Below are 414,744 nucleotides of genomic sequence, written 5' to 3' on the forward strand. Positions count from 1 at the left end.
GATTATCGAACAGATATTATTTTGAAGAGCATTTGCGCAATGCCATGCAACGTGCGCATCGCCTCAACGTTCAACTCGGCTTAATTTATCTGGACATTGATAATTTCAAGTTGGTCAATGACAGCCTGGGACATGACTCTGGCGATCACCTGCTGAAGCAAGTCGCACAGCGACTGCAGGAAGTAGTCAGAGAAGGCGACATGGTCTGCCGCCTGGGAGGGGACGAGTTTGCCATTATCGTGCACGATCTGGAAAATGAAACCGCCATCGGCGCCTTATCGCAGCGCATCCTCGAACAGGTGCGTGAGCCTTTTGCGCTGAATCAAACCGAACAATTTATTACCTGCAGCATAGGCATTGCCACCTTTCCGCGCTGCGCAAGCACGGCAGAAGACATGTTAAAGCGTGCCGACCTGGCGATGTATCATGCCAAGCGCGCAGGGCGAAATGGCTTTCACTTTTTCAGCGAAGTACTGCAAGAGCAGATTATCCATCGCATGATGGTAGAGAACGAACTGCGTTCGCAACGCCTGCAAAACCAGTTGGTGCAGTACTACCAACCGGTATTGAATGCACAAGATTTTACCGTGTGCGGTGCAGAAATGCTCATGCGCTGGCAGCATCCCACGCAAGGTCTGCTGCCACCGGCGGTCTTTATCGATGTGGTGGAAGAGCTTGGCTTTTTTGCCGAGATCGACAGCAGAAACCGGCAACTGGCCTGCTTACAGTTTGCACGCTGGCGCCAGAACGGTCTGATTGACGCGGACTGCGTACTCGCAGTGAATGCCAGCGCGCAATGGTTACAACATGAACACATGCTGACTGAAATTGAGCGTGATTTAAGGCAGATTGACCTGCCTGGCAGCTGTTTGTTACTGGAGGTTACCGAAAGTGTACTGGTGTCTGACTTTAACAAAACCTCGGCAAGACTCCGTCACCTCAAGCAGTTTGGGCTCAAGGTGGCACTGGATGATTTTGGCATAGGCTACTCGTCCATGACCTATTTGAAACACCTGCCTGCCTCTATCCTGAAAATAGACCGCAGCTTTGTGCAAAATGTGCCAGAGAATGAGGCGGATTGTCGCCTGCTCAAAGCCATGATCGTCATGGCCAAAAGTCTGGATCTTGAAGTCATTGTCGAGGGCATAGAAACCCTGCCACAAGCCACCCTGTGCCGAGCACTGGGTGCAGACAAGCTGCAAGGATTCCTGTTTGCAAAACCCTTGTCGCCTGAGGACTTTGAACATTTTTTAAGCTCGCATCAGCCAGCCCGTTACCTGTCACTGTATGGCGAGCCAGACCAGGCAGGATGAGTTAACATTGATCAGGCAAGCGCCCAGCCATCCACACATCATTTTCAGCAGGCGCCACAAAACTTAGTCATCCGATTGATACTCGAACCAGACATACATAGATTGCAGCAGGCGCTCAAGCCTGTTCACCTCCCCCGACGATGATGGAGAATCCGCCATGACCCAAGACCTCAAAACATCCAAGCTCGAAGCGCACTTGCAAGCCATCGAGGCCCATAAAAGCCTGCTGGAGAAACTGCATTTACATGATAACCAACCGCTGGATGAGGTGAATGCCTCACTGCAAAGATTGACGCTGACGCTGGAGGAATATCTCAAGCTGGTCGGCCTGCCTTAAACCGTTGCGTGCTGAAAGCCCCTAGCATCCCTTTCAGAACCAGCCTCGCGCAGAAACGCTTTGTACCCTTTTCCGGAACCGCCATGCCTATTTTAGACAGAATCCAACACTACAACGCCGGCCGCGACCCTGAGCGTCTGCAAATGAAACTGGCCGCCATGTGCAAAGACCCGTTTGTGTTTTTGCGCGGCACCTGCCATTTGTTTTATGAAGAATGGCACCCAGCCCTCGCAAAGCTAAAAAGCCCTGCCGCCTGGATTTGCGGCGACCTGCATCTGGAAAACTTTGGCAGCTACAAAGCCGAAAACGGCCTGGCCTATTTTGACCTCAATGATTTTGATGAAGCCGCCCTGGCGCCTTGCCTGTGGGAGCTGACGCGCTTGCTGACCAGCCTGCTGGTCGCCCAGGACACACTCAAGCTCAAACCCAAACAAACCACTGCACTGCTTGACATCATGGTGCAGAACTACGCGCAGGCACTGGCAGAAGGCAAACCCAAATGGGTAGAGCGCAAAACGGCCCGTGGCTCGATCAGGCATCTGTTGTCAGACTTGAGCAAGCGCAGCAATCAGGCCTTTATCGAAAGCCGGACCAATGCCAAAGCACCGGACACACTCCTGATAGACGGCAAACGTGCGCTGGCCTTGGACAAAGCGCAAAAACAAGCCGCTTTGGAAAAATATATGAAGGCCATGCAAGTGCAGGATAAAAAAGACTTCTTTTATCCGCTGGATATTGCGCGCCGCATTGCCGGCACTGGCAGCCTGGGCCTGGAACGCTATGTCGTGCTCGTGAACGGCAAAGGGCCAGAGCGCCGCGCACTTATAGACATGAAAGCCAGCAACCAGAGTGCATTAAGCCCTTACCTGAACACCGCAGCAATCAAACTCACACAACCTGACTGGATGCTGGAATCTCAACGCGTCGCGACCATACAGGCAGGCGCCCAAATCCTGCCGCCCGCCCTTCTCAAAGCCGTGTGCGTAGACAAACAGTCTTATTTGATCAAAGCGCTGCAACCCTCGCAAGACCGGGTAGACCTCACGCAGTGGGATGGCAAACTCAGCGTGCTGGATAATATTTTTGCCAGCATGGCCGCCCTCACCGCCTGGGCCCATTTGCGCAATGCCGGTTATCTGGGCGCCGCCAACCGCGAAGCCTTGATGGCGTTTGGGGCGCAAGTCGCCGACTGGCGAGGCCCCGTGCTCACGCTGGCGAAACAGGTGGCCGATCAGACCATCCATCAATGGCAGGACTATGTGAGCGCCTACCAGGCCGCCTTCAAGAAATCCTCTTAATTCTGAAGGATCAGCGACGCCCAAGGCTGATTGAATACGGGTGCCGCCTGCTTTATGCCATGCGTCATGGCCGCAGATTTTTTAGTCTGCTGGCGAGCCGGGATGAGGTGCTTAAGTTTATCTGCGTGGCTTCAGGCATGCACTCCCATCCACCCAGAACCTTCGCCCAAGCAAACGGGTCATAGTGTTTGTCTGTTTCATCAAGGAACTGCCATGGACCATGATCCGATACAGGAAAACGACCTCGTGATGTTGAGCTATACCAGCATTGCCGACCACCTGATGTCTAGCCAGGAGCTGATCCAGCTTCTGGCGATGGCGCGAGAGAACAACCGCCACCTGCACATCACCGGCATGCTGCTGTATATGGAAGGATGTTTCTTTCAAGTGCTGGAAGGGGAGCGGGCGGTGATCGATGCCCTCTATGAAAAAATCGCGCATGATCAGCGCCACCATCATGTGATGAAGCTGATTGAAGAACCCATTGATGCGCGCAGTTTTAACGACTGGAGTATGGGGTATCGCCATGTGACGCGTGAAGACTTGGCCCATGTGACTGGATTGACCGACTTTTTAGATAGGGATCAACCCGGTTTTGACGGCATGCACAGTGAGCGGGCAAAAACCCTGATCAACGCATTTAGACAGGGTCGCTGGCAGACACGTAATACCCAACAATACCGTTATCAGCACGTCGCCTAAGTCTGCTGCTTCATCTACGCGCGCATCTCAACCTCACGTGCACAACATAGGTCGCCACATGGGCGGTGTTGCCTGGGTCAAACACCCCCGCACCGCTGCTCGGATTCGCGTCTAAGCAATGGCGTTTTGTCTGAAAACCACGCCTGACCCTGCAGGAATCAGAATCGCTGCCGTAATAACTGTATCCTAAAAATTAGGGCGGTTCTGTGTCTGTTTTTGTTGCCTCAACCTGACTACGATAAACACCATCCGCAATCCGCGCAACCCACTGACAGACAAGTTGAATCTCGCCTGTTGTCACTGTTAAACGTACTGACGCAATCTTACTGGAAACTATGTCGCAATCCAAAGCTGTGATTAAACCGTATCACCACCCGGCCGCTGGCTGGGGCGCATTGAAGCAAGTGGCCGCCCAACTGGCGCTGCAAAAAATCCCGGTCAAAGGCGTGATGACGCTATTGTCACAAAACCAGCCCGATGGCTTTGACTGCCCTGGTTGTGCCTGGCCGGACAAAGAACACACCTCTACCTTTGAGTTTTGTGAAAACGGCGTGAAGGCGGTGGCCGCTGAGGCCACGGCCAAACGTGTCCCGCCGGCTTTTTTTGCCCAACATACGGTGACGGAACTGATGGGCTGGAGCGACTTCGACCTGGAAAATGAAGGCCGCCTGACCCACCCCATGCGTTATAACGCGGTCACCGACAAATATGAAGAAGTGTCCTGGGACGAGGCCTTTGCGCTGATGGCAACACAGCTTAACGGTCTGGATCATCCAGATGAGGCCGTGTTTTACACCTCGGGCCGCGCCAGCAATGAAGCCGCCTTTCTCTACCAGCTGTTTGTGCGCGCATTTGGCACCAACAACTTTCCTGATTGCTCCAACCTGTGCCATGAATCCACCAGTATTGCCTTGCCTGCCACCGTGGGCATCGGCAAAGGCTCGGTGACTCTGCATGACTTTGAGCATGCCGATACGCTGCTGATTTTTGGCCAGAATCCGGCCACCAACCATCCGCGCATGCTGGGTGAGTTACGTGAAGCGGCTAAACGCGGCGCACGCATTGTCGCCATCAACCCGCTCAAAGAGCGTGGCCTGGAACGTTTTGCCGACCCGCAAAGCCCGTTTGACATGCTGAGTTTTAAAGGCAGCAAGATCAGCAGCCTGTTTATCCAGCCCAAGCTGGGCGGGGACTTGGCCCTAATCAAAGGCATGATCAAGTTCGTGATCCAGTGGGATGACGAAGCCATTCTGCATGGCACCGAGCGCGTGGTCGATGTCGATTTCATTGCCGAACACACCAACAACTTTGCCGAGATTGCCGCAGATGCGCGCCAGGAAAGCTGGGAGGTCATCGTTGAAGAATCCGGCGTCCCCTTGGCACAGATTGAGGAAATTGCCCGCATTTATGCCACGGGGGATCGCGTCATTGCCACCTGGGGCATGGGCATTACCCAGCACAAACATGGCGTCGCCACCATTAAAACCCTGGTCAACCTGATGCTGTTGCGCGGCAATATCGGCAAGGAAGGCGCAGGCCTATGCCCGGTACGCGGCCATAGCAATGTGCAGGGCAATCGCACGGTGGGCATTTATGAAAAAATGCCGCTGGAGTTTCTGCAACGGCTGGACCAGGTGTTTGACCTCAATGTCCCCAAAGCGCCAGGTTATGATGCGGTAGGCGCCATCGAAGCCATGATTGCAGGCAAAGTGAAATTCTTTTTTGGCCTCGGTGGTAACTTCTCAATCTCCACGCCAGATACTGACCGCACCTGGCAAGGCATGCGCAATTGCGAGATGACCGCGCATGTCACCACCAAGCTCAACCGCAGTCACCTGGTGCATGGCAAACAGGCCTTGATACTGCCCTGTTTGGGTCGCACCGAAATCGACACGCAAGCCACAGGCCCGCAAGGCGTGACGGTGGAAGACTCCATGAGCATGGTGCATATTTCTTATGGCATGAACAAACCTGCTTCCCCGCACTTGTTGTCAGAGCCAGCGATTGTGGCGCGCCTGGCCGCAGCAACGCTCAAGGGAAGCAGCATCCCCTGGCTGGCGCTGATTGAGGATTACAGCAAAATCCGTGACCTGATTGAACAAACGCTGCCGGTGGCGTTTAAAGACTATAACGAGCGCATCAAACGCCCAGGCGGTTTCCGCCTGCCCGTGCCGTCTAGCGAGCGCATCTGGAATACCGCCTCTGGCAAGGCTGAGTTCACCCTGCAAGCCATCCCTAAAAACTCGCCCATCCATCAGGCCCGTGAGCAATATGGCGATCATTTATTTGTGCTGATGACCACCCGCTCACATGACCAGTACAACACCACCATTTATGGCATGGATGACCGCTACCGTGGCGTCTTTGGCGAGCGCCGTGTCATCTTCATGAATCCGGCCGATATCACACGCCAGGGCCTGCAAGCCGGTGACTGGATCAACCTGATCAGCGTCTGGCAGGATGGCATCACACGCCGCGCAAACAAATTTTTGGTGGTGGCTTACGATATTCCGGCAGGCTGCCTGAGTGGCTATTACCCGGAAACCAATAACCTGGTCCCGCTGGAAAGCGTAGCCGACGATTCGCGTACCCCAACCTCCAAATCGATTCCGGTAATCATCGAGAAAACCACTGCCCCCGAGGTCGCCCATGCTGCTTGAACGTGACCACACCTTACAGTCCATGCTCGAGGCAGAGGTGTCACTGCCCTCTGCGGTTGAAGACTCGCAGGCTCGGGAAGACAGTTCAATCAACCTGACGCCGCTGGACCCGAGTGCGGTCATGCTGCTCAGCATCCTCGAATGTCTGTATACGGAACACAGCCAGGGCCGCGCCCACATGCCGCTGGCCGCGCTATGCAAACGTCTCGAGCTGCGCATGAGCACACTGCAGCGTCTGTTAACTGCGCTCGATGACCAGGCGCTGGTCAAAGTATGCGCACAAAAGGACCGGCTGGTGGCCAGTCTGACTGCCACTGGGGCTGAGGTTGCGCTGGCCTTGCAAACAGCCTGATCTTTTTTGATTCACCCAAGTGCGTTTAAACAGGGCAAGTGTGTTTAAACGCAGTCTGTTGTATCGTTGTTCTGGCAAATCCTCGCCCGCTGGCTTCACGTATAATGGTGAACATCTTGATACTCGCAAGCCTTGCCATCCATGAAGCTTTACGTCTCGCTCGCCGCCCGCATCCGCGCCATGATAGACGAAGGCGTCTTGCGGCCAGGTGAAAAAATCTTCTCGGTACGGCAAGCCAGCCAGCAATATGGCTTGAGTATCAGCACGGTGTTGCGTGCCTATTTATTGCTGGAGCAAGAAGGCGTCATCAGCAGCCATCCGCAATCCGGCTATTACGTCACCCCACGCAAACGCCTGCAGCAAAAGGCCGCCTCGCCGCTGGCCAAAGACCTGAATCTGGCCGAAGTCGATGCCAGCAAGTTAGTCCTCACTACGCTTAAATCCATCCGCGAATTTGGCACAGTGCCGCTGGGGTCACCATTTCCTGATCCGCAGCTATTCCCGCTCAAAAAAATCCACCAGTATGAAAAAGCGCTGACCGATGACCAGGGCGAATGGGGGGTCTTGAGTGATTTGCCCCCAGGCAACGAGTTATTACGCCAGCAGATTGCGCGGCGTTACCTGGCACATGGCATGGATGTATCGCCCGATGATATTGTCATTACCCACGGCGCAACCGAGGCGATTACCCTGTGCCTGCAAGCCGTGGCTAAAGCGGGCGATACCATCGCACTCGAAGCGCCCGGCTACTATGCATTGGCACATACCGTCGAACGCCTGGGCATGAAAGTCGCCGAGCTACGCACCGACCCACTGACGGGCATAGACCTCGACGCCTTGCAGGCCGTGAGCAACAACGTGCGCATTGCCGCCGTGATCCTCACCACCAACTTCCAGAATCCGCTTGGCTTTGCCATGCCAGAAGCCAAAAAGCAGGCACTGGTGAGCTTTCTGGCAGCGCAGCAAATCCCGCTGATTGAAGATGACGTGTACAGCGAGCTCTATTTCAGTGACGCGCCGCCCAAGCCGGCCAAAGCCTATGACCAGCAAGGCATGGTGCTGCATTGTTCGTCCTTCTCCAAATCGCTGGCGCCTGGCTACCGCGTCGGCTGGACCGTGGCCGGACGCTACCGTCAGGAAGTCGAGCGGCTCATGTTTCTCAACAGCCTGTCACTGCCTTCGCCACCACAAATTGCCATTGCCAAATTCATGCAGCGCGACAGCTTTGAGCAGCACCTCAAACAACTGCGCCACACCCTGCGCTCCAACTACGTGCTGATCCGCAACGTGATCGAGCAAAGTTTTCCGGTGGGCACACAGCTGTCTGTGCCACAAGGCGGTTATGTGATCTGGGTCAAACTGCCACCCAGCATTGATGCGCTTGCCCTTTACCGTGCCGCGATTGATAACGGCATCACCGTCGCGCCAGGCACCATCTTCTCGCGCAAAAAAGAATTCACGCACTACATCCGCCTTAATTTCAGTCACTTGTGGACACTGGCCATTGAACAGGCCGTGCGTGAAGTGGGTGCGCTGGCGAACGCCATGCTGGTCAACGATTCATCCGCGCAGTGACCACCCCGTATGCTTGATGGCAGTGCGCCGATGGACATTAATGCTTTTTGTAGTGCCGCTCCAGCCAATGATCCAGCGAAGCCTTGCCTGCACCACAAATCGCCAGCCAGGTAAACACGGCAAAGTAAGTCGCCTCCTCAAAGCCGAGCAAGGTTTCCAGCGAATCGATATCCGCCAGTTTTGCCGAAATAATCGCTACCACCATCACCACCGCCAATGCCCCGCCACAAATACGCGTCATCAAACCCAGGATCAGGCCCAGCCCACCGAAAAACTCCCAGCCGGCCACAAATGGCGTCATGAATTCAGGGAAAGGGATGCCCCAGCTTTGAAAGTTCTCAATAATGGCAGGCAGGTTATTCAGCTTGCCCCAGCCCGTGAGCATAAAGGTGTAGCCCACCACCACGCGGGCGACCAAGGGGCCCAGCCATTCAAAATGCGCAGCCACTTTTTTCGGCCAAGCAATCAATCCCTCAAACAAGATATGCATGTGTTTCCTCCTTTTGCAGATGAGTGGTGTCAGCCGCGGTAGCGTCAATCGTCGCCGCCACCTGCGTTGCGGCCAGCAAGCCGTTTCTCATCCATTTTGAAAAATAGGCCATTACCTCGGGGCCTGCTGCGTCATCCAGACCAGCTAACGCCTCGCCCACGGTCGCCCCGCCAAACAAGGCAGTCAGCAATGCGAACTCCTGCGCCTCCAGCGTCATGCGCCAAACCACATCCTCATGGCGATACACCACCAGATACTCGTCAACGGCTTCGTCCATCGGCGGCGTCGGCACCTCGTCCATCACGGCCTGATAGTAGGCATTCACACCGTGGCTAAAGTGCGCCAGTGTTAACGCTGCTCTGGGCATCAGTTGCAAGTCCATCAATCCATCCGGCGTGAGCCCCTTTAGCTGCGAAGCTTCCAGCACAGGCGTTTCAGCCGGATCCATCATTTGTGCGACCAGCGTTTCCAACTGGCAGAGCGCATGGGCAAAACCATGTTTAGGCAGCGCAATTTGAATAAACGCAGGCAGCTTAAGTGCAAAGCGGCCGATATTAAAATGCTCTGGTTGCACCGCCGCAATAAAATCCCACAGCAGCCGGTCAAAGACTGGCGGCGTTAAATAATGCGCCAACACTGGATAATCTTCGGTCACCACGTCAAACAAGCGGTAACGGTACGCCTCGGTATACACCGACAACTGTGCCTCTGGCGCAAAGTCAGCCTTGGCGCGTATCCACTCTGCCGGACGACTGTCCATGCGCTCGCCCAGCACAATCGCTTGCTGTAACTGGAGTTGTGCTTCTAGCAAAGCATGTTGGGTGGGGTGGGGCTGCGTCTCAACCGGCATTGCGGTATCTGGCAACACATAGGCACTGGCCTGGTTTGCCGCGCGACGGGCTTTCTCGAGTTCAGCGGCCAACACTGGAAACTCGGGGATCTGGTCATCCCACTCAATCATGGTATTCGGCACGCGGCCAGCACGGTGCACCACATATTGGTACAGTCCCCACACGGCCTCCGTCACATGGTCATCGTGGGTATCAACGATGTGACTGCCTTTGTTGCGGTGCCCCGAAAGATGCACCTGAATCACCCGCTCCATTGGCAAGGCATACAGATAGGCTTGTGCATCCAGCCGGTGGTTGTAGCTCGTCACATAGACATTATTCACATCGAGCAGCAAATGGCAGTCCGCCGCTTGCGCCATGGCCGCAATAAACTCGGCCTCTGGAATGGTGGAATGCTTGAACTCCAGATAGGTAGACGGATTTTCGAGCGCGATTCTGCGGCCCAGCCTGTCCTGCACCTGGCAGATACGCTGCACAATATGCTTGAGCGACTCTTCGGTGTAAGGCAGCGGCAGCAAATCATGGGTATTTTTATGTGCCACGCCAGTCCAGCACAGATGATCCGAGACCCAGGCCGGTTGCACCCAGTCAATCAGCGCCTTGAGCTTGGTCAGGTATTCAGAATTCAATGCATCCACACTGCCGATGGACATCGACACACCATGCATGACAATCGGGTATTGCTCTTTGATACGCGCCAGGTTGCGCTTGGGCTTGCCATCGGTATCCATAAAATTTTCCGAAATAATTTCGAACCAGTCCACCTGTGGCTGATGTTCAAAAATATACGGATAGTGCGTGGGCCTGAGGCCCAGTCCAAAGCCCAGATGGGGTAATGCATTGGGTAAGGGATTGGTCAGCGGCATGACAACTCACTCCTTGCAAAGCAGCAGGGCCACTGCCCCGCCGCCTTGACATGATTCAAGAAAATGACCAGCTTACTTACTGCCGTCCGTTGCGCATGAACCATGCCCTTTACACGCATTCTTGCCATCGCCGCCCTGGCCTTTACAGGAATTTTTGCCTTTGCATGCATGCTTCTCTTTTCCGTCAGCAGTTTTGCAGTTGGCTTTTTCCATCTTGGCGTTATCTTTGCCATTGCAGCCAGACTTGCCTTCATCCCCAGCAAAGGCAGGGGCAGCGCTCATTACAGTCGCGGTGAACAGACCTAACAATGCTGCGCTGGCCAATTTTTGAGTCGTTTTCATACTATCTCCTAAGGATTCAATTAAAAAGTTAAACAGAAAATGTGTTCTGCAACCCTTAGTCGAGGCAAGCAACGCGGCCTTACAGATTTTTTGAAAATAATTTAAAAATAGTTGAGTGCTTGCAAAAGGCGGCCAGAACAGCGCCGTCCTGGCAACAAAGATTGTGTCAGTGCCATGTTAAACTGGGGCCAACATTTCTCAGGCAATCGGCATGATTCAATACAACCCCAAAGACTGGCTGACCTTCATCTTTCGTTTTCACGAGTCAGATACCTTCCGCCAACTGATGCCGATGATGCTGCTGATTGGCGCCTATGCCGGAGGCGTCGCCTATCTTGAAATCGAATACTGGAAGCTGGCCGACAGCAGCCATGTCAAAAATCTGTCGCTGATACACACCACCGTCGGTTTTGTCTTGTCCTTGTTGCTGGCCTACCGCACCAATACCGCCTACGACCGCTGGTGGGAGGGCCGCAAAGCCTGGGGGGCGCTGGTCAATAACAGCCGCAATCTGGCAATCAAGCTATCGGCTTATCTGGGCGATGACCATGATCGTGATTTTTTCAGAAAAATTATCCCCACGTATGCCACCGTGCTTTCCCAACATTTGATGAATGCCGAGGTGAGCAAAATGCTGTTTGAAGGCCTGGATCTGGACATTGACCACCATGAGCACCACCCGAACCAGATCGCCAAGCGCATTTTTCAACAAGCCAACCTGCTTTATACCTCAGGCAAAATCAGCGGTGACCAGTTTTTTATTATTCATGACGAACTCAAAGCCTTCACCGAAGTGTGCGGGGTGTGCGAACGCATCAAAAACACGCCCATCCCCTACTCTTATAGCGCGTTCATCAAAAAATTCATTTTCTTCTACGTGATGACGTTACCGTTCGGCTTTGTGTTTAGCCTGGGCTATTACGTGATCCCGGTGGTGGTGTTTATCTTTTACGTCTTAGCCAGCCTGGAGCTAATTGCCGAAGAAATTGAAGACCCGTTTGGCACCGACACCAATGATTTGCCCACCCCCAAAATGGCGGCAAATATCAAAAAGCATGTCGAAGAGCTACTTTAAACGTCATAACAAGTATTTATGCTCATCATATTTGTTATGATGCAAGTACATTCTGTTAAAGCCTGCGCTCATGAACTTAAGTTTAGTGCATCGCGCAAGCACCCACTCCCGGTAAACTGGCAGCGATACCTCCATGCTGAACGACCTGAAAAATATCCTCGCCTCCATCAAAATGACTGATTTGCATCTGTGGCTAGGCCGTCTGATCATCTGGTCGGCGGCCATCATCACCGGGCTGGTCATTGTGTTGTTTGCCCGCGCCACCGAGTATGCCATCGCCTGGTTTGATCAGATGCAATCGGCGCTCTGGTGGCTACCGCTCATCGTCATGCCCGTGGTAGGCATTTTTATTGTCTGGGCGACCAAGCGCTGGTTCGCCGGCGCTGCCGGCAGCGGCATCCCGCAGACCATGGCGGCGCTGTCGTACGCAGAACATCAGCCGATTGGCCATTTGGTATCGATTAAAATTGCGGTCTCAAAAATGGGGCTGGTCATCCTCGGCCTGGCCGCAGGTTTTTCCGCAGGCAGAGAAGGCCCTTCGGTACAGGTGGGGGCAAGCATCATGCATGCCTTTCGCCGCTTTTTGCCGCAAACCTTTCAAATCGACCCTAAACACCTGATTCTGGCCGGCGGAGCCGCGGGCATTTCGGCGGCGTTCAATACCCCGCTGGCAGGGATTATCTTTGCCATAGAAGAGCTCAGCCGCAAATTTGAGCAAAGAACCAATGGCGTGATGATTTCGGCCATTGTCTTGTCCGGGCTGGTTTCGATTTCATTGCAAGGCAATTACACCTATTTTGGCAGCCTCAGAGTGAGTCCGATTGATACGCAAATTTTGCTGCCCGTGCTGATTGGCGGGCTGGTGTGTGGCGTGTTTGGCGGCATCTTCAGCAAAACCCTGATTGAACTCACAGAAAACCTGCCCGGCAGAATCACCCGCTTGCGTACCCGTCACCCGCTGTACTGGACGGGCTTTTGTGCGCTGCTGGTGGCCGGCCTGGGCATTGTCAGTCATGGTGCCGCCAATGGCTCAGGGTATTCACTCACCAAGGCCATGCTCAATGGCTCCATTAATGAAACCTGGTACTACCCTGTGGTCAAATACCTCTCTACCATCTTCACTTATTTAAGCGGGATCCCCGGCGGCATTTTTGCCCCGGCGCTCTCCATAGGCGCGGGCATCGGCTATGACTTAGCCAGCATTTTTCATTACCACCACCTCACCATTGCCTTTAGTGCCTTGTGCATGGCCGGCTTTCTGGCAGGCGTAACACAAGCGCCCATCACCTCGTTTATTATTGTCATGGAAATGATAGACGGCCATGAAATGGTGATTAGCCTGATGGCGGTGTCACTGATTGCCACCGTCACTTCACGCATCTTCAGCCGCCCGCTTTATTCGGTGCTTGCTGGCCAGTTTACCGCTGGCCCGCCAGATCAAAAGCGGCTGGATCACCCCTGAGTCCAGGCAGCCGTCAGAGACCCACTAGCCGACCAAATTTCGGCGTAGACTGGTGACCTCAATGACCGCGCAGGTAGGCAGGCGAATCGTTTGCCCGCCTCGCTGATGCCGTGCTTAGTCAACCCCACAACGTCAGGAGTCCGCCTTATGGAAGCGTCACTACACAGCCTCAACAATCTGTTTGCCCAACTCGGCTTGCCGAATAGTGATGCCGAGATTGAACAGTTTATCCACACGCATCGTCAACTGGCAGGCACCATTTCACTGGCGGATGCCCCGTATTGGACACCGGCGCAAGCCGCTTTTTTAAGAGAAGAAATATTGAAGGATGCGGACTGGGCAGAGGTCATCGACCAGCTGAATGCCAGGCTACATGCCAAATAATGGAGGATGGCTATGCGGCAGAGCCTGTACAGCCTCTGATAAAAAAGCCGCACTAGGCGGCGGCTTTTTATAAGGTGTGTTATACCAGCGCGGATGCGGTCTCTGGCTTGGTATTTCTGCCGTGCAAGGCCTGATACATCACCGGCAAAATAAACAGCGAAATCACTGACGAGAAGAACAGCCCCCATACGATCACCGTCGCCAGTGGACGTTGTACATCCGAGCCCAGCCCCGTCGCGAGCGAGGCGGGCAGCAAGCCCAATATCGCGACCAATGAGGCCATCATGACTGGCCGCATGCAAATGCTGGCGCCCTCAATAATCGCGGTATGCAAGGCCTGCCCCGGCGTTGAATAGTTTTTAATGGTTTTGACCATGAGTACCCCACTCATGATCGACACCCCAAACACGGCGGCAAAACCAACCCCGGTAGACACATTCAGATGCATGCCGCGCATCAACAGCGCCAACAGCCCGCCCGCCAGCGCGGCGGGCAACACAGACAACACCACCAGCGTATCGCGATAGGATTTAAAAAAGAAAAACAGGATGGCAAAGATAATAGCCATGGTCAGCGGCACCAGCACCTTGAAGTGGTTGGCGGCACGGTCCAGATTTTCATACATGCCGATCCAGCTCATCCGGTAGCCGTTTGGAATCACCATTTTTTGTGCCAGCAACTGCTGCGCTTCGGCGACGAAGCCGCCCTGATCGCGGCCACGGATGTCGCTGCGCACGGTGATTCTATGCTTGCCATCGCCGCGGGCGATAATCGTTTGCCCATCCACCACGCGGATGGTAGCGACCTGCGACAGCGGGATCGTCACACCATCGGTGTTGGTCACCGGCAAACGTTCTATGGCATTGACAGAGCTGATGGCCGCCTTGTCAAACTTGGCCACAATATCAAACCTGCGCTCGCCTTCGTAAATCACGCCCACGGGTGCACCACCAACCGCATTATCAATAAACGCCGAAAGATCATGAATATTGACTTTGTAGCGCGCGCACAAGGCACGGTTGGGCGTAATCACTAGCTGCGGCTGCGGCCCCTCCTGCTCGATATTCACATCCACCGCACCGTCCACCGTTTTCAGCCAATCCTCGGACTGCCTGGCCAAGCCCAGTAACACATCAAGGTCTGGCCCGGAAAACTCCACCGCCATATCGGCCGAGGTGCCGTTGGAATCCTCGGTCACACTGTCGATAATAGGCTGGGTAAAATTAAACCGGGTGGTTGGAAACTCATTTCTAAATGCCTGCCCCAGGGCAACAATCAACTCGGCCTTGGTGGCAAACTGCTGCCAGCGCTCATGCGGTTGCGGCACAATCATCATCTCGATCCGGCTTGGCGGATACGGGTCGGTGCCGCTGTCATTGCGGCCGGTCTGAATGGTGGCATACTTCACCTCCGGGTACTGCAGTGCAATTTCACGCAAGCGCTTGCCAAACAGTGCGGTCTGCTCAAGCGACGTCCCCTCCGGGAAATTGGCGCGTACCCAGACCACGCCTTCATCCATATACGGTAAAAACTCGCTGCCGATCTTGGGTACCACCCACACCAGCAGCAAGACCAGGCTGGCAAACACCGCCAGCAGCGTTTTCGAGGCATGGCGCAACATGTGTGTGATGCCCCGGGTATACCACTGATTCACGCGCTCGAGGACAGGGTTGTGCCGCTCCTTGAATCCCTGTTTAAAGATCATGGTCGCCAGCACCGGCACCACAAAAAATGAGAATAAACTGGCGCCTATCAGTGCAAAAATAATGGTCATGGCCATGGGCCGGAATAACAAGCCCTCAATATGCGTCAGCGAGATCAGTGGCAAGAAGCCGCCAATAATTAGCAAAATTGAAACGAATACGGGTTTTTCCACCTCCAGCGTGGCATTGAGCACCGTGAGCTCCACCGATGGCGGATCCGCAACATGATTGCGCTCATCCAGGCGTCTGGCTATGTTTTCAGAAATGATGATCGCCCCATCCACCAGCACACCGAAATCAATCGCACCCAAGGACAGCAAGCCAATCGGGATATCGGTCAAATACATCACCAGCAAGGCAAACACCAACGCCACCGGAATGGTCAAGGCCACCAGAATAGCCAGCGAGGGCCGTCCAAAAAACAAGAACAGCACCAGCAACACCAGCGCAATGCCTAACACCACGCTATGCGTCACCGTATGCAAGGTGCTGTTGATCAGCTCACTGCGGTCATAAAACGGCACCAGCTGGACGCCCTTGGGCAGCATGCCGTCGTTCAGCTCCTGTATCGCCTGCTTGACCCTGGCCAGCACCTCGGACGGGTTTTCGCCTTTTCTGAGCAAGACGATGCCTTCGACGGATTCATCCACCGTATTCTTGCTAAAAATCCCGGCCGGAATCTTTTTGTTGATTTGCACACTGGCCACATCGCGCACGTAAATGGGCTGGCCATCGATATTCTTGAGAAAACTATCCTCAATATTTTTCTTGCTCTTAATCGCACCTTCACCGCGAATGACAAACGACATACTGCCTCGCGACAGCAGGCTGCCGCCGGAGTTGGCGTTGTTTAATTGCACGGCCTCAATCACATCATTCACCGACACATCGTAGCGACGCAATTGCGAGGGATTCAGAATAATGCCGTACTGTTTCTCATAGCCGCCGAAATTGGTGACCTCGGCTACCCCATCTGCCCGTAACAGCCTGGGGATCACCACCCAGTCATTCAGGGTACGCAACTGCACCAGGTCGCTGCCCTCACCGCCGGTCAGCTGATAGCGCACCATCTCCCCATACGCCGTCGCCAGTGGCCCCAGCTCGGCCTCAGCCCCCGGCGGCAACGTAAACAGTGACAGTTTTTCCTGCACGCGCTGCCGTGCCCAGTAGCTTTCGGTACCTTCCTTGAAAATAAGCTGAATCACCGACAAGCCAAAGATGGTCCGCGAGCGGACAGTCTCCACATTGGGGACATTTTTCATCAGGATTTCGAGCGGCACCGTGACCTGGCGCTCGACATCCTCTGGCGCCTTGCCCGGAAACACCGTAATGATCTGCACCATTTGCGATGAAATATCCGGATAGGCATCGATTTTCATGCGCGACAGGGAATAGAGGCTCAACAGACTCAGCGCCACCAGCCCACCGATGACGATCCATTTGTACTGCAATGCCTGGCGAATCAATTTCGCCATCATGATGCAGCACTCTCGTCCGCATTCACAATCTCTACCGCCTTGATGGCCAAGGGCTTGAGCAAAATGGCGCCATGCGCAATGATGGTGTCGTGTTCTCGCAGCCCGGACAGGATTTCAACCGATTTACGATTAAAATTATCGCCGATGGTCACTTCCACCAGCTTCCAGGTATTCGGCTGGCTCAAGACAAAGACATAATCTTTTTTATTGAGATGAATCAGGGCCTCATTCGACACCAGCATTTTTTTGCGCTGCTCAGTGCCTAACTGGATATCGGCAAACATGCCGGGCCTGAGCTGATGCAGGCTGTCCTGCAGCGCATAGTAAATGCGTAAGGAACGCTTCTCAAATGACACCAGCGGAGAAATACTCGCCAGCTTGCCCGCAAACGGTTTATCCGCATTGCCGTAAAACACGGTGGTCAGGGCCTGGCCCGCATACACCTTGCCGGCATTCATTTCCGGCACATCGCCCGCCACCAACACTTCATCCGCCTTCAGGCGGATCAATAAATCAATGTCTATGCCCTGCTGAAACAGCTGACGTTCCGCATCCGCACGGTTGTTTCTTGCCTGGTTTAAAGCGCTCTGAATATCAAACAGCGCTTTCTGCCCTTCCAGCTGCGCCTGTAGCAAGTTGGCTTCCGACAGGCTCAAGTCTCTGGCAGCTTCTGTGCCGATATCCACCAGTTTTTTCAGGCGCTCCACCTCTATCCGTTGCGAGTGCAACTTGGCCTCGTTCAACTCGGCAGTTTTCTTGTACTGCTTGCTCAAAAACTCGATTTCATTGCCATCGTTTTTCCAGTTGGCATACAAACTGGAGATTTGCTGATTGATGAACTCATACTGCTCATCGTCGGCCGCGCTGGTCGGTTTTCGTTTGGCAATAATGCTGCCGGTCACGGTCAAGTCCGGCAAACTGACCGCTTGCAGTTGCAGCTGCTCGCGCAGAATCTTGCGATTAAAGGTAGAAGCCGGATCAATCAGGATTTGCCCGTTCCGCAACAGCGTCACTGCCTGCCCCTGCTGGGCCGGTGCCGACGCGACCGCCGGTTTGGCCGAGTGTGCGGTCATATAATAAAGCCCGGCACTTACCATCCCCAACAACACCAGTGCAAACAGGGCGCCCTTTTTTTGTAATTGACTCATTTTAAAACCTGCTTCCCAATGGCTGCATTCAAGGCGTAGAGCGAATGCCAATAGTTGGATAACGTCATAATGTGTACGCGATTGGTTTCGCGGTAGTTTCTTTGCGCATCCAACAACTCGAACAGACTCTTGCCGCCCAGCGCGTAAGCCGCTTTCATCTTGTCACGGATCACTTTAGAAACACCCAACTTGGTGTCTGCCTCATTGACCAGCACCAGATACGAAGCGTCATAGATGTGGTAATTACGCTCGATTTCAGACCTGAGCTCAATCAGCTGCGTATCCAGATCCAGCTCGCTCTGTCTTTTGAGTGATTTGGCCTTGGCAATATTGCCCTGGTTGCGGTCAAATACCGGCAACGAAACATCCACGCCTATGCCCCAGGCATTCTGATCCGGGAAACCAATCGCCTCTTTCTGAAACTGGCGGGTCACCCCCACATGGGTCACCACCGAGGGATAAGCCTTGACCTCTTCGAGCTCGATATTGCCGACTGACTGTTCGATTTGCCTTTTTAGCATGGCGATATCCGGCCGGTTTTCCTCGGCCATCTGGATCAAATGCTCAGGATCACTGATCGGCTGCGGATGCTCAATCTCCAGGCTGCCAACAACGTGGATGACTTTGTTCTTTTGCATGCCCAGAAAGGCCTTCAGGCGGCTGATGGCATTTTCCACAGCCACCCGTTTGGCGCGCAACTCGGTTTGGCTGGAGAGCAAAGACAAATTCACTCTATCCAGCTCAATCGACCCGGCCCCGCCGATTAACACCCGTTTTTCCGTCAACGCTTTCAGGGCCGCCAGCTCGGTGAAATCCTCCTGCGCCAGCGCTTGCAGATTTTGCGCCTCCAGCACATCGTAAAAAGCTGCAATCGCCCCAGCAATGCGCAACCGGATAGTGTCATTCACACTCGCCCTGGCCACCTCCACCCCGAGTTGGGCAGCACGCATCTCTGCCGCGCGCTTGCCAAACACAAACCAATCAATCGGATATGCCACCCCGAGATCAAACTGCGGAGGGCCGCCTTGGCGATTGACGTTAAAAGACTGATTCAGCGGCATCAAGGTATTGGAGACGTTCATCACCGGGTTAGGCGGCAACTTGGCCGTGACCAGGTCCGCCTCGGCCTGATAAATGCCCTCCACCGCAGACTTGATTTGTGGATCTGCCTGCAGCGCGAGATAGATGGTTTTGTTGAGATCGAGCGCCGTGTCTTCCAGCTGCTCAGCAGCCAGCGGTGAACGATGTTGATCGGGTAACCGGGCGGAGAAGCCGTCTTTGACAAAAGCGGGCGGAGCAATAACCTCCGCTGCAAAAGCAGGCATCTGCACGGCTGCCAACAGGAGCAGTAACAGCGGTCGGAGATGCGGAAACAATGACTTCATAAAGGCGGCATTTCAAATGTCGTCCATCATGAATCCATTTTGTGAAGGATTTATTACAACCGCCTAAAATGCCTGGTTTTCATGCCTAAAGCGCCTTTGCATGCCAGCCAGCATCGTAGCGAGATTGCAAGCCTGCAGCACTCATACCATCAGTGCGCTGACACCCCCCTTGCAGAAAAACGGTTGAATGCTCACTTGTACCACACTTAAAATAGGTCACTATGATCGCCCGCTACGACTACAATCTACCCCCAGCACACAGCATCGTAAGGTTGCAAAACTTAAGCGTCACCGAGCAATCCCGGCTGCTGCCACAAGTGTTTGCCCTTGCCCGCGAGCAATACCCGGAATGGCCCGCAGAGCAGCTGTCTAATTGGCTTGCTGCCTTGGCGGGTGGCAATGCCAACGGCACCAAAATGGCCGTGTCGGTAGTGCTGGATGCGCAGGGTGAAGTCGCTGCCGCCAGTGCGCTGGAGCTGTATCGCAACGGCACCGCCATGATCAACTACAGCCTGGCCCGAAAAAGTGTCGAGCGGGGTAGTCCCGAACAGAGCGCCGCGCTGATTTACGCCGCGACCAAAGACATGGCGGCGGGTATTCAAGCGTTGCAGGCACAAGGCGAACCCATCCACTTTGTCGGCAAAGAGCATCATTTGCAAAGCCTGCGCGCGATTGCAGGCTATTATGCGGTGGGCCAGGTGCCGATTGACGGCCCGACCTCTTTGCTCACACGTGCGGTGAAATATTACGAGGTTGCCTATGGCGACCCGAGCGAGGTAGAGAACCAGGCCAGAATTGACCATGCGATGATGCTGGCTGACCCTAAAGCAGGCTATGCCGAGGAAGAGAATGTGCACTTGTGGCTGCTGGGTGACTTTATCCCCAGCGCGCCCAACAAGCCCTTGGCCGAATCGCTGCGAGCGCTGGCAGACACCTATGCCCAAGAGCACAGCATCTTCCGCGAAAAAGACATACGCTTAGACCCGGGCTACAGATCGCTACACCAGCTGGCTGACCATTTGCCAGCGACGGCCACTTATCAACAAGCCGTAGAGGCCTCGGCGGTGGGCGCGGCGCAATGGCTGGGCTTGATTGAATAACAGCCTTGCCACCGTTTGCTGCGCACCCTATCCATCGCTACGACACCAATGAGTATCGTGCATTCAAATTGAACCAATCATTTCAAATGCTATTCAATAAACAAGCGCTGCCTGGGGATTTACATTCCCCCTGTGTGCGCTTATTTTCCAATCTCTAAAGATGCGCTTGATAGACAGGCCACGAAACCGATCACGACAGACATGACCAAACCTCCTCATCGCAGCCTTCTACTCAGCCAGGATCACACATCGCTCACCCGTGAGCAGATACGGGCTTATTTTCATGAAACCTCAGATGTCTATGAAGCCTTGTTTACGCTGCTCAGCAACGAGCAAGCGTACTACGTGAAACCGATTGCGCTGAGACATCCGCTGATTTTTTACTACGGCCATACCCATACCTTTTTTATCAACAAGCTGATTCTGGCCGGGCTCATCACCGAACGCGTGAATCCCAGGTTTGAGTCCATGTTTGCGGTCGGCGTCGATGAAATGGGCTGGGATGACGTGAACGAGGCCCACTACCAATGGCCAACGCCAGCGGAGGTGAAGGCCTACCGTGCACAGGTGCGCGAAGTGGTTGACCAACTGATCACGCGCCTGCCTTTTGAGCTGCCGATTGATTGGGAGAGCCCATGGTGGCCGATTCTGATGGGCATTGAACATGAGCGCATCCATCTGGAAACCAGCTCGGTGCTGATTCGGCAACATGCCTTACAGTATGTTAACCCCTCCCCCGCATGGGCACCCTCTGCTGCGCGGGATGTGGTCGCCCCTGAAAATCGCTTGGTGCCTATTCCGGCGCGTGAAATTGTGTTGCGCAAGTCAGATGCGTATTACGGCTGGGATAACGAATACGGTCAATTTCACGGCCACTGCCCGGCCTTTGAGGCGGCCAAATACCTGACCTCTAATGCCGAGTTTTTACGCTTTGTGGAAGCGGGCGGCTACCAGGCAGAGGCCTACTGGCAAGAAGAAGGCTGGGCCTGGCGCACCTATACGCAAGCCGAGCATCCCACGTTTTGGATCAGACAAGCCTCCGGCTGGCAACTGCGCCTGCTGACGGAAGAAATCGACATGCCATGGAGCTGGCCGGTAGAAGTCAATTACCATGAGGCCAAAGCGTTTTGCAATTGGCTGTCTGCACAGCGGGGCAAACCAGTGCGTCTGCCCAGCGAGCAGGAGTGGTATAGTCTGTATGAACATGCAGGCTTGTCCGACGCCCAGGTCGCCAACGGCCATCATGCCAATCTGTTTTTAGACCAGGGTGCGTCTTCTTGTCCGGTCAATCAGTTTGCACACGGTGAGCTGTATGATGTGGTGGGCAATGTCTGGCAATGGACAGAAACACCCATTTTTCCGTTTGATGGCTTTAAAGTGCATCCGTTGTATGATGACTTTACCACCCCGACCTATGATGGCCGCCATAATCTCATCAAGGGCGGCTCCTGGATCTCAACGGGCAACGAGGCGATTAAAAGTGCGCGCTACGCCTTTCGCCGACATTTTTTTCAACATGCAGGATTCCGCTATATTGTGACTGATACCCCCGTAGAAAATAACCGCTCGTATTACGAATCTGACAAGCAACTGTCGGAGTATGCCGAATTTCATTATGGTGACAGCTATTTTGGCGTACCCAACTTCCCCAAAGCGCTGAGCGATTATGCCCTGCAGCATTTGCAAGCCAAACCAAAACGCACCGCACTCGATTTGGGCTGTGCCACCGGCCGTGCCACTTTTGAGCTGGCCACACAGTTTGATCACGTCACCGGCATAGACTTTTCTGCCCGCTTTATTGGCTTGGCGTTACAAGCGGCCGAGCAAGGCGTGTTGCGTTACACCATGGTCAATGAGGGCGACTTGGTCAGCTACCAGGAGCGCACACTGAGTGCCTTGGGCTTAGACCAGGTGGTCGACAAGGTGGAATTCTGGCAGGGCGATGCCTGCAACCTCAAGCCTCAATTCACCGGCTACGACTTTATTCTGGCCGCCAATTTAATCGACCGGCTCTATCGCCCACGCCAGTTTTTGAGCACCATTCATGAGCGCTTGAATATCGGCGGCGTACTCATGATCACCTCGCCGTATACCTGGCTGGAAGAGCACACCCCGCGTGAGGAATGGATAGGCGGCTACAAGCAAGATGGCGAAAATGTGACCACGCTGGATGGCCTGAAAGCGCTGCTAAGCCCGCACTTTACACTCATGCAAGCCCCGGTAGAGATTCCGTTTGTGATTCGTGAAACCCGCCACAAATTTCAGCATACGCTGTCAGAAGTGACGCTGTGGGAGCGCGTCAGTTGAGCCACCGCTTTGATGAACACGTGTCGCGTGAAGGTAGCGGCGCATTAAAATTCGATGGCCGCCAGCAGACCTTCGGCACCACCGAGGTCATGCCCATGTGGGTGGCCGATATGGATTTTGCCGTGCCCGCAGCAGTGACTGAGGCGCTGCAAGCGCGCATCGCCCATCCGGTGTTTGGTTATTCCCTGGCACCCGATAGCCTGTATCAAGCGCTGATGGATTGGCTACAAATCAAGCACGGTTGGCAAGTCCAGCGCGAATGGATTGTGCTCACACCCGGCGTGGTGCCCTCGCTCAACCTGGTCGTCGCTGCCCTCACCGCCCCAGACGAAGGCGTGATCGTGCAACCACCCGTGTATTTTCCGTTTTTTTCAGCGGTCACCGGGCAGCAACGTCACTTAGTTGAAAACCCGTTGCGCCTGACCTCCGATCACGCAAACCAGCCGCAATATCAGATGGATATGGGCCACCTGACGGCGTGCGCGCAACAGGCGCGCATGCTGCTCCTCTGCTCACCACATAATCCGGTAGGTCGTGTGTGGCAAACGGCAGAAATGGAAGCTATTTTAAGTATCGCTAACCAGCACGACTTAGTTGTGCTCTCCGACGAAATCCATGCCGATTTAGTCTATGCAGAGGCACAACATCAGCCCTTAAGCCGCCTGGCCATGCAAGCCGAAACCGCCGAGCAAACCGCGTTGTCCCACCGCGTGATTACCGCCGTCTCGCCCAGCAAAACCTTCAATATTCCAGGCCTGGGTCTCTCAGCTTTGATTGTGCCAAACACCGCGCATCGGCAAGCCATTCAACGCCAGCTCAACACGCTAGGCCTCTCAGTGACCAACCCACTCAACATGGCCGCCTTTGAAGCGGCCTATCGCGGCGGCAGCAACTGGCTAAATGAGCTGATGCCTTATCTGCAAGCTACGCGCGATGCGGCAGTGGCGTATATTCAGGCAGAGCTGCCCAGTATCAAGGTCATCGCTCCGCAAGCCACTTATCTGCTATGGCTGGATTGCCGCGCCCTCAATCTGCATGACGCCGCATTAAAACGCTTTTTTATTGAAGAAGCACAACTCGGCCTCTCGCCCGGTGCGATGTTTGGTCATGGCGGCGAAGGCTTTATGCGCATGAACATAGGCACCCCCCAGGCCAACGTGCTCGCGGCGCTGGCGCAATTAAAAGCCGCCTGCAGCCGTCACGGTCTCTCAACTTAATACTCCCCTCACCACACGCTAGGAACAGCCATGACGCAAGCAGCTAAAACGATGTTGGCGCAGTTATTCAGCAAAGCAATCTCTACCGCATTGATGCTGTGCGCGCTGTGTGCAGCCAGCCTCACGCAGGCAAACACGCTAGAAGAAGCCAGACAGAAGCTACTGCAAAAAGACTATGCCGCCGCCCACGCCATTTATCTGTCGCTCGCCAGTCAAAACGATGCCAAAGCCTGCTACAACCTAGCCCTGATGTCGCAGAACGGCGATGGCGTGCCCAAAAGCATGGACGAAGCGGTCAAGTGGTACACAAAATCGGCCGAGTTGAATTACAAAGAGGCGCAGTACACGCTGGGTTCACTGGTATTTCAGCGCCAGATTCAAAGCATCAGCTACCCGCAAGCGGTGGCCTATTACGAGCAAGCAGCCAAGCAAGGTCATGTAAAATCGCAACTCAATTTAGGCATGCTGTATTTGCGGGGCGAAGTGATTGCGCAAGACATGCCCGCCGCCGTGCACTGGTTAAGCCAGGCCGCCAGCAACAACAATAGTGAAGCCCAGGGCTACCTGGCCGAGCTTTACCAGCAAGGGGCCGGCGTTGAACAAAGCACCCTCAAAGCGGCGATGTGGTTGATATTGGCAACCCAAAACGAAGAAAAACGCCTGGTGAATCGCCACAGCAAAATGCTGAATTATCTTTATGCTCAAATGAGCGAGGAGCAAAAAGCCGCTGCCACCCAATTGGCGACGCAATGTAAAAGCCAGCAACTGCAAGGCTGTTAAACAAGGATCACACGATGCCAATCACCACCCTTCAACATGCAGACCGGATGCGCGGCGCCCTCTGGGGGATGTTTATTGGCGATGCGCTGGCCATGCCCGTGCACTGGTATTACAACATCGCCGCCCTCTGGCAAGACTTTGGTCAAATTCGCGACTATCAAGCGCCCAAAGCCAGCCACCCCAGCTCCATCATGCCCCTGGCCAGCACAGGCAAGGCAGGCCGCGGCACACAAGCGGGCGGCATTGTCGGCAGTGTGATTTTAAAAGGCAAAAAACAATTCTGGGGCCTGCCTCACGGCCACTATCATCAAGGCATGCACGCAGGCGACAACACGCTTAACCTGCTGTGCGCCCGTGTGTTGCTGCGCTCCCTTATCGCCCAAGGCCAGCATGACCCTGCTGACTTTTTGCAAGCCTATGTGCGCTTTATGACCGAGCCCGATCAGCACAACGACACTTATGCTGAGTCATACCACCGTGATTTTTTTGCCAACTATGCCAAAGGCGTGGCCCCGGAAAAGTGTGCGGGCAACGAAGGCCATGACACGGCCTCGATTGGCGGCCTGGTGAATATCCCCATGGTGGTCATGGCCAGCGTGAAGGCGAACGACCTGGCCGCCTGCAACCAAGCTGCCTTAAGGCAACAAAACCTCACCCACCGCTCAACCGAGTTAGAGCGCCATACGCTGGCACTGAGCCAACTCTTGTTTGAAATTTTCAACTCACCACACCCTGACAACGAACAGCTGGCCAGCGCTGCGGCCAGTCAATTGGGATTCCCGGCCGCAAAAGTGGTGGCGCAAGTGCGTGCCAACCAAAAATCTGACCTCGATGTGATTGGCGGCCTACTCAGCCCCGCCTGCTACATAGACCAGTCGTTTCCATCTGTGCTCTACCTCGCCACCCGCTACCATGATGACTTTGAAAGCGCCTTGATTGCCAACACCAATGTCGGCGGGGATAACTGCCACCGCGGTGCGGTGCTGGGCGCGATTTTGGGCGCTTCGTTGGGGTTGGAGGCGATTCCGCCACGCTGGATCAAAGGCCTCACCGCACACGATGCTATTCACCGCGAGATTGAACAGTTTGTGGCACAGTTTGCCTAAACATTTTGACTAATCAGGCGGTGAAAACCATGCTTACAAAAATATTAGCAATCCTCTTTATGATGAGCTGCAGCGTTGCCTTTGCTGCCAATGACTTAAGCTTTATGACTGAAGGCAAACCATACAACGAGATCAAGCAAACGCTGATTGTTCAAGGTTGGACGCCGATTAAAAACACCAAGATTGATCTGGCTAGTCTATACGCGCAAGAAATCTACAACATGGGCATGACAGAGGTCACCGATTGCATCTCGATGGAAATTGACGGCTGCACATTCCTCTACCAAAAAGGCAAGCAAACACTGGAAATCAAAACCATCACCAGGCAGTTGAGTGTGGAGTCTTTCCGTGTGTATAAGAAAAATACGCGGTGAATGCTTAAGGCAATTGTTTTTATGTAGCTCCCGCGCATGGTGCGTTGTATTTGAAATGAACCATGCGGCGCACTGAAAGCGAGTCCGCCCTACCGCGTTGGCATAAAATCATCGCTTATCGTCAAGTTAGCATTAAAAAAGCTATCCCAGGTTTCAGCAATCGGCGTGATAATGCGCTCGTTACCAAGTGCACGCACGTTCACCAGTTTCACATCCTCTGGCAAGCGCATTTCAGCAGGCAGGCGTACAGCTTGCGTGCGATTATTAATAAACACAGTGCTTATAGCCATCGTTCATCCCTCTCGTCAAAACGCATGTAGCATTAGCGTATAGCACGAAAAATAGAGTTGCAAACCTGCTTGGGAGCCGCATGAAAGAATAGCGACCTGATCACGTCGCATGCGTCTTTAAGGTAATAAAAACGCGGAGATGTGGCTTGGCTTACAAGAGTGTGAGACCTGCTTAATTCAAAGCGCATTAAACTGTGCGGCAGTCAAAATAGAGATGCCTTGAAAAGGATGCAACACCAACAAGTCAGCATCGCCCGTGATGATCATCGATGCACCACCATTCACGGCGACTTCTAAAAATTGATTGTCTTTTGGGTCACGGCAGGCATTCACAGGATAGACAATATTCACACGTTCATACATGCGACTAAACAGTCTAAAAAAAGCTTGCCTGTCTTCAAGCGAAATATAGCGGTCAAACTTTGGGCGAGATAATACGTCCGCCAGTTCATTGAGCGTAGACTCAGACACCAGCAATACACCTCGCTCAAAAGCTTTACGCACGGCAATTGATGAAACGCTGTTCGGTAACAGCAAATAACTGATCAAAGTATTGGTGTCACAGACTACCCGTAACGCCTCACTCATTGGTCAGCAACTCGGCTAATTTGTCCTCGGTTAAGCCGTTTGCCATCGCTTGTTGCCCGACACGGTCACAAAATGATTGAAACTCAGCCAGATTCAGCCCGCGCAAGCGTTGATATTCAGCGGGAGAAAGCACAATCGCCACATCACGGTTTTGACGACGAATCGTCACTGGCTCTCGTTGTGCCGTATCAATTAAAGCCGCCATATTTTGTTTAGCATCTGTTGCAGAAACATATTGCATAATCAACTCTCCTGTTTGCCTAATCATAGTACAAAATGTCTATTTTGTACATTTTGAACAAACTATCACATTTAGTCTTGAAACTGCGTCGGAGAACAAATACGTGTAAGGCATCAACAAGTCACACGACCAATCCACTCCAGCCAATTGATGGAGTCTCGTCATGAACAAACAATCTCTGCTCACCGCTTTATACGCCATCCTGTTTGCGTCAAACGCCCTTGCGCAACCACAATGCAGTGCCGTCAGCGGCCCACAGACCAATGCCCTGGTGGAGCTATATACCTCAGAAGGCTGTAGCAGCTGCCCACCCGCTGACCAGTGGTTAACGCGCCTGAAAACGCAAGGCAATCAGTTGGGCAACATCGTGCCCATGGCCCTGCATGTGGATTATTGGGATTACATCGGCTGGAAAGACAACTTTGCGAACCCCGCCTTTGCCAGGCGGCAACGCGAAATGGCCGCCTCAGGGCATGCGCGTGGTGTGTATACCCCACAAATTGCCATCAATGGTCAGGATACCCGCAGTTGGGTAAGTGAATCGCGCTTGAAGAATGAAATTGCCAGCATCAATCGTATGCCCGCCAAAGCTGAAATTCGCTTGGCAGTGAATTCCCACACACTAAAATCAGTACAAGTATCCACAAACATCAAAACCTCTGAGGCAGGACCATTGGTCTATTACCTCGCGCTACAAGAAAACAACCTGCAATCCACTGTCAATGCAGGTGAAAACCGTGGCGAGCTGCTGCGCCATGATTATGTGGTGCGCCAGTGGTTAGGGCCGTTTAAGGTTGGGGCTGATGGAAAAATAAGTGCAAGCCATGAAATCCAGCTTCAACCAGCCTGGAAGCAGCGCGATCTTAGCGTGGTCGCATTTGTGCAGAATTCAGCAACGGAGGAGGTTTTGCAGGCGTTGGGTTTGGGGTTGTGTGAAGGTTAGCTTTTCTGTGACCCAAATTACTACTCAGAAATTCGATAAATTACCATACGTTTGTTTTTTCACAAACAAACACCATGGTATTATTCCAAAGGAATATGACTACAGACTTTACTTATACTTTCCCTTCGATAAGGGGTGTTCAAGCCGGACGGGAGTTTTATATCTCGATGTGTCCGTTACGTCTATTAAGCAAGATTTTTGTATTTGACGACGAGGAACTTATGCCTGAGCTGCGGGCACAACGTAGTCTCAATCGCTCAAGAATACCCGAAATGGCTCGCTATATTCTAGACAATTCAGATAGTTATACATTCTCTGCAATTACAGCTTCGATTGACGGTGAAGTGCAATTTGATCCTATTAGTGATAACAGCCCTGTTAACTTCCGAATGGGCGCCCTAAGAGTTTCGATGGATGCAAAATTCATCGTAAATGATGGGCAACATAGAAGAGCTGCGATAGAGCAAGCATTACAAATAAAACCCGAACTTGGGGATGAAACAATTGGTGTGGTTTTTTTTATAGATCGCGGATTGGAAAGGTGTCAGCAAATGTTTGCTGACTTAAATCGATACGCAGTCAAAACCTCTTCGTCTTTAAGTATTCTTTATGATCATCGTAGTATGGCTGCCAATGTAGCTCGACATTTAAGCTTAACTTCAACAGTTTTCCGCAATCTAATTGAAACGGAACGATCCTCTTTATCTGCTCGCTCCAGAAAGTTATTTACATTAAGTGCCCTGCATTTTTCCATCATTGAGTTGTTGCATGAAAAGGAGTTTGAGGATTTTCAATCTGCAGTAAAAAAGTGTAATGACTTTTGGATTATAGTGGCCGCCCAAATACCAGAATGGATATACGTACGCGAGTCAAAAATGACAGCGGGTGAAGTTAGAAAGGATTTTATTCATTCTCATGCCATCGTTTTACAAGCACTTGGCCGTGTTGGTCGGGCAATTTATGAGCTTGAAAATCCCAACGTTCATGAAATATTAAGCAAACTAAAAAACATTGATTGGTCTAGACATAATCTTAGAACTTGGGAGGGGCGAGCTATGATTGGAGGTGCGATGTCTAAATCAGGAAAAAATGTCGTGTTAACAAGCAATGAAATAAAACGCGTTCTAGGACTGAGTTTAACTGCTGATGAAGCAGCTATTGAAAGCATGCTGCAAATGTCGCGTTTACCAAAGTAGAAGGTTTAAGAGTGAATACTCCGGTTTCAAAAGTAATTAAAGAAATTCAAGATATATATCTTTCTGATGATATGCCATGGATTGTGGGATATAGCGGAGGGAAAGACTCTACTGCGTCACTACAGCTTGTATGGAATGCTATTGCATCATTACCATCGGACAAACGTCAGAAAGAAGTTCATGTAATTAGCACGGACACTTTAGTCGAAAACCCAGTGATTGCTGCTTGGGTAGAAAATTCGTTGGAATGCATTAATTTAGCTGCTAAAGCCCAGGGGCTTCCTATTCAATCTCATCGTTTAACACCATCTCTGGAGAATCGCTTTTGGGTAAACCTTATAGGTAAGGGTTATCCGGCGCCAAGAAATAAATTCCGTTGGTGCACATCCCGATTAAAGATCAGCACATCAACTCAGTTCATTCAGGACATGTCCGAAGCCAAAGGTGAGGCAATACTAGTTCTTGGCCAGCGTAAAGGTGAAAGCCAAGCTCGCGACAAAGTAATGGAAGAGTACAGCAAAAGCTCTCGGGATAGATTAAGTAGAAACAGTGACCCCAAGCTTTCTCGCGTATATGTTTATTTGCCAGTAGAAACATGGTCAAGTGATGATGTTTGGGAGTACATCATTACAGAGCCAAATCCATGGGGAGTGGATAACCAAGAGTTATTTAATATATACAGAGGAGCCACTCCAGATGCAGAGTGCCCAATTGTCGTTGATAAGTCTACGCCGAGTTGTGGAGATAGTCGTTTTGGATGCTACGTTTGCACTATGGTTACTGAAGATAAATCCATGCAGGCTATGATTCAAAACGATGAACAAAAGCAATGGATGCAGCCTATATTAGATTTTAGAAATGCCAATTTAGACACTAACGACCGCCATCTACGCGATTTCCGAAAAATGGATGGGAGCCTGTTGTTATACAACGGCCGATTGGTTCATGGTCCTTATGTTCAAAGTCACAGAGCGAAACTTTTAAAAGAGCTGTTATCAACCCAAAAGGTTGTTCAAAACGCAGGGAAAGTGGCTGGGTACAAATCTATAGAACTCATTTCGATAGATGAGCTGGATGAAATCAGAAATATTTGGCTAGAGCAAAAGGGAGAGCTTGAGGATCTAGTCCCGAAAATATATGAAGAGGTTTTTGGTATACCATATCCTGGCAAGCGTGTGGAGTCTGTACCGCTGAATCAAGCCGATTTTGAAATACTCAAAGATGTAGCCAGTGAAATGGACCCAAATGCAAGTGAGGAGCTTTATAAGTTAATGCGTTCCTTACTCGCGGTTCAGTTTCAATCTCAACAGAGCTATAAACGATCTCAACATTTAGATAAATTAGCTGAAACTTTGAAATATCATAGCTTCAGAGCCGAAGACGAGGCACTTGATTTTGCCCTTTTATTGCAGAAACTCAAAGCCCAAGAAAGAAATACTATGGGTTCAGCTTTAATAGAAGAAGGTCCGGATGATGAGGCTGTAGAAGAATATTAAATCATGGCAAAAATTACATTTAATCAAATAGCCATTGAGAACTTTGGGCCCTTTAAAGAAAAACAAACACTGAGCTTGGATTCACAATCGAGCAAGCCAGTCATTTTGATAGAGGCGCTCAACGGCAGCGGTAAAACCACTTTGCTCACAGCATTACAAATAGGCCTTTATGGAGATAAAGCCGTTAACTCAATACGCCGTTCAGAATATGAGCGATTGGTATCTGGGTTAATGCGTAATGATGCTGATGGCAAAGCGAGCATTGAAATCACTTTATCAATAGAGGTTGGCGAAAAAATAGAATCCGTCTTATTAAGTCGACAGTGGGCGGCTAATCCAAGCTTGTCCGAACGATTTGTGATAACTCAAAACGGTGAACTCAACTTAGAGTTTACAGAAAATTGGGACGAATTCATTAACGGAATATTACCCGTAGAACTAGTTCAGCTATTTCTCTTTGATGGCGAGAAAATAGAAGCGCTGGCCAACCCTGAAAAATTGCCACAACTACTTCGGCGTGCAACTGAAGTGTTTCTTGGATTAGGTGGTTTAGATTTACTAAGCAGAGATTTAAAAGCTCTTGAGCGGCGAGCAGCATTAAAAAGTAAAGACGATGTTGGAGAGAATGATAAGAGTTACGAGCAAATCGAAATTCTTGAGAAAAATCTTGATGAGCTAGCTGCTAAACGAGACATACTAGTGCAGAGACTTGCAGAATCACGAAATGATCTTGAACGCGCGCAAAAGGATCTCCACACCTTTTCAGCACATGCTCAATTAAATGGTATCAACTCGTTTAAAAAAGCCGCAGAGTTAAAAAGTAACTTTGAAATTGCAAATAACCAATATATAAAAGCGAGACATGCTTTAGCAGAAAGTTTAGAGGACCCCTTACTTCCTATCCTCTGGTTGGGACGATTTTGGGATCAATATAAAGAGCAAAATGAGCTAGATAGCAATATTCGGAAATCGAACTTCTTGGTTGGTGAGTTTGAAAAACGCAATACTAGACTTCTTAAATCGATAAATGATCAGATACCCCCCGAGGTATTCTCTCGATTGTCGGAGCTGCTAGAAGGGGATGTAGCAAGTCTTAATCAATATAAAAATCATAAGACAGTATTAATTAATGAAGTCAATCTTGCAGACATTCAAAATCAACTTGAAACCGCACTTAATGTCTTAAAGCAGCGATTAAAGAATGTTGAGACGACAGCAACTACTCTTAATAAAATGGAGCACCTAGTAGGTCAAATACCAGCTGAAGAACAATTATCAGATATTTTTGATGAATTGCAGGCAAAGTCAAAATCAGTTGCGATTTGTGAAAATAAAATTCAAGATCTGCAGCAAAAAATAGAAGAGTTAACTAATAGCTACAATCATTCTGAAAACCGCTTATCATCCGCAAGGCTTCGAGTGGGGGGAGTATTGATCGATCATGCTTGGCAAGTGAAAAGCCAAGAGTCGGGAGTAAGAGCAAAAAAAGCATTGGCTTTATTCCGCGACAAACTCCTTGCATCTAAATCTATTTGGCTTTCAGAGTTAATTACATCTGAATTCAAAAGACTACTCCATAAGCAGAAATTAGTATCGAAAGTCATTATCGACCCCACTTCTTATGCAGTATCTATTGAAGATATAAATGGGACTGTTTTGCCAATAGAAAGGCTTTCTGCGGGCGAGCGCCAGATTCTAGCTATCGCAGTTTTAAGTGCTCTAATTGGCAATCACAAAAACCTGTTTCCCGTGGTGGTGGATACGCCACTGGCAAGACTTGATAGCAATCACAGAGAGTCGCTTATAAACAACTTTTTTACAAAAATATCCCACCAGGTTTTGGTATTGTCTACAGATAAAGAAGTGGATACTGGCGCTTATAAAATACTTCGACCTTTTATTAGCAAAGAATATTTCTTATCTTATGACAACGAGACTAGAAGCAGTACAGCTAGCGCGAGGCAAGAAATCAGGGAGGTTGAAATAACTTTATGATAGATAGATTGCGTTTAACCGCTGCCGCCAAGACTCAATTAGTCACGCTAAAAAGAAAAACAGGTATTGAACACTACAATGGCTTATGTAGACACGCTTTATGTTTATCGCTGGCAAATCCAAGTAAAATTCCAGAGGAGATATATCAATTCAATGGAGGTATAGATATAGATTGGAGGACCTTCACAGGTAACAATGAAGTTTTATATCTAAATTTACTAGTCCTTCGACTATCTTTAGATGGAACACCCCTTACACAAGAGTCAATTCGTCATTTACTAACTCAGCATGTACATCGTGGTTTGTCTTATTTAGTTAGCACTAACGAAGACGACCTACTGATTGATCTTGCTAAGCGAAATGAATTGGCATCTGAGACTCAGTCCGGGTAGTCTTGTTTAAATTGCTACTAAAACTTAACCCATTAGAGATGTGAAAAATGGCATAATTTTTAAACTAGATCATATCGATTGGATTCTTATATAGTTGCCAATTTTAGATAGCAAAGTTTATTTGTTTTTTTCTATCGGCCCAAACTTTTCTCGCTTCTGTTACAGAAACTAAGCGCCCTGTTGAGAATGGGTCATGTTCACTACAATATACATGCAAATTACTAGGATTGGGGGCTCCAGTAGAGCTCGATGGCGCAATAAATAATTCCGCAGTTTTATTAGAATGTTCACAACCATCCCTGTGCTCACAAGTTGGGCGCATTGCCAATATGCGTACTGCCCAAAACGGATGAGGTAATTCAAATCTTTCGTTTCCGTTGAACGAGAATCGAACTCTGGGAGCGCGGGATGAAACATCGTAGATTGAGCTCCTAGAGCTCTTATAGCGATTGCACCAGCCACATGCCAACGCAAGATTGTCGTCCGCAAGACCTCCGGACGCTACTGGCAATACATGATCGACCTCAATTAAAACATCGGAAATGTTTAATCCTCTGGGTCTCAAAATATCCACTATAGGAGGAGTAATAACCGGGTTAGCTCCAGGTTTTTTTAAGAACCTGTCAATGGCCTCTTCACTAAAAGCAAAACCACAAATCCAACATCTAGGTGTACCAGCGTAAATTAATTCGACTTTCTTTTCTCTAGTAGGGGAAATTCTTACCCGTTGATTTCTTAATCTGCCCACTTCCTCCATTATATAGTTTGCAATAGCTTTGGATAACGCATCTCTCAGGGGCTTGGTTTCTGATGAGAATAGCTTATCTATGTGCATACGCACGTCAGCTAAAACATGAGCATGCCCTAACTTGGCATCTTCAACATATATTGTCGGACTACAAATGCCCTCAATAAACCATCTTAACCACAGTGAATAAACATCTGCTTTAAGTAATGAATGATTTCTTTGAGTAACAATATCGGGAAAATCTCGTCCAGATAAAGTTTTTATAGCGTCATATTCCCAAGCATTTTTGGAGAAGGTGATACCTTCCCCAACTAAAGTGGTTAACAGTTCAAGCAACTATCTAGCCTTTATAAATTTGAGAATACTTATTTACGTTTGGCAGGGTTTTAGGATCCCGTCTATAAATATGCCATATACTCGACCATTGTTTTCTAATGCCTGTGGAATCTTTTTTCACACCTTCCAATTTCCAGGAACGATCAAAATAGTGGGGACTAACCTCAAACAGCCAATCATCTACTATTTCTTTAACCGACGCTGCAGAATCAATAGTTTTCCTTGACTCTACAAGATATGCAAAAAAATCAGTAGTCAAAGTCATTAAAGATGGCTTATTAAAAAGATTGGATGAACGTGGACGACCCCAGTAGTTGTCTGCTGACGGGTTTGTTGTGTTCCCTAACTTATTTCTTACAGATAGCCAGAAATGAATAAAAACCTCTCTCCAGGGACCATCTTGCTGTGACCAATAAGAAAATGCATCTTTTTGCTCATTGTTAACCCACTCATTAGTTATTGCCGATTGGTCTAAATATTTACGTTTCCAAATATCGGCATAATCTAACTTTGAGTCATGAAAATAACGTGCACCACTAAGGTTTCTGAATATGGAAATTAATTGTCCAAGGACTGACCATGGAAGTAAATCTGCCCCATCGCCTTTCAGCCCTCTAGCCACTAGTCCTACAAATGGACTTCTCTCATTTTTCGCAAAAAACGTTGCAGCGACAGAACTTTGCAAGGGAATTCCAGCATTTTCTAGACGCTCAGATATGCGATCTAGCTCATCATCGGCTAAGCTCGTTGAAATGATTGTTCCTAACAATGCAGCTCGCACGGGAGTGGCTTTCTGATTCACCACGACGAATTGGAAAACATGCTCATCCGCTTTCTCATTCATCAATAAAGAAATGGGTAAATGGCGAGCTTTTTGGGTAAGCAAATAAGATTGTGTATCTGAAGGATTTTCCCCAGCATCTGCTCTAGCTTGCGCAATATCCCAAATAGTGGGATCGGACTCTAAAGCATCTTTTGCTGCGCAAAGTGCTCCAATCAATCGATGTTGTCCGTCTACCAATATTATTGGTTTGGAGTAAACCTCCATTGCTTGTCTCGTAAATCCAAGAAACTCATCTTTATAAGTATTACTATCAAACTTCTCAAGTAGAACAATTCTAGCGGTCAGCTGATCCCAGAATTCTGTTATGTGTGATTCCGAAAATAAAGCATTTTCTAAAAGGTCTTCATTTTCTGAAGATTCTTCTGTATCTGTATCAATATATTGCTCTTCTTCATTTTCGGACTGTTCAATTTCAATGAGTTGTTTTAAACTCTGAATCAACTGTGTTGGAATTGGTCTACTCGACAGAGTGCTAACTCTGTCGAGTAGATATTGACGTGTACCTTTCAGCAACTCTAATAAAGATAATTCGCTAAGAGTTTTATACTCTATAGTTAGGGTACCAACACAACTTGATGAAGAAGTTGATGTGCTGTTAGCTTCGAATCTCACCTCAACATCTTGCGGATTCCGGATAGCGCAAAGCAAAGGGTTTTGGATAACATTTCTTGGATCTGAATAAAACTTTGCAATTTGCTCAGTTCTGCTTGGATCATCATCTCGTTGGAAACCGAGTAGCTCTACATCAAACCTTGGATCTTTATCTATTTTGGTCTTTTGTGGCACCCCAGCCCAATTATTAATTTCGGTTGCAGGTGCAGAAAGTAATATTAAAGGGCTTGACTCTTCACTTTGTTGAATTCTTACAGCAGGATAAGAACATATTACAGTCATCAAAAAATAGCCTTTTAGAAGTCCTTCGTGGATACGAAAGAAAATTTTATATTTTGCTAGTTTATCAATCTTTGCTCGATGAGGGATATCAGTTATAACCCTCACTGAAAAAAGATAGTTTATACGGATTTTTCAACACATAAACTATGAATCGAAAGGGGCTTCCGCCCTTTTCGATTTAACCGCACTTACTATCCCCACAATTCAAACAAGTCATACATCCATCCATCAATATGCTTGCCTTGGTATTACACTTTTTACAAAGCTGCGCCCCTTTAGGGAAGCCTTCTTCGTTTGATTCTTCACCTGACTTGGCGTGTTTTTCCAGGTATTCGGCTTTTTTCTCTTCTACCAGTTTTTGCTGGTGTTCGTCTAAACCTGGTTTTTTCAGCATACCGATTTCTTGCAGGTGTTTTTCTACCACTTCACCAATCTCGGCCACCAGGCTAGGCACAAATTTGCCGCCTTTTTTAAAGTAGCCGCCGCTAGGCTCAAATACGCTTTTGAGTTCTTCTACCAAAAAGGTGACATCGCCACCTTTGCGGAACACGGCAGACATCACGCGGGTGAGTGCGACTATCCACTGGAAGTGCTCCATGTTTTTGGAGTTGATGAAGATCTCAAACGGGCGGCGGTGCTCTTGGGGCGTGCCTTCGTTCATGATGACGTCGTTGATGGTGATGTAGAGCGCGTGCTCGGTCACCGGGGTTTTGATCTTGTAGGTGTTACCCACAAGCATATCTGGGCGGCTTAATGGTTCGCCCATTTGGATAATATTCGTGACAGGCGCTGCTGCGGCCTCGGCTGCTTTTTTGTCTTCATCGGTCACCAGTTTGTAGGCGGTGATTTTTTTGTCGATCTTGATTGCCATGTTGTTCTCCCTATTGGAGTAATCAGTTCTTTATAAATTCAATCATTAAAAATAGTGCAATTTAGACAGAGTCAAACGAAGCGAGTGAAGTTAAGACTAGGCGCGTTTGGATTTTTAACCGGAGTGTACAAGTAGTACATGAGGATTAAAAATTCAAACGCAACAACGTATTAACGAACGCAGTCGTTTGAAATGGCTAAATTTAGAATTTGCCGTAATATCCTTCTTTAAACGCATCAAACAGGTTCGCCGCCGTGTGAATCTCACCGTCATATTCAATCTCTTCATTACCCTTGGCTTCGATCTCGGTACCATCTTCCAGCGTGAACTTGTACGTGGTGCTCTCTAAATCTTTCTCGGTCACCAGCACACCCTGGAATGCCTCAGGATTAAATCTAAAGGTCGTACAACCTTTCAAGCCCTTGTCATACGCGTAGAGGTAGATGTTTTTAAAGTCTTCAAAGTCGTAATCGGTAGGCACGTTAATGGTTTTGGAGATGGAGCTATCAATCCACTTTTGCGCCGCGGCCTGAATATCCACGTGGGCCTTGGCCATGATGGTGGATGAATCGAGGAAGTAATCCGGCAACTGCTCTTCTGGTTTATCACTAAACGGCATGGCGTTTGGGTTCACCAGCTCGCGGTAAGCCAGCAGCTCGTAGCTGAATACGTCGACTTTCTCTTTAGACTTTTTGCCTTCACGGATCACGTTACGTGCATAGTGGTGGGCAAAGCTAGGCTCGATGCCGTTGCTGGCGTTGTTCGCCAGGCTCAGTGAAATCGTACCCGTTGGTGCGATAGAGCTATGATGCGTAAAGCGCACACCCTTGGTTGCGATCTGGTTACGCAGGCCTTCTGGAAACTGCTGCATGTAGCGGCTATATTTGCCCAGTAGCACTTTACCGGCCAGTTTCTGGCCGACCTTGATGCCATCGGCGGCCATTTCAGGGCGCACACGCAGCATGTCGGCGGTGACTTCAAACTTCTCGTCCATGATAGGTGCCGGGCCTTTTTCTTCAGCCAGCTGCACACCAATTTCCCAGCCCACTTCGGCCATGATACGGGTCACTTCTTCAGTGAACTTCACTGAGTCTTCTTCACCGTATTTCATTTTGAGCATGGTGAGTGTTGAGCCCAGGCCCAGGTAGCCCATGCCGTGACGGCGTTTGCGGGCGATCTCCTGGCGTTGCTGCTCCAGTGGCAAACCGTTGATTTCGACCACGTTGTCTAGCATGCGGGTAAACACGGCCACCACTTCGCGGTATTCGTCCCAGTCAAAATGCGCGTTGTCGGTGAATGGCTCGCGCACAAACTTGGTCAGGTTCACAGAACCCAGCAGGCAGGCGCCGTATGGCGGCAAGGGTTGCTCACCGCAAGGGTTGGTAGCGCGGATGTTTTCGCAGAACCAGTTGTTGTTCATCTCGTTGACGCGGTCGATCAGGATAAAGCCTGGCTCGGCAAAGTCGTAGGTGGAAGACATGATCACATCCCACAGACGGCGTGCCTTGATGGTTTTGTAAATGCGGCAAGCCACTTTACCGGCTTCTGGACCTTCGGTTTTGGTCAGGTATTTGTGCTTGACCGGCCAGTCGCGCCACACCACTTGTGACTCGTCGTTGACATTGAGGCCGTCAATAATGGCTTCTTTTTCAGTCACCGGGAACGCCAACCGCCATTCGGCATCGGCTTTCACGGCTTCCATAAACTCTTTGGTGATGAGGCAGCTCAGGTTGAACTGGCGCAAGCGGCCATTTTCACGCTTGGCCTTGATAAAGTCAGTCACGTCTGGATGCGAAATATCAAAGGTCGCCATTTGCGCACCACGACGGCCACCCGCGCTAGACACGGTGAAGCACATTTTGTCGTAGATATCCATAAAGCTTAATGGGCCGGAGGTATAGGCACCGGCACCGGCCACAAATGCGCCTTTTGGACGCAGGGTGGAGAACTCGTAACCAATGCCGCAACCGGCTTTGAGTGTCAGGCCAGCTTCGTGCACTTTGCCTAAAATATCGTCCATGCTGTCTGCAATCACGCCAGACACGGTGCAGTTGATGGTAGAGGTGGCGGGTTTGTGTTCTAACGCGCCCGCATTAGAAGTAATGCGGCCTGCCGGAATCGCACCACGACGCAAGGCCCACAAAAACTTTTCGTGCCATTCATTTTTCTTTTCTTCGGTGGTCTCGACGTCTGCCAGCGCGCGCGCAACGCGGCGATAAGAATCGTCCATGTCCTGATCCACATGTTCGCCCGACTTGGTTTTGAGACGGTATTTCTTGTCCCAAATATCGAGTGAGACGGGCTGCACTGGAATCTCCACGGCAACGCCTTCTGACTGGACTTTCTTTTGTTCAACAGCTTTTAACATCGAGTTCTCCCACACCTTGGTGATTCTTATTGGTTTGACAAACAGGGTTATTACAACAAACATCCGCCACAAGCTTGGCAACGGCTGGGGCGGGATGCGTTTTGGAACGGGGCCAGGGTATGACAAGCTTTGTTGTGTATTTATGCCGCTTGCCCGGCCTGCACAGCGATATGGGTACGGGCCCTGACCAAACACAATATCTTGTGTTGCTGGCGATAATTTATGCCTATAGCTAGTTGCCGTCAACCGATTTTTTGCGCTTTTTTTGATGCTTTTTTGCGTGCAACATCTTGCATTTTTTTAAGCGTGATAGAAACAGGCGCTACGGCATAGGTGAGTCATCACTCACCTGCTTTTGCTGGTGTCGGCAATACGCAACAGGTCAGTGTTGGGCAAATATGCGAAAATACCGCCATGCCTAGATTTGTCTACACCCTGCTCATGACCGTGGTCGCCGTCCTGCTACCGCTCAAGCTGTTCTGGCGCGGCCTCAAGCAGCCGGAATACCGCCAGCATGTGGCTGAGCGCTACGGCTTTTACCGCCAATCGGTGCGTGGTCCGCTGATCTGGGTGCATTGTGTCTCGGTGGGCGAAACTCGTGCCACTCAACCGCTGATTCACGCCTTGCTGAGCACCTATCCGCAACACCAGCTGCTGATCACGCACGGCACGCCAACCGGCCGCGCGACCAGCAGCCAGCTATTCAACACCGAGATTGCCAGTGGCCGTGTCCTGCAAGCCTACTTGCCGGTAGACACACCCGGCGCAGCCAGGCGCTTTCTCAACCACTTTAAACCGGTATTCGGCGTGCTGATGGAAACCGAGCTCTGGTTTCATTTAATTGACCAGGCCTGCCGCCAGCACATCCCCATGGCCTTGCTCAGCGCCCGCCTCTCGGAAAAATCCGCGCGTGGCTATGCCAAGCTCGGCAGCCTCACCCGCCAGGGCTTGCAGCAACTCGCCCTCATCGCCGCCCAAACCCAGGCCGATGCCGAACGCCTGCACACTCTGGGCGCCGCACAACCGATGATTTGCGGCAACCTCAAATTTGATGTCACGCCCCCCGCAGACAGCACCGACAAAGGGACGGCCTTGCGCCAGCAACTAGGCACTCAGCGCACGGTATGCATAGCTGCTAGCACACGCGAAGGCGAAGAATCGATGATTCTCGACGCCGTGCAAGGCCTAAATGTGCTCACCCTGCTGGTGCCCCGCCATCCACAACGCTTTGCCGAGGTGGAGGCGCTGCTCAAAGCCCGTGGCCTGCGCTATGTGTTGCGCACCAAACTCACGCAGCCTTTAAATGACGATGTGCAGGTGGTACTTGGTAATAGTATGGGCGAAATGTACACCTATTACGCCGCCAGCGACTTTGCCGTGATGGGCGGCAGCCTGCAGCCGCTGGGCGGGCAAAACCTGATTGAAGCCGCCGCCATGGGCGTGCCAACCATACTGGGACCGCATATGTTTAATTTTGCGCAGGTGGCACAAGCGGCGGTCATGGCGGATGCGGCGGTACAGCTAAAGGATGTAAGTGAGTTGCATGGGATGATTGCGGCACTGGCAGCGGACAAGGTGAAAGTACGTACGATGGCGGAGGCAGCGAAGGGGTTTACCTTGCAGCATAGAGGGACAACGGGAAGACTGATGGCGGCGATCGCGCCGTTATTGAAAAGGTGATTTTTAGGCAAATAGTAGATCACATCGTTTAAGCCACATTTTATTTCGCCCGTAGGCGAGTTACTTTCTGTTGCTTGCCCCACAGAAAGTAACCAAAGAAGAGGGCACCCAGCCATCACGGCCTAAAGGCTCCCTTGATTTCATTACTCGTCAGTCGCGGTTGCAGAACTCAACCTGGCAGCTTACACAACCCGTAAGCTGCTGCGGGATTCAAACAAGCTGCAACCTTATTCCGCCTGCCAAGCAATGAAATCAAGCGTGATGGGATGGGATTCATCTCGCCAAACGCTCACTGTTGAAGCTTGGACCGTTCAAAAACTCAAATTCGTTCTTTAATTCACAAAAGGTGGCGCTCACGGATTTTTCGGGCCTATCTGCCGCGCCGAGTAGCGCAGGCAAAACAAGAATAAAGGGAGCGACTGTTCGAGTCCCGCAGCAGCTCACGTATTTTGTGAGCTGCCAGGTCGAGTTTCGTGACCGCTTGTCCTAAGTCCAGCAAAGCAGCGGACGAAAGTCCTAAACTGAGCAACGCAGGGAACAAGCGGAAGCTAGGGTGCATTTCTTTTGGTGACTTATTCTTTGGGCAAGCAAAGAAAAGTCACTCGCCTAGAGGCGAAAAAGACCATTCCATACGACAAGAAATCATCCGCGTGGGCATGCATGCCCACGCTACCGTTATTGCAGAGCGCACTGGCTTTTGTTTACTGTTTAAACCAAACAAAAAGCGCACTACTGTGCGCTTTTTGTTGTGCAATGAACCCCTTTACCCTAGGTTTGGCGCTAACCACCGCTCCAACCAAGCTTTATCCACATTCCTTCTCTGTGCCATGTCTTCCACCTGATCATTGCCAATCTTATCGACACTGAAATAGCGCGACTCAGGATGCGCGAGGTAGAAGCCACTGACAGCCGCCGCCGGAATCATGGCGTAGCTGTCGGTGAGTTGCATGTCAATTTCTTCTGCCTGCAACACCTTGAACATCTCGGACTTCACGGTGTGGTCCGGGCAGGCGGGGTAGCCGGGCGCCGGGCGGATGCCGCGGTATTGCTCTTTGATCAGCGCTTCGTTGCTCAAGTCTTCATCGGCGGCATAGCCCCAGAAATCAGTGCGCACACGCTCGTGCATGTATTCGGCAAAAGCTTCAGCCAAACGGTCGGCCAGTGACTTGAACATGATGGCGTTGTAGTCATCGTGGTTTTTCTCAAACTCGGCCAGGCGTTTTTCCATGCCCAGACCCGCGGTGACGGCAAACAGGCCAATGTAATCGTCGACCCCTTTAGGCGCAATAAAGTCGGCCATGCACTGGTTGGGGCGGGCGATGCCATCGATCACCGGTTTTTGCGTTTGCTGACGCATGCCGTACCAGGTCAAGGCGACCTGGCTGCGGCTGTCGTCGGTGTAGATTTCGATATCGTCCGTATTCACCTGGTTGGCGGGCAGCAAGGCGATCACGCCATTGGCGCTAAGCCAGCGACCATCAATGATGCGCTTGAGCATGACTTGCGCTTCGGCAAACACCTTGGTGGCAGCTTCGCCGACGACTTCATCTTGCAGGATAGCGGGATAAAACCCGGCCAGGTCCCAGGTCTGGAAGAACGGACCCCAGTCGATATACTGCGCGATAAGCGCGAGGTCGATGTTTTTGAACACGCGGCGGCCGATAAACTTGGGTTTCAGTGGCGCATAGTCACCCGTGAAAGTGAGTTGCGCGGCATTGGCGCGTGCTTCGGCCAGGCTTAGCATGGGCACGCCTTTTTTATTGGCGTGTTGCTGGCGGGCTTTTTCATAGTCGGCCTGAATCTCGGCCAGGTAAGCCCCGCGCGTTTCTGGCGTGAGCAGGTTTTGCATGACGCTGACCGAGCGTGAGGCATCGGGCACATAAATGACAGGGCCGGTGTAATTGGGTGCAATTTTCACCGCGGTGTGCGCACGTGAGGTCGTCGCGCCACCGATCAGCAAGGGGGTTTGCTGCTCAACAAAGTGCGGATCGCGCTGCATCTCTTTGGCGATATAGGCCATTTCTTCGAGCGATGGTGTAATCAGTCCACTCAGGCCGATGATGTCGGCATTCTCGCGTTTGGCCATCTCCAGGATTTCAGCGGCGGGCACCATGACGCCCATGTTCACCACCTCGAAGTTGTTGCACTGCAACACCACCGAGACAATGTTTTTGCCAATATCGTGCACATCGCCTTTGACCGTGGCAATCACTACCTTGCCCTTGGGCTTGGCGACCATGCCGGTGCGGCGTTCTTCGGCGGCTTTTTCTTCCTCAATAAACGGAATCAGGTGCGCGACGGCAGACTTCATCACACGCGCGGACTTCACCACCTGCGGCAAAAACATCTTGCCCTGGCCGAACAGGTCACCGACTACGTTCATGCCGTCCATGAGCGGCCCTTCAATCACGTGAATCGGGCGGCCACCCTTGCTCATGATCTCCTGACGCACTTCTTCAGTGTCGGCGACGATAAAGTCGGTAATGCCATGCACCAGCGCATACTCAAGGCGCTTGTTGGCAGGCACCGGGTTTTCAGGGGTACCTCGCCAGGCCAGTGTGGCCTCTTGTTTTTTACCACCTGCGACCAGTGTGCCAGCGATTTCGATCATACGCTCGGTGGCAACTAATGGATTCTCAGGGTCCACCACGCGATTAAGCACCACGTCTTCGACGCGCTCGCGTAGCTCAGGCTCAATATCGTCATACACACCGACCATGCCTGCGTTGACGATGCCCATGGTCATGCCGGCTTTAATCGCATGGTAGAGGAACACGGTATGAATGGCTTCACGCGCAGGCTCATTGCCGCGGAAGCTGAAACTCACGTTGGATACGCCGCCGGAAATGCGGGCATATGGCAGGTTTTGCTTGATCCAGCGCGTGGCTTCAATAAAGTCCACCGCGTAGTTGTTGTGCTCTTCGATGCCGGTGGCAATGGCGAAAATATTCGGGTCAAAAATAATGTCTTCGGGCGGGAAGCCAGTGCTCACTAACAAGTCATACGCCCGCTTGCAGATCTCAGTTTTACGCGCAAAGGTGTCGGCCTGGCCTTTTTCATCAAACGCCATGACGATGACGGAAGCGCCGTAGCGGCGGCACAATTTGGCCTGGCGCAAAAACTCCGCTTCGCCTTCTTTCATCGAAATCGAGTTCACAATCGCTTTGCCCTGCACACACTTGAGGCCGGCTTCAATCACGTTCCATTTAGAGGAGTCGATCATGATGGGCACACGGGCAATGTCCGGCTCGGAGGCAACCAGATTGAGGAAGTGCGTCATGGCCTTAACCGCATCCAGCATACCCTCGTCCATATTGATATCGATGACCTGGGCGCCGTTTTCCACCTGCTGGCGCGCCACGCTCAGCGCTTCTTCGTATTGCTCGTTGATGATCATGCGCGCAAACGCTTTGGAGCCGGTGACGTTGGTCCGCTCACCCACGTTAACGAATAAGGATTGTTCATCAATCACAAACGGTTCCAGGCCTGACAGCTTGGTCGTCACCGGTAAGGTGGGCACCTGGCGTGGTGGCAGGTCTTTAATCGCGTTATAAATGGCGTTGATATGTGGCGGCGTAGTCCCGCAGCAGCCACCGGCAATATTGATAAAGCCGCTTTGCGCAAATTCTTTGACCAGGCTGGCGGTGATGTCGGGCGTCTCATCAAAGCCGGTATCAGACATCGGGTTGGGCAAACCAGCATTGGGGTAGATACAGACAAAGGTATCGGCCACTTTGCTGAGTTCTTCGGCATACGGGCGCATCAGGGTCGCACCCAGTGCACAGTTGAGGCCGACGGTCAGCGGTTTGGCGTGGCGTACCGAATGCCAGAAGGCAGTCACGGTCTGGCCGGACAGGATGCGGCCAGAGGCATCAGTCACGGTACCCGAGATCATGATCGGCCAGGTCTTGCCCTGTTCTTCAAAGAAACTGTCGATGGCAAACAGCGCGGCCTTGCAGTTAAGCGTATCAAAAATGGTTTCCACCATGAGGATATCTGCCCCGCCTTCGACCAGGCCACGAATTTGCTCCAGGTAAGAGGTCACCAGCTGGTCAAAGCTGACGTTACGGGCCGCGGGGTCGTTGACATCCGGCGAGATGGACGCGGTTTTTGGCGTGGGCCCGAGGGCGCCTGCCACAAAACGCGGCTTATCCGGCGTGCTGTATTTGACGCAGGCGGCCTTGGCCAGTTTTGCGGCCTGTACGTTCATCTCGTACACCAGATGCGCCATATGGTAATCATCTTGCGCGACGCTGGTGGCACCAAAGGTATTGGTTTCAATGATGTCGGCGCCCGCGGCCAGGTACTGCTCGTGAATTTCCTGGATCACCTGCGGTTGCGTGAGTGTCAGCAGCTCGTTGTTGCCTTTGACAAACAGCTCGCGCTCACCGGCAGGCCCCTGAAAATCCTTGAAGCGCTCACCACGGTAATCGGCTTCGGTCAATTTGTAGCGCTGGATCATGGTACCCATGGCACCATCCAGAATCAGGATGCGTTGGGAAAGCGCCTCACGGAGCCATTGTTCAGTCGCGGAAACCGGCAGTTGCGTCATGCGTATCAACTTGAAAACAAAAGTAATATTTTATCACAAGCACAAGGCGGCTCCTTGCCTGTCGGCGCAAGGCGTAATCTGGAGCATTGGGTGGAAATCCCGAGCTCGCCTAAACCGGATAGGCGAAATAAAAAAATGCATTTAACATAGCGCTGATTCAAGGGCGTGTGGCTTTATCCATCACGCAGGGACCACACAGACAAACGGATTCACAGATGATTTCAGGCTTGGTACAACTTTTTTTATGGCAGGGGCTGGGCGAGCTGCTCAGTAAATTCTTTTTACCCGGCATCCCCGGACCGGTGCTGGGCCTGCTGCTCTTGCTGGTGTTTTTATGTGCCCGTGGGCAGGTGAATGCCGACCTCGGCCTGGTGGCCGACAGTTTCCGCCAGCATCTGGGATTGTTATTTGTACCCGCCTCGGTCGGCGTGCTGCTGTTTCTGCCTGAGCTGCAAACACACGCCCTGGCGGTAGGCACTGCCCTGCTGGTGAGCGTGATTCTGACCATCGCCGTCACCGCCATTGTGCTCAAACTATTCTGGTATGTTTCACTCAAGCGCAATAAGGGGCACCGCCATGAGTAAGCGCCTGCCAATTGCCGAAATTTGGGTCTACCTGTCGGGTGACCCACTGTTTGCGCTGATTATTACGCTGGCCAGTTACCAGCTCGGTTATCTGCTGTATGTGCGCGCCAAGCGTCACCCACTGGTCAATCCGGTCGCCATCTCTGTCCTACTCACCTGCCTGACCATAGACCTGCTGGACATGCCGTATGAAAAATACTTTGAAGGGGCGCAGTTTGTGCACTTTTTGCTGGGCACGGCGACCGTCGCCCTGGCAGTGCCGATTTACACCGGCTTCAAGCGCATGCAAGGCAAGATCTTTCATATCTGGGTGGCGCTCACCGTGGGCAGTACGGTGTCTATTGCCAGCGCGGTGGCCATTGCCAAGCTGATGGGCGCGACCGACAACATTGTGGGAAGCATGTATGCCAAATCGGTGACGGCGCCAATTGCCATGGGCATTGCCGAGCGCCTGAACGTGTCGCCGACACTGACGGCGGTGTTTACCGTGATCACCGGCATGCTGGGGGCGATTCTGGCCCCGTATATCCTCAATGCGGTCAAAGTTCAGCAGTGGTGGATACGCGGCACGGCGATTGGGGTGGGCGCGCATGGTCTAGGCATTACGCGCGCGTTTAGTGTCAATGAAGAAGCCGGGGTGTTTGCCAGCATGGCCATGGGGCTCAATGGCGTGATCAGTGCCATCGGCCTGCCCATCGTATTGACCTATTTACGGCCACATTTGGGCTTCTAGCTGACACCCAGCTTACAAACGGCCATTTTGACCGAACTTGGCGCAAAATCGTATTGTCATTCCAAACGTAAAAGGGTTTAATGTAAGTATTCTAAATCCCATGTGCGGCAATCAATGCGTGAAAGAGGGCTTGGCTGATATAAAAACGATTAGCCAGTGAAAACAGTCCCTTATCACAGCAACAAACCGTGAGCATACATCCCATACTATACAATCATCAATGATAGCCATTCACTGACATATGGACAAACCGCTAAATAAAGCCGCATACAAGCTCAGACTGTGGGTCGTCACAGTGCTGCTGGCTGTGCTCGGGGTGGCGCTGGCGGCAGAGTTCTCTGATCACTCCAGCTACCGCGATGATGTGATGCGGGTGCGGGTTGCCGAAATCAGCGAACCTTCCGCCGATAGCGAATCATCACTTCCATCGCTACTGCCATTGATTAACCTGCCCGCAAGCATCGTCATCGCCTGCGTGATTCCGTTTGCGCTACTGACTTTACCCCGCCAGCGCCTAATCAAACATCGCATGGTGGTTCGCCACCTGCACTCACGGGCCCCCCCAGCCTCTGTTTAGGACACTCTGTACCTATGTGCATGCTGTTACTACCTGATTCAAGTTGATGTTGTTGTAACACATGCCCCCTGTCCTGCATCATGCCCGGCGACATGGTAGTGGTACCCAGAGTCCAACGGTGGGTGAACATTCGCTGGCGGCATACGCCTACAAGACGCCAGATGCCTGTTAAACCAGTATCCTCTTCAATTTAATTAAGATAAGAACACACTTATGATGAAACAGCACTTAATCGTTTTAGGCTTGCTTGGCTCCCTGCTCGGCGCTTGTCATAAAGAAGAAGCGCCCAAGGAAGAGCTTCCCAAACTGGAAGTCACCACCCCGATGCGCAAAGACACCACGCTGATTAAAGAGTATGTCTGCCAGATTCATGCCATCCGGCATATTGAAATGCGCGCGCTTGAGCGTGGCTACTTGCAAGATATCTTTGTCGACGAAGGTAAGTATGTCAAAGCTGGCCAGCCCATGTTCAAGATCATGCCGAACATCTACCAGGCGGAATTGATGCGGGCCAAGGCGGAAGCCAATGCTATTCAGATCGAATACGAGAACACCAAGGCGCTGGCCGAGAAGAATGTCGTCTCACTAAACGAGCTGGCGATTTCCAAGGCCAAACTCGACAAGGCGCTGGCTGAGGTGAATCTGCACCAGACCCACTTGAACTTTACCGACATCAACGCCCCCTTTGACGGCATCATGGACCACCTGTTTGTGCGGAAAGGTAGCCTGATGCAAGAGGGTGACTTGCTGACCACACTGTCTGACATCAGCAAAATGTGGGTGTACTTTAACGTGCCTGAATCCGAATACCTGGACTTTAAAGCCCGTCATGAAGATGAAAAGCAGGTCAAGGTGCATCTGCGCATGGCCAATGGCCAGGTGTTTAACCAGCAGGGGGTGATCGAAACCATCGAAGCCGACTTTGATAACAAAACCGGTAACATCGAGTTCCGGGCTGGCTTCATGAACCCTGAGCGCCTGTTACGTCATGGCGAGACAGGTAACATCATGATGGATATCCCTTACAAAAACGCCATGCTGATTCCGCAAAAAGCGATTTTTGAAATTCTGGACCAGCAATATGTGTTCGTGGTGAGCAAGGATCACAAACTGGAACAACGACTGGTCAAAGTGGCCGCTGACATTCAAGACATGTCCATCATCGCTAGCGGTCTGCAAGACACCGATCATGTGTTAATTGAAGGTCTGCGCCGCGTCACCAAAGGTGACAAGATTATTGAGGACTTTAAAACACCCGATAAGGTTGTTCCTGAACTGAAGCTGTACGCAGAATAACGAAATATCAGGTGAACACATATGCTTAACATATTCCTAAAACGCCCAGTACTGGCCATCGTACTGTCCCTGCTCCTGACGTTTACTGGCTTCTTGTCCATTAAAAGTCTGCCGATCGAGCAGTTTCCAGACATTGCGCCACCGCGGGTATTGATCTTCCTGGCTTATCCTGGCTCCAGCGCCAGCGTGCTGGTGCAGTCGTCACTGATTACACTGGAGCGTGCCATTAACGGTGTGCCCGGCATGAAATACATCGTGTCCGACGCGACCAGTGCGGGTGAAGCCACCATCCAGGTCTATTTTAACCAAGGGGTAGACCCGAACGAAGCTATGGTCAACACCAAGGTCAGGCTGGACCAGGTGATCAACCGTCTACCACAGCTGGTACAACTGGAAGGGGTGATCCTGAACAAGGTACAGCCCAGCATGTTGATGTACGTGAACATGTACAGTACCGATAAAAATGCGGACCAGAAATTCCTCTACAACTACTCGCAAATTAACGTGATTCCTGAAATCCAGCGCGTGAACGGCATTGCCTGGGCGCAGATTTTAGGTAGCCGCCAATATGCAATGCGTGTCTATTTGAACCCTGACCGCATGCGGGCATATAACGTCTCATCCAAAGAAGTCATGGATGCGATGTCAAACCAGAGTTTGATTGGTCGTCCCGGCCGCTTGGGGCAAAGCTCGGGGTTGCAGGCGCAAGCCAAGGAATACACCCTGGTCTACAGCGCCAGCCGGTATGAAAAACCCGAGCAATATGAAAACATTGTGATTCGCTCCACCCCCTCAGGTGAGATTCTGCGCCTGAAAGACATTGCCAAAGTCATGCTGGGCAGTGAGTTCTACGATATTTACTCCAACAAAGACGGTTATCCTTCTGCCTCGATTGTGTTGAAGCAAAACTACAAGACCAACGCGAAAGAAGTGATTGAAAACGTCAAGAAAACCCTGGAAGAGCTCAAACCCACCTTCCCGGCTGGCATGACCTATGAAATCAACTACGACGTGTCACGCTTTGTAGATGCTTCTATCCACAAAGTCTTGCATACGCTGGTGGAAGCGTTTGTGTTGGTATCGCTGGTGGTGTTCATCTTCCTCGGCGACTGGCGCTCTACGCTGATCCCATTGATTGCGGTGCCCATCTCGCTGATCGGGGCGTTTGCTGTCATGAGCTCGTTTGGCTTGAGTATTAACCTGATTACGCTGTTTGCCATGGTGCTGGCGATCGGGGTGGTCGTCGACGATGCGATTGTGGTTGTGGAAGCGGTGCACGCCAAAATGGCCTCCGACCATGTCGGCCCTTACGCTGCGGTACAACGCGTCCTGGGTGAAATCGGCGGCGCGGTGGTTGCGATTACCTTGCTGATGACCTCGGTATTTGTGCCAATTACCTTCCTGCCGGGTCCGGTAGGGGTGTTCTACCGCCAGTTTGCGATCACTATGGCGTCCTCCATCGTGTTGTCAGGCATTATTGCGCTGACCCTGACCCCGGTGCTGTGCGCGATGATCTTGAAGAATACGCATGGTCAACCCAGAAGCCGTAACCCGATCAACCTGTTTTTGGACCTGTTCAACAAGGTCTTTGACAAGGTGACCGACTACTATACGGCGTTCCTCGGAAAACTGGTCACTAAACGCGCGTTGACCTTCCTCGTGATCGGTCTGTTCTCATTCGGGATTGTTTCCATCGTTAAAATCATCCCGGAAGGGTTTATTCCCGGCGAAGACCAGGGCATGATTTATGCGATTATCCAGACGCCGCCAGGCTCTACCCTTGAGACCACCTATCAGGTGTCGCAAGAGCTGCAAAAAGTGGCGAAAAAAATCCCTGCGGTACAGTCTGTGACCGCCCTAGCGGGTTACGAGGTCCTGACAGAAGGGCGCGGCTCTAACGCGGGGACGTGTATTATCAACCTCAAGGACTGGGAAGAACGTAAAGAGACGGTTGCTGACGTGCTCAAGTTGCTCGAAAAATCCACCGAAAACTTTGGTGCGCGAATTGAGTACTTTGAACCACCTGCAGTGCCAGGTTATGGTACGGCCTCTGGTCTAGCCTTCCGCTTGCTGGACAAAACCGGCTCGCTGGATTACCAAAAGTTTGACGACATCAACAAAGAATTCATGAAGGACTTGGCAAAACGCAAAGAATTAACTGGTTTATTTACATTCTATGCAGCCAACTATCCGCAGTACGACTTGATCATTGATCCGCAACGTGCGATGCAGAAAAAAGTCACGATTGCTGATGCCATGGACAACCTTGACGTGCTGGTGGGTAGTACCTTTGAACTGGCCTTCATCCGCTTTAACTACTATTTCCGGGTATATACCCAGGCTGCGCCTGAGTTCCGCCGCTTCCCTAGCGACATCCTGAACTACTATGTGCGCAATGAAGATGGTGAGATGGTGCCTTACTCAGCCTTCATGACCATGAAGAAGCAGCAGGGGCCTAACGAGATTACCCGTTACAACCTGTTTAACTCTGCGGCCGTTCGTGCTGAACCAGCAGCAGGTTACACCACTGCCTCAGCAATTAACGCGATTAAAGAAGTAGCCTCGTCTCTGCCTAAAGGCTACTCGGTCGGCTGGGAAGGCCTAAGCTTCGATGAAGAGCGCCGTGGCAACGAAAACATCATTATCTTCATGGTGGTGCTGGTATTCGTTTACATGGTGCTGGCTGCGCAGTATGAAAGCTTCATTATCCCGTTTGCGGTCATGCTGTCATTGCCGGCTGGTATTTTCGGCAGCTTCCTGTTGCTCAAAATGACCGGGCTAGCCAATGACGTGTTTGCGCAGATTGGCCTCATCATGCTGGTAGGCTTACTTGGTAAAAATGCGGTGCTGATCGTGGAATTTGCAGTGCAGGCACGAGAAAAAGGCGCCTCCATCAAAGAAGCTGCCATCGCAGGAGCTAGAGCGCGTTTCAGACCAATTTTGATGACCTCGTTTGCCTTTATTGCCGGCCTGATTCCATTGACGGTCGCGACCGGGGCCGGTGCAATTGGTAACCGGACCATCGGGACCTCGGCTCTGGGCGGCATGTTATTCGGGACCATCTTTGGTGTGGTCGTAATTCCTGGCCTTTACTATATATTCGCCAGCTTGGCGGACGGTAAAACGCTGATCCGTAAGGAAGATCAGAATCCACTGACTGAGTCCTACGAGTACAACAGACATGAAGAAGAAGACGAACATGACCACTAATAAATATCTGTATTGGCTGGTAAGCGGTGCAGTTGCAGCCATGCTGCAGTCCTGTGCGATTCCCAACATCATGACCAAGGAGGCCGACACCGCCTTACCCGCGCAATATAATGGTAAAGCGGCCGCGGCCGACACCAAGAGCAGTGCCAGTGTCAGCTGGAAAGAGTTCTTCCAAGACAAGAATCTGGTCTCTCTGATTGATACGGCCGTGGCCAACAATAAAGAGATCCAGATGATGGCGCAGCGTATCTCGATGGCGCAGAACGAAATTCAGGCTAGACGCGGTGCTTATCTGCCTTTTGTGAATGCCGGTGGTGGCATTAATTATGAAAAAACCAGCAAATTTACCCGGCTGGGTGCGGTCGAAGATGGCCTCAAGATTCATAATCAATCCTTTCCGACCTTTCTTGGCGACTATCAGTTTGGCCTGGTAGCCTCCTGGGAAGTCGACATCTGGCACAAACTGCGGAATGCACAACAAGTTGCCGTGCTCGACTACATGGCGACCACTGAAGGCAAAAGCTTCTTGGTCACCAACTTGGTGGCTGAAGTGGCCAACAGCTACTACGAGCTGATCGCGCTGGATAACCAGTTGCTGACCTTGCAAAAAAACATTGAGATTCAGCAGAATGCGCTCAATGTGATTCGTGAGCTGCAAAAATATGCGCGCTCTACCTCTCTGGCGGTCAAACGGTTTGAAGCCGAAGTGAAAAAGAACCAGAGCAAGCAATATGCAATCAAGCAGCAAATTACCGAGGCTGAAAACCGCATCAATATGCTGCTGGGTCGCACCTCACAACCAATTGCACGCAACAGTGATGGCTTTCTCGAACTGCAGCCTAAAGCAGTCGAGACTGGCCTGCCTTCACAAATGCTGGCTAACCGCCCGGATATCCGGCGCTCCGAGCTCGAACTGGCTGCGGCTAAGCTGAATATTGATGTTGCCAGAGCAAACTTCTATCCCTCGTTCACGATGAACGCAGGGCTGGGGTTTCAGGCCTTCAAGCCGCAGTATTTGCTGAATATTCCTGACGCACTGGGCGCTTCCCTGGGCGCGGGCTTGATGGGGCCATTGATCAACCGGAACGCGATCATTGCCGAGTATAAAAATGCCAGTGCCTCGCAAATTGAAAAAGCCTACGAGTATGAGCAAACCATTATCAATGCTTATATGGAAGTGGCGAATCAAATTGCCAATGTCGACAACCTGAGCAAAAACTTCAGCCTGAAAACTAACCAGGTTGACCAGTTGACGCAGTCGATTGATGTAGCCAACCAGCTGTTTAAAAACGCCCGTGCGGATTACGTTGAGGTACTGCTGACACAACGTGATGCGCTGGATGCCAAAATGGAGTTAATAGATACCAAGCAGCAACAAATGTCTGCCATGATCAACCTCTATCGTTCTTTGGGCGGCGGATGGCGTTAAAACGTTACCCGAACCAAGCCTAAGCATATCGCCCAGTCTAAAGCAGGCGATCTGCCAAAACAAAGGGATTCCGTTTTGCGGAATCCCTTTGTTTTGGCTGTCCTGCAGTATCCATTCCCTCGCACTCAAGCATGCCTGATGTGTCAGACACCTATACGCCTGAGCATAGCAATTCTTGAGAGCACTCAATCAACTTCGGCACGCCAGTAGGCTACACAACGCGCTACTGGCACATGTGCTGCCTCAACGATGCATATGGTACAAAGCCATAGTTGAATAACGAGTAAACAGCACTCACCCAATCCGCTCAAAGCGACCCCCCCATAGCAAATATCATTGCTGCAGGATGAAGGCATCCCGGTTTAAACAGGCGTGTGCGCAACGAGCGCTGAAGCAGAGCGCCGGAGGGAGCAGGAGTCGTGAAGAGATGCGCCGTATATTGAGTGACGCTGACAAGCACTCACCCGTGCCTAACCAAACAGGCTAGCCACGGGCAAGTTATTAGAATGGGTGCTTATTTGCCGAGCAGGTTATCCAGTGAGCGCTGGTCCAGTGCGCCCAAATAGGTGGGGCATTGCTGGCTGATGACGGCGACCCAAGCTGCACAACCGTCCAAAGATTGCTGGCTGGCTGGCACGGTCAAACCAAAATCTGCTGGTTTGCGCGGCGGGACTGATTTGTTGCCAAACCACATGACGCGCTTGTCCTTAGAGAGCGCGAAGCAGCTCTTGGCCGCTTCACGTAAAGCCTCGCGCGCATCGCTCAGGCTGCCGCAAGCCGCACTGCCGTCAACTTCCATCAACTGCGCGCCGACTTCATAGCGGGTTTGGTCCACAGTCAATATCGTACCGGCAGGCTTGTATTCATTCATGACCGCATAAAAGCCAAACAGAAAAATCAGCATGCCCAGGGAAAGGCCACGATGCTGCTTCTCAAATACCTCAATGCCAAAATAATTCACCGCCAGCGCCATCAGCGTCAAGGCAAATGCGGCCATAGCCACCATTTTGTGCGGAATCTGTATTTCATAAATCCCCCAGGCAAACGCAATTACCGCGATGGCAAGGGTGACAATCCGCATCATTTTTTTATTCATTGCAACACACGCTCCACTAACTAAAGATAGAGGCAGTAGTGGCCCTCGCCACCGCCCACCCACGCGCAACATCTTAACCGATTTGCCTGAATGATTGATATTGATGCAGCCCGAATGTTCGCAAAGACGGTGCCAAATTAAGCTTGCTGTAAGTTTGCCGCCAGCCAATGCTCAATCACCACGACCAGATACGCCTGTTCCTCCAGGGTCAGCGCTCGGCCAGCAGGAATCTGGTGCCATTTGGATAAACATCCCCGGCAACATGTGGCGGTAGCATGTTGCGCGACAAACACCGGATGTCCGCGCATCGGCGTTTGCTGACCGTCATTGGCCGGAGTAGCCGGGGCCAGCCGCTCGGCAATAAATTTTTCTGCATGGTCTAGCACCACCGCCAACCCTTTTTGTTGCAAATAGTGCTGGTCTTTGGCGTTGAGTTTGAAGCGGGCACGGAAATCGGAGCGTTGCAGGGCTTGAAACAAGGCTTCGAGATCGCGCATGGCATTCCCCGACTGTTTATATAAAAGCTTTCAGGCTGCTCAACACTAACAGCCTCTGATAACAGCTGAATAGATATTTTTGCCTAAAATGTTCTCGCAAAATGCGGCAATCCTTACAAATCAAACCAATCTAAATTAACGAGATTGTCCATCTAACGATTGATATGTTAACGTCTTGATTAAAAAGTAGAAAGCCCAGCACTAGGCTGGGCTGGATACAGAATCTTTCGATTCTTTATTGTAGCAACGGCTCTCACCCCGGATGACCACAACGATTCAATAATAAGGAATAAGAATATGAATAGCAAGCAGGCTTTGAAATATGCCCTTGGACTGGATATCGGTATCGCCTCTGTTGGCTGGGCGTTACTAGGGGAGCATCGGATTATTGATTTGGGCGTTCGTTGCTTTGATAAAGCAGAAACCGCGGATAAAGGTGAGTCGCTCAACCTAGCGCGGAGGTCGGCACGCTTATTGCGGAGACGCTTAAGGAGACGCGCTTGGCGGCTCACAAAACTCTCTCGCCTATTAAAGCGTGAAGGGTTAATTGCGGATGTGAATATGCTTAAGCAACCACCTGCCAAAGGGTTTTCAACACCTAATCTATGGCAACTAAGAGTGGATGCGTTAAATAGAAGACTTAGCCCCGAGGAATGGTCAAGGGTTATTTATCACATCTGCAAACATCGTGGTTTTCATTGGTTGAGTAAGGCCGAAGAGAAAAAAGCAGACGATGATAAAGAAGGCGGCGCTGTCAAAAAAGGCTTGGCTGGTACTAAAAGGCTTATGCAAGACAAAGGCTATCGCTCAACGGCTGAAATGGTGGTCAATGAATTTCCTGATGCGCAACGCAACAAACGTGGAGATTACAGTAAAGCATTATCACGGGAATTGCTTTCAAATGAATTGCAGTTACTTTTTGAGCGTCAGCGCATATTAGGTAACCCCAACACATCTAGCGACTTGGAAAACAAACTGCTAGAGCGCAAACATGGTTTGCTATGGGCACAAAAGCCCTCACTTTCAGGTGAAGCATTATTAAAAATGCTGGGTAAATGCACATTTGAAGAAAACGAGTATCGTGCACCCAAAGCCAGCTTTACCGTAGAGCGACATGTCTGGCTAACCAGGTTAAACAATTGCCGTTTAATTATAGATGGCGAAAAACGTGAATTGTCTCCCGCAGAAAGAGCGATTGCGATTCAACTACCCTACGACCAAAGCAGTGACTTCACCTACAAGCAATTGCGCAAAGCATTGGCAAAAGCCGGGCTGACAAACGAGTTTCGTTTTGCTGGTTTAGTGTATCCAAGTGCATTGCAATCAGAGCAAGAAAAAGCCAAAGACCCCGAAGAAGAAAAGCTGATTAAACTGCCCGCATGGCAGCAACTTCGAAAAGCAATGAAGGATGCGGGTCTAGAGAGTGATTGGCAGAAAATCGCCATAGATGCCTTGGAGGGCAAAGCTCATTTGTACGATGAGATTGTAAGAGTTCTGAGCATTTATAAGGAAGATGAAGAAGTTGAACGCGAATTAAACAAATTAGATTTACCGAATAAATCAAAGATGGTTGATGTACTACAAACCATTCGATTTGAACAGTTTAGCAATCTATCGCTTAAAGCGTTGTACAAGATACTCCCGCATATGGAACAAGGTGAACGCTATGATGCAGCTTGTTTGACTGCTGGATATCACCACAGTCAACTGCACAAGATAGGTACAGGCGAGCATAAATACCTGCCAGCCTTCTATATTGGACGTGATAAAGATGGCCGCCTTAAATTTAATGAAGACTTGGATATACCACGCAACCCTGTTGTGTTGCGAGCATTAAATCAGGCCAGAAAAGTCATTAATGCCATCATTAAAAAATATGGCTCCCCAGATCAAGTGCATATTGAAATGGCGCGTGACTTATCTAAATCATTTGATGATAGACGTGACATTAAAAAGGCGCAGGACGAATACAGAGATCGTAACGAGAAAGATCGTAGCACCTTTAACCTTGAATTTAATACCTCAGGCGAGTTTAAAGGTCGTGAGTTTGAAAAGTGGCAGCTTTATCGTGAACAACATGGTAAATGTGCTTACTCGCTACAGCCGTTAGACATCAATCGCTTATTTGAAATGGGTTATGCCGAGGTAGATCATGCGCTCCCATATTCCCGCAGTTATGATGATAGTAAAAATAACCGTGTTTTGGTCCTAGCTGCAGAAAACAGAAACAAAGGGAATATGACGCCTTATGAGTATTTAGGTGGCGCACAAAATAGTTTGCGGTGGCTTGAATACGTAGCATTTGTAAACTCCAATAAGGCTTACCGCCAAGCCAAACGTAACCGACTATTAAGAAAAGACTTTGGCGAAGAAGCTGCCAAAGAGTTTAGCGAGCGTAATTTAAATGACACACGCTACATCTGCCGCTTCTTTAAAAACTACGTTGAACGTTATCTAAAACTAGCCAATGACAGCGACTCCAAACGCTGCGTAGTCGTAAATGGCCAATTAACTTCTTTCTTAAGAGCACGCTGGGGCCTTATTAAGGTTCGTTCAGATTCAGATCGGCATCATGCCTTAGATGCTGCTATTGTTGCTGCCTGTAGTCATAGCATGGTTAAACGCTTGGCAGATTATTCAAGGCGTAAGGAGCTTGGAGCAGCTCGCGAAGGTTTTGTGGATATGGCCACAGGCGAAGTTGCAAGCCAGTCAATGTACTCACAACTTGAACAACACTTCCCATCACCTTGGCCACATTTTAGACAAGAGTTACAAACAAGATTGTTGGCTGATGACCTGCCCGCGATGCGTAATGAGTTGGCAAATATGGGATATGACGAAGAGTCTTTAGATAGCGTTAAAACATTGTTTGTCTCACGCGCACCGCAGCGACGAAATAGTGGTGCCGCCCACAAAGAAACAATTTATGGTCAATCTGATGCATTAGCTAAGACCGGCAGTGTGACGCAGAAAATTTCTGTTACTGATTTAAAACTGTCTGACTTGGATAAATTAATTGATCCACACCGTAATGAAAAACTGTATGCCGAAATTGAAAAGTGGCTGAAAGGGAAAGATGCGCGGGAAAAGCGCGCAAAAGAAATTGAAGCAAACTTGGGTCGAGGTAAAGACAAACGTGAAATGACCAGCGAGGAAAAAGCTGAAATCGAGCGACTAAGAGCTCTACCTCGAAAACCAACTAATGATGGCTCACTTGGCCCAATTGTAAGAACAGTCACCGCTGTGATTGATAAGTTATCAGGCATTCCGATTAGAGGAGGAGTGGCTAAAAATGACGCTATGCTGCGTGTGGATGTTTTTAGTAAGTCTGGTAAGTTTTACCTTGTGCCAGTCTATGTGCATCATCGAGTGACGGGGGTGCCAAATAAAGCAATTGTGGCTTTTAAAGACGAGTCAGAATGGACTTTAATTGATGAAAGCTACTTCTTTGAATTTTCAATTTATCCAAATGACTTTGTTAAAGTCACCCTTAAAAAAGACGTCTTCTCAGGCTATTTTAGTTCTTGTGATCGCTCAACAGGCGCAATTGGTCTTTGGGCGCATGACAGAAACTCGGTAATTGGCAAAGATGGTCTAATCCGAGGTATTGGAGTTAAGACCGCATTGAGCATAGAGAAATATAATGTCGATGTTCTAGGAAATACTTACCCTGCTCCAAAGGAGACCCGTCTTGACTTGGCGTAGTGTTGTCATATCCCAACCTGCCAAGCTACGGCGTGAGCACTTCTCGCTTGCCATTGAGCAGTCGCAAACAGCATTTGTGCCGTTTGAGGATATTGCGGTTATTGTGCTAAATAACAGAGAAATCACGATAACCCACCCTGTCCTATCTGCCTGTGGTGAATACGGTATCAGCTTATTTTCCACGGGCGACAATCATCAGCCGAATGGCATTTTCTTACCTTATCTTTCGCATTCACGCGCCAATAAATGGATGCGTTTGCAATTAGATTTCCCCAAACCAAAATCCAAGCAAACCTGGGCTGCAATTATTCGACGCAAAATTGCAAATCAATCGACATGCTTACGCCTCTCTGGGCGAGAGGGTGTTGAGCGTTTGGAGTCTTATGTTGGGCGTGTGCGTTCTGGCGACATTGAGAATATGGAAGGCCAAGCAGCTGCGTTTTACTTTCCGCAGCTTTTCGGTAAAGGCTTTAAGCGCATGCAAGAGAACCTCACCAATGCCGCATTGGATTATGGCTATGCGGTACTGCGCGGTACGATTGCACGCGGCCTGGTCGCTCACGGAATGATGCCTGCAATGGGGATTTTTCATGCCAGCGAACAGAATGCGTTTAATCTGGCCGATGACCTTATAGAGCCGTTTAGGCCTCTGGTTGATTTGTGCGTGAAAAATATGCCTTTACCGGCGAATGAAGAGTTAACGCCGCTGCATAAAGCAACTTTGGTTAATTTGCTTAATATTGATGTAGCGATGCCTCGTGGAACAATGTCCGTGTTATCAGCGATTGATCATATGGTTGAAAGCCTAGCGAGAGTACTGGATGGTGGCGGCCCTGAGATGCTGGAATTACCCATATTAATTGGGTTGGAGCAACATCAACTAGAGTATTAGCCATGAGCGGGGAGAACAAACGATATATGCGACTGCTAGTATTATTTGACCTCCCGGTGGTGACCAAGGCTGAACGCAGGGCTTATACAATCTTTAGGCGCTTTTTGATCAACGATGGTTACGACATGATTCAATTTTCCGTCTATGGTCGTTTGCTCAACGGAAACGATGCACTTGATAAACACTTAAAAAGACTTGCTGACAACTTGCCCCCAGAAGGCTCCGTACGCTGCTTAAGCGTGACAGAAAAACAGTATGCCAGCATGAAGCTCCTCGTAGGCCTTCCGCTTTTTCAAGAAAAAAAGGTCAAATCAGACCAACTTCTTCTGTTTTAAATTAGCGTTTTAAAAAAATAAAACCCGCGCCAGCGTTAACTGGTGCGGGTTTGGTGAGAGCCTATTGTAGATCATCCGGGGTGAGAGAGGGAGCTACAACTCCATGCTTTACGCACCCGTAACAACGCCGATTGTAGATCATCCGGGGTGAGAGAGGGAGCTACAACGGTCAATCAAGAATATCAAATTACAGGACAATTGTAGATCATCCGGGGTGAGAGAGGGAGCTACAACAATCAGTCCTTTGACAATTCAGGCTGGAATATTGTAGATCATCCGGGGTGAGAGAGGGAGCTACAACAGCCGCCTTGATGGCCGACAGGTATGGTTTATTGTAGATCATCCGGGGTGAGAGAGGGAGCTACAACCGCGCAAATGGCCGCACGTTTTTCTGAGCGATTGTAGATCATCCGGGGTGAGAGAGGGAGCTACAACGGCCCCACCGGCCGAGAGATAAGTAAAGCCATTGTAGATCATCCGGGGTGAGAGAGGGAGCTACAACATATCTACTTGCGGCTAGTCTGTAGAGTTGATTGTAGATCATCCGGGGTGAGAGAGGGAGCTACAACACTTTTGCTAATGCATCTACATTAGCGACTATTGTAGATCATCCGGGGTGAGAGAGGGAGCTACAACTCAGCCCATAGTTGCTGTGCAGTGCCATAAATTGTAGATCATCCGGGGTGAGAGAGGGAGCTACAACGCCCAGCATGGCATCCTCAAAGCTGGCATAATTGTAGATCATCCGGGGTGAGAGAGGGAGCTACAACAATCCCCAGTGCACGCCCCTTTTGCTCAAGATTGTAGATCATCCGGGGTGAGAGAGGGAGCTACAACTCATCCCCACCCATATAACTAGGCGTTTCCATTGTAGATCATCCGGGGTGAGAGAGGGAGCTACAACAAAGCTCCATCAAACACTCACGCACTGAATATTGTAGATCATCCGGGGTGAGAGAGGGAGCTACAACGCTGCGCAACAAGGTGCAGGCGCAAGTGGCATTGTAGATCATCCGGGGTGAGAGAGGGAGCTACAACTGATAGCCTGGTCGCATTTGTCAATGCTTTATTGTAGATCATCCGGGGTGAGAGAGGGAGCTACAACACCTTCCCCAAGCTCATATTTTTTTCCCTCATTGTAGATCATCCGGGGTGAGAGAGGGAGCTACAACCACCGTATTGGGTTTCCCAGAATGTTTCAGATTGTAGATCATCCGGGGTGAGAGAGGGAGCTACAACGTTGCATTAAACACATTCAAATTCAGCTCCATTGTAGATCATCCGGGGTGAGAGAGGGAGCTACAACTACTGTCCAAACCATACGCGCAGCGTTTTCATTGTAGATCATCCGGGGTGAGAGAGGGAGCTACAACCTAACGGTACGATTACAGGTACAGCCTACGATTGTAGATCATCCGGGGTGAGAGAGGGAGCTACAACTAAGTCTTTGTTGTTGTGGCGCACCCTGAAATTGTAGATCATCCGGGGTGAGAGAGGGAGCTACAACAGATCATCTAGTGTTACTGCTGCAAGCACCATTGTAGATCATCCGGGGTGAGAGAGGGAGCTACAACTGCACTGATCATTGCTGAGTACTGCATCAAATTGTAGATCATCCGGGGTGAGAAAGGGAGCTACAACGATGGGGAGTGATGGATAGTTTATATCAGGATTGTAGATCATCCGGGGTGAGAGAGGGAGCTACAACAATTGGATGGAGGGGATGTGATGGACGACGATTGTAGATCATCCGGGGTGAGAGAGGGAGCTACAACGGTTCGATTGGCTTATTCATACAATCCCTTATTGTAGATCATCCGGGGTGAGAGAGGGAGCTACAACTTGCCATTTGCTTGTTAGCTGCTTCTTGCGATTGTAGATCATCCGGGGTGAGAGAGGGAGCTACAACCTGATCCACTCATAAGCAACAGCGCCAATAATTGTAGATCATCCGGGGTGAGAGAGGGAGCTACAACCCATAGACAGCGTTACAGAGCTTTCTGTGGATTGTAGATCATCCGGGGTGAGAGAGGGAGCTACAACATGGTATTGATTGGATTCAGATTCAAATCAATTGTAGATCATCCGGGGTGAGAGAGGGAGCTACAACTTATTGAATTTGGGCATTACACAACACCTCATTGTAGATCATCCGGGGTGAGAGAGGGAGCTACAACCTGCCTGCAGTACCTGCCCCGGCCAGCTCTATTGTAGATCATCCGGGGTGAGAGAGGGAGCTACAACATCGGTGCCTGGCCCGTGGCTGTGATGATAATTGTAGATCATCCGGGGTGAGAGAGGGAGCTACAACTCGTCAGCATGTGGGGAAATATCGCGCGCTATTGTAGATCATCCGGGGTGAGAGAGGGAGCTACAACCCGGCAGAAGATGCAAGCAATATTGTCGTAATTGTAGATCATCCGGGGTGAGAGAGGGAGCTACAACTCTAAATTCGTGTCTTTGCATGGTGATCACATTGTAGATCATCCAGGATGGAAATCTTAATGCAACTGCGAGAGATGTAAATCGCGCAATTTTGGCGCTTTGAACGCCGTCACCCCTACCACTGCCAGCGTCATGCAGCCCCCAAACACCACCGAGGGCACCAGCCCCATGAGTCTGGCGGTGAGCCCGGACTCGAACGCACCTAGCTCATTGGAAGAGCCGATAAAAATGCCGTTGATGGCCGAGACGCGGCCGCGCATGCCATCGGGCGTGGCCAGTTGCAGAATAGTTTGCCGTAACACCACCGAGACGCCGTCCATCATGCCGGAGATGGCCAGGATCAGCATGGCTAATTCAAAATTGGTACACAAGCCAAATGCAATCATGCACACACCAAAACCGGCCACGGCAAACAGCAGCCAGCGGCCACTGTGCTCATGAATCGGATGTTTGGCGAGCCAGACGCCGGACACTATGGCGCCCAGTGCGGGGGCGGCACGTAATAACCCCAGGCCTTCGGGGCCCATCTGGTAGATATCGTGCACAAAGGCAGGCAGCATGGCGACAGCACCGCCAAATAGCACGGCGAACATATCGAGCAGTTGCGCGGCAAGCACCACTTGCGTACGGCGGACAAAGCGCAAGCCTTCAGCGATGCTGGCAAAGACTTTCATTGGCTCATGGCTATGGTGCTCGGTCACGCGCAAGGCCAGCGCAGCCACAAAGGCGGCCAGTGCCAGCAGTGCAGACAGCCCATAAGCGATAGATTTGTCAGCAAAGCCAATCAGCAAACCGCCAATGGCGGGGCCGACAATGAGCCCAATCTGAAACATGGAGCTGCCGATGCCAGAGGCCTTGGCGATGGAGGCACGCGGGATAATCAGGGCAAACAGCGTGTTATAGCTGGGAGAGATCAACGCACGGGCAAAGCCGGTCAGGCAGACCGTGCCATAGATCCACCAGGCAGTATGGGCGGGCTGTTGCTGCGTAATCATCACCAGTAACCCGGCGTTCACCGCCAGAAAAAAAGCCGACACGGCGGCAAAACCACGGCGCGAGAAGTAATGATCCACCGCATGCCCCGCAAACAGTGCGCTACCCATGTAAGGGATCACTTCTGCCAGGCCGACCAGCCCCAATGACCAGGGATCGTGTGTCAACTCGTAGATATGCCAGCCGATGGCAACCATCATCATCTGGTACGACAGCACCATGAGGATGCGGTAGGCAAGCAACTTAGGGAATGCATAGCCCTGATGGGCAAGAATCTGGCGGATGGACAAAGACATAGGCAAGATTATACGCTATCGCTTCACATGGCTGCGGCGTGCAAAATCGCCTACAATCTGCAAGCGGGTGCGGTGAATCAGGCAGTAGGCGGTAACGCTGATGAGCCGTCGTTGACCCCGTGCGACTCTGCCGATATAGATGGGGCGCACCCGCAAGTCTTAAGCAACCGATTAAATGTGGCAAGATTTAATCGGGTAAGATGCCGGCCTGCTATCGCAAGCAGTCTGCCCCTTAACTAAAGGTTTAGTTTCATGACATCACGTATTTCAGTATTCAGTTTGTGTTTTCTCTGGTTTGTGACGCTTTGCGCACATGCAGAGGAAAGTTTCGTCACCAAAGAGCCATTCAGGCAACCGGCAAAAATGCCTTCGGCCATCGTGACTTTGCTGGCGCAAGAGCCGTCGGTGGTCAATAGTGCTAGTTGCGGAGAATCCAAGCCTGCCGCTTTACTGGAAACGCAAGTGGTACGCCTGAGCAAAACGGCAAAAGCTTATTTGGTGAAACCAGCACATGCTTGCCTGTGCCGCGAGGCCGCTTGCCCGGTGTGGTTGTTTCAAATGAGAGGGGCGGCGGCCAAGCTCATTTGGCATACCCCTGCCGCAATCAAGGTGGCCGTATTAGACAAAAAATTTGATGGCTACCACAAACTGGGCGAAACCGATGGCGATGCAGCAGCAGGGAGTGAGACGCACTGGTCTTGGGACAATACGCGTTATAAACAAACCTATAAAAATACCTGGACCATGGATGCTGACAATAAATGCCGCTTGGGCGAGGAAACGATCCATCTGGTGGATGGAAACATTGTGAACCATACCATCAAGTGTCCCCAGGACTAACCCACGAGAAGCTCATGCTCATGCGAGGCTAAGATGCGCATCGTGATCCAGAGACTGTTGCTGGGACTGGCATTACTGCTGACATCCCCGGCAATGGCGGCGGACACCATGCAACTCTGGATCACCGTCGATTGGGAAGGCTTGTCGCTGGATGAAGACAATCTACAGGCCATGCAACGCTTTCGGCAGCAGTTTCCAGACATTCCGATGTTGCATTTGGTCAATCCGGTCTATTTTATCCAGCCTGGGGTCCATCGCGCCCAGGTAGGCAGCCTGATTCGCAGCACGTTTTTACCGCAGGACACGGTGGGATTGCATCTGCACCCCATGCGCACATTGGTTGAGTATTGCGGGCTCACCTATCAGGCCACGCCCTCGATTTCTGGCCGCGATGAACATTGCAGACAGGCCAGTTGCGGTCATTCTGTCAGCCTGGAGTTTGCTTACAGCGAGACCGAGCTGACGCGGCTGGTGCATTGCAGCAGTGATTTGATGGTGCAAAACGGCTTTAACCGTCCCCGGCATTTCCGCGCCGGCGCCTGGCAACTGGGGCCCAAGTTGCGAGCCGCACTGGTTGCGAATGGCTTTTATTGGGATAGCTCGCGCATTGATGCGCGCTTGCTGACCTCGCGCTGGCCCAGCGACAGTCCCCTGATCAAGGGATTGCAACAGCTGCATGCGGGCAGCACTCCGCTGGAACAACCGTATGCTTTGTCTTATCAATTGATGGAATACCCGGATAACGCCGCCCTGGCGGATTACACCAACACGCAACAACTGTTGCGCCTGTTTGAAGCTTTATTGAACCAGGCCCCTGCCGTCATGGTCTTGGGATTTCATCAGGAATCGGCTGCAGACTACCTGTTGCAACTGGAGCGCGCCATTCCCCACATGCAGCGGCTGGCAAAACAGAAAAATGTCACGTTGGTGTGGATGCCCTAATCGCCGCGAGAACGCATGGACTTATTTGCACAAGACACCCCCTCTAAAGTGATGCTGGCCCCCGGTGCCTGCTGGCTATCCGGCTTTGCGCTGCCCTGCATGCCAGTGCTTTGGCCTTGTCTGGCACAGCATCTGTCTGCCCATCCGCCCCGGCAGATGATGACGCCCATGGGTTACCCGATGTCAGTGCGCACCAGCAGCATAGGTGATTGGGGCTGGGTAGGCAGTGCGGCTGGCTATGGCTACCAGGCGGCTGACCCCGCCAACCATCAACCCTGGCCAGCAATGCCGGAGGTGATTTTACAGCTGGCTGCGACCGCCGCGCAGCAGGCAGGCTATGCCGACTTTGTGCCCGACAGCTGTTTGATCAACGTGTATGCTCCCGGCAGCAAAATGGGCTTGCATCAGGATAAAGATGAGCAGGATTTTACGCAGCCGATTGTGTCAGTGTCGCTCGGGCTGCCCGCCACATTTCTATTTGGCGGCCCCAGGCGGACGGACAAGCCGGTGAAAATCCCGCTGGTGCATGGCGATGTCGTGGTCTGGGGCGGCGCCAGCCGGCGCTTCTATCATGGCGTGGCGCCAGTCCAGCCTGGGCAGCACCTGCTCATTGGCCCGCAACGCATTAACCTCACCTTGAGAAAAGCGCGTTAGCATCTCGCCCTGACAACGCCTTAACAATAGCCGCATAAACGCTGATGAAGATCAAAAACCCCGCTCACTTCCGGGTTGCATCTGTTTTTCAAAAGAGTAAACTGAAACTGTCTTATCTATCCAACATTTGCTGAATGATCCAGCAAACACTCGATAAGACCCTTTCCGAAAACAAGGAGTTTGTCATGAATTTACAACTTACAGGACACCATTTAGAAATCACTCCAGCACTGCGCGAGTACGTATCATCCAAGTTCTCGCGTATCAGCAATCACTTTGATCATGTGATTGATGTCAAAGTCACCATGTCTGTTGAAAAGCTTGCCCAAAAGGTTGAAGCGACATTGCATGTGCCAGGCAACGACTTACACGCCGCCTGCTCAGACGAAAACATGTACAGTGCCATCGACATGCTGACCGACAAACTTGACCGCCAGGTCGTGAAACACAAGGAAAAAAATGGCGACCACCACAAATCCGGTGGCGCTGTGAAACACCAGTTAAGCTCATAAGCCTTAACGCCATTCTCTACCCGACCGGGTAGAGAATTCACCCCGCCCCCGCTACTTTTACGCCGTTTCACGCCACCCGAATCAATTCAGTTGTAAAATGAGTCCAACACTTTGTTGATGCGTTAACAACTTATGGCTCAAATCTCCGTAGCCGATTTATACAAGCAGATTCGCAGCAAACTCAAATTGAAATGGGTAGCAGGCGAATCTGGCGGTCAGAAAATTCTCAATTCAGGCACTGTGACCAAGCCTTCACTGGCCCTGGTCGGGCATTTGAATTTTGTGCACCCCAACCGGGTGCAAGTGTTGGGCTGTGCCGAAATGGACTACCTCGGTGGGCTCAGCATTCTGGCCATGCAACAGGCGGTAAGCAACCTGTTTTCAACCGACCTGGCCATGGTCGTAGTCGCCAATGGTGAAAAAGTACCCTCGGTCATGCTGGAAGCCGCACAACAATCGCAAACCCCCTTATTCACGACGCCCATGATCAGCCCGCAACTGATGGAATTACTCAGCCATTATCTGGCGGTGGCGACGGCAGAAACCACCAGCCTGCATGGCGTGTTTATGGAAGTACAAGGCTTTGGCGTGCTGATTACCGGCAGTGCGGCGATTGGTAAAAGCGAGCTGGCGCTCGAGCTGATTTCACGGGGCCATCGGCTGGTGGCAGATGATATTGTGGATTTTTACCGGGTCTCGCCCGAACGCATTGAAGGCCGCTGCCCGGAGCTGTTGCAAGACTTTCTGGAGGTGCGAGGTCTCGGCATTTTGAATATCCGCGCACTCTATGGCGATAATGCAGTCAAACCAACCAAACCGCTGGATATGATGATACAGCTGGAGCTGGCCGACGAATTGAAGCCGCAGGACCTGGACCGGCTCAGTGCCAACCGGCAGACGCAACAAGTGCTGGATGTAGAGATCAGCAAGGTGATTATCCCGATTGCGGCCGGGCGCAACATTGCGGTACTGGTAGAAGCCGCCGTACGCAATCACATGTTGCTGTTGCGTGGTGTCAATGCCACCAAACAACTGACACAGCGGCAAAAACAGATCATGCTCAGAGAAAGCAAATTACGATGACATCCACAGGGTTAAGCACATGCAACTGGTGATTGTGACCGGGCTCTCCGGCTCGGGTAAAACCATTGCCTTGCGCGTGTTTGAAGACAGCGGCTATTACTGCATTGATAACCTGCCGGCCACCTTGCTGCCGCATATCCAGAGCCATGTGGCCAACCGTGATGCGGCCAAAGTGGCGGTGAGTATTGATAGCCGCAGCATTGCGATTGAGTCTTTACCCGACATCCTGAAAACCCTCAAGAGCCAGGGCATTGCCGCGCATCTGCTGTTTCTGGATGCCAGCCTGGAGACGCTGGTCAAGCGCTTCTCTGAAACCCGGCGCAAACACCCGCTCAGCACGCCAGATCAAGCGCTGGCCGAGAGCATTAAACATGAGCGTGATTTGCTGTCTGGCCTGAATAATCTGGGCCACCATGTGGATACCAGCAACCTGTCATCCAATGCCTTGCGCAACCACACCCGGGACTGGATGCTGCAAATTGAACAAAGCTATTTGCCCGCCCGCTCGCATTCGCTGGTGCTGTCGTTTATCTCGTTTGGCTTTAAACATGGCATTCCACTCGATGCCGACTTTGTGTTTGACGTGCGCAGCCTGCCCAACCCGCATTACGATCCGATTTTGCGACCCTACAATGGCACGCAGGCGCCGATACAGCAGTTTTTGCAAAATGAAGCACAGGTGCTTGAAATGCAGCAAGACATTCAGCACTATATCGAAAAATGGCTACCAAGCTTTTATCACGACCATCGCAGCTATGTCACGGTAGGCATCGGCTGCACCGGGGGGCAACACCGTTCCGTCTATCTGGTGGAACAATTGGGGGCGTATTTCAAGCAACAGCATCAAGTCATGATTCGCCACCGCGAACTGCAGGATGCCGCCGCGATCGCTACCCCGTAACGAGACTCTGAAAGTACATTTATGATTGGTGTTTTGATTATTGCGCACGGTAGCCTGGGACCCAGCCTGATTGACTGCGCCACGCATGTGATGGGCAACCGCCCGGCACAGCTGGATTATCTGGAAATTTCAAAAAATGATGACCCGGCAACGGTACTGCCCAAGGCGCAGGCACTGGTGCAAAGCCTGGACAGTGGCCAGGGGGTGCTGGTGTTGTCAGATATTTATGGCGCAACCCCGTGCAACATCGTCACCAAACTGCTGACACCAGACGAGACCGAGGGCGTAGCTGGCGTGAACCTGCCCATGCTGGTGCGCGTGCTCAACTACCGTCACGAGGGTTTGCACTCCTGCATCCAGAAGGCCCTCAGCGGTGGCCGCGACGGCGTTGTCCACTTTACCAAAACCACTTGTCATCACGCACAATAACCACATAAAACATGGCCAAACTTTCTTTAGAAATCATCAATAAACTCGGCTTGCACGCACGCGCCTCCACCAAATTCACCCAAACTGCCAGCCAGTTCAAGAGCGAAGTCTGGGTGGAAAAGAATAGCCGTCGAGTCAATGCCAAAAGCATTATGGGCGTGATGATGCTGGCCGCCGCCAAGGGCAGCACCATTGACATTGAAGCCACCGGCCCGGATGAAGATCAGGCGCTGGCCGCACTCGAAGCACTGGTTAACGACTATTTTGGCGAGGGTGAATAATTGACCAGCTTTAGCATGCATGGCGTCGGGGTATCGAGTGGCATTGCCATCGGCCATGCTCACCTGATTTCGCATGCCCTGCTCGAAGTCGTGCACTTCAAAATTGAGGCGTCTGCCATCGACGAGGAAATTGCCCGCTTTGAACGCGCCATCGGTCTGGTCAAGCACGACCTGGAACAACTCAAAGCACAACTGCCTAAAAATGCCCCGGCTGAACTGAGTGCCTTTATCAATACCCACTTAGCCATGCTGACTGACAAATCATTGTCAGAAGCGCCTAAAGCCATTATCCGCAATGAGCTGTGCAACGCCGAATGGGCGCTCAAACAGCAAATGGATGATATCGTCGCCCAGTTTGACGCGATTGAAGACGCCTATTTGCGTGAGCGCAAGCAGGATGTGGTGCAGGTGGTGGAGCGTGTAATCAAGGTCTTGTTGGGCCGCGACCAACTCGCCGCCAGCGAGAAAAAACTGCAAGCCAGACAAGAGCGCGCCATGATTCTGGTGGCGCATGATGTCTCCCCGGCAGATGCCATCCAGTTCAAACATCACCAGTTTGCAGCCTTCATCACCGATGTCGGCGGGGTTACTTCACACACCGCGATTCTGGCACGCAGCCTGAATATTCCGTCCATCGTTGCCTTGCAGCGCGCCCGTGACCTGATCAATGACGGCGAACTGATGATAGTCGATGGCAGCGAAGGCGTGGTCATCGTCAATCCTGACCCTGAGGTGCTGGCGGAATACCAACTCAAGCAAAACCAGTGGCAACTTGCCCAGCAAAAGCTGCAACGGATTAAAACGACCAAGGCCGTCACCGTGGATGGGGTGGCGATTGACTTGCTGGCCAATATTGAAGTGCCGGACGATGTGGTTGCTGCCAAAGCCTCGGGCGCCGTCGGCGTAGGCTTATACCGGACCGAGTTCCTGTTTATGAATCGCACCGAAATGCCCGATGAGCAGGAACAGTTTGAAGCCTACAAACATGTGGCGGAGGCCATGAAAGGCCAGCCGGTCACCATCCGCACGCTGGATATTGGCGCCGACAAGCAACTGAACCCGGATGAAGTGGTGACGGCCATCAACCCGGCGCTGGGCTTACGTGCCGTGCGCTATTGCCTGGCCGAGCCGCATATTTTTCACAGCCAGTTCCGCGCCCTGTTGCGTGCCTCGCACTATGGCCAGGTGAAAATCCTGATTCCCATGCTGTCCAACCTGGCAGAACTGCGACAAACCAAACTGCTGTTCGCCCGTGCCAAAGAATCGCTGCGCCAGCAAGGCATCCCGTTTGACGAGCAAGTGCCTATCGGCGGCATGATCGAAGTACCGGCCGCCGCCATCAATGCTGACGCCTTTGCGCAGGAGCTGGACTTTTTGTCCATAGGCACCAATGACCTGATTCAATATACGCTGGCGATTGACCGTGCCGACGATGCGGTGGCGCATTTGTATAACCCTTTGCATCCAGCCGTCTTGCGCTTGATCCAGATGACGATTGCCGCCGCCGCCAAATATGACAAGCCGGTCTCTGTCTGCGGCGAAATGGCGGGTGACATCAAACTGACGCGCTTGCTGGTCGGCATGGGCATGCGTCAGCTATCCATGCATCCGGCGCATATCCTGAGCGTGAAGTCGCAAATCCTGCAGAGCGAAGAAAACGTGCTGGCCAAACAAGCCAGAAAAATTCTGTCTCTCAATGATCTGGAGAAAATTGACCCGCTGATTAAAAAATTAAATGGCGAAGTGCACTAACGCTGCACGGATGCCCTTGTATTAAACAAAACTCATCACCATCATCAATATATACAATGAGCCAAATGCGAACATTTGGCGAATAATACGCCTCTATCATCTATCGCATTCAACAAAGGATTTGCTGTGAGCACCAACCCATTACTTGCTTTTAGTGGCCTGCCCAAATTTAACGATATCCGTCCAGAGCACGTCTCGCCCGCTATTGACCAGTTACTGGCAGAAGGCCGCGCCCTGGTAGAGCGCCTGGCTACTGCCAGCGAGACGCCCGACTGGCAAAACTTTGTGCAGCCGATTGAAGACTACTCAGAAAGACTGTCACGCAGCTGGGGACCGGTCGGGCACATGAATGCCGTGGTCAACACGCCAGAACTGCGTGAAGCCTATAATGAAAACCTGGCCAAACTGACCGATTTTTACAGCGACCTGTCACAGGATGAGCGCCTGTACGCCAAGTACAAAGCCATCCAGGCCAGCGCGGGTTACGCACAATTGAGCCGGGCACAACGCAAGATTATCGACAACGAAGTGCGTGGCTTCAAACTGGGCGGTGCCGAACTGCCACCAGCCGAAAAAGTACGCTTCAAGGAAATCGCCGAAAAACTGTCCAAACTGGGCAGCAAGTTTGAAGAAAATATCCTCGATACCACCAACGACTTCAAGCATCTGGTGACAGACGCAACCGAGCTCACAGGGCTGCCTGAGGACGCCTTGCAAGCAGCCGCCGAAGCCGCAAAAGCCGAGGAGAAAACCGGCTATCTGTTTACGCTGCACTTCCCGTCTTACATGCCGGTCATGCAATACTGCGACAACCGTGCCTTGCGTGAAACGCTGTATCGGGCCTATGCCACGCGCGCCTCAGAATTCAGTAAACCCGAATGGGATAACACCGCCCTGATCGCTGACCTGCTCAAACTCAAGCAGGAAGAAGCGCAACTGTTAGGCTTTAAAAACTATGCTGAACTGTCGCTGGCGACCAAGATGGCAGATACGCCGGCACAGGTGATTGAATTTCTGGACACCCTGGCCAAGCGGGCCAAACCCTATGCCGAAAAAGACATGGCCGAACTCAAGGCCTATGCCGAAAAGCTGGGCTTTAGCGACATGCAGGCCTGGGATGTGTCCTACATCAGCGAAAAACTGCGCCAGGACAAATACGCGTTTTCAGATCAGGAAGTCAAACAATACTTCCCCGAAGACAAGGTGCTGGCAGGCCTGTTTAAAGTGGTGGAAACCATTTTTGGCGTGCAGGTGCGCAAAACCGATGCGCCGTTATGGCATAAGGATGCGGGTTTTTATGAGATCAGCGACCAGCAGCGCCAGCCGATTGCCTATTTCTATCTGGATTTATATGCGCGGCATGGCAAACGCGGGGGCGCCTGGATGGATGAGTGCATTACCCGCCGCAAAATTGCCACTGGCATAGAGCTGCCAGTTGCCTACCTGACCTGTAACTTCTCGGCACCCGTTGGCGACAAACCTGCGCTGTTCACCCATGACGAAGTGATCACGCTGTTCCATGAGTTTGGTCATGGCCTGCACCACATGCTAACCCAGGTCGAGGAATACAGTGTTTCCGGCATTAAGGGCGTGGAATGGGACGCGGTCGAACTCCCGAGCCAGTTTATGGAAAACTTTTGCTGGGAATGGGACGTGCTGCGCCATATGACGGCGCATGTCGACACTGGCGAGCAACTGCCGCACACACTGTTCGACAAAATGGTCGCCGCCAAAAACTTCCAGGCCGGCATGCAAACCGTGCGCCAGATCGAGTTTTCATTGTTTGATATGCGTTTGCACAGCAGCTTTGACCCAGCAGGCAAGCAGACGGCACTCGACGTGTTCGAACAGGTGCGTGATGAAGTGGCTGTATTACGCCCACCCAAGTGGAACCGCTTCCCCAACAGCTTTAGCCATATTTTTGCAGGCGGTTATGCCGCAGGCTACTACAGCTACAAATGGGCAGAAGTCCTGTCTGCCGACGCTTACAGCCTGTTTGAAGAGCTGGGCGTGTTGTCTGCCGAGGCAGGTAGCCGCTTTAAAAACGAGGTACTGGCACAAGGGGGCGCACGTCCGGCCATGGAGTCTTTTGTCGCCTTTAGAGGTCGCGAGCCGAGTATGGATGCGTTGTTACGCCACAACGGCATGGCAAGTTAATCACTTTGTACATCTAGCCAAGTGTCTAACACTTGGCTTTTTTACACGCACCCGCTATGCTAGCCAGATCGTTTTAAGGATTAAAAATGTCTCGTCTGCCCCTCTGTGTATTACTGATTGCCTTGTTGCCGGCGGTGGCGTTTGCCGCCAAAGAAGAAGCAGATGATATTCAAGCCAAAACCGCCAATGGCGATGAAGTGGTGCTGCACGCCAATGGCTACTGGGAGTTTAAGGATGGCAAAAAAGCCGAGGAAGCCAAAGTCAAAGTCGAGCAATTTGAGCGGAGCAATAGCTGCCCATTGGGTATGAGGCCCAGCTTTTTGGGCATTGGCCGTTGTATCGCGTTTGACGACCCCATCCTTAAGCGAGGTTCATTGAGTGGCAAAAGCCGTTAATTTGCGGCCATGTGAAACTCAGACAAGCACTAAAACAGGGCAGCCATCGCTGCCCTGTGTCATTTCAAATATCCCGCGCACGGCAAGTGCAGTGTACGGGCCGCAAGCACAAGCCATTGTGCGCAATATTTAGCCAACGCCCCCCAGCAGGAACGCCACTTGCTTATTTCAGGTTTTAGATGCATTGATGGAGCCTCATGATTAATTCTCTCGATTTTGCCCGCCACGGCGACAAACAAAACTCCGCCTTTTTTGAAGAGTATTTGCAAAAGCTGCTCGAAGAGCGCGACCAGCTCGGGCTGACCGACATGATTCAGGAAATTGATGCGCTGATGATTACGGTAGACCCTGATCATTCGATTCAGTACATCGCCGAACTGTCTTTAATGACCTCTTACCATTATCTGGTGACGCTGGAGAGTGAGAAACACTGGACGCATATTCTGCGTATAGACCTCGACTCGCCGGATTTACTGGTCCGAGAGGTGAAAGACCCTAACTTCAGGGGAATTTTCCGCGCACTCAACGAGATCTATCCTGTTGGGGCGCGCAAACCAAATAGCCGCTACATGGGTGAAATCATCCGCGTCACCAATATGCACGAGGTGGTGAAGTTACAGGAAGAACGCGAATTCCGCTTTTTTACCCAGGACGAAGTGCGCAAACTGGAATTGCCGGGCAATGTGGCGATCAGCAAACCTTCGCCCTACACGCATAATATCGTTGGCTATATGAAACGCGAGCCGGATGAGTTACGCGTGTATGCGTTGGGTATCAGTACCATCCGCGCCGATGTACAAGCCGCGTATGAAGAGGCTAAAAACCTGCAGGCCAAGCTGCGCATAGACGATTTGATCTTACCAGTGGATCACCTGGCCACCCGCGTTTATAGCCAAAACCGTGAGGTGGCGATTCTCGAATACCTGTCCTGGTCCAGCTACTTTTTCTGGGGCGCCTATAACATCTGGGACCAAAACTCTTCCACCAATGTCACCAAGAGCGTGCACGGCTTCCCAGAAACCAAGAGTCCGGCCAAAGTGTTTACCGCTAACAATACGCCTTATTTTGTTAACCACCTGGAAAAACTGCCCTCGCCGACCGAAACCTTTGTGCGTAACTATGGCCCGCGCTTGCACCATATCGCCTTATCCGTCAAAGATGGCACCCGGGACGGCAAGGAAAATATCGAATTTGTCGTCGATGCCATTGCCAGCCAGGGCAAAGGCTTTCTGCTCGATGTGATTGGCTCCAAGGAAGAAGGCCTGAAACAGATTTTCTCTAATGCCTCTGAACACTCCTCGCTGATTATTGAATATGTCCAACGCTATGACGGCTTTGATGGCTTTTTCACCCGGGATAACGTGGCCAAGCTGACAGAGGCCGCCGGGGTGGAAGAAGGCGTGCTGGAGCAACAGGCAAGGTTGAGTCAGCGCGCTGGGAAATAACAGACGCGCACAAGTTGATCTATACTTAAGCTCTTTACGCTCAGGCTTTGACGCCTAGACCAAGGATTTTGTATGGATCACGCATTCTGGCACAGTCGCTGGCAAACCCAGCAAATTGGCTTTCATCTCGACCAAGCCAACCCGCTGCTGGTCAGCCACTTTCATCATCTGGCATTAACGGCTGGGCAGTGTATTTTTGTGCCCTTGTGCGGAAAATCGCTGGATATCCCTTGGCTGTTAGACCAAGGACTACAAGTGGTGGGCATAGAACTGAGCCCACTCGCGGTAAAAGCGTTGTTCCAAGAGCTGGCGCTGACGCCAGAAGTAGACGAGATGGGTGCGATCACCTGTTACCGTGCCGGGCCACTGACTGTGTTTAATGGCGACTTTTTTGCCCTCAGCCAGACGCAATTGAAGCAGGCGCAAGTGGGTCAGATAGATGCGGTCTATGACCGCGCCGCACTGGTGGCCCTGCCCGCCGACATGCGCCCACGCTACAGTCAGCATTTGACCGCCTTGACCGCGCACGCCAAACAAATGCTGGTGAGTTTTGACTACGACCAGTCGCTGCAAGCCGGACCACCGTTTAGTGTCGATGCCCAAGCAGTGCAACAACTGTACGGCCAGGACTTTAGATTAAGCCTGTTGGCCGATGTACCGCTGGCGGGTGGCCTTAAGGGCAAATGCCCGGCACAAGAACAAGTCTGGTTGTTGCAGGCAAAAGATCGAGCTTAGGAAAGTCACTCAGCCATGTCGGCGCTTGGCACGCAGCCCATGAGCGCATCATGATGCTGATGCCAGTGCAGCAAGCTTTCCACCACATGAAACGCCTGTGCCCGCACCAGGTCGCCCGGTTGTTTTAAATCAGGCACCACAATCACGCGCAAGCCTGCGGCAATAGCGGCTTGTGCGCCGAGTTCACTGTCTTCAAACGCAATGCATTCGTCTGCCTGCAAGCCCAGTTTTTCCAGGGCCAGCAGGTAGATGTCCGGGTTGGGCTTGCCGCGCTGCACCTCCTGGCCACTAGTGACATGGTCAAAGTAATCCAGCACGCCCGTATGGCTCAGACGGTGGGTAATATGCGGGATGGGGGAAGAAGAAGCGACACTGCAGGTGATGCCTGCGTCACGGTAAAACTGTAATAGCTCAAGCACACCCGTTTTGAGCGGGAACACATGGTTGCGTGCATCAAGATAGGTGTTCAGGCCAGCAATCACCTGCTGCATATGATGTTCGCCGTTGAGTTGCTCTGCCATGATCCGGCTGGAGTCTGACCAGATCCGCCCCACCAATTGCACATATTGCTGCTCGGTATAAGTGATGCCTATGCTGGCGGCGGCTTCAATACAACCTTGCATGATGATACGTTCAGAATCGATCAGCAGACCATCCATGTCAAAAATTGCGGCTTTAATCACTGGCAAACCCGTTTGGCGAACAAAGCGATATTTTATCGCGTCTTTGCAGGTGAGATCACAGGAATATCACGCTTGCTCGGCGTAGGCCAACGGCGTGACGGTGACACTGACCTTAAGCTGCTGCTGACCGCCACCCAGCACCACACCACGCATAGGTGAGACATCACCAAAATCGCGGCCCCAGGCCACGGTAATGTGCTCTTGCTGGACCAGACAATTATTGGTCGGATCAAAGTCTACCCAGCCATAGACCGGGCAATAGACAGACACCCAGGCGTGCGATGCATCGGCGCCGACCAGGCGCGGCTGGCCTGCGGGTGGATGGGTAAGGATATAACCGCTGACATAACGGCAGGCCAAACCGATAGAGCGTAGCGCGCCTATCATCAGATGGGCAAAGTCCTGACACACACCGCGGCGGCCTTTGAGCACCGTATCCAGCGGGGTAGAGACATCGGTGGCTTGTGGGTCAAATTCAAACTCGGTATAAATTTTTTGCGTCAGCGCCATGGCGGCTTCTAGCAACGGTCGCTGCGGGGTAAAGCAGCTCAGGGCGAAACTGGCCAGCGCTTCGCTACAGGTCACGCGCCTGGTGGCATACACATAGGGCGCAGCATCCAGGTGGTGTGTGTCCTGATCTTTTAACAAAGTCTGCACCTGCTCCCAGGGCGGGCTTTGCACAAGCTCAGCCATCTTTGGCCGTGGCTGGATATCGACCTGAAATCTGGAGGTGACTTCGAGTGACTGGTGCGGTGTCAGTAGCGTGAAGTAGTCATTGTGATTGCCGAAGAAATCCAGCCGCCGCGACTGTTCCGCCGGCTGCGGCTCACAGGCCAGCGTATAAGAAACGCATTGCTGAAATGCGGTTTGCCGGGGCATTAAATGCAGTAATTGCTGTGATTGAATCACAGGCACATCGTAGCGATAAATGGTTTGGTGTTCGACCTGATAGCGCATGCGGGTCCTTAATGCCCAGAGATGACGACCGGACTGGCATAGCTGAAAAAGCGCAGGCTGAGGCGGTCAGACAGCGTTAAAGTCACCTCGTAGGTGTGATTGAGCCAGGCTGACAACTCTGGACTGCCTTGCATAAAGCAGGTGTCCGGGTCGAGTTGCAGCAAGGCTTGCCAGCAGGCTTTCAGCTCGGCGGCAATGCCGCCTGCATTATCATGGGCATCCATTTCTTCGAGATATTTCACCAAACCCTTGATTTGAAAAACAATGGCATTGGGATTATTGCCATCCATCAACAGTAAATCCAGCACAGGCAACCATTCGGGTTGCGAGGCGTAGCGGGCACGGTAAGTGACCAGGTTATTGGTCACTTGTAGCAACCACTCAAGATTACTATGTTGTGGCATTTGCAAGGCACGGCTTAATAACACACACATAAACTGCAAGCGCTCAATCCGCCGTCCGAGCGACATAAACCGCCAGCCCAGATCACGCGTCATCCAGTCCATGGCAAAGCCGGTCAAGGTGACAAAATGATTCACGGCCTGCTCGATATACGACATCGCATCCTGCAAGGTGGCATGCGCGTGCCGGGTAATAAACTGCCGTGACAATACGTTCACGGTCCGCCAGTGGTCATTGGAGATGCGCTCACGCAGGTTGAACGCCTGTTGATACAACTGCTGCACGCTGGTGGCCAGACTGCCGGACTGCTGCGAGAACACGGCTTGTACCAGCAACGGCTCAATATCATCATCACTGTACGGTTGCCATTTCGCCCATTCTTCATCATCTTTAGGCGAGGGCAACAGGTCAAACCACTGACACAAGCCCTGCATGGTCGGCCACTCGCCTTCGCGCGATTCTGGCGTGTATTCGAGCAAGGCGCGCAAGGTGGCGCGTAACATCATGGCTTTTTGCAGGTTGCGTACTGAATAGCGGCCATACCAGAACATGTTTTCTGCCATGCGGCTGGAGAGCGAGGTGTTTTCACGCACCAGGTCCTGACTGGAGGTGGTTTTGCGCAACAAGCTGAACGCCGACTGCGTAAACTCCGAAAGCACCCAGGTGTCTTTGCTGGTGCCGCCACGCTGCATGGTCACCACGCGGCTATCTTTGCCGCTGGCGACGCGGGAAAGGCCGCCTGGCATCACCGCATAGCCATTGGGGGTGGCAAAGGCATAGACACGCAAACTCACTGCCAAGCTGCCCATTTGTGGCTGGTGATGATGATTGCTCAGCACAGGCGCATGTGAAATATCCACTTGTTCCTGGGCAATATAATGGCCGGGCTGCGCACGCAGCTTGGCAATCAGCGCCTCTTTTTGCGTAGCATTGAGATCCTCGCCAAAAATGGGCGAAGATTGCATTTGCGGGTAAGCCGGTTTGATCACCAGATCATCCAGATGCTGGATCACATATTCAAGCGCCGCAGATTCACCACACCACCAGGTCGCCACCGAAGGCATGTGCAATGACTCACCTAGCAGCGACTGGCACAAGTTGGGCAAAAAGCCCAGCAAAGCCCCAGATTGCAACAAGTTGGCGCCCAGCGCATTGGCAATCAGCACATTGCCCAGTCGGGCGGCCTGGGTCAACCCGGCCACGCCTAACAGCGACTCTGCGTTGAGTTCCAGCGGGTCACAATAATCATCGTCAATGCGGCGTAAAATGGCGTGCACAGGCTTGAGCCCGGCGATGGTTTTGAGCCAGACCACGCCGTTGCGCACCGTCAGGTCGTTGCCTTGCACCAGAGGATAGCCCAGATAACCAGCTAAAAATGACTGCTCGTGGTAGGTTTCGTTATACGGTCCTGGCGTCAAAATCACCACCAGTGGCGGCTCCCCCTGACTCAGTGGGGCAATGCCAGGGACAGTCTGTGCCTGATTTTGTGCAACGCGGTGCCCCCAATGTGCCAGACTGTCACGCATGCTGGCAAAAAAGCCGCTCAAGCGCTCAATATTGAGGTCGCGGAACATTTCGGGGAACACACTGGAAATAATGGTACGGTTTTCCAGCGCATAACCAGCTCCGGTGGGCGACTGGGTCCGGTCAGACACCACCCACCACTGCCCGTTAGGCGAACGCGCAATATCCACGGCATAGTTATGCAGGGCAATATTGTCGTAATGCGGGATGCCGACACAAGAAGGCAAAAAGCCGTTATGACCGTAAATCAGCGCCGGCGGCAGTTGACCACTGGCAAACAGGCGCTGTTCACCATATACGTCCAGTAACACCTGATTGAGCAAGGTGGCCCGCTGCGCCACGGCAGCAGCGATATGCTGCCACTCATGCGAGGGGATAATCACTGGCAAGACATCCAGATCCCATGGCCGCTGCACGCCGTGCGTGTCTGCATAGACGTTATACGTCACGCCATTATCACGAATCTGGCGCTGCACAGCCTCCATGCGCTTGCGCATGACGGCAGGCTCTTCACTCTCCAGCTGAGAAACCAGGGCCTGCCAGTGCGGACGTGGCTGGCCCCTGCTATCCAACAGTTCGTTATAGCGGTCAGAAAAATAAAGTTGATTAAGCACTGGTTGCATGCGTGGTTAAGCGAGGATCATGGTGCGACTCAAACGCGCGGCCTATTAAACAAGACCTTGAGTGTAACAGGATGTTCACACATTCGGCTGCCATCGCAGATCAAGCGTAAATGGAAAACGTGGATTCGGTGGTTCTTTTACCACAGTCACCTTGCCCGCCGTATGGCCATGCGCCCAGAATCGTGCAAAACGCCGTGCCTCAGCTTCATTTGCATTCACCGGGAACGTATTGTAATTGCGCCCCCCTGGGTGCGAGACATGGTAGGTGCATCCTCCCAGGGATTTTTCACTCCAGGTATCCACCAGATCAAACACCAGCGGCGCTTGCACCGGAATGGTCGGATGCAGCGCTGACCACGGACTCCAGGCACGGAAGCGGATGCCAGCCACATATTCCCCGGCATGGCCGGTTGGTTGCAGCGGCAAGGGTCGGCCATTACAGGTCACGACATGGCGGCCATCGGTCAGGCCCCGCACACGCAACTGCATGCGCTCGACGGAAGAGTCCACGTAACGCGCGGTGCCCCCCCCCGCCATTTCTTCACCCAGTACATTCCAAGGCTCTATGGCCTGGCGCAATTCCAGCTCCACGCCATGATAAGCCGCGGTGCCATAGCGCGGAAAACGGAACTCGACAAAGGGCTCAAACCAGCGCTGTTCAAAGGCATAACCTGCATCGCGCAAATCGGCCACCACATCGGCGATGTCTTGCGCCACAAAATGCGGCAACATCCAGCGATCATGCAGCTCGGTCCCCCAGTGCACCAGTTTGCCGGTATATGGCGTTTTCCAGAAGCGGGCCACCAGCGCACGCAGTAACAGGCTTTGCAGCAAACTCATGCGAGCATGCGGCGGCATTTCAAAAGCACGGAATTCCACCAGCCCAAGGCGGCCAGTGGGGCCATCCGGCGAATAGAGTTTGTCGATGGAAAACTCCGAGCGGTGCGTGTTACCGGTTAAATCCACCAGCAAATTGCGTAGTAGCCGGTCAACCAGCCACGGCTGCTCGCTTTCCTTGCCTGCGGGTAAGGCTTGTTCCATCTGCTGAAAAGCAATCGCCAACTCATACAAATTGTCATCCCTGGCCTCATCCACGCGCGGTGCCTGACTGGTCGGGCCAATAAAGGTCCCTGAAAACAGATAAGACAAGGCGGGGTGATTTTGCCAGTAGGTAATCAGGCTACGTAATACATCCGGGCGCCGCAACATGGGGCTATCCGCCGGCGTTTCCCCACCCAGCGTGACATGGTTACCGCCACCGGTGCCGGTGTGGCGGCCGTCCAGCATGAATTTCTCAGTGCCGAGCCGACACAGACGCGCCTCGTCGTACAAGACGTTGATGTTTGTCACCAGCTCTTTCCAGGTTTTCGCCGGGTGGATATTCACTTCGATCACGCCGGGGTCCGGCGTCACGCTGAGCAACTTGAGCCTGCTGTCGCGTGGTGGGGGATAGCCTTCCAGCCACAGTTTGAGTTTCAAATCGGCCGCAGTTTGCTCAATGGCACTTAGTAAATCCAGATAGTCTTCCAGTCGACTCACTGGCGGCATAAACACATACAGCCGGCCATTGCGCACCTGTACGCATAACGCGGTATGGACCACTTCCCGAGCCAGCGGCTGCGTTGTTTTGTGCTTGATCCGCACCGTGGGTGATTTGGCGGTCGCCAACGCTGCCTGTGGCTCAAACGGGTCCAGGGGAAATTCTGGCTCCATCTCTGCAGGCAACTGCCATGGCAGCGAGGACAAGGGCAAGCGCAAGCCCATGGGCGAGTCACCACCCAGCAGATACAAATGTTCGCGGCGCAACGGCCACTTGCTGGTCAGCCATGCCCCGGCAGACTGGCTCTCGTCCGGCTTGAGCGGCATAACATAACCAACCACTTGCCCCAAGCCCTGGTTGAGCAAATCTGCCAGCCGTTTGCGCTCTGTCGCATCCTGCAAATCCAGCTTGAGCGGATCGAGATTCACCGGTAACTGCTGCTCTTGTTGCGCGAGACTCATCACATCTTCATAAGCGGCAATCACACAAGCCTTGGGAAAGCCCAGCATGTCGGCCAGATGACGGGAAAAGGCTTCTGCTTGCGCTACGCTATAGCCATCATTGTGTGCTTCGGCCGAAAACAGGCTGGCATCGCGCCACACCGGTTTGCCATCCGGGCGCCAGTAAATATTGATGGCCCAGCGCGGTAAGGGCTCACCGGGATACCATTTACCCTGACCATAGTGCAAAAAGCCATCCGGGGCAAAGTGCGCTTTCAGGCGCAAAGCCAGGTCACCGGCCAGTTGCCGCTTGTGATCTCCCAGTGCCAGGGTGTTCCATTGTGCGCCATCCATATCATCAATCGACACAAAGGTTGGTTCGCCGCCTTGCGTCAGCCGCACATCGTGTTTTTTGAGCTCAACATCCACCTTGTCACCCAGCTTTAGGATGGCTTGCCAGTCCGCTTCGCTGTAAGGCTTGGTCACGCGCGGGTCTTCGTGAATGCGCGTTACTGTCATCTCATGCGTGAATGTGACCTCGGCGATATCGGTGAAGCCAGTCACTGGCGCTGCCGAGGAAGGAATCGCCGTACACGCCAACGGAATATGCCCCTCTCCGGCCATCAGTCCAGAGGTAGGATCCAACCCAACCCACCCTGCGCCGGGAATAAACACCTCGGTCCAGGCATGCAAATCGGTAAAATCCTTGTCGGTGCCACTGGGGCCATCCAGCGCCGCAACGTCGGCCTTGAGCTGAATCAGGTAGCCGGAAACAAAGCGCGCGGCCAAGCCCAGGTGGCGCATGATTTGCACCAGCAACCAGGCGGAGTCCCGGCAAGACCCTGTGCGCTTCTGCAGAGACTCTTCCGGGGTTTGTATGCCCGGCTCCATGCGCACGGTATAGCCGATTTCAGCCTGCAAACGCTGATTGACGGCCACCAGAAAGTCGACAATGCCGACTTCGGGTTTGATCACGGCTTGCCGCATTTCCGTCATCCACGCCTGCAACAAGGGCCCGACCGGATCTGGCTGCAAATAGGCGGTCAGCTCGAACGCCTGCTGCGCGGTATAGTTAAACGGGTAATGCTCGGCATATTTCTCGACAAAAAAATCAAACGGATTGATGACGGTCATATCTGCCACCAAATCGACCGTAAAGTCGAGCTCACGCACCATTTCGGGGAATACGTAACGGGCAATGTAGTTGCCGTAGGGGTCTTGCTGCCAGTTGATAAAATGCTGTTCAGGATTAACCGTCAGCGAATACGACAAAATCGGCGTGCGCGCGTGGGCAGCGGGCTTGAGGCGGACTTCGTGTGGCGAAAGATTGACCAGGCGGTCAAATTGATAGCGGGTGCGGTGATGTAAAGCGACGCGTATAGCCACTGCTGATCCTCAATAATATTATGATTTTAAGCAGTGTGATGCAGGAAATATGCCAGCCACGCCAAAACCCAGCGCGTGGCGGCAATTAAACGCCAACCCTGATCGACTTACTTGCTGCCGCCTACCAGATTTTTGACCGCGCTCACCACATCGCCTGGCAGCACAACAATTTTGCTATTATTGGAGTCGGCCATTTTTTGCATTGATTGAATATAACGGTCACCCAGCAAAAAGGTGGCAGAGGTATTGTTTTCCTTGACCGCCTCGGCAATCATTTTAATCGCCGCTGCTGAGGCTTGAGCCCCCACCATTTGCGCCTCTGCGTCTTTACGCGCGGCTTCCAGGCGGGCTTCGGCATTCAAGATCAACGACTGCTTGGCGCCTTCGGCTTCGGTCACCACCGCCACACGCTCCCGCTCGGCCGCTGCCTGACGCTCCATCGCATCCTGCATATTGGCAGAGGGTTTGATGTCTTGAATCTCCACACTTTTGACGGTGAGACCCCAGTCCAGCGCCTCATCGGCAATCGCTTCTTTAAGCTCAGCCTTGATCCGGTCACGCGAGGTCAGCGCATGATTCAGATCCATGCCGCCGATGATAGAACGCAAACTGGTTTGCACCATATTGCGCATGGCTTCACGAAAATTTTCGATGCCGTAGACCGCACGCTCGATATTGGTCACCTTGATAAACGCCACCGCATTGGCCAGAATCACCGCGTTATCACGGGTGATCACCTCCTGCTCTGGGACATCGAGAATGATATCTTTGGTGGTCACCTTGTAACTGACGTTACTGAATACCGGGTTGATCACATTTAGGCCGGGCTTGAGAATGCCTGCAAATTTACCGAGCCGCTCGACCACCCATTCTTCGCCCTGCGGCACAATACGTACCCCTTTCACTATGGCGATCACTACCAGTACGATGACAATGACACTGACTTCGGTCATAACGACTCCCCTCAATAATTAAAACGATTAACCGTGGTGGGCAGGCGCCACACGCAAGCTGTTGCCTTCCACGGCGACAATGATTGCCGCTTGTTGCACAGCCATGGCCGTATCGGCATAAGCTACCCATTCGCGGCTACCCAACACCCCTTGGGCAAACCGGATCTTGCCCGGTTGCATGGGAGAAATAGCCTCAATCACCACGCCTTCACGACCGATTTCCTCGCCCTGCGCCTGTCCAACCCGCAAGTCAGGCTTGCGTTTCTCCAGCTTGCGCATGATGGTCAAGGCCAGTGCCGCCAGCACGGCATAATTGAGGGCTTGCACGGCTAATGACATCTCAGGCCAAACCAGGGTGAGCGCTGCCATTGCCAGTGCGGCAATGCCTAGCCATAACAAGTACAAGGTGCCAAGCAGCATTTCCGAGCATAACAGCACCAGACCCAATCCGCACCACCACCATCCAGTCTGCATAACCAGCCCCTCCCCAAACCACGATGAATTAACGACCATGAATCTTTGAGCGCATGGTATCACTACTTGTGTCAAAATGGGGGAATGACTCAACCGCCTGTCCGCCTTACGCTTGCGACTGACCGCCGGGAACGGCTGGTACAAATCCGCACCTGCTTTCCGCAGGCCAACGGACCAGATTTGGACGACCGCTGGCAAGGCGGCCGCGTCGCAGCATTGCAGCGGCTGTCTGACATAGATGCCGAGGCTTATGGCCACAGCCGCAATCATCTGCAGGGCGCAGTGACCCGGCTCTCGCCTTACCTGCGCCATGGCTGTCTTTCACTGCAAGAAGCAGTAACAGTGGTCCGCCAAAGCGTTGGTAACCGCGGGATCAAACTGATTGCAGAGCTCAGCTATCGCGACTACTTCAGGCAGGTCTGGTACCGTTTTGGCGAGGCGATCAAGCAACCGATGGAAGCGCCCAAAGTGGCGCTGGGTGATCACCCTCTGCCTGCTTTTATCGAACAAGGATTCACCGGACTGGTGTGCATGGACGAGATTGTGCGCAGTCTGCGACAGGAGGGCTATCTGCACAATCATGCCCGTATGTGGTTTGCCGCCTATGTGCTGCACTGGTTAAAAGTAGACTGGCGCCAGGCGGCAGACTGGTTTGAGCAACAGCTGCTCGATGGCGATTGGGCGTCCAACCATCTCTCCTGGCAATGGATAGGCGCCAGCTTTAGCCATAAACCTTATTTTTTCAATAAAGAAAATATCGTCAAATTCGGGGGCGACCCCTGGTGTCAGCAATGCCATGTGCGCTGCCCGTTTGATGCCAGCTACGAAACATTGCAACAGCAATTATTTAGTGCCCTGCCGCCGCAAACTGCTGATCAGGCTTCAGTCGCCAGCAACGCGCACATGCCTCTAGAAATCACTGCGCAGCGCTTACCCTCGCATGACGACAGCGCCCTGATCTGGCTTCATGACGAAATGTTATCGCCAGAGCATGCTCTACTAAAGAGTAAGGCCACTCGCGTCTTTGCATTTGACCCTGCGCTTTACGGGCAATGGCCCCTGAAACGCCTGCAATTCATGGCCGATTGCCTGAGCGAAATCCCAGAGGCAGACATATGGATTGGCAGCACAGCACAAGTACTGGCAAGCTATTCGCAGAGGCACATCATCAGCCAGAACACTCCGAACGCGCAGCTCAAAGCAGCGGCTGACGATGCACGACTTACTTGGCTAAACGAACCCAGCCTCTATGACACCTGCTTCAGCGACCATGAGCTGATGCGGTTTAGCCGCTACTGGAAAAAAGTTGAGCCGCTGGTGTTTACCAACGACGATGACCGATTTTCAAACGATCCAGCCGCATAAAAAAAGCCGCCTTGCAAAGGCGGCTTTTTACTCACAGCAGCTCGATTAGCGCTGACGACGACGTTGCAACCAACCCATCAGGAACAGGCCAGAAATCAGCATCGAAACATTGGCTGGCTCAGGCACGGCACTGACGGACAATGCCTGGTTCACAAATTGACTGCCATTCAAGTCTGCATCGGTAAACTTGAACACAAAGAATTTGTTGGCCCCTGCAATGCCTGGCACAAAGTCATTATCATTGGCCACGTACAGGGTGTGATACAACACGCCACCTTCCATGATGTCCTCGCCAAATGTCATGCCTTCGAGCTTGGCAGGAATATTGGTATTGGTAATCCCGGCATTGATGAGCGCCGCTTTCAGGTCAAGGAACAAGCTTTTTTGCGCCGCATAACCCAGCAGGTTACTTTGGCCGCTGATCCCTGCGCCACTATTCAGAGAGCCAATATCCACCGCCTGGTCGCCCGCAACGCCATCGCCATTCACATCATTGAGGTCGATTTTGTAGATGCGTTTCACGTCGGCCTTGGACCCATCGCCCAACCCTTTACCATCACGCTCAAGCACAAGCAGGGTATGGTCGTTGACCGCCAGAATCTCGCTGCTGTTGTAGGTCTTGTTTTTATCTGAGAGGAAGTTGTCATAGACATACTGCTTGGTAGCACCCGTTTTCGTATCAATCGTCACGATACGGTTGGTACGGCTACCATCGCCACCATCCTGAATCAGCGGGCTTTGCTCAAAACCAACCAGTGTTTTGCCATCAGGCGTAATGGCCAGGCCTTCCATGCCTTTGTTGGCCACACGGCCGCTAGTATTGCCACTGATTTCATTCGCACCCTGGCTGCTCAAATTTTGCGCAGTAAATGCTGAAGGCAAGTTGTAGACATTGGTTCTGGCGCCGGTCGCACGGTCAAACTGATAGACATAAGGACCATATTCATCGCTGATATAAACGCTTTTGCCATCATTAGAAACGCGGATGGCCTCTGGGTCGAAACGGCCATTATTCGAGTTGCTGGAGTTGGTGCCTGCCAAAAAGTTATCTGAACGGCCATTGAAATAATATTTACCTGCATTTACAGTCGCGCCACTGCCCAATGTGTAGTTTTGGCCGCCCACGCTACCTGTACCAGCGGCGCCCGTGCCGTAGTTAAGCGGCGTATTGCTGTATAACAGCGTGGTGCCAGTCAAAGTCGGGGTCAGGCTATAACTGTAACTCGAACCATTGTAGGTTTGTTGCAAACTGAGGTTGAGCGTTTGAAAGCGCGAAATGTAAGAAGTGGTATTGTCTACCAGCGGGTTATACTCGCTAGCATTCGGGCCACGGTCTGGCAACGCCAGGAAAGTACTACCCCCCGCCCAAGCCAGGCCAGAACCCATGCCACCCAATACATTCTGATGATCCACACCGTTTTCCAGCATGCCAGTGAAACTGGACAAGTCCGTGGTCCCGGACAAACTGCCCATCGCGATCAATGAAGGGGTTGCATTTGCCACGGCAGGCAATGCCAGTGAAATCGCCACGGTCATGGCGGCTAGTTTAAAAGTCATGTCAAAACTCCAGAATTAAAAAATTTTGACTAAATTAATCGCTGACAGTGAATTTAATATGACAGGACTAGCGCGACGTGGCGGCAAGCACCAGATCAACCAAGCGGCTGTGGTAAAATCACGCGCATGACTACTTCTACTCAAAACGCACAAACACCCCGCGAACTCGCTAAATCCTTTGATCCGAAAACCATTGAAAGCCAGTGGTATGCTTTTTGGGAAGGCAAAGGCTATTACGCCGCCGGCATGAACCCGGAGGTCAAAGATAATTTCTGCATTTTGCTGCCGCCACCCAACGTGACCGGCACGCTGCACATGGGCCACGGTTTTAACCAGACCATCATGGATGCGCTGACCCGCTATCACCGTATGTGCGGGGATAACACCTTGTGGCAACCAGGCACCGACCACGCAGGCATTGCCACACAGATTGTGGTCGAGCGCCAGCTCGATGCGCAAGGCGTGAGCCGCCACGATCTCGGCCGCGAAAAATTCCTCGAAAAAGTCTGGGAATGGAAAGAATACTCAGGCGGCACCATCACCAAACAAATGCGCCGCCTCGGCACCTCGCCCGACTGGAGCCGTGAGCGCTTCACCATGGATGCAGGCCTCAACAAGGTCGTCACCGAGAGCTTTGTCCGTCTGTATAACGAAGGCCTGATTTACCGTGGCAAACGCCTGGTGAACTGGGATGTGAAACTGGGCACTGCCGTGTCTGACCTCGAAGTGGTGCAGGAGGAAGAAGACGGCTCGATGTGGCATATCAACTATCCGCTGGCGGATGGTTCCGGCCATTTAACCGTAGCGACCACCCGCCCGGAAACCATGCTGGGTGACGTGGCGGTGATGGTGCACCCTGAGGATGAGCGTTATGCGCATTTGATCGGCAAAAACGTGACTCTTCCGTTGTGCAACCGCGAAATTCCGATTATCGCGGATGATTACGTAGACAAGGAGTTTGGTACTGGTGTGGTCAAGGTCACGCCTGCGCACGACTTTAACGACTATGCGGTAGCTCAAAGACATAAATTACCCTTATTTAGTGTCTTATCTTTAGAAGGCAAAATAATTGACTCTGTTAGCAATGACCCATGGGTCAATGCCCAAAATTACACAGCAGCTAGCCGAGATGGTGGTGTAGAACTTGGCAGAGATACTCCAAAATACACTTACCTAGATATTCCACTCACTTATAGAGGTTTAGATAGATTCGTTGCACGTAAAACTATCGTCGATGACTTAGAGTCTGGCGGCTATCTTGTAAAAGTCGAAAAACACAAACTCAAAGTACCACGTGGCGATCGTACCAATGTGGTGATTGAACCGATGCTCACCGACCAGTGGTTTGTGGCGATGAGCAAGCCGGGCGAAGATGGCAAAAGCATCACTGAAAAGGCGCTCGAAGTGGTAGCGGATGGCCAGATCAAGTTCTATCCGGAAAACTGGGTCAACACCTATAACCAGTGGCTGAACAATATTCAGGATTGGTGTATTTCACGTCAGTTATGGTGGGGGCATCAAATCCCTGCTTGGTATGGTGAAAACGGCGAAGTGTTTGTCGCGCATGATGAAGCAGAAGCTACCGAGATGGCGGCCAAAGCAGGTTACACCGGTAATTTAAAGCGCGATGATGACGTGTTAGATACCTGGTACTCCTCTGCCCTGTGGCCATTTTCCACCTTAGACTGGACCGGCGACGAAACACTGGACGCGCAGAATCAGGCCTTGCAGCAATACCTGCCCTCCTCAGTACTGGTCACTGGTTTTGACATTATCTTTTTCTGGGTGGCGCGTATGGTCATGATGACCAAACACCTGACCGGCAAAATCCCGTTCAAGCATGTGTATGTGCACGGCCTGATCCGCGACGCCGAAGGCCAGAAAATGTCCAAGTCCAAAGGCAATGTGCTGGACCCGATTGATTTGATTGATGGCATTGATCTGGAATCGCTGCTGAAAAAACGCACCACCGGCCTGATGAACCCGAAAGATGCGGAAAAAATCGAGAAACGTACCCGCAAGGAATTCCCGGAAGGCATTGCAGCGTATGGTACGGATGCTTTAAGGTTTACTTTTGCCAGCCTGGCTTCACCTGGCCGTGACATCAAGTTTGACCTGCAACGTTGTGAAGGTTACCGTAACTTCTGCAACAAGCTGTGGAACGCCACCCGCTTTGTGCTGATGAATACAGAAGGCAAAGATAATGGCTTTGGCGCCGAGAGTTGCGAAGCCGGTGGCCGCAAATTCAGCCAGGCCGACCGCTGGATTGTGAGCTTGTTGCAACGCACCGAAGCCGAAGTGGAACGCGCTTTTAACGACTACCGCTTTGACCTCGCTGCCAAGGCGATCTACGAGTTTGTCTGGGACCAGTATTGCGACTGGTATCTGGAAATTGCCAAAGTGCAGTTACAAGGTGGCACTGAAGCCGAACAGCGCGCGACCCGTCGTACCCTGTTAAGAGTGCTGGAAACCATCTTGCGGCTGGCACACCCGATTATTCCGTTTATCACCGAAGAGATCTGGCAGACGGTGGCACCGATGACCGAACTCAAGGACAAGTCGCGTGGCACTGAGAGCATTATGTTGCAGGTCTACCCGAAAGCCGATCTGGAGAAAATCGACGAACAGGCTGAAGCCTGGGTGGCGACACTGAAAACCGCTGTCGAAGCCTGCCGCAGCCTGCGTGGCGAAATGGGCATTTCACCTGCGGCCAAAGTGCCACTCATTGCCGCGGGCGATGCCGAGGCACTGACCGCCTATGCGCCTTACCTCAAGTCGCTGGCCAAGCTGGAAAACGTCGAGATTGTCGCCGAGCTACCGGAAGCCGATGCGCCAGTGATGCTGGCCGCTGACTTTAAGCTGATGCTCAAGGTAGAAATTGATGTCGCCGCCGAAAAAGAGCGTCTGGGCAAGGAAATCGCAAGGCTGCAGGGTGAAATCGGCAAGGCCAACGGTAAGCTGTGCAATGAAAGCTTTGTCGCCCGCGCGCCGGCTGCCGTGGTTGAGCAGGAAAAAGCCCGCCTGACAGAATTTAGCGCCAACCTGGAAAAACTACAGGCGCAACTGGCCAAACTCAAGTAATGGTCCGTGCGTATCGCATGTATACGCACGCATTACCGGCTTGTATTAAAGCGGGTGGTCATTTGGTAATCATTGATGCCCTGCAGTCAGAGGGCGGCCGATGCGCTTTTAAAAACCTGTGAAATAAACCAATCGCTTTATTGTTGGTCTAGGTTGCAATACACAGGTGGATTGAGAGTGGCTGCCGAATATGGCGGCGCTGAGGAACAAAAGGAATAATGGCTGACCTGCTTGAAAATGATCCCCGAGAGGTGCTGTGCAGTTGCAGCGGCACCACGCGTGGCCTGATTATCGAGTTGGTCAGGCAAGGCAAAGATCTGGATGGCATCTCGCGCTATTCTGGCGCGCTGTCAGGCTGCGCTGGCTGCGAATGGGAGATTACGGAACTGGTGGCGTCGTTACAGTCTCAGCCCACAGATTCCGCCTGACCACACACCGCGCAGGAAGGGTCTTTTTTGAGGCGTATGGTGCGCCATTCTGCACTGAGCGCATCCAGCAATAGCAACCTACCTTTCATGGTCTGGCCCATATTGAGCAACACCTTAATGGCTTCAGCAGCTTGCGCTGTGCCTATCATACCCACCAGCGGAGCAAATACACCGTTGTCTGCACAACGCAACGCCTGGTCATCGCCGACGTCTGGATACAGGCAGTGGTAGCAAGGGCTGTCAGCATGGCGGAAATCAAACACACTCAATTGCCCTTCAAAGCGGATGGCCGCCCCCGAGACCAGAGGCTTTTTACTCTCAAAACAAAGCTGGTTGAGCAAGTAGCGCGTAGCAAAGTTATCCGAGCAATCAATCACCACATCTGCTGCCAAGACCCGTCCGGCAAGCGCCTCGTCATTGAGCCGTGTCGTTTCGACATGGACGTTGACTTCAGGATTGAGGGCCGCAATCGTGGCCTGGGCTGACATGGCCTTGTTTTGCCCAACCGCTGCCGTAGTATGGATAATTTGACGTTGCAGATTGGTGAGGTCTACCTGATCAAAATCACAAATGGTCAGCGTACCTACCCCGGCTGCGGCCAGATACATCGCCACCGGAGCCCCCAAGCCGCCAGCTCCCACGATCAGGGCATGACTTTGCGTGAGCTTTTCTTGCCCTGCATATTCAATTTGCGGCAACATGATGTGCCGACTGTAGCGTAACAACAAATCGTCTTGCATGTATTTTCCAATTATTCATGGCAGGCGTTGCGCTTGTACCATTTGCTGAATCAACACCTTGGGCGACAGCATGATCAGCCGGTCATCAAACACGGCCGTACCGGTTTGTTGTTGTGCCTGATCAACAAAGGCCAGGTCGCCATCTGCATTTTCGCGCTCATCCGCGTGCTCGGGTACGGGCATGGCATAAGCGCCGCCGCCAGACACGGATTGTATGCCACCCAGCCCGTTTTCGCCATGTGAAAGGATAATCGCCGCCGGTCGGCTAGGCCCGCTGGTGGCCGGGCCCGTCTCACTGCTGACTTGAATATTGCTGGCACCTTCGGCCGCGGCTACCGAGAACCACTGGCTGTGATGAGTAAACGTGCTGTCTGCGCGATAGCGAAAGAAACGGCCCCAGGCATCGGTGGCGACTACCCCTAATTGCTGCGATGGCAACCAGCCCTCATCACTGGCGCAGGTCTGGTTGGATAATACATTTTCCCACCCATCGGGCGGCTGGTCGGTATCAGGACACGGCAGGTAATGATAAATCAGGGCATGGCCAAGCAAGGCCTGTTGCGCCGTATTCAGCCGCTGTTCGGTTTGCTGATATTTTTGCAATCCGTATTGCACCTTGAGGGGCGTCATGAGCCAGCCCATCATCAGGCTTAAAATCACCAAGGCGATCGCCATTTCAAGCAGGCTGAAGCCATACAGGGTGGATTGCGGTCGAGGCAAATGCGCGCTGATGTCCTTCATCTGGCAATTTGCTCCAACTCATCATTGCTGGGTGCATCCCATGCGGTGACGCCAGTCAGACCCAGCGCAGCGACTGTCGACATCTCGATAAAATTGGCATACTCACTTTTTTGCGTAGCCGTCTGTCGTAATTGCCCGGCTAACATCTCGCCGGACACAATTAAGAGCACTTGCGAGGACCGCGGCAGATAAAACACCTGCTCCCGCCAGCCATTTTGCTGAAACCAGTGATGCATGGCCTGACCATCCAGCGTGGCCTGATTTGCAAGTGGGCCGTGCAGGTCGCCATCGACCGGCAAGCGGCCCAGCGTAGTCGTTTGAGCAGACATACATTGCCCAGCTTGCAATGATTGTGCACCTAAACAACTCGTGTCTGAAATGGATGCTGGCACAGGTAAAGGTGGACATGGCCTGGACGTGCAAGTAAATGCTCGCTTAAGCTCTGATAACACCTGCTTTTGCATGACTTGATGCATGCGGCTGGCCGAGATTGGCCAGACCACGTCATTAAATTGTGTAGTCGGAGGCGACATGACAAAGCCGTGATCGCTGTACTCTGTCGGGTTGGCATTATCCAAGGTCCCCTCAATATCCAGATACTCCTTAGCACCATCGTCAGGCTGCAAGCGGCGTTGCTGCCAGCCATCCTGCCTCAACAGCGGCTGCATGGGAGCAATTACCACAGCCACAACGCCATTGCCCACATTTGCATCCCAAGTCGGCCCACTGTTGGCCATCACGCTCCAGCTGCCCTGCGTGTCCAGATTCAAAGGACGCAGGCGCGGATTATTTTTATAGCGCTCTGACACTGCGTACCACAAGCGCTCGCCACTGCCATCACGCAAGTCGCCTAAACCCAGTGTTTTCCAGGGTAACCTGCCCAAGCGGGCGGAGTTACTGCATGAGGTTTCGGCAATGCCGTCGTTATTGCGGTCTGGGCAAGGCAAATCGCCCGGGCGAGGGCAATTCAACTCACAAGGCGTGGTGCCCAAGGGTTGCTGCGCATAGGCAAGCAAGGCCTGCTCGGCCTTGGCCAAGGCCGTCATGGTTTTGTGCAACGACGCCTGACTGGAAAACTCACGGCCCACCAAGGGATAAACCAGCATGCCCGCCATGCCGGACAACAGCAGCAAAAGCGCCCAGATCGCAATTCCTCTTTGAAAATGTGAATAAACAATCATGGCTGTACAGATGACGGATTGGGAAACACGTCAGGGAAATTAAACAGATGAAGCTCACATTGCGCATCAATCTGAACGAATGACGGCGTCACTGTCCAGACACAATGATGGACTTTAATCGCACCTGCATATTGTTTGGCCAACGCTTGTAACCATGCCAATATGTCTGCTTCATGCTTGACCGACCATGCGAGCTGTAGACGGCTAAGCATCACTTTGATGTCGGCTTGCTGGCCAGAGGATGCTTGCGGCAAACACAGGGCAAGGTCACAAGGAGTGGTCGGCAAGAACTCATAGCGAAGATGACTCAAACCAGATGCCTGTTGCATTTCGGCAAGGGACTTTTCCCATGCAGGCACATTCAAGGGCGACATCACCCCGATGTTTTGCCATTGCTCGCGAAGCGCCAAATAGGTAGCGATCTCTGCAGCAAAATGCTGCTGATAAGCCGCTTGTTGTTGGCGTTGCTGCCACTGTGCCTCTAGTTGAGACAAGACTTGTTCGGCTTCTTCACGTCTTTGATACTGCAACAGGGTACACACCACTAACAAGCTCATCACGCCTAACCAAAACAATAAGGTTTGTTTTAATGCCGCCCAAACTTGCAGAACCATCACCACCCCTCCTGTTGCACGGCTGCCCAAGTGAGCGTGAGCATCGGCTGCAACCCCAGCATGGCTAGCGGATCTGTACTGCCCTGGCGACCATTCGTCGTGCTTTGCTGACTGGAGTTCTCTGTTTGCAGCTGCTTGACTGATGGCAACTGATTTAAACGCTGCACCAACTGCTGCCATTCAAGTACGGCACGCGTGTGCTGACTTGTTTCTCGTTGTTGAAAAGTCATTTTCAATGACTGAGTTTGATGCGCATCAGGGTCTGCTGATTCAGGAGGCTCCGCCTGCCATTCGAGTCGGATCAGTTGCCAATCACGCAAGCCATTGAGTATCGACTGCAAGTCATGCAAGGCTTGATCGGGTAATCGGGTGGAGGCGCTGATCGCTTGCATCGTGCGGGTTAAGGCATGAATCGCTGACAATTGTTCAGCGCGCAGTCCCCCGGCGAATGGCATCGCCTCTGGCTCATCCAGCTGGGCCTTCACCAGCCCGGCTTGCGTATTCATTTGCTGAGTTGCCAGCGCATTGAAGCCGGCTAGCAGCGCCAATAGCAACGCAAGCCCCACGCCTGCCACGTGGATATTTCGTTGTAACCGCTTGAGTTTCTCTGGCAAGAGACTGACCTCAGGGGCCAAGTTAGGGAGCGCCTGGTCTGCCAATATCGCATGCATGGCGACCCACTCGACCGCGCGGAGACCGGTAGGGAGCGAGCCTTGACCCACGGCCGCAATGAGCGCGGCCTCAGTCAGAGGTTGATATTGAAAAGGTGCGGGGAAGGTGAGCCTCTCAGCCTGCTGTATTTCTGCAATGATGCAAAACACCGGCAGACTTGCAGATTCGGATAAGCCAAACTGGCTAACCAGCTCACGATGCAACTGAGTCAGCGCCGGGATCACAGAAGCCACATCGTGTATCCCTTGTGTTGGCATTGAAAGGCGGCGCCTTAAACACAACCGTTGATGCTTGAAATAACTCAAGTACAGGGTCGTATGCTCAGCGTGCACACAGATACAATCACTCAGGCGTTGAGCGTTTGCAGGCAAGCAATATGGCAACAATATTGCCTGCGTGTAAATGCCTTGCAGGCTGAGTGCTGCCGCTTGCAGCGCGGGCAAGCAGTGGGTCAGTGGTGGGGAAAACAGCCCGGCAAACAAAAAACGGTTTTCTAAACGGCTCGTCTTGATCGTCTCCAGCAGAAAGGCGGTATGCAAGCCTTGTGCATGTGGCCAAGCCGCCAGCTTGCGCTTGAGTAGTGCACGACCAGCCGCCCCTCGCACCACAGGCATCAGCTCAAGGTGATAGTGCTCCTCTGGCAGATCGGTTAACACCGCCACGCGCGCGCCTGGGAAAGTTTGCATCCACCCTAACATGGCCGCTAGCCCTGCTTCATCTGGACCAAACGAACGCAGCTCGCAATACTGATTGCGCTTAAATAAGACCAGCCGCCATGCTTGCGCATCGATCAGGAGAATGAAACGCTGGCCGGACATCTTTAGTACCTGATGGTTGAAAAGCTGTCATAGACCGGCAACATGACGGCGGCCATCAAAAACAGCAACATCAAACCCAGTGAAATGGTCAGCGCGGGCTCCAACATACGCAATAGCGACTGAATCCGCGCTTGCACGTCCCGGTCATAATAGTCAGCCAACTGAAACAACATGCGATCCAGTCCACCTGTGGTTTCACCCACCTTGAGCAGGTGTAGCATCAGTGGCGGAAACTGCCCGGTAGCCGCAAAGCTGGCGGTGAGGCTTTCACCGGCCTGTACGCGCGCAGACACATCCTCAAGTGCGCGGGCCATAACACGCTGCGTCAGCAAGGGCTGGCACCATTGCAATGCCTGTAACAGCGGAATCCCGGCCTGGTACATCAATCCAAGAAACCTGCACAGCCGCGTGATCACCCACGCTCTTAGCAAGCGGCCAAACACCGGCAATCGCAACATCAGGCTATCCCATTTATAAGCCCATTTTTCCGAGCGCCGCACGATTAGAGTCACACTCCCCAGGGACAGCAATATCGCCAATAGCAGATAAGCCCCATAGTGCATGACACCCTCCGACAGGGCCAACAAACATCGTGTACTCCATGGCAGAGACTGCCCCAGGCTTTGCAAAAATCCTGCCATTTGCGGCACCAGAAAGGTCAGCATCACGTATGCGGCGATCATCACCATCACGCATAACACGGCAGGATAGCTCAGACCGCGCTTGATTTGCGCGCTCAGCTCAAATTGCCACGTGAGGGTGGCCTTCAATTGCCCAAATGTTTCAGGGAGCTGACCCGTCCGCTCACCGGCATTGACCAGTTGATAAAACAAGGCTGGGAAGACCTTGGGCTGCGCTTGCAACGCTTGTGAAAGTAATTTGCCCGCCTCAAGATCGCGCAACAAACCACGTAAGGCCTCGACCATCACCGCCTGTTCGGCTTGTTCTGCCGAGACCGCAATGGCCTGACAGAGAGGCAAGCCGGCTTGCAATAGCTGCTCCAGCTGCACACAAAATACGATCAACATTTTGGGGTGCACGCGTGGCTGTCGCCAGCGCAATGGCTCACCCAGCTTCACCGTCAGCAATTCCAAGCCTTGCTGCTGCAGGGATGCAGCCAGCGCCTCTTCAGAGTCGGAGGTGACATAGCCCCGTGTTAAGTGGCCCGTCTTATCAATCGCAGTGTATCGGTAGCTCGTCATACGTTTCAAATGGGGCGGCTTACATCCAGCACATTGGCCTCAAGCACACTTAAATCGACCACTCTTTTTAATTCTTGCAGACTGGTTTCACCTGCCATCACTAATCGCACCCCCTCCTCGGCCAGCGTGGTGTAACCATATAATCGTGCGTTCTGCTGTAACCTTGGCAGCGAGAGTGGCGTGAGCGCCTCCTCCAAGCCAGAATGCATGGACAAAATTTCCATCACCACAGTCCGGCCTTGATAACCACTTTGTCGACAATGCTGACAACCAACCGCTTCAAAACACGTGAAACTTTCAGGGATGCACGCTGAATCGATGTATTGAAACATGGCTAAAAGGTGTGGGTCCGGGGAGGCTTGGCGCTTGCAGTGTTGACATAAGCGTCGCAATAAGCGCTGGGCAACGACCCCAACCAGGCAACCGGCCAGGGTCTGCGGCTGAATCCCCAAATCCTGCAAGCGCAAAAAGGCAGCTGCGGCATGATTGGTATGCAAGGTGGTCATCACCAGATGTCCGGTCATGGCGGCGCGCACCGCCATAGCGGCCGTGGCTTCATCTCTGACCTCGCCAATCAGCATAATGTCGGGGTCTTGTCGCAAAATGGCGCGCACACCGGTGACAAAATCCACCTTATTGGCTTCGTTGACGGAGGTTTGCCGCATTAAATGGTGCGGATACTCAACCGGATCTTCCAAGGTCATGATATTCACCCCGGTCTGATTGAGATGCCCTAGCATGGAATACAGTGTGGTGGTTTTACCACTCCCGGTCGGGCCCGTCACGATTAACAAGCCCTCCGGTTTTGCCAGCATGGCCTTTAAAGACGCCAACTGCGCGCAGCGTATACCCATCTGCGACAGCGGAATAATGGATTTATGCCTGTCCAACACGCGCAGTACCAGGTTTTCACCATGCAGGGTAGGATGACTGGAGACCCTGAAATCCACCTCGCGCCCGCACAAGAACAGATTCACGCGGCCGTCTTGCGGCATACGCTGCTCAGCGATATCCATGCCAGCCAAGACTTTGAGGCGCACACACATGGCGGGCCAATAGCGATCGTGCAAACAGCGGATCTGCCAAAGCACGCCATCAATGCGGTAGCGTATCCTGACAAACGCTTGTTCAGGCTCGAAGTGGATATCCGAGGCGCCTTGTTTGACGGCATCGACCAAGATGGCATCCACCAGCCGGATCACGGGATGAGAGGCGGAAGCCACCGGCGAAAGACTAACTGCAGCCTCTTGCTGCTCGATTTCCTGCAACAAGCGCTCCAGCGACAGGCTATGTCCATAACACCGATCCAGCGCCTGCTCTATCTGGACTTCGGTCGCCAGAACAGGCGACAGCGCAATGCCACCGCCTAATAAATGTTTCAGTGCTTCAATCGCGTGTGCGTTCTGGTGATCCTGTACCGCAATCCGCAACGATTGCTGGTCTGGTGTCAGATCAAGCGGTAACAAGCGATGTTGCCTGGCAAAGGTTTCTGGCACTTTGGCGATCCACGCCGGGTCGGGCATCACATGCTGCAAATCCACACTCTCTTGCACATGGAGCTGGGCCAGCACATCTCTCACCATAGCGTCGGTGACAAAGTGCAGCCTAACCAACTGCTGGCCAAGCAACAATTGCTGCTTGCGTTGCTCGATGAGTGCGATATCAAGCTGATCCGAAGTAATCATGCCTTTCGCCAGCATCCACTCTCCAATCCGCATCACTCTTGCTCCAGTAGTTGCGCAAATAAAGCAGCATTGGCTTCGACCCCTGGCATCAGTTGCCGAACGCGCAGCCAATAGTGCTCGTATTGCGCCTGATCACCCAGCCGTTGGCTGATATAAAGCATGCCGACCAATGCCTCGAGTTGATGCGGATCTTGCACCAACAGTTGCGCATAAAGAGGCTGCGCATTTTGCAGTTTCTCCTGCTGTAATGCCGTACGCGCCTGCGCCAACAAGCTGATGGATGACAAGGTCGGCAATGGTCCACGCTGTACCTGCATAACCCAACGAGGCGGGGTATTTTGACGGGGTGAGGGTGATGGGCTCTGCGCAGGCTCACTCTGACTGGGGGTGGCTACGGAAGGTTGCTCAGCTTTTGCTGGCGCATGTAAAGCAAATACACTAGGTCCCTCCTGCAATGCAGACTTTTGCTCACCGATTGGTGACGGCTCAACCGGAGTGACGAATGGCTTTGCATCTACCCATCGGGGCGCAGCATGATTGTCCGGCGCGGATGCCGCTGAAAAGATATCCCAGCCTTCTCGCACTACACAGCAAGTCGCAATGATCAGCATCAGCCACAACCATCCCATGATACGCCGCTCAAGCTGCTGCCAATCGGTGACCATCAGCGATTTTGCATATGCATTTTTATTTAAGCGCAAGGGGCGTTTTGAATCAGCCAGCCATGCTTGAAAAGCCATCATGATGGCTCCTCGACATTCATTTCAAATGCATCAGTAGGCAAAGCGTCAGGCAGCAAGGGTTGAAAGGATCGCAAGTCGCCTGTGTTAACATCGGCCCGACCAATCACAGTGGGCCGCAAAAAAACAATCAGCTCGGTCTTTTTGGCGGCCTGATTTTTGCCAATAAATGCCTGACCGATGATGGGCAATCGCGAGAGGCCAGGCACGCGGTCACTAAATTCACGCTGATCATCCTGCATCAGGCCGCCCAAAACGGCGATATGGCCGCTGGCGACATTGAGCACAGACTCCATTTCCCGTACCTGGATTTCGGGCACGCTACTCACAATCCGACTGCTGCCACTGCCTAATTGCGGATTGGGGTCTTCGACATAGCGCAGAACCTTGGACACCGTCGGCCTGACATTTAAATTGACGCGCTGGCGACTATTGATTTGTGCCGTGACAGCCATGACCAAGCCTACCGGCACCGTATTGGCCGTGGTTGTTACCGCTTGCAAATTGGCACCGCTATTACTGCTGCTTTGCGAAATTTGTGACTGGATGGTGAAGTAGACCAAGTTATCGACCACCTTGAGAATGGCCGTCTGATTATTGAGCACCATGAGCTTGGGACTGGAGAGGACACGCGTTTTGCCAAACTGCTCAAGCAAGGTGACACTGGCACTTAAATTACCAAAGCGGCTGAGAGGATTTAAGTAGCTCAACATAAACGCCACGTTGCCATTGTTCTGGCCCAAGGCATTTTTACTGTTATTGCTCTCCCACTGACCAGTGGTGCGGTTAAACTGGGCCGCATCGCTGCCCAAAGATTGCGAAAGCAGCCAGCCCCGTTGTTGCGCCGAGGCTGACAGGCGACTCCAGTCTATGCCCATCTGAAAACTTTTATTCAGCTCCACCTCCACAATGGTAGCTTCAATCAAGACCTGCCTGGCGGCAACCTGCATCACAGATTCCAGATAGGCTTTGACTTGCGCCTGCTGACTCTGCGAGGCGCGTATGGTCAAGATGCCGGTTTCGGCGTTTGCAATCAGTTTGGAAGCCCGCCAACGGCGTTGCGCTTGCTGCGTCTTTTCTTGCAATGGCGACGGTAAGATGGGTTCAGCTGATGTTTTGAGCTCACTGGCTGCGGCACTGCCTGGCGCGCTATCAGAACCGCTCGCTGGCATGATTACGGTTGCGGGCAGGTGATCCATCACTTCTGCCCGTGCACTACCGGCTTTATCCGTTTCATCCAGCAGAAGCTGTACATTGTCTACCACGCTCTCCCACAGGTGATAGCGGGATTGAGAGGTGACTGCGGTTCTGGAACTATTACTACTGCCGCCTTGTGCCGGCAATGCTTGCACTTGCGCATTACTGTTACTGGCTGCGGCCATGCCGCCACGGCCAGAACCGTTAATTTCGCTGGCCACGCCAATATAGCCATAGGTATCGCGGCTCATGTTCACATAATTGAGTTTGTAGCTACGGATCACCGGCGTGTCTGGTGTCACCAGCCACACCCCGTCTGACCATTCATAATACATATCGACTTGCCTGGCCATGCGCGCAAGAATCGCGTGCACCGACTGCTGCTGCGCATTTAAAGTGACTTTACCGATCAAGGCCGGATGCACATCAAAATTCAGGCCGCTTTCTTGGGCCAGCGCAAACAGGACCTCCTGCACGGGGGCTTCGCGGACAACCAGATTGATCAAGATGGTGGGGATGGCCGACTTGAGCGCGGGGGGCTTGATGGCAGGGGTAGAAACGATATCTGCCGTATCAATTTCTGGGAAGCTAGCCGAACCGTTGTCGGCCTGAAGGGTTAAAGGCAGTGAAGGTAAATGCAACTGCGCATGCATAGCGCTGCCCGGAGGCTGGCTTTTGCATGCAGCGAGTCCAATCACCAACCACAGGATGAGCACAATACGCATCAACCCCCTCCAAATGATTATTGACATTTTTTAACATATATTAATTTTAATAGATGTTAACTGTCAATCCATCCGGCGCAATCTGGTTAACCAGTGCGAGAGAGGGTGTTTAAAAAAGCTCGATTTCGCCGCTAATGATGCTGTAGTTGAGTAAGCCTTGTTCAACCAGGGATTCGTAGCAACAGACCTGGTCTCTGCCATGCTCTTTGGCATAGTAGAGTGCTTCATCGGCCCGCTCTAGCACGGTGTTCGGCAGCAAATGCGGTGACATTTTGGAATAACCGATACTGATGGTGACTCGCCCAACTTGCGGGAAACGATATTCAGCAAGGGCTTGCTGAAAGCGCTCTAGCAGCATGACGATGTCATCTTTATCAGCACATGAAAACACGCCCACAAATTCTTCACCACCAAAGCGGAACAGCAAATCGCCATCACGAAAGGTTTCCTGCATGAGCCGGGATAAAAGCAGCAAGACTTCATCACCAATCAAATGACCATAGCTGTCATTGATCTTTTTAAAGAAATCGATATCAAAAATGACTAGATAATGGTGTAACGGAAACCGGAATTCTGGTTTGTAGTCATTGAGCAAAATCTTGCTCACACACTTATCAAAAGTTTTGCGGTTGAGCAAACCAGTCAGTGCATCTCGCTCGTTTTCAATAATCAAGCCGGCATAGTGATTAAATACCTGCAAACATTGTTCTACAAGCGCGATCGCTTCTGCGGATAACTGCGCATGCTGAATCAACAGTATGGCATTTTTATGCGCAACACTTTGCTTGAGCGGAAAAATGTGCAATTTGCCCGCTGCAGTGTCCAGGCAAACAGGTTGCCGAGTTTCCTGATCCAGGTAATTTAAAAGCAACGCATAAACATCGCTAGGCCACGCTTCAAAAGCAGGATCCATCTCATCTTGAGAGTCCATCACCGAGACCAACTGCCGACGCGACAATACCTGCATCCGGATCGGCTTTTCCTCAGCAGCAAAAATACACATCCAGTGCTGCATCAACGAGAGCAGCGCTGGATCCAATGCAAGGCTCTCCCTGGCCTGTGTCAGGCCGATCAAGCTTTGCATAAATTTTTTCAAATTTAAATGACTAGGCATGTGTTCGACAGATGTTGTTTCGAACACTTTAACAAAGGCAAGAATGATTCTTAATTAGGAAAAGAACCGATTTGTAGGACTAAATTGTGAGGTTGAAGCAGAAAAGTGAAAATGGGGTGGCTAATCGGGCTCGAACCGACGACAACCGGAATCACAATCCGGGGCTCTACCAACTGAGCTATAGCCACCACTGAGAGAAATTGGCTGAAATTTTGGCCTGCCCGACAGGAATCGAACCTGTAACCCCCAGCTTAGAAGGCTGGTGCTCTATCCAGTTGAGCTACGAGCAGATAAAGTAGTTACATGCCGATCAGGCAATCCAGAGAAACTGGTCGGCGTGGAGAGATTCGAACTCCCGACATCCTGCTCCCAAAGCAGGCGCGCTACCAGACTACGCTACACGCCGAAAGCAGAAATATAACCGATTTCACGAATTTGTGTCAATCTCGATGTGATAAAATTATCTTTTTTACGACAAATTTTTTGCTCATGAGCGCTCAGATTATTGATGGCAAGCAAATTGCGAATCAACTATTAGAAGAAATCAAATCCAAAATCGACCAACGGCTAGTTGATGGCAAACGTGCTCCTTGCCTGGCCGTTGTCCTGGTCGGTGATGATCCGGCTTCTGCCATTTATGTGCGCAACAAGCGTCTGGCTTGCGAAAAAGTCGGGATCGTCTCAATTGCGCATAACCTGCCAGCCAACACCACGCAAGAGGCCTTATTCGCGCTCATTCAAACACTGAATGCCGACCCTGACACTGACGGCATTCTGGTGCAATCCCCGCTCCCCCATCATATTGATGAGTCTGCCATTCTGGCGCTGATAGATCCCGGCAAAGATGTGGATGGGTTTCACCCCTACAATATAGGCCGCCTGGCGGTACGCAAGCCCTTATTACGTTCCTGCACGCCTTACGGAGTCATAAAGATGCTGCAAGCCAGCGGGATCGTGATCAAGGGGCTGGACGCCGTTGTCGTTGGCGTGTCTAACCACGTTGGGCGCCCTATGGGCCTGGAGCTCCTGTTGGCCGGGTGCACCGTCACCAGCTGTCACCGGCACACCAAAGACTTACAAAGCCATATTAGTCGTGCCGATCTCATTGTATCCGCGGTGGGCAAGCCTGGCTTGGTCAAGGGTGAGTGGATTAAACCTGGCGCTATTGTGGTCGATATTGGGATTAATCGCCTGCCTGATGGCAAGATCACCGGCGACGTTGACTTTGCGATTGCCAGCCAGCGTGCCAGCCATATTACGCCGGTGCCTGGTGGCGTCGGCCCAATGACTGTAGCCACGCTGATGGAAAATACCTTGAAGGCGCTGGAGCTCAGTGAGCAAGCTTAAGCCGAAGCAGTCTTGCCCTTGCGAATAGGCTTTGCAGGGGTTTGAAACTGGTGTAAACTCGCGCGATTGTTGATTGACGTAATGCAATAAACCATGCCGCTACAGGCATTCACTATTCGAAGTTTCGTTCGTTGGAACCATCATGGCAGATACCGTTAACAAATCCTTTACCCCTTACCAGCCCGCCGCCGGTGAGGAATACATGAATAAAAAGCAGCAGGATCACTTCCGCAAAATCCTGAATGACTGGAAAGCAGAACTGAGTCACGACATTGATCGTACCGTGCATACCATGCAGGACGAAGTGACTAGCTTTGCTGACCCGAATGACCGCGCCAGCCAGGAATCTGACATGGCGCTGGAACTGCGCAACCGTGACCGTGAGCGCAAACTGATCAAGAAAATCGACGAAACCTTGCGTAACATTGACAGCGGTGACTACGGCTACTGCGAAGGCTGCGGGGTCGAAATTGGCCTCAAGCGCCTGGAAGCCCGCCCAACCGCCACCTTGTGCATAGACTGCAAAACGCTGGATGAAATGCGCGAGAAACAAGTCGCCAAATAAGGCTAAAGCTATCAAGCAATAAAAAAGCTGCCTAAGGGCAGCTTTTTTATTGCACTGGTTTTATTGCATCGCCATCATCCACGCACTACCAGTGCTCCTCAACCGCAAACAAGCGTTTGTGCTCACGGATGGCATAACGGTCAGTCATGCCGGCAATGTAATCAGCCACCGCCCGCGCCTGATCATGCTTGGCGGCCAATTGGTGCTCGTCAGGCATCAAGGCCGGATTATCCATAAAGGTCTTAAATAACTCTTCAATAATCCGCCTGGCTTTGGCACTCATGCGATTCACCCGGTAGTGCTGATAGAGGTGCTTACGCAAAAACTGTTTTAATTCGTGATTCTTTTGCACGACCGGCTGGCTAAAGCCGACTAGATAGGCGGGTGCTTTGCGCACATCGTCTACGCTGCCCGGATTCAACTGCGCAATCGCTTGCTGGCTATGCTGACATAAATCGACCACCAGCACATTGATCATGCGGCGGATGGTTTCATGGATGAGCCGTTTTTCCTCAATCTCGCCATATTGCTTTTTAACCTCATGCATATTTTCGGCAAATAGCTGGATATTGGATAGCTGTTGGATGGTGATGAGGCCGGAACGTAAGCCGTCATCCACGTCATGATTGTTATAGGCAATTTCGTCAGCAAAGTTAGTGACTTGGGCCTCAAGGCTGGGCGACTCACCACGCAAGAAACGTTCACCGACATCGCCCAGAAGTTGCGCATTTTTGCGCGAGCAATGTTTGAGGATGCCTTCACGGACTTCGAAAGTGAGGTTTAAGCCATCAAAACTGGCATAGCGGTTTTCCAGCAGATCGACCACGCGCAAGGACTGCAGGTTGTGCTCAAAACCGCCATAGTCTTTCATGCAATGATTGAGCGCATCTTGTCCGGCATGGCCAAACGGGGTGTGCCCAAGATCATGCGCCAGCGCGATAGCCTCGGCCAAATCTTCATGCAAGCCCAAGGTGCGCGCGATACCGCGTGTCAGTTGCGCGACCTCGATACTATGCGTCAGACGCGTGCGAAACAGGTCACCTTCATGGTTTACAAATACCTGCGTTTTGTATTCGAGTCGCCTAAAGGCCGTGGAATGAATAATCCGGTCGCGGTCACGCTGAAAAACATTGCGCAACGGTGACTCCTGCTCGCCGACCTTGCGGCCACGAGACTGTTCTGGATGGGCAGCAAAAACGGCGAGTGTCATCATGGGCTTTCTGAATCAGGCCGTCAGCGACAGCGTCTGTTTAAGTTTATCTGCATCGTAATCAGCCGTGATCACGGCTTTGCCTATCGCCTGTTGCAGAATCAGGCGAATGCGGCCATCGGCCACTTTCTTGTCAAGTTGCATCAAACGCAAATACTCATCCGCGCCCAAATCAGGGGCAGTCACCGGCAAGCTGGCAGCGTGCATGATGGTTTTGATACGCGCGACTTGTGCCGCATCCAGCCAGCCCATGCGTTGCGACAAGTCAGCCGCCATCACGGTACCCGCCGCCACTGCCTCGCCATGCAGCCAGACACCGTAACCCATGGCATTTTCGATGGCATGACCAAACGTATGGCCCAGATTGAGCAAGGCGCGCTCGCCTTGCTCATGCTCATCAGCAGCCACCACTTCGGCCTTGTTCTGACATGAACGGTAAATGGCATAGCTGGCTAAGGCATGATCCAGCGCCATCAGGGCGGACATATTGGTTTCCAGCCAATTAAAAAAATCAGCATCCCGAATCAGCCCGTACTTGATAACCTCAGCCACGCCGGCAGACAACTCGCGTTGCGGCAAGGTTCTCAAGGTATCAATATCCGCCAGTACCAGCTTGGGCTGATAAAACGCGCCTATCATGTTTTTACCGAGCGGATGGTTGATGCCGGTTTTACCACCGACACTGGAGTCCACCTGCGAGAGCAGAGTAGTAGGCACCTGAATAAACGGCACGCCGCGCAAATAGGTTGCCGCAGCATAGCCGGTCAAATCGCCAATCACCCCCCCACCTAAGGCAATCAGCGTGGTATTCCGCTCGCAGCGGTGTTGCAGCAGATGATCATAAATCGTTTGCAAGGTCTCATTATTTTTATAGGCCTCGCCATCCGGCAAAATGATTTCAATCACGCTCACGCCTGCCTCTCGCAGCGGCTGGGCAATGCTCTGCATATACAAAGGCGCGACCGTTGTATTGCTGACAATCGCCACCTGCTTACGCTTGAGGTGGGGCAAAATCAGGTCAACCTGATGTAACAGGCCATTCCCAATATGAATAGGATAGCTACGGTCAGCCAGGCTGACGGTTAAGGTTTGCATGACGGCTCCAACGCTTTCAGGGCGCTCTCAATTTTTTGGATAATCACTGCGACTGGCTGATGGCCGGTATCGACGATCAGATGAGCAGTCTCGGTATAGAGTGGATTGCGGGCATGGAACAATTGTTCCAATTTGGCTTTGACATCGACATTTTGTAGCAGCGGTCGGTTTTTATCGTTGCGCGTACGCAAATACAGCTCATTCACATTTGCACGCAAATAGATCACATAGCCATATTTTTTGAGAATTTCGCGGTTTTCCGGGGCGATGATGGCACCGCCCCCTGTGGCCAGCACGATATTCTCCTGCAGCGCAAACTCTTCTAGCGTGGCGGTCTCGCGCTTGCGGAAGCCAGCTTCGCCTTCCAGCTCGAAGATGGTCGGGATTTTAACGCCTGTGCGCTGCTCAATGACATGATCCGTGTCGTAGAAGGTCTTGCCCAGACTTTTGGCAATCAATTTGCCAACCGTAGTCTTGCCTGCCCCCATCAACCCGATCAAAAAAATGTTATTTGGTATTTGCGTACCCATAAAAATGCCCAACTGTTCAGTTGGGCATTTTAAGGCAAAGCCTGTCTGCTGTCAGTAATCGTTCAGCAAGCCATGCAATGATCAGTTCAAGGCCAGCGTTTCGTCCATGACTTTAGGCGTGATAAAGATCAGCAACTCCGTTTTATCTTCCTGCTTACTGTTACGTTTGAAAGCATAACCCACCACAGGCAAGTCACCAAAGAACGGCACTTTGTCAGTGGACTTGCGTGACACCTGCTCGTAAATCCCACCCAGCACCACGGTCTCGCCGTTACCCACTAACACTTGCGTTTGTACATTTTGCGTATTGATCGCGACACCACCAGGAGTATCTTCACCTTTACTATCCTTACGCACATCAAGATCCATAATAATTTTATGGTCTGGTGTAATTTGTGGCGTCACCTCCAGGCTCAACTCGGCCTTTTTAAAACTGACCGCTGTCGCGCCACTACTGGTCGCAGTTTGGTATGGAATCTCCACGCCTTGTGCAATACGGGCTTTTTGCTGATTGGCAGTGGTCACGCGCGGACTTGAAATGACTTTGCCTCGTGCGTCGGCTTCCAGTGCAGACAACTCCAGATTCAGTAGCAAGTTAGCCGAAAGCTTGAGCAAACTGAGCGCGACGCCTCCGTAAGCATTAGCGACAGGCAAATTTGACATTAAATCAGGCTGACCGTTCGAGCTTACTAAGTATGCGTTAGGGTCAACCTTTCCAGTGCCAAATGTTTTATCGAGACCCGTCACAGCCTGAACAGTACCTGCCTGATTACCCATAGTATATCCACCCGTCGAACTGACAGCAGTCACTTTATTTCCCAGTGACCCTCCCACTGAAAGCGCAGTATTGCTACCTGGCGTACCGGTTTGCGTAATCCCAAACCTTGCGCCCAACGCTTTAGAGAAGGTATTTGAGGCAATCACCATACGTGATTCAATCATCACCTGCTTCACAGGCACATCCACCTTGTTGATGATAGCCTGCACCTCGTCAAGCTTTCTCGGCGTATCCTGTACAAATATCGTGTTTGTCCTGGCATCAAAGGTCACACTCCCACGTTGAGACAAGATACGGTTCATCCGTCCACCTGAAGAGCTGCCAGCGCCACCACTCATGGACAGGCTGGAGCCACCACTGCTTCCGGTATTGCCTGTGCCACCCCCCAGCAGCATATTCCTGAAATCCATGGCTTTTTGATATTTGAGCGAAAAGACTTCTGTACGTAATGCTTCCAGTGTCTCGCGCTCGGCTTCTGCGGTCAGTTGTGCTTTCTCTTTCGCGGCAAACTCCTCGGCTGGCGCAATCGAGATCACGCTGCCATTGACGCGCATGTCCAAGCCTTTGCTTTTCATGATCACATCCAGCGCCTGATCCCAGGGAACATCTTTCAGACCGATGGTCACGCTGCCCGAAACCGCATCGCTGACCACAATATTTTTACCGGTGAAGTCAGCGATCACTTTCAACACATCCCTGACATCAACACGCTGGAAGTTAAGCGATAACTTCTCCCCTGCATAGCCCTGCTTGGAGCCTTGAATCAGCTTGTTCGGGTCTTTTGCCAGCGGACGGATATCCACCACCAACCGTTTATCGGTCTGGTAAGCCGACTGCTCCCAATCGCCTTGCGGTTCAATCACGATTTGCGCTTGATGCGCGTGACGTAATGCATCCACATACAACACCGGGGTATTAAAGTTAATCACATTTAAACGGCGTTGCAGCGCTTCAGGCAACTCGGTATCGGCGAAGTCAATCACCACGGTTTTACCGGCATTACGTACATTCACGCCCACCCGGCTATCCGACAAATCAACCAGTATCCGGCCTTCACCATTTCTGCCACGCACAAAATCAATGTGCTCAATTTTATGTGCTGCACCCGACGCTTGCTCCGAAAAGCGTTTCGCTGCAGCCGCAGCGACTGGCACCTCCTGAGCCTCCTGAATCAACCCGACCATCAGGGATGCGCCCTGCAATTGCAATTGGTGCTGTACGGATTTGGTTAAATTCAACACCACACGACTACGGTCATTGCTTTGCGCAATCTGTACCGATTTCAACACCCCCTGATTGATCGGAATCACATTTTTCCCTGTCGCATTGATGGCATTCGGCAGATCAAAAACCACTCTGGGCGGATTACTTAACGTGAAGCTAACAGGCGCGCTTGCCAATGGTTGCGACAACTGCAACTGCACATTCAGCTTGGCACCGGGTTGCAAGGTAGCTTCCACGGCCTGCAGCTGGTTTTTTCCGTCTGTTGGTTCTGCTGCCACAAAACCAATCTGGGCAGCCATAGCGATCAGCAATGCCAATCGGATAATATGATTAGGAAATATTTTCATCATTGATGTTCCTGCAGTTCCAACGTTGTCATTTGCTCAGACCATTCACCGCTAACCGGGTCTTGAATCGTCTCTTTTACCTTCAGTTCATATTTCAGGCTTTGCGGGTTCTCACCCAAAGCCGTGACCACACCAAACCGCTCTCCCAAATGAGACCCCGGCCTGACCTGGTAAATAAGGTTATCCGGCGTTTGGATGGTGGCAAACATAATGCTTTTCTTGCTCATCACGCCGACAAACTTCAGACTTTCGAGCGGATACGCTTCCAGCGGCTCTTTAGGCCGTTTCAGGTCAGGCTGATTCGTGTTGTGTACCGCGGCCTTGCGGGGCACAAACGGATCCTGCAACACACCGTCTGCGTTGTATTGTTTGGGCGCAAACCCTTGTACCTGTGGCAATGCCTCTATCGGCGCCACCATGGTCTGGTTTGCTTCATTCATAAACTGGGTGAGATCATCCTCCTGTGTACTGCCGCATGCGGTCAGCAGGAGCACCAATCCAACCGGGATCCATTGCAGATTGATCGTCATTTTTTAGCCGCCTTGCTTTCCAGCGCCTTACGCGCCGCCACTTCCTCGGCATCGAGATAGCGATATGTTTTGGCAACGGCCTCCATCACCAGCATGTCTTTATGTGGCTGCTTGTCATCTTTGCCTGCAGGCTGAATATGCAAATTATGCAAGGTCACGATGCGTGACAGCTTGGCAACCTCTGTCACAAAGGCGCCCAGATCATGGTAATGCCCCAACACCTTGATATTGATGGGCTTCTCGGCATAAAACTCGGCAAATATTTCAGGCAAAGGCACAAAGCCTTCAAATGAAAGCCCCTGGCTTAATCCGGCCTGATTGATATCGGTCAGCAAGCCATCCATTTCGGATTTATCCGGCAATTGTTTCAACAGCGTGCCAAAGGTATGCTGAATCTCGACCACCTGTTGCTCATAGGCATTCATTCTCAAGGCCTGGACTTTCTTGGCCAGGTATTCATCACGCAGCCCCTGCTCTTTTTCCTTTTCTGCTTTTAATTCCTTGAGATTGGGATTGAGCAGAAACAAGTAGCCAAGTAACAGCAAGGCAGCAGCGAGTATCGCCAGCAATGCCGCCTTCATTGGCACCGGCAAGTTACCGGCATTTTTTAAATCAATATTGTTAAAGTCAGACAATTGCATACGAGGTCATCCTTTAGCCGGCACCGGGGTTTGCTTGTCCGCCGCAGGGGCAGCATCCCGCTTCAAGGTCACGCGCAAGACAAACTCATACTCCTTGATTGCTTGTGCGTTGGTGATGGCTTTGATTTCAACCAGATTAGGGCTGTGCATAATGGTTGAGCTAGCCAGGTTATGCACCAGCGTCGCCACTCGGGCATTGGTATCGGCCACACCTTTGAGCTCAATTTCATCCTCAAGCTGTTTTACGCTCTTGAGATAGACACCTTCGGGTTGTTGTCTGGCCAATTCATCCAAAATCAGCACCGCCTGGTTACGGTCACTTTGCAAGCCCTCAACAATCTGCTTGCGCTCCAAAACATGCTTGATCTGATCCTTCAGTTTGCCAATATTGGCAATTTCGGTATCCAATCTTGCCATTTCGTCTTGCAGCCGCTGATTCCGTGCTTGCTGCGCCTGGATTTTGCTGTGGATATAGCTCCAGCTCACAAATAAAATGGCTGCGGCCGCGACGGCCACCAATGCCGCCATCAAGCCAAACTCACGTTGACGCTCGGCACGCCGGATCTGACGATGCGGCAGCAAATTGACTTTAATCATGCGTCCACCCCGCGTAACGCTAGACCACAGGCAATCATGAGGGCTGGGGCATCTGTCTCAAGCTGGGAAGGTTTAATCTTGCTGGCCAGCGCCATGCCCTGAAAAGCATTCGCCACCAAGCTATGCACGCCGGTTTTTTCTTCAATGAGTGCCGCCAAGCCATCGGTTGCCGCCACGCCACCAGCCAACAACAGATGATCAACTTTGTTGTATTGGGTGGAGTTAGTGAAAAATGAAACGGCTCTGGCAGCCTCAGCCGCCAGGTTTTGTAAAAACGGCTGCAACACTTCCTGCGCATAAGAAGCTGGCAATCCGCCTTGACGCTTGGCGATTTCGCTTTCTTCAGGCGACAAGCCAAACCGGCGCTGAATCTCTTGCGACAAGGTCGCCCCACCAAAGGCTTGCTCTCGTGCATAGACGGAGTGTGTGCCTACCATCACATTGATATGGGTCACAAAGGCACCGATATCCAGAATCATGGTCACGGTTTTTTTACTGTGATCAGGCAAATGTCTCAAAATCTGACGGTAAGCCGTTTCTGTCGCATAGGCCTCAACATCCATGATCTGCACCTTGAGCCCGGCTTCTTCAGCCACGGCCACCCGGTCATCGATTTTTTCTTTCTTGGCCGCCACAATCAGCACCTCCACTTCATCGGTGCTTTTCCCCATCGGGCCCAAGATCTGAAAGTCCAGATTCATTTCGTCGAGCGGGAACGGGATGTACTGATTTGCCTCAGACTCGACTTGCAGCTCCATGTCTTCTTCGCGCAATCCGGCAGGCATAATCACGCGCTTGGAAATCACCGCCGCAGTTGGCAGGGCCAAGACTACCTGACGCGCACGCGAACCCAGCAATCGCCAAGCGGCACGCATGCTCTCAGCCACCTGGGTGAGATCATTGATATTGCCGTCACTGATTGCGCCTTTAGGCAACGTGACATTGGCATAGCCATCCAGCCGGAATTGCTGCTTGCCAATGGCACTGAGCTCCACCATCTTGACGGCGGTTGCACTGACATCCACACCAATAAAACTGGTTTTTTTGCGCTGTAAAAAGCCCAGACTCAACGGTATTGCCCTTCATAAATAGTTACATGCCCGACTTGCTATGCATCATCCATGCCAACTCATGCATTCGAGTGGGTAAACAATGGCTTACATGTATTTTTGCGAGTCAGGGAAATCCTGATTATTTGCATGATTCCATAATTAACTGCCTATGAATCAGCAAAAAAAGATTACAATTCATAGGTAATTCTCTCGATGGCAGCAAGACGCATGAATTCAAGACCCTGGTTGCAGTCCCTTCTTTTCCTCTTCATTACTGGCAGTTTGATCGTCGCAGCCTTGCTGGTATTGATGATCAGCATCCTCTATCCTTCCCTGCCTTCGATTGATGCACTGACGGATTACCACCCCAAATTGCCCCTGCGGGTCTATGACGCCGATGGCGGCTTGATGGCTGAATTTGGTCAGGAGCGCCGCGCATTTGTACCGATTGAACAAACGCCCAAAGTCATGAAAGACGCCATTCTGGCGATTGAAGACCGTCGCTTTTACCAGCACAACGGCATTGATACCACAGGCATTTTGCGGGCGATTCGTAACAACCTGACCGGACGCGGGCACGAAGGCGCCAGCACCATCACCATGCAGGTGGCTAAAAACTTTTTCAGCAATCCAGATACGCCACGCAATCTATGGACCAAGATTAAAGAGGCCTTGCTGGCGATCAAAATTGAACATGCCATTAGCAAAGACAAGATTCTGGAGCTCTATCTCAACCAGATTTATCTGGGCGAACGGGCGTATGGTTTTGCGACCGCCGCCAAAACCTACTATGACAAAGACTTGAAACAACTGAACCTGGCCGAAGCCGCGTTACTGGCAGGCTTGCCCAAAGCGCCGAGCAAATACGACCCCTACATTCATCCTGACTACGCCATCAACCGTCAGCATGAAGTACTCCGCGACATGCACCGCTATGGCATGATCTCTGATCAAGCCTATCAAGAAGCATTAAAAGCACCGCTTAAATTCCAGTCATCCAGACGCCAAATCCAGGCACTGGGCGGGGAATACGTGGCCGAGATCGTCAGGGCAAGCTTGTATAAACGCTATGGTGAGAAGGCTTATACCAGCGGTTTGCGTGTTTACACCACCATCAATAGCAAACACCAGGCTGCCGCCAATACGGCCATGATTCAAGGCATCATCAATTTTGAGTTGCGGCACGGGTTCCGTGGCGCAGAGCAAATGTTGCCATTACCGACAACACTTAGGGCGTCGGAAGCCGCTGATTTATTGCGTGATTTTGTCACTTACAACCAATTTGTGCCCGCCTTGGTCACCAAGGTCGAACCCAACCTGCTCACTTTGGTCACCAAGCGCGGCCAGGTGCTCAAACTGCAAGACAAATCATTGCTACTGGTCAAAAACCATATGCCGCCCGCCAAACCAACCCCCTTGTCACTCAAGCCGGGCGCGGTCATTCGCGTATATCAAAACGGTGAAGAATGGTCGGTAGTACAACTGCCAGAAGTGGAAAGTGGCTTTATGGCACTCAATCCTGAAACCGGACAGGTACAAGCGCTGATCGGTGGCTTCAGTTTCCAGCGCAACAAATATAACCATGTCACCCAGGGTCGCCGTCAACCCGGCTCCAGCTTTAAACCATTTATCTACTCTGCAGCGCTTGAAAAAGGCTATTCCCCTGCTAGTGTGTTTGAAGATGCCCCGATCAGTTTCACCTCCACCGAGACTGGCAGCAATAGCAGCTGGGAGCCGCGCAACTACGATGAAAAATATGCTGGTCCAATGCGTTTGCGTGAAGCACTGGCGCAATCCAAAAACACCATCTCAATCCGGCTTATGAATGCGATTGGCGCGCGTTATGCCCAAAACTACCTGCGCAAATTTGGCTTTGACCCCAAGGATCACCCGGCCTATCTGTCTACCGCCTTGGGCGCTGGCTCAACCACCGTCTGGCAGCTGACCGCCGCGTATGCCACCTTTGCCAATAGTGGCTATCAGGTGCATCCTTACCTGATCGAAAAGATCACGGACAGCCGCGGCAAGGTGATTCAAGCCGTGCAACCAGGCAAACATGTTTCCGCCGAGCGGGTGATTGACCAGCGCAACGCGTTCATTATTACCACCATGCTACAAGACGTGGTGAGAGATGGGACTGCGCGCGCAGCACTGTCGTTGCGCCGCCCCGACATTGCCGGCAAAACTGGCACCACCAACGACCAGTTTGATGCCTGGTTTGCTGGCTACCACCCAAAAGAGGTGGCCGTCGCGTGGGTGGGTTATGACAACCCGCACAACCTGGGCCGAGGCGAAACCGGTGGCCGCGCAGCTTTACCTATCTGGATACGCTATATGCAGCAAACCCTGTCAGGTCAGCCGATTTATCAATACAAAGTGCCTGAGGGCGTCTTGCAATTGAAAGTAGATGCTTACACCGGTGCGCAGATCAGCGAAGACGATGCGGGCATTTATGAGTATTTTTATGAAGAGCACTTGCCACAATCCAAACCCGAAACACTGCCTGGCTTGTTTGACCCGGAGGGTGAGCATGCGCCCGAAGAGGAAGAGCCCTCCTTTTTGGAGCGCCTGATCGGCGAACACAGTGGCAACAATGAGGATAGAAAACTGCCAGCCAATCCGGCAGCCAAGCTGCTGAGCCCGAATTAGCAATCAATCTACGAAAAGCCTAAAGTATGTTTGATGATTTTACGAGTGACTTGAGGCAAGAAATTGCCCAATCTGCCGCGCGCCTGATGTTTGAAGAAGGCATCAGTGACTATGCGCGCGCCAAACGCAAAGCCATCAAAGCCATGGGCATCACGCAAGATGCCCCCTTGCCGACCAACGGCGAAATTGATGCGGCCTTGCGTGAATATCACGCGCTTTACGCAGATGAAAGCGATGCCGCTCACCTGCTGGAACTGCGGCAGGCCGCGCTGCATACCATGCGGCTATTGCAGAAATTCCAGCCCTACCTGACCGGCGCCGTCATGGAAGGTACCGCCGGGCCCCATGCCGATACCGAAATCCATGTCTTTGCCGAGAGCGCCAAAGAACTGGAAATCTACCTGCTCAACCAGAATATCCCCTACCGCCTAGACGAACAGCACTACCGCATGTCAGACCGTCCGAGCAAACAAAAGCACGAATTGCTACGCAAACGGGTGCCGGTGGTGCTGGTAGAAACCCGGTACGGTACGCAACGCATCAGTATTTTTGAAGCCGACGACCTGCGTACCGCCCCGCGTAAACACGGGGAAAAGGCGGGAATCCACCGGATGACGCTGGCGCAGGTGGAAGCGCTGCTTAAACCAGTCCTGACCGAGTAATTGGATTGCCGCAGCTCTACTGCGCGTGACATCCCTCATTTAACAACTCAACCTGTTTGCAGAGATTCCCGTGCTCTTGCCTGAGTAATGCCTTCAAGTGCTGATCTCTTCACCTCAACTGTATATTGAACGCATCGTCTTCAAGGGGCATTCATCGCCAGCGGACTTCTAGGATGACCAAGCGCAAGCTGCGCGGTTATTGCGCTTGCAAGGTGAAGGAGAACGGGCATTTGAAGAAGGCATCCTCAGCCTGAAAGCTGGAGATTGTTTGAATATTGCCGCTAAACACAGGTTGAAATGGTCCTAGCCAAACAGAGAGACCCTCTGGCTAGCCGTGTTTTATGAAGGATAAGCGTTACTGGCCAGGTTGTTAGGCAGCATAGAAAATCGTTGCGTAGGGAGGCATGCCTGCACAGTAAACAATGCGTGTTTTCTTCTGATAGCCAATCCCATCGCAACAAGAATCTAAAGTGTGCGATCACTTTGATGCTTGTCCTCAGAGAATCCTGAGAAAAACCTGAATAAACGCCTGAGTTTTTCTGATCCAGGCATCCGCACCGCTTCTTAAATCACTCAGCGCACAGATTTGATCAAGTAGCCTCATCTGCCTTGCACGTCATTCGAGGCTACCCTACTGCATGCTAATCTGCGTATACCCCAACACCGTTCCGGTGGCAAAGGTCAGGTCTATCAGTGCAATCTGATAGTCATTAATGGCGCGAATTTCCTTGATTTGCGCCTCGCCTAGCCGGGTCAGGGTTTCCAGCACTTCGGTCATGGTACGCAAGCCTTCATTAAACTGCTTGAGTTCGGCTTCGTAGTTATAGCCGGCGATCATCACCTGCTGGCGTGCCGCGAGGATGCGCTGCCAGTTTTGCTCTAGCTTATCCAGGGCGTCGTGAATTTCGCGTTTGACGGTCAGCGCTTGCAGCGTTTTGTTAGTCAGGCGCTGCATACGCTGGGCAATCGCTTTATCCAGCTTGGCTTTGCGCGCTTCATTGCTCACTGGCATTTCAAACTTCAGGCCCACGGACCAGTCATTGTATTGGCCATTCAGCAAGTCCTGCCCGATATTGCCTGCCCGGTTGGCAGAACTGGACAGGGCGCCGTATTGGTAATCCAGCGTAAACATCGGCAGGGTCTGATTTTGCAGATAATCAATTTGTAATTGATCTGCGCTCAGTTTGAGCTCCTGATCGAGTAGCTCGATGCGGCTATCCAACGCATCTTTGAGCAGTTTTTCACGGTCAAACTCAAACTTGACCAGATTGGGCATGGTAGAAGGTACCCACGGCAAACTAGTCATGCCTTGCTCCGGCAGTTCGTTGAGCAGGAACTGTAACTGGCGCTGGGCCAGCTTGAGGTTGGTTTCGGCAATGATCAGCGCTTCCATGCGATCCGCGACACCAATTTCAGCACGGTTGACTTCAATCGCGGCGGTGAGCCCCTCCTGCACGCGGCGTTTGACCATGGCCAGATTTTGGCTGGCATATTCGTACTGGTTGCGGCGCACATCCAGGGCCGCCCAAGCCTCGTATAAATCCCAGTAAGCTTTATCCACCATGGTGACTATGCGGATGCTTTGCAAACGCGTTCTGAGCTGGGCGCTATCCTGATCAAGTGCTGCAATGCGGATGCTGGCCTCGTTCACCTGTCGCCCGGCATTACGCAACAACGGCTGGCTAAAGGAGAAGCGCAAAGCACTGCGGTATTGGTCACTGGCCAGACTGCCCTTGCTCTGGTAGTTTTCCAGTGGCGCACTCAGGGTAACGCTACCACCCGTTCTTAACGGCACTTTGATGCCCGTTTCCAACTCCCAGAATTCCTTGTTTTGTGCGGCCGGATTCAGTTTAACCAGCTCGCTATCCAGCGCCGGATTATCCGACTTGAAAATCACTTTGTCGCCCGCCATCGCAGGCAAGTCTTTCTGGCCATATTTGGCGTAGGCAAAAATGAGCTGGTCAAATTTGGCCTGCTCTTCACGCAACGATTGCGCGGCAATGGTCGGGTCGATTTTGGCCACTTGCAGATTAAGATTGTTTTGCAACGCCTTCTGCCGCACATCCGCAATACTCAGTTGCGGCCCTTGCTTGGGTGCATTGCTGAGCATATTTGCAGTTTCTGGCGAGTCAAACGGTTGCAGCGCACTTTTCAGGTCTATCACTACCGGCTTATTGCGTTGCTGCTGCTGTTGTTTGACCGCATCATGCAGCGGCACACCCTTGCCCTTGGCATATGGCTCCAGGCCGCGGCCTTCTGTGTTCTGCAATCGCTGGCGCGCCCGGCTGTCACTCAATGACTCATCTGCACCGACCATTGTGGCCAATAGCATGCTGGCCAGACCAAACAGCCTGGTCAAAACCGGTATTTGCACACCACGCTTCATTTGCTTGCCCCAACGCCAGCAGGCAGATTGAGCGGTGTTGGCTCATGCGGGATTCTGGGCGGGAAGCCATTGAGCAGACGCCACAATTCATAGCCTATCGTCACTTTCTCCAACAATACCCAACCCTTGGCACTGATACCCTGACGCAAAAAGCGGGCTTCTGGCCATTGCGGCGTGCCTTCTTTATGGATCACCATGATACGGAAATGCCCGGTGCCATTGTCAGTCGGGTCGACGAAAGCAATTTTGCCCTCAAAAGTGCCCACACCGACTTGCGCCCAGCCAGGCACCTGAATCGCAGGCCACCCCTCAAATTCGAGACGCACAACACTGTCACGAGTAATCAGTGGCGCATCGCGGCCATCAACCCATAACTCCACGGCACGCTGAGAGGTATGTGGCACAATAATCAGCAAGGGATCACCTTGCTTGATTATCTGGGATTGTGAATTGACCGGTAAACGGAAAATCGTGCCATCGCGGGGCGCGATGATTTTCTGCATGTTTTGCCGCGCCAGTGAAATCTCGGAGCTGTGCAGGCTATTTTCAGCATCTGAGACCTCGCCTTTGATTTTGTTGATATTGGCCGTCACCGAATCCAGATATGCTTGCGTATCGGCACGCACCTGGCGGATTTCTGCTTGTGCCGACTGCGCCTCGGCCATGGCCGATTGCAGTTGTGCCTGCACACTATTTAGGTTACGGCTGGCAATCGTATGGTCACGCTCAGCCACTTCTGTGTCTCGCTTGGAAACCAGGCCATCGCCCAGTAGGCGTTGCATACGCTTGACCTGCATCGTGGCAGCATCCAGCGTCGCTTGAGCAGAGTTCACCGCTTCACGTGCACTGAGAATTTTTTGGTTAGCGACATCCAACTTGTATTGGGCGGCGGTGATTTTGGCATCGCGGCCGGCGGCCAGGTTGTCACGCTGCACCGAGTAAGCTGATAACTCGCTTTGCTTGGAAGCGAGTTTGTCCTCCAGGTTATCGCGCTGCGCTTGCAGGCGCTGCCTGAAGTTAGGATCAGTATCGCTGATTTCCAGCAATACATCGCCTTGCTTCACTTGCGAGCCTTCTTGCACATACCAGTGCTGGATGAGCCCGCTCACGGGGGCATCGACGGTTTGCACCCGCTCGGAAGGAGAATAGGCCGTGACCTTGCCCAGCGCGGTCACGTTTTGTTGCCATGGCAGAGGCAAAAAAGCAAGGGGCAGCACAACGAGCAGCCAGGCCATCCGTTTGATCCAAACCCTTAAATGCTCAGGGGTTTGTACGCTTTGTGTCAGCATACTTTCAACCGTATTACTCATGCTGACCTCCTGCCACGTCTGTCGCCGCTTGGCTTTGCAGATGAATGACTTGCTTGCATTGCTGGGCGATATGCTGATATCGCGTGGTGATCAACACCATCCAGTCCTGCTGGTGACGTTTAAGCAACATCAGCACCTGATTCAGCTCATGTTGCGCCAGTTGATCCAGCAGGCCATCAATGATTAATACATCCGGTTGACCCAGCATCGCACGCACAAGCATTAACCGTTGTAACTGTGTATGCGTCATCGGTGCGCCAAAGTCAGTCAACACCGTTTCTACCCCATTGGGCAGCTTGCTGATTTCTTGCCACAACCCAAGCACCTGCAGTAACTCGATCACCTGATCAAGTGTCACCTCTGGCCGTTGCAACCTCAGATTATCCAGAATAGAGCCATGCTGCCACTCGACTTTGTTCGCCACGCCAATCCGGTCACGCAAATGTGACAGGTCAAGCTGACGCACATCAATATCGTTGTAGCTGACATGTCCTTGCAGCGGCTGCCTCATACCGGTGATCAGCTCCAGCAACGTCGTTTTACCGCTGCCTAAGCCACCGATTAACGCCAGGCTCTCACCACGTTGCAAGTGAAAACTCAGGTTGCTGACCAAAGCGGCTTGATCCGCGTGTTGAAAAGTCAGCTGATGCACCTTCAGGGTAGTGTAGCCTTCCTGACCTGACTGATGCTCCCCAGAGCGCTCTACAGGCAAGGTTTCCAGCACACCAAGTTTATCGACCGCCGCAAGCAGATCATAGAAATACTCCAGCTTGGTCACAAATCGCACAAACGCAGAAAGCACCCCAAAAATAATCAGCTCTGCGGCAACAAACTGGCCCAGATTGATCTGGCCTTTAATCACCAGTGTCCCGCCTAATATCAGCATGCCCGTACCAATCAACGCATAGAGGCCCACCGCGCCTATCAGTTGCATCATGAGTACTTTAAAGTGCTTGGTCCTGACTTGCAGATAGCCGTCTGCAAGCTGCGCGGTATTCGCCGTGTTGCGCTGAGTCGCACCGTAAAACTTTGAGAGCCATTTATTGCGGGCAATGGTTTCCAACCAGGCCGCCATTTCATATTTGGCTTTAGACTCTTTGATCGATGTCTCTTCGGCCTGTTTACCCAGGCCAAAAATAATCACCCACAACACAATCAGCATGAGGATGACCAAAATGCCAAAATACAGACTATAAAAAAGCAGCACAATGCTGCCGATGATGCCTTGCAACAAGGCGGTCAAGCCAACCGTGAGCAAAGTCGCCATCGATTTCTGCACGGTTTGAATATCAAAATAACGATTCACCAGTTCTACCGGATTGAATTTGTCATACACAGAAATATGAATTTGCCCGGTATTTTGCGCAATCTGTAAGCTATACCGTACAAAAAGCCGTCGTTGAATCATCTCAACCAGAAAACTCTCAATGGCATAAATCGCACCAGACAACGCCAGCAAACAAAACAGGATAAAGCCCACTACGTACAGCGGCTGCAATACACCGCCCATGGTGACGATATTCACCATCGCCTGCACGGCAACAGGGGTCGCGATACCCAGCACACCATAAGCTGCAGTTAAATAAAACAGCAGCAAAATGTCCTGTTTTTCAAATGAGAGTAATTTGACGACTCTTTGAAAAGGGCTGAGAGATGTTGTATGAATGTTTGCCATAATAAGAATTGTTGTTAACTAGGCCCAGTAAATGGATAACAACCGTTTATATTAGTTCCCAAAAAAAAACGGCTCTAACTAGAGCCGTTTCTTTATACCACACAACGATTACAAGCTGTAAGCACGCTCGCCATGTTCGGTCGTGTCCAGACCTTCGCGCTCATATTCTTCACTCACGCGCAGACCGACAACCGCATCTACCACTTTGTAAAGAATGACGCTCACAATACCTGTCCAGATCAAGGTGACCACGACTGCGATGATTTGAGTCGTCACTTGGCCACCCATGGTCACACCTTCTGCGTAACCAACACCACCCAAACCTGGTGACATCAACACGCCAGTGCCCACCGCACCCCAGATACCGGCCAAGCCGTGCACACCGAACACATCCAGTGAGTCATCGTAGCCCAGCGCACCTTTCAGTTTGGTCACGCCCCACAGGCTGACAAAGCTGGCAGTGAAGCCAAGGATGATGGAGCCCATCGGGCCGATAAAGCCGCAAGCAGGCGTAATCGCAACCAAACCAGCGACTGCACCAGAAGCGGCACCCAGCATGCTTGGTTTGCCTCTGAACAACCATTCAGCAAAAATCCAGCCCAGTACAGCAGAACCTGTTGCCAATTGTGTATTGATCAGCACCATACCGGCAATGCCATCAGCAGCCAGTTCACTACCAACGTTAAAGCCAAACCAACCTACCCACAGCAAGGAAGCACCGATCATGGTCATCACCAGGTTGTGCGGAGGCATGGCTTCTTTACCGTAACCAATACGTTTGCCCAACATGATGGCACCAACCAAGGCAGCCACACCAGCGTTGATATGTACGACAGTACCACCAGCAAAGTCTTTGGCACCCAGCTCAGCCAGGTAACCACCGCCCCATACCATGTGTGCGATTGGGATGTAGGCAAAAGTCACCCACAATGCCGTGAACAACAATACAGCAGAGAACTTCATACGCTCAGCAAAACCACCAACGATCAAGGCAGGTGTAATAGCAGCAAATGTCAGCTGGAAGGTCAAAAACACATATTCTGGAATCGTGCCAGACAAACTAGCTGGTGTAATCCCCGCCAGGAATGCCTTGCTTAATCCACCCACAATCATGTTGCCTTCGCTGAAGGCCATGCTGTAACCATACGCAGCCCACAATACAGAGACCATGGAAAAGACCACGAACACTTGCATCAGCACTGACAACATGTTTTTCTGACGCACCAAACCGCCATAGAACAAAGCCAGACCAGGGATCGTCATCAAAATCACCAACACAGTGGCAATAATCATAAACGCGGTATTACCCACATCCAGCGTCGGGGCTGGTGCTGCTTCAGCAGCAGGGGCAGCTTCGGCCGCTGCAGGCGCTTCGGCCGCAGGTGCCGCATCAGTAGAAACGGTTTCTTGCACTGTGATGGTTTCGGTCACAGTTTCTTCTGCATAACTGACTGGGCTTGCCGCCAGACCCATTACGGCGACCAGCGATAATATGGAAAGAATTTTCTTCATAACAGAAGCCCTTTCTTATAACGCATCCGGACCGGTTTCGCCGGTACGTATACGGTAAACTTGTTCCAAATCGAAGACAAATACTTTGCCATCGCCGATTTTGCCTGTTGCGGCTGCTTTTTCAATCGCGTCTACGACCTGATCCAGCATGTCATCTTTGATCGCAACTTCGAGTTTAACTTTAGGCAAAAAATCTACGACATATTCAGCACCACGATACAACTCAGTGTGCCCTTTTTGACGGCCAAATCCTTTGACTTCAGTGACAGTGATGCCTTGTACGCCGATATTGGACAAAGCCTCACGCACCTCATCAAGCTTGAATGGCTTGATTATTGCGGATACAAATTTCATTTGCTTCTCCCGTTGTTAACTCTGGCAGGCACATGCCCGCCAGATCTAAAACTTCTTACTCTTAGAATGTACGGCCAACAGTCAACACAAGACGCGTGTCGTACAAGTTTTTAAAATCGCTACTTGGCCCGCCATTAAAGCTTGAGCCTCCATAGCCATGTGAACTCCAGTAGCTATGGTTACTTGATCCGACCAGATAAACACCTGCGTTAAAGCCGTCAGCCTGAGCAATTTTAAATGCCTTGCTCAAACCCACTTTCCAGTCAAAATAGTTAGGAGTAGTTCTAGCAGTTGTTGCAGAAGGTTGAACAGGCAAAGTTAATGTGTTTGTAGTGAAATCATAAGCATTACCTGTAGTGTAATCCGTATTCAAACGTCCATTAACCATTAAACGGCCTACGTGACCAACTAATGTTAAATCCCACCATGGCAATGGATAGTTGGCGTTTGCCTCAAGATACACCGTGCCACGTGTGCTTTTAGTCCAACCTGTACTTCTGTCTGCACCGAACCAGTTTGTCAGCATATAAGAAGCTTTAACGCTAAACCAGTCATAAGATAAACCAAAGTTAGCCTCTAATGAGTTCCAGTCACCGCCATTTGGTGTTTGTCTTACCAAATTACCATTCGCGTCAGTGTAACCTGTAAATTTATACTTTTTCCAAGAGCCGCCTGGATACAAGTATCCATACAAACCGACCGTCCAGCCCATGCCCTCAACCCATGGTATGCTACCGTTATAGCCTGTATAGACATCAATCTCAGTAGTTGCATCAGGATAGGTATTTGGTGTAACGCCAGAACCCCAAACGCCTGCATAAAAACCGCTTGAGTGAGTAATATCCATCCCACCTTGAACAGTTGGTTTATGCCAGGTTTGTGAAATACCACGTGAATAGTAATCAGATACAAAACCGACGTTACCAGTAGCAGTCCAGTCAGATTTATCCGCTTTTTCTTCGGGGGTATAGGGTGTTTTAGCTTCTTTAAGTTCTTCTACCAGAACTTTTTGTTCATCAGCATATGCAGTATTAGCAACCGACAGCGTAGCAAGTACAGCTGTAAATAACATAGATGGGCGCATTTACGAGTCCTCTCTCTCTGTGAAAGTCTTGATCAAATTGTTGTAAACGAGAATGAAACAACATTGACCTAAAAGCAAAGCACGTGCCAACCCATATAAATATTAAAAATCAATACTTTAATTAAAAAACTTAAATTAAATACTTACATTAGCAACACAACAACATGTTTTTAATTGAAAACACATAAAAATCAATCATTTACACCCCTTTTTTCGAGGGCCTTACATGCTAGAATGTGATCCCAAGGAGAGCCTGCCATGCTATTTTCAAATGAAAAAATTAAAGAATTATCTTTTAAAATCAAACAACTAATTGATTCAAGCCCCATTTCAGAGCTTGAAAGCAACTTGCATGCACTAATTCAGGGCATGCTCCCCAAAATGGAACTTGTTTCGCGCGAGGAATTTGATATTCAGGCCGCTTTGCTGGCACGCACGCAGCAACAATTAAAACAGCTTGAAGAAAAAATCAGCCAGCTAGAACAAGCCGACGCCGCCAGAAAGTAAAATTTAATTTACAATTGTTAGCATTCTTTGGTGCGGGAGTGCTACATGAGTTTGGCCGTGTTATACAGTCGGGCCCTAAGTGGGATGGATGCACCAGAAGTGGTGGTAGAAGTGCATCTCGCCAATGGCCTGCCCAGCTTCACTATCGTCGGGCTGCCAGAAACCGAAGTGAAAGAGAGCAAAGACCGGGTTAGGGCGGCGATTCAAACCGCACAGTTTGAATTCCCGGCGCGGCGGATTACAGTTAACCTGGCACCGGCAGATCTGCCCAAAGAGGGTGGCCGTTACGATTTGCCGATTGCGCTTGGGATTCTGGCAGCCTCCGGGCAATTACCTAAACAAGCGCTGGCCAACTATGTCATCGCTGGTGAGCTGGCACTGACAGGCGAGTTAAGGCCGATACGCGGCGCCCTGGCGATGACTTACCAACTGATTCAGGGCCCGGCGCACAAGAGGGCGGCGATTTTGCCCCAGGAGAGTGCGCATGAGGCAAGCCTGGTAGAGGGCTGTTCCATTTTTGCCGCGAATAGTCTGCTTGAAGTCTGTGCCCACCTTTCTGGTAAACAATCGCTACCCCCTCACCCGCTGGTGCTGACAGAATCCTCGTTAAGCTTTCCGGATTACCTCGAAGTCAAAGGTCAATTACGCGCCAAGCGCGCCCTGGAAATTGCCGCGGCGGGTCAACATAGTTTATTGATGAGCGGCCCGCCAGGCACAGGCAAAAGCATGCTGGCGAACCGGTTTAATAGCATTTTGCCGGACATGACTACGCAGGAAGCGCTGGAAAGTGCGGCAATTTTGTCACTGACCGGCCAGTTTCCGGCCAGCCAATGGAAAAAGCGGCCATTCAGGGCGCCACATCACACCGCCTCTGCCGTGGCACTGGTGGGTGGCGGCAGTGTGCCCAGACCCGGAGAAATCAGCCTCGCCCATCACGGCGTGTTATTTTTGGATGAGCTACCTGAGTTCGACAGGAAAGTGCTGGAGGTGCTCCGCGAGCCTCTGGAAAGTGGCAATATCACCATTTCTCGCGCAGCCAGACAGGCCACGTTTCCGGCCCAGTTTCAATTGCTTGCAGCGATGAATCCTTGTCCATGTGGCTATTACGGGCACTATAACCAACGCTGCCGCTGTACGCCTGAGCAAATTCTGCGCTATAAAAACAAACTTTCCGGCCCGCTGCTGGACAGGATAGACATGAATATTGATGTGCCAGCACTCAAGCCAGAAGAGTTGTCACATGACCATCATGGTGAGCAGAGTGCGGCCATTCGTGCACGCGTGATTCAGGCGCGAGAGCGTCAACTGACCCGCCAACAGAAGCCGAATGCTGCCTTGGGTGCGCTTGAGATTTCCACCCATTGCCAATTGGGTGAGCAGGCGAATCACTTACTGCAAATGGCGGTGCAAAAGTTTTCACTGTCTGCCCGCAGCTATCACCGCATCCTCAAGGTCGCCAGAACCATCGCTGACCTGGCCCAGGCCGAACACATTCTGGATAAGCACATTGCAGAGGCGCTACAATATCGGCGTCATGACTATTGAAAGCGTATTCCACATGCAACTTTATGATGCCAGTATCGCCCCGCTGATTCGTAACCTGCAAAATCTCGAGCATATTCTGCGGCAAGGGGAAGCCTATGCAGAACAGAAAAAAGTCGCACCAGAAGTGCTACTGAATAGCCGCTTGTATGTGGACATGTACCCATTAATCAAACAGGTGCAACTGGTGAGTGACATGAGCAAAGGGGCGGGTGGACGACTGGCAGGCATAGACATTCCGCAATACGCGGATGATGAAGCGAGTTTTGAACAGCTCTACGCCAGAATCGCCAAGACAGTCGCGTTTCTCGAAGCCATCAAGCCTTCACAGCTGGAAGGCGCCGAGCATAAAGAAGTGGTGTTAACCATACGTAAAGTGGATCTGACCTTCACTGGCTTGGATTATCTCGAAAAATGGGTCATGCCCAATGTCTATTTTCATGTCACCACGGCATACAACATTTTGCGCCATCTTGGGGTGCCACTGGGCAAAACTGACTACCTGGGTCAAAAGCGCTGATGCCTCAAGGCCGTTTGCGCCAGTAGCCCGGTTGCTGGTCTGACTGCAACATGGCTTTACGGCGCAATGTCTCATAGGCTTCGCTGTCTGAAATTCCTTGGGCAGAGGCCATCGCTTTCGCCTGCTTGTTCGCAGCAACCACCCAGTCAGGATTTTCCTGATAGCTCCGGTCTTGCATGCAATGTTCCAACACGCGTGACTGTCTAGCCGCTTTTTCCAGCTTCTGGAAGGGTAGTTGCTCTGGTAACGCGGCCGCTGCCTTACTGGCAATCAAATCACACTCATTGATAGCATGAGCCAGCGCACTTTGCGCAGGTGAAGACGCTGGCAACTGCAGCGATTGCCAATACCAATACCCCACCGCCGCCAGCATGGCCATCAACACAACCCACATAAACCGACTCGCAAGCATACATCCGACTCCTTTTTGTTGTTCAACCCTGCCAATATTTTAAGCCAAACCGGCCGACAGCCCTTATAAAAGCTGGATTGGTTCATTAAAGCGTCATACAAGACCATTAACATAGATTTAAATGATCGCATGAACAAATTAATTCAAGAATGGAAACCTGATGACGTTAATACAAGTATACATAAACAGAACTAAAGGACGCCCCATGAAAGACTTGCAACAAGACGAGCCGCTGACTTATACCGCCAGCATGCCAGAATTGATGACGGCGCAGGACATTATGTATCTGGCTGAAGATATCACTGCAGACAGCAACATTCAGGCAATTTACAAACCTGCTGAGCTGACGCTGGAAGTCGTGTAAAACACACCGGCAGTTTGCCTCACACCTCCACGCAGTTCATAGCGTGGCATTGCATCGCATGTCGCTTGCCCAGACACCCAACTGGTCCAGCCCTCAACTGATAGACACCCGCCTGACGTTTGCCTACAATAAAACCTCTCTTCAACCGGACGAGAAGGAGGCAACCATGTTTTTAGGCGCAGCAGGCATCTACACACTGATTGGCATCATCGTCGCAATTTGCCTGATATTGTATGTATTTGCAAAAAAGGTAAAGTAATCCGTATCACATAAAAAAGCCCCGTTTACGGGGCTTTTTTATTGCATAGCTCAGATTTTTTACTGGGATTGGTTACTGGATCAATTCACGCCAGCTTTGCTTGGTGCCATAGCTACCATTGGTTTTTTGCTGAAAAATTTGTGTTGCATTACTGGGCTTCCCTTCCGAAAAGACCTTATTCCCCATATCAGACATCTGAGGCGTTGGATCTGTGCTTCCGGTTACCACTACATGAGGCGTCCCATTTCCATCGTATACAATATTGAAACCTACAGCAGGGGTTGATAGTTTTTCAGAAACCAATCCACCACTTATTACGCCCCCCCCTGTTTTGTAATTAAAATAATTTAACCAGCCATAGCCTGTTCCACTACAAGATGAGCTAGTAGGGACTAGTGTTGGCATAATAAGTATCCCTTGTAAAAGCAGCGGGTCAAGATTTACTCGCTCTCCAGCCGGAAAATCTAAATACCACCCATAAGTATTATCAAAGTTAACTGTATTCGTTGTTACAACCCTGCTAGAAGAAAGTGATTGCGCAACCATTTGATTTCGACCAATCGGAGCGGACTGATTAATGTCTTTAAAGACATATACTGAGTTTGTAGGCGCATTAGTTAAATCTGCCACTTCAAGAAACTTGCCAGTACCGACCATTACCACAACATAATTATTAATATTACCTAACTCTGGTTGCGTAGTAATGGCTTGCCTACCGCCACTTGGGTCAGAAAAAGATGCAATCTTTTTCACGACTCCAGAATTGATATCAAATCGCCACACATCCCCATTTAGGTCTCCACCATAAATTGCAGTGGATGTATTATTTTCAAACATGTTATTAGCATAACCAGCGATCTTGGCAAGCCCACTGGGTGAGCTTGAGGAGCCAGAGCCAGTGGAAAGCGTGTTAATCAAACTGCCACTATAGGCATTTAATACATAGAGATAACCCATGCCATTTCCTGCCGGTTGGTTATTGACATAACTGCCATCACTTTTCTGGCTCGCGTAAATGCCATTGTTGTAGCCAGATGCGATCACGACCACCCAGGTTCCATCTGCCATTTTAGTAATGACTGGATTACCAAATGTATAGCCGAGGTTAGCTTGGTTGGCTGATGCAGTGTATTCCCAAAGCAAAGCAGGCGCAGTGGGGTCTGTGACATCGAGTGCAAAGTAACCACGGCCACCACCGTTAAGACCAGAAACTAATATTGTTTTCCAGAGAGCGCCATTGCCTCCACAGCCAGAGATACATACATCAGCAACAATAGGATTACCATTTACAAAATTAGTATGGTAAGTTGCGCCATACTGTTCATCTGCCAAATTTGCCAAGTTAGGAATTACTGGCGTAGGAATAAAAGCCCACAACTCACTGCCTGTATTTGCATTAAAAGCATGCAACATGCCATCATTCGCACCGACATACACAGCGGGGACTCGATTAGAGATACTATTTTTGAAAGCGGTATAACCTGCATCAAGATAAGCAGCGTTGGACTCCTGAAAATAACTCGGTCTTGATTGTGCAATATCCCCTAATGTTGCCTGCCTGACCCTAAACAAATGGTTGGCCGCGATACTGTTCGTACTGGAGTCTTCATAGGTTTTATTCCCGCGTAAGTAGTCGACTAATTTTGCAACCTTATTGGGGTCAGTAATTTTAGGATCCGATGCAGCCAAACCCTGCATTTGACTTAAGGCTAAATACCCATTTGTTAAACTGCTCACATGTGCAGATGGCAGATTGGCTGACTGAAACGGAGCTAACGACCCACTCAAATTAAAGTAAATATTGCGCGTATTACTTGCCACTTGAGATTGAAGTTTTCCAATACAACTACTGGCGATTTCTACATAGCAAGAACTCAATTCACTAGTCCCTAATACCGTCCCTAAAATACCGCCAGCATTGTCACAAGTGGTTTGATCGGAGTTGGTGGTTTTACAGTAAATGCTGGTACTGCTTCCGCTGCTGATCTGTACTCGTGTTGCAGGCAAGGCACATACTTGGGAAGCCACATTTTCAATACACCAAACATCACTTTGTGAGGTTTGTAAAGTGTCCGTATTCACCGTGCGGGCTTCAAGATTTCCAATCCAGCTTACCGTCTGATAACTAGCCACATACTGGAAATTATCTCCATTCGTTGGTGCTAGGCTACTGGCCGCAGCAGCCGCACTTGCCCCTTGAATAGATTTAATTTGTGCAAGCCCCATCGCTAGGGAGTCTCTCAGTAGTTTGGGATTTGTTGCACTATAGTAAGTACCTCCAGCATTAACAGCCGCATGCCACAAATCGTCTACCCGCTGACCTTCGGTATTAGTAATCGGGTTGTCCCAGTTTTTGGCGCCGGTGGTTAAATCCTTGTAGTCGCCAACGGTTTGTGTTTTATAGTCAGGCGAATAAAAAAGGGTGCCAGAAACACCCAGTCCAAGTGTCAGGGTGACCATATTTTGCTTGGGATAATCCACAGACGTCCCACACACAGAGTTACCTAACGCACCTGTACAATTCGAAAAGCTTGCATCTCGAATATCATTACTAAAATAATACATGGCAACATCAGCGAGGGTATTCGCCGCATTCAAGGCATCCAATTGTGGTCTTGGGGTTGAGCCTCCATCCTGGTTTCCGATCGTTGTTGACCCATTCAACTGAACAGGATTTGTCGTATCGTTCCAATAGCCATCCGTGGTCATTAAGGTGAAGTTTGGCTGACAAGCGTATTGCATAGGATCATCCGATCCAAGTGTCTTTTTACCCGCAAAATGACGTCCAACATTTGCCAGTGCCGTTCTTAGTGGCGTACTGTTGTTCGGGCTGACAGCAAACAGTTTTTGATACCAAGCCTGCTTTTGTGCATTATTAAATGGCGCGATTGCCAGATAATTACTTGAGTTATTGTTAATGGTAGAAAAGCCAACGCGGTATCTAGCATCCAATGTGTTGAAGGCCAAACTTGCTGCAGTTTGCATAGACTGTATACGAGTACTGTAGTACGTCCACCAGTTTGAGAAATTTTTCATTTCTTCGGTATAAGTGCAAATGGTACCCGCACAATCCATGCGATCAGGATTCTTGGTAGTACTGCCTGGGGCAGTGTAATTGCTGAGGCCACTGTTAATACTCACATAGACCAGGCTACCGGGAATATCTGTTGCTGAAGGCGCCACCAACACCGCACTCGAACTACCACTACCAGAGAATGTTACCTGAATAGGTGCAGCCGTATTTAATGGATTGCCAATTGGCGTCACTATAGTGAGCACGTTACTACTCACAGAAACTGTATTACCTGAAATATTACAATTCCCCCTCTGGCTTGTCGTACAAATTGCGCTTGCCACGTTGTTTGCCAAGGTGTTGCTGGAGCTTGCTGAAGTAGATGTATAAAGAATCTCAATATTATTAATTTTGATACTCGACACCGTGACAGTCCCGCTGTTACGCACCAACGTAAGCTTATAAGTGGCTCTAGGCTGACGAAGAAAGTTATAGGTATTACTGTCATTAATACTGCTGACATCGTTACGAATGGCCTGGCACTTTTGTGAGCCGGACAAAACACGAGCATTGGCTGCAGCAGATGTATTACACCATCTTAGCTGAGATGGGTAGGTATACACGCCTGTAGCCGCCGTAGAAATTGTACAATTTGTGAGATTAGCTGACGCACAATACTCTCCGGGAACATATGCATAATAGTTGGCTGAGCCCGTTAAATTGCTCGTCCCGCCTTTAGTGGCGCCCGTATCTGTCACGGCATTCGCAACGGCGGTAAAATTAGTTTGGTTTGGCATACTCACACCAAGATAATTCACCGGCGGAATATAGGTGACGCCGGGGTTGTAATATTGCGCATTGTATGCAGCATTATTAAATAACCAGGCAGGCGCGTTCTGATAGGTGTTGACTGGGTCGTAACCACCCCAATCAGGGGTATAGTTCCAAGCCATGCTGCCAGAGTTATCAAGCAAAAACATCAAGTTAGGCAATACATCCGACGTACCAGATGTTTGTAACGGCATGCTAGATATATTTAAGAAATCAGCACGTGCCATCGTTGTCAGCACCATCCCCAGACAAATCATCCCTCTCAAAAACTTTTTCAAATACATGATGGCTTCTTTCAAATATCCAATTAGTTAGAGATAAAGGTTTGCATATAGCTCAGGGTGTTTTTGGGCCCGGCAATTTGTAAAGTCACTCGATATAGAGGAGTATCAGGACTAGTCACACACTGTTTGAATAATTCGACGTTTGTTTGGCTGTGCGAACATGTCTGACCATTTGTAGCGGCACTAGCCATCATGCAACGCTTTGCATCAGTAGCTGTGGTGGCAGTGGCAAGCTCTGCATCACTGTAATTACACATTCTTTCAACAATATAGCGAATTTGATTACCCTGACGATCCATCCCACCACTAATCTCAGCATTCCCATCCACTTGTGTTGGGACAAGCTGGCTATTTGCATCACTCCACGTCATGGAGGTCAGCGTGCCCCCATCACATACCTGATTTACTGGCGTGGTATCGAAATGAATGCAATTAGCGTAATAACCTAATGAGGGGTTATTGACTGCATTGTTTGCTAGAGGAAGATTTTGCGAAATATATGCAGTAATCACTTCTAGTGCCACATTAGACGCAGGCGAAGCAGACTGACGGAACACCAAATTGCCAGAAAGCAAGTTATTCGTATCCACACTACGAATCAATGCGACCGCTGCAATTGACATCACCACCAAAGCAAGCAGCGCAAAAAACAGCACAATCCCGGCTTGATAGGCCTTGCGCACAGATTGAGGGAAACTTAATCGGCGTCTAGAGCGCATCTCGATTCCAAAGGACATTTCTTAAAGGGATCACCGCTTCAAAGACTCTGTACCGATAATTCTGCCAATTAGGCAAGCTGCTTAAATTAACACTTGCCGGATTTGCATCATTGGTCCAGATACACACTCTGTTTAAACCGCTGGCTGTTCCATTGCATGCCTGAGTGACAGGACTCTTTTGCAATACCCCATCACGTGTCACAATTGCGACGCGCACCGCTCGAATCCTGTTTCTATTGAGCAGCGTCATGGTAGGGCCATAATCTCCCGTCGCATCCACCCACTGATCAACTTCATTAAGATATGCTGAAGAGGTGGCTGAAGCCAAGCCTGGATCTAAAGTGTTCGCTATCCCGTACTGAGCCTGAAGTGCAACAACATCACTCACAATAGGCACTGCAGTGCTATCTGGGAATACCGCCCCATCTGGTGTCCCACCGCTACGCGTCAACTCCTGATTTGCGGAGACGCCATATTGGTATTGATTCCAGACCCCTAGACATGAAAAGCGTACAAAATCCGATCCATTCAAATCTGTCACTGGATTGCCTGTCGGTGCTGTATTTAACTCGGTCAAACTTTTTACGGTTCTGTCAGAGTTGAGCTGACTTAATCTTGCCAACGAACAACGGGGGCTGCTCGGGGTTTGGGTATACAACACCACATCATTCAGTTGGCAGCCGATTAAACTACCATTCAAGGTAGGTGATGTTATCGTGCCCGTCGCCCTGACAGACCCACCACCACTTGGAGACGTACCATAACGTATATTGACGATATCGCTAGTCATACCACCGTCCACAATCTGCACAGGGGTTAGATTAATCACTACCCCATTTTGTGTAATAGAGGTATCTAACGGACAAAGGAGAGGGGAGGGATCATCACTATTATTTAAAGGCAGTCCGAAACCTGCATTCTGCATATCGCGTTGAATATAATACATGGCCAGCACACCACTAGATTGTGCATCACTTCCAGCACTAATCACGCGCTTGCGAGATTCAAAACTACTGAATACATTGGTGATAGCGAGCGTCGCCACCAACCCAATGACGAGCCCAAGCAGCAGCTCGACCAGGCTTAATCCCTCTTGTTTTTTTGCGGCCACGCTGAGGTTCAGCATCATGGTTCAACAACATCAAACAGATAGCTGGAGGCATTGACCTGATGCACACTTCCACCAGGCACTTGCCAAGAGACCGAAACAGTGACCATACTATTCGTGATTGCTGAAAATGCAATTGCCCCATTTGGCAACTGTGCCCTGATCTTTGTACGATCCACTTGTGCAACATAAGTCGAAGCATCTCCTCCGTAGGCCATCATGTTCGATAAATGCGTTTGTGCAATCAAAAGGGCTTCGGCCCGAAAACGGTTATCACTGCTGTTTTTCAACATGGCACTTTGTAACCCCACAAGTGCCAGAACACCCATGCTAAAAATCACAACTGCGACCAAAGACTCAATCAATACAGATCCTTGTTGTAAGGATTTAACATGAGATTGCCGACTCATCAAGACACCTTTAGCTAACATGCTCTTGGGTCTCCAGTTAAGGTGACAGTAGGATCACACACCTTTACGTTGCCACCTGCCGCCAACATGACGCGCAAGGCTTTACGCTCATCCGCAGCGACCTGACTATTGCTTATATTGACCACGGACAGTGCATTTTGACTAGCAGGATCGCGCGTGCCAAAACTGCTAAACACCGCGCTATAGTTATCTGCGGTCACGGTGATATTGCTGGATGCGCCTTCGGTGGCACTTTTCTGGGTGATGACCGCTGGGCAGGCTGGCGTGATGGCAACGCAGCCAATTTGCCAGGCACTGTTGGTTTGCAAAGTGAATTTCACTCGACTATTACGCTTGATCGCTTCGGCACGTGATTGCTGCAAACCGTTCCTGACAGACTCGGCCACGGTTCTGATTTGCGAATTGCCAATCGCCGTCTGAAAAGCCGGGATGGCAATACTGGAGACCGCCACCATCACAACCACGGTGACGACCAGCTCAATCAAGGTAAAGCCTTGCTGCTGCATTAGCAACTTCCTGAGGATGAAGTCAGCCAGCAAGTGGCGCCAGTGGTGCCGTCGTAAATAGAGGTCTTGGCGTTATCCTGGTTGACGGTAAATGAAAAATTACCCATGTTCTGCGCTGATTTGCCTGTCGCTTTCAGGGTGTAAGTCGTTGCTGACTGGTTATCAATCGAGTAATCGAAATACTTGGCATCACTTGGGTTGCAGACAAAGCCCACGTAGGTAAAGTTATCCTGGTAAAACTGTTCGACCTGCACACGGCAATTGGCCAGATTGGCAGGTGCCTCCGCCGCGTTGCCACTTTTGACATAATCCTGGTAACCCGGCACGGCAATGCTGGCGAGCAAGCCGATAATGGCCACCACCACCATGACTTCAATCAGACTAAAGCCTTGTTGTAAAAGACGCTTCATGAATATCCCCTTTTTGCACAGCCTTATCATGCAAACAGCGATTCTTCCTGTCTAGCAGTAGCCGACTAGCGGTTAACCCTGGCCGACAAACGGTAGCCTTGCCCCGAGCGAGCGCGACCAGGCATGGGCCTGCGCAGCTTTAGTGGTAAAATCTGGCTTTATTTTGATTGGACGCCAGGATCATGTTTGCCAGCTCTACAAAATTAATAGCACTTGCGCTGCTGTTATGCACACTGAGTGCTTGTGGCCTCAAAGGCAATTTGTATCTTCCTGAGCGTCAGTATCCTCAACCACAACCGCCATCAGACAAGTCGCCATCGTGATCCCGTTTTCAACCCAACAAGGCCTGCTACATGCCGAAAATGTAGCCTTGCGTGATATTGCGCAAACCCACCAAACCCCCACCTACGTCTATTCGCGGGCGGCACTCACCCAGGCGTTTGAGCGTTTTGCTGCCGGGCTGCGTGGGCATGACCATTTGGTCTGTTTTGCCGTGAAGGCCAACCCTAGCCTGGCGATACTGAATCTGTTTGCCCGCCTGGGTGCCGGCTTTGATATTGTGTCTGGCGGAGAGCTGGCCCGTGTAATTGCAGCTGGCGGTGATCCGAAAAAAGTCGTGTTCTCTGGCGTTGGAAAATCCCACGCTGAAATTGAGGCCGCCCTTGAAGCAGGGATCTATTGCTTTAACGTAGAGTCTATCAATGAGCTGGACCGTATCCAGCAAGTGGCGGCTCGCTTGGGTAAACAGGCCCCGGTTTCGTTGCGGGTCAATCCAAATGTGGACGCAAAAACCCACCCTTATATCTCTACCGGCCTTAAAAATAACAAGTTTGGCGTGGCGTTTGAAGATGCACTGGCTTTGTATGAAAAAGCGGCGCAATTGCCCAACATTGCCGTGCATGGCGTCGATTGCCATATTGGCTCGCAGATTACCGAGCTATCGCCGTTTCTAGATGCGCTGGATAAAGTCCTTGGTTTAGTGGATGCGCTAGCGGCCAAAGGCATCCCTATTCAGCATATTGATGTCGGCGGCGGCGTAGGCATTACCTACAGTGACGAAACCCCGCCGGACTTTGCCGCCTATACAGCCGCCATCCTGCAAAAACTGGCAGGCAGAAACGTCAAGGTACTCTTTGAACCCGGCCGCGCGCTGGTCGGCAATGCAGGCGTATTACTGACCAAAGTCGAATACCTCAAGCCAGGTGAGACCAAAAACTTCGCCATCGTCGATGCCGCCATGAACGACCTCATGCGCCCCGCCTTGTACGACGCTTTTCACAAAATCACGACCATTGCCCCGTCTGCGGCACCCACTGCGGTCTATGAAATCGTAGGTCCCGTCTGCGAAAGTGGTGACTTTTTGGGCCATGACCGGACACTGGCAATTGCAGAAGGCGATTATCTGGCCATACACTCTGCCGGTGCTTATGGCATGAGCATGGCCAGCAACTACAACACGCGTGCACGTGCCGCAGAAGTACTGGTCGACGGCGATCAGGTGCATGTGATTCGCGAGCGCGAGCAGATTGCTGATCTGTTTAAACTGGAGCGCGTCTTGCCGTAACATTGGCCGGCATTGCAATTTTCAGCAGTAATCAATAAAAAAACCGAAGCATTTGATTGCTTCGGTTTTTTTATTGTTAAAAGATACGTGTTAATCAAAAATCACGGTCTTGTTCGCATAAAGCAAAATACGATGTTCAATATGCCAGCGCACGGCTTTGGAGAGCACAACCCGTTCCAGATCACGGCCTTTCTGAATCAGGTCCTCGACCTGGTCACGGTGAGAAATACGCGCCAGATCCTGCTCAATAATAGGGCCCTCATCCAATACCTCAGTCACATAATGGCTGGTCGCACCAATCAGCTTCACACCGCGCTCAAAGGCACGGTGATAGGGGCGCGCACCGATAAAGGCTGGCAAAAATGAATGGTGGATATTGATAATCCGCTGAGGATAGCGCGCGACAAACTCGGGAGACAGAATCTGCATGTATCTTGCCAGCACAATCAGGTCAATCTTGTGTTGGTCAAACAAAGCAAACTGCTGCGCCTCGACGTCGGCTTTGGTCTCTTTGGTCATCGGCAGATAGTGAAACGGGATGCCATAGAACTGCGCCAGTTTCTCCGTATCTCTATGATTGCTGATAATCAGTGGAATCTCGCAGGCCAGCTCGCCACTATGATGACGGTGCAGCAGGTCTACCAGGCAATGATCATATTGCGACACCATGATCGCCATGCGTGTTTTTTGCTCGGACAACTTGAGTTGCCAGGTCATGCCAAAGCGTTGCGCTACCGGGCCAAACGCCTGCTCGAAATCGGCAACGGCCACATTGAAATTGGTCAGGTCCCACTCGACGCGCATCAAAAACAGATTATTTTCCGCATCCTGATGCTGGTCTGCGTGTAAAATATTGGCATTGTGCTCATACAAAAATTGCGCAATCGCCGCCACAATCCCTTTGGTATCCGGGCAGGTAATCAGCAAGGTAGCAGTGTTTTTCATAACATGGGCTTTAAGCGAGCAACAAAAATGCAGATTATACCTGATGCCTGCCAGCCCTTGTGGTTGACCTTGGCAGTTGCAGGCGCAGACAGCAGCAGACTCTTGACGGAATTCATTATGCAAACAGAAGTGACACCTGAGATCGTATTGGCCAACCCGCGTGGCTTTTGTGCGGGCGTAGACCGTGCCATTATTATTGTCGAACAGGCACTCGAAAAATTCGGCGCGCCGATTTATGTGCGCAATGAAGTGGTTCACAACAAATTTGTCGTGGGTCAATTGCGCGACAAAGGCGCCATTTTTGTCGATGATCTGGAAAAAATTCCGGCAGGCAGCATTGTGATTTTTAGTGCGCATGGCGTTTCCAAAGCGGTGCGCGCAGAGGCAGAGTCGCGCGGCCTGACCGCGTTTGACGCCACTTGTCCGCTGGTGACCAAGGTGCATATCGAAGTCGCCAAAATGCGTAAAGATGGCCTGGAGATCATTATGATCGGCCACAAAGGCCATCCAGAAGTCGAAGGCACCATGGGCCAATCCGAAGCAGGCATGTATCTGGTGGAAACCCCGGAAGAGGTGACCGCCCTCACCGTCACCGACCCTGACAAACTGGCCTATGTGACACAAACCACCTTATCGGTGGATGACGCCACTCAGGTCATCAACGCCCTTAAAACACGCTTCCCCAACATCAAGGCACCCAAAAGCGATGATATTTGCTACGCCACGCAAAATCGCCAGGATGCGGTCAAAATCATGGCCAAAGACTGTGATCTGGTCATCATTGTCGGTTCGCCCAATAGCTCCAACTCAAACCGCCTGCGTGAAGTTGCCAAAAACCAAGGGGTAGAAGCCTATATGGTCGATAATGCCAGCCACCTGCAAGCGGCCTGGTTACAAGGTAAAAAGAAAATCGGCATTTCCGCCGGCGCCTCTGCCCCTGAGGTGTTGGTGCAGGAAGTGATTGCCGCATTGAAAAATATGGGCGCCAACCAGGTGGAAGAGTTGCAAGGTGTGGTGGAAAACGTCGTGTTCCAGCTGCCAAAAAATCTGGTCAATGCAGAGAAACGCAGCACGGTTTAAACGCTTTCCGCATTGATGGGCTGGCCGTCCCTTGCTAATATTGGCAGTCAATATTCGCCTTGTTTGCCGGTGTAGCTCAGTTGGTAGAGCGGTTCATTCGTAATGAAAAGGTCGGGGGTTCGACTCCCTTCTCCGGCACCATCCCCTCATCAAAAAATTCTGACCAGCCACCGGCAAAAAAAAGCCCAAGCCATTTCAGGCTTGGGGCAAGCAATATCCTCGGGAAAGGATAGTCGGGAAACTCGCATGTGATTATTGTTGACTGCCATTGCGATTGAATTCCACTACACTTATTCACGCATGCATGATTTGTGCCAAATCATTTAAACAATCCAAGCACTTGATTTTAATTGAACAAATCTAGACATGAGGCGCACCCACCCATAAAAATTGGCTGATATAAACCACAAAATTGGTTAAATATAGCCAATTCGGTGGTTATGAAGCGCGAGGACGGCGCAGATCGGAAAACAGCGGGAACAGCAAAGGCAACAACAACAGCGTGAACAAGGTCGCAGTAATTAACCCACCGACAATCACCACCGCAAACGGCCGCTGCGTTTCAGAGCCAATGCCATGCGAGAGCGCCGCTGGCATCAAGCCCAATCCGGCCATCAAGGCCGTCATTAATATCGGGCGCAAGCGGGCAACCGCGCCTTCAATCACCGACTCCGACAGCTCTCTGCCTTCACGCATCAAACTCTTGATCTGCTCGACCATGATCACCCCGTTTTGCACCGAAATGCCGGCCAAAGCAATAAAGCCGACGGCAGCTGACACGGACAAATGCAATCCAGCCACGGCCAGTCCAGCCAGGCCGCCCACCAGAGTAAACGGAATCATCAGCAACACCAGCAAGGCATTTTTGACCGACTTAAATGCCCAAAACAATAAGATAAAAATCAATAAAACAGACAAGGGCACAATTACCATCAAGCGCTTCATGGCGCGTTGCTGGTTTTCAAATTGCCCGCCCCAGGTCATGCTGTAGCCAGGCGGCAGCTTAACCTGTGCCTTGACCTGTTGCATGGCCTCTTTCACAAAGCTGCCCTGATCACGGTCCGTAATATTGGCTTTGATCGAGACAATACGGGAGCCTGACTCGCGGCTCACGCGTGAAGCACCCTGCTTAATCGTCACCTCAGCCACTTCGCTCAGCGGAATACTCCCTTTTCCGTTAGGCAGAGCAATGGGAAGTTCATCTATATCATCCACTGAATCCCGAAATGGGCGATCCAGTCTTAACGTAACATCAAAATGCCGGTCACCATCATAAAAGGTATTCGCGGCGATGCCCGCCAAAGCAGTTTGCACGGTATTGTTGACATCGCCAGCCATGAGCCCATAACGCGATAATTGCGTACGATTAAGCGTAATATCAAGCTCCGAGTTGCCAGAAATACGTACCGCCGCCACGTCTGTTGCGCCTCTGACATGATTAATCACATCCACCACGGCGGTCGCTTTCTGCTCAAGGATGGTCAAATCTGGACCAAAAATCTTGACCGCAATTTCACCTTTCACGCCAGAGAGCGATTCTTCTACATTATCCTGAATGACTTGAGAAAAGTTAGTGGGCACCCCAGGAATCTCATGGATACGGTGCGACATATCCTTGACCAAAGACTCTTTATCTGCAAACTTCCACGCACTGTGCGGTTTAAGGTCCGCCAGAATCTCCATGTGGTAAGGCCCTTTCGGGTCGGTTCCATCATCAGGCCTTCCCACGTGTGCCACCACCAATCGTACTTCTTGATAGCTAGTGAGGATTTTGCGAATTTCGCGCTCAACTTCTTTAGTTTTTTCCAAACTTGAAGAAGGCGGCAAATCGACTGTCAACCAGATATTGCCCTCATCCAGTTTGGGTAAAAACTCTGATCCGAGCATAGGAGCCGATATGATAGACACCGCCAAAATTAAGAGAGATGCAATGACAACCAACATTCTGCATTTGCGGCTTTTTAGCAAAATGTGCCGATAAGCATCCTGCAAACCATGCATCCAGCCACTATGCTTCTCAACCATATCCTCTCGTTTCATAGTGTATGACAACAAGGCCGGCACTAGCGTCAAAGTGAGGATAATGGCCCCCAGCAACGCAAAGCTCAAGGTAAAAACCATGGGCGAGAAAATTTTTCCTTCAACGCGCTGGAAGGTAAAAATTGGCAAAAAGGCGGTAATGATAATCGCTTTGGAAAACAAAATCGGATGGCCCATATCAATCGCCGTACTTTTTAGCGTCTGCATACGCCAAGCCAATCCCATATTCGCCGGCGTTTTGTCCATCTCAGCCACCGCCAAGCGCACCATCAGCGCTTCTACCAAGACCACAGCACTGTCAATAATAATGCCAAAGTCTACTGCACCGAGTGAGATCAGGTTGGCAGAAACGCCTCGCAAGTCCATGATAATAAAAGCGAATAGCAGAGACAACGGAATCACCGAAGCTACAATCAAGGCGGCACGCCAGTTGCGTAAGAACACCACCAAAATTGTCACCACCAACAAAGCGCCCACTATGAGGTTTTCTGCTACGGTATGCACCGTGTGATGCACTAGGCCAGTCCGGTCATAAAAAGGCACGATTTTCACCCCGTGCGGCAGGGTCTGGTTTACCAGATCGACTTTCTCACGCAAGGCTTCAATCACTTTGGCCGCATTCTGGCCTTTGGTCATGAGCACGATGCCTTCAATAATGTCATCCTGCTGATTGAAGGAGACGATGCCAGAGCGTGGCCGGTCGCCGATCACCACTTGGCCCAGATCACTGACCAGAATCGGTTTACCATCCCGCGTATCAACCACTGATTGCGCAATATCATCCAAACTGTGGAACAGGCCAATGCCCCGCACAACCAGGGCCTCATCCCCTCTATGCATGAGTCCGCCACCCACGTTGCTACTATTGTTACTCACCGCCTGATTGACTTGGTCAATGCTCACACCAAATTTTTTCAGGCGGTATGGGTCCAGCTTGATTTGGTATTCCTTGACCGAACCACCAAAACTGGTGATATCCGCCACACCGGGTACCATGCGCAGTTGCGGGATAATCTTCCAGTCCTGAATGGCGCGGATTTCGCGCTGCGGCATCTCTGCCGGCGCTTCGACCAGATAGCGGTAAACCTCACCAACCGCCGTCGTCAGCGGCGCCAGCGTCGGTTGCAAACCAGTCGGCAAGCTTACGCCTTGCAAGCGCTCTAACACTTGCTGCCGAGCAAAATAATCTTGCGTGCGTTCAGCAAAAGTGAGCGTCACCACAGACAGCCCCGTAATAGACACCGAGCGGATCTGCGCCAGGCCAGGCACACCACTCATGCCGTGCTCAATGGGCAGCGAGACCACGCGCTCGACTTCTTCTGGTGCCATCCCAGGCGATTGCGTCACGATAATTACGTGCACATCTTCGACATCCGGGAACGCCTCAATGGGCAAGTTCTGTACCGCGAACCACCCAAAAACCATCAGGATCACGGCGCCAATCAGCAAAAATACACGCTGCTGCAGGGAGAAGGTGATTAAGCCTTTTAACATGGCTTATTTGCTCACGGACAAATCAGAATTCAACAAGATCGCGCCGCCAGTCACGATACGCTCACCCGCTTTTAACCCGCTTTTGACTGTCGCATATTCCCTGCGCTGTAAATCCAGGGCGACTTTGCGCTTGCTGAAGTGCAATGGCTGCTCTTCCACAAACACATAGCTATAGAGGCCCTCGGTAATCAAGGCGCTATTAGGTACGCGGATGACTCGGTGCTGGCTGGTATCCAATGGCGTAATCCGCGCATACATCTCAGGCTTGAGCTTGCCTTTGCTATCCAACAGGCAACGCACTGGAATACGGCGAGTGGCCGGGTCCACCATCACACCGATGGTTTTGATCTCGCCTTCAAAAACGTCATCGGGATAAGCATCGACCTGCACGCTGACCTTTTGCCCTTGCGAAATACGGCTTAAGTCCCGCTCGGGTAAATCAATACTGGCCCAAACATGACTAGGATCCGTGATCAAAAACAATGGATCGGCCGCATCAGGCCGCACTTCACTACCAGGGTTCACTTTACGGTCAACCACCACTCCCGCAATCGGAGAACGCACAACATAACTATCACTGGCACCCGCTGATACCCGCAAATTTTTTAACCTGGCAATTGCGCGCTCATATTCTGCGCGTGAGCTTGCCCAGTCTGCCTGCGCGACTTCCATTTCTTTTCTGGCCACCACGCCCCCTTCTAACAACATGCGGCTACGTTCGAGGGCTTGTTGTTTCAGGGCCAAATCCGCCTGCGCCTTGCGAACGTCAGCGACGGCAGCCCCCACATCTGGCGAATCCATCACCAGCAGCGTCTGGCCAGCTTTGACGCTATCCCCTACTTGCGCCAGAATATTCAGCGCACGTCCTGCCACCGGCGAATACACGCGCGCCGTCCGGTTTTCGTCGAAGACAATCTTGCCATTCAAAGGCTCTGTCACTGGAACAGGGATCTCGGTGACTGGCTCTATTTTCAGGCTGGTTAATTGGGGCGAACCTGGCGTCAGAACGATCTGGTTCCCTGGCAAGGGAGTTGAGCCAGTAACCTTCTCTGCAGCTAGGCCTGAGGTCTGGTAAAAGCATGTTGTGCACAGCGCAAAAATGAGCCGGCTCAGCATCTTCACGGCATGAGTCAAAATTATAGGAGGTGTAAGCATCATAAGATTAATCTTGATAGGCAAAGGCCTGGCGGGTTGCAGCTAACCAGATGGATAGGGCGCTGACATCATCAGCCTTGGCTTGGCGCGAATCGTTGCTGGGGTTTATATTCCAACTAGAACAGGAAGATAGTAAAGGATTTGGCTGATGGCTGCCGATCAAAATCTCAGCCTCAGTATTTTCAGCGGCTCTTTTAACAGCGTGAAGATCAAGATTATCCCCCGCAAATAATTGCACTGCCTGCTGTAGGCTACGTTGATCCAATGCAATCATCTGAGGATTGCCAGCCTCCGCAACAACCTCAAGACTGGTCATTAGCAACATATATATATAGCTTAGCTGCCCCCGCAACATACACCCTATCCCTGTATCTATGAGTTAATTTTTATGGCATAAGCCTGATTATGCCTCATCATAATAGCCTTATGGGCTTACGACAATCTTTCACAAAAACTTAATCTTTGCGGAAAGCGCCGATTGTAAACAGTGCCAGCGATGGACAAGGTGGTAGCCTTTATAGACAATCATACTTATGACAAAATCATTTAAGACTCCCATCTCTGCACTGGTGTTAATTCATACCCAAGATTTGCAAGTCCTGTTGCTCGAACGTACGGATAAGCCAGGATACTGGCAGTCAGTGACCGGGAGCATAGAAGCAGATGAATCCCCCTATCAGGCCGCCATCCGCGAAGTGCGGGAAGAAACCGGCCTAGACGCACTGGCGTACGACTTTGAAGACTGGCACGCCAGCAATGTCTATGAAATTTATCCGCACTGGCGTCACCGCTATCCGCCGGGCATCACGCAAAACACAGAGCATTTGTTTGGCTTATGCCTGCCATCGCCGCTCAACGTGACACTCGCGCCAGCCGAGCATACGCGTTATGAGTGGGTAGACTGGCGGCAAGCAGCTAAAAAAGTCTTCAGCTGGACCAATGTAGACGCCCTGAAACGGCTTGGTGAAAAACACCGTTTAACCTTGTAACCCACGCTAGGCAATTGGGATAAATCCACATCGGTTGTAAAATAGCGTTTTACCCTCAACTAATGGCTATGACCATGCAAACCGCCACTATCAAATTTGAAAAGTTCCAGTCGGCCAAAGACGATGACTGTCAGGCCCGTATTCTGGCTGCCCGCGAAAAGCTGGGTAAGCGACTGGTGATTCTGGGCCACCATTACCAGCACGAGAGTGTTTACCGCCATGCGGATTACTCTGGTGACTCACTGAAACTGTCTAAATATTGTGACAGCCTGGATGCGGAATACATCGTCTTTCTGGGCGTGCATTTCATGGCCGAGGTGGCTGACATCCTGAGCCGCCCGGATCAGGTCGTGATCTTGCCAGACTTGGCCGCAGGCTGCTCCATGGCAGACATGGCCAATCTGGCCAAGGTTGAGCGTAGCTATCGAGAACTCAGCAAAGTCCTTGATTTTGATGAAACCATCACACCGGTCACTTATATCAATTCCGCGGCGGACCTGAAAGCCTTCTGTGGTGAACATGGCGGCATTGTGTGCACCAGCACCAACGCCCCCAAAATCCTGGAGTGGGGCTTCAGCCAGCGCGAAAAAATCCTGTTCTTCCCGGATCAGCATCTGGGCCGTTGGAGCGGTTACAAAATGGGTATTCCATTAGAGCAAATGCCTGTCTGGGATCCAGACCTGCCCATGGGCGGCTTGACCGAACAGCAAATCAAAGACGCAAAAATCCTGCTGTGGAAAGGTCATTGCTCAGTACACCAGATGTTCCGCAAACAGAATATCGACCAGTTCCGTGCCCAGCATCCAGATGGCAAAGTCATCTCTCACCCGGAAACGGCGTTTGAGGTCTGCATCAACTCAGATTATGTTGGCTCTACAGAATACATCTTGCGTACCGTGAGTGAAGCCGAGCCTGGGACGAAATGGCTGGTAGGCACCGAATTGAACCTGGTCACACGCCTGGCCGAAGAAATGAAACCGCAAAACAAGCTGGTTCAGTTCATGAGCCATGTGGTTTGCGAATGCTCAACTATGGCACGTATTGACCCGCAACACCTGGCCTGGTGCCTGGAAAACCTGGCCGAAGGTAATGTGGTCAACCAGATTAAAGTGCCAGCGCATGAAGCCAAACTGGCCAAACTCACACTGGATAGAATGCTGGCCGTTTCCTGATGCGTGATTGCCCGCTGTGCCAACCAACCCCCTACGACTTGCTATGGCAGGATGATTTTTGCCGGGTAGTGTTATTGCACGACGCAGATTACCCTGCCTATTGCCGGGTGGAATTAATTGCACATATCAAGGAAATGACCGACCTGCCTCCCGCAGCGCGAGCACGCACCATGAAAGTCGTGTTTGCTGTCGAAACAGCGCTGCGGGAAGTCATACAACCGGATAAAATCAACCTGGCTAGCCTGGGCAATAAAACGCCGCATATGCACTGGCATGTGTTGCCAAGATTCGAGAGTGACAAACACTTTCCGAATAGCCACTGGGGCAGCACGATGCGGGATTCCGAGAGTCGACCACTGATTCAAGCAGTAAGGGATCAATTGGAAAGAGTTGTGATTGCGCGTGTAGAGTGCGCATTAAAATCTTAATTCTACTGAATCTCAGAACTTGGTTCTTAATTTAACAAATCTGTTTCGCCTGTCTGCGAAACTAATGATTTTGGTTGCCAGAAGAGCGCAAATGGACGATAAATGTTTCCACTTCATCGGGAGGGTAAATTCCAACATCTTTTCGGACTTGATAAAGCAAATCACTTAGCAATTTATCATGCTCATCTAAAGGCAAACTCTTGTTTACGGTAATCGCTTCAACAAATTTATAGAGTTCCTTAAGCACCTGTTGGGGAGCAAATAACATTAAATTATTTACCGCCTTCGAAAACTCTTTCTGGTTTTGATGTGTATGCTCGCCATTAACCACCCCACTCAAGCTATCCACAAATGCTTTGTAATAAGCTAGTTTTTCTTTACGCCACTCAGCCTCTCGCTCTTTTTTCTTAGTAAACCAGAATGTTGCAGCTGCGATAAACAAGCCACCAACAATAGCCAGAACTTGAGCAAAAATCGCACTCATCGTTATGCTTTTAACCATCTCGCGATATCCATCGCATAATAAGTTAGCACGCCGTCCGCTCCGGCGCGTTTAAACCCAAGCATTGCTTCCAGCACACAGGCTTTTTCATCCAGCCAGCCATTTTGTGCAGCGGCTTTGAGCATGGCGTATTCACCGCTAACATGATATGCATAAGTCGGTACGCCAAACTCGTCTTTGACACGGCGTACGATATCCAGATAGGGCATGCCTGGTTTAACCATGACCATATCCGCACCTTCTTCCAAATCCAGTGCGACTTCTTTTAATGCTTCATCAGAATTGGCTGGGTCCATCTGGTAGTTGTATTTGTTGCTTTTGCCCAGATTGGCCGCTGAACCCACCGCATCGCGGAAAGGACCGTAAAACGCTGAGGCGTATTTGGCAGAGTAAGCAAGAATTCGCGTATAGATGTAGCCTTGCTCTTCAAGCGCATCACGAATGGCGCCAATACGGCCATCCATCATGTCAGAGGGCGCAACTACATCTGCACCCGCTTCTGCGTGACATAACGCCTGCTTGACCAGCACTTCAACAGTTTCGTCATTCAGGACATAGCTGGTATCGTCGATCAGGCCATCCTGGCCGTGAGTGGTGTACGGGTCTAAAGCCACGTCAGTGATCACGCCCAAGTCCGGGAAAGCCTTTTTCAAGGCACGCACAGTCCGTGGCACCAAGCCTTCAGGGTTATAAGCTTCTTTGGCATCTAGGCTTTTAAATTCTTGTGGCACCACCGGAAATAAAGCCAGCGCGGGAATACCTAGTTTTACGCACTCTTCAGCGGTCTTGAGCAGCACATCCAGGCTTTGACGCTGTACGCCAGGCATCGATTTGACTTCTTCAATCGCGCCTTCACCCTCAAGCACAAACACCGGGTAAATCAAGTCATTGGTGGTGAGAACGTTTTCACGCATCAAGCGACGTGAAAATTCGTCTTTGCGCATACGGCGTGGACGGATGGCTAAAAATTGATTACTCATATCGATTCCTTTTTTGACCACAGCATCTGGTCAAATTGCTTGCGCTTTCAATCATTGCGCCTGATTTGGATACGCTCATGCAGGGCATACCTTTGCACTCACGCTATTTAAAACTTCTCCTAACCAAAGACCCTGGCGAGTTCTGCACCTGGATCCTCTTGCCGCATAAATGCTTCGCCGACCAAAAAGCCATTCACATGATGGCTGCGCATCAAAGCCACATCTTCTGGTGTGAAAATGCCAGACTCTGTGACGACAAAACGGTCTTCCGGCATGTTCTCGAGCAGGTCGAGCGTGGTTTGCAAGGTGACATCGAACGTGCGCAAATTGCGGTTGTTGATTCCCAGTAGCGGCGTTTCCAGTTGCAGCGCGAGTTCAAGCTCATCCGCGTCATGGACTTCGACGAGTACCGCCATGCCCAGATTGTGGGCCGTCAGCTCCAGTTCCTGCATTTGTGACAGTTCGAGAGCAGCCACGATGAGCAACACGCAGTCAGCGCCCATGGCTCGGGCTTCGTAAATCTGATAAGCATCTATCATGAAATCCTTGCGCAACACGGGCAATTTGCAGGCAGCGCGCGCTTGCTGAAGGTAGGCAGCAGATCCCTGAAAATATTGCTCGTCAGTCAGTACCGATAAACAGGCCGCGCCGCCTTTTTCATAGCTTTTAGCAATGGCGGCCGGATTAAAGTCAGCACGGATGATGCCTTTGGACGGGCTGGCTTTTTTAATTTCAGCAATCACGGCAGGTTTATCTGCATCCACCTTTTTAACAATATTGCCGATAAAGTCACGGCAATCCGGCTGACTCAGCGCTTCATCACGTATCGCATCCAATGACTTGCTGGCTTGCGCTTTGCTGATTTCTTCACGTTTGGTCGCTAAAATTTTATTTAAAATATCGGACATAATCTGCTCGCATGCCTTATTCGTAAGTGTGATTTTGATGTTTGATCCAGCCATGCTGGTGGCCCTGCGGGTCATGATGCGTCCAGTGCATAATGCCGCCTTTGGGGTTATAAATATATTCGCCTTTAAACCTGATCTGATCCCCTATGTTCAGGTTTTCTACCCTGGGCGCGAGGTCAATATTATGCGCAAATAATAATGTTTGATCTGGCGGGACGCTCACCAGAAACCGCTGGTGCCTGGCACCTTGAGTGTCATCGGGCAGCAGCTTCTTCACCGTACCGCTGCCTTCGAGCCAGACATGACTTTGCTTTTGGGCAAACGCCTGCTTAAGCGCTGCATTCTCTTCAGTGACGAGTCCTGCCGAGAGCGGTTGCAAGTGTACAGACTGCACCTGCGATTTTACCTCTAGCGCAGACTGTGGCTGATTCAGCGGACTGGATTGCTCTGCTTGCTGGCAGGCGGCCAGCAGGCAGAATATTGCAATCAGCGCCCCTTGTTTCATGCTGCCTGACTCAAGGCCTTCAATTGTTGCAGTTTACGCAACGCTGCGCCTGAATCAATCGATTGCGCGGCTTGCGCAATGCCTGATGGCAAGTCGCTTGCCAGGCCAGACACATAAATCGCCGCCCCGGCATTGAGCAAGACGATATCGCGGGCAGGACCTGTTTCGCCTGAGAGCAGGCCTAAGATAATGTCACTCGAATGCTGCGCACTTTCCACATGGATGCTGTTCACATCATGCACGGGCATGCCAAACTGGGTAGGGTTTAAAGTGTATTGACTCACCTGGCCATGCTTGAGCTCGGCCACATAAGTGTCTGCTGAAAAAGAAATTTCATCCATTTCATCCGCACTGTGCACCACCATGACATGCTCGCTGCCGAGCTTTTGCAAAGTTTGCGCCAGCAAAGGCACCAGGTCACGGTGAAAAACCCCCATCACCTGACGCTTGGCGCCGGCCGGATTGGTCATGGGGCCTAACAGGTTGAACATGGTGCGCACGCCCAGCTCACGGCGCACCGGGGCAGCATATTTCATGGCCGCGTGGTGGTTAGGCGCAAACATAAAGCCGATTCCGGCCTCGTTCACGCAGCGCGCCACTTGCTCAGCCGTTAAGCCGATATTAACCCCCAGTGCTTCCAGCACATCGGCAGAACCGCTCTTGGACGAAGCGGCCCGGCCACCATGCTTGGCGATTTTTGCGCCGGCACCAGCCGCCACAAACGCGGATGCGGTTGACACATTAAAGGCTTTGTTGGGCGCACCGCCGGTGCCGCAGGTGTCAATTAAATGCGTAGAATCGGTAATTTCTACCTTGCTGGACAGGTCGCGCATCACCTGTGCAGCCGCGGCGATTTCGGTGACGGTTTCACCCTTGACGCGCAGGGCCGACAAAAAGCCGGCAATCTGGATTTGAGTAAACTCGCCGCTCATGATCTGCTGCATGATTTCCAGCATTTCTTCATGCGTGAAATCTGTATGGTCAATCAGGCGCTGTAAGGCGATTTTAGGTGTGATGGCCATCAATAGCCTTTCAGGAAGTTGTCCAGCAGCTCATGTCCATATTCAGTCAAGATAGACTCGGGGTGAAACTGTACGCCTTCCACGGCCAGTGTTTTATGCTTGACGCCCATGATCTCGCCATCTTCAGTCCAGGCCGTAATCTCCAGGCAATCCGGAATAGTTTCGCGCTCGATGACCAGCGAATGGTAACGCGTCGCGGTATAGGGATTAGGCAGATTTCTGAACACACCGGTATTGGTATGGTGGATCAATGAGGTTTTGCCGTGCATCAGGGTTTTGGCCTTGATGATGTTGCCGCCAAACGCCTGGCCTATGCTCTGGTGACCCAAACAGACGCCCAGCAAAGGAATCTTGCCGGCAAACTCATGAATCAGTGGCACAGAAATCCCGGCTTCATTGGGCGTACAAGGCCCTGGGGAAATCACGATTTTTTCTGGCTGCATGGCTTTGATTTGCGCCAGTGTGATTTCATCATTGCGGTGCACATGCACATCTTGCCCCAGCTCGCCAAAATACTGCACGAGGTTATAGGTAAAAGAGTCGTAGTTATCAATCATCAACAACATATCAGGCTCCTTTTCCTGCATGGGTTTGGACATTGACGGCCTGGCTATCCAGTCCTGCCTGCACCAGTTCAGCGGCGCGGATCACAGCTTTGGCCTTGTTTTGGGTTTCTTCCCATTCGCTTTGCGGCACCGAGTCGGCCACAATGCCGGCGCCCGCCTGCACATAGAGTTTTTTGTTTTTGATCACGGCAGTACGGATCGCAATCGCCACATCCATATCGCCATTAAAGCCTAAATAGCCGACGGCGCCAGCATAAATGCCACGTTTGGAAGGCTCCAGTTCTTCAATGATTTCCATGGCGCGCACTTTAGGGGCACCAGAAACGGTCCCGGCAGGGAAAGTCGCTTTGAGCACATCAATCGCATCCAAGCCTGGCTTGAGCTGACCTTCAACATTGCTGACGATATGCATGACGTGTGAATAACGCTCTATCGTCATGTTGTCGGTGACTTTCACGGTGCCAGTGAGCGCGACGCGGCCCACATCATTACGGCCCAGATCCATCAACTGCACATGCTCGGCACGCTCTTTAGGGTCAGCCAGTAATTCAGCTTCCAGCGCCAGGTCATGGTCACGGTTTTTACCGCGTGGGCGTGTCCCGGCAATCGGCCGTGATGTCACGGTGGTCTCTTCCAGACGCACCAGAATTTCTGGTGAAGCGCCGACCACATGGTGATCATCCATATCATAATAGAACATATATGGGGAGGGATTGAGGCTACGCAAGGCGCGGTACAAGCTCAATGGCGAGGCGTCAAAGTCTTGCGACATCCGCTGGCTCAATACGACCTGCATGATGTCGCCTTCTAAAATATATTGCTGTGCTTTTTTGACTGCCGCTTTGAAGTTGTCTTCACCAAACTCAGAAATGGCCGCTGTTTTAGCACTCGGCAATCCAGCAGGAATCTCTACGCTACACCGTAACTTCCCGACCAAGGTGTGCATGCGTGCGCATGCAGTTTCATAGGCATTGGCTTTAGCCGGGTCAGCATACACGATGAAATACAGTTTGCCGGAGAGGTTATCCACCACGGCAATTTCTTCTGAAACCATCAACAATATATCTGGCGTACCAATCACATCTGGCTTTTTCTGCTTACCCAGACGTTTTTCAATGTATTGAATAGTCTCATAGCCAAAATAGCCAGCCAGGCCACCGGTAAAGCGCGGCAAACCATCGTAAGGCGGCGTTTTAAAGCGCGCCTGATAGGCCTTGATAAAGTCCAGCGGATTTTGATCGCTATGCGATTCAATGACTTGATGATCCTGAATCACCTGCAATTGCTGCTCACGCACCACAATTCGCGTGGTGGCAGGCAGGCCTATGATCGAATAGCGGCCAAAGCGCTCACCGCCTTGTACGCTTTCAAGCAGATAGGAATAAGGTTGATTGGCCAGTTTAAGATACAGGGATAAAGGCGTATCCAGATCGGCAAAGGTTTCTAGCACCAGCGGAATACGGTTGTAGCCTTGCGCCGCCAGCGCGTCGAATTCGGTCTTGCTTAATGTGCTTAACATGATGCTTTTTTCCAGGTTGATTCGTAGAGTGCCGTGCAAACAATCACAGCAGGTCGGTGCAAATGGCGCGCACCTGCGCGTTGGGCAGGACTAGCCCCGCCACGAACGACGCCAGCTTAATACTGGCCAACTGGAAGAATGATGAGCACAAAACATCATGGTAATAAGGTCTGTTTTTTATGATCCCTGCTTTAAGAGGGCAGGTAACTCTAGCAAGTTCACCACCTCGGTGAGCTGCTGCACGGTAGCATCTACCGTCGCGACATCAATTTCGCGGCCTTGATTATACCCATAAGGCACGGTCACGACAAAGCATCCGGCAGCATGCGCGGCCTGAATATCCGTCTCCGAATCCCCCACCATCACCGCTTCAGCAGGCAGCACACCTAGCTTTTGGCAAATATGCAACAAAGGCAAGGGGTCAGGTTTCTTTTTGGGCAAGCTATCGCCAGAAATAATGACCTCAAAAAAATCAGCCAACCCTGCTTGTTGCAGCAAAGGTAAGGTGAATTTTTCGGGTTTATTGGTCACACACGCCAGGCGGTAGCCTTGCTTCTTCAGCTGCTGCAAAGCAGGGACAACCCCTGCGAATGGCTGGCTTTGGGTGGCGTTGGCGGTATAAAAATCATGATACAGCGGCTGCGCCTGCGCAAACAAATCGGCCTCCGGCTCCACCTGCACGCTCCCTGTGAGGCAGCGCTTGATCAGGTTTTGCACACCTTCGCCAATATAAGTGGCGATTTGTGCTTGCGGCAACATGGGTTTGCCCAAAGCCACCAACATACGGTTGGCAGCTTCGGCAATTTGCGGTGCGGTATCCAGCAGGGTGCCGTCCAGGTCGAACATCACCAACTTCACTTGAAACCGCATCACAACAGGCTTTTTTAAATTAAACCGTGGCTAAAGAAGCACGCATCGCCGCAACAACCGTGTCATAACGGTTAGGGTCGGTGTCTTTAGGTGAGCCAAAAATCGCGCTGCCTGCAACGAAGGTATCCGCACCGGCTTTGGCGATCTCTGCGATGTTGTTGGCGTTCACACCACCGTCTACTTCGAGCCAGATTTGGCGGCCGGTTTTTTCGTAATAAGCATCAATACGGGCACGCGCTTGTTTCAGTTTGTCCAGCGTGGCGGGAATGAATTTTTGGCCACCAAAGCCTGGGTTCACAGACATCAGCAAAATCATGTCCACTTTATCCATCACGTAATCCAGGTAATGCAATGGTGTCGCTGGGTTAAATACCAAGCCAGACTTACAGCCGCTATCACGGATCAAGGCCAGGCTGCGGTCAATATGGTCAGACGCTTCCGGATGGAAAGTGATGATATCCGCACCCGCTTTGGCAAAGTCTGGGATGATACGGTCAACAGGTTTCACCATCAGGTGCACGTCGATGAGTGCACCAACATTGTGTGACAGGTCACGAATCGCATCACAGACCAATGGGCCAATGGTCAGGTTAGGCACGTAATGGTTGTCCATCACGTCAAAGTGCACGATATCGGTGCCGGATTTGATCACGTTTTCGATCTCCTGGCCCAACTTGGCAAAGTTGGCAGATAGAATACTGGGGGCAATGCGGAAAGTTTTGTCCATGCGCTTGATGTTCCGTAAATGAATCTAATAAAAAGTTAGCAAAACCAATATTTTAACGCCATTTTGTGACAAATTGACAGGATTCTTGCTTGCCGCCGCCGAATATAAGAAAATGTCGGCACTTTTGACATGGATGCCTCTCCAATTCGCCATGAACCACCTGCAAGCGCCCACGTGTTTCACTTTTGACCCTGTCCCGCAGGTAAAATAGCGCCATGCAACTGTATACCATTGGTGTTAACCACACCACCGCCCCTATTGCCATCCGCGAGAACGTTGCGTTTAACAACGAAACCTTGCCGCAAGCATTGGCTGATCTGGCACGACACAATGTGGCAGAGGTGGCGATCCTGTCCACCTGCAACCGCACCGAAATCTATGTGCAATCCATCCGGCCAGAAGTGGTGATTGATTGGCTGGCAGCGTATCACCGCCTGGAGGCAGACAAGTTGCTGCCCTACACCTACACCTTGAGCAGCCACGAGGCCGTCAAACACGCCTTCCGCGTGGCCAGCGGCTTGGATAGTATGGTGCTGGGCGAGGCGCAAATACTTGGGCAATTCAAGCAGTCAGTCAAAATTGCGCAGGATGCAGGTACGCTGGGCACCCTGCTGCACAAACTGTTTCAACGCACGTTTGAAGTGGCCAAAGAAGTGCGCACCAATACCGATATCGGTGGCAGCTCGATTTCGATGGCTGCTGCGGCGGTGAAACTGGCACAACGTATTTTTGGTGATTTGAGTGCGCAACGGGTGCTGTTTATTGGCGCCGGTGAAATGATAGAGCTCTGTGCTGACCATTTTGCTGCGCAAAAACCGAAAAAAATCACTGTGGCAAACCGTACACTGGAGCGCGGCGAACAACTGGCAGACAAGATTCGCGGCCAGGGCCTCAATGTGCAGGCCATTTTGCTCAACGACCTGCCAGAGCGTTTTCAGGAATTTGATATCGTCATCACAAGCACCGCCAGCCAGCTGCCGATTGTTGGCCTGGGCATGGTCGAGCGCGCTATTAAAGCGCGTAAACACAGACCGATGTTTATGGTAGACCTGGCCGTGCCGCGGGATATCGAGCCCGAAGTTTCCGCGCTCGATGACGTATTTTTGTACACCGTAGATGATTTGGCGCAAGTGGTCTCCGAAGGTCTGGGCAATCGTAAAGAAGCCGCGATAGATGCAGAAATGATCGTCAACGCACGCGTTGAACATTTTATGCAATGGCTCAAGCAGCGCGAAGCGGTGCCCACCATCAAAGCCCTGCGTGATCAAGTAGACAGCCTACGCAAAGCTGAGGTGGAAAAATCGCTCAAATTGCTGCAAAAAGGCGAGCCGCCCGAAAAAGTACTCGAACATCTCAGCAATGCACTGACCAACAAGTTTTTGCATGGCCCCAGCCACGCGCTCAACAACACCGAAGGCGATGCCCATGCGCACATGGAGCATCTGGTCAAACAACTTTTTCAGTTAAAAAAATAACTTTTTCAAGATATCGGCCTCCGCTGACGCTTTGAATTTTAGGGTCCCACAATGAAACCAAGCATGTTGCAAAAGCTCGCCAACCTAAGCGAGCGCCTTGAAGAACTGAACCGCCTACTCAGCAGCGAGGGCGTGACTGACAATATGGATAATTACCGTAAAATCATGCAGGAACATACGGAAATCACTCCGATTGTCGAGCAGTATCACGTCTACGCGCAAACCGAGTCCGACATCAAAGAGGCACATGCCATGCTGTCTGACCCTGAGATGAAAGAGTTTGCCCAGGAAGAAATCGAGACTGGCAAAAAACGTCTGGAAGAAGTGGCGCTCACCCTGCAAAAACTGCTGCTGCCTAAAGACCCCAACGATGACAAAAATATTTTCCTCGAAATCCGTGCCGGCACCGGCGGCGATGAGTCTGGCCTGTTTGCCGGTGACCTGTTCCGTATGTATTCGCGCTATGCCGACCGGCAGGGCTGGAAGGTAGAAGTGGTCTCGGCCAACGAAGGCGAGGTCGGCGGCTACAAAGAAATTATTGCCAAAATTATCGGCTACGGGGCATATTCAAAACTCAAATTCGAGTCCGGTGGCCACCGCGTACAGCGCGTGCCCGATACCGAAACACAAGGCCGGATTCACACTTCAGCCTGTACAGTCGCGATTCTGCCAGAAGTCGAAGAGGTGGGTGATGTTGAAATCAATCCCGCCGATATCCGTATCGACACCTTCCGCGCCTCAGGTGCAGGTGGTCAGCACATCAACAAAACCGACTCTGCGGTGCGGATCACCCACGCCCCCACCGGTATCGTAGTGGAATGTCAGGATGGCCGTAGCCAGCACGCCAACAAGGCGCAAGCCATGCAGGTGTTGGCCGCACGCATCAAAGCCAAGCAAGTCGATGAACAACAAAGCAAAATCGCCTCCGAGCGGCGTAACCTGATTGGTTCGGGTGACCGCTCAGAACGTATCCGCACTTACAATTACCCGCAAGGCCGCATTACCGACCACCGCATCAACCTGACACTGTATAAAATTGATGCGATTACCGAGGGCGATATGGATGAGTTGATTAATGCGCTGGCGACTGAATATCAGGCGGATTTGTTGGCGAGTTTGGGCGAAGACGCCTAATCGAAAAATATGGTGACAGAAACTCATCTCCACCATCGAGGCAGTTGCCTATGTGAAACGGTGCACTATGAAGTCAGAGGCGCACTGGGAGAACTGGTATATTGCCACTGCCATCGTTGCCGCAAAGCCACCGGCTCTGCCTTTATTGCAGTTGCCCCTGTGCCCAAGGCCAACTTCACAATCACGCAGGGCGAGACGGCACTTAAAACTTACCGCAGTGAAGCAGGGGTTTGTCGTGTATTTTGCAGTCATTGTGGCTCGCCCATCATGGCTTACCGCGAGAGTGCACCCGATATCTTGCGACTTCGAATCGGGACCCTAGATACGCCGCTCCCCACTCAGGTATCAGCCCATATCTTTGTTGGCTCAAAAGCAGACTGGCATGAGATTCACGATGATGCGCCCCAATATATTGAGCGCCCGTGACTGAATCGTCCCCGAACATGACCCCATTTCGCATCCCTGTTGCGCCGCGTAGTATCCAGAAAGACAACCCAATCAAGTTTTTACTGGATACTGAAGCCGTCGACTGCTTGGCACATAATATCGGATTAGTGCATTCGGCTTTTGATGGACACTCATTCAAAAGCTTGGCGCTCACCAACATTGCAGCGCTGGGGATTATGGATCGCTCAGCGCATATTGCGGCGGCATTAAAAGCGACCTTACCCGCAAAGTTTTCCGAAGCCACGGACATTCTGCTCAGCACGCTAACGCCGCCGAATGTACACACCGAACGTCTCGGCTTGAGTGTGTTTTTTTACTTGCCGCATACACGCTTCATTGCCGACTACGGGCGTGACCCGCAACACAATGGCGGTGAAGATCCTTTCGACACGGCCATGCGTGCCCAATATGAATTGACGCGCCGCTTTACCGCCGAATTTTCGATCCGTCCGTTCCTGATGCATGATTTTGAGCGCACTTTGAATCAACTGACCTTGTGGCTAAACGACGCAGATCCGCATGTGCGCCGCTTATGCTCTGAAGGCTGTCGTCCCCGCTTGCCTTGGGGGGCGCGCATTCCCCAGTTGATTAAAGACCCCAGGCCAACACTGCCTATTCTGGAAGCCCTGAAAAATGACCCCAGCCTGTATGTACGCCGCAGTGTTGCCAATCATCTGGGCGATATCGCCAAAGACCATCCAGCATTGGCATTTGAAGTATGTGAGCGCTGGCTGACTAATGCGGATAAAGACTTGAAATGGGTGATCCGCCATGCGGTGCGCCATCCGGCCAAGCAAGGCAACGCGCATGCGCGTGCTATCCGGCTGGCGGCAGGAGGAAAATAAATGCTGCCCACCATCCGCGCCTGCCTGGATGCTGCAAAAATCCAATTGATGCAAACCATCCCGGCTGACGAAGCCAGCATAGAAGCCCGCATGTTATTAATGGAGGTGCTCAAGGTGAACCATGCCTGGCTACTCGGTCATGCACTGGATTTGCTGGATACGCAAAAACAAACAGACTTTAACGCCTTAGTTGCCCGCCGCCTGCAAGGGGAGCCCATCGCGCATATTTTGGGCTATCGGGAATTTTTCGGGCTCGCGCTCAGAGTGACGCCTGATACCTTGATCCCGCGACCAGATACTGAAACACTGGTAGAAGCGGCCTTGGAAAAAATCAACCAGCATGCGCGCGGCAAACCGCTTGAAGTGTTGGACCTGGGCACAGGAACTGGGGCTATCGCACTCGCGCTGGCCAAACATGGACCAGACTGCCAGGTGACTGCGGTGGATGCCTCTGAAGCGGCCTTGGCCGTCGCGAAAGACAACGCTTATGCGCTGGGCATTGAGAATACGCAGTTTGTGTTAAGCGACTGGTTTTCAGCGCTGGCTCCCAAACCTTACCATGTAATCGTGAGTAATCCGCCCTATATCGAAGCGGATGACCCGCATCTACAACAAGGCGATTTGCGTTTTGAACCCTTATCGGCGCTGGCTTCAGGGGCAGACGGTTTGCAAGCGATCCGGCAGATTATTGCCCAGGCGCCTGGCTATTTGACTGAAAATGGCTGGCTCATGCTGGAGCACGGTTACAACCAGGCGGACGCCGTGCAATCACTCTTAAAAGCACAAGGGTTTGCAGAGATTGCAACGATGCATGATCTGGGTAATCAGCCCCGAGTCACGTCAGGAAAATGGCCACTAGCAAAACCAGTATGATTTTTGCTAGATTGAAAACAAAACCTTTATCTAAGGAGTTGTGATGCAGCCTATCCCTAATATTAAAGCCGTACTATTTGACCTGGATGGCGTGTTGTATATCGGCAATCAAGTCATCAATGGCGCGATCGCGGCCGTTAAACAACTGCGCGAAGCGGGCATTGCGGTCCGCTTTGTCACCAACACTAGCACGCTATCTTTAGCGTCCTTGCAATCCAAGCTGAATGCGTTGGGCTTCAATGTAGTGCCCGAAGAAATCATGAGTGCACCACAAGCGACCATCCAGTACCTCAAAAAGCAGCCCAATCCGGTCTGTAAATTATTGCTGGCAGACGATGTGAAAAAAGATTTTGCCTGCTTTGATCAATCGGAAACCGCCGCCAATTATGTGGTGATCGGCGATATTGGCGACCGCTGGTCTTACCAACTACTCAATGAAGTGTTTACCTGCCTGGTGAATGGCGCGCAGTTAATTGCCATCCATAAAAACCGCTTCTGGCAAACCGAGACCGGCTTGCAAATGGATATTGGTGCGTTTGTCACCGGGCTGGAGTACGCCAGCAATACCAAAGCCATGCTAATGGGCAAGCCTTCGCAGCATTTCTTTCATATGGCCATCGATGCCTTACGTCTGAAACCTTCGGAAGTGCTGATGATAGGCGATGATATCGATGCAGATATTGGCGGTGCGCAAGATGCGGGCTTGCATGGCATTCTGGTCAAAACCGGAAAATATCGCGAAACCTATACGCGCTTATCCGCCGTGGAGCCGGATGCGATGATTGCTTCAGTGGCAGATTTACCGGCATTGCTAGGCTGTTTTTCTGCCTCCGCCCATTCCTCCTGACCGGGTCAGCCCGGTCTCGCCGTTTCGGCATGCCGCATAGTATAATTGCGGCATGTTTGAATCGAATTCTGTTGGTATCGTTAAAGCGCAAGTTGCGCATTTCACCCGGCCGCTCACGCTTAAAAGCGGCGCCGTGTTGCCACAATACCATCTTGCTTATGAAACCTATGGTGAACTTAACGCGGCCAAAAGCAATGCCGTGTTGATTTGCCACGCCCTGTCTGGCAACCATCATGTGGCTGGCCGTTATACGCCAGAAGATAAATATCCTGGCTGGTGGGATAACCTGGTGGGTCCGGGCAAACCGCTGGATACCAACAAGTTTTTTGTGATCGGGTTGAATAACCTGGGCGGCTGTCATGGCAGTAGCGGCCCATCCAGCGTGGATCCGCTGACAGACAAGCCTTATAGCGCTACTTTTCCGGTCGTGACCGTAGAAGACTGGGTAGAGTCACAAGCGCGACTGCTAGATTACCTGGGTATTGACCAACTGGCGGCGGTGATTGGCGGCAGTCTAGGGGGCATGCAAGCGCTGCACTGGAACATTGTGTATCCCGAGCGTGTGCGGCATGCCTTTGTGATCGCCTCTGCACCCAACCTGACCGCACAGAACATGGCGTTTAACGAAGTGGCACGCCAGGCGATTATCACTGACCCCGAGTTTTTTGACGGCGATTATTACAACCATGGCACCGTGCCGCGCCGTGGCTTGCGCATTGCCCGCATGCTGGGTCATATCACCTATCTGTCAGACGATGCCATGGGTGAAAAATTTGGCCGCAAACTGCGTCATGGCGATGTGAAGTACAGCTTTGATGTCGAGTTTGAAATGGAGTCTTACTTGCGCTATCAAGGCGACAAGTTTGCCGGCGAATTTGATGCCAACACCTATTTACGCATGACACGCGCGCTGGATTATTTTGATCCGGCGCTGGATTTTGAAGGCAATTTGAGCAAGGCGCTCAGCCGCGCCAAAGCCAAGTTTGTCGTCATCTCGTTTACCACCGACTGGCGTTTTTCGCCTGCACGTTCGCGCGAGATCGTCCAGGCCTTGCTGGATAACGCCTTGCCCGTGAAGTATGCCGAGGTCACCTCGGCCCATGGGCATGATGCCTTCTTGATGCCTGATCCGCATTACCATGCCATCATGCGCGCCTATCTGGAGCAAATCAAAGTATGAAGAATGTAAATATTACCAATGTTCGCCCAGACTTTGCATTAATTACAAAATGGGTGCAAATGAAAGCCAAAGTGCTGGATTTAGGTTGCGCAGATGGCACGCTGCTCACGCACTTGCATCAAACACTAGGCATTACAGGCTACGGCATTGAAAAAGACGATGCCAATTGGTTGGCGGCATTAAAAAATGGGGTGGATGTGATTCAAATGAACCTCGAAGAAGGCCTGTCCGGCTTTGAAGACCAGTCGTTTGATACAGTCATTTTGTCGCAAACCTTGCAGGCCATGCACAATACTGAAAGCATCGTGCATGAAATGCTGCGAGTAGGGCGCGAAATCATCGTCACCTTCCCCAATTTTGGCTATTGGCGCAACCGCCTGCAAATCACGCTGGGCAACATGCCGGTCTCCAAAAGCCTGCCCTATCAATGGTACGACACGCCAAACGTGCACCTATGCACCATCCACGATTTTGACCATTTTTGCCGCCAGCACGACATTCAAGTGATTGAGCGCAAGGTAATTACCGACGGCCAGGATATCCACGTCTTGCCCAATCTGCTGGGCAACCTGGCCATGTACCGCTTAAAACGCGCTGCCTGATAACACCAAACCAGCCATTTCAAGAAAGATTGAGCGCTTTTAAGCGCCGGTAAAGCGTATTTCTGCTCAACCCCAGCTGACGGGACACCGCTGAAATATTGCCGCCATGTTGCAACATGGCTTGCCGGATCGCTTCATCATTTTGCACTTTCAGGCTGGCTGCTGGCAACGCGGCCATGCCGACCGCAGACGGCTCAGCATCTGCTTTTTTCGCCAGCATTTCATCCAGAAAGTCCTGCATCAAATGCTGGCGGCCAATGACGCCGCCATCTGCCAATGCCACCGCCGTGCGCAAAACATTATGTAACTGGCGTACATTCCCTGGCCAAGGATGCGCATTAAACAATGCCATGACTTCTTCACTCAAGCTGGCTTGCGGCGCCTGTTCAATTTGCAAAATCACTTGAATCAGCCTTGCCATATCCAGCCGCTCACGCAATGCGGGTAATTGCACACTCAAACCATTGATACGGTAATACAAATCACTGCGAAACTCACCCGCTGCCACTTTGTCTTTTAACTTCTGATTCGTCGCGCTGAGCAGCATAAAGTTGACCGGGATAGACTTGCTGCCGCCCAACGGCGTCACACTGCGCTCTTGCAAGACGCGCAACAAGCGCGCTTGCAGTGACAATGGCATATCGCCAATCTCATCCAGAAACAAGGTGCCGCCATCCGCTTGCTGGATTTTGCCAAGATTGCCTTTACGCTTGGCCCCTGTATAAGCGCCTTCTTCGTAGCCAAACAGTTCGGCTTCAATCAGCCCTTCTGGCAAGGCCGCACAGTTGACGGCAATAAACGGCTTGTGGCGGCGCGCACTGGCATCGTGAATCGCGCGTGAAAATAATTCTTTACCGGCCCCGGTCTCGCCGAGGATCAGCACCGGGATGTCCTTATCCAGCACCTGCTTGACCTGAGTGATGGCCAGCTTGAATTGCGGGTCGCCACTGTCCAGCAACTCCAGACTGGCGGCAGACTCTCGCGGCGCCAACGGCGGCATTTTTTTCGGAGCGGAAGGCGCCTGGCTCGCCGAGGCGCGGGCATATAACCGCGCGCCATTACGCAGATGCAGTGGAAATAGGACATCGGTATTTAAACCGCGTTGCTTGAACGCGATCCACGACTCGTCAAAAATATCTTCAAATGCAATACGCCGCGCAGACAGGCTATCCTGGTCCAGCGGCAAACCAAACTGGAACTGACCACTACGGTTGATCGTCTGTAGCTGGCCAGCCGCATCAAACAAAGCCACCCCTTCCCACAAGGTACCAATAAATTCTGGCCGCACATGAAAATGCACGGCGATTTCACCCTCTGCAGTGGCATGAAACAGCCGGTTTTCGACCATTTGCGCCGCCATTTTGACCAGGGCCAGCGTGTGCTGCTGTGGCGCATTAAGGTCGTTGGATACGTCCAGCGTCGCAACCAAATGGTTATTGGCAGCAAAGATAGGCACGGCGGAACAACTGAGTGAATGATGATAGGCCATGAAGTGCTCAGCCCCCTGCACACTGATGGCCAGGCGCTCTACCAGCGCGGTGCCAATGGCGTTGGTGCCCCGGTGCTCTTCGCTCCACGACGCACCAGGCAATAACGAAGCGCGGATCTGGTTTTCATCCACGCCTTCACCCATGGTGCGCAAAATCACCCCTTCGTGATCGGTCAAAATCACCAGGCTACGCGTATGGGCGATTTGCTCACTCAAGGTGATCATTTCCGGCTCAGCTTGCGCCAATAACAGGCGGTTTTTCTCCAGCCGCTGCGCCAATTCCTGGGCAGTAATAATCTGGTCTTCTGCCGGGGCTTGCTCATCCACGCCCTTGACCATGCAACGTCGCCAGGAGCGGGCAATCGCTTCGGCAATCGCGCGCTGATCATCACGCAAGCCAACTTGCGGCAGGGGAGTGGAGGAGGGGGAATACTTGTTGGGCATGGAAAACTGAACACCTGTCACATCGGATTGAACAACTGTACCAGTATGACACAGTCGTGAACAGTACAGGCTATCTTGCACAGAATCTCGAGCATTGATCATACTTTTATAACCTACTGATTTTAATATATTTTTTAAAAATTTTCAAAACATGATTGCGGTTGGCACACGCATTGCAATGAGTGATCAAGCCGTCACAAAAGAAGCATTTGTTAACGGCGTGTCAACACAACTCATCCAGCTTCAAAGCAACCATTTTGGAGGTTATTTATGCAACAACGTATCAAGCTTGCCATCAGCGCATTACTGTTAGGCAGCATCAGCACCAGCGTATGGGCAGATGCTGAACTGGACACTTTAATGAAAGATGACAACCAGTGGGCCATGCAGCGTAAAGACTACGCGAATCAGGGCTATAGCCGGTTGTCACAAATCAACAAAGGTAATGTCAAACAATTGAAAATGGCCTGGTCGTTTGCCACTGGTGTGAACCGCGGTCACGAAGGTGCACCACTGGTGATCGGCAATACCATGTTTATCCACACCGCATTCCCTAACAACGTGTATGCGCTGGACTTGAACGATGACCAGAAAATTCTGTGGTCTTATTTCCCTAAACAAAGCCCGGATGTGCAATCCGTCATGTGTTGCGACAACGTGAACAAAGGCTTGGGCTACGGTGACGGCAAGATTCTGCTGCAACAGAATAATGGCGTACTGGTCGCTCTGGATGCAAAAACAGGGGCCAAGGTTTGGGAAGTAACTGTCAACGACCCAAGAACAGGCGCGGCCAACACCAACGCTCCACACGTGTTTAAAGATAAAGTGATCACTGGCTGTTCAGGCGGTGAATTCGGTGTACGTTGCCACATCAGTGCTTACAACATCAAAGATGGCAGCCTGATCTGGAAAGCCTACAGCACCGGTCCAGACAGCGAAGTGATGATTGGACCAGATTTCAACAAGGAAAACCCACATTACAACGCACTGTCTCTGTACGAAGACGTGAATGGCGGTAACAAAATGGGTGGTTCCTTCAAGAATCTGGACAAAGCACAACTGAAATTTCCAGAAGCCAACCTGGGTGTACGCACCTGGCTCAAACCACAACAGCAGAAAGATGGCTGGCAAAATGGCGGCGGCCCAACATGGGGTTGGTATTCTTATGATCCAAAATTGAACCTGATGTACTACGGCAGCGGTAACCCAGGTACCTGGAACCCAGACGTACGTCCAGGTGACAACAAATGGTCGATGACGATTTTTGCCCGTGACCTCGATACCGGCTTGGCACGCTGGGGCTACCAGATGACGCCACACGACGAGTGGGATTATGACGGCATGAACGAAATCGTGTTGTGGGAAGCAAACGGCAAGCAATTGGCCACCCACTTTGACCGTAACGGTTTTGGCTATACCTTTGACCGCACCAACGGCACGCTGCTGGTCGCTGAAAAAATGCATCCGTTCGTCAACTGGGCAACCAAGATTGATCTGAAAACCGGTATTCCGGTCAAGGATCCAAAATACTCTACGCACCAGGATTACAACGCAAAAGGCGTTTGCCCTTCTGCACTGGGTGTTAAAGACGAACAACCGTCCGCGTTTTCACCGAAAACCAAAACGTTCTATGTCCCGCTTAACCACGTGTGCATGACCTATGAGCCAGTTGAATCGAAATATGTGGCCGGTCAACCTTGGGTAGGGGCGACATTGACCATGTTTGCCGGTCCAGACGGCGTGATGGGTGGCTTTATGGCTTGGGATGGCCTCAAAGGCAAAGCTCAGTGGTACAACAAGGAGAAATTCTCTGCTTGGGGTGGCGCACTGGTCACCGCGTCTGATCTGGTCTTCTACGGCACACTGGACCGTTGGGTGAAAGCACTGGATGCCAAAACCGGTAAAGAACTGTGGAAATTCCAGGTAGGTTCCGGCGTGGTCGGCAACATGATCACCTACGGTCACAAAGGCAAACAATATGTCGGCGTACTGTCTGGCATTGGTGGTTGGGCGGCCGTGGCGATGAACCTGGGCTTGACCAATGATACCGATGGCTTGGGTGCTGCCGGTGGTTACAAGGAACTGACTAAATACAACGCCGCACCTGGTGGTGGCGCCATGAATGTATTCAGCTTATAAGAGAGGAAGTCGCATGCAATTGTTTAACCAAACCTTGCTCGCCACGGCCTTGCTGGCTGCCACAGCCTCTGCCATTGCAGGGAGTGGCGCCGAGGCCTTGGCTCAAAAAAGCGGCTGCTTGCTTTGCCATGGCATCGACAAAAAAGTCGTTGGCCCGGCTTACAAAGAAGTCGCCGCCAAATACAAAGGTGATAAAACCGCTGAAGCCAAGCTGATCCAGAAGGTGAAAGCCGGTGGCAGCGGGGTATGGGGTGAAATGCCCATGCCACCGAACAGCCCACAAGTGAAGGACGAAGATATCAAGACCATCGTCCAGTGGGTGTTGAGTTTGTAGTTCCCCTGCGAAATAAGGCGTCGGTGGCCTGTGCAATATGGATGATTCACTTACCCACTGACGCCCTGTTTCCAACCGTTTTACCATTGATCTCCGAGTGTGCCAACCCGCAAGGGTTGGCTTTTTTTTGCCGCCGAATTAGCCAAGCCTTAAAAGCGTTTACAATGCGGGCATGACGATCTCGCAAACCCTGTTTACACGCCGCATGCTGATGTGTGTCGCCCTAGGCTTCAGTTCTGGCCTCCCCCTGTATCTTTTGCTGCAACTGTTGCCTGCCTGGTTACGTAGCGAAGGCCTCAATCTCAAAACCATCGCCGCCTTTGCCTTTATGCAACTGCCCTATACCTGGAAGTTTTTGTGGTCGCCCTTGATGGACCGCTATAGCTTATTACAAGCGCTGGGCCGCCGCCGTAGCTGGATACTGGGCACTCAATTCGCGCTGCTTGCCAGTATTGTGGGCCTGGGCATGTTCCAGCCGCAGCAAGAAATCAGCATGGTCGCCCTGCTTGCCACGCTGGTAGCGCTATTTTCGGCCAGTCAGGATATCGTCATTGATGCCTACCGCCGCGAAACACTGAGTGATGAAGAGCTCGGGTTGGGCAACAGCCTGTATGTCAACGCCTATAGGATTGCTGGCTTGGTCCCTGGCTCGCTGGCCCTGATTCTGGCAGACCATCTGGCCTGGTCGCAGGTATTTTTGGTCGTTGGCCTGTTTATGCTGCCCGGTATCGGATTTACACTGTGGTCGCAAGAACCCGTGATGGCCAGCGCACCCAAAACCTTGCTCGCCTCCGTGATTGAACCTTTCAAGGAGTTTATCCACCGTAGCGGCTGGCAGCATGCGCTGTGGGTGTTGCTATTTATCTTGCTTTATAAGCTGGGCGACAGCATGGCCACCGCACTCGCGACCCCGTTTTATATTGACATGGGCTTCAGCAAAACCGATATCGGCGCCATTGCCAAAGGCAGCGGCCTGGTCATGCAAATCGCCGGTGCCTTCGTTGGCGGCATATGGATGCTGAAATTGGGCATTAACCGCGGTTTATGGACCTTTGGAGTCGTGCAGGCGCTCTCCATCCTGGGATTCGCCTGGCTCGCGGGCAGCGGCCCCTTTACCGAGATCGGTGCCCCAGAACGCAGCATGCTTGCGATTGTGATCGGCTTTGAAGCCTTTGGCGTTGGCTTGGGCACAGCGGCTTATGTGGCCTACATGGCACGCGAAACCAACCCCGCCTATACCGCAACCCAGCTCGCCTTGTTTACCAGTCTCTCCGCCGTACCGCGCTCCGTTTTTAATGCTCTGACTGGTGGCATGGTGGAGGCACTGGGATGGCAGCAGTTTTTTTATGTGTGCACTTTGCTGGCAATCCCGGGGATGTTGCTGTTGTTTAAGGTAGCACCTTGGCGGGAAAAATAGGTTTCTCGCAGACAAATATGTTTCTTTTCGACTCTTGACGAGTTACTTTTCTTTGCTTGCACAGGCTGTGATTTACTTTTGAGTGCGCTTTGGGATTTTGGAAGGGTCTATTTCGCCTTTAGGCGACCATTCTTTCTTATGCTTGTCCATAAGAAAGAAGGCAAAGAACAAGACACCCTAGCTTCCGCTTCATTCCTGCGTTGCTCGCCAAAACAAGCGGTCACGAAACTCGATCTGGCAGCTCACAAAATACGTGAGCTGCTGCGGGACTCGAACAGTCGCTCCCTTCTTCCTTGTTTTGGCTGCGCTACTCGGCGCGTCAGATAGGAGCCCGAAAACCCATCAGCGCTACCCGTGGTGAATTAAAGAAAGAATTTGAGTTTTTGAACGGTCCAAATTTCAATAGTGTGAGTTTGGCGAGATGAATCCCATTCCATCACGCTGAGTAGCGGAGACGAAGTGGGGGATGTCGGCCATCGGCTGTTTGAGTTCCGCAACAAGCCACGAAGTGTGTGGCTTGTCAGGGCGAGTTTCGATGGACGCCCACTTTGTTGATAACTAAGACTGCAGAGCAGTCTGTTACGGCGTAGGCTAACTCGCGTAGCGATGTTAAGTGCAGCGGCCGTAGCCAACAACGCAAGGAAGCCAAAGGCCGTGATGGCTGGGTGCCCTCTTCTTTGGCTTCGGCCGCCACTGCGTGGCTTAACCTAAAGGTTAGCCTTCGCCGCAACACTGCGTTAGTTGTGGTTACTTTCTGTGGGGCAAGCAACAGAAAGTAACTCGCCTAGAGGCGAAACAAACTCTTCATGCATTCGGCATCATATTAACAAAGTACTCACTAGAGCACTTGGATTCCGACCTACGTCAGAATGACAGAACGCACTATCCCAGCAAGCTAAAAAAGAACAAGCTTACTTACTCAATCCGTATAATCCACAATCAAAGGTGCATGGTCACTAAACCGTTCCGCCTTATACACGCTCGCCGCCATCACCTTCGCACCTAACGCAGGCGTTGCTAGCTGATAATCAATCCGCCACCCCACATTCTTGGCCCAAGCCTGCCCACGGTTACTCCACCAGGTGTAGCACGCATCGGTGGTGTCCGGATACAGCATCCGATAAGTGTCGACCCAGCCGACACGTTGCAACACATCCCCCATCCAGGCGCGCTCTTCTGGCAAAAAGCCGGAATTCTTTTTATTGCCTTTCCAGTTTTTGAGGTCGATTTCCTGATGCGCGATATTCCAGTCGCCGCAAATTACGACCTCACGGCCACAGGCAATCAACTGCTCCAGATGCGGCAAAAATTTTGCCATCACGGCAAATTTGAATTGCTGCCGCTCTTCGCCGCTAGAGCCGCTCGGCAGGTATAAAGACACCACGCTTAGATTGCCGTACTGACATTCCAGATAGCGCCCTTCAGCGTCTATTTCGGCATGGCCCAAGCCAATAATCACCTTATCTGCAGGCTGCTTGCTGTAAATCCCCACACCGCTGTAACCTTTTTTCTCGGCATAATGAAAATAGCCGTGGTAACCAGGCGGCTGCAGCATGTCAGGATGCATGTCACCTGCCTGGGCTTTGAGCTCCTGTAAACACACAATCTCGCCGCCACTATTCGCCAGCCAAGGCAAAAATCCTTTGTTGCAGGCTGACCGTATGCCATTGAGGTTCAAGGTTATAATACGCATTGTTTAAATACTTTCTGCTTTTTTAAAATGACTGCCAACACACTCAGTGCCGATTTTATTGCTTTTTCCATCCACAAACAGGTATTGCGCTTTGGTGAATTTAAAACCAAAGCCGGCCGCTTGAGCCCATATTTTTTTAATGCTGGCCTGTTTGATGACGGCGAGAGCATGCTCAAACTGGGTGAGTTTTATGCAAACAGCATTCTACAGTCTGGCTTGCAATTCGACATGCTGTTTGGGCCAGCTTATAAAGGCATTCCGCTGGTGACGGCGATCAGCATTGCATTTGCACGTCTAGGCCATAATTATCCGTATGCGTATAACCGCAAAGAAGCCAAGGACCATGGCGAAGGCGGGACGTTGGTGGGTGCTGCTCTCAAAGGACGCGTGCTGATTATTGATGACGTGATTTCTGCGGGCACTTCTATCCGGGAGTCTGTTGAACTCATCCGCAAAGCAGGAGCCACGCCTTGTGCAGTGAGCATCGCCCTGGACCGCCAGGAAAAAGGCTTAGGGGAATTGTCCGCAGTGCAAGAAGTTGAACAAACCAACCAGATGCCGGTAGTCAGCATTGCCAAACTGGCTGACCTGTTTGCCTATTTGCAAGGCAACGAAAAGCTGGCGCAGTATTTCCCGGCCATTGAAGCGTACCGCGCACAATATTGCGTACGCTAAGCCGGCGGATCCCACCAAAAAGCGAGCATCGGCTCGCTTTTTTTATTTCAGCATGCCCATCAAGCGCGACATGATAAGTGCCGGATTATTCTCCACCACACCATTCGGCGTTAATTGATTCACCACATCGGGTAAATGTTCGGCAATTTTGCTGCTCAGCTCATCGGTCGTCATATTCAACTTACCGGCGATCCCACTCAATACTGCAGTCCCCAAGGCAGCGCCGATTTGCTGGGCGCTCACATTCAAATTCGCCCCTGTACCTACCCACGAATCAACCTGCTCGCTCAAGCCGCCGTTTTTCAGCGTTTGCAAAATGCCAGGCAAGCCACCGTATTGTTGAAATAGCTCCATCGCCAGTTTTGCCAATGGACCTTTATCACCCATGACCTTGTTCATCATGGCCCCAGCGACGCTATCGAATAATCCCATTCTGGGCTGCTCCTAGTTTATTGTCCAAATAGTTCTTCTTTTATTGCACCCAGGCAACGATTACCCCGGCCTGGATCCGCCCTAGGCCGGAATGACAGATCCCAAGAGCCAATCAATCTACTTTAATCACTATCTTAGAAGTAGATTGTTTACCGATTCAGAAAAGACCAATCAAAAACGCTCATGCTCGCCCAAATAACGCCATTGTCCCGGCGGTAACTTACCCAAGTTGATACTGCCTATGCGAATCCGTTTTAAGCCGACGACGTGCAATCCCACCAGTTCACACATGCGTCGAATCTGGCGCTTACGCCCCTCGCGTAACACAAATCGCAGTTGATCTTCATTTTGCCAGGAAACTTTGGCAGGTTTTAACTGCACCCCATCCAGACTCAGGCCATGATTCAACAAAGCCAGGCCATTGGCACTGAGCTGACCTTCAACCCGCACCAAGTATTCTTTTTCAACGCTGGAGTCATCCCCGATCAGCTTGCGCGCAACGCGGCCATCTTGTGTGAGTACGAGCAGTCCGGTGGAGTCAATATCCAGCCGCCCGGCGGGGGCCAAGCCACGTAAATGGCCTCGCTTGAAGTCGATACCGCTGCTATCTTCGGGCCATTGATTGTCTGGATTGACCAGTACTACTGCTGGTTCATAGCCATCTTCAGCCTGGCCGCTAACGTAACCCACGGGTTTGTGTAGCAGAATGGTGACGGTTTCGGCCTGATGCTCTTTGGCATATGCACTGATAATAATCTCGGCCTCTGGGTCAATGCGGGTGCCCAAGGTTTCAATGATTTCACCATTGACCTTGACCCAACCGTTCACGATCCAGTCATCGGCTTCGCGACGTGAGCACAAGCCGCGGTCGGCCATGACTTTAGACAAGCGAGGCTGCTGGTCAATGGCAGCGGGCGCAGGGGCTGACGGGCGAGGGGGACGGTCATCGGTTTTTGCCATGCGCGGACGCGGCTGTTCGCGGTTGTATTGTCGACGGCCGTCGTTGGCGGTGGGTGAGCGTCTCTCTTTTTGTTCGGGTTTGCCATCAAATGCCCGCGGCTTTTTATCACGCACGGCTTTTTCTTTGCGTGCGGGTTGCGCTTGTGCGTCGCGCGCTTGCGGCTCGGCTGCAGCCCGTTCTTTTTTGACAGGGGGCGCTTTGCTGCGGTCACGCAGCTCGGGTGAAAGTGGCCGCACCGGCTTTTCTCGTTTTTGTTCTGTGGCCGCGGGAGATTTATTGAGTTTGAGCGTAGACAAAGTAGTCGTCTCACCATAGAAAATGAATAAGACGCTATTGTAATTTATTTGACTGGCAGCGGACGAAAATTCAGGGTGCCAGGCTGTTTGCGGGCACTTTCTGGCATGTAGTGCAAAATACTTTCAGCACGCGACAATACGGGGTTTCTGGCAATAAACTGTTGTTTCCAGGCACGGTGCGGGTTGCGGATGATGCCCGCCAGCCAGGCGGCCTGAATCGGATTCATCTTGGCAGGCTCCAGGCCAAAATAATAGTTGGCCGCTGCGTGTGCACCACACAGCCCCGGGCCCCAATCCACCGTATTCAGATACAAATTAAGAATCTGTGTTTTATTTAAAGTGTGTTCAAGCTGCACCGCGTAGAGCAATTCTTCAATTTTACGCTTCCAGGTCCGTTCACCATTGGTGAACATGTATTTCACGACCTGCTGGGTGATGGTGCTGCCGCCTACCGCTTTATCCGTGCTTTCCTTGCCTAAGAGCTGCCGCATTTGCGTGAGCACATAGCCGGGATGGTGCCTGAACTCGGCATCCTCGGCGATGATCACCGCCATCGGCAGCCAATGCCCCATGTTTTCATAACTGAGCCAGTGGACTTTTTCAGGATGTTTTTGCTCATCAAGCAAGGGGCAATCATACTGCACCGTCGACGCTGTGACCTTGCTGAGATCAAGCCCTGTCACTTGCAGCTGTTCAAGCTGAGGTTGTGCACTCCAGCTCTGCTTGGGCCAGCGCAGGGTGCCGCTGGCGCTAAGAATCCCTGAGACATGCGCCTGCGCGATGCTGGAGGAATGACTGGCCAAAGGCGCCAGCAAGCTCGCTAAGGGGGTAGCAGGCAGCGTCCAGTTAAGCTTTAAGGCGTGCATGGTGACTTTGCCTTCAAAGTTAATTTTGAAGGCGGGCGGGGGCACTGCGGAAGGGGTATTGGGGAGCGCTGAGGAGTGCGCAACCAGGTGTCCGTGAAGTTGCTGGCCATTCAGCTTGAGCCATAACTCGACACTTTCCAGCATCAGGGGCTTATCACTCACCGATTTAGCGATTAACCAGCATTGCTGGCAGTGGACACGCAAGCCGTCTGCATCATACAAGCGGATCTGGCCATGGTGCAGGCTAAATGCCTTGTGGTCCAGCCACCAGCGGCCAACTGGCGAGGTCGCCAGCATGAACAGCGGCAACACACGGACCTGAACGCCACTGCCTATCGGCAGCTTTATTCGCCAGGCAGTTTTATCATAGGGCTGCCAAATCCAGGCGGTGACGGCGAGCGTTGTCAGCAGGACAGCTGCCAAGAGCGTGAGTAACAGGCGTTTGCACCAGAGTCTGACCATGTTGAGCAATGCTTAGACCACCAGGCGCTCCACAACCTTGCCTTGCTGCAGATGACTTTCGATGATGTCGTCAATATCGCTTTCATCGACAAAGGTATACCAGACCGCATCTGGATAGACGACCATGACCGGGCCAACGCCACAACGGTCCAGGCAACCGGCACGGTTAATCCGCACTTTGCCAGCCCCAGCCAAGCCTTGCTGTTTGACCTGCTTTTTCATGTAATCAAAAGCCGCTTCGGCACCTTTGTTCATACAACAGTCTTCACCGTTTTCACGCTGGTTCAGGCAGAAAAAGACATGGTATTGAAAGTGGCTTGGAGTCATCTAAATTGCCTCAGTAAATAGGGACTGCACATTACTCAGTCGAAAGTTGGTCATCCCTGGTAAAGTTCCAGGTACGGGTAATACTCAGCACATCGGTATCCTGACGAATATCTTCGGTGAATACCGGAAACGGCGCGGCCAATTGCACAATGCGCCGTGCGGACTCATCGAGCAACCTGTGCCCGGAGCTGCGATGAATACGAATATCTTCTATCGACCCATCGGCCTTGATCGATACCGTCATCTGCAATTGACCATATAACTTTTGTGTTCGGGCCGCCTGCGGATAATTCAGGTTTCCCACACGCTCAATTTTTTGCCGCCATTGCTCCACATAATTCGCAAAGCGATATTCGCGTGTGCGGGCGCCGATAAACTGTCGCTTAGGGCGGTTTTCATAGGCCTCCTGCTGCTTGGCAATCAATGCTTCCAGCTTGGCCATTTCTTGCATGGCAGCCAATTGCGGCTGTGATTGCTCTGGCAGCAATTTTGCCGGCGGTTGCTCTTTGCTGGATGGATGCGGCAATGTGGACGGCGCCTGCAGACTAGTGACCGATGTACTGGCTTTTAGTTGCGTCAGTAGTGCCTGTGCTTCTTGCTCCAGTTGGGTCACCCGCTGTTTTTCTCGAACCAGCTCAGACTCTTGCGGGGCCGCAGCAGGCGTTGCTGAGGCGGTGTTTGCCTGTGGCGTAGCGGGCAAGGCTGCTTGTAATTGCTGCACACTGGGCAGCGGACTTTTCATCTGCCGCTTTTCATCGGTATTGCCGCCGCGATCGAGGTTGGCTTGTGCCAGCGCATCCGCTTTTTCTGGCGCACTGCGGGTTTTGCTGTTGACCAGCATCACCTGCAAGGAGGGAATCTGGTCTTTAAACGCCTTGAGTTCGGGTTGAAAATGGAGCGTCAGCAATACGGCGTGCACCAGTAAAGAAGCCCACAAGGCCCATACCAGTGGTGACTGTTTGCTGAAACCTTTCACGAGGCCCATGCGGCGTCTGCCTGTTTATCCCTGCAAAGCCTGCAATAATTTCTGGTGCACGCCACCAAACCCGCCATTGCTCATCACCAGCACATGGTCGCCAGGTTTGGCCATGGCGCTGACAGCGGCCACTAACTGTGTCAGGTCATCAAAGGTTTGGGCTTTGTGCTGAATCGGCGCCAGCGCCGCTGCAGCATCCCAGCCCAGGTTGCTGGCGTAGCAAAATACGGCATCGGCATCGCGCAGGCTGTCGGGCAGGGCCTCTTTCATTACACCTAGTTTCATGGTGTTAGAGCGCGGCTCGAGGACGGCCAGAATGCGAGCTGCGCCCACTTTGGCGCGCAAGCCTGCAATCGTGGTGGCAATCGCGGTAGGATGGTGGGCAAAATCGTCATACACCGTGATTTCGTTAACCACGCCTTTGACTTCCATGCGGCGTTTGACGTTTTTGAATTCGCTCAAGGCCTCAATCGCTATGCAAGGTGCAACACCGACATGGCGGGCGGCGGCAATCACAGCCAGCGCATTATTACGGTTATGTTCGCCGAGCAGGTCCCAGCTCACATTACCCTGGCGCTCACCGTTAAAAAACACATCAAAACGACCTTGGGCGTCCACATGTTGCACTTGCCAGCCACTCGCGCTGTCTATACGCTCCACGGCACTCCAACACCCGCGTGCAAGTACCCGGTCCAGGCTTTCTTGTTGGTTCGCGACCACAAGACCTTGCTGAGGCACGGTGCGCACCAGATGGTGGAACTGCTTTTCAATGGCGGCAAGGTCGTCAAAGATATCCGCATGATCGAATTCCAGATTATTCAGTACGGCCGTACGCGGACGGTAATGCACGAACTTTGAGCGCTTGTCGAAGAAAGCGGTGTCGTATTCATCGGCCTCAATCACAAAGAAAGGGGAGACCGATTGCGGATCTTGCCTGGGTGTTTGTGGCAACCGCGCAGAAACACCAAAGTTTTCAGGCACGCCGCCAATCAAAAAGCCAGGTGCCAGTCCGGCGTACTCCAGTACCCAAGCCAGCATCGAAGACGTGGTGGTTTTGCCGTGTGTCCCGGCCACGGCCAGTACCCATTTACCTTGCAGTACATTCTCTGCCAGCCACTGTGGGCCAGAAATATAAGGCAATCCTTGATTGAGGATTTCCTCCATTAAAGGATTGCCGCGCGTCACCACGTTGCCAATCACGTAAATATCAGGCTGCAAGCCGGTTTGCGAAGGATCAAAGCCTTGGATCAACTCAATGCCCTGAGCCTCGAGTTGGGTGCTCATAGGCGGGTACACATTGGCATCACAGCCCGTGACCCGATGCCCGGCCGCCTTGGCCAGCACGGCGATGCCGCCCATAAACGTGCCACAAATGCCAAGGATGTGAATATGCATAGAATTTACCAGAACAGATTAACGCATGCATTTTACCAAACAACGTCTGGCAAAACGGTAGTGATGTGATTCAATTTGACGCAAATAAAGACTGATATGCCCGGCAATGGACAGTGATATCGTCCGCCTGGAAAATATCGCTAATCACGGCCAGTGCATCCGCGCCAGCCGTGATCAATGGACGGGCATTCTCCAACGTTATCCCCCCAATGCCAACCACCGGCACAGACAACTGTTGCCTGGCTTGCGCAAATAACGCTGTCTCGGCACGCGGCGCATTCGGCTTGGTCGAAGAAGGGTAACAGGCGCCAAAAGCCACGTAATCCGCCCCCGCAGTTTGCGCGTGTTCCGCCAGCGAAAACTGGTTATAGCAAGAAGCGCCAATGATTTTTTGTTTACCGAGCAGGGCGCGTGCCTGCGTGATGGCACGGTCATGTTGGCCCACATGCACGCCATCTGCATCCAGATGAGCGGCCAGATCAACATGGTCATTAATCAGAAAGGGAATCTGCGCGCCACGGCATAACGCCAACAAGGCTGCCGCTTGCTCCAGACGCAAGGCCTCGGTGGCCGTTTTATGACGGTATTGCACAATGGCAACGCCCCCTTGCAAGGCCTGTGCCACCTGTCCGCACAACAATGCAGTGTCATCACAATCTGGCGTGACCAGATACAAACCTTTAATGCTGAAGCTCACTCGCTTTTTCCTGTACCTCGGACTCACGTGCCCAGAAGAAACGGTCGGGAATAAATTGCCCCATGCCCGGCCGAAAAGCGTGACGCAGGGTTTGCCAGGTAAATTCCTGTGCTTCATGCACGGCTTCTTCCATACTCAAGCCATGTGCCAGACATGCGGTGATGGCACTGGTGAGCGTGCAGCCAGAGCCATGATAACTGCCAGGCAAACGCTCCCAGTGATAATCCTTGATCAAGCTAGGCACGCCATTTTGTAAACCATACAAACTGTTAACGACGTCATTTGAACGCTCGTGCGTGCCCGTAATCATCACATATTCAGCCCCCATGCCCAGCAGGCGTAGCGCACATTCTTCAAGCGAACTATGCTTCACCTCGTCGCTTTCATCGTAATAGGCCAGGCGACGCGCCTCCAGGCTATTAGGCGTAATCAGAGTGGCTTGCGGGAACAATAGCTCGCACATCGCGGCCTGCATTTCTTCATTCGACAACTCGTCGCCGCGGCCGGATGCAAGAATCGGATCGATGATAAGCGGCACATCCGGGTAATCAGCCACTATCTCGGCAATCACTGCCACATTTTCAACGCTCCCCAGCAAACCCAATTTAAACGCGCTGACGGAGACATCTTCCAGAATGGTGCGTGCCTGATCATTGATCAGGTCTGCATCCAGCGGCATCACGCTCTCTACCCCCACCGTATCTTGCGCGGTAATGCCAGTAATCACTGACAAGGGGTAGCACCCGATGCTGGAGAGCGCCAGAATATCGGCCTGCACACCTGCACCACTGCTGGGATCTGTGGCCGCAAACGTTAAAACGGTGGGAGGGGTATTTGCCATGAAAAATCCTTTGGAGCGGCTGACGGGAATCGAACCCGCGTATCAAGCTTGGGAAGCTGGCGTTCTACCATTGAACTACAGCCGCAGATGAACGGGCTCTATTTTACTTGGTGTTAGCATGAATACAAAACATTATTCAGCATAAAAATAAAGCCGGACAATTGCCCGGCTTTATTAACACTCAACACATTAAATACAATTCGAGTTCACACCATCCGGCAATTTAACGCCAGAACTCAGGATAGGCGTACTACCCAGGTGATCTTCATTCACGGGACAAGCCACTGCATCAGGATCTTCATCATCACCCGCAGCAGGGTTCAGAGACACGATGGTCATCGTATTCAAAGCAGGGTTAGTTCCGACCAGGCCACCTAAACCAGCGTTGTCACGGGGAGAGATATTCAACAGCGTAGTAGGCGTGGTTGGAACTGCCGTTATCGAACCAGTAGCTGTAGAGTTATTTACCACCGTATTATAGGCATTGAAAATAGGTTTATTTTCATTGGTACGGGCGCTGGTGATCGTATAAGCACCAGTAGAAATTGCTTTTCCTGTCCCGACAGCAGCAGTATCAAAGGATGCGCTGGTTATTGGCGATGGCGCAGGAGATAAAATGACTACATCTTTATCAAGTATCCCTGTCACATTAACATTCAAACCGGACAAATCAGTAACCGCTGTCGTACCGTCAACCACTTTGGTAGACGTACCCGTCAATGTTGCTGTCACAGTTGGACTGACTTGATGTACAAATCCATTACCAGTCCCCAATAATGTGCCCCCAAAGGCGGTCCCATACTGTTTGTAATCATATGCCGCTAATAATTTGCTGCCTTTGATATCATTGGTTGGATCATTACTGTAAACAGTCCACTTGCCATTAGTCGTAATATTAATGTTTTGAGCGTTGTCAAACGCTCCTCCCGCAACCAATTGAACCGCATTGGTGCTGGTATCGTTATTCACAATATCACCGTTAACCGTGAGGTTCTGACCAGCATTCACTAAAACCTTGGCCGTCGTCACCACATTACCCGCTTGGGCACCGCCAATATTTGAGATGCTCCCCACGCTAATGTTTCCATTTGCCTTGAGGTTTACGCCGCCTGCAACGCCACCAGAATTATTTTGAGCTTGCCCATTCGCAACAGATGCGGTGATATTGCCCACGGTAAGATTAGTACCCGCGTTCAGATTAACCTGCCCGGCCCCTTGTGAAGTGGCGCTTCCCAAACCTGCATTCGTATTAATGTTGCCTGCGATTATCGCTCCCGCAGCATTCAAGGAGACATTCGCACCAAAATCATTTAATCCACCATTGGCATTAATAGCACCAGTACTAATATTCCCGTTTTGACTGGTCAAGTTCACTTGACCTGATTTTGCAGAACCTACAGAATTTGCACCAGCATCGCCCCCACTCGTTGTAATACTGCCAACACTGAGATTATTGGTTGTCGTGATCGTCACAGTTCCGCCCTGACCGCCCTGATTGTTAAGCTGACCAGAAGCTGCACCCATGGTATTAATATTCCCAGTCATTGTCAGGCTGCGGGCATTAATTTGAACATTTCCGCCATTGACCCCAGCGGTTTGTCCAAGAGTGGTACCAAAGGTATTAATGTTAGCGGCCCCCAAATTAATATCGCCCTTAGCATCCATTTTTACTTGGCCGCCAATAAATTGATTAGTATTAATATTGCCAGCTGTCTGGGTAATATTTTGTGCTGCCAATGTGACTCCAACATTGCCTGTAGTGAAACCCGCACCACCTGTAATCGTTGCGTTGATAAGAATATCACCGACACCCGAATTATCTGCATCCGCTTTTAAATTAACAGAGCCAAGAAAGCCTGATGTAATGTCAGCATTTACATTGATGTTGTTGTTTGCTTCCATGCGAATACTGCCCGTTGATTGAGTCATATTCAAAGCGTTACTGACAGTAATATTATTGTTGGCTTGCAAATAGAGCTCGCTAAAACCTCTTACCCGCGACACATTGATCTGAATATCTGCACCTAGGTTATCGGTAAAAGCTTTATCTGGCGTTCCATCGGGCTTATCAGTAATTGGCGTCTCCGCACGATCAGTTAACTCAATATTCTCTGGGTCAAATAAAACCTTGCCACCGATGCCATTTGCGGCACCAACATTGACGTCACCCAGCATAGCCAAGTACTGTTTTCCAGAGACCTCAACAAACCCACCATTACCATTTCTGGCGCCGCCTTGTGCAGAAATATCGCCATAGTAACGGGTCAAATCATCTGCCCAGACCACCACTTTGCCGCCATTACCTTCTTGAATGGCATCCGCTTTGATAGTTGCACCGCTGGCTACATAAGTGGTTCTTGCGTTGTAAACCGCGTCATTTTTACCTTGGTAATCACCACCGACCAATACTTTACCACCTCCTTTATCACCAGAAGCATCCAGCACAGCGCCGTTCATCAAAGCCACTTGCTCACCTGTGACCTCAATGGTGCCGCCAGTAGTGTTCAAACCTTTGGCAATCAATTGACCTGAGACTTGAACCTTGGCATTATCGCCACCCTCCAGGCGGATGACGCCATTACGTTCGACCAGTTGATTGGCCTCCACAATGCCGGAGATATTGATGGCTGAGGCACGGGCATTGGTTGCCATTTGCACAAAGCCACCATCGGCATAGATGGCACCACTATTTTTAATGGTCGCTTCGAGTGCACCACCAGATAATTTGGTTTTAACTAGGCCATTGCCAAAAAAGTCCAATGTGGCCTGTTGGGCAGAGCCTAATACTACGCTACCGTTGCTTGCGACCAAGGTACCACTGTTATCAACGGTTTTGCCTAAGAGAACAATGTAACCTTCATTTTTTGCTTTGATGACACCATAGTTTTCCACGTTACCAACAATGCTGCCCACGGCAAAGTTGTATTTGCCTTTGATAAAATCATCGTTAGAAATATCTAAACTGGAGGCAACGATATTACCAACATTCACTTCTGAACCGTGCCCAAATAAAATCCCATTTTGGTTAATCAGGAACAGGCTTCCATTGGAGTTGAGCGTGCCCATGATTTCGGAACGGCTATCGCCAATCACACGATATAGTGCACGACCCGCATCTGGCATCACGACATCTAACTGATGGCCTTTTTCCACACCAAACTTGTAAAAATCAACAATATTGACATTGGCTGTATGGGTATACTGGGTATGCGTGCTGCTCAGATCCTTGACTGCCAGATCACCCGCAACCACCCCAGCAACCACATTAGTGTCAGCAAAAGAAGTCAATGGAGTCATGACCGCAGCAAATGCACTGGCGACAAGCATGCCACGTTTGGCTGATGAGGTGATAACACCAATATGTCGCTTGCCTACATAGCCTGAAACTGGTTCAGGCACTTTTCCACTGACACTGGACTTACCTTGTGCGCGTGCGGTTTCTGCCACGGCAACCCAAGCTTGTTGAAGCCGGCTCCACACAAGGCGGTAAATATGGTTTAAGGATGCTGCTTTCATGACACTTCTCCTTGTTAATAATAAACGCCACTGATCTCATGACCAGTGGGTTACCATTACTTCTCTCATATTCCTGATATGTATGTAATTTTGGTTCAGGAATTTTTTTTTGTATGTAGCCCAGTATGACTAATACCGATTCATCCGGGCTACTTATTTTTTGCCAGGCCAAGGCCTGTTTTTACGACTAGAAATTTTTTCTCAACTGACCCCAGAGCTGATACTCGGTATTGCTAGGTGAGCCATCCAAATTGCGCCGCTGCTGAGAATAGGTGGTCGTTAAAATCCACTGGCCAGGAAACTGGATATCGCTACCGACACCCACATGATTAGAAAGAACATAGTTGCTTCTGCCAACTGGATCATGGTTTAACTTGCCACGACCAATATCATAAAATGCAAATGGCGTCACAGACTGGATATAAGGCGTGACATCGGCACCCGTAGTCACAAATGTCCGGCGTATATCTGTCCCAGCCATCCAGCCTTGGTCGGCCTGGCTGGGGATATCAGAGAATTGGCGCCAGCGATTAATAGCCCCGATGCCAAAGCGCTCTGCGATATCAAGGTTACTATTTGTGCCTTGGTAATCTGCCCGCACAATCCAGTTAACGCCATTGTCAAACACCTGCGTACGGCTGGAAGTCCAGTTCCATTTGGTAAAACTGCCTTGAACATCCAGTTGAGCCTTGTCATTTGCTTTGGCTGCGTTGTCCTTAATTGAAACATTCCCCTGTGTCAGCACAAAACTCCACTGATAAGCAACATCACCTGCTTCATTGATCCAATCACCTAGCACACCTAATTCCACACTACTGATATTTCGGCGGTTATCAATAGAAAATGCTTTTACTTCGTCATCAAGAATTTTGTAGTTACTGCCTACCTTGAACGAAATACTTTTTTTGGTTTCACGCAACCAAGGATGCTCTAAAGAGGCATAAAAATAATGGGCATCACCAGACGCATCAAACTGTTTAAAATCGCGACCGAGTTCATAATCCACATAGCTGTAGGCCAGATTCAAAATATTACCTGCACTGCCAACGGGGGTCAGATACAATCCACTCAATGAGCGCTGACCTTCGTCTCTGGAAACTTTACCCACCACCGCCAATTGATCTCCACGACCGTTCAGGTTGTTGACGGCACCGCCAAAACCTAATGTTTCTCGACCGGTGTAACGGTTGCCGTAAGTGTTTGCCGCAACATACCCACTGTAACGCGCTCTGGGTTCAACAGACACAGCCACATCTGAACTGCCCACAGCCTCACCGGGGTTGAGCTGAGAGGTGACCTGAATGCCCGGCAAGCCGTTCATCACCATGATATTGCGCACGAGGTTGCGCTCATTGAGCACATCCCCCTTGTTCAAGCCGTATTCGGAAACAGACTGGAAATAGGACTGATCCAGCCCCGCACCTGTTTCGGCTTTCACCTCGCCCAAAGTACCTTCCAGAATCGCCAACTCAACCACAGCTTCTGCTTCAGTAGTTTTTTGCAAATCTTGCGTAGGCAAATACACTTGCGTCAACAAGTAGCCCCGTTGGCGGTAATAGTTCCGAATGGTGCCCACGGCTTCATTTAGCTCGCGCATACCAACTTCATGACCAGTCAGCGAGGCGACTTGTGCTGCAAGCACCTCATCTGAAAACTGCTTGTTGCCAGAAAATTTGAACGCCTTGACCACAATCTTCAGACTGGATTTCTTTTGTTTTTTTTCTGGCTGTGGCGTTTCTTGTGGTACCTGAATAATGGGCCGTGGCTCTGGAATAATCGGTCTAGGGATATTGGGCTGCAAGGGCTCCGGGAACGAAACGCCCCCTGCCAAAACCTGCGAACAATATCCCATGACCAGCCAAGGAACCAGGCGCATACCTGTCGTGTGTTTTTTCAAAATAACTCCCCAAAAACTTTTATTAAAATCAATATGCTACAAATAATATCGCAACCATTAAATTTACCTTAAAAAACCATCAAACACTAACCCTTTTTTACAACATACCCTGTCATTGAAGACCACTTTTGCAAATTTGCTAGTATTCCAGGGCATCGACATCCAATACCCAGCGAATTTTCGCCTGTAATGGATGTGCTCTCACCCAAGCGACGGCCACTTGCAGTAGCTGCTGCAAGGCATTGCGATGTGCAGACTGCATCATCACATAGCCACGCTCCATACGGTTCAGGCGTGCAAGCCCTGGTCTTACCGGGTCATAAATCAGCGGCTGATCAGGCAAAGTTGCAGCATGCTGATCGACATAGGCTCTGGCGGCCAAACTAAACTCCGTCAGAAACTGGTTTACCAGGGCATACTCAGTGGCTTCTGCTTTCATCACGGCAATATAGGTAGCAGGCGGGAACTGCATCGCCATTCGCTCTTGCAACAAAGCCTGTGCAAACTCGGCGTAATTCTGCTCGCGCAAGGCGGCAAATAAAGGGTGCTGCGGGAAGGCCGTTTGTATTAACACCTCACCCGGTTTTTCACCACGGCCGGCACGACCGGCCACCTGCATTAATTGGGCAAACAAGCGCTCGCTGGCGCGGTAATCCGGGCTATACAATGCACTGTCGGTATCGAGCACACCCACTAAGGTCAGATTAGCAAAATCATGGCCTTTGGCCAGCATTTGGGTGCCCACCAAAATATCGATTTCACCGGCATGCACCTCGGAAAGCAAGGTAGTTAAAGCATCTTTGGCCTGAATGGTATCTCTGTCCACGCGCGCGACTCGCGCCTGCGGAAAGACCTGCTGCAGCGTTTCCTCGATGCGTTGCGTCGCCTGACCAACCGGGCGCAAATCTGGATTGCCGCAACTTGGGCATTGCAGCGGAATAGGCTGCTCATCGCCACAGTGGTGACAGCGCAGCACGCGCTGCCGCAAGTGCAGCACCGCTTTGGCAGAGCACCGGCGGCAATCGGCCAGCCACTGGCAGGCCGAGCAATGCAGCACCGGGGCATAGCCACGGCGATTAATAAACAACAAGCTTTGTTCGCCACGCTGCAAACGCTGCTCTATCGCCTGCTTTAACAAGGGCGTCAATCCGGCTTCTGGCGGCGGATGCGCAGTATCTATACAAAAAATACGTGGCAATGTGGCTTGCGCCACCGCCCGCTTGTTTAATGTGAGCAAACGATAAATCGGCTTTCTGCCGCCTGCGTGCTCGTGATCGCCCGTTGCGTTGTACCAGCTTTCCAGCGAAGGCGTGGCACTGCCAAGCACCACGGGCACACCATGCTGCTTCGCACGTACCAGCGCAACATCGCGCGCATGATAACGCATGCCATCTTGTTGCTTGTAAGAGCTGTCATGCTCTTCGTCCAGAATCATCAGCTTGAGGTGAGGCATGGGCGTAAACACACTCAAGCGCGTCCCGATCACAATGCGTCCGGCGCCAGACTGTGCCGCTTGCCAGTTTTGCAAGCGCTCACTCTCACTCAAATGGCTATGCAAGGTAACCAATGCGTACTCACTGAGCCGGCTACGAAAACGGCTTTCCAGCTGCGGTGTCAGGTTGATTTCGGGCACCATAATCAGCACTTGCGACTGTGGATCAGCCAACACTTTTTCCAGCAAGCGAATATACACCTCGGTTTTACCCGAGCCCGTGATCCCAAACAGTAGCCAGGGCTGAAAACCATGCAGGCGGCCCAGAATCGCCTCAACGGCCGCGGCCTGCTCGTCATTGAGTTCGGGGACCTGCGCGGAAGCAGGCATGGAGGGCCGGGTCGCGATGACTTCTCGCCTGCTCACATAACCACCATCCAGCAAGGGCTGTAACGCTTTGCGCCAGGTGGCAGAAACCGCGGCGAGCATGGCCTCACTGCATTCCGCGTGCTGCTGCAGCAAGGCCAGCAACCTCGCTAAGACTTGTTGCCGCTTGCCGATCAACGCATCTGGCACCGCTTGTGCCAGATGATAAAGCCACATTTTGCGCGACACCGCCGGCTTGATTTGCCGCAAGCGCAATGGCAGGCTGGATAATACGGTTTGCCCAAACGGATAGTGATAATAGTCTGCACAAAAGCGCAACAATTTGAAGCTGGCAGCATCCAGCGGCACGTCGTCAAACACTTGCAATACCGCTTTGAGCTTGTGCAAGGGGATATCGGTCTCATTGACCAGAGCCATCACGATCCCCACCAGTTGCCGTCCGGCAAATGGCACCACCACGCGGTTACCCACTTTGATCACCAGGCCAGGATTCAGATAATCAAACTCACGGTCCAGCGGCACATCAAGCACGACGCGCACAATGCTGGCGGACGTGGTGACCTGAGGAGCGGCGGATGTTGAACACATGGGTGAAAAGGCTTAATTAGGTTAAAATGGCGGTTTGACGATAACGCATCATTTTAACCTTGAAACAAACGATCACAGAACTGATTCTGCAAGCGGTGACGCCGCTGGTGGCAGACACCTCCAGTCTCCATATCATCCTTGAGCGGCCAAAATCTGCCGAGCATGGGGATTTCGCGACCAATATCGCCATGCAACTGGCTAAACCGCTCAAGCAAAATCCGCGCATGATTGCCCAGCAGATTATCGACGGCTTGCCCGCCAACCAGGTGATCAGCAAGGTGGAGATTGCGGGTGCAGGCTTTATCAATTTCTTTTTGTCGGCAGATAGCAAACAGGCCATCGTGCACGATATTTTGAAACAAACCGACCAGTTTGGCCGCAACCCGGCAGGGCAAGGCGAAAAAGTCCAGGTGGAGTTTGTCTCTGCCAACCCCACTGGCCCGTTACATGTGGGCCATGGCCGCGGTGCTGCGGTCGGCGACTGTTTATGCCGATTACTGGCCGCCAATGGCTGGGAGGTGACGCGTGAGTTTTATTACAATGATGCAGGCGCACAAATCGATAACCTGACCAAATCGGTGCTGGCGCGCGCGCAAGGGATAACGCCAGACGATGCAAGCTTCCCTGAAGATGGTTACCGTGGAGACTATATCCTCGAAATTGCAGAGGCCTTTTTAGCCAAAGCGACGGTGACTGCTGACGACATGCAGGTGACTGCCAGCGGTGATGTCAATGATACGGAATCCATACGCAAGTTTGCGGTGGCTTATTTGCGCCATGAGCAAGATTTGGACTTGCAGGCATTCCAGATCAAATTTGATGTGTTCTCACTCGAAAGCGCGCTATACACCGAAGGCAAGGTAGACAACACCGTGCAATCGCTGCTCGCCAGTGGTCACACCTATGAACAAGACGACGCCTTATGGCTGCGCACAACGGATTTTGGTGATGACAAAGACCGCGTCATGCGCAAAAAAGAAGGTGGCTACACCTATTTTGTGCCGGATGTCGCTTACCATCGTGAAAAGTGGCAGCGCGGTTTCAAACGTGTGATCAACGAGCAGGGCGCAGACCACCACAGCACCATTACGCGCGTGCGAGCCGGGCTGCAAGCCCTCAATGTTGGCATTCCGCAAGGCTGGCCCGAATACGTGCTGCACCAAATGGTCACGGTGATGCGCGGCGGTGAAGAGGTCAAGCTCTCCAAACGTGCAGGGAGCTATGTGACTTTGCGCGACCTGATTGAAGAAGTTGGCTGTGATGCCACGCGTTACTTTTTGGCGGCGCGTAGCCCGGATTCGCAATTGGTGTTCGACATCGATCTGGCACGTGCGCAAACCAATGACAACCCGGTTTACTATATCCAGTACGCGCATGCGCGCATTTGCAGCGTACTCAATCAGTGGGGTGGCGATGTTGGCAGCCTCACCACCACCGACCTGTCACCACTCAACAGCACAGCAGAAACAACCCTGATGCAAGCCTTGGGGCAATATCCTGAAGTGGTCAGCAGCGCCTGCCAGGCACTGGCACCGCACATGGTGGCCAACTATCTCAAGGAGCTAGCCAGTGCCCTGCATAGTTATTACAATGACACCAAATTTTTGGTGGATGATGCACAAGTCAAACTGGCACGCCTGTCGCTGATTACCGCAACCCGCGTTGTCCTTCGCAATGGCTTGTCTTTGCTGGGGGTAAGCGCCCCGGATAAAATGTAAGCACCTGAAAAGTGCCCGAATTGATTGGTTCAAATTATCTATGAGTCGCGACTACAAACCCTCACAAGCCAAAGCAAAAAGCAAGAGCAGCGGCAGCACCTTCTTTAACGGCCTGCTGGTCGGCCTGTTTTTGGGCGTCGCCTTGACGGTCGCGCTCATCATTTATATCAAAGGTGACCACAGCCCGTTCTCCAGCGCCTTCAAGAATGACAGCGGCTCGCAAGAGCTGCCGATCAAAAGCACCGTCACCGAAGAAGAAGTCAAACCTGGGAGCACCTCGATTGAGGACCCTAACAAATTTGACTTCTACACCATTTTGCCGGATACCGAGAGCAAAATCAGTGAAGAGCAAGTGAAAAAGAACCCGACTATCAAACAAGAAAGCTACTTTATTCAGGTGGGCGCGTTTGCCAAAGAGGATGATGCCAACAATCTCAAAACCCGACTGGCACTGGTAGGCTTTGAGGCCGTTGTACAAACGGCAGAAATTCCGAATAAGGGCACCATGCACCGTGTACGCATTGGACCGCTCAACGATCTGGCAAAAATTACAAAAATCAGCCATGACCTGGAAACCAATGGCTTTCAGCCTAATCTGATCAAGGTCAATATCGAATCTTCAGCATCGCATTAATGCTGTCATCGTATCGCCAGCTGTCACGTTAAACCATTACTTTCCACACATAGGAAACGAATATCATGAAAAAAATGTTGTTAAGTTTGATGCTCTGGGCAGGCTTCACCGCCACTGCTGCCTTGGCTGAGCCGCAAATGGGTGAGCAGTTTGATCAGGTCGCACAACAAATGACGACGGATCAACCGGCCAAAATCGAAGTCATGGAGCTGTTCTGGTATGGCTGTCCGCACTGCTATCACATGGAACACCCGCTGGAAGCCTGGGTGAAAAAGTTACCAGCAGATGTGTATTTCAAACGCATGCCAGCCTTACCCAATGCCAGCTGGGCGCCCATGGCCAAAACCTATTTTGCCATGCAAGAACTGGGCGTACTGGATAAACTGCATACCCCATTGTTTGACGCCATTCATAAAACAAAAAGCTTGAACCCGGCGGACGAAGCTGCAGCTATTGATTGGGTGACCAAACAAGGCGGCCTGGACAAGATTAAAGTTGAAAAAGCCTTTAAGTCGTTTGCGCTGAACATGCAAATGAATAAAGCCATGCAAGTGTTCCGCGCTTCCGGCGCCACAGGCGTGCCTGCCTTGATTATTGATGGCAAGTACATCACCGGCAGCTCCATGGCCGGAGGCAATGAAGCTGCCTTGCAAACAGCGGACTTTATTATCCAGAACGTGCGCAAGGACCGCGCAGCGGGTAAAAAATAAGCAACAATGACAATAAAAAACCCTGCTTAGGCAGGGTTTTTTATTGTTTCAGCCAGCGGCCAATCCAGGTTTCAGGCATCTCATTCCCTGTCACTAGATAATGCAAGGTTTTCAGGTCGTGCAGCAGATAGCGCTGGATCGATTTGGCCTGATCCAGACCACAGAATAAAATTTTATCGCCCATCTCCAGCGGCGTCGCCAGGTCCGGTAATAACATTTTTTCACCCGCGCGCAGCAACATTAACGGCACCACCGGCATTTCATGCCGCTGTTGGCCGGCAGGATTCATGAGTAAATGCTTGAGCGCTGGCCGCATCCCTTGCTGCATGAGGCCACACACCGCCACGGCCATGTCATCCGCAATCGTAATATCCCAGGTATCTGGCACTTGCTCACCGAGCTTGGAAACCAGTTGCGCAATCACGGCATTGGCCCAAGCATTGCCCTGATGCCGCGCAGTGGCCAGAAACTCGGCCAACATGGGTGAAACCATATAAGACAAACAGGTGTGTGCAATCACATCACTGGGCTGCATGGTGATGTCGGCATCAAAATGTTGAAACAGCGGATCGTTATGGCGCTTGTTCTTGCGGATGATCACAAACAGATTAGGGTTGAGCTCCAATGCCGTCATGACGATAGACAGATTATTAATGTCATTATCGGTACCCGCTACAATGCCCACCGCCTGCTCAATCCCGGCCTGTTTCAAGATGTGCGACTCCACACCGCTGCCGATAATGCATTGCTCACATTGCGTGCCTGCCGGATCTGCCTCGATGATCGTGACATGCATGGCCTCATTTTGCAGGCTATTGACGACAGACTTGCCAAAGCGACCAAAGCCACAAGCAATCCAGTGGCCTTGCGGGATGGCGGCCGGGGTTTCGATCGCATCGCCCGGTGCACGCGTCAACCACTCATGCAGCAGGTAAGTGCCCAATGCGTTGAGCCGCATGGCCAAGTGTTCCCCAAAAATATGGTAAGGATTAATAATGCGGTCTGTGCCAAACGAGGCCATATTGGCGGCGATGACATCATCCTGTACACGCGCCAGCACCGGCAATCCAGGCTTGATCAGCTTCACCGCCACCGAGATTGCCAGGTTGGCATGGTCATCATCGGTCAGCGCCGCCACCCCGCGGCACATGGGATTTTTAATGCCGGCGTAGAGCAACACCTCGGATAACTTTGCATCTGCGCATAAGTGCGGAATATGAAACTGGTAATTCGTCAGCTCAAGTTCATTCACGCGTTCTGGCGAGCGTTCAAGCACCACCACCCGCAACTCGTTTCTATCCAGCGCCCTGACCAGCTCGCCGCCGGTTTCCCCATAGCCACAAATCAGGTAAAACGGCTCCATCAGGTTTTTGACATCGCGCTGGAAAATCGCAGTTTTAAACGCCTGCTTGAGTGCGCCCTCCTGAAACAACCCGATAATCGCCCCGATGGCGTAAAACCAGGAGATCACCGTCACATAAATCGAAAAAGTCATCCACAGACGCTGTGGCGTGGTAAACGGGTAGGGGAGTTCACCAAAACCGATGGTGGTCGCGGTATAACTCAGAATATAAAAGGCATCGAAGAAATTCAGATGATAGGCTTGGCCGCGGTCATTTACCCCGGGGATCAACACAAAGCCGATCATCGCAATGGCATAGCTGACAATCAACATCAGCAGCGGCGCACGCATACGCCGCAAAATCCAGAACACAATTTGATTGAGCGTCATGCTGACTACGTGCTTAGCGACGCAAGGTCACGGTTTCATAAATCAGCAAAATGACCGACGTGATATTGGCGAGAAATGCACCACCAGACAAAGAAACCACCCCGACAATCACCTCAGTATCCGCGCCGTTGCTGCCAGCAACGGTCCAGATAATTGCTGCGGCAATCAACTGTAAATCGGCGACCAGGCTGGTAGCGAGGTGGATCGCGCCAATCTGCGTCCGGTCACCAAATTTAAGTACGGTGGCAATCAAATTCACCACAATGGCGACATACAACTCGTAATGCAAGTGATGTTGCGGGTTATCAAGATCACCAACAAAAAATCCAAAGTTAAGCGTCATGGCTAGAATAATAAAAAAGCCAAAAATCACTTTTTCCAAATTCATCTACGTTTCCCCGACCAGTGTTTTATGGCATTCTACCCGATTAAAATTTGTTTACTGCAATGTATTTTATGGCGAAAACCAATTCTGACTGCCTGCATATTGTGATTACCGGTGCCTCCAGTGGCCTAGGCGCCGCCATGGCCACGGCCTATGCCCAACATTATCGGCAACAGTTGCAACTAAGTCTGTGCGGTCGCAATACGGGCGCACTGCAAGCGCTTGCCAGTCAGCTGAGCAGCCAATATCAGGTTGCCTGTACAACTTACAGCGTCGATGTAAGGCAGGCAGACCAGATGCAAGCCATGGCGCAAACGGCCATCCATCAATATGGCACCCCGCATATCGTCATCGGCAATGCCGGCATCAGCCGTGGCACCCTCACCGAATACCAGGACGACATCCCCGCCTTTCAAGCCGTGTTTGATACCAACGTCATGGGACTGGTGCACACCTTTCAACCGTTTATCGAGGCCATGAAACAGGCAGCAGAGCAGGGCAAGATGGCGCAACTAGTAGGCATCGCCAGTGTGGCCGGTATTCGCGGCTTGCCTGGCGCCGGCGCTTACAGCGCGAGTAAAGCAGCGGCCATTACCTACCTCGAAAGCCTGCGCGTCGAAATGCAGCAATATGCGATTACCGTCACCACCATCGCCCCCGGCTACATCCGCACGCCCATGACCGACATCAACACCTACCCGATGCCCTTTCTCATGGATGCCGATGTCTTCGCCCGCAAAGCCATGCGCGTGATTGCCCAACAACGCCGCTTTAGTGTCATCCCATGGCAAATGGGTATCGTCGCACGCCTGCTCCGCCTGATCCCGCCCGGCCTGTGGGACTGGATCATGAAAAAAGCACCGCATAAAGCCAGGCTACCCGATTAAATTTAGCGGCAATTAAAGTCGATTAGCCCGAACAGGCTATTGAGTAGATATTTCAGTTGGAGATAATCAAACAAACCCACCTTGTTTTAAGAGAAGTATGGACAACACCCAACCCCGCCAACACCCTCTACAGCCACAAGCACACGAGGTCTGGCAAGACCAATGCCGCATCTGCCTGATTAACGGCAAGCTGGTTGCCTTGCCTTATATTGAAGCGTCACGCTTTGACGATTACGAATTCGGTGCCACGCTGGCAGCCATTAATGCCAACCGGCTGATACGTAAACTGGTGAACAAAGAGCAATCTGCTCCACGCTAGTCAAACCAGCCTCTGCGACGTCCTGCCAGGTCAGGATGCAGGGGTAAAGGTTTTTACGTCGACAACCCAAAGAGGGTTTTAAGCGTATCGCTACGCTCACTCTTCGGTATGATCCTTTTTGTCACCACGCCATCGGTGATGGTTTTCAAGGTATCGCCGAATAAAATCATCCTGCCTGCCGGCTGATGTAATACGACCAGCAATCTCTGCACAAAAATCGCCTCAGGGTGAGTGGAGTTCATAAAATTTGCCGGATAAAAATCAATCCACTCCCAGGGATGCAGGTCAAACGCAAACTGGTTTTGCCAGTCCTCATCGACGCGTGCCTGTACTAAAAATTCGCGCTCGCCCTGGGTACGCAACATAAAGCAATCATGGTCCTGCATGGTTTCCGTATCCAGCCTATTTAAGGCCAGTGGTGCGCGGATACCATAGCTGCCAAAACCCAAATCACATAACCATGCTTGTTGCTCGAGATGTACCACAATTGCCATATGCGTTTTGGGTCTGCGCACCGGATAAAACATTGGTCGCGCCGCGACCAGTTGAAAGCGAAAGCCCAGCGCCTGTAATGCCATGGCAAAGACCCCATTCACTTCGTAGCAATATCCCCCGCGTTGCCGATAAATAACTTTCTCGACTATCTCCTCTGGCACCATGGAAACCACCTTGCCAGCCTGTACATCCAGATTTTCAAACGGCACACTGAATAGCTGACAGCGCATGAGTGCACGCAAGGTCTCGATATTGGTGTCAGGCTGTCCGACATAGCCTATGCGGTTGAAATAATCTTGCAGTTTGAAATTGGTTGCTTGCATGTGAATAGGATCCTGTGAACAAGTTGCTCTGAAGTGCGCTCCACAGTAACACGATCACCATAAAAAAGCCCACCTTGCGGGTGGGCTGTCTTTTATCGCGTAATCGGTTTATAGCGGATACGTTTAGGTTTGGCGCCTTCCTCACCCAACCGTTTTTTCTTGTCAGCTTCGTATTCCTGATAGTTGCCGTTGAAAAACGTCCATTGCGAGTCGCCTTCGGCTGCCAGAATGTGCGTGGCAATCCGGTCCAGGAACCAGCGGTCGTGCGAGGTCACCAGTACGCAACCTGAAAACTCAAGCAAGGCATCTTCAAGGGCACGCAGAGTTTCCACATCAAGGTCATTCGAGCGTCTATCCAGCAGTTCTCTGGATTGTAATTGACGATATCCAAATCACAGTATTAAATGATTTTTGCTCCAGAAAAACGTCCCTCCCAAGTATTGAGAGACACAAATCGGCTTACTGATCCAATCTCTGGACGATAAAGGAGTGCAGTTTGAACCAATCCACTGACATCCTGAGTGCCATGGCTAAGCAACGTTCCATCTTCAGCTCCGCGAAATGCCATCTCACCAAAGTTTGTCGAAATAATAGGCAAACCAAGCGCTCGATACTCGTAATATTTAATGGGATCTACCGAAGCAGTCAGGTTATTCTTTTTGAATGGAATCAACCCGATGTCAAACTCCTGCATTGCACGCATTGCATCTTGGTGAGAGCAGGGTGGGTGAATTTTTACATTTGCTGGCAATACATAAGGCGCAGGTGTGAACATCGGCCCGATTAAACGCACTTCATCCTGTGGCCGCACTCTGGCCAGGTTAATGACCCAATCCCAATCAAACCATGGGCCAATCGTGCCCACATAACCCAGAACTTTTTCTGCTCTTGACGAGATACCAACTTTTGGAACTGGCAAAACACTAGCATCCAGGCCGTTAAGCACAAGCTGAACATCTGACCGCAAACTGCTCCAACGACGCTGCAATGATGTCGATGAAACTAATACATGGGTCGAGCGGCTTATTAACTCCAGCTCCCGCCGTCGCATTGCCATACGAGAAAGCCCAGTATAAAACGATGGAAAGTCGTCCATGGCGTCATAAACAGAAACAGCGCCATTGAGCCGACTCATAACGGCTAATGCGAATACCGAGGGCTTACCAATACCTAGCAAAGTCGGCTGTTGATGCGCAAATGCAACGACCTCGTCAAGCACACCTCTCCAAATCAAAGCATTAACCAATCCTGACCAAGGCAGAGGCTCTATCGGCAAAGCAGAAGGCCTGATCACCTTCAACCAGGTAGTGCAGGAATCATTTTCCTGACTGACTTGCTGTCCCAGCCTACGAAAATCTGACAGCGAAGGAAACCTGGTGGGATAAGGGTCAACCCAAAGTACATGACCACCTGTCGTCTGGTGAAACCATTCGACAAACTTGTGAGGCCTTTGCGCAAAGCTAGTCCATGGAACGGGTGATAGGTAAATGAGCCGCTTCAAGCAAAATGCTCCCGTAATACCGACATAATTCGTTCCGCCCCTTTGCCATCACCATACGGTGAAACACCACACGCCATTTCGCCATAAACAGCTGGATCGTCCAACAGCACCTGAGCCTCCTCGACGATACGTTCATAGTTCGTCCCCACAAGCTTAACAACGCCCATTTCAACGGCCTCCGGCCGTTCTGTTTCTTCACGCAATACAAGCACAGGCTTACCCAAAGCAGGTGCCTCCTCTTGCACACCACCAGAGTCACTGATAATCAGATACGCCTTTTTCATCGCTGCAACAAATGGCGCATAATCTAACGGCTCACACAAAATGATATTGCAGCAATGACCCAACATCTCATGAGCTATATCCTTGACGTTCGGATTAGGATGCACTGGGTAAAGAATTTGGATATCCAAGTTTCGCTCGGCCAAAGTTTTGAGTGCTCGGCAGATATTACGAAACGGTTCACCAAAGTTTTCACGGCGATGTGATGTCACCAACACCAGCCGCTTGGTAGCATCCAATGTGATACCCACCTCATGTACCTTGGATGCAGTCATGAGCAGTGCATCAATCACCGTATTGCCGGACACTGTAATGTCGGCATCCCGCACGCCCTCTCGTAAAAGATTCTGCCTGGAACGTTCTGTCGGCGCAAAATGCCAGCGTGCCAACTTGCCAGCAATCACTCGATTTGCCTCTTCAGGAAACGGGGTTTGCATATCCCAAGTCCGTAATCCCGCTTCCACATGCCCGATCGGAATTCGGTGATAAAAGCAGGCCAAGGCTACTGCCATGACAGTTGTGGTATCGCCTTGCACAAGTACGGCATCTGGTTTCTCAGCGAGTAAGACCTCGTCCATGTCTAGTAACAATCGTGCTGTCAGCGTCGTCAGGGCTTGATTTGGCCGCATAATGTCGAGATCAACATCGGGTTCGATGTTGAAAAAGCTCAACACCTGATCGAGCATATGTCGATGCTGTGCAGTGGCGAGTACTCGAACATCCGCCCATTGCTGGGTCTTTAATGCCAATATCACGGGTGCCATTTTAATAGCCTCAGGACGCGTCCCCACCACACAAAGAATTCGTTTCTTTTCCATAATCATATGATTATGGCTCGTAGTAGATCACTTGGCTGCCTGCCGTTTCAAATTTGAAGGGCACATAAATCAACTCCCCGAGCGCAGTCCGAACAGCAGCTTGCTTTTCTGGCGACACAAACATCAACATGAAGCCACCACCGCCTGCACCTAACAATTTTCCACCAATAGCCCCCGCCTTTCGTGCGGTGTCATAAAGCGAATCGATGCTTGAATTTGAAACTTGATCAGACATGGCACGTTTATGCATCCACCCTGAATGCAACAATTCACCAAAAGGGCGAATATCTTGGCTATTGCAAAGGATGTCTACCCCTTGATCGACCATGGCGCGCATTCGATGAAGCTCAATGGATTTATTCGCTATATTTGCTACCTGAGCCTTGGCTATTTCGGATGAAATTCGAGAAAATCCAGTAAAGAACAACATCAGATGATCATTCAACGCCTGCTTTCTCTCTGCTGGTACAACAAGAGGCTCAACTTTCAAACTGCCATCTTGTTGGAAATGAATGACATTGAATCCACCATAAGCTGCTGCTGCCTGATCTTGCGAGCCCACATTCTCACACAACACCTCCTGTTCGATTCGAATCGCTTCCTGAGCCAGCCAGTCCTTTGTAACGCGTTTGCCTTGGAGCGCACTTAGAGAATGCAGCATGCCGACGACAAAAGAAGAACTAGAGCCTAGTCCAGAACGCGCAGGGAGGTCTGCATCACAATGAATTTCAAGACCATGCTCAAAACCCATGTCTCCAAGCACCGCACGAACCGCCGGATGCTCAATGTCAGCAATCGACATAGTATTTTCAACCTTGGAATAGGCAATCCGGTATTTATGGTCGAAAAATGGTGGTAGTTCGCGGCAGGTGATATAGCAATATTTATCGAACGATGTCGACAATACTGCACCACCATGTTGTTTGTACCATGGCGGGTAGTCGGTACCGCCTCCAAAAAAGGAAATACGGAAAGGTGTCCGTGAAATAATCATTAAGTTTGCTCGTTTTTTGACTAATTTTCGAGAAAAACCAGCGACCAATCGAGGCGGAAGCCATTACACTAATTATGATTTAACTGTAACAAGTATAACGAACCACCCAAATAGATAAACTTAGCATTTAGCTTTACGCCGAGTCTTTCGCTTGAATTTCTTTGTAGTTATTGGTATCCAATATAAATATGCCTTCAAAACGATTAATTTTAGCGCGTGAAAGACCCAATTCCATGACACATCAATTCATTTCGAAGAGCAGAAATCATTATGCTCCAGTTGGTTAAACATAGCTGCTTACTCAACCAACCTGCTCATAAGCTTTTGCCTCATAAAACCACTCAATCGTTTTTTTGAGCCCCACATCTAGAGCCTCAAGCGAGTAGTCCGGTAACGCTTCTTTGATCTTTTCTACGTTTAGGCATTTTGATTTCGCCCCAACATACCGACTGCTGTCATACAGAATGTCCGCTACTGGATAGCCAACTACCTTGCAAATGCTTTCGGCAAACATTCGTATCGGATACTCCTCCCCCGCCCCAATGTTAAAAATCTCATTGTCGAATTTTTGTGCAAGTTGCCAAAGGATTTGAACGAAATCGTCAACAAGGACCAACTCCCGTTTTTGGTAACCATCTCCCCACAGCACTACAGGTTCTCCATACTCTTTGCCACGGATAATCTTTCGCATCAGATCGAAGATAAAGTGCATTTGGCGGCCATCCGTGTGATAGCCGGCACCGTACAGTGTTGATGGAACCGCGCATAGATAACGTAAACCGAATTGATTACTCAATGCACGCGCACCCTGATAGAGCATGCGCTTTGTCATCGCATAAGTGTAGAGACTGTCAATAGGTTCACCCAGCATGTACTCCGTCTCACGCAAATTACTATCTGGCGCATATACACAGCTAGTCCCCATGAACACCAACTTTGCTTGCGGCTGTTGCTCGGCCCACCAAGCCAGAACATTGGTATTGATCTGTTGGTTGATGATCCACTGCTCGCCAGGGTGTTTGATGCAGAAATCTCCCGCCTGCGTCCATGCTGCAAGATGGAATAGTAGATCGTACTTTTCCGATGAAAAAGCGTTCAGACTGTCTGCCTTGCGTAGATTACAATTGTGAGAAGTAAGCTTGGTCAATTCGTGGCCCTGCGCTTCTAAAAAGCGGCATAACGCCGTACCAAGAAAACCCGAACTGCCTGTAACAATGATCTTCATGCGCTCACCTTGGGATTCACCGGAAAATAGAACTCGACGCCTTGATCAATTAGCGACTGATTGTTTGCCAATATCTCCTTTTTAAAATTCCAGGCAAGCACATAATAAATGTCCGGAAGATCGGTTACCTCGTCTTCAATTAACAAAGGTATGTGCATGCCAGGCGAATACAATCCGCGACGTAGCTCATTTTTTTCTACCAAACTCTCGATTAACTCAGGTCCCACGCCGAAGTAGTTAAGCATGGTATTACCTTTTACGGGTGCGCCAAAACCGTAGATACGCCTACCAGCTGCCTTCGCGGCATTCAAGTAATTGAGATTATCCTGCTTCATCTGTTTTATACGCAGATCAAATTGTCGATAGGCTTCGATGGTGTTGCACCCAGAAGTGCGCTCTTCTTCACGCATTGCCAATAACTGCTCAGATGGCTCTCGGGCACCTTGATGAGAGATATAGCCGATGATAGAGCCGCCATGAATTGGAGCCAGGTATGCATCGAACATGGAAAGACCATGACGGTTGAGCAAAACTTCAATCGTTTCGAGCGTGTAGTACAAAAGGTGCTCATGATAAATCTGGTCAAAAGCCAGGTTCTCCATAATACTTTTCATGTATAAAAACTGGACGACGAACACGCCGTCTTGCTTCAATCCCTGCTTGATCGCCTCACAGACTGAATGCAACTCTTCCAGATGAAAAAAGACCCCAGAAGCATTGAACACATCAAACTGCTTGCCAATATTGGCCATCGTTTGCTGGTTGAAGAATGCGTTCAATGTTGGTACACCCGCATCGTTTGCAATACGTGCTGTGGTCTTGGACGACTCTACGCCCAACACTTCGTAACCCAACGCCTGAAAATGCTTTAATTGCGTGCCGTCATTAGAGCCAATATCAAGCACAGACTTTTGTTTTGCGTGCGCAAAAAACTTAGTATCCACCTCGTTGGCAATATTACGAAAATGTTCTGAGAGTGATTTGGTCGTCCCAGACAAATAGGTGTGATCCCCAAACATGATCTCCTTCTTAACCGTGAAATCAAGCTGAGAGGTATGGCAGTCGTGACAGAACAGGACTCGCAATGGATAAAAAGGCTCCTTACCGACCTCCTCCTTTTTCAGAAAGTGGTTGCACCAAGGCTGCTCGCCAAGATCAACAACAGGTTCAAGATGGGTTGAATCACAGATACGGCAGATCATTTTTACTCTCCTTTGCCAACAGATTTAGTACAAACCATCCAATCTTGGAACGAACGGTCATCGGGCGGTTGCATCACATCGAGAACAGTAAAATATCTACCCCAATATTGCTTAGCCACTTCGCGCTTCCAGAAAACCTGACTAACGCCTATGTCACCATAATAAAAATAATCATAAGGCATATCCCGAGTTTTCAGCATCGTTGCCGAATGATTATTCTTGACCCAAGATAAATCTCTATGGTCGTAATAAAAGCGCCATGCATTTTCTGTATGAATTGTTTGAATTATTAAACCACCAGGTTTCAAAACACGCTTCAGTTCAAGTAACCACATATCCCAATGAAATTTGATATGTGTGAATATAGAAAAACCATATATAACATCGAAATGATTATCTGGAAATGGAAGCACTGGCACCGTAGACCCCGTATATACACAAAACTCTGGGGGCATGAATTCTCGCATCCATTGAATTGGTTTTGCCTGAATATCAACACCATATAACTTCCAATTTTTGGACCTTGACTCCGCATGAAAATGGCGTAGCACTCTACCGGATGAACACCCAAAATCCAAAATGGCCAAATCGTTCGTTTTTGCAAGATGAATATCAATCTGAGCTTTGACCAAGTTTTTGTCGTTTAGACCCCAACTCAGATATTCATTTGTATCATCAGGACTATAACCCATACGGTCAGCAGATGCAGGAACTAACAATTCAACTCCATCAATTTTCAAGGGTTGTTCAAAGCTTATTGGTGCCGTCTCTAAGTAGTAATCCAGTGGCTGATGGAATCCAAATCGAGGCATAACCGTGTATTCGTTTCGGACCATTGAAAGTGTTCTTTCGACAATCTTATCTTCCCGATCCTCTAGTCTAACCATTGAAAGTGTTCTTTCGACAGTCTCAGCTTTCCAATCCTCGAGATTATGTCGCATAAAGGCAATGAGTTTATTCTTCAATAATTTTTTTAAATTAACCATTTTTGACCTTAATAAATTATTTTTTGCAATTAACAGAGACTTCGACAAATCCGCGTTTTAAACCAAAAGTTCGCTTTATAACTGTAATTCGACTAATGCAGTCGATTGTTATTGACTGCATTTTCAATGCCCTAATTTGACTTCCAAAGCCATGAGTGCTGCTCATGCCGATTGTCATTCAATACGCTGTAGCAAGGCCATGAGATAGTCTTTAGGTCAACGCGATGTTGTGTCTGATACCGAGAGGCATTGCGCCAAGCACTAAACAGTATCTTCATGCTCCCCAATCTGGAAGCTTCCTTCTGAGCAAATTCAAGTGTTCGCAAATCGAGCAACATTTCCTCCAAACCTGGAAGCGTTCGGCTTGCAACTTCAGAGTTCAAGTTTCTCGCCTTGATATGCTGAGCCAAATAGGTTGCATATTCAATGTCACAGGACATATGACCACAATAGGATTTGCGATAACCCAAAGCCAAGCAAAGCTGTTTTTCCGCCTCCTCAATTGGCCTGTTTTCGAAGGCATATCGGAGCCCACCCGGAGTACGATGCATATACCAAGCCCGCAGATCTTCAATCTCTGCTTTTGGGCTGGCTGTGGTTTGTCCATCAGGATAATTGATGAACAAGCCAAGCATTTTGGGAATAAACTTGACGTTGATGTAGGGCAAAATACGATTCTTGATCTCGGTATCACCAGCTGCCCCAAAGGTTTCATCGTAATACCCAAATCGCTCATGCAACGTTTTACGATACATACCGCCAACCCATGAAAGATAACAGGTTTCTAGATATGTATGATCTTTGCAAGCACCTGTTCGATCATATGACATGATATCGTACTCATGGACGCCATGTTCATCCACTGAAGTAACCAAGCTATTGGCCATCACCCAATCGACTTCGGGGTTCTGATCCAGCTCATCTGCTAAAACCTCCAAGCCTTCTGGGTATAACGTCTCATCTGCTCCAAGAAATACGAGATAAGGCGCTTTCGCAAGACCAATACCTCGATTCCAGGCAGCCTGAATTGTTTCGCGTTCCGCAGACCGAGCGTAAGCGGCATTTAGTGGGGTTTTTTGCAAGAATGCTTCGATGACTTCTCGTTCATTGGTGGGAGAGCCGCTATCAACCAGAATAATCTCAACCTCGCCACGCTTCACTAGCGTTTGTTGACTCAGCGCAGTCAGAAAGTAGTTAAGTTTATCAGCTGCTTTATAAAGAGAAACAATGACAGACACTCTTGGAACACTTAGAGTACGCCGATCATCAAGCACCTGAAGCGGTTTATCTTGCCGAATAAGGTTACGTTGATAGGCTGCTTTTAAATAGGCATATACATTTTCTTCAGCCTTGTTTGGGTCTCCGTACATGGCTTGTGCGGCTACGGCTTCTTGAGCTAGCCCGTGTTTATTTAGTGTGGCAATCACCCCAGGTAAAAGGCCTAGTTTATCTTCACCAAGCAAGCGAAGTATTCTAAGTTCATAAGTGACTGCCATCAACTCGTTGCCCAGAATGCGTTCGATACGTGCAATCTCCTTCCAGAAGTTACAACGATAGAGTGGGTTGCTTGCCTTACTATAAATTTTATCAAGCTTGCTACGCAGCAACTTGAGATTATGTTCAGAGCATTCAGCAATCCTTGTCAAGCGCCATGGCACTGATTTTGAATCGACTAGGAATCCAAAAAATTTGGCATCGCCAAAATAACCAGATTTTTTTAATTTTTCGACTATCCAAGATCTAGGAGCAAGGATAAGTCGCATTAGCACTTGATAAACATGGGTGGGTAGTAGTTGACGCGCTAGTTTTACCAATTGCGCCTTATAGGAACGGCCACGTACTTCGTAGGGCACTACGTAAGAACCGGTTAAGCTAAGCTCAACGGAAGCAGATTTAAGTGCATTCTCGTAAAATGAACGCATATTTAATGAGCTCTGTGGCTTTACTGAGCGTTGAGTCAAATACGTAGCAAGTTTTTGACGATGGTTATCATAGTGATCAACCAGTTCTTGCAAGTCGCTTACGGCCGCATAAAAATTGTCAAAATCGATTTTAATGTACGGTAAATCTGGATGAAACTCATCTAGATAATCACACACTCCTGCTTTTGTTGAAATCGCTACAGGACAACCACTAAACAAGGCTTCAAGGGCAACGAGATTCAATGTGTCGTATCGGACGGGCAAGACAACGATTGATCGCTGGCCATATAACTTTGCCAGTTGACCTCTACTCAGTGATGGTAGAGTGGGTACTTCGATACCGCGATGCTTGGCAATACCCTCTAACAGGGAGGCTGATGATACACCGTGCTGCGAGAAGTCCGAGTCACCAATATGCGCAGCGCTATCAAATGATTCTTGCCTCAGCCAACGAACCAATTCAACGAAAAGGTCATTTCCCTTACGCCGCTCGCTGCGGCCAATACAGTAAATTGAAGGTTTCTTATGCACATCAATTTGGTTGAGCGATTGTAATTCAGCACTGACAAAATGAGCGGGGTCAATATAATGAACGGGGCGATTAACGACTGTCTGCCATTCACTGATATAGCGTGGAGAAATTGCATAGACTGCATCCGCCGCTTCGAACTGAGTCCGCTCCAATAAGCGCTTCTCCAGCAAGCTATTGTCAGCAGAACCCCAATTTAACTCCATCGATTTGGATATATTACCGTGCATGGCAAGCACAATGCGCTCAACATTGACGCGATGATGAGCAAACGCATCCCGCAAAGCGCTTCCAAATGATTGAAAATCAGGGATATCAACGATGTCAAAACTCTCGCCTGCTACCGATCTCGCAATCTGATCAGCCTCTATTAATGTTTCTAATTTATATCTGGGGTAAGGTGGAGGAACTATAGCGCGCAGACGACGACGTTCTGCTAATGGAATGCAGCGGGCATTTGCTGGGCGAGATGCAGTTGCTGACTCTGCACGCTGGAAATAATAAAACTCTATGTCGGGTGTAGCTTCAATGATTTTTTTATAAACTGTTTGGCCGCCGCCGGTTGCCTTATAGAGGTCAGTAGTAATGAGCAATATTTTCATAACTTTTACGATTTCTTTAACATTTGTACCAGCAAGTTGTGTGCGGAATGCTGTTGTCGCCATTGCGTACTGAATGCGATGCTTTTTTCTTCATGCTTTGGGTAATCGCTGAGAATTTTTAGAAATGCATTATGCAAGCCAGAGATGTCGTCATATTCAACTGATCCACACAGCGTTTTGGTTTTTGCCATCCATGTACCTTTTGGGTAGACCGTCGGGACCCCAGCCGCCAACGCTTCGGCAAATATACCAGAGCTTCGTGCCTGATAATTTTTTTTACAATAAGGAATCAGGATTATATCAGACGAGCAAATCAGGTGATTATAAGCATCACTACTGAAGGGTCCATCAAGGATATCAAGCCCTTTCCCTTGCAATTTTATTAGTTGTTTTTTAGCTCGGATGACGCGCGCACTGGTTACGGATAAAGGAAAGTTTGCCTGTACACGAAATTGAACATTAGCCTCACTAAATCCTTTTGAGCGAGTGACGGCGATTAGTTTCGGCAAAAGATGAATTCCCTTCTCCTCACGCGCATCCCCTAGATAAGAAACAACAAGTGGCCCGCCATTCTTTATACTTTTAAAACCGAGCGTCTCGTCAATCGGGATTGGAAGGGTTGTAAAAACCTTTTCGACCGCACAACTGTATCGCTCGGTAAGCTCATCAGTATCTGTATAGAAAGCAGCATGGCCCTTGCTGAAACGCGCATCGAATTCAGAAAAACACTTGACGATTCGAAAGTGATTCACACGTGCTTTGCTAATCAAACTCTCATCTAACGTACATAAGTCCCGCCGAAAGAGAAGATGCCAGTCCAAGGAGATAGCATTTTTTGTTGCGGAATACAGCGAGATGGCGATGAGCTCTATCCCTCCCAAAGTTGGAACAAAGACAATATCACCCGTTTTTGCACCAACACGAATAAAAAAACTTTGTAACTCTTCAGCATATATCTTAGCCAAATCAGGATTGCCTGCAATTTTGCTGCTTTTCCGCAAATAGTTTGTTATCAGAGCTGTTCGGCTTATTGCCTGATTTTCCCAAAAAGTGCGCGAAAAAGCTTTGTCTATAACATCTGCACCATGACAGACCACATCGCCAGCCCTGACGTTTACGCCAAGAACAGTTCTATAACCAAGCGATTTTGCCGCACGCAGAATGCGATTGGCGTATTCAAGATAGTGTCCGGTCGAGTCTTCGATCGAATGATCGATCAAGATGAAATTACGATTCATGGAGTCGGCTTTCGCATTGCGTCCAACTCCGCGATGCGTTCAATCGCATCGCAAAGTGAAGCCGTTACGAATTCGGCTCCAGTCGTGATTGCCTCTTCACTTACGCCATACCCTGTACGCACGAGAATTGTAGAAACACCCGCAAGTTGTCCTGCTTGAATATCAATAGCCTTGTCACCGATCATCCATGACCTAGAAAGATCAATATTGAGTGCAATTGCCGCTTCAAGCAACATGGTTGGACTTGGCTTTCGGCATTTACAAGCACGAATCTCCCCATACTCAGGATGGTGAGGGCAAAAGTAATAGGCATCGATTTTGCCCCCTTTACGTACCAAATCAGCAGACACATGATTATGTAAAGCATGAACATGCTTCGCTGAATACAATCCTCTCGCAATACCAGCTTGATTACTAACGACCACCACCAAGAAACCCGCCTCGTTCAGCTGCCGTATTGCTTCTGCCGCACCTGGAATCCACTCCCAGTCCTCTATCCGATAAAGGTAATTTTTTTCAACATTAACGGTGCCGTCTCGATCAAGAAAAACGGCTGGGACAGGATGACCCGCACGAGGGGTGTGTAAAGTGAAGTGCATAATTTCGCTTATGCGCCAATGTTGTCAGCGATAAGCTCAGCAAAGGCCAAGGAGCCAGTGAACGCTGGAGAAATCGCATTCAAGACATGTAAGGAGTCATCGGTATTAGCGAGAATGTAATCCATTTCCAGCCTACGTGTCTTGGTATTAACCAGTTGTGGGCGGATGCCCGCTTTGGGTGTGGGCACCATGTCCTCAGCATTGAGCGATGGCATGAGCGCCTTCGCGGCTTCAAGAAAGTTTTTTTTGCTGTACTTACCCATTTCAAGGTGCGCCAATTTGCGGAAATTGTTTTCATTGCGCAAATACATGCCAGCAAGCTGGTAGCCAATTGCCGCAGATTCGGCGAGGCTCATGCCTTGTAAAAGCCCATAGTTTTCACGCCCAAATGCTGGAATAGCCGTTGGTCCAACATAAACATCGGAACTGATGACCCGTGTAAGATGCACACCAAGAAATGGCATTGAAACATCTGGTACCGGGTAAATGTTGGCGCGAACTTTATGATTTGCAGCCTTGCTTAGCTTCCAGTAAATGCCCTTGAACGGAACTAGTGCGTATTCACTGGCCAGTCCGTATGCCTTGGCCACAGTATCTGCATAAGCACCGGCACAATTGACCAAAAAGCCGTAACTTATGTCTCCCTGATTGGTCTGTATGCATCCTCTGCGCTTGACACTCTGAAATGTGTAATCAAACAGAAAAGTAGTGCCATGCTGTACTAACTTGTCTTTAATGCGCGCCAGAACGACTGTACTATCAATGACAGCGGTGCTTGGGCAATATATTGCTGCGGGACCAGAAGCGGCGAATGGCTCGATTTCTTTGAGCTGCTGGGAATCAATGCGCTCCGCAAGGATATTGTTATCTCTTGCATTACCCATCAGCTTTTCGACCGTTGGCAGTTGAGCTTCACTTGTTGCAATAATGACCTTACCACATCGGTTGACCGCGATACCTTCGGCTTCTGCATAAGCCACCATACGGCGAGCACCCTCTGCACATACTTTGGCTTTAAGTGTATCACTCCCATAATAGATACCACAGTGCAGAACGCCACTGTTGCGCCCACTGGCATGCAGACCAGGTGCCGATTCCTTTTCTAAAATAGCGACCGTCGCCTTCGGGTTGCGTTTGACAATTTCAGACGCAACCGTAAGACCGACGATACCGGCACCAATAATGACGAAATCAAAATTAAGCTGTGACATCAATTTTTATTTAGACGTTGCCGTAACGGGTATTACGGATCATTGTGTAACCTTTGATCAGCTCTTGTATGCCGAAGTCAAGCGAATGTGTTGGGGTGAAGCCAGTCGCTTCAATTTTCGCGTTGGATACAATGTAGTTCCGCTGATCAGGATCTTTACCAACAGGCGCATCGATAAACACAAACTCAGGCACATATTTTTGAATACGTTGACAGAGTTCTTGTTTGGAAACATTGGCATCTGAAAGGCCAACATTGAAAATTTCACCCTTCATCGTGTCAAAATTGGCAATAGCATGCTGGAACACACGACTGACATCTCTCACATGAATGTAATTACGCTTGAACGTGCCTTCAAACAAAACAACAAAACGGTCGTTGACGGCACGATGAGTGAAGTCATTCACCAGCAAGTCAATACGCATACGCGGAGACATGCCAAATACAGTGGCAAGGCGGAAACTGATGAAATTGGGATGCTCCAACAAAGCCTTTTCGATTTCTACTTTGTCGATGGCGTATTTGGAAATCGGATTGAGTGGTGACTCTTCAGTGCAAAAGTTATTCTTATCACCAGAACCATATGCGCTATTGGTAGTAGGCATCAGTATGCGTTGATCTTTGCTCACGTTTTTGAGCATCATAAAAATTGCATCATGATTGATAGTGGTTGCACCGACTGGATCAATAGAGCAGATGGGAGCTCCAACTAATGCGGCCAAGGGAATGATGGTGTCTGCTTTTTTTAATAACGGCAGCAGGGTGGCCTCCTGACGCACATCACCCCTAACTACGCTGAAGTTTGGGTGATGGCATACATGTGCCAAGCTATTTTGACCATACATGAAGTTATCAAGCACGGTCACTTTGTGACCAGCTGCTAAGAGGTCCGGAACCATGGTGGAGCCGAGATAACCTGCACCGCCTGTTACTAGAATATTTTGTGTCATGTGTAAATGTCCTGAGTTTGTTATTTAGTTTGGGAACAACGTAGATTCAACGCTCTCGCACAATGTATGCGCTAGCAAAATATGAAGCTCCTGTATGGTGCTTGTCATTTTTCCGGGGGCAATAAGGCAGTAGTCCGCGAGATCTTTCGTTTGACCACCATCCCGCCCAGTAAATACAATAGTTTTTATTCCCTTGGCTCTACATTCTTGAAGAGCCTTCAGAATATTTAGCGACTGACCCGATGTAGTAATGCCCAGAAAAACGTCATTCGTCTGCAATTTGGCCGCTAGCTGCCTGGAGAATACGTGCTCAAACCCATAGTCATTGCCGATGGCAGTCAGTATTGAACTGTCAGTGGTCAAGGCTTCTGCGGGGAGCGGGTTACGATCCCGCGCCAGTTTACTCACAAATTCGGCTGCAAGATGCTGCGAGTCCGCGGCAGAGCCACCATTGCCAGCGATGTAAAGTCGCCCGCCTTTTTGATAGCAGGATACAACATGATCAACGGCTTGGCTAAATGTCGACTTTAAGCCCTCATCCGCCAACAGGGTTTGCTGAGCTTCAATCGCTGCCAGGATATTGTTTTCTAGGAGTTTCATATCAGGACGGTCATTTCAGAAAAGTTGATGCTTTTTTATAGTCTTCAGGAATACCAATATCTAAAAAAGGTTGATCCTGGAGGCTTGATCCCACCAGACCCTTTGCTGCGTAAAGGGGGAGAAAATCGCCCTCAAACGAGAAGGTCTCAGGCATTTGGGCAAGCGCTTGCTTTAGCTGGCCAACACTCAAAAAATAACATCCTGCGTTGATACGTGCAGAGCCTTCAGACTTGACACCGAACAGTTTGACTTTTCCGTCAGCGCCAATATCAACGCCACCATATCGGTCATTTTTTTCGATGGTTTTGAGTGTGAGTGTAATTGGTAGGTTTTGGTGCTTTACGTCATCACACAACTGATTCAAGTCAACAGGAAACCAAGTATCCCCATTAATCATCAAGACAGCTTCTTCCGCCCACACCACGCTATTCATCGCCAACCGCAATGCCCCGCCAGTACCAAGCGGTATCTGTTCATGCACATAATCAATGACTGCGCCATGATAAGTTTCACCAAAATACGCATGAACAACATTACCCAAATGTCCAGTAGATAGCACAAAACGTTTAACACCTTGACCAATCCAGTGGTCAATTAAATATGCAAGAAATGGGCGACCAGAAATAGGGGCCATGGGCTTTGGTACATCACTTACTACAGACTTCAAGCGTGTACCCAACCCACCAGCAAGGATTAGCATTTCAGAAGGCCTAATGCTTTTCATGCGCCAACGGCCTCAACAGTTCGAGAGTGATATGTGGCAATGACTTCGTCAGGGCCACCCGCAGCAATAATTTGACCATGCTCAAGCAACAAGGCCTTATTGCAGAATTTTTTGATCACCTCATCAGAGTGCGAAGCAAGCACGATAATTTTGCTTCTGTTCATAAACTCATTCAGGCGCTTTTCCGCCTTATCCATGAATGCAGCATCTCCTGTGCCAATAACCTCATCCATAAGTAGAATGTCCGAATCCATTGCCGTTACTGTGGCGAATGCTAGCCTAGTGGTCATGCCAGAGGAATAGATGCGGACAGGCATGTCAAGATATTCACCGAGTTCTGTGAAAGCAGCAATTTCATCAAGCTTTGCATTAATCTCGATCCGTTTCATACCAAGAACGAGTCCACGGATAATGATGTTTTCAAAACCCGTAGCCTCTGGCTCCATCCCAAGAGAAATATTTAGGGTTGAAACAATTCGACCCTTTGCCCTTACAGACCCAGTTGTTGGCTGATATATTCCGGCCAAAACCTTTAAGAGCGTGGATTTTCCTGCTCCATTGTGCCCGACCAGACCTAGGCGGTCACCCTCCTTGAGAGAAAAGTTGATATCCCGGAGAGCCTTGACGACGGGCACAGTATCGCCCGATGAAACGAGACCGCCTGTAGCAGTTCCCAAAAGCCGCTTTTTTAGTGATCTACTGCCAATACCCACCAGCGGGTAATCAAGATGGACCTGGCTAACTTCAATCGAACTCATATCACTGACCTCACACCCAAAACGCGATGTAAGCGCTTTTGCTTCTATAAACCCACGCTGCCAGAATGGATGTTGCCAACAGCGTTAACAATGACACTCCCCACGAAATAGGTTCTGGGGCATGCCCCAAAAGAGGGGACCTAACTAAGTCAATAAAATAGGCTACAGGGTTCGCTGCAATCACCCAGCTGCCTTTTGCAAGTAAGCGCGGGAACCAGAAGATGGGCGTAACAAAAAACACTACCTGAAGAATGCTTTGAGTGATTTGAGCAATATCGCGAAATCGAGCACCAATAATGCTTAATGGGACAGCAATCACCATCAGATTAAGCATAACAAGCATAATACCTGGGAGCGCCAACAGCCCAGTCCATCCCGGCCAGATGCCGAAATAGAGATAAATCCCAACCACAATAAGCAAATTGTGGCCAAAATTAATGGCGTTTCTGGTGAGTACGCGTAGCAGGATAGTTAGCGGATTGATCCGCATATCCTTGATGTAGGATGAATTGTCGACAAATAAATTAGGCATTTCGCCAATGCAGCTTGCAATAAAACTCCAAACCACCAGGCCAATCGCTAAAAAAGGCAGCAATTCAGAAATTTCCGCTTTAAAAAGTTTGCTGTAAACAACGCCTAAAGTGACACAGAAAACAGCCATACTGAGTGTGATCCAGAATGGACCGATTTTGGAGCGCCGATATTTTATTTTTATGTCTTGCCATGCCCAAAAAGACCACAGGTCATAAGCGGCAATCGCTGCAAAAAAGTCACTCTGCTTATGATCTTGACCACTCAAAAGGCCACCCCTTCGCAGAGCGGTGCGAGAAAGCAGCTTTCCGTAGAGCAGGACTTACCTGACACGCCAAAAAGAATGTGGACAAGTTGTGACACAACTATCAAACACTGATGAACTTCATCAAAACGAACGTTATTTTTTGCCGAGCCATTTGCATCTATGGTGATTACATTTTTTAATTGATTCACAAACCCACCCATTTCATAAAGCCACTACCATACAAAACATTCTGTTGTGGACTATATGCAGGCCATTACGAAGTAAAATATCTCAGAGAAGCGACGCATTGCAGCTGCTCAAATCATTAAATGATTTTAACAGTTGAAGGCGTTTATAGCAAATTCGCAACTAGAAATTCACTTCGGTTGTGAAACAACTTAAGGGGCTGGTTGTATGCGCGCCAACTCTGCCAATTCTCGATAGAGGATGCCAAGCCTCTTCGGCAATCCAATGCATACCTTGCTTGACTAAATGATTTTCCAGGATTGGCCAAAAAAGGAGACTATGATGATTGAAGCACCAACTAACTTATAAAATAAAGAACCCCTAAACCAATCCCCAAAACAATATTTTTCGATGAATTGAATGCCTCAAATACTCAGTTTAAATAAACGGGATTGCTTTATCTGCTAATCGGTTTATAGCGGATACGTTTGGGTTTGGCACCTTCTTCACCCAGGCGTTTTTTCTTGTCAGCTTCGTATTCCTGATAGTTGCCGTTGAAAAACGTCCATTGCGAGTCGCCTTCGGCGGCCAGAATGTGCGTGGCAATCCGGTCCAGGAACCAGCGGTCGTGCGAGGTGACCAGTACGCAACCTGAAAACTCAAGCAAGGCATCTTCGAGAGCGCGCAGGGTTTCCACATCAAGGTCATTCGATGGTTCATCCAGCAGCAAGACGTTAGCCCCGGAAATCAGGGTCTTGGCCAAGTGCAAGCGACCACGTTCACCACCCGAGAGTTGACCAACGATTTTTTGCTGGTCGCCGCCTTTGAAGTTGAAGCGACCAATATAAGCCCGGCTAGGCATTTCAAATTTACCAACGCTGAGTACATCCAGCCCGCCAGAAATGGCCTCGAATACGGTTTTATCGTTATCCAAACCATCACGGGTCTGGTCGACTGCAGCCAGTTTCACGGTGGGCCCGGTGATGATTTCACCACTATCAGGCTGTTCTTTGCCTTGAAGCATGCGGAACAGCGTGGACTTACCGGCACCGTTGGGGCCGATCACGCCGACAATCGCGCCAGGCGGAATGGTGAAGGAGAGATTATCAATCAACAAGCGATCCCCAAAGCCTTTGGAGACGTTACTAAACTCAATGACCTGATTGCCAAGGCGGTCGCCGGGCGGGATAAAGATTTCCTGTGTCTCGTTGCGGCGCTGGTATTCGACGCTGGACATTTCTTCATAACGTGCCAAGCGCGCCTTGCTCTTGCTCTGGCGCGCTTTAGCCCCTTGGCGCACCCATTCCAGCTCTTGCTTCATGGCTTTGCGGTGGGCATCTTCCTGTTTTTGCTCCAGCGCTAAGCGGTCTTCTTTTTGTTCCAGCCAGCTGGAGTAATTACCTTTCCACGGAATACCCTCACCGCGGTCGAGTTCCAGAATCCATTCAGCCGCATTATCCAAGAAGTAGCGGTCGTGGGTGACAGCCACCACAGTGCCAGGGAAACGCACCAGAAACTGTTCCAGCCACTCGACGGATTCCGCATCCAAATGGTTGGTCGGCTCGTCCAGCAACAGCATGTCAGGTTTTGACAGTAATAATTTGCACAAGGCCACGCGGCGTTTTTCACCGCCTGACAACGGGCCGATTTTTACGTCCCAGGGTGGCAAGCGCAGTGCATCGGCGGCAATCTCTAATTGCTGCTCGACGTCACTGCCGCTGGCGGCCAGGATATTTTCGTACTTGGCCTGCTCTTCGGCCAGTTTGTCAAAATCGGCATCAGGTTCAGCATAGGCGGCATAAATTTCTTCCAGCTTTTGCTTGGCTTCCATGATAGCGCCCAAGCCGGCTTCGACCTCCTGACGCACGGTTTTTTCAGCATCCAGCTGTGGCTCTTGCGGCAGATAGCCAATCGAAATATTCGGTTGCCATTGCACTTCGCCTTCAAACTCTTTATCCGCGCCCGCCATGATGCGCAGCACGGTCGACTTGCCTGAACCGTTTAAGCCTAGCAAGCCAATTTTTGCGCCCGGGAAAAATGAAAGGGAAATATTTTTGATGATTTGCCGTTTGGGCGGCACGATTTTGCTCACGCGGAGCATGGACATCACATATTGCGCCATTTGTATTACATCCAGAGTATGGTTGGAAGCGGCTATTTTAACGCAGAGCGGGGATAAACAAGGAATTCTTTAGCGTTAGATAACCGCGGATGAGCGTGGAATGCGGACAGTGACATGCGCATGCAAGGCGGTTGACTGGATGCCTTTGCTCAGCGACTAAACAGATTTCTATTCTGCAGCTAAATATGAAAAAAGGGCCAACTGGCCCTTTTTATGCCCTCAGCTTAAGCTGCTTTTTGCTCGATCAAGGTAGCGCTTGCATTTGGGACTGCGGTGCCAATTTCAATTTTGCGTGGCTTGAGTGCCTCAGGAATCTCACGCACCAAAGCAATCGTCAACAAGCCATTTTCGAGCTGTGCGCCGGTCACTTTCACATGATCGGCCAACTGGAACTTGTGCTCAAAGTCCCGGGTGGCAATACCACGGTGCAGATAGGTGGTTTCCTGCTCTTTTTTGGCTTTGCGACCAGTCACGCGCAATGCCTGGTGTTCAGTTTCAATCTCCAGTTCATCTTGCTGGAAGCCAGCCACTGCCATCACGATTTTGTAGGCGTTTTCGTCTACCAGTTCGATGTTGTAAGGTGGATAGCTGATTTCGTTTTCACTGCGCTGGCTTTCGTTGAGCATTTTAGCCAAACGGTCAAAGCCAATTGCGGTTCTGTAGAAGGGGGTTAAGTCATAACTACGCATACGTTGATCCTTTCAAAAATAAGCGATTAACATGATTCACAGACCTCAAACTGCAAGCATCTGTATCGTGTAAATGGGTATGCGCTTTATCTTTTCAAGAGGGTCAGGTATTGATTTATATTCCCAGGGCCTCGGTCCAGGCCAGGGCCTCCATATGGCACTGATTTACTTTTTCCGGCTTGAGTTGCAGCATGGCAGCCATCTCTAAAATTTCTTCATTGTTGGCATCTTCGCAAGCTTCGGTGAGCTTGAGGAAAGGGCCAAAAATACCCTGGCGCTCAACGAGTGCATCGACGATCGTCTCAGGTAATTGTAGTTTCTCGAGGATATTTTCCATCGGCACTTTAAGCATCACATCCAGCAGCGAAAATACGCCCACCACAAACAGATTGTCACGGTCGCGCTTTTCAAAAAACGGTTCGCCCAATAACTCGGTCAAGCGGCCACGTGTAATTGAGGTTTTCATCAGGGCAGTGGAGCTGCTGTTGTTACCCGCCGTGACCATAAGTAAAGTCAGCCAGCGATAAAGCTGGTTGCGCCCCAAGATGGTCAAAGCATGACCGATGGATTGCACTTCGCATGACAAGCCAAAGCCCACGGAATTGATATAGCGCAGCAGTTTATAGCTCAGCGTGGTATCACGTTTAAACCCATTTTCGATGTCCTTGTTTTCTGCCTCCTGGCTGACCAGGTTCAACAAATGCAACACGCCATCAAAGCTTGGATTAATGACCTTGCTGCTGATATTTTCTGGCTTGGCATAAAAATAGCCTTGGAACTGGTGGTAACCCGCATCCAGCAGGTCCTGAAACTGGTTATTTTCCTCCACCTTTTCTGCGATGAGGGAACATTGATCGTGCTGGTATTTTTTTAACCATTGTTTAGCTTGTGCAATGCCCACATTGCGCATATCGATCTTGATAAAGTCGGCATAAGGCAACAAGGCTTCCAAATGCGGATAGTGTTGCGGATTATCCAATGCGATACGGAATTTGAGTTGTTTCAACTCCTGGCAACGCGCCAGGATTTCTGGGGTGACCTGAAGGTGATGCACCACTTCGAGCACGGTTTTTTCTGCCGGCATCAATTCGAGAAACACGCTATTGAGCATGACATGATCGACGTTGATGAATGCCAGCTGCTGGCCGAGTAACCAGCTCTCATGCATTTCGTCCATAGTGGTATTCAGGATACGCGCGCAGGTTTGAATATCTTCCTCAAAGGGCGTGTTGCTGCCATCCGTCTCATTACGGAAGAAAAACTCGTAGCCTATGATTTGTTGTTGATCATTAACAACCGGCTGGCGACCGATAATACTGTGTTGTGACGTGGTCATGACTGCATTCCTGATTAGCACCGATTACCAGTTTATGGCAGTCATCGCCATTTTGTATTGAAAAAAAAGCCCCGAATGTCGGGGCTTTTCTGGGGTTTATGACTATTCGACGGTCACACTCTTGGCCAGGTTACGTGGTTTGTCTACATCGGTGCCTTTAAACAAGGCGGCGTGATAAGCCAGCAGCTGCACCGGAATCACATGCAATACCGGGGAGAGCGCGCCGACATGGCGCGGCGTGCGGATGACCTGTACGCCTTCAGACGCATGAAAGTGACTGTCTGCATCCGCAAACACAAACAACTCGCCACCGCGTGCCCGGACTTCCTGCATGTTGGACTTGACCTTTTCAAGCAATGCATCGTTGGGGGCAATCACCACTACGGGCATATTGCTATCAACCAGCGCCAAGGGGCCATGTTTTAACTCACCGGCAGGATAGGCTTCGGCATGGATATAGGAAATCTCTTTAAGCTTGAGCGCGCCTTCCATCGCAATCGGGAAGTGGATGCCACGGCCGAGGAACAAGGCATGTTCCTTATCGCCAAAGCGATGTGCCCATTCGCGAATCTGCGGCTCCAGATTCAGCGCAATTTGCACGCTGCCGGTCAGTTGGCGCAGCTCGGCCAGGTATTGTTGCTCTTGCGCATCGGTCAAGAGACCGCGCACTTTGCTCAAGGTAACGGACAGGACAAACAATGCAATCAATTGCGTGGTAAACGCCTTGGTACTGGCCACACCGATTTCTGCACCAGCACGTGTGTAGTAAATCAGGGATGATGCCCGTGGGATGGCGCTTTCTTGCACGTTGCAGATGGCAAGACTGAAAGGATGCCCCAATTTTTGGGCATGTTTGAGCGCTTCCATCGTATCCAACGTTTCACCGGATTGCGAAATGGTGACGATCAGCTGCTTGGGATTAGGCACCGAATCACGATACCGGTATTCGCTGGCGATTTCGACTGAGGTTGGAATTTTTGCAATGCTTTCCAGCCAGTATTTGGCGGTCATGCCCGCGTAATAGCTGGTCCCCGCCGCTAAAATCAATACGCTATCAATCTGTTTGAAAATGTCAGCTGCTGTCGCACCAAACAATTCACACCTGAAAGCGCCATCATCAATAAGCGCTTCTATCGTATCGCTAATCGCGCGTGGTTGCTCATGAATCTCTTTTTGCATGAAATGGCTGTAAGGGCCCAATTCCAATGAGGCCAGAGAGACATCACTCATGTGCACTTTGCGCTGCACGGTTTCGCCTTGCTTATCGATAATCGTCACGCGATCGGTTTGCAAGGTGGCGACATCGCCATCCTCCAGATAAACCACTTTACGCGTGGCTGACAGCACCGCAGACACATCGGAAGCAACGAAATTTTCGCCTTCTCCATAGCCAATCAACAGCGGGCAGCCCAAGCGGGCAACAATCATGGTTTGTGGCTGGGCCAGGGCGATCACACTGATCGCATACGCGCCGGTCAATTCACTGATCGCTTGTCTGACAGCCACCAGCAGGTCTTTGCTCTGCTGGTAATAATAATGCACCAGATGGGCAATCACTTCGGTATCAGTTTGTGAAGTAAAGTGATAACCCAAGGCTTGTAAACGGTCACGCTGTTCATCGTGGTTTTCGATAATGCCGTTATGTACCACGGCGATTTCAGCCTGCTCTTGCGTAGGCGAAACATGCGGATGTGCATTTTGTTCGGTGACGCCACCGTGCGTGGCCCAACGCGTGTGGCCTATGCCGATCTGGCTGGTTAAGCCCTGAGCTTTGCGCTCTAATTCAGAGACGCGGCCGACCGCACGCACACGTACGATGGACTGGTTGAGTACAGCAATCCCCGCTGAGTCATAGCCGCGATATTCCAGACGGCTAAGGCCTTCAATCAACAAGGGAACAATATTACGGTTTGAAACTGCACCGACAATGCCACACATATGTTTATTTTTTCACCTTTTGCGGACGTTTCCATCCTTGAATTGAACGTTGCTCACGTGCACGACAGAGTGTTAATGTCTCTGCCGGCACATCTTTAGTGATGGTGGAGCCTGCGGCAATCGTCGCCCCTTTGCCTATGGTTACAGGGGCGACCAATTGACTGTCAGAGCCCACAAACACATCATCTTCTATCACAGTCTGATGCTTATTGGCCCCATCGTAATTGCAAGTAATCGTGCCAGCTCCAATATTGACGTTTGCCCCGATAGTGGCGTCTCCCACATAACTCAAGTGGTTGACCTTGCTACCCAGGCCGACGCTGGCATTTTTAATTTCGACGAAGTTGCCCACATGCGTCTCGGCAGCCAGGTGCGTACCTGGTCGCAAACGCGCAAATGGGCCGACTTTACTATCCTGGCCGATCCTGGCCTCTTCTATATGGGTAAATGCAGCTAATGTGGTATTGCGTGCAATCACGGCATTTTTGATCACGCAATTTGGACCGACATCAACACCATCTTCCAAGGTGACTTCCCCTTCAAAGACACAGTTCACATCAATACGCACATCACGGCCGCAGTTCAGGAGACCTCGAATATCAATTCGTTGCGCATCCATGAGGGTGACGCCTTGCGTCATCAAGTTGAGCGCCTGTCTGTGTTGATATTCACGCTCCATCTGTTGTAAATCCAGCTTGGAATTGATGCCCGTAACAGACCAGGCATCGGCGACCACATGTGGTAGTACCGCCCGTCCTTCGCTTACAGACATTGCAATGATATCTGTCAGATAATACTCTTGCTGCGCATTGTTGTTTTGCAGTTGAGCCAGCCAATGTTTCAGCGCTGCATTAGGCATGGCCATAATGCCGGTATTCACTTCCTGAAGGGCTCGTTGTGCTTCACTGGCATCCTTATGCTCAACAATGGCCACAACCTGATTTTGTGCATTGCGCACGATACGGCCATAGCCGGTCGGATCATCCTTGATAAACGTTTGTACAACCAGATGTGCATCTGCCTGCGACAGCATGTCGCGACAGGCCTCAACATCGACCAGCGGCACATCGCCCAGCAGAATCAGTGTTCTTCCTTGTGCAGGCAGATGGGGGAGGGCTTGCTGCACGGCATGTCCGGTCCCCAGTTGCTCGGCTTGTAAAACCCACACCAAATCCTCGCCCGGGGTTTGTTGCTGGACCTGTTCACCCCCAAAACCATAGACCACAATGATTTTTTGAGGATTGAGTTTGCGTGCGGCGTTGATCACATGATGCAGTATCGGTTTGCCGCCAATGGCGTGCAGTACCTTAGGCAGGTCTGAGCGCATACGGGTGCCTTTGCCTGCCGCCAGAATTACAATATTCAAATCAGTCATGCGATTATTTTATCTCAGAAACAAAAAAGGCGGCTTGAAAGCCGCCTCATTTGTCATTGTCTGCATTAAATTTAATGTTAAACGCTAATGCAACAACTAGTGGACTGATTTACGCAATTTCTGAATTGCCTGGATTTGTGCAACAGCCTCTGCCAACTCAGCTTGCGCTGCGGCATAGTCAATCTCGGAAGAACGGTTTTTCAATGCTTCTTCGGCCGCTTCCTTAGCTGCAATAGCCTTGGCTTCGTCCAGATCCTGACCACGAATGGCTGTATCCGCCAGTACGGTTATCATGCCTGGCTGCACTTCCAGCATGCCGCCAGAAATGAAGATCAGGGTTTCTTCCTGCGCTGCAGATTGCTTGATACGCAATGCACCGGGCTTGATCGTGGTAATCATTGGTGCGTGATTTGGGTAGATACCCACTTCACCTGCACCTGCGGGGGCCACGACAAATTCGGCTTCGCCGGAGAAGATAGACTCTTCGGCACTCACCACATCGATATGCACTGTATTTGCCATAATGTTCTCTTTTCTATATCACTGAAAGAAACAAGCAGATGGCGTCCATCTGCCTGTATTCATACTCCATTAGTTCAGTGTTTTAGCCTTTTCAACAGCCTCTTCAATGGCACCTACCATGTAGAAGGCTTGCTCTGGCAAGTGGTCATACTCACCATTTACAATCGCTTTAAAGCCTTTAATGGTTTCTTTCAGAGGTACATATTTACCAGGCGCACCGGTAAACACTTCTGCCACGTGGAAAGGCTGTGACAAGAAACGTTGGATCTTACGTGCACGGCCAACCACCAGTTTATCTTCAGGTGACAGCTCGTCCATGCCCAGAATCGCAATAATGTCGCGCAGCTCTTTATAACGTTGCAGTGTAGACTGCACCGCACGTGCAACAGAGTAGTGCTCTTCACCCACAATTTGTGGATCCAGCTGACGTGAAGTTGAATCCAGTGGGTCAACCGCTGGGTAAATACCCAATGAAGCAATGTCACGTGACAGAACCACGGTCGAGTCCAAATGCTGGAATGTGGTTGCTGGGGATGGGTCAGTCAAGTCATCCGCAGGTACGTAAACGGCCTGGATAGATGTAATAGAACCGACTTTGGTTGAAGTAATACGCTCTTGCAGACGGCCCATTTCATCAGCCAGGGTAGGTTGGTAACCTACGGCAGATGGCATACGGCCCAGCAACGCAGATACTTCTGTACCGGCCAATGTGTAACGGTAAATGTTATCTACGAAGAACAACACGTCACGGCCTTCGTCACGGAATTTTTCAGCCATGGTCAACCCGGACAACGCGACGCGCAGACGGTTACCAGGAGGCTCGTTCATCTGACCGAACACCATCGCCACTTTGGACTCTTTCATGTTGTCCAGCTTGATCACGCCAGCTTCTGCCATCTCGTGGTAGAAGTCGTTACCTTCACGGGTACGCTCACCCACACCGGCAAATACTGACAAACCGGAGTGCTGTTTAGCAATGTTGTTGATCAGTTCCAGCATGTTCACGGTTTTACCAACACCCGCGCCACCGAACAGACCCACTTTACCGCCTTTAGCAAATGGGCAAACCAGGTCAATCACCTTAATGCCTGTTTCGAGCAGGTCAACCGAAGGAGACAGCTCTTCAAACGCTGGCGCTTTCTGGTGGATAGAACGGAACTCTTGTGAATCGATAGGACCGACTTCGTCAATTGGACGGCCCAATACGTCCATGATACGGCCCAATGTGCCTTCACCGACTGGCACAGAGATCGCTGCACCTGTGTTTTTGAACGCAGTGCCACGTGCCAAACCATCGGAGGAACCCATGGCGATGGTACGGACAATGCCGTCGCCCAATTGTTGTTGCACTTCCAAAGTCAAGCCAGTCTCAGCTTTGGAATCTTTGTCATCAATAATCAATGCATCGAATACTTTAGGCATTTGATCGCGTGGAAACTCCACGTCAACCACAGCGCCGATACACTGCACTACTTTACCTGTTACTGCTTGATTTGCCTTTGCCATTTTCTTTTCCTAACTGTATGAGTCAGATCTAATTGAATTCTTAAACTTGCTGCCCTAAAACGCACCCTTAGGACGAAACCGCAGCTGCACCGCCGACGATTTCAGAAATCTCTTTGGTAATGGCAGCCTGACGTGCCTTGTTGTAGACCAGTTTCAGTTCACCAATCACGCTCTTAGCGTTATCCGAGGCTGATTTCATCGCTACCATACGGGCAGATTGCTCAGACGCCATGTTTTCAGCCACTGCGTTATAAATCAATGACTCAATGTAACGCATCATCAATTCATCTACGACCGGTTTTGCTTCTGGCTCATAGATGTAATCCCAATGACCATTAGGACTGCCCAGTTGCTCGCCAGTCAAAGGCAACAATTGTTGCATGGTTGGCACTTGCTTCATGGTATTGATGAATTTGGTATAGCAGATGTAAAGCTGATCAATTTCACCGGCAATGTACGCATCGAGCATCACCTTGATGGTGCCGATGAGTTTTTCCAGATGCGGAGTATCGCCCAAACCGGTGATATGGGATTTCACTTGTGCGCCCACCCGGTTCATGAAGCCATAGCCTTTGTTACCAATGGCGCTGACGCTGATGCCTTTGCCTTCGCTTTCCCAGGTTTTCATCTGGTTCACCGACATGCGCAGTACGTTGGTATTCAAGCCACCGCACAATCCTTTGTCCGAGCTGACGACAATCAGACCCACGTTTTTCACCACGTCACGTTTAATCAAAAACGGATGACGATACTCTGATTGTGCAAATGAAAGGTGAGCCGCCACGTTGCGGATTTTTTCCGCATAAGGGCGGGAGGCACGCATTCTATCCTGCGCCTTGCGCATTTTAGAGGCGGCCACCATCTCCATCGCCTTGGTGATCTTGCGTGTATTTTCTACACTCTTGATCTTGGTTCTAATCTCTTTACTTCCTGCCATATGCGTTTCCTAAGTCGAAGTGTCAGAGATTAATAAGCGTTGGTCGCTTTGAAGTCCTGAATTGCTGCTTCCAGTGCCTTTTCGTTATCACCGCTCAAATCCTTGCTGGATTCGATCGTATCAACGATATTTTTGTACTTGGAGCTCAGGAAACCGTGTAATGCGTTTTCAAAGGCCAAGACTTTGTTGGTTGGCACATCATCAAAGTAACCTTTGTTGGCAGCAAACAGGCTGATACCCATATTCGCCACGCTCAAAGGTGCGTATTGGGCTTGCTTCATCAACTCGGTAAACATACGACCGCGGTCCAGCTGTTTGCGGGTCGCTTCGTCCAAGTCGGAAGCAAACTGCGCAAACGCAGCCAATTCACGATACTGCGCCAAAGCCAGACGGACACCACCGCCCAGTTTTTTGATCACTTTAGTTTGCGCTGCACCACCCACACGAGACACGGAAATACCGGCGTTGATCGCAGGGCGGACACCAGCGTTAAACAGGTCACTTTCCAGGAAGATCTGACCATCGGTAATCGAAATCACGTTGGTTGGAACGAATGCAGACACGTCACCAGCTTGTGTTTCAATCACTGGCAAGGCAGTCAATGAACCTGTTTTGCCTTTAACTTCACCGTTGGTGAATTTTTCAACATATTCTTCATTGACGCGCGCAGCACGCTCCAGCAGACGGGAGTGGATGTAGAACACGTCACCTGGGTAAGCTTCACGGCCTGGTGGACGACGCAGCAACAGGGAAATCTGACGGTAAGCCACGGCTTGTTTGGACAAGTCATCGTAGACAATCAATGCATCTTCACCACGGTCACGGAAGTATTCGCCCATGGTACAACCGGCATAGGGTGCCAGGAATTGCAGAGCAGCTGAGTCAGAAGCGGTTGCCGCCACCACGATGGTATAGGCCATCGCGCCGTGCTCTTCAAGTTTGCGTACCACATTAGCAATGGTAGACGCTTTCTGGCCAATCGCAACGTAGATACAGGTCATGTTCTGACCTTTTTGGTTAATGATCGCATCGACAGCAACCGCTGTTTTACCTGTCTGACGGTCACCAATGATCAATTCACGCTGACCACGACCCACTGGCACCATGGAGTCAATAGACTTCAAACCAGTTTGTACAGGCTGTGACACGGATTTACGTGCAATCACACCTGGGGCGATTTTTTCAATTTTGTCTGTCAGCTTGGTGTTGACTGGACCCTTGCCATCAATCGGCTGACCCAACGCGTTCACCACACGGCCAATCAGCTCGGGGCCCACTGGCACTTCCAGAATACGACCTGTACATTTACAGACGTCGCCTTCAGTGATGTGTTCATACTCACCCAGCACCACGGCACCCACGGAGTCACGCTCCAGGTTCAATGCCAGACCGAATGTGTTGCCTGGAAACTCGATCATCTCACCAGCCATGACGTTAGACAGGCCGTGAATGCGCACAATGCCGTCTGTCACAGAAATCACAGTACCCTGGGTACGTGCTTCTGCGGCGGTAGAGAAGTTTTCCAAACGGCTCTTAATGAGCTCGCTAATCTCTGATGTAGATAACTGCATTTAATTCTCCTATGCCTTATGCTGTGAGCGTATAGGCTAAATTTTGTAACTGACCTTGGACAGACGCGTCGATAACGGTGTCGCCAACAATAATTTTGATGCCGCCGATGATTTCCGGATCAACGGAAACGCTTGCTTCAATTTTCTTGCCGAACTTGGCTTCCAGACGCTTGACCAAATCTTTGGTTTGCGTTGCCGTGATTTTGGCAGCGGCAATGATTTGTGCGTCCAAGGTGCCTTCATCTTGCGCTTTTAAAGCCTCAAAGGCTTCAGCAATGGCAGGCAATAAGGATAAACGGCCATATTCAACCAAAGTCTTGATCAAATTTTGACCATGCTCGTTAAGATTGTCGCCACAGACTTTGAGGAATGCGCCTTCAACATCTGCCGCATTCAGTTTGGGGTTATCAATCAGGGTTTTCATTTGGTCATTAGAAGCCACTCCGGCTGCCAATGCCAACATATCAGACCATGTTGCCAATGCATTTTTCTCTTTGCCCAACTTGTAGGCAGCGACAGCATAAGGCCTTGCAATGGTTGAGAGTTCAGCCATGTTTTATCCCTTTAACCTTATAGTTCCGCAGCGAGTTTAGACAACATTTCGCTATGTGCTTTGGCATCAATCTCTTTGCGCAGGATTTTTTCTGCACCAGCGACAGCCAGTGTTGAAACCTGTGCACGCAGACCCTCTTTGGCACGGTTCACTTCCTGATCGATTTCAGCTTTGGCACCGGCAATAATGCGATCACCTTCAGCCTTGGCGTTTGCTTTGGCTTCATCAATGATTTGAGCGGCGCGTTTTTCGGCTTGCCCAATAATCTCACTTGCTTTTTGTTTGGCCTCGTTCAATGTTGCTTCAGATTTTTTGGCAGCCACTTCCAGGGCGCTCTTGCCCTCTTGGGCAGCAGCCAAACCATCTGCGATTTCCTTTTGGCGTGTTTCGATCGCTTTTAACAGCGGCGGCCAAACGAATTTCACTGTGAACCAGATCAACACTGCAAATGCGATAGCTTGCGCGATGAGTGTGAAATTAATATTCATGTTGGATCCATCATACTGATTGGTTGAAAGGTTTAAGTCACTACTTAAACCCTACCGGGCGGTGATTACCGAGTAAAAATTACTTGGCAACAACGCTCAACAATGGGTTTGCGAATGCAAACATCATTGCCAGACCAACACCGATAATGAAAGAAGCGTCAATCAAACCCAACAGCAGGAATACTTTACCTTGCAGGGCAGGGATCATTTCTGGTTGACGAGCAGCGCCTTCCAGGAAACTTGCACACATGATACCAATACCGATACAAGCGCCAGCGGCACCCAAACCAATGATCAAACCAATACCAACGCCTGTGTAGGCTTGAATCAATGCTAATGCTTCCATTTAATACCCTCTCTTATAAAGAATTAAAAACAACTACAAAGTTAAAACTAGTGTGATTCATGCGCCATGGCCAGGTAGACCACAGTCAACATCATGAAAATAAACGCTTGCAAGGCCACAATCAGGATGTGGAAGATAGACCATCCAGCACCCAGTACAGCACCGGCAACGGTACCAGTCAGGCCAGTGGCAGCCCACATACCCAACAGCAAGAAGATGATTTCACCAGCGTACATGTTACCGAACAGACGCAATGAGTGAGAAAGTGGTTTTGAAACGTATTCAATCAGGTTAAACAAGAAGTTGGCAGGCCATACCAAAGGATTGCTACCAAATGGTGCACAGAACAATTCGTGAATCCAGCCACCCAGGCCTTTGGCTTTGATAGAGAAGAAAATCATCAGGAACCACACCGCCAATGCCAAAGCAAACGTGGTGTTAATGTCAGAAGTAGGGACGATACGCCATTTGGTATGCTCGCCACCAATTGCTGATGCCACATTTGCTACGTGGTCTACCGGCAGGAAGTCCATCGCGTTCATGACCAGCACCCAAACAAACACGGTCAGTGCAGCCGGCGCAATAAAGGAATGACGGTTACCGTGAAAAATGTTTTTAACCTGGTCATCGACAAAACCGAATAACAACTCAACAAACGCCTGACGCTTAGTCGGTACGCCAGCGGTCGCTCCGCGTGCCACCCACCAGATCAGCCCCATCACCAGCAAACCCAGCACGACTGAAGTCAGCAGGGTGTCATAGTGCAATACCCAAAAGCCTTCAGAGGTGGCATTGCCATTCACACCTTGTGCATTAAAGCTCAGGTGGTGCGCGATATATTCAGAAGGAGTCAGTTCTGCGTGTTGTGCGTGTTCGGTTGTCATATGTTCAAACTATTTTTAAGTTAACTGGTCTACACATTTGCTTGTGATTTTGCGAGCGCGGCGCCAGAAAAAAGCGCAGCGGCTGCCAAGCCTGCAATCAATGCAAAAGGCACCAATGCACGAAACAGCTTGAAAACCACAAACAGGATAATCGCGATGATTAATATTTTTACTGCTTCTGCCTTGAGTAAATTGAGTAATACCGCCGTGGGATCTGTTTTCAGCTGACCTTTGGCTGCAATTCTTGCAGCAAACCAGGCACCGATCACAACGGAAATGCCGCCCATCAAGGCTGATAATGCTGCATTGATCCCTGCCAATGCAAATGCTGCTATGGTCACTGCCGCTGTCGCCATGAGTTGCCAGCGCAGCATGTTACGGTAAAGCGACATGCCAGCCGCTTGGGTTTCGAGACCACTCATGGGGTTAGCCCGCAAAAATTCAAGACAAAATACTACAAAGACGCGAGATTTTGAATTATTCACCCGACGAAGTCAAGCACCAAACTAGCCATAACTGCCTGAATGAGCTGGAAAAATCGAGGCCTGCAGGTTGGCTACGTCATTTTGCTTACGATTTTAGGTGATTGTCGGTCAGTTTCGCTATCCAATCATCAAGCTGATCCAGATTTGCAAAACTCAGTTTCAAGACACCCGCGCCGTTCGCCTTACTGCTAATACTGACCTCAGCCCCCAACTGCTCACTGAGTTGGTTTTGCAGAGTCGCCACATCTGGATGCACGGCAGGCTTGGCTTTTTTGCCACTCGCCGGCTCGGATTGAATCATGCGCTCCACTTCACGCACAGATAAGCCATCCTGAACCACCTTGTTTGCCAACAAGATTTGCTGGGCCGGCTCTATCCCCACCAACGCACGTGCATGGCCCATGTCGATCTGGTTATCCAGCAACATATCCTGCACCATAGGGGTCAGTGTCAACAGGCGCAACAAGTTGGACACCGCCACTCTCGAGCGACCCACGGCTTGTGCCGCTTTTTCGTGCGTCATCTCAAACTCGTCAATCAGGCGCTTAATGCCCATGGCTTCTTCGAGTGGATTGAGGTTTTCACGCTGAATGTTTTCAATCAGCGCCATCGCCAGTGCGGCTTCGTCGGCAATTTCCCGCACCAGCACGGGCACTTCGGTCAGGCCCGCCTTTTGCGAAGCACGCCAGCGACGTTCACCGGCAATAATCTCAAATTTTTCCGGGGCAATTTCACGTACCAGAATCGGCTGCATAATGCCTTGTGCCGCGATCGAGTCAGCCAACGTTTGCAGGGCTTCCTCGTTCATATAGGAACGCGGCTGATACTTGCCTGGCTGCAACTGCCCTACAGGCAATGTGCGCAACATGTCTGACTGGGCAATTGTTTCCGCATCCCCTGATAACAATGCGTCGAGTCCGCGACCGAGTCCCTTGGGCTTCACCATGCTGCTACTTCCTTATAAATGTATGTCTGAAATGAAATGGATGAATAATTAATTTTTTTGAATGATTTCTTGCGCCAATTCAAGATAAGCCTGCGCACCCTTGGAAGAACGGTCATACAGCAAAACAGGCATGCCGTAACTGGGCGCCTCAGCCAGTCTGACATTGCGCGGAATAATGGTTTGATACACCTTTTTGCCAAAGTGATTGACCAGCTGGGCTGACACTTGCTGTGCCAGCATATTGCGGTTATCAAACATGGTACGCAGCAAACCCTCTATCTCCAGAACAGGATTTAAGTGAGCGCGCACTTTCTTGACAGTATTGACCAGATCAGACAAACCTTCCAAGGCATAATACTCACATTGCATCGGGATCATGACTGAGTGTGCTGCAGTTAATGCGTTAACGGTCACCAGATTTAATGAAGGCGGACAGTCCAGCAAGACAAAATCGTAGCGATCATCACCCAACTTGAGAATTGCATTTTTCAACCGCGTTTCACGCGCCATTTCATTGACCAACTCTACTTCGGCCCCAGCAAGGTCGCGATTAGAAGCCGCCACATCATACTTAGCAGCTTCAGCATGAATCACCACCTCCTGCAGTGTCTTGTTACCAATCAACACCTGATAAATACTGTCTTTTAAATGTGATTTATCAATGCCACTGCCAGTACTGGCATTACCCTGTGGATCCAGATCGACTAACAAGACTTTTTTTCCGTGCTCGGCCAAACTGGCAGCCAGATTGACGCAAGTGGTGGTTTTACCGACGCCCCCTTTTTGGTTGGTGATGGCAATTATTTTCATTATGTATTCTCAAACACGATTAAATGTCTTTCGGCCTGCAAGTAGGGCACATGAAGACGGATCACTTCTTTGGGGATGACCTTTGCCTGCGCCAACTCATCGCTTGGCACCACTCCCTTCATGGCTAACCATCGCCCCTGTGGCGCAATTAAATGTGCAGTCAACTGCTTAAACAAAGCAATATCGGAAAAGGCTCTCGAGATCACTTGTGAAAAGCGAGTAGGGGGCGCATACGCCTCAACCCGGCCATGCACCACTTGCGCGTTGGACAATCCCAGCTCAGCCTTGACCTGCCGCATAAAGATAGCTTTTTTTTGTACAGTATCAATCGTGGTGACTTCGACCTCGGGACGCGTAATTGCGATTATCAACCCCGGCAAGCCTCCACCACTGCCTACGTCCAGCACATTACCGGCCTCTACAAAAGGCAGAACGCTCAAACTATCCAGCACATGTAGCACCAGCATCTCTTCTGAATCACGGACCGCAGTCAGGTTATAGACCTTGTTCCACTTTTGCATCAGCGCCATATAAGCGAGACACTTCTGCTGCATTTCAGGCGTAACCATCGCCTGCAAACCGAGCACCTCGACACCGGCCGCTAACTTTGAAGCCAAGTCCATCATGCTGCTGCAATATCGCCAGACTGGCTCTGCTTTTTCTGTTTACGCTTGAGATAAACCATCAACAAAGAAATCGTGGCAGGGGTAATCCCCTGGATGCGACTGGCTTGGCCAATTGTTTCGGGTTTCTGTGCCAGTAGTTTTTGCCGCGCTTCAATACTCAAGCCATGCACATCATTATAATCGATAGCATCGCCCAACTTGACGTGCTCACTATTTTTTTGGCGTGAAATTTCCTCATTTTGGCGATCAATATAGCCTTGATACTTGGCAGCAATTTCTACTTGCTCCATCACATCTTCGGCCAACACTTCAGAGGAGGGAACAATCTCCAGCAATGATTGATAACTCACCTCTGGACGCCGTAATAATTCAAATAACGAATACTCATGCTCCAAAGCTTTACCAAAAATCAACGTTTGTGTTTCACGTGAAACAATTTTATTTTGGCTATTGCCCAGGGGTTGACCTTGGTCAGGCTGTAAAAACGTGCGCTTCAATCTTGCTTGCTCACACGTGATCGCTTCCTGTTTTTTACAGAAGGCCGCCCAGCGCACATCATCAACCAACCCCAGTTGACGACCGACTTCGGTCAAGCGCATATCTGCATTATCTTCCCGCAACTGCAAACGGTACTCTGCACGACTAGTAAACATCCGGTATGGCTCATTCACCCCCGTTGTAATCAAATCATCCACCAACACACCCAAATAGGCTTGTTCACGGGAGGGGCACCAACCGTCTTTATCCTGCGCATAAAGTGCGGCATTTGCGCCCGCTAACAACCCTTGTGCTGCCGCCTCTTCGTAGCCGGTTGTCCCATTGATCTGTCCGGCAAAAAACAAGCCTTGCACAGCCTTGGTTTCGAGAGTCGATTTTAATCCTCTTGGATCGTAATAGTCGTATTCAATGGCGTATCCGGGGCGCAAGATATGCGCTTGCTCCAGCCCGCGAATCGAACGCACCAACGATAACTGAATATCAAAAGGCAAACTGGTGGAAATGCCGTTCGGATAGATCTCATGGGTGGTCAACCCCTCAGGCTCAAGAAATACCTGATGAGACTCTTTGTCGGCAAAGCGATGAATTTTGTCTTCAACAGAGGGGCAATAACGCGGGCCCACACCTTCAATCACACCCGTGTACATCGGCGAACGATCCAATCCACTGCGGATAATGTCATGCGTCTGCTGATTGGTATGCGTAATCCAGCAAGGTAACTGTTGCGGATGCTGGGCTATATTACCCAAAAAGGAGAACACCGGCACTGGTGTATCACCAGGCTGCTCAGTCATCACACTGTAATCAATGGTTCTACCATCAATACGTGGTGGTGTTCCAGTTTTTAGCCGGCCGGCCGGAAGACCAATTTCTCTCAGTCTAGCCGCCAGGGAGATTGCGGGCGGGTCTCCGGCGCGCCCGGCGCTATAACTTTGCAAACCCACATGCACCAAGCCACCCAAAAATGTCCCTGCAGTGAGCACCACCGACCTTGCATAGAAACGCAAACCAATCTGCGTTACCACTCCCGCAGCGCGATGATTCTCAAGAATGATATCGTCTACAGCCTGCTGAAACAGCCACAAATTTTGCTGGTTCTCCAGACGGCGTCGAATGGCCGCCTTGTACAAAATGCGATCGGCTTGCGCACGCGTGGCACGCACAGCCGGGCCTTTGCTAGAATTCAAGATACGAAACTGGATGCCTCCCTCATCAGTGGCGGCCGCCATGGCGCCACCGAGGGCATCAACCTCTTTGACCAGGTGACCCTTGCCTATGCCACCAATAGAAGGGTTACAGGACATTTGCCCCAGAGTTTCAATGTTGTGGCTCAACAAGAGGGTTTTTTGACCCATACGGGCTGCCGCCAGCGCAGCCTCGGTGCCGGCATGCCCACCACCCACCACAATGACATCGAATCGATCAGGAAAGTCCATCATAAAGAATCTTGAACTGTTTGATTTAAAAAGATTTATGATTTTAGCTTAAACTTACTAAATGGTCATTTAAATCACTGCATTGTTACACCTAAACTATGATTTAATACAATGTATTTACGGTTTAATACAAATCAATAACAAGCAGGCCATATTTGCTTAACATAACAAGAATAGAATTTTTCCTAAAACAACCAAGGAGCTATTACCATGAAAATCAAAACAATCATTGCCGTATTCGGGGTTCTTTTTTCTGCGCACGCATTGGCTGATGTCACCAATGCAGAAAAACTGGTATACAAATATACCAACATTGCACACTCTGCAAACTCCATGTACGAAGCCCCATCCATTACTGATGGTAAAATTTTCTTTAACCGCAAATTCAAAACACCTAGTGGTAAAGAAGCGGCATGTGCCTCTTGCCACACTAACAACCCTGCAAACGTTGGCAAGAACATCGTCACTGGCAAAGAAATCCCTCCACTGGCACCACGCGTGAATACCAAGCGCTTTACCGATATTGATAAAGTAGAAGAAGAGTTCACCAAGCACTGCAATGATATTTTGGGTGCAGACTGCTCACCTTCAGAAAAGGCAAACTTTATCGCTTATCTGTTAACCGAAACAAAACCTAGCAAATAATCAATGCTACGTTACGTATGGGATCCGTTTATACGGATCTTCCATTGGTCACTGGTCGCGGCGTTTGCTTATGCCTTTTATACGCACGACTCGATGTGGGATCGGCTACATCATGCTTATGCGGGTTATGTGGCCGGCACTCTGATCGTGGCGCGCATTATCTGGGGCATTATTTCCACAGGTTATGCCAACTTTCATAGCTTCCCGCTGAACCCGGTGTGGGCGCTGAAGCATCTCTACAAGCTTATCCATGGAACAGCCAAGCACTATATCGGCCACAACCCTACAGGTGCGATAGCAATTTATGCGATGCTGGGCCTAGGCATCCTGACGGTAGGTTCCGGCTGCATTGTTTATAACAATGGCTGGGACTTTATTGATGATGAAATGGCCAAAACCTTACATCACTATGTGACTTGGACATGGCTGGGTGTGGTGGTGGTCCATGTCTTCGGTGTGATTTTTGAAAGCATCATCAATCGTGATAACCTGATCTGGGCGATGATTACAGGGTGTAAACGCGTATGCAGTATTGAAGAACGGTTTGACCAAAAAAACACACCGTTCCCCCGAAAAAAAACCCGCTGATGCGGGTTTTTATTTACCTATACAAAAACGACTGAATATTTCCCCAAGCAAATCATCCGGCGTAAACTCGCCAGTGATACTACCCAACGCCTCTTGTGCGCAACGCAACTCTTCTGCAATGAGCTCCGCAGCATTCATTTGGCTCACCGCATAACTTAAGTGCTCTGATACGGCTTGCAACGCCTGCAAGTGTCTAGCCCTTGCCATAAACACACCTTCTCCGCCAGGTTGATAACCAATCATCTCCAGCAAAGTTTTTTGCAACAAAGGAATACCTAGACCTGTCTTGGCTGATAAAAACACGTGCTGCTCATGATCAATAACATCAGTGCGCGATGTTTCACGTGAAACATCTATCTTATTGTGCACCCAAACTTTTTTGACCTGACTCGGTAACTTTTCAAGAATGGACTTTTCAAATGCACCAATGCCATGCTGACTATCCACAAGTAACAAAGCCACATGCGCACTTGCAATCGCTTTCCAGGTCCGGGCTATGCCAAATTGCTCCACGGTATCTTCGGTCTCACGCAAACCTGCAGTATCAATGATATGCAAAGGCACACCCTGGATTTGAATGACGTTTTTGATGGTATCACGTGTCGTACCAGCTATCGGTGTCACAATCGCAACCTCTTCACCAGATAAAGCATTTAATAAACTGGATTTGCCAACATTGGGCTGTCCAATCAACACCACATTCATGCCTTCGCGCAGCAAAGCACCCTGTTTTGCCTGGTGGAAAATTCTTTGCAAGGTGACCTGATTTTGTTGAAGCTTTTCCAACACTCGCCCTTGCGTGATGAAATCAATCTCTTCCTCAGGAAAATCCAGGCAAGCCTCGACATACATCCGCAAATCAATCAATTGATGCAACAAGTCCTGTACCGCATTAGAAAACTCGCCAGACAACGATCGAACTGCACTGCGGGCTGCTTCCTCGGTCGAGGCATTGATCAGATCAGCCACTGCTTCAGCTTGTGCGAGATCCAGTTTGTCATTCAAATATGCGCGTTGTGTGAACTCGCCGGCCACGGCGTGGCGTGCACCGCATTCGATGCAACGCGCAAGCAAGATTTGCATCAACGCAGTCCCGCCATGCGCCTGTAGCTCAAGCACATCTTCACCTGTATACGAATGAGGATTGGGGAAATAAATCGCAATGCCACGATCTATTAATACACCGTCGGCTTGTAGAAAAGAAAGATACGCTGCGTGACGCGGGGGAGGGCAGTGCCCGAGAATTTTAGCAGCAATACTGGCTGCTAGCGGGCCGGAGACCCTGACGACACCAATGCCGCCTGCACCGGGGGCGGTTGCAATCGCGGCAATGGTATCGTTGGCAATCGGAAGATTATTTGCCATGTCCTTTTTTCGCCAGCGCTTCGGCGTGGATCATGCGATTAATTGCCCATTGTTGCCAGATAGACAGGATATTGTTGACCAGCCAGTACAACACCAATCCGGCAGGAAAGAAGAAGAAGAATACGCTGAACAACACAGGCATAATCTTCATCACTTTGGCTTGAATCGGATCAGTCGGTGGTGGATTCAAGAAGGTTTGGATGATCATGGTGGCGCCCATCAATATGGGCAACACAAAATAGGGATCGGTGGCGGAAAGATCCTGTATCCAGCCAAAAAATGGGGCATGCCGTAATTCTACAGAGCCCAACAATACCCAATACAAGGAAATAAACACCGGGATTTGTACCAGTATGGGCAAGCAACCACCCATCGGGTTAATTTTTTCGGTGCGATACATTTCCATCATGGCTTGCTGCAGCTTTTGCTTGTCGTCGCCAAACTTGTCTTTCAGTGCTTGCATGCGTGGGGCAATTTCGCGCAAATGCGCCATATTGCGATAGCCAGAAGCTGACAGTTTGAAGAAAGCTGCCTTGATGAGGATGGTCAGCACAATAATCGACACACCCCAGTTTTTCACCAGATCGTGGATATGACTCAACAACCACATTAACGGTTTAGCAATCACGGTCAAAATGCCGTAATCGACCACATATTCCAAGCCAGGCGCCGTCGCTTCCAAAGCTTGCTGAACTTGCGGTCCACTGAATAATTTTGCGTCTACTGTTTTACTTGTCCCTGGTGCAATTTCACCTACAGGCAAAATAGTACCAATTGAGAAGTCATGCTCACTGAGTTTTGTCGTGTAAAACTTGCGTTCAGCTTTTGATTGTGGAATCCAGGCGCTGACAAAGTAATGTTGTACCAAGCCAATCCAACCATCTTTAGCATTGATAGAAACATCCTTTTTGGCCATTTCATCAAATTTCACCTTGTTGTATTTGTCTGCTTCGGTGAAATAAGCGCCGCCAGTAAAGGTCGGCATCATTTTAGAACCCTGATTGGATTCATTATCGTGAATGATTTGGTAATACACCGAAGGCGAAATGGCTTTTTCGCTGTTATTCTTAATTTCATACAACACATCAATAACATATTCACCACGATGAAAGCGGTAAATCTTGTCTACTGCAATACCATTCTTCTCCGGGGCAGTTAAACGGATATCCAACGTTTGTTGATCCGCTTGCATTTGGTAGCTGCTAGCCTCAGCGGTAAAGTTTTCATAATGCGTAGGCAAGCCTTCACCCTTGAGGCCGGTTTGCGCAACATATAATTTGTCTTTACTGCTATCACTCATCAACTCATAAGGACCAGCGCCATTATCTGCTTTATGTTCTAACAAGGATAATTGACGCAAATCACCGCCGGCAGTGTCAATCACCGCCGCATAACGATCAGTTGTGACGGCGATACGTGTGCCTTTGTTTAAATGAAAGCCATCTACCTGCGGTTTATCAGCAGTTGCAGGCAGCGCTTGTGCCACTTGCTCGGCAGTTGGTTGTGGTGAATGGTCTTGTTGCCAGGCATCCCACAGCAACATGATGGAAAAAGAAAAAATCACGAACAGAATTAGACGGCGAGTATCCATAAGATTTCGTTTAAAAGTCAGGGTAGGGGGTCTACACCACCTGGATGCCAGGGATGACAACGACCGATGCGGCGTAAGGCTAACACACTCCCACGCCACGCACCATAGCGTTGCAAGGCCTCAATGGCATAGTGTGAACAGGTAGGGTGAAAACGACATTGTCTTCCCAACCAGGGACTGAGTCCCCATTGGTAACACTTGATCAAGAATATCAACAACGTCTTCATCGGCAAGGATTCATCAGGAAGCATGCACATGCACGGATTTGCTTAAACGGCGTAGCAAAGTCTCTACATCTTGACGCACTTGAGCAAATTCACCTTGTTTGAACGGCTTACGCACTTGTACCACCACATCAAAACAAACAGGCGCCATTGCTGGGTGAGCACGCAAGACTTCTCGCAATACCCGTTTCATGTAATTGCGTCTAACCGCCAGTTTGGACACTTTTTTTGAAACAACCAGACCGTAGCGGTGATGTGAAAGCTGATTTGGTTTGATGTTGGCAAATAACCATTCACCATAAAACCGCTTCCTGAAACTAAAAACGGATGAAAATTCATCCGTTTTTTTTAGCTTATACAATGTCATGCATTGAGTATCCGCAATGCATCGTCAGGGATTACAGACCCAAACGTTTACGACCTTTAGCGCGACGAGCAGCAATCACTGCGCGGCCACCTTTGGTTTTCATACGTACCAGAAAGCCATGGGTACGTGCACGACGGGTTTTAGATGGTTGATAGGTACGTTTCATTATTAAACTCCAGCCAAAAATGGCAATTAAACTCTAATCCGGCAAGCTTGATTATTACGCTCAATATTTGCCGATTTCAAAAACCCTTAATTAAACATCAAATTCAGAGTTTATGTCAATGATTTTTTTTAATTTTTTATGATGGCGGGCTGTGGATAACTCGCCTTAAAACGTTTAGAATACTCAACAGATGGTCATGACAACAACCAAGACAAGACCACTTCTTCTGCCACTCTTTCCTGGCAATTATAACGAATAAATATTCAACACGCTGATCCCTCTTCGCGATCAATGTGTTGCAATTACTTTTAAAAAAGCACTGGAGCAATGGAAAATTTTTGGGCCTATTGTTTGTTAAAGTTCGAGCAAGAGCTGTCAGCACAACAATACAACACCTGGATCAAGCCCCTGAAAGCACGCATCAATGGGGAATCCGTGCAAATTGTTGCGCCCAACAAATTTGTCATGCAATGGGTCAAAAGCAAATTTTTTTCACGCATAGAGACGATCGCGACCGAACTCTCTCCAACAGCCATTCTTGAACTGATTGTTGACAGTAGTGAATCCTTGGCACCGGCAGCGCTCACCGTGGTTAACAAGGCAGCCAGTGTGAGCGAAAACCCGGTTGAAGCCGCGATTGCAACAGCACCGACAAAAACCGTTACCAAACCAAATCGCCCACCGATTCCTCGAGCAAGCGCAAAACCGGTTAAAAACGAGAAGAGTAGTGGGCTCAATGACAGCTTCTTGTTTGATAACTATGTCACTGGCCGTGCAAACCAGCTGGCACGCGCAGCGGCAATACAGGTGGCAGGCAATCCTGGCCAAGCATATAACCCACTGTTTATTTATGGCGGTGTTGGCTTAGGCAAAACACATTTGCTACAAGCCATCGGCAACGAATTAAAGAAAATTAAGCCAGAAGCGAATATCCGTTACCTGCACGCAGAACGTTATGTCTCCGATGTAGTAAAGGCTTATGAAAACAAGGCGTTTGATGAATTCAAACAACTTTATCATTCGCTGGATCTATTGCTAATTGATGATATTCAGTTTTTCGCCAAAAAAACACGCACCCAGGAAGAGTTCTTCTATGCTTTTAATACGCTGATTGAAGAAAAAAAACAAATAGTCATCACTTGCGATACCTATCCTAAAGAAATCGCAGACATGGATGAACGGCTACGTACTCGCTTCAGCTGGGGGCTTACCGTCGCGGTGGAGCCACCAGAGCTGGAAATGCGGGTAGCCATTCTGCGCAAAAAGGCTGAAAACCTGAATATAGATCTGCATGAAGATGTGGCCTTTTTTGTTGCCAAACAGATACGCTCTAGCGTGCGAGAACTTGAAGGCGCCTTGAATCGTATTATTGCCATGGCTAACTTTACCGGTCATGCCATTGATGTGCATCTGGCCAAAGACGCACTACGAGACCTGATTGCCGTGCGCGGCCGCCAGATCACCATCGAAAACATTCAAAAGACAGTGGCTGACTATTACAAAATCAAAGTCAGCGATATGTTTAGCAAAAAACGCTCACGCAATGTCGCCAGACCGCGCCAGGTGGCCATGTCTTTGGCGCGTGAGCTTACCAATCATAGCTTTCCAGAGATTGGGGAAGCTTTTGGCGGACGTCACCACACAACCGTGATGCACGCCTGCGAAGAAATTGAACAATTACGCTTGAATGACCAGACGCTGGCACGTGATATTGGTTTACTCACACAAGTGATCAGGGATTAAAACAAGCAAGTCATGCTGTGGATAAGTTGAGAATGACGTGTGCTTAAATATTGCGTATAGACTGAATAAAATCAGTTTACAATATCAGCCACAAACGATGCAGGTTTAAACCGCAATTTATGCACAAGGCAATATTCGGATAAGTCTTTGAATTATTTATATTTTTAGACTTACCCACAAAAAAACGTAACATTACTATTATTCTTATCTTTTATATATTGAAATAAAGTTATTAATTAGGTCAGGCCATGCAAATCAAAATTAACCGTGAGGTTTTGCTTAAACCACTCAATAGTGTGACTGGCATCGTAGAGCGTCGGCATACATTACCTATCCTTTCTAACCTGTTGGTTAATATCAAACAGGATGAAATGCATTTGACCGCCACCGACCTCGAAATGCAGATTTCTCTGAAAGTACATGGCGGCATTGAAGGTGAATTGAGTACAACGATTTCAGCAAAAAAACTGCTGGATATCTGCCGTTCATTGCCTGACAGCACCACGATAGAAATGAATAATCAGGATAATCGCATTACACTGAAAGCAGGCAAGAGCCGTTTTAACCTGCAAACACTGCCTGCAGCAGATTATCCTTTGATGAGCAAAGCCAGTGGCCAAAACATCAGTTTCAGTCTGGCGCAATCAGAGTTCAAACGCTTGCTTAAACAAGTCGAATTCGCCATGGCGCAACAAGATATCCGCTATTACTTGAATGGCCTGTTGCTGGAAGTAAACGGCAACCAGTTGCACGTGGTGGGTACAGATGGACACCGTTTAAGCTATACCAATACCACCCTGGCGCAAAGCTTTGAAAAAACAGAAGTGATCTTGCCGCGTAAAACAGTGCTGGAATTGACGAAGTTACTGGATGAGCAGTCAGATTCGCCTGTCGTGATTGAAGTCTTGAACGGACAAGTCAGCTTTGAATTTGGTGATATCCAACTGATCAGTAAAGTGATTGATGGCAAGTTTCCGGATTACAACCGTGTCATTCCCAATGGTCATCAAAATACTTTTCTGGTCAATCGCACACAAATCCTGAGCGCCTTGCAACGTGCGTCTATTCTGTCGAATGAAAAATATCGCAGTATCCGCATGGTCATCACCAATAATCAGCTCAAACTGATTAGCACCAACACCGAGCAAGAAGAAGCAGAAGAAGAACTTGATATCGACTACAGCAATGTCGCACTGGATATTGGCTTTAATGTCACTTACCTGATTGATGTGCTCAACAATCTGAGTGATGAACAAATTCAATTTGCGTTCGCAGACGCCAACAGCAGTTGCCTGATCACCGCAAGCAGCGATGCCAACTATAAATATGTTGTGATGCCAATGCGCATATAATGCGGGTAGCCCGTGTTTCACGTGAAACACGGCCAATGTTAGGGTGATGGTCTTTTAACTCTCAATTAAAGAAACTTTTGTTATGGCACAGCCACAAGAATATAACTCAGACAGTATCAAGATTTTGGAAGGTTTGGACGCTGTACGTAAGCGTCCTGGCATGTACATCGGTGACACGTCAGACGGTTCTGGTTTGCACCACATGGTATTCGAAGTGCTGGATAACGCCATTGACGAAGCACTAGCCGGGCATTGTGACGATATTAAAGTGATTATCCACCCGGATAACTCCATCAGTATTTCTGATAACGGTCGCGGCATTCCGACCGATGTCAAAGATGACGATAAACATGAGCCCAAACGCTCAGCGGCAGAAATCGTGATGACCGAGTTGCATGCCGGCGGCAAGTTTGATCAGAACTCTTACAAGGTCTCTGGCGGTCTGCACGGTGTCGGTGTGTCTGTCGTTAATGCGCTGTCAGACTGGTTAAAACTCAAGATTTACCGCAAAGGTAAGGTACATCAGATGGAATTCCATCGTGGCGTACCGCAAGCGCCATTGGCCGTGACTGGAACCACAGATAAAACCGGGACAGAAGTACATTTTCTGGCTTCTGTCGACACGTTTGTGCTGGTTGAATATCACTTTGAAATCCTCGCCAAGCGTATTCGCGAATTGTCCTTCTTGAACAACGGCGTCAAGATTGAATTAATTGATCAACGTACCGGCAAGTCAGAAAACTTTGCCTTCAGTGGTGGTGTAAAAGGGTTTGTGGAGTACATGAACCGCAGCAAAACGGTTTTGCACCCTAAAGTGTTTTATGCCATTGGTGAGAAAGACAACATCACGATAGAAGTAGCCATGCAATGGAATGACAGCTACTCAGAAACCGTGCAATGTTTCACCAACAATATTCCACAACGTGATGGTGGCACCCATTTGACCGGTTTGCGCACCGCCATGACACGGACGCTAAACCAGTATATCGAGCAAAACGAGTTTGCTAAAAAAGCCAAGGTCGAAACCACCGGTGACGATATGCGTGAAGGCATCACTTGTGTGCTTTCGGTCAAAGTGCCAGATCCAAAGTTCAGTTCACAAACCAAAGACAAACTGGTGTCCAGTGAAGTACAACCAGTGGTCTCCGAAATTGTGTCCGCTAAACTGGCTGAGTTTCTAGAAGAAAACCCGATTGATGCCAAAATCGTATGCGGCAAGATTGTCGAAGCTGCGCGCGCACGTGAAGCGGCCCGTAAAGCCCGTGAAATCACCCGCCGTAAAGGCGTAATGGACACCATGGGCCTGCCAGGTAAACTGGCTGATTGCCAGGAAAAAAATCCGGCGCTCTGCGAACTCTATCTGGTCGAGGGGGACTCTGCGGGTGGTTCTGCCAAACAAGGCCGTGACCGTAAATTCCAAGCCATTTTGCCACTCAAGGGTAAGATTTTAAACGTGGAAAAAGCACGTTTTGACAAGTTGCTGGGCTCTGCCGAAATTGCCACACTGATTACGGCCATGGGCACCGGCATTGGTAAAGATGACTTTAACCTGGAAAAATTGCGCTATCACCGCATCATCATCATGACCGATGCGGACGTCGATGGTGCGCACATCCGTACCTTGTTACTGACATTCTTCTATCGCCAGATGCCAGAGCTGGTTGAAAATGGCCATATCTACATCGCACAGCCACCGCTATACAAAGTCAAACAAGGCCGTGATGAGCGTTACCTCAAAGATGAGCATGAGCTCGATGAATACCTGCTTAATTCAGCCTTGCGCGATGCCATACTGGTGACCAAAGAGGGCGGCGAGATTCTGAAAGATGAAGCCTTGACCAGCATCGCCAAACAAATGGTGCTGACCGAAGCCGTAATCCGCCGCATTGCTAATCTGTATGACGAAAGCGTTTTGCGCGCCATTCAGGATGTGGGCGAGGTTGACCTGAGCACAGAGGCCGCCGCTAACAATGTGGCAGAAAAACTGCGTCCTATCCTCGGTGCAGTCGGCTCAGAAGTGATTGTGTCACAAGATACAGAGACCAGCGCCTATCGTCTGGAAGTGAACAAATACGTGCACGGTAACTTGCAAAGTTGCGTCATTGATGCCGAGTTTGTAGGCAGCGGCGATTACCGCCAGATCAACCGCACTTCACAAATGGTGAATAACCTGCTGGGTGAAGGCGCCATGATCAAGCGCGGTGAAAAAGAGCAAAAAGTCAGCACCTTTAAACAGGCGCTGGATTGGTTGCTAGGCGAAGCCAAACATAACCTGAATATTCAGCGGTATAAAGGTCTGGGCGAAATGAACCCGGAACAACTGTGGGAAACAACCATGGATCCGACCGTACGTCGCTTGCTAAAAGTACAGATTGAAGATGCCATCGGTGCCGATGAAATCTTCACTACCTTGATGGGTGATAACGTGGAACCGCGCCGCGCCTTTATCGAAAGCAACGCCTTAAGCGTCAGCTCACTGGATATTTAAGCGCTTGTAGGTTCCATGAGATTTCTTTCAAATTCCAAAAAATTTTCAAAATGATCAAATAGGAATAAAATAAAATCGAAATAAACAAAAGGGACTCATATTGAGTCCCTTTTGTCTTAAAACTACTTCTAAAAAGCTCTTCCGGAAAACTAAATAAGCTGTTGATGGGTTTGTTAAAATTAAGTCCATTCATCTCCCGCAATATTGCTATTGTCGTCCCAACTACTGTCATCAGAAATTCCAAAATCAGAATACTGCGCCGATGCTATTTGTGTAGATGGTGTTGTGAGCTCTTGTGCATTTGCGTTATTGATCATGCTGTTTGCAGAAGCTGTATGATCATCCGATAAAACGCTGTGCATTAAGGCTTCGCCCGCGACAATGCCTGCACCGACTGCGGCACCTGTCGCCAAGCCAGTGAGAATACTCGATCCCATAGAGGGCGATGTGGCAGTGGAAGGATATGCAACAGGTGAGGCAGCAGAGGGGTTAATATCACTATTGGGTAAAGGATATGGTGTAGTCTGAATAACCGGTTGCGGCTTTGGAAGCAATTTTTTCACTGCGAATATTAAAAAACCTATTCCAATCGCACAAAAAAACATCAATCCCCACGGAAATGAGCCAAGCTCTTTACTCTCGGAGCCATAATGCATGCCCGCCGTTGGGGTTTTTGCTATTTCTTGTTTGAGCCATTCAAGGGCTGCTGGTTTTACAAATGCTAAACCAGGTTGTAGACGCTCAGCCGTTTCTAGCTCTGCTTTAGCTTCATTAATCAACCCTTGCTTCGCATCCAATTCAGCCCTGACATAATGAGCTTTGGCACTGTCAGGATGGTCTTTTAACACTTGCTCCATCTGTGCTTGTGCTTCAGTGATTTTACCTGCTTGTGCCAGCTGGTAGATTTCATGAATAGAGGCGTCAGCGCCCGCGACAGCCTCCTGAGAAAGCAAACTGGCAAGCCATATAACTAACAATAATTTAATGACGCTGGATTGCATAATATTCCTCATAACTTTTCATTAACATTGAACAATCGATAAAACATAGACAAACTCGCATAATAGAATTGTAATCTTGACGCTTTAAAATCTACCTTTCACCAAGCTTAATGCCTTGGAATAAACGGTTAAAGAGTTTCATAATCAGCTTTTAAAATCTATCTCTGGAAGAAAAATGGCATCCAAAAAAGATATTGAGTATCACTATGACGTAGATAATGATTTCTTTGCACTTTTCTTGGATGAAAGTTTCCGTGCCTACAGTTGTGGCGTATGGAAGAGTGCTGTTAATCTTGATCAGGCGCAAAAACATAAGTTGGAAAGGCTATGCAGATATGCGAATGTAAAGACGGGCCATCGAGTGATTGATGTTGGCTGCGGATGGGGAGGTTTGATGCGCTTTATTCTTGCAAACTATCCCAACTCACAGGCGCACGGATTGACCTTGAGTAGGGAGCAATTTGAATATGTAAAAAGCAATTCCGATCCTAGACTCTCGGTGGAATTAAAAGCATGGCAGGATTTTTCACCAACCGGACAAAAATTTGATGCCATTATTTCTATCGGCGCCTTTGAGCATTTTGCTTCATTTGAAGATCAGGTGGCGTTTCGTCAACGTGATATCTACCGTGCGTTCTTTGACTGGTGTCTGCAAACTTCCACCCTGGAGGCAAAAGTGGGTCTGCAAACCATCATTATTAATCGCGCACCAAACTCCATGACAGAATTGAGGGATTCCAGATATTTGCTGGATAAAGTATTTCCTGGTTCGGCTTTACCTACTATCAGTGATATCCAGGCGGCGATTACTGATAAATATGAGATTTCGTCTGTACGCCTTATTGGATTGGATTATGCCCGCACCTTGTCTGAATGGAAAATCAGACTCTTTCGAAATCAAGATAAAATCATTGAACGATATGGTCAAAAACTGTTTGATCACTATGTGGTTTATTTTGATGCCGCTCAACGTTGTTTTGAAACGGGGTACATTGACCTTTACCAAGCGTCGTTATCGCGAGTACAGCCATTGAGAATATTCTCAAAATAACGTATTAGTCTCTTGCGCTTTGATTCGGTTTTGACACGAAAGAGAGAGGTTCAGATGCCGCATTCTCAAGCGCTAATAACGTCTTAAGATCCTCACGCCCTTGCGCCATGACGGTCGACAAGGCTTTTCTGTCATGGCGGATTTTGAGCGTGGTTTCCAGTTGTTCTACATCATGTTTTTCAAATTGCTGGATGATTCGATTTGCTGCTGTGGCTGTTTCACCAATGACCAATAGGGCTTGTCTGGCGGCCTCGAGTGAGGAGTAAAACGTCTCGCGGATGGGTTGCAAATCCAGCTCGCGCAAATCAAACGCATCCGTCCGGCTTCTGGCCCTGACCACAATGTTGACTTGTGGCCAACGCTCTTTGACCAGGCGGGCCATTTCTAGTGTGGCATGGGTGTCATTCAAAGCAATGACCAGCAATTTGGCCGAGCCAATGCCTGCTTCTTCAAGCACATCCAATCGTGACGCATCACCGTAGTAGCATCGCCAGCCAAACTGGCGGGTTAAATCAACCTGGTTGGGGTCGTTATCAATCAGGGTGGCGCTGATGCCTTTGGCTAACAGTACACGGCCAACAATCTGGCCAAAGCGACCAAACCCGGCAATGATGACGGTATTATTTTCAGGGATCACATCGCGTGGACGTTCTCCGCATTGCAGGGTTAAAAAGCGGTCATACAATAACAGCAGCAGCGGGGTGATGAGCATAGACACGGCGACGATGGCGTTGAGGGTGTTATAGCTGTTGCGAGACAAGGATTCCTGGCTTAAGGCCAAGCCAAAAATCACAAACGCAAACTCGCCAATTTGTGAAATAGACAGGCCCAATAACAGTTTGTCGCGTAACGAGTACTTGAAAACATGGCCCAGGCCCATCAATACGACCATTTTGATCGCCACAATGAGCAGGGCAAAGCCAAAAATCAATCCAGGCTGTTGCGTGACCAGTGAGATATCCACGGTCATGCCGACCGAAATGAAAAACAGCCCTAAGAGCAGACCTTTGACTGGTTCAATGTCCAGCCTGAGTTCATAACGGTACTCAGAGCCTGCGAGCAACACGCCCGCCAGAAAGGTACCGAGGGCCATCGACAAGCCGACCGATTGCATGGCCAGGGAGACCCCGATCACCAGTAACAATGAAAAAGCGACAAACATTTCGCGCAAGCCGGTTTGGGCAATCACGCGCATGACCGGGGGCAACAGCGTGCGGCTGGCAAAAATAATGGCAACAATCACGGCAATGGCCTTGCCTACCGCCATCACATCAAACCCGGTGCTTGCGTGATGCGGGGCAATCAAGGCCAGGATCATAAACAGCGGGATCACTGATAAATCCTGAAACAGCAGAGTGGCAAAGGCCGCTTGTCCGCCCGGCGTGTGTAACTGCTTTTTCTCAATCAGCGCTGTCAATCCAATGGCGGTCGATGACATCGCCACGCCCATGCCGATAATCAGCGCCTCCTGCCATGAAAAGTGCATTAAGTAGGCGATGCTGCCAACCACGGCGATGGTCAGTGTTACCTGCAAGCCACCCAGGCCAAACAAAAGCTTGCGCAACTCCCATACTTTTTGCGATTCCAGCTCCAGACCAATTAAAAACAACATCAATACCACGCCAAACTCGGCAAAGTGCAGCACTTGCTCAGGGTCGGCAATCAACTTCAAGGCATAAGGGCCCAGCAAAATCCCGGCGATCAAATAACCCAGCACTGAACCCAGGCCGAGCCGCTTGAACAATGGCACCAGAATAATGGCGAAAGACAGGTAAATGGCCGCTTGCACCAGAAAGTCAGAAGTGGAATGCATGATGCCCTTAAGAGAAATAAAGATTGAAATAACGGCTGCTAAAAATGCTTTGCCAGATAAATCTGACATAACTATCAGATTGCTACCAATATATTACTGACAAACGCTTGTTTAAAGTGTCTATCAGCCATTCATAAACGCCATTTTAAAGAATTAACCGCTATGCAGACGCCTAAAGAATTTGCTGATCAGATTTTTGATGTATTAAGTTTTTCGATTGACTTAGCCTGCCATGAAAAAGAATGGTTTAATGTCAGCCGCGATGCCCTCGCATTTGGCTTTAACCAAACCGATGTCTCCAGTGATTTTGCCTACGCCCAGCGCTTTGACCTGGAAGTCTCCCCCGACATTTTCATCAGCCTGCATTACCGCTCGTTTGACCCCTCCGGCCCTTTCCGCCGCCTGCCTGGTGTCAGCAAGTTTGAGCTCACCCTGTCTGTTCAAGACAAAATGCAGCGCTTTCATCAAAACAGCTTTGATGAACCGCTCACGGCTAACGACCCCTCGGCTTGGGATGAGCTCTCCTACGCATAACGCCGTTTAAGACGGCCTTTGCGTTTTAGAGAGTCATCCACTGCCGGATCAGCGGCGCATGTTGCGCCCAAGCTTTCTCGCTTACACACCAGTGTTGTACTTGCCCGCCCGCCAATAATAATTTTTTCGCATAGGCTGCTGCTTCATCCACAAGCGGATGGCCTTGTTCGCTAATGATGAGCGCATTAACCAGCCCCGCTAGTCGGCACGACTGGACAGGCGAAACATAAGGATGCCAAGCCAAACTGGGGCAGGGCGCATAGTCAGCCCATGCCGCCCGGCAGGGACTCTCGGTCAGGCTAGCGAGCGAAGGCGAGGTTTGCAAGGCATCCAGCATGGGGTTAATCAAGACTTGCCCTTGCAGTTGGGCAGGTGCACGCAGCCCGCGGTCTCTGTAAAGCAGGGCGGTGACGGCTGCCAGATTGCCGCCAGCGCGCTCGCCACCTACAAATAGCAGCTTCGCATTTGCCCCTAATACTTTTGCATGTTCACTGAGCCACCGCAAGGCCTGGTAGGCGACTTCTATACTGTGTGGAAACTGCACACCCGGCGCCAGCGGATAATCTACACATACCACGACACAGCCGTCTGAGAGGGCTTCAGCCAGTGCATGCGCGCTCTCAATTTGGCCCTGATTAAACAGGCCATCATGAAAATACAGCAGTGCTGGCCCTCGCTTATGGCGGTGGTGGCGGCCAAACACCTGCAGCTTGATACTGTGGCCGGTGACGGCATATTCAAAGGTAGTGGTCCACATGGTGTAGGGTTGATGCAAACGCTAATGCAGGCACTGCGCTGCGTGCCTGCATTTGGGCATCCACTAGCGCAAACCGCCCCCCACCAGCAATTGCTCACCCGTCAGCCAATAAGCATCTTCAGAGGCCAGAAACACTGCGACAGAGGCAATATCATTCGGTTGCCCACTGCGCCCCAGTGGCGTCTGTGCCACATAGGCAGACTCCATTTCTGAACCGATCACCCCGGCGGTATGCGTGCCTTCTGTTTCCACCAGGCCAGGGTTCAAGGCGTTGACGCGAATCTTGCGTGGTCCCAACTCTCTGGCCAGCACGCCGGTAATGGCATCCACTGCGCCCTTGGTGCCGGTATACACCGCACTCGCAGGGGGGGTTAAACGGCTCACTACCGAGCCAATATTGATAATGCTGCCGCCCTCAGGCAAGTGTTTGACCGCGGCTTGCGAGGTGAGCAACAGGCCCAGCACATTAATGTTGAATTGCTTGTGAAAATGGTCAGGCGTGATTTCTTCAAGGGTGGCAAATTCATATACCCCGGAGTTATTGACCAAAATATCCAGCTTACCAAAGTGAGTGATTGCTGCGTCTACCAGCGCGTGTGCATCAGCCACCTCACTCACATTGCCGCCCACCGCCACCGCCTTGCCACCCGCTTGTGTAATCTCGGCCACTACTTTGTCAGCCCCAGCCTTGCTCGATAAATAATTCACCACCACCGCTGCACCCTCACGGGCAAAGCGTTTGGCAATTTCTGCCCCTATGCCTTTAGAGGCCCCAGTGACTACAGCGACTTTTCCTTCCAGTTTCTTGCTCATCTTGATACTCCTCAATTAATAAAGTGGTTTAAAACTGGTGACCACTATAAATAAATAAAAAACCCAGATAAATCACCTAAAAATGCAATCACTGTGCTAATTTATTGCACAATCAAGTCAAACAAGGATGGATATGGACCGTTTTGACACCATGTTGGCCTTTACTAGGGTGGTCGAGCTCGAGAGCTTCACCAAAGCCGCCATGTCACTCAACCTGCCCAAAACCACGGTCTCGGCCCAGGTGCTGGCGCTGGAAAAACGCTTGCGCGTCAAACTGTTGCACCGGACTACCAGACGCATCAGCGTGACTACGGATGGCGCTGCCTATTACGAGCGCGCCATTCGGCTTTTAAACGAGCTCGAAGAAACCGAAGCCGCACTCACGCAGTCCACCGCCAGCGCAAAAGGCCGCTTGCGCGTAGACGTGCCCACGCCTTTAGGCCGGTTAGTGATTATTCCTGCCCTGGCCGAGTTTTTTAAACGCTATCCCGAGATCCAGCTGGAGATCGGCTGTGACGACAGGCCAATTGATTTACTGGAGGAGGGCGTCGATTGCGTGATCCGCGTCGGCAATCCTCAAGACGCCAGCCTGGTTGCCAGGCGCGTAGGCACCATGCAGTTTTTACTGGTCGCCGCCCCGCAATACCTCAACACTCATGGCAGGCCTATGTACCCTGAGGCGTTGCAACACCACCAGGGCGTGCACTTTTTTTCCTCCAAAACCGGAAAAATCCGCCCCTTTATGCTCACGCATGCAGGCACCCAGCAAGAAATCCCCGCCATGCGTAAACTCGCCATCAACAATGGTGACGCTATCGTCGCCGCTGCGCTGGCAGGGTTAGGTATCAGCCAGCTGCCCGCATTCATGGTGCAAGGGTATTTAACTGAGGGTAAATTAGAAAAGGTCTTGGCCGATTTTCCGGCCGGGAGTTTGCCGATTAACGCACTCTATCCACAAAATCGTCACCTCTCATCTAAAGTGCGGGCATTTATCGAGTGGGTGGCAGAGTTGTTTGAAGGGTGTCGCTTACTGCAAAAAACCAGCTAACTGAAATCGCCTTATGCATAGGAAGCAAAATGAGCCAACGCGAACAAAATTTTGAAGAAACCTTGTTTCAACGCATCCCCCAAACCAAAAACTTGGGGATACACATTGCCAGGATGGATGAACACCAACTCACCGCCCACGGCGATTTTTTGCCCAACAAAAACCACCTCGATATCGTGTTTGGTGGCAGCATCGCCGCTATTTCGATTACCACAGCTTGGTCACTGCTGCAGTCCAAAATTGAACAAGCCGGGCTTAAAGGCAGCCTGGTCATCAAGCGGCAAGAGATTGATTATCTATTGCCAGTGAAAACAGACTTTGAATGTGTAGCGAGTTTTCAATCAGCGGATGATTGGGACAGTTTTAAAAAGACTTATCAGGAAAAGGGCAGGGCGAAAATTATAGTCATGGCTCAAATGATCAGCGAAGCCAAAGTCACCTCAAGATTTCAGGGAGTGTTTGTTTTGTATCAATGATGCTTAATGCCCATGATGCACTTACGAGGATGATTAAATGGAAATACAGAACCTACCCGCGAAGAGATCAATGCCCTCATAGGTGCCACGCTACTAGAGTTTGGCGCCAGTTGGTGCAGCTACTGCAAGGCGGCGCAATCTACAATCAGCGCTGAACTCATCCAGTTCCCGCATATCCGCCACCTTAAAATTGAAGATGGTAAAGGCCGCAGGTTGGGGCGGTCGTTTCACGTGAAACTATGGCCGACGCTCATTTTTATGAAAGCGGGTGTGGAAGTGGCGCGTTTGGTCAGGGATATTGAACCTGCTGAATTAAAAGCTGCACTTTTAAGCATTAGCGATCGCTGATGCTTGTTTAACACAAATCATCCAGATGTTTTGGCTCGCAGATGCGGCCATTTTCCTGCAGTGCCTGCAGATTTTTTGCCATTTCGTAGTTCATTTTTCTGAGGCGGGTGACTGAGCCTAACGGCCGGTGCGAGGCCAGACCTTGCCAGGGAGAGAACAGCATGCCGTCATCGATTAGCCTTGAACGGTAAGGACTCCAGGCGATTTGTGGTTTGGCGGTGATGCGGGCGACCGGGATATAAGGGGAGTGCTCTTCTGGCCAGATGATGGTGGCGTCTTCGATGGGCATGGTTTGGAGATCGGTGCAGAGTTGTACGCGTAGCTCCCAAACGGCGGTGCGCTTGATAAAAAAATCGACGATGGATTTTCTGAGGCCGTCGGAGGCGAACAGGTCTATGGGTTTGTTGCTGAGGGCGATGAGGTCGGGGGCGATGGGGACAACCGCGATTTTAGCCATGTAGTCACCGTACATGATCGGGTCCTGGCTGATGTAGGTTTCACCGAGCAAGTTGGTTTCTTGCGACTGGTAGAGGTGGTTAAGCTGCGATTGCTGGCCATATTTGAGCGACTCGACCAAATGTGCGGTAGAACGGAACAATTGCGCGAGGAAATGCCGGAATTCTGTACTGGTGTTGGGCGAACACGCTAAGTGTTTGAGGTTGTTTAAAAACACCTGCACGCTGGAGGATAAAAAACTGGCGCCGTTTACAAATAAAAAATTTTGCGTGATGGCGTCTTCACTGCCTGGCAGGCGCTCGCCTTCTACACCTACCACCTTCAGCGCGAGGCTGCGGGGCGTACCGGGTTTGTCGTGCAGGATGTCACCAGGGACAGTGGAAAAGCGCATAATCAGCGGCAGGGTTTGCGGGCGTGCAAACAGGCCTTGTGCATAGGCAGGCGGCAGTTGGTCATAGATTTGCATTTCGGCTGTGAGCAGGCCGTGGCTTTTCAGGTGCACACTGCGTGCAGCATGGGTGGCGGCCTGGCTGCTGATTTCTGAGAGCTTGTGCAGAGTTTGCTGCAGGTACTGCTGGCGGGTGCGTTCGGTGGAGGCTACCACCTCGTAATCGGGCTGGTAACTTAGGGGCGAGACTACAAATTGTTCTGTTTGCTGCATCACAACCCCCTTTTGCAATTGGGTTTATCGGATCAGTGCCAAGCACATTGATTTCTAGAGGGCGGGGTACCGCCCACTCTGGTATTACTCTTTGGTCTCACCAGCTTCTTTACGTTGCTTATTCACAATACGTGCAGCGACTTCTTCTTCGCGCCCAGGATAACGGTGATCCTTTTTAAATTCCTCTTCGAGTTTTTCATATTCACGTTCCCGTTTCGGGCTGGAACCTCTGGGCATGGCACACCTCCTTTTGCGTGAGTGCAAACGGCAGCCGTTATGGCTGCCGTGTTGTCTTGTTATCAAACTGAAGTCGAAAATTCATTCAACCTTCATTTTCAAACGCGACAATTGCAGATTACGCGGGTAACTGGCGGTAGGGCATCCGGTTCAGGCTTAAGCGACTGTAGGAAGCCCTTTATGCCACGTGTTGCCAGTCATAAACTTTTGAACGTATTTAGGCTAAAAAAATCCTTTAACCGGGATTCTTTACGCTTGCAAAGCCTTAAGGGTTGGCGGCAGACAAAGCATGGTAAGACGTCATCAAGTTGCGGTAATCTGGAATATGGTTGGCACAAAGGGCACCCAGGCCTTCAATATCGTGGCGCCAGTCGCGCTGAAGTTCACAGGCCACGCCAAACCAGGTCATCATGTGTACCCCGGCGGCTTGCATGCGTAGCCAGGCGGCATCGCGGGTGAGGGCGTTAAAAGTGCCTGAGGCGTCGGCGACCACAAATACTTCAAAACCGGCTTCAATGGCTGAGAGTGCGACAAAAGCGACACAAACCTCGGTGACGACGCCAGCAATAATGAGCTGCTTTTTACTTGTCGCCTTGATGGCCTGTACAAAGTCCGGGTTATCCCAGGCATTAATCTGGCCGGGGCGAGCGATGTAGGGCGCATCTGGGAACAGTGCCTTGAGCTCTGGCATAAGCGGGCCGTTGGGGCCGGTTTCAAAGCTGGTGGTTAGGATGGTGGGCAGGTTAAAAAATTTGGCGGCATCGGCCAATGCAAGCACATTGTTTTTAAAGCGGTCTGGCTCGATATCGCGTACCAGTGATAATAAGCCAGCTTGGTGGTCTACCAACAATACGGCAGCGTTGTCACGGTCCAGACGGGTGTATGGTGTATTTTTCATAATGTAATCCTCTCGAGATGTGGTTGGCTGGGTCACCGCCGTCTGTACTGCTGGTTGACGGCGGTGCCTGCTGTTTTAATGTGATCAAGATGCCTGGCCCTTAAGCGGTGGCAAAGCGGCCCTGGTTGTAGTCATTAATGGCCTGGTCGATTTCCTGCCAGCTATTCATGACAAAAGGACCATGCCCGATCACCGGCTCATTGAGCGGCTCACCATTGAGCAATAGCAACGTGGTGTCTTGCTGGGCCTGCAATACCAGTTCAGTCCCTTCACGCTGCATCACGGCCAGCTCACTTGGGCGGATGGTATGCACTTCACCGGTTTTCACTGCGCCATGCAATACAAAAATCGCCGTCGTGTGCCCCTCAGGCAAGGTGAAGGTGGTGCGTGTTCCGGCGTTGAGGCGTACATCCCACACGTTCATCGGCGTGAAGGTCTTGGCGGGACCTGGGTTGCCGTCATATTCACCGGCAATGACACGCACCTTGCCTGCCTCTTGCGGCAGAGTGACCTCTGGAATCTGTGCATGGGTAATGCCTTGATAGCCTGGTGCGGTCATTTTGTCCTTGGCTGGCAGGTTGACCCATAACTGGATCATTTCAAACGGACCGCCCGTGCGGGCATAGTCGTCGCCGTGATACTCCTCGTGAATAATGCCTGAGCCTGCAGTCATCCACTGGACTTCCCCCGGGCCGATGGTGCCGCCCGCGTTGGTGGAATCATGGTGCGAGACCTGGCCATCGTAGACGATGGTGACCGTCTCAAAGCCACGGTGCGGGTGTTGGCCGACGCCACGTCTGTGTGCTGTTGGCTCAAAGCTAGTGGGGCCTGCATAGTCCATCAGCAAAAAAGGTGAAATATCACTGGCGATATCGCGGTAAGAAAAAATGCTCTGTACCGGAAAACCGTCACCGACCCAGTGGTTGCCATTACTACGTTTAATAAATGCCAGTTTTTTCATGGTTTGCTCCTTGTTCAGGGGTGTGCGTGATTGCATGGATCACACTATAGACAGATGACAATCAGGTGACTAGATGGTTAAATGTGAAATTACTTTTCATTTAATTGAATAATCATGGACTTTAACGAAGCGGCGGTGTTTGTCAGGGTGGTGCAGGCCGGAAGCTTTAGCGCGGCCGCCCGTCAATTGGGATTACCGACGTCGACAGTGAGCACGCGGGTGGCAAGACTGGAGCGGCGGCTGGGTGTGACCTTGCTGCAACGCACCACGCGCCGTTTGCACCTGACCGAAGCAGGCAGCCTGTATTTTGAACATGCCTCGACCGGGTTGGGGTATTTAATGGAGGCAGAGGCCGCACTTGATGAGGCCAGGCAACAGCCGCAAGGGACATTGAAAATGACGGCCCCGGCGGATTTGGGTGATGCGCTGTTGGGACATTTGCTAGCTGAAACGCAGGCGCGGTATCCGGCATTGTCACTGGAGCTGTGGTTGACCGAGCGGTATGTCGATTTGGTCGCAGAAGGCGTGGACGTAGCGATCCGCATGGGGGAGTTACGCGACTCCAGCCTGATTGCCAAATCGCTGGGGACCATACAATGGGCGTTATTTGCCAGCCCGGCTTATTTGCAGCAGGCCGCGCCTATCAACTCTCCGGTCGAGCTGGCACAGCATCCCTGTGTGCAGTTTACGCCCATGGGGCGGCATCATTGGGAGTTGCAGCGGGGCACCAATGAGATCCGGGTGCCGTTGCCGGGTCAGGTGTTGGTCAATAATATCGGTGTTGTCAAAACCATGGCCGAGAGCGGGCAGGGGGTGGCTTTGTTGCCGACTTTTATTTGTCAGGCGGCGGTGCGGCAGGGCGGCTTGCAACGTCTGTTGCCAGAGTGGCGTGGTCAGGCCGACGCGGTGCACCTGGTCTACCCTAAGCAGCGCTTTATGCCACCCAAGCTACGCGCGTTTATTGACCTGGCTGTGACCGCCCTGAAGCCGCTGTTTGTGGCTTAGCCTGACACGCATACTAAAGGCTGCCTCCCGGATTCCTTTGATTTTCCTCACTTTCTTTGTATCGGCTCTGTCGATGTGCCCATTATCCTGGGCGACCGAATTCCCGCTTGCATTGCTGACATTTCTTAGTATTTTTTTGCCATTCTTCAGCTAAAAATCGTGGCTTGGCTGCTGTCATTTTGCGTTTTTTGGCGCATGATGCAAAGATAACCAATTAAAGTATCAGCCGCTTTTAACCGTTGTTAAGACGTTAACAATTATAGGCAGGGGGATGCGTGTGTTGAAAAACACCACGACAGAATCATCAGCGCTACACATTGAAATTGTGGATATGCTGTATGGCAATAACCGCAGGTCATTACTGGCTGCGTTTATTGTCATGGCTGCGTTGCTGCTCGTGCAACGGCATTTGATCGCCTCACCGATTCTGCTGATTTGGAGCGTACTTTTTCTGCTGGCCTATGGCGCACGTGCCTTTTTAACCTACCAATACGCCAAAGACCCGGTGCGTGAGGCACACACCCGGCAATGGTTGCAGTGGTTTCGCGCCACCTCTCTGTTTTGCGGCATCGCCTGGGGTCTTGCGGGGATTCTGCTGTTTCCTGAGAGCGATACCGAACATCAGGCCTTTTTAATCTTTGCGCTGGTGGGTGTCTGCGGGGCAGGCATCGTCATTTATTCGGTGGATACCACGACGAGTAATCTGTTCACGGGTGGGATTTTGTTGTTCATGATTCCACGCTTTGTGCTACATGGCACACAGTTGTCGCTGGCGCTGGCGGTGCTATTTATAGTCTATGTGATTTATGTGACGGTGGCCGGCCGCAGCCTCGCCAGCAGTTTGCGTGACAATATCATGCTGCGCATTGCCTCTAACCTGGACAATAAAAAAGTCCACCAATTGGCCTATTATGATTTTTTAACCGGGCTGCCTAACCGCCGTCTGTTAACGGATAGGCTCAACCAGTCATTTGCACGCTGTGCACGGCACAAAAGTTATGGCGCGGTCATCTGCCTGGACCTGAATAATTTCAAGGGCTTGAACGACAGCAAAGGCCATCAGGCTGGCGATGAATTGCTACAGCAGGTGGCGGCGCGCTTATCCTTGAGCTTGCGCAAACGCGATACGATTGCACGCATGGGCGGCGACGAATTTATTGCCGTGCTGGATGATCTCTCTAAGGATAAGGCAGAGGCGGTGGTTGCCGCGCATCGGGCGGCCGAGAATATGATGGCGGTATTTTCTGCACCGTTTGAGCTGCAAGACAGTTTGTACCGTACCTCGCCCAGTATCGGTATTTGCCTGTTTATGGGGGATCACTTCGACGAAGCCGAGGTGTTGCGTCGCTCAGATATTGCCATGTATCAGGCCAAAAAATCGGACAAGCTCAACAGTATCCAGATGTATGACGAGACGCTCCATCCCGCCATCGAGCAACGTGCGTCGCTTGAGAATGAGCTGGCATTTGCCTTGCAGGCCAATCAACTGTTGTTGTATTACCAGGTGCAGGTGAATGCGGCTCAGCAACCCATTGGTGCCGAAGTCTTGTTACGCTGGCAACACCCGACACTGGGCATGATTCCGCCCGACCAGTTTATCCCGATTGCAGAGGAGACGGGCGACATTGTGCCCATCGGGCATTGGGTGCTGGCTCAGGCCTGCCAGCAACTCAAGCATTGGGCAGATTCTGCACACACGGCTGGACTTAAACTATCCGTCAATGTCAGTGCCAAGCAGTTTAGTCAGCCCGACTTTGTGCGGCAGGTGACAGAGATTGTGCTGGCCAGTGGCTGTGATGCGCGCCACCTGTGCCTGGAGTTGACCGAGAGTCTGATCGTAAAAAACATTGATGAGGTGATTGGCAAGATCAAGGCGCTCAAAGCGCTGGGCATCACCTTCTCGCTGGATGATTTTGGCATAGGCCAGTCTTCATTGTCGGTATTAAGACGTTTGCCGCTGGATGAACTCAAGATCGACCGCAGTTTTATTAAAGATATTGCACATAACAACTACGATTCATTCATTGTGCAAACCATCATCAATATGGGCAAAAATCTGAGTCACTCTGTGATTGCCGAAGGCGTGGAGTTACAGCAGCAGATGACCCTGCTGCAGCATATGGGCTGCCAGCGTTTTCAGGGCTATTTGTTTAGCAAACCGGTGCCACTGGCCGAGTTTGAAGCCTGCTTGCAGGCGATTCTGACGCAGCCTGAGGCTTTGGCCAGATTGCAGACTCGCCTCTATTAAACCTTGATCCACTCTTCCGCCTGACTTAACCAGCGTTGCAAATGTGCGCTCACCGCAACAGGGTCTGTCTGTAGCAGTTTTTCGGCCACGGGCTTCGCCGCGTCCAGCAGGTGCTCGTCCCGTTCCAGGTCGGCAATTTTAAGCATGGGCACGCCGCTCTGACGCGTACCTAGCAGTTCGCCCGGGCCTCGAATATGCAAGTCGGCTTGCGCAATGGCAAAGCCATCATTGCTCTCATAAATCACTTTCAGCCGTTGGCGGCCAATTTGTGAGCATTGCTGTTTGCTATATAGCAGGATGCAGGTACTTTTTGCAGCGCCGCGTCCTACGCGTCCACGTAACTGGTGCAACTGGCTCAGGCCCATGCGTTCGGCGTGTTCAATCACCATTAAACTCGCATTCGGTACATCCACGCCGACCTCAATCACGGTGGTGGCCACCAGCAACTGAATCTCATTGCCCGCAAACGCCTGCATGACGGCCTGCTTCTCTACCGGTTTCATCCGGCCATGCACCAGCCCGACCTTGAGGGTAGGGAACACCTGCTGCATATAGGCAAACGTGTCATTGGCGGTTTGCAATTGCAAGGCCTCAGACTCTTCAATTAGCGGACACACCCAGTAAGCTTGATGTCCTTGCGTGCAGGCCTCATAGACGCGCTGCAAAATCTCTTCACGTCTGTCATCCGCCACCAGTTTGGTGACGATAGGGGTCCGGCCCGGCGGTAGTTCGTCTATCACCGACACATCGAGGTCGGCGTAGTAGCTCATGGACAAGGTGCGCGGAATCGGCGTGGCCGACATCATGAGCTGGTGCGGTTCCAGCGCAGAGGCTTGTCCGCTGGTCGCACCTTTTTTTCTAAGGGCCAACCGCTGGCCGACACCAAAGCGGTGCTGCTCATCCACAATTGCCAACCCCAGTTGCTTGAACTGCACTTCGTTCTGAAACAGCGCATGTGTACCTACGGCTAACATGGCTTCACCATTGGCAATCATTGACAGTGAATGCTCACGCTCCCTTTTCGGCTGGCTACCTGTCAGCCAGGCCAGCGTGATGCCCAAGGGCTGTAACCAGCTACTGAGTTTCTTGTAATGTTGTTCGGCCAGGATTTCCGTGGGCGCCATCATCGCCACTTGCCAGCCCTGTTCGATCAGTTGCAGCGCGGCCAGGCAAGCGACGATGGTTTTGCCACTGCCAACATCGCCTTGCAGCAAGCGCTGCATGGGGTAGGGTTGGCCCAGGTCCTGGCGGATTTCTTTCACTACTTTTTGCTGCGCTGCGGTGAGCTCAAACGGCAGCATGGCGAGCAGGCGGTCAGCCAGCGCATGGGTGTCTGCAATCGCGGGGGCTGTGGCGCGTTTGCGCCGGGCATAATGCTGGCGCATGGATAACTGTTGGGCCAGCAACTCGTCATAAGCCAGGCGTTGCCAGGCCGGATGGCTGCGGTCTTCCAGGCTGGAAAGCGGGCTGTCTGGCGAGGGTTGGTGCAGCAAGTGCACGCTGCTGGCAAAGTCTGGCAGGGCCAGGGAGGCATATACCCAGGCGGGCAGAGTTTCGGTTAACAATGCAGGCTGCAATACCAGATTGACCGCTTTGCGCAGACTATTCTGGCTCAAACCTGCGGTGGTGGGGTAGACGGGCGTCAGTGCCTGATTGACGGGCGTTTCTTCACTGACTTTGCGTTGGGTGGGGTGCACCATTTCATAGCCAAAAAAGCCGCCACGCACTTCACCAAACACGCGCAAGCGCTGGCCTGGTTGCATGAGGGCGATCTGGCTGGGATAAAAATGTAAAAAGCGCAAATGCAGGATGCCGGTGTCATCTTGCAGGCTGACATTGAGGGCTTTGCGCGGTTTGTAGCTGACCTCCTGATGTACCACCACACCTTCAACCTGCGTTTGTTCACCCAGACGCAAATCGCGGATAGCGGTAATGCGCGTTTCATCCAGATAACGCAAGGGCAAGTGCAGCAGTAAGGCTTCGGCCGAGGTAATCCCCAGTTTACCCAACTGGCTGCGCAGGGCAGGCGACAGACCTTTGATTTCGCTCAAGGGACGCATGCGGTCAAGTCAGGCTTACTGGATGCGCTGCTCCACCTGGTTGCCTTTGACGCGGTTGATACGCACGATCTGCTGGATCTTGCGCAGGTTGCGGATCAAGGTAGCCAGATGCACGCGGTTGTGGACCTGCAAGGTAAAGTTGACGTTGGAGTACTGGCTGCCGTCGCTGGTCTCCACACTCACATTGTCAATGTTGGCTTCTGCATTGGAAATGGTGGCCGCAATCTTGGCCAGCATGCCGCGCTCATCCACCACCGTGATACGCAAGTTGACGCTGAACAGTTTTTTCGGATCCGCATCCCATTCCACATCCAGCCATTTTTCCGGATCCAGCCGGAATTTGCGGATGGCGGGGCAATCATGCGTGTGAATGACCAGGCCTTTATCTTTATTGATAAAGCCCAGAATCGGGTCGCCAGGAATCGGGCGGCAGCAGGGCGCAAACTGAACGGCCATCCCCTCGGAGCCGCGGATGGTAATCGTATCGAGTACCTTGCCGGTTTTATCTTCGGTTTCGGCTGGATGTGCCAGCAACTGGTGCGCTACCATCAGGCTGTTACGTTTGCCGAGGCCGATATCGGTCAGAATGGCCTGGCGCGTTTTGCTGCCATAGTCATTCATGACTTTTTGCCATTGTTTGTCGCTAATGTCGCCAGGCTCGATATGCATGGCGCGTAACGCCACATTAAGCATACGCTCGCCCAGTTGTGCCGACTCTTCCACCTTGACCGTTTTCAGGTAATGGCGGATATGCGAGCGTGCCTTGCCGGTCACCACATAATTGAGCCAGGCCGGATTGGGTTTGGCCAGCGGGGCAGTAATGATTTCCACATGGTCGCCATTGCGCATTTCACTGCGTAGCGGTGCCAGCTCATTATTGATCTTGACCGCGACACAGCTATTGCCCACATCAGAGTGGACGGCATAGGCAAAATCCACCGCCGTCGAGCCACGTGGCAAGGCCATGATGTTGCCTTTGGGCGTAAACACATAGACCTCGTCCGGGAACAGGTCGACCTTGAAGTTCTCCAGAAATTCGTGGCTATCGTCGCTTTCGGTCTGGATTTCCACCAAGCGTTGCAGCCACTGGTGGGTTTGTTGTTGCAGCTTGGTCAGGTGGGCATCGGTGGTTTTATACAGCCAGTGCGCGGCCACCCCGGCATCGGCAATGTTGTGCATCTCCTGGCTGCGGATTTGTACCTCAATCGGCGTGCCAAACGGGCCAAACAGGGTGGTGTGCAACGATTGATAACCGTTGGCCTTGGGGATGGCAATATAGTCCTTGAAGCGGCCGGGAATAGGTTTGTAAAGCGCATGCAGCGCCCCTAACGCCAGATAGCAGGCGGCGTTGTCTTTGACGATGACGCGAAAACCGTAAATGTCGTTGATTTGCGACAATTTCATCGACTTTTCGCTCATCTTTTTGTAAATACTGAACAGATGCTTTTCGCGGCCCTGTACATCGTACTCAATGCCGTATTGCAATAGCTGGTTCTGGATGGCCTCCAGGATCTTGCTGATCACTTCTTTACGGTTACCGCGTGCCAGCCGGATGGCTTTGTCGATCACGTGGTAGCGGTTGGGGTATAAATACTTGAGGCTCAGGTCTTCCAGCTCATGGTAAATCGGGTTCAGGCCCAGCCGGTTGGCAATGGGCGCATAAATATCCAGCGTTTCACGGGCGATGCGCTTTTGCTTTTCTGGCCGCATGGCGTCCAGTGTTTGCATGTTATGCAGCCGGTCGGCCAGCTTGACCAGGATCACGCGGACATCCTGGCTCATGGCCAACAGCATTTTGCGGAAGTTTTCCGCTTGTGCCTGCATGGCAGTTTGCAACTCGACCTTATCCAGCTTGGTCAGGCCGTCTACCAGATCAGCCACCTGTTTGCCAAAGCGCTCGGCAATGGCGGCACTGTCGACTTCGGTATCCTCGACCACATCATGCAGCAATGCGGCCAGCAGGGTAGGCAGATCCAGGTGCAGTTTAGCCAGAATACAGGTCACCGCCACCGGGTGCGAGATATACGGTTCACCGGTTTTGCGGGTTTGTCCCGCATGCGCCTGGTCGGCATAGCGATACGCTTGCCAGACCAGTTGCACTTCTTCTTCGTTGAGATATTTGCGGATCAGCTGGGTAAGGGGGGAATCCTCACGGTCAGCGGGGAGCAAGTCCGCTTCGCTCAGCGGCGGTTTGGACTTGCGATGGGCATGGTCGCCTTGGGTGTGGGGCATGGCTGCTTAAGCGTGGCCCTTTTTCTCTAAGATCTCTACACCGATTTTACCGGCAGCAATTTCACGCAAGGCAATCACGGTCGGTTTGTCTTTTTGTGAATAACCACTGACGAGTGGATCGGAACCATTGGCCAATTGTCTGGCGCGATAAGCCGCGACCAGCGTCAGTTGAAAACGGTTAGGGATGTTGTCCAAGCAATCATCGACAGTAATACGTGCCATAAAAACCTCTATCTGTGTGAACCTGAAGTGCGGCGTGCGCCGGCTTAGGTAAGGGATTGAATCAATGACGCGTGGCAGGCTACCTGGCGGTTTAACTGCAAGCGCTGGGCGCGAACAATCGCCATCAGATCCTGCAAGGCCACGTCAAAATTATCATTAATTGTAACATAATCAAACTCATGCACGTGACGCATCTCCTCACGCGCGGCGGACAGCCGTTGTGCAATCACGGCTTCACTGTCCTGGCCGCGGCTGTTGAGGCGGTGCGCCAGCGCTTCGATGGAAGGCGGCAGAATAAAAATAGAGGTCGCGTCAGGGAATAAGGTTCTGATCTGCTGTGCGCCTTGCCAGTCGATTTCGAGGATCACATCGCGGCCGGCAGCCAGGGCGCCTTCGACTTCGCTTTGCGCGGTGCCATAGCGGGCGCTGTGCACATGCGCGCTTTCCAGAAAACCGCCGGCGTCTAGAATCTCCAGAAACGCGGGCTCTGAAACAAAATGATAGTGGATGCCGTCTTCTTCACCCGGACGCGGTGCACGCGTGGTGTGCGAAACAGACAGTTTCAGGATCGGGTCTTGCGCCAGCATGGCGCGCACCAGGCTGGTTTTACCGGCGCCAGAGGCGGCAGAGATAATAAATAAATGGCCGTGACTCATCATGCACACCACTCAGGGTCAGGCAAGGAAGAGAACACGGCTTTCAGGCCCTCGCTCCAGCCTTTACGGATGCTGGCATAACAAGGGTCATCTTCTGTCAGGCGTTGCCGTTTGCCGGCGCTTAAAGTATCAGTTCGGTATATCATCAAATCAATCGGTAAGGCCACAGAAATATTGCTGCGGATGGTGGAGTCAAAAGAAATCAGCACGCATTTTACCGCATCTGTGACATTGGTTTGATGTTTGATCACGCGATCAATGATCGGCTTGCCGTATTTGGTTTCGCCGATTTGCAGGTAAGGCGTATCCGGGGTCGCTTCGATAAAATTACCGGCGGCATACACATTAAACAGCCGTGGCTTTTCGCCCTTGATTTGCCCTGCGACCAGCACGCTGGCACTAAAGTCTATGCCGTGCTCCTTGAGTGCTTTGCCGTCACGCTGATGCACGCTGCGCATGGCCGCGCCCACTACGCTGGCGGCTTCAAACATCGAGTGCACATTGTGCAGATTGGCATGGCCTTCTGCCGACTTGAGTTGTTCGCGGCACAGGTTGACCACGGATTGCGTGATCGCCAGATTGCCTGCGGTCAGCAGCACAATCATGCGTTCACCCGGCACCTCAAACACGTGCATCTTGGGTGCAATCGCCACCTGGTCCACCCCGGCATTGGTGCGCGTGTCTGAGGCCAATACCAGACCTTTTTCAAGCAGGATTCCTACACAGTAAGTCATCTCGAGTCAGTCATTTATCAAGTTAACAAATATCATAGCATGCGAGTACTTGCTATTGCTGGGCGGCTTGTGCCTGCTCACGTAATTGCTGTAAGTGTGCCTGCCGTTGCGCTTCGCTCAGCGCTGTCTGGCGGTTGACGCTCACCATGCTGGCCATGCCTTCCTGGCCGCCACCCATACGTGAGCCAGTCACCGGACTGGCACTGCGGTAGTCGAGACCGACCGCTAGTTTGACATGGGTTTCATCCACCGGAATACCATTGGAGACATCCAGCCCCAGCCATGTCTCTTGTTGCCAGACTTCTACCCAGGCATGGGTTTGCATCAGGCTGCCATCCTCGGTAAACAGGTAACCACTCACATAACGGGCGGGCCAGCCCAGGCTGCGGCAGCAGGCGATAAAAGCATGCGCATGGTCCTGGCAGACGCCCTTGCCCAGCTCAAAGGCGAGTGCGGCGGGGGTGTTCACCTCGGTGGCGCCCTTGCTGTATTGCATGCGGTCGCGCAAGGCCTGCATCAGCGCTTGCGCGGGCGCATGGGCAAAGTCTTTGGCAAAGGCCATGATGGCATCATCGGGCTGGGTGAGTGGCGTGTCTCGCAAAAAAACAGTCACTGGCAAGCTTGCCGTGGCTGCGCTGGTCGCGGCACCTGTGTCGACCTCACCGCTCACCGTGATCAATAAAGCCTGGTGCGGCTGGTCGACGACCAGCGTGTGCGCCAGGTTGCCAAACGCATCTGCAAACGGGGTCAGCTGCCCGGCTGCCTTGATCTCCCAATGTCTGACTTGCTGGCGCGGGTCGGTGCGGGGTGTCAGGCGCAGTTGCTGTATGGTGTATGGCACCATTTCGCTGTACACATATTGGGTTTGATGTTCGATGGTTAACCGCATGTCGCTTCCCAAATAAAAAAGCGCAGTGCTGTCTTAGAGCAATCTGCGCATGAGGGGTTCATGGCAATCGTGTGTCAGGCGTCAGGCCGTGGCGCTTAAAAAATTACGTTGTATTTCTTCGCCCAGTTTGCGGTTGGCCAGAATAAATTCATCCAGAAAATGGTGTACGCCATCTTTTAAAATATCCAGCATGCGGCCGTAATGCAGTCTGGCATGCATCTGGCCAGCCAGTCGTTCAGCTTCGGTGTGGCGGCTGCCAGCGACCTGGCGCAAAATCGGCATGATCTCGGCGTAACAGGCATGCAGAGACCGCGGCATGTCTTCACGCAGAATCAATAATTCAGACACCTTGGTCGGTTCAATGGCATCGCGGTAGACTTTTTGGTAAGCCTGAAACGCCGAGACCGAGCGCAACACCGCACTCCATTCGTAGTAATCCACCGCGCCGTCATTGGCTTCTTGCATGGGCATCAGGTACTCATACTTCACATCCAGCAGGCGGGCAGTATTGTCTGCGCGTTCCATAAAGGTGCCCAGGCGCACAAAGCTAAAGGCCTCGTCACGCAACATGGTGCCAAAACAGACGCCACGGAACAGGTGCGAACGGCTTTTTACCCATTCGCAAAATTCGCTCAAGCCGGATTGGGTCAGGTCCTGTTTGATATATTGCCCAAACTCAATCCACAGTGTGTTCATGTTTTCCCAGGTCTCGGTGGTCATGGCCACACGCACGGCACGGGCGTTTTCACGCGCACTACGCAATGAGCTGTAAATGCTGGACGGGTTCTGGCTATCCATGACCAGATGTTTGATGACGTTGGCGGCCGACAGTTCTTTGTAATTGCTGTCATAAATGTCGCGGATCCCGGCAATTTCAAGCACGGCATCCCAAAGTTCCGCTTCGTTGCTGCTGTCTGAAGGCAACAGGGACATGTTATAAGTCACGTCCAGCACACGGGCCACGTTTTCAGCACGCTCGATATAACGTGCCATCCAATATAAATGATCTGCGGTACGGCTTAACATATGACGGCCTCTTGCGTTGCTTGTTGGGCAGCCATTTGCGACTGCACGGTTTCTGCACTGACATCGTCCCGCTCCAGCACCCAGGTATCCTTGGTGCCGCCCCCTTGCGAGGAGTTCACCACCAGTGACCCTTCTTTGAGCGCTACGCGCGACAGGCCACCAGGCACCACACTGACCGTTTTGCCAGACAGCACAAATGGCCGTAAATCCACATGACGCGGCGCAATGCCCTGGTCGACCAGCGTTGGGCAGGTTGACAGTGCCAGCGTCGGCTGCGCGATGTAGTTAGCGGGTTTGGAGACGATGCGTAAACGGAATTCTTCAATTTCCTGTTTGCTGGCTGTGGGGCCTACCAGCATGCCGTAGCCGCCAGAGCCCTGCACTTCCTTGACGACCAGCTCGGGCAGATGATCCAGCACATAGGCCAGATCATCTTCCTTGCTGAGTTGATACGTAGGCACGTTCTGCAAGATGGGGGATTCACCCAAGTAGAACTTGATCATCTCCGGCACGTAAATATACGTCGCCTTGTCATCGGCCACGCCGGTGCCTACAGCGTTGGCCAATGTGACGCCACCATTGCGGTAAACGGAGAGCAGACCTGGCACGCCCAACAGGGAATCGGGCTTGAACACCAGAGGGTCGAGGAAGTCGTCGTCAATGCGGCGGTAGATCACGTCCACCCTTTGCGGGCCTTGCGTGGTGCGCATATAGACGGCGTTATTACGGACAAACAAATCCTGGCCTTCCACCAGTTCTATGCCCATTTGCTGGGCGAGGAAGGCATGTTCAAAGTAAGCGCTGTTGTAAGCGCCAGGTGAGAGCAATACCACGGTCGGGTCAGTGACGCCGGTCTGGGCGACCGAGCGCAGGTTGTTCAGCAGTACACTGGGGTAATGCTCCACCGGGGCAATCGGGTATTTTTTAAACAAATCCGGGAACAGCCGCATCATCATCTTGCGGTCTTCGAGCATATAAGACACGCCGGAAGGGGTACGTAGGTTGTCTTCAAGCACGTAAAACTGCGACTCGCTGGTGCGGACCAGGTCTATCCCTGCCACATGCGCATACACCTGGTTAGGCACAGTCACACCCACCATTTCCGGGCGGTATTGGGAATTGGTCAGGATGCTGTGCGGGACAATGCCGGCCTTGATGATTTCCTGATCATGATAAATATCATGCAGAAACATATTGAGGGCGCGTACGCGCTGGACGGCACCTTTGGACAAATGCGCCCATTCACTGGCCGAAATCATGCGTGGAATCACATCAAATGGAATCAGGCGCTCGGCACCATCTTCTTCACCATACACGTTAAACGTGATGCCGACGCGGCGGAACAGGACTTCTGCTTCTGCGCGTTTGGCCGCCAGTTGCTGGGTAGGCACATTCGCCAACCAGCGGTTATAGGCCTGGTAAATCGCCCTTACATTGCCCCCATAGCCCTGCATTTCATCAAAAAACTGTTTGGCCGTTTGCGTCATCGTGCTGGACCTTTGCCTTACTTGTAAAATTCATTTAAACAAGAGCAAGCCGTGTGCCAGCCTGTAAAACCCATTTAAATCATGAGTTTATGTTTTATATGAGCGGGTTTCAGAAAGAAAGCGCACCTAAATGGTGCGCTCTCGAATCACGGTTTTGGTGCAAACCGTGTGTTAAATAGGGCTTATTCAATATTCTGAATCTGTTCACGCATCTGTTCGATCAACACTTTCAGTTGCATGGACACTTGTGTCGTTTCAATCGCCACCGATTTGGAGCCTAGTGTGTTGGCTTCCCGGTTCATTTCCTGCATCAAAAAGTCCAGCTTTTTGCCCATGGTGCCGCCAGCCGTGAGGATGCGGTCCATTTCAACAATGTGGGCATTGAGCCGCGCCAGCTCTTCATCGACATCAATCCGTTGGGCATAGAGCACGATTTCCTGACGTACGCGGTCATCCTCTGCCTGCATGGCTTCACGCAGTTTGGTGGTCAGTTTATCCTGATATTGGCTGATCAGGGCAGGTAACAGCGGTTTGACGATGCTGATCTGCTCACGGACGCCTTGCAGACGGTCGAGCAGCACTTGCTTGAGTTTTTCACCTTCGCGCTGGCGGGCGGCAATCAGTTCATTAATGGCCTGCGACAAGCCATTGAGCAGGCTCTGCGCCATGGCCTCGGTATCGATGCTCTCCGTTTGGCAAACACCGGGCAGCTTGAGCACTTCAACCAGATTGACGGGTTGCGCCTGCGGAAAATGTTGCTGTAACGCGGCCAGGGTTTGCGCGATCTGCCCGACCATCTCAGGATTGAGCGTCAGGTTAGCCACCGCGGCATCGCTTTTGAGATTGATGCGGCATTCAACTTTGCCACGTCCCAGGCGGGACTGCAGCAATTCACGTACTTGCGCCTCAAACTGGCGCAAGTTGTCATCGATTTTGACATTGAGCTCGAGATAACGGTGGTTGACTGCTCGCAGCTCAATCAGCAGCAGTCCGCCAGTAAAGCGGCTTTCGGTGGCCGCAAAGCCGGTCATGCTCAACATCGGTTGGCTAGCGGGGGAATTTTTTATCGTCATCATCTGGCTCCTGGCAAACTCACTGATTGTATCAAATGCGGTATCGTTATGCGAAAATGGTAAAAACAAGGCGGCGCGCAGAACAAATCACAACCTCTGCTGATGCCATGCCCTTAATAAAAGCCATGATTGTGACGTTAAAGCGCTAGTGAAGCTCGCTCATAAATACGATTTTGCCTTGCCGGTAGGCACTGTGCTGCATGACTACACCATTACCAAGGTGCTGAGTCTGGGCGGGTTCAGCTTCGTCTATCTGGCGCAAGATGCGCAGAAAACCACGGTTGCTATCAAGGAATACATGCCGGTGACCTTGGCCGAGCGCGAGGGCGATACGCACATCCGCTCCAATGGCAAAAATGAAGCCGCCTACAAACATGGCATGAAGTGCTTTTTTGAAGAAGGTCTGGCGCTGGCCAATATCGAGCACAAAAACATCGTGCGCGTGAAAAATTTCTTCCGCGCCAACAGCACCGTCTATATGGTCATGAAATATGAGCGTGGCAAATCGCTGCAAGACTACATCATGGCGTTAGCGCAGCCTGTGCCCGAGAATTTTCTGATCCGCATGTTCGTTGAGTTGCTCAATGGATTGCGTGAGGTGCACTCACGCAAATTGCTGCACCTTGATATCAAACCGGCCAATATCTATATCCGCCTGGATGGCTCGCCAGTGCTGCTGGACTTCGGTTCGGCGCGCCAGGCTTTGTCCGAGGTGACGCTGGCGCCCACTTACACGCCGGGCTATGCCCCGCCTGAGCAATATATAGACCGCAAACACCTAGGCCCCTGGAGTGATATTTACAGTATAGGCGCCAGTATGTATGCCTGTTTGCACCGGGCCTCGCCGATCGCGGCCAACCAGCGCCTCAAGCACGATACGCTGGTGCCGGCTGTGGAGTTGGGGCAACAGATCTACTCTGAAAAACTGCTGGCGATTATTGATGAGTGCATGCAGCTGGACTACATGCTCAGACCGCAAAGTGTGTTTTCATTGCAGAAAAAAATGATCGGCATCCATGTGGCTGAAGATCCGCGTGGCTCGCTGGTGGATAAAATTATTAAAGTGTTGACCAAGCCACTATGAAATTCATCCTATGAAATTCACCATTGCACAAGGCAGTCGCCAGGGGCCGCGACCCTATAATCAGGACCGGCTGGCTTACTCTTACCATCGGCATGCCATTTTTATGGTGTTGGCAGACGGCATGGGCGGGCACCAGCATGGCGATGTCGCGGCGGAAATCGCGGTCAAAACCATGATCGATGCATTTCAGCGCGAATCAAAGCCCATGATTGCGCAACCCGCGCAATTTTTGCGCGAGCAGATTGCACAGGTGCATGAGGTGATCGAAAACGTCCGCCTGCAAAAGCGTCTGCAAGAGTCCCCGCGGACCACCATCGTCGTGGCTTTGATTCAACACAACAAACTGTTTTGCGCCCATGTCGGCGATTCCCGCGCCTACCTCTACCGCAACGGCCTGGTCGAGTTTCAAACCGAAGATCATTCTGTGGTGCAATCCTTGTTGCGCGAGGGTAAAATCCGCGCTGACGAGGTCAACCATCACCCGCACCGCAATAAAATTTATAATTGCGTCGGCGGGGATCGTGAACCGCAGGTCGAACTGACTGCGCCGATTCCGTTGCGGGAGGGCGATGTGGTGTTGCTGTGCTCGGATGGCGTCTGGAACGTGGTGTCCGAGATCAGTATGGCGCAACACATGCTGGCGGCGGATATCCATGATGGTGTCACGCGTTTGCTCGACGATGCCGATGCCGCCAGTATTACCGTTGGTGATAACATGAGCGCCATTGCGCTGCAGTGGGGCGAACGCATTGTCACCCCGCTGACGATTTCAACGCTGGATTTACCGCTAGACGTCACCACCACCATGATGAATGAAAGCCCGGTTACGCCCAGTCCGTATGCGTTAGACCTGACTGACGAAGAAATCGAAAAGGCGATTGCCGAGATACAAGAAGCGCTGGGCAGAACCCGGCAATTGATTAAATAAGAGAAAGTAACCATGACCAGACCCAGCCAGCGCGCCAACGACCAGTTGCGTGCCATCGAAATCATTCGCCATTACACCAAGCATGCAGAAGGCTCAGTACTGGTTAAATTTGGCGATACCCAGGTGATTTGTACTGCCAGCGTAGAAGAAAAAGTCCCAGGCTTTTTAAAAGGTAAAGGCCAGGGTTGGGTGACGGCAGAATACGGCATGCTGCCACGGTCTACCGGTTCCCGCATGGACCGTGAGGCGGCGCGAGGCAAGCAAACTGGCCGCACGCAAGAGATTCAGCGCCTGATCGGCCGCAGTCTGCGCGCCATCATCGACCTCGAAAAACTCGGTGAACGCACCATTCACTTTGACTGTGACGTGATTCAGGCCGATGGCGGTACCCGCACCGCCAGTATCACCGGCGCCTATGTCGCCATGGTCGATGCGGTGTCTACCTTGCTGCAAAAAGGCCTCTTGACCGAAACACCGATCAAAGACTCTGTGGCCGCCATTTCCGTCGGCGTTTACCAAGGCACACCCGTGCTGGATTTGGACTATATCGAAGACTCTGACTGCGATACAGACATGAACGTGGTCATGACCGGCAACGGTGGCTTTGTCGAGATTCAGGGCACCGCCGAAGGCGAGCCCTTTGCCCGCGAAACCATGAACCAGATGCTGGACCTTGCCGCCAAGGGCATCAGCGAAATTGCCGTGATTCAGCAAACCGCACTGGCCGCTTAATATGGCCTTGCCGTTTGAAAAACTGGTGATTGCCTCTGGCAACAAAGGCAAACTCCGTGAAATCACCCATTTGCTGGCACCCTTGAATATCGAGGTGCTGCCACAATCCGAGTTTAATGTGCCAGAGTGCCCCGAGCCGTATGGCACCTTTATTGAAAACGCCCTCGCCAAGGCGCGCCATGCCAGCCAACACACTGGCTTGCCCGCGCTGGCCGATGATTCCGGCCTGTGTGTCGAGGCCTTGCAAGGCGCACCAGGCGTGATTTCTGCACGCTTTGCCGGGCCACAGCCAGCGAAAAGCCTGCTCACACAAGACGAGCGCAATAACGATAAATTGCTCACAGCCATGGAACGCATCGCCGACCGCCGTGCCTATTTTTACAGCGTGGTTGTGCTGGTGCGCCATCCGCAAGATCCGCAACCGATCATTGCCGATGGCCTATGGCGCGGTGAAATCCTGCGTGAGTTCCGCGGTACCGAAGGCTTTGGCTACGACCCACTGTTTCTGGATACGCAGACGGGCAAAACCGTGGCAGAATTACCGCTTGAGATCAAAAGTCAGTTGAGTCACCGCGGTCAAGCGATGGCCAAACTGCTGCAACAACTGAAAACACTCAGTCATTAAACAAACAAGATGAGTAAACAAGACCATGAGTAATGAATGGCCAAAATGGGTACGCGATGACGGTTCGGTGGTGTCCTGCACCGAAAAGGTCAAAGTCATGGCCGAAAATTTTGATGAACTGAAACAGATTGCCCAAGACGCGCTGGAAGATGGCTTGCTGATGGAAGTCAGTGAAGATCAAATGCGTAAAGCGTTACACGAGCTTGTTGATGCCTTAGTTAATCCTTATAACAAGATTTAGGGAAGTGCTGAATAATTGAGCGAGCGGGATAAAGTGCAAGGCGCACGGAGCACAGGAACCGAGACAGTACGCGGTGTACGGCTCGGTTGCGAGCACCGCGCAACGCAGCAATTTGCCCGCGCAGTAAATTATTCAGTGCTTCCTTAGGCTTGCCAAATGGCAACCCTCTCACCGCAACACATCCTCCAAACCGTCTTCGGTTACAACCAGTTTCGCCACCAGCAACAAGCCATCGTAGAACATGTCATCAGCGGGCAGGATGCGCTGGTGCTGATGCCCACCGGTGGTGGCAAATCGCTTTGCTATCAAATTCCAGCCTTGGCGCGTGATGGGCTGGCGATTGTTGTCTCGCCCTTAATTGCCCTGATGCAAGATCAGGTCGAAGCCTTGCAACAACTGGGCGTCAATGCCGCATTTTTAAATTCCAGCCTCAGTGCCGAAGATAACAGCCGCATTACGCGGCAAGTGCTCGCTGGCGAAATCAAACTTTTATACGTCGCGCCAGAACGCTTGATGGTCGGCAGCTTTTTAAGCCTGCTCGATGAAGTGCAGCAGCACATCGGCCTCGCGCTGTTTGCCATTGACGAAGCGCATTGCGTCTCGCAATGGGGGCATGATTTCCGGCCCGAATATCGCCAGCTCACCGTACTGCACAACCGCTTCCCAGATGTGCCCCGTATCGCGCTCACCGCCACGGCCGATGCCCCGACCCGTGCTGAAATTATCAGCCAATTGAATCTGGAAAACGCCCGCCAGTTCGTTTCCAGTTTTGATAGGCCAAATATCCGCTACCACGTCGGCATCAAAAACAATGCCCGCCAGCAATTGCAGGCATTTTTAGAGCGCGAACACCCTAACGACGCTGGCATTATCTACTGCCTCTCCCGCAGAAAAGTCGAAGAAACCGCCGCCTGGCTGGTAGAAAAAGGCTGGTCAGCGTTGCCTTACCACGCCGGTTTACCTGCGCAATTGCGTGAGCTGCATCAGCGACGTTTTTTGCGTGAAGAAGGCATCATCATGGTGGCAACCATCGCATTCGGCATGGGCATCGATAAACCCAACGTCCGCTTTGTCGCACATTTAGATTTGCCAAAAAGCATGGAAGGCTACTACCAGGAAACCGGCCGCGCCGGGCGAGATGGTTTGCAAGCCAATGCCTGGATGGTCTACGGCATGGGTGATGTTGTCTCCATGCGACAAATGCTCGATAGCGGCGAAGCCTCAGAAGAACGAAAACGGCTGGAACGCCTGAAGCTGGATGCCTTGCTAGGCTACTGCGAATCCACCACCTGCCGTCACCAAAGCATTCTGCGCTACTTCGGCGAAAGCCATCCTGGCGCCTGCGGCCAATGCGATAACTGCCTGCACCCGGTCGAAACCTGGCAAGCCACCCAGGTCGCGCAAATGGCACTTTCCTGTGTCTACCGCACCGGTCAAAGATTCGGCGTCGGCCATCTAATTGATGTGCTGATAGGCAAAGTCACGCCACAAGTCGAGCGCTTTGGTCACGAGAAAGTCAGCACCTTTGGCATCGGTAAAACCCTCAATCAAAACCAGTGGAGCGGTGTTTATCGCCAGCTGATTGCGGCGGGGTTACTGGAAGCAGACATGGCTGCCTATGGCGGCTTGAAACTCACTGAAGCTGCAAGGCCAGTATTAAAAGGCGAGCAAGAAGTCTGGTTACGCCGCGATGCCGAACCCGAAAAACGCATGAGCAAAGCCGAACGCAGCGCCCGCGCCAAAGAAGCCTTTGAAGGAGCGAATGATGATCCACTCTGGCAAGCACTTAAAGCTAAGCGGTTGGAACTGGCAAGAGAGCAGGGTGTGCCACCTTATGTGATTTTTCACGATAGTACGTTGTTAGAGATTCACAACCGCAAACCGCAGACTTTGGATGAAATGGGGCAGATCAGCGGGATAGGGCAGGCGAAATTGCAGAAATATGGTGATGCTTTTTTGCAAGTACTTGAAGGAATGATTTGAAAACGCGCCTTATTCTTTATAAAAAGCTGGCAATCATTCTTTAACAACGTTAAATTGAATGGCCTTCTGAGTAGTTACTTAAATGGATGTAATAACGCGTCTAGAAGCTGATTTACTAAGAGAAGAATATATTTATAACTATTAAAAAACATAATTATTCGGAGTAAATGTGTACAGTTGGCCTAGTCATTATCCAGAATCCTGCCCACCACCTGAAGCAACTGATTTAATTGGTGTTGTTTATCGTTTCATAAATGGCGCAAATCCCTCAGAGAGAGACTTTAAGTCTCATTATGAACGCCAGCCTGGTGCAAATTGGGGAAATAAGGCTTGTGAGGCTCGAGGTTTATCTGTTCTACGTACTCCAGAGGATTGTGGCGAAATGCGCAAAGCCGTGCCAGCCTTAAGGAAAAAGAGTATTGCGATTGCAAACATTGAGCAATCAGTAGGTGTAATTAAAGTAACCCCCTCTAACTCTTGCGAAAATCATTGTACATGGTGGCGATCTTTAATGCCTTCGGATGTTGTAGGTATGTTTAAAACTGTGCCGAGCCCTTAGGATATGTCATGATGAACCTCTCAAATGGCACTATTCTGGGTACCTTAGTACTTGATCAGGTGATTGAGTATTACGATTTTCCACGACTTTTCCTTTGCCATAATTCGACAGGACAAGCATACATTGGGTTGTCGATATATGACGACGATGATGAGTTTCACTGGATATACATGGCTATTTCCTCTGCTCGCAAATCAACATTTGCGAGAGGAGATTTTTCATTATTGAATGCATTTCAAAATCCTGAATCAGGTTATCTCTTCAAAGTTATCACCTATGCAGACAATCGTACTTCTGAAGTAGAGCTTGTATTACCTGAACAAATATCAAAAGATGACTTACCGGAACCATCCTATAAATTAAAGGGATTTGATCAGGATGTATCCATTGAAATGCCTTCCGTATATGAGATTGCCAATGCAACACATAGAGAGACTTTTGATTATCGTATTTTTGCAGGCCGTAAAAATATTCATGAAGTTCCAGCCCGAAAACTAGGCGAAATTCTGACGGTTACTCAAGAATTAGTTGATGCTTTAGGGCAGGCTGCTGCTGAAAAGACGACTGTTCGTGGGGCTATACCAGTTGAGATTCTCAGTCAAACACGATTAAACGTAACTCACACATTCCAAGGGTCTTTTGGTGTTCAATTTAGTTCATCTGATTACAGTGACTTACTTAACAATTCGCTTATCACTCGTGCGCTAGAAGAGTTTTCTAATATCATTTTGGCTCAGGATTCCGAAGATCTTTTAAGTAATAAATTGCACAGCCTACGCGGTCGAGTTACATCGAAATATCGAAGATTATTAAAAGAACTTGCAGATATTAACTCAGGTCTTTTCTTTGAGTGGGGATCTGTAAATCCTAACTTAGGTGGGAAGTTTGAATTAACATCAACGCAAGTAAAAAATGCTTACACCATTGTTGATCGCATGGAAATTGCCATGGCAGAAGAGATTACAATCACTGGCAAGTTAATTGGGTTCAACTCACGTACTCGTCGTTATGAAATCATGTCTAGTGATGATGGCAGAACTTATGCAGGGAAGGTATTAGAAGAGGCCATATTAGAAATACCTAATCCAGCAATTGGTCAATTTTATGAGGTTGATCTTCGTATGTTAATTGAAACTCAATCGACATCAGGCGATGAGTTAATTCGATGGGTATTAGTTCGTTTAGGGCCGATGCAAGACTAAGTGGTTGACTTTTAAAGCAAGCAAAGTATTAGAAGCATACACATGCTGTAAGTTGAGTTTAGTCTTTGTTATCCACTAATTGGGATTTATATTTCTCATTAAGAGAGACTTCAAAGTCGGCCAAACATTCTCCAAAATCTTTCTTTGTGCATTTACATTCGGGTGCAGCCCATCTTCCAGCACTAGATCACTTTGCCCACTAATCCCATCCAGAAAAAACTGAATAAACGGCGTTTTGTATTTGCCTGATAAATCCAGGTAAACCGCTTTAAACCCATTGGTGTATTTGGGGCCATAATTCGGTGGAATAAACATGCCCAACAAATGGGGGCAGGTCTTGCAAAATCACATTATTGTTAGTTTGTTCACCATGCGTTTACTCATCTGCCCATCATAGTTAAGCTAATTTCCCGATTCTCAAACTTGCTTCAAAAATCGCATTTCTTAAAGTCTCCATACAAGGCGCAAACTCCACACTGAAGCCGTGATGTTGGTCAAGCTGTTGCAGGTAGGCTTGAGCAAGACTCAGTGCCTGTCTCCAGGTTAGCGCGCCAATTTCGCCGCTGATTTCTGCGGTGGTCAATGTGGCTGGGAGTTGTCCGCTACTCGTGGGGGCAAAGGCCATTGGCAGCATGTCGTAAGCGGGGGCGAGTTCGTAGGGTCGTCCGTGGTCACTGATAAACGATAAATTGCCGCTGTGCATATCGGTATTGCCTATCAGTTTGCCAAATGCATATAGTAATTGCGCACCATGTGCGGACTCTGCGGTGATGATTTTTTGTGTTGCCAGGTGTTGGGTAATCACTGGCCAGCTGGCGTTTGCTTTACCTGCAAATTCTGCATCGAGGGCAGCGAGAGAAAATAAGGCGCGGCGGCCGTGTTCGCCTAGGCGGTCAAAGCGTTGTACTTGCAAAAAGCGTTGTGTGTCAGTGTCAATGATCTCAGACTCAGAAGCGGCCACCCCTGCTTGGCGTAATGTTTTTAGCGCCAGGTGTTCTGCTAATAGCAAATCTGCCCAGCGTTGAGTGACCGGGTTTTGTGCAGGTAAACTAAATTTGACCAGTACGTGTTGTGGGCCCTGCGGTGTTTGCACACAGGCAGTGAACTTGGGTTGTTCACCACCCGCAGACGAGCCCGGCATGTCGCCACGGGCTGCTTCCTCGGCGAGACGTAAAAAGTGCTGAGGGCGCTCGGCTTGGGCGATAGGCGTCAGCGTTGTATGGCTTATAAAATTGGCACGTGCGACTGCACCCAATAGAAGATTGCCAGCTAAGTCTTGCCCATGAGCGAGCAAGGCATGCAAGCTATGTGTGTCAGTCCATTCACTCAGTTTATCTGGCAAGCCCAGCGCTGCAGCATGGCGGGCGGCATAGGCGCGGCCAAGAAAACCTTGCGGGCGCATGTCATATAACCACCAGGGTAAGCCATCAAAATGGCTTGCGACACCATCACTTTGCAGCATGACAAATCCTTGTGGTCGAACGGGAATCAGCGTACCTAATGCACTGATTTTACCCTCGCTATCCACGCGATACACTGGAATATCATCAAAGCCACGTGACGTATCGCGAAGTGCATATTGAATAGAGGCAGCAGCACCAAAACGCACCAGCTCTTGATGTATTTGAGATAAAGCGCGTGAAATAGTTGGCTGACTAACCCCAATTAAATCAGCTAGTTGTCTAGCCTTTAGTGGGCCACCGGCTAGATGTAACCGCAGTTCTTGGACGTGGTTAGCCATGGATTGAATAGATAAATGAATAGATTATTGAATGGATATAATATGCGCTACATAATTAAAATACAAATCATTTTAGTGATCGCCTCTGAGACGATGGCGGGCCGAATGGCAGTTTAGTGTGTGTTACTGAGTAACGGTTTGAGTTTCGGCCACACATTCTCCAGTATTTTAGGCTGTGCAATCACATTGGGGTGCAGGCCGTCTTCAATGACCAAATCACTGTGACCGCTCACACCATCCAGAAAAAATGGCACAAAGGGGGTTTTGTAGGTTTGCGATAAATCCAGATAAACTTGCTTAAAGCCGTTTGTGTATTTAGGGCCATAATTTGGTGGAATCAACATCCCCAACAAAACAACGCGTGCATTAACCTGCTTGCAGGCGGCAATCATTTTTTCGAGGTTATTCTTCATGGCATCTGTTGGTAAGCCGCGCAGCCCGTCGTTGGCGCCTAGTTCTATTAACACAATACTGGGTTTAAACTGCTGAATTGCGGCAGGCAAACGGCTGAGGCCGCCCGCAGTGGTTTCACCACTGACGCTGGCGTTGGCAACTTCGTAGGGTAATTGCTTGTCTTTTATTCTTTGCGCTAATAAATTCACCCAACCTTTTTCTTTGGGGATGCCATAGGCGGCGGATAAACTGTCTCCAAACACCAGAATGACAGGTTTGGATGTTGTTTCAGCCAGGGCGGCATCGGCAAAAAATAGAGTAGTGCAAACGCTTAATATCTTGAGAAATCGGAACATCATTAATGCAAAGTCCTTATGCCGTCGAAGCGGTATCGTTAAGTAAATCGGTTGTTAGCAATGATACAACACTCCCTATTTTGACTGGTTTGAATCTGGCCGTGCCGCAGGGTGAGCGGCTGGCGATTATTGGCAGCTCGGGGTCGGGTAAATCGACATTGCTGGGCTTATTGGCTGGATTGGACACAGCAACCAGCGGAAAAGTCCTGATTGCCGGTGAAGATATCGGCGTGATGGATGAAGATGGCCGTGCGGCGATGCGTGCCAGATACATGGGATTTGTCTTTCAATCCTTCCAATTGCTGGGTTCACTGACCGCGTTGGAAAATGTGATGCTGCCTTTGCAGCTGGCGGGCCAGCGGGATGCGCAGGCGATTGCGATAGCGGCACTCGACAGTGTAGGTCTGGCAGCACGGGCCACGCATTACCCAAAACAGTTGTCGGGCGGCGAGCAGCAGCGGGTGGCGATTGCCAGGGCGTTTGCAGCGAAGCCTTCGATTTTATTCGCCGATGAGCCAACCGGTAACCTGGATGTGGCGACCGGTGAGGCGATTATCAAATTGTTATTCGATTTAAACGCCAAGAGCGGCACCACGCTGGTGCTGGTCACGCATGATATGAATCTGGCAAGGCGTTGCCAGCGTGTGTTGAATTTGCAGGGTGGCGTGCTCAGCGAGATCACGATAGCCGACACGCAGGCAGGGGCGCATTAATGCTGGCCTTCTCCATCGCCTGGCGTCAGTGCCGCAGCCTGTGGTCTTCGGGTGAAATCCGCGTATTGCTGTTTGCGCTAATCCTGGCGGTGACGGCAACCACCTCAGTCAGCTTTTTCACGGACCGTATCAAAGCCAGCATGCAAACCCAGGGCAATGTGCTGCTTGGGGCGGATCTGGTGGTGAATTCAGACCATGTTCTCCCGGAAAAATATCTTGCCGAGGCACAGCGGCGCCAATACCAGACCACGCAGGCGCTGGAGTTTTCCAGCATGGTGTTGAAAGACGACAGTAGTGAGCTGGCCGAGATCAAGGCGGTGGAAGCGGGGTTTCCGCTACGGGGACAGTTGAGCATTAGCAGGCAGTCAGTGACTGCGCCGAAAGAATCTCTTTCAACAGAGATCCCTGCTCGCGGAGCAGTGTGGATTGAGCCACGGCTGGCGCAAAAACTTGCACTGAAAATAGGGGACAAGATCAGCGTCGGTGACAGCCAGTTTACGGTCGCGGCCTTTGTATTGCAGGAACCGTCGCGGGGCGGAGATATGTTCAGCATTGCGCCGCGCCTGTTTATGAATAGCGCCGATGTGCCTGCGACGGGCCTAGTCCAGTTTGGTAGCCGGGTGAAATACCAGTTGCTGGTGGCTGCCAATACCGATGGCGCAGCGGTAAATCAGGCTATGGAAGACTACGCCGAATGGCTGAAGCCGCAATTAGCCCGCGGTGAACGGGTAGACGATATCCGCAGCGCGCGCCCGGAAATGCGCAGTGCGCTCAACAAAGCGCAACAATTCCTCGGCATTGCCTCCATGGTCGGCGTGATTCTGGCGATGGTGGCCATGTTGCTGGCGAGTATCCCCTATGTGCAAAAGAGCCTGGATGCGTATGCGCTGATGCGCTGTTTTGGCGTGACCAAAAAGCTGATTACACAGATTTTGCTCTACCAGACATTGCTGTTGGCATTGGTGGGTAGCGTGATCGGGTGTGTGTTGGGGTTTGCCGCGCAATATGGCTTGGCGATACTTGCTGGCCGCCTGTTTCTCGAAACGTTGCCAGCCCCGGGCTGGATGCCCGTCGTCTTGGGTTTCGCCACTGGCTTTGCTACTTTGCTGACGGTGGTGTGGCCGCAATTGCAGCGTTTACGGGCGGTGCCTGCACTGCGTATTTTGCGTCAGGATTTAGAAGGCAATGTGCGCAGCCATGGTCTGATGTTTTTACCCGCATTGCTGGTATTGGCCGGGCTGGTGTTCTGGCATGCGGGGGATATCAAGCTGGCCGGGATTGTATTTGCTGCGCTATTTGGATTGGTCGTGGTGGCTGGTTTGCTGGCTTATGCGGGCATGCGTTTCGTGCAGACGTTCAGTGTGCGAGATTTCGGTGTGATCAAGCTCGGGTTCATGGGCTTAAGACGCCGACCGATGTTGACCATCGCCCAGGTGGTTGGCTTGAGCATGGGCCTGATGGCGATCTTGCTGCTGGCGTTTGTGCGTAATGACCTGCTGAAAAACTGGCAGACCTCGTTACCCGCAGATGCGCCTAATCGCTTTGTCATCAATATCCAGGCCGACCAGATTCCCGGCATCAATGCGCTATTAAGTACGCATGCTATTCAGCATGCCGATATTTTGCCTATGGTGCGCGCAAGGCTGATCTCAGTAAATGGCAAACCTATCAAGATTGAGGATTATAAAGATGACCGCGCCAAGCGTCTGGCTGAGCGGGAGTTTAATTTATCTTGGGCGACAGAAATGCAGGCCGATAACGCACTGGTGGCAGGGCAGTGGTGGCGCGCCGAGGATGCTGGTAAACCGCTGTTGTCGTTAGAGCAAGGGTTGGCTGAAACACTCAATTTAAAGCTGGGCGATAAATTGTCTTACGATGTGGCCGGCACCCAGCTAGAGCTCACCATCACCAGTTTGCGCAAGGTGGAGTGGAACAGCATGCATGTGAATTTCTTCGCGGTGACGCCACCGAAAGTGCTGGATAATTACGCCGCCAATTACCTCACCAGCTTTCACCTGCCAGCGGGCAAAGAAGACGCCCTGAATCAACTGGTCAAAACATTCCCCAATTTAACCATCATCAATGTGGCAGCGGTGCTGGAGCAGATTCAAAGCCTGATCAGCAAAATGAGCTATGCGATTGAATTCGTGTTTGGTTTTAGCCTGCTGGCGGGCCTGGCCGTGTTGTATGCTGCGCTGATGGCGACTCGTGAAGAGCGGGTGCGCGAAAGCACCTTGATGCGGGTGCTGGGCGCTTCCAGAAAGCAGGTGGTGCTGGCCATGCTGGTGGAGTTTTTATGCATAGGCCTATTGGCCAGTATCGTTGCCAATATTTTTACCAATATTGCCGCTTATGCCCTGGCGACGCGGGTGCTGGAGATGGATTATCAGTTCAACGTCTGGCTGACCACTCAGGCCTTGCTGGCGGCGATGGTGCTGGTGCCCTTGTCGGCCTGGCTGGTGGCGCGCAACCAGTTTAACCAGCCGCCCAGAGTCTTGTTGCAAAGTGTTTAAGTCCCTGTGCCTGGATGGATACAGGTTAAAATACGCGCATGATTCCGATTTATCCTGCCAATAGCCTGAAAGATGCGCCGCTTCAAGGCGACATCACGCTGAGCGGACTCTCCAATCCGCCGCCACTTTCGTTGTATATCCATATCCCGTGGTGCGTGCGCAAATGCCCTTATTGCGACTTTAATTCGCACGAAGCACGGCAGGAAATCCCGGAAGCCACTTATGTGGATGCCTTGATTGCTGACCTCGAACAAGCCACGCCACTGGTGTGGGGCCGCAAAATCCGCAGCGTGTTTTTTGGCGGCGGCACGCCCAGCATTTTCTCTGCCGAATCGATTGATAAGATTTTGAGCCATGTGCGTATGCTCACGCCGCTGGAATATGGCGCTGAAGTCACACTTGAAGCCAACCCGGGCACAGTGGATATCGCCAACTTCAAAGGTTACCGCCAGGCGGGGGTGAATCGTGTGTCGCTCGGCATTCAGAGTTTTCAGCCGCAATACCTCAAAGCGCTAGGTCGCATTCATGACCGCGACCAAGCTTTGGCCGCCGCCGAGTTGGCGCTGAATACCTTTGAAAAGGTTAATCTGGATGTGATGTATGCACTACCAGAACAAAGCCTTGAGGATGCATTGAAAGATGCCGAAACCGCCTGCCAGATCAAGCCCGCGCATCTGTCGTTCTATCACCTGACGCTGGAACCCAACACACCATTTCACCGCACGCCACCGAGCTTGCCCGACGACGATACCAGCGCCACCATGCAGGAAGAAATCGAGAAAATACTAGCTGCAAATGGCTACCAGCATTACGAAACCTCCGCGTTTGCCCAGCTTGGTCAGCAGTGTCAGCACAACCTCAACTACTGGACGTTTGGCGATTACCTGGGCATAGGCGCAGGCGCGCATTCCAAACTCAGTTTTCATGACAAGATCATTCGCCAAAGTCGTCACAAGCATCCGAAAAAGTATCTCGAGTCTATCGCCACTGGTCAGATGGTGGATAGTGAATGGCAGATTGGGCGTGAGGACCTGGCGTTTGAATTTATGATGAATGCGTTAAGGCTGGTGGATGGCGTAGAGGCTAGTTTGCTTCAGCAACGGACGGGATTACCATTAAGGACTATTCAGTCGACCTTGCAGGCGGCGCAGCAACAGGGGTTGTTGGCGGAGCAGAGTGGGGTGATAGCACCGACATTGAAAGGGCAGCGGTTTTTGAATGAGTTATTGGGGATGTTTTTGCCATAGTCAGAATTTTTGCTGACTAATAAAGGATCTATTTCGCCTCTTGGCGAGTTACTTTCTGTTGCTTGCCCCACAGAAAGTAACCAAAGAAGAGGGCACCCAGCCATCACGGCCTAACGGCTGCCTTGCGTTGCTCAACAAAGTAAGCGGTCACGAAACTCGCCCTAGCAGCTTGCACATACCGCAAGCTGCCGCGGAGCTCAGACAGTCGCTCCCTTATTTCTTACTTTGTCTCCGCTACTCAGCGTGATGAATGGGATTTGACTCGCCAAACTCACATAGTAGAAATTTGGAGGGTACAAAAAAAATTCTTTTTATTCAATGCACAATCGATGGTGCTCATGGGTTTTCGGGCCCCTATCTGCCGCGCCGAGTAGCGCAGGCAAAATAAGATGGAGCGAGCGGCTGTTCGAATCCCGCGGTGGCCTGCGAAGTGTGCAGGCCGCTAGGATGAGTTTCGCGAGCGCTTATTTTGATGAGCAACGCAGGAAACAAGCGGAAGCTAGGGTGTCTTGTTCTTTGCCTTCTTTCTTATGGACAAGCATAAGAAAGAACGGTCGCCTAAAGGCGAAAAAGAATGTAATGCAAAGGTTACCGCTTAGGCCGTCGCTCTTCCAAAACACCCCAAACCAAACTCAATACCAGCAACAATAGCGCGCTCAATACAATCAACGCCAATTGCGGTGCTTGATAAAGCTTGTTGAGCGGGGTGTTAGCAATCGCTGTCGCATTAGCCTGGTAGGTGTCTACCACATGCGTTTTAACGGCCATGACACGGCGCGTTAAATGATCCACCGAGAAGGAATAGCCTTTAAGTGCCGGTAATTCTGGCAGGTGCACGCTTGGCAGCGACAGCTGAGGCAAATGCCAACCCGAACGGTGTTGTGCGCCTTGCGAGAGTTGCACACTCATTACCAGGCCGGGTGTGACAAAGGTTTGCGGATCGACTTCATCGGCTTTTTTAATGCGGTGGGTGATGGTATGCAGGGTTTGCGCATTGGGTACGGCGATTAATTGCGCAGACTTGGCCGCTTGGTCGGCCTTGAGCAGGATGCCGCGGCTGCGGCTCAGGGTGAGCGATTGCTGCACAAAGCGTTGCTGGAGGACTGGGCTTTGCGGGTAGAGTTTGGCGGCGAGACTGTTGACGCTTTCACCGGGCAGCAAGGGCCAGAGCATGGATTGCTCTTGCTTGGGATTGGCGATGCCAAACGCGGCTTGCACGGGATGGTTAAATAGCCGGAGCATCACGCCGATGACAATCATCAAGCCCGCCATCATCACCAAGTATGATCTGAGATTCCATTGGTGAGGGTGGCGGAGGATCATCAGCGCCCTAACTGTACTCTGGCTTGCGCAATGGCGCGGCGCACTTGTTCTGGGGCGGTGCCGCCAGTGTGATTGCGGCTGGCGACGGAGCCTTCGAGGGTCAGCACACTAAAAACATCATCTGTGATCGTGGTACTGAAGGCTTGTAACTCAGACAGGCTGAATTCGGCCAAGTCGCGGCCAGACTCCACACCCGCTTTGACGGCATGCGCGACGACTTCGTGCGCATCACGGAACGGCATGCCTTTTTTCACCAGGTAATCGGCGAGGTCGGTGGCGGTGGCAAAACCTTCCAGCGCCGCCTGGCGCATATTGTCGGCCTTGACGGTAATGCCACGCAGCATGTCGGCATAAATCTGCAAGGTCACCAGCAGCGTGTCAGCCACATCAAACAGCGGTTCTTTGTCTTCCTGGTTGTCTTTGTTGTAGGCCAGTGGCTGGCCTTTCATCAGAGTCAGCAGCCCGATTAAATGGCCATAGACGCGACCGGTTTTGCCGCGCACCAGTTCTGGCACATCCGGGTTTTTTTTCTGCGGCATGATAGACGAGCCGGTACAGAAGCGGTCGGCAATATCAATAAAGCCGAATCTTGGACTCATCCATAGAATCAGCTCTTCGGAGAAGCGCGACAAGTGCATCATGAGCAACGAGGCCGCGGCATTAAATTCAATCGCGAAGTCGCGGTCAGACACGGCATCGAGCGAGTTCTGGCATACGCTGTCAAATCCCAGCAGTTCGGCCACCAGCTCGCGCTTGATCGGGTAGCTGGTGCCCGCCAGTGCGGCCGCGCCCAAGGGCAGGCGGTTGATCCGCTTGCGAGCATCGGTAAAGCGCTCGGCATCGCGGTTGAGCATTTCAAAATAGGCCATCAGGTGGTGGCCAAAGGTCACCGGTTGCGCGACTTGCAGATGGGTAAAGCCAGGCATGATGGTGGCAGCGTTCTGTTCGGCCAAATCTAGCAATGATGTTTGCAGGGCGCGGATACCGGCAATCGCGTCATCGACCACGCTACGCAACCACAGCCGCACATCGGTGGCAACTTGGTCATTGCGTGAACGGCCGGTGTGCAGGCGTTTGCCAGCATCGCCGATTTTCTCGGTCAGGCGTTTTTCGATATTCAGGTGTACGTCTTCAAGATCAAGCAGCCATTCAAATTGGCCTGCTTCAATCTCCGCCAGAATTTCGCCCAGGCCGCGTTTGATCTCTTCTACATCTTGCGCCGAAATGATGCCTTGCGCGCCGAGCATGATGGCGTGGGCAATCGAGCCTTCAATATCAAACCTGGCCAGGCGTTTGTCAAAATCGACCGAGGCGGTATAACGCTTGACCAGCTCTGCCACCGGCTCATTGAAGCGGCCGGACCAGGCTTGGTCTTTTTGATGCAAAGAAGACTGGGTTGTCGGTTTGGGTGCGGTCAAAACAAATTCTTTCTGCCAATAAGGCTGGCTTGCGCGATAGACGCTGAATACTTATGATGCTGGAGCCACATTATAAATGAACATCACGCTGTGCGTAAAACTAGCCGCATTCCCAATTTCCGCAATCTGGGCATACACTTACGTGTACTGTTGCTGCATTTGTGTTTGCTGGCCTTGCTGGTGGTCTACGATGGACAGCCGGACGGAAGTATTAGCGCCTGGGTAAACGCACTGACGCAGATCAGTAGTCAGTGGCTGCCGCCATTGTTGCTGGTGATGGGGGCGCTGACCCTGGCTTATCCGTGGATGAGCCGCTGGGCGTATCGCCCGGCCCTGGCAGGGATTGTGCTGCTGGCGGTTGGCCTGACCGCATTGGCCACGGAAGGCTACCATGTGTGGATTGTCCCTTTGCGTGCCGCGCAATGGTGTCAGGTGCTGTTGCTCTCTGCCTCCGATGTCCTGCTGTGCCTGTATTACCTCGACCTGTTGCAGCGGGCCTATTCGCCCGCCATCGCCGAGGCCCGGTTGCAGGCCTTGCAGGCGCGCATTCGCCCGCATTTTTTGTTTAATAGCCTGAATGCAGCTTTGTCATTGATCCGCAGCCAGCCGCAGCGTGCTGAAACGGCGCTGGAGGATATGGCTGAACTATTCCGCGTGCTAATGGCGGATAACCGTGACCTGGTGCCGTTGTCGCAAGAAATTGCCTTGTGTCATCAATACCTCAATATCGAAAAACTGCGTCTGGATGAACGGCTGCAATGTGACTGGCAATTGTCTGAGGTGCCACCGGAGATGATGATTCCGCCGCTGATTTTGCAGCCTTTGCTTGAGAATGCCATTTATCATGGCATTGAGCCGCAGCCGCAAGGCGGCGTGGTGCATATTGAGATCAAACCCAGCGGCAAAAGCTTGCTGTTAAGGATAAGCAACCCGCTTCCCCCGCCAAGCAACCGGGCGAGTGGCAATAAAATGGCGCTCAAGAACATTCGTGAACGCCTGCGCTTGCATTACGACCTTGAGGCGCAATTGCGTCAGTACGAAGCGGATCAACGCTATATCGTTGAAATCGTCATCCCGACCCGGCCCTTGTCCGAGGTGGTACATGGCTAGCCAGCGACTGTTGATTGTAGACGACGAGCCCTTGGCCAGGCAGCGCTTGCGCGACCTGGTGGGGGATATCGGTGGTTATGAGATCGTTGGTGAGGCAGCCAATGGCGTGGAGGCATTATCCCTGTTGCAGCAACACGCTGCCGAGATTGTGCTGGTGGATATTCGCATGCCCGTGATGGATGGCATTGAGCTGGCCCAGCATTTGCGTGGCCTGGCAACGCCGCCCAAACTGATTTTTACCACGGCTTATGACCATTATGCGCTGCAAGCCTTTGATCTCAATGCGATTGATTATTTGCTGAAACCGATTCGAAGTGAGCGCCTGGCAACGGCCTTGGCCAAAGCGCAGCCTTTGCCAGCGGCGCAGTCACAAGCATTGCAGCCTTTGCAGCAAACCCATGATCATTTAAGCATCCACGAACGTGGCAAAATCATGCTGGTGCCCATCGCCGAGGTGCTTTATTTGCGCGCTGAGCTTAAATACATCACCGTGCGCACGCGCGAAAAAAGTTATTTACTCGAGGGCTCGCTCACACAGTTGGAGCAAAGTTATCCCGATCTGTTCGTCCGTATACACCGCAACGCACTGGTGGCACGCGCAGCCATCAGCGGCTTTGAAAAACAACGCATGGCCGAGGGCGATGAGGCGGGCGAGGCAGCCTGGGTGGTCTTGCTTAAGGGTATTCCCGAGACCCTGATGGTCAGCCGCCGTCACCAGCACATTATTAAGGCCACTTAAGGTAGTGGCCCTATGCCGCTATTTTTTCTTCTGTTGCGCCTGGTCTATCACTTTTGCGGCCCAATCACGGCCACCCAGACCAAAGGCGATGGCTAGCGCTAAAAACACCGCGCCAAACACAATCACAAATAATGAATGTATCAGCTGCATGCCGATGCCTAATTGCTCCAATGCGATGAAAATCGCCAGGATCTGGATGCAATACTCGGCCGAAGTGCTGATCACTAGCGCCTGGTCAAATTTGATGCTGTGCAGCCAGGCAAAAACCAGACGATTGATAAAGCGGGCAAATAGCGTCCCAAAGATCACGACCAAAATCGCCACAATGATGTGTGGCAGATAGCTGGCCAGTTCTTTTAACAGGGCGGCCACTTCGCTCAGACCCAGCGAATTGGCACCGGTAATGACAAACAGCAGAATCACCAGCCAATACACGACCTGGCTGATAATGCCGCTCAGGCTCACTTTGTAATTGGCGCTACGCATAAAGGCTTCCAGGCCTGACTTTTGCGCAAAGGTATCAAAATGCGAGAGTTCCAGAATGCGCTTTACGCCCAAGCGGACTGCTTTGGCTACCAGCCAGCCAAAAAACAGGATCACCATGGCCGCCAGTAATTTGGGCACAAAATGTACGAGTTCGATCCAGAATTGATTGAGAGAAGAAAGAAAAATTTCGATTTGGTACTGCATGAGTAGTCCTCCTCTTTATGTTTAAAAGCATGACTTTTATCGCCACTTGAGGTGTTTGCCGAATGCTCAGCATAACTCAATCCGACTCCCTTGTGGCTCAAAGGTTCATCTCCGCTGCTTGCGCGGCTATCTGGACATGCCGTGTTAAAATGCGCAGCTTAATCCAGCTAACTTCATCACAGGTTATTCATTTTGAGCACACTGAACTCTCCCGCCAAGTTGGTCATTGCCTCCCGCGAAAGCGCACTTGCCATGTGGCAGGCCAAGCACATCCAGGCCAGATTACAGGCCTTGTATCCACAATGTGACGTCAGTATTTTGGGCATGACGACCATGGGAGATCAGATTCTGGATTCGCCGTTATCGAGAATTGGCGGTAAAGGCCTGTTTGTCAAAGAGCTTGAAAACGCGCTGGCAGATGGCCGTGCCGATTTGGCTGTGCACAGCATGAAAGATGTGCCCATGCACTTGCCAGAGGGCTTTACGCTGGTGGCAACGGGCGAGCGCGAGGACCCGCGCGATGCGTTTGTGTCCAATGATTATGCCCGTCTGGAAGATCTGCCCGCTGGCAGTGTGGTGGGCACCTCCAGTTTGCGCAGACAAAGCCAGTTACAGGCGCGTTTTCCCACGCTTAAGATTGAATCCTTGCGCGGTAATCTGCAAACCAGGTTACGCAAGCTGGACGAAGGCCAATATGCCGCGATTATTCTGGCGGCGGCTGGATTGATCCGTCTCGAATTGGGTCATCGCATCCGCCAGTTTATTTCTCCGCAAGAGAGCATTCCGGCAGTGGGTCAGGGTGCCTTGGGCATTGAGATCAATGCCGCGCGGACGGATTTGAAAACCATTCTGGCACCGCTTAATCACTCCGACACCGAGCTTTGCGTGCTGGCCGAGCGTGGCTTTAGCCGCGCATTGGCGGGGAGTTGCACGGTGCCGCTGGGCGCTTATGCCACCAAGCAAAATGACACCATCACCATGCAGGGATTTGTCGCCAGCGTGGATGGCCAGCAAATGCTGAAAGAGACCGTCACGGGACCCGCAGCAGACGCTGAAAAACTGGGTCAGCAACTGGCCCTGCAATTGGTGGCGCGCGGTGCAGACAAGATTTTGGCATTGCTGGATGGCGTAAAATGACCCTGCCGTTGGCCGGACGCTGGATTGCCGTCACGCGCCCCCCCGAGCAAGCGACCAAGCTAACGGCCGCCATCGAGGCCGCCGGCGGTGCGGTGATCTCGTTTCCGCTGCTGGATATTCAGGCATTGCCTGATCTCAGTGGCTTTGATCAAGCCATCACGCCCTTGGCCCAGTTTGACTGGGTCATTTTTATCAGCAGCAATGCCGTGCAGCATGGCATGCCTTTACTGCAGCAGGCAGGCATCCCACCCAGCCTCAAGTTTGCCGCGATTGGCCCGACCACGGCCGCCAGTTTGCAGGCGTTTGGCATCCCACAAGTGCTGACACCGCAAGACCGGTTTGATAGTGAGTCGCTGCTGGCATTGGAGGCCTTCCAGGCAATGTCAGCGCAACGCGTGTTGATTGTGCGCGGGGTGGGCGGGCGTGAAGTGCTGGCCGAGACCTTGAAACAACGCGGGGCCGAAGTGGTGTTTGGCGAATGCTACCGCCGCGTCAATCCGCAAAGCAGTGCACAAGTGCTGGCGCAGGCCTATGCCCTAGGCCAGCTGCATGGCATTGTCGTTACCAGCAGTGAAGCCTTACGCTTTTTGCTTGACCTGGCGCAGGATGCAGCCTGGCTGCAAGCCACGCCGTTGTTTGTTAACCACGCCCGTATCGCCGAGCAGGCGAGCACGGCGGGTTTGACGGTTTACTGCAGTGGTGTTTCCGGGGATAGCGCCATGCTGGCGTTATTGCAAAACCATCTTCAGGCTTAAAGTGCCTTTCCGCACTGGCGGATTAACAGGCTCTGCGTCTTAACGCTAACAAGCCCAGCCCTAGCAATAACATTGCGCCTGTGTTTGCCTCCGGGACGGATGAAACCGCGATTGGATTATTAGTCAGTGTGGCAGAGGTAATCTTGACATCGCCTGCATTGATAACGATTTGACCATTACCTTGAATTCTATTCAAGACGCTGCTGCTTGCGTCTGGCATGTTGAAGTGAATCAAGCCGCCAGGGTTGAGCGTCACGTCAAAAGGTTTCCAGTCAATGATCGGGTGCACTGGGCCTTGATTGATCACCACTTGCCCACCAATTTTGCCATCGTTTTGAACAGCTTTAATGGACACTGTGCTCGCAACCTGAATGCCGCCTTGGATCGTCGAAAACGAAATCTCTGGTGCATTCAGATTTAGGTTTTCAAGCAGTAAATCGCCGTCTGCGCGAATAAAGATACTGTCGTCAGAGTTTATCCAGCCGCCATTTAGAGTCAAATTGCCTGCACAGCTGAGCGAGGCGCCAGCGAGTGATGAAATCGACAACGCACCACTGCAGCTAGTGCTGGCAAGGTTGATCACGGTATTGGCATGCGCCGCCACAGGTAGTGCTGCCATCAATGAAAAAAGTGCGGCGTATCGTCCCATTTTTATTCCCTGAATTATTTATGTTTAAATGTTTTAACATAGTGTAATGGCCTCTGTTTTGCGGTAAATGATGATTTAATGAAAACCGGATTAGGGCGGGGACTAAATATTTTGCGGTCAGCGCTTGACAAAATAAACTAAATAACTAATTATTTAGTTATATGAAAACAGTCACTCACATTCCAGAAGCCTGGACAGACATTTCGGCCCTCTTTGAGGCGCTGGGGGATGCGCACAGACAACGGATTTTGCTATCGTTTGAAAAAAACGAGCGGTTGACCATCCTGCAGATTGTGGAAAGCTCTCAATTAAGCCGCACAGCCGTCACCCACCATCTCAAGGTACTGGAGCGTGGTGGCGCGTTACAGAGTGAAAAAATCGGGCGCGAAGTCTTTTTCTGGGTCAATAAAGCGTTCATGCAACAAGCACTGGGAAATGTGCTGGACTATATAAAAAACGAAATATAAAAGGGTAGGAAGTGAATATGCTAGTCAGTTTATTAAGGGGTGTCTGTCGTTTATTGTTCAGGGTGCGTGTTACCGGCCTGGCAAATGTACCAAACGAAGACCGGTTGTTGATTATTGCCAACCACGAATCTTTTCTGGACGGCCTGTTGCTTGGCCTGTTTCTACCCAAGCGGGCCACTTTTGTCGTGCATACCGGGGTTCTAAAGCACTTTTTCTTCCGGCTATGGCTCAAGATGACACCGCATTTGTCGGTGGACCCTGCCAGCCCGCTGGCGATGAAAAAAGTCATTCAGCGGCTGAATGCCGGTGAAAATGTGGTGATTTTTCCTGAAGGCCGCATCACGCTGACGGGGGCCTTGATGAAGGTGTATGACGGCCCTGGTTTTGTCGCGGCAAAAACCGGCGTCAAGATTTTGCCCGTGAGGGTAGAGGGGGCGGCGCAGTCATATTTTGGCCGCTTGTCAGATGCGCATCCACGCAAGCTGTTGCCTAAAGTCACCTTGACCATTTTACCGCCCACCCAGATTCAGATTGAGCCGCACGGGCATCACGCGCCGTTGACGGCCAAGCAGCGCCGCCGCATAGCTGGTGAAGCCATGCGCAATATCATGCAGCACATGCTGTTCAAGACGCAGCGCAGCACCACCCTGTTTGAAGCCATGCTGGATGCCATGGATAAATATGGTGCCAAAACGCGCATCATCGAAGACATGAACCAGATCGAAGAGACGTATCAGGAAGTGCTCAAACGCAGCCTGGCGCTGGGCCGCATTGCCACCAAAGTCAGTCAGCGGGATGAGGCGGTTGGCGTGCTGATGCCGAATATCACCAATACGCTGGCTTTGCTATTAGGGATGACCGCGTTTAGACGTGTCCCGGCCATGCTCAATTACACCGCAGGGGCAGAGGGCATGCGTAACGCCTGTATTGCCGCCAATGTCCGCACCATTATCAGTTCGCGCAAGTTTATTGAAGCCGCCAAGCTTGAAGACACCATCGCCAAAATGCGTGATCTGAATATTGTGTATCTTGAAGACTTGCGTGCCCAGTTTGGCATGCTGGATCGCGCCTGGCTCATGGGCTATGCCTTGCATTATCCGCGTGCCGCCATGGAGCCCGCGACAGAAAACGACACCGCAGTCATCCTGTTTACTTCCGGCTCCGAGGGCAAGCCCAAAGGCGTGGTGCATAACCATAAAAGTATTGTGGCGAATACGCACCAGATTCTGGCCATGCTGGATTTCAATCCTACTGATAAATTCATGATGGCATTGCCACTGTTTCATGCCTTTGGCTTTACCGGCACCTTGTTGCCTTTCCTGAATGGCATCCCGATTTTGCTGTTCCCGTCGCCCTTGCAATATAAATTGATCCCGGAAGTGATTTATGACAAGGGCTGCACCGTGTTTTTCTCTACCAGCACCTTTCTGGGCAACTATGCGAAGTTTGCGCACCCCTATGATTTTTACAAATTGCGCGTGGTGTTTGCCGGGGCTGAAAAACTCAATGAAGAAGTGCGCAAAATCTATCACGAAAAATTTGGCATCCGCATCCTCGAAGGCTATGGCACGACCGAATGTGCCCCAGTACTCGCGGCAAATACGCCCATGGCGAACCGCCATGGCACGGTAGGCCAGTTTTTCCCGGGAATCGAATACCGTTTGGAGCCGGTGCCAGGCATCGACAAAGGCGGCTTGCTCTATGTAAAGGGCGACAACATCATGCAGGGCTACTATCTGTATGACCAGCCTGGCGTCCTGGTTTCGCCCAAGGATGGCTGGTATGAAACCGGCGATGTGGTAGAGGTCGATACCGAGGGGTTTATCCACATCAAGGGCCGGGTGAAACGCTTTGCCAAAGTGGCCGGTGAAATGGTCTCGCTCGAAGTCGTCGAGAAAATCGCCCATACCGCCGCACCCGAGCATCAGCATGCCGCGACGACAGTCGCCGATGCCAGCCGTGGCGAGAATATCGTGCTGTTCACCACCGATGCCAGACTCAAGCGTGAGGATTTGCAGATTGTGGCGAAAAACCTTGGCTCCCCAGAAATCGCCATTGCCCGTAAATTGGTGGTGGTGGAGCAGATTCCGGTATTGGGTACGGGTAAAACTGACTACGTCACCCTCAAACAAATGGCGGAAAAAGCGGCATGAAGAGTCCTTTCCAATTACTAAGCCAGCAACGGTTTGGCCCTTTTTTCTGGACGCAGGGTCTGGGGGCGTTTAATGACAATGTGTTTAAAACCGCATTGATTACCCAGGTGGCGTTTAATACGGCCAGCCTGACCACCCTGGATGGCAAGATGCTGGCGACTTTGTTGCCCGGCCTGTTTATTCTGCCGTTTTTCCTGTTTTCGGCGTCGGCCGGGCAATTGGCGGATAAATACGAAAAGTCGCAGTTGATTCGCTGGGTAAAACTATTGGAGATTGGCATCATGCTGTTTGCGGGCATCGGCTTTTTAAGCAGCAGCCTGGTGATGCTGGCCCTGGCCCTGTTTTTAATGGGGGTACATTCAACCTTGTTTGGTCCAGTGAAATATTCCTACCTGCCGCAACATTTGCAAGTGAACGAGTTGACCGCGGGCAATGGCCTGGTCGAGATGGGCAGTTTTGTCGCCATTTTGCTGGGGCAGGTATTGGGGGCATGGTTAGGCAGTTTGGAGCAACATGCCTTGTTCACCAGCTTGAGTGTGCTGTTGATTGCGATTTCTGGCTATCACTTGAGCCGCAGCATTCCGCTTTCTCCGCCACCGGTGCCCGAGATCCAGGTGAACTGGAACCTCGTGACCGAGACCATCAAGAACGTACGGACCTTTTGGGCGCAGCAAACGTTGTGGGTCGCGATTGTTGCGATCTCCTGGTTCTGGTTTTTTGGCGCGACCTTGCTGGCGCAATTTCCCAACCTGGCCAAGCATGTATTGCAGGGCACGGAGCGTGACTTTATCAGTCTGTTATCGATCTTTTCGGTGGGGGTAGGCGTCGGTTCTGTCTGGTGTGAAAAGCTCTCCAAAGGCAAACAGGAGCTAGGCTTAGTCATGCTGGGGGCGGCTGGCATGTCTGTGTTTGCCTGGGATTTTGCCCAGGTGACTGGTGATATCCAGCAACAGTTATTGGCACATCCGGGCCTGACTTTGCATCGCTTGCCTGGCTGGAGCGATGAGCGCATGTTGCTGGATGTGGCCTTGCTCGGCATTTGTGGCGGTTTGTATATTGTGCCCTTGTACGTGTTGCTACAGAGTCGCGCGCAACCAGGCTATCAATCCCGTGTGATTGCGTCTAACAACATCATGAATGCACTGTTTATGGTGCTCTCTGCCGGATTTTCAGTCTTGCTGTTTGGCATGGGTGTCAGCATCCCGCAGTTGTTTGGTATCACGGCCATGCTCAATGTGCTGGTGGCAATTTATTTGTGCTGGCGCCAGCCGGAATATTGGGTCAGTGTGTGCAATTACTTGCGTGTTTGGGGGCGATAGCATGCGGCGTATGGTTGGGGTCGGATTTGGATTCGGCATCGGCTTGATGTCGTCGTTTGTTCATGCGGAGTCCGAAGTGGATAAATTAGGACCCTATGCCAACACGCAATTTCAAACGATGCGGGGGGCTTGCCAGCACTGCCAGACGTTGCCGCAAACCTTATGGTATTTCCGCCATGAGACGTTTTCTGTCCCGGCTGATGGCGAGCCAGTAACACGCATCGACACCCAGATGCGTGGAGTCGAGGATAGTGCGGCACTCAATCCTGTGGCTTTACCGTCACTGGTCTGGACCGGCGCAACTCAACGCTGGTCAGAAATGACGTTAACCGCTGCAGGCAGTTCGGTCTCAACCGCAACAGGCGAGCGCTTCCATTTTAAATTGGTGCCCAAACTTGCCAGTAACCGATCTTACTGGAATGCGGATACGAGTGCTTATTTCAGCCAGTCCAAACTGTGGATACGCGGCGAGTTAGAGGGCGAGACCTTGACGGCGCGCACCGTATGGCCACATGCGTTTAAGCTTGATTTAACCGCTGACCCGCAACCGTTGCAAAAGGATGAAACCTTGCAATCCCTGGTACAGTTTGCCAACGGGGGTGCCCGCAGCCCCTATCAAAGCCGGCTGTTATGGGAGAGGTCACCAGGCCTGGCGCAACAGTCGTCAGGCAAAACAGCCGTCGGCATTTTGCTCAATGGTGCCCAGGGCGATGATGATGAGGCCCATGGCGGTCACTTTGCCCTGGCTACCGGGATCGTCGGTGCGCAAGGCGAATATGCAAACTGGCTGGTCAATAACTACTATAACCTGGCCATCAATAGTGAAAAGGGCGTCATTGCCGGGGTCACGCCTTTCGATAAATACATGGGCGACCTCAATAGTGGGCAGGCATTTTACCGGCCATCCTATATGCTGGTGGCGGTGTTCAGTCAGACGACGATTCCCCAGCAAGTTCAGGCATTGAATAACCGGGTCATGCAGCATTTTTACCACAATGACTTTGTATATGATCACGCCAGGGATAACTGTGCTGGCATCAGCATAGATACTTTACGCCAACTGGGCTGGCAAGTGCCCCGGCGTGGAGTCGAGAGCCTGCTCAAGGCCAGTGCCGCTTACTGGTATGTGGCTGCCACGCAGCAGAGTCTGCAAAAAGGCCGTGCCATTTATGATTACCTGAATACTGAAATGACTCGGCTGTTTCCTGCGGTAGCATTTGACGCCATCGGGCATGACCTGCTCAATATGGCTCAAACTGGTGACCGGTCCACATTAACTTCACCTCGTATGGCGCCTCTGGCCGATCAGCTTGAAGCGATTTACTTTGTACGTATTCCGCAAATTCCATCCAGCCGTGAGTTTGGTCTCGCGCCTGTATATAGCTTTGCCCAGTATCTGCAACAAGCGCCAGCGGATCGTAGCCAATGGAAAGTGATTCCAGTGACGCCAAACCGGTTGCCGGCGTCTTTAAAAGAGGGGCTTGCGCGTCAGCCGCAAGCTGTGAGTCTGATTCCATTGCCTGCAATCCTATGTTTGCTTAGTGTGATCGGGGTCTTGGTGCTGTTGGGCATGCAGATGGTGAGATGGCTAAAACACAGAAAACGTTAAGGCATCCAAGGGCAGCTGGCCTGGCTAATGCGTGTATAGGCCATGGGCCTGGCTGGCGAACTTGAATTCCCGGTGGAGCCGACGCTGGCTTTCAGGATCAGCGTACTCAAACACGCAGGGCTGTTTGCAACTTTTAACGCCTCTGTTGTCACACTTATCATTAAAACAAGCCATTCATTCAGAGGAGTGTGACATGCAAGTTGCGATGAACCGCAAGCTGATACTAACCGCCATCATTTGTTTATTGCTGTATCAGGTAGGGACCTGGATTACGATCGTTGCCGGGGCTATCTGGGGTGCCGGGGCTGCCATTATTGTGGCGCTGGTCACATTTTTTTGTGCGCGTTTGGCCAAACGCGGGGCAAGCAGCACCGTCTGGTTTCTGATTCCCACGCTGTTATTCACGGTCGTACCTTTGTTGGCTAAAGGCTGGAGCCTGTTCACCAGCCAGACCGGTATGGTGGATATGCTGGTGGATTTGGTGCCTTTGCTGGTGGGCTTTGTGATCCCGGTCGCTTTGCTGTCGATGGTCTACCTCGATTTACGTAAAAAATCCTTTTAATCGCACATCTGCAGGCGGATGCTTGCCGGTAGGGCCATAAACGAGATAACCCGTTATAATTCCAAGCTTGATTCAAACAGATTAAGCCTTTATGCAACCTATCTATTTCGGCACGCCTCGCCCGTCTTCAAAACTGTGGAGATTTGCCCACTGGTTTGGCCCTTATGCGCCGCTGATTGTCATGTTTATCAGTGGGCTGGTCTTGCTTTCTCTCACGCGCCTGGGGCTGGTGATCTGGAAGTGGGAGCGCGTACAGGCGACCGGTGAACTTTGTCAGATCTTGTTGCAGGGCGTGCGTGTGGATGTCATTCAGCTTGGTTTGCTGGCCTTGATCCCGGTGTTAGTGTCGCCGGTGCTGGCGACCCGTGGCCTGTTCAAGTTTTGGCGCCGATTCACCTTTTGGTGGGTGTTGCTCTCATTGGTGTTGTTGGTGTTTTTAGAGGCGGCCACGCCAGGATTTATTCTTGAGTATGATGTCCGCCCCAACCGCATCTTTGTCGAATATCTCAAGTATCCGCATGAAGTGTTTGGCATGTTGTGGCAAGGCTTTAAAGTCGAACTGTTTTTTGGCTTGGCCATGAGCTTGGTGGCGGTTGCACTGGTTGCGCGTTTATTGAAACCCTGGCGTCAAGCCGAGCCTAAATGGAATAATCTGGCGGTATGGCTGGTCTGGCCATTATTGCTGGTGTTGACGATTTTCGGCATCCGCTCTAGCCTGGGCCACCGCCCGGCCAATCCGGCCTTGTTTGCCATTACCCAGGACAGCATGGTCAACAGCCTGATTTTAAACTCAAGCTATTCGGTATTTTATGCCGCCTACAGTTTGCAGCATGAGGCAAAATCCAGTGCCATTTACGGCAAACTGCCGCGCGAAAAAATCTTTGCCTTGACCGGTGCGCAAGATACCGATATCCCGACCCTGACCACGCTGACACCCAGTGTGCAGCGAGACAAACCATTGAACCTGGTGATTTTGCTGCAAGAGAGTCTGGGCGCAGGCTTTGTCGAATCTCTGGGCGGCAAGCCGGTGACGCCAAATCTGGAAAAGCTCAAAGCTGAGGGCATCTGGTTTACGCATCTGTATGCGACCGGGACACGCTCGGTGCGCGGGATTGAGGCGGTCGTTACCGGTTTTCAGCCGACGCCGTCAGACAGTACCGTCAAGCTGGACTTGAGCCAGAAGAACTTTTTTACGCTGGCTTCGCTATTGTCCAAACGTGGTTACCTGACCGAGTTTATTTACGGGGGGGAATCCCATTTTGACAATATGCGCAGTTTTTTTATGGGCAATGGTTTTCAGCAGATCACGGACCAACCAGATTTCATCAATCCGGTGTTTGTTGCCAGCTGGGGGGCTTCTGACGAAGATTTGCTCAACAAAACGCATGAGCAGCTGATGGCACACCACGCCAGCGGCAAGCCGTTTTTTACACTTGCGTTCAGCTCGTCTAACCACGCGCCCTTTGAGTTCCCGGACGGGCGTATCGAGCTGTATGAGCAGCCTAAGGCGACTGACAACAATGCAGTGAAATATGCAGACTATGCCATCGGCGAGTTCTTTAAAAAGGCCAAAGCCAGCCCTTATTGGAACGATACCGTGTTTTTGATTGTGGCCGACCATGACATTCGCGTGCGCGGCGATTCGCTGGTGCCGATCGAACACTTTCATATCCCGGCGTTGATTCTGGGCGGGGCGGTGCAGCCCAAAACGGTTGAAGCAATTGCCAGCCAGATTGACCTGCCGGTGACCGTGCTGTCACTGATGGGCATAGACGCCAAGCATCCGATGACCGGGCATGATTTGTCCAATGTGAGCGCTGACTATCGTGGTCGCGCCATGATGCAGTACAACTACAACTTTGGCTGGATGCAGCAAACTGGCCCAACGGTCGCAGATAACGAAGTGGTGGTGTTGCGTGAGGGCAAGGCGCCTGCCTTTGGTCACTACAATCCACTCAGTAAGCAGTTGCAGAATACCGCACCGCCAGCGGATGCCGCGGCATTGGCTGAACGCGCCCTAGCTAACAGCCTGTTGCCTGCCTTGTTGTATCAAGAGCAGCGTTATCGCTTGCCAGAGTAAGGGCTGACTTTGAAAAAACAACCCTCCATGCTGACCCGACAGGTCATTCTTGATGGCTTGAAATATCTGGCCACAGGTGGTTTCTGGCTCAAACACAGCCACTTACCAAAACTCGACCATGCCATCCCTGACGACTTTATCGGGATCTGTGTCGCGAGTAATCAGGATCCTGCCACAGATGATTACGTCTTGACGCAATTGCAGATGCTGGGTGTGACCAGGGTACGGCTGGATATCAGCGATGATGATGCACGCCCCCATCAAGAGCGTTTTTTGCGCCGTTTGTTAGCGGCTGGCCTCTCGGTGACCTTGCATGTGGTGCAGCCATTTGCCGCGGCAAGAAATATGCGCGACGCCAGTGTGCAGCAAGCGTGGGCAACTTTTGTGTCTGAGCTATTGCAAGCCTATGCGGGACGCATTGCGGCGCTGGAGATTGGTAACACGGTCAACCGCAAAAAATGGGCGGGCTATGACATGCCTGGCTTTATGTTAGCCTGGCAGCTGGCTTACGATCTGGCCAGACAATATCAGGTGCGGGTGGTGGGCCCGAATGTGCAGGATTTTGAGCCGCTGTATAACGTCAGTCTGCTGAAAACGCTGGCTCAGACCCGGCGCTTGCCCGATGTGCACAGCAACAACCTGTTTGTGGAACGCGTGATTGAGCCCGAGCTGTCCGATGAGCGTATTTTCAAATATCAGTGGACCCGACACCTCAAGTTTAACCTGATCAAAAAAGCCCGTTTGTTGCAAAAAGTGGGGGAAGATTTTGGTGTGCCTGCGCTGGTGTCGCCGGTGGCCTTCTGGGCGATTTACCGCATCAAACGCCACTTGCCGGATGGCGCGCAAAAACAGGCCGATTACGTGGCACGCTACTTTACTTTGTTGGCCGCCTCTGGCGCTTTGCAGCACGCAAACTGGGGCGCCCTCATTTGTCACCGTGAAGGCTTGATTGATGATGGCCTCAAGGATGCAGAGTATCCGGCACTGGAGCGCGTCGCCTATTACAAATCGGCCGATGGCCAGCGCGAACACTATCTGCACAGACCCAGTTTTGCGGCATTTAAAACGGCATGCGACTGGCTGAACGGGGCGCACTATATTGCGCCTGTGAGTACCGGCCATGGACTCGAAATCCACGAATTACAGCAGCATAGGAAAACCGTGCATATCGCCTGGACCGTCAACGGTCAATGTGCAGTGCTCGACCAAGTCTATTCCCCGCATTGTTTGCAGCTCGCGCAAATTTTTGACCGTGACGGCCAACCGGTACCAGACCGGCAATTAGTGACCGAGTCACCGCTGTATCTGGTGTGGCCAGAGCCGGACCAGATGTTACTACGCACGGCGCAACCTGCCTTGAGTGGCACGGTGATTCATGCGCATATAGGCGGCAAGCAGTATTTTCCGGTACATGAAGGCGATTGGCGCGGCTTGATTCTTGCCAAGGATGCCGAAGAAGCCAGACAATTATGGCAGGCTTGGCATCCGGAAACGCTGACTCCGCCTGCCAAACAGCAGGCGTTGCGCCATGCCAGAAATGCGATTTGGTCCTTGCCTGATCCGAGAACTCCCGGTCAGCAAGTGACTGTGAAAAAACCGGTGCGCATGTATTGGCATAAAACGCTACTGGACAGATTTAAACCCAGCAAAGCCAAGCGCAGCTGGAACGGGGCGATGGAATTGTTGCGGCGAGGCGTGGGTACTGCCATGCCTGTCGCATTCATCGAGCATACGCATGACACCACGTTGCGCCGCAATTTTTATATCTGTGATTTTGTGCCGCATCAGTTTGCCATTTCCAAGGCGTTTTTGGCTTTTCGCGAGGGCGCGACCGAATACGAGGGCCTGACTGCCGAGCATTTGTATCAGGCCTTTGCCCGGTTTTGCCTGCATATGCACCATTCGGGGATTTATTTCCGCGACTTTTCCGGGGGTAATATTCTGGTGCAGCGTGAAGGGGATCAGTTACAGTTTGTGCTGATAGACACCGCCCGCTTGCATGCGACGCCGAGAGCGACGCCGATGTCAAATCGTCTGGCCGACTTGACGCGCGCCTTGAACAAACTGCATTGGGAAGGCCGCAAGCAGTTTTTGCAAATATATCTCGGCATGAGCGGTCGCCGCCTGAGCTGGCAGTTTTTATGGCCGTTTTACGTCTATGACTTCAAGGTGAGCCTCAAGCGCACCATCGGCCGCAAAGGCATCAGCAAATTGTTGCGCCAGATCAAGTCGCGGGCGGATTAAGGGGTATATCAGGCGATACTCATGAAAATCATGAACGCATGTTGCGCAGTTTAATCACGACAATCTTTTAGCCTAGTTTTAATATGGTCACACGTTGATAGCAACTGCTAAGACGAATTTAGGATAAAGGAGAAATGACTATGTGGACTAAACCAGCTGCTACCGAAATGCGTTTCGGCTTTGAAGTAACTATGTACGTTATGAACAAATAATTTGTTCCTGATGGCATGAACGGGCGCTTTAGCGCCCGTTTTCATTTCCGGCTACTCTGTTATCTTGATAAAAGATGCCGCACAAAACTTTTCTGGTCAAGCCTGCTCAAATGCCAGAATCATTTGAGAGAATTCACTATGCTTGGCCTTACGAAATGCCTGACTCAAATCAGCTCCGCCCTGGTGTTATGGATGGTCCATGCCACCGTCATTGCCTGCCTGGATGAGCAGTCTTTAAAAAGTCTGGCAGACAAGGAAATGCAATACATGCTGCAGCGTATCCCACCTGCATTTGCGGATGCAGTGGCTGATCAGCAGGTCAGTGGCAGCATGTCCGTCACCACGACGCAACCTTGTCAGATCCACTGGCAGTTGCAACTGCCAGCGGCAGACCTCGCCGAAGCACACGCCTTGTTGCAAGCCGATCCGGCCAAGCAAATCATGTTGGCTGCACAAGGCTATCAAGTGCCTGAGACGACAGACAATCAGGCTGATTTTAGTCTAGATGCGGCCAGCTTGCAGCCGCTGCATCGCGATACCTTGCAGACTGCGCCACTGGGTAAATTGCGCGCCAGCGTGGAACTCATGTATGCGATGTTGACCCAGGCCAGGGCCGATGCAGTATCCACGCCCAAGCCCTGGACGGGTGCGGATCAGCAGGCACTGAAGCAGACTTGCCAGCAGCGCTACCATGCCGACGATATGACGCAGGCCTGCGACTGCTATGCACTCGGTCTTGCGCAAAAGTATAGTTACCGGCAAGTGCGTTACAACCACTATCTTTTGACCAATCCATATGCTTTTGCGACCGGCAATGGTGCGGCTTACAAGCAACTGGACAAAGCCTTGCAGGCGACTTGCGGTCTGCAGACGCTCAAATAATGACTTGTGGGTTCACTTAGTAATTTAACTGGCCTGAGAAGTACCAACCGGTCTGGTCGTCCTTGTTGGCGATTCTGCCCAAATCAATATAGGCGCCAGTGATAGACACGTTGCGGTGCGGAAACCAGGTCATGAAAATATCGTGCGCACTGTTTTCTTTGTATACCGACAGGTTATTTGGTTTTCCGCGATATTCAGTGCCGATGAGCCAGTTATCCGAAAGCATGATCGCTGCCGAGGCGGCTGGCAGGATACGATAGCGGTCATGCCGGTCACCGCCAAATCCCAAGAGGCCAAACTGGTTGGCTTTACTGGCATGCAGATTGGCATTGATGAGCAAGTTGTAGCCATTAATCGCACCCAAAAATAACTTGCTGGTGGCCACATAATAATCAATGCCATCGCGATCTTTGGCGCCCAGCGCCTTGGGCACAAAGTGGTAGTCCTCGTTATATTTGTATTGGGCCCCCACCGAGATTTGTGGCAGCCAGCTGTCCTGTTCATAGACGGCGTCGCCTATCAGGCGTAATTTTATGCCTAATGTGTTCAGACGGACTTCCTCGCCAGGCACCGTATCGCTCAAGCCGAACCGCGCCTGGCTGGCACTGAGTTCGATGCGATTGAAAGCACCAATCGCGATCCCAGAGGTATTTAATTTAAAGTCGCCCTTGGTTTGTGCATGCGTATAAAACGCCGAGCCGCCAATTTGTTTGTCTGTGCCATAACCGCTAATCACAGCCCAAGGCATCAAGCCACCGCCTGCCGCCCCCTCAATCTGGGTGACGCCACCGGTCGCTAACAGGCGATCGCCTGCGTTGGCTACGATAGGCAAGGTCATTGCTGTTGCCACTGCAATGCAGCCGATCAGAAGGGGAGAAGAATGCATGGTAACGCTTTCAAAATTTGATCGAATAGCATCATTATCTCGTTTTCGCGATAAGAATCATTGCGAAAATAGCGATTGATTTGATTGGCTTTTTCATCGTTTCAAACTTTTTAAGCTCACGTAATATGCTGATAGTGTGGCAATTTAACGGAGGAAGAAATGCGAAGGTTGATCTGGATTGGCTTGTTGCTGTGCATGGCGGGGTGTACCGCCCAGCCCAAGCCTGATGCAAGCTTGTTCAGCCGTATCGGTGGCCTGCCGATGCTGAGCCGCTTGTCGAATCAAACTTTGGATATTGTCAGCAAGGATCCACGTGCAGCCCGCTCATTTGAAGGGGTGAAAATGGTCACGCTTAAACAGAGTCTGACCAATTTTTTATGTGTTAAAACTGGCGGGCAATGTGAGTATGAGGGCGAGACCATGAAAAATGCGCATGCCGATGCCCATATCACCATGGCAGAATTCGAAATTATGGTTGAGGTATTGCGGGAGCGCATGGATATCAATGGCGTAGGCACCAAAGAAAAGAATGAGCTGTTGAAGATACTGGCGCCCATGAAGCGGGACGTGGTCAGTGATTAAGCTTGCAAAGGATAAGAAGATGCGTTTTTTGAGCAGGCCGCTGCTTGGCGCAGGACTCTGGTTACTCTGTCTGGGGCTGTCTGCGCACGCCGCGGAAGTGACGCTCACTGTGACGGATGCTGCGGGCCGGCTGGTCACCGATGCGGTCGTCGCGTTTTATGACAAGAAAACCCCGGCAATCAGTCCAGCCCCTGGCAAGATCGTGCAAAAAAACAAAATGTTTAACCCCAAGGTAACCGTAATCCAGACCGGTACCAAGGTGAATTTTCCGAATGAAGATACGGTGAGGCACCATGTCTACTCATTTTCACCTGCCAAAAAATTCGAGCTGAAGTTGTATTCCGGCGTGCCAACGGACCCCGTGTTGTTTGATCAGGCGGGATTGGTGACATTAGGATGCAACATTCATGATTCTATGGTAGGGTATATTTATGTCGTCGATACCCCGTTTTTTGTCAAAACGGACGACCAAGGCAAGGCCATGATCAAGCTCAGTGATGGTCAATACAGTTATCAAGCCTGGCTACCAGGACAAAATAAACCTGGCACAGAACAAAAGGTAAATATTGAAGGGGCCGCAACCGAGCTGAAAATTGCGCTTCCCTAACATTCTCACTGCATGATCCAGTTCAAACACATTCGTTCGCGAATTGCTTTTACATTCTTAACCGTGGTCATTGCCATTCAGTTGGCAGGTCTGGTTCCGCTTAAATACGCCCTGGTAAAACATGCCAACCGCCTGGCCGAAGAGCAGATGGAGGTCGGCGAACGGGTATTTGTCAATTTGCTGCAACACAACACGCAAAGTCTCAAACAGGCGACGCAAGTGTTGGCCGCGGATTATGCCTTTAGGGAAGCCGTTGCCACCAACGATGCGGAAACGATTGCCTCCGCACTGGAAAGCTACCAGGGCCGCATCCATGCTCAGGTCGCCTATTTCGTCAGTCAAGATGAAGCGATGGTCATCGGCACCCAGGAAAGCGAGTCTGCCATTTCTGGCAGTGCGGCCCATCAGGAGTTTGTACAGGCCATTATCGAGAATCAAACCGGCACACTCAAGTTTGAACTGGTGGATGGCAAACCTTATCAGTTGATAGCCGTGCCGGTTAAAGCACCCGAAGTGATCGGCTGGGTAGTGATGGGGTTTGCCGTGGATAACCGCCTGGCCGCGCAAATCAAGCAACTGACGCACCTGGATGTCACCTTTGTACAAAAAACCCATCAGCACGATTGGGCGCTGGTTACGGGGACTGCCAACCACGAACTTTCAAACCTGCTGGTCAAAACCGTTTCCGATGTGTATGCGCAGAAGCTGTCTTTACACAAGGTCGACCTGGATGGCATTACCTACCATCTTAAAATACGTTCCTTGCATGAAACCAAGGATGAAGCTTTGCTGGTGGTGCTGCAGGGCTCGGTAGAACCTTACCTGCAGGATTTGAACACGCTGTTTAAAGTGATGATTTTCCTGACCTTGCTTGGTGTGGTCATTTTCGCTGCCTTGATCTGGTATGTTTCGCGCAAAACTACCGAACCGATTGCGACGCTGGTTAAAAATGCCGATGACATTGCCATGGGCAATTATGACAAGCCAATTCAGGTGACCAGTACGGATGAGATCGGCTTACTGGCAACCGCCCTCAACAGCATGCGGGAAGCGGTGTTGCAACGCAGCTTGCGCATCCAGCGGCTGGCGTTTAATGATGAGCTGACTGGTCTTTCGAACCGGCTGGCATTTACCCAGGGCGTGCATCAGGCCATGCTGGCCCATGCCCAGAGCAATGCCAAGCTGAGTATTCTGGTCATTAATATTCACCGCTTCAAGCCTATCAACCAAACGCTAGGTCGGGATTTTGGCGATGATTTGCTGCGTCACGTCGGTCAGGTGCTCAAACAGCATGTATTGAGTGAGCAAGACATGGTGGCGCGCCTCGATGCTGATGAATTTGCTGTGTTGTTACAGCATGCCGATCAGGCGCAAGCCACCCGGTTTGCAGATGCCATCCAACAGGTATTTGAGCAACCGGTGCAGGTGCAGGGCCAAGCGATTGATGTACAGGCGGGCATGGGGATTGCGCTGTATCCCGAACATGGCATGGACGAAGAATCTTTACTCAACCACGCTGAGACGGCACTGCAAGAATCCAGACTCAAAAAGACGCCCTGGATTGTCTACAATACCTCGCTGGAAATTGACCAGTCCGAGACATTGACCCTGATCTCTGACCTTAAGGAAGCCATCCAGCAAAACCAGTTATTGCTCTACATCCAGCCCAAGGTCGATGTCTCGACCCGCCGTGCGCTGGGCGGTGAAGCCCTGATTCGCTGGGTGCATCCGCAAAAAGGCATGATTTTCCCTGACCAGTTTATTCCGTTTGCCGAACAGACCGGTATTATCAGTGACCTCACGCAATGGATGTTGCGCCGCGCCTGTGAAGCGTTGGCGGATTTCAAAAAACAAGGCTTGCATATCAGCCTGGCGGTGAATCTTTCAACCCGCGACCTCAACAACATGGAGTTGCCGCAACAGATTGCCGATTTGTTGGCAGCGCATGGCTTGACCACCAAATCACTCAAGCTTGAAATCACCGAAGGCAGCTTGATGCAGGATCCAGAGCGGGCGGAAATTGTCGTACGAAAACTGGCGGCTATGGGGTTGCATCTGGCCATTGATGACTTTGGTACTGGCTACTCCTCGCTGGCTTATTTGCGTCAACTGCCGGTGCAAGAGCTTAAAATTGACCGCTCATTTGTCATGTTTATGGATAAAAACGCCGGCGATGCCAGCATCGTGAAATCGACCATCGATCTGGCGCACAACCTGGGCTTGATCGTGGTGGCCGAAGGCATAGAAAACGAACTGGTGCTCAACCAGTTGGCCAAGCTCGGTTGCAATGAGGGGCAAGGCTACTTTATTGGCAAGCCCATGCCAGAAAAAGACTTTTCGATCTGGCTGGAGCGCTGGCAAGGTCAAAACGACATAGACATTGATATCGGCGATGATTTTAACTATGCCGTCAATCCGCTCGATATCGAGCCGGAGCCTCAAGACCCTTACACGCTGGACAACCTCAATTAATTCAATGCTGCATACCCGGCCTTGATTTCAAGGCAATGGGCTGTTCTATAAAAAATACTTATTGATTAAATTAAATAATTCAATTTTATTTAAAAATAAAACTGTTTTATCATGCATTCCATACATGAAAGGAGCGCAAGATGAGCCAAGTCAGAATGCACAAGAAAGCCAACTTCATCATTCACTACATGATGCAGTGGCTAAACAAATAAGATTAAAAAGTTGTTGAAAATATAATAGCGCGCGATTTATAATCGCAGCATATGAATAATTCTGCATCAGCCCAAACACCATTGCTTAACGAGCAGTTATGTTTTTCTGTGTATTCGCTGTCGTTGGCGATTAACAAAGTATATCGCCCACTGCTCAAAACACTGGAATTAACCTATCCGCAGTATTTGGTCATGATGGTGTTGTGGGAGAGCGATCAGCGTACCGTCAGTGATATTGGTGAGCAGTTGTTTCTGGATTCGGCAACGCTGACCCCTTTGTTGAAACGGCTGGAAGCCGCTGAATTTTTGCAGCGTGTGCGCTCGACCGAAGATGAAAGGCAAGTGATTATCTGCCTGACGCAGACCGGCCGTCAGCTGAGACTGAAGGCCGCCGGCATTATGGATGATATGTTGTGTGCCATGGGCTGCTCATTGCACGAGGTAGGTGAGTTACGCGAGCGCTTGAATGCGCTGCGCAACCATTTAATTCAGCATCAAGCGTAGTAAACATAAACAAATGGTTTATGGTATTTTAAGTAGTGTGCGATTTAATTTTAAACAATATGAATTTTCATAGAAAGGATTCAACATGAAGATACAAGCGTTAGTTGCCGTGTTATTTGCCACAGCATTGACTGTCTCCAGCCCGTCGGTATTTGCAGAGGAAAAACCGGTGACTGAACAATTGGTGGACACCTTGACCACCTTATCCGGCGGCCCTCATGCCGGCTATCGTGCCAACCATGCCAAAGGCGTGATGGTGGAGGGGACATTTACCCCTTCCGCACAGGCGGCTACAGTCACTAAAGCAATACACTTCCAAAAGGCAGTGCCAGTGTTGGTCCGTTACTCGGATGCTACAGGCGTGCCTAATATTCCGGATGCCAATGGCAATGCGTTTCCTAAAGGCATTGCGATCCGCTTTCAATTAGCGGATGGCACCGCAACGGATATCGTCAGTATCTCGGTGAATGCTTTTCCAACGGCGACGCCAGAAGACTTTCTGGGCTTGCTCAATGCCGTGCGCGACTCTCAGGGCAGTACGGCCAAGCCAAGCCCAGTCGAGCAGTTTTTAGGCAGCCATCCAGCTGCACTCAAATTTGTGACCACACCAAAACCGGCGCCTGTGAGTTTTGCGACGCAACCTTTTTATGGCGTGAACGCGTTTGAGTTTACCAATGCTGCAGGTAAAACCGTCTTTGGCCGTTACCAGATTGTGCCCGTGGCCGGCGCCAAATTTCTGAGCCAGGAAGCGGCTGACAAAGCCGCACCTGACTACCTGATGACCGATATTGTCGAGCGCGTAAAAACTGGTGGGGTGCAATATAAATTATTGCTGCAACTGGCTGAAGCCGGGGATGAAGTCAATAACGCGACCGTCGTTTGGCCGGACAGCCGCAAGGTGATTGAGTTGGGAACACTGACCTTGAATAAGGCTGTGGCAGACAGTAAAGCGGCTGAAAAGCCCATCATGTTCAATCCGCTACAGCTGACAGACGGCATTGCGCCTAGCAAAGATCCTATTTTGCTGGCCAGACCAGCGGCTTATGCCGTCAGTTATGGTAGAAGATTGGGGCATTAAGCTTATTTAGCAAAGCATAGCGAGCTGAATCTGGAACGGCGTTGTTTGCGTGAGCAAACCGCGCCGTTTGCTTTTAACGCCGGCCAACTACTGGGCGACAAATGCAATCGCTTTGCCATTAATGCAATAGCGCAGTCCGGTCTCTGTTTTGCCATCGGGAAAGACATGGCCCAAATGCGCATCACATACATTGCACTTCACTTCTACGCGTTGCATGCCATGGCTATCGTCGGCGTAATAAGCAATCGCATTCTTTGCAAGGGGCTGGTCAAAGGAAGGCCAACCCGAGGCAGAGTCAAACTTTTGGCTAGAATCAAACAGCGTTTGCGCGCAACAGGCGCAGGCATAGCGCCCTGGCGTAAATGCCACACACATTTCTGATGAAAACGGCCGCTCGGTGGCACTTAAACGTGTAATGGCAAACACATCGTCATCCAAAATCTCGCGCCAGGCACGCACGGATTTTTGCAATTTGCGTTCTGGGGGCAGATTCCCTTCGCGCGAGAGTTTAAGTATATCTTTCCATTTAAGCATGATATCCATCCATCAATTTCCAACCCGGTGACTTGTCTCTGTTGAAAGTTCTCATCTTGTATAGCGCTGGGAAAATGGCGTTAAATCATGCATTTCCATGTCTTATCGCCACATTTGCGACCCGCGCTGACAGATAAACTACAAACTATCGAGTATATCACTGGTGTGATAGTTCACCAGACGGGAGACATGCCTTGATTGTTAGACCCAGACCACACTTGTTTGAACTGTTTTTTATCATCAAAGGTTCTATCGTGCTCAAGATCATGCCGCTGCTGACATTTGTAGCAACACTGTCAGCCGTCGTGGTCTCGATTTATACCTTGAAGCCCGACTGGTTACCCAAGTTTGATGGCGGGCCGTTCGCCTTGCTTGGCATCACGCTGTCTATTTTTCTTGCCTTTAGAAATAACGCCTGTTATGAGCGCTGGTGGGAGGCGAGGAAGGTGTGGGGTGAGTTTATGCTCACCGCGAGAAACCTGGCACGCTTGAGCCAGATACTGGATACCCAGGGTGAACTCAGTGCCGCCCGCAAGCAATTGCTTGAATACAATATTGCTTACGCGCACGCGTTGCTGAAGCAGCTGCGTCCAGGGGATCAACTGCCACGGATCAAGCAACTGTTAGCCGCGCCCGTGGCAGAAGCATACTTGCAGAGCAAAAATCCGCCAGAAGTCATTTTACGTGCCATGGAGCGCATCCTGATTCAGGCATTGGCGGAGGGCCGCATCCAGCCCATACAGTTTAACCTGCTCGAAGAATTGATTCAGAAGCTGGCGGCAACGCAAGCCGCCTGTGAACGGATCCAGAGCACGCCGATTCCGTTTGGCTACACCTTATTGTTGCACCGCACCGCCTATACTTTTTGTTTTTTGATGCCCTTTTGTTTTGCCAATACCCTGGGCTGGGCCACACCGTTTGTGACTGCGTTGGCAGCTTATACCCTGTTTGGACTCGATGCTCTCGGTAACGAACTCGAAGAACCTTTTGCACCCATTGCCAATGCGCTGCCAATCAACGCGCTGACTGAAGTCATAGACATTGAGCTCATGGAAGCCTTGGGGCAAAGTGATTTGCTCGCGTTGCCGACCGCCAAAGAATTTGTACTGATGTAAGTGCACAGACGATTTAGCAGCGATGGCTTGGGTGACCGCGGCTAGAGATAGCGGGAAAGTTGCAGGTCTTGCGTCTCGATGGTCGGTGTCTCCTGCGCCATCAAATCGGCCAGTACTTGCCCGGAGCCACAGGCCATGGTCCAACCCAGCGTGCCATGCCCGGTATTGAGCCACACATTGGGGTAAGCCGCGCTTGCCTGGCCGATCAGCGGCGTGCCATCCGGGGTCATGGGGCGCAACCCCGTCCAGAATTGCGCTTGTGCGACATCCCCGGCATACGGGAACAAGCCGTTGAATACAAATTCCAGCGTGGCCCGGCGGCTTGGGTTGAGGCTTAAATCAAACCCATGCAATTCCGCCATCCCGCCCACCCGGATGCGCTGGTCAAAGCGCGTAATGGCTACCTTGTAAGTCTCATCCATCACGGTGGAGACGGGGGCGGCGGCAGCGTTGATCAGGGGCACGGTCAAAGAATAGCCTTTTACGGGATAGACCGGCAGATTGAGCCCCAATGCCTGCGAAAGTTGGCGCGAGTAGCTGCCAAGGGCGACCACATAATGGTCTGCCTGCAACACTTCCACGCCAATTGCCGTTTGCACTTCTACGCCAAGCAACTGGCTTTGCTGTGTCAGTAAGCGGTGTATTTGCGTTTCTTGTCTGAACTTCACCCCAAGCGCTTGCGCCTTGGCTGCCAGTTGCGTGGTAAATAGCTGGCAATCCCCGGTTTCATCCCCAGGCAGATACAGCCCACCCAGCAACGCATCTTGTACATGAATCAGGGCAGGTTCAATGCGTACACAGCCTGCCGCATCCAAATGCTCAAACGGCACGCCCATGCGTTCAAGTACGGCAATATCCTTGGCTTCGGCGGCAAGTTGTTTTTTGGTGCGGAATACCTGCAAGGTCCCTTGACTGCGTTGCTCATAATGCAAGCCCGTCTCTGCGCGCAAACGACGCAGACAATCGCGGCTATACTCGGCCAGACGCACCATGCGTGATTTATTCAATTCATAACGTTCGAGCGAGCAATTGCTTAAAAACTGTGCAATCCATTGACATTGCCAACGCGTGAAATCCGGTTTGAGTGAGAGTGGCGCATGGCGCTGAAACAGCCATTTAAGCGCCTTGAGGGGCACATCCGGGCTGGCCCAAGGGGCGGAATAACCTGGTGAAATTTGCCCTGCATTGGCAAAACTGGTCTCTAGGGCGACCGCTGGTTGACGGTCTATGACCGTGACTTCAAAGCCTTTTAACGCCAGATAATAAGCGCTTGTCACGCCTATCACCCCTGAACCCAGCACTAAGACCCGCATGATGACACTCCTGCAACGATAGTGAGGCAGTCATGATGGACTTACCCGCACTGGATGATGTTAACAAAATCGGCTGTCAGCAGGGGGAATATGATCGCGTTAAGGATGAGACGGGCGGTCAGGCCATCTGCTTTTCCAGCGCCTCTACCATCACTCTGGCCGGATCACAGTCTGTTTGTGCCGCAATCTCTACCATGCCAGTTGGGCTGGTGACATTCACTTCGGTCAGGTAGTCGCCAATCACGTCCAGCCCGACTAAAAACAGGCCGTGTTGTTTCAGCACACTGCCGACGGTCTCGGCAATTTCTTTGTCACGGGCAGTCAGGGGCTGGGCCACGCCTTTGCCGCCGACGGCCAGGTTGCCACGGGTTTCGCCGGTTTTGGGGATGCGGGCGAGGGCGTAGGGCAGTGGTTCACCGTTGATGATCAGGATGCGCTTGTCACCTTTGACGATCTCTGGAATATAGCGCTGGACCATGATGGTTTGTGCTTCAAATCGGGTCAGCGTTTCCAGGATGGCGTAAATATTTGGGTCGTCCTGACGCAAGCGGAAAATGCCGCTGCCACCCATGCCATCCAGCGGTTTGACGATGATGTCCTGATGTTCGGCCAGAAAGGCCAGAATTTTGCTTTGCAGGCTGGTGACGATAAACGGCGGGGCAAATTGCGGAAAGCGCGCGACAGATAGTTTTTCGTTCCAGCCGCGAATGGATGACGGGTCGTTAATGATACGTGCCCCTTGCTGTTGCGCCAGCTCAAGCAAATAGGTGCTATACAGGTATTCGTTATCAAACGGCGGGTCTTTACGCATCAGCACGGCATCAAAACTTGCGGGGGCTTGTGTGGTTTTGTCACCGGTTTGCCACTGCCCGTCTGTATTAAACGCAAATGTCTGCGCATCCACCTTGACCTCGGCTTGCTGCAAGTGCCAGTCGTGTTGTTCGCAGACCCATAGCGCGTGTCCACGCGCTTGAGCCGCGCGCATGATGGCAAGGCTGGTGTCTTTGTAACTTTTGAGTGAGGCCAGCGGATCAAGAATAAACAGCAGTTTCATGATGAACCTTTGCTATGCGGTGAGCAGGTTGTTTTCCGGCAGGTCCCGCGCTTGCAGCTCGAGGCCAGCCGCTAACAGGGCCAGTCTTGCGACCACGCCATAGGCATAGAAGCGGTTGGGGGGCGCGTCGGGGGCGCCGGCACAGTCGGGCAGGGTACAGGGTTTTTCAAACGCGAGCGGGGCAAAGTGCATGCCGGGCGCATTCAGGTTCTCATCGACGCCACGGCCGGTGTGCACACGGTAAAAACCGCCAATCACAAAGTGATCCATCATATACACCACTGGCTCGGCTACCGCGTCATTGATGCTTTCAAAGGTATAAACGCCTTCCTGGATCATGACTTCAGACACTTGCATGCCTTCTTTGATCACCGACATTTTGTTACGCGCCTTGCGATTGAGGTCGCGTACCTCGTCAGCAGATTTCACGCTCATAATGCCCATGCCATAGGTACCTGCATCGGCTTTGACAATCGCAAACGGTGGCTGCGTGATGCCATATTCGTCGTATTTAGCCTGCGTTTTTTTCAGGATGGCTTCGACCTTATCGGCCAGCAGGTCTTCACCTACCCGGGCGTGAAAGTCCAGGCCGCTGGCGGTATCAAAGTAAGGATTTAGCAACCAGGGATCAATTTGCAGCAATTGCGAGAATTCATCGACGACAGTGTTATACGCGCTAAAGTGCTGTGACTTGCGTCGGCTGAACCAGCCTGCATGTAACGGTGGAATCAGGGTTTGCTCCAGGCCTTGCAGCAGCTCGGGCACGCCACCGGACAAATCGTTATTGAGCAGAATGGCACAGCTGTCAAAGGCCGAGTATTCCACGCCTTCAAACGTTGCCGCCTTCAGTTGCAGGCGGTTGTTTACGCGCACCAGCGGTTCCAGTACCAGCGGCAAGCCATCATGGGTTTCTAGTTTGGTGATCTCTGTAATCTCTGGCGACAAGCTGCCGACACGGACTTCCATGCCGGCGGTTTTGAGAATGTGACAGAGCTCAACTACATTACGCAGGTAGTAAGTGTTGCGGGTATGGTTTTCGGGGATCAGAAGTAAACGGCGTGCATCTGGGCAGATTTTCTCGACCGCCATTTGTGCGGCTTGCACAGCCAGGCTCAAAAATTCGGGATTCAGGTTATTAAAGCCGCCTGGAAACAGGTTGGTATCCACCGGGGCAATCTTGAAGCCGGCATTGCGCAGGTCCACGCTGGCATAAAACGGGGCGGGAATCTCCTGCCATTTGGTGCGGAACCAGTGCTCAATATCTGGCATGGCTTGCAAAACGCGTTTTTCCAGTGTGTAGAGAGGGCCGCTTAAAGCCGTGGTTAAGTGTGGAACCATGGTTGCTCCTGTGCTTGTTATTTTATTCACCGGTTATCCGGCACTGCTGATGCAATGATTAGTCGATGACCGCATGCGCCTGCTGGTCGGCATGATAGCTGCTGCGCACCATGGGCCCGCTGGCCGCATTGTCAAAGCCCATGGCATCCGCGTGTTGTTTAAACCATTCAAAACGCTCTGGCGTGACATATCTCAACACCGGCAGGTGATGGACGCTGGGTTGCAAGTATTGCCCCAAGGTGAGCATGCTGACGCCATGTGCACGCAAGTCACGCATCACCTCTAAAATTTCTTCATCCGTTTCACCCAGGCCCAGCATCAAGCCAGATTTGGTCGGCACCGTTGGGTACAGTTCACCAAACTGTTTGAGCAAATCCAGCGAATGCTGGTAGTCAGAACCAGGGCGCGCCTGTTTATACAAACGCGGCACCGTTTCCAGGTTATGGTTCATGACGTCTGGCGGTGCTTCACGCAGAATTTTGAGCGAGATATCGAGGCGGCCCCTAAAATCTGGCACCAGGATTTCAATTTTAATGGCGGGGGATTGGGCGCGTATGGCGCGGATGCAGTCGACAAAATGCTGCGCGCCACCGTCAGGCAAATCATCGCGGTCTACTGAGGTAACGACTACATAGCGCAGTTTCATCTGTGCGATGGTGCGGGCGAGGTTTTCTGGCTCATTCGGATCAGGCGGCAAGGGTTTGCCATGTGCCACATCACAAAACGGGCAACGGCGGGTACAGATATCGCCCAGAATCATAAAAGTGGCTGTGCCGCCACTAAAGCATTCGCCAATATTAGGGCAGCTGGCTTCTTCACAGACGGTATGCAAATTGTTGTCGCGCAGGACTTGCTTGATTTCCTGGAACCGTGCCGAATCCGGCACTTTCATGCGTATCCATTCGGGCTTGCGCAGCATGGGTTGCGGCACGATCTTGATCGGGATACGCGAGGTTTTTGCTGCGTCGATTTCTTTCACGCCAGCTACTTTCTTGGCCGGGCGGGCGCTTGCATCTATTGGGGTCGAATTATCTGACATGCGTCAGTTTCTCTTTCAATCGGTGGGTTAAATCAGCGGCAATGTCAGGCATTTGCAGCGCAATATTTAATTCCCGGGTTTGCGTCATTTGCATGCCGGCATAACCACACGGGTCGATGTCGGCAAACGGCTGTAAATCCATGTCTATATTCAAACTCAGGCCATGGTAGCAGCACTGGTTTTTCAGGCGTAGCCCCAGCGAGGCAATTTTTTTGCCGTCTACATACACGCCAGGGGCATCAGCGCGGGCAACAGCCACCACGCCGTGCGCGGCCAGCCATTCTATCAGGCTGTCTTCCAAGATGGAGACAAGTTGCCGGACATTCAAGTGGCCGCGTGCCAGATCGATCAGGCAATAAATAATGAGTTGGCCAGGGCCGTGGTAGGTGATTTTGCCACCGCGGTCTACATTTACCAGCGGAATTGCATTTTGTGGCAGGCGCACGCCGCGGCGGTTGAGGCCTAGCGTATACACAGGCGGATGTTCGGTGACCCAGAGCTGGTCAGGCGTACTGGTCGTGCGTTGGGCAGTGTATGCCTGCATGGCAGCCAGCGTGGCTGCATAATCAGTCAGCCCCAACTGGCGGATTTCCAAGGCAGGCATGATCGAAAAAGGCTTACAGCACAACCTTGACCATGGGGTGAGCGGTCAGGCTGCGGTAAATATCATCCAGTTGTGGCTTGGAGGTGACATACACCAGACAGGTCAGGCTCAGGTATTTGCCATTGCTGCTGCCACGCATTTCAATCAGGTGCGTATCAAAGTCTGGCCAATGCAACTGGATGGTGCGGGTAATTTCGCTGGCGAAATCATCATGCGTTTCACCCATGACCTTGATCGGGAAATTGGTGGGAAACTCAATCAGGGTCTCTTCTATTTCCGGTAATTGCTCGAACTTGGTCATATGTTACCTACCTTTTAAACAGTGAGTGACGGTCAGCCTGTTTATTGCAAATACAAGCGGACCTGATCGATCATGCGTGAAAAGATATTGCTGGCCTCGACTGCCTGCATGGTGACCAGCGGCACGCTATGCACCACCTTGCCATTGAGGCTGAAATCCACCGCACCAACCGTTTGATGTGCTTTTAACGGCGCTTCAAGCGGTTTGGGCACGCGTAGATTCGCTTTCATATTGGCATATTCACCCTGGGGCAGCGTCAGGTAAACCGGTTTTACCACTGTGAGGTCAACCTGGTTTTCTGTCCCTTTCCATACCTTTTGCCGCGTAATCGCTTTGTCCGCCGCATAAATCAGTCTGGATTCATAAAACTGGAAGCCAAAATTCAGTAATTTTTGACTCTCAGCGGCGCGTACATTGTCAGAGGTGGTGCCAAGTACAACAGAAATCAAGCGGAAGTCATTGCGTTTGGCCGAAGAAATCAGGCAATAACCGGCGGATTCGGTGTGGCCAGTTTTCATGCCATCAACCGTTGGGTCTATAAACAGCAAGCGGTTGCGGTTAGGCTGGGTGATGTTGTTATAGGTGTAAGACTTTTGAGAGTATAAGCGCGCGTAGTCTTGCGGAAAGTCCCGAATCAGCGCATTGGCCAACATGGACAAGTCACGTGCGGTGGTGACATGGGCCGGGTCTGGCAAGCCTGTCGCATTCATAAAATGGCTGTTTTTCATGCCCAGCGCTGCCGCTTTTTTGTTCATCAGCGTGGCGAACAATTCTTCACTGCCCGCAATGCCTTCGGCCAGGGTAATTGCTGCATCATTGCCTGACTGAATAATCAGGCCATGAAGCAATTCATCCACAGTGACGGTCATCGTCGTGTCGATAAACATTTTTGAGCCTTCGACCTTCCAGGCTTTTTGGCTCACGGGCAAGGTCTGTGTCAGTGACAAACGCTTTTGTTTGACCGCTTCAAAGGTCAGGTAAGCGGTCATCACTTTGGTCAGTGACGCAGGTTCCACCGGCATGTCGGGGTTGTTCGCGGCCAGCAGATTGCCGGTATTGGCATCGCGCAGCACAAAGGCTTTGGCCGCCAGCGTAGGCACGGGGACATTGCCGGTAATGGCTTCAGCCGCCACCGTCATTAAAGGAATGGAAAGTAGAAAAGCAATACAAGAACGCCACATGGTCATCATTTAACGAGAAAAAATACTTAACGAGAAAACGGTGCTAGCGCGAAAAAACAAGCGCTGGCAACTGCAATTGGTCACGCATCTGATTGGCTGCTTGCGCGGCCAAGGCATGATCAGGATATGGCCCCAGGACAACCTGGAACATCTTGCCATTATACACTTTGTTAAGCAGGGTTTGTGTCTCGGGCACGGCATTGGAAATCCGCTGCTGCAGGCGGTCAGCATTTTGCTCAACGCCAAAGGCGCCCACCTGAACATATAAACCCGTATTGTCGAGTGATGCAGCAGGTTTGGCAGGCGTTTTTGGCATGGTGGCCTGGGTAATATCTCTGGCGACGCCTACACTGCTTGGGGCCGACGCTATTTCAGGCTGGTTGGGGTCAATTAAAGTGATCTCTACCTGGGCCGAGCCATGCTGGGTGATATCCAGTTGTTTGGCGGCGGCATACGATAAATCGATGATGCGGTCGCGGCCAAAAGGGCCGCGGTCATTGACCCTGGCAATCAGGTTTTTGCCATTGCTCAGGTTGGTGACGCGCACATAACTTGGAATTGGCAGCGTGCGGTGGGCGGCGCTGAGTTTATACATGTTATAAGGTTCACCACTGGCGGTACGGCGGCCATGAAATTTTTTACCATACCAGGAAGCGTGTCCGGTTTGCGTAAACGGCGTTGTAATTTCCGACATTGGCGACACTAGTTCCCCATTCACGATATAAGGCTTGGTGGTCCCTTTCACGATGGGCTCCAACTTGGGCGTCACCGAGGTTTCCAGTGGAATGTTAGGATCAATGCCTTCGGTGGCATTGCCAGTGCGCTCGGGTTTGGGGTCAATATTAATGACTTTGGGTGCACCTAGGGGCGCACTGCTGCCCGGCAATACCGCAGGCGGCGCAGGCGAGGCTGCGGGCGCGGCAGGGCGTGGCGTGGGCACGGGTTTTATTGGCGCAGGCGCCGTTGGACGTGACGGCATGCTGCTTTCGCAGGCAATCAGCCCGGCAGCCAGCAGCACGATAAAGAGTCTTTGTAGGGGCAATGACATCGAGGTCCTTCAGTGGTTTCTGGCCACGTTAATCGGTGGCTACCAGCCGTTTATGCGACTGCACGCTCATCAGCAAACCCAGGCTTAGCCCTAAGGTCAAGAGTGAGGTGCCGCCATAACTGACCAGCGGCAAGGGAATGCCGACCACAGGCAGAATGCCGCTCACCATGCCCATGTTGACGAAGCAATAGGTAAAAAAGGTGGCGGCAATGCTGCCAGCCAATAAGCGGGAAAAAGTACTCTTGGCTTGTGACGCGATGATGAAAGCGCGGCCAATAATAATGGCGAACAGCAGCAATAACAGGCTGCAGCCTACCAGGCCAAACTCTTCTGCAAACACGGCAAAAATAAAGTCTGTGGTGCGTTCTGGCACAAAGTCTAACTGTGACTGGGTGCCGTTGAGCCAGCCTTTGCCGGTCATGCCGCCAGAGCCAATGGCAATGGTGGCCTGAATAATGTGATAACCCGCGCCAAGCGGGTCCTGACTAGGGTCGATGAGAATTTCCACCCGACGCCGCTGATAGTCATGCAGCATGGACCATAAAATGGGCAGCGCCGCGCCAAAGGCAATCGCGCTGCCAAAAATAAATTTCCAACTCAGACCGGCCAGAAAAATGACATAAAAACCGGCGGCAAAGACCAGGGTGGCGGTCCCGAGGTCGGGCTGCTTGGCAATTAGCAAGACCGGCACCAGTAAAATGACTCCGGCGACGACATAGTCCGTGGTGCGTAACAAAGATTCACGTTTTGAAAAATACCACGACAGCATAATCGGCACGGCCAATTTCATGAGTTCCGAGGGCTGGATTTTGGTCACGCCCAGATTGAGCCAGCGCCTGGCGCCATGGCTAATATCGCCGACCAGCGCTACCGCAATCAACAATGCCAGCCCGAACAAATAGGCGGGCAGAGCAATGCGTTCAATGTGTTGCGGTTGCGTGTTGGCAACCAGAAACATCACGCCCATCATCACCAGGATATTAATCAGCTGTGCATTGACCTTGAGCAGGGACTGGCCCGAGGCGCTATAGAGCACCATAAGCGCAACCACCAGCACCATGAGGACGGTGGCCAGCAAGATGGAGTCAATATGGCGGATAAAATGGCCGATCCACTGTTTAATCATGCTCTTCCTCCTCAACGACCGGGGATGGGGTTTGTGCTTGCGTTTCGGCAGTCACCGCAGGGGTTGCCACCGCGGGTATTTTGCCCAGCAGGTAATAGTCCATCACCTTGCGTGCAATCGGGCCCGCCGCCGAGCCACCGTGGCCACCGTTTTCCACAATGACGGCCACGGCAATTTTGGGGTCTTCAGCCGGGGCGTAAGCAATAAACCAGGCGTGGTCGCGATGGCGTTCTGCCGTGGCTTTTTCGTTATATTTTTCATTTTGCTTGATACCTACCACTTGCGCCGTACCGGTTTTGGCAGCGATGTCATAGCCTGCATTGGCGCCTACTGACGCGGCTGTGCCTCCCGGGCGTGTCACATCCATCATGCCCAGTTTCACAATCTCCAGATTCTCCGGGCTCAGGTTCAACTGGTCGGCCACTTTATGCGGCAACATCCTGACTTCGTTGGTTTTGGCATTCACAATCGCATTGACAAGATGCGGCTGGATGGCCTTGCCACTATTGGCCAGCGTGGCCGTTGCGTAGGCCAATTGCATGGGCGTGACCAGCGTATACCCCTGACCAATGCCTACAATGACAGTTTCACCCATATACCAAGGCTGTTTGAAGCGTCTTTGCTTCCAGCCCGGCGTCGGCAGCAAGCCCGCCAGCTCGCCCTGGATATCAATATTGGTTTTTTCACCAAAACCAAAATGTCTGACGAAGTCGGTCAGCCGGTCTATGCCAAGCTCGACGGCCAGCCCATAAAAAAACGTATCGCAAGACACGGTAATCGCCTTGCGCATATCGACAGAACCATGGCCGGATGGTTTCCAGTCACGGTAGCGGTGATGGCTGTTGGGCAGCATGTAGTAGCCCGGGTCGCTGATAGTAAACGGCGGTTGCCGCTTGCCTGATTCCAGCCCGGCCAGCGCGACAAAGGGCTTGAAGGTGGAACCAGGCGGGTAAATCCCCTTCAAGGTGCGGTTGATCAGCGGTTTATCCAGCGAATTGTTCAACAGGTTCCAGTTATCAAAATCAATGCCATCCACAAACAGGTTGGCATCAAACGACGGCATGCTGGCCATGGCCAGGACTTCCCCTGTTTTGGGTTGGATCGCCACCAGCGCGCCGCGACGTCCGGCAAACTCCTGCTCGGCGATTTCTTGCATTTTGGCGTCCATGGACAACACCACGTTGTTGCCCGAGGTGGGCGAGGCGCTGGAGAGGACGCGCACAGCCCGGCCATCTGCATCAATCTCTACCTGCTGAAAGCCGGTGACGCCATGCAGCTCGGTTTCATAGGCCTGCTCGACGCCCGCCTTGCCAATATGCTCAGTGCCTTTGTAGTTGGAGAGCTGGTTGTTTTCCTTGAGCTGCTTGAGATCATGTTCATTGATCCGGCTGATATAGCCGATACCATGCGTGCCCAGGGTGCCATAGGGGTAATGGCGGAACAGGCGCGATTTGAGCTCAACGCCAGGAAACCGGAAGCGGTTCACGGCAAACTTGGCGGCTTCGTATTCATTAAGGTGGGTGCGGATCGGAATGCTTTCAAACGTATGGCTTTGCGCCCGCAGTTTTTTAAAGCGCTTGAGATCCGTTGGCGAAATCTCGACCAGTTTGCCCAGCTCGGCAATTGTGTCCTGCAAGTCTTCGGTTTTGGAGGGCGTGATTTCCAGCGTATACACAAAAAAGTTATGCGCCAGAATAATGCCGTTACGGTCAGAAATCAGGCCACGGTTCGGAGTGATGGGGACAATCGAAATCCGGTTGTTTTCTGCCAGTGTTTGATAATAGTCATAGCGAAAGACTTGCAGAAAATAAAAGCGGCCCAGCAGCGCAGAAAACGCTGCCAAAACCAACAGTACCAGAAAAACCAGACGAACCCGGAACTTGTGCTGTTCGTTTTGATGGTTTTTGAGTTCAGTGCTATACCCCATGTGCTTACAATTTCTTCGGGCGGGTCAGTTCGCCAAACCAGATAATCATGAATTGCCACAGTATCAGGTCAGACACGATGGGGAAGGCGTAGGTCCAGTCGGGCAATTCGCCGCCGGCAAACAGCTTGAGCAGCAAAATCAGCCCGCGCTCTACGCCAAACAAAAACAACACATACAAATAGAGCTGCCAGCGATTGAACAGCACCAGCCTGCGTTGATAGATCAGGCCGAGAAAGGCGGTGATTGCAAACGTCAAGGCATGTTGTCCGAGCAGGCTGCCCGTGGATAAATCCACCAGCAAGCCAGCAAACCACACCCAGCCAATATTGCAGTGGTAAGGTGCTTGCAGCAGCCAATACAGCATGATGACCAGCAGAAAATCCGGGCGCACAATAATGCCCGCATTTGACCAAGGGTAAAGTTGAAAAATCAACCCGACCAGCAAGGTGAAAAAGAACGTGCTGAACTTAACCGGTTTCATCGACGCTCCGGTGTGTTGGGTGCAGTGGGCGGTGCCACTGGGTCAGTAGGGGGGGCGCTGGCTGGTTGCGCGGTCATTTCTGTGTCTGGCTGCTGTCCGGCATCCAGCACGGGCGGTGTGGTGACCGGATTGGGGTCAACCAATGCGTTGTTCTTTTGCAACACATCCACCACGGATTGATCCAGGTGCTGCGCGTTGTTGCGTTGCAGCATGGGGCGGCTTTCGGACATCGGATTGGTGGACGGGGACTCTGGTACTTTGAGGATCAGCACATGTTTGTGGTTATTCACGCCGGCAATCGGGCGGCTGATGATCTTGGCAAACGGCGAATCCTGGCTTTGCTTGATCTGGGTGACGATGGCCACTGCCAAACCGGCGGGATAGACGCCGTCAATGCCCGAGGTTACCAGTTTGTCACCAACCTTGATGTCGACGCTGGTGGGCAGGTAGGGGATGTCCAGCGTGTTGCGTTTGCCCTCCCCAAAGGCAATGGCGCGTAATTGGTTGCGCTCGATCTGAATAGGAATCGACAGTTTTTTATCCGTGATCAGCGTGACTTCGCTGGTGAACGGATACACGCGTGTAATCTGGCCGACCACCCCCTGTTCATCAACCACGGCTTGCCCGGGGGTGATGTGGTGGTGACTGCCGCGGTTCAGCGTGATGATGTTGCTAAATGGGTCGCGTCCCATATGCATGACTTCACCCAGTGTGGCTTCCGGGATAATCGGTGCATCCCCGGCCAGCAATGTGCGTAAATGCGCATTTTCGGCATCGACAGTGGCCAGGCGCTGCAAGGCTGCATGATCGATCAGCGCCTGCTGTTTGAGCTTGAAGTTATCCTGAATCAGCTGGTTATGCGAGGTAAAGTAGGTATTGATGTTGCGCCCCCATTCGTTAGGGGCGCTGGCGATCACTTCAAGCGGGTGCAGGGCGGTACTGAACCATTGCCTTACCTGGCTCAAATAATCAAAGCGTGCATCGACCGCCATCATGACCAAAGACAGCGTACAAAAAAACATCAGGCGCGAGAAAGGCTTGGGCCCCTGTATAAAAAAGGCCGGCGACTCTTGCGGATCAAGCTGTTGGTGGATGCCTTTAAGCATAGTCAGGGTCGCGCCAACTGGGTGCGGATTTATTCGCTAGCGAATACGTTGCCCAGCTTGTCCATTTCCTCAAGTGCGCGGCCACAGCCACGGGCGACACAGGTCAGTGGATCTTCAGCCACGATGACTGGCAAGCCGGTTTCTTCTACCAGCAAACGGTCCAGGTCGCGCAACAAGGCACCACCACCGGTCAACACCATGCCTTTTTCAGCAATGTCTGCGCCCAGCTCTGGTGGCGTTTGTTCAAGTGCAGATTTTACTGCACCGACGATGGCATTCAGTGGTTCAGTCAAGGCTTCAAGAATCTCGTTGCTGGAGATGGTGAACTTGCGCGGCAAGCCTTCAGCCAGGTTGCGGCCAGTCACTTCCATTTCAAGCACTTCAGAACCCGGGAAGGCGGAGCCGATTTTTTTCTTGATCGCTTCAGCGGTGGGCTCGGAGATTTGCATGCCGTAGTTGCGGCGGATGTAGTCAATAATCGCCTGGTCAAACTTGTCACCACCGACGCGCTCGGACTTGGCGTACACAATGCCACCCAGTGAAATCACGCCAACTTCAGTCGTGCCGCCACCAATATCGACGACCATGGAGCCAGTGGCTTCCGCCACAGGCATATCGGCACCAATCGCAGCGGCCATCGGTTCTTCAATCAGAAACACCTGCTTGGCACCTGCGCGCTCGGCAGATTCTTTAATCGCACGACGCTCTACCTGGGTGGAGCCCACGGGGACGCAGATGATAATGCGTGGGCTGGGTGAGAACCAGCGGGATTCGTGTACCTTGCGGATAAAGAACTTGAGCATTTGCTCGGTGATGGTGAAGTCGGCGATCACACCGTCTTTCATCGGGCGGATGGCCTGAATGTTGGCTGGCGCGCGGCCCAGCATGCTTTTTGCATCAGAGCCGACTGCCAGCAGCACTTTTTTGCCGTTGGGGCCGCCTTCGGTACGAATCGCCACCACTGAGGGCTCATCCAGCACCACCCCTTTGCCGCGTACGTAAATCAGCGTGTTGGCGGTGCCAAGGTCAATGGCAAGGTCATTGGAGAAGTAGCTGTTGATTGAACCGAACATGTTTTATCCTGTGAAAATTCTGACTTTGGTGCTGCCCGCTGGGTGCGGCATAAAATCAAGGTATAATAGCGCAAAACGCACATGAAATTAAGATGTGTTTTCAAAATCTTATAGACAATTAACCACACATGGCACTGAATCTAGATGATATCAAGCGTATCGCGCACCTGGCCCGCATCGAGGTCAGCGACAGTGAAGCGCAAGAAACCCTAAGCAAACTTTCCGGTATTCTGGGGCTGATTGAGCAAATGCAGGCGGTGGACACCACCGGCATCACCCCCATGTCGCACTCGCAAGACGTGACACAGCGTCTGCGTGAAGACGTGGTGACTAAAACCAACCAGCGCGAACTGTTTCAATCCATTGCACCAGCCACGCAAGATGGCTTATACCTGGTGCCCAAAGTCATTGAATAAGCGCTGCCAGCCCCTGCTTTGACGGTTCATTTTTACGGTTTCCATTATGATAAACAGTAGTTTAAAACAGCTGGGCCAGCAGTTGGCCAGCAAACAAGTTTCCAGCGTGGAGTTGACGCAGGCCTATTTGCAACGCATGGCCAAACTCAACCCCAGCATCAATGCCTATGTCACCATAGACGAACAAAAAACCCTGGCGCAGGCGCAAGCGGCAGATGCCCGTATCGCCGCCGGTACAGCCGGCCCGCTCACTGGCATCCCCATCGCGCAAAAAGATATTTTTTGTGCCCAGGGCTGGCGCACCACCTGTAGCTCCAAAATGCTGGAAAACTTTATTGCCCCCTATGACGCGCATGTGATCAGCCAGTTTGATGCGGCCGGTGCAGTGAATCTGGGCAAAACCAATATGGATGAGTTCGCCATGGGTTCCTCCAACGAAACCAGTTATTTTGGCGGTGTCAAAAATCCATGGGACTTTGATCGTGTGCCTGGCGGTAGCTCTGGCGGTTCCGCGGCGGCTGTGGCCGCCCGCTTGTGTGCTGCGGCCACCGGGACAGATACTGGCGGTTCCATCCGCCAACCCGCTTCATTGTGCGGCTTTACTGGCCTTAAACCAACTTATGGCCTGGTCTCACGTTACGGCATGATCGCGTTTGCCTCTTCGCTGGATCAGGCAGGGCCCATGGCCAAGTCGGCCGAAGATTGTGCGCTCATGCTCAATGTCATGGCCGGGTTTGACGAGCGTGACTCCACCAGCGTGCAGCGCGAGCAAGAAGATTACACGCGTGGCTTGAGCGCCATGCAAGGCGCGCAGCCGCTCAAAGGCTTGCGGATTGGCCTGCCCAAAGAATATTTTGCCGAAGGCTTGAATGCTGACGTGGCTAAAGTGATTGAAACGGCGATTGCAGAATACAAAAAGCTGGGTGCAGAGATTGTCGAGATCAGCTTGCCTAATAACAATCTTTCTATTCCGGTGTATTACGTGCTCGCCCCAGCCGAGGCTTCTAGCAACCTGTCACGCTATGACGGCGTCCGTTATGGTCACCGTGCGGCGGAATACAATGACCTGCTCGACATGTACATGAAGTCGCGCGCAGAAGGTTTTGGTGCCGAGGTCAAGCGCCGTATCCTGATTGGTACCTATGTGCTCAGTGCTGGTTATTACGATGCCTACTACCTCAAGGCCCAGCAAATCCGTCGCCTGATTGCCCAGGACTTTGTGGAAGCCTTCAAGCAGTGTGATGTGATCATGGGCCCGGCCGCGCCTTCAACGGCCTTTAAAGCCGGTGAAAAAACCAGCGACCCCGTCGCCATGTATCTCGAAGACTTATACACCATTGCCGTGAACCTGGCGGGCTTGCCAGGCATGAGCATCCCGGCCGGGTTTACCACCAGCAGCGAAGGCAAGGCCTTGCCGGTTGGTTTGCAGATTATTGGCAATTATTTTGATGAGGCGCGCATGCTCAATGTTGGCCATGCCTATCAACAAGTCACAGACTGGCATACACGCATGCCAGCTGGTTTGGAGAACATCTAACATGCAGTGGGAAGTCGTGATCGGGTTGGAAACCCACGTACAGTTACAAACTAATTCCAAACAGTTTAGCGGGGCCTCCACCACTTATGGGGCGGCGCCAAATACGCAAGCCTGTGAGGTGAGTATCGCGCTGCCAGGGGTGTTGCCTGTGCTCAACAAAAAAGCCGTGGAATGCGCGATTAAATTTGGCCTGGCGATTGATGCCGAAATGGCGCCACGCAGCGTATTCTCACGTAAAAATTATTTTTATCCCGATTTGCCCAAGGGCTACCAGATCAGCCAGTTTGAGCTGCCGGTAGTGGGCAAAGGTCAGCTGACCATTCAGGTCCCAGCGGGCAAAAATACCGAGGCCTATGAGAAGGTGATCAATATCACGCGTGCGCACCTTGAAGAAGATGCTGGTAAATCTGTGCATGGTGCCGTCGAAGGCATGTCCGGCATAGACTTGAACCGTGCGGGGACGCCCTTGTTGGAAATTGTCACCGAGCCCGATATGCGCAGTGCCGCCGAAGCGGTCGCTTATGCCAAGAAGTTACATGAGCTGGTGCAGTGGATAGGCATTTGCGACGGCAATATGCAGGAAGGTTCTTTCCGTTGCGACGTCAACGTCTCGGTGCGCCCCAAGGGAACTGAAAAGTTCGGTACCCGCCGCGAGATCAAAAACCTGAACTCGTTCAAGTTCATGCAGCAAGCCATCGAGTACGAAACCCAGTGGCAAATTGAAACGCTGGAAGACGGTGGCACCATCCAGCAGGCAACGGTGCTGTTTAATCCGGATACCGGTGAAACGCGTGCCATGCGGACCAAGGAAGAAGCCAACGATTACCGCTATTTCCCTGATCCTGATTTGCTGCCTCTGGAAGTCACAGAGGCTGATAAAGCGCGGGTCAGGGCCGAGATGCCGGAGCTACCACAAGAAATCCAAAAACGCTTTGAAAATGAGTATGGTTTAAGTTCGTATGACTCAGGTGTTTTAACATCTGACTTGAATGTCTCAAGTTATTTTGAAGGGGTCTTATTTAATTCCGTCAAGTCTGGCGAACGCGTTGCCGATGCTGATTCTAAACTCTGCGCAAACTGGGTAATTAACGAAGTTCTTGCCAAACTTAATCAAGAAAATCTGTTACCAGCACAGATTGCGGTTAGCTCAGATACGCTAGGTATGATCCTAAGACGTTTGAGAGAAAATGTTATCAATGCAAAAGGGGCTAAAGAAATATTTAATAGTTTCTGGGAAATCTCAAAAGCAAAAGAGTACCGTGAGCAAGGTGGTTATCCAGAGTTGGTTGACGAGACAATCGAAGCCAAAGGCCTCAAACAAGTGTCTGATACTGGCGCGATTGAAGCCATCATTAACGAAGTATTGGCCGCGAACCAGGCCATGGTCGATGAGTACAAGTCTGGCAAGGAGAAAGCCTTTAATGCGCTGGTGGGCCAGTGTATGAAAGCCTCTAAAGGCAAGGCGAATCCGGCGCAGGTCAATGAGCTACTTAAGAAGATGTTGGGCTAGTCCCCTAATTGGCAGTTGGATAAAAAAACAAACCCCGCTTTTGGCGGGGTTTGTTTTTTGACACGACTCTCTAAGCTTTGTGGCTCAGAATTACTTGCAATGCTCTTTGTCGTGATGGTCTTTGCAATGCTCATCTGCAAAAGAAACATTTGAGAATACGGCCATCATTACCAATACTAAAGCTGCGAATTTTTTCATTCTAATCTCCTGTTAGCATTTCAAGTGTAAAGTCATTTGCTGCCTGCGCATAACGTTCGTCACACGCATAAATAGTTATCGGCAGGCAAGCATCAAACTAAAACTCGATAAACCCGGGTTAGAGACCTCAGTTCATCTATTCGCTATTGGCACAGGGCATGGCAAATCAGCTGCCATGAAATGGTCATAAAGCCGATGGTGGTGAGCACGAAGCTGATGGCAGAATAAACTTTCCATTTGGTTTTGTTCCAGAAGTCGGGATCAAATGCGGCAATCACAAACACGGTCGGGTTGGTAAAGCCGCCAATGGCCACGCAAACACAGGCAAAATAATGCAACTCTATGCCTGCGGCCTTGGCTGCGCCATAAAATCCCAGTCCAAACAGGGCCATAAGGGCGTAGTCGACATGGGCGCGTATCATGGTTTTATAGTCCACCAAAAACTCGCCATCTATACCCTTGATCGGAAACCAGCGGGCAAAAGTCATCAGCCATGCAGACAAAATCAACGCAGTGATACAAGCCACTGCACCTATTAATAACACGTTCATATTTTCTCTCCTGAGCCTATTAAAAAATTAACCCGTGATGTTTTTTGTGTCGGGCAGGTGAATTGTAGACAGGTCTGTCTACTTGTCAAGCGCAGGCAGACGCAAAACTTTGTTTTACTTGCGTTATTAGGCGTTTTCCCGCACAATTCGTCCGTTGCTAGGGGTCTGTAAATACTTCATTTTGTGAGGTTTTTGCAGTGAGAGTTACCCTTCGAACCTGATGCGGGTCATACCGCCGTAGGGAATGCAAGTCTTCGCATCCTTACGTCTTTTCTTTTAAGGATGCCTAATGAACGCTATTGATAAGAACATCAAATTCGTCAACGCGGATGCCAAAGTTGACGAAGCTGCTACCAAACCGTTTGCCAAATCGCGCAAAATTTACGTTGAAGGTTCACGCCCTGATATCCGTGTGCCATTTCGTGAAATTTCACTGAGTGATACCCCTTCCAGCTTTGGTGGGGATACCAATCCACCTGTGGTTGTGTATGACACTTCCGGCCCTTACACTGACCCGAATGTAGAGATCGATATCCGTAACGGTCTGCCAGCCTTGCGTGCGCAATGGATTATGGAGCGGGGTGATGTAGAGCAGCTGGATGGCCCGACTTCTGAATTCGGACATCAGCGCCTGGTCGATCCAGAATTGTCACAAATGCGCTTTAACCTGCATCGCAAACCGCTGCGTGCCAAAGCGGGTAAAAATGTCAGCCAGATGCATTATGCGCGGCAAGGCATCATCACACCCGAGATGGAGTTCATCGCCATCCGTGAAAACCAGCGCCGTGAAAACATGAGCGAGCTGCTGCAAACGCAACACCCTGGTCAGAACTACGGTGCCAGTATTCCACCTGTGATCACGCCAGAATTTGTGCGTGACGAAGTGGCGCATGGCCGTGCCATTATCCCTGCCAACATCAACCACCCAGAAATCGAGCCCATGATTATTGGCCGTAACTTTTTGGTCAAGATCAACGCCAATATCGGTAACTCGGCGCTGGGTTCTTCCATCTCTGAGGAAGTGGAAAAAATGGTGTGGGGCACCCGTTGGGGTGGCGATACCGTGATGGATCTGTCCACCGGTAAAAACATCCACGAAACGCGTGAGTGGATTATCCGCAACTCACCGGTGCCGATTGGTACTGTGCCTATCTACCAGGCGCTGGAAAAAGTGAACGGCAAGGCTGAAGACCTGACCTGGGAAATCTTCCGCGACACGCTGATTGAACAAGCAGAGCAGGGCGTAGACTATTTTACGATTCACGCTGGTGTGCGTCTGGCTTACATTCCCATGACCGCCAAACGCATGACCGGTATCGTGTCACGTGGCGGCTCTATCATGGCCAAATGGTGTCTGGCGCATCATAAAGAGTCTTTCCTGTATACGCACTTTGAAGAAATCTGCGAGATCATGAAGCAGTATGACGTGTCATTCTCGCTGGGTGACGGCTTGCGTCCAGGCTCTATCTACGATGCCAACGACGAAGCGCAATTTGCCGAGCTGAAGACCTTGGGTGAGTTGACCCAGATTGCCTGGAAACATGACGTGCAATGCATGATCGAAGGCCCGGGTCATGTGCCTATGCACCTGATCAAGGAAAACATGGACCTGCAACTGGAGCACTGTGGCGAAGCCCCGTTCTACACGCTGGGCCCATTGACCACCGACATTGCGCCTGGCTATGACCACATTACTTCCGGTATCGGTGCGGCCATGATCGGCTGGTACGGCTGCGCCATGCTGTGCTATGTGACCCCGAAAGAGCATCTGGGCTTGCCTGACAAGGAAGACGTCCGCGTAGGCATCATCACCTACAAGATTGCGGCGCATGCCGCTGACTTGGCCAAAGGCCATCCAGGCGCACAGATTCGTGACAATGCCTTGTCCAAGGCGCGTTTCGAATTCCGCTGGGAAGACCAGTTTAACCTCGGGCTTGATCCTGAAAAAGCCAAGGAATTCCACGATGAAACCTTGCCGCAAGAAGGTGCCAAACAGGCACACTTCTGCTCCATGTGCGGCCCGCACTTCTGTTCAATGAAAATTACACAGGATGTGCGCGACTACGCCGATAAACTTGGGGTGGATGAACAGGTGGCGCTGGAAAAAGGCATGCAGGAAAAAGCCATCGAGTTTGTGAAAAAAGGCGCTGAGGTTTATCAAAAAGTGTAATTTTTTGGTGCCTTAAGCTTTTAAAAACCGGCCTCGTGCCGGTTTTTTTATGGCCAGCAATCTTGTCATTTAGTCCACAAAATGACTGTTTTTTGCGCCATGTCGCCATGGTCAAACGCGCTATAGTTTGCCATCACAATCGCGGTCAGGAGACTGCACATGCCAGACAATCTGCACACCAGTATCGTCAGGGATTTTCGGCAAACTTTGCTGTGGCCCGTGCAATTGATGACTGATCATCTTGTCCCCGGCGCCGTAGATGCGCCCTGGGAAACGCTCAAGGCCATCAAGGATTCGCCCTGGGTAGAAATTGAGGATGATTTTTTACACAGCGCCCCGCACTTAAGTGAAACGCGCTATCAAGAATTCGTCACCTTTATGCCTTTTGCCCAGCGTTTTTTGTATGGCGAGGGCAAGCATGGCCATGCGGCTGGCGGCTATGGCGAATCGCCACTGCATATATTTAGCCGTCAGGATATCCGGGGCGTCCGTATCACCTTGCCAGAGCATGCGACCCCGCTCACTTTGCGCGTTGCGCATATCGAGCTGTATTTCTTTTTTGATATTGATGTTGCCATGCTGGCGCTTGAAGTCACTGCCAGCGATCTCGCGCTCAACGACGCTATGGAAATCCTCTACCGTCTGGGCCGCACCTATCCCAATTACTGGGATGATACCGGCGAGGGCGGGCATTGCGCAAAACGGGTGGAGTGGCTGGATCAGCACGATCAGGTCATTGCTGCCTCTGATTATGAAGACAAGGCCCGCTACCTGGCCTTTGTGAAAGAGAATCACGTCCCTTGTGTCTCATTGCACTGGTCAGCACTGATGTCGCCGCTCGTGCAACATTACTCCGGCCAGTCTGGCGAGTTGCGGTACCGTGAAATTGAATATCAGCGCATGCCGTTGATGGCTTATCTGGCGTTTGATGACGTGAGCACCCTGTCGCGCGGAGACTTGATCCGGCTGGGACTGGTTTGCCAGCCCTGGCATTCAGATACCTTGCCGTTTAGTGAACAGTTTTTGCAAGACTTTGAGCAACAGCATTGCTATGACCGCTACTGGGATGAGGTCCGCCAAGACCCCTGGAGCACCACGCGCATAATGTGTACCGGCCAGAATTTTGTCGTGGTCGGCAGTCATCAGCACCGCGTGTTCAGCAATGACAAAAACGGCATCAAGCGCCATTACCAAAACCAGTATTTTCTATTGTTCTTAATCGCCCATTTTCAAAAAGCGGCCTTGCTGATGCTGTCAGACCGCATGGTGCAAGCCATCAGTCGCCTGAATATGCAGAGTGAGGACTCGGTCAAATCTTTCCGCAACAATATCCGGCATGTCACGGCCGTGTTTCTGCGCTTTACCCACCGCTACTGGTTTGAAAATGTGTCTGATCAGGCCGTCGCCAAAGACCTGTTTGCCTTGATGCTCAAGCAACTTGATTCGGTCAGCCTGTTTGAGAAAACTCGCCGCCGCATTATGGATATGGCCGAATATCTGGAAGGCGAAGAAATCAAGCGGCAGGCGGATACGGTCGTTCGCCTTACCGTGGTCACTATTCTGGGCCTCATCGGCACCATGACCAGCGGCTTGCTGGGCATGAATTTAATCGACCTGACCCAAACCACTCTGCTGGAGAAGCTGGGCTATTTCAGCATCGTCTTTGTCCCTGTGAGTTTGCTCACGTTTTATACAGTGATCAAATCGAGGAGACTGTCACTCTTCCTCGACGCGTTGTCAAATGAAGGGGCCGGGCTGGGCTATAAGCTGGTGAAGCTGAAGAATGTATGGTTTGGGAGGTTGGATGAGCGTTGAGGGCGCTGCTTTTGAGTACATAAGAAAAATGTAGGCGTCACATTTAACGCCTTGAATCTTTGCACGCTAGCTTAGTTTCCCCAATAAACTGCTCTAATGACAAAAGCGCTGGCTGTACCAACTCAGGATAGCTTTTATGTAACTTTTGAGGCACAACCAGAATTACACCAGCTTCACGCATTTCCTTAAACTGATTTTCAGAAACACCCTGCTGCAGAGTTACAAGATGTTTTTGCGGTATGCGATCTGCTTCGTTGAGAATTTGCCGCCAGCGGTCTTTGCATGTGGTTTTTGATGCAAGCATTCGCAAACCGGATGTTTGCCAGGACGGGTTTCGATAAGCTGCAATGGATGGAAAAAGAAAGTCAGGGCGTTTGTTTCCCTCCGAAGTTTCACCATGAGCAAAGTCCAGCTTTTCTTCCAAGAAAATTGCTTTCAAATGTAGCTCAAGAGATTTACCCGCCCGGCTCTTGCGCCGATTAGTAATTGAATTTGCCAAATCAACAAACTCGTTTACTGTTGTAAACCCAGCTTTGATTTTTGGCATAACGAATGCCTGTTCTACTGAGTAAAATAAAGCGGTTTCGCATTCACGTCTGGTCAATAGTCGCGAGTCTGGACGCTCTGAACTTGCTGGCATCATGGACAAAGCTCTTTCGATCAATGTTTGACCCGATGGGAACTCTAGCAGCCATTCAGCTGGTATTTCAGTATCTGATAATGAACATCCTTTTCGGGTAGTTCTAGAGATTGTTGGCTCAAATGAAATAATTCCAGATGGATGATGGACAATTCCTTCCCCAGGTTCTATTGCGCCTATTCTGTCTTCAATAACTATTTCGTCAGCTTCAGACTGACATATCCAGATTGAAGCTTCTTTTGCTTCCTCACCCGGCGTCGTTATATGGAATGCAAAAAGTACAATCCCGCCAGTAAGGTCAGGCTCCAGAATCTTTTTTGGAAGATTCCACTGAGTTATACGCGTTTCATCGCGAGTTTTTTGGTTGTACCAGATGGCGCGTAGTTTTCGACTCTCGGCGTAAGGTAATACATAACCCTCAAACCAGGCATCAGGATTGTTACCTGATTTCATTGATGGGAATATGCTCCATAAAACCTGCTTGGGAATATAAATGCCTGCCTGATGACTTTTGGTAGCTCCGGAATCGTTGGCTGAAAGTCGTTTTGCATACCAAACCCACTCTCGTCCAGACACGCTGTCTAACCAGCTCCCAATATCAGACATCTGCTACCCCTTAATTTCCAAAACAGATTGTTTGTTTTCTGTTAAATTCATGATGCAAAGCTATCGGCTCACGATTTAATACCGTATATTTTCTTACTATTGAGATCACCCGGCTAGATTCAGCCGAATCAATAATATAAGTAATCAGGCATCCATTTGTATGCCGAATGCATTCATGAAAATTGGATATGCCGCTTCAATTACCTGCTCATGACCAATTACAGCCTCTAGCTCATTTATTACAAGACGTAATTCTTCAACCTCCTCTGTTGAAAAGGTTGGAGTACCGTCTGCAATCTGAATAATGTCTGCTGGATCGTCTTCAGGGTGGAAAAGTAACTTCTCGCAGTGCATTTCAGAAAACCACATTAATGCGCCACCAAACGATGCCTCGGTCAACTTGGGTATACGTGATTGAGTTTGCATGATTAACTCCTTAAGCCGTTTTATACAGGAAAGGTAATTCAGGCTCCAGGATGTCAGCTTCCAGCATTGGTTGCATCAATCTCGCCACATGAGCCATGACTTCTACAACAACAGAGTTTCCGAACTGTTTGTAAGCCCGAGTATCGGAAACGGGGATTTTGAAACTGTCCGGAAAGCCCATCAAGCGTGCACATTCTCGTGGGGTCAGGCGTCTCGGATTTAAACTTTCGCCTTGAGACACCAATATCTCTGAGCCATCTTTATAGTAACGAGCAGAGAGTGTACGCGTAACGCTATCTGGCCCAACCAGTCCGAAACCAAAGCCGTTGCCTTTTAACCGGTGTTTTTCGGCGTAGTTTTGCAGGTATCGCCAGAGATTGTCAGTCAGGGTATATTTGGCGGGGACTTGATTGGTTGCATGGTCAAAAAAGCGTCCTTCGTCCCAAGCTAGCACTGGCTCCGTGCCATCGGTGCGATGTAGTATTTCTTTGAGTGTTCGCTCGCCTTTTGCCGGCAATGGCAGTGCATCAAAGTCAAATGCCACTGGTTCACGAAAACCGACAATCAAAATGCGCTCGCGATGTTGTGGAGTGAAGTGTGCGCCATCTATTACACGGTAATGAATGTGATAGCCAAGCTCTTCAGTGAGCGTGCGCTTGATTACATCGAAGGTACGGCCTTTGTCATGCGAAACCAGATTTTTCACGTTCTCCAGTAAAAAGGCGCGCGGTTGCTTGGCTTGGATAATGCGCGCTACGTCAAAAAACAATGTACCTTGGGTTTCGTCTTTAAAGCCATGTGCGCGACCCAGTGCATTTTTTTTGCTGACTCCGGCGATAGAAAAGGGCTGGCATGGAAAGCCTGCGAGTAGTAGGTCGTGGTCAGGTATGTCCTGAGTATCAATTTTGGTAATGTCACCATTTATTAGGTGTGAGGCGCCAAAATTTTGCAAATAGGTTTTTTGTGCATATTTGTCCCATTCGCTGGTAAATACGCACTGACCACCAAACTTCTCAAAAGCTGTTCTGATACCTCCGATACCGGCAAAGAGGTCGATAAATTTAAATTTTGCAGTTAGATTCACAGGATATTCAAAAGGTAGCATGGCTTGCAAAGCTGGGATGATGTAAGGTTTGATAGTCGATTGTTTTAATTCCCAGCGACGTACTTGTCGCTCACTCATGTCGAGCTTTACTGCTATCTCATCCTGAGTGAAATACTTTCTGGCGTGGAGTAAATATTGCCATGCGGCATTTTCTTCATCTAACGTTGAAAGTTCCATAAAAGCAACCTTTGAACATAAAGGGAATAAAACCGGACATTACGCCCTTTATTATTACCAGTCAAGTTTACGTATGGATATTGTCAGTAAAATCAAAAGAAGCCAGATGATGGCTGGAATAAGAAGCAAGAATACACGGCCTGAATTAAAAATCAGGAAAGCATTGCATGCTCGCGGATTCCGCTTTCGTATCCATGTGACTGATCTGCAGGGGAAGCCGGATATTGTCTTGCCAAAGTATCGGGCTGTTATTTTTGTGCATGGTTGCTTTTGGCATGGACATGATTGTTACTTATTTAAAATGCCCCAAACAAGAGCAGATTTCTGGGCTGAGAAAATTGATAAAAACAGATCAAGTGACTATAAAGCAGTTTTTGCGCTTCAAGAAAAAGGGTGGAGAGTTATTACCGTTTGGGAGTGTTCTTTGAAGGGTAAGTCGAAACTTGAATTTTCAGAACTGATCGATATCCTTTCGGATTGGATTATTTGTGCAAATAGTATAAATCTCGTGATAAGAGGGCTTGTCTAGAGTTTTTTAAATCATTAAGTCTTAATTCTTGTATCGAAACTAGCATTTCTCTGTCGAATGTTGGCCTTTCGCACCTACCAAGCAAATATTTACGTAACCCAACCCCTCTGATTACCCATCAATGATGTATGCTGTTAGGTATATACCAAACTACGTATATCGAGAGATTCTTTCTTGCCTGGTAGGTTGCAAAATACAAACCATCGTGATTGAGCAAACATGTAAACGAGAAGACATGAATCACATTAACCGGACAAGGAGACACATGATGCGTAAATTTATTTCTGTGGGTTTTATGGTTTCAAGTTTGTTCGTGGCCTCAACGGCCGTGGCATTTGAAGGTGAGAAAAATATTCAACAAACCGCGCATACACAGCATTTTTTAAGCAAACGTCCTTATGCCACACCTGCCGTGGTGGCTAGCGCAGCGGCTGATCAAGCCTGGGTAGGTGCGACTTTGGTTGTAAATCCTGCATCCGCACAAGCGCAGCAAGTGTTGAAAATGCACCAGCTGTCCAAACGTTCGTTTTAGTCAGGTAGTTGTCAGGTAACTATGCCACCATAAACCTGACCGTTACTCACCCTAACGGTAAAAACTATTAAAGAATGAGCGATTTAAGGAGCGTATAATGAGTAAATTGTTATTAGCAGTACTGGTAACATTTGGCTTCATGGCGAATGTTCAAGCAGGCGATACCTCTGACGCTGAGAGTGGTGTACACAATCTGCATCAGAACCACTTCCTCGGCAAGCGGCCTTACAGTAAAGCCCCACAGGCAAAACAGCAAAGCCCTGAAGATAAATGGGAAGGCACAGGCTTGATCACAGATAACCCGGATAAAGGCCTGGACAAGCACCAGCAAATGCGCCTGAACTTTATTGGCAAGCGCCCTTATATGGGCTCACCGGCAGACTGAATTTAATTGAGTGCTGTTGAACGCCGGCTGTGCCGGTGCAACAAAACCCTTCATGTGATCCATGAAGGGTTTTGTTTTTGAGCCTGTGCTCAATCAGCTTCCAAGGCGGAAGAAGGATGCTAGGCCTTGAGGATGACGGGAGAAAGCTCAAAACTCCCGTTGTCATGACTCACTAATAATTGCTGATCTTGTATGGTGACGCTGATGCTCAGGCTGCGTGAGGCAGCGGCTGTGAGTGCCTGGGTTTCCGGCAGGTTAATCACTGTGACATTATCCAGTTTGAGCATGGCTTTTTGGTGTTGCTCCCACCACATCTCTGCAGTTCTGCCACCATAAAGCACTTGCACCACTTGCTTGGCTTTTCCGCAGGCTTTGCGAATCTCACGCTCGTCAGGCAGGCCGACGCCTATCCAGCGTTCTATTGCCCCGGTAAGGTCTTTTTGCCAGAGATCCGGCTCATCGTCGTCACTCAGGCCTTTGCCAAATTGCAAGGCTTCATCCGCATAGAGCACAAACGCCAGCAGTCTGACCATCAGTCGCTCTTCTGTTTCCGAGGGGTGCTTGGCCAAGGTCAGCATATGCGTTTGATAGTAATGCCTGTCCATATCCGCAATATTGAGATTGATTTTATAAATGGTGGATTTGAGAGCCATGGCGACTGCCTGCGATTAAAAAGTGCAGCGAGTATAACAAACTAAACTATGCTCTTAAGCGCTTTGTAGCCAGCGAGATACAACAAACTGCTTGCGTTTTTTTATAATCTCCATAAAATAAAAATGAAACGTTTTATTTTTATTTTATGGAAACGCAGGACGACATGCCTTCTACACGCACAGCCGCAGCCAAACCTAAGGTGGGGCGGCCAAAAACCGGGACAACACAGGAGCGTCACGCCCAATTTCTGGCGCAGGCCCTCGAACTATTTATGACCGAGGGTGTGGCACGGACCAGTATTGCGCGGATTGCCGCAACCTGTGGCGTCTCGACGCGAACCATCTATGAGCGGTACAGCAACAAGGATGCGTTATTGATCGCGGCGCTCAAGCACATGGTGGAGCAGGATGTGCGTGCCATGACCAATCTTGAGCAGTTAGCCGACCCGTCGCTGACCACGGTGCTCACGCATATCGGGCGACTGATGTTGAAAAAAGTCCTTGAACCGCGCATGGTGTCTTTTTTCAGGATTGCGGTTTCAGAAGTCTCGCATTTGCCAGAGTTGACGCGCGCTGTGAAAGAAGTGGGGCCGGAGCGCATTTATCAAATGTTGGCAAATATCTTTAAAACGTATGCGGATAAAGGCGAGTTGCCACAACTGAATTTTATGCGGGCGGCTGAGTCTTATTGCGAGCTACTGATCGCCGGCCCTCGTCATAAAGCATTATTCGGGGTGCAAGAAGCAGATTGGGATGCAGAAGCACACATTGCATTTGTGGTGCAGTTATTCTTGAGAGGATTACACGGGATGGAACAAAAATGAAGCAGCCTGTCTTAAAGGCTGCGGTAAACCTGCGTCGCCTGCCGCTATGGTTGGCTGTCGTGTGTTTGCCGCTGGCGAGTTGCTCGGTGATGGATGAGTACATCCGCCCAAAACCCAAGGTAGCTACAGAATGGCAAGCGCCGTTGCCGCATGGCGGCAATCTGGCGTCGCTGAACAATTGGTGGGGGCAATTCAACGATCCTGTGCTTGACCATCTGCTCACTGAGGCACAGAAAGAAAGTCCCTCGCTTGAAATTGCGCTGGCCAATATCCGTGTGTCGCGCGCCAATGTCTTGTCTGCCCGTGCGCAAGGGATCCCTGATTTAACCAGCACCGGCAGTGCCACCAAGAGTAAAGGCGGTGGTGGTGGCGCGTTTCCGGCCAGTACCATTGAAGTTGATTCGATTTCATTGGATGCCAGCTGGGAAGTGGATTTGTTTGGCAAGGTGAAAGCCGCCAAGCAGGCAGCCAAAGCGCAACTGGAGTCCAAGAAAATTGCCTGGCACGATGCACGCTTGAGCCTTGCCGCCGAGGTAGCAAATAATTATGTGAATTACCGTGCCTGCCAGGCGTCGGTAGACGCCCTGCAACAGGCCTATGACTCCCGTAAAGAGACCGCGCGTTTGACAGGCATTTCTGCCAAGGCTGGTTTCTCTGCTCCGTCTGACCTGGCCCTCGCAGAGGCAGCGACACGCGCCAGTGCGTCTACGCTGGATGGGCAGCAAGCCGAATGTGATGGCCTGGTGAAGGCGCTGGTGGCGTTGACCAATTTGCCTGAGCCTGAGTTGCGTCAATGGTTGGCGAAAGGCAAAAGCTTGCCAGAGCCTGCCATGTTTGACGTGCAGGCCTTGCCGGCCAGTTTACTGACCCGGCGCCCAGACCTGGCCATTGATGAGCGCAACTTGGCGGAGGCCAGTGCCAATATCGGCGTCTCCAAGGCCCAGATGTACCCGAGTCTGACCCTGACCGGATCGATCGGCTATCGCCGCACCAACTTTAATGGCACGGTGACACGCACCGACTCCTGGTCGTATGGCCCTTCTCTCAAGTTGCCGATTTTTGATGGCGGCACTTTGCGTGCGGATCTGGCAGAAGCGCGTGCCAATTACGATAGCTTGCTGGCAACCTATCAGCAGGATGTGCGTAATGCCGTCAAAGAAGTGGAGCAGGCCTTGGTGAATCTGGAGAGTGCTACCCGCCGCGCCACTTCCGAGCAGGCCAGTGCCCAGCAATATCAGCAATATTTCAAGGCCGCCGAGATCAACTGGAAATCAGGCGGGTTGGATTTATTGTCACTCGAAGATGCCCGCAGGCAAAAAATCAATGCCGAGCTGAACGTCATCACCCAGCAAAAAAACCGTGTGTTGCAGTGGATTGCGTTATACAAGGCGTTTGGTGGTGACTGGCTGGAAACACAGGCGACGGTGAAACCCATCATCCTCAAGCCCATGGAAAAAAGGTAAATCAAAATGGCGAGCAGACTGACAAAAAAAACCAAATTCTTAATCATTGCGGCCGTGCTGGTGGGTGTGAGTGCCTGGTTCTGGCAACATCCGCGGCATCAGGCCGAGCTGGCAGAAAAACGTGCTAACCGCGCGGCCGTCAGTCAAACTGAAACAGAACATGCGCCGCAGTCAGCTGGCAAGGGCAAAGCCGCCCTGAGCGTAGAGGTCACCCGGCCCGTGAAGGTGCAATGGCAGACGACTCTGATGCTAAATGGCAGCGTCTATCCCTGGCAAGAGGCCCTGGTCAGTGCGGAAATTGCCGGATTGCGCATACAGCAAGTGCTGGCCGATGTCGGCGCGCAAGTGAGCAAGGGGCAGTTGCTGGTTGTCCTGGCCGATGAAACCGTCAGGGCGGATTTGCAAAAACAGCTCGCCACGGTTGAAAAAGACAAGGCCGCGCTGGCCGAGGCAAAAAGTAATGCAGACCGTGCGCGCGAAATCAAGGACAGTGGCGCGCTATCGGCGCAAAAAATCAATGAATACATGATTGCCGAGCAGACGGCACGCGCCAATCTCGCTTTATCCGAGGCGGAGCTGGAGAACCAGAAAATCCGCTTGCGCCAGACCAAAGTGGTGGCGCCTGACGATGGCGTCATTTCATCACGTTCTGCCAATTTGGGGAATGTGGTGTCGGCCGGGGCGGAGTTATTCAGGCTGGTGCGGCAAAGTCGTATTGAGTGGCGCGGTGAGGTGAATGCAGATCAGCAAAACGCTTTGCATGCCGGACAAGCGGTCAACCTGAGTTTGCCGGGCGGCAAGAAGGTAGCCGGGACCGTGCGGTTGATTTCGCCGACCGTCGACAACAATACCCGTAATGCGCTGGTGTATGTGGATATTCCCAAAGGCAGTGCCAAACCTGGCATGTATGTGCAGGGGCAGGTGGATATCGGCCAGCAGCAAGGGTTGGCGGTACCACTGAGTGCCGTCACCTACCGCGATGGCTTTGCCTATGTGTTTGAACTGGCGCCATCCGGGTCTGACGGTATCAGCCAGGTCGCACAGCGCAAGGTACAAACCGGCCGTACCCGCGAGCAGCTGATAGAGTTGCTTGGTGGCGTGGAGGCAGGGGCCTCGCTGGTGCTCAGTGGTGGCGCTTTTCTCAACGATGGGGATAGGGTCAAAATCGTGACGGTGACCAAACCTGAGGCTGCAAAATGAATTTTTCAGCCTGGTCTATCCGCAATCCGGTTCCCGCCATTCTGCTGTTTGTGGTGTTGAGCTTTCTTGGTCTCAAATCACTTAATCAATTAGGCAAACAGAACTTTCCGGATATTGAGCTGCCGGTGATTTCGGTCAGTGCGACGCTGGAAGGTGCGGCCCCGCCACAGCTGGAAACCGAAGTGGCCCGCAAGATTGAAGACAAGATTGCGACCATTGGTGGGATCGAGCATATGACCACCAAAATCACCGATGGCAGTGTCAGCATAAGTGTGCAGTTCACCATAGATACCAACAGTGAAGAGGCGCTGAATCTGGTACGCAATGCGGTTGATAGCGCGCGCTCGGAGTTGCCCGCTGCGGTACTGACGCCTACTGTGTCTAAAGTGACGACCTCCGGCAGCGCGATCCTCACTTTCGTCGCCTCGGCTGACAATATGGATGAAGGCGAGCTATCGTGGTTTGTCGACAACGAAGTGAGCAAGGCCATGCTGGCAGTGAATGGCGTGGGCAAGATTACGCGTACCGGTGGCGTAGACCGCGAAGTGCAGGTTAATCTTGATCCGACCTTGATGGCGGGTTTGGGTGTCAATGTCAGCGATGTGTCTGCACAGCTCAAACGCGTACAGCAGGATGCCTCGGGCGGGCGAGGGGATATTGGCGACAATATTCAGTCGGTACGCACCCTGGGCGCCTTGCATAGTGCGGATGAAGTCCGCAATCTGGATATTCCCATCGGCGATGGTCGCCACATCAAGTTGTCGCAAGTGGCGGAGGTGATTGATACCTATGCCGAGCGCACCACCTATGCCAGCTATGATGGCAAGCCAGTCATCCGGTTTGAAATTACGCGTAGCAAAGGTACCAGTGAGGTGACGGTGGCCAAAGATGTGCGTGCCGCGCTGGAAAAATTCAGGGTCTTGCATCCACAAGTGAAGATTGTGGAGGCTTTTAACATGGTTAAGCCGGTAGAAGATAACTATCACGGCTCCATGCAATTGCTGTACGAGGGGGCATTGCTCGCTATTCTGGTGGTGTGGTGGTTTTTGCGCGACTGGCGCGCCACCATTATTGCCGCCGTCGCTCTGCCTTTATCCATGATCCCGACCTTTGCATTTATGCAATATTTCGGCTTCTCGCTCAATATTCTCACCTTGCTTGCCATGGCGTTGGTGGTGGGGATTCTGGTCGATGATGCCATTGTAGAAATCGAAAACATTGTCCGCCACCTGCGCATGGGCAAGTCCCCTTATCAGGCCGCCATGGAGGCCGCTGATGAAATCGGCTTTGCGGTGATTGCCACCACATTTACGCTGGTGGCGATTTTTCTGCCCACCGCATTTATGGGCGGCATACCGGGTAAATTCTTCAAGCAGTTTGGCATTACGGCGGCCATTGCCATCATGGGCTCGCTGGTCGTCGCCCGCTTGCTGACGCCGATGATGTCAGCCTATTTGTTAAAACCGCACCCAGTCAAGGAAGAGCAAATCTCTGGCTTTATGCGCGCTTACTTACGCAGTGTGGAGTGGTGTTTGCGCCACCGTAAAACCGTGGTGCTGGCATTTGTATTGTTCATTGTCGGCTCATTGAGTTTGATGCCACTATTGCCCAAAGGCTTTGTGCCTTCCTCTGACAGTAGCCAGACCAAGGTCAATATTGAGTTGCAGCCGGGGACCGCGCTGGAACAGACGCGCGAAGTGGTTAGTCTGGCAGAGCAGATCGTCAAGCAGCACCCGGAAGTGAAGGCAGTGTTTAGCGCTGCGGGCACGGCCAGCACAGGCGGGGGTGGGCCCAATGCTTCTCAGAATAGTACGGATGTACGCAAGGGCAGCCTGGTGATTAGTCTGACGGATCGTAGTGAGCGGCATCAGAAACAATCCGAAATTGAAGCCGAGTTACGTGAGCGACTCAAGGCCTTGCCGGGCGCACGCGTCAACGTCGGCATTGGGGAATCCGGTGAAAAACTGCAGATCACACTGGCCAGCGATGATGGCATTGCGCTGGGCAATGCCAGCCAACAGCTGGAGCAACAATTGCGTACCTTGAGCGGTGTCGGCAACATCACATCCAGTGCCAGCCTGCAACGGCCAGAGGTGCAGATCATCCCCGATATCGACAAGGCCGCCGAGCTGGGGGTGACGGTAGAGTCGATTGCACAGGTGATTCGCATTGCCACCTCTGGCGACTTCTCCAATACCATGCCCAAGCTCAATTTGCCACAACGCCAGGTGCCTATCCGAGTGCGGTTGGGTTCCAGTGTACGCACCAGTTTGCAAGAAATTGCCCAGCTGCGGGTGCCCGCACGCAACGGCAGTGTCAGTCTGGAAACCGTGGCCACCGTTCGCATGGGCAGTGGGCCGCAGCAAATTGACCGTATGGACCGCATGCGTAATGTGACCTTCGATATCGAACTCAACAAGCGTCAGATTGGTGAGGTCCTGCGTGAAGTACAACAGCTGCCCGCCATGCAATCGTTGCCGCCCAGCGTGAAGCAGCTGGAGTCAGGTGATGCCAAACGCATGAACGAGTTGTTTGCCAGCTTTGGCGGCGCCATGGTCATCGGCGTGATGTGCATCTATGTGGTGCTGGTCTTGCTGTTTGGCGACTTTCTGCAACCAGTAACCATCTTGGGGGCGCTGCCCTTGTCACTGGGTGGGGCCTTCTTTGCCTTGCTGGTCACCCACAACAGCTTCTCCATGCCGAGTGTGATTGGGTTGTTGATGTTGATGGGTGTGGTGACCAAAAACTCGATCTTGCTGGTGGAGTACACCATCATGGCCAGAAAAGAGCGCCAGTTAAGCCGGTTTGATGCGATTATCGATGGGTGCCATAAACGTGCGCGGCCGATTGTCATGACCACCATTGCCATGGCTGCCGGTATGCTGCCGATTGCCCTGGGCTGGAGTGCGGATCCTAGCTTCCGCGCGCCAATGGCGATTACGGTGATTGGCGGATTAATTACTTCAACCGTGCTGAGTCTGGTGGTGATCCCGGTGCTGTACACCTACGTGGATGATTTGCTGGGATGGTTGAGGGGGCTGACAAGATGGGCTAAACAGCATGTTTGATCAGGCGTGTCCCTGCGAGCGGGCGGCTTTGCGCCCTCACACAATCACCGGCTCTGCAGGGCCGGTGATAAAACGATCAGTGAAGCGCGCTGATCGTCGCGCCAAATCGATTTACTATAGCCCGATTAATTGGGCGCAAACGTAAACGCATCGCTATAAAACTCTTCTTCTGGCAGGCCCTGTTTCACAAACGTTGCTTTCGCAATCTCCACCATGCCTGGTGCGCCGCATGCATAGACCTCAAACCCGCTTAAATCGGCGTTATCTTCCAACACGGCTTGATGCACCAGGCCACGGCGGCCTTGCCAGCCATCGTCGTCGTGACCGTCAGAAATGACGGGGATATACTGAATATTCGGCATGAACTGTGTCCAGCGCTGGCAGAGGTCATCCATATATAAGTCGCCGGTTCGTCTCGCGCCGCGGTAGAGGTAAACGGGGCGTTGGATCTGATTGAAAATCATGTGTTCTATCATGCCTTTGACCGGTGCAAACCCCGTACCACCGGCCACCATGATGATGGGTTTTTGGTTTTGCTCTCGCAGGAAAAAACTGCCGAGAGGCGCTTCCATACGCAATATGGTTTTAAGCGGCATGTCATTGAACACTTGCTCGGTAAAATGCCCGCCAGCAATTTTACGGATATGCAATTCAAGAAACCCTTTTTCATGTGGCGCATTGGCGATGGAGAAAGCCCGGCGGCGGCCATCCTTGAGTAGAAACTCGATGTATTGTCCAGCCATAAAGGTCAGTTGTTCAGTGGCAGGCAATTGCAGGTGCAAGACCATTACATCGTCGCCGAACTGCTGTTTGTGTTGAATGCGTACCGGCAAAATACGCGGTTTGATGCCTTGCACCATATCGATCTGGCGGCATTCAATGACCAGGTCTTCAAGGGGTCTGGCACAGCAAAACAAAGCCATGCCAGCTGCAAGCTCGGCATCGGTCAAGGCGTTGCCTTGGTAATCATCATGCATGACTTTGCCGGTCAGTACCTTGCCTTTGCAGGCGCCGCAAGCGCCATTACGGCAGCCATAGGGTAAGTTGATACCAGCTTCAATGGCGGCTTCGAGCACGGTTTGGCTGGGGCGGACATCAAAGGTATGGCCACTGTTTTCAATCAGGACACGGTTCATAAGACGATATTTTCCAAGCGTTAATCTTTGCGCGGGAGATGCACGACATTATCTACCGGTTTGCTGTCAGGGACTTCGGTAAATTCCCCCTCAATCACCTCGTCATTCGCGCTGTGACGGTAGCGTGCATTAGGTTGTTGATGCTGCTGCCCGCTGACGGTTGGGTTGTTGGTTGGAATCAGTAACAGAATCACGGCAATGACATCGCTAATGACGCCCGGAATCAGGAGTAATACTCCGGCCAGCAAGTTTCTGGCAGTGGAAAAGATGGCGGCTACCGGGTTGCCACCGGCCGTCATTTGCTGAAACAAGCGTGACGCGATCAGGTCTTTTTCACCACGAATCAGCTTGAGGCCCAGGTAGCCGATCATAATCAAGTAGACCAAGACCCACCAGCCATAGCGCTGACTGAGTTCGATCAGGACCGCTATCTCCAGAAACGGAAAAGCCAGTAGAATAGCAAGGATGAGAAAACGCATGTCAGAATCCTGTCTGTGAGTCAGCGCGCGATGACGCCAAAAGAGGAAATTATAATCGTGTTTACGCATGTGCCGAACAAGGCATGTGCCGAGCATATCGCGCAGACCTTAATTACAGACAAGTTGGCGGCATGCGTCAATATTTCAAGTCCGGTCACCTCTATTTATCGCTGGCAAGGGCAGATTGAGCAAGCGGAAGAAATCGCCCTGAGCATTAAAACCACGCGGCAGGGGTATGCCGCCTGTGCGGCCAGGCTTAGAATGCTGCATCCTTATGAACTTCCAGAGATTGTAGGCATCCATGTGAGCGAGGGTTTGCCGGAATATTTGGCATGGGTGGCGGCCGAGACAGGGATGCAGGAGTGAAGCGTTGATCAAAAATGGGTTTAAAGTAGCATGGGTGCTGGGCATGCTATGCGTGATGATGTTGCCTGTGCACGCGGCGTCACAATTCTCGAAACTATTCACTGAAGAGAGCAGCGAAGATTTTTTGCCTGTCGATCAGGCATTCAAGGTCGATGCGGCACTGACGGATGCCATGCATGCCCAGATCCGGTTTACTGTAGCACCAGGCCACTATTTATATAGAGACCGCATACAACTCTTACCGGCCAGCGACACGACACAGCTCAGCTTGCCAGCCGGTGAAACCAAGCATGATCCCAATTTTGGCGAACAGCAGGTGTTTCACCACGACACCGTGGCCGAGGTCACGTTTGCAGGGGCCGCCCCTCAGGTGTTGCAAGTACGCTATCAAGGCTGTAGTGAAAAAGGCCTGTGTTATCCCCCACAAACCAAATCACTTGCATTGGACGCGGTTGCCTCGGCGGATAATATTCGCAGTGCACAGCCAGTCAACGCGGAGAGTGAGGACGAGTTTTCTGGCAAGCTTTTGGCCTCTGGCCACTGGTGGCAGATTGTGGCTGGCTTTTTTGGTGCAGGCCTGTTGCTGGCATTCACCCCTTGCGTGTTCCCCATGATTCCTATTTTGTCTGGGATTATTGTGGGCAAAAATGCCCATGTGTCGCGTGGCAAGGCGTTTACCTTGTCATTGGCATACACGCTGGGCATGTGCCTGACTTATACCCTGGCTGGTGTCGCTGCCGGGCTCTCTGGGCAACTCTTGAGCAGCGCGCTGCAAACGCCTGCCGCCCTGATCATCGGCGCCCTGATTTTTGTGGTGCTCTCATTCTCCATGTTCGGCTTTTACGAGCTCAAACTGCCGTCAGCGGTTGAAAATTACTTTTTTAACTGGAGCAGTCGTTTCAAGGGTGGCCATCTGGCCAGCGATTTCTTGATGGGGGCCATATCTGCCTTGATCATCAGCCCTTGTGTCGCCGCGCCGCTGGCGGGTGCGCTGCTTTATATCAGCCAGACGCATGATGTGGTGCTGGGCGCGGTGGCATTGTTTTCATTGTCGCTGGGCATGGGTGTACCGTTATTGCTGATTGGCGCATCAGCGGGTACGGTCTTGCCCAAGGCGGGCGAATGGATGAATGCCGTTCGTCGTTTGTTTGGGGTGTTGATGTTGGCTGTCTCGGTCTGGATCGTCAGCCCGTTGCTGCCTGTGTCAGCGCAACTGGTTTTATGGGCGGCCTTGTGTATTGTCCCGGCCATTTATATGCGCGCAATAGACTCTTTGCCTGCGGATGCGGGGAGCACCGCACGTCTTTGCAAGGGATTTGCGGTCATGTTGCTGCTTTATGGCGCCGCACTGCTGGTGGGTGCCTGGTCGGGCGCACGCTCTCCGCTACAGCCTTTGCAGGGGGTCATGTCTGCTTCGGCGAAGGATGTGCAAGCACTGCCATTCAAACGCGTGCAAAATGTACAAGCGCTGGAAAATGCGCTTGCGGCTGCGCGGGGCAAACCCGTGATGCTGGATTTTTACGCAGACTGGTGTGTCTCGTGCAAAGAATATGAGCAGTTTGTCTTTAGCCAGCCAGAAGTGCGGGCTGCGCTCAAAGATGTGGTGCTGTTGCAGGCTGATGTGACCGAAAACCGGGCGGAAGATGCCGCATTGCTCAAGCGCTTTGAATTGTTCGGGCCGCCAGGGATCGTGTTTTTTGATGCGCAGGGACGGCCGTTGCAACCTGTGATCAAAGGCTATCAGGACGCCACACAATTTCTTGACCGCTTACGCAAATTGCCTTTAAGCGCCATGGAGAAGTCTGCACATGCATAATATTGCGCGTTTGGTCATGACGATATTACTGATCGTTGTTCTCGGTAGCGGATTCCGTTGGCTTTACCTTCACCGTGATCAATGGATGACTTCTGCCCCTACTCAAACGGCGATGATGGTGCCTGACGCGGTATGGAGCGTCGGTTTGCAGGATGCTGGTGGCAGGACGTATGCGCTTTCAAGCTTTAAAGGCAAGCCTGTCATCATGAATTTTTGGGCGACATGGTGTGAGCCTTGCCGTGAAGAAATGCCCGAAATCTCAGCGCTGGCGGCCGAACACCCCGAAATTGCAGTATTAGGCCTGGCCATTGACGAGGCAGCCGCTGTGCATGAGTTCGCGGAGAGTACGCCCGTCAGTTATCCTTTGTTAATTGCCGAGAACGAAGGTATGCCTTTGGCCGAGCAACTGGGCAACACCAAAGGCGTATTACCTTACACCGTGGTGATTTCTGCCAACGGCCAAGTGACACACACCTTCTTCGGCAGAGTCAATCGCCAAATGCTGCAAAAAGCACTCAACTTGCCCTAAATGCCTGCCCAGTTCTGTGCGCAAACAGGCCGCTTATGGCTTAGGTTTGTCGCCTGATCTGTACCAGTTGCTGCCGTTTTGGCGACTTTCCATTTGTTCCAAATTGCGAATTTTACTGGACAAAATGCAATAACTTCGGCAAACTTCGACGCCATGAAGGTTGTATTTTTCTCTTTGAGAGGCATCTGAAATGGGCGCCAAATCCATCCTGGTGATACATGGACCCAACTTGAATATGCTGGGGACACGTGAGCCACAGCACTACGGTAGCCAAACGCTTGCAGATATCAACCAGCATCTGCTGGAATTGGCGCGGGCCGATCAGGTACGTCTTGAATCCTTTCAGAGCAACTCTGAGGCGGAGATCATAGAGAAAATTCATGCATTGTCTGTGAACCGGGTGGATTACGTCATTATCAATCCTGCCGCCTTCACACATACTTCTATTGCCATCAGGGATGCCCTTTCGGCAGTGAACATTCCATTCATTGAAGTGCATCTCTCCAATGTGCATGCCCGCGAGTCATTCCGGCATCATTCTTATTTCAGCGATCTGGCGACCGCCGTCATCTGCGGTTTGGGCGCAGAGGGATACTACGCCGCCTATCGCTACATCCAACAACGCTAATAACATTTAAAACATTTACATTCGAGGCTTATATGGATTTACGCAAACTCAAAAAACTGATTGATCTGGTCGAGGAATCGGGGATTTCCGAGCTGGAACTGACTGAGGGTGAAGAGAAGGTACGTATCAGTCGCGCCATGGCACCGGGTGCTGCACCAGTGACTCAATATGTCGCTGCGCCTGTTTCCGTGCCTGCAGCGGCACCCGCAGCAGCCGCTGCTCCCGCCGTTGCAGCGGCAGAAGTGCTAGAAGGCACGGTAGTTAAATCACCGATGGTCGGTACGTTCTATCGCGCGTCTTCTCCAGATGCGAAAGCGTTCGTCGATGTTGGTAGCACTGTCAATACAGGGGACACCCTGTGCATTATTGAAGCCATGAAGCTGCTCAACGAAATTGAGAGTGAATATGCGGGCACGATTAAAAAGATTTTCGTTGAGAACGGTCAGCCTGTGGAATACGGCGAGCCTCTGTTCCTGATTGGTTAATCGTGATGGTTGAAAAAGTACTGATTGCCCGTGGCGGCGACCAGCAGCCCTCTGCGGGTTTCGCAGCAACGAAGTTTAATTGTCTAGCGGCTATTGAGACGCGGAGTAAATAATGTTCGAGAAAATCCTGATTGCCAACCGCGGCGAAATTGCCTTGCGCGTGCAACGTGCTTGTCGTGAGTTGGGGATTAAAACGGTGGCTGTGCACTCTGAGGCTGACCGTGATGCCAAATATGTCAAGCTGGCCGATGAGTCTGTCTGTATTGGCCCAGCACCTTCTGCAAAAAGCTACCTGAATATTCCTGCCGTGATCAGTGCGGCTGAAGTAACGGATGCGCAAGCGATTCACCCAGGGTATGGCTTTTTATCCGAGAATGCCGACTTTGCCGAGCGGGTTGAACAAAGCGGTTTTGTCTTTATCGGCCCCCGCGCAGAGACCATTCGCCTGATGGGTGACAAGGTGTCTGCCAAGGACTCCATGAAAGCGGCGGGTGTGCCATGTGTGCCTGGCTCAGATGGTGCGCTGAATGATGATCCGGCTGAAATCATTAAAACGGCCAAACGCGTAGGCTACCCGGTGATTATTAAAGCAGCGGGCGGTGGCGGTGGTCGTGGCATGCGCGTGGTGCATACCGAAGCCGCCTTGCTCAATGCGGTCAATATGACCAAAGCCGAGGCACAGGCTGCCTTTGGCAACCCGATGGTTTACATGGAAAAATTCCTTGAAAACCCGCGCCATATCGAGATCCAGATTCTGGCTGACCAGCATGGCAACGCCGTGTTCTTGGGTGACCGCGATTGCTCCATGCAGCGCCGCCATCAAAAGATTATTGAAGAAGCACCCTCGCCCTTGTTGCCAGAAAGACTGCGCGACAAAATTGGTGAGCGTTGTGCCGAGGCCTGCCGCAAGATTGGTTACCGTGGCGCAGGCACCTTCGAGTTCCTGTATGAAAATGGCGAGTTCTACTTTATTGAGATGAACACCCGCTTGCAGGTGGAGCATACCGTCACTGAAATGATCACGGGTATCGACCTGGTTCAGCAGCAGATCTTCATCGCTGCCGGTGAGAAGCTGCCGTTCCGTCAGCGCGATATCGTGCTCAATGGTCATGCCATCGAATGCCGGATTAACGCCGAGGATCCTTATACCTTTGTGCCTTCACCAGGCTTTATCAATCGCTTTCATATGCCCGGCGGCCCTGGCGTACGCATGGATACGCATGTGTATGGCGGCTATACCGTGCCACCGCATTATGACTCGATGATCGGCAAGCTGATTACACACGGTGCGACACGCGAACAGGCGATTGCCAGAATGCGCGTGGCCTTGTCCGAGATGTATGTCGAAGGCATTAAAACCAATACTGCGCTGCATTCTGATCTGATGGCCGACTTGGCTTTCCAGCAGGGCGGCACCAGCATTCACTATCTGGAGCAGAAGCTGGGTATCAGCTCGAAATAATTTTGCATTGGCTGTTACTTAAAATTCAATCAACCGAGCCGCAGGCCGAGGCACTCAGCGATGTGCTGATGGAGCAGGGTGCGTTGTCCGTCAGCATTGAAGATGCGCACGCTGACACCTTGGCCGAGCAGGCAATTTTTGGCGAGCCGGGGGATCCACCGCCCGGCATCTGGCAGCAAAACATTGTCACGGCCATGCTGGATGCGGAAGCCGATGTCCAGGGTTTACTGGCCCGTGTGCAAGCCGAGCTGCAACTGGACGGTCTCAAATATCAGTTAGAGCAGATCGAGGAGCAGGATTGGGTGCGGGCCACGCAAGCCCAGTTTGACCCTATCCGCGTGACCGATAGATTGTGGATCGTGCCTTCCTGGCATGAGGCGCCGAATGCGGAGGCGATCAACATTGTGCTGGATCCGGGCCTGGCATTTGGCACTGGCAGCCATCCGACCACGCATTTGTGTTTGAGCTGGTTGGCGCAGTTGCCTGAAACGCTGTTGCGCAGTGCCAATGTCCTTGATTACGGATGTGGCTCAGGCATTTTGGCCATTGCCGCCAAAAAACTGGGCGCCAACACCGCCACAGGCGTTGATATTGACCCGCAGGCAGTGATTGCCAGTCGTGATAACGCGCTCAATAACCAGGTCGAGGCCATTTTTTATGACTCTGCCGAATACCTGCATGAGCCGTTTGATCTGGTCGTGGCTAATATTCTCTCCAGCGCCTTGATGGTGCTGGCGCCAGTGATTGCCAAATCTTGCAAAACGGGCGGTAAAGTTGCATTATCCGGCATATTGGAGAGCCAGCAGCAGATGTTGCTGGCGCATTATGCCGAGTGGTTTGAAATGGATGCCCCCATCCAGCAAGATGGATGGGTCTTGCTGACGGGAACCAGAAAATGTCCTTGATTACGGCCTGCCCGGCCTGCCAAACACAATTTGAAGTCACTGACGAGCAATTGCAGGCCTATGCTGGCAAGGTGCGCTGCGGTGAATGTGACCATGTGTTTGATGCGCGCTCGCATTTGCTGTCGTCATCTGCTGCCACTGCTGCAAGCGAGGCGGTAGATCCCCAGCCTGCCAGCGATGCCGCGATTTACTTTCAGGTGAGTGCCGAGGCCGCACAGGCGCATCCGGTGCCTGACGAGCCGTTTGAAGCAGTCATGCCGGAGCTGTCTATTCGGCCTGACGAGGCGATTGAGCCTGAAATCCCTGCTTTTCTGCGTGACGTTTCACTCGAGGATGAGCGCCCGCAATCCCGGGTGACGCCCGCCACCCCTTGGGCATATAGCCTGCTTTCTGTCCTGCTGCTGGTGACTTTTTTTCTGCAAACACTGTATTTCTCTCGCACCACGCTTGCCGCCAGTTACCCGCACACCAAACCATGGCTGCAAGCGCTATGCAAGCCACTGCATTGTGAAGTGGGTTTGCCTAGGGATATTGCGCAATTGACGATAGATGATGCGGATATTCAAGAGCACAAGACACGCGCCGGCGTGCTGGTGTTTTCCAGTGTGCTCATGAATCACGGTGAGGTGCGACAGGCCTATCCGATGATAGAGCTGACTTTGACCAATACGGCAGATGAGCCGGTATTGCGCAAAACGCTCAAGCCGGAAGACTATCTGCCCAAGACGGTCGATGCCAGCAATGGCCTGGCGGCCTTGCAAGAGCAGTCCGCCAAAGTGTTGTTAGGTGTAGACGAAAAACTGGTAACGGGTTTTCGCGTCGCCATTGCCTACTAATTGTTTCTGCATCTAAACCGGGTCAATCTGTTGTTGCGCAGCGCCCACTTCAGCCATCACTTTTCCTAATATTTCAATCGCTTCTTTGCGCACAAAACTTTTGCGCCAGGCCAGCGCAATACGTCGGCTAGGGGCAGGGCGGGTAAATGGGATCACGCGAATCAGCGCGTTCTGATAGCGCACCGCAGTTGCCATGGCTGGCAGCACCGTGATACCCAAATTCGAAGCCACCATATTTCTGATTGTTTCCAGCGAATTGCCCTGTAACACTTCGCCTTTACGGCTGAGCTCGGGGCAAGCCTGGGTTACCTGATTGCTGAAGCAATGCCCGGTGTTGAGCAATAACACTTTCTCCTGGCTCAATTCATCTGCCTCGACCGATGTGCGCTTGGCCCAGGCGTGACTCACGGGTACGACGACATTAAAGTCCTCGTCATACAGTGGCAAGGTTTCAATGCCCGGCACATCAAACGGTAAGGCGACTACAGCCGCATCGATGAGCCCGTTTTTCAGCTGCTGCTCCAGGGTCGCCGTGATGTTTTCCTCAACCTCCAGCGGCATCTGCGGCGCCACCTGGATGAGTGGCGGAATGATTTCGGGTAACAGATAAGGCCCGACCGAGTGAATCATGCCCAGCTTGAACAGGCCGTTGAGCGGATCGTTACCGTGTTTCGCCATCTCTTTGATCTTGGCTGCTTGCTCCAGCACGATATTGGTTTGTGCAATAATCTGCTCACCAATTTCGGTGGGGGTCACCTCGTTCCGGTTACGTTCAAACAGAGAGACACCCAGCTCTTCTTCCAGTTTTTTGATGCCCAGACTGAGCGCCGGCTGGGTCACAAAACATTTTTCTGCTGCGCGCCTGAAGTTTCTCTCTTGCGCCACCGCCAATACAAACTTTAATTCAATCAAGGTCATTTGCTTGTCTCGCTGTTTTCACCATCACTAGTCTATATGCATTAATTTTATTAATCAACAATATCAAAACATACAATTATACAAATTAAATGGCGCACTCTAGAATGCGATGCATGGATGACAACATAAGGAGGCAAGATGTGGACCTGGCTTAATCAGGAATCAGCCGTGTGGCAGGAAGCTTTAGCCGCTTACGCTGCCAGTTTTTAACTCTGTAGTTTATTTTATATCAAATTATTATCGTAACAATCAAGGCGTAGTATATTTGAGTCTTGATGAATTTTTTGCCGCACTCATCAATTAACAACAAGGAGCTAACACATGCAGAATCAAAACACGGGCGCCAAGTGCCCATTCGCGCATGGCGCAATCACAACAACCGCACAAACCAATACGAATTGGTGGCCGAACGCCCTCAATCTGGATATCTTGCATCAACATGACCGTAAAACCAATCCGCTTGGTGAGTCATTTGACTATAGACAGGAAGTATCCACGCTGGATGTAGATGCGCTTAAAAAGGACATGCATGCCTTGATGACGGACAGCCAGGCATGGTGGCCTGCAGATTGGGGTCATTATGGTGGCTTGATGATTCGCATGGCCTGGCACGCCGCCGGGACTTATCGCGTGGCAGATGGCCGTGGTGGCGCGGGTACAGGTAACCAGCGCTTTGCACCACTCAACAGCTGGCCTGATAACGTCAACCTAGATAAAGCGCGCCGCCTGCTGTGGCCGATCAAGAAAAAATATGGCAACAAGATCTCCTGGGCGGACCTGATTGTACTTGCAGGCACCATTGCCTATGAGTCCATGGGCCTCAAGACTTTCGGATTCGCTTTTGGCCGTGAGGATATCTGGCACCCGGAAAAAGATATCTATTGGGGCAATGAAAAAGAGTGGCTGGCAAAAACCGGTAGCGAAGGTAGCCGCTATTCTGGTCAGCGTGACCTCGAAAACCCGCTGGCTGCTGTGATGATGGGCCTGATTTATGTGAACCCGGAAGGCGTGGATGGCAACCCTGATCCGCTGAAAACCGCGCAGGATATCCGCGTTACCTTTGCCCGCATGGCGATGAACGACGAGGAAACGGTAGCGTTGACGGCAGGCGGCCACACGGTGGGCAAAGCACACGGTAACGGTCAGGCCAGCAACCTTGGTGTCGACCCGGAAGCCGCCGACGTACATGAGCAAGGGATGGGCTGGAACAACCACACCAGACGCGGAGTGGGCCGTGATACGGTGACCAGCGGCATTGAAGGTGCCTGGACTACACACCCGACCCAATGGGATAACGGTTACTTTGCAATGCTGTTTAACCATGACTGGGAACTTAAAAAGAGCCCGGCCGGTGCGTGGCAATGGGAGCCCGTGAACATCAAGGAAGAAGACAAGCCAGTCGATGTCGAGGATCCTAGCATCCGTTATAACCCCATCATGACAGATGCGGATATGGCCATGATCAAGGACCCGATTTACCGCAAAATCTCGGAGCGATTCCGTGACGACCAGGCGTATTTCTCTGAAGTGTTTGCCCGTGCCTGGTTCAAGCTGACACACCGTGACATGGGTCCCAAAGCCCGTTACATCGGCCCGGATGTGCCGCAAGAAGACCTGATCTGGCAAGATCCGGTGCCTGCAGGGTCAGCTATCAGCGAGACAGACATTGCTGCACTCAAAGCACACATTCTGGCGAGCGGCTTAAGCACCGCAGAACTGGTCGCGACCGCTTGGGATAGCGCACGTACTTTCCGTGCCTCAGACTACCGCGGGGGTGCAAACGGTGCACGTATTCGTCTGGCGCCACAAAAAGACTGGGTAGGCAACGAGCCCGCCAGACTGCAAAAAGTGCTGACAGTGCTCGAAGGCATACAGCAAGCTTTTGGCAAACCTGTCAGCATCGCTGACCTGATTGTCCTCGGTGGTTCTGCTGCCGTTGAGCAAGCCGCCCAAGCCGCCGGAGTGAACATCACGGTACCGTTTGTTGCAGGCCGTGGTGATGCGACGGCAGAGCAGACAGACATTGAGTCTTTTGAGGTGCTGGAACCTGTGCATGATGGCTACCGCAACTGGCTCAAGGCCGACTACGTGCCCTCGGCAGAGGAAATGCTGCTGGACCGTACCCAGCTGATGGGTCTGACTGCACCAGAAATGACCGTCCTTGTGGGTGGGATGCGTGTGCTGGATACCAACCACGGTGGGAGTAAGCACGGTGTATTTACCGATCAGCCTGGTGTGCTCAGCAATGACTTTTTTGTCAACCTGACCGATATGCGCTACACCTGGGTGCCTGCTGGCAACAACCTGTATGAAGTCCGTGAGCGTAACACAGGTGCAGTTAAATGGACGGCTACCCGTGTGGATCTGGTGTTTGGCTCCAACTCCATCCTGCGTTCTTATGCCGAGGTGTATGCACAAGATGATGCCAAGCAGAAGTTTGTGCACGACTTTGTCGCCGCCTGGACCAAGGTCATGCATGCGGATCGTTTTGATCTTAAATAATTAAAAATTTCTGTGACTCTGTCGTCATACCCAGCGCCTTGAGGGATCAAGGCGCTTTTTTATTAATGGCTTAGTATGTAGGCAGACATTGGTCATGATGCGTATCACGGACATTTGCCAGGCGTAAGCAACGTGCTCCCATGTATTTTCAATCGTGAAATTTCTATGGCCACGGCAAGTCTGCAAAACTGTCTGTTAGAATAACTGCATGGATATCTATTTGATGCTGAAGGCCGTGATCATGGGCCTGGTCGAAGGCGCGACCGAGTTTATTCCTGTGAGTAGTACAGGGCATCTGATCATTACCGGGGAGTGGCTGGACTTTCTCTCTAAAGATAAACGTGATGTGTTTGAGATCATCATTCAGCTGGGCGCGATTCTGGCGGTCTGTGTCGAATACCGGCAACGGCTCTGGCATACCGTACAGCGCATTCAAACGGATACCAACGCCCAGCACTTTGTGCGCAACCTCATCATTGCTTTTTTACCTGCCGCCTTGATTGGCCTGGCATTTCATCACCAAATTAAAGAATATTTATTTTCCTCCTTCACCGTTGGCATCGCACTGGTCGTGGGGGGGGTATTAATTTTGCTGATTGAAAAATTTGTGCCAGCAGGTAATACGCGTGATATTGACCAGATTTCAGCCAAGCAAGCCTTGCAGATTGGCTTTGCGCAATCGCTGGCATTGTTTCCGGGCATGTCACGTTCAGGCGCGACCATTCTGGGCGGCATGTTTTTTGGCCTAAGCCGTCAGACCGCGACTGAGTTTTCATTCTTTTTAGCCTTGCCCATCATGTTCGCAGCCACCGGGCTCGACCTCTATCAAGCCCGTGACTTACTGTCTGTGGACGATGCATTGATCTTTTTGATCGGTTTTGTGGTCTCATTTTTGTCAGCCTTGGTGGTGATTCGCGCCCTGATCCGATTTGTCGCCCAGCATTCGTTTGCCGTGTTTGCCTGGTACCGTATCGTGTTTGGCATTCTGGTGCTGGTTTTCTTTGCACATTAATTTGTTTTAAGGTGTATGCATGAACCGTGCGCTGTTTAAAAAGGTAGCTTATGTGTTTGCCGCCATCCTGGCGGTGTTGCTGTTGCTGGTGGTTTATCTGGCGGCGACGTTTAATCCTAACGATTACAAGTCCACCATCATTCAACTGGTCAAAGACAAGAAACAGCGTACGCTAGACATCAAAGGCGACATCAAGCTTAGTTTCTGGCCAAAAATCGGCGCCGATTTAGGTGAAATCAGCTTGTCCGAGCATCAGTCAGAACAACAGTTTGCGGCGATTAAAAGCGCAAAAGTGGCATTGGCCGTGCTGCCCTTGCTCAAAAAAGAAATTGTCGTCGATACGGTCTATCTGGATGGCGCGCAGGTCAATGTCATCCAGCATGCTGATGGCAGCTTCAACTTTGATGATCTGCTGAGCAAAGAGGAAGAAGAGTCCCAGCAGATCAACTTTGATGTGCAAGGCATTAAAATCACCAATACTGAGGCCAGTTTTACGAATGAGAAAAGCGGTGCCAAGTATTCAGTTGACCAGCTAAACCTCACCACCGGCCAGGTGGCACTGAAAAAGCCGTTTGATATTGCCACCGATTTTCATCTGATGGCAAACCAGCCCGTCGTGGATGCCAAGGCGTTGATTAAAGCCAATGTCATGGCCGATCCGGAAGCCAAGCACTTTGCGATCAAGGGTTTGGATGCGCAGCTCAAAGGCGCCTTGCTAGATGGCCAGGCGGTGACGGTCACGGCGCAAGGGGGCATTGATGTGGATGCCGCTAACACTGCCCTGGATGTTTCTGATCTCAAGCTGGCGATGCAAGGTACTTTTAAAGGTGCCGAGCGCGCAGTCAGCCTGCAGGCGCCTGCGCTTGCCGTCAATCCGCAACTCATCAGCAGTGACAAGGTCACCTTGTCACTCAAGCAAAAAGATGCCAACGGCGATCTCGATCTGGCCGTGGTCTTGGCCGAATTAAAAGGCAACCAGCAAACCGTCGAAAGCAAAGGGTTGGCCGCGGATGTTAGTCTGAATGCCGGTGCACGCAAGGTTGAAGGGCATTTTGCTTCGCCTGTGACCCTCAATCTGGCCGACTTGGTGTTTGAAGTGCCTGCGCTGGCAGGCAAATTTGATATTAAAGACCCCGCTTTGCCGAATGGAACCATGCAAGGGCAGTTCAAGTTGGCCCTCAACGCCAACGTAAAGCAAGAGCAAGTTAACTCCACCTTTGATTTGAGCCTGGCGGAAACCAAGCTCAATGGCGATGTGCGCGTGGCAGGGTTTGCGACGCCGCATATTGGTTTTAAAGTGCACGCCGACACCTTGAACCTGAATGCGTTGCTGGGCAAGGCCAAGCCTAAAAAAGAAACCGTTGCCAGCCCCAATGCCAATCGCGCACAAGCAGACAAGCCTGCCGATTTGAGCGCGTTAAAAACCTTATTCCTCGATGGCAGTATCAATATTGGCAAGATTTTATACAGCCCCTATACCCTGACTGGCTTGAACGTGGGCATTAAAGCCGATGGCCAGAAACTGGCCTTGCAGGGGCTGGATGTCAAATTGGACGACAGCCGTATCCAGGGCAATGTTGGCATTAGCCAGTTTAGCAAGCCGCTATATACCTTTGAGCTCAACATCGACAAGCTGGATTTGAACCGTTATCTGCCTGCTGCAGAAGCCAAGGCAGGCGAAGCGACGGCCAAGCCTGCCGAGAAAACCGCGCAAGCGGAGCAGCCGCTAGATCTGTCTGCCTTGAAGGCGCTAAATGCGCAGGGCAACATCCGCATTGGCTGGTTGAAATATGGCAAAACCGAAGCCAAAAACCTCAATATTGGACTGAAAGCACAGGAGGGCTTGGCTAGCCTGGATCCACTCAATGCCGATGTCTATCAAGGCACGGTGCGCGGTGCCGTCAAGCTGGATGCACGTGCCACGCCTGCAGTCACCATACAGCAAAGCCTGCAAAACATCGCTGTCGGCCCGTTGTTAGTCGATACCATCAACAATGACATGCTATCTGGTAACGGCAATTTGAATGTGAACGTGACTGCGCAAGGAAATACGGTGACTGCACTAAAAAAGTCACTGGGCGGCTCGGTTGATTTACGCATGGCCGATGGCGCCGTTAAAGGGTTTGATCTGGCCGGGACCATCCGCGAGGCGAAAAGCAAGCTCAACTTGCTCAAGGGTCAATCCAGCGCAGACGCAGATAAAAGTAAAAAAACTGACTTTAGTGAGCTGACTGCCAGTTTTAATATCAAGAATGGCGTGGCTCACAATGATGATCTGGCCATGAAGGCACCGGTTTTTCGTTTGACCAAAGGCGAAAGCAAAGGCGATATTGATATAGGCAAAGAACAGATCAACTATCTCGCCAAGCCTACTTTGGTGAATTCGCTCAAGGGGCAGGGCGGTAAAGAGGCTGAGCAATTAGGCAGTCTTGGCATTCCGGTGAAGGTCACCGGTAGTTTTAGTGCGCCGAAATTCGGTGTTGATATGGCGGCTTTAGGTCAGGCACTGGCCAAATCGGTGGCTATGGACGCCTTGACCGAGAAAATCGGCGGAGACAAGGCCGAAGCCCTTAAAGGATTGCTGAATGGAAAAACGCCGGGGAATAGCGGTAGCGAGGCAGCCAATCCTGAAGGTGGTAATAGCACTGAGCCTGACAAGCCCGTGGACCAGCTCAAGCAAAAAGCACTCAAAAAGCTGCTGAATTTTTAGGGCCAGCAGATAAGCGTTTAAGTGTGAGTGATTTTGCAGAAAAACTGATCGCCTGGCAGCAGGCGCATGGCCGCCATGATTTGCCATGGCAGCAGACGCGTGACCCTTACGCTATTTGGGTCTCAGAAATCATGTTGCAGCAAACGCAGGTGTCGGCGGTCATTGCTTATTATGATCGGTTCATGCAGCGCTTTCCTACCATTGCCAGCCTAGCCGAGGCCGAACAAGATGAAGTCATGCGCTATTGGAGCGGGCTTGGCTACTATTCACGCGCGCGAAACCTGCATCATGCCGCCCAAACCATTATGCGTGAACACTGTGGTATTTTTCCAACAGATTTTGAGACCATCCAAACTTTAAAAGGCATCGGGCGTTCTACCGCCGCAGCGATCAGCGTGTTTGCATTTAACCAGCGACAAACGATTCTGGATGGTAATGTGAAACGTGTATTGGCCCGGTTGTATGCCATTGAGGGGTGGCCAGGGCTACCAGAGGTAGAGAAAAAATTGTGGCAAATCGCAGAAAGGGTGTTGCCTAGCCAAGGCTTGCCCGCCTATGTGCAAGGCCTGATGGATTTTGGTGCGACCCTGTGTACGCGCAGCAAACCAAGTTGCCATCGCTGTCCGATGCAGGCCAGTTGTCTGGCGTATCAGCAACAAATGGTCTCTGTGCTGCCTGCCCCCAAGCCTCGTAAAGCCTTGCCAGAAAAGCAGACCACGGTATTGATGATTTTAGATGCCGGGGAAATTTTGCTAGAGCGACGACCTAACCATGGCATTTGGGGCGGCTTGTGGAGTCTGCCTGAGTTGTCCCCCAGTGCGCTTGCCGTCCCCCATGTAAAAACCACCTTCGACATGGATGTGGAGTCGCTGGAAACATTGCCCGTGCTCTGGCACACCTTTACACATTTCAAGCTTGAAATAACACCACAGCCACTGCTATTGCAGGGAAAACGTCCCCCACCAGCGTCAAACCAGCAATGGCTCGCCTTGGCGGATGCTGTCGCCGCAGCGTTGCCAACGCCAGTACGCACGCTGATCAAAGGGCTTCAACAATTACGCTTTTAAATGCGTAGGTCTTTGGCTTAGAGATTGGCTAGACGGAAAACATGGCTGGCCAATTCCCGCTGATTGTTTTTGAGGTGTTGTAGCAAGTCATGCCCGCTGTCTGGTTTTACCAACGCTTTTTGGTAAATCAGTGGCAATTCAAAAATCGCGATTTCGCGCTCTACGATGTTCAATGTCTGATGCTTGGAGCTTTCAAGCACATCAAGTAGTTTTTCATATACATTATCTTGCACGCGCGTATAAGGAAACAAAATCCAGAAGTCTGTCCCTTCCCGACCTACCAGGTCAGATCTTCTAAAAGAGTTTTGCAGATCATGGGTTAACGACGACAGTTGACGCAAGGCCTCAGGCGCGCCGTAGGCCTCACCCAAGCTATTGTCATCGCCATAAGCAATTTTAACCAGGGCAATATTAAAATCCTCAGAATGCCTGATCAGCACTTGGCATATCCAGTCCAAGGTCTCTACAAAGCGACTACATAACTGAATGTCCGAAATCATTCTCTTCCCCTGCGGATGCGCGCTTCATTTAATAAAGGCGCATATATAAATTTTAAAGAAGCTGCAAATTGTTCCTATCCTAGCAGAAAGATATATTGATGTTGATGGGAAATCACCTAAAAAACGGTAGCAATTCAAAAAAACACCCTAGTCCGGCAGGTGTTAGGTTGTTGCAAATCTGCAACAACGTTAACTAGGACTAAGCAATTTGACGTATTCACTTGCGCCACCTAGGCCGCTTTTGCAAAAATTGCACTGACCTTGCAGGAAATGCTTTAAGTGATTCCGCAGGAGTTATTAGAAAGAGCATTCAATGGCTCTTTACTAGAAAGCAATATCCTTACACAAGTTGTGAAAACAACATTTTTGGAGATTCGTATGAATACAAAATTGAACGTTGCAGTTGCAGCAGCTCTGTTCGCTGCCGCTACTGGCGCACAAGCTGGCATCACTATCCCAGCTGGTGACTGGACTCTGGACATCGGTGGCGTTGTTAATGCTTACTACACACACACTAGCTTCAGTGGTGATACTGGTGTTGGTGCTGGTCCATTGAACCAAGGTAGTGGTAATGCTCAAAGCAGTTCTAACATTACAACTGGTTTGTTGCCTAACTACTTGAGCGTTTCTGGTAAAACACGCCAGAACGATCTGGATGTTGGTTTCACAATCAGCATCAACCCAGGTGCATCGACTACTCAATCAGGTCGTCAAACATCACAACAAGAAAACCGTCAAGCATTCTTGACCTTTGGTGACGCTTCTTGGGGTTCTGTCAAACTGGGTAAAGATCTGGGCATTTTCGCTTCAGACGCTATCTTGAACGACATGACATTGTTAGGTGTTGGTTCTGGCGCAGGCTCATTGGCTGGTAACACAACTACTTTGGGTCGTATTGGTGCTGGCTATATGTATGCTGACTGGAAATCTCAAGTTGCTTACACCTCACCAAACTGGAATGGCTTCCAATTTACAGCTGGCGTAACACAATCTTGGAATGCTTACTCTTCTGCTTCACAATTTGCTAGTGCTGGTAACACAACACGTGGCGGTTCTCAGCCAGCATTTGAAGCCAAGGCTTCATATGAGTGGACTGGTGACGTTGCAGGTAAAGTTTGGGCTTCTGCGATTAGCCAAAAAGTTAACAACTTTACAACAATCGGTGGTAGCGAACGCGCTGAAGCCTTCGATATCGGTGCGACAGTTAAAGTGGCTGATTTTGGTTTGACTGGTTACTACTACGATGGTCGTGGTATTGGTCAAGGCTTGCAATTGCGTGACGGTTTTGATGTAACAGGCAAGCGTCGTGACTCTAAAGGTGGTTATGTACAAGGTACATACACAGTTCCTGGTGTTGGTACAAAGTTGGGCGTAAGCTGGGGCCAATCTACATTGGACGGCAACAGTGCTGACACAGTATTGGATCAGCTGAAAGACGAAATGTGGACTGTTGGTGCTTACCACCCATTGACCAAGCACTTGAACTTGGTTGCTGAGTATTCAGAAAGCAAAGAGAAATTGGATCGCGTTTCTGCATCATCCTTGGATGCTAAAGCTAAGACCGTGTCTTTGGGCGCAATTCTGTTCTTCTAATTTAATTGCAGTTTAACTGCGTAAATTATTAGTCAGTAAGAACGGCAACTTCGGTTGCCGTTTTTTTATGGGCATCAACTTAAACCTTTAATTTTGGCTTAATTACTATGAATTTGTATCCAGTGACAATTGTGGAGAATTTTTATGAAGATCCAGACGCTGTTCGTACTTTTGCGTTAAATCAGAAATATCAATATCGTCATCAATTAGGTAACGTTCCTTATGTTTTTCCAGGATGTAGAACTAAGGATTTGTCTGTCATTAACAAGCCACTCTTTGAGAAGCTTAGTACAAAAATTATTTCACTTTTCCATAACTCAGAATATGAGCATATGCGTTGGGCAATTTCGACCAACTTTCAGAGTGTCAGTGAAGAATACGGCCGTGGCGTAATTCACACGGATGGGAATGCAGTTTTTGCAGCGGTGTTATATTTAAGTCCTGATGCACCTTTAGATTCGGGGACCTCTTTATTCAGGCCTAATAAAAGCTTTGATCAGGCTTTATACGAAAAAGCACTTAAGGTGAATGATAAGCGCTTTGCGGATGGTACTGTAAAGATGGATACCGCTTATCACAGCATGTTTGATGAGATTGTGAGAATCAATAACGTTTATAACACCTTGATACTCTATGAAGGCAGACATTTTCATGCCGCAAATAACTTTTTTGGTAAGACATTAAAAGACTCACGGCTGGCGCAAGTCTTTTTTGTCAGTAGTATTGATGCGCAAAGACACAGCTCATTCCCACTTTGGCGGAGTCAGCAAGTTCACATTTAAATTGCTAATCATCAATGCCTAGCTCCTGAATTTTACGTGTGAGCGTATTGCGCCCCATGCCCAACTGATTGGCAGCTTCAATCCGGCGGCCATCGGTATGGGCGAGGGCACGGGTGATCAGGATGCGCTCAAACTCTTTGGTTTTGGCATCAAGGATATTGGTTTCTCCGCGATTAAGCGCGTCGGTGACTTCTTGGGCTAGCGCTTCTTGCCAGGAGCCTCCGCTACTATGTTTGCCCGTATCTTCTTTAAGCTCTGGGGGTAAGTCATTAACATCCACGTTTTGACCTGGCGCCATCACGGTGAGCCAGTGGCAGACGTTTTCAAGCTGGCGAACGTTACCGCTCCAGTTGACCGACATCAGGTATTTGATGGCTGCCTGTGACAGTTGCTTGGGCTCAACCCCCAATTGCTGTGCACTGTGGGCGAGAAAATGCTTGGTCAGCAAGGGGATATCTTCTCTACGTTCACGCAAGGGCGGCAAGCGCAGACGAATGACGTTCAGACGGTGAAACAAGTCTTCACGGAACAGGCCTTGTTTGACGCGTTCTTCGAGGTCCTGGTGAGTGGCAGCAATCACGCGTACATTGACTTTGATTGGTTGATGTCCGCCCACGCGATAAAACTGGCCGTCGGACAAGACGCGCAACAATCTGGTTTGCAAGTCAGCAGGCATGTCGCCGATTTCATCCAGAAACAAAGTGCCGTTATCTGCTTGTTCAAAGCGGCCCCGTCTGGCGGCGGCGGCCCCTGTAAATGCTCCGCGTTCATGACCAAACAATTCGGATTCTAATAAATCTTTGGGAATCGCTGCGGTATTAATGGCGATAAATGGCTTGTCAGCCCGTGGACTGTGTCTATGTAGGGCGCTCGCGACCAGTTCTTTACCGCTGCCGGATTCGCCGTTAATGAGCACGGTGGAGTGCGAGCGGCTCAGGCGGCCAATGGCACGGAAAACCTCTTGCATGGCGGGGGCCTGGCCGATGATTTCTGGCGAGGGGCCGGTGTCTTCTACGGCCTCGACAGATTGACGCATGCTTTCTTCAACGGCACGTTTGATAATTTCGATGGCTTGATCTACATCAAACGGTTTGGCCAGATACTCAAACGCGCCACCCTGAAAGGCTGCGACAGCACTTTCGAGGTCTGAGTAGGCGGTCATGATAATGACTGGAATTTCAGGATACCGCTGCTTCACCTCGGATAAAAAGTCCAGGCCCGAGCCATTGGGCATGCGGATGTCACTGACGATGACTTGGGGTTGTTCACGATTTAAAGCGTTGAGGGCTTCTGCTGGGGAGGAAAATGTTTTGAAATCAAAGTCGGTGCGCGCCAGGGCTTTTTCAAACACCCAGCGGATGGATTTGTCGTCGTCTAGGATCCAGATTGGCTTCATAGCTGTTTCTCGTGAATTATTGTACGGATGATTTTAATTGCGTACTTTCAATAGGTAGCAATATATGGAAGATGGTTTTACCCGGCTGCGAGTCACAATCGATCATGCCGTGGTGCTGGGTAATAAAGGTTTGTGCCAAGGCCAGGCCCAAGCCTGTGCCGCCTTCACGACCGGATACCAGTGGGTAGAAAATACGTTCTTTGATGCCGGCAGGGATGCCTGGGCCGTTATCAATAATCTCTAAATGAATCCCGACACGGTAACGTTTTCTGGCTAGCGTAATTTGGCGCTCAGCACGCGTGCGGAAAGTAATGCTCGCACCTTCGGTCTGGTGCTGCTGCATCGCTTGTGCCGCATTACGCGCAATATTGAGCACGGCTTGGATCAGTTTTTCGCGATCGCCAATGAGCTCCGGCAAGCTGGTATCGTAGTCGCGGATCACGCGGATATGGTTAGGCGATTCTGCCAGTAACAGACTGCGTACGCGCTCCAGCACTTCATGAATGTTGGTGGGCTCATATTTTGGCACGCGGTGTGGTGCCAGCAGTCTGTCCATGAGGCTATGTAGTCTGTCAGCCTCTTTGATAATCACCTGGGTATATTCTTTTAGGCTGGGTTGCGGCAACTCAAATTCAAGCAATTGTGCCGCACCACGCAAGCCGCCTAGCGGGTTGCGGATCTCATGCGCCAGATTCCTGAGTAATTCAGAGTTGGCTTGCTGCTGTATCAACATGCGCTCTTCACGCGCAATACGCAATTGCTGATCCATTTGCACAAATTCCAGAATCAGCATGTCTTCCGGCGTTTGGTTGAACGCGGCTGAAATAGGGGTGGCTGTGCAGGTCACGGCCGTTGTATGGCCGCGTTGGGTGGTCAGTGCAAACTCATGCTCACGATATGGGCTCTGTGTTTCTATGGCGTTAGTCACGGCCATTTGCAAAATTTCGCAATTCACAAACACGTCATGGATATGCGCCCCTTGAATCTGGTTGGCACTAAATGCAAACAGAATCTCGGCGCTGGAGTTTGCGTAAGTAACTTCTAGTTGGTTATTAAGCAAAATGACTGCCGTGGCAATATGCTCTAAACCACTAAAGCCGTTGGGAGATTTCTGTACCATGTCCTGAGCTTGTTAAAAAGAGTGAATCACGCCCTGTTTTAAAGCAAAACCCAAGCCAATTCTTACAAGAAACGTAAAAATGATTGAGCAAGCCCCCAAAATGGTGCATTTAAAGGTTGAGTTCTTTATTTAACAGCTCGATATTGCGCTCATGTGCCTGAATTTCGGCCTCAATCACTCGCAGTTTTTCTTCATACTTGGCGACATTCCTAAACGTTTTTCCATTGGCACCTCTATAGACTTCTGGCGTGTTCTGGGCTTCTTCATATAACAGGCGTGCATTCTCAAGTGCTTGTTTTTCTTGAGAAAGCTCGTTCATTAATAGCTCTCGCCGCTTTTGGTCGCGTTGATTTTGTGTCTGATTATCGACTTTGGGAAAATCGGCCGGAGAGGGTGTTTTTACATTGGCTTTTTTCTCCCTGGCAGGGGGTGGAGGCTCTGTGGTTCTGGGCCCACTAATAATGAGCTCTGCCTTGCTTTTGCCTTCGGGTTTGATATTGGTATAGGTGGTGACGCCGTTACTGTCGGTATATTTGTAAATATCTGCCCAGCTTTGGTTGCACATGAGCGCGAAGGTGCAAATGTAAAAAAGTCTTTTCATGGCAATAGTTTAGAGTAGATCGTTGAGGGTATCAACGTCTGCTCGCCTAAAAACGTTGACGGAACAGCGCGCACATAAAAAAACAGGGCAGCCCTGGGCTGCCCTGTTTTAGTGCGTGCTCTTGTGATTAGCAAGAGTAGTACAGGCCAAATTCCACTGGGTGTGGTGTTTGGCGCAGTTTAGTGACTTCTTCCATTTTCAATGCAATGTATGCATCAATCCAGTCGTCTGAGAAAACGCCGCCGCGTGTTAAGAACTCGCGGTCTTTATCCAGATACTCCAATGCTTGTTCCAGAGATGAACATACCGTTGGGATCAATGCATCTTCTTCTGGTGGCAGATGGTACAAGTCTTTAGTCGCTGGTTCACCTGGGTGAATCTTGTTCTGAACGCCATCCAGACCAGCCATCAACAGGGCTGAGAAAGCCAAGTATGGGTTAGCAATCGGGTCTGGGAAGCGCGCTTCAACACGGCGTGCTTTGTCTGAATGCACAAATGGAATACGAATCGCAGCAGAACGGTTTTTAGCTGAGTAAGCCAGTTTGACTGGTGCTTCGTAGTGTGGAACCAAGCGCTTGTATGAGTTGGTGCCTGGGTTGGTAATCGCATTCAGTGCACGTGCGTGCTTGATGATGCCGCCGATGTAGTACAGAGCGAAGTCGCTCAGGCCTGCATAGCCGTTACCTGCAAACAGGTTTTTGCCATCTTTCCATACTGACTGGTGTACGTGCATACCGGAGCCGTTGTCACCAAACATCGGTTTAGGCATAAATGTAGCAGTTTTACCGTAAGCGTGTGCAGTATTAGTCACTACGTATTTCAGGATTTGCGTCCAGTCAGCACGCTGTACCAAGGTCGCAAATTTAGTACCGATTTCACATTGACCCGCTGTTGCCACTTCGTGGTGGTGCACTTCAACAGGCACGCCCAATTCTTCCAAAGTCATGACCATGGCAGAGCGGATGTCATGCAATGAATCGACAGGAGGCACTGGGAAGTAGCCGCCTTTAACGCCTGGACGGTGGCCAGTGTTGCCGCCCTCGAATTTTTCACCTGAGGACCAAGCGGCCTCTTCGGAGTTGATTTTCACAAAGCTACCACCCATGGTGGCATCCCATTGTACGCTGTCAAAAATGAAGAACTCTGGCTCTGGACCAAAGTAAGCAGTGTCGCCCAGGCCGCTGGATTTCAGATAAGCTTCAGCGCGTTTTGCCAGGGAGCGTGGGTCACGGTCATAGCCTTTACCATCAGTAGGGTCTACTACGTCGCAGGTCAGAACCAAGGTCGGTTCGTCAAAAAATGGATCGATGAATGCGGTGCTTGCATCAGGCATCAATTGCATGTCAGAGGCTTGAATGCCTTTCCAGCCAGCAATGGAAGAACCATCAAAGGCGTGACCTTCGGTAAATTTATCTTCGTCGAAGGCAGACACTGGCACGGTCACGTGCTGCTCTTTACCTCTGGTGTCGGTAAAACGGAAATCAACAAATTTGATGTCGTTTTCCGCAACCAGTTTCATTACGTTTGCAACGGACATTACATTCTCCTCAGTGATCAAGATCTAAAATGATTCAACTTGCGCACGCAAAAAAGGGACATGTTGCGGATGTCCCGGAACGTGAGCAAATATAAAAACACAAACTAGCAAAACAAATAGATATGTGGAATTTTTGGTTTACGAATTCCATTGAATCTTAGGATGTAATAGTAGCAGGAAGCATGCCACCCAAAAACAGGCATTTTGCATGGATATGAGATATCTGACATAAAAAAGCAAAATCAATGGGCACTAATTAGGTGCACTGCAACAAATTGAGCACAAAAATGGTGCTAAATGTGTTTGCATGGCTTTCACAGGTATACTCGCGGTTTAACTAAGTGATTGAAAGAGTGAAGGTGTCATTTGGAGAGTGTTGAAAAAATCTTGCAACAAGCCGCTCAGCGCGCAGAACAAAATGGCTTGACTTACGCGGGAGCCGTCACGCCGCAGGAGGCGTACGCGCTGGTTAGTCAGGATCAGAACGTGGTATTGGTGGATGTGCGTTCACGTGCCGAGTTGGAGTTGGTTGGGCGCGTGCCAATGGCGGCCCATCTGGAATGGGCGTTTTATCCAGGCATGATTGCCAATCCTGAGTTTGCCGATCAGTTACAGGCGTTGGTTGATCCTGCGCGCACCGTCGTATTTATGTGCCGCACGGGTGGCCGCAGCCATAATGCTGCCTTGCTGGCGCAAAAACTCGGATATCCCAACGCCTACAATATGCTCGAAGGCTTTGAAGGCGAAGCGAATGAGGCCAAGCAAAGAACCCTGATCAATGGCTGGAAACATGCAGGCTTGCCCTGGTCCAACTAGGTGATCTTGCTATGTCGGTTGAAAAATACGCAGTCATTGGCCACCCGATTGCGCACAGCAAATCGCCGTTGATTCACCAGGCATTTGCGCAGCAATTTGGCAAGACGATTGTTTACGAAAAGGTGTTGGCACCTCTGGATGGCTTTGCGTCCACGGTGCAGCAATTGCAGCAACAAGGGTATGTGGGCGCAAATGTCACGGTACCATTCAAATTTGAAGCCTATGACTTAAGCCAGACTTTATCTGAACGCGCGCAGGCGGCCGGGGCAGTGAACACCCTCAGTTTTGGTCAAACGCAAATTCAGGGCGACAATACCGATGGCTGTGGGCTGGTCAATGACATTCTCAAACATCACCAGACGGCCCTGGCCGCAAAAAAAATCTTGTTGCTGGGCGCAGGCGGCGCTGCGCAAGGCGTGATGCTGCCGTTGATTGCACAAGGCCCGGCGCAATTGACCATTGCTAACCGCACACAGGACAAGGCGCAAGCCATGCTGGATAAGTTTGCGGACGCGGGGGGGCAATGTGGCGTCTTGCTGGCCGTGACCACGTTTGCAGCACTTACCGAGGCCTATGACGTGGTCATTAATGCCACTTCTGCGGGATTGTCTGAGACACCGTTACAGCTTTCATCGCATGTCTTTGGCACGCATACCCTGGCTTACGACATGATGTACGGCCGGGAGACGCCGTTTATGCAGCAGGCGCGTACCGCAGGCGCACAGGTGGCAGATGGCTTGGGTATGCTCATCGAGCAGGCGGCAGAAGCGTTTTTTATCTGGCATGGATTGCGTCCTGACACGGCCCCAGTGATTCAGACATTCCGCTAATCTTCATTTCTGTCATGAAACAAAGCATCAAGCTGTTTTTTGCCCTGTTTTTACTCTGGGTACTGTTGTATCAGGTCTGGATACTCAGCCATATTTTGTGGTGGGTAGATCACAACCCAGGCGCCACTGCCTTCATGCAGGCGCGGCTGGAAGTGATGCAAGAAAGCCATCCCGAAGCCACCATACAGCAGCAGTGGGTGCCTTACGCCAAGATCAGCAACCATTTAAAACGCGCAGTGATTGCGGCGGAAGATAGCAAATTCGTTGACCATGAAGGCTTTGACTGGGTCGGGATCGAAACCGCTTTTGAGAAAAACCTCAAGAAGGGCAAAATCGTCGCTGGCGGCTCCACCATTAGCCAGCAACTGGCCAAGAATTTGTTTTTATCCGGGCATCGCACGCCCTGGCGCAAAGCACAAGAAGCGGTGATTACCTTTATGCTGGAAAAGCTCATGACCAAGCGCAGGATTCTGGAAATCTACCTGAACGTGATTGAGTGGGGCGAGGGCGTGTTCGGGGCGCAAGCGGCGGCCAAGCATTACTTTCACGCTTCGGCCGCCAGTCTGGCACCCGCCCAAGCGGCGCGCTTGGCAGCCATGATTCCTAACCCGCGTTTTTATGATCTGCACCGCAGTACCCGCTATTTAAATCGCCACGCCGCTACCATTCAGGCGCGCATGCGATTGGTCAAAATACCCTGATTTTACGGGCCTGATTTAGGCATGAACGTGAAACATGCCTGCATACAATGTTTGCTATCAATGGATTTGATACATCATTTCCATCGGCGGTGTATGCAGATGCACCGTCAGGCAGGTTGCATGTTGACCTTAGCCTTTGACAGCGAGATGTTTTACAAGGGTGTGAGGTAACGGCCAGGTCACTGGCCGTATTTTTTTGAACGCATCCACGCTTGCCTCACCAAACTTGAGTTGGTGGCCGATATTAACTGGACCCGATATCAAACATGGCGTCCAGATCCTGTTTGCGGTATGTGCGCAGTGATAGCATGGTTTCGGTTCTCACAATGCCGCTGATGGCAGCCAGTTGATGGGTCACCAGTGCAGAGAGCGCCTCGGGCCCGGTGACTTGTATGACGGCCACCAGGTCATATTGACCACTCACTGAATAGACTTCTGTCACTTGCGCTAATGATGCCAGGGTTTCCGCCACCGTGGCCATTTGTTGGCGCTCAGCGTTCACCAGCATAATACACGTCATCATAAGACACTCCTTTTCAAGGCCTCCGCCTGTGAGCGGCGGAGGCTACGCCCTTCAAACGGTTTTGGTCTGTACCGGCATCTTCTGTGCAGCATGAGGCTGATGGCGTTGCAGCAGGGCCTTGTGCAAATACTGAAAATCCGCTGGATCAATCGGTAAAAACCACTGCTTGAAGCGGGTCGCGACGCCCAGCGGCAGGCGCATGTCCGATAACAACTCGTCAATATGATGTAGTGAGAACGGAATGATATTGGTGCCTTTGGAGTGTTTGCCTTCTGTACGCGCTTCCATCCATGCCAGACGTTCCTTGATTGTGCTGCGTTGTGCTTCTGCGGTCGGCAACTTCATCTTTCCACCAATCCAGTCGGCCAGCCAGTAAGCGCCTACTTCGGCATTGAGCTGGCTAAAGAATGAAGAGTTATAACCATTAAACGCCAGACCTGACATGCCAACCGGTGCCATCGACCGGTACAGCACAAAATTACCTTCTGCATCGGTCACATGTTTCATCACGTCATCGTTCAAAAAAGGCACACGCTGATGCCAGCCTGTCCCGCAAATCACAATGTCGGCAGGCAAACGGCGGCCATCAGTTAAATGTGCATAACGCACGCCATGCTCAATGCTAAATCCTGTGATGCTGTTTTGTTTTGCAACGTCAATATGACCCGCTTCCACGCTTTCAAAGAAACCTTCGGTGACCAGGCTGACGGTACTGCGCGCAATCGATTCTAGTGGCTGGTCAGGCTTGAGGCCCAGTTTTTCGAGGCGGCATTGGCGGTTGATGACCCACTGCACCTGATTCAACATGCTGTTACGGATTGGTTTGCCGATGCCGTGCAAAAAGCGCTCTATGCCTTTAAGGCGGATATATTTAAACAAGCCTTCGCCCATGCGCGTCAAAAACAGGTATTTGTAATTGAGCACATTCATGAGTCGTTTTGGCACTTTCCAGATCAAATGTCTGGCTACCACCGTGGTGCTCGCCGCTTGCTGGCAAACCGCTTGTGCCACATCGGTAGAAGATTTTCCGTAGCCGACAATCAGCACATGTTTGCCTTTGGCATCTGCAAGCTCCTTGAACTCGCTGGTGTGGCAAATACGGCCACCTGCGGCGGTAAATTCGGCTGCACCCGGATAGTCCGGGATCATGGGCTGCGAAAAAATTCCGTTACAGACAATTAAAAAATCAAAATGTCGCGTTTCCTCTGCTTTGCCTTCGGTCTTGACGGTGAGTTGCCAGCCTTGACCAACCGGTGTGGCCAATTTCACTTCGGTATTCAAGCTGATCAGGTGTGCAAAATTGAACTGCTTGGTATAGGCATCCAGATAGTGCTGCACCTGCTCGCCACTCGGCCACTCAGGGTAATGCTTGGGATAGGGGAAATCTGAAAAGGCATAGGTGGACTTCACATTTTGTGTGGTCAGGTTAGGGTAGCGTCTGGAGGCGCTCCACACCCCGCCGACATCCGCCTCCTTCTCAAACACCGTGACCTGGTGACCAAATGCAGTCAGCACTTTTGCTGTACTCAAACCGGCAAACCCGGCACCCACAATCGCAATATTCATACGGTTTCCTTTGCGCTTAAAAAAATCATACAGGGCCTATCCCTGTATCGTCGGGTGCAGTATTGAGCGAGCAAAGTTTGCCGACTATCCAGAAACTGCCTGCACTATCCGCGTTCGGCAACAACTTGCATGCGTGCTGCATTTGGCTGCGCAATGCGGATAGTGGCTGCACGGAGCGGATAGCCCCGCCGTCTACGCTGCGAGAAAGTAGCAACCACAACGAAGGTGATCACTTGCCTTCCCACCCTTCAACCGAGCAAGCGAGACGAAAAATGGGACAAATGATAGAAATCAGCGCGCAATTCCCGGCCTTTAAAGGCTATCTGGCCCTGCCAGCCACCGGCAGCGGGCCGGGCCTGGTGTTGTGCCAGGAAATTTTTGGCGTGAATGCCAATATGCAGGCCATTGCCGACCTGTATGCCGAAGAGGGTTATATGGTGCTGGTGCCAGATTTGTACTGGCGCCTGCAGCCTGGTATTACCCTGACCGATGCAGCCGAGGATATGCCGGCCGCGTTGGGCTATTACCAGCGGTTTGATGAAGCTACCGGCATGCAGGATGTCCAATTGGCCATCAGCTGTTTGCGTGGCATGGCAGGGGCCAGTGGCAAGGTGGGTGTGCTGGGCTATTGCCTGGGCGGCAAGCTGGCTTATCTGGCGGCCAGTCAGACCGATGCCGATGTGGCGGTGGGTTACTACGGGGTAGGTATAGAGCAGGCCTTGCCACAGATGGCTGCGCTACGTTGCCCGTTAACCCTGCATATTGCTGAGAAAGATGCCTTCTGCCCACCTGCGGCCCAAGCCGAGATTCTGGCTGCAGCCAGCACACAGCCGCTGGCGAAGACCTATGTGTATGCCGGTGTAGATCATGCGTTTGCCCGCCTGGGTGGTGCGCATTACCACGCCCCCTCGGCACAAATGGCATATAGCCGCACCCTGGGCGCCTTGCGTAAAGCCATGGGGCCGGATTATGACCTGAGTGCGATTGCAGATCATCACTTTGCGCTCGAATTTGCCACCCGCGATGCCGATGCCACCATGACCACCATGGTCGCCCAGCCGTATGTGAATCATGTGCCCACCATGACGGGCGGGGTCGGCTACACCATGCTGCGTCGCTTTTATCAGCATCACTTTATTCACAATAACCCGGCAGACATGCAAATGACGCCAATTTCACGCGTGGTCGGTGCAGACCGCATGGTGGATGAGTTTGTGCTTAGTTTTACGCACGACTGCGAGATTGACTGGTTGCTGCCGAATGTGCCGCCGACCGGGCGCCGGATTGAAATCCCCATGCTGGTGGTGGTGACTTTCCGTGGTGACAAGCTGTTTAACGAACATATTTACTGGGATCAGGCCAGCGTGCTGGTGCAAGCGGGACTGCTTGATCCCGCCCTGATTCCAGCCATCTGCGGGGTCGAGCAAGCACGCAAACTGCTGGACCCCAACCTTCCTTCCAACACGCTGATGGCCAACTGGTCACTCAGCGCCAATGCATGAGGTGTGCCATGAAAGGGATCGCAAACAAAGTCGTCATCGTCACCGGCAGTGCCACGCTGATCGGTGCGGCCGTGGTCGAAGCCTTCCACGCCGCGGGCGCAAAAGTGGTGGCGGTGGATATTGATGCACGTGGGGCGACGGTGGCGGCTGGCATCAGCCCGGACATTCTGTTTTTACAAACAGACATTACCGATGATGCCGCCTTGCAACAGTTGGTGGCGACCACGCAACACACCTTTGGCGGTGTAGATTTTCTGGTCAACCTGGCCTGTAGCTATGTGGACAACGGTTTTGCTGCCAGCCGCGAGGATTGGTTGCTCAGTTACAACGTCAACCTGGTGAGCAGTGTCATGCTGGCCAAGGCTTGCCATGCGGCCATGTGTCAGCGTGGCGGTGGCGCCATCGTGCATTTTTCCAGCATCTCAGCCAGCGCTGCACAAACCGGCCGCTGGCTATATCCGGCCAGCAAGGCCGCAACCGAACAACTGACCCGCAGCATGGCGATTGATCTGGCCAGTGACCATATCCGGGTCAATGCGGTGGCCCCCGGCTGGATCTGGTCACGCGTCATGGACGAGCTGACGGGCGGCAACCGCGCCAAAACCGATGCCGTGGCTGCGCCTTTCCATGCGCTGAAACGCGTGGGTGACCCGCAGGAAGTCGCCGATGTGGTGCTGTTTTTATGTTCTGACCATGCCTCGTTTGTCACGGGCGCCGTGTATGCCGTCGATGGCGGCTACAGCGCGATGGGTCCCGAGCAGGCAGAGCCCGCCATTCCCAAGCTGGCGGATTGATATTTATACCCAGATTTTTTAAACGATTGAATCTCACTCTGAAAGGAACCCCTCGATGAACCTCTTCTCCTCTGGCAGTAAACCCCTTGGCGCACTGGGTCTGGCACTGGCCGCCACCAGCATCCCCATGCTTGCCCAAGCCTATGATTTGCCCCCAATCAACCTTGGGTTCACCAGCTTTCTGGATGGTGCCCCGCCCGCAGGCAATGGCTGGTATTTCAGCCAATACGTGCAGCAATACCATGCCGACAAGTTCAAGGATAACGCAGGCAATAGTCTAGGTTTGCCTAACCCCAAAGTGGATGTCACCGTCAGTCTGTCGCAAGTACTGTATATCTCGGATATCGAAGTCGCCGGGGCTAATCTGGGCATGGATGTGATTGTGCCCGTGGTCAGTCCGCATACCAGTTATGGCGCCGCCTCCAATGCGTTCCCCAAAGCGGGTGACAGTGGCGTAGGCGATTTACTGGTCGGCCCCTTCCTGCAGTGGCCTATTGTCATGGGCGAAAAAGGGCCTAAATTCATGCAGCGCGTTGAATTACAGTTTATTTTGCCCACGGGCGAATACAGTGCTAACCGCGAAATCAACCCGGGCAGCAATGCCTGGTCGTTCAACCCTTACTGGTCAGGCACTTATTTTTTCACGCCAGAATGGACTGCGTCTGTGCGTGCACACTATTTGTGGAACGGCAAAAATGATGATCCCAACCGAGGGTTTCAGGCATTGGGCGCCAGCAGCACGCGTGCAGGGCAGGCGTTTCATACCAACTTTGCCATGGAGTATGCCTTTACACCGCAACTGCGCTTGGGCGTTAACGGTTACTACCTCAAGCAAACCACCGATACCCAAATGAACGGTCATGACGTGTCTGGGCGTCGCGAGCAGGTATTGGCACTGGGCGTGGGGGGCATGTACAGCTTTTCCAAGCAGGATCATCTGATGTTTAACTTCTACGATGAAATGGCAGTGAAAAACCGTACCGAAGGTGAACGTTACAACCTGCGTTTTGTGCATCACTTTTAAGGATTCGAGGTCAATATGAACGCTATTCAAGCACAAGCCGTCCAGTTCCATGCTGGCAAGCTCCAGTCTGGTGAGCCCTTGCTCAAGTTTCCCACCGATGACGGTTCACGTATTCCCTACGCCGTGTTCAGCTCGCAAGCCGTGTATGAGCTGGAGCAAGAACGCATCTTTCGCGGGCCGACCTGGAGTTTTCTCGGGCTGGAAGCCGAAATCCCCAACCCCGGCGACTTTAAAAGCACGTTTGTTGGGGATACGCCGGTGGTGATGACCCGCACCAAAGAAGGCGGACTGGCCGCCTGGGTGAACCGCTGTGCGCACCGCGGCGCACAAGTCTGCCGTCAGGCGCGCGGCAATGCCAGTGAGCATACCTGTGTGTATCACCAGTGGAGTTTTGACTGTGAGGGCAATTTGCAGGGTGTGCCGTTCCGCCGTGGGCAAAAAGGCATGTCTGGCATGCCCAAAGACTTTAACCCGAAAGAGCACGGTCTCAAGCAGCTGCGGGTAGACAGCTATAAAGGCCTGGTGTTTGCCACCTTTAGCGACACGGTGGCGCCTTTGCCTGACTATATCGGTCCTGAAATGCGGCCGTGGATAGACCGTATTTTCCACAAGCCGATCGAGTACCTGGGCTGCACCCGCCAATACTCCAAATCTAACTGGAAACTGTATCTGGAAAACGTCAAAGATCCGTATCACGCCAGTTTGCTGCACCTGTTTCATACCACCTTCAATATTTTCCGTGTCGGCATGAAGGCGCGTTCGATCCCGGATGCCACCCATGGCTTGCATAGCATCATCACCGCAACCAAAAACGAGGTGCAAACCGTCGAGGCGTATAAAGCGCAGGCCATCCGTTCGTTTGATGAAGGCTTTCAGCTAAAGGATGACAGCCTGCTTGGACAGATACAGGAGTATGAAGAGCTGACCACCAACCATATCCAGCCGATTTTCCCGCAGTTGGTCGTACAGCAAATCCACAATACGCTGGTGGCGCGGCAGTTGCTGGCCAAAGGCCCCCACAATTTCGAGCTGATTTTCCACTTTTTTGGCTATGTGGATGACACGCCGGAATTGCGCGCCATGCGGCTCAAACAGGCCAATCTGGTGGGCCCGGCGGGGTATATCTCGATGGAAGACACCGAGGCGACCGAGCTGGTGCAACGTGGCACCGTGCGTGATGGCGATGCCTGCTCGGTGATTGAAATGAGCAAAGACCAGCCAGACCAGCAGGATACGCTGATCACCGAAAGCCTGATCAGACGCTTCTGGGTCGGCTATCAGCAGCTCATGGGTTTTTAAGGAGGACAGCATGCAAGAATTACAAACCTGGTTTGAAGTGCAACAGTTACAGCAGGCCTATATTGCGGCGCTGGATAACGATCAGTTGGAGCGCTGGCCACAGTTTTTTACCGAAGACTGCCACTACAGCATTGTGCCCAAAGAAAATTTTGATGCGGGCTTGCCCATCGGCATGATTTATTTTGATAACCGCAATATGCTCGAAGACCGCGTCACGTCCTTGCGCCATGCCAATATTTTTGAGAGCCATACTTACCGCCACATGACCTCTGGCCTGGTGTTGCAGGCCAGCAGTGCCGATGAGGTGCAGGCAGAGTCCAGCTATGTGGTGGTGCAAACGCTGCAAAATGGCGAATCCCACGTCTACCAGACGGGTCGTTACATCGACCAGATTGTGCGCACCGACCAGGGCTGGCGCTTCAAGCGGCGGCAGGTGGTGTATGACACCTCACGTGTACAAACCTTGCTGGCGACGCCGATATGAGTACCGTCCATTTACACCGCTGGACAGACATTGGCGCCATCGAGGACTTTAGCGAGGAGGAGCCGGTCGCGGTTGAGGCCGGTGGCATGCAGCTGGCCATTTTTCGGCTTGAGGATCAGTTATTCGCTTTGCATGATTTGTGTACCCATGGAGTGGCGCGGCTGTCTGAAGGCTATGTGGAAGATGGCTGTGTCGAGTGTCCCTTGCATCAGGGCTTGTTTGATATCCGTACCGGGGCCGCCAAATGCGCGCCGGTGACCGAGGCCGTGCGTAGCTTCCCGCTCAGGATACATGACGGCCGCGTGCAGGTAGCGGTAGACGCGCAGGCTGCACCTGCCACCGCCAAACCTACGGCGGTGGAGGTGGTGTTGACCAGCCTGGATAAGGTGGCGCCGGATGTGGCACTGGTGCGGATGCAACTGCCAGCTGCGCACCGTTTTGCTTACCAGCCCGGTCAATATATCGATATCCTGCTCGGCGACCAGCGCCGCAGTTATTCTTTGGCCCAAGTCACGGCCAATGCGCTGGAGTTGCATATCCGTCATCTGCCAGGTGGCTTGTTTACCGATCAGCTGTTTCATCAACTCGCACCGGGCACGCCGCTGACGATTGATGGTCCGCATGGACAATTCACGCTGCAGGCAACACAGAAGCCAAAAATCATGGTCGCGACCGGCACCGGCTTTGCCCCGGTCAAGGCCATGCTCGAGGCGCTGATTGCTGCAGGCAACGGGGTCCCCGTCACCTTGTATTGGGGCGGCCGCACCTTGCCGGACTTGTACCAGCATAGCCAATGCCTGGATCTGGCCACCCGCTACCCCTGGTTTCATTACGTGCCGGTATTATCGGCAGCCACAGCGACGTCCTGGCAGGGGCGGCAAGGCTATGTCACGGATGCGGTATTGCAAGACTGGCCAGACTTACAGCCATTTGAGGTCTATGCCTGCGGCTCGCCAGCCATGGTGGCCACTGCCAACCAGCGCTTTGTCGCACAAGGCCTGGCGCCCACGGCATTTTTTGCCGATGCTTTCTATTCGCAGGCCGACCGTCGACAGGCCGCATAACCACGTGTGTCGCGCTGATTAACCAGCCATTACGCTGGCAAAAAGCGCGATACGCGGTGCCATCCGCAAGGCTTCAACACATTATGCTGTGATGCGCCATCGTATGACTTAAGCCATCCGTTGAGCCATCGTTGGACTTAGGGCTAGCCATGAGGTCTGATGATGGCTACTGCTGACGGAGCATCAATGCCCCGGCCCAAACCGGCGGCTGGCAGAAGGGGATTCGCCAAAGCGTTTTTTATAATCAATCGCAAACCTGCCCATGTGGTTAAAGCCCCATTGCATGGCGATTTCAGTCACTGACAGGTGTGCCGTTTTTTCCGATAACAGCATCTCGCGCACGCGGTCCAGCCGGACTTGTCGCAGGTAATCCATCGGGCTCAAGCCACGATAACGCTGAAAGCCCGCGAACAAGGTGCGGGCACTGACCCCGGCAATCGCCGCCAGGGATTCTATGGTCATGCTATCGGCGGTATGGGCATGGATATAATCTTCTACCCGCTTGATGTAGAACGGCGCAATATTGGTAATCGGGGCTTTCATACACAGATTGTGGGGTTGGCCATACAGCAGGGCATTAAACAGGGTGGATTCAAACTGCTCAAATACGATGGGTTCATTTAACTGCGGATAAGGGCTCTGCATGTTGTCGGCCAGCATGCTCACCAGCCTTAAAAAATATTGTCCGGCTGGCGTTTGCAGTTGCAAGTCAGGATGAAACTCCAGCGGTTTTTCCAGCTGCGGCATACCCAGATGCTGCGCACAGTGCTTGTCCAGGCGGGCGCGTTCAATGCGCAAAATGATGTCTGCACTGCCGGCTTCCCATTCAATTTCGAGTGGCAAGGTCGGTGACACCAGCGAGGCATTCTCGGGGGTAGACACAAAGCGGTGATTGCCACAGCGGATGGTGGAACTGCCATTCATCGGGATATGCACCAGAAAAAAATCATTGAGGCGGTCAGGGTCTATCACCACTTCATGCTGGTACTGCAAGCGGTTTAACGACAAGGCGCCCTGACGCACATGATGCATGCTGGCAATACCATGCTCGCGGTGGTCGCGGATTTTCAGGCGATGCGGTTTGAAGACAATGCCTACCGCCTGTTTCACTTCATCCATGTCAGAAGAGCAAAACAGCTGATTGTCTTCATTAAATAAGGTCTGTTCGAGCTGGGCAATCAGTGACGATACCCTGTGATCAGCCCGGTTGAATTTCTCCAGTCTGGTTTGCTCCAATATAGTGCTACCTAACACAGTCATGGTGCGCCTCTCTCTTCCCTCTGGCCTGAGGATCTGCAGTATCCGGATAGTGGCTGCACTTTTTGGATAACCTCAGCTATCTATCTGGATTAAAAAGAATTTTTTTACTGTTATAGGTCTTAAAGATAGCAAGATGCATACCACCCCAACGGTGCAGGCAGACAGAAAAAAGCCAGGCGTGCATTTGCAGGCCTGGCCAGAGAAGCAGGGGGGTAAATCAGGGTTTGAGCTGTTTTAACAGCGGAATCAGGTAGCGGCCCGTGTAGCTGGCGCTGTTTTCTGCCAGCGTTTCCGGCGTACCGACACCGACTACCACGCCTCCGCCATCGCCGCCTTCGGGGCCCATGTCGATCAGCCAGTCGGCGGTTTTGATCACGTCCAGATTGTGTTCGATGATGACCACGGTATTGCCCGCGTCACGCAAACGGTGAATCACGTCCAGCAATAACTGGATATCCGCAAAGTGCAAACCGGTGGTGGGTTCATCGAGGATATACAGCGTGCGGCCGGTGTCGCGTTTGCTGAGTTCCAGTGCCAGCTTCACCCGTTGTGCTTCACCGCCAGACAGCGTGGTGGCTGATTGCCCCAGCGTGATATAGCCCAGGCCCACGTCCAGCAAGGTTTTCAGTTTGCGTTCAATCACCGGCTGTGCATTAAAGAACTGGTGCGCTTGTTCCACCGTCATGGCCAGCACTTCGTGGATGTTTTTGCCCTTGAACTGGATTTCCAGCGTTTCGCGGTTATAGCGCTGGCCTTTGCAGACGTCGCAAGGCACATACACATCTGGCAAAAAGTGCATTTCCACGCGGATCACGCCATCGCCCTGGCAGGCTTCGCAACGGCCGCCCTTGACGTTAAATGAGTAGCGGCCTGGACCATAGCCGCGCGCGCGGCTTTCCGGCACGCTGGCAAACAAGTCACGGATCGGCGTAAACAAGCCGGTATACGTCGCCGGGTTGGAGCGCGGTGTGCGGCCAATCGGGCTTTGGTCAACATCGACCACCTTGTCAAAAAACTCCAGACCTTCAATGCTTTGGTGCGCGGCAGGTTCGGTGCTGCTGCCATACAAGTGCGCGGCGACCACGCGGTAAAGCGTGTCGTTGATCAGCGTTGATTTGCCGCTGCCAGAAACGCCCGTGACGCAAGTCAGCAGGCCGACCGGAATCTCAATGCTGACGTCTTTGAGGTTGTTCCCGCTGGCGCCATTGAGTTTGATCATGCGCTTGGGGTCTGGCTGTGTGCGCGGCAGCTTGAAGGTAATCTGTTTTTTGCCGCTGATGTATTGCCCGGTCAATGAGTTGGGGTCGGCTTCAATCTGGGCCGGGGTGCCAAAAGACACAATATTGCCGCCATGCTCGCCCGCGCCGGGGCCAATGTCGACAATAAAATCTGCCAACTGAATGGCATCCTGGTCATGTTCGACCACAATTACACTGTTACCAATGTCGCGCAGGCGCTTGAGGGTTTCCAGCAGGCGGTCATTGTCGCGCTGGTGCAGGCCGATGGAAGGCTCATCCAGCACATACATGACGCCAGTCAGGCCGCTGCCGATTTGCGAGGCCAGGCGGATACGCTGTGCTTCGCCACCAGACAGGGTTTCTGCCGAGCGCGACAGCGACAAGTAATCCAGACCGACATTGGTTAAAAACTTGAGGCGGTTTTCGATCTCCTTGACGATCTTGTCGGCAATCGCCAGCTTTTGCCCGCTCAGTTGCAGCGTTTCAAAGAAATTGAGCGCCTGTTTGAGCGGCACTTCGCAGATCTGGTGAATGTTTCTGTCGCCAACCTTGACGTGGCGTGCCTCTTTGCGCAAACGCGTGCCGCCACAATCCGGGCAGGCAGTCGCATTGATATATTTTGCCAGCTCATCGCGTACCGCAGTCGAGTCACTCTCGCGATAACGGCGTTGCAGGTTATTGATAATGCCCTCAAAGGTATGCGACTTGCTAAAGAAGGTGCCACGCTCATTGAGGTATTTAAAGGCGATTTGCTCGCGGCCAGAACCATACAGCAGAATTTGCTGCGTCTCTTCCGGCAGCGTTTCAAACGGCGCTTCCAGGTCAAAGTCATAATGCTGGCTCAGGCTGGCCAGCATCTGAAAGTAAAACTGGTTGCGCTTGTCCCAGCCTTTGATCGCGCCACTAGCCAGCGATAAATGCGGAAAAGCCACCACGCGCTTGGGATCAAAAAACGTGACCTGACCCAGGCCATCGCATTTTGGGCAAGCGCCCATCGGGTTGTTAAAGCTGAATAAACGCGGCTCAAGTTCGGCCAGTGAGTAGTCACACACCGGGCAAGAGAACTTGGCAGAGAACAGGTGTTCTTTTTCGCTATCCATCTCCAGCGCCACTGCTTTGCCATCTGCCAACCGCAAGGCGGTTTCAAAGGATTCAGCAATCCGTTGCTTCATGTCTTCGCGCACTTTAAGGCGGTCGACGACTACGTCTACACTATGCTTGGTGGTTTTCGCCAGTTGCGGCAGGCTATCCATTTCGTAGATCTTGCCATCAATGCGCAAGCGCACAAAGCCCTGGGCTTTGAGCGTGTCAAACAGATCCAGCTGCTCGCCTTTACGGTTAGAGACTACCGGCGCCAAAATCATCAGCTTGGTGTCTTCTGGCAACTTGAGCACACTGTCCACCATCTGGCTCACGGTTTGTGCCTCAAGCTTGATGCCATGCTCTGGGCATTCCGGGTCCCCGGCACGTGCATACAGCAAACGCAGATAGTCGTGGATTTCAGTGACAGTGCCGACCGTGGAACGCGGGTTGTGTGAGGTCGATTTTTGCTCGATGGAGATGGCCGGTGACAAGCCTTCAATCAGGTCCACATCCGGTTTGTCCATGCGCGCCAAAAACTGGCGGGCATACGCAGATAAACTTTCGACGTAGCGGCGCTGTCCTTCTGCATACAAGGTATCAAAAGCAAGCGAAGACTTTCCTGAGCCTGACAGGCCGGTGACCACAACCAGTTGGTTGCGCGGAATATCCAGATTGATGTTCTTGAGGTTATGGGTGCGCGCCCCGCGAATTTTGATAAATTCCATGATACTTTCACGAACAGACAGCCAACCTGATAATATACGCAATTATTTGAAATTAAGCCAAGTTTTCTTAAAGGATTCATGCAGTTCTCCGAAAAAATGACCCAGCTGGAAACCCGTGCCACTGCGGCATTGGCCTCCATCTACGGGCTACGTATGTTGGGCATGTTTTTAATTCTGCCTATTTTTGCCATTTATGCCGAAACCCTGCGCGGCGGCAATAACCATACCCTGATTGGTCTCGCCCTGGGCGCCTATGGCTTCATGCAAGTCATTTTCCAGTTGCCGTTTGGCATGGCGTCTGACCGTTTCGGCCGTAAAAAGCTGATTTATCTGGGCTTGATCATGTTTGCGCTGGGCAGTGTCTGCGCCGCAATGGCTCAAGATATTTACATGGTGATTGTCGGGCGGGCGATTCAGGGTGCGGGTGCCATTTCTGCCGTGGTCACTGCGCTGGTGGCCGATTCCACCCGCGAAGAGCACCGTACCCAAGCCATGGCCATGATAGGCGCAACGATAGGCGTGACCTTTGCCGTGTCACTGGTGGCGGGGCCCATCCTCAATCAATGGATAGGCGTGCCAGGCATTTTCTGGCTCACCGCCGTGCTGGCCATTCTCGCCATCGGCGTGGTTAAGTTTGCCGTGCCAGAGCCCTTGCATGCGCACTTTCACTCCGATGCCCAGGCGGTGCCGGCCAAAATCGGCGAGGTATTACGCGATAAGCAATTGCTGCGCTTGAACTTTGGCACGTTTTGCTTACATGGGGCGCAAATGGCCATGTTCATGGTGGTGCCGTTTGCCATCAAGCACAGCACCGGCATGAACGAAAATTCTCACTGGAAGATTTATTTGCCAGTGCTGCTGATTTCATTTGTCTTAATGGTGCCCGCCATCATTTATGCCGAGAAAAAAGCCAAGCTTAAACCCGTGTTTATCAGCGCCGTCGGCCTCATGCTGTTCACGCAAATCGCCTTCATGTTCAGCCTCAACAGCCTTTGGGGCATTGTCGCCACCCTGTTCTCCTATTTTGTGGCGTTTAATATCCTTGAGGCTTCGTTGCCGTCACTGATCTCAAAAATGGCGCCGGTCGCTGCCAAAGGCACTGCCATGGGCGTGCACAACACCGCGCAGTCCTTTGGCATGTTTTTAGGTGCAGCCCTCGGTGGCTGGCTCTCGCACACTTATGGCAGCAGCACGGTGTTTGTCTTCTGCGCTGTGCTCATGCTGATCTGGTTTGGGCTCGCACTCGGTATGCAGGCACCGCCCAGCGTCAAAACCAAAATGTTCCATTTGCAAGCAGGGTATAATGACGCCCAGGCCGCCAAACTGGTGCAAGATATCCGCGCGATGGAAGGCGTCTATGAAGTCGTCGCCATTCCCTCAGAAACCATGCTCATGGTAAAGTTGGAAAATCAGCGCAGCAAAGCATTTCAGGCGGCATTGTCGCAAGCAATCATGAATCGAATAGGGGAGTCGTAACACCATGGCATCAGTCAACAAAGTGATTTTGATGGGCAATCTCGGGCGTGACCCTGAAGTGCGCTACATGCCAAACGGTGAGGCAGTGGCTAACTTCAGTATCGCCACCACCGAAAACTGGAAAGACAAATCCGGCGTGCGCCAGGAAAAAACCGAATGGCACAACATCGTCATGTACCGCCGTTTGGCCGAAATCGCCGGCGAGTACCTGAAAAAAGGCCGCCCGGTGTATATTGAGGGCCGCTTGCAAACCCGTAAATGGGAAAAAGATGGCGTCACCCGCTACAGCACCGAAATCGTCGCCGACCAGATGCAAATGTTAGGCACTGGCCGTGAAGGCGGCAGCGCCTCCTATGACGGCGGTGAGATGGATCAAGGCGGCGGTATGGACGACTACAACCAGGCCCCACCACGCCAGCAGCAACCTGCTATGGGTAGCGGTAACGCCGCTGGCGGCGCAAACCGCAATGCCTTCCAGCCTGCTAGCAAACCAGCTGGCAATTTTGACGACTTTGATGACGATATTCCGTTCTGATTTACACCTAAGAATATTTGTAAAGTATTACCAAAAAATCCTCGCCTAGCGAGGATTTTTGCTTTTTTGACAATGTACAAAGAAATGTGATGGTTTGCTTAAGGTCTACTGCCATGCAAAAGAGAAGAATGGAATCTTTATGGTGCTGTCGGTTAAACTGATCAAAGGTGTGGATTAGAAAATCACCCCTGAGCCAGAATCAATTTGTCGTTCATTTTCGATTTTAAGTTTATTATTCTCATTGATAATTCTTTTGCTATACCTTCCTGCGATGACTTCTAAGGCAGAAAAAATCCCGTCTCTAGTATGGTCTGAGGCTCGAGAGTTATAACGCTCCAGTAACTTTTGGATGACTCCTTCATCCCCTCTTAAAGCAGTCAGGTATGAGGCATGATTTCCTGAATTTGATGTCGATTTATCTATGATAAGAAAAAGTAATTCTAGAGGTATGGCTGAAACGCCTTCCAAAGCATCTAAAGCAACACTAATTTTTTGATCATCTTTATGCTCCATCGGAGCAGGGGTGCCAATTAGAAAGCCTCTCATCCAATTCAGCAATTTTACAGAGTAACTTGCGTCTCCATACTTAACACGTAGAAGTAAGGCTTCGTAGCTTTCATCGTCTGCGCTCAAACAACCAATCAATAAATTTATTACATAATCTCTTGCGGGATGCAATGATGGCTTAAAGTCGATTGATGTATTGAAACCCAAGTGATTTGAGATATACCTTAACCCATGATCGGCAGAAAAAATCACTCTACTCAAATCCCGAAGCGGAAGATTTAAAGAAGGGATGATTTCCGCTGCTCTACGTACTGAATGTTCGCTAAATTTATTAGCAAAACTGAACCAACTCGCAACTCCCTCAGGTGTTTGTTCAGTAAGAATATCTAACGAAGCTTTTTCGGCATTCCTATCTCCCCAAAGGGCCATGCAAAGTAAAACGAGAAACTTCCGCTCAATAGAAGGCTCACCTTGTGATAGCGAGCGGCTAAGAATTCCTATCTTGAGATCAAGAGCCATTTCAACTTTGAGCAATGACTCCAGACTTGATTTAAAAAGTTTCTCAGACCATTTCTTAGTGAAAAGTAAATCTGTAAAGATTTTTTCTACATTCTCTAAACGCCAAAACAACTTTAAAGCTTGAAAGCTAAAGGGATGTGGATCATCTTCAGGACCTACGAATGCTAAAGCCTCAGAAATACACTCCCAGGCTTCAGCGGGTAATGGATTAGGGTACAACGAGTAACCAGCTAAACGGATACACACATGTAATGACTTATCTTTACTAATTCTCAACCACTTTTCTGCTGTTAATTTATTGTTTGATAAGTTCGTGATGAGAAAGCTTAATGCCACGATCTCCTTTTCAGTTGTACGAGCCTCTAGTACACGTGCCATATAAAGCTCGAAAGCTTCATCTGCTATAGCATCAACCGCATTTTGCCACTCGTGTAAGTAATAACGATGAGTAAGGTCCCGGACTAAAACACTCTTGAGTATAGCTCTCGTAAGTTCAGGGGATCCCTTGGCTTCTATAATCGCTCCCCCGCCGTAATATAGCGCCCAATTTGATAGATGATAGGTTACTGCAGCAGGCAGGGGATCAAGAAAACCATCCGCTATCAGATAGCTAATACTTTGGCTTATCGAATAAGCTTCTGAATGCCAGGCATCCGCCAAGTGATCACCAACAAAGCCTTTTAGTTCAGTGCTCACTTTGGCGCCATTAACAATGCATCTTGCTACTAGGCGCAGTGCTGTATGGAAAATATCATCCGGATTCGAAAGTTGATTTTTAATAATGGTATTTGCATCTGGATGCATTTCAAGTGCGAATTGCAGTGCCTGTGCCCATGGGCGACGAGTAACTTTTGCAAAGCTTGTGCTGATATTGTTTGGAGCATTAGTCACCATCCAACATGCCGCCAAATACTCTTGTAAAATTGGGTAGGCAAATCTCAATCTTGCACCAGCTCGTTTAAGCACTCCAAGTTGAATCAGTCTATCAATATATAACTCAGGTTGCTCAGTGAGCCCTTGATTCCTCAATGAACGTTTGGCATCAACTTCAGATAAGCCAATACCTTCCTGTTCTAAACACCTACAAGCTAGCAACTCAGCAGACTCACGCAAGTGACTCAAAAGGGTCAACGCAGTCGCGATAGACTTATGTCTTTCTGGTGAGAAAAGTAAGGTTAAATAATTTTCAAGCAAGTCAGAACGTGAATGGGGTAGATTTTCATCAGGCTTTGACGTTGCTAAAACCAAAGCAAGGAATAAAGGAATTCTAAGTAAGTGGCTTAAGTCTGGATGTCTATTAAGATGATTGCGTAACATTTCCGCAGTGATACCGCCACCATGCTTCGAATAAGCATCTGCAAATTGTGCAATAGCAAAATCATCTAGGCGATTGATTGATAGTACTGTTGCGTCTAAGGGGACATTCAATGCTGAACTATCTCTAACAGTAAGTAAAAACGCTGCCTGCGGAAAGCGTGCATAAAACCTAACAATAGATTGAAGCACATTTGTTCTGTCTGAGGCCGATAGCTCATCCAATCCATCGAACAATACAACTGTTCGACCAGATTCAGAAAGTCTCTCCCAGTCAATTGCGACACTGTACTCAGTGTTTATCTTGGAATTCAAATAGCCAAGAACATTTTCCCCACAAGCGGCAAATGAGTCCAAAGAAACAATTGCAGGGATGTAGGCACTTCCGCTTAAACCACTTGCAATTGCATGTAATAAAGTTGTTTTGCCGAAACCAGCTCCAGCATCAATGACAGCCCGGGTGATTTTCCCACGTGGGAAATCTCGCACATCCACACTTGCTTTAAAATGGTCCCATCTCCATCGAGGGTCTTCGTACTCAAAATCAGAGAATACTTTGCTAGTCGACTTGTCTATCAGGGGTAACCATAAGAATAAATCTTCAATTGGGCCACTTAGGCTAGTCCCTGGAACTGAAAGACTACCCATTTCAGTTTTTATGGCTTGCAGATACTTACTGACTCCCCAGGCGATTGAATCGCTTACGTGAACATTACATTCAGCAATCAACTTTTCCAGTAGTTCGCTTGCTCTAAAAGAGCCTCGAACCCTAGCCTGTTCTCCTATAGTCCCGAGTAGCAACCTGAATAGAGTAGTCTTATCTACACTGGAATCTGGAATCCATAAAGGAAGCTGGTCACGAGTTAAATCTGCCAATGGCCAAATCCAGACTTCGACCTTTTCAGCCAATCGGAAAGCTGCTTCTTCGGTTTTCGTCTGCAAGGCATCAATGATTTTATTAACAATACTCTTGAATCCTACTGATAGACTATCTAGCCATTCTCCGCAATTTTCCTTTCCTTTAGCTCGGTCGCAAACCTCGCGAAGATTTCCAATTTCCGAAGTATTGGTTCCGACAACAAGTACCAGCTTAAATTGAGTATTTTCACTGGAAAAAGCTTGTTCAGAGAAAGCTTGCCATAGCTTTTCCCATACCGGGCCTGAAGTAGAAAGCGCCTCTTTTGCTTGAATAAATGAACGACTACCATCAGCATGGAGGACTACAACATCATCAACATGTTCTGGAGCCTCTATTCTCACCTCAACAACACGATCTCTTGCAATTCGATGTTGGAAGTCTATTAGTCTACCGAGGAATAGCGTCGCGATCGAGTTTTGGTAATGTATACCAGATTGTGTTGTAGTACCGCCAGCTTCAGCCATATCTCACCATTGTATTTTTTGATTTTCTAGCCTTTTAATAGCTACTGGAGATCCGAATAAGTGAAATCACAATAGGAACTACCTCCTTTTTGACTTGGCTGCTTATAAGCAAAGATTGATAAGCCTATCGCAAATATGGCGCCAACCACACTTAAGAAAATTGCTAGATTAAGCATATTTACTCATTCCTTTCCCCGGGGTGCTTCATTAATGAACACTTTGGCAAAGTGTTCTTCGAGTTTTATAAACCCCAATTTAGAAAAAGCTAGTTTTAATTTTCGCGCCCGGTTTGCTAGTGTATACGTCTCGTTAATAAAGTATAAATGTGGAGACAGAGTATTACCACTTCACTGATCTTAGACTAAAGAGTTAAATCTAACCTATGGTGCGACATGGTGGCATGTATGGCAAATTTTTGAGTGTTTGCCCTGCTAATTAGTGATTTTCCAAATATTGATTTTAGGTAAGGACTACTGTACTGAGATGTAAGGTTTCTCTGCTTTATGAAGGTAATATTTTACGAAATTTTTACACTTACCTCTTAGTCAGTCATTTGATGTGCGAGAGCAGCCTTGGCTGATAAGCGTTCTAGACGATTGATAAAGGCTATTAACTAGATATGAAGTATTAACAACCCTTCTGATCGACACAATAATAAATATTGTTGATTGGAATCAGATAAGGCCCTGTTTTTACAGGGCCTTTTTATTTTTCCATACCTAAGAGCATTCAAGAAGGGCAAAAGAATCATTTGTTTCGCACGAGCCCCGTTGACTCTTTATTGCGATCAGGAGGATGCCAAACTTAATCCGTTTTGGAGCGTATTTAATCTCTTGATGGAGCGTAATGGCGCTTTACAAGCAAAAGGTAAAATTGTTTTAGGCAAGGATTTCATAAATTTATACTTGATTCGGGGTTTAAATTAATTCACTCTTGAGTTATTCGTGAATTAATTTATTTCAATGAATAATCGTATTTCATAATAAAAAGCACAAGTTGTCGTACGTTTTCAAGGAAGGAGCCATAGATGGCAACCCTGAATATTAATGGCACCACCCACCAAGTGGATGCACCCGCAGATATGCCTCTTCTTTGGGTGATCAGAGACATCATAGGCTTGACCGGAACCAAGTTTGGATGTGGCATTGCGCAGTGTGGCGCGTGTACGGTGCATGTGGATGGGCAGGCAACGCGTTCCTGTGTATTGCCCATTTCGGCCGTTGGCGGCAAGAAGATTACGACCATAGAAGCGATTGGGGAAACCTCAGCAGGTCAGGCCGTGCAAAAGGCCTGGCTAGATCTGGAGGTGATGCAGTGTGGTTATTGTCAGTCGGGCCAGATCATGTCTGCCTGTGCGCTGCTTGACCAGCAGCCTCACCCGAATGACGCGCAAATTGATGCCGCCATGGCCGGTAATATTTGCCGCTGCGGCACTTATCCACGTATACGCGCAGCTATCAAGGTGGCTGCTAAGGAAGGGGTCTAGTTATGTCACAAGGGCTTATCCAGGGCTTGGCCGACAAATATACGGTTTCTAATCCTCCGCGACGTGATTTTCTTAAAATTGCCGCGACGGTGAGTGCGACGACTGCAGGCGGGATGCTGCTGAGTATCAGTTTGCCTGCATTGAGCCAAAGCAAGCAAACCCAACCGTACAGCGAGCTGGAAACCGGTAAGGATGTGCTCGCCCCGAATGGATTTATCAAAATTGATACCAAGGGTGAGGTCACCATGATCATGCCCAAGGTGGAAATGGGGCAGGGGGTTTATACGTCTATTCCCATGTTGTTAGCAGAAGAGTTGGAGGTTGATCTCCCCTCTGTGAAACTGGAACATGCCCCCCCGAATGAAAAGCTGTATGCCGATGCGTTGCTCGGAGCGCAGGTGACGGGCGGTTCAACTTCCATCCGTGCCTTGTGGGAGCCCATGCGTCAGGCCGGTGCTGTGTGCCGGTCATTGCTGATTGCTGCGGCTGCACAGCAATGGAAAGTGGCCGAATCTGCCTGTTATGCAAAATCTGGTGTGGTTTACCACGATGCCTCCGGACGAACACTGCGTTACGGGGAGTTGGTCAAAGTGGCCAGCACCTTGCCTGTACCCAAGCAAGTCTCTCTCAAAGACCCTAAAGACTTTAAACTCATTGGCACTGCTGCCAAGCGATTAGATACGCCTGATAAAGTAAATGGCCAGGCGAAGTTTGGTATTGATGCACACCCTGACAATGTGAAGTTTGCAGTGATCGCTACCAGTCCTGTGTTCGGCGGGACGCTGGCCAGTGTAGATGATAGCCGCGCCTTGAAAATGCCCGGTGTGCTGCAAGTGGTCAAAGTGGATAATGCGGTTGCCGTGATAGCCACGAATACTTGGGCCGCCAAGCGCGGCTTGGGCGCACTGGAGATTCAATGGAATGAAGGTAAAAGCACTGCGGTAAAAACCAGTGATTTGGTGAATGATCTGCGTGAGGCATCCAAGAAACCGGGCGCCGTGGCTAAAAAGCAAGGCAATGCCACCAGCGCCTACAAAAAAGCGGATAAAACGCTGACTGTGGAGTATGAGCAACCCTTTTTAGCACATGCAACGATGGAGCCCATGAATTGCACTGTGGAGGTAAGCGCTTCTGGCTGCGACCTCTGGGTAGGGACGCAAATTCCGACGTTTGCCCAGGGCATGGCCGCCAAAACGCTCAACATTCCGGTTGAAAAAGTCAGGTTGCATAATTTCCTCATCGGCGGTGGTTTTGGCAGACGACTAGAGTTTGATGGGGTCGTGCAGGCGGTCAAAATTGCCAAGCAGGTAAAGGGGCCGGTCAAGGTCATTTGGACGCGGGAAGAGGATATTCAACATGACATGTTCCGCCCCTATTACTTTGACCGTATCTCTGCAGGATTGGATGCTAACGGCAAGCCGGTCGCTTGGTCACACCGTATTGTTGGCTCCTCCATCATGGCCCGCTTTGCGCCCCCGTTAGTCAAAAACGGGGTAGACCCGGATGCGGTGGAAGTGTCGGCAGAGCCTCCGTATGATTTGCCGAATCTGTATGTGGATTATGTACGGGTAGAGCCGCGGGATGTACCCACCGCGTTTTGGCGGGGGGTTGGTCCCACACGCGGTACTTTTGTCGTCGAGAGTTTTATCGATGAACTGGCGCATTTGGCGAAAGTGGATCCGGTGAAATACCGTTTGGATCTGCTCGGTAAAACGCCTAGATTGAAAAATGCCTTGCAACTTGCGGTGAGCAAGAGTGATTGGGGCAAGCCATTAGCAAAAGGCCAAGGGCGCGGCGTCTCTGTGATGCATGCTTTTGGCAGTTTCTTGGCCATGGTGGTCGATGTCACCGTGAATGATCAGGGAGAGGTTAAAGTCGACCGCGTCGTGTCTGCTGTCGATTGTGGCATGACCGTGAATCCAGATACCGTGATTGCGCAAATTCAAGGGGGCGTTATTTTTGGCCTGACGGCCGTGCTATACAACGAAATTACCATTGAGCATGGTCGTGTACAGCAAACTAACTTTAATGATTACCGTATGCTGCGTATTAATGAAGCACCGGCTATTGACGTCCACCTGATTAAAAGCGCTGAGGCGCCGGGGGGGATTGGTGAACCTGGTACTGCAGCGATTGGCGCTGCGTTGGCAAATGCCGTGTTCTCAGCGACTGGCAAACGTATTCGCAAGCTACCTATCGGACATCAACTAAAAGCATAAGGAGTCACCATGAACATGGCCTCAGGTTTGATGAAAATAGGTTTCGCAGCCTTTACCTTTACATTTTCGTTGAGTGTGTTTGCCGTCAATCCGGCAGAGATCAAAAAAGGGGAGTATCTTGCGCGAGTAGGCGATTGCATCTCTTGTCACACCGCGCCACATGGCAAAGCCTTTGCTGGCGGGCTGCCCATGCTGACGCCAGTGGGCGCGATTTATACGACGAACATTACGCCTGATGCTGAGACAGGTATCGGCAAATATACCGAGTCCGACTTTGCCAAAGCACTACGGCGAGGGGTGGCAAAAGATGGTCATCATCTTTATCCGGCCATGCCATATCCTTCTTATGCCAAAGTCAGTGATGCCGACATTCACGCCCTCTATGTATATTTCATGCACGGCGTGAAACCGGTGCGCCAAGCAAACCGGGCGAATGAGATTCCTTGGCCACTGAATTACAGGTTTCCTTTGGCCATTTGGAATAGCCTGTTTTTAGATAAGCATGGTTACCAAGCGGATGCATCAAAAGATGCCAGCTGGAATCGTGGCGCTTATTTGGTTCAGGGGCTTGGGCATTGTGGTGCTTGCCACACGCCACGCGGATTTGCCTATCAGGAAAAAGGGCTGACGCATGCCTCGGATCAATTTTTAAGCGGAGAAACCCTGGAAGGATGGTCTGCCACCAACTTGCGTGGGGACCATAATACCGGATTAGGCAGATGGTCTGAGGCAGATATCCTTGTATATCTCAAATCTGGTGCTAATCAGCATAGCTCTGCTTTCGGCACCATGACTACGGTCATTAACAACAGTACTGAAGGCATGACTATCCAGGATTTAACGGGCATCGCTAGCTACTTGAAAACAATCAAAGGGACAAACGATAAAGGTCAAACGACGTATAAATACAATGCTGGTGCGACATTGGCTCAGTTCAAATCATTGACAACCTATCCTGGCGCCCGGCTTTATCAGCAATATTGTGCAGCGTGTCATGGACAAGAGGGTAAAGGGGTTGCCCCTTATTTATCACCGCTTGCGGGTAACCCGGCTGTGATGGATCCAGACCCCTCCTCACTCATTAATGTCATTTTGAATGGCTCGCCTCAACTCAAACCGCAAGGGGTGGCGGCACCCTTCAATATGCCAAAGTTCAGACATACCTTGAATGATACTGAGGTGGCGCAGTTAGTCAGTTTTATGCAGTCCGCCTGGAATCATAATCTTAAACCGACGAGTGCGAAGGCCGTTGCAGACATTCGAAAACTGCCCGCTTCGGCACATGAGTGACAGTGAAATCTATCCATCGGTAGATTGCCAATCGAGCCTTTTGCCAGAGATAAAAGGCATGATTGTTGCTAAGAAAAATGTGTGTGCGGCTTTTTAATGACAAACATACAGTATTGAATGTCGAGAGGATTGACAACCGTTACAAAGTTTGATGAACTTGTCACCTATTGTTAAGTACCATTATAAAAGGCAAACCTGCTGAAAAGTAGGGACGCAAAGCTTCCGGTCTAAAAGCAGTTGCTGATGACAGCGGGGCTACCATTTACCGCAAGGGTTAATGTATCAAGTTCTTTCAAGTAGTGTGTTGTGTGGGCTGGGCTTATGCCGTCTCGGCAAAGCCTGAGTGCTGTTTCGCCCATTGAGGGTATCCGCCGCTGAGGGCTTTATGATCGACCACTTACTAAAGAGAAATGACTTGCTTGCACTGCGCTGTCGCAGTCGTTTGTGGTGGATTGGCAATGGTCAATTGGATGACAGGCGCGCCTAATGCCACACTTTAAAAACACTCCTCTACAACTGAGACTGGTTGCCAAACTTTTTAAAGGCGAGCTTTTTCAGTTTGCCCAAGACCCGCATCAACTGCGGGTGAAACTGTTACTGGCGATTGCTGCCTGTGCCTCCATCATTCTGGGCGGTGCTTGGAGTGTTTACTATTTATGGCAGGCCAAATGGCTGTTAATGGCCTTTAACTTTTCCCTGGTGATATTGAGCATGCTTGTGGTGACCATGATCAATGCGGGCCGGGATCGCCTGGCGGCCATTTTTATGGCACATGGTTTGGCGCTGATTATTTCTGTGATTTCTGTGTTTGATGTGCCTCTGCACGGTGTGGTTCGCTCGGTGCATATGTACTATCTGCCGATTGCCGCAGGATCATCGCTGGTGTTCCGTAAAGAGGGCATTTATCTGCGCGTGATTTTTCCGTTGCTCATGCTGTTGGGATGTTTGATTTTTGGTTCGTCTGACATTGGCATTACCCAGGCATCTTTGATTGCAAATCCTGAAATTCGGGCGGTTGGGGCATGGATGAATAATCTGGCCGCCTTAGGCGTTTTAGGGATTGCCTTGATTGTGATGCAGTCTGATATTACTTTGCGTAGCGGGCTTTACGCGGATATGCGCGAAGCGCTCGCCAAAGGGCATTTCTGTTTGCATTACCAGCCGCAGGTCGATGCCCAGGGTCATATTTTTGGCGCTGAAGCGTTGCTACGCTGGCAGCATCCTGAGCAGGGCTTGATCCCGCCTGGTGTTTTCATCACTGCCGCGGAAGAAACCGGCCTGATTTTGCCGATTGGTAATTGGGTATTAAAAGAAGCCTGTGCGCAGTTGGTGAAATGGTCTGATCATCCGCATTTGTCCCACTTGAGTATTGCAGTGAATGTGAGCACTTCGCAGCTGCGCCAGCCCGACTTTGTGCAAGAGGTGCAGGAGATTGTAACGCGCAGCGGCGCCAATCCCGGCCAGATTAAACTGGAGCTCACAGAGAGCATGCTGGCAAACGAAGTAGACGATACGATCCAGAAAATGCGCGCATTGCAGGCATTTGGCATGAGTTGGTCGCTGGATGATTTTGGCACCGGATACTCGTCATTAAACTACTTGAAGCACCTGCCATTTGAGCAATTAAAAATTGATCAATCCTTTGTGCGCGACTTGCTGAATAATGAAAGTGACCAGGCGATTGTCGATACGCTGGTGAATCTGGGTAAGCATCTCAAAATGACCCTGATTGCTGAGGGGGTGGAAACGATAGAGCAGCTCGAATACCTGCATAGCAAGGGCTGTATGAAATACCAGGGATATTTTTTTAGCAAACCTTTGACTGTACAGGCCTTTGAACAATTGCCTTCGCCGCTGCTTTCGCCAGTTGCGCACTCAGCGTCAGGCCTGTTCTGACGCGGCAATATCCTCCAAAATGATGCTCGCGCCGCCATGCATGGCCTGGCGGATGATCATGAACAGGAAAATCTCCCAAGACCCGCCTGAGACAGGTTGATTAAACTGACGCCTTTAATTTACGGTGAAAGGGCTGAGATGGCTTTGAATGCTACATTGCTCTGGGGGCGTGCTGGCTTCAGGGCGTGTGTTTGGTTGATTGGCCTGTGGGCAACTCTGCATCTGCCACAGGCGGAAGCGCGCACCGTAAAAAAGGCGGTGCCCTCTTCGGCGCAGCGCGCAGAGCTCAGCCCTAAGCAAGCTATGAGCGAGCATACCGATGACTTGCGGGCATTGATGTTGCAGCTCTATACCGAACATCCGGAGGAATTGGCGAAAAGCACACAGGTCGGGCCGCGCGAAATGACGGAATGGGTGTTTGAGGGCAAGGCCAACTGGAAATTTGAGGCGATCCGCCGCTTGCAGGGCATGGCCGCGATAGACCTGGCATTCGATGAGACGTTTGGCGGTGACCGCATTCTGGCCTTGGTGGTGGGGATAGAAACCTTGCTGTTTGAAGGCTATGGCAGCCAAAATGAGTTTGAAATCCCGCCCCAACGCGATCCCCAAAAACTGCAGCAGTTGCAGCAACAGCTTAAGGATTTGCAGGCACGCCTGCAGCGTGCACCGCTGCCGTCTTTGCTAGAACAACCTGCCGTGCGCCAGCCCATCAAGGCCACACTCAAGCAGCTGTTGCAACGCTTGAGCGTCTAGCCTAAGGCACCAAACTCAGGTGATGCCCCAAGCGATGCTTTTTGGTCGCCAGATAGTTGGCATTGGCTGGATTACTTGCGATCTCTAACGGCGTCACGGCCTCCACCATGATGCCCAGCCGGGTGAGGGCGCGCGACTTATCAGGGTTGTTACTCAGTAACTCAATCGACTTCACCTCAAAATGCTGCAACATACTGGCGGCATCATCATATGCTCGCTGGTCTACAGGCAGGCCCAGGGCGAGGTTTGCCGCCACCGTATCCAAGCCGGTGTCTTGCAAATCATAGGCCTGCACCTTGTTGCTGATGCCGATGCCGCGCCCTTCATGTCCGCGCAGATACAGAATAATGCCATTGCCACGCGCCTGAATCAGTTGCTGCGAGCGTTTGAACTGTTCGCCGCAATCGCAGCGCTTTGAGCCAAACACATCCCCGGTCAGGCATTCAGAGTGCACGCGGGTCAGCACTCTGGCTTGACCGCTGACCTCGCCGAGCACCAGTGCGATCTGCTCCTGTCCGCTGTGAATATCAACAAACGCGTGTAAACGGTACTGCCCATATTCTGTCGGTAAGTGAGCACTGGCTTTCCAGCGCAGGATGCCGCTTTCGATGGCTGCTGTTTGCACAGAGGCAAGCTTATTTAAGCGCATTGATCGCTCCCATTTTAATCAGCTTGGCGCGCAACACATTGCGGCTCAAGCCCAGCAGCTTGGCGGTTTGCACCTGATTATGGTGGCAATGCTGATAGGCGGCACGTACCAGCGTGTCTTCCACATAGTCATAAAGCTGCGCTTTGCCCGTTTCAAACAACTGCTGTAGCGACGCTTCCAGCGAGTCAGTATCTGCTTCGCTGGGCAAGGCCTGCAGTGTCGCTTTGGGTCGGTGTAGCGAGATCGAGGACAAATGTAAATCCTCACTGCGCACCACATTGTTGCGGCAAATCAGCAAGGAGTGATGAATTACATTTTCGAGTTCGCGGATATTACCTGGCCAACTATGCTGCAGTAATTTTTGCTTGGCCGAGTCATCGAGGCGGATGGTGGCGTAGCCCAACCGCCGTGTATATTCGCCAACAAAATAATCTGCCAGTGGCAAAATATCGCCGGGCCGGTTGCGCAGGGTTGGCAGCTCCAGGTGCGCAACGCGTAAACGGTAGAATAAATCCTCCCTGAAGTTACCAGCCAGCACGGCCTCTTCCAGGCGTACGTTGGTCGCTGCAATCAGCCGCACATCAATCGGGGTTGGTTTGCGCGCGCCTAGCCGTACCACTTCCCGCTCTTGTAGTACACGTAACAGCTTCACCTGGAGACTCAGCGGCAAATCACCGATCTCATCCAGAAACAGCGTGCCGCCATTCGCCTCTTCAAACCAGCCGGCTTTGGCGGTGACTGCCCCGGTAAACGCGCCTTTTTCATGGCCGAACAATTCACTTTCGACCAGTGTTTCCGAGAACGCCCCGCAATTCACCGCGACAAATGGTTTAGATTTACGGTAGCTCAAGGCATGCACATGGCGGGCAATCAGCTCCTTGCCCGTGCCAGTTTCGCCGATGATCAAGACATTGGCGTCACTGGGGGCAATTTGCTTGATGCGATTAAGCAAGGCGATCGACTTCGGATCTTCAAACACCTGCGCGGTCGCTCGAATCGATGTCGACATGGCCCGCGAGTTCGGCATGGTTAACAGACGCTGTTGCTCAAACTGCGTGTCGTGTTCAGTCGTATAAAAATCGTTTGCTAATAGATTTGCCATCGTGAGGATCTCACTGTCTTTCCATAGAGTTAAGCCCAGATACAGTAATCCAGGCTGCAATTTCGTGCCAATAAGTAATGGCGCTATTCATATTCTTTAAAGTTATAAATAAATCTCTCATTAGAAATAATGATTTAATTACCCGTCTGAATTAGCAGAATGCATGCCAATCAGGCCGAGGTCGTGCTACCGCAGGCATGAGATGACGGGTTAAAACAATAAATGCCATCAAATCATGGGGTTAAGAAAAGGAGGACTTGTGGTTGCTTATTGCTGCGTGAGGTATGCAAATGGCACTGCTCTACATCCGCCTGCTGAAATCGATGCAGGGTGCTGCAAACGCAGCAGCACTGCTGAACAAGTTGCTGATTTTGCAGCAATCAAAAAAATAATTTTTTTAAGTGATTGAATTAAAAGTCTTTTATTTGTGGCATGGACTTTGCACTTTTCAAGTTGTTATTTCTTTTGAATGGGTTGTAAAGGGTAGTCGATGCAAATATTCTGGTTTTTACCCACGCATGGCGATCAACGGTATCTTGGCAGCAGCCAGGACGCCAGACCGGCCACGTTTTCTTATCTGAAACAGATTGCCCAGGCGGCTGACCGGCTGGGCTATGGCGGTGTGCTGGTGCCGTCTGGCCGCTCTTGCGAAGATGCCTGGGTCATTTCTTCGGCACTGATCAATGAAACCAGCCAGCTCAAGTTTTTAGTCGCCACACGGCCTGGGTTTATTTCACCGGTGGTGTCGGCGCGCATGGCCTCGACGCTGGACCGTATCTCGGGCGGGCGGCTGCTGATTAATGTGGTGGCGGGCGGTGATCCGGCCGAACAGCAAGCCGAGGGTAGCTTTCTCGATCATGATGCGCGGTATGCGGAGGCTGAGGAGTTCTTGTCTATCTGGCGCTCGGTACTGAGCGAGCAGCGCGTGGATTTTGAAGGCGATTATTTAAGCGTCAAAGGGGCCAGCTTGCCAACCGGTAGCTTGCAGAAACCTTATCCGCCACTGTTTATTGGCGGCGCTTCCGAGGCCGCTATCAAACTCAGTAGCGAGCATATTGATGTGCATTTAACCTGGGGTGAACCGCCTGCCGCCGTGGCCGAAAAAATCAAGGTCATCCGCGCAGCTGCGGCAGCCAAAGGCCGCCATATCCGGTTTGGCATCCGCTTGCATGTGATTGTGCGTGAAACCAGCGAGCAAGCCTGGCAAGCCGCAGACACACTCATTTCGCAAGTCACTGATGACACGATCGCGGCAGCACAGGCTGCAGTGGCCAACTTTGATTCTGTGGCACAAAAACGCATGACGGCTTTGCATCATGGCCGCCGTGACCAGCTCGAAGTCTCGCCTAATTTGTGGGCTGGTGTCGGCCTGGTGCGCGGCGGTGCGGGGACTGCGCTGGTGGGCAATCCGCAAGAAGTGGCTGACCGCATTAAAGAGTATCAGGCGCTGGGCATTGATTATTTTATTTTCTCAGGCTACCCACATCTGGAGGAGGCTTACCGTGTCGCTGAATTATTGTTCCCGCTTTTGCCGCTCCAGCAACAGGCCCCACATGAGGTTAGCATTACGACCAATCTCACCGGCCCGTTTGGCGCAGCCCAATCTGTTAAGCATGCTGCGTAGGGGGGAAGATGACATTGGCTCTGAATTTACGCCCGCCCGCCGCTGAAGCGGAGCATGGCATTTTGTTTCACGGCACACCGCAACAGCGCGCCGATCAACTTTGCGACTATTTGGCACTCACCGCGGTTGAACGCGATGTCGCAGGAGGGACGCCCTATGCGCAGCGGCAGGCGGTAAGGGACAGCGGCTTGCTCAGTTTGTGGCTACCGCAACAGGCCGGGGGCTTGGGCGCCAGCTGGGCGCAGACCTACCGCATCATCCGCCAGATTGCCCGCGTCGACAGCTCAATTGCACAGGTGTTTGCGTTCCAGTTTTTGATGCTGGCTTCCATTCGTTTATATGGCAGCGAGACGCAGTGGCAGCATTATTTCAAGCTCACTGCGCACCAGAACCTGTGGTGGGGCAATGCCCTCAATCCGCTGGACCAGCGTACGGTGGCACGTAAGGTAGACGGTGGCTATGTGTTTCACGGGCAAAAAAGTTTTTGCTCCGGCTCCATGGATTCTGACTTCCTGATCGTGTCTGCCATAGAAGAAGGCAGCGGCAAATTTCTGGTGGCTGCGGTGCCGACCAGTCGCGCAGGGATTACGCTCAAGGGCGACTGGGACAACATCGGCCAGCGCCAGACCGACAGTGGCAGTGCAGAATTTAACCAGCTCAAGGTGGAAGATCATGAGTTACTCATGCAGCCTGGTCCACTCAGTTCGTCGTTTGCCAGTCTGCGTTCGTTGGTGGCCCAGCTGATTTTTACCAATATCTACCTGGGTATTGCCGAAGGGGCGCTGGCCGAGGGCGCCAAATACACCCGTGGCAGCAGCCGGGTCTGGTCTGCTTCGTTGGCAAATAGTGTGTATGAGGATCCTTATACCTTGCTGCATTACGGCGAGTTTTGGGCAGGATTACATGCATCATCGGTGCTGGCCGACCATGCTGCCGAATTGCTCGATGCGGCCTGGCAGCAAGGACTGTCTCTTGATGACGCACAACGCGGAGAAGTGGCGCTGGCGGTGTTTTCGGCCAAAGTGCAGGCGACCCGTGCCGGGCTGGATGTGACCACGCGTATTTTTGAGGTGGCGGGCGCCCGTGCGACCACAGCCAAGCTGCGCATGGACCGTTTCTGGCGGAATTTGCGTGTGTATACCTTGCATGACCCCGTGGATTACAAATTCAAGGAGTTAGGCGAGTGGGCGCTGAATGGGCAGTATCCCACCCCTAGCTTTTACTCATAGGAAACACATGATCCATAGCTAGGCTGGCGAATAACGGCGTTGCACGGTACTCAAAATCCCCATGTACGCCATGTACATTCCGGTTTCTGCGTGTCGTGCGCCTTGGTCTTCATCCCGCTCGCGCATTGCTTAAGTGTTTCCATCACTAAAGAATAGATATGAAACAAAAAATTATTGATTTACGTAACCGTCCTGCGTTTTTGCATGACTTTTTTGGTGCCACGCCCAACACGCCTGCCTATGAGACGGCTAAATGGCTGAATCAGCGCGTGGGTTCGCTGGAGCCCGAGCATTTTCGCCGCTCGTACACTGTTGAGGGCTATCTGCAGGAAATAGACGACGCCGGCATAGACCTCGCAGTGGTGGTCGGCCGTGAAACGCCAGACCTCACCATTGATGATCAGCAAATTGCCGATCTGGTCAAACACAGCGCCAAGCTGGTGGGGTTGGGCTCGGTGGATATTGAAAGTCGCGGTGTAGACAGTACCTTGGCCGCGATTGAAAAAGCCATACACCATTATGGCTTTAAGGCCATCAATATCGAGCCGGGCTTTGGCAAGCCTGCGCGGCGGGTGGATGATCCATTGTTTGACCCAGTGTATGACGCGTGCCAGCAGTATGGCGTGCCGGTGTGCGTGATGTCGGGCCCAACCACGCCGGATCTCGATTATGCGCATCCCAATGCGGTGGCACGGTTGGCGCGCAAATATCCCCAATTGAACATTATTTGTTTTCACGGCTATTACCCGTTTGTGAACGAGATTGTCGGTGCCGCCTTCCGCTACCCCAATCTGTACCTGGTGCCGGATATGTACATTTTCCAGCCCGGCGCCGAGCTGTATGTGCAGGCCGCCAACCAGTTTCTGGGTGACCAGTTACTGTTTGGCACCTCTTATCCGTTCCGCCCCATGAAACAAACTATCGCTGATTTTGCGGCATTGGGCTTTAAGGATGCCGTGCTCGAAAAAGTGTTTTATCAGAATGCGGCCAGGGTGCTGAATCTCAGCCTGGCAGCGTAAGTAAAAGGAATCTGTATGTTAGAAACAACCCAACCATTTGATACCGTTGCAAGCGCCATTCAAGCCATCGCTAACGGCGAGTTTGTTATCGTGGTCGATGATACTGATCGCGAAAACGAAGGCGACCTGATTATCGCCGCCGAAAAAATTACTACTGAAAAAATGGCCTTTCTAGTCAAACACAGTAGCGGCCTGGTTTGCGTCGGTATGCCCGCACAACGTCTGCAAGCCCTGGACTTGCCACAAATGGTGACACACAACGCCGACACGTTCCGCACCGCATTTACCGTGAGCGTGGATTACAAATACGGCACCACCAGTGGCATATCGGCGGCAGACCGTGCCTTGACCCTGCGCAAACTGGCCGACCCCAGCAGCCAGGCCAATGATTTTTACCGCCCCGGCCATATCTTCCCGCTACGCGCTCGCCGTGGTGGCGTGCTCGAGCGGCCCGGCCACACCGAAGCCGCGCATGACCTCGCGGCCATGGCTGGTTTGCAGCCGGTTGGCGTGTTATGCGAAATCGTTAATGACGATGGCAGCATGGCCAGACGCCCCGATTTATTCAAGTTTGCCAGCGTACACGGGCTTAAAATTATCAGCATTGCCGATATGAAAGCCTACCGTGCGCGCGACCTCAACTACGCGCTGCCGGGCTTGCAGTCGATTCCACGCCAGCAAAGCCGATTGCTGGATGCGGCCATGGTCTACAGCGGTTAACTGCGGATACCGGCTAGCCTTGCGCCCAACCTTGTGTTGGGCTTTTTCATGGCCTGGCCGGGGGTATGGCTTGACCGGAGATCAGGTGGCCGCATTGTTTGTGAGCGCCGCAGACGCGTTTTAGGCTTGTCGATTGTCTGGCTTAATATTAAAATGAGAATTATTATCATTTATGTATTAAGCAGTCATGGCAGACTCTTCGCATTTACCGGTCACGCATTGGTATCAGGCGCATCATCATTGGTTGTGTTGCTGGCTGAATAAAAAAGTCGGTTGTACACACCACGCTGCAGACCTGGCCCAGGATACCTTTGTCAAACTGTTGCTAAAACAGGAGGCGTTACAGCATGTCTATACGCCACGTATCTATCTGTTGCAGATTGCCAAAGGCTTGATGATAGACCAATGGCGACGTCAGGCCCTGGAGCAAAGTTACCTCAATGCGCTGAGTCAGGAGGAGCCTGCCTGCATCTCCCAGGAACAGCAGGCCATGATTACCGAAGCCCTGCTGGAAGTGGATGCGATGCTGAGCCGGTTAAACCCCAAGGCCAAAGCCGCATTTTTGCTGGCGCAGATCCACGGCTTTCAATATCAGGAAATTGCAGACAGGCTGGCGGTCTCTGAGCGCATGGTCAAAAAATATATGGCAACCGCCATGATGCATTGCTTGTTGTTGCGCCGGCAATGGCAAGATGAAAGATAGACCTCATGAAGTCATCAGCCGTTAAGGTGGCGATGTCGCCGGTAGAACAGTTGGCGCTGCAGCAAGCGGCAGAATGGTTTGCCGTACTCAGTGATGACGCCCCCGAGGCGTCTGAGCGGCAGGCCTGGCAAGCGTGGCTAACTGCGCACCCAGCCCACCAACGGGCCTGGGCCGAGGTGGAGGCGATTAATGCCGCCTTCTCCAATCTCAATGCTGTGGCAAGCAAGTCGGCCTCGCATCAGGCCTTGTTGCATTCCAGTGGGCGCAGGCAGGCGTTAAAAATGCTCGGCCTGGCGGGCGTCACTTACTTGGGCGTGAGCCTGTTGCATCGCTACAGCCCCTGGCAAGATTGGCTGACGACGCTCACTGCCAGCGCCATCACCTACCGTACGCCAGCCGGCAGAACGCATCGCGTGCTATTGGCGGACCAAGGCAAACTCTGGCTCAATACCGACACCCAGGTGCGCGTCGCCTTTGGCTGGATGTTGCGGCGCATCACGCTGGAATACGGCGAGATACTGCTGCAATCTGGCCATGACCCGCAAGCGCGGCCCTTGGTCGTTGATACGCAGCATGGGCGCTTGACTGCCCTGGGGACGCGTTTTACCGTCTGCCAGGAGGACACGCGTAGCTTGCTCGCCGTGTATGAGGGGCGGGTGGCGATTACGCCATCACAAGGCACCGCCATCACGTTGAGTGCCGGTCAGCAGGCCTACTTTGACCAGTATAGCGTCGGTGCAATACAGGCCGCGCTTCCTGCCCGTGAAGCCTGGACCCGTGGCATCCTGATTGCGGACAATCAATCGCTCAAAGACTTTATTGCCGAGCTGGCACGCTATCATTCAACCAGGCTATCGGTGGCCCCCGATATTGCCCATTTACGCTTGATGGGCGCATACCCGTTTGCCAACGTGCCGCTGGTGCTGCAGGAAATTACCCATAGTTTGGGCATTCGCCAGCACACCGACGCGCAAGGCAATATTCAATTGCTCCCTGCTTCTTGAGCGCCTGTGATTGTGCTTGATATCAGGCGCGAGTGAAGGTCTTGTATTTTTTTGCGCTGGAGGTTCCCTTTTTAACGGGCTGTTTCGGTTTAGAGATAACAACACGTTATTTTTAACCTAACAGGGAGCTTGAATGAAATCGCATCACACTTTGCCGCTTGCGCGGCATGTCCGGGCGGCGTTACTGACACTGATGATCAGCAGCCTCACACCCATACCGGTATTGCATGCTGCTGAAAAAGAGGCGGTGGCACAGGAATACCAGATTCCTGCCGGACCATTGAGTCAGGTATTAAGCCGATTTGCCGCTGAAGCCGGCATTCTGCTGTCAGCCAATGCTGCGCTGGCAGATGGTAAAACTAGCACAGGGTTGCATGGCAAGTTTACTGTGCAGCAGGCGCTGGACACCTTACTCAAAGGCTCGGGTCTGGAAGTTGAGCATCGCGGGGATCACCGTTATGCCATTCTCCCGCAGTCGGCCAAGGCGAGTACTTTGCCCGAGGTGCAAGTGACAGCCGCGGCCAATAAGGAAACGGCCTGGAGCCCAATTAAAGGCTATATTGCCGAGCAATCAGCCACGGGGACCAAAACCGATACGTCGGTGATGGAAACGCCGCAGTCGGTCTCGGTGGTGACGAAAGATTTTATTCAGGCCATTGGCGCACAAAGCCTGCGTGAAGGCATGGCCTATACACCGGGTGTGAATGTGGCGCCTTACGGCCCGGATTCCCGCTATGACTGGATTGCCTTGCGTGGCATTGATGCGTATTCACCCGGTTTTTATCAAGATAGCTTGCCGTGGCGCAATGCCGGCACGTTTGCGACCGGCAGAATCGAAAATTATGGCATAGAGCGCCTTGAAATCCTGCGCGGGCCGGCCTCGGTGCTGTATGGGCAAAGTACCGCAGGCGGCTTGATCAATGTGGTCAGCAAACGTCCCACCGCGACTCCGCTCAAAGAAATCCAGATGCAACTGGGGAATTATTCGCGTGAGCAGCTCGCCGGTGATTTTTCGGGGCCGCTTAATGAAGACGGCACCGTGTTGTACCGCATTACCGGCTTAGTGCGCGACGCCGACTTGCCGCGTCAAGGCATGAAGGATGACCGGGTGTTTATTGCGCCGTCAATTACCTTTCTGCCTTCAGATAAAACCAGTTTGACCGTCTTGTCGCAGTATATGAACTCGGATGGCGGAATCTTTGCCGGGGCCTTGCCAGAACAGGGTACGCTGCTGCGCACGCCATCGGGAGAAAAGTTGCCTTACAAGACCTTTGTCGGCGATAGAAAATTTAACCGCTTTGAGCAGAAGCAATGGTATGTCGGCTATCTGTTTGAGCATAGCTTCAATGACCAGTGGACCTTTAGGCAGAATGCTCGCTACAGCGAGGTAGATTTGTCGTATTGGCAGGTGTTTGGACTGGGTTATAACCAGGTTAATCCTGCAGCTCCAGCTGACCCAGACAATTATCGCTATATCAGCCGCCAGATGAACGGTAGCCCTGACCACATCAAAGCCTTCACCATCGACAATCAGCTGCAATGGCGGGTTCAGGTGGGGGATTGGCAGCATACCTTGCTGGCGGGCCTGGATTACCAAAAGGTCAGGGACCGCAATCAATTCTATTCTGGCAGTGCCCCAGACCTGGATTTGTTGGCCCCGGAGACTGCACAGAATATCCCTGTGGGCAGTCCTGATACGGATAGCAAGATCAAACTGGCGCAAACCGGTTTTTATCTGCAAGACCAGATCAAATGGGGCTCGCATTGGATTGCGACCTTGGGTGGCCGCTACGACGATGCCACCACTGAGAATGCAGAGCGTATTGCAGGCACGGATGATCGCTACAATGATCATAAGTTTACTAGCCGCGCTGGCTTGCTCTATTTGGCAGACAATGGCCTCGCGCCTTATTTCAGCTATTCAGAATCTTTTATCCCCACCACGACGATCAACCCGCAAACAGGCAAAGGCTTTAAACCCGAAACCGGCAAGCAGTATGAGTTCGGTGTGCGCTACCAGCCGCCGGGCAGCAAAAACAGGTACAGTGCGGCATGGTTTGAGTTGGAACGTAACAATATTATTAGTTACGACCCCAACTTTAGCCCCCGGCAAACTGGGCAGATGCAGGTGCGTGGACTGGAGCTCGAAATACAAACACAGCCGATTGAACATATGAACCTGATTACGGCCTATACGTATACGCCCAAGGTTGAAATCACCGCCAGCAGCAACCCGCAACAGATAGGCACGCCTTTACTGGCCACGCCGGAAAACTCGCTCGCCGTGTGGAGTGATTACCGCTTTAATAATGGGTTAAAAGTGGGCTTGGGTGCACGCTATAACGGCTCTACCCGTGGCAATTTTGATTCTGCATCCGAGCGGATTCCATCATATACCTTATGGGATGCCTTGGTCGGGTATGATCTTCAGCACTGGACGCTGGCATTCAATGCGCGCAACCTCACCAACAAAGAATATATCGCCAATTGCGCTTCTGGCAGTTGCTACTATGGCGAGCCACGGCGTGCCATGCTGACAGCGACCTATCGCTGGTAAGCGGTGTGTACTACGAGGCATAGTCTTTTATAAGCCGTTTGCGCAGACTGTGCTAAGCCTCAAAACAAACAGCCCGATCGTTTATCGGGCTGTTTGTTTTTGAATATCCGTTCTGGATTAAATCCAAGGATGGCGCGGTGGATTCACCTTGTTCAAGCTGTAATTGCCGACGGCATGGTATTTCCAGCGTACCGGATCGTGCAGGGTATGGGTACGTGCATTGCGCCAATGGCGGTCGAGGTTATATTCGCCCAAGGTAGAACGGGTCCCGGCCAGTTCAAACAGTTTGCTGCCCGCCAACAAGGCGGTTTCGGTACTCAGCACTTTGGCTTCAGCCACTGCAATTGAGGCTTCGGCCACAGTGTCTTCATTTGGGTTACGCTGCGCTTCGTCTATGTATTCACCCGCGCGTGCCAGTAAAGCCTCGGTGGCGTGCAGGCGAATCTGCAAGTCACCGATGTCTTTGATGGTATGTGGATCTTCGTAGCCGTGTTCGAGGTCGGTATCTATCCATGGCCGGGTGTAGTTGCGTACAAAGTGCAGGGTGTCTTTAAACGCCGCGCGGGCGATGCCGGTATCCACCGCTGCCTGGATAATCTGCGCAATCGGCCCCATGGTGGTCGGCCGGTCAAAGGCCAGATGGTGCGGCAACACATATTCGCTGGGCACAAAAATATTTTCCAGGATGGTCGTGCCGCTGGCGGTGGTGCGTTGGCCAAAGCTGGACCAGTCATCAATAATGGTCAGGCCCTCGGCACCAGCGGGGACAAACGCCACCACGGTGTTGTCGTGCTCATCCTTGGCCACCACTGGCACCCAGTCCGCCAGCAAGGCGCCAGACGAATAGAATTTTTTGCCGTTTAAAAAGTAGCCGCTATTGGTGGGCGTGAGCTTGGTTTTCACGTCATTGACGCTCTTGGTGCCAATTTCGGAGAACGCATTGCCAAAGCGCACCCCTTGCAGCACCAACTCAAAAAAGTATTTCTTCTGAAAGTCTGAGCCATCCAGGCGCAAGCCTTCCACCATATATAAGTGATTCTGCGGAATCTGGCCGACACTTGGGTCGGCTTCGGCCACGGTGGCAATCACCTCTGCCAGGGTTTTGTTGGAAACAAAGGCGCCGCCATATTCTTTGGGCACGGTAATGCCCCACAAGCCACTGCTAGAAAACAAGTCGAGTTCTTGTCGTGGCAGACGGCGTTCCTGGTCGCGCAGGGAGGCTTCTTTAGCGATTTCGCTGGCCACCTGTTTGGCGACGGTCAAGGCTTCTGCGTCACTTTTAATCACATGCGCGGGTTGCCGCGGCAGGTTTACAGGCAAATGCGCAATTTTATTTGCTTGTGCAGTCATAGTCAGTCCTTATTCAAAAAGAGATCAATAAAGGCATGGCGAGCAGGCACCATGCGTCTGCAGTCACTGTTGCATTTAGTGTGCCAATCAATAAAGCATTGAATTTAAAAGAAAATGTAAAAATCCATCTCTGCTGCCGCCTCTATAGAAACAGTTTGCTGCTGAATGACTGCTTTAAAAGCAGCAGCCACTGGAGGGTGGGGTGGGAGCGAACTGCAGCGTGATCGCGCAAAACTGCTGATTTAGCAGCAGTTGATCAGCAACTAGCGCTGGAATCCAACACCTATTAAAAGAGATTTTTTACATAAGTAATTGAAATATAAACATATTATGCTCTGGCATGGATGGTGCTAATACTCTAGCAAGCGAGTCGTTTGCGAGTTTTCGTGCAAACGACATTAGTCACCGATATTTCAGGAGTCATGATGAGCCGTCCTTTAAAAGTCACTGCCGTCTCCGGCAGCTATAAATTACCTTCTAGAACCGCTGCGCTGGTGCAGGCGATCACGCAAAAGTTGGGGCAGCAAATCCCGATTGATCTGCACGTGGTGGAGTTAAGCGAAATCGCCGGCAGCCTGGTCGCTTCCTACGATCCCAAAGCTTTGCCAATCAACGTACAGCAAGATATCCAGGCGATTGAAACCGCCGATTTACTGGTGGTGGCTACGCCTGTGTATCGCGCCTCTTATGGAGGGTTGTTCAAGCATTTGTTTGATCTGGTCAATCTCGAAGCATTGATTGATGTGCCCGTGCTGCTGGCAGCAACCGGCGGCACTGAGCGTCATGCCTTGATCATTGATCATGAGCTGCGCCCATTATTCAGCTTCTTCCAGGCAGTCACGTTGCCGATCGGTGTATATGCCGTTGAAGCGGATTTTGAAAATTATCAAATCAAGAGTGAGGCGGTGAAAGCGCGCATTGATCTAGCGGTAGAGCGTGCCCTGCCTTTGCTCAAACATCGCGAGCTTTTGAGCCAGGAAAAGTTATTAGCCATTTAAATTCAGTGATTTTTGGAGAGATTAAAGATGAGTACAGAAAACATTAAATTTGCCTATTGGGTGCCTAACGTCAGTGGTGGCCTGGTGGTCAGTAACATTGAGCAGCGCACCAGTTGGGATATCGATTACAACCGCAAGCTGGCACAAATTGCCGAAAAAGCCGGATTTGAATATGCATTGAGCCAAATCCGTTTTACAGCGGGGTATGGGGCCGAGTTTCAGCATGAGTCGGTATCTTTTTCGCATGCCTTGCTGGCGGCGACCACCAAACTCAAAGTGATTGCCGCCATTTTGCCTGGCCCCTGGAATCCTGTGTTGGCCGCCAAACAATTGGCGACGATTGATATTCTCACCCAGGGACGGATTGCGGTGAATATTGTCTCCGGCTGGTTCCGCGGGGAGTTTACGGCGATTGGCGAGCATTGGCTGGATCATGACGAGCGCTACCGCCGTTCGCGCGAATTCATTGATGCGCTCAAAGGGATCTGGACCCAGGATAACTTTACTTACAGAGGCGATTTTTACCGCTTTAGTAACTACTCACTCAAACCTAAACCTTTGCAGCAGCCACATCCAGAAATTTTCCAGGGCGGCAGTTCACGTGCTGCGCGCGATAATGCGGCCGCGGTCTCAGACTGGTACTTCACCAACGGTAACACCGTGGAAGGGATCAAGGCCCAAGTGGACGATATTCGCGCCAAGGCCGCGGCCAATAAGCATCACGTCAAGATTGGCGTTAATGCTTTTGTGATTGCCCGCGATACCGAAGAAGAAGCAAAAGCGGTATTGAAGGAAATTATTGATAAAGCCAACCCTGAAGCGGTGAATGCCTTTGGCCATGAAGTGAAAAATGCGGGCGCTGCCAGCCCAGAACGTGAAGGTAACTGGGCGAAGTCGAGCTTTGAAGACCTGGTGCAGTATAACGATGGCTTTAAAACCAATTTGATAGGCACACCCCAGCAAATTGCCGAGCGTATTGTCGCTTTGAAGGCCGTTGGGGTTGATCTGGTATTGGCGGGCTTTTTGCACTTTCAGGAAGAGGTCGCTTATTTTGGTGAAAAAGTGCTGCCATTGGTGCGTGAGCTGGAAGCTAAAACCTTGGCCAAAGCGGCTTAACTGAAACGGCAGGGAACAGGCAATGGCAGAGACTTTACCCCACTTGCTGACGTTGCAAGCCGTGGAGCGGCCGCATCGTGTTGCAATCAGGCATAAACAGCTGGGCCTCTGGCAGCAGGCCTCTTGGCTCGCGGTGCAAGAGGACGTCACAAAGGCCGCGCAGTATTTGCAGCAACAAGGTTTTCGCCAGGGCGACACTTTATTTTTGTTGAGTGATCCGCGGCCCGAGGCCTTGTTGTTGTCACTGGCTGCCCATTGGCTGGGCGGCGTGGCGGCGCCGCTGGACCCGGCTTTTGCGCAACCGCAGTTACTGGATTTATTGCATACCTTGCGGCCGCAATTTGTGTTTGCCGAAGCACAGGCACAGGTGGATCAAGTATTGGCTGCCAAGCCGGATAGCGCCGTGGTGATTTATGCCGATGCGCGCGGCTTGGCCGGATATCAACATCCTGCGCTCGTTAGCTATGCACAGGTGGTGGCGACGCCAGAAATTCAAGTCATTACACCTGCGGTAACAGCCGATGAAATTGCCTTCCGCTTTTACCGTTTGAGTACCGACTATGCGCTGGAATACAGTGAGGTGAGCCATGCCGAACTACTCAGAAATGGCCGTCAACTGGTCACTCAGGAGGCACTGACAGCACATGAAGAGGCCTTGGCCGCTCGCGCATTTGCTGCCAGCGGACATGCCAAATACCTGCTTTCGCCGTGGCTATTGGCGGGCTTTACCCTCAATTTTCCAGAGAATCTGGCGACACGTGACACCGACAGGCGTGAGCTGGGCCCTACGCTGGTGGCAGGCACGGCGACGACTTACCAGCGCCTGTATGCCCTCACCCAATCCCGCTGGCCCTTGCCTGGCAGCTGGCAGCATCGGGTTGTGGCCTGGGCCTTGCGTGTAGCCAAAACCCGGCTGCCGCTGATCGCTGCCTTTGCGCGCTGGCTGGTCATCTTGCCCTTGCAGGATGTGCTGGGTCTGCGGCGCACTCGTGTGCCCTTGCTGGTGGGCGAAGCCTTGTCACCCGAGGCGACACAGTTTTTTGCTGACATTGGCATCCACGTGCGGGCCTGGCCGGAAGCCACTGCCTGGCAAACCAGCCAGTTGCAAGTCATTCCGCATCAGTCACATGAGGCCCATGCCTTTTGGGGATTCTCCAAATGGAAGGCTGCGATATGAGTTCTACCCAAGCTGCACCTAAACCATTGCTGGCCTTAGACGGTATTTCGTTGTCTTTTAAGGGCGTGAAAGCCATCACCAATATCAGTTTTGCCGTGAATGAGGGCGAAATTTGTGCCTTGATTGGGCCGAATGGCGCGGGCAAAAGCTCATTACTCAATGTGATTAATGGCGTTTATAAACCCGATGAAGGCAGCATCCGCTACCAGGATGCGGTACGCAGTGCCATGCATCCGCAATGGGCCGCCAGACGCGGTGTGGCACGCACATTTCAGAATATTGCCCTGTTTAAAGGCATGTCGGTGCTCGACAACGTGCTGACCGGTACCAACCTCAAGGTCAAAAGCAGTTGGCTGGAGCAGGTATTTAATGTGGGCCGCGCGCCTGCGGATGCCTTGTCACAACGGCAGAAAGCAGAGCGTGTGATTGCCTTTCTCAAGTTGCAACCCTGGCGTAACAGCATTGTGGGCAGTTTGCCCTATGGCTTGCAAAAGCGCGTTGAGCTTGCCCGTGCACTGGCTGCCGAGCCTCAACTGCTGTTGCTGGATGAACCGATGGCGGGCATGAACGCCGATGAAAAGGCGGAGATGAGCCGGTTTATCCGTGAAACCAACCGCGAGTTTGGCACCACAATTGTGCTGATTGAGCATGATATCGGCGTGGTGATGACGCTGTCAGACCATGTGGTGGTGCTGGATTATGGCAAGAAGATCGGCGATGGCACGCCGGATGAAGTGCGCGTCAACCCGGAAGTGATTGCCGCCTACCTGGGCACCAAACACTGAGGCAATACAAGGATCAATTGAGATGAGTTTTTTTCTGGAAGTCCTGACTGGTGGCTTGCTGGCGGGTGTCATGTATTCGCTGGTCGCCATCGGCTTTGTGCTGATCTATAAGGCCTCTGGCGTGTTTAATTTTGCCCAGGGGTCTATGGTGCTGTTTGCGGCATTGACCTTTGTCAGCCTGGTCGAACGCGGCGTACCTTTCTGGGGCGCCTTTGTGCTGACCTTGCTGACCATGGCGGTGCTGGCCTGGCTGATTGAATGGCTGGTGTTACGGCCGCTGGTGAACCGGTCGCCAATTACCTTGTTCATGGCGACCCTGGGCCTGAGCTATATCGTTGAGGGGCTGGCGCAAGCCGTGTGGGGCGCACAAGTGCATGCGCTGGAGATTGGCATCAACGACGAGCCGTATGAGGTGTTCGGTATTTTGCTGTCGCAATTTGATTTGTTCGCGGCGGCCATTGCGGGCGGCCTGGTCACACTGCTTGGTGTCCTCTTCAATAAAACCCGCATTGGCATTGCCTTGCGCGCTGTGGCAGATGACCAACTGGCGGCCTTGGCGGTGGGCATCCATCTGCAACGCTTGTGGCTGATTGTATGGGCGGTGGCTGGCTTTGTGGGACTGGTTGCCGGCATGTTGTGGGGTGCACGCGTCGGCGTGCAGTTCTCGTTGTCACTGATTGTACTCAAAGCCTTGCCGGTGCTGATTATTGGCGGATTTACCTCGATTGAAGGTGCGATTGTTGGCGGCTTGATCGTTGGCGCCAGTGAAAAACTGGCCGAGGTCTTCATCGGCCCGCTGATAGGCGGTGGCATTGAAAACTGGTTCCCTTATGTGTTGGCGATGTTGTTTCTGCTGGTCCGGCCCTATGGGTTATTTGGCGACAAAGCGATTGAACGTGTTTAGAAAATAGAGAGCAGGCAGGCGTAGCATGTGGTATCAAGAAACAGGACAATTTATTACCGAGTATAGGCTGGATAAACGGTTTTTCCGCCTCAAGCAGGAGCGTTGGGCGTTTGCGGCCTTACTGGCATTCGCCTTTCTGGTGGTCCCCGCCATTGGCAACGATTACTGGTTTAGCGCGATCCTCATCCCGGTGCTGGTGCTGTCGCTGGCCGGGTTGGGCTTGAATTTACTCACTGGCTATGCGGGCCAGCTCTCCTTGGGCTCTGCGGCCTTTATGGCGGTAGGTGCGTTTGCCACCTACAACTTTCACCTGCGGCTAGAGGGCTTGCCATTGCTTGCCAGCCTGATTTTGGGTGGGTTGACGGCAGGCGGCGTCGGTCTGGTGTTCGGGTTGCCGAGTTTGCGCATCAAGGGCTTTTACCTGATTGTGGCGACGTTGGCGGCACAGTTTTTTGTGCAATGGGTGTTCACCACATTCTCCTGGTTTTCCAATAACTCTTCTTCTGGTGTTATTACGGCGCCACCTTTGCAGATATTAGGGACCGATTTGAGTACACCGGCAGGGCGTTACCTGCTCACCCTGACGGTCGTCGTGGCGCTGGGGTGGCTGGCAAAAACCATCGTCAGTGGCGAACTCGGACGCAAGTGGATGGCGGTACGCGACATGGATACCGCTGCCGCTGTGATCGGGATCTCGGTGCCAAAAACCAAATTACTGGCCTTTGCCATCAGCTCGTTTTACCTGGGGATTGCCGGTGCGCTGTGGGCATTCACTTACCTGGGCACCGTTGAACCACATGGCTTTGATTTGTCACGCTCCTTCCAGATTCTGTTCATTATTATCATCGGCGGCATGGGTAGTATCCTCGGCAACTTTCTGGGCGCGGCTTTTATTGTGCTGTTCCCCATTCTGCTTTCCAACCTGACCACCAGCCTGTTGGCCGGAGCGATTGATCCTGGCCAGCTGGAGAATTTTCAGAAAATGATTTTTGGCGCCTTGATCATCTTTTTCCTGATCAAAGAGCCCAACGGTTTGGCCAAGGTCTGGCAAACCGCCAAACAACGGCTGCGGGTCTGGCCGCTACGTTTCTAGGCCGTTCCTGACGAATTGATTGAAGGAGACTTCCATGTGTTAAACAGCCTCACACGGTCTTTTATATAACCAAGAGCGATTAAGAGAGATTTCTATATTTTTATAAGGAGTATTTAAGTGAACTTTTTAAGCAAACATCGCTGGCTGTGGCTGGCATTGGGCTTGGGGGTTGCCAGCTTGTCTACGCAAGTGCAAGCCGCCAATGAGCAGTATTTCCCGCTGCAGAGTTACCGGATTGGCCCTTATGCGGCAGGCGGTTCCGGCTTTTTTGGTGGGTTTATCGACTATTTGCAATACATCAATGCCAAAGAGGGTGGCGTCAATGGCGTCAAGCTGACCTGGAGTGAGTGCGAAACCGAATACGTCGTGGAAAAAGGCGTGGAGTGCTACGAGCGCCTGAAAAAAGGCCTGAACGGCGCGCCTGCTGCAGCGACCAATCCGCTGTCCGTGGGCATTGCCTACGCGACCCTGGAGCGCTCGACAACAGACAAATTGCCGCTGATCACGATTAACCACGGCCGCACCGATTCGACCGATGGCAGCGTGTTCCCTTATGCCTTCCCCTTGCAGTTGAACCCGTACAGCGAAGTGTCTGCGATTGTGAACTATATCGCCCAGCAATCTGGCGGACTGGACAAGCTCAAAGGCAAAAAAATTGTCACCTTGTATCACGGTTCGCCTTACGGCAAGGAAACCAGCCCGATTCTGGAACTGCTGGCTAAGAAATACGGCTTTGAACTGACCTTGCTCGAAGTGCCGCATCCTGGCAACGAGCAACAGTCACAATGGCTGACAATACGCCGCATCAAGCCGGACTGGGTGATTTTGCGTGGCTGGGGTGTGATGAACCCGGTGGCCTTAAAAACCGCGCAAAAAACCGGTTTTCCGGCCGACCATATCATCGGCAATATCTGGAGCAACTCTGAAGATGATGCGGCGCCTGCAGGCAACGCCGCCAAGGGTTTTATCTCAATCACGACACATCCTTCCGGCACCAGCTTCCCGGTATTGCAAGGCATAGACAAATATGTGATCAAGGCCGGTAAAGGCAATCTGCAAGATCCTAAACGTTTTGGCAATGTGTATTACAACCTGGGCGTGGTCAATGGCATCCTCAACGTGGAAGCCGTGCGTGTGGCGCAAGCCAAATTCGGCAAACGCCCATTGACCGGCGAAGAAGTACGCTGGGGCTTTGAGAACCTCAAACTGGATGATGCGCGTCTGAAAGAATTGGGCGCATTGGGCCTGGTGCAACCACTCAAACTGAGTTGCGCTGACCATGAGGGCGGCGGCGCCGTGCGCTTCCAGCAGTGGGATGGCAGCAAATGGAAAGTGATTTCTGACTGGGTGCAGGCAGACCGCCAGTTGTTGCGTCCGATTATTGAAAAATCTTCCCATGAGTATGCCAAGGAAAAAGGCATCACGCCACGCGATTGCAGTAAAGAGGTTGTTGCTGCCAACTAAGTATTGACGGTATCACGATGATCGCGGCACACCGCAGGGCGGTGTGCCGTTGCAGTTTGCTGCCGTGGGCAAGGCCTGTCCCTTGCCGACGACAGTCAATTGAGGAGTCAAACATGACACAAGCACAGTTAAATACGATCCCAGTGCAAGCGCTCACTGCGGTTGAGCCCTTGTTGCAGCTGGACAATGTTGAGGTGATCTATGAAAAAGTCATTTTTGCCATCAAGCATATTTCTTTAGAGGTTAAACCACAGTCTATTGTGGCTTTGCTCGGTGCGAATGGCGCGGGCAAAAGTACCATCCTGAAAGCGATTTCTGGCCTGGCCCCGGCACAACGCGGTGAGATTGTACAAGGCCGGATTGTCTATGGCGGCAAAGACGTGACCAAGGCCACGCCGGGCCAACTGGTGGCACAGGGCTTGGTACAGGTGCTTGAAGGTCGGCATTGCTTTGGCCATTTAACGGTTGAGGAAAATTTGCTGACCGGGGCCTTTATTCGCAGACCGTCCAGTAAAGCGCTGGCGCAAGATCTGGAAAAGGTTTACGCCTTTTTCCCACGCCTGAAGTTATTGCGTAAAAACTATGCCGGGTATACCTCCGGGGGCGAGCAGCAAATGGTAGCGATCGGCCGTGCGTTGATGGCGAATCCCCAACTGATTCTGCTCGACGAGCCTTCCATGGGGCTGGCGCCGCAAATTGTGGAAGAGATTTTTGAAATCGTGCACCAGTTACAGCAAACGCAAGGCTTGAGCTTTTTGCTGGCGGAGCAGAACGCCACGGTGGCCTTGCGTTACGCCAACCATGCTTATGTACTTGAAAGTGGCCATATCACGCAAGAGGGCGATGCACAGACCATTGCCAATAGCCAGGCATTGAGTGATTCTTATCTGGGTAGCCGTTAAGTTAAAATGGCGGCTAATAAAAAAACGGCCATCATGGCCGTTTTTTATTGCAGGATACTTTTAGAAAAAGTGTGCCACATGGAAAATGGCTTTAATGCCGTCAATATCCGGTAGCGTATTGCGGTTTTCCCTGAAGTAAAACACATCAATCCGCTTGTTGCTGTCACCGTCAATTAAATACCCTACACCAATGTCTACGCGCTTGCGGTCCAAGCCGGTGGTGTCATTGTTAAATTCTTGGTAAATCACTTTGGGCTGGAATTTGCCTATGCCCACTTTTTCGGCAAAGGTATAGCTGCCATTGACAAAAAAGCCTTTGGCTTCTGGCAAGACGGTATCGCCGGTATTGTCATTGTCATAGTTGTAATAGGAGGCTTCTGCCCCCAGCACGGCGCCATCACTCAATGGTTTTTCCAGGCGTGCATCCAGGTTCCAGTATTTGGAATCGCCTTTATTCAGGATCGTCCCTGCGCCATCTTTTTGATAACGGTAAGAGCCGCCCACAGACAAAATCGATTTCTTGCCATCATAGCTGGCCAGGTTATAAAAGCCTGGCTCGGTATCCCAGAAGTTATATTGCAGACGGGTGGCATAAGATAAATTGTCGGCCTGATTGGAGCCGCCCTGACGGCCATTAGTGGCTGAAACGTAGTATTTGAAGGCCTCGCTCTTGTCTGTGCCGAAAAGGACAGCACCATTATCCCGACCTGCAAACTGGTAAGAACCTAGCTCGGCAATCGGGAAGTCAAACGTGGTGGAATACATCGGTGCAGCGGCAGACGCGCGGCTAGCGGGGGGCAAGAACCGACCCGCCCAAACATGCACGTAGTTGTTAAACTCTAGCCCCAGATGGCCATCCAGCAACTCTATTTTGTCGTCGGCCGAATTGCGCGCAAAGTTGAATTCAAAGGAGACGTTCTCATGCAACTTACCGTTGGTATACAAACGGGCTTCTTCGACCTCAAAGTCATTCGAGCGGTCTTTGCCATTCGGCGCGGCATCTTTAATCGAGCTAAAGCTGACGCGAGAGGCAATGCCGATATTGATAAATTGGTTTTCGTTGCGTTGCAGCGTGGCCTCGGCAAAAGCTTGTGTACTCAGCAGGGCCAAGCTGGTGTAGAGAGAAATTTGTCGTAGTTTAGGATTAATGGTTTGTATATTCATGTGTTCACTCTGTGATAATCAGTTATCAATAAATGGAGATCAGGCAACCGGATGACGATGAAATGGTTGCTTTCCAGAGTGAGCTTTTGCAGAATCTGTGCCATAAAATTATTTGATAAAAATCAATGGCTTATATTTAATTTGGCTGGGCGTGCTTGCTGGCGATGGCGCAAGCTGCTTTTCGCCTGTCTTTTAATCAGCAAAGGGCGAACGCAGCATGTGATTGGGTGGAATGACGTACGATGACAAAACACGCGCGGCATGCGCAGAAGCGGGTGCGATACCCAATGGACTCGGCAAACAGGGGACATGACCACCGTAAACAGTGGCCATGGATAGATGAGAATCAGTGTTTATTTGGACGTATCGGCGGTCTTGCAACCTTTCAGGTGCAAGTGGTCACTGTCATCCAGCGTGGTTTGGTCGCCATTCAGGCGCAAATCCATGGTGCCATAATGGTAGTGTTGCTTATCGTCGGCATCACGTAACAGTCCCACCTCATGGTCAGGCAGCATGACCCATGCTTCATCGCCAGTGGCAGAGAGTTTGAGGCCAAACGACTGATAATTTTCGCATTGGTAATGCAGGGCTTCTTTGCCATAGCGCGGGACTTCCTTGGTCCCTTTGTCAAACACGCTTGGCAGTTCAACGCTTTTGCAGCCAAACAATAGACTACTGGCGCCAACCAATAGGATGAAGGAGTAGATGTTTTTCATGATTTAAATCTGGGCTCTATTTTAAGGGAATCGACGATGCACGCTATTGTGCCAGCCATGCTTGGCAGACTCAATCGTTTTGGCGCTTGGGTTGGTAGGCTGCCCGTTGCAGCCGGTCTCGCACGGCGTCCCAGGCCGCGGTGTTAGGCGGCGATTCTATTAAGATCACGTCAGCATGTGCGGCATCCAATATGTGCAGCGCCGCATAGAGCTGTTCGGCAGCTTGTGCAGGGCTGGCTTGCAAATGTGTATCTTTGGACGTGACCGCCGCCCCGGCGCCAAACAACAAGGCGACAGCATGAGGATGCTGCTGTGCATAGTCTGTCATCGCTTGCCTGGAAGAAAACAGCAGGCAGGGTGTTCGTGGCGAATAATGCAACAAATGCTGCCCGGGGGCCTTGGGAATCTGCGCCGATGCATCTACAGACGCCGGCGTGCCTGCGACGGCTGCAATCGCCGCCTCATCTATCATGCCAGGTCTGAGCAAGCGCCAGCCATCTTCATGCACGCTGACAATGGTCGACTCTATGCCTATCTGGCAAGCGCCACCATCCAGTACCGGAATGTCTGCCCCCAGTCCTGCTTCCACATGGTCTGCCGTGGTGGGGCTCAGTTGCGTATACTTATTCGCTGAAGGGGCTGCCAGGCCCAGGCCACTTTCGTTGAGCAGCGCCAGCGCCACGGGGTGTGCCGGCACGCGTAAAGCCACCGTTGGCTCGCCAGCCCTCACCGCCGCTGAGACCTCCACGCGCGCAGGCAATACCAATGTCAGCGGACCCGGCCAGAAGGCCGCGGCCAGCCTTTGTGCCAATGGCGGAAAGCTGCTGGCCCAGTCGGCCACTTGTTCTGTGCGTCCAATATGGACGATCAATGGGTTATTGGCAGGTCGCTGTTTGGTGGCGTAGATGTTGGCAACAGCTAAGTCATTGCGTGCATCTGCCGCCAGCCCATAGACGGTCTCGGTCGGGATGGCGACCACCTCGCCCCGTTGCAATCGTTCTATCGCCTCTGCCTGGTTGATCCGCATTGCGCACTCTATATATATAAATCATCAAAAAATGTATTTTACTCTGTAAAACCCTGACGGCTAAAGCGGGCTTGCTATAAAATGCCCGCTTTGATTCAAGGAGCGACACATGCAAATTCAAGTTCAGCACAATCCTGCCGAAACACAACTAAAGGACTTGGGTGTGTCCAAGTGGCCTACATGGAAAAAAGAAGTATCAACCTTTGATTGGATTTTTCACGAACAAGAGCAGGCTTATATACTAGAAGGTCAATGTGTAGTGACGCCTGTGGGTGGCGCACCGGTCAGCTTTGGTAAAGGAGACTTCGTGGTCTTTCCTGCCGGCCTCAAGGTGAGTTGGGAAGTCAAACAACCTTTGCACAAGCATTATCAGCTGGATGGCAATGTCTTGACGCAAACCTGGTTGCGCATTAAGGCCGCTTTCAAGAAATAATCATCAATTTGTAACAAAATTGTAAGAATGGCAAATAAGGGTTGACCGCAACGCTTATCGCTGTAAAATGCGCGGCTCTCTTCAACGAAACGGTTGTTTAGTTGGGTGAGAAGAAATAAAAAGCGCAGTATGTTTGAGCGTTAAGTTGGCAGCGGAATAAAAGTTGTTGACGAAGTAAATAAGCTCTGTATAATGCGCACCTCGTTACGAAATAACGGTAGCGAAACCAGCGAAAAGCTGACTGTTCTTTAAAAATTAGGATGACTGATAAGTGTGGGTGTTTGTAGTTGGGTGTGAACGCATTTGATGCGTAAAAC

At 51.3% G+C, this 414,744-nt stretch carries 363 protein-coding genes, 5 tRNA genes, 1 pseudogene, 1 CRISPR repeat array and 2 riboswitches (1 of these 372 only partly in view); of the genes and pseudogenes, 180 read left to right on the forward strand and 189 right to left on the reverse strand.

Features of this window, described 5'->3' with window-relative positions; all coding sequences use genetic code 11:
• The 7 genes from ACT53C_RS02385 to ACT53C_RS02415 all read left to right on the forward strand — a co-directional run.
• Positions 1–1,313, forward strand: partial view of a putative bifunctional diguanylate cyclase/phosphodiesterase gene (locus ACT53C_RS02385; protein ID WP_476144648.1) — the 3' portion only. Its footprint begins 442 nt before the window's first position; the window shows 1,313 of its 1,755 coding nt (coding positions 443–1,755); the start codon falls outside the window, past its left edge; the stop codon is at positions 1,311–1,313.
• 157 nt (positions 1,314–1,470) lie between these two features.
• Positions 1,471–1,650 (forward strand): hypothetical protein, encoded by a 180-nt coding sequence (locus tag ACT53C_RS02390; RefSeq protein ID WP_275357824.1) that lies wholly within the window; start codon positions 1,471–1,473, stop codon positions 1,648–1,650.
• An 83-nt stretch (positions 1,651–1,733) separates the two neighbouring features.
• The gene (locus ACT53C_RS02395; RefSeq protein WP_476144650.1) at positions 1,734–2,948 is read left to right on the forward strand and encodes a DUF2252 family protein; all 1,215 of its coding nucleotides are present in this window, start codon (positions 1,734–1,736) and stop codon (positions 2,946–2,948) included.
• A 213-nt stretch (positions 2,949–3,161) separates the two neighbouring features.
• Entirely contained in the window at positions 3,162–3,650 is a 489-nt protein-coding gene (locus ACT53C_RS02400; protein ID WP_275357828.1) for a BLUF domain-containing protein, read from the forward strand.
• 335 nt (positions 3,651–3,985) lie between these two features.
• Positions 3,986–6,310 carry an FdhF/YdeP family oxidoreductase gene (locus tag ACT53C_RS02405; protein ID WP_476144651.1) on the forward strand — a complete coding sequence of 775 codons (2,325 nt, stop codon included), beginning with the start codon at positions 3,986–3,988 and terminating at the stop codon, positions 6,308–6,310.
• Positions 6,300–6,662 (forward strand): hypothetical protein, encoded by a 363-nt coding sequence (locus ACT53C_RS02410; protein ID WP_476144652.1) that lies wholly within the window; start codon positions 6,300–6,302, stop codon positions 6,660–6,662. Before ACT53C_RS02405 ends, ACT53C_RS02410 begins: the two co-directional genes overlap by 11 nt.
• A gap of 141 nt (positions 6,663–6,803) precedes the next feature.
• On the forward strand, positions 6,804–8,237 hold the full coding sequence (locus tag ACT53C_RS02415; RefSeq protein WP_476144653.1) for an aminotransferase-like domain-containing protein: 1,434 nt from the start codon (positions 6,804–6,806) through the stop codon (positions 8,235–8,237).
• A gap of 37 nt (positions 8,238–8,274) precedes the next feature.
• On the opposite strand, the gene ACT53C_RS02420 is transcribed toward ACT53C_RS02415, so the two are convergent.
• From ACT53C_RS02420 to ACT53C_RS02430, 3 genes are all read right to left on the reverse strand, one after another.
• Positions 8,275–8,727 (reverse strand): DoxX family protein, encoded by a 453-nt coding sequence (locus ACT53C_RS02420; protein ID WP_313985061.1) that lies wholly within the window; start codon positions 8,725–8,727, stop codon positions 8,275–8,277.
• Positions 8,711–10,444 (reverse strand): MNIO family bufferin maturase, encoded by a 1,734-nt coding sequence (gene bufB / locus ACT53C_RS02425; RefSeq protein WP_476144655.1) that lies wholly within the window; start codon positions 10,442–10,444, stop codon positions 8,711–8,713. The genes ACT53C_RS02420 and bufB overlap by 17 nt, the downstream gene beginning before the upstream one ends.
• A 72-nt stretch (positions 10,445–10,516) precedes the next feature.
• Positions 10,517–10,786: a hypothetical protein gene (locus ACT53C_RS02430; protein ID WP_476144656.1), complete on the reverse strand. Its 270-nt coding sequence runs from the start codon at positions 10,784–10,786 to the stop codon at positions 10,517–10,519.
• A 211-nt stretch (positions 10,787–10,997) separates the two neighbouring features.
• Between ACT53C_RS02430 and ACT53C_RS02435 the strand changes: the two genes are divergently transcribed.
• The 3 genes from ACT53C_RS02435 to ACT53C_RS02445 all read left to right on the forward strand — a co-directional run bounded on the left by ACT53C_RS02435 (position 10,998) and on the right by ACT53C_RS02445 (position 13,707).
• Positions 10,998–11,861 carry a bestrophin family protein gene (locus ACT53C_RS02435; RefSeq protein WP_313985053.1) on the forward strand — a complete coding sequence of 288 codons (864 nt, stop codon included), beginning with the start codon at positions 10,998–11,000 and terminating at the stop codon, positions 11,859–11,861.
• Positions 11,862–11,994: 133 nt separating this feature from the next.
• Entirely contained in the window at positions 11,995–13,323 is a 1,329-nt protein-coding gene (locus ACT53C_RS02440; RefSeq protein WP_476144657.1) for a chloride channel protein, read from the forward strand.
• Positions 13,324–13,470: 147 nt separating this feature from the next.
• Positions 13,471–13,707: a DUF2789 domain-containing protein gene (locus ACT53C_RS02445; protein WP_194748910.1), complete on the forward strand. Its 237-nt coding sequence runs from the start codon at positions 13,471–13,473 to the stop codon at positions 13,705–13,707.
• 79 nt (positions 13,708–13,786) lie between these two features.
• On the opposite strand, the gene ACT53C_RS02450 is transcribed toward ACT53C_RS02445, so the two are convergent.
• From ACT53C_RS02450 to ACT53C_RS02460, 3 genes are read right to left on the reverse strand one after another with little or no spacing between them, the layout of a single operon-like run.
• Positions 13,787–16,888, reverse strand: a complete 3,102-nt coding sequence (locus ACT53C_RS02450) for an efflux RND transporter permease subunit (RefSeq protein ID WP_476144659.1) — start codon at positions 16,886–16,888, stop codon at positions 13,787–13,789.
• Positions 16,885–18,036 carry an efflux RND transporter periplasmic adaptor subunit gene (locus ACT53C_RS02455; RefSeq protein ID WP_476144661.1) on the reverse strand — a complete coding sequence of 384 codons (1,152 nt, stop codon included), beginning with the start codon at positions 18,034–18,036 and terminating at the stop codon, positions 16,885–16,887. Before ACT53C_RS02455 ends, ACT53C_RS02450 begins: the two co-directional genes overlap by 4 nt.
• Positions 18,033–19,421 carry a TolC family protein gene (locus ACT53C_RS02460; protein ID WP_476144663.1) on the reverse strand — a complete coding sequence of 463 codons (1,389 nt, stop codon included), beginning with the start codon at positions 19,419–19,421 and terminating at the stop codon, positions 18,033–18,035. Before ACT53C_RS02460 ends, ACT53C_RS02455 begins: the two co-directional genes overlap by 4 nt.
• Positions 19,422–19,642: 221 nt before the next feature.
• On the opposite strand from ACT53C_RS02460, the gene ACT53C_RS02465 reads away from it, so the two are divergent.
• The 6 genes from ACT53C_RS02465 to ACT53C_RS02490 all read left to right on the forward strand — a co-directional run bounded on the left by ACT53C_RS02465 (position 19,643) and on the right by ACT53C_RS02490 (position 26,305).
• Complete coding sequence (locus ACT53C_RS02465; RefSeq protein WP_476144664.1) at positions 19,643–20,521, forward strand: hypothetical protein; 879 nt, start codon at positions 19,643–19,645, stop codon at positions 20,519–20,521.
• Positions 20,522–20,722: 201 nt separating this feature from the next.
• Positions 20,723–22,828 carry a 5-histidylcysteine sulfoxide synthase gene (gene ovoA, locus ACT53C_RS02470; protein ID WP_476144665.1) on the forward strand — a complete coding sequence of 702 codons (2,106 nt, stop codon included), beginning with the start codon at positions 20,723–20,725 and terminating at the stop codon, positions 22,826–22,828.
• Entirely contained in the window at positions 22,825–24,045 is a 1,221-nt protein-coding gene (locus ACT53C_RS02475; protein ID WP_476144666.1) for a MalY/PatB family protein, read from the forward strand. The genes ovoA and ACT53C_RS02475 overlap by 4 nt, the downstream gene beginning before the upstream one ends.
• Positions 24,046–24,075: 30 nt before the next feature.
• Positions 24,076–24,825, forward strand: coding sequence for a tetratricopeptide repeat protein (locus ACT53C_RS02480; protein ID WP_476144667.1), 750 nt, complete (start codon positions 24,076–24,078; stop codon positions 24,823–24,825).
• Positions 24,826–24,839: 14 nt separating this feature from the next.
• Complete coding sequence (locus tag ACT53C_RS02485; protein ID WP_476144668.1) at positions 24,840–25,931, forward strand: ADP-ribosylglycohydrolase family protein; 1,092 nt, start codon at positions 24,840–24,842, stop codon at positions 25,929–25,931.
• 59 nt (positions 25,932–25,990) lie between these two features.
• Complete coding sequence (locus tag ACT53C_RS02490; protein ID WP_476144669.1) at positions 25,991–26,305, forward strand: hypothetical protein; 315 nt, start codon at positions 25,991–25,993, stop codon at positions 26,303–26,305.
• Between the two features lie 89 nt (positions 26,306–26,394).
• Here the strand turns inward: ACT53C_RS02490 and vapB are convergent, their stop codons facing one another.
• From vapB to ACT53C_RS02505, 3 genes are all read right to left on the reverse strand, one after another.
• Positions 26,395–26,595, reverse strand: a complete 201-nt coding sequence (gene vapB / locus ACT53C_RS02495) for a type II toxin-antitoxin system VapB family antitoxin (RefSeq protein ID WP_476144670.1) — start codon at positions 26,593–26,595, stop codon at positions 26,395–26,397.
• A 177-nt stretch (positions 26,596–26,772) separates the two neighbouring features.
• On the reverse strand, positions 26,773–27,183 hold the full coding sequence (locus ACT53C_RS02500; protein WP_194748921.1) for a putative toxin-antitoxin system toxin component, PIN family: 411 nt from the start codon (positions 27,181–27,183) through the stop codon (positions 26,773–26,775).
• The gene (locus ACT53C_RS02505) at positions 27,176–27,424 is read right to left on the reverse strand and encodes a type II toxin-antitoxin system Phd/YefM family antitoxin (RefSeq protein ID WP_379074175.1); all 249 of its coding nucleotides are present in this window, start codon (positions 27,422–27,424) and stop codon (positions 27,176–27,178) included. Before ACT53C_RS02505 ends, ACT53C_RS02500 begins: the two co-directional genes overlap by 8 nt.
• A gap of 163 nt (positions 27,425–27,587) precedes the next feature.
• Between ACT53C_RS02505 and ACT53C_RS02510 the strand changes: the two genes are divergently transcribed.
• The 5 genes from ACT53C_RS02510 (at position 27,588) to dndE (ending at position 33,446) form a co-directional block, all read left to right on the forward strand.
• On the forward strand, positions 27,588–28,367 hold the full coding sequence (locus ACT53C_RS02510; RefSeq protein ID WP_476144671.1) for a DUF1223 domain-containing protein: 780 nt from the start codon (positions 27,588–27,590) through the stop codon (positions 28,365–28,367).
• Positions 28,368–28,462: 95 nt separating this feature from the next.
• The gene (gene dndB, locus ACT53C_RS02515) at positions 28,463–29,563 is read left to right on the forward strand and encodes a DNA sulfur modification protein DndB (RefSeq protein WP_476144672.1); all 1,101 of its coding nucleotides are present in this window, start codon (positions 28,463–28,465) and stop codon (positions 29,561–29,563) included.
• Positions 29,564–29,574: 11 nt separating this feature from the next.
• Positions 29,575–31,059, forward strand: coding sequence for a DNA phosphorothioation system sulfurtransferase DndC (gene dndC / locus ACT53C_RS02520; protein WP_476144673.1), 1,485 nt, complete (start codon positions 29,575–29,577; stop codon positions 31,057–31,059).
• Between the two features lie 3 nt (positions 31,060–31,062).
• The gene (dndD, locus tag ACT53C_RS02525; protein WP_476144674.1) at positions 31,063–33,054 is read left to right on the forward strand and encodes a DNA sulfur modification protein DndD; all 1,992 of its coding nucleotides are present in this window, start codon (positions 31,063–31,065) and stop codon (positions 33,052–33,054) included.
• Positions 33,051–33,446 carry a DNA sulfur modification protein DndE gene (dndE, locus tag ACT53C_RS02530; RefSeq protein ID WP_476144675.1) on the forward strand — a complete coding sequence of 132 codons (396 nt, stop codon included), beginning with the start codon at positions 33,051–33,053 and terminating at the stop codon, positions 33,444–33,446. Before dndD ends, dndE begins: the two co-directional genes overlap by 4 nt.
• 103 nt (positions 33,447–33,549) lie before the next feature.
• Here dndE and ACT53C_RS02535 read toward each other — a convergent pair whose 3' ends face one another.
• The 4 genes from ACT53C_RS02535 to ACT53C_RS02550 form a co-directional block, all read right to left on the reverse strand.
• The gene (locus ACT53C_RS02535) at positions 33,550–34,530 is read right to left on the reverse strand and encodes an HNH endonuclease (protein ID WP_476144676.1); all 981 of its coding nucleotides are present in this window, start codon (positions 34,528–34,530) and stop codon (positions 33,550–33,552) included.
• A 4-nt stretch (positions 34,531–34,534) separates the two neighbouring features.
• Positions 34,535–36,271: a ParB N-terminal domain-containing protein gene (locus ACT53C_RS02540; protein ID WP_476144678.1), complete on the reverse strand. Its 1,737-nt coding sequence runs from the start codon at positions 36,269–36,271 to the stop codon at positions 34,535–34,537.
• Positions 36,272–36,446: 175 nt separating this feature from the next.
• A complete protein-coding gene (locus ACT53C_RS02545) occupies positions 36,447–37,139 on the reverse strand; it encodes a TSCPD domain-containing protein (protein WP_476144679.1) in 693 nt (230 codons plus the stop codon).
• Between the two features lie 202 nt (positions 37,140–37,341).
• Positions 37,342–39,507, reverse strand: a complete 2,166-nt coding sequence (locus ACT53C_RS02550) for an adenosylcobalamin-dependent ribonucleoside-diphosphate reductase (RefSeq protein WP_275357873.1) — start codon at positions 39,505–39,507, stop codon at positions 37,342–37,344.
• A gap of 414 nt (positions 39,508–39,921) precedes the next feature.
• On the opposite strand from ACT53C_RS02550, the gene waaA reads away from it, so the two are divergent.
• Positions 39,922–41,187 (forward strand): lipid IV(A) 3-deoxy-D-manno-octulosonic acid transferase, encoded by a 1,266-nt coding sequence (waaA, locus tag ACT53C_RS02555; protein ID WP_476144931.1) that lies wholly within the window; start codon positions 39,922–39,924, stop codon positions 41,185–41,187.
• Between the two features lie 763 nt (positions 41,188–41,950).
• Here the strand turns inward: waaA and metH are convergent.
• The gene (gene metH / locus ACT53C_RS02560; protein WP_476144680.1) at positions 41,951–45,739 is read right to left on the reverse strand and encodes a methionine synthase; all 3,789 of its coding nucleotides are present in this window, start codon (positions 45,737–45,739) and stop codon (positions 41,951–41,953) included.
• Positions 45,740–45,954: 215 nt separating this feature from the next.
• On the opposite strand from metH, the gene ACT53C_RS02565 reads away from it, so the two are divergent.
• The 6 genes from ACT53C_RS02565 (at position 45,955) to ACT53C_RS02590 (ending at position 53,568) form a co-directional block, all read left to right on the forward strand.
• Positions 45,955–46,323: a CidA/LrgA family protein gene (locus ACT53C_RS02565; RefSeq protein WP_194748945.1), complete on the forward strand. Its 369-nt coding sequence runs from the start codon at positions 45,955–45,957 to the stop codon at positions 46,321–46,323.
• Positions 46,316–47,056 (forward strand): LrgB family protein, encoded by a 741-nt coding sequence (locus tag ACT53C_RS02570; RefSeq protein ID WP_476144681.1) that lies wholly within the window; start codon positions 46,316–46,318, stop codon positions 47,054–47,056. Before ACT53C_RS02565 ends, ACT53C_RS02570 begins: the two co-directional genes overlap by 8 nt.
• A gap of 241 nt (positions 47,057–47,297) precedes the next feature.
• Complete coding sequence (locus ACT53C_RS02575; RefSeq protein ID WP_476144682.1) at positions 47,298–47,633, forward strand: hypothetical protein; 336 nt, start codon at positions 47,298–47,300, stop codon at positions 47,631–47,633.
• 213 nt (positions 47,634–47,846) lie between these two features.
• Positions 47,847–48,929, forward strand: coding sequence for an efflux RND transporter periplasmic adaptor subunit (locus tag ACT53C_RS02580; protein ID WP_476144683.1), 1,083 nt, complete (start codon positions 47,847–47,849; stop codon positions 48,927–48,929).
• Positions 48,930–48,950: 21 nt separating this feature from the next.
• Complete coding sequence (locus ACT53C_RS02585) at positions 48,951–52,139, forward strand: efflux RND transporter permease subunit (RefSeq protein ID WP_476144684.1); 3,189 nt, start codon at positions 48,951–48,953, stop codon at positions 52,137–52,139.
• Positions 52,129–53,568 carry a TolC family protein gene (locus ACT53C_RS02590; RefSeq protein WP_476144685.1) on the forward strand — a complete coding sequence of 480 codons (1,440 nt, stop codon included), beginning with the start codon at positions 52,129–52,131 and terminating at the stop codon, positions 53,566–53,568. Before ACT53C_RS02585 ends, ACT53C_RS02590 begins: the two co-directional genes overlap by 11 nt.
• Positions 53,569–54,082: 514 nt before the next feature.
• Here the strand turns inward: ACT53C_RS02590 and ACT53C_RS02595 are convergent.
• Positions 54,083–54,664 (reverse strand): hypothetical protein, encoded by a 582-nt coding sequence (locus ACT53C_RS02595; protein ID WP_476144686.1) that lies wholly within the window; start codon positions 54,662–54,664, stop codon positions 54,083–54,085.
• Between the two features lie 137 nt (positions 54,665–54,801).
• Positions 54,802–55,161, reverse strand: a complete 360-nt coding sequence (locus ACT53C_RS02600) for a DUF4186 domain-containing protein (protein ID WP_313984964.1) — start codon at positions 55,159–55,161, stop codon at positions 54,802–54,804.
• A 297-nt stretch (positions 55,162–55,458) separates the two neighbouring features.
• Here ACT53C_RS02600 and cas9 point away from each other — a divergent pair, with 297 nt between their 5' ends.
• Genes cas9 through cas2 form a run of 3 tightly spaced genes read left to right on the forward strand, consistent with a single transcriptional unit; the run spans position 55,459 to position 60,093 of the window.
• A complete protein-coding gene (gene cas9 / locus ACT53C_RS02605; RefSeq protein ID WP_476144687.1) occupies positions 55,459–58,866 on the forward strand; it encodes a type II CRISPR RNA-guided endonuclease Cas9 in 3,408 nt (1,135 codons plus the stop codon).
• Positions 58,853–59,758 (forward strand): type II CRISPR-associated endonuclease Cas1, encoded by a 906-nt coding sequence (cas1, locus tag ACT53C_RS02610; protein ID WP_476144688.1) that lies wholly within the window; start codon positions 58,853–58,855, stop codon positions 59,756–59,758. Before cas9 ends, cas1 begins: the two co-directional genes overlap by 14 nt.
• Positions 59,759–59,784: 26 nt before the next feature.
• On the forward strand, positions 59,785–60,093 hold the full coding sequence (cas2, locus tag ACT53C_RS02615) for a CRISPR-associated endonuclease Cas2 (RefSeq protein ID WP_476144689.1): 309 nt from the start codon (positions 59,785–59,787) through the stop codon (positions 60,091–60,093).
• Positions 60,094–60,156: 63 nt separating this feature from the next.
• A CRISPR array of direct repeats spans positions 60,157–62,538; the repeat unit is 37 nt; unit sequence ATTGTAGATCATCCGGGGTGAGAGAGGGAGCTACAAC.
• Positions 62,539–62,594: 56 nt separating this feature from the next.
• On the opposite strand, the gene ACT53C_RS02620 is transcribed toward cas2, so the two are convergent.
• Positions 62,595–63,827 (reverse strand): MFS transporter, encoded by a 1,233-nt coding sequence (locus tag ACT53C_RS02620; protein WP_476144933.1) that lies wholly within the window; start codon positions 63,825–63,827, stop codon positions 62,595–62,597.
• Positions 63,828–64,079: 252 nt separating this feature from the next.
• Between ACT53C_RS02620 and ACT53C_RS02625 the strand changes: the two genes are divergently transcribed.
• The 13 genes from ACT53C_RS02625 to tmpT all read left to right on the forward strand — a co-directional run bounded on the left by ACT53C_RS02625 (position 64,080) and on the right by tmpT (position 75,953).
• Positions 64,080–64,667 (forward strand): hypothetical protein, encoded by a 588-nt coding sequence (locus tag ACT53C_RS02625; protein ID WP_476144690.1) that lies wholly within the window; start codon positions 64,080–64,082, stop codon positions 64,665–64,667.
• Positions 64,668–64,709: 42 nt separating this feature from the next.
• Entirely contained in the window at positions 64,710–65,609 is a 900-nt protein-coding gene (locus ACT53C_RS02630) for a hypothetical protein (RefSeq protein ID WP_476144691.1), read from the forward strand.
• A 15-nt stretch (positions 65,610–65,624) separates the two neighbouring features.
• Positions 65,625–66,263 carry a DNA oxidative demethylase AlkB gene (alkB, locus tag ACT53C_RS02635; protein WP_476144692.1) on the forward strand — a complete coding sequence of 213 codons (639 nt, stop codon included), beginning with the start codon at positions 65,625–65,627 and terminating at the stop codon, positions 66,261–66,263.
• Positions 66,264–66,448: 185 nt separating this feature from the next.
• Complete coding sequence (gene hpf, locus ACT53C_RS02640; protein ID WP_194748955.1) at positions 66,449–66,775, forward strand: ribosome hibernation-promoting factor, HPF/YfiA family; 327 nt, start codon at positions 66,449–66,451, stop codon at positions 66,773–66,775.
• Between the two features lie 132 nt (positions 66,776–66,907).
• Entirely contained in the window at positions 66,908–67,858 is a 951-nt protein-coding gene (gene hprK / locus ACT53C_RS02645; RefSeq protein ID WP_194748956.1) for an HPr(Ser) kinase/phosphatase, read from the forward strand.
• 19 nt (positions 67,859–67,877) lie between these two features.
• Positions 67,878–68,759 (forward strand): RNase adapter RapZ, encoded by an 882-nt coding sequence (rapZ, locus tag ACT53C_RS02650; protein WP_338655754.1) that lies wholly within the window; start codon positions 67,878–67,880, stop codon positions 68,757–68,759.
• 21 nt (positions 68,760–68,780) lie between these two features.
• Positions 68,781–69,188, forward strand: coding sequence for a PTS sugar transporter subunit IIA (locus tag ACT53C_RS02655; RefSeq protein ID WP_194748958.1), 408 nt, complete (start codon positions 68,781–68,783; stop codon positions 69,186–69,188).
• An 11-nt stretch (positions 69,189–69,199) separates the two neighbouring features.
• Positions 69,200–69,469 (forward strand): HPr family phosphocarrier protein, encoded by a 270-nt coding sequence (locus ACT53C_RS02660; RefSeq protein ID WP_476144693.1) that lies wholly within the window; start codon positions 69,200–69,202, stop codon positions 69,467–69,469.
• The gene (ptsP, locus tag ACT53C_RS02665) at positions 69,470–71,221 is read left to right on the forward strand and encodes a phosphoenolpyruvate--protein phosphotransferase (RefSeq protein ID WP_313984942.1); all 1,752 of its coding nucleotides are present in this window, start codon (positions 69,470–69,472) and stop codon (positions 71,219–71,221) included.
• A 126-nt stretch (positions 71,222–71,347) separates the two neighbouring features.
• Complete coding sequence (locus tag ACT53C_RS02670; protein ID WP_476144694.1) at positions 71,348–73,378, forward strand: M3 family metallopeptidase; 2,031 nt, start codon at positions 71,348–71,350, stop codon at positions 73,376–73,378.
• A gap of 86 nt (positions 73,379–73,464) precedes the next feature.
• Entirely contained in the window at positions 73,465–73,773 is a 309-nt protein-coding gene (locus ACT53C_RS02675) for a hypothetical protein (RefSeq protein ID WP_476144695.1), read from the forward strand.
• A gap of 197 nt (positions 73,774–73,970) precedes the next feature.
• Positions 73,971–75,218: a hypothetical protein gene (locus ACT53C_RS02680; RefSeq protein WP_194748963.1), complete on the forward strand. Its 1,248-nt coding sequence runs from the start codon at positions 73,971–73,973 to the stop codon at positions 75,216–75,218.
• Positions 75,219–75,290: 72 nt separating this feature from the next.
• Positions 75,291–75,953, forward strand: coding sequence for a thiopurine S-methyltransferase (gene tmpT, locus ACT53C_RS02685; RefSeq protein WP_476144696.1), 663 nt, complete (start codon positions 75,291–75,293; stop codon positions 75,951–75,953).
• 5 nt (positions 75,954–75,958) lie between these two features.
• Here the strand turns inward: tmpT and ACT53C_RS02690 are convergent, their stop codons facing one another.
• The 6 genes from ACT53C_RS02690 to ACT53C_RS02715 form a co-directional block, all read right to left on the reverse strand.
• Positions 75,959–76,636 carry an HAD family hydrolase gene (locus ACT53C_RS02690; protein WP_313984929.1) on the reverse strand — a complete coding sequence of 226 codons (678 nt, stop codon included), beginning with the start codon at positions 76,634–76,636 and terminating at the stop codon, positions 75,959–75,961.
• Between the two features lie 66 nt (positions 76,637–76,702).
• On the reverse strand, positions 76,703–77,593 hold the full coding sequence (locus ACT53C_RS02695; protein WP_338655763.1) for a transglutaminase family protein: 891 nt from the start codon (positions 77,591–77,593) through the stop codon (positions 76,703–76,705).
• Between the two features lie 8 nt (positions 77,594–77,601).
• Positions 77,602–80,142, reverse strand: coding sequence for a circularly permuted type 2 ATP-grasp protein (locus tag ACT53C_RS02700; protein ID WP_338655765.1), 2,541 nt, complete (start codon positions 80,140–80,142; stop codon positions 77,602–77,604).
• A gap of 75 nt (positions 80,143–80,217) precedes the next feature.
• A complete protein-coding gene (locus ACT53C_RS02705; RefSeq protein WP_476144697.1) occupies positions 80,218–83,508 on the reverse strand; it encodes a transglutaminase family protein in 3,291 nt (1,096 codons plus the stop codon).
• Between the two features lie 107 nt (positions 83,509–83,615).
• Positions 83,616–84,461, reverse strand: a complete 846-nt coding sequence (locus ACT53C_RS02710) for an SPFH domain-containing protein (protein WP_194748970.1) — start codon at positions 84,459–84,461, stop codon at positions 83,616–83,618.
• Positions 84,462–84,488: 27 nt separating this feature from the next.
• Entirely contained in the window at positions 84,489–84,935 is a 447-nt protein-coding gene (locus ACT53C_RS02715) for an NfeD family protein (protein ID WP_476144698.1), read from the reverse strand.
• An 84-nt stretch (positions 84,936–85,019) separates the two neighbouring features.
• Here ACT53C_RS02715 and ACT53C_RS02720 point away from each other — a divergent pair, with 84 nt between their 5' ends.
• The gene (locus ACT53C_RS02720; RefSeq protein WP_476144699.1) at positions 85,020–86,300 is read left to right on the forward strand and encodes an FAD-binding domain-containing protein; all 1,281 of its coding nucleotides are present in this window, start codon (positions 85,020–85,022) and stop codon (positions 86,298–86,300) included.
• Between the two features lie 45 nt (positions 86,301–86,345).
• Here the strand turns inward: ACT53C_RS02720 and ACT53C_RS02725 are convergent, their stop codons facing one another.
• Positions 86,346–87,857, reverse strand: coding sequence for an esterase-like activity of phytase family protein (locus ACT53C_RS02725; RefSeq protein WP_476144700.1), 1,512 nt, complete (start codon positions 87,855–87,857; stop codon positions 86,346–86,348).
• A 126-nt stretch (positions 87,858–87,983) separates the two neighbouring features.
• Here ACT53C_RS02725 and ACT53C_RS02730 point away from each other — a divergent pair, with 126 nt between their 5' ends.
• Together ACT53C_RS02730 and ACT53C_RS02735 are read left to right on the forward strand one after the other, a co-directional pair.
• Positions 87,984–90,938: a valine--tRNA ligase gene (locus ACT53C_RS02730; protein ID WP_476144701.1), complete on the forward strand. Its 2,955-nt coding sequence runs from the start codon at positions 87,984–87,986 to the stop codon at positions 90,936–90,938.
• A gap of 218 nt (positions 90,939–91,156) precedes the next feature.
• Positions 91,157–91,366 carry a (2Fe-2S)-binding protein gene (locus tag ACT53C_RS02735; RefSeq protein ID WP_194748975.1) on the forward strand — a complete coding sequence of 70 codons (210 nt, stop codon included), beginning with the start codon at positions 91,157–91,159 and terminating at the stop codon, positions 91,364–91,366.
• Here ACT53C_RS02735 and ACT53C_RS02740 read toward each other — a convergent pair.
• From ACT53C_RS02740 to ACT53C_RS02800, 13 genes are all read right to left on the reverse strand, one after another.
• Positions 91,345–92,106: a HesA/MoeB/ThiF family protein gene (locus ACT53C_RS02740; protein ID WP_476144702.1), complete on the reverse strand. Its 762-nt coding sequence runs from the start codon at positions 92,104–92,106 to the stop codon at positions 91,345–91,347. The two genes, ACT53C_RS02735 and ACT53C_RS02740, sit on opposite strands and share 22 nt — an antisense overlap.
• A gap of 15 nt (positions 92,107–92,121) precedes the next feature.
• The gene (locus ACT53C_RS02745; protein WP_476144703.1) at positions 92,122–92,847 is read right to left on the reverse strand and encodes a type II secretion system protein; all 726 of its coding nucleotides are present in this window, start codon (positions 92,845–92,847) and stop codon (positions 92,122–92,124) included.
• Positions 92,844–94,028, reverse strand: a complete 1,185-nt coding sequence (locus ACT53C_RS02750) for a hypothetical protein (protein WP_476144704.1) — start codon at positions 94,026–94,028, stop codon at positions 92,844–92,846. The genes ACT53C_RS02745 and ACT53C_RS02750 overlap by 4 nt, the downstream gene beginning before the upstream one ends.
• A complete protein-coding gene (locus ACT53C_RS02755) occupies positions 94,025–94,645 on the reverse strand; it encodes a hypothetical protein (RefSeq protein WP_476144705.1) in 621 nt (206 codons plus the stop codon). Before ACT53C_RS02755 ends, ACT53C_RS02750 begins: the two co-directional genes overlap by 4 nt.
• Positions 94,642–96,132 (reverse strand): hypothetical protein, encoded by a 1,491-nt coding sequence (locus tag ACT53C_RS02760; protein ID WP_476144706.1) that lies wholly within the window; start codon positions 96,130–96,132, stop codon positions 94,642–94,644. Before ACT53C_RS02760 ends, ACT53C_RS02755 begins: the two co-directional genes overlap by 4 nt.
• A 2-nt stretch (positions 96,133–96,134) precedes the next feature.
• A complete protein-coding gene (locus ACT53C_RS02765) occupies positions 96,135–97,334 on the reverse strand; it encodes a type II secretion system F family protein (RefSeq protein WP_476144707.1) in 1,200 nt (399 codons plus the stop codon).
• Positions 97,335–97,339: 5 nt separating this feature from the next.
• Positions 97,340–99,052 (reverse strand): GspE/PulE family protein, encoded by a 1,713-nt coding sequence (locus ACT53C_RS02770; protein WP_476144934.1) that lies wholly within the window; start codon positions 99,050–99,052, stop codon positions 97,340–97,342.
• The gene (locus ACT53C_RS02775) at positions 99,052–99,762 is read right to left on the reverse strand and encodes a tetratricopeptide repeat protein (RefSeq protein WP_476144708.1); all 711 of its coding nucleotides are present in this window, start codon (positions 99,760–99,762) and stop codon (positions 99,052–99,054) included. Before ACT53C_RS02775 ends, ACT53C_RS02770 begins: the two co-directional genes overlap by 1 nt.
• Complete coding sequence (locus tag ACT53C_RS02780; protein WP_476144709.1) at positions 99,759–101,681, reverse strand: type II secretion system protein GspD; 1,923 nt, start codon at positions 101,679–101,681, stop codon at positions 99,759–99,761. Before ACT53C_RS02780 ends, ACT53C_RS02775 begins: the two co-directional genes overlap by 4 nt.
• A 109-nt stretch (positions 101,682–101,790) precedes the next feature.
• Complete coding sequence (locus ACT53C_RS02785) at positions 101,791–102,765, reverse strand: GGDEF domain-containing protein (RefSeq protein WP_476144710.1); 975 nt, start codon at positions 102,763–102,765, stop codon at positions 101,791–101,793.
• 142 nt (positions 102,766–102,907) lie between these two features.
• Positions 102,908–102,983 (reverse strand) — tRNA-His (locus ACT53C_RS02790).
• Positions 102,984–103,008: 25 nt separating this feature from the next.
• Positions 103,009–103,085, reverse strand: a tRNA-Arg gene (locus ACT53C_RS02795).
• Between the two features lie 39 nt (positions 103,086–103,124).
• Positions 103,125–103,201, reverse strand: a tRNA-Pro gene (locus tag ACT53C_RS02800).
• 83 nt (positions 103,202–103,284) lie between these two features.
• Between ACT53C_RS02800 and folD the strand changes: the two genes are divergently transcribed.
• Complete coding sequence (gene folD / locus ACT53C_RS02805) at positions 103,285–104,142, forward strand: bifunctional methylenetetrahydrofolate dehydrogenase/methenyltetrahydrofolate cyclohydrolase FolD (protein WP_194748984.1); 858 nt, start codon at positions 103,285–103,287, stop codon at positions 104,140–104,142.
• 142 nt (positions 104,143–104,284) lie between these two features.
• A complete protein-coding gene (gene dksA / locus ACT53C_RS02810) occupies positions 104,285–104,707 on the forward strand; it encodes an RNA polymerase-binding protein DksA (protein WP_476144711.1) in 423 nt (140 codons plus the stop codon).
• An 85-nt stretch (positions 104,708–104,792) separates the two neighbouring features.
• Here the strand turns inward: dksA and ACT53C_RS02815 are convergent, their stop codons facing one another.
• From ACT53C_RS02815 to ACT53C_RS02850, 8 genes are all read right to left on the reverse strand, one after another.
• Positions 104,793–105,920, reverse strand: a complete 1,128-nt coding sequence (locus ACT53C_RS02815) for a deoxyguanosinetriphosphate triphosphohydrolase (protein WP_476144712.1) — start codon at positions 105,918–105,920, stop codon at positions 104,793–104,795.
• A 12-nt stretch (positions 105,921–105,932) separates the two neighbouring features.
• Entirely contained in the window at positions 105,933–107,012 is a 1,080-nt protein-coding gene (aroB, locus tag ACT53C_RS02820; RefSeq protein ID WP_476144713.1) for a 3-dehydroquinate synthase, read from the reverse strand.
• The gene (locus tag ACT53C_RS02825; RefSeq protein WP_476144714.1) at positions 107,000–107,542 is read right to left on the reverse strand and encodes a shikimate kinase; all 543 of its coding nucleotides are present in this window, start codon (positions 107,540–107,542) and stop codon (positions 107,000–107,002) included. The genes aroB and ACT53C_RS02825 overlap by 13 nt, the downstream gene beginning before the upstream one ends.
• Before the next feature lie 81 nt (positions 107,543–107,623).
• A complete protein-coding gene (locus ACT53C_RS02830; RefSeq protein WP_476144716.1) occupies positions 107,624–109,894 on the reverse strand; it encodes a type IV pilus secretin PilQ in 2,271 nt (756 codons plus the stop codon).
• Positions 109,891–110,421 carry a pilus assembly protein PilP gene (locus ACT53C_RS02835; protein ID WP_476144717.1) on the reverse strand — a complete coding sequence of 177 codons (531 nt, stop codon included), beginning with the start codon at positions 110,419–110,421 and terminating at the stop codon, positions 109,891–109,893. The genes ACT53C_RS02830 and ACT53C_RS02835 overlap by 4 nt, the downstream gene beginning before the upstream one ends.
• Positions 110,418–111,062: a type IV pilus inner membrane component PilO gene (locus ACT53C_RS02840; protein ID WP_476144718.1), complete on the reverse strand. Its 645-nt coding sequence runs from the start codon at positions 111,060–111,062 to the stop codon at positions 110,418–110,420. The genes ACT53C_RS02835 and ACT53C_RS02840 overlap by 4 nt, the downstream gene beginning before the upstream one ends.
• Positions 111,063–111,068: 6 nt before the next feature.
• A complete protein-coding gene (locus tag ACT53C_RS02845) occupies positions 111,069–111,659 on the reverse strand; it encodes a PilN domain-containing protein (RefSeq protein ID WP_476144719.1) in 591 nt (196 codons plus the stop codon).
• Positions 111,656–112,729: a pilus assembly protein PilM gene (locus ACT53C_RS02850; RefSeq protein WP_194748992.1), complete on the reverse strand. Its 1,074-nt coding sequence runs from the start codon at positions 112,727–112,729 to the stop codon at positions 111,656–111,658. Before ACT53C_RS02850 ends, ACT53C_RS02845 begins: the two co-directional genes overlap by 4 nt.
• 210 nt (positions 112,730–112,939) lie before the next feature.
• On the opposite strand from ACT53C_RS02850, the gene ACT53C_RS02855 reads away from it, so the two are divergent.
• A complete protein-coding gene (locus ACT53C_RS02855; RefSeq protein WP_476144720.1) occupies positions 112,940–115,360 on the forward strand; it encodes a penicillin-binding protein 1A in 2,421 nt (806 codons plus the stop codon).
• Positions 115,361–115,386: 26 nt separating this feature from the next.
• Entirely contained in the window at positions 115,387–116,022 is a 636-nt protein-coding gene (locus ACT53C_RS02860; RefSeq protein ID WP_275357971.1) for a hypothetical protein, read from the forward strand.
• 631 nt (positions 116,023–116,653) lie between these two features.
• Here ACT53C_RS02860 and ACT53C_RS02865 read toward each other — a convergent pair.
• From ACT53C_RS02865 to ACT53C_RS02890, 6 genes are all read right to left on the reverse strand, one after another.
• Positions 116,654–118,396, reverse strand: a complete 1,743-nt coding sequence (locus tag ACT53C_RS02865; RefSeq protein WP_476144721.1) for a TolC family protein — start codon at positions 118,394–118,396, stop codon at positions 116,654–116,656.
• A gap of 8 nt (positions 118,397–118,404) precedes the next feature.
• Entirely contained in the window at positions 118,405–119,718 is a 1,314-nt protein-coding gene (locus ACT53C_RS02870) for an HlyD family secretion protein (protein ID WP_476144722.1), read from the reverse strand.
• Complete coding sequence (locus ACT53C_RS02875; RefSeq protein ID WP_476144723.1) at positions 119,711–121,393, reverse strand: peptidase domain-containing ABC transporter; 1,683 nt, start codon at positions 121,391–121,393, stop codon at positions 119,711–119,713. Before ACT53C_RS02875 ends, ACT53C_RS02870 begins: the two co-directional genes overlap by 8 nt.
• Before the next feature lie 108 nt (positions 121,394–121,501).
• On the reverse strand, positions 121,502–122,905 hold the full coding sequence (locus ACT53C_RS02880; protein ID WP_476144724.1) for an ammonium transporter: 1,404 nt from the start codon (positions 122,903–122,905) through the stop codon (positions 121,502–121,504).
• 15 nt (positions 122,906–122,920) lie between these two features.
• Positions 122,921–123,259: a P-II family nitrogen regulator gene (gene glnK, locus ACT53C_RS02885; protein ID WP_018986930.1), complete on the reverse strand. Its 339-nt coding sequence runs from the start codon at positions 123,257–123,259 to the stop codon at positions 122,921–122,923.
• A gap of 61 nt (positions 123,260–123,320) precedes the next feature.
• Positions 123,321–124,331, reverse strand: coding sequence for a TorF family putative porin (locus tag ACT53C_RS02890; protein ID WP_476144725.1), 1,011 nt, complete (start codon positions 124,329–124,331; stop codon positions 123,321–123,323).
• A 270-nt stretch (positions 124,332–124,601) separates the two neighbouring features.
• Between ACT53C_RS02890 and ACT53C_RS02895 the strand changes: the two genes are divergently transcribed.
• From ACT53C_RS02895 to ACT53C_RS02905, 3 genes are read left to right on the forward strand one after another with little or no spacing between them, the layout of a single operon-like run.
• Complete coding sequence (locus tag ACT53C_RS02895) at positions 124,602–124,850, forward strand: accessory factor UbiK family protein (RefSeq protein WP_476144726.1); 249 nt, start codon at positions 124,602–124,604, stop codon at positions 124,848–124,850.
• 45 nt (positions 124,851–124,895) lie between these two features.
• Positions 124,896–126,395 (forward strand): YifB family Mg chelatase-like AAA ATPase, encoded by a 1,500-nt coding sequence (locus tag ACT53C_RS02900; protein WP_476144727.1) that lies wholly within the window; start codon positions 124,896–124,898, stop codon positions 126,393–126,395.
• A 13-nt stretch (positions 126,396–126,408) separates the two neighbouring features.
• Positions 126,409–126,912: a DUF1993 domain-containing protein gene (locus ACT53C_RS02905; RefSeq protein ID WP_476144728.1), complete on the forward strand. Its 504-nt coding sequence runs from the start codon at positions 126,409–126,411 to the stop codon at positions 126,910–126,912.
• Between the two features lie 4 nt (positions 126,913–126,916).
• Here the strand turns inward: ACT53C_RS02905 and ACT53C_RS02910 are convergent, their stop codons facing one another.
• Complete coding sequence (locus ACT53C_RS02910) at positions 126,917–127,306, reverse strand: hypothetical protein (RefSeq protein WP_476144729.1); 390 nt, start codon at positions 127,304–127,306, stop codon at positions 126,917–126,919.
• 223 nt (positions 127,307–127,529) lie between these two features.
• Between ACT53C_RS02910 and ACT53C_RS02915 the strand changes: the two genes are divergently transcribed.
• Positions 127,530–127,688, forward strand: a complete 159-nt coding sequence (locus ACT53C_RS02915; RefSeq protein WP_194749004.1) for a hypothetical protein — start codon at positions 127,530–127,532, stop codon at positions 127,686–127,688.
• Positions 127,689–127,731: 43 nt separating this feature from the next.
• Positions 127,732–127,947: a hypothetical protein gene (locus ACT53C_RS02920; RefSeq protein ID WP_476144730.1), complete on the forward strand. Its 216-nt coding sequence runs from the start codon at positions 127,732–127,734 to the stop codon at positions 127,945–127,947.
• Between the two features lie 72 nt (positions 127,948–128,019).
• Here the strand turns inward: ACT53C_RS02920 and ACT53C_RS02925 are convergent, their stop codons facing one another.
• Genes ACT53C_RS02925 through ACT53C_RS02950 form a run of 6 tightly spaced genes read right to left on the reverse strand, consistent with a single transcriptional unit; the run spans position 128,020 to position 135,249 of the window.
• On the reverse strand, positions 128,020–132,075 hold the full coding sequence (locus ACT53C_RS02925) for a pilus assembly protein (protein ID WP_476144731.1): 4,056 nt from the start codon (positions 132,073–132,075) through the stop codon (positions 128,020–128,022).
• Positions 132,076–132,098: 23 nt separating this feature from the next.
• The gene (locus tag ACT53C_RS02930) at positions 132,099–132,794 is read right to left on the reverse strand and encodes a pilus assembly PilX family protein (RefSeq protein ID WP_476144732.1); all 696 of its coding nucleotides are present in this window, start codon (positions 132,792–132,794) and stop codon (positions 132,099–132,101) included.
• Positions 132,784–133,923 carry a PilW family protein gene (locus ACT53C_RS02935; RefSeq protein WP_476144733.1) on the reverse strand — a complete coding sequence of 380 codons (1,140 nt, stop codon included), beginning with the start codon at positions 133,921–133,923 and terminating at the stop codon, positions 132,784–132,786. The genes ACT53C_RS02930 and ACT53C_RS02935 overlap by 11 nt, the downstream gene beginning before the upstream one ends.
• Positions 133,920–134,333, reverse strand: coding sequence for a type IV pilus modification PilV family protein (locus ACT53C_RS02940; protein ID WP_476144734.1), 414 nt, complete (start codon positions 134,331–134,333; stop codon positions 133,920–133,922). The genes ACT53C_RS02935 and ACT53C_RS02940 overlap by 4 nt, the downstream gene beginning before the upstream one ends.
• Complete coding sequence (locus ACT53C_RS02945) at positions 134,327–134,839, reverse strand: GspH/FimT family pseudopilin (protein ID WP_476144735.1); 513 nt, start codon at positions 134,837–134,839, stop codon at positions 134,327–134,329. The genes ACT53C_RS02940 and ACT53C_RS02945 overlap by 7 nt, the downstream gene beginning before the upstream one ends.
• The gene (locus ACT53C_RS02950) at positions 134,839–135,249 is read right to left on the reverse strand and encodes a type IV pilin protein (RefSeq protein WP_194749010.1); all 411 of its coding nucleotides are present in this window, start codon (positions 135,247–135,249) and stop codon (positions 134,839–134,841) included. The genes ACT53C_RS02945 and ACT53C_RS02950 overlap by 1 nt, the downstream gene beginning before the upstream one ends.
• Before the next feature lie 182 nt (positions 135,250–135,431).
• Here ACT53C_RS02950 and lptM point away from each other — a divergent pair, with 182 nt between their 5' ends.
• Both lptM and lysA read left to right on the forward strand, forming a co-directional pair.
• Entirely contained in the window at positions 135,432–135,572 is a 141-nt protein-coding gene (gene lptM / locus ACT53C_RS02955) for an LPS translocon maturation chaperone LptM (protein WP_379074049.1), read from the forward strand.
• A complete protein-coding gene (gene lysA, locus ACT53C_RS02960; RefSeq protein WP_476144736.1) occupies positions 135,569–136,813 on the forward strand; it encodes a diaminopimelate decarboxylase in 1,245 nt (414 codons plus the stop codon). Before lptM ends, lysA begins: the two co-directional genes overlap by 4 nt.
• 90 nt (positions 136,814–136,903) lie before the next feature.
• Here lysA and purU read toward each other — a convergent pair whose 3' ends face one another.
• On the reverse strand, positions 136,904–137,758 hold the full coding sequence (purU, locus tag ACT53C_RS02965) for a formyltetrahydrofolate deformylase (protein WP_194749012.1): 855 nt from the start codon (positions 137,756–137,758) through the stop codon (positions 136,904–136,906).
• Positions 137,759–137,875: 117 nt separating this feature from the next.
• Here purU and ispH point away from each other — a divergent pair, with 117 nt between their 5' ends.
• Together ispH and ACT53C_RS02975 are read left to right on the forward strand one after the other, a co-directional pair.
• Positions 137,876–138,838 (forward strand): 4-hydroxy-3-methylbut-2-enyl diphosphate reductase, encoded by a 963-nt coding sequence (ispH, locus tag ACT53C_RS02970; protein ID WP_194749131.1) that lies wholly within the window; start codon positions 137,876–137,878, stop codon positions 138,836–138,838.
• Between the two features lie 65 nt (positions 138,839–138,903).
• Positions 138,904–138,979 (forward strand) — tRNA-Thr (locus ACT53C_RS02975).
• A gap of 297 nt (positions 138,980–139,276) precedes the next feature.
• On the opposite strand, the gene ACT53C_RS02980 is transcribed toward ACT53C_RS02975, so the two are convergent.
• The 3 genes from ACT53C_RS02980 to ACT53C_RS02990 are packed head-to-tail and all read right to left on the reverse strand — an operon-like array spanning position 139,277 to position 143,852.
• Positions 139,277–142,372, reverse strand: a complete 3,096-nt coding sequence (locus tag ACT53C_RS02980) for an efflux RND transporter permease subunit (protein WP_476144738.1) — start codon at positions 142,370–142,372, stop codon at positions 139,277–139,279.
• Positions 142,373–142,375: 3 nt separating this feature from the next.
• The gene (locus ACT53C_RS02985) at positions 142,376–143,488 is read right to left on the reverse strand and encodes an efflux RND transporter periplasmic adaptor subunit (RefSeq protein ID WP_476144739.1); all 1,113 of its coding nucleotides are present in this window, start codon (positions 143,486–143,488) and stop codon (positions 142,376–142,378) included.
• A 46-nt stretch (positions 143,489–143,534) separates the two neighbouring features.
• The gene (locus ACT53C_RS02990) at positions 143,535–143,852 is read right to left on the reverse strand and encodes a hypothetical protein (RefSeq protein WP_476144740.1); all 318 of its coding nucleotides are present in this window, start codon (positions 143,850–143,852) and stop codon (positions 143,535–143,537) included.
• Positions 143,853–144,060: 208 nt separating this feature from the next.
• On the opposite strand from ACT53C_RS02990, the gene nudB reads away from it, so the two are divergent.
• From nudB to ACT53C_RS03005, 3 genes are all read left to right on the forward strand, one after another.
• Positions 144,061–144,516, forward strand: coding sequence for a dihydroneopterin triphosphate diphosphatase (gene nudB / locus ACT53C_RS02995; RefSeq protein ID WP_476144741.1), 456 nt, complete (start codon positions 144,061–144,063; stop codon positions 144,514–144,516).
• A gap of 74 nt (positions 144,517–144,590) precedes the next feature.
• Entirely contained in the window at positions 144,591–145,688 is a 1,098-nt protein-coding gene (gene nadA / locus ACT53C_RS03000; RefSeq protein WP_379074037.1) for a quinolinate synthase NadA, read from the forward strand.
• Positions 145,688–146,116, forward strand: coding sequence for an HIT family protein (locus ACT53C_RS03005; RefSeq protein ID WP_476144742.1), 429 nt, complete (start codon positions 145,688–145,690; stop codon positions 146,114–146,116). The genes nadA and ACT53C_RS03005 overlap by 1 nt, the downstream gene beginning before the upstream one ends.
• A gap of 61 nt (positions 146,117–146,177) precedes the next feature.
• Here the strand turns inward: ACT53C_RS03005 and ACT53C_RS03010 are convergent, their stop codons facing one another.
• The 9 genes from ACT53C_RS03010 to rpe all read right to left on the reverse strand — a co-directional run bounded on the left by ACT53C_RS03010 (position 146,178) and on the right by rpe (position 153,715).
• Positions 146,178–146,600, reverse strand: a complete 423-nt coding sequence (locus ACT53C_RS03010) for a hypothetical protein (protein WP_476144743.1) — start codon at positions 146,598–146,600, stop codon at positions 146,178–146,180.
• A gap of 2 nt (positions 146,601–146,602) precedes the next feature.
• Entirely contained in the window at positions 146,603–147,598 is a 996-nt protein-coding gene (hemB, locus tag ACT53C_RS03015; RefSeq protein ID WP_476144744.1) for a porphobilinogen synthase, read from the reverse strand.
• Positions 147,599–147,717: 119 nt separating this feature from the next.
• On the reverse strand, positions 147,718–148,506 hold the full coding sequence (trpC, locus tag ACT53C_RS03020; RefSeq protein WP_476144745.1) for an indole-3-glycerol phosphate synthase TrpC: 789 nt from the start codon (positions 148,504–148,506) through the stop codon (positions 147,718–147,720).
• A 16-nt stretch (positions 148,507–148,522) separates the two neighbouring features.
• Positions 148,523–149,011: a DUF3465 domain-containing protein gene (locus ACT53C_RS03025; RefSeq protein WP_476144746.1), complete on the reverse strand. Its 489-nt coding sequence runs from the start codon at positions 149,009–149,011 to the stop codon at positions 148,523–148,525.
• Entirely contained in the window at positions 149,008–150,033 is a 1,026-nt protein-coding gene (gene trpD, locus ACT53C_RS03030; protein ID WP_476144747.1) for an anthranilate phosphoribosyltransferase, read from the reverse strand. Before trpD ends, ACT53C_RS03025 begins: the two co-directional genes overlap by 4 nt.
• Positions 150,033–150,599, reverse strand: a complete 567-nt coding sequence (locus tag ACT53C_RS03035) for an aminodeoxychorismate/anthranilate synthase component II (protein WP_194749599.1) — start codon at positions 150,597–150,599, stop codon at positions 150,033–150,035. The genes trpD and ACT53C_RS03035 overlap by 1 nt, the downstream gene beginning before the upstream one ends.
• 1 nt (position 150,600) lies before the next feature.
• On the reverse strand, positions 150,601–152,118 hold the full coding sequence (gene trpE, locus ACT53C_RS03040) for an anthranilate synthase component I (RefSeq protein ID WP_476144748.1): 1,518 nt from the start codon (positions 152,116–152,118) through the stop codon (positions 150,601–150,603).
• 177 nt (positions 152,119–152,295) lie between these two features.
• A complete protein-coding gene (locus tag ACT53C_RS03045; RefSeq protein WP_476144749.1) occupies positions 152,296–152,988 on the reverse strand; it encodes a phosphoglycolate phosphatase in 693 nt (230 codons plus the stop codon).
• A 19-nt stretch (positions 152,989–153,007) separates the two neighbouring features.
• The gene (rpe, locus tag ACT53C_RS03050; protein ID WP_049639627.1) at positions 153,008–153,715 is read right to left on the reverse strand and encodes a ribulose-phosphate 3-epimerase; all 708 of its coding nucleotides are present in this window, start codon (positions 153,713–153,715) and stop codon (positions 153,008–153,010) included.
• Positions 153,716–153,930: 215 nt separating this feature from the next.
• Between rpe and hemA the strand changes: the two genes are divergently transcribed.
• From hemA to metW, 8 genes are read left to right on the forward strand one after another with little or no spacing between them, the layout of a single operon-like run.
• Positions 153,931–155,190: a glutamyl-tRNA reductase gene (gene hemA, locus ACT53C_RS03055; protein WP_476144750.1), complete on the forward strand. Its 1,260-nt coding sequence runs from the start codon at positions 153,931–153,933 to the stop codon at positions 155,188–155,190.
• Positions 155,191–155,241: 51 nt separating this feature from the next.
• Entirely contained in the window at positions 155,242–156,324 is a 1,083-nt protein-coding gene (gene prfA / locus ACT53C_RS03060; protein WP_194749604.1) for a peptide chain release factor 1, read from the forward strand.
• A 9-nt stretch (positions 156,325–156,333) separates the two neighbouring features.
• Entirely contained in the window at positions 156,334–156,750 is a 417-nt protein-coding gene (locus ACT53C_RS03065) for a GFA family protein (RefSeq protein ID WP_476144752.1), read from the forward strand.
• Between the two features lie 17 nt (positions 156,751–156,767).
• Positions 156,768–157,616 carry a DNA alkylation repair protein gene (locus ACT53C_RS03070; RefSeq protein WP_476144753.1) on the forward strand — a complete coding sequence of 283 codons (849 nt, stop codon included), beginning with the start codon at positions 156,768–156,770 and terminating at the stop codon, positions 157,614–157,616.
• Positions 157,617–158,489 (forward strand): peptide chain release factor N(5)-glutamine methyltransferase, encoded by an 873-nt coding sequence (prmC, locus tag ACT53C_RS03075; RefSeq protein WP_476144754.1) that lies wholly within the window; start codon positions 157,617–157,619, stop codon positions 158,487–158,489.
• Positions 158,490–158,532: 43 nt separating this feature from the next.
• The gene (locus tag ACT53C_RS03080; RefSeq protein WP_194749608.1) at positions 158,533–159,336 is read left to right on the forward strand and encodes a TIGR01458 family HAD-type hydrolase; all 804 of its coding nucleotides are present in this window, start codon (positions 158,533–158,535) and stop codon (positions 159,334–159,336) included.
• 52 nt (positions 159,337–159,388) lie between these two features.
• On the forward strand, positions 159,389–160,516 hold the full coding sequence (metX, locus tag ACT53C_RS03085; protein ID WP_313984758.1) for a homoserine O-succinyltransferase MetX: 1,128 nt from the start codon (positions 159,389–159,391) through the stop codon (positions 160,514–160,516).
• Positions 160,513–161,118, forward strand: coding sequence for a methionine biosynthesis protein MetW (gene metW, locus ACT53C_RS03090; protein ID WP_476144755.1), 606 nt, complete (start codon positions 160,513–160,515; stop codon positions 161,116–161,118). The genes metX and metW overlap by 4 nt, the downstream gene beginning before the upstream one ends.
• Before the next feature lie 19 nt (positions 161,119–161,137).
• Here metW and ACT53C_RS03095 read toward each other — a convergent pair whose 3' ends face one another.
• Positions 161,138–163,051: a sigma-54-dependent Fis family transcriptional regulator gene (locus tag ACT53C_RS03095; protein ID WP_476144756.1), complete on the reverse strand. Its 1,914-nt coding sequence runs from the start codon at positions 163,049–163,051 to the stop codon at positions 161,138–161,140.
• A gap of 270 nt (positions 163,052–163,321) precedes the next feature.
• Between ACT53C_RS03095 and ACT53C_RS03100 the strand changes: the two genes are divergently transcribed.
• From ACT53C_RS03100 to ACT53C_RS03110, 3 genes are all read left to right on the forward strand, one after another.
• Positions 163,322–165,190: a methanol/ethanol family PQQ-dependent dehydrogenase gene (locus ACT53C_RS03100; protein ID WP_476144757.1), complete on the forward strand. Its 1,869-nt coding sequence runs from the start codon at positions 163,322–163,324 to the stop codon at positions 165,188–165,190.
• Positions 165,191–165,203: 13 nt separating this feature from the next.
• A complete protein-coding gene (locus tag ACT53C_RS03105; protein ID WP_194749612.1) occupies positions 165,204–165,524 on the forward strand; it encodes a c-type cytochrome in 321 nt (106 codons plus the stop codon).
• Between the two features lie 172 nt (positions 165,525–165,696).
• On the forward strand, positions 165,697–166,941 hold the full coding sequence (locus tag ACT53C_RS03110) for an AmpG family muropeptide MFS transporter (protein WP_476144759.1): 1,245 nt from the start codon (positions 165,697–165,699) through the stop codon (positions 166,939–166,941).
• Positions 166,942–167,860: 919 nt separating this feature from the next.
• Here the strand turns inward: ACT53C_RS03110 and ACT53C_RS03115 are convergent.
• Positions 167,861–168,634, reverse strand: a complete 774-nt coding sequence (locus ACT53C_RS03115) for an exodeoxyribonuclease III (protein WP_476144760.1) — start codon at positions 168,632–168,634, stop codon at positions 167,861–167,863.
• Positions 168,635–168,661: 27 nt separating this feature from the next.
• On the opposite strand from ACT53C_RS03115, the gene pyrE reads away from it, so the two are divergent.
• Entirely contained in the window at positions 168,662–169,309 is a 648-nt protein-coding gene (gene pyrE / locus ACT53C_RS03120) for an orotate phosphoribosyltransferase (RefSeq protein ID WP_476144761.1), read from the forward strand.
• Positions 169,310–169,351: 42 nt separating this feature from the next.
• On the opposite strand, the gene ACT53C_RS03125 is transcribed toward pyrE, so the two are convergent.
• The 12 genes from ACT53C_RS03125 to ACT53C_RS03180 form a co-directional block, all read right to left on the reverse strand.
• Positions 169,352–169,741 carry a YidB family protein gene (locus tag ACT53C_RS03125; protein WP_338655873.1) on the reverse strand — a complete coding sequence of 130 codons (390 nt, stop codon included), beginning with the start codon at positions 169,739–169,741 and terminating at the stop codon, positions 169,352–169,354.
• A 171-nt stretch (positions 169,742–169,912) separates the two neighbouring features.
• Positions 169,913–170,998: a pseudouridine synthase gene (locus tag ACT53C_RS03130; protein WP_476144762.1), complete on the reverse strand. Its 1,086-nt coding sequence runs from the start codon at positions 170,996–170,998 to the stop codon at positions 169,913–169,915.
• 44 nt (positions 170,999–171,042) lie between these two features.
• The gene (locus ACT53C_RS03135) at positions 171,043–172,326 is read right to left on the reverse strand and encodes a biosynthetic peptidoglycan transglycosylase (RefSeq protein ID WP_476144763.1); all 1,284 of its coding nucleotides are present in this window, start codon (positions 172,324–172,326) and stop codon (positions 171,043–171,045) included.
• A 12-nt stretch (positions 172,327–172,338) separates the two neighbouring features.
• Positions 172,339–172,653: a (2Fe-2S) ferredoxin domain-containing protein gene (locus tag ACT53C_RS03140; protein ID WP_194749691.1), complete on the reverse strand. Its 315-nt coding sequence runs from the start codon at positions 172,651–172,653 to the stop codon at positions 172,339–172,341.
• Positions 172,654–172,684: 31 nt separating this feature from the next.
• A complete protein-coding gene (locus ACT53C_RS03145; RefSeq protein ID WP_275357535.1) occupies positions 172,685–173,638 on the reverse strand; it encodes an energy transducer TonB in 954 nt (317 codons plus the stop codon).
• Positions 173,639–173,653: 15 nt separating this feature from the next.
• Complete coding sequence (gene mpl, locus ACT53C_RS03150; RefSeq protein ID WP_476144764.1) at positions 173,654–175,024, reverse strand: UDP-N-acetylmuramate:L-alanyl-gamma-D-glutamyl-meso-diaminopimelate ligase; 1,371 nt, start codon at positions 175,022–175,024, stop codon at positions 173,654–173,656.
• A gap of 70 nt (positions 175,025–175,094) precedes the next feature.
• The gene (gene thiE / locus ACT53C_RS03155; protein ID WP_476144765.1) at positions 175,095–175,721 is read right to left on the reverse strand and encodes a thiamine phosphate synthase; all 627 of its coding nucleotides are present in this window, start codon (positions 175,719–175,721) and stop codon (positions 175,095–175,097) included.
• Positions 175,705–176,562: a bifunctional hydroxymethylpyrimidine kinase/phosphomethylpyrimidine kinase gene (thiD, locus tag ACT53C_RS03160; protein WP_476144766.1), complete on the reverse strand. Its 858-nt coding sequence runs from the start codon at positions 176,560–176,562 to the stop codon at positions 175,705–175,707. Before thiD ends, thiE begins: the two co-directional genes overlap by 17 nt.
• Before the next feature lie 11 nt (positions 176,563–176,573).
• A tRNA-Gly gene (locus ACT53C_RS03165) sits at positions 176,574–176,647 on the reverse strand.
• A 104-nt stretch (positions 176,648–176,751) separates the two neighbouring features.
• Positions 176,752–180,078 (reverse strand): two-partner secretion domain-containing protein, encoded by a 3,327-nt coding sequence (locus tag ACT53C_RS03170; protein ID WP_476144767.1) that lies wholly within the window; start codon positions 180,076–180,078, stop codon positions 176,752–176,754.
• Positions 180,079–180,265: 187 nt separating this feature from the next.
• Complete coding sequence (locus ACT53C_RS03175) at positions 180,266–181,975, reverse strand: ShlB/FhaC/HecB family hemolysin secretion/activation protein (protein ID WP_476144768.1); 1,710 nt, start codon at positions 181,973–181,975, stop codon at positions 180,266–180,268.
• 139 nt (positions 181,976–182,114) lie between these two features.
• On the reverse strand, positions 182,115–184,382 hold the full coding sequence (locus tag ACT53C_RS03180; protein ID WP_476144769.1) for a primosomal protein N': 2,268 nt from the start codon (positions 184,380–184,382) through the stop codon (positions 182,115–182,117).
• 59 nt (positions 184,383–184,441) lie between these two features.
• Between ACT53C_RS03180 and argS the strand changes: the two genes are divergently transcribed.
• The 3 genes from argS to ACT53C_RS03195 all read left to right on the forward strand — a co-directional run bounded on the left by argS (position 184,442) and on the right by ACT53C_RS03195 (position 187,444).
• Entirely contained in the window at positions 184,442–186,100 is a 1,659-nt protein-coding gene (gene argS, locus ACT53C_RS03185) for an arginine--tRNA ligase (RefSeq protein WP_476144770.1), read from the forward strand.
• A 40-nt stretch (positions 186,101–186,140) separates the two neighbouring features.
• On the forward strand, positions 186,141–186,734 hold the full coding sequence (locus ACT53C_RS03190) for an SPOR domain-containing protein (protein ID WP_275357522.1): 594 nt from the start codon (positions 186,141–186,143) through the stop codon (positions 186,732–186,734).
• 65 nt (positions 186,735–186,799) lie between these two features.
• Positions 186,800–187,444, forward strand: a complete 645-nt coding sequence (locus ACT53C_RS03195; protein WP_476144771.1) for a thiol:disulfide interchange protein DsbA/DsbL — start codon at positions 186,800–186,802, stop codon at positions 187,442–187,444.
• Between the two features lie 40 nt (positions 187,445–187,484).
• Here ACT53C_RS03195 and ACT53C_RS03200 read toward each other — a convergent pair whose 3' ends face one another.
• Together ACT53C_RS03200 and ACT53C_RS03205 are read right to left on the reverse strand one after the other, a co-directional pair.
• Positions 187,485–189,176 carry a potassium channel family protein gene (locus tag ACT53C_RS03200; RefSeq protein ID WP_476144772.1) on the reverse strand — a complete coding sequence of 564 codons (1,692 nt, stop codon included), beginning with the start codon at positions 189,174–189,176 and terminating at the stop codon, positions 187,485–187,487.
• Positions 189,177–189,189: 13 nt separating this feature from the next.
• A complete protein-coding gene (locus tag ACT53C_RS03205; RefSeq protein WP_476144773.1) occupies positions 189,190–189,564 on the reverse strand; it encodes a DUF6394 family protein in 375 nt (124 codons plus the stop codon).
• Between the two features lie 59 nt (positions 189,565–189,623).
• Between ACT53C_RS03205 and ACT53C_RS03210 the strand changes: the two genes are divergently transcribed.
• Positions 189,624–190,448: an SDR family oxidoreductase gene (locus tag ACT53C_RS03210; RefSeq protein ID WP_476144774.1), complete on the forward strand. Its 825-nt coding sequence runs from the start codon at positions 189,624–189,626 to the stop codon at positions 190,446–190,448.
• Positions 190,449–190,545: 97 nt separating this feature from the next.
• The gene (locus ACT53C_RS03215) at positions 190,546–190,767 is read left to right on the forward strand and encodes a hypothetical protein (RefSeq protein ID WP_313984704.1); all 222 of its coding nucleotides are present in this window, start codon (positions 190,546–190,548) and stop codon (positions 190,765–190,767) included.
• A 53-nt stretch (positions 190,768–190,820) separates the two neighbouring features.
• On the opposite strand, the gene ACT53C_RS03220 is transcribed toward ACT53C_RS03215, so the two are convergent.
• From ACT53C_RS03220 to mnmG, 35 genes and pseudogenes are all read right to left on the reverse strand, one after another.
• The gene (locus ACT53C_RS03220) at positions 190,821–191,585 is read right to left on the reverse strand and encodes an arylamine N-acetyltransferase family protein (protein ID WP_313984701.1); all 765 of its coding nucleotides are present in this window, start codon (positions 191,583–191,585) and stop codon (positions 190,821–190,823) included.
• Between the two features lie 92 nt (positions 191,586–191,677).
• Positions 191,678–191,947 (reverse strand): annotated as a pseudogene (locus tag ACT53C_RS03225) (energy-dependent translational throttle protein EttA); the annotation flags it as partial.
• 38 nt (positions 191,948–191,985) lie between these two features.
• On the reverse strand, positions 191,986–193,086 hold the full coding sequence (locus tag ACT53C_RS03230) for a glycosyltransferase family protein (RefSeq protein ID WP_476144775.1): 1,101 nt from the start codon (positions 193,084–193,086) through the stop codon (positions 191,986–191,988).
• Positions 193,083–194,186, reverse strand: a complete 1,104-nt coding sequence (gene wecB, locus ACT53C_RS03235) for a non-hydrolyzing UDP-N-acetylglucosamine 2-epimerase (protein WP_476144776.1) — start codon at positions 194,184–194,186, stop codon at positions 193,083–193,085. The genes ACT53C_RS03230 and wecB overlap by 4 nt, the downstream gene beginning before the upstream one ends.
• Positions 194,187–194,196: 10 nt before the next feature.
• Positions 194,197–195,228 (reverse strand): GHMP family kinase ATP-binding protein, encoded by a 1,032-nt coding sequence (locus ACT53C_RS03240; RefSeq protein WP_476144777.1) that lies wholly within the window; start codon positions 195,226–195,228, stop codon positions 194,197–194,199.
• A gap of 253 nt (positions 195,229–195,481) precedes the next feature.
• Positions 195,482–196,405, reverse strand: coding sequence for an NAD-dependent epimerase/dehydratase family protein (locus ACT53C_RS03245; RefSeq protein WP_476144778.1), 924 nt, complete (start codon positions 196,403–196,405; stop codon positions 195,482–195,484).
• Positions 196,402–197,607, reverse strand: a complete 1,206-nt coding sequence (locus ACT53C_RS03250; protein WP_476144779.1) for a methyltransferase domain-containing protein — start codon at positions 197,605–197,607, stop codon at positions 196,402–196,404. Before ACT53C_RS03250 ends, ACT53C_RS03245 begins: the two co-directional genes overlap by 4 nt.
• Positions 197,608–197,609: 2 nt before the next feature.
• A complete protein-coding gene (locus tag ACT53C_RS03255) occupies positions 197,610–198,593 on the reverse strand; it encodes a class I SAM-dependent methyltransferase (protein ID WP_476144780.1) in 984 nt (327 codons plus the stop codon).
• A 131-nt stretch (positions 198,594–198,724) separates the two neighbouring features.
• Positions 198,725–201,709, reverse strand: coding sequence for a glycosyltransferase (locus ACT53C_RS03260; RefSeq protein WP_476144781.1), 2,985 nt, complete (start codon positions 201,707–201,709; stop codon positions 198,725–198,727).
• Positions 201,652–202,884, reverse strand: a complete 1,233-nt coding sequence (locus tag ACT53C_RS03265) for a glycosyltransferase family protein (protein WP_476144782.1) — start codon at positions 202,882–202,884, stop codon at positions 201,652–201,654. Before ACT53C_RS03265 ends, ACT53C_RS03260 begins: the two co-directional genes overlap by 58 nt.
• Positions 202,881–203,483: a D-glycero-beta-D-manno-heptose 1,7-bisphosphate 7-phosphatase gene (gene gmhB, locus ACT53C_RS03270; RefSeq protein WP_476144783.1), complete on the reverse strand. Its 603-nt coding sequence runs from the start codon at positions 203,481–203,483 to the stop codon at positions 202,881–202,883. Before gmhB ends, ACT53C_RS03265 begins: the two co-directional genes overlap by 4 nt.
• An 8-nt stretch (positions 203,484–203,491) precedes the next feature.
• Positions 203,492–204,694 (reverse strand): L-2-hydroxyglutarate oxidase, encoded by a 1,203-nt coding sequence (gene lhgO / locus ACT53C_RS03275; protein ID WP_476144784.1) that lies wholly within the window; start codon positions 204,692–204,694, stop codon positions 203,492–203,494.
• Positions 204,695–204,704: 10 nt separating this feature from the next.
• Positions 204,705–205,643, reverse strand: coding sequence for an NAD-dependent epimerase/dehydratase family protein (locus ACT53C_RS03280; RefSeq protein ID WP_476144785.1), 939 nt, complete (start codon positions 205,641–205,643; stop codon positions 204,705–204,707).
• Between the two features lie 24 nt (positions 205,644–205,667).
• Positions 205,668–206,243 (reverse strand): D-sedoheptulose-7-phosphate isomerase, encoded by a 576-nt coding sequence (locus ACT53C_RS03285; RefSeq protein WP_476144787.1) that lies wholly within the window; start codon positions 206,241–206,243, stop codon positions 205,668–205,670.
• A 10-nt stretch (positions 206,244–206,253) separates the two neighbouring features.
• A complete protein-coding gene (locus ACT53C_RS03290) occupies positions 206,254–206,967 on the reverse strand; it encodes a nucleotidyltransferase family protein (RefSeq protein WP_476144788.1) in 714 nt (237 codons plus the stop codon).
• Positions 206,964–207,725 (reverse strand): ABC transporter ATP-binding protein, encoded by a 762-nt coding sequence (locus ACT53C_RS03295; protein ID WP_476144789.1) that lies wholly within the window; start codon positions 207,723–207,725, stop codon positions 206,964–206,966. Before ACT53C_RS03295 ends, ACT53C_RS03290 begins: the two co-directional genes overlap by 4 nt.
• A gap of 10 nt (positions 207,726–207,735) precedes the next feature.
• Positions 207,736–208,524, reverse strand: coding sequence for an ABC transporter permease (locus ACT53C_RS03300; RefSeq protein ID WP_476144790.1), 789 nt, complete (start codon positions 208,522–208,524; stop codon positions 207,736–207,738).
• A 622-nt stretch (positions 208,525–209,146) separates the two neighbouring features.
• The gene (gene ettA / locus ACT53C_RS03305) at positions 209,147–210,811 is read right to left on the reverse strand and encodes an energy-dependent translational throttle protein EttA (RefSeq protein ID WP_476144791.1); all 1,665 of its coding nucleotides are present in this window, start codon (positions 210,809–210,811) and stop codon (positions 209,147–209,149) included.
• A gap of 224 nt (positions 210,812–211,035) precedes the next feature.
• Positions 211,036–211,500, reverse strand: a complete 465-nt coding sequence (locus tag ACT53C_RS03310) for an Hsp20 family protein (protein WP_194749676.1) — start codon at positions 211,498–211,500, stop codon at positions 211,036–211,038.
• 115 nt (positions 211,501–211,615) lie between these two features.
• A complete protein-coding gene (locus ACT53C_RS03315) occupies positions 211,616–212,836 on the reverse strand; it encodes an EAL and HDOD domain-containing protein (RefSeq protein WP_476144792.1) in 1,221 nt (406 codons plus the stop codon).
• A gap of 102 nt (positions 212,837–212,938) precedes the next feature.
• The gene (gene glmS, locus ACT53C_RS03320) at positions 212,939–214,774 is read right to left on the reverse strand and encodes a glutamine--fructose-6-phosphate transaminase (isomerizing) (RefSeq protein ID WP_476144793.1); all 1,836 of its coding nucleotides are present in this window, start codon (positions 214,772–214,774) and stop codon (positions 212,939–212,941) included.
• A 4-nt stretch (positions 214,775–214,778) separates the two neighbouring features.
• Complete coding sequence (gene glmU, locus ACT53C_RS03325) at positions 214,779–216,149, reverse strand: bifunctional UDP-N-acetylglucosamine diphosphorylase/glucosamine-1-phosphate N-acetyltransferase GlmU (protein WP_476144794.1); 1,371 nt, start codon at positions 216,147–216,149, stop codon at positions 214,779–214,781.
• Between the two features lie 96 nt (positions 216,150–216,245).
• Positions 216,246–216,671 (reverse strand): F0F1 ATP synthase subunit epsilon, encoded by a 426-nt coding sequence (locus ACT53C_RS03330; protein WP_476144795.1) that lies wholly within the window; start codon positions 216,669–216,671, stop codon positions 216,246–216,248.
• 69 nt (positions 216,672–216,740) lie between these two features.
• Positions 216,741–218,177 carry a F0F1 ATP synthase subunit beta gene (atpD, locus tag ACT53C_RS03335; protein ID WP_476144796.1) on the reverse strand — a complete coding sequence of 479 codons (1,437 nt, stop codon included), beginning with the start codon at positions 218,175–218,177 and terminating at the stop codon, positions 216,741–216,743.
• Positions 218,178–218,244: 67 nt separating this feature from the next.
• Positions 218,245–219,114, reverse strand: a complete 870-nt coding sequence (gene atpG, locus ACT53C_RS03340) for a F0F1 ATP synthase subunit gamma (RefSeq protein ID WP_275357504.1) — start codon at positions 219,112–219,114, stop codon at positions 218,245–218,247.
• Positions 219,115–219,143: 29 nt separating this feature from the next.
• Entirely contained in the window at positions 219,144–220,685 is a 1,542-nt protein-coding gene (gene atpA, locus ACT53C_RS03345; RefSeq protein WP_194749669.1) for a F0F1 ATP synthase subunit alpha, read from the reverse strand.
• Between the two features lie 16 nt (positions 220,686–220,701).
• The gene (locus ACT53C_RS03350) at positions 220,702–221,238 is read right to left on the reverse strand and encodes a F0F1 ATP synthase subunit delta (RefSeq protein WP_194749668.1); all 537 of its coding nucleotides are present in this window, start codon (positions 221,236–221,238) and stop codon (positions 220,702–220,704) included.
• 17 nt (positions 221,239–221,255) lie between these two features.
• Positions 221,256–221,726: a F0F1 ATP synthase subunit B gene (locus ACT53C_RS03355; RefSeq protein WP_194749667.1), complete on the reverse strand. Its 471-nt coding sequence runs from the start codon at positions 221,724–221,726 to the stop codon at positions 221,256–221,258.
• Between the two features lie 79 nt (positions 221,727–221,805).
• Positions 221,806–222,072 (reverse strand): F0F1 ATP synthase subunit C, encoded by a 267-nt coding sequence (atpE, locus tag ACT53C_RS03360; protein WP_018987204.1) that lies wholly within the window; start codon positions 222,070–222,072, stop codon positions 221,806–221,808.
• Positions 222,073–222,119: 47 nt separating this feature from the next.
• A complete protein-coding gene (gene atpB / locus ACT53C_RS03365; protein ID WP_124552423.1) occupies positions 222,120–222,956 on the reverse strand; it encodes a F0F1 ATP synthase subunit A in 837 nt (278 codons plus the stop codon).
• Between the two features lie 29 nt (positions 222,957–222,985).
• On the reverse strand, positions 222,986–223,378 hold the full coding sequence (locus ACT53C_RS03370) for an ATP synthase subunit I (RefSeq protein ID WP_476144798.1): 393 nt from the start codon (positions 223,376–223,378) through the stop codon (positions 222,986–222,988).
• A 148-nt stretch (positions 223,379–223,526) separates the two neighbouring features.
• Positions 223,527–224,387, reverse strand: a complete 861-nt coding sequence (locus ACT53C_RS03375; protein WP_194749664.1) for a ParB/RepB/Spo0J family partition protein — start codon at positions 224,385–224,387, stop codon at positions 223,527–223,529.
• A gap of 48 nt (positions 224,388–224,435) precedes the next feature.
• Entirely contained in the window at positions 224,436–225,197 is a 762-nt protein-coding gene (locus tag ACT53C_RS03380; protein ID WP_228518953.1) for a ParA family protein, read from the reverse strand.
• Positions 225,197–225,820 (reverse strand): 16S rRNA (guanine(527)-N(7))-methyltransferase RsmG, encoded by a 624-nt coding sequence (gene rsmG / locus ACT53C_RS03385; RefSeq protein WP_476144799.1) that lies wholly within the window; start codon positions 225,818–225,820, stop codon positions 225,197–225,199. Before rsmG ends, ACT53C_RS03380 begins: the two co-directional genes overlap by 1 nt.
• A complete protein-coding gene (gene mnmG, locus ACT53C_RS03390) occupies positions 225,820–227,757 on the reverse strand; it encodes a tRNA uridine-5-carboxymethylaminomethyl(34) synthesis enzyme MnmG (protein ID WP_476144935.1) in 1,938 nt (645 codons plus the stop codon). The genes rsmG and mnmG overlap by 1 nt, the downstream gene beginning before the upstream one ends.
• Before the next feature lie 210 nt (positions 227,758–227,967).
• On the opposite strand from mnmG, the gene cycA reads away from it, so the two are divergent.
• Positions 227,968–228,402: a cytochrome c'' gene (gene cycA / locus ACT53C_RS03395; protein WP_194749662.1), complete on the forward strand. Its 435-nt coding sequence runs from the start codon at positions 227,968–227,970 to the stop codon at positions 228,400–228,402.
• Positions 228,403–228,405: 3 nt separating this feature from the next.
• A complete protein-coding gene (locus ACT53C_RS03400) occupies positions 228,406–228,990 on the forward strand; it encodes a cytochrome b/b6 domain-containing protein (RefSeq protein WP_194749661.1) in 585 nt (194 codons plus the stop codon).
• 9 nt (positions 228,991–228,999) lie between these two features.
• On the opposite strand, the gene mnmE is transcribed toward ACT53C_RS03400, so the two are convergent.
• The 5 genes from mnmE to rpmH are packed head-to-tail and all read right to left on the reverse strand — an operon-like array spanning position 229,000 to position 232,703.
• Complete coding sequence (gene mnmE, locus ACT53C_RS03405; protein ID WP_476144802.1) at positions 229,000–230,355, reverse strand: tRNA uridine-5-carboxymethylaminomethyl(34) synthesis GTPase MnmE; 1,356 nt, start codon at positions 230,353–230,355, stop codon at positions 229,000–229,002.
• Positions 230,345–231,946 (reverse strand): membrane protein insertase YidC, encoded by a 1,602-nt coding sequence (yidC, locus tag ACT53C_RS03410; protein WP_476144803.1) that lies wholly within the window; start codon positions 231,944–231,946, stop codon positions 230,345–230,347. The genes mnmE and yidC overlap by 11 nt, the downstream gene beginning before the upstream one ends.
• A gap of 17 nt (positions 231,947–231,963) precedes the next feature.
• On the reverse strand, positions 231,964–232,203 hold the full coding sequence (gene yidD, locus ACT53C_RS03415; protein WP_379073918.1) for a membrane protein insertion efficiency factor YidD: 240 nt from the start codon (positions 232,201–232,203) through the stop codon (positions 231,964–231,966).
• Entirely contained in the window at positions 232,187–232,537 is a 351-nt protein-coding gene (gene rnpA, locus ACT53C_RS03420) for a ribonuclease P protein component (protein ID WP_476144805.1), read from the reverse strand. The genes yidD and rnpA overlap by 17 nt, the downstream gene beginning before the upstream one ends.
• Positions 232,538–232,568: 31 nt before the next feature.
• Entirely contained in the window at positions 232,569–232,703 is a 135-nt protein-coding gene (gene rpmH / locus ACT53C_RS03425) for a 50S ribosomal protein L34 (RefSeq protein ID WP_018987191.1), read from the reverse strand.
• A gap of 327 nt (positions 232,704–233,030) precedes the next feature.
• Between rpmH and dnaA the strand changes: the two genes are divergently transcribed.
• The 3 genes from dnaA (at position 233,031) to gyrB (ending at position 238,286) form a co-directional block, all read left to right on the forward strand.
• Complete coding sequence (dnaA, locus tag ACT53C_RS03430; RefSeq protein ID WP_476144807.1) at positions 233,031–234,446, forward strand: chromosomal replication initiator protein DnaA; 1,416 nt, start codon at positions 233,031–233,033, stop codon at positions 234,444–234,446.
• A 248-nt stretch (positions 234,447–234,694) separates the two neighbouring features.
• The gene (gene dnaN, locus ACT53C_RS03435; protein ID WP_476144808.1) at positions 234,695–235,798 is read left to right on the forward strand and encodes a DNA polymerase III subunit beta; all 1,104 of its coding nucleotides are present in this window, start codon (positions 234,695–234,697) and stop codon (positions 235,796–235,798) included.
• 82 nt (positions 235,799–235,880) lie between these two features.
• On the forward strand, positions 235,881–238,286 hold the full coding sequence (gyrB, locus tag ACT53C_RS03440; RefSeq protein ID WP_194749655.1) for a DNA topoisomerase (ATP-hydrolyzing) subunit B: 2,406 nt from the start codon (positions 235,881–235,883) through the stop codon (positions 238,284–238,286).
• Between the two features lie 179 nt (positions 238,287–238,465).
• Here the strand turns inward: gyrB and ACT53C_RS03445 are convergent, their stop codons facing one another.
• On the reverse strand, positions 238,466–239,287 hold the full coding sequence (locus ACT53C_RS03445; protein ID WP_476144809.1) for a tetratricopeptide repeat protein: 822 nt from the start codon (positions 239,285–239,287) through the stop codon (positions 238,466–238,468).
• Positions 239,288–239,462: 175 nt separating this feature from the next.
• Here ACT53C_RS03445 and ACT53C_RS03450 point away from each other — a divergent pair, with 175 nt between their 5' ends.
• Complete coding sequence (locus ACT53C_RS03450) at positions 239,463–240,338, forward strand: class I SAM-dependent methyltransferase (RefSeq protein WP_476144810.1); 876 nt, start codon at positions 239,463–239,465, stop codon at positions 240,336–240,338.
• 4 nt (positions 240,339–240,342) lie between these two features.
• Here ACT53C_RS03450 and ACT53C_RS03455 read toward each other — a convergent pair whose 3' ends face one another.
• Positions 240,343–242,151: a monovalent cation:proton antiporter-2 (CPA2) family protein gene (locus tag ACT53C_RS03455; RefSeq protein ID WP_476144811.1), complete on the reverse strand. Its 1,809-nt coding sequence runs from the start codon at positions 242,149–242,151 to the stop codon at positions 240,343–240,345.
• A gap of 162 nt (positions 242,152–242,313) precedes the next feature.
• Between ACT53C_RS03455 and ACT53C_RS03460 the strand changes: the two genes are divergently transcribed.
• The gene (locus ACT53C_RS03460; RefSeq protein WP_194749653.1) at positions 242,314–242,685 is read left to right on the forward strand and encodes a hypothetical protein; all 372 of its coding nucleotides are present in this window, start codon (positions 242,314–242,316) and stop codon (positions 242,683–242,685) included.
• 25 nt (positions 242,686–242,710) lie between these two features.
• Here the strand turns inward: ACT53C_RS03460 and ACT53C_RS03465 are convergent, their stop codons facing one another.
• Positions 242,711–243,442, reverse strand: a complete 732-nt coding sequence (locus ACT53C_RS03465) for an alpha/beta hydrolase fold domain-containing protein (protein WP_476144812.1) — start codon at positions 243,440–243,442, stop codon at positions 242,711–242,713.
• 63 nt (positions 243,443–243,505) lie between these two features.
• A complete protein-coding gene (locus ACT53C_RS03470) occupies positions 243,506–244,255 on the reverse strand; it encodes a glucose 1-dehydrogenase (protein ID WP_379073931.1) in 750 nt (249 codons plus the stop codon).
• 133 nt (positions 244,256–244,388) lie between these two features.
• Between ACT53C_RS03470 and ACT53C_RS03475 the strand changes: the two genes are divergently transcribed.
• The 3 genes from ACT53C_RS03475 to ACT53C_RS03485 all read left to right on the forward strand — a co-directional run bounded on the left by ACT53C_RS03475 (position 244,389) and on the right by ACT53C_RS03485 (position 246,127).
• Positions 244,389–245,303 (forward strand): LysR family transcriptional regulator, encoded by a 915-nt coding sequence (locus ACT53C_RS03475; RefSeq protein WP_476144813.1) that lies wholly within the window; start codon positions 244,389–244,391, stop codon positions 245,301–245,303.
• A gap of 29 nt (positions 245,304–245,332) precedes the next feature.
• A complete protein-coding gene (locus ACT53C_RS03480) occupies positions 245,333–245,779 on the forward strand; it encodes a YiiD C-terminal domain-containing protein (RefSeq protein ID WP_476144814.1) in 447 nt (148 codons plus the stop codon).
• Positions 245,780–245,845: 66 nt separating this feature from the next.
• The gene (locus ACT53C_RS03485) at positions 245,846–246,127 is read left to right on the forward strand and encodes a thioredoxin family protein (protein WP_476144936.1); all 282 of its coding nucleotides are present in this window, start codon (positions 245,846–245,848) and stop codon (positions 246,125–246,127) included.
• Positions 246,128–246,134: 7 nt separating this feature from the next.
• Here ACT53C_RS03485 and ACT53C_RS03490 read toward each other — a convergent pair whose 3' ends face one another.
• From ACT53C_RS03490 to ACT53C_RS03505, 4 genes are all read right to left on the reverse strand, one after another.
• Positions 246,135–247,244 (reverse strand): catalase family protein, encoded by a 1,110-nt coding sequence (locus ACT53C_RS03490; protein ID WP_476144815.1) that lies wholly within the window; start codon positions 247,242–247,244, stop codon positions 246,135–246,137.
• Positions 247,245–247,328: 84 nt separating this feature from the next.
• Positions 247,329–247,481: a hypothetical protein gene (locus tag ACT53C_RS03495; protein ID WP_476144816.1), complete on the reverse strand. Its 153-nt coding sequence runs from the start codon at positions 247,479–247,481 to the stop codon at positions 247,329–247,331.
• Between the two features lie 265 nt (positions 247,482–247,746).
• A complete protein-coding gene (gene ycaC / locus ACT53C_RS03500; RefSeq protein WP_476144817.1) occupies positions 247,747–248,379 on the reverse strand; it encodes an isochorismate family cysteine hydrolase YcaC in 633 nt (210 codons plus the stop codon).
• A gap of 100 nt (positions 248,380–248,479) precedes the next feature.
• On the reverse strand, positions 248,480–249,340 hold the full coding sequence (locus ACT53C_RS03505) for a pirin family protein (RefSeq protein WP_476144818.1): 861 nt from the start codon (positions 249,338–249,340) through the stop codon (positions 248,480–248,482).
• Positions 249,341–249,454: 114 nt separating this feature from the next.
• On the opposite strand from ACT53C_RS03505, the gene ACT53C_RS03510 reads away from it, so the two are divergent.
• Positions 249,455–250,345 (forward strand): LysR family transcriptional regulator, encoded by an 891-nt coding sequence (locus tag ACT53C_RS03510; RefSeq protein ID WP_476144819.1) that lies wholly within the window; start codon positions 249,455–249,457, stop codon positions 250,343–250,345.
• A 271-nt stretch (positions 250,346–250,616) separates the two neighbouring features.
• Positions 250,617–252,593: a putative bifunctional diguanylate cyclase/phosphodiesterase gene (locus tag ACT53C_RS03515; RefSeq protein WP_476144820.1), complete on the forward strand. Its 1,977-nt coding sequence runs from the start codon at positions 250,617–250,619 to the stop codon at positions 252,591–252,593.
• Here ACT53C_RS03515 and recG read toward each other — a convergent pair.
• The 9 genes from recG to ACT53C_RS03560 all read right to left on the reverse strand — a co-directional run bounded on the left by recG (position 252,590) and on the right by ACT53C_RS03560 (position 262,975).
• Entirely contained in the window at positions 252,590–254,653 is a 2,064-nt protein-coding gene (recG, locus tag ACT53C_RS03520; RefSeq protein WP_476144821.1) for an ATP-dependent DNA helicase RecG, read from the reverse strand. The genes ACT53C_RS03515 and recG overlap by 4 nt on opposite strands.
• Positions 254,654–254,668: 15 nt before the next feature.
• On the reverse strand, positions 254,669–256,885 hold the full coding sequence (locus tag ACT53C_RS03525; protein WP_194749636.1) for a RelA/SpoT family protein: 2,217 nt from the start codon (positions 256,883–256,885) through the stop codon (positions 254,669–254,671).
• Positions 256,886–256,891: 6 nt separating this feature from the next.
• Positions 256,892–257,107 carry a DNA-directed RNA polymerase subunit omega gene (gene rpoZ / locus ACT53C_RS03530; protein ID WP_194749635.1) on the reverse strand — a complete coding sequence of 72 codons (216 nt, stop codon included), beginning with the start codon at positions 257,105–257,107 and terminating at the stop codon, positions 256,892–256,894.
• A 44-nt stretch (positions 257,108–257,151) separates the two neighbouring features.
• Entirely contained in the window at positions 257,152–257,763 is a 612-nt protein-coding gene (gmk, locus tag ACT53C_RS03535; protein WP_194749699.1) for a guanylate kinase, read from the reverse strand.
• Positions 257,763–258,497, reverse strand: a complete 735-nt coding sequence (locus ACT53C_RS03540) for a proteasome-type protease (RefSeq protein ID WP_476144822.1) — start codon at positions 258,495–258,497, stop codon at positions 257,763–257,765. Before ACT53C_RS03540 ends, gmk begins: the two co-directional genes overlap by 1 nt.
• A gap of 52 nt (positions 258,498–258,549) precedes the next feature.
• On the reverse strand, positions 258,550–259,386 hold the full coding sequence (locus ACT53C_RS03545; protein ID WP_476144823.1) for a transglutaminase family protein: 837 nt from the start codon (positions 259,384–259,386) through the stop codon (positions 258,550–258,552).
• A gap of 81 nt (positions 259,387–259,467) precedes the next feature.
• Positions 259,468–260,412, reverse strand: coding sequence for an alpha-E domain-containing protein (locus tag ACT53C_RS03550; RefSeq protein ID WP_275357416.1), 945 nt, complete (start codon positions 260,410–260,412; stop codon positions 259,468–259,470).
• Positions 260,406–261,899, reverse strand: coding sequence for a circularly permuted type 2 ATP-grasp protein (locus tag ACT53C_RS03555; RefSeq protein ID WP_194749631.1), 1,494 nt, complete (start codon positions 261,897–261,899; stop codon positions 260,406–260,408). Before ACT53C_RS03555 ends, ACT53C_RS03550 begins: the two co-directional genes overlap by 7 nt.
• 182 nt (positions 261,900–262,081) lie before the next feature.
• Positions 262,082–262,975, reverse strand: coding sequence for a YicC/YloC family endoribonuclease (locus ACT53C_RS03560; RefSeq protein WP_476144824.1), 894 nt, complete (start codon positions 262,973–262,975; stop codon positions 262,082–262,084).
• A 145-nt stretch (positions 262,976–263,120) separates the two neighbouring features.
• On the opposite strand from ACT53C_RS03560, the gene ACT53C_RS03565 reads away from it, so the two are divergent.
• The 8 genes from ACT53C_RS03565 (at position 263,121) to ACT53C_RS03600 (ending at position 270,326) form a co-directional block, all read left to right on the forward strand.
• Entirely contained in the window at positions 263,121–264,056 is a 936-nt protein-coding gene (locus tag ACT53C_RS03565; protein ID WP_275357412.1) for a serine/threonine protein kinase, read from the forward strand.
• A gap of 10 nt (positions 264,057–264,066) precedes the next feature.
• Positions 264,067–264,984, forward strand: a complete 918-nt coding sequence (locus ACT53C_RS03570) for a PP2C family protein-serine/threonine phosphatase (RefSeq protein ID WP_313984570.1) — start codon at positions 264,067–264,069, stop codon at positions 264,982–264,984.
• Positions 264,985–264,996: 12 nt separating this feature from the next.
• Positions 264,997–265,716 carry a ribonuclease PH gene (rph, locus tag ACT53C_RS03575; RefSeq protein ID WP_275357409.1) on the forward strand — a complete coding sequence of 240 codons (720 nt, stop codon included), beginning with the start codon at positions 264,997–264,999 and terminating at the stop codon, positions 265,714–265,716.
• A 1-nt stretch (position 265,717) separates the two neighbouring features.
• Positions 265,718–266,341, forward strand: a complete 624-nt coding sequence (gene rdgB, locus ACT53C_RS03580; protein WP_476144825.1) for an RdgB/HAM1 family non-canonical purine NTP pyrophosphatase — start codon at positions 265,718–265,720, stop codon at positions 266,339–266,341.
• A 25-nt stretch (positions 266,342–266,366) separates the two neighbouring features.
• A complete protein-coding gene (locus ACT53C_RS03585; RefSeq protein WP_476144826.1) occupies positions 266,367–266,582 on the forward strand; it encodes a hypothetical protein in 216 nt (71 codons plus the stop codon).
• A 156-nt stretch (positions 266,583–266,738) separates the two neighbouring features.
• Positions 266,739–268,565: a DNA helicase RecQ gene (gene recQ, locus ACT53C_RS03590; protein ID WP_476144827.1), complete on the forward strand. Its 1,827-nt coding sequence runs from the start codon at positions 266,739–266,741 to the stop codon at positions 268,563–268,565.
• Between the two features lie 169 nt (positions 268,566–268,734).
• Complete coding sequence (locus ACT53C_RS03595) at positions 268,735–269,124, forward strand: hypothetical protein (protein WP_476144828.1); 390 nt, start codon at positions 268,735–268,737, stop codon at positions 269,122–269,124.
• An 8-nt stretch (positions 269,125–269,132) separates the two neighbouring features.
• Entirely contained in the window at positions 269,133–270,326 is a 1,194-nt protein-coding gene (locus tag ACT53C_RS03600) for a DUF6575 domain-containing protein (RefSeq protein ID WP_476144829.1), read from the forward strand.
• A gap of 397 nt (positions 270,327–270,723) precedes the next feature.
• Here ACT53C_RS03600 and yjjJ read toward each other — a convergent pair whose 3' ends face one another.
• Positions 270,724–272,067: a type II toxin-antitoxin system HipA family toxin YjjJ gene (yjjJ, locus tag ACT53C_RS03605; protein ID WP_476144830.1), complete on the reverse strand. Its 1,344-nt coding sequence runs from the start codon at positions 272,065–272,067 to the stop codon at positions 270,724–270,726.
• Positions 272,068–272,180: 113 nt separating this feature from the next.
• Entirely contained in the window at positions 272,181–272,819 is a 639-nt protein-coding gene (locus tag ACT53C_RS03610) for an arylesterase (protein ID WP_476144831.1), read from the reverse strand.
• A gap of 2 nt (positions 272,820–272,821) precedes the next feature.
• Between ACT53C_RS03610 and ACT53C_RS03615 the strand changes: the two genes are divergently transcribed.
• From ACT53C_RS03615 to hemW, 3 genes are read left to right on the forward strand one after another with little or no spacing between them, the layout of a single operon-like run.
• The gene (locus ACT53C_RS03615; protein ID WP_476144832.1) at positions 272,822–273,529 is read left to right on the forward strand and encodes an ABC transporter ATP-binding protein; all 708 of its coding nucleotides are present in this window, start codon (positions 272,822–272,824) and stop codon (positions 273,527–273,529) included.
• Positions 273,529–276,042: an ABC transporter permease gene (locus ACT53C_RS03620; RefSeq protein ID WP_476144833.1), complete on the forward strand. Its 2,514-nt coding sequence runs from the start codon at positions 273,529–273,531 to the stop codon at positions 276,040–276,042. Before ACT53C_RS03615 ends, ACT53C_RS03620 begins: the two co-directional genes overlap by 1 nt.
• Positions 276,043–276,080: 38 nt before the next feature.
• Entirely contained in the window at positions 276,081–277,289 is a 1,209-nt protein-coding gene (hemW, locus tag ACT53C_RS03625; RefSeq protein ID WP_476144834.1) for a radical SAM family heme chaperone HemW, read from the forward strand.
• Between the two features lie 588 nt (positions 277,290–277,877).
• On the opposite strand, the gene ACT53C_RS03630 is transcribed toward hemW, so the two are convergent.
• Complete coding sequence (locus ACT53C_RS03630; RefSeq protein ID WP_476144937.1) at positions 277,878–278,549, reverse strand: hypothetical protein; 672 nt, start codon at positions 278,547–278,549, stop codon at positions 277,878–277,880.
• A gap of 62 nt (positions 278,550–278,611) precedes the next feature.
• Positions 278,612–280,030 carry an argininosuccinate lyase gene (gene argH / locus ACT53C_RS03635; protein WP_476144835.1) on the reverse strand — a complete coding sequence of 473 codons (1,419 nt, stop codon included), beginning with the start codon at positions 280,028–280,030 and terminating at the stop codon, positions 278,612–278,614.
• Between the two features lie 90 nt (positions 280,031–280,120).
• Between argH and ACT53C_RS03640 the strand changes: the two genes are divergently transcribed.
• Together ACT53C_RS03640 and ACT53C_RS03645 are read left to right on the forward strand one after the other, a co-directional pair.
• Entirely contained in the window at positions 280,121–281,140 is a 1,020-nt protein-coding gene (locus ACT53C_RS03640; protein WP_476144836.1) for a sensor histidine kinase, read from the forward strand.
• A complete protein-coding gene (locus ACT53C_RS03645) occupies positions 281,133–281,879 on the forward strand; it encodes a LytR/AlgR family response regulator transcription factor (protein WP_476144837.1) in 747 nt (248 codons plus the stop codon). The genes ACT53C_RS03640 and ACT53C_RS03645 overlap by 8 nt, the downstream gene beginning before the upstream one ends.
• Before the next feature lie 18 nt (positions 281,880–281,897).
• On the opposite strand, the gene ACT53C_RS03650 is transcribed toward ACT53C_RS03645, so the two are convergent.
• Positions 281,898–282,569, reverse strand: coding sequence for a mechanosensitive ion channel family protein (locus tag ACT53C_RS03650; RefSeq protein WP_194749073.1), 672 nt, complete (start codon positions 282,567–282,569; stop codon positions 281,898–281,900).
• 201 nt (positions 282,570–282,770) lie between these two features.
• On the opposite strand from ACT53C_RS03650, the gene hemC reads away from it, so the two are divergent.
• Both hemC and ACT53C_RS03660 read left to right on the forward strand, forming a co-directional pair.
• Positions 282,771–283,706, forward strand: a complete 936-nt coding sequence (gene hemC, locus ACT53C_RS03655; RefSeq protein ID WP_476144939.1) for a hydroxymethylbilane synthase — start codon at positions 282,771–282,773, stop codon at positions 283,704–283,706.
• Positions 283,703–284,461: a uroporphyrinogen-III synthase gene (locus ACT53C_RS03660; RefSeq protein ID WP_313984531.1), complete on the forward strand. Its 759-nt coding sequence runs from the start codon at positions 283,703–283,705 to the stop codon at positions 284,459–284,461. The genes hemC and ACT53C_RS03660 overlap by 4 nt, the downstream gene beginning before the upstream one ends.
• Before the next feature lie 22 nt (positions 284,462–284,483).
• Here ACT53C_RS03660 and ACT53C_RS03665 read toward each other — a convergent pair whose 3' ends face one another.
• The gene (locus tag ACT53C_RS03665) at positions 284,484–285,110 is read right to left on the reverse strand and encodes a PEP-CTERM sorting domain-containing protein (protein ID WP_476144838.1); all 627 of its coding nucleotides are present in this window, start codon (positions 285,108–285,110) and stop codon (positions 284,484–284,486) included.
• 161 nt (positions 285,111–285,271) lie between these two features.
• Here ACT53C_RS03665 and ACT53C_RS03670 point away from each other — a divergent pair, with 161 nt between their 5' ends.
• From ACT53C_RS03670 to ACT53C_RS03710, 9 genes are all read left to right on the forward strand, one after another.
• Positions 285,272–285,577: an ArsR/SmtB family transcription factor gene (locus ACT53C_RS03670; protein ID WP_379073986.1), complete on the forward strand. Its 306-nt coding sequence runs from the start codon at positions 285,272–285,274 to the stop codon at positions 285,575–285,577.
• Between the two features lie 17 nt (positions 285,578–285,594).
• The gene (gene aas / locus ACT53C_RS03675) at positions 285,595–287,730 is read left to right on the forward strand and encodes a bifunctional acyl-ACP--phospholipid O-acyltransferase/long-chain-fatty-acid--ACP ligase (RefSeq protein WP_476144839.1); all 2,136 of its coding nucleotides are present in this window, start codon (positions 285,595–285,597) and stop codon (positions 287,728–287,730) included.
• Positions 287,727–289,049, forward strand: coding sequence for an MFS transporter (locus ACT53C_RS03680; RefSeq protein ID WP_476144840.1), 1,323 nt, complete (start codon positions 287,727–287,729; stop codon positions 289,047–289,049). The genes aas and ACT53C_RS03680 overlap by 4 nt, the downstream gene beginning before the upstream one ends.
• Position 289,050: 1 nt before the next feature.
• Positions 289,051–290,658, forward strand: coding sequence for a hypothetical protein (locus tag ACT53C_RS03685; protein WP_194749067.1), 1,608 nt, complete (start codon positions 289,051–289,053; stop codon positions 290,656–290,658).
• A 193-nt stretch (positions 290,659–290,851) separates the two neighbouring features.
• Positions 290,852–291,220 carry a hypothetical protein gene (locus ACT53C_RS03690; protein ID WP_194749066.1) on the forward strand — a complete coding sequence of 123 codons (369 nt, stop codon included), beginning with the start codon at positions 290,852–290,854 and terminating at the stop codon, positions 291,218–291,220.
• Between the two features lie 91 nt (positions 291,221–291,311).
• On the forward strand, positions 291,312–293,300 hold the full coding sequence (locus ACT53C_RS03695) for an LTA synthase family protein (RefSeq protein ID WP_313984518.1): 1,989 nt from the start codon (positions 291,312–291,314) through the stop codon (positions 293,298–293,300).
• Between the two features lie 9 nt (positions 293,301–293,309).
• Complete coding sequence (locus ACT53C_RS03700) at positions 293,310–295,544, forward strand: lipopolysaccharide kinase InaA family protein (RefSeq protein ID WP_476144841.1); 2,235 nt, start codon at positions 293,310–293,312, stop codon at positions 295,542–295,544.
• 140 nt (positions 295,545–295,684) lie between these two features.
• A complete protein-coding gene (pqqA, locus tag ACT53C_RS03705; RefSeq protein ID WP_081624291.1) occupies positions 295,685–295,756 on the forward strand; it encodes a pyrroloquinoline quinone precursor peptide PqqA in 72 nt (23 codons plus the stop codon).
• 138 nt (positions 295,757–295,894) lie between these two features.
• Positions 295,895–296,638 (forward strand): hypothetical protein, encoded by a 744-nt coding sequence (locus ACT53C_RS03710; protein WP_476144842.1) that lies wholly within the window; start codon positions 295,895–295,897, stop codon positions 296,636–296,638.
• A 16-nt stretch (positions 296,639–296,654) separates the two neighbouring features.
• On the opposite strand, the gene ACT53C_RS03715 is transcribed toward ACT53C_RS03710, so the two are convergent.
• Positions 296,655–297,476 carry a DUF3034 family protein gene (locus ACT53C_RS03715; protein ID WP_445242002.1) on the reverse strand — a complete coding sequence of 274 codons (822 nt, stop codon included), beginning with the start codon at positions 297,474–297,476 and terminating at the stop codon, positions 296,655–296,657.
• 207 nt (positions 297,477–297,683) lie between these two features.
• Between ACT53C_RS03715 and ACT53C_RS03720 the strand changes: the two genes are divergently transcribed.
• From ACT53C_RS03720 to ACT53C_RS03740, 5 genes are all read left to right on the forward strand, one after another.
• Entirely contained in the window at positions 297,684–298,106 is a 423-nt protein-coding gene (locus ACT53C_RS03720) for a group I truncated hemoglobin (RefSeq protein WP_338655975.1), read from the forward strand.
• 19 nt (positions 298,107–298,125) lie between these two features.
• Positions 298,126–298,713 (forward strand): methylamine utilization protein, encoded by a 588-nt coding sequence (locus ACT53C_RS03725; protein ID WP_338655977.1) that lies wholly within the window; start codon positions 298,126–298,128, stop codon positions 298,711–298,713.
• 12 nt (positions 298,714–298,725) lie between these two features.
• Positions 298,726–301,185 carry an EAL domain-containing protein gene (locus tag ACT53C_RS03730; protein ID WP_476144843.1) on the forward strand — a complete coding sequence of 820 codons (2,460 nt, stop codon included), beginning with the start codon at positions 298,726–298,728 and terminating at the stop codon, positions 301,183–301,185.
• A 263-nt stretch (positions 301,186–301,448) separates the two neighbouring features.
• A complete protein-coding gene (locus tag ACT53C_RS03735; RefSeq protein ID WP_476144844.1) occupies positions 301,449–301,901 on the forward strand; it encodes a MarR family winged helix-turn-helix transcriptional regulator in 453 nt (150 codons plus the stop codon).
• Positions 301,902–301,986: 85 nt separating this feature from the next.
• Complete coding sequence (locus tag ACT53C_RS03740) at positions 301,987–302,979, forward strand: catalase family peroxidase (RefSeq protein WP_476144846.1); 993 nt, start codon at positions 301,987–301,989, stop codon at positions 302,977–302,979.
• A gap of 87 nt (positions 302,980–303,066) precedes the next feature.
• Here the strand turns inward: ACT53C_RS03740 and msrB are convergent, their stop codons facing one another.
• Positions 303,067–303,513, reverse strand: coding sequence for a peptide-methionine (R)-S-oxide reductase MsrB (msrB, locus tag ACT53C_RS03745; RefSeq protein WP_476144847.1), 447 nt, complete (start codon positions 303,511–303,513; stop codon positions 303,067–303,069).
• A gap of 194 nt (positions 303,514–303,707) precedes the next feature.
• Between msrB and ACT53C_RS03750 the strand changes: the two genes are divergently transcribed.
• Complete coding sequence (locus ACT53C_RS03750) at positions 303,708–304,628, forward strand: bestrophin family protein (protein WP_476144848.1); 921 nt, start codon at positions 303,708–303,710, stop codon at positions 304,626–304,628.
• Between the two features lie 41 nt (positions 304,629–304,669).
• Here the strand turns inward: ACT53C_RS03750 and ACT53C_RS03755 are convergent, their stop codons facing one another.
• The 13 genes from ACT53C_RS03755 to ACT53C_RS03815 all read right to left on the reverse strand — a co-directional run bounded on the left by ACT53C_RS03755 (position 304,670) and on the right by ACT53C_RS03815 (position 318,219).
• Complete coding sequence (locus ACT53C_RS03755) at positions 304,670–305,941, reverse strand: D-amino acid dehydrogenase (RefSeq protein WP_476144849.1); 1,272 nt, start codon at positions 305,939–305,941, stop codon at positions 304,670–304,672.
• A 118-nt stretch (positions 305,942–306,059) separates the two neighbouring features.
• The gene (gshB, locus tag ACT53C_RS03760; protein WP_476144850.1) at positions 306,060–306,995 is read right to left on the reverse strand and encodes a glutathione synthase; all 936 of its coding nucleotides are present in this window, start codon (positions 306,993–306,995) and stop codon (positions 306,060–306,062) included.
• A gap of 12 nt (positions 306,996–307,007) precedes the next feature.
• On the reverse strand, positions 307,008–308,333 hold the full coding sequence (gene gshA, locus ACT53C_RS03765; protein WP_476144851.1) for a glutamate--cysteine ligase: 1,326 nt from the start codon (positions 308,331–308,333) through the stop codon (positions 307,008–307,010).
• 58 nt (positions 308,334–308,391) lie between these two features.
• Positions 308,392–309,372, reverse strand: a complete 981-nt coding sequence (lipA, locus tag ACT53C_RS03770) for a lipoyl synthase (RefSeq protein ID WP_476144852.1) — start codon at positions 309,370–309,372, stop codon at positions 308,392–308,394.
• The gene (lipB, locus tag ACT53C_RS03775; protein ID WP_476144853.1) at positions 309,362–309,976 is read right to left on the reverse strand and encodes a lipoyl(octanoyl) transferase LipB; all 615 of its coding nucleotides are present in this window, start codon (positions 309,974–309,976) and stop codon (positions 309,362–309,364) included. The genes lipA and lipB overlap by 11 nt, the downstream gene beginning before the upstream one ends.
• Positions 309,977–309,989: 13 nt before the next feature.
• Positions 309,990–310,277, reverse strand: a complete 288-nt coding sequence (locus ACT53C_RS03780; RefSeq protein WP_194749045.1) for an HP0495 family protein — start codon at positions 310,275–310,277, stop codon at positions 309,990–309,992.
• A gap of 41 nt (positions 310,278–310,318) precedes the next feature.
• Positions 310,319–311,416 (reverse strand): D-alanyl-D-alanine carboxypeptidase family protein, encoded by a 1,098-nt coding sequence (locus tag ACT53C_RS03785; protein WP_476144942.1) that lies wholly within the window; start codon positions 311,414–311,416, stop codon positions 310,319–310,321.
• Between the two features lie 85 nt (positions 311,417–311,501).
• Positions 311,502–312,506 carry a septal ring lytic transglycosylase RlpA family protein gene (locus ACT53C_RS03790; protein WP_476144854.1) on the reverse strand — a complete coding sequence of 335 codons (1,005 nt, stop codon included), beginning with the start codon at positions 312,504–312,506 and terminating at the stop codon, positions 311,502–311,504.
• A gap of 28 nt (positions 312,507–312,534) precedes the next feature.
• Positions 312,535–313,632 carry a rod shape-determining protein RodA gene (gene rodA / locus ACT53C_RS03795; protein ID WP_194749041.1) on the reverse strand — a complete coding sequence of 366 codons (1,098 nt, stop codon included), beginning with the start codon at positions 313,630–313,632 and terminating at the stop codon, positions 312,535–312,537.
• The gene (gene mrdA / locus ACT53C_RS03800; protein ID WP_476144855.1) at positions 313,625–315,559 is read right to left on the reverse strand and encodes a penicillin-binding protein 2; all 1,935 of its coding nucleotides are present in this window, start codon (positions 315,557–315,559) and stop codon (positions 313,625–313,627) included. The genes rodA and mrdA overlap by 8 nt, the downstream gene beginning before the upstream one ends.
• Positions 315,560–315,563: 4 nt before the next feature.
• Positions 315,564–316,040: a rod shape-determining protein MreD gene (gene mreD / locus ACT53C_RS03805; RefSeq protein WP_194749038.1), complete on the reverse strand. Its 477-nt coding sequence runs from the start codon at positions 316,038–316,040 to the stop codon at positions 315,564–315,566.
• Positions 316,037–317,146 (reverse strand): rod shape-determining protein MreC, encoded by a 1,110-nt coding sequence (gene mreC / locus ACT53C_RS03810; RefSeq protein WP_476144856.1) that lies wholly within the window; start codon positions 317,144–317,146, stop codon positions 316,037–316,039. Before mreC ends, mreD begins: the two co-directional genes overlap by 4 nt.
• A gap of 29 nt (positions 317,147–317,175) precedes the next feature.
• Positions 317,176–318,219 carry a rod shape-determining protein gene (locus ACT53C_RS03815; protein WP_194749035.1) on the reverse strand — a complete coding sequence of 348 codons (1,044 nt, stop codon included), beginning with the start codon at positions 318,217–318,219 and terminating at the stop codon, positions 317,176–317,178.
• A 128-nt stretch (positions 318,220–318,347) separates the two neighbouring features.
• Between ACT53C_RS03815 and gatC the strand changes: the two genes are divergently transcribed.
• From gatC to gatB, 3 genes are read left to right on the forward strand one after another with little or no spacing between them, the layout of a single operon-like run.
• Positions 318,348–318,635, forward strand: coding sequence for an Asp-tRNA(Asn)/Glu-tRNA(Gln) amidotransferase subunit GatC (gene gatC / locus ACT53C_RS03820; RefSeq protein WP_194749033.1), 288 nt, complete (start codon positions 318,348–318,350; stop codon positions 318,633–318,635).
• Positions 318,636–318,681: 46 nt separating this feature from the next.
• On the forward strand, positions 318,682–320,172 hold the full coding sequence (gatA, locus tag ACT53C_RS03825; RefSeq protein ID WP_476144857.1) for an Asp-tRNA(Asn)/Glu-tRNA(Gln) amidotransferase subunit GatA: 1,491 nt from the start codon (positions 318,682–318,684) through the stop codon (positions 320,170–320,172).
• A gap of 1 nt (position 320,173) precedes the next feature.
• Complete coding sequence (gatB, locus tag ACT53C_RS03830) at positions 320,174–321,682, forward strand: Asp-tRNA(Asn)/Glu-tRNA(Gln) amidotransferase subunit GatB (RefSeq protein ID WP_476144858.1); 1,509 nt, start codon at positions 320,174–320,176, stop codon at positions 321,680–321,682.
• A gap of 341 nt (positions 321,683–322,023) precedes the next feature.
• Here the strand turns inward: gatB and ACT53C_RS03835 are convergent, their stop codons facing one another.
• Positions 322,024–322,431 (reverse strand): hypothetical protein, encoded by a 408-nt coding sequence (locus tag ACT53C_RS03835; RefSeq protein WP_476144859.1) that lies wholly within the window; start codon positions 322,429–322,431, stop codon positions 322,024–322,026.
• A 149-nt stretch (positions 322,432–322,580) separates the two neighbouring features.
• Positions 322,581–322,693, forward strand: a riboswitch (TPP riboswitch).
• A 27-nt stretch (positions 322,694–322,720) separates the two neighbouring features.
• Here ACT53C_RS03835 and thiC point away from each other — a divergent pair.
• Both thiC and ACT53C_RS03845 read left to right on the forward strand, forming a co-directional pair.
• Positions 322,721–324,601, forward strand: coding sequence for a phosphomethylpyrimidine synthase ThiC (gene thiC, locus ACT53C_RS03840; protein ID WP_476144860.1), 1,881 nt, complete (start codon positions 322,721–322,723; stop codon positions 324,599–324,601).
• Between the two features lie 159 nt (positions 324,602–324,760).
• A complete protein-coding gene (locus tag ACT53C_RS03845) occupies positions 324,761–326,416 on the forward strand; it encodes a hypothetical protein (protein ID WP_476144861.1) in 1,656 nt (551 codons plus the stop codon).
• 43 nt (positions 326,417–326,459) lie between these two features.
• On the opposite strand, the gene ACT53C_RS03850 is transcribed toward ACT53C_RS03845, so the two are convergent.
• The 3 genes from ACT53C_RS03850 to dcm all read right to left on the reverse strand — a co-directional run bounded on the left by ACT53C_RS03850 (position 326,460) and on the right by dcm (position 329,370).
• Entirely contained in the window at positions 326,460–327,662 is a 1,203-nt protein-coding gene (locus ACT53C_RS03850; RefSeq protein ID WP_476144862.1) for a type II restriction endonuclease, read from the reverse strand.
• Between the two features lie 144 nt (positions 327,663–327,806).
• On the reverse strand, positions 327,807–328,088 hold the full coding sequence (locus tag ACT53C_RS03855; RefSeq protein WP_476144863.1) for a hypothetical protein: 282 nt from the start codon (positions 328,086–328,088) through the stop codon (positions 327,807–327,809).
• Positions 328,089–328,098: 10 nt separating this feature from the next.
• Complete coding sequence (gene dcm / locus ACT53C_RS03860; RefSeq protein ID WP_476144864.1) at positions 328,099–329,370, reverse strand: DNA (cytosine-5-)-methyltransferase; 1,272 nt, start codon at positions 329,368–329,370, stop codon at positions 328,099–328,101.
• A gap of 73 nt (positions 329,371–329,443) precedes the next feature.
• Between dcm and ACT53C_RS03865 the strand changes: the two genes are divergently transcribed.
• The 3 genes from ACT53C_RS03865 (at position 329,444) to ACT53C_RS03875 (ending at position 330,816) form a co-directional block, all read left to right on the forward strand.
• A complete protein-coding gene (locus tag ACT53C_RS03865) occupies positions 329,444–329,899 on the forward strand; it encodes a very short patch repair endonuclease (protein ID WP_476144866.1) in 456 nt (151 codons plus the stop codon).
• A 265-nt stretch (positions 329,900–330,164) separates the two neighbouring features.
• Positions 330,165–330,431 carry a hypothetical protein gene (locus ACT53C_RS03870; RefSeq protein ID WP_476144867.1) on the forward strand — a complete coding sequence of 89 codons (267 nt, stop codon included), beginning with the start codon at positions 330,165–330,167 and terminating at the stop codon, positions 330,429–330,431.
• A 97-nt stretch (positions 330,432–330,528) separates the two neighbouring features.
• The gene (locus ACT53C_RS03875; protein WP_194749024.1) at positions 330,529–330,816 is read left to right on the forward strand and encodes a hypothetical protein; all 288 of its coding nucleotides are present in this window, start codon (positions 330,529–330,531) and stop codon (positions 330,814–330,816) included.
• A 119-nt stretch (positions 330,817–330,935) separates the two neighbouring features.
• Here ACT53C_RS03875 and ACT53C_RS03880 read toward each other — a convergent pair whose 3' ends face one another.
• Positions 330,936–331,469: a YaeQ family protein gene (locus tag ACT53C_RS03880; protein ID WP_476144868.1), complete on the reverse strand. Its 534-nt coding sequence runs from the start codon at positions 331,467–331,469 to the stop codon at positions 330,936–330,938.
• A gap of 164 nt (positions 331,470–331,633) precedes the next feature.
• On the opposite strand from ACT53C_RS03880, the gene ACT53C_RS03885 reads away from it, so the two are divergent.
• From ACT53C_RS03885 to ACT53C_RS03900, 4 genes are read left to right on the forward strand one after another with little or no spacing between them, the layout of a single operon-like run.
• Positions 331,634–332,293, forward strand: a complete 660-nt coding sequence (locus tag ACT53C_RS03885) for a TetR/AcrR family transcriptional regulator (protein ID WP_476144869.1) — start codon at positions 331,634–331,636, stop codon at positions 332,291–332,293.
• Positions 332,290–333,756: an efflux transporter outer membrane subunit gene (locus tag ACT53C_RS03890; RefSeq protein WP_476144870.1), complete on the forward strand. Its 1,467-nt coding sequence runs from the start codon at positions 332,290–332,292 to the stop codon at positions 333,754–333,756. Before ACT53C_RS03885 ends, ACT53C_RS03890 begins: the two co-directional genes overlap by 4 nt.
• Before the next feature lie 6 nt (positions 333,757–333,762).
• Entirely contained in the window at positions 333,763–334,956 is a 1,194-nt protein-coding gene (locus ACT53C_RS03895; RefSeq protein WP_476144871.1) for an efflux RND transporter periplasmic adaptor subunit, read from the forward strand.
• Complete coding sequence (locus tag ACT53C_RS03900; RefSeq protein WP_476144872.1) at positions 334,953–338,024, forward strand: efflux RND transporter permease subunit; 3,072 nt, start codon at positions 334,953–334,955, stop codon at positions 338,022–338,024. Before ACT53C_RS03895 ends, ACT53C_RS03900 begins: the two co-directional genes overlap by 4 nt.
• 125 nt (positions 338,025–338,149) lie before the next feature.
• Here the strand turns inward: ACT53C_RS03900 and ACT53C_RS03905 are convergent, their stop codons facing one another.
• Together ACT53C_RS03905 and ACT53C_RS03910 are read right to left on the reverse strand one after the other, a co-directional pair.
• Positions 338,150–339,160, reverse strand: coding sequence for a CDP-6-deoxy-delta-3,4-glucoseen reductase (locus ACT53C_RS03905; RefSeq protein ID WP_476144873.1), 1,011 nt, complete (start codon positions 339,158–339,160; stop codon positions 338,150–338,152).
• 20 nt (positions 339,161–339,180) lie between these two features.
• Positions 339,181–339,639 carry an FxsA family protein gene (locus tag ACT53C_RS03910; protein ID WP_476144875.1) on the reverse strand — a complete coding sequence of 153 codons (459 nt, stop codon included), beginning with the start codon at positions 339,637–339,639 and terminating at the stop codon, positions 339,181–339,183.
• 30 nt (positions 339,640–339,669) lie between these two features.
• Here ACT53C_RS03910 and cutA point away from each other — a divergent pair, with 30 nt between their 5' ends.
• The 8 genes from cutA to ACT53C_RS03950 all read left to right on the forward strand — a co-directional run bounded on the left by cutA (position 339,670) and on the right by ACT53C_RS03950 (position 346,666).
• Positions 339,670–340,005 carry a divalent-cation tolerance protein CutA gene (gene cutA, locus ACT53C_RS03915; protein WP_379073854.1) on the forward strand — a complete coding sequence of 112 codons (336 nt, stop codon included), beginning with the start codon at positions 339,670–339,672 and terminating at the stop codon, positions 340,003–340,005.
• A gap of 43 nt (positions 340,006–340,048) precedes the next feature.
• Positions 340,049–341,821, forward strand: coding sequence for a protein-disulfide reductase DsbD (dsbD, locus tag ACT53C_RS03920; protein ID WP_476144944.1), 1,773 nt, complete (start codon positions 340,049–340,051; stop codon positions 341,819–341,821).
• The gene (locus ACT53C_RS03925) at positions 341,814–342,350 is read left to right on the forward strand and encodes a TlpA family protein disulfide reductase (RefSeq protein WP_275357330.1); all 537 of its coding nucleotides are present in this window, start codon (positions 341,814–341,816) and stop codon (positions 342,348–342,350) included. Before dsbD ends, ACT53C_RS03925 begins: the two co-directional genes overlap by 8 nt.
• Positions 342,351–342,540: 190 nt before the next feature.
• Entirely contained in the window at positions 342,541–342,978 is a 438-nt protein-coding gene (gene aroQ / locus ACT53C_RS03930) for a type II 3-dehydroquinate dehydratase (RefSeq protein WP_275357328.1), read from the forward strand.
• Positions 342,979–343,010: 32 nt separating this feature from the next.
• Complete coding sequence (accB, locus tag ACT53C_RS03935; protein ID WP_476144877.1) at positions 343,011–343,463, forward strand: acetyl-CoA carboxylase biotin carboxyl carrier protein; 453 nt, start codon at positions 343,011–343,013, stop codon at positions 343,461–343,463.
• A 112-nt stretch (positions 343,464–343,575) separates the two neighbouring features.
• On the forward strand, positions 343,576–344,925 hold the full coding sequence (accC, locus tag ACT53C_RS03940) for an acetyl-CoA carboxylase biotin carboxylase subunit (protein WP_194749586.1): 1,350 nt from the start codon (positions 343,576–343,578) through the stop codon (positions 344,923–344,925).
• Between the two features lie 2 nt (positions 344,926–344,927).
• Positions 344,928–345,830 (forward strand): 50S ribosomal protein L11 methyltransferase, encoded by a 903-nt coding sequence (gene prmA / locus ACT53C_RS03945; RefSeq protein ID WP_194749585.1) that lies wholly within the window; start codon positions 344,928–344,930, stop codon positions 345,828–345,830.
• Positions 345,821–346,666, forward strand: coding sequence for a DUF3426 domain-containing protein (locus ACT53C_RS03950; RefSeq protein ID WP_313984421.1), 846 nt, complete (start codon positions 345,821–345,823; stop codon positions 346,664–346,666). The genes prmA and ACT53C_RS03950 overlap by 10 nt, the downstream gene beginning before the upstream one ends.
• Before the next feature lie 12 nt (positions 346,667–346,678).
• On the opposite strand, the gene ACT53C_RS03955 is transcribed toward ACT53C_RS03950, so the two are convergent.
• On the reverse strand, positions 346,679–347,584 hold the full coding sequence (locus tag ACT53C_RS03955) for a hydrogen peroxide-inducible genes activator (protein WP_476144878.1): 906 nt from the start codon (positions 347,582–347,584) through the stop codon (positions 346,679–346,681).
• A 321-nt stretch (positions 347,585–347,905) separates the two neighbouring features.
• On the opposite strand from ACT53C_RS03955, the gene katG reads away from it, so the two are divergent.
• The 4 genes from katG (at position 347,906) to mutY (ending at position 354,875) form a co-directional block, all read left to right on the forward strand.
• Positions 347,906–350,086, forward strand: a complete 2,181-nt coding sequence (gene katG, locus ACT53C_RS03960; RefSeq protein ID WP_476144879.1) for a catalase/peroxidase HPI — start codon at positions 347,906–347,908, stop codon at positions 350,084–350,086.
• Between the two features lie 208 nt (positions 350,087–350,294).
• Positions 350,295–351,098: an undecaprenyl-diphosphate phosphatase gene (locus ACT53C_RS03965; RefSeq protein WP_194749581.1), complete on the forward strand. Its 804-nt coding sequence runs from the start codon at positions 350,295–350,297 to the stop codon at positions 351,096–351,098.
• Positions 351,099–351,117: 19 nt separating this feature from the next.
• Positions 351,118–353,808: an AsmA family protein gene (locus ACT53C_RS03970; RefSeq protein WP_476144880.1), complete on the forward strand. Its 2,691-nt coding sequence runs from the start codon at positions 351,118–351,120 to the stop codon at positions 353,806–353,808.
• Positions 353,809–353,831: 23 nt separating this feature from the next.
• Positions 353,832–354,875 (forward strand): A/G-specific adenine glycosylase, encoded by a 1,044-nt coding sequence (mutY, locus tag ACT53C_RS03975; protein WP_476144881.1) that lies wholly within the window; start codon positions 353,832–353,834, stop codon positions 354,873–354,875.
• A gap of 17 nt (positions 354,876–354,892) precedes the next feature.
• On the opposite strand, the gene ACT53C_RS03980 is transcribed toward mutY, so the two are convergent.
• Positions 354,893–355,375, reverse strand: coding sequence for a hypothetical protein (locus ACT53C_RS03980; protein WP_476144882.1), 483 nt, complete (start codon positions 355,373–355,375; stop codon positions 354,893–354,895).
• A gap of 378 nt (positions 355,376–355,753) precedes the next feature.
• Between ACT53C_RS03980 and ACT53C_RS03985 the strand changes: the two genes are divergently transcribed.
• Both ACT53C_RS03985 and ACT53C_RS03990 read left to right on the forward strand, forming a co-directional pair.
• Positions 355,754–356,968, forward strand: a complete 1,215-nt coding sequence (locus ACT53C_RS03985) for a porin (RefSeq protein WP_476144946.1) — start codon at positions 355,754–355,756, stop codon at positions 356,966–356,968.
• A 107-nt stretch (positions 356,969–357,075) separates the two neighbouring features.
• The gene (locus tag ACT53C_RS03990; protein ID WP_338656035.1) at positions 357,076–357,750 is read left to right on the forward strand and encodes a DUF6445 family protein; all 675 of its coding nucleotides are present in this window, start codon (positions 357,076–357,078) and stop codon (positions 357,748–357,750) included.
• A gap of 4 nt (positions 357,751–357,754) precedes the next feature.
• Here ACT53C_RS03990 and ntrC read toward each other — a convergent pair whose 3' ends face one another.
• From ntrC to glnA, 4 genes are all read right to left on the reverse strand, one after another.
• Positions 357,755–359,146: a nitrogen regulation protein NR(I) gene (ntrC, locus tag ACT53C_RS03995; RefSeq protein WP_412010098.1), complete on the reverse strand. Its 1,392-nt coding sequence runs from the start codon at positions 359,144–359,146 to the stop codon at positions 357,755–357,757.
• Between the two features lie 16 nt (positions 359,147–359,162).
• Positions 359,163–360,266, reverse strand: coding sequence for a nitrogen regulation protein NR(II) (gene glnL, locus ACT53C_RS04000; RefSeq protein WP_194749575.1), 1,104 nt, complete (start codon positions 360,264–360,266; stop codon positions 359,163–359,165).
• A gap of 109 nt (positions 360,267–360,375) precedes the next feature.
• On the reverse strand, positions 360,376–360,867 hold the full coding sequence (locus ACT53C_RS04005; RefSeq protein ID WP_476144883.1) for a DUF4124 domain-containing protein: 492 nt from the start codon (positions 360,865–360,867) through the stop codon (positions 360,376–360,378).
• A gap of 127 nt (positions 360,868–360,994) precedes the next feature.
• Positions 360,995–362,404 (reverse strand): type I glutamate--ammonia ligase, encoded by a 1,410-nt coding sequence (gene glnA, locus ACT53C_RS04010; protein ID WP_194749573.1) that lies wholly within the window; start codon positions 362,402–362,404, stop codon positions 360,995–360,997.
• 366 nt (positions 362,405–362,770) lie between these two features.
• Here glnA and ACT53C_RS04015 point away from each other — a divergent pair, with 366 nt between their 5' ends.
• Genes ACT53C_RS04015 through mtgA form a run of 3 tightly spaced genes read left to right on the forward strand, consistent with a single transcriptional unit; the run spans position 362,771 to position 364,751 of the window.
• Complete coding sequence (locus ACT53C_RS04015; RefSeq protein WP_476144884.1) at positions 362,771–363,220, forward strand: rhodanese-like domain-containing protein; 450 nt, start codon at positions 362,771–362,773, stop codon at positions 363,218–363,220.
• A gap of 11 nt (positions 363,221–363,231) precedes the next feature.
• The gene (gene aroE, locus ACT53C_RS04020; RefSeq protein WP_476144885.1) at positions 363,232–364,050 is read left to right on the forward strand and encodes a shikimate dehydrogenase; all 819 of its coding nucleotides are present in this window, start codon (positions 363,232–363,234) and stop codon (positions 364,048–364,050) included.
• A gap of 14 nt (positions 364,051–364,064) precedes the next feature.
• The gene (mtgA, locus tag ACT53C_RS04025; protein ID WP_476144886.1) at positions 364,065–364,751 is read left to right on the forward strand and encodes a monofunctional biosynthetic peptidoglycan transglycosylase; all 687 of its coding nucleotides are present in this window, start codon (positions 364,065–364,067) and stop codon (positions 364,749–364,751) included.
• A gap of 244 nt (positions 364,752–364,995) precedes the next feature.
• Here the strand turns inward: mtgA and ACT53C_RS04030 are convergent, their stop codons facing one another.
• The gene (locus tag ACT53C_RS04030) at positions 364,996–365,274 is read right to left on the reverse strand and encodes an Lrp/AsnC family transcriptional regulator (RefSeq protein WP_476144887.1); all 279 of its coding nucleotides are present in this window, start codon (positions 365,272–365,274) and stop codon (positions 364,996–364,998) included.
• Positions 365,275–365,325: 51 nt separating this feature from the next.
• Positions 365,326–366,840, reverse strand: a complete 1,515-nt coding sequence (locus ACT53C_RS04035; protein WP_476144888.1) for a flavin-containing monooxygenase — start codon at positions 366,838–366,840, stop codon at positions 365,326–365,328.
• 62 nt (positions 366,841–366,902) lie between these two features.
• Here ACT53C_RS04035 and ACT53C_RS04040 point away from each other — a divergent pair, with 62 nt between their 5' ends.
• The 6 genes from ACT53C_RS04040 to andAb are packed head-to-tail and all read left to right on the forward strand — an operon-like array spanning position 366,903 to position 373,007.
• Positions 366,903–368,342, forward strand: coding sequence for a dienelactone hydrolase family protein (locus ACT53C_RS04040; protein ID WP_476144890.1), 1,440 nt, complete (start codon positions 366,903–366,905; stop codon positions 368,340–368,342).
• An 8-nt stretch (positions 368,343–368,350) separates the two neighbouring features.
• A complete protein-coding gene (locus ACT53C_RS04045) occupies positions 368,351–369,136 on the forward strand; it encodes an SDR family oxidoreductase (protein WP_476144891.1) in 786 nt (261 codons plus the stop codon).
• A gap of 55 nt (positions 369,137–369,191) precedes the next feature.
• Positions 369,192–370,160, forward strand: coding sequence for a SphA family protein (locus tag ACT53C_RS04050; RefSeq protein ID WP_476144892.1), 969 nt, complete (start codon positions 369,192–369,194; stop codon positions 370,158–370,160).
• 15 nt (positions 370,161–370,175) lie between these two features.
• Positions 370,176–371,459, forward strand: a complete 1,284-nt coding sequence (andAc, locus tag ACT53C_RS04055) for an anthranilate 1,2-dioxygenase large subunit AndAc (protein ID WP_476144894.1) — start codon at positions 370,176–370,178, stop codon at positions 371,457–371,459.
• Positions 371,460–371,469: 10 nt separating this feature from the next.
• A complete protein-coding gene (andAd, locus tag ACT53C_RS04060) occupies positions 371,470–371,943 on the forward strand; it encodes an anthranilate 1,2-dioxygenase small subunit AndAd (protein WP_194749565.1) in 474 nt (157 codons plus the stop codon).
• Entirely contained in the window at positions 371,940–373,007 is a 1,068-nt protein-coding gene (gene andAb / locus ACT53C_RS04065) for an anthranilate 1,2-dioxygenase ferredoxin subunit AndAb (protein WP_476144895.1), read from the forward strand. The genes andAd and andAb overlap by 4 nt, the downstream gene beginning before the upstream one ends.
• Before the next feature lie 183 nt (positions 373,008–373,190).
• Here the strand turns inward: andAb and ACT53C_RS04070 are convergent, their stop codons facing one another.
• Both ACT53C_RS04070 and uvrA read right to left on the reverse strand, forming a co-directional pair.
• Positions 373,191–374,267, reverse strand: a complete 1,077-nt coding sequence (locus ACT53C_RS04070) for an AraC family transcriptional regulator (RefSeq protein ID WP_476144896.1) — start codon at positions 374,265–374,267, stop codon at positions 373,191–373,193.
• Positions 374,268–374,484: 217 nt separating this feature from the next.
• On the reverse strand, positions 374,485–377,313 hold the full coding sequence (gene uvrA, locus ACT53C_RS04075; RefSeq protein ID WP_476144897.1) for an excinuclease ABC subunit UvrA: 2,829 nt from the start codon (positions 377,311–377,313) through the stop codon (positions 374,485–374,487).
• A 78-nt stretch (positions 377,314–377,391) separates the two neighbouring features.
• Here uvrA and ACT53C_RS04080 point away from each other — a divergent pair, with 78 nt between their 5' ends.
• Positions 377,392–378,789 carry an MFS transporter gene (locus ACT53C_RS04080; RefSeq protein WP_476144898.1) on the forward strand — a complete coding sequence of 466 codons (1,398 nt, stop codon included), beginning with the start codon at positions 377,392–377,394 and terminating at the stop codon, positions 378,787–378,789.
• 4 nt (positions 378,790–378,793) lie between these two features.
• Complete coding sequence (ssb, locus tag ACT53C_RS04085) at positions 378,794–379,324, forward strand: single-stranded DNA-binding protein (RefSeq protein ID WP_275357292.1); 531 nt, start codon at positions 378,794–378,796, stop codon at positions 379,322–379,324.
• A 174-nt stretch (positions 379,325–379,498) separates the two neighbouring features.
• On the opposite strand, the gene ACT53C_RS04090 is transcribed toward ssb, so the two are convergent.
• Positions 379,499–383,047: an NACHT domain-containing protein gene (locus ACT53C_RS04090; RefSeq protein ID WP_476144899.1), complete on the reverse strand. Its 3,549-nt coding sequence runs from the start codon at positions 383,045–383,047 to the stop codon at positions 379,499–379,501.
• Between the two features lie 1,027 nt (positions 383,048–384,074).
• On the opposite strand from ACT53C_RS04090, the gene ACT53C_RS04095 reads away from it, so the two are divergent.
• The 5 genes from ACT53C_RS04095 to ACT53C_RS04115 all read left to right on the forward strand — a co-directional run bounded on the left by ACT53C_RS04095 (position 384,075) and on the right by ACT53C_RS04115 (position 390,691).
• Entirely contained in the window at positions 384,075–384,533 is a 459-nt protein-coding gene (locus tag ACT53C_RS04095) for a (2Fe-2S)-binding protein (RefSeq protein WP_476144900.1), read from the forward strand.
• 2 nt (positions 384,534–384,535) lie between these two features.
• Positions 384,536–386,752, forward strand: a complete 2,217-nt coding sequence (locus ACT53C_RS04100) for a xanthine dehydrogenase family protein molybdopterin-binding subunit (RefSeq protein ID WP_476144901.1) — start codon at positions 384,536–384,538, stop codon at positions 386,750–386,752.
• 9 nt (positions 386,753–386,761) lie between these two features.
• On the forward strand, positions 386,762–388,042 hold the full coding sequence (locus tag ACT53C_RS04105) for a c-type cytochrome (protein WP_476144902.1): 1,281 nt from the start codon (positions 386,762–386,764) through the stop codon (positions 388,040–388,042).
• Between the two features lie 178 nt (positions 388,043–388,220).
• Positions 388,221–388,305: riboswitch (cyclic di-GMP riboswitch) on the forward strand.
• A gap of 223 nt (positions 388,306–388,528) precedes the next feature.
• Positions 388,529–389,938: a putative bifunctional diguanylate cyclase/phosphodiesterase gene (locus ACT53C_RS04110; protein ID WP_476144903.1), complete on the forward strand. Its 1,410-nt coding sequence runs from the start codon at positions 388,529–388,531 to the stop codon at positions 389,936–389,938.
• 138 nt (positions 389,939–390,076) lie between these two features.
• Entirely contained in the window at positions 390,077–390,691 is a 615-nt protein-coding gene (locus ACT53C_RS04115) for a hypothetical protein (RefSeq protein ID WP_476144904.1), read from the forward strand.
• Position 390,692: 1 nt separating this feature from the next.
• On the opposite strand, the gene ribA is transcribed toward ACT53C_RS04115, so the two are convergent.
• Entirely contained in the window at positions 390,693–391,340 is a 648-nt protein-coding gene (gene ribA / locus ACT53C_RS04120; RefSeq protein WP_476144906.1) for a GTP cyclohydrolase II, read from the reverse strand.
• Complete coding sequence (locus ACT53C_RS04125; protein WP_228518946.1) at positions 391,327–392,367, reverse strand: sigma-54 interaction domain-containing protein; 1,041 nt, start codon at positions 392,365–392,367, stop codon at positions 391,327–391,329. Before ACT53C_RS04125 ends, ribA begins: the two co-directional genes overlap by 14 nt.
• Before the next feature lie 565 nt (positions 392,368–392,932).
• On the opposite strand from ACT53C_RS04125, the gene ssuD reads away from it, so the two are divergent.
• The 7 genes from ssuD (at position 392,933) to ACT53C_RS04160 (ending at position 401,298) form a co-directional block, all read left to right on the forward strand.
• Positions 392,933–394,066, forward strand: a complete 1,134-nt coding sequence (ssuD, locus tag ACT53C_RS04130; RefSeq protein ID WP_476144907.1) for an FMNH2-dependent alkanesulfonate monooxygenase — start codon at positions 392,933–392,935, stop codon at positions 394,064–394,066.
• 8 nt (positions 394,067–394,074) lie between these two features.
• Positions 394,075–395,295: an acyl-CoA dehydrogenase family protein gene (locus tag ACT53C_RS04135; protein WP_476144908.1), complete on the forward strand. Its 1,221-nt coding sequence runs from the start codon at positions 394,075–394,077 to the stop codon at positions 395,293–395,295.
• Between the two features lie 158 nt (positions 395,296–395,453).
• Positions 395,454–396,314: an amidohydrolase family protein gene (locus ACT53C_RS04140; protein ID WP_476144909.1), complete on the forward strand. Its 861-nt coding sequence runs from the start codon at positions 395,454–395,456 to the stop codon at positions 396,312–396,314.
• 15 nt (positions 396,315–396,329) lie between these two features.
• On the forward strand, positions 396,330–397,034 hold the full coding sequence (ribB, locus tag ACT53C_RS04145; RefSeq protein ID WP_476144910.1) for a 3,4-dihydroxy-2-butanone-4-phosphate synthase: 705 nt from the start codon (positions 396,330–396,332) through the stop codon (positions 397,032–397,034).
• Between the two features lie 187 nt (positions 397,035–397,221).
• Entirely contained in the window at positions 397,222–397,737 is a 516-nt protein-coding gene (locus ACT53C_RS04150; RefSeq protein WP_194749546.1) for a sigma-70 family RNA polymerase sigma factor, read from the forward strand.
• 5 nt (positions 397,738–397,742) lie between these two features.
• On the forward strand, positions 397,743–398,741 hold the full coding sequence (locus ACT53C_RS04155; protein WP_194749545.1) for a FecR domain-containing protein: 999 nt from the start codon (positions 397,743–397,745) through the stop codon (positions 398,739–398,741).
• Positions 398,742–398,874: 133 nt separating this feature from the next.
• The gene (locus tag ACT53C_RS04160) at positions 398,875–401,298 is read left to right on the forward strand and encodes a TonB-dependent siderophore receptor (protein ID WP_476144911.1); all 2,424 of its coding nucleotides are present in this window, start codon (positions 398,875–398,877) and stop codon (positions 401,296–401,298) included.
• Between the two features lie 117 nt (positions 401,299–401,415).
• Here the strand turns inward: ACT53C_RS04160 and ACT53C_RS04165 are convergent, their stop codons facing one another.
• A complete protein-coding gene (locus tag ACT53C_RS04165; protein WP_476144912.1) occupies positions 401,416–402,648 on the reverse strand; it encodes an SfnB family sulfur acquisition oxidoreductase in 1,233 nt (410 codons plus the stop codon).
• 386 nt (positions 402,649–403,034) lie between these two features.
• Between ACT53C_RS04165 and msuE the strand changes: the two genes are divergently transcribed.
• The 8 genes from msuE (at position 403,035) to ACT53C_RS04205 (ending at position 411,087) form a co-directional block, all read left to right on the forward strand.
• Positions 403,035–403,646 carry an FMN reductase gene (msuE, locus tag ACT53C_RS04170; protein ID WP_476144913.1) on the forward strand — a complete coding sequence of 204 codons (612 nt, stop codon included), beginning with the start codon at positions 403,035–403,037 and terminating at the stop codon, positions 403,644–403,646.
• 27 nt (positions 403,647–403,673) lie between these two features.
• Positions 403,674–404,762 (forward strand): dimethylsulfone monooxygenase SfnG, encoded by a 1,089-nt coding sequence (sfnG, locus tag ACT53C_RS04175; RefSeq protein WP_476144914.1) that lies wholly within the window; start codon positions 403,674–403,676, stop codon positions 404,760–404,762.
• A 22-nt stretch (positions 404,763–404,784) separates the two neighbouring features.
• Positions 404,785–405,939, forward strand: coding sequence for an AMP-binding protein (locus ACT53C_RS04180; RefSeq protein ID WP_476144916.1), 1,155 nt, complete (start codon positions 404,785–404,787; stop codon positions 405,937–405,939).
• On the forward strand, positions 405,936–406,724 hold the full coding sequence (locus ACT53C_RS04185) for an ABC transporter ATP-binding protein (protein ID WP_476144917.1): 789 nt from the start codon (positions 405,936–405,938) through the stop codon (positions 406,722–406,724). Before ACT53C_RS04180 ends, ACT53C_RS04185 begins: the two co-directional genes overlap by 4 nt.
• A gap of 22 nt (positions 406,725–406,746) precedes the next feature.
• A complete protein-coding gene (locus ACT53C_RS04190) occupies positions 406,747–407,628 on the forward strand; it encodes a branched-chain amino acid ABC transporter permease (protein WP_476144918.1) in 882 nt (293 codons plus the stop codon).
• Between the two features lie 25 nt (positions 407,629–407,653).
• Positions 407,654–408,721: a branched-chain amino acid ABC transporter permease gene (locus ACT53C_RS04195; RefSeq protein WP_476144919.1), complete on the forward strand. Its 1,068-nt coding sequence runs from the start codon at positions 407,654–407,656 to the stop codon at positions 408,719–408,721.
• 117 nt (positions 408,722–408,838) lie between these two features.
• Positions 408,839–410,185, forward strand: coding sequence for an ABC transporter substrate-binding protein (locus tag ACT53C_RS04200; RefSeq protein ID WP_379073784.1), 1,347 nt, complete (start codon positions 408,839–408,841; stop codon positions 410,183–410,185).
• Between the two features lie 113 nt (positions 410,186–410,298).
• Positions 410,299–411,087 carry an ABC transporter ATP-binding protein gene (locus tag ACT53C_RS04205; protein WP_476144920.1) on the forward strand — a complete coding sequence of 263 codons (789 nt, stop codon included), beginning with the start codon at positions 410,299–410,301 and terminating at the stop codon, positions 411,085–411,087.
• A 60-nt stretch (positions 411,088–411,147) separates the two neighbouring features.
• On the opposite strand, the gene ACT53C_RS04210 is transcribed toward ACT53C_RS04205, so the two are convergent.
• The 3 genes from ACT53C_RS04210 to ACT53C_RS04220 all read right to left on the reverse strand — a co-directional run bounded on the left by ACT53C_RS04210 (position 411,148) and on the right by ACT53C_RS04220 (position 413,994).
• Positions 411,148–412,251, reverse strand: a complete 1,104-nt coding sequence (locus ACT53C_RS04210) for a porin (protein ID WP_476144921.1) — start codon at positions 412,249–412,251, stop codon at positions 411,148–411,150.
• Positions 412,252–412,604: 353 nt separating this feature from the next.
• The gene (locus ACT53C_RS04215) at positions 412,605–412,967 is read right to left on the reverse strand and encodes a hypothetical protein (protein ID WP_275357237.1); all 363 of its coding nucleotides are present in this window, start codon (positions 412,965–412,967) and stop codon (positions 412,605–412,607) included.
• A gap of 70 nt (positions 412,968–413,037) precedes the next feature.
• A complete protein-coding gene (locus tag ACT53C_RS04220) occupies positions 413,038–413,994 on the reverse strand; it encodes an L-threonylcarbamoyladenylate synthase (RefSeq protein ID WP_476144922.1) in 957 nt (318 codons plus the stop codon).
• A gap of 109 nt (positions 413,995–414,103) precedes the next feature.
• Between ACT53C_RS04220 and ACT53C_RS04225 the strand changes: the two genes are divergently transcribed.
• Positions 414,104–414,427, forward strand: coding sequence for a cupin domain-containing protein (locus tag ACT53C_RS04225; RefSeq protein ID WP_194749532.1), 324 nt, complete (start codon positions 414,104–414,106; stop codon positions 414,425–414,427).
• Positions 414,428–414,744: the final 317 nt, after the last annotated feature.

This window comes from Methylophilus sp. DMC14 (assembly GCF_056314085.1).

Bases quoted from the DNA above. Each gene is read 5' to 3' on its own strand.
- ACT53C_RS02390 (WP_275357824.1), top strand. From the start codon at position 1,471: ATGACCCAAGACCTCAAAACATCCAAGCTCGAAGCGCACTTGCAAGCC.
- ACT53C_RS02395 (WP_476144650.1), top strand. From the start codon at position 1,734: ATGCCTATTTTAGACAGAATCCAACACTACAACGCCGGCCGCGACCCT.
- ACT53C_RS02400 (WP_275357828.1), top strand. From the start codon at position 3,162: ATGGACCATGATCCGATACAGGAAAACGACCTCGTGATGTTGAGCTAT.
- ACT53C_RS02405 (WP_476144651.1), top strand. From the start codon at position 3,986: ATGTCGCAATCCAAAGCTGTGATTAAACCGTATCACCACCCGGCCGCT.
- ACT53C_RS02410 (WP_476144652.1), top strand. From the start codon at position 6,300: ATGCTGCTTGAACGTGACCACACCTTACAGTCCATGCTCGAGGCAGAG.
- ACT53C_RS02415 (WP_476144653.1), top strand. From the start codon at position 6,804: ATGAAGCTTTACGTCTCGCTCGCCGCCCGCATCCGCGCCATGATAGAC.
- ACT53C_RS02420 (WP_313985061.1), bottom strand. From the start codon at position 8,727: ATGCATATCTTGTTTGAGGGATTGATTGCTTGGCCGAAAAAAGTGGCT.
- bufB (WP_476144655.1), bottom strand. From the start codon at position 10,444: ATGCCGCTGACCAATCCCTTACCCAATGCATTACCCCATCTGGGCTTT.
- ACT53C_RS02430 (WP_476144656.1), bottom strand. From the start codon at position 10,786: ATGAAAACGACTCAAAAATTGGCCAGCGCAGCATTGTTAGGTCTGTTC.
- ACT53C_RS02435 (WP_313985053.1), top strand. From the start codon at position 10,998: ATGATTCAATACAACCCCAAAGACTGGCTGACCTTCATCTTTCGTTTT.
- ACT53C_RS02440 (WP_476144657.1), top strand. From the start codon at position 11,995: ATGCTGAACGACCTGAAAAATATCCTCGCCTCCATCAAAATGACTGAT.
- ACT53C_RS02445 (WP_194748910.1), top strand. From the start codon at position 13,471: ATGGAAGCGTCACTACACAGCCTCAACAATCTGTTTGCCCAACTCGGC.
- ACT53C_RS02450 (WP_476144659.1), bottom strand. From the start codon at position 16,888: ATGATGGCGAAATTGATTCGCCAGGCATTGCAGTACAAATGGATCGTC.
- ACT53C_RS02455 (WP_476144661.1), bottom strand. From the start codon at position 18,036: ATGAGTCAATTACAAAAAAAGGGCGCCCTGTTTGCACTGGTGTTGTTG.
- ACT53C_RS02460 (WP_476144663.1), bottom strand. From the start codon at position 19,421: ATGAAGTCATTGTTTCCGCATCTCCGACCGCTGTTACTGCTCCTGTTG.
- ACT53C_RS02465 (WP_476144664.1), top strand. From the start codon at position 19,643: ATGATCGCCCGCTACGACTACAATCTACCCCCAGCACACAGCATCGTA.
- ovoA (WP_476144665.1), top strand. From the start codon at position 20,723: ATGACCAAACCTCCTCATCGCAGCCTTCTACTCAGCCAGGATCACACA.
- ACT53C_RS02480 (WP_476144667.1), top strand. From the start codon at position 24,076: ATGACGCAAGCAGCTAAAACGATGTTGGCGCAGTTATTCAGCAAAGCA.
- ACT53C_RS02485 (WP_476144668.1), top strand. From the start codon at position 24,840: ATGCCAATCACCACCCTTCAACATGCAGACCGGATGCGCGGCGCCCTC.
- ACT53C_RS02490 (WP_476144669.1), top strand. From the start codon at position 25,991: ATGATGAGCTGCAGCGTTGCCTTTGCTGCCAATGACTTAAGCTTTATG.
- vapB (WP_476144670.1), bottom strand. From the start codon at position 26,595: ATGGCTATAAGCACTGTGTTTATTAATAATCGCACGCAAGCTGTACGC.
- ACT53C_RS02500 (WP_194748921.1), bottom strand. From the start codon at position 27,183: ATGAGTGAGGCGTTACGGGTAGTCTGTGACACCAATACTTTGATCAGT.
- ACT53C_RS02505 (WP_379074175.1), bottom strand. From the start codon at position 27,424: ATGCAATATGTTTCTGCAACAGATGCTAAACAAAATATGGCGGCTTTA.
- ACT53C_RS02510 (WP_476144671.1), top strand. From the start codon at position 27,588: ATGAACAAACAATCTCTGCTCACCGCTTTATACGCCATCCTGTTTGCG.
- dndB (WP_476144672.1), top strand. From the start codon at position 28,463: ATGACTACAGACTTTACTTATACTTTCCCTTCGATAAGGGGTGTTCAA.
- dndD (WP_476144674.1), top strand. From the start codon at position 31,063: ATGGCAAAAATTACATTTAATCAAATAGCCATTGAGAACTTTGGGCCC.
- dndE (WP_476144675.1), top strand. From the start codon at position 33,051: ATGATAGATAGATTGCGTTTAACCGCTGCCGCCAAGACTCAATTAGTC.
- ACT53C_RS02545 (WP_476144679.1), bottom strand. From the start codon at position 37,139: ATGGCAATCAAGATCGACAAAAAAATCACCGCCTACAAACTGGTGACC.
- ACT53C_RS02550 (WP_275357873.1), bottom strand. From the start codon at position 39,507: ATGTTAAAAGCTGTTGAACAAAAGAAAGTCCAGTCAGAAGGCGTTGCC.
- waaA (WP_476144931.1), top strand. From the start codon at position 39,922: ATGCCTAGATTTGTCTACACCCTGCTCATGACCGTGGTCGCCGTCCTG.
- metH (WP_476144680.1), bottom strand. From the start codon at position 45,739: ATGACGCAACTGCCGGTTTCCGCGACTGAACAATGGCTCCGTGAGGCG.
- ACT53C_RS02565 (WP_194748945.1), top strand. From the start codon at position 45,955: ATGATTTCAGGCTTGGTACAACTTTTTTTATGGCAGGGGCTGGGCGAG.
- ACT53C_RS02570 (WP_476144681.1), top strand. From the start codon at position 46,316: ATGAGTAAGCGCCTGCCAATTGCCGAAATTTGGGTCTACCTGTCGGGT.
- ACT53C_RS02575 (WP_476144682.1), top strand. From the start codon at position 47,298: ATGGACAAACCGCTAAATAAAGCCGCATACAAGCTCAGACTGTGGGTC.
- ACT53C_RS02580 (WP_476144683.1), top strand. From the start codon at position 47,847: ATGATGAAACAGCACTTAATCGTTTTAGGCTTGCTTGGCTCCCTGCTC.
- ACT53C_RS02585 (WP_476144684.1), top strand. From the start codon at position 48,951: ATGCTTAACATATTCCTAAAACGCCCAGTACTGGCCATCGTACTGTCC.
- ACT53C_RS02590 (WP_476144685.1), top strand. From the start codon at position 52,129: ATGACCACTAATAAATATCTGTATTGGCTGGTAAGCGGTGCAGTTGCA.
- ACT53C_RS02595 (WP_476144686.1), bottom strand. From the start codon at position 54,664: ATGAATAAAAAAATGATGCGGATTGTCACCCTTGCCATCGCGGTAATT.
- ACT53C_RS02600 (WP_313984964.1), bottom strand. From the start codon at position 55,161: ATGCGCGATCTCGAAGCCTTGTTTCAAGCCCTGCAACGCTCCGATTTC.
- cas9 (WP_476144687.1), top strand. From the start codon at position 55,459: ATGAATAGCAAGCAGGCTTTGAAATATGCCCTTGGACTGGATATCGGT.
- cas2 (WP_476144689.1), top strand. From the start codon at position 59,785: ATGCGACTGCTAGTATTATTTGACCTCCCGGTGGTGACCAAGGCTGAA.
- ACT53C_RS02620 (WP_476144933.1), bottom strand. From the start codon at position 63,827: ATGTCTTTGTCCATCCGCCAGATTCTTGCCCATCAGGGCTATGCATTC.
- ACT53C_RS02625 (WP_476144690.1), top strand. From the start codon at position 64,080: ATGACATCACGTATTTCAGTATTCAGTTTGTGTTTTCTCTGGTTTGTG.
- alkB (WP_476144692.1), top strand. From the start codon at position 65,625: ATGGACTTATTTGCACAAGACACCCCCTCTAAAGTGATGCTGGCCCCC.
- hpf (WP_194748955.1), top strand. From the start codon at position 66,449: ATGAATTTACAACTTACAGGACACCATTTAGAAATCACTCCAGCACTG.
- hprK (WP_194748956.1), top strand. From the start codon at position 66,908: ATGGCTCAAATCTCCGTAGCCGATTTATACAAGCAGATTCGCAGCAAA.
- rapZ (WP_338655754.1), top strand. From the start codon at position 67,878: ATGCAACTGGTGATTGTGACCGGGCTCTCCGGCTCGGGTAAAACCATT.
- ACT53C_RS02655 (WP_194748958.1), top strand. From the start codon at position 68,781: ATGATTGGTGTTTTGATTATTGCGCACGGTAGCCTGGGACCCAGCCTG.
- ACT53C_RS02660 (WP_476144693.1), top strand. From the start codon at position 69,200: ATGGCCAAACTTTCTTTAGAAATCATCAATAAACTCGGCTTGCACGCA.
- ACT53C_RS02675 (WP_476144695.1), top strand. From the start codon at position 73,465: ATGTCTCGTCTGCCCCTCTGTGTATTACTGATTGCCTTGTTGCCGGCG.
- ACT53C_RS02680 (WP_194748963.1), top strand. From the start codon at position 73,971: ATGATTAATTCTCTCGATTTTGCCCGCCACGGCGACAAACAAAACTCC.
- tmpT (WP_476144696.1), top strand. From the start codon at position 75,291: ATGGATCACGCATTCTGGCACAGTCGCTGGCAAACCCAGCAAATTGGC.
- ACT53C_RS02695 (WP_338655763.1), bottom strand. From the start codon at position 77,593: ATGCGCTATCAGGTCGAACACCAAACCATTTATCGCTACGATGTGCCT.
- ACT53C_RS02700 (WP_338655765.1), bottom strand. From the start codon at position 80,142: ATGCAACCAGTGCTTAATCAACTTTATTTTTCTGACCGCTATAACGAA.
- ACT53C_RS02710 (WP_194748970.1), bottom strand. From the start codon at position 84,461: ATGACCGAAGTCAGTGTCATTGTCATCGTACTGGTAGTGATCGCCATA.
- ACT53C_RS02715 (WP_476144698.1), bottom strand. From the start codon at position 84,935: ATGCAGACTGGATGGTGGTGGTGCGGATTGGGTCTGGTGCTGTTATGC.
- ACT53C_RS02720 (WP_476144699.1), top strand. From the start codon at position 85,020: ATGACTCAACCGCCTGTCCGCCTTACGCTTGCGACTGACCGCCGGGAA.
- ACT53C_RS02725 (WP_476144700.1), bottom strand. From the start codon at position 87,857: ATGACTTTTAAACTAGCCGCCATGACCGTGGCGATTTCACTGGCATTG.
- ACT53C_RS02730 (WP_476144701.1), top strand. From the start codon at position 87,984: ATGACTACTTCTACTCAAAACGCACAAACACCCCGCGAACTCGCTAAA.
- ACT53C_RS02735 (WP_194748975.1), top strand. From the start codon at position 91,157: ATGGCTGACCTGCTTGAAAATGATCCCCGAGAGGTGCTGTGCAGTTGC.
- ACT53C_RS02740 (WP_476144702.1), bottom strand. From the start codon at position 92,106: ATGCAAGACGATTTGTTGTTACGCTACAGTCGGCACATCATGTTGCCG.
- ACT53C_RS02745 (WP_476144703.1), bottom strand. From the start codon at position 92,847: ATGAAGGACATCAGCGCGCATTTGCCTCGACCGCAATCCACCCTGTAT.
- ACT53C_RS02750 (WP_476144704.1), bottom strand. From the start codon at position 94,028: ATGATTGTTTATTCACATTTTCAAAGAGGAATTGCGATCTGGGCGCTT.
- ACT53C_RS02760 (WP_476144706.1), bottom strand. From the start codon at position 96,132: ATGTCCGGCCAGCGTTTCATTCTCCTGATCGATGCGCAAGCATGGCGG.
- ACT53C_RS02765 (WP_476144707.1), bottom strand. From the start codon at position 97,334: ATGACGAGCTACCGATACACTGCGATTGATAAGACGGGCCACTTAACA.
- ACT53C_RS02770 (WP_476144934.1), bottom strand. From the start codon at position 99,052: ATGCGGATTGGAGAGTGGATGCTGGCGAAAGGCATGATTACTTCGGAT.
- ACT53C_RS02775 (WP_476144708.1), bottom strand. From the start codon at position 99,762: ATGATGGCTTTTCAAGCATGGCTGGCTGATTCAAAACGCCCCTTGCGC.
- ACT53C_RS02780 (WP_476144709.1), bottom strand. From the start codon at position 101,681: ATGCGTATTGTGCTCATCCTGTGGTTGGTGATTGGACTCGCTGCATGC.
- ACT53C_RS02785 (WP_476144710.1), bottom strand. From the start codon at position 102,765: ATGCAAAGCTTGATCGGCCTGACACAGGCCAGGGAGAGCCTTGCATTG.
- folD (WP_194748984.1), top strand. From the start codon at position 103,285: ATGAGCGCTCAGATTATTGATGGCAAGCAAATTGCGAATCAACTATTA.
- dksA (WP_476144711.1), top strand. From the start codon at position 104,285: ATGGCAGATACCGTTAACAAATCCTTTACCCCTTACCAGCCCGCCGCC.
- ACT53C_RS02815 (WP_476144712.1), bottom strand. From the start codon at position 105,920: ATGATGACACTCGCCGTTTTTGCTGCCCATCCAGAACAGTCTCGTGGC.
- aroB (WP_476144713.1), bottom strand. From the start codon at position 107,012: ATGCAAACCTTAACCGTCAGCCTGGCTGACCGTAGCTATCCTATTCAT.
- ACT53C_RS02825 (WP_476144714.1), bottom strand. From the start codon at position 107,542: ATGGGTACGCAAATACCAAATAACATTTTTTTGATCGGGTTGATGGGG.
- ACT53C_RS02830 (WP_476144716.1), bottom strand. From the start codon at position 109,894: ATGATGAAAATATTTCCTAATCATATTATCCGATTGGCATTGCTGATC.
- ACT53C_RS02835 (WP_476144717.1), bottom strand. From the start codon at position 110,421: ATGACGATCAATCTGCAATGGATCCCGGTTGGATTGGTGCTCCTGCTG.
- ACT53C_RS02840 (WP_476144718.1), bottom strand. From the start codon at position 111,062: ATGCAATTGTCTGACTTTAACAATATTGATTTAAAAAATGCCGGTAAC.
- ACT53C_RS02845 (WP_476144719.1), bottom strand. From the start codon at position 111,659: ATGATTAAAGTCAATTTGCTGCCGCATCGTCAGATCCGGCGTGCCGAG.
- ACT53C_RS02855 (WP_476144720.1), top strand. From the start codon at position 112,940: ATGAATTCAAGACCCTGGTTGCAGTCCCTTCTTTTCCTCTTCATTACT.
- ACT53C_RS02860 (WP_275357971.1), top strand. From the start codon at position 115,387: ATGTTTGATGATTTTACGAGTGACTTGAGGCAAGAAATTGCCCAATCT.
- ACT53C_RS02870 (WP_476144722.1), bottom strand. From the start codon at position 119,718: ATGAGTAATACGGTTGAAAGTATGCTGACACAAAGCGTACAAACCCCT.
- ACT53C_RS02875 (WP_476144723.1), bottom strand. From the start codon at position 121,393: ATGGCAAACATTCATACAACATCTCTCAGCCCTTTTCAAAGAGTCGTC.
- ACT53C_RS02880 (WP_476144724.1), bottom strand. From the start codon at position 122,905: ATGAAGAAAATTCTTTCCATATTATCGCTGGTCGCCGTAATGGGTCTG.
- glnK (WP_018986930.1), bottom strand. From the start codon at position 123,259: ATGAAATTTGTATCCGCAATAATCAAGCCATTCAAGCTTGATGAGGTG.
- ACT53C_RS02890 (WP_476144725.1), bottom strand. From the start codon at position 124,331: ATGTTATTTACAGCTGTACTTGCTACGCTGTCGGTTGCTAATACTGCA.
- ACT53C_RS02895 (WP_476144726.1), top strand. From the start codon at position 124,602: ATGCTATTTTCAAATGAAAAAATTAAAGAATTATCTTTTAAAATCAAA.
- ACT53C_RS02900 (WP_476144727.1), top strand. From the start codon at position 124,896: ATGAGTTTGGCCGTGTTATACAGTCGGGCCCTAAGTGGGATGGATGCA.
- ACT53C_RS02905 (WP_476144728.1), top strand. From the start codon at position 126,409: ATGCAACTTTATGATGCCAGTATCGCCCCGCTGATTCGTAACCTGCAA.
- ACT53C_RS02910 (WP_476144729.1), bottom strand. From the start codon at position 127,306: ATGTGGGTTGTGTTGATGGCCATGCTGGCGGCGGTGGGGTATTGGTAT.
- ACT53C_RS02915 (WP_194749004.1), top strand. From the start codon at position 127,530: ATGAAAGACTTGCAACAAGACGAGCCGCTGACTTATACCGCCAGCATG.
- ACT53C_RS02925 (WP_476144731.1), bottom strand. From the start codon at position 132,075: ATGTATTTGAAAAAGTTTTTGAGAGGGATGATTTGTCTGGGGATGGTG.
- ACT53C_RS02930 (WP_476144732.1), bottom strand. From the start codon at position 132,794: ATGCGCTCTAGACGCCGATTAAGTTTCCCTCAATCTGTGCGCAAGGCC.
- ACT53C_RS02935 (WP_476144733.1), bottom strand. From the start codon at position 133,923: ATGATGCTGAACCTCAGCGTGGCCGCAAAAAAACAAGAGGGATTAAGC.
- ACT53C_RS02940 (WP_476144734.1), bottom strand. From the start codon at position 134,333: ATGTTAGCTAAAGGTGTCTTGATGAGTCGGCAATCTCATGTTAAATCC.
- ACT53C_RS02945 (WP_476144735.1), bottom strand. From the start codon at position 134,839: ATGCAGCAGCAAGGCTTTACCTTGATTGAGCTGGTCGTCACCGTGGTT.
- ACT53C_RS02950 (WP_194749010.1), bottom strand. From the start codon at position 135,249: ATGAAGCGTCTTTTACAACAAGGCTTTAGTCTGATTGAAGTCATGGTG.
- lptM (WP_379074049.1), top strand. From the start codon at position 135,432: ATGTTTGCCAGCTCTACAAAATTAATAGCACTTGCGCTGCTGTTATGC.
- purU (WP_194749012.1), bottom strand. From the start codon at position 137,758: ATGAAAAACACTGCTACCTTGCTGATTACCTGCCCGGATACCAAAGGG.
- ispH (WP_194749131.1), top strand. From the start codon at position 137,876: ATGCAAACAGAAGTGACACCTGAGATCGTATTGGCCAACCCGCGTGGC.
- ACT53C_RS02980 (WP_476144738.1), bottom strand. From the start codon at position 142,372: ATGTTAAAAGGCTTAATCACCTTCTCCCTGCAGCAGCGTGTATTTTTG.
- ACT53C_RS02985 (WP_476144739.1), bottom strand. From the start codon at position 143,488: ATGCTGAGCCGGCTCATTTTTGCGCTGTGCACAACATGCTTTTACCAG.
- ACT53C_RS02990 (WP_476144740.1), bottom strand. From the start codon at position 143,852: ATGTTGCTAATGACCAGTCTTGAGGTTGTTGCGGAGGCTGGCAATCCT.
- nudB (WP_476144741.1), top strand. From the start codon at position 144,061: ATGACAAAATCATTTAAGACTCCCATCTCTGCACTGGTGTTAATTCAT.
- nadA (WP_379074037.1), top strand. From the start codon at position 144,591: ATGCAAACCGCCACTATCAAATTTGAAAAGTTCCAGTCGGCCAAAGAC.
- ACT53C_RS03005 (WP_476144742.1), top strand. From the start codon at position 145,688: ATGCGTGATTGCCCGCTGTGCCAACCAACCCCCTACGACTTGCTATGG.
- ACT53C_RS03010 (WP_476144743.1), bottom strand. From the start codon at position 146,600: ATGAGTGCGATTTTTGCTCAAGTTCTGGCTATTGTTGGTGGCTTGTTT.
- hemB (WP_476144744.1), bottom strand. From the start codon at position 147,598: ATGAGTAATCAATTTTTAGCCATCCGTCCACGCCGTATGCGCAAAGAC.
- trpC (WP_476144745.1), bottom strand. From the start codon at position 148,506: ATGTCCGATATTTTAAATAAAATTTTAGCGACCAAACGTGAAGAAATC.
- ACT53C_RS03025 (WP_476144746.1), bottom strand. From the start codon at position 149,011: ATGAAACAAGGGGCGCTGATTGCAATATTCTGCCTGCTGGCCGCCTGC.
- trpD (WP_476144747.1), bottom strand. From the start codon at position 150,033: ATGGCCATCACACCTAAAATCGCCTTACAGCGCCTGATTGACCATACA.
- ACT53C_RS03035 (WP_194749599.1), bottom strand. From the start codon at position 150,599: ATGTTGTTGATGATTGATAACTACGACTCTTTTACCTATAACCTCGTG.
- trpE (WP_476144748.1), bottom strand. From the start codon at position 152,118: ATGTTAAGCACATTAAGCAAGACCGAATTCGACGCGCTGGCGGCGCAA.
- ACT53C_RS03045 (WP_476144749.1), bottom strand. From the start codon at position 152,988: ATGCGGTTTCAAGTGAAGTTGGTGATGTTCGACCTGGACGGCACCCTG.
- rpe (WP_049639627.1), bottom strand. From the start codon at position 153,715: ATGGACAAAACTTTCCGCATTGCCCCCAGTATTCTATCTGCCAACTTT.
- hemA (WP_476144750.1), top strand. From the start codon at position 153,931: ATGCAACTGTATACCATTGGTGTTAACCACACCACCGCCCCTATTGCC.
- prfA (WP_194749604.1), top strand. From the start codon at position 155,242: ATGAAACCAAGCATGTTGCAAAAGCTCGCCAACCTAAGCGAGCGCCTT.
- ACT53C_RS03065 (WP_476144752.1), top strand. From the start codon at position 156,334: ATGGTGACAGAAACTCATCTCCACCATCGAGGCAGTTGCCTATGTGAA.
- ACT53C_RS03070 (WP_476144753.1), top strand. From the start codon at position 156,768: ATGACCCCATTTCGCATCCCTGTTGCGCCGCGTAGTATCCAGAAAGAC.
- prmC (WP_476144754.1), top strand. From the start codon at position 157,617: ATGCTGCCCACCATCCGCGCCTGCCTGGATGCTGCAAAAATCCAATTG.
- ACT53C_RS03080 (WP_194749608.1), top strand. From the start codon at position 158,533: ATGCAGCCTATCCCTAATATTAAAGCCGTACTATTTGACCTGGATGGC.
- metX (WP_313984758.1), top strand. From the start codon at position 159,389: ATGTTTGAATCGAATTCTGTTGGTATCGTTAAAGCGCAAGTTGCGCAT.
- metW (WP_476144755.1), top strand. From the start codon at position 160,513: ATGAAGAATGTAAATATTACCAATGTTCGCCCAGACTTTGCATTAATT.
- ACT53C_RS03095 (WP_476144756.1), bottom strand. From the start codon at position 163,051: ATGCCCAACAAGTATTCCCCCTCCTCCACTCCCCTGCCGCAAGTTGGC.
- ACT53C_RS03100 (WP_476144757.1), top strand. From the start codon at position 163,322: ATGCAACAACGTATCAAGCTTGCCATCAGCGCATTACTGTTAGGCAGC.
- ACT53C_RS03105 (WP_194749612.1), top strand. From the start codon at position 165,204: ATGCAATTGTTTAACCAAACCTTGCTCGCCACGGCCTTGCTGGCTGCC.
- ACT53C_RS03110 (WP_476144759.1), top strand. From the start codon at position 165,697: ATGACGATCTCGCAAACCCTGTTTACACGCCGCATGCTGATGTGTGTC.
- ACT53C_RS03115 (WP_476144760.1), bottom strand. From the start codon at position 168,634: ATGCGTATTATAACCTTGAACCTCAATGGCATACGGTCAGCCTGCAAC.
- pyrE (WP_476144761.1), top strand. From the start codon at position 168,662: ATGACTGCCAACACACTCAGTGCCGATTTTATTGCTTTTTCCATCCAC.
- ACT53C_RS03125 (WP_338655873.1), bottom strand. From the start codon at position 169,741: ATGGGATTATTCGATAGCGTCGCTGGGGCCATGATGAACAAGGTCATG.
- ACT53C_RS03135 (WP_476144763.1), bottom strand. From the start codon at position 172,326: ATGGTCAGACTCTGGTGCAAACGCCTGTTACTCACGCTCTTGGCAGCT.
- ACT53C_RS03140 (WP_194749691.1), bottom strand. From the start codon at position 172,653: ATGACTCCAAGCCACTTTCAATACCATGTCTTTTTCTGCCTGAACCAG.
- ACT53C_RS03145 (WP_275357535.1), bottom strand. From the start codon at position 173,638: ATGGGCCTCGTGAAAGGTTTCAGCAAACAGTCACCACTGGTATGGGCC.
- mpl (WP_476144764.1), bottom strand. From the start codon at position 175,024: ATGCATATTCACATCCTTGGCATTTGTGGCACGTTTATGGGCGGCATC.
- thiD (WP_476144766.1), bottom strand. From the start codon at position 176,562: ATGGCAAATACCCCTCCCACCGTTTTAACGTTTGCGGCCACAGATCCC.
- ACT53C_RS03170 (WP_476144767.1), bottom strand. From the start codon at position 180,078: ATGAAAGCAGCATCCTTAAACCATATTTACCGCCTTGTGTGGAGCCGG.
- ACT53C_RS03180 (WP_476144769.1), bottom strand. From the start codon at position 184,382: ATGTGTTCAACATCCGCCGCTCCTCAGGTCACCACGTCCGCCAGCATT.
- ACT53C_RS03190 (WP_275357522.1), top strand. From the start codon at position 186,141: ATGAGTCGCGACTACAAACCCTCACAAGCCAAAGCAAAAAGCAAGAGC.
- ACT53C_RS03195 (WP_476144771.1), top strand. From the start codon at position 186,800: ATGAAAAAAATGTTGTTAAGTTTGATGCTCTGGGCAGGCTTCACCGCC.
- ACT53C_RS03200 (WP_476144772.1), bottom strand. From the start codon at position 189,176: ATGACGCTCAATCAAATTGTGTTCTGGATTTTGCGGCGTATGCGTGCG.
- ACT53C_RS03205 (WP_476144773.1), bottom strand. From the start codon at position 189,564: ATGAATTTGGAAAAAGTGATTTTTGGCTTTTTTATTATTCTAGCCATG.
- ACT53C_RS03210 (WP_476144774.1), top strand. From the start codon at position 189,624: ATGTATTTTATGGCGAAAACCAATTCTGACTGCCTGCATATTGTGATT.
- ACT53C_RS03215 (WP_313984704.1), top strand. From the start codon at position 190,546: ATGGACAACACCCAACCCCGCCAACACCCTCTACAGCCACAAGCACAC.
- ACT53C_RS03220 (WP_313984701.1), bottom strand. From the start codon at position 191,585: ATGCAAGCAACCAATTTCAAACTGCAAGATTATTTCAACCGCATAGGC.
- wecB (WP_476144776.1), bottom strand. From the start codon at position 194,186: ATGGAAAAGAAACGAATTCTTTGTGTGGTGGGGACGCGTCCTGAGGCT.
- ACT53C_RS03245 (WP_476144778.1), bottom strand. From the start codon at position 196,405: ATGAAGATCATTGTTACAGGCAGTTCGGGTTTTCTTGGTACGGCGTTA.
- ACT53C_RS03250 (WP_476144779.1), bottom strand. From the start codon at position 197,607: ATGATCTGCCGTATCTGTGATTCAACCCATCTTGAACCTGTTGTTGAT.
- ACT53C_RS03255 (WP_476144780.1), bottom strand. From the start codon at position 198,593: ATGGTTAATTTAAAAAAATTATTGAAGAATAAACTCATTGCCTTTATG.
- ACT53C_RS03260 (WP_476144781.1), bottom strand. From the start codon at position 201,709: ATGGCGACAACAGCATTCCGCACACAACTTGCTGGTACAAATGTTAAA.
- ACT53C_RS03265 (WP_476144782.1), bottom strand. From the start codon at position 202,884: ATGAATCGTAATTTCATCTTGATCGATCATTCGATCGAAGACTCGACC.
- gmhB (WP_476144783.1), bottom strand. From the start codon at position 203,483: ATGCACTTCACTTTACACACCCCTCGTGCGGGTCATCCTGTCCCAGCC.
- lhgO (WP_476144784.1), bottom strand. From the start codon at position 204,694: ATGTCACAGCTTAATTTTGATTTCGTCATTATTGGTGCCGGTATCGTC.
- ACT53C_RS03280 (WP_476144785.1), bottom strand. From the start codon at position 205,643: ATGACACAAAATATTCTAGTAACAGGCGGTGCAGGTTATCTCGGCTCC.
- ACT53C_RS03285 (WP_476144787.1), bottom strand. From the start codon at position 206,243: ATGAAACTCCTAGAAAACAATATCCTGGCAGCGATTGAAGCTCAGCAA.
- ACT53C_RS03290 (WP_476144788.1), bottom strand. From the start codon at position 206,967: ATGAAAAGCATTAGGCCTTCTGAAATGCTAATCCTTGCTGGTGGGTTG.
- ACT53C_RS03295 (WP_476144789.1), bottom strand. From the start codon at position 207,725: ATGAGTTCGATTGAAGTTAGCCAGGTCCATCTTGATTACCCGCTGGTG.
- ettA (WP_476144791.1), bottom strand. From the start codon at position 210,811: ATGGCGCAATATGTGATGTCCATGCTCCGCGTGAGCAAAATCGTGCCG.
- ACT53C_RS03310 (WP_194749676.1), bottom strand. From the start codon at position 211,500: ATGCGTAGTTATGACTTAACCCCCTTCTACAGAACCGCAATTGGCTTT.
- ACT53C_RS03315 (WP_476144792.1), bottom strand. From the start codon at position 212,836: ATGACCACGTCACAACACAGTATTATCGGTCGCCAGCCGGTTGTTAAT.
- glmS (WP_476144793.1), bottom strand. From the start codon at position 214,774: ATGTGTGGCATTGTCGGTGCAGTTTCAAACCGTAATATTGTTCCCTTG.
- glmU (WP_476144794.1), bottom strand. From the start codon at position 216,149: ATGACTGATTTGAATATTGTAATTCTGGCGGCAGGCAAAGGCACCCGT.
- ACT53C_RS03330 (WP_476144795.1), bottom strand. From the start codon at position 216,671: ATGGCAAATACAGTGCATATCGATGTGGTGAGTGCCGAAGAGTCTATC.
- atpD (WP_476144796.1), bottom strand. From the start codon at position 218,177: ATGGCAAAGGCAAATCAAGCAGTAACAGGTAAAGTAGTGCAGTGTATC.
- atpG (WP_275357504.1), bottom strand. From the start codon at position 219,114: ATGGCAGGAAGTAAAGAGATTAGAACCAAGATCAAGAGTGTAGAAAAT.
- atpA (WP_194749669.1), bottom strand. From the start codon at position 220,685: ATGCAGTTATCTACATCAGAGATTAGCGAGCTCATTAAGAGCCGTTTG.
- ACT53C_RS03350 (WP_194749668.1), bottom strand. From the start codon at position 221,238: ATGGCTGAACTCTCAACCATTGCAAGGCCTTATGCTGTCGCTGCCTAC.
- ACT53C_RS03355 (WP_194749667.1), bottom strand. From the start codon at position 221,726: ATGAATATTAATTTCACACTCATCGCGCAAGCTATCGCATTTGCAGTG.
- atpE (WP_018987204.1), bottom strand. From the start codon at position 222,072: ATGGAAGCATTAGCATTGATTCAAGCCTACACAGGCGTTGGTATTGGT.
- atpB (WP_124552423.1), bottom strand. From the start codon at position 222,956: ATGACAACCGAACACGCACAACACGCAGAACTGACTCCTTCTGAATAT.
- ACT53C_RS03370 (WP_476144798.1), bottom strand. From the start codon at position 223,378: ATGAGTGGTCTCGAAACCCAAGCGGCTGGCATGTCGCTTTACCGTAAC.
- ACT53C_RS03375 (WP_194749664.1), bottom strand. From the start codon at position 224,387: ATGGTGAAGCCCAAGGGACTCGGTCGCGGACTCGACGCATTGTTATCA.
- ACT53C_RS03380 (WP_228518953.1), bottom strand. From the start codon at position 225,197: ATGAAAATAATTGCCATCACCAACCAAAAAGGGGGCGTCGGTAAAACC.
- rsmG (WP_476144799.1), bottom strand. From the start codon at position 225,820: ATGGACTTGGCTTCAAAGTTAGCGGCCGGTGTCGAGGTGCTCGGTTTG.
- mnmG (WP_476144935.1), bottom strand. From the start codon at position 227,757: ATGGACTTTCCTGATCGATTCGATGTCATTGTGGTGGGTGGTGGGCAT.
- cycA (WP_194749662.1), top strand. From the start codon at position 227,968: ATGAAAATCAAAACAATCATTGCCGTATTCGGGGTTCTTTTTTCTGCG.
- ACT53C_RS03400 (WP_194749661.1), top strand. From the start codon at position 228,406: ATGCTACGTTACGTATGGGATCCGTTTATACGGATCTTCCATTGGTCA.
- mnmE (WP_476144802.1), bottom strand. From the start codon at position 230,355: ATGGCAAATAATCTTCCGATTGCCAACGATACCATTGCCGCGATTGCA.
- yidC (WP_476144803.1), bottom strand. From the start codon at position 231,946: ATGGATACTCGCCGTCTAATTCTGTTCGTGATTTTTTCTTTTTCCATC.
- yidD (WP_379073918.1), bottom strand. From the start codon at position 232,203: ATGTGCATGCTTCCTGATGAATCCTTGCCGATGAAGACGTTGTTGATA.
- rnpA (WP_476144805.1), bottom strand. From the start codon at position 232,537: ATGACATTGTATAAGCTAAAAAAAACGGATGAATTTTCATCCGTTTTT.
- rpmH (WP_018987191.1), bottom strand. From the start codon at position 232,703: ATGAAACGTACCTATCAACCATCTAAAACCCGTCGTGCACGTACCCAT.
- dnaA (WP_476144807.1), top strand. From the start codon at position 233,031: ATGGAAAATTTTTGGGCCTATTGTTTGTTAAAGTTCGAGCAAGAGCTG.
- dnaN (WP_476144808.1), top strand. From the start codon at position 234,695: ATGCAAATCAAAATTAACCGTGAGGTTTTGCTTAAACCACTCAATAGT.
- gyrB (WP_194749655.1), top strand. From the start codon at position 235,881: ATGGCACAGCCACAAGAATATAACTCAGACAGTATCAAGATTTTGGAA.
- ACT53C_RS03445 (WP_476144809.1), bottom strand. From the start codon at position 239,287: ATGCAATCCAGCGTCATTAAATTATTGTTAGTTATATGGCTTGCCAGT.
- ACT53C_RS03450 (WP_476144810.1), top strand. From the start codon at position 239,463: ATGGCATCCAAAAAAGATATTGAGTATCACTATGACGTAGATAATGAT.
- ACT53C_RS03455 (WP_476144811.1), bottom strand. From the start codon at position 242,151: ATGCATTCCACTTCTGACTTTCTGGTGCAAGCGGCCATTTACCTGTCT.
- ACT53C_RS03460 (WP_194749653.1), top strand. From the start codon at position 242,314: ATGCAGACGCCTAAAGAATTTGCTGATCAGATTTTTGATGTATTAAGT.
- ACT53C_RS03465 (WP_476144812.1), bottom strand. From the start codon at position 243,442: ATGTGGACCACTACCTTTGAATATGCCGTCACCGGCCACAGTATCAAG.
- ACT53C_RS03470 (WP_379073931.1), bottom strand. From the start codon at position 244,255: ATGAGCAAGAAACTGGAAGGAAAAGTCGCTGTAGTCACTGGGGCCTCT.
- ACT53C_RS03475 (WP_476144813.1), top strand. From the start codon at position 244,389: ATGGACCGTTTTGACACCATGTTGGCCTTTACTAGGGTGGTCGAGCTC.
- ACT53C_RS03480 (WP_476144814.1), top strand. From the start codon at position 245,333: ATGAGCCAACGCGAACAAAATTTTGAAGAAACCTTGTTTCAACGCATC.
- ACT53C_RS03490 (WP_476144815.1), bottom strand. From the start codon at position 247,244: ATGCAGCAAACAGAACAATTTGTAGTCTCGCCCCTAAGTTACCAGCCC.
- ACT53C_RS03495 (WP_476144816.1), bottom strand. From the start codon at position 247,481: ATGCCCAGAGGTTCCAGCCCGAAACGGGAACGTGAATATGAAAAACTC.
- ycaC (WP_476144817.1), bottom strand. From the start codon at position 248,379: ATGAAAAATACACCATACACCCGTCTGGACCGTGACAACGCTGCCGTA.
- ACT53C_RS03505 (WP_476144818.1), bottom strand. From the start codon at position 249,340: ATGAAAAAACTGGCATTTATTAAACGTAGTAATGGCAACCACTGGGTC.
- ACT53C_RS03510 (WP_476144819.1), top strand. From the start codon at position 249,455: ATGGACTTTAACGAAGCGGCGGTGTTTGTCAGGGTGGTGCAGGCCGGA.
- ACT53C_RS03515 (WP_476144820.1), top strand. From the start codon at position 250,617: ATGCGTGTGTTGAAAAACACCACGACAGAATCATCAGCGCTACACATT.
- recG (WP_476144821.1), bottom strand. From the start codon at position 254,653: ATGCGTCCCTTGAGCGAAATCAAAGGTCTGTCGCCTGCCCTGCGCAGC.
- ACT53C_RS03525 (WP_194749636.1), bottom strand. From the start codon at position 256,885: ATGCCCCACACCCAAGGCGACCATGCCCATCGCAAGTCCAAACCGCCG.
- rpoZ (WP_194749635.1), bottom strand. From the start codon at position 257,107: ATGGCACGTATTACTGTCGATGATTGCTTGGACAACATCCCTAACCGT.
- gmk (WP_194749699.1), bottom strand. From the start codon at position 257,763: ATGAGTCACGGCCATTTATTTATTATCTCTGCCGCCTCTGGCGCCGGT.
- ACT53C_RS03540 (WP_476144822.1), bottom strand. From the start codon at position 258,497: ATGACTTACTGTGTAGGAATCCTGCTTGAAAAAGGTCTGGTATTGGCC.
- ACT53C_RS03545 (WP_476144823.1), bottom strand. From the start codon at position 259,386: ATGCGGTTAACCATCGAACATCAAACCCAATATGTGTACAGCGAAATG.
- ACT53C_RS03550 (WP_275357416.1), bottom strand. From the start codon at position 260,412: ATGTTAAGCCGTACCGCAGATCATTTATATTGGATGGCACGTTATATC.
- ACT53C_RS03555 (WP_194749631.1), bottom strand. From the start codon at position 261,899: ATGACGCAAACGGCCAAACAGTTTTTTGATGAAATGCAGGGCTATGGG.
- ACT53C_RS03560 (WP_476144824.1), bottom strand. From the start codon at position 262,975: ATGATGACGATAAAAAATTCCCCCGCTAGCCAACCGATGTTGAGCATG.
- ACT53C_RS03570 (WP_313984570.1), top strand. From the start codon at position 264,067: ATGAAATTCACCATTGCACAAGGCAGTCGCCAGGGGCCGCGACCCTAT.
- rph (WP_275357409.1), top strand. From the start codon at position 264,997: ATGACCAGACCCAGCCAGCGCGCCAACGACCAGTTGCGTGCCATCGAA.
- rdgB (WP_476144825.1), top strand. From the start codon at position 265,718: ATGGCCTTGCCGTTTGAAAAACTGGTGATTGCCTCTGGCAACAAAGGC.
- ACT53C_RS03585 (WP_476144826.1), top strand. From the start codon at position 266,367: ATGAGTAATGAATGGCCAAAATGGGTACGCGATGACGGTTCGGTGGTG.
- recQ (WP_476144827.1), top strand. From the start codon at position 266,739: ATGGCAACCCTCTCACCGCAACACATCCTCCAAACCGTCTTCGGTTAC.
- ACT53C_RS03600 (WP_476144829.1), top strand. From the start codon at position 269,133: ATGATGAACCTCTCAAATGGCACTATTCTGGGTACCTTAGTACTTGAT.
- yjjJ (WP_476144830.1), bottom strand. From the start codon at position 272,067: ATGGCTAACCACGTCCAAGAACTGCGGTTACATCTAGCCGGTGGCCCA.
- ACT53C_RS03610 (WP_476144831.1), bottom strand. From the start codon at position 272,819: ATGATGTTCCGATTTCTCAAGATATTAAGCGTTTGCACTACTCTATTT.
- ACT53C_RS03615 (WP_476144832.1), top strand. From the start codon at position 272,822: ATGCAAAGTCCTTATGCCGTCGAAGCGGTATCGTTAAGTAAATCGGTT.
- ACT53C_RS03620 (WP_476144833.1), top strand. From the start codon at position 273,529: ATGCTGGCCTTCTCCATCGCCTGGCGTCAGTGCCGCAGCCTGTGGTCT.
- hemW (WP_476144834.1), top strand. From the start codon at position 276,081: ATGATTCCGATTTATCCTGCCAATAGCCTGAAAGATGCGCCGCTTCAA.
- ACT53C_RS03630 (WP_476144937.1), bottom strand. From the start codon at position 278,549: ATGATTGTCATCGGCGTGATGCTCCGGCTATTTAACCATCCCGTGCAA.
- ACT53C_RS03645 (WP_476144837.1), top strand. From the start codon at position 281,133: ATGGCTAGCCAGCGACTGTTGATTGTAGACGACGAGCCCTTGGCCAGG.
- ACT53C_RS03650 (WP_194749073.1), bottom strand. From the start codon at position 282,569: ATGCAGTACCAAATCGAAATTTTTCTTTCTTCTCTCAATCAATTCTGG.
- ACT53C_RS03660 (WP_313984531.1), top strand. From the start codon at position 283,703: ATGACCCTGCCGTTGGCCGGACGCTGGATTGCCGTCACGCGCCCCCCC.
- ACT53C_RS03665 (WP_476144838.1), bottom strand. From the start codon at position 285,110: ATGGGACGATACGCCGCACTTTTTTCATTGATGGCAGCACTACCTGTG.
- ACT53C_RS03670 (WP_379073986.1), top strand. From the start codon at position 285,272: ATGAAAACAGTCACTCACATTCCAGAAGCCTGGACAGACATTTCGGCC.
- aas (WP_476144839.1), top strand. From the start codon at position 285,595: ATGCTAGTCAGTTTATTAAGGGGTGTCTGTCGTTTATTGTTCAGGGTG.
- ACT53C_RS03680 (WP_476144840.1), top strand. From the start codon at position 287,727: ATGAAGAGTCCTTTCCAATTACTAAGCCAGCAACGGTTTGGCCCTTTT.
- ACT53C_RS03685 (WP_194749067.1), top strand. From the start codon at position 289,051: ATGCGGCGTATGGTTGGGGTCGGATTTGGATTCGGCATCGGCTTGATG.
- ACT53C_RS03690 (WP_194749066.1), top strand. From the start codon at position 290,852: ATGCAAGTTGCGATGAACCGCAAGCTGATACTAACCGCCATCATTTGT.
- ACT53C_RS03695 (WP_313984518.1), top strand. From the start codon at position 291,312: ATGCAACCTATCTATTTCGGCACGCCTCGCCCGTCTTCAAAACTGTGG.
- ACT53C_RS03710 (WP_476144842.1), top strand. From the start codon at position 295,895: ATGCTTGGCCTTACGAAATGCCTGACTCAAATCAGCTCCGCCCTGGTG.
- ACT53C_RS03715 (WP_445242002.1), bottom strand. From the start codon at position 297,476: ATGACCTTGCCTATCGTAGCCAACGCAGGCGATCGCCTGTTAGCGACC.
- ACT53C_RS03720 (WP_338655975.1), top strand. From the start codon at position 297,684: ATGCGAAGGTTGATCTGGATTGGCTTGTTGCTGTGCATGGCGGGGTGT.
- ACT53C_RS03725 (WP_338655977.1), top strand. From the start codon at position 298,126: ATGCGTTTTTTGAGCAGGCCGCTGCTTGGCGCAGGACTCTGGTTACTC.
- ACT53C_RS03730 (WP_476144843.1), top strand. From the start codon at position 298,726: ATGATCCAGTTCAAACACATTCGTTCGCGAATTGCTTTTACATTCTTA.
- ACT53C_RS03735 (WP_476144844.1), top strand. From the start codon at position 301,449: ATGAATAATTCTGCATCAGCCCAAACACCATTGCTTAACGAGCAGTTA.
- ACT53C_RS03740 (WP_476144846.1), top strand. From the start codon at position 301,987: ATGAAGATACAAGCGTTAGTTGCCGTGTTATTTGCCACAGCATTGACT.
- msrB (WP_476144847.1), bottom strand. From the start codon at position 303,513: ATGCTTAAATGGAAAGATATACTTAAACTCTCGCGCGAAGGGAATCTG.
- ACT53C_RS03755 (WP_476144849.1), bottom strand. From the start codon at position 305,941: ATGCGGGTCTTAGTGCTGGGTTCAGGGGTGATAGGCGTGACAAGCGCT.
- gshB (WP_476144850.1), bottom strand. From the start codon at position 306,995: ATGAAACTGCTGTTTATTCTTGATCCGCTGGCCTCACTCAAAAGTTAC.
- gshA (WP_476144851.1), bottom strand. From the start codon at position 308,333: ATGGTTCCACACTTAACCACGGCTTTAAGCGGCCCTCTCTACACACTG.
- lipA (WP_476144852.1), bottom strand. From the start codon at position 309,372: ATGTCAGATAATTCGACCCCAATAGATGCAAGCGCCCGCCCGGCCAAG.
- lipB (WP_476144853.1), bottom strand. From the start codon at position 309,976: ATGCCTGCCTTGGAAATCCGCCAGTTGGGGCTGACTGATTATGCAGCC.
- ACT53C_RS03780 (WP_194749045.1), bottom strand. From the start codon at position 310,277: ATGACCAAGTTCGAGCAATTACCGGAAATAGAAGAGACCCTGATTGAG.
- ACT53C_RS03785 (WP_476144942.1), bottom strand. From the start codon at position 311,416: ATGACGGTGGCGGCTGAAGCCATTACCGGCAATGTCCCCGTGCCTACG.
- ACT53C_RS03790 (WP_476144854.1), bottom strand. From the start codon at position 312,506: ATGTCATTGCCCCTACAAAGACTCTTTATCGTGCTGCTGGCTGCCGGG.
- rodA (WP_194749041.1), bottom strand. From the start codon at position 313,632: ATGATTAAACAGTGGATCGGCCATTTTATCCGCCATATTGACTCCATC.
- mrdA (WP_476144855.1), bottom strand. From the start codon at position 315,559: ATGGGGTATAGCACTGAACTCAAAAACCATCAAAACGAACAGCACAAG.
- mreD (WP_194749038.1), bottom strand. From the start codon at position 316,040: ATGAAACCGGTTAAGTTCAGCACGTTCTTTTTCACCTTGCTGGTCGGG.
- mreC (WP_476144856.1), bottom strand. From the start codon at position 317,146: ATGCTTAAAGGCATCCACCAACAGCTTGATCCGCAAGAGTCGCCGGCC.
- ACT53C_RS03815 (WP_194749035.1), bottom strand. From the start codon at position 318,219: ATGTTCGGTTCAATCAACAGCTACTTCTCCAATGACCTTGCCATTGAC.
- gatC (WP_194749033.1), top strand. From the start codon at position 318,348: ATGGCACTGAATCTAGATGATATCAAGCGTATCGCGCACCTGGCCCGC.
- gatA (WP_476144857.1), top strand. From the start codon at position 318,682: ATGATAAACAGTAGTTTAAAACAGCTGGGCCAGCAGTTGGCCAGCAAA.
- gatB (WP_476144858.1), top strand. From the start codon at position 320,174: ATGCAGTGGGAAGTCGTGATCGGGTTGGAAACCCACGTACAGTTACAA.
- ACT53C_RS03835 (WP_476144859.1), bottom strand. From the start codon at position 322,431: ATGAACGTGTTATTAATAGGTGCAGTGGCTTGTATCACTGCGTTGATT.
- thiC (WP_476144860.1), top strand. From the start codon at position 322,721: ATGAACGCTATTGATAAGAACATCAAATTCGTCAACGCGGATGCCAAA.
- ACT53C_RS03845 (WP_476144861.1), top strand. From the start codon at position 324,761: ATGCCAGACAATCTGCACACCAGTATCGTCAGGGATTTTCGGCAAACT.
- ACT53C_RS03850 (WP_476144862.1), bottom strand. From the start codon at position 327,662: ATGTCTGATATTGGGAGCTGGTTAGACAGCGTGTCTGGACGAGAGTGG.
- ACT53C_RS03855 (WP_476144863.1), bottom strand. From the start codon at position 328,088: ATGCAAACTCAATCACGTATACCCAAGTTGACCGAGGCATCGTTTGGT.
- dcm (WP_476144864.1), bottom strand. From the start codon at position 329,370: ATGGAACTTTCAACGTTAGATGAAGAAAATGCCGCATGGCAATATTTA.
- ACT53C_RS03865 (WP_476144866.1), top strand. From the start codon at position 329,444: ATGGATATTGTCAGTAAAATCAAAAGAAGCCAGATGATGGCTGGAATA.
- ACT53C_RS03870 (WP_476144867.1), top strand. From the start codon at position 330,165: ATGATGCGTAAATTTATTTCTGTGGGTTTTATGGTTTCAAGTTTGTTC.
- ACT53C_RS03875 (WP_194749024.1), top strand. From the start codon at position 330,529: ATGAGTAAATTGTTATTAGCAGTACTGGTAACATTTGGCTTCATGGCG.
- ACT53C_RS03880 (WP_476144868.1), bottom strand. From the start codon at position 331,469: ATGGCTCTCAAATCCACCATTTATAAAATCAATCTCAATATTGCGGAT.
- ACT53C_RS03885 (WP_476144869.1), top strand. From the start codon at position 331,634: ATGCCTTCTACACGCACAGCCGCAGCCAAACCTAAGGTGGGGCGGCCA.
- ACT53C_RS03890 (WP_476144870.1), top strand. From the start codon at position 332,290: ATGAAGCAGCCTGTCTTAAAGGCTGCGGTAAACCTGCGTCGCCTGCCG.
- ACT53C_RS03895 (WP_476144871.1), top strand. From the start codon at position 333,763: ATGGCGAGCAGACTGACAAAAAAAACCAAATTCTTAATCATTGCGGCC.
- ACT53C_RS03900 (WP_476144872.1), top strand. From the start codon at position 334,953: ATGAATTTTTCAGCCTGGTCTATCCGCAATCCGGTTCCCGCCATTCTG.
- ACT53C_RS03905 (WP_476144873.1), bottom strand. From the start codon at position 339,160: ATGAACCGTGTCCTGATTGAAAACAGTGGCCATACCTTTGATGTCCGC.
- ACT53C_RS03910 (WP_476144875.1), bottom strand. From the start codon at position 339,639: ATGCGTTTTCTCATCCTTGCTATTCTACTGGCTTTTCCGTTTCTGGAG.
- cutA (WP_379073854.1), top strand. From the start codon at position 339,670: ATGACGCCAAAAGAGGAAATTATAATCGTGTTTACGCATGTGCCGAAC.
- dsbD (WP_476144944.1), top strand. From the start codon at position 340,049: ATGCTATGCGTGATGATGTTGCCTGTGCACGCGGCGTCACAATTCTCG.
- ACT53C_RS03925 (WP_275357330.1), top strand. From the start codon at position 341,814: ATGCATAATATTGCGCGTTTGGTCATGACGATATTACTGATCGTTGTT.
- aroQ (WP_275357328.1), top strand. From the start codon at position 342,541: ATGGGCGCCAAATCCATCCTGGTGATACATGGACCCAACTTGAATATG.
- accB (WP_476144877.1), top strand. From the start codon at position 343,011: ATGGATTTACGCAAACTCAAAAAACTGATTGATCTGGTCGAGGAATCG.
- accC (WP_194749586.1), top strand. From the start codon at position 343,576: ATGTTCGAGAAAATCCTGATTGCCAACCGCGGCGAAATTGCCTTGCGC.
- ACT53C_RS03950 (WP_313984421.1), top strand. From the start codon at position 345,821: ATGTCCTTGATTACGGCCTGCCCGGCCTGCCAAACACAATTTGAAGTC.
- ACT53C_RS03955 (WP_476144878.1), bottom strand. From the start codon at position 347,584: ATGACCTTGATTGAATTAAAGTTTGTATTGGCGGTGGCGCAAGAGAGA.
- katG (WP_476144879.1), top strand. From the start codon at position 347,906: ATGCAGAATCAAAACACGGGCGCCAAGTGCCCATTCGCGCATGGCGCA.
- ACT53C_RS03965 (WP_194749581.1), top strand. From the start codon at position 350,295: ATGGATATCTATTTGATGCTGAAGGCCGTGATCATGGGCCTGGTCGAA.
- ACT53C_RS03970 (WP_476144880.1), top strand. From the start codon at position 351,118: ATGAACCGTGCGCTGTTTAAAAAGGTAGCTTATGTGTTTGCCGCCATC.
- ACT53C_RS03980 (WP_476144882.1), bottom strand. From the start codon at position 355,375: ATGATTTCGGACATTCAGTTATGTAGTCGCTTTGTAGAGACCTTGGAC.
- ACT53C_RS03985 (WP_476144946.1), top strand. From the start codon at position 355,754: ATGAATACAAAATTGAACGTTGCAGTTGCAGCAGCTCTGTTCGCTGCC.
- ACT53C_RS03990 (WP_338656035.1), top strand. From the start codon at position 357,076: ATGAATTTGTATCCAGTGACAATTGTGGAGAATTTTTATGAAGATCCA.
- ntrC (WP_412010098.1), bottom strand. From the start codon at position 359,146: ATGAAGCCAATCTGGATCCTAGACGACGACAAATCCATCCGCTGGGTG.
- glnL (WP_194749575.1), bottom strand. From the start codon at position 360,266: ATGGTACAGAAATCTCCCAACGGCTTTAGTGGTTTAGAGCATATTGCC.
- ACT53C_RS04005 (WP_476144883.1), bottom strand. From the start codon at position 360,867: ATGAAAAGACTTTTTTACATTTGCACCTTCGCGCTCATGTGCAACCAA.
- glnA (WP_194749573.1), bottom strand. From the start codon at position 362,404: ATGTCCGTTGCAAACGTAATGAAACTGGTTGCGGAAAACGACATCAAA.
- aroE (WP_476144885.1), top strand. From the start codon at position 363,232: ATGTCGGTTGAAAAATACGCAGTCATTGGCCACCCGATTGCGCACAGC.
- mtgA (WP_476144886.1), top strand. From the start codon at position 364,065: ATGAAACAAAGCATCAAGCTGTTTTTTGCCCTGTTTTTACTCTGGGTA.
- ACT53C_RS04030 (WP_476144887.1), bottom strand. From the start codon at position 365,274: ATGATGACGTGTATTATGCTGGTGAACGCTGAGCGCCAACAAATGGCC.
- ACT53C_RS04035 (WP_476144888.1), bottom strand. From the start codon at position 366,840: ATGAATATTGCGATTGTGGGTGCCGGGTTTGCCGGTTTGAGTACAGCA.
- ACT53C_RS04045 (WP_476144891.1), top strand. From the start codon at position 368,351: ATGAAAGGGATCGCAAACAAAGTCGTCATCGTCACCGGCAGTGCCACG.
- ACT53C_RS04050 (WP_476144892.1), top strand. From the start codon at position 369,192: ATGAACCTCTTCTCCTCTGGCAGTAAACCCCTTGGCGCACTGGGTCTG.
- andAc (WP_476144894.1), top strand. From the start codon at position 370,176: ATGAACGCTATTCAAGCACAAGCCGTCCAGTTCCATGCTGGCAAGCTC.
- andAd (WP_194749565.1), top strand. From the start codon at position 371,470: ATGCAAGAATTACAAACCTGGTTTGAAGTGCAACAGTTACAGCAGGCC.
- andAb (WP_476144895.1), top strand. From the start codon at position 371,940: ATGAGTACCGTCCATTTACACCGCTGGACAGACATTGGCGCCATCGAG.
- ACT53C_RS04070 (WP_476144896.1), bottom strand. From the start codon at position 374,267: ATGACTGTGTTAGGTAGCACTATATTGGAGCAAACCAGACTGGAGAAA.
- uvrA (WP_476144897.1), bottom strand. From the start codon at position 377,313: ATGGAATTTATCAAAATTCGCGGGGCGCGCACCCATAACCTCAAGAAC.
- ACT53C_RS04080 (WP_476144898.1), top strand. From the start codon at position 377,392: ATGCAGTTCTCCGAAAAAATGACCCAGCTGGAAACCCGTGCCACTGCG.
- ssb (WP_275357292.1), top strand. From the start codon at position 378,794: ATGGCATCAGTCAACAAAGTGATTTTGATGGGCAATCTCGGGCGTGAC.
- ACT53C_RS04090 (WP_476144899.1), bottom strand. From the start codon at position 383,047: ATGGCTGAAGCTGGCGGTACTACAACACAATCTGGTATACATTACCAA.
- ACT53C_RS04095 (WP_476144900.1), top strand. From the start codon at position 384,075: ATGGCAACCCTGAATATTAATGGCACCACCCACCAAGTGGATGCACCC.
- ACT53C_RS04100 (WP_476144901.1), top strand. From the start codon at position 384,536: ATGTCACAAGGGCTTATCCAGGGCTTGGCCGACAAATATACGGTTTCT.
- ACT53C_RS04105 (WP_476144902.1), top strand. From the start codon at position 386,762: ATGAACATGGCCTCAGGTTTGATGAAAATAGGTTTCGCAGCCTTTACC.
- ACT53C_RS04110 (WP_476144903.1), top strand. From the start codon at position 388,529: ATGCCACACTTTAAAAACACTCCTCTACAACTGAGACTGGTTGCCAAA.
- ACT53C_RS04115 (WP_476144904.1), top strand. From the start codon at position 390,077: ATGGCTTTGAATGCTACATTGCTCTGGGGGCGTGCTGGCTTCAGGGCG.
- ribA (WP_476144906.1), bottom strand. From the start codon at position 391,340: ATGCGCTTAAATAAGCTTGCCTCTGTGCAAACAGCAGCCATCGAAAGC.
- ACT53C_RS04125 (WP_228518946.1), bottom strand. From the start codon at position 392,367: ATGCCGAACTCGCGGGCCATGTCGACATCGATTCGAGCGACCGCGCAG.
- ssuD (WP_476144907.1), top strand. From the start codon at position 392,933: ATGCAAATATTCTGGTTTTTACCCACGCATGGCGATCAACGGTATCTT.
- ACT53C_RS04135 (WP_476144908.1), top strand. From the start codon at position 394,075: ATGACATTGGCTCTGAATTTACGCCCGCCCGCCGCTGAAGCGGAGCAT.
- ACT53C_RS04140 (WP_476144909.1), top strand. From the start codon at position 395,454: ATGAAACAAAAAATTATTGATTTACGTAACCGTCCTGCGTTTTTGCAT.
- ribB (WP_476144910.1), top strand. From the start codon at position 396,330: ATGTTAGAAACAACCCAACCATTTGATACCGTTGCAAGCGCCATTCAA.
- ACT53C_RS04150 (WP_194749546.1), top strand. From the start codon at position 397,222: ATGGCAGACTCTTCGCATTTACCGGTCACGCATTGGTATCAGGCGCAT.
- ACT53C_RS04155 (WP_194749545.1), top strand. From the start codon at position 397,743: ATGAAGTCATCAGCCGTTAAGGTGGCGATGTCGCCGGTAGAACAGTTG.
- ACT53C_RS04160 (WP_476144911.1), top strand. From the start codon at position 398,875: ATGAAATCGCATCACACTTTGCCGCTTGCGCGGCATGTCCGGGCGGCG.
- ACT53C_RS04165 (WP_476144912.1), bottom strand. From the start codon at position 402,648: ATGACTGCACAAGCAAATAAAATTGCGCATTTGCCTGTAAACCTGCCG.
- sfnG (WP_476144914.1), top strand. From the start codon at position 403,674: ATGAGTACAGAAAACATTAAATTTGCCTATTGGGTGCCTAACGTCAGT.
- ACT53C_RS04180 (WP_476144916.1), top strand. From the start codon at position 404,785: ATGGCAGAGACTTTACCCCACTTGCTGACGTTGCAAGCCGTGGAGCGG.
- ACT53C_RS04185 (WP_476144917.1), top strand. From the start codon at position 405,936: ATGAGTTCTACCCAAGCTGCACCTAAACCATTGCTGGCCTTAGACGGT.
- ACT53C_RS04190 (WP_476144918.1), top strand. From the start codon at position 406,747: ATGAGTTTTTTTCTGGAAGTCCTGACTGGTGGCTTGCTGGCGGGTGTC.
- ACT53C_RS04195 (WP_476144919.1), top strand. From the start codon at position 407,654: ATGTGGTATCAAGAAACAGGACAATTTATTACCGAGTATAGGCTGGAT.
- ACT53C_RS04205 (WP_476144920.1), top strand. From the start codon at position 410,299: ATGACACAAGCACAGTTAAATACGATCCCAGTGCAAGCGCTCACTGCG.
- ACT53C_RS04210 (WP_476144921.1), bottom strand. From the start codon at position 412,251: ATGAATATACAAACCATTAATCCTAAACTACGACAAATTTCTCTCTAC.
- ACT53C_RS04215 (WP_275357237.1), bottom strand. From the start codon at position 412,967: ATGAAAAACATCTACTCCTTCATCCTATTGGTTGGCGCCAGTAGTCTA.
- ACT53C_RS04220 (WP_476144922.1), bottom strand. From the start codon at position 413,994: ATGCGGATCAACCAGGCAGAGGCGATAGAACGATTGCAACGGGGCGAG.
- ACT53C_RS04225 (WP_194749532.1), top strand. From the start codon at position 414,104: ATGCAAATTCAAGTTCAGCACAATCCTGCCGAAACACAACTAAAGGAC.